The following is a 461,373-nucleotide window of genomic DNA, read 5'->3' as shown; positions in this document are numbered from 1 at the left end:
CGCTGACCGGCGGCGCCGGGGCGGACGTCGTCTTCGAAGTGACGTCCTCTGCCGCGGGCGCCGAGCTGATGACGAAGCTGCCTCGAACGCGCGGGCGGATCGTCGTGGTCGGCATTTTCAGCAAGCCGCCGGCCGTCGACTTGCATCGGTTCTTCTTCCGGGAGCTGCAATTGTTCGGCGCGCGCGTATACGAGAGAGAGGATTTCGTGCGCGCGATCGGTCTGGCGACATCGGGACGGCTCCCGCTGGCTTCGCTGATCACGGACATTTTGCCGCTGGAGCGGCTTGCGGACGGGTTTAAAAAAATGGAGAGCGGCGGCGACGCGATGAAAATCCTGCTGCGCTGCGCGGAATAGAGCCGGGAGGTGCGTCCGCGATGAGAATCGATGCCCATGCGCATGTATGGAATATGGACAGAATTCGTTATGAATGGCCGACGCCGGACGAACCGGAGCTGTACCGCAGCATCGAGCCGCCCGAGCTGGCGCCGCTCCTTCGGGAGGCCGGCGTGTCGGGCGCGGTGCTCGTACAGGCTGCGGACGACCGCGCCGAGACGGATTATTTGCTGGACATGGCGGCAGCGCACGACATCGTCAAGGGCGTCGTCGGCTGGGTGCCTCTCGATCGGCCGGACGAAGCGGGGAGGCAGCTGGAACGACTGGTTAAGAACCCGTATTTTAAAGGCGTCCGCCATCTCATCCATGGCGAAGCGGACCCGGACTGGGTCGTGCGGGACAACGTAGTGGAAGGGCTTCGCGTGCTGGCGTCCTTCGGGCTGACGTTCGACGTCGTCGCTGTATTTCCCGACCATCTGCGCCACGTGCCTGCCTTGGCGGAGAAGGTGCCGGGGCTGCGCCTCGCCTTGGATCATTTGGCGAAGCCGCCGATTGTCGATGCCGGCGGATTCGGCGAATGGGCATCGCAGCTTGCGGCGGCTGCGGCCTATCCGAACGTGCATGCGAAGCTCTCGGGCCTGAACACCGCCTGCGACTGGGCGCGCTGGGACGCTGAGGATTGGCGGCCGGCCGTGGAAGCGGCGTTTCGGGCATTCGGCGCGGAGCGGCTCATGTTCGGCAGCGACTGGCCCGTCGCCAATCTCGCGGGCGATTACGGACGGGTGTGGGAAGCGACGCTTCGCAACCTGGAGGGGCGATCGGCCGCAGAGAAGGAAGCCGTACTGGGCGGTACGGCGATCAAGTTTTACGAACTATCGTAGCATGTACGCCATCTGACGGAACTGCGATGCCGGAGGCCGCGAACCGCTTAACACCGGAAGACGAAAGCAGAAACGGAACGGAGCGATAACAGTTGAAAAGCAGTTAATCGGCGCGCTGAACCGGGCTGGGAAGGAATAAATGTCCAACCGCAATTATTTTGTTCAAAACCGTGTCAAAATGTTCGAAGGTGAGAAATTAAGTGCGCTACAACACTTATTTGCCTAAAGAGCGTTGTGATCAAAGGAAATAAATGCGTTTCGACAGCTATTGGATAGGCGGCGAGATCCCCCCGCACGCATCGCGCGACGGTGCGTGGACAAGATTCGTCGTTTATTAACATTATTTACAGTTTTTATTTCAGAATCTGCTGACCGCAGGTTCTTTTTTGTTTATTGATGCTGTCGATGCCTTCGGTGGATGCATCATCACGACATGAGGATCCGTCATCGCCATTTAAAGTCCGCGTTGATAAAATGAGCGTGCAGTGCGACATCCGCGCAACATTGCGTTAAGCAAGTTCTATCATTTTAATACGGGAGGCGAGCCTATTCGATTACGTTGGTATAGGAGTGACAGCTGCATCCTTGCTTTAAGTCACCGCATTTTTGATAGCGCTTCCAAATAAGCAAAAGGAGCTGGACTTATGTTTAAACGTCTTTCGGTCTGGTTACTCGCATTCGTGCTTTGTTTGCCGTTTCTGTCCATCGCTCCGAATGGCGCGAATGCCGCGCCCGCGAACGGAAACTTCGGATTCGCAACCGGTTATTCCATCTTAACGATGAGCGATGCCGATATGAACGCCTGGCTGGATGGCATGTCGGCTACGGGCGCAAAGTACATTCGCTTCGACTTCAGCTGGGGTTTCGTACAGTCGGGCGGCTCCGCATCGTATGACTGGTCGCAGACGGACCGCGTCGTTAACGCGGCGATTGCCAAGGGCTTCAAGATCCTGCCCGTTATCTCCCATCTTCCCGGGTGGGCGGGCACGCCAGCCACCATGAACGCGGCCAATTTCCAGAATTTTGCGTACAATCTTGGGCTGCGGTATATTCCGAAAGGCATCACGGAATACGAAATGTGGAACGAGGCGAACATTCAAGGCTTTTCCCCGCGAACTACGTCAATAAAATACTGATACCGGGCGCAAACGGCATTCGTCAAGCCGCGACGCAATTGGGTGCGAGCGTCACCGTCGTATCGACAGGGTTATCGCCGGCCGCGACGAACGGCGTGGACTGGTCGATGCTGGACTATGTCACGGGCATATACGCGAACGGAGGGAAGAACTACTTCGACGCTTTAGGCGTACATCCGTATACCTGGCCGAACGACCCGACAGTCATGACGAATTGGAACTGGCTGCTGAAGACGCCCGAGTTGTACAACGTCATGGTCGCAAACGGAGACGGCAGCAAAAAACTGTGGGTGACGGAGAACGGATTTCCGACGAGCACGACGAACGGCGTCACGGAAGCGCAGCAAGCCCAATACATTGAAAGCGCATACAATACTTGGAAGTCGTTTTCTTTTGCGGGCGGACCGTACTTCATGTATTCGTATAAGGATGTGGGTACGAACGCCGCCAATCCGGAAGATTTCTTTGGTATCGTACGCTATAACGGGACGTTGAAACCTGCTCATGCCACGGTCGTCAATCTGATCGCGAACAATCCGAATTCGGGGACGGCATCGGCGTTGAACATCACCGGCCCGATTACGGTGGACGGCAGTCTTAGCGAGTCCGGCTGGACGGTAGATACGGGCGTCAACAAAGGCGTGAGCGGCACGCCCAACAACACGGTTACTTTTGACGTCATGTGGAACAACAGCTACTTGTATGTCGGCGTCAAAGTGCTCGACGGCAACCTGTACAAAGATTCGGCCAACAGCTGGGAAGACGATTCGGTGGAAATTTACGTCGATCCCGGCAACAATCACGCTACGGCGTACGACGCCAACGACCGACAGTTTATCAAAGGCTACAACAACGCTGCCTTGTTTGAAAAGAACGGCAATACTTCCGGCGTGCTGCACGGCTGGACTGCGATCGCGGGCGGATATAGCGTGGAATTGGCGATCCCTTGGAGCAATCTGGGCATTACGCCGTCCGGCGGGACGACGATCGGCCTCGATATCGGCATTAACGACGACGACAACGGCGGCACCCGCGACAGCCAGCTCGTATGGAACGGTACGATCGACAATTGGACGAATACGGCCAACTTCGGCGATGCCGTATTGTCGCCGACGACGACCGGTGCGCCGTTGACTTATTACCGTATTCAGAACCGTTGGAAGGACACCCAATTCCTTTATGACGGAGGCACCCGTGTCTATTACGGCAGCGGGACCGGAGATTCGTACTTATGGAGCCTGGAGACGTACGGCAGCTATACGCGGATTCGCAACAAAGCAACGGGAGAATATGTGAACATCAAAAACGGAGCGACCAACGTAGAGAGCACGGCGATCGCGGCAAGCGACGCCTCGAGCCACTGGACGATTGCGAGCTCATCCGCGACGACGACGGCCAAATCGATCAAAAGCGCATCGAACAACGGTTTTATCAATAATGAGACGCAGCTCGGATACGTTACCTGCGATCGAACGACCGTCCCGTCCGATACGTCATGGTCTTCCGAGCAATGGTTCTTCGTGCAGCAGTAAGCGCTCGCAAGAAGCTTGCTGCAGGTTTGCAGTTTGCGGAATGAATATGATTCTTCCAACATTGGCTAGACGGAGTTAACGACCAAGTCGGATGAACGAGTCGCCGTCAGCGTATTAATCTAAAAGGATATTTTACTTCAACTTGCACAGGGAGCAGGCCTTCGCGGCGCTGCTCCCTGTTCTGGCTTGGATCGTGTGAAAGGGAGCGGGTCGTAATTTTTTTATCCGCAAAAATAGGAGAGAAAGCTTGACAGACTTCATAGTACCGGAAAGTTACAAATCTATTTTAGGCATTTCGAAATTTAGATCGAGGCGTGAGTTGTCTGCGCAAACCGTCGAGGTTAGGTATTCCAATGAAAAGAGGATAGAAACATTTCGCATGGCTGTATTGTAATCGCTTAATATTCGTCCACATTCGCAATCGATCTCTACCTCGAAAAAAAAACGGAGGTGATATATTAACGGGGCAATATAAAAAGATTGGAAGGGGAATTGATTTGAACAGGAGATGGAATAAAGTTTTGGCGCATGTGCTGATCTGGTGCATGGCCGTCGTTTCGTTCCCGTTTGTCACGGCTTCAAATCCGGTTTATGCAGAAGAGCCGATAGAAGCGCCGGTCGCGAAGGCGGCTGCGACAACAGGCAACGCCACCCCGGAACGCATCCGGGACGGCGTTATTTTGCACGCCTTTGACTGGAATTTGAGCGTCATACAGGAGAATCTGCAGGCAATCGCCGACGCAGGCTACACGGCGATTCAGACGTCGCCGATCATGGGCAGCTCCACCGGGGGGACCGGCTGGGCTTCGTCCTATTCGCCCCGCAATATGGTCGCCGGCGGCAACGGCAATAAATTCGGCGACAGGGACGCGTTCGTCAGCCTGACCTCCGCCGCCAACGCGCTCGGCATCAAGGTCGTCGTCGACGTGATACCGAACCATATGGGCTCCGCAGCCAACTCGGATGCCCCGTGGAATGACAGTACCTACTTCCACAATGTGACCGGCAACGTAGGTTACAACGACCGTTTCCTGCTGACCCAGCCGGAGATGATTAGCGGGCTAAGGGATCTGGACACGCACGCCAAGTTCGTTCAAGACGCCTACATCGCTTACTTGAAGGACATCATCGACGCCGGCGCGAGCGGTTTCCGCTATGACGCCATCAAGCATATCGAGCTGGACGACGACGCGCCCTCCCCGGCGAGCATCGCGGCGGGCGCTGCGAATCCGAGATATACCGACGGAAAATTCGCCAGCGATTACGTGAAAAACGTGACCGGCGCCGTCAAGGCCTACCTGGAGGCGAAAGGCAAGGTCAACTTCCAGTACGGCGAAGTGCTTCAAGGGGGGAGACCCCAACATGGACAGGATGCAAGGCTATGCCAAGTATGTCGACCTGACCGCCTCCAAGTACGGGCATGATGTACGCGGCGTCCTCGAGGTAGGGGATATCGGTCGTCTCGACAAATGGGCGGATTACGGCGCCGAGGGCCTGACGGCCGACCGGCTGGTGCCTTGGGTAGAATCCCACGACACCTACAACAATGAAGGCGAGTCCCTGAGCTTCAGCCCCAAGCAGATCCGACAGGGCTGGGCGATGATCGCCGCCCGGAAAGACGCTTCGCCTCTCTTCTTCGCCCGTAACGTCAATGCCGACGGCACGCAGCGAGCCAACGTGCGGACTGCGGACAACGTCGCCAACAGCAAGCCTCAATGGACGCATCCCGAGGTCGTGGCCGTCAACAAGTTCCACAACGCGATGGCCGGGCGGGACGAGAATCTGGTAAGTCTCGGCAACACGGCCGTCATGATCGAGCGCGGCACGACCGCGGCGGGCGGCGGCGCGGTGCTGGTCAACACCAGCAAGACCGACCGCGTGCTGGGCAGCGTGCCCGTGAAGTTCCTGAAGGACGGCTTCTATGTGAACGTGCTGAACCCGAGCAACATATTCACCGTAGCGAACGGCAGAATAAGCGGGACCCTTCCCGGCAACCCTGCCAAAGTATCGAATACGGACACTAATCCGAACGCCGGCCTTGTCGTGCTGATGGAACGGGAGAGCGCAGCGCCCGCCATTCTGGCCGCCTTGCCGAGCGACGACGATGTCATCGCGGGCAACAGCTTTACGGGCAATCAGCTGAAGCTCAGGCTGTCGGCGGTCAATGTGACCGAAGCCATGTATGCCGTCAACAACGGCGTCGCCGCGAGCTTTGCCAACGACGACACCATCACCGTGAGCGGCAATTACAACGATCCCATCACCGTGACGTTGATGGGCAGGGCGGCCGGAGGCAACTGGATGACCCGGGAATTCACCTACACAAGGGTAGAACCCGAAAAAGCGCCCGCGCCTCCGGTCGCGGAGCCGACGCACGTCAACGTTTATTTCTCCATCAACCGTCATGCGAACTACCAGGCGTGGGGCACCTACACCTACGGCGTAAGGGCTTATACATTTAATCCCGAACTGTTCGGCGGATGGCCCGGCGGCACGATGACGAGAATGAAATACAACGGCGCCGACACCCATTGGTACATGATTAAAATGCCGCGGGCTGCCGTCGGCGGAATCATCTTCAACACCCGCACCAACGCGGACGTTCAACAGCAATCCAATCAACCGGCGATCACCGCCTCCATGCTTAACAATGAGCAGTTGTATTTCTATGGTACCAGCAATACGCTGACGAACTATAACATCAACGGCTCGTCCGATACCGGCAACAACGCACGCGCCAACTGGGACACGGCGTTTGCCGCAGGCAACAACATCGGCTATGCGGCCAGCGGCGTATTCCCGCCGGGACGCAACGGCGTGATGTTCGACACGTCGGGCGGCAGCGCGGTCGCCAATCAATACGTCCGGGACGGCGCAAAAGCGACCCGGCCGGCGACCGATCCGACGCGCGGCGGTTACCTGTTCGACGGAAAATGGTACACCGATGCGGCGATGACGCAGGTATACGACTTCGACAAGCCGGTGGTCAACACCCTCGGCGAAGATCAAATTTACGCCATGACGCTTTATGCCGGATGGATCAAGCTGGATGCGGACAAAGCCTTGGTCGATTTCAATGTCCAGGGCGGCAGCCCGGTCATGTCCGTTGCCAACGTCGTATACGGCACGAAGATCGCGGCGCCGCAGCCGCCGGTCCGGAACGGCTATACGTTCGGCGGATGGTACAAGGACGCGGAGTTCAAGAACGAATGGAACTTCGGCACGGATACGGTGGCGGCGTCGACGACGCTGTTCGCCAAGTGGAACCTGGTATCCTACGCGATCGCTTATAGGGACGGCTCAGCATCCGCCGTCATGCCGGGCACCGAACCGGCTGCCTATTCGATCGTCACCCCGACGCTCGACCTGATCGCGCCGAGCCCGAAGGATGGTTATACTTTCGTTGGCTGGTTCACCGATCCGCAATTCAAGCCAAGCTCCAGGCTTAACAGCATCGCGGAAGGCTCCGTGGGCGATCTGACGCTGTACGCCCGCTTCGATGCGAACCGCTACAATGTCGCGCTGGATCCGCAGAGCGGATCGGGCGGCACGACAAGCGTATCGGTCTCCCATGGCGGCAAGCTGCCGATTGGCATCGCCACGCCGGAAAGAGCCGGCTACGTGTTCAGAGGCTACTATGAAAACACGGACGGAAAAGGCCAGCAGTACTACAACAGCAACGGCGGCCGCGTGTTCGAGGGCAACTGGTCGACCGCGTCCGTCACCAGTCTTAACGCGCACTGGGTGCTCCAGGGGGGATCTGGACGCCGAAGCGGTAACGGCTGCGGTCGCGGCGCTCGAAGTGGGCTACGCCGAGGGCGACGATGCGGCGCTTGTCACGGATAACGTGACGCTGCCGACGACGGCAGCGGGCGATGTCGCCGTCTCCTGGTCGAGCGACAAGCCGGAGGTCATCAGTGCGGCGGGCGCAGTCGTTCGTCCGGCGGCAGGCGAACCGGACGCTGCCGTGGTCCTGACCGCGACGTTGACGAAGGGCGAAGCGACCGACAAGAAAACCTTCGCGGTCGTCGTCAAGTCGATGACGATCGAAGACCGGACGGCGCTCCGCCAGGCGATCGACGCAGCGCAAGCTTTGCTGGACGGGGCGGTCGAGGGCGCAAACCCGGGACAGTATCCGGCAGGCTCCAAGGCTGCGCTGCAAGCAGCCGTCGCTGCGGCTGAAGCGGCATACGGCAATTCGGCCGCTACGGCGCAGCAACTGGACGATGCGCTGGCATCGCTGGCATCGGCGGCGGATGCGTTCAAGAAGGCCGTCATTACGCAAGGTCCGGTCATCGTACCTGATCCGGCAACGCCGACGCCAACGCCAACGCAAACGCCAAAGCCGACACCGACGCCGGCCGACGGCAACAAAGTCGTTACGACCTTTAATGACGAAGATCTGAAGCGGTTAAGCGGGGATCTGGTTCTCAGCGCAGCGAAGGACGCGACGCGGGTTCTGCTTCCGATCCGGGCTGCCGACCTGACCGGCAACAAACCGATCCGGATCCAGTTTAACGCCATCTCCATCGAGCTCCCTGCAGAAGTGCTCAGCGAAGCGCAATCGAGCGCGGCAGGTCAGCCGACGGACAAAACGAGGATTGCGCTGGAGGCTGCGCCAGTCTCGCAAGCGAGAGCGGAGCCAATCCAAAATGCCGGTCTTCTGAACCGCGCTGCCGTCCAGGTAGTCGGACAAATGTACGAATTCTCGCTGTCCGTCACGACCGAAGGCAACGAAGCGAAGAAGATCAGCGAATTCGCAAAGCCGCTTACGCTTCGGTTCGCGCTGGAGGGAGCCGTCAATCCGGATCTGACGGGCGTCTACTTCATCGGCGGCCAAAATGAGCTTCAGTACGCGGGCGGCAAGATCGAAAACAACGTCATTACCGCGCAGGTCCGTCATTTCAGCACCTATGCCGTACTAGAAATCAACAAGCGCTTCAACGACGTAAGCGAATCGAACTGGGCTTCTCCGGCCATCAAGTCGCTGGCCGCGAAGCAAATCGTAAACGGAACGACGGAGACGGAATACACACCGAATCGTTCCGTGTCGAGAGCGGAATTCGCGGCTTTGCTGACGAGATCGCTCGGACTCCAATCGACGGGCTCGAATCCGTTCAACGATGTCAAGAGCGATGCATGGTATGCGGACGCAGTGACGGCCGTATACGAAGCGGGAATCGTAACCGGCCGCGACCCGCAGACGTTTGAACCGGCCAAGACGATTACCAGGCAAGAGGCTGCCGTGATGCTGATGCGCGCCTATGCGTTCCAAAGCGGGAGCCGCGACGTTCCGGCGGCAGGCACCGTCTTCTCGGATCAGGCAAACATCAGCGCATGGGCTCAGGATGCCGTGTCGCAGGCGAGTGCGCTGGGTCTCCTGAAGGGCAAAGGCGCTAACGTCTTCATGCCGCAGACTTCCCTGACGCGGGCAGAAGCCGCACAAATCGTCTACGCGCTTTTGAATAGCTAATGATTGCAGCCATAAACCCTAATGCCGAAAGGTACGGGGTTTATGGCTTGCTTATCATTCCATATTCGCAATCCGTGATAATATAAGGGAAGATCGGGAGGGAAGATAGTGAAATTAGGTTTTGCATCCAAGCGCTTTCGGCAATTCACGTTTAAACACCGGATTATTTCTATATTTTTCCTGATCGTTCTGATCCCCTTCGTTTGTCTGGGATTGGCTTCGCTCTTTACCATCAATTCGATCCTCGTCAATAAGGTCGGGACCTCCCTGCAGAGCAACCTGAAGCAAGATTTGCTGATTTTGGACAATACGTTAAACAACCTGAATCACGTATCCCAGCAGCTCGCATTCGGCGGAGGAACGAACCGGATCCTGGAGCAGCTGCAGGAAGAGACGAGCCGATTCGAGATTATAAGACTTCGGAACGAGATGAAATACGAGCTGAACGTCGTTACCTTTTCAAACCCGAATGTCGGCTTGACGCTATATTATAATCAGGATACCGGCGAATACGATTTTGAAAATTTTATGGTGCGAGAATCTTTTTGACCCGAAGTTGCTTCCAATTATGGAAAGCTATCCGGAAATCACTTATTTCGGTCCGCATAAAAGCTATAATAGATCGTCGAACCAGTTGGTTTTCAGCATCATGCGCAAGGTAAACGTGGCTAATCAGGACATTTACTTGTACGTGGAGACAGGCTTCAATACGGCTCAGAAGCTATTGCAATCCAAACCCTCGGATAGCAGGTCGCGCGAGCTCCTCATTCTTAATAATGACGGCAAAATTACGTATACCCAGGATGAAACGCATTTTCCGCTAAACAGCTTATTTCCTGCGAGCGACAAAAAAGCGGCGTCGGGCGTATATGGACACGCCGTATGGCATAAAGAAACGAGCAACCAGGGCTGGAGTCTCGTGTCGGTCGTGCCCGAGAAGGAATTGAACCGGGAGAAAAACCAGTGGTTTTTGCAAATCGCGTTATATTTCTTATTATTCGAATTGGCCGCGATCGGTCTCGCCGTATTTTTGTCGAGAATGGTCTACAAGCCGCTTGAACGATTCAACATGGAGATCAAAAATTTGGTGCAATCCAATGCCAAGGATAATACCGAATTAACGAATATACCAGAATTCGATTATCTCCTCTTCAAGATTCGCGTAATGAAGAAGAAGGTATGGGAGCTGTACGGGGAAATCGAACAGAAAGAAAAGAGAAGAGCGGATTTAGAGGTTGAAAAACTGTTGTATCAGATCAATCCGCATTTTCTGATGAATACGCTCGACACCGTGCATTGGCTGGCGATGATGAACGGGCAGGAGGAAATCGACAAACTGACACTCTCCCTCAACAAACTGCTGCAATATAATTTGGGGAAAATGGGCGGGGGGAACGACGATCCAAGGCGAGATCGAAGCGCTGAAGGAGTATTTGCAGCTTCAGAAAATCAGGTACGACTTCCAGTTCGATGTCGATATCGACGTGGACGAGGAGGCGATGCAGCTGGAGATCCCGCGGTTCATCCTTCAGCCGTTGGTTGAAAACGCGCTCTATCACGGCGTTAGCGACGACGGTTACGTTCATGTCGATATTCGGTTAAATGAAGAGCTGGAAATTAAAGTACAAGACAATGGGGTCGGGATGACGCCGGAGAAAATCCGGCAGCTGCTGAACGACGATCCTCTCGACGGGCAGAAGGTAGGGATGGGTATCGGCATGAAGTACGTCATCCGCATACTGGAATCAAACTATGGAGACCGGGCGAAGTTTACGATTAAGAGCGAGATCGGCAACGGCACGACCGTTTCCCTAAGCTTGCCTGTTTATAGAGGTGAACACCCATCATGATTCGCGTCCTGGTTGTCGACGATGAAAAAATGGTTCGAATCGGTCTGGTCAACTTCATGCCTTGGAAGGAATTCGGAATGGAAGTCGTAGGGGGAAGCCAACAATGGCGAGAATGCGCTGAAGTTTATCGAGAATAACAAGGTGGATTTGCTGCTGACGGACCTATCGATGCCTGTCATGTCGGGCATCGAGTTAATGAAGGAAGTAAGCAAGCATCACCCGCATATTCAAACGGTCGTGTTGACGCTACATACCGATTTCGAATACGTACAGGAGGCGCTGCGGCTCGGCGCCATCGATTATATTGCCAAAACGCAGCTCGAGAAAGAGCAATTCGAGGATGTGCTGGGGAGAATCGCTTCTTTATTGGATAAGAAAAAGCTAGGCGTCCAACAAACGGAAAAAACGCAAGTCGATCGGGTTTATGTCGTTTATACGCTGAATCAGCATGGCGACGATCCGAAATGGGACGCCTCCTTGCCCCAAGACGCCGTTGAGGTCGAGATGGGGGTATGGTACTGGCACGATGTGCCCGCGGGCGCTTGGACATCGAGCGCCGGGCATGCCCTCGTTTGCATTCGCGACCTGAAGGAGCTGGACCGCAAAGCGATCGTGCAGCTCATTCGAACTTATCGCAGAAACGGTTTTTTTTTACGATTATGATCCGGCGCAGGCGCTTCTTGATATCGGGCGGGACGAGATCGTGAACATCGGGAAGGACAGCGGTCATGATCTGAATGAATTGAAAAGAAGATGGCTGTCCCCGGATTGGCTTTACGACGACCGTATTTTCGAGCAGATGCTTCAGGACCTGAAGGACGTCAAGCTTCCGCCGATTCGATTGACCCGATTGTTTTTCTCGCTGACGGACGAATGGAACCGGCTATACGGGCAGGCAATGGGAAGCCTTGTCGCGATGGAGGATTCGTTTCATTGCTTCTTGCAATTTCAGGAGTGGCTATGCTGCGCAAGGGATGCGATCCGGCAGGCGAATATTAAGCCGCAGTTTTCCCTCGAGATTCAGAACAGCATCGCGAAGGCGACGAACTTGGCCCAAACGATGATGAGCCAATCTTTGACGGCAGGCGAAATGGCGCAAATGGTCAATATGAGCAGCAGCTATTTCAGCCAATGCTTCAAACAGATCGTAGGTAAAACGTACACCGATTATTTAAGGGATATCCGCATGGAGCGGGCCAAGCATTACTTAATGAACACGACCAGGACGATCCAATGGATCGCGGAACAAGTCGGCTATAACGACGATAAATATTTTAGCCGTCTATTTCGAGAGCACGTCGGCGTGCTTCCAAGCGATTATCGACAAGCGAGCATGCACGACAGGCACAGCTGAAGCAGGCGCAAACGAAGTAGAAATTCGTCCGAAAACAGGTTAGACAGTTTTCGGACGAATTTTTTATTTTCATCATCTTCATCGGATTGTCATCCTCATTGGCAAGGATCTTCTAACGCGGCCAATGCGCATGACAAACTATAATTAACCTGCAAGGATGCGAAGTGAATAAACCATCTGGGGGAAAGAAAATGAACAAGAGTTTCAAGACCTTGGCAGTTGGTCTGACCGTTGCATTCACCTTGGGCGCATGCGCAAGCAACAACGCGAACAATAACGCGGCCAACAGCGCAAGCCCTGCAGCAAGCAGCAGCGCGAGCGGTACCGCGAGTGGTTCCGCGAGTGGTTCCGCGAGTGGTTCCGCACAAACGGATGCGGCCGTCGATCCATTGGGCAAATTCCCTGAACCGGTCGAAGTATCGCTAGGCAGAAGCGTCGATCCTACCTACAAATACGAAGGCGAAGACACTGCCGAGGACAACGTGTATACGCGTTGGCTCAAGGATTCCTACAACATCGTAGTTAAACACGAATGGGAAGCGGCTCCGGCCGATTACGGTCAAAAAGTAAGCTTGGCGATCGCAAGCAATAACCTGCCGGATGCGATGCTCGTCAACGAAACGCAACTGAGACAAATGGTGAAGGCCGGCCAGCTAGCCGACTTGACGGATGTCTATGACAAGTACGGCGCAGAACGGCTGAAGCAGATCTACAAGACGAACCCCGGGCTTCTTGAAGGCGTAACGTTCGACGGCAAGCTGTACGCGCTGCCTGAGACGACGCTGCCTTCGGCGCCGATGACCTGGATTCGCAAGGACTGGCTCGACAAGCTCGGACTCGAAGCGCCGAAGTCGCTGCAGGATCTCGAGAATATTGCCAAAGCCTTCAAGGATAACAAGATGGGCGGGGAAAACACGCTTGGTATCGTAGGCACGCAGCAAGGCGGTTCGCTGTATTCCACGTTCCTGTCGTCCGGCGACCACTTCATGAACTTCTCTCCGTTGTTCTTTGCCAACGACGCCTATCCAGGCATTTGGGTGAAGGATGACAGCGGCAACGCGGTGTATGGCTCTACGACGGCCGAGACCAAGAAAACATTGACACTGATGCGGGACTGGTACGCCAAAGGAATCCTCGACAAAGAAATCGGCCTGAGAAAGAGCACGAAAGAAGCGCTGACGAGCGGGCAAGCGGGCATCTTCTTCGGACCATGGTGGTCGCCGTACGATCTGCAGGACGCAATCAAGAGCAATCCGGATGCCAACTGGAGACCTTATGCCGCGCCGCTTGACGATGCGGGCGTATTCAACTCCAACCAGGCGACGGGCAGCAACTTCATCGTCGTCAACAAAAAATACGAGCATCCGGAAGCCATTATTAGAATGCTGAATCTGCACGTGTCCGAAAAAGCCGACAGCTATAAAACGGCCGTAGGCAAAGAAATGACCTCTCAGGAAATTCCGCTGTTCCTGATCATGGGCTTCGGCGATCAGCTGCAATACGCGGTAAAAACGACGCAAAAGGTGCTTACGGGCGAAATGAAGCTGGAGGAAGTCGACAAAGTGAACTACGGCTTCACCTACGAGCTTGCCTCGCACGTTAAAAACATTAAAAAAAGAGCCGTTCGACAACTACGATATTCAATACTGGGATCAAAAAAACGGATCCGGATTTCTTCGCCCACGTCTATGCGCATCTGAACGGCGGATCTACGTTCGTCGACGCAAACGTCAACTACGTGAAGAGCATCGCCACGGCGCAAACGAAAACGATGCAAACGAAGTGGACCAACCTGAAGAAGCTGGAAGACGAGACCTTCCTGAAAATCATTATGGGCGTCGCTCCGGTGGACGAATTCGATACCTTCGTCAAGAAGTGGAAGCAGCAAGGCGGAGACGAAATTACCGCGGAAGTCAACGAACTGAAATAAAGGATCGTGATCAAGGCGAGTGGCAGCTTCACTCGCCTTGATGATCCTGTTAAGGAGAATGAATATGCTTGAGCGAGGCGTTTCTAAACATTATTTTTTTGATGCTCCTCCCCGGACTGATATGGCTCGCGCTTTATAACCTGCTTCCTATGTATGGCGTGTTGATGGCCTTTAAGGACTTTAATCCGGGACTAGGCCTATTCAAGTCGGAATGGATCGGTCTGGATAACTTCGAGTACATGTTCCAGCTCGACGACAGCAAAGTCATATTCAAAAATACGATCGTGATCGCGCTGTTTAAAATGCTCGGCAACCTGATCGTTCCTTTCGTTTTTGCGCTTATGTTAAATGAAGTGAAGAACAGGCTGTTTACCCGTTCGGTTCAAACGATCGTGTACTTGCCTCACTTTTTGTCTTGGGTTATCATCGCAGGGATTATGCTGGATATCTTTTCCTACTCCGGCCCGATTAATCAGGTTCTCTCCCTCTTCGGCGCGGAGCCGATGCTGTTTTTCGCGAATCCTACCCTATTTCCTTGGATGGTTGTTTTCAGCGACATTTGGAAGGAATTCGGATTTGCGGCGATCATTTTCTTTGCGGCTTTAACCTCCATCAACCCTGAAATGTACGAAGCGGCTGCCATTGACGGCGCATCCCAGTTTAAACGGTTGACGCGTATTACGCTTCCGAGTATTTTACCGGTCGCCGTTCTGCTTGGTACGCTTAGTCTCGGGAATATTCTAAATGCCGGATTCGATCAAATATTCAATCTGTACAATCCAACGGTATATTCAACCGGCGATATTATCGACACCTGGGTTTATCGGGCGGGTCTCATCGATATGCAATACGGACTTGCGACGGCGGTCGGCTTGCTTAAATCGGTCGTGGGCTTGGTTCTCATCTCGGTTTCTTACACGCTCGCTTACCGTTTTGCGAACTACAGAATTTTCTAAGAGAAAGACGTGATCACAATGGTAGAGGATCGTTCCGCTGTCGCCAGACTGTTTAACGGAGTCAATAAAGTTCTGCTGATCGTAATCACGCTTCTATGCATCCTGCCTGTCTGGTATACGCTCGTCATATCCCTGAGCGACAGAGCGGCCGTAGCGGGCGGCGACGTGTTTTTTTGGCCCCAGGGCTTAACGTTCAATTCGTACGCAACCATCATCGAGGACGGGCAGTTTTTCAAGTCGTTCTTCATCTCGGTAGAGCGCGTCGTCCTCGGGGCGATCATTGCTTTTTTCGTCGTGCTGCTCATGGCCTATCCACTATCGAAGACCGCTAAGGAATTCAAGCCTAGAAATATCCTCATGTGGCTATTAATCTTTTGCATGCTGTTCAGCGGCGGCCTGGTGCCTTGGTACATGACGATGAAGTCGCTGGGCATGATCAACAACATTTGGGGATTGGTGCTGGGAGGCGGGCTGCCTGTCTTTAACGTCATTCTCGTCATGAACTTCTTCCGAAACCTGCCGAAGGAAATGGAAGAATCCGCTTTGATCGACGGCGCGGGCCCGTGGCGCATCCTGTTCGGCATTTTCCTGCCGCTTTCTACGCCGGTCATGGCGACGATCCTCGTATTTACGATCGTCGGACATTGGAATGAGTTTTTCCAGGCGCTTGTGTTAATGACGAAAAACGAAAATTATCCGCTGCAATCGTACATCCGTCAAGTCACGATCGTGCTTAATCCTGCCAAAATCGATGCGGAATCGGCCAAGCGGCTTGCGACCATGTCGAACCAGACCTTGAATGCGGCGAAAATCTTCATTTCCATGCTGCCGCTGCTCATGATTTATCCTTTCTTCCAAAAGTACTTCGTAAAAGGAATCACGCTTGGTTCGGTTAAAGGCTGACGGTGAATTTGTTCATTTATTGATCAGAAGGAATAGGAGATAAATCACTTGCAAACTAGCGAAACGATCCATCCCGATAAAATCGAACATCAGGAAGCGCCCAAAGTTGATTGGCACGTCGGCGCGATCCAGTCGGTACAAAGCGAGCAGGGCGTATATGTATTCCGCGGCGCACACGCGTCGATTATGCTGCAGCCGGTCAACGATCATGTGGTTCGCGTAAAGCTGCTGCTGGATCATGCGCTCGATTTGAAGTCGACGATTGCAGTTCAAAAAAGAGGCTTATAACGCAGTTGACGCGCGGTTGGATGAGGAGCCGGAACAGTATAAGCTGGTGCTGCCGGCGCTAACGGCGGTCGTGCATAAACCGGATGCCCGAATCGATTTTTACGATGCGGAAGGCGAACTGATCTCCCGGGAAAAAGAGCTGTACAGGGCGGGACGGGGCGAGTACGGCTTCCGAAGAGCGATGGTGGCAGACTCTCATATTTACGGCCTGGGGAGAAGACGAGCTTTCTGGATAAAAAAAGGCGAGAAGTACGACATGTGGAATTCGGATGTCTTCGATCCCCATGTGCCTGAGATCGAATGCTTGTATGTATCCATTCCTTTTTTCATTCATTTCCGCTACGACCGGCCTGCTTACGGCATTTTCCTCGATAATCCGGGACGTTCCACGTTCGATATGCACACGAGCGATATTGCTTACACGGTCCAGGTCCATGCGGGCACGATCGATTATTATTTTGTTTACGGACCTGAGTTGAAGGATGTCGTACGGCGGTACAGCGGCTTGACGGGGCGAATGGATCTTCCGCCCGCATGGGCCATCGGGTATCATCAGTCCCGCTACAGCTATATGAACCAGGAAGAAGTCATGACGCTGGCAAGGAACTTCCGAAGCAAGAACATCCCTTGCGACGTGATTTACCTGGACATTCATTATATGGACGAGTACCGCGTGTTCACGTTCGACCCGGTGCGTTTCCCGAATCCGAAAAAGATGATCAACGAGCTGGGCGAGATGGGCATCAAGATCGTTCCGATCGTAGACCCGGGCGTCAAAAAAGGATCCGGAATACGCGCCTTATATCGAAGGAACGAAAAACGATTATTTCTGCCGCAAGCTGGAAGGCGAAGTGTTCATCGGCAACGTATGGCCGGGAGCGAGCGCATTCCCCGACTTCACGGAAGATCAGGTACGTTCCTGGTGGGGAGAGCAGCACCGTTATTATACGGAGCTCGGCATCCACGGCATTTGGAACGACATGAACGAGCCGGCCGTGTTCAACGCCTCGAAAACGATGGACCTGGACGTCGTCCACGGCAACGACGGCGACATGAAGACGCACCGCGAGCTTCATAATCTGTACGGCATGCTGATGTCGATGGCGACCCAGCAAGGCTTGAAGCAGCAACTGGACGGAGAGCGTCCGTTCGTGCTGACGCGCGCAGGCTATGCGGGCGTACAAAAATACGCGGCGACGTGGACCGGGGATAATCGCAGCTTCTGGGAGCATCTGGCGATGGCAATCCCGATGGTGCTCAATCTCGGCTTATCCGGACAGCCGTTCGCCGGACCGGATATCGGCGGCTTCGCCCACAACGCGACGCCGGAGCTGCTGGCGCGTTGGACGCAAGCGGGCGTGTTCTTCCCTTACTGCCGCAACCACAGCGTGCTGGAGTCGATCCGACAGGAGCCATGGTCGTTCGGTTCGGAGGTTGAAGATATATGCCGCAAGTACATCCGCCTGCGCTATCGGCTGCTTCCTTACCTGTATACGCAATTTTATGAAGCGCATAAGACCGGACTGCCGATCATGCGCCCGCTCATTCTGGAGTACCCGAACGACCGCAGCGTCTTCAACCTGTGCGATCAGTTCCTGGTCGGAACGAGCTTGCTCGTCGCGCCTATTCTCCGTCCAAGCACGGAGTACCGCCCGGTTTATTTGCCGGCAGGAGAATGGATCGATTTTTGGACGGGCGAGCGCCACGAAGGCGGTCGCACGATATTAGCGCATGCGCCAATCGACGTACTGCCGCTGTACGTGAAGGCGGGAAGCATGGTGTCCGAGCTTGCGGAGGATCAGTGGAAGCCGGTCATGAACGAGCGGGCGACCGTTACGATAAGCGTATATGCCGGAGCGCCTGGGACCGAGTCTGCCGGGCGGTGGTATGAGGACGATGCGCGTACTTATGCCTACGAGAACGGCGGCTTCAACCTGCTGGAGTCGACGGCGGTATTTCATGAAGACAAGCTTTCCTTGAACCTGGCTTATGCGTCCAAAGGGATGAACGGCGATCGCGATCGGCTCCATCTTCAAGTGAAGTCGATGAATTTCGCGCCTGCGGCCGTTCGCACCGGACAGGCAAGCTTGGAGGAAGCCGGCGGCAGTTGGTCCTACGACGAAACGCTTCGGACGCTCAGCTTGCAAGTACCGAATTCGTTCGACAAGCTGGAGTTGGTCATACAAGGTTAATCCGACGAGAAAAAGCTCCGCCCTCAAGCTCCGCCCTCAGGCTCCGCCTGCCCGGCGGAGCTTTTGTCGTACGTACGTCCCGCTCGTATTCGTTATTTCGCGTTTTTCGCCGAAAAAGGGTTGACCGGTCAAAAAAAAGGCCTATTTGCGACGGGGAAGTGGTAAAATCAGGGGATAAACCTTGTTACTGGAGGGATCCCCTATGAACGGCTTACTGCCCTCGCTTGCGCTCATTCGCGATATCGAGGCTTCGGAGATCGCATTCATGACGGATCGCATGCTGGCGATTCAGGACAGACCGGGCAACCCCGAAGGCGTCGAGATCGCGCGCTTCGGGAATGCGACGAGTTTTTACAGCAAGACGATGCCTTGGCCTGCCTTTAACACGGTGAAAGGGCTCGTCGAGGCGGATGCGGATGCGATCGATTCGATCGTCGCTTTCTATCGAGAAAGGGGACGGGCCGTTCAATTCGAAGCGGTACCCGCTTTGGCGAGCCCGCTCGTTCTGAAGAAACTGACGGAAGCGGGATTTTATCCCTCCGGCATTCATACGTCTATGTATATGGAGCCCGAACGGCGAGAAGAAAGGCAGGAGGAGCCTGGAATCATTCATCATTCGGGCACCGGTGGGGGTTCGATCTCGATCGAGCCGCTTCAGGAGGATCAATTGGAGCTGTACGCGTCCGTTCATTGCAAAGGAACCGGACTGCCGGACGCGGGGATCCCGTCTGTCGCCGCGAACAACCGCGTGCTCTATGGCCGGCCGGGATGGCAGTTTTATCTCGCTTTTGCGGACGGTGTCGCCGCGGCGGCGGGCGTTCTCTTTATCCAAAACGACAAAGCCTCGTTCACCTTCGCGGCCGTGCTGCCGGCCTATCGGAACAAAGGGCTCCATCGGCTGCTCTTGGACAGGAGAATCGACGCGGCGCACCGGAACGGTTGCACGATCGCCGTAAGTCAGTGCGCGTATCTATCCCAAAGCCATCGGAATATGGAGCGGGCGGGAATGAGGCTCGGATATGTGAAGACGACTTGGACGCGGTTGGACGATTGAGGCAATAGGGAAATCGGGGAACAAGGGCACGAAAGGGGAGATCGTTTGCGAAAGGCATTCTTCGGATGGTCGATCGTCATTCTTATTATCGCAAGCTGGGCCTATAACATTCATTATCATCGAACGAACCGGTTGCCGGAAGGCCGTTTTTTATCGCATCTCATCGAGGTGTCCGATTCGCCAGGGGACTCGTTCATGCTGTATTACATCGCGAACAACGACGACAAGCGGCTGCCCGTATCGGTATCGATCGAGGGACTGCCCGCGTTGCAGTTTTATCCGACTTCCGTCTATATGACCTTTAGCAATCAGAAGCTGTATCGGTTGATCGGGCATTTCGATGCGGGCTCGGATGATCCGTCGTCCGCAGCGGCAGGGCCGCTCACGATCCATTCGGTCGACGTCTACTGTAGCGACGGCACGCTGGAGAAGTCGGATATCGGCGAAATGATCGTGTACCGGGAGGATATGGGGAGCGGCGGCCCGATTGCTCAATCCAGCGCTTCAGGGTCCACGGATGGCACAAATACGGCCACGTTCAGGGTGAACAAACCCGTCACGGCGAATGGATTTAGCTCCGCTTTTCTGAACGAACTCGGCTCAGCCTTTACGTATGAACTGTACTTCGGAACGGACGCGGCCGTCTTTCCGCGCGAGATCGAAGCTGGCACGCCGATATCGCTGATGGCAGCTTTTCCAGTACCCGCGAATTCGCAGCTTTACCTGCAGCCCGTAACGATGCGGCTCCGGCTTGAATATACGGATGAGGCGGGCATCAGCCGGGTTCAAATGATTCCGATGGAGCGGCATCCTTATCCGACGCAGGCCGCCATTCGCGAATACGTCAAAGCGCAGAGGAGGGCGGCGAAATGAGGACCGCTTGCTCGCAGATCGCCTGGGGATTCGGGCTGACGCTGTTCGATTTTCGGATTAACGGTTTTGACCTGCTGCCGGACGTCCTTGGATTTATTTTAATTTTGATCGGTCTCGCCAACATGCCGGACCGTCAGCGCGAATTCGGGATCGCCATGACGGCGGCGGCGGTTATGCTGGCGTTGTCGATCGCCGAGCTGGCGGGCGCGATGCCGGCGACCGTGACGATCTCGCAGTCGGATCGCTCGTATTCGCTGTCCGCGCTGTCCGCGATCGGACTTTCGACGCTATGTATGCTCGCGCTGCTGTACGGCATATGCGAGGGATTTGCGCGGACGGCCGCATCGATCGACCGTTTGGAATTGGCGCGGTCGTATCGCGCGGCATGGCAGCTTAGTCTCGCGATGGGCGTCATTATGCTGTTCGTTCTGCCGTTCGGGTTGAACGGTTCGATCGGTTTCTTGCCCGTCATGACGGTGCTTGCCGGCATAGGCCAATTCGCGGCGGGGATCTGGCTCATCGTGCTCGTTCGGAGATTCGGACGCGAGTACGCGGCGGCATAGCTGAGGGAGCAGAGGCCAAAATTTTGAGGTTATTCGCAAGACGATCGTCGTCGCCAGCTTCTTGCCGGCGGCAGGCATCGTCTTTTTTTTTTGCTCGGACGCATCGTTCTCCGGCAATCGGGTAGGGGCCGCTCTTGATATGATCATAAGGCCTGGTCCTTATGGTCGACGCATAACATACGATATACCCTAAGACGTGAATTTTGATCCATTGGGAGGGGGATCGTACGATGGCGGGAAGCACAAATTCTTTTGATCTGCCGGAGCCCACTAACCTATCGGCTAGGAGCGAAGGGGATTCCGTAGTTATTTCCTGGGAGGAAATTCAAAGCGAATACTTGACCGGTTATAACATTTTCGTCGATGGCGCGTTGCAAAACGCGGAGCCTGTCAAGGCGACCGAATTCGCGCTATCCGGCTTGGAGCGAGAAAAGTCCTACAAGGTAACGGTATCCGCCGTCTATCAGTCGCAACAGGAAGAAGGAATCGACGTATCGCCGGCAGTCGTTGCCGCCCCTGTCGTTATCAAGGGGGGTTCAAACAGTTGGAGGTCCGAGCGCCGTGTCTATACGTTGGGAAGCGGTAAGTTCCGCTCCATTGCAAGGATACAACGTCTACGTGAACGGACAGTTGGCGAATACGAAGCCGATTCAGAATACCGAGTTCAATGCGGCCGGATTAAATTATGGCACTGCCTACAGCTTCGAGGTCAAAGCCGTCGATCGGACCGGCAAGACGATCGCCTCGAGCGGGACAGTGCCGGGAACGCCTAGCCATTATCTCGTCGAGCTCTCCCGATGGAATATTCATAACGACGGCACGGACCCGGCCGGAACGACGGACGGCCTGAACCGAATGCTCGCTTGGGCGAGCGGCGAGCGTATTCAAGCGATATATGTTCCCGCCGGAACGTACCTGATCGCCAAGGACAAACAGATTAATATCGCAGCGAATATGCTGTGGGAGCTTGCGCAGAATGCGATCGTTCAAAAGGAGACGAATGGCAAGGAATCGTACAAGACGCTGTCGATCGGATACGGCGCAGACAATGTCACGATTAGGGGAGGGGCGTACAAAGGCGACCGCGAAACGCACGACTTCTCCGGCAAGGATAGCCCGAGCAGCCCCGGTACGCATGAGGGCGGGTACGGCATCGTTATCGAAGGGGCGCAAAACGTGACGATCGAGGGCGTGAAGGCGACGCAATTTACAGGCGACGGCCTCGTTATCGGCGGCGCGGCACAGATGGGATCGGATCTTTATGCGGGTAATTTCGAGTCGGGCGGGTTAAACGCGGCCGGCGCTCCCGTCGTTGACAAAAATAAAATTCGCACGGTCAAGATGTATTCGCTAACGAAGCCTCAATTCGTCGATCAAGGGTACTTTGAATTATCCAACTGGCGCAATGCCTCGTCATTCGAAATTTACTTTTATGACAACAAACAATTCTTTATCTCTAAAACAACCACCAAAGTAAGAGTCCGAATCGACATCCCTAAAGGTGCCGCTCAGATGCGGATCGTCATTAATCAACCAAGCGCCGCTGGCATCTATGGCGAGTATTGGCAACGACTTCAGGCGGGAAATACGGTCGTGCGCGATTCCGAGTTCGCTTTCAACCGACGCCAAGGCATTACGGTCGGGGGCGGCGACCGTACGTTAATCGAGAATAACCGGATTCACGATATGAACGGTACGGCACCGATGTCCGGCATCGACGTCGAGGGCGGGTTCGGCGAAAACGGATTCTGGAATAGCAACATTACGATTCGCGGAAACGAATTTTGGAATAACGCCCGCTATGATGTCATTCTATACGACGGACGCGGCGCTGTAATCGATAACAACCATTTGTCGTCGAAAGGAGCGATCGGTCTCGCCGTCTCTGCCAGCTTCGCGGGGGATACGGTGGCGAAGAACAATCATTTTGATGGTACGCGGATATTGGCTTACCACGACGTTCAATTGTTGAACAATAAAATGAACGATTCCTATATAAACGTTACGGGACCGAACATGATTATAGACGGATTGGACATCGTCAACGGGACGCTGAATACTTCAGCGGCGGCGGACGGGGATATCGCGGCATCCAACGTATCGATTACGATTGCGGACGATACGAAGGAAGGCGGTTTGTCCGTATACGGCACCGGAGCGACGATCTTCCGCAACGTCAAAATAACGGGGCCGTCCAAGCTGCGCTCGTTCGTCGGAGGATCCACGGCGGCCAATACGTTCGACCGATTGCAGGTTCTGAACTACAATTCGACTTACGGTGTGTCCCTTCCGGCTGGTACGTATACGGATTCTTCGTTTGAAGCGTCAGAGGGCGGACAAATGGGAGCGATCGGCATCAGTCTTCCGGCGAAATACGTTTTTGATCGCGTCAGGTTCAGAACCAATTCGACTTCCGGATCTGTCGGGATAATCGTTCAGCGGGCGGGAGCGGACGTCACGATCCGCAATTCGCAATTTGAAGTGCTGGGCGACAGCCAGCCGGTGTCGGTTCAGACGGCGGACCGTTTCGTTTTCGAAAATAACGTAGTCCAAGCGATGAACATGCAAAGAAAAACGTTGGAGCTAGTCAGAATCAACGACTACTGGGATCGCGGCAAACCTTACGACGTCCTCGCGTCAAGGATCGAGGGGAACGTCATCAATGCCAATATTGCGGTGATCGGCATTCAGACCGCATACGCCGGTATTGGGGCGCCGCCGTATACGATTCGGAACAATACGCTTAACAAAGCCGTCCTGTCTTTAAAAGCGAATGATATCATAAGCGGGAACATCGTCAATCCCTGAGTTTTTTTTGTTCTTTATAAAGAACAATCGGCGTGTTATATTCATGAATAATGAACATAACGCAAGGAATTTATAGGAGGATCAGGGATGTCCGGTCGTTATAAAGAATGGGCGTTTTTGACCGAGGCGGTCGGGGAGATGGACGAGAAAACGCTCCCCTACTTGCTTCGGCGGCGCGCGACAGAATCGCCGAACGATATTGCATTCAGCTTTCCGGAGGAGCGACAAGAATACTCTTGGCTGAAGGTATGGCAGGAGACTTGGCGCGCGGCGCAAGGGCTGATAAAAGTCGGGATTCAAAAGGGAGACCGCGTCGCGATTCTGATGCCGGGGCGGATGGAATGGATTGTCTCTATGCTCGCGGCGGCCTGCACGGGAGCGGTGATCGTGCCGTTCAACAGCTATTCGGCTAAGGATGAGCTTCGGGCGCTGCTTGCCGATGCGATGCCGGCCGTACTGATTATGGCCACTACCGGTCATCGGCAGCCATACGCGACGATTTTAAGCGAATTAATGGAGGAGCAAGGCAGGCTCGGACGCGGCGCTTCTTGGATTCCGAAGCATATTTTTATCGTGGACGAGCCCAATGACGTTTTCGCTCCTTTCCGCCCCTATTCGGAGCTGCTCGCGATATCCGGTCCCGAGGAAGAAAAACAACTGATCGAAAGGTGTCGGTCCATTCGTTCGGAGGACCCGCTCGTTCTTCTATATACTTCCGGAACGCTAGGCGTGCCTAAGGGCGTCCTTCGCACGACGGCCTCTTTCCTGGTCTCTTCCGACAATGACCGTGCCGCCGGCAAGCGGAGAGGCGCTGACATCTTCAGACGATGGACCGACCGCGTATCAAGCCGATTCTCCGTCATGACGTTGCTGCCGCTTTATCATCTCGGCGGATTCGCCACGATTATTACGAATCTCAAAGTATGTAACATCCGCATCGTCATGTTGAGCCGTTTCCATCCCATTACCGCCCTTACTATACTTAGTGAAGGCAAGTACCGGTTTCTGGTCGGCACCCCCTATATGATCCAACGGATGCTCAACTGCGGCGAGAGGGGAAAATTCGATCTTTCGTCGGTGCTCGGGGTTATATTCACCTCCGCTGCGGTTAACAACGAGATTTTGCAGCGCGTCTCGCGAGATTTGAACCTGATCTTTTTTATGGTTAGTTACGGTTCATCCGAAGCGGGAGCGGTATCCAACGGGATCTGCTTGCTGGAACGCAGAGGCAATAAGCTGTTGCGCCTGATGATCAGGCTGTTGAAGCAGGCCAAGTTTCTTAGCGGATCCATTTCCCCCTCGGGAATTCGAGAACAGCGCGCACAGCTTGGCCGGCAAAGTGGATCGGGGAGTGGAAGTCAGGATCGTCCATCCCGAGACCGGAGAGGAGCTGCCTGTTCTTGAGCAAGGAGAGATCCAAATTCGGAGCCACAGGGTGATGAAGTACTGCGACGAGGAGAGCAATCGTGCAAGCTTGACTGCCGATCGCTGGTTTCGTTCGGGAGATCTCGGCTTCCTTGACGGCAATCGTCATCTGACGATAACGGGAAGGATGAAACGGATGGTCTCAAGAGGAGGCGAGAAGATCTCTCCCATCGAGATCGAGCGCATGCTGCTCCTGCATGCGGATGTGGAAGACGCATGCGTTGTCGGCGTTCCGGACGATTTGTACGGCGAACAATTATGCGCTTTTATCGTTCCAAGACCGGGGCGGCATCCGACTTCGGGTCAAATGAACGAATCTTTGAAACCGCATCTGTCTTCCTTTAAACTCCCCAAGTACTACATACACGTATCGGAGCTTCCTCTTTCGCCAACGGGAAAGGTTGCAATTGCCAAACTGGAGCGACTGGCCTTAGAAAGCGTCGGAGAACTGAAGGAATATGCGTAACTATTATCCTGGCATTACGCTGTTCAAGATGACGGGAGCGTTGCTGGTCGTGACGGCCCATGCGCTGCTAATCCCCCCTCATGCAAGAGGTGCCCGAACAGCAGTACCAGTTCGCGCTATTGGCGCTGCGGGTTATCGTGCCCTGCTTTTACGTCGTTTCCGGTTTCCTTGTCTACCAAGGGTGGTCGCACGCGGCGGCTCCGGGCGCTTACGTGCGTAAATACGTGACGCGAATCGCGATCATTTATGCCTTTTTCTGCTTGCTCTTCATGATAAGGTTTACGTTTCCGGCGCTGCAGACAGGAGGGCTGGGGCTAAGCAATCTGTTCCTGCAAACGAAGATCCTCGTCTATGCGGTATTTTTTGAACGGTCCTTTCCTGCAGCTTTGGTACATCCCGCCGCTATTGTTCGGGATTCTGATCAGTTATTGGCTATGGGCACGGAATCGATTGCTTATCGGCATGATCGCGGCAGGAGCGGGATACGCGATATGTCAGTGGACATCCGGGTCGTTGAGAGAGTTTAAAAGCGATTTTTCATGGGGGCCATTTTCGCTGCTGGAGGGATATCAGGACGACCTGATCAACTTGTTTACCAGGTACTTCGGTTTCGGCTTAACCTTCGTTCTTTTGGGAGCCGTACTGGCCCGTAAAGAGCGGCCTTTCCTCAAGCTTAAGCCAAGATCACTATGGATGCCTGCTATCGTCCTTACGCTTTTCGAGACGGGACTCCTTCTTAGCTTCGCCGACTGGAACGAAAAATACAAGCTGGCGTTCTGCCTGATTCCGAACACGATTCTCCTGTTCTACGGGATTCTTCGCGTGCCGCTAAAGGAGCTGCAAAAGTACCATAAGGCGATTAATCTATTCAGCATCATCGCTTTCGTGTGCCATATCCCGCTGATGGAGCTGAATTTATTCGCGCTAGATTGGGATCGCGCCTCAATGAGCGGGTTTCAAGGGCTTTTCTACCTGCTGCTGACCTTGGCGGAGTGTTCGGCTATCACGTGGGTATGGATAAAGCTGCCGGCAAAAAAAGAGCGTCGTGCTTGATTCATCCCATTTCGTCATTTACATTTGGCAAAATTTGTTTTAAAATAACCTTCAATAGGCTGTGGTTCTATAGAACTAGTGATAGAGGTGTGATATAGATGACTAAATTTTCAAGAATGGCGCTCTTCGTTGTTGTAATAAGCGTCATGCTGTTCCCAACATCGGCCTTCGCATCTTCGAATAATTCATCCAGCACTCATTCCACTTCGTACTTCTCTTCTTTTACGAGTACGATCGCCTGGTTGTTCACGGGCAAGTCCAGCGCGTCGAATCAAGGGAACGACAAAGGCAACAACAACAACGATAAAGGCAACAGCAACGATAAAGGCAATAACAACGATAAAGGCAACGACAAGGGCAACGACAAAGGCAACAATGACAAGGGCAACGACAAAGGCAATAACAACGATAAAGGCAACAACAACAACAACAATGACCATGACCATGATTCCGGTTACGGGAATCACGACGGCGGTTTCTGGGATTGGCTCAACGGCAATGACTGCGATGACGACGAGTGGGACGATCCGAAGTACGACTCCTACAGTATCTGGAAGAAATTCTATTGTTATTGACTTGATGCTCGCCGCTGGCTGGTGCCGGCGGCTTTTTTTACGACTGTCCATTCTGCAGGATGCCGATATTTAGGAAGAAAGCGAGGACTTAAAAGTGAATGTAAAAACGTATTGGAGACGAACGGTTCTATCGATGGCGCTGTCGCTGACCGTATTGATACCGGGGGCGATTCCAGCCTACGGCCAAGTGAGCGAGTCCACCCCCGAGCCCTATGTCATACAGCCCGATAAATGGGGATTATATACGGATGGCACGCATGCGACCGAGACGACGAACGGAATCAATAAAGCCCTGGAGTGGGCGAGCAAGAACGGGGTCAAGGCGGTCTTTCTCCCGGCGGGAACTTACCTCGTCGCCAAAGAAGGCCATATTGCCATGGTGTCCAATATGACCTTCGAATTGGCAGAGGACGCGGTGTTGCAGAAGGAGACGAACGGCAAAGAGCGATACGAGCTGCTTTATATCGGCTACGGCGTTCATGATGTCACCATCAAGGGCGGCACGTACAGAGGCGACAAGGATACGCATAATTATTCCATGAAGGACAACAAGTACAGCGCCGGAACGCACGAAGGCGGTTACGGTATCTTGCTTGAGGGCGCCTCCGATATCACAATCGATGATGTTAAGGCGATCAATTTTACGGGAGACGGTGCCATCTTTCAAGGGAAAGGCACAATGGTATCGGATTATTATGAGAATGGCTTCGTTTCGGGCACATTCGACGACCAAGGTAAAAAAGTCAAAGACGCGAAGAAGATCCGTACCTCCAAAGCGCTTTATTTTAGCAATCCGATATTCAAAACGGCTAGGATGTTTGAAATATCCAACTTGATGCGACTACCTCGAGCATTCGAAGTTTATTTTTATACGTCCAATGGCGTATTCCTCAAGAAAATTACGGCTCAAGGGAGAGAATCAGATACCGATTCCCGAAGGGGCGGACCACTTTTATCTGGCGTTTAACCAATCTACTGCCAAAGGCGCGTATTTCGAATACTGGAATCGTACCGTCAGCAAAGACGTAGTCGTGACGAACTCCGAGTTCGCCTTTAATCGGCGCCAAGGTATAACCGTTGGCGGAGCGGACAACGTTTTGATTTCGAATAGCACCTTTCACGATATGAAAGGAACCGCGCCTCAATCGGGGATTGACGTTGAAGGCGGTTTTGAGGTGAACGGCTATTTTAATAGCAACATCACGATACAAAATAATGATTTCTACAATAATGCGGCCTACGATGTGATCCTGTTCGATGGCAAAGGGGCCAAAGTAGAAGGGAACCATCTGGGATCTAAAGGGGTTATCGGACTTGCCGTTTCGAATCCATTCTCCGAAGCCGCTATAACCGATAATCACTTCGACGGCACTCGGCTTGTTGCGGAGAATGATGCGACCTTTCTTGGGAATACGATGAATAATTCGTACACCACGATCTCCGGGCCAAACATAAAAATAGATGGAATGGCGTTTATCGATTCGACGCTATCCGTTAGCTCTAAGGTTGCGTTCGGGGTCGAAATCTCGAATGTTAACATTTCGGTCAGCAAGCAAGTCGATGCGGGCTTTACGATTTGGGGACAACCCATTCGCGTGCGCAACATGACGATTACCGGCGAACCGGCGCTTCGTTCAATCACGGGAGGCGCTGCGGGGGGGAGCATTTTCGAGAATCTGAAGGTCATTGGATACAATGCTAAATACGGAATCTCCCTTTCACCCGGCAAGTACACGGGATGCCAATTCGTGTCGGGGGATACCGGGCAATTCGGCTCCATCTCATTAAAACTTAAAGGCAGCTATGTATTTGACGGGTGTTCGTTTGAATCCAGCGAGGCCTCCGCAACGAACCTTCTCGCAGAACAGCCGGACCTGGATCTGACGATTAGAAATTCGACCTTCGAGCTGCTCGGCAACACGCAGGCAGTCAGCGTCCAAGCAGCCAAGAGCGTCGTCCTGGAGAACAACACGATAACGGCAGAGCATCTGTCTTCCATGAAGGTCGAACTCATAAAAATAAACGATTACTGGAAGAGGAACGAAAAACACGACGTCAAAAAAGGTTGTCATTAGCGGGAATACAATCAAGTCAAATATTGCGGCCATCGGCGTTTCTACGGTCTACGCAGGCAAAGACGCGCCTGTGTATTCCATTGAGAAAAACAAGCTGATCAAAGCCACGATGGAGACGAAGCCCAACGACTTCAGAAGGTTGAATCAACTTATTAAATAGTTTCCAATTAATGGGTAGAATTGGTCGCTGTGGCGTCCGTCGATTCCAATGTAATAACGGTGAGCTCAGGCCTGCATAAAAATCGGATGGGATAGGAGGAGACTCCTATCCCTCTATTTGTATATAAGTACATCTCGTCTTCGATCTGATATAAGCCCTCCGGGTACCGTTGAGCAAGATCGGGCAGTATGAGGGGGCCAATAAGCGGAAGTCTTACCTGGCCGCCATGGCTATGCCCCGACAGTTGAAGGCTCACCCGGTAAGAGGCGGCATATTCGGCTAAATCGGGTTCATGAGCCAGAAATAGCGTAAACGCCGCCGGGTCATGCTCGCGGCCGCCTTCCTCCGCCAGGGCGGAGTCTAGATTCGGACTGCCCTCCAAGGCGTCGTCTAAGCCTGCTATTCGGATTTGACTGCCGTCATGCTCGAGCGTAACGGAACGATTGCGAAGCAAGGTGAAGCCGCTGCTTGAAAGGACGCGCTCCACGTCTTTTGCCCCGGCAGTATAGTCATGGTTGCCCAGCACCGCCCATTTTCCCAGGGGGAGCTTCAAGGAGAGATAAGAGGCGAATCGTTGACGATTCATTGGACTTTACCGATGCATGAAAAAGATCTCCGGTAAAACAGATGAGATCCGGTTTAAGTTTTCTGATGCGCGCTATCAATTGCTCCAGACGATGGATGCCGAAGTGGAAGTCCAGATGGATATCGCTAAACTGAACGATCTTCTTTAAATGAAACGCTCGGGGGAGACTTGTATAAGGAAGTTGAAGGTAGTTGGTCTGAATCCATTTCGGCTCAATCCATCTTGAATAACTCAATCCGGTTATTGGAGCGGCCAGCAATCCCGCAAGCCACCTTGTACTTATCTTCAAGAACGTGCTACGGCTGATCGGTCGGTTCGGATCCAAACGAAGGGCCCCCTTTGCTAGCTTGTATTATAACATGGGCGGTATAAAGAACAAACGACGGCCATTTGAGCCGTATTTTCATTGACATGTTCTTTATAAAGAACTAGAATAATTAGTGTTCCAATATCGTCCATTATTTAGGCAAGCAGGTGAAGTGTTGGAAGAGACTTTTATTTCAAATGGTCGGAACGCGGTTGAGACACCCATACGAGAGATTAACGTGAAAGAATGGTTTGACGTTATTCAGAGGCGTTGGTGGATTGCCGTTATTTGCACCCTCATATTCGCCGTATTAGGAGGGCTATATAGCACTCGCACCGAGACTCCCCTATATTCCGCTTCCTCACGCATCGTTATTAAAACGGAAAGCAGCGAACTTCTCGGAACGCTTAAGGCGTTCGCTCGCGAGCCGATCGTCATGGGACAAGTAAGAAATTCATTGCAGTTAACGCGCTCGGTTGGATTTCTTAGAAGCCAAATCAGCATTAGCAGCGTTGACGGTTCCTTGATTACGTTAGTCACCGCCGTTGATGCCGATCCTGATCTGGCCGTACAGATCGCTAATGCCACTGTAAAGGCTTACTCCGAGCAACTGACGGATGTTTTCCCGGGAGCGGCGGTTCGCGTCCTGACCGAAGCAGAGCCGGACGAGCATCCAAGTCCCATCAACCCTCCAAGCAATCGAGCCTTTTACATAAGCATATTTGCCGGCATAGCCATCGGGATCGGAATCATCTTCTTGGTCGACTCGCTAGACGACTCGATTCGAACCAGGCGCGATGTAGAACGGCATTTGGATACGGCGCTTCTTGGACAAGTAACGCGATTCAAGCGCAAAGAATTGACCGGCCGCGGCACTCGCAAGCCGGTGCAGAAACGAGGCGAGACGACGATTGGCAAATAAAGAGAAGGAACCGCGAAAAGCGTTTGTCAACGGATGCCTAGCCTCTTATCATAACCCGTTCTCGAATATCGCCGAACAGTATCGAGAGATTCGCAACAATATCGGCTTTGCCGCCGGCGGACAGTGTCGATCGATCGCCGTCACTTCTCCTTCCGACGGAGACGGCAAATCGACGGCCGCCGTGAATCTGGCGATCAGCTTGACCCAGAGAGGCGAACGCGTTCTCATTATCGATGCCAATATCCGTAAACCTATGTTGCACTACTTATTCGAAGCGCCCCTCTCGCCGGGGATGACAGAGGTAATTGTCGGACAAAGCATTCCTAGCGATGCTATTCAACAGACGGGTATCGAAAATCTGTCCCTATTGCCAGCGGGGGCGCTGGTGCATGGCGCTACGGATATGACCGATTCGCAGGCGATGACCAGGCTGTTAGAGCAAGCAGGGGAATCGTTCGATGTCCTGGTAATGGACTGCCCCTCGATCTTGGAATCGTCGGATGCTTGTTCGCTGGCGAGCAAGTGCGACGGTGTCGTTTTAATGGTAACAGGAGGCCGCACGCATCGGAAGAAGGCTTTGCAATCGAAGAAGGCATTGGATTTTGGGAAGGCGAAGCTGCTGGGCGTCGTGCTGAATCGCAACAAGAAATATGCCTTCTGATTATGGCGATTTCCTTTGTCTTAAAAGATTCGTTCTTATAAAGTTCGAATCTTTCTTTATGAAGAACGGGCTTTAACGGCGTTTTAAGGCCGTATGCCCGAACAATTGAGGTGGTGGGGACTTGTGAATTACAAACAGAGGCTTGCCTTTCTTATTGGAGTGGATTCATTGATCGTCTTATCGGCCATCTTTATTAGCCGATACCTCGTCTCCGTTCCCTTGGATCTGTTCTCGACTCCGCTGATCATTACTTCCATCGCGTTATTACTGAGCCATCATTTGTTTGCCCTGGTATACAAGCTTTACAAGAGGGCGTGGGAGTATGCCAGCGTCGGCGAGTTAATCGCCATAACGAAAGCAGTTACGCTATCGATCGCGACGGCATCGGTCGTTCAACTGATTTTCCTCCAAGAGGTATACATACGTCTGCTAATCGTCACTTGGATGCTGCATGTTTTATTTATCGGCGGCTCCCGCTTCTGTTGGAGAATCGCTAGAAACTTCTTGTTCCAAGCGCCGGAAGGTCAGCACAAGCGTACTTTGATCATCGGCGCGGGGGCAGCCGGTACGATGCTCGCGAGACAGCTTCTGCTGGACAATTCCGAAAAAGAATTGATGCCCATCGCATTCGTCGACGATAATCCGGGCAAGCATAACCTAAGTATTATGGGGATTCCCGTAGTAGGCGGGACCTCCTCCATCGAGAAAGTAGCGAAGGAACTTGCTATCGATTATATCGTTATCGCGATTCCTTCGCTGAACAAGCAGCAGCTAAAGACAATCTACGAGGAGTGTTCGAAAACCTCGGCCAAAACGCAGATCATGCCGATGCTTGAGCATATTGCGACAGGGAAAGTATTGGTCAGTCAATTCAGGGACGTACAAGTCGAAGATCTGTTGGGACGCGAACCTGTTGAACTTAATCTGGAGAGCATCTCGGAATTTGTGACGGACAAGGTCGTGCTCGTCACAGGAGCCGGCGGATCGATCGGCTCGGAAGTATGCCGCCAGATATCGAAGTTTCATCCTCGTAAGCTGGTTCTTCTGGGGCACGGCGAGAACAGCATTTATTCGATAGAGATTGAATTGAAGGTCCTGTTCAGAGATTCGGATATTTTATTCTATACGGAAATCGCGGATCTTCAGGACGAGAAGAAGATTAACGCCATCATGGAGGAGCACCGCCCGGATGTCGTCTATCACGCTGCGGCCCACAAACACGTTCCGCTCATGCAGCGCAATCCTGAGGAAGCGGTCAAAAATAATGTAATCGGCACATTGAATGCGGCAAGGGCCGCGGATCGCGCCGGTGTCGGCATTTTTGTCATGATCTCGACGGACAAGGCGGTTAATCCGACCAGCGTCATGGGCTCGACCAAGCGAATCGCCGAGATGATCATTCAGCATATGGATCGGACGAGTCGGACGAAGTTCGTCGCCGTTCGGTTCGGCAATGTGCTGGGAAGCCGAGGAAGCGTCATTCCATTATTTCGAAAACAGATCGAGAAGGGCGGACCGGTGACGGTTACTCATCCGGATATGGTGCGTTACTTCATGACCATCCCGGAAGCCTCCCGGCTCGTTATTCAGGCAGGCGCATTGGCGCGGGGAGGAGAGATATTCGTCCTCGATATGGGTGAACCGGTCAAAATCGTGGACCTCGCCAAAAACGTCATTCGGATGTCCGGCTACTCCGTCGAAGAGATCGGCATCGTATATACAGGCATGAGGCCTGGGGAGAAGCTTTACGAGGAACTTCTGAAAGAGAACGAGGTTCATGACGTTCAAGTATATCCAAAGATTTATATCGGCAAGTCGACTGAAGTCGACTTTAAGCGAATTGAACGGATGCTTCAAATCTATCCTACGCTATCCATCCTTGAACTGCGGCAGTTGTTGCTCGATTTGGCCAACAACAAGCCGGAAGAATCGCTATTATCGCCCGTTACCATATAGAAGAGCGAACAGGAGTTGTAGAAGGTATGGCTAAAGTGAAGAAGGCGATTATTCCTGCTGCCGGTCTAGGCACCCGCTTCCTCCCGGCTACGAAGGCGATGCCGAAGGAAATGCTTCCTGTCGTAGATAAGCCGACGATTCAGTATATCGTCGAAGAAGCGATCGAATCGGGGATCGAAGACATTATTATCGTTACCGGCAAGGGGGAAGCGCGCGATCGAGGACCACTTCGACAATTCATTTGAATTGGAGCAAATCTTGCTGGAGAAGAAGAAGTACGATTTGCTGGACGAAGTACAGAAATCGGCCAAGTTGGTCGACATTCACTACATTCGTCAGAAAGAACCGAACGGTTTGGGCCACGCCATCTGGTGCGCAAGGAAGTTCATCGGACAAGAGCCGTTCGCGGTATTGCTCGGCGACGATATCATCTCCGCGGAAAAGCCTTGCCTCAGACAGATGATCGAGAAGTATGAACGCTACAATTCCTCGATTATCGGCGTCCAGCACGTAACGGACGAAGAAGTGTCGCGCTACGGCATTGTCGACGGAAGATGGGTGGAGGATGCGCTGTACCAGATCAACCACCTCGTGGAAAAGCCCAAGCGGGGAGAAGCGCCGTCTAACTTGGCTATCATGGGACGCTATATCCTGAATCCGGGCATCTTCGATATTCTCGGCAATCAAAATCCCGGTGCCGGCGGCGAGATTCAATTGACCGACGCCATTGCGACGTTTAACCAAACCGAAGCGGTTTATGCCTATAACTTCGAGGGCACGCGTTATGACGTCGGCGAGAAAATGGGCTTTATTCAGACCACGATCGAATTTGCCCTTCAAAGAGAAGAATTGCGTTCCGAACTGCTCAGGTACTTAACCAGGGTCATGGAGAGGGAAGCCGAACATGCCGGGTAAGGTGCTTTTTTTGTGCAACGGTGGACTATCATTTCCGCGCTTTTCATCTTCCGATCATGGAGTGGTTCAAGCAGCAAGGTTGGGAAGTTCACGTCGCCGCACAGGGAAAGTTGGAACTTCCTTTCGTCGATCGGAAGTTCAATATTCCGATCCAGCGTTCGCCCCTGCATAAAGCCAACTTTACGGCCTATCGACAGTTGCGATCGATCATGCAAGAACAACGCTACGATATCGTCCACTGCCATACGCCGATGGGCGGCGTGATTGCGAGGATGGCAGGAAGAAGCGTTCGCAGCAAGGGAACGAAGTTGATCTACACCGCCCACGGATTTCATTTCTGCAAAGGTGCGCCTCTTCCGAATTGGTTGATCTATTATCCAATCGAGAAAAGCTTGGCTCGATTTACCGATTGTCTCATTACGATCAATGATGAAGACTATCGGCTTGCGAATCAGCGGCAGTTCAAAGCCGGGCGGATCGCGCAAGTCCATGGGGTCGGCATCGACACGGACATGTTTCATCCCCTCTCGTCTTCGGATCGAGCGCTAAGGAGGCAGGAATTCGGCTACCGGAACGAACAATTCCTGATGTTCTATGCTGCCGAATTCAATGCGAACAAGAATCATCGCATTTTAATCGAAGCGTTAGCGCGAATAAAGGAGCGCGTCCCTTCGATAAAACTGCTGCTCGCCGGAAGAGGGACGCTCGAGACCGAATGCAAACAATTGGCGTCCGCTTTGGGCGTAGAATCGATGATTGATTTTCTGGGGTACCGGGATGACATCTCCAAATTGCTGCCCATGTGCGATGTTGCCGTGTCCGGGAGTTTGAGAGAAGGGCTTCCGGTTAATATCATGGAGGCGATGGCTTGCGGACTCCCTATCGTAGCTACGCATAACAGAGGGCATTCGGAACTGGTGGCGGACCAAATTAACGGTTATTTGACCGATCCGCGCAGCGTTGACGACTTTGCATTACGAATCTCCCAATTAGCGACTATGGATGACCTCCGGCATGAGATGGGCGCGAAGAGCTTGGAACGAATCAAGCGTTACACGCTTAGCAGGGTTAAAAGCGAATTAAGCGAAATCTATTTTTCCTATATGCTGCAACAATCGACAAGCGAGGCTGATGATCGAGTATGGAAGGCCCAGTAAGAGTCCTGCACGCAGTCGTCAATATGAATCGGGGCGGCGCGGAGACGCTGATCATGAACTTGTACCGCAATATCGACCGCGATCGCGTACAGTTCGATTTTTTTGACCAGCAAACCCGGCGTCTTCGATGAGGAGATTGCGGCTATGGGCGGCATCGTTCATCGAATTCCGCATATTACGGACAATGGGCATCGCTCCTATTCGAGAGCGCTTCGCCGATTTTTCGATAGTCATCGACATTATCGGACTGTCCATTCTCACATGGACAAAATGAGCGGACTCGTACTATTTGCAGCGAAAAAGGCCGGAATCCCGATACGAATCGCGCATAGTCACAATACGATGAGCGAGGGAGGATATGCTGCACGGCTCTATAAGTGGTATATCGGCAACCGAATCGCTTCGTCCGCTACGGTGAGAATGGCCTGCTCCGCGGCGGCTGCAGCGTGGTTGTTTCCGAATAAGGCCGGGGATACGCTTATCTTGAAGAACGGCATAGAGAGCGGCCGCTTTGCTTTTCAAGCGGAAGTCCGCGAGCAAGTTAGAGCGGAATTGGATATTTCATCCCAAACCTTCGCGGTTGGCCACGTGGGGCGCTTTCTGCATCAGAAGAATCATGCCTATCTCGTTGATCGTTTCGCAGAACTTTTATCGAGACACGAAGATTCCGTTCTTGTGCTGGCGGGAGACGGGCCGCTTCGCTCGCAGATCGAACAAAAAGCCCGGGATTACGGAATTCAGTCCAAAATAAGGTTTCTCGGCGTTCGAAGCGATGTGGACCGGTTAATGCAAGGATTCGACGTGTTTGTATTCCCTTCCTTTCATGAGGGACTCCCCGTTACGTTAGTCGAAGCTCAGGGGGGCTGGCTTGCCTTGCGTGATCTCCGATTCCATAACGAACGAAGTGGACATGGGGCTGGGGCTGATTCATTCTTTCCCGCTGGATTCGAAGGAAAAGTGTCAAAGCAAACTCATGGATATCGCGAGGCAAAGGGGTTCCAGATCGATTCCGCCAGACGCTTTGAATCTTAAAGGCTACGATATCGCGCAGACTGCTCGTTGGGCGGAGCAATTTTACAGGACTGGAACGAGGTGACGCATGAGAACGTTAACGGTATTTACGCCGACTTATAATCGGGCCTACTGTCTCCATCTTGTTTATGAGAGCCTCGTTCGCCAAACGAGCAGAGATTTCGAATGGCTTATTATCGATGACGGATCTACCGATCATACCGGCGAATTGGTCTTGCTTTGGATGTCCGAAAACCGGATACCCATTCGTTATCACCGGCAGGAAAATCAGGGCATGCACGGTGCGCATAACTCGGCTTACGAAAGAATCGAGACGAAGCTGAATGTCTGCATCGATTCGGACGATTACATGCCTGACGACGCGGTCGAGAAAATCGTCGATTTCTGGATGCGCCACGGCAGCGATGAAGTAGCTGGGTTTGCCGGTCTGGATTGCTACAAGAACGGATCGATTGTGGGGACTCGATTTCCCGAAGGGCTGCACGCTTCGACTTTGTACGATATTTATCAACGCCATGGAGTCACCGGCGACAAAAAGCTTGTCTACCGATCGGAATTGACGAAGCAATACCCTTATCCCATTTTCGAAGGGGAGAAGTACGTTGGTCTGGCCTACAAATATCATATGCTGGACCGCAAATATAAATTGCTGCTGATGAATGAAGTGCTTTGCGTCGTCGAGTACTTGCCGGACGGTTCGTCGCGCAACATGCTGAAGCAATACAGAAAAAATCCTAAAGGCTTCGCTTTTTACCGTCAACAGCTCATGCTGCTGCCGTTCGCTAGCCGGGCTTTCAAGTTCAAACAAGCGGTTCATTACGTATCCAGCAGCCTTCTATCGCGGAACGCCCGTTGGTTCCGGGAGACGCCCGCCAAGTTCTTGACGTTGATGGCGCTTTTGCCTGGATTGATGCTCTACATCTTCATCCTTAGAAAGACGTCAATCTTGAAGGGCTAAAGGGACTCGATCATGACCATACTCTGGCTTACGCTTCTAACCGTGTACGCGTTCGCCTTTTTCGCTCGCTATTTTTCCGTTCCCGATCCTTTAGGACCGGCGTTGGTTAGGCCGAACAGACTTCTGGCAATCGGAGTTGCCGGCGTGTTGGTCGCCGTAGCTGGCTTGCGCAACAATATCGGCGATACTTTCTTTTATATGCATGCCTTTCAAGTAAACGATTTTAGCTGGTACTCCATTTTAAAAGAGAAGGATATCGGATTCGGCATCTTTCAGAAAGTACTCAAGAGCTATACCGACGACCCGCAGGCTCTCGTCTTTATTATAGCGTTAGTCACGGACATTTTTATCGTGCTTGCTTTATATCGTTATTCCAGGATGTTCGAAGTTGCCGTTTACGTGTTTATTACATCCGGGGCATTCATCGTATCGATGAACGGAATGAGACAATATTTGGCTGCAGCCTTAATCTTTTGGGCGACCCAATATTTGCTGACGAATAGCTGGAAACGTTACATGCTTATTGTTCTGTTCGCTTCCATCTTTCATCAGAGCGCGCTTATCATGGTGCCGATTTACTTCCTCGTGAGAAGAAAGGCATGGACGCGTTCAACGTTCATCCTTCTGGCGTTAGCCATTCTCATCGTATTCGGCTTTAATCAATTTCAAGGTCTGTTATTTGCGGCACTACAAGATACCTCCTATGGAGAATACAAGAACTTCCAAGAGGGCGGAGCGAATTTGATTCGGGTCATTTTCTATATCGTCCCCCCTCGCAATCGCTTATATAGGACGGGAGAAGCTGCGTGCGCTGAACCCTCGTATCGATATATTCGTTAATATGTCGTTGATTGGCGCAGCTTTGATGATTATCGCTACGCAGAACTGGATATTCGCAAGAATGGCCATCTACTTTTCTTTGTACCAAATCGTTCTTGTCTCTTGGATCATAAAAGTATTTAGATGGAAAGATCAGAAGTTGGTTTACCTCGTGCTCGTTGCGATTTATTTCCTTTATTTTTTCTACGAGAATGTCATTACGTTGAATATTCAATATCGAAGCGATTATATTACCTGGTTCAGCTAAGCGAGGGATGACAAGATGAGCGCGACCCGGATTCCGCGTACGATCCATTATTGCTGGTTCGGCAGGGGACCCAAGCCCAAGAAGATTCAGAAATGCATGCGAAGTTGGAGCAAGCACTTGGGGGACTATCAGATTATCGAATGGAACGAAGATAACTTCGACATCGGCGCAAACCGGTACGTGAAGGAGGCCTATGAAGCGAAGAAGTATGCCTTCGTCAGCGATTATGCGCGCTTGCACGCGCTCTACCACCAGGGCGGCATCTACTTGGATACGGATGTCGAAGTCATCAAACCGCTTGATCGCTTCCTCGCGCACGAGGCGTTCTCCGGATTCGAGGACGAGAAGTTTTTGCAGTCGGGGACGATGGGCGCTATTCGAGGGCACTCCTGGATCAAGGAACTGTTGGACTATTACGATGGTCGAAGCTTCCTCCGTCCGGACGGCACCCTCGATACGACGACGAACACGGCCGTCATTAGCCAAATTTGCGAAAAACACGGATTGAAATTGAACGGTCGGCAGCAAAAGCTCTCGAACGGGGTCGTATTCTATCCGAGATGCTACTTCAGTCCCTATGATTATATTAATGGCGGAAGCTATCGGACGGCGGAAAGCCATACGATTCATCACTTCGCGCAATCTTGGCTTCCGCTTCGCGTAAGGCTGAGAAGCCAGGCCAAACGAGCGGCCAGCCGGATTATAGGTCCGAATAACATCTCCAGACTCCGCAAGGCATTGACATCCGGAGGAAGCTCGCATGAAAAGAACGTTTGACCTGCTTGTTGCGGTGCCGTTGCTCATCGTCACGCTCCCGATCCTGCTCGTAACGGCCATTTTGGTCCGAGTGAAGCTGGGATCGCCGGTCGTATTCAAGCAGCAACGTCCCGGCTTGCATGGCAAGCCTTTTTTACATGTATAAGTTCCGATCCATGACGGACCAACGGGACGACCAAGGCGTGTTGCTGCCCGATAGCATCCGATTGACCCCGTTCGGACAGAAGCTGCGGAAATGGAGCCTGGACGAGCTGCCGCAACTTTGGAACGTCGTGAGAGGCGATATCAGCCTCGTCGGTCCCCGTCCGCTGTTGATGGACTATCTTGCTCTCTATACGCCTGAGCAGGCGAGAAGGCATCTTGTGAAGCCGGGTATTACAGGTTGGGCGCAAGTCAACGGCCGGAATGCGATTTCTTGGGAACAAAAGTTTAAACTGGACACGTGGTACGTCGATCATCGCAACTTCAGATTGGACATGAAGATTCTTTTCCTTACCTTTAAGAAAGTGGTACGATCAGAAGGAGTGGCAAACGGTCAGCACGTCACCATGCCGGTCTTCCGGGGGACAACGGACCAACATCGAGAAATCGGAGGATAAACGGGATGCAGCACAACGGTCGGATTTATCTGTCGGCGCCGCATATGAGCGGTAAAGAGCAAAACTATATTCAAGAAGCATTCGACACGAACTGGGTGGCTCCCCTCGGCCCCAATGTCGATGCCTTCGAGACGGAGATCGCCGCATACGCGGGGGTCGCCGGGGCTGTGGCGCTAAGCTCGGGAACGGCTGCCATCCATTTGGCTTTAGAGCTGCTAGAGATCGGACGCGGAGATCGCGTATTCTGTTCGACGCTAACCTTTATCGCTAGCGCGAACCCGATTCTATACCAAGGGGCGGAGCCCGTCTTTATCGATTCGGAGCCGGATACGTGGAACATGTCGCCGGAAGCGTTGGAGCTGGCGCTCGATGAAGCCGCTCGCGCCGGCAAGCTGCCTAAAGCGGTCGTTGTCGTACATCTCTACGGTCAGAGCGCCAAGATGGACCGAATCTCCGATCTGTGCGCCCGTTATGAAGTGCCGATCGTGGAGGATGCCGCCGAATCGCTAGGATCGACCTATCGGGGAGCCAAAAGCGGCTCCATGGGGCAGTTCGGCATTTACTCTTTTAATGGAAATAAGATCATTACGACTTCCGGCGGGGGGGATGCTGATCTCCAACGACGTGCAAGCGCTGACGAAGGCGCGCTTCCTCGCTACGCAAGCACGCGATCCTGCGCTGCATTACCAGCACAGCGTAATGGGCTACAACTACCGGATGAGCAATCTTCTGGCAGGCGTCGGCAGAGCGCAATTGGAAGTGCTGGACGAGAGAGTGGAAGCGAGAAGAGCGATATTCGAAACCTATCGCGATGCTTTTGGAAGTCATCGAGGCGTTCGCTTCATGCCGGAACTTGCCGACACGCGTTCCAACCGCTGGTTGACGACGTTGACGATCGACAAGCAAGTGACGGGGCTAAAGATACCGGATCTGATCGGGGAACTGTCCGCGCACAACATTGAAGCGCGTCCCGTCTGGAAGCCGCTTCATCTTCAGCCTTTGTTCCAAGGCGTTCGTTATTATCCGCATGAAGAAGGGACAAGCATTTCGGACCGGCTGTTCGAAGAAGGCGTCTGTTTGCCCTCCGGATCCGGCATGAACCGTTCGGAGCAGAATCGGGTCATCTCCATCGTGCATGAAGCGCTCTCGGCGGCAACGGCAAATGTATAAAGCGATTCAAGCCAAGCCTCTATTTAATAGAGAAAAAGCGGCAAGGGAACGTGTTAAAGATATCGTTCCCCTGCGGTACGCTTTCGAATAACCCGGGCAGGCGTTCCGTAAGCGATGCAGTAGCCGTCGATATCGGTCAGCACCGTCGCGCCCGCTCCGATCACCGTATGTTCTCCGATCGAAGTGGAATGAATGATGCGGGCGCCTATTGAGATCGCAGCGAAGCTGCCGATGCGAACGTTGCCTCCGGTGGCCGCGTGAGGAGCCAGGGAAACGAAGTTTTCCGTTGCGCTGTCATGATCCAGCGAGGAAAGGGTATAGAGGACGCAATGTTCGCCGACGACCGCATCGCTGCCGACGACCGCCCCCGCCATGATGACGGAACCGTCACCGATCGTTGCTCCCTTTGCAACCGAAGCGTGAGGGTGAACCGCGCTGACGAATCGACAGTCGCTCCGAACGGAACGTATGGCCTCCGCCGCGCGAGCGCGAAGCCAATTGTCTCCGATTCCGACGATGACGCCCGTTATGCTCGGATCTTGGGCAAGATAGTTCTGATCCCCTAGAATTTCATATCCATATACTCTAGTTCCCGCTGCTTTAATTCCATCCAATAACCCCGCGATACGCCAGATTCCTGACCGCTCTACGATATCGATGATTGATTTGGCATGACCGCCGGCACCAAAGATAACTAGATTCTCCATAACCAACCCCCCCTAAGCTTCTCAAATTCGATGTTCTTTATTAGGTCCTTCAAAGATGATTAGATGAGGCTTGTTTCATTTTATTCGGTCGACGTGCATCTTGGCAACAGGATCCAATTGCATCGTATGCTGTTCTTTATAGCGGACTTGAACGTATAAAGATTCATAAAGTGACATTCTTTAACCGATAATTGACAACTTTACAGCTCCAATGTTACGCTGTAATTGTTCGTTAAAAAGAACAACATGTGCGGCGACAATCATGCTGTTCGCCTATTAGCATTACGAAGGAGCAATTCCATGAGCAGCACGTCCCCCCCTTCAATTGCAAGGGCTGCCGATCGAGATCCGGCTCCTTCTTGCTTTGATTGGAGCTGAGAATCAATCCGATTCGACGGAAATTCCGGACGCACTTTTCGACGAGACCGACTGGAATACGTTTGTCGATTTGGCCAAGCACCACAGGGTAGATCCCTATCTCTATCATCGAATCAAAAATTCGCCCGACCCTCGCATTCCCGCGAGTGTCGTTAAATATCTTCAGTCGGAATACCGCCGAAATACGTTCCTCATGCTCCAATTAAGCGGCGAGATGCAAGTCATCGACCATCATCTGTCAGAACGCGGGATTCGCGCGCTTTTTTTAAAGGGGCCGGTGCTTGCGGTAGACTTGTACAACGATTTGTCTCTGCGAACTTCCTGCGACTTGGATCTGCTGATCCCCCTGCAGAACCTGCCGCAAGCAGAGGAACTGCTGACCTCTCTAGGATACGTGAAGGACGAATACATACATACCGTATTGAACGATTGGAAGTGGAGACACCACCATACTGCGTTCTATCACCCGGTTAAAAACGTAAAAGTAGAATTGCACTGGAGATTCCACCCGTCCCCGTCCGGGGAGCCCGACTTCGAAGATTTGTGGAACCGCAGAAGAATAAGCACGATCAGCAGCCAACCGATTCATTATTTAGGCCGGGAGGATTTATTTCAGTTTCTCGTATCGCACGGCGCGAGACACGGTTGGTCGCGTTTGCGCTGGCTGCTGGACATTCGGCTATGGCTGCAACAACCGAGAGATACCGATCGCTTGGTCGCATTGCTGCGCAAACATGGTTATTACCATGTCGGAGGGCAAGCGCTAGTGCTGGTTTCTAACGTGTTCGGAGATCCGGTGCCGGGCGATTTGGCCCCTATGGCCGATTTGCAAAGGGCGAAGCGGCTTGCTCAGGATGCGGTGTTTTATATGGAGCGTGTCGTGAACTTGCATACGAATCCCGTACCAGAGGATGTCGATCGTTTTCATAAGCGGCATTTGTACGCTTTAATGGCATTTCGGCATAAATTGACGTTCGTGATCAGCTTTCTGTTCCCGTATCCGGAAGACGCGGAGACGCTGCCGTTGCCGAAGGCGCTGCACGCACTCTATTTCCCGCTGCGTCCCTTCCTATGGGCATGGCGGAAGATGGCGGGTGTCCGTCAATGAAAAGCGTTTTGATCGCTTCTTACGATATGGACGTGGGCGGAGTCGAGCGAAGCTTGGCCGGCATGCTGGACCGTTTCGATTACCGTCGTCATTCCGTCGACTTGATGTTATATCGTCATCAGGGAGACTTCATGGCGCTGCTATCCGATCGGGCGAACCTTCTTCCGGAAGAACGCGCCTACGCGACTTTCCGCCAATCCGTAGCAGAGGTAATGAAAAACAGGCACTTCGCGATCGGAATCGGAAGAATATTATCCAAGCTTCACGTTAAGTATCTTGGCGAGCGGAGAGGCATCCCCGAGCCTGGCTACTATCAGATGCAGCTGATGTGGAAATACACGCTTCCTTTTCTCCCCAAATCGAAGGCGAAATACGATGCGGCCATCAGCTACTTATGGCCTCATTATTATGTGGCTGACAAGGTAGAAGCGAACATGAAGATCGCCTGGATTCATACGGATTATTCGACGATCGCTACCGACCGGGAGATGGACCTGGCGATGTGGAGCAAATTCGATTCCATCGTTGCCGTGTCCGAAGCCTGTAAGGAGTCGTTTCTCGCCAAGTACGGCGAGCTGCGGGAGAAGGTCGTCGTGATCGAAAATGTCGTTTCTACCGAAGCGATACGCAAGCTGTCGAACGAGCCGACGGATAACCCGATGGAGCGGGACGATCGCTTTAAATTGATTACGGTGGCCCGGTTATCGCATGCGAAAGGAATCGACAACGCCGTCCGGGCGATGAAGCTGTTGAACGACAGAGGCTTGGACCGGATTGTCTGGTACGTTGTCGGCTATGGCGGGGACGAGGACGCTATTCGGGAGCTGATAGCCGACAATCGTCTGGAGGACCGCTTCATTCTGCTTGGAAAACAGACGAACCCTTATCCCTATATCCGGACGGGCGATCTATACGTGCAGCCTTCCAGGTACGAAGGCAAGGCGGTGACGGTAACGGAAGCGCAGGTGCTCGGCAAACCGGTGTTAATTACGAACTATACGACGGCGGCGAGCCAAGTCCGCAACGGTATCGACGGTTGGATTGCCGAACTGTCCGTAGAGGGGATTGCGGACGGGATTGAGCGTCTGTACAGGGACGAGGCGTTGCGGTCGGAGCTGTCGGCTAACTGCTTAAGAACCGACTATAGCGGGAGCGAAGGTTTGGAGAAGCTGTACGCAAGCATAGCCTTAGCCTCCAAGAAAGGCGGGGCTTAGCGCCATGCGAGTCAAAGTGAGCATAATCGTACCTGTATTCAATTCGGAGCCATTTCTGGCCGCTTGCGTCGATTCGTTACTGACCCAGTCTCTGTCAGCGTGCGAGTTTATTTTCATCAATGACGGCTCCAGCGATGGAAGTGGAACGCTGCTTGATCGGCTGCAGCAATCGGATCCCAGAATTAGAGTGATTCATCAAGCGAATCAAGGCGTCAGCATGGCTCGCAATGCCGGACTGGCCATAGCGAAGGGCGAATATATCGGCTTCGTGGACTCCGACGATACGGCAGCGCCGGATCTGTTCGAGAGGCTTTATCAAGCGGCGACGGCGCATCGTTGCGATGTGGTCGTATCGAATTTCATCAGCGAAATGGGGGAGCATCGCGTTGAGACCCGCTATCCTTTTCCTGCGGGAATCGCGTTGGATCGAGAATACGTGGAGGCCGCCGTGCTGCCTTATTTTCTGAAGTCGGACGACCTCAATACGGTATGCACCAAATTATATCGGACGGAGATCATCGAAGCCGACGTTATACGTTTTCCCAAGAGCGTGACGCTTGGCGAAGACGGCTTGTTTAACATGGAGATATTCTGCCGTGCCCGTTCCATGTTCTATCTCGATTACGCCGGATATTTATACAAGGAGAGACCGGGAAGCGCCACGCGCAGCATCGGAGATAAGGATTACTTCAGAAGAGCGATCGAAGTTTTCGAGTCGGATCCGCCTGAAGCATACAAGCAACTGATGAACGAAGCGGACATGCGCAGTCTCAAAGCGATTCGTCTCGTCCATACGATGCTGTCGCTCATCCATATTTATTTCGCCCCATCGAAAGATATGGGTATTCTGAAGCGCTATCGCTACGTTCGGAATGCCGTTCGCCACGCGGCCGTGCGGGATTCGTTGCCCATTTACTGCAAAGCCGAATACGCCTCCCTGGGAGGCTATCAACGACTGATGGTTAAATTGTTGCGCAGAAGGTCCGTTTCCGGCCTTTATGCGTTAGCTTGGTATAGCAGAATGAGAAACCAGTAGATAGGGGGAGTCGCAAATGAAGGTATTGATGTTTGCACACGGAGGCAGCTTGAATAGAGGGTGCGAAGCGATCGTTCGCTCCTCCACCGCCATTATTAAGGAGAAGTTGACAGAGTCGAAGGTGTACCTTGCTTCCGGGAGGCCGGATACGGACCGCGTCATTACGCAATTGGATCATATTTATGACGGGGCGGATCGCAAGATTAAGCCTTACACCCCAAGTTGGTTGCTGTCGGCGTTGCGAATTAAGTTGCTGAAGGACGAGTCCTACGCTTTAGGCAAGATTCACCGAAACATTATCGATCGTATCCGTGACGTTGACATTTGCCTCTCCATTGGCGGAGATAACTATTGCTACGGCGAGCAGCCCGGTTGGTACGAAGTGGATCGTCGCGTGAAAGCGCAAGGTAAAAAGCTTGTCCTCTGGGGATGCTCGATCGGCGAAGAGGACATGTCCGAGCGCAAGCTGGAGGACCTGAAGCAATTCGACCTCATCCTGGCGCGGGAGACGCTGACATACGAGATGCTGACCGGGAAGGGGCTTCGCAACGTGAAGCTGATCGCCGATCCGGCCTTCACGATGGCGAAGGAGGAACTGCCGCTTCCCGACGGCTGGCAGGAAGGGAACACCGTGGGCCTTAACTTCAGCCCTCTCGTCTGGTCGCGCAATAAGGCTTCGAGAGAAGCGGTTCGCGAGCTCATCCAGCATATCATTCAAACTTCGGATATGACGATCGCATTGACCCCTCATGTCATGGAGACTGGCAACAACGATTACGAGGTTCTAAAAAATTATTACGAAGAGTTCAAGCATACCGGACGGCTCGTCCTACTGCCCGACAATCTGACGGCGGTCCAATATAAAGGCTATATCGCGAGAATGCGCTTCTTCATCGGCGCCCGTACGCACGCCACCATTGCCGCCTACTCGAACTGCGTTCCTACCATGGTTCTTGGTTATAGCGTGAAGTCCAAGGGAATCGCCAAGGACATCTTCGGAGAAGAGAAGCTCGTGCTCGGCATCCAGGAAATCGCCGAAGGAAGCAAGCTAAAGAGCAAGTACGACGAGATGGTCGCCGAAGAGAGCGAACTAAGACGCAAGCTGTCGGAGTCGATTCCCCGCGTTCAACGAATGTCTTATTTAGCCGTAAACTATCTGAGCGAGTTGGTGTGAGGGCTATGAAAAAAAAACTGCTCTTTATCATACCGAGTTTATCCTCGGGTGGCGGCGAGCGAAGTTTAGTCAACTTGTTGAATCAGATTGACTATAGCGAGTACGAAGTGGACCTTTTTCTTTTGAACCACCAAGGATTATTCATGGAACACTTGCCTGGCGAAGTAAAAGTGCTCCCGCTTCCGGAGCAATACCGATTATTCTCGCAGCCTGCGCACCAATCCGTATTTATGCTTTTAGCAAAAGGTTACTATAGGGTCGCGTTTAATCGAATCTTATATAGCATTAGGCATCGATATCGGGACAACCTTTCTATTCGCGAGCAATACAACTGGAAGTACTTATCGGAATGCTTCCCGCCGTTTGACGATCAATATGACGCCGCCATTGGATTTTTGGAAAAGACCTCCACCTACATGTGCGTAGACAAAGTATCCGCTCGAAAAAAAATCGGTTGGGTTCATATCGACTACGATCAAATGGGGATGGATGCGTCTTTTGACGGTTTATACTTCCGGAAACTGCATCAAATCGTTACGGTTTCGGAAGAATGCGCCGCCGTTCTTCATAAGCGTTTTCCTGAAATAAGCAAAAAGGTCAGCGTCATTCACAATATCGTATCGCCGGCGGTGATTCGCCGTTTAGCTGACGCCGATCGCACGGACGTTTTTTCAAGGGGAAAAAAAGAGGTCGTGATTTTGTCGATTGGAAGATTGCATTATCAAAAATCTTTTGAAACGGCTGTCGAAGCGTGCAAAAAATTAATCGACTGGGGCTACGACGTTCAATGGAACATCATTGGCGAGGGAGTAGAACGAGCTCCATTAATGGAGCTGATATCAACAAACAACTTGGAGGCACATTTTCATCTTTTAGGATTAAAGTCAAATCCCTATCCCTATCTTCTTCAGGCTGATATTTATGTGCAGACGTCGAGATTCGAAGGGAAGTCCATTGCCATCGATGAGGCCAAGATCATGAACAAGCCGATCGTCGTTACCGACTTCAGCACGGCCAAAGATCAGATCAAAAACGAAGTTGACGGATTGATCGTCGAAATGAACGCCGAAGCAGTCGCGAGAGGCGTAGAGAGACTTATTAACGATGAACGACTTAGGAAACAGTTGAGCGACAATTTATCGACTCTCCAACTCGGAACGGAAACAGAGATTGATAAATTGTATAGGTTGTTGGCCTAGGAGGCAGTCCGTGAAGACAAGCATATTGTTCGTCATGAACAAATTAACCGTTGGCGGAGCTGAAAAAGCATTAATCTCTTTGCTCGAGACCATCGATTATTCTAAATACGACGTAGATTTATTTTTGTTTAAACATGAAGGCTTATTTATGAACAAATTGCCTCCACAGGTTCACTTGCTCCCGGAACCTCCCTTATATGCCTATTTCGATATGTCCATTAAGAAGGCTATCATGGGTGCCTTGAAAAAAGGCAAACCTCTATTAGCTATTTTTCGAGTGCTTGTGGGATACCTATTTCGTACGGATAAGAGGCCGGCCGTACGCGAGCAGCGATCATGGAAGTATGTATCGCACGCTCTTCCTAAGCTAACTAAGAACTACCATGTAGCTATTGGTTACTTGGAGAAAAATCCAATTTACTACATTATCGATAAAGTCAATGCCGCTCGAAAACTTGGTTATGTACATAATGATTATAATAAATTAGGCATGGACCCTGAATTAGACAAAAAATATTTTGCTAAGTTAAATTTTATAGTTACGGTATCCGAAGAGTGCGGCAGCGTGTTAAAAGAACGCTTTCCACAGTATGCGGACAAGGTAAGAGTCATTCAAAACATTGTCTCTGCCGAAGTCATCCGGAGAATGGCTGCAGAGAAAGCTGAATGGAATGAAAACGGGGATACAGCCTTTCGGATAGTTTCTGTCGGTCGGCTTAACGAGCAGAAGGGCTTCGATCTTGCGGTGGAAGCTTGCAAGCTTCTTCGGGATGCAGGCTGCGACCTGAAATGGTACGTAATCGGGGAGGGAGAAGAGCGCGGCAAGCTGGAGGCGTTAATCAAGCAGAAGGGTCTTGAGAACAACTTCATCTTGCTCGGTCTCCGGGAGAACCCCTATCCTTATGTAAAAGAAGCCGATATCTATGTGCAGCCTTCCAGATTCGAAGGCAAGTCGATCGCGATAGACGAAGCTAAAATCCTTCATAAGCCGATCGTCGTAACCGACTTCTCAACCGTTCGGGATCAGATCGCATCGGAACGCAACGGTCTTATCGTGAAAATGAATGCACAGGCGATCAGTGAAGGGGTACGGCGCCTGTTGGAAGACGCGGGACTTAGAGCGGCGTTCGCCAGCCGGCTTGCCGAAGAGACTCTAGGCACGGAGTCCGAGATCAAGAAGCTGTACCAATTATTTTAGAGAGAGAGGGGCGCATATGGTTTATTCGATTATTGCATCCTGTTTACTTATCGTTGTTCTAATCGTCCTCGCCGTCGATCTCGTTCCGATCGCGAGAACTTGGACGGGCAGAATATATATAGGGAGATACGCCAGTACCGAACAATGGGTGTCATCCATCACCCGAATCGGCACGAAATGGCTGAAGCGGACGCCCACAATTAAAGTGACGGATAACACCCGATTCGTTTTGTTGGATATGTTGAAGGGGAATTACGCCAGGAGCGCGATACAGCATTGGCAGGAGGCCGCGCTCCTGTTGGGAATGACGGAGCAGTTCCAGCATACGGGTGAAGATGCGGATGCGCGCAGACAAGTGGATTCTTTCCTGGCGGCCAAGTTCAATGACAAAGGCGAATGGCGCGATACGCCGCAGCATGTAGACGGGGCCATTCTGGCATATGCGGCAATGACATGGCTATCCGTCGATCAGGATAAGTACCGTCCGGCCTGGGACGCGACTTGGCACATGATCCAGCAGCATCTGGGAGAGGATGGCACGGTCATGTATCGCAAGGCGATGAAGGATTATCGTTATGTCGATACGATCGGGTTTATTTGTCCTTTTCTCGTCGTATACGGGTTAAGATACAATCGCCCGGAATGCATACAGTTAGCCGTCAAGCAAATCAAAGAATACGAGAAACACGGAATGCTGGAAGAAGCCTTCATTCCTTGCCACGCATACCGCATCACGAATCATGCGCCGCTTGGTTTGTATGGCTGGGGGCGGGGACTAGGGTGGTTTGCCATAGGGCTTATCGATGCCTGGAGAGAGCTCCCGGCCGGCCATGAAGCGAAGAAGGTTTTGGAGCAGACGGTGATCCGGTTCGCTCGGGCAGCCGCAGGTTGTCAACAGGAGCGAGGACAATGGAACTGGACCGTAACCAGACCCGAATCTCGGGCGGATTCTTCTGCGACCGCGACTTTAGGTTGGTTTTTGATCAACGCAGCTGAGATTGAAGAAGTCTCGAGTCTTGCCTCGGCAGCCGCTGAGAAGGCGATCCATTATCTGATGACAATAACGAGACGCGACGGCGCCATAGATTTCTCGCAGGGGGGATACGAAAGATATCGGCGTGTATTCCATGTTGTTCGACATTTTGCCGTTCGCGCAGGGGTTCGGCATCCGAACGGCTCACGTGTATCAACGTTCTAAGGGCGGGAGCCGGCGATGAGAGTAAAACATACAATTGTCAATATCGCAGCGGGGATTGGCAATCAACTCGTCATTACGCTGCTTAGCTTCATCTCAAGAACCGTATTTATAAATAGCCTTGGTGCCGAGTATCTGGGGGTTAACGGGCTATTTACGAATATTCTGGCTATGCTCTCTCTTGCTGAAGCCGGCATTGGGGCCAGTATCATGTACAGCTTGTATAAGCCGGTCGCGGACAATGATCAAGAGAAGATCAAACGGCTCATGCGCTTGTATAAGTATGCCTATCTTGCCATAGCGCTAGTCGTAGCCGCGCTTGGTCTAGCGTTGCTTCCGTTTTTGGACTTGTTCGTTAAGAATACCGAAGTACCGAATATTACGGGAATATACTTGATTTTTCTGCTTAATACGGTAACGCCATATTTCTTCTCTTACAAGAATGCCTTCCTGAATGTAGCCCAGAAAGGATACATCGTCACGATCGCATTTACGATCTCTTCCGTGGTCTCCTCCTGCCTGAAGATTGCCATCCTTTACTACAGCAAAAATTACATTCTCTTTCTCCTGGTCGACAGCGCTCTGAATTTACTCACCGCTGCTTCATTGACGTTAATCGCGAACCGAAAGTATCCGTATCTTCGTCAAAAGGTATCCGGCCAACTAGACGCCGAGACCAAAAGCGGCATTGTCAAAAACGTTAAAGCGATCGTCCTGCAGAACATCGGGAGCTATCTCGTTCTCGGTACAGAGAACATTTTGATTTCCGCCTACGTCAGCGTAGCGGCAGTCGGTCTCTATTCCAATTACAAAATGCTGATCGAGATTGGACGAACGTTTATTTACCAAGTGTTTAACAACATGTATCACAGCGTAGGTAATCTTGTGTCGCAGGAAAGCGAAGAAAAGGTCTATAGCGTGTATAAGGTCATGCTTATGCTTAGCTTCTGGCTGTACTCGCTGTGCGCCATTTTGTTATACATCTTAATTCAGCCTTTTATCCGAATTTGGATCGGTTCAGACTATTTGATGAGCAATGCCGTGCTGATCCTGCTTCTCTTTATGTTCTTCGAACGGGGGATGCGCAACTCGATCGCAACTGTAAAAACGACTTCGGGCATTTTCCATGAGGATCGATTCGTTCCGCTGGGTCAAGCCGCGATCAGCTTGCTGGCTTCATTCCTTCTAGTCAAGCATATGGGGATAACGGGAATCTTCCTAGGATCGCTTATAAGCGCAGCAGCGCTTCCTTTCTGGACGACGCCTTACCTCGTGTACAAGAAAGTATTCCGCCGCTCCATCTGGCAGCACTACAGACTTTATGCCGCTTACCTTGTTGTCGGTTTAGGCGCATTTTTCGCAGCGAAAAAACTATCGGACTTCATTCACCCGACTGGTTTCGTTCCTCTCATTGAAAAAGGGGGCATTACCGTGTTGGTTGTATCGGCGATCTATTGGTTGGTGTTCTTCCGGACGACGGAATATGCCTACTTGGCGGGGATCGTCCGCTCGATTCTGGGCAAGTTCTTTGGGAAGACTAGAGCCAATTATAAAGCGGAGCTTTGAGGCTGCTAGCGTTGTGGAGCAGGCGATTAGCGAAAAATGATACTGTATCGGGAGTGAAATAGTTCTAAAGATAGTGGCGGATATAGATTCCGCCTATTTTTTTCGGATTACGACACTCATTCGACAAAATAAGACAAAAAAAATCTTTAAAATCGAGACAAGATTCGACGACATTAATTCGCAAGACTCATATATAATGAGAATAGAACTGCTAATAAATGGCGACGATGAAGTGCGTTTATTATCTGGGCACCTTAAACGCGTGGAGTCAGTGGTGCAACCGGCCGATTTCAATATCGGAGGCTTGAAATCAATGGAACTTATCCAGAATTTGAACGAACAACAATTGGATCCGCAATGGGTAGCGCTTATTCTTGATGCGCGCGAAATGGGAATGTCGATCGATGATATTCGCAAATCTTTGTCTAACTTCCAAGAAGCATTATCTATGATAATGCTGCCGTAACGGATCCAGGTTTACGGAAGTGCGGTTGTTGTCGTCATTTCTGATTTTTCCACTTGTTGAAATCAAGAAATTCCCTGAACTGCTCGATGCTCACGCCCGAAGCCATGGCCTCTTTCACGAGGCTTGCCCATTCGACGTCCAGGGAATTGATTGATTCGGCGGCAGCTTGCTTCTCTTCGGATTGAAGAAACTCCTCTACCGAAATCCCGAGAACAGCGCCTACCTTCTCGAGGAATTGGATAGACGGATTTTGTTGAATGCCTCGCTCAATCGAGCTGAGGTAGGATTTGGCAACCGAAGCCTTTTCCGAAAGCTCGGTGAGCGAGAGTTTCTTTGTTTTGCGAAGCATCTGGATTCTTTCTCCGATCATGCGATTCCCTCCATTATGCCTTGATTGCTCGCCAGTCGTCTGAAGACGCCGTTTGCGTCAGCTATCAACTCTTCATATGTACCCTTCTCGGCTACAGTTCCGTCTTGAATGACGACGATTTGATCGGCATTGCGAACGGTCGATAGGCGATGAGCGACAACAAGAACAGTCATAGAGCCTTTTAAACGCTCCAGAGACAATTGAATATTACGTTCATTCTCGGTATCCAGCGCGCTTGTTGCCTCGTCAAGGACGAGAATGGACGGTCTGCCAATAATGGCTCGCGCCAATACGATGCGCTGGCGTTCTCCGCCCGACAATCGTATGCCGCGTTCTCCGATAACCGTATCGATTCCTTGCGGCAGCTTGCGAACGAATTCATCGGAGGAGGCAAACGTTAACGCTTCCCATAACCGATCCTCACTGGCGTCGGGGTCGATCATGAGCAGGTTCTCGCGGATCGTTGCGTGATATAAAAAAGGGATCCTGGGCAACATAGCCAATGGCACGACGGTAAGCCAACAAGTTGTGTTCGTTTATCGATTGTCCGTCAACAAGAAGTTGGCCGGATTCGCCTGTCATTAAGCCCATTATGACATCGATTAAGGTGCTTTTGCCCGCTCCCGAACTGCCGACGATTGCCGTCATTCGATTAGCGGGAATCCATAGATTTAAATCCTGAAGGGCGTAGACCGGTTGGTCGTAGTGATATCTAAAGGATAAGCTGCGGCATTCGATTCCTTCGGAGATGCGAAGAGGTTTTACCGCTTCTGCTTTATCGTCAGCATTCAGGATTCCCAGCTCGGACCACGTCATACATTCATCGTTGAGTTTTTGCAAGGCTAGGAACGCCGGTAAGGCCGAGGCCATCTGTTCCAAATTAGATTGCAGGCTCGTAAATCTAGGCCATAAACGAGCGAACAACAAGATTACAATTAGTATACTTTGACCTTGAGTATGAAAGTAATGATACGAAACGAAAATAAAACATGCAATAAGCAATGAGGAGGATAATTTGTAGAGAAATTGTGAATTCATCCTTAGACGAATATATTCCAGCTGTTCTTGCATCGTGCCATAAGTCAGATTTTGGAGCCATTTCAACCACGATTGTTCTAAAGTATTGCTTTTGATATCTTTAAAGCCATTGAGTTGATCCGAGATCCCTGTTAAATATTGTTGCGCAAGCTGGGAGCCGCGGCTTCCTAAGGCTTTGGATTTGCGAATGTACCGTTGGGACAATAACGCGAGCAGGGCGCCGCAGCAGAGAATAGCTACGGTCATGCCCGGAGAGATCCAGAAGGCTACGCCGATCTGAATGAGCGTGAACAGAAGCGAAGTAATGAACGTCAGGAACAAATTGATACCGCCCATGACACGTGCCAGTTCTGTCGTTAACAAGTGTACGAGCTCGGATGTACGCCTGCTTAAATAATATTTCCATTGAACGCCGAGGAGAACTCGATAGGTGTCGTACCTGAGTTTACGGCTGTAATTTTGCTGAATGACCATGTTTCGGATATTTATCGTCCGATAGAGAACGTTTTGGCCAATGACAACGAGCAAGTAGATTCCTAAAATAAGGAGGATTGCCGTTGACTGCGGGAATCGTTGAAGTTCGCTCAAGAAGCCGAGACGTCCGAGCGATTCCGGATCGAATGCGATGATGCCGCTTACGCCCAACATGGGTACGAGCAAAAGAAGGCCTGCGCTCTCTAAGAAGCTATTGATAACCATCCCGATAATATTCACGTAGAGCTGCATGCCGCTGTGATGATGAAGCTGCTTCATATAATAGGCGAACGATCTCATTAGAGGCTCCTTGTGACCTTGGCGAATTTCTCGACGACGGTGAAGCGGAACATCTCTTCCGCGCCCGTGACATAAAAAAGAGCCGCTCCTCAGCCAGGCATGCGCGATAAGTTGTCCCGCCTCATCTCTTGCCACTCCGAGATATAAAGTGCTGTCGATACGGCGTCTAGCTAACATTTTCAGTCCGGCAATCGCTCTGACGAGGCATTTGCTATCCCAGATGGTGTAGCGACTCATAATGTTTACCGCGCTGGAGATATGCTTTAACGTCAAAACCGCTTCCTCTCGCTGGTGAAGCTCGGATGTCTCCGACGCCTTTTGACCCAACTTAGGAGAGATTTTCGCGAATGGAAATAACAGCAGCAATCGGGCCCATCCCAGATAGACGTAGGCTTCGATAAAGAGCAAGGCATCTCGTCTATTCAATTTGAAGAACAGCAGGATGTTTTTAAAGCGGTTCATGATGCCGAAGCGCGGCAAATCAAGCCTTCTGACCACAGGGTGTCCAAGAAAGACGCGACATGCGCGCGGCAAGTCTCGGGTTCCACCTCATATTGCGCGAGAAGATTATCGATTAATTGTTGTACGGTGCAAGGCGAGGCTAGCAGATCCCAGATGCGTCCGCCAACCTCGCCCAAGTTATAATATTTTCCCTTCTGTACGCTAAGCATGACTTTTTCCCCGTCCATATCGCTAACGATATGATCTTTCGATTGCTCGATTCGATCGGTCGGCGTCCATTGAACCGGCTGATTATTCATCGCGCTGTCCCTCCTGATAGATAACATTCAAAATACGATCCGCCGATTCGCGAGCGGAAAAAGCCTTCGTCGATCGACCGATCCGATAGACGTCGATTCGGTTCACGAACTTGCTAAGGGTGCTGAAATGCCATGCCATCAATCCTCCGCGATTCACATAGAAATTGCGGTACGTATGATCGAAGAACATGTAATATCTTTCCATAACGGGCACTGGCGCAATGAATGGATCGTCATCCGTCTTGACCAATTCGAATACGCCGGCAAGCGGAAGCGGCTCCCGATGGAAATGATCATGCGCCGGGACGGCGAACTTCGTCTCTCGATTGTAGATCGGGCGGCCCTCCGCGCGGAATATCTCAAGGGCGTCCAAGCTCTCCTGCCACAGTTTCTGTTGCGGGTAAGAAGGAAAGGCGAGTGGGCCTTGATCCGAGAGGACGATCGGAATGACGTCGTCGCTAAGCAGCTTGTAGCCTCGATCCAATAAAACGGACGATAGCGTCGACTTGCCAGCGCCCGATTGTCCGACGATGGCATAGGCTCGGCCATCCACGGCAATGCAACTTCCGTGAAGCGGGAGAATCCGCTTTTGAAGCAAAATAAGCCCCATTCCCGTACCGAGGATGTACATTCGCAGACGCTCCTCGGCGACTCCGGGGAAAGGGGAGACGTGAATCGTATGTCCGCCTTCGGCAGCGAAAAGGCCCACTTCGGGAACGCTGAACAAAACCTCGGTATCAAGCACCGCAAAGTAGTCTTCCGGCCCTGCATGCTTCTGCCAAGTTTCCTCCAACGAACTCCGTCTCACCATAACCCCTGACTCGGGCGTGTACGTCTTGCCGTCGCTAGCGAACAGCTCAGGCAGGGCGATCTCGCTCCGCACCTGGAGGCCGAAAGCCGTATATAAGAAGAGACCATTCGTTGCGGTCACGGATCTTCACTCCAAATAATGCTGAGATAGCACATGTTCGCCTCTTTGGGGGGAGGCGAACATGCGTCTAGCGGCCTAGCTATCGCCAGGTACGCGCGGCAGGGTCGGATCGAAGCTGACGGGATCGTCGCGATCCGGTTGGTAGCGGTCCAGTACGCCTTTGCCGGGACCTGCAGCAGTCATGTTTACGTCCAGCACTTCAAGAGCCGGTTGTTTCCATTCTTGTTTAGCCATGTTAGAGTCACCTCCCTTCAAAGGTTCGCTTCATGAAGCGGTTGAAAATTAAAGCCCGCATCAAGAGCCTAAAGTCTTCGTCAAATACGTGATCGGCGCGCGGCGTGCCTCGAAGCTTGTCCAACGAAGCCGTTAGCTGTGCCGTATTCAGGTATTGCTTCGCGTGAGGCTCCTTGATCAGCTGCTGCGCTTCGGTAATGAAGCCGTTCCATTCCGGCATCATTCGGTGTACGCCGTCGGCGCCTTGCACGCCGCGCAATCGCCTGTTAAAGCGTACTTTATTGGGCAAATAGCCTTCCGTCGCCCGCCTGATGAGTCGACGATCCACGCCGTCGCGAACGAATTGGTCATCGGGCAGGGAGAGACAAAAGCGCAGAACGCGAAGGTCGTTCGTCGGATCCCGTCCCCAGACGCCGTACTTCAACGAGAGTCGCGTCTCGCTTGCGCCGTTGATGTTCCAGTAGAACAACCGCTTGTACAGATCGTCCCGTACGTCGTATGCATTCTGAAGCTGCGAGCCCAATAGGCTCGGCCCGTACGGCTCCATCCGCTCGAAGACGCCGCTGCGCTTGGCGAATTGCGGATCGATGAGGGAGGGAGCCGTCTTTTTTGGCGAGATCATACGAGCGATGCCCGGGAACGTCATTAGAGAGACCTGGCCCAGCAAGCTGCTCTTCCGAGCGCCGTGATTCCTGCAAAACAGCACGAATTCTTTAGCGAATTGCATCCATCGGAATTGACGAATTAACCGGGCTTGATAATCGATCGTATGCCCCCAAGAAATCGACCAGTTGCCGCGTTGGCCGTTGAGGACGACGCCGACCCCATGCTTGCTCGCCTCTTCGAAAATCCCTTTGAGCCAGTACGTATTTTCGTAATACTTATAAGGCATTTCTAGCAATTCCAGCCAGTCGTCCACTTCGGAAAGGGGGGCTCTTGTCCGGAAAGTTCAAGTAATGAGGCTCTATATTTCCGACATGATTGACGATTGACCGGATAAACGGACGTTCGTCCGCCATGCGGTTCCTCGAGGCCGTAAAGTCTTCGAAGTCGTCGACGGGATAATAGCTAAATGTGTGGAGCCGCTTGTTCTCCCGCTTAAGCGAACGGACGGCAAAGCTGACGACCGAACTCGAATCAAGTCCTCCGCTTAGCTGCGATCCGAGTTGAAGACGGGTACGCGAGCAATCGTTCACGGCGGTCGTGAACACATCGCGAAAAGCTTCCTCGTATTCTTCATCCGATTTGAAGCGGATCGCGCCGGCATTCGGACGAATCTCGCAAAATTGGGATAGCGAGATTCGCCCGTCGATGACTGAAAAGCTGTGGGCGGGGGGCAGCTGTTCGATGCTTTTATAGACGGTAGACTCGCAGTCGATTGAATCGACCGTGATCGGGATGGCCAGATAATCGGCGATCCACTGTTCGTTCGGTTGCTTGTCCGTGCCCGGCAATGCAAGCAGCGGTCCGATCGTGGTACAGAAAGAGAGCGCTTGTGCAGATCGGTGGTAATACAGCGTCCGGCTCCCGGAGAAGTCCCTGGCTCCGAACAGCATCCCTTTCCTCTCGTCCCATAGGATAAAGGCGAAGTCGCCGATCAGGTGACGGGGAGCATCCTGGCCCCATCGATCGTAAGCCAGAACAATCAGGAGACTGTCAGGCATCGAGAGGCGATCTTCCCTCGGCACGCCGAGCTTCTCGAAAAGTTCCGCGCGATTGTCGATAATGGCGTCCGCCGTAATCGCGATCGCGCGTTCCCTGTCGTAAAAAAGGAAGCTCCTCGTTAACCGATTCGGGCGTAATCCATTGCGCGTGGCAGCCTAGGAACACTTTTTCGGATTGCCAAGTATGCACATCGTCGGAAGGATAGCGTTGCAGTTCTTCCATGAGACGCCGGCCGGATTCGACTCCGAGAGGTTCTCCAAGCAATTGATAAATGCCGGCTATTGCGCTCATTCGCTTCCTCCATCCGATATGCAATTGTGTAGAGAAAATCAGTTCGATTCGATCCGCCTGTTCGTTCGAAAGAACGAGCACGTTTTCGAAAGATCGTATAAAGTTAAAATAGAGCGAATGTAGTTCCAAATACATGTTCTTAATAACGAACGTGATCTCAGAGTAACATTTCATGTAATTCGTTGTCAATATTCGTAGAGTCATGCGGCAATGAGGGGGCATGGCATATTTTTTGCTGTCGTTTGCTTTTTTTGTTTTTTAGGTTGTAAATGAACCGATACTGCATTAATATAAACCCATACAAACTTATTTGAACATAAATAAACAATCGGAGGTTTTTAAACCCATGGAAAACCGTTATGCGTCCCATCCCCGTGAAGTCAAGGCATTCGACACGGCGCGCTTGCGCGAGGAGTTCCTGATCGAAGAGATGTTCAAGCCGGACCAGCTGACGCTGACTTACACGCATGTCGACCGCTTTATCGTCGGCGGCGCGCTGCCGGTAAACGGCACCGTCAAGCTGGAAGCGGACGCCAAGGCGATCGGCGCGGCGACCTTCCTGGAGCGCAGGGAGATCGGCATCATTAACGTCGGGGGCGCGGGCAGCGTGACGGTCGACGGCGAGGTATACGCGCTGGCTAGCAAGGACTGCCTCTATATCGGCCTCGGAGCGAAGGAAGTCATATTCGCGAGCGAGGACGCCGCGCAGCCTGCCAAGTTCTACATGAATTCGACGCCGGCGCACAAGACCTACCCGACGGTGAAGGCCGCGATCAGCGAAGCTTCGCCGAATCACCTGGGCAGCTTGACCAACTCGAACGAACGGACGATCTACCGGTACATCCACACCGGCGGCATTCAGAGCTGTCAACTGGTGATGGGCATGACGCTGCTCAAGGACGGCAGCATGTGGAATACGATGCCTAGCCATACGCACAATCGCCGTTCCGAGGTTTATTTCTACTTCGACATGCCCGAAGACGGCGTCGTCTTTCATATGATGGGCGAGCCGCAGGAGACGCGCCACCTGGCCGTGCGCAACGAGCAGAGCGTCATCTCGCCGAGCTGGTCGATCCATAGCGGCGTCGGCACGGCAAGCTACACGTTCATCTGGGGCATGGCGGGCGAGAATCAAATTTTCGAGGATATGGATCCGGTAGCCATGAAGGATATAAAATAGAAGGAAATCGCTAGGATTGGAGATTCGCAATGAACCCTCTGCGCAGACACGAGATGATCATGGAGATGCTGCTGGCCGCGAACGAGGTCACGGTGGCGGAGCTCAGCGAACGGCTTGAGGTGACGGGGAAAACGATCCGGGAGGATCTGGCCAAGCTCGAGGAAAAGGGGCTGCTGCAGCGGATGCACGGCGGCGCGGTGCTCGCGCAGGCCGACCAGCTTGGGATCCTGTCGTTCAAAAATCCGGTCGCGCGTCACGCCGCCGAGAAGGCGGAGGTCGCGAGGCTGGCGGTGTCCCTGATCGAGCCTAACGATATCGTCGCGCTAGACGGCGGTACGACGACGCAGGAGATGGCCCGGCAGTTGCCGAACCAGCCGATGACCGTCGTGACCAACGACATCGTCATCATCAGCGAGCTCGTGCGCAAGGACGCCATACGCCTTGTCGTGCCCGGCGGCTACCGCGTGCGCAACATGCTGGTCGGATCCGATGCCGTCGCATACGTGCGCAAGCTGAATATCCGCAAGGCGTTTCTCGCGGCAACGGGGGTTCAGCCGGACTCCGGCTTCACGATCTATACGGGGGGAATTCAGCGAAATGAAGCGCGCCCTCATCGAGACTGCCCAGCTGTCCTACGTGACGGCGGACCATCACAAGTTTGGACAAGGCGCTTTGTTCACGTTCGCGCAGCTGACCGAGGTCGAGGCCATCGTCACCGATGCCGGGCTCTCGCCCGGGTTGGCTTCCCAATACAGGCAAGCCGGCGTGAGATTACTTATTAACCAAGAGAAGGAATGATAGAGCCATGTTGTTCGATTTAACAGGCAAGACGGCGCTCGTCACCGGCGCTTCCGGCGGACTGGGCCAGGCGATGGCGATCGGTCTCGCGGAGGCCGGCGCCAAGATCGTCGCGGTCGCGTCTTCCAATTGCGACGCGACCGTGGCGGCCGTCCGCGAGGCGGGCGGGACGATCGAGCAGATCTCCGCGAATCTGAGCGAGCTCGACGGGCTGGAAGGCGTGTTCGAGAAGGCGCTGGCCTTTTTCGGCGGCGTCGATATTCTCGTGAACAACGCGGGCACGATCCGGCGCACGCCGGCCGCCGATCATGCGGCCAAGGACTGGTTCGACGTCATCGATCTGAACCTGAACGCCGTCTTCTTCCTCAGCCAGCTGGCCGGCCGTCATATGATCGCGCGCGGCAGCGGCAAGATCATCAACATCGCCTCGATGCTGACGTTTCAGGGCGGCATCAACGTGCCAGGCTACACGGCGAGCAAGCATGGCGTCGCTGGCATCACCAAGGCACTGGCAAACGAATGGGCAAGCAAGGGCATTCAGGTCAACGCGATCGCGCCAGGCTACATGACGACCAACAACACGGCCCCGATCGTCGCGGACCAAGCCCGCTACCAGTCGATCACCGACCGTATCCCGGCAGGCCGCTGGGGGCAGCCTGAAGACATGAAGGGGCCGGTCGTGTTCCTCGCTTCCGCCGCGTCCGACTATCTGAACGGCCATGTGCTGTGCGTGGACGGAGGTTGGCTGGCGCGATGACGACGGGCAGAGAGCAGAGCGAGCTGATGAAGTCGCTGGCGGCGAGCAAGATCGTCGCCATTATCCGCGGCATCCCGGAGGACAAGGGAGACGCGACCGCCGAAGCGCTGGCCGAGGGAGGCGTCGTCTTCCTCGAAGTGACGCTGAACACCGACGGCGCGCTCGGCATGATCTCGCGGTTCCGCGAGCGCTACGAGGGCCGCATGCGGATCGGCGCCGGCACGGTGCTCGATCTGGGCCAGGCCAAGGAAGCGGCCGCGGCTGGCGCGGAATACATCATCTCGCCGAATCTCGATCTGGAGGTCGTTCAATTCGGCGTCGAACAAGGCATCGAGGTATGGCCGGGCACGATGACGCCGACCGAGATCGTGGCGGCTTACAAGGCCGGCGCATCCGCCGTCAAGGTATTCCCGCTGGGGAGTCTTGGCGTCGGTTACCTCAAGGAGATCCGCGCGCCGCTGAATCATATCCCGATGGTGGCGACAGGGGGCGTGAACCTGCAGAACATCCGGTCCGTGCTGGACGCCGGCGCCGTTGCCGTCGGCCTGGGCGGCAACCTGGTGGACAAGAAGCTCGTCGCGGACGGCGACTTCAAGGCGCTGGCGAAGCTCGCGCGGGCGTATGCGGACGAGGTTGCGAAGAGTTAGATGGAAAAATGATTCCTTTCGGTCGGCTCATGCGCTGGCTGGTATTTAAATGGCGATTGATTAAGCCTGTTCGGACGGGTATGCTATAGCTATCGAACGCGAGTGAAGCACACCGCCTCTCCTAATGGAGACGGCGGTTTTTTGCGTTCTCCGTAGGAAGGGGGAGATAAGGTCATGGACATTTTTGAAAAGCATCATGCGGTTTGGTTGGCCGACCAAGCAAAAAAGCGAAACGGAGAAGCGCGTCGTCGACTCTTGGAAGGACACGGAGAGTCAGAGAAGCTGTTCGCTAAGGAGATCTGGTGGCCGCTGAACGGCAGCCTCGATTTTCTGCATGCCGAATACGAAGTTTCGAACCATCGCGACGGCTCCTTCTACCTTGACTTTGCTTTCGTACGCCCGCCGCATTTCGTCGACTGGGAGATCGACGATTTCTCGACGCACGGCAAGCATGTGAATCGTCGTACCTTCGAGTATGAGCGGGACCGGCAGAATCAACTGACGTTGGTTTTGGCAGGAAGTACGCGGTTACGCGCAAACAACGACGCGGCGCATTCTTATCTAGCGATTAGCGCGATAATCTTGATAAATAAAGATGCGACGTACCCTTATTCCGCCCAGACTGCTTTGCCCCGGCTAGAATAATGACACGTCGCATTTTAATTCGCTACCACTTGAACCTGCCTACCGCCTCCGTCAGGCTGCCGACGACCTGCTGCAGCGAGGCCGCGGCGCTCGCGATCTCTTCGCTGAGCGAGAGCTGCCGGTCAGCGGACGCGGCGACGAGGTTCGTCTTGCTCGCGTTTTCCTGCGCCGAGCGCGAGGCCTGTTCCATGCTGGCCGCGACTTCCTCGGAGCCGGCGGACATCTGCTCGGTGACGGCCGAGGCTTCGGCTACCTGCATGGCTACCTGCTTGACGGACCGGACGATCTCCGAAAAGTCACGTTCGACCTCGTCCATCGTCGCGCCGCCGTTCTCCGAACGCGCGAGCGTCGCGTCCATATGCTCGGCTGCGCTCGCGATGCCGTTCTGCGTATCTTCGATCAGCTCGTTGATGACGTGGGCGGACTCCATGGAGCTGGCGGCGAGCTTGCGGATCTCCTCCGCGACGACGGCGAAGCCGCGGCCGTGCTCGCCCGCCCTGGCGGCTTCGATCGACGCATTCAGGGAGAGGATGTTCGTCCGGGCCGCGAAGCCGGTGATGTTGTCCGCGATCGTGCCGATGCGTCCGGACTTGTCCCGGAGCTGCTCGACAATCTCGGACAACTCTCTGACGGAGGCGAGGATCTCTTCCAGTTGAAGCCTTAGCGTACGCACCTTGCCGTTGCTCCGTTCGGCGATGTCTTCGGCTTCGGCCGTATGCCCGGAGATCGTCCCCATGCTGTCCGCGATGCGGCCGACGCCGTGCGCCATCTCTTCGATCGCTCTGCTGGTCTCCTCCGCGATGGCGGATTGGACCTCGGTCTGCGTCCGGACCTCGCCGATATGGGCGACCGTCTCGTGCGTAGCCTGGGCGGATTCGGCCGCGCCGGCCGCCAGCGTCTGCGAAGAGGACTCGACGACGCGCGTGTGCGAGGAGATGCTCTCCGCGAGTCCGCGAATCTGCGCGATCATGCCGTCGACCGATTGGTCGATCTGGCCGAGCTCGTCCCGTCCGTACTTGTCGAGCGGAGCGAAGGCCAGATTACCGGCCGCGACCGACCGGGTCTTGCGCAACACGTTGCCGATCGTCCTGTTGAGCGTGAGGATGAGATCAGGCGCCGGAACCGATGAACACGATCCAAATGGCGATCAAAGCGACGTAGACGGTCGTGGACGTTGACTTCGTATCTTTGCGGATCTGGCCCGTCTCGTCCTCGGCGTACTTGGTCATGATCTCGCCGAACGCGCCGACGCTGTCCCGGCCTTGCCGGAACTTGGCGAGCAGCACGCTCTCCTGTTCGGGGTTGATCTTCTCCTGCTGCAGCGTGACCGACGCTTGCTGCGACCAGACGCGGAATCCGTTCTGAAAGTTCACCATGATTTCGCTGATCGTCTGTCCCGATTTCGGATCCGCCAGTTTTTCCAGTCCGTTTTGCTTCATGATATCCATCGCGTCGGCAATCGCCGCGTTGATCGTTTTTACTTTGCTCCGGTAATCGGCGAGCGTCGCCTTCTCTTCCTCGGCCGGCAGGTTCGCGTAGCGGATCTGCAAGTAGTCGGACAGCGCTTGCTGCATATCCCGGTCGGAGCTGAGCACGGACACCGTCGAGCGGTAGGCGGTCTCGTATAGCGTATCGGACAGTCGATTGGTGTTTGAACCGATTAATTGGAGCAAATATACGGCCGTGCCGGCAAACAGCAGCAAAGGCACTGCGAAAAGCAAAATTAACCGGACCTTTACTGAGACAAACATCGTAGATCGCTCCCTTATTTCCCTGATGTAGATGAGCAGCGCACTTCCCTGCCTTGTAATTATCGGGAGCGGGCCGTTGAATAAGAAGAGGGTTTGTAAAATAATTATTAAATTCGAACAAAAAATTAGCTAAATATTCCTCATTTTTAATAATAAATTTACAATACTAAGAAAATAGCCAAACAAAAAAACGTCCGAGGCAACCCCGAGCCAGTATCGGGGATGCTTCGGACACGCGTTTTCACAAGAATGGATGGGCTCAAAATCGATTGACGCTACCGCCTCCCCGCCGCGTCCGCGAATTCCGCGCGAATGCGGGAGAGCAAATCACCGTCGGTCAGAACGTCATAGGCGGTTAGCGCCAGCGTCTTGGCGCCGAACGCCATGCCGTCGTAAGCCCGGGGGGAGCTGCGCGGCGTCCCTGAATTCAACCGAGTGCAGCGCGTAAGGGGCGTCGACGACCTTGACGTAGCCGTGCACCGCGGGGCAGCGCAGCGAGACGTTGCCCAGGTCGAGGGACCCGTTGTCGTGGCCGGTCGCGATCTCCTCGGCTCGGACGCCGCCCTCGATCAGGTTGGCGGTGAACGCATCGGACAGCGCTTCATTCGTGCGAAGCTCGTCGTACGAATATTCGTAGTTGCTGACGGAGAGCCTGCTGCCCGTCGCGAGCGCGGCGGCCTCCGCGCAGGCGTTCACCTTGCGGACGAGCTCGTCCGTATAGGCGCGGCTCTTGGCGCGAACGTAAAACCGGGCGGCGGCGTAGTCGGGGATCACGTTGGGCGCCTGTCCGCCGTGCGAGACGATGCCGTGAATGCGGGCGTCGCTCCGCGTCTGCTGACGCAGCGCGCCGACGCCGTTAAACAGCTGGATGACCGCGTCCAGCGCGTTGATCCCGTCCTCGGGATTAGCCGCGGCATGCGCCGCCTTGCCGAAAAATTCGTATTGAAGCGCGTCCATCGCGAGCGAAGAGCCGGAGCGCTCGAAGCTGTGGTACGGGTGCGCCATGAGCGCCGCGTCCACGTCGTCGAACAAGCCGGCAGCGGCCATGTCCACCTTGGCGCCCTTGGTCTCCTCGGCCGGCGTTCCGTATACGCGGAGGGTGCCGCCGGTCTTCGCCAGCAGCGGCAGCAGTCCCGCAGCCGCGCCGAGCGCCATCGTGCAGATCAAGTGATGCCCGCAGGCGTGCCCGATCTCCGGCAGCGCGTCGTACTCGGCGAGCAAGGCGACTGTCGGCCCCGGCTTGGCGGACCGGTACTCCGCGACGAACGCCGTCTCGAGTCCGAGCGTGCCCCGCTGAACGGCGAAGCCGAGTTCCTCCAACGCTTCCGTCAGGCGGGCGGAGGCCAGCTTTTCCTCGTGGCCAAGCTCGGGGTGAGCCGCGATAAAGGCGGCAAGCTCGCGGAGCTTCGGGGCATAGGCATCTATAGCGTCGCGGATTCGCGATTTATCGTGCTGCAGCTGCTCGTTCATTCGGGTTCCTTCTCTCTTTTCCATATAAAAAGGCATCTACCGCGAAGTGTAACATATTCGCGACTTCAGTTAAAATGAAGAGGTGGGATGTCGCATAATTATAGTCTTCATGACACGAAATTGCATTTAAATCGGATGTTGGTCCATGCTATCTTGTGGTAGTGTCGTATATTTGAAGGGAGAGGGCAGTCAAAATGATTCGAATCGGCATGTTAAGCTACTGGCACGTACACGCAGAGGATTACACGAAGCAGGTGCTAAGCCATCCGAATACGGAAATTGCCGCGATTTGGGACGAACTGCCCGATCGGGGCGCGGAGAAGGCCGCCAAGTACGGCGTTCCATTTATCGCGAATCTGGATGAACTGCTCGCGCGCGACGATATCGACGCCGTCGTCGTTGACGCGCCGACGAATATGCACAGGGACGTCATGGTAAAGGCGGCACTTGCGGGCAAGCATATTTTCACCGAAAAAGTCGTGGCCCCGACCGTGTCCGAAGCAAGCGAGATCGCAGCCGCCGTCCGCGATGCCGGCGTTAAATTGGCGGTATCCCTGCCCCGTCTCTATGAAGATTATACGCAATCCATCCTGGAAGTGATCGCCTCCGGCAAGCTGGGCCAACTGACGCTGGCGCGCGTAAGGCTGTCGCACAACGGCTCGACCGCGAACTGGCTGCCTGCGCATTTCTACTCGAAGGAACAATGCGGCGGCGGCGCGCTTATCGACCTGGGCTGCCACCCGGTATATTTAGTACGTAAATTCCTCGGTCTGCCCGAGTCCGTAAGCGCTACCTTCGGCTTCGTCAGCGGCCGCGAGGTGGAGGATAACGCCGTTGCCGTCTTCTCTTATCCGAACGGCGCGGTCGGCATCGCGGAAGCCGGCTTCGTGAACAGCCACTCGCCGTTCTCGATCGAGCTCCACGGTACCGACGGCACGCTGCTGTACGGATTCCCGGAGGAGAAGATTCTGGTGCGAAGCAACCAGGATACGGAAAAGGCTTGGACGGAGGTGCCGGTAGGCGACCGGCTGCCGTTCGCGTTCGAGCAATGGGTCGGCCATATCGAATCGGGCACCGAGGCGACTGAAAATATCGCGTTCGCGCTCGATCTGACACGTCTCATGGAAGCCGCGAACCGTTCGGCCGCCGAAGGCAAATCCGTGCGCTTGTCCGACCTGCAGGGCTAATCGCCGATGAGCGGCCAAGCCCCGAACCGGACCGAAGCGCCGCAGGCCGATCGCCGGAATGGCGAGCCGCCGTTCGCCTTTGCCCGCATGAAGCGCCGCTGGGACGCGCTGGACCGGCTTGACCTTCGGTTCCGGTGGGGCGGCCTCGGCATTCGGGTGCTGCGCTGCCATCTGACGAGTTTCGCCCCGGGTCAAGTCATTGCGGCGCACAAGCATTCGGAGTATGAATTTCATTTTATTCCGAAGGGCAAGGGAACGTTGGTCGTCGGAGACGCGACCTACCCGCTCCAGGAAGGCTTGTTCTATCTCACCGGTCCCGACGTCGTGCACGAGCAGATCTCGGGCCCGGAAGAGGGCATGTACGAGCTGTGCCTTCACTGCGAAATCTTGAGAGTGAACGACGCCGGAGCGGATGCGGAGTGGGGGGATCCTCTCGAGCGGAGGGAGGCGGACGAGTGCCTGGCCATTTTGCAGACGATGCCCGCCGTGCCCGCGCTCGACCGCTATCACGGGATGAACGCGTTTTTGGACGCTTATCGGGCCTGGGAGGACCAGCCGGTCGGCTTCTATACGACGCTTAAGCAGCACATCGTGCAGATTCTGCTGCGCGCCGCCCGCGCGCACGCTGCGCCGGAGGCAGCCGGCAGCATTCCCGCGCGCGACATGAACGACCATCGCTTCAGGCTCGCGGTCCAGTACATCGAGGACAACGCGGCCCGGCCGATCTCGCTCGACGAGGTCGCCGAGCGGGTGCAGGTCAGCCCGCGCCAGCTGCAGCGGATCTTCCGGAGCGAGGGCGGGACCGCGTTCCGCGACTGGGTGGAGCATGTCCGGCTGCAGCGGATTGCGGAGGAGCTGCTCAGCTCGTCCAGCCCGGTCGAGGCGATCGCGGCCGGTCATGGGTACGGCAATCCGAACTATCTATACCCGGTATTCAAACATAAATTCGGCATGACGCCTTCGGCTTATCGCCGTTTGCACGGCATCAGGCAGCCAGGCGCACCGGAAGAGGAGAAGGATCATCATGAGCGAAAAAAGAGTTAAAGTCGGCATTATCGGAACGGGCGGCATCGCGCGTTACCACGTCATGGCTTATCGCAAGCTGCCGTACGTAGACATCGTGGCGGTCGCAGACGTAATGCCGGGGAGGGCGCGCGAGTTCGCCGAACGCGAAGGACTCGTCGGGGCGGGCGCGTACGACAGCCACACCGAGCTTCTCGCGCACGACCTCGACGCGGTCAGCATCTGCACCCCGAACGCTTCCCATCACCGTACGAGCGTCGACGCGGTGCGCGCAGGCAAGAAGGTGCTGCTGGAAAAACCGATGTCGGTTACGCTTGAAGAAGCGCTGGACATGGTGCAGACGGTGAAGTCCCACGACGGCATGCTGTCGATCGGATTCCAGCCGCGCTACGATCCGAACATGAAGCTGCTGCAGGACATCATCCAATCCGGACGCCTCGGCAACGTTTATTATGCGGAAACGGGCGGCGGACGCCGTCGCGGCATGCCGGGCGGCACGTTCATCAGCAAGGCGCTCGCAGGCGCCGGCGCGATGGCGGACATCGGCTGCTACTCGCTCGACATGGCGTTGAACACGCTCGGTTATCCGCGTCCGGTATCGGTATCGGCGTTCACGTCGAACCATTTCGGCACGAATCCGTTGTATCATCCGGAAGCCGCCAAGTTCGAAGTCGAAGACTTCGGCGTGGCGATGGTCCGGTTCGACAACGACCTCGTGCTCCAGTTCAAAATCTCCTGGGCGATGCACATGGATACGCTGGGCGCCACGATGTTCCTTGGCACCGATGCCGGCCTCAAGGTGACGCCGGCGGGCACCGGTCCGTGGTCCGGCGTCTGGGACGGCGCGATCGGCAGCATGACGATGTATCACGACGACTTCGGCGGCCACACCTCGACGGCCGTGCCGCTGATCGGGCATTCGCTTAATCTGTTCGACGAGAAGGTCCGGGACTTCGCCGAAGCGGTGCGCGACGGCCGTCCGGCTCCAATCCCGGCGGAGGAGATCCTGATCCAGCAGGCGATCATCGACGGCGTGCTTCGTTCCGCTGATCAGCGCCGCGAGGTTGAGATCAAGCTGCCGAACTAACCGGGCAGGCATCTATATAAAAGGAAGGCCGTATCTTCGTCATTCGAATGACGGAGGTACGGCCTTTTGAAGCGTTAGCGCCGATTACGGCGATTTCAGTCGGCCCGTTTGTCCGTACGCGGCTTTGCCGGCTTTTCTGGCTTTCCTGGCTTTTCTCCAGAAGGGCGGCGAGCAGGGCGAGCTGCAGCCGGGCACGATGTGTTATCTGCTGCTTGGCGGCGTCGACAAGCGCCGGTTCGACGCTTATCTCGAGGAGAGCGGAGATAGCGGCCAGGTCGGCAAGCTGGTGACGCTCGCGCAAAGCAACGGCGACCTGCCGGAAGGCCGCTAGGAGGTGTCGGGCTTCGCCTGGGCGTCGAACGAACTCGTCGGCGTCAACTCGGCCATGTGTACGGCATCGACGGCACCAAGGCCGAGGACCTTACGCGAGGCGCGATCGAGGGGAGGAAGAACGTGCAGACGCAACTGCGGTTTTTGCGGAAATACGTACCGGGGTTCGAGGGCGCGCATCTCGTCGCCTCGGCGAAGCAGGCAGGCATTCGCGAGACGCGTCGGATCGTCGGCGATTACATGCTGGAAGCCGAGGACTTTTTGGAAATGCGGAGCTTCCCCGACGATATCGCGAGAAACGCTTACTTGATCGACGTGCACATGGCGACGAGCAAGGGCCGCATCGGTATCCGGCACCTGCCGCCGGGCGGTCCCACAGCGTGCCGTATCGCTGCTTGCTCCCGCAAGGGCTCGACAACGTCTGGGTGCCGGGCCGCGCGGCGTCGGCCGACCGCGTCGTCCAAGGCTCGCTTCGCGTCATGCCGAACTGCTTCGCCATGGGTCAGGCAGCGGGGACGGCCGCCGCGATCGCGGGCCGTACCGACGCATCCTCCCGCGAGGACGACGTCGGAAGGCTGCGGGGGCGCTTCGTCGCGCAGGGCGCAGGACTGGGCGAGGGAGCGCCTGACGCAGCCGACCCGATCGGATTCTAGCGCGGTGGCCGTCCTAGATAGATACGATTTCGGTGCAGGCGGATCAGGCTCGCGAGAGCGTTTCTGGATAGGAGCGATTTCGGTTGAGGGCGCATGGGGTTCGCTAAAATGTTCTTAGGTAGGAACAACTACGTTGCTGGCGCATCAGGTTCGCTAAAGTGTTCCTAGATAGGAACAACTACGTTGCTGGCGCATCAGGTTCGCGAGAGCGTTCCTCGATAGGAACGATTTCGGTACAGGGCGCATGGGCTTCCCAAACTAATTCCTAGCTAGGAACAGCTTCGACTACACGAAAACGAGATGAGGCAGACTTACAACGCTGCTTCATCCCGTTTCGCTTGTTTTAGGCGATTCTTTGCAAACGCTCAGAGGGCACCCGAATCATGCCGCGAAGCACCTGCGCGTCGCGGAAGCAGAAGGGTTGCAGCTGATTCTTACCATGCGCGACCTTCGCATTTTCGCCGCAGTTCCCCGCTCCAAGGCCGGCGAACCGGCCGAGCCTATTTCCGAACTTGTTGGCAATTAGACGGGTATTCCCCTTTAAAGACTTGGAATGGAATGCGTTAAAAGCGACTAACGGTTCGAGGGCGCCGGACCGGCGATTTTCCTCACTTGATGGATCGAGATTTTGTCCCCGTTTTCCTCGTGGTACAAAGTGGCGCCATGAACGTGATCGATGAAGAGGATGCCGTCGAGGTGGTCGATCTCATGCTGGATGCAGCGGGCCAGAAAGCCCTCGGCATGGATCGTCTCGGTCTCTCCCTGCCGGTTCAGCGTCGTGATCGTAATCTCGTTCGCCCGCTTCACGATGCCTGCGTAGCCCGGAAAGGACAGGCACGCTTCGGCCCCTACCTGTTCACCTTTCATCTCCAAGATCTCCGGGTTCACCAGCTCGATCAGCCCGTCGCCGCAGTCCATGACGATCACCCGTCGCAAAATGCCGATCTGCGGCGCGGCGAGTCCCGCCCGCCCGTCCGTCGCGTACAGCGTCTCGGCCATGTCGTCCAACAGCTTTTCGATGCGCGGCGTGATGCCGTCGGCAGGCTTCGCCTTTTTCCGCAGCAGCTCATCGCCGAACGGCAGTATCGTTCGAATCGTCATCCGAGTTTCCGCTCCTTCCAAATATAGCTTTATTTTACCGTCTGCATGCAGTTTTGTGAACCGTCTGGCGCATGAGAAGCGTGCGGCAGGCGAGTCGATTTATCTATGGCATGCTGAAATTTATCGAAAGAATGGGAGGTTGTTTTACTTGAAAATTCCATTTATGCTAATAAAATAAACTCGGCGGCTGGAGGATGGCGATGACGAGAAAAAGAGCGTATTTACTGATTATGGCGGCGCTGCTATTGTCGTTGCCTGGATTCACGCGGACTGGGGCTTTTCCCGCGCACGCAGCAGGTATCGCAACCGCAGGGTCAAAAGCCGAGACTCCGGTCAAGCTGATCGTGACCGTAGGCGAAGAAGCAGGCGTCGAGATCTATGCGAAGATCCGGCAAGGGCAGACCGTCGTGCCCTTCCGCGCTTTTTTCGCCGCGCTCGGCGGGCAAGTGAAGTGGGACGACGGCAAGAGTATCGCGACCGCGACGTTAGACGGCTCTACCGCCTCGATTGCGGCCGGCGCGTCCACATTCGTCTTTAACGGCGAGATATATCTTTTAAACCAGCCCTCTTCGATGAACGACGGCACGCTTTATGTCCCACTCAGATCCGTCAGCCTGCCGCTTGGCGCCAGCATTGCGGCGGGCGGATTCCCGCTAACCGTGCGCGTGCATTACGAAAAGGCCGAAGAGGAGGAGTCGCCCGACGAGCGACTGGCGCAATGGATGGAGGACGTCTTCGAGCATCACGACGCGTTCATGGACGGACTGGGCGTGATGCCGTTAAGCGGAGACGTGGTAAACGGGCGGATGGCGATACAAATCCGGAGCTATGGGGATGTGGAGAGGAAGCTCGGCGATGCGGAGCTCTCCGCAGTCAGGGCTGCAATCTACCGAATTGCGGGCGAGGAATTTCCATTGGAATTGGAAGTCGTCGAGTGCTGCACCCGTGACCCCGACATTCAAGGCGTCGTCAAAAAGGTCGATGCGGCCCGCAAGTTCATTCAGGTGTCGGGGGCGTATCGCGGCATTGAAAGTGAGTATCCGATAAATATTTCTCTATTCAAGGATGCGAAGCTGCTTGTGGACGGAGTCGAAGCCAAGCCCGATTTCACCGAAGAGATGGTCGGAAAATCGGTCAGGGCTTGGTTAGCGGGGATCCGAACGAGTGCTGATGCAGCGGTTAAAGTCGAGTTGACTTAACGCTGTTCATTGCGTACTACGGAGAGGACCGGCGATCATGCGATCGCCGGTCCACTTGCGCATCCTTTTCCCTAACCCCTCAGTTTTTCTTCTGCGCGGCGATCGCCTCGGCGAGCTCGTTCAGCTCCGTCCAGCGCTCGAGCAGGCCGTCCAGCTTCGCCTCCTGTGCGGCCAGTTCCGTCGTGAGCTGCTGCAGCCGGTAAGAGTCGCTCGCGGCGGCTTCCATTTGATTGCCCAGATCGGTCATGCGCGCCTCGGCTTCGGCGATCCAACCGTCGATTTGCTCGTAGTCCTTTTGGTCCTTATAAGACATCTTGAGCGCCTTGCCGCTCGCGCGCGCGTCGGCAGCGCCGCCTGAAGCCGAAGCTGGCGAATCGGGTGCCGCCGGCTTCTTTGTCGTCGAGGGAGACTGCGCCGCGGCCTCGAGCGCCTGCTGCTTTTCCGCATAGGCCTGATAGTCCGAGTAATTGCCGGTATGCTGCCGGATGACGCCGCCGCCCTCGAATCCGAATATCCGGTCGACCGTCCGGTCGAGGAAGTAGCGATCGTGCGAGACGACGAACACGACGCCGGGGAAGTCGTCCAGATAATCCTCCAGCACCGACAGCGTCGCGATATCCAGGTCGTTGGTCGGCTCGTCGAGCAGCAGCACGTTCGGCGCCTCGGTCAGCACGCGCAGCAGTTGCAGCCGTCGCTTTTCCCCGCCGGACAGCCGGGAGATTTGCGTCCACTGGGCCGAGGGCGGGAACAGGAACCGTTCCAGCATCTGCGCGGCCGAGATTTGCTCGCCCTCCGCCGTCGTGATCTGCTCCGCGCCTTCGCGGATATATTCGATCACCCGCAGGTTCTCGTCCATTTCCTCGTGCTCCTGGGAAAACCAGCCGATCCGGACGGTGTCGCCGAGCTCCACCGCGCCGCCATCCGGCTGCAGCCGGCCCGCGATCAGCTTGAGCAGCGTCGATTTGCCGCTGCCGTTGCGGCCGACGATGCCGACCCGGTCCTCCGGTACGGCCGTATAACTGAATCCGTCGATAAGCGTGCTGTCGCCGTAGCGCTTGGTCACTTCCTCAAGCTCCACGATCTTGCGGCCGAGCCGGGAGGAGGCGATGGAGATATCGAGCTTGCCGCCCGCCGCTTTAGGCGCGCTGGCCTTCAGCGCCTCGAACCGGTCGATGCGCGCCTTCTGCTTCGTGGAGCGGGCTTGGGCGCCGCGGCGGATCCAGGCCAGCTCGTTGCGCAGCAGGTTTTTGCGCTTCGCTTCGGAAGCGGCCTCGCGTTCCTCGCGCTCGAGCTTCAGCTCCAGGAAGCGGCTGTAGTTCGCTTCATAGAAGAAAGCGCGCCCGCGGTCGAGCTCCAGGATGCGGTTGCTCACCCGATCCAGGAAGTAGCGGTCGTGCGTGACCATGAGCAGGGCGCCGCGGCGCTTCTGCAGCATGCTCTCCAGCCAAGCGACCGATTCGTTGTCGATATGGTTGGTCGGCTCGTCCAAGATGAGCAGGTCGGACGGCTGCAGGAGAGCCGCGGCCATCGCGACGCGCTTGCGTTGACCGCCGGACATCGCGTCGACGGGCTTCTCGAAGCTGGTAATGCCGAGGCGCGCCAGCGCGGTCTTGGCGTCGGTCTCCATCGTCCAGGCGTCCAGCTCGTCCATTTTCTGGCTGGCCGCGATCAGCTTCTCCTGCAATCCGGCCCGTTCAGGCTCGCGATTCAGCGCTTCGAGCGCAGCGCCGTATGCGCGCAGCGCGGCGAGCTGCGGCGAATCGCCGCCCAGCACATGCGAGAGCGCGGTCTCGCCGGGCGCGAAGACCGGATCCTGCGCGAGCATGCGGATGCGCGTGCGTCCGGCCGCGCTGATTCGGCCCGCGTCCGCAGGCTCGATGCCCGCGACCGCCTTCAGCAAGCTGGACTTGCCGGTTCCGTTTACGCCGATGATGCCGATTTTGTCGCCTTCCTCGATGCCGAAGGAGATGTCTTCAAAGAGGACTTTGTCCCCGTAGCTTTTCGTCAAATGTTCGACCGTAAGGATCGTCGCCATGAACGTTACCACTCGCTTTATATAGGAGATGACAGGAATTAAACGTATCATAACATATTCCCGGCGACGGCCGCTTACCGGCCTTCCGCGTCGACGTAAAGGGTCCCTGTCCGGCAGCCGAAATTTTTTTTTGAATTTGGACTTGCTTTGGGGAGGGGCAACGTGCTATATTATAAAAGTTCTTTACAGGTCCTTAGCTCAGCTGGCAGAGCAGTTGACTCTTAATCAACGGGTCGTGGGTTCGATCCCCACAGGGCCTACCATCCCGTAAACGACGAGAACGGCGGCGATTTTTTCGCACCGTTCTCTTTTTTTTATCAGGGCGAGGAACTGGAGCGAAGAGCACGGCCTAATCGTAATTGTAATCGTAGTCGTCATGACGCACCGGTCGCGTAAGAAGCGGCGTAATTCTCGGGGAGTTGAGAATGTCGTGAACAAACTGAAGTGCAGGATCAACATATCCGCAAACAAAGGCGAAGGACACATAAGCCAAATTATAACCGGGTTTTTAATGCTAAAAGAACAGGGGATTATCGATCTGGAAATTAATCGTTCCCGTAATCATCCCTTCACAGGAATTGTTGAAGTCATCGTTAACGATAAAATCAACGTGTTGTATGATATGGCGGACGGGTATAATTTTGACTTGGGCGAAGTTCAGGCGTATGCGAGGAAAACAGCCTTCTATTTCAAAAGAAGTTATAATGAAGAATACAATAATCGATATGATTTCGGTTCGCGTATTTATCCATTGGGATTGAATTATCATGTAACGATGAAAAATAATATTCTTGATAAGCCTTATGAGGCTAATCTAGCCCATCGCATAAAGTGGTACATAAAGGAACGATTCGGCAACAATTATTCTCAGCACTTTTATGTCGAAAAATTTGAAGACACGCCAAAACCCAGCAACGCTTCCCCCTAAAATCTTGTTTGCCACTCGCACATGGAGCGGCGAAGGCGAACGGCTTAACGCCGAAGAAACGAGGTACATGGATGACATGCGAGCGGAATGCATACGAAAATTACGCAGGGAGTTTGGCGAGAGCTTTGTCGGGGGGATTTTCCTCCCGGGAATATGCGAGGAAGAACTATGCCGACTGTCTCTTAGACGAGTCTGTAACAAGCCGAATGAACTTTATGCGTTTGGTTAAAAGTTCGGATATTTGCATTTCTACGATGGGCTTGTGGGAATCGAACGGGTGGAAATTAGGCGAATACGTTGCGGCAAGCAAGGCCATTGTTTCCGAACGGTTGAGATACGCGGTTCCGGGAGATTTTAAGCCTCGTCAAAATTATTTGGAATTCATAAATGCCGATGATTGCGTGGAACAAACGGTGAAATTAGCAAGCGATAAAGACCTCATGTATGCCATGAAAGAGAATAACTACAACTATTATAAAAACTTCCTTCGACCGGATAAGCTAGTTCTTCATAGTTTATTCACCATATTAGAAAAAGAAGCGATTATACAAAGCAGCTAGCGGAAGGTCGCCCTCACGTTTGGCAAAGGGTTGAGCAAGGGGAGCGGGCTCGCAAAAAGAATTTTTTTAAAAAAAGGCTTGGCATCCTTGTCCTGGCTGTGTTATATTATAAGAGTTCTTTACAGGTCCTTAGCTCAGCTGGCAGAGCAGTTGACTCTTAATCAACGGGTCGTGGGTTCGATCCCCACAGGGCCTACCACCTCTAAAGTTCAAGAGCAGCGACGATTTATCGTCACTGCTCTTTTTTGCGTTCGCTTGCTTTCGACGCGACGCGCGCATGCTGAAGTTCGCTCCGCGGCTTGACTTTCAATTATCCTAATAATAGGATTTCCCTAAGAAGTTCAACGAACGGAAGGAGGGGTAACGATGGAGCCATTAGAGCCGATGGACGACGGGACGGCAGACGATCTTCGGTTGTTCCGCATATGGTCACGCGCCTCGCGCGCGATCTTCAGCAACGTCGGACGGGATATCGAGAGCCATGGGCTCAGTCCCGACAACTTCATGATTCTGGAGCTGCTGTACAACAAAGGGCCGCAGCCGATCCAGAAGATCAGCGAACGGCTGTCGATCCCGAGCGGCAGCATCACGTATGTCATCGACAAGCTTGAGAAAAAGGGCTACGTCGAGCGCCGGCAGAGCCAGGAGGATCGCAGAACTTCCAACGCCGTACTGACGGATGAAGGCCGCGCCTTGTTCGACGATATTTTCCCCAAGCATGCGGCGATGATCTCGCGCAATTTGTCCGTCGCCTCGCCGGACGAAAAACGCGCGCTCGCCGAGCTGCTCAAGCGGATCGGGCTGCACGCGGCGGCGCTGGGGGGAAGGGCGGGACGGCTGTTGATCCGAGACATCCTCCGCACAATAATATGTCCCAAGCAATTCATCTTTTCAGGCGACGACCGAAGACACGCTCCCCTTCGTGGACCGGAACAGAGAAAGAGGGCAAGGTGCGAGCCTCTGCGGAGACCGGAAGCGGATTACCCCTTTGCGGCCGTAGCGTCGAACCCGTGAGCCGTTCGCGTCGCCGCGTCAGTAAGCGATACCGTCTTATCCCCGTTACCGGATACCGATGAGGACTTCGCCCGTCATGGGTCGGTTTGGTGCCGATGCGTGTTCGCGCAGGTCGAATTAAGGTGGAACCCCGAGCTTGAACGCACTCGTCCCTTTGAGGAGCTGTACGTCTTTGCGTTCAAAGCAGCACGGCGCACTTGATGGCGCAAACGATCCGGCCGACATCGAACGCGAGATGGCCGCGGATCCGCTCAAGCTGGCGTTGATCCGGAATCTGCCGTCCGACGCCGTCATCACGGTCTACGAGCAAGGCGAATTCGCCGATTTGTGCCGGGCCCCATCTGCCGTCGACCGGGCGCATCAAAGCGTTCAAGCTGATGAGCGTGACGAGCGCGTACTGGCGGGGCGACGCTTAAAACTAAATGCTGCAGCGCATTTTCGACACTTCGTTTCCCAAGGAAGCCGATCTGCTTGAGCATCTGCGCCTGCTGGAGGTAGCCAAGAAGCGGGATCATCGCAAGCTCGGCAAGGAGCTCGAGCTGTTCATGTTCACCGAGGAAGCGCCGGGGCAACAGGGATGCGAGGGAAATGACGGTCGCGAAGCTGATCGATCGCATGCGTAGCGAAGTTAGCCGCCGTTCGTCCGAATAGTTTGTCCATTTTATAGTAGAAATGCCCTATCGATCGTCCCGTCTGCGGCTCGTCAATCTCGTCCGCATATTTGGTCAAGTCCCCTCATAGGAATGAAGCATGGACTAACCAATCGAAGAGGGGTTGATGTGATGCTTCGCAAGCTGCCGTGGATCGCGGCTGCCCTGGTGCTCGTCGCGACGTTGCTGTCGGGATGCGGCGCGGGCAAGAACGCCGATTCGGTCGTGAAGGATCTGACCAAGTTGTCGGACAAGATGGACAGCTACCAGGGAAGCGGCGTCATGACGCTGCATACCGGGCAGCAGCCGCAGGCTTACAAAGTTGAGGTGTGGTACCAAAAGCCTAACTATTACCGCGTCGCGCTGACGAGCGCGAGCCGCGACGTGACGCAGATCGTGCTTCGCAACGACGACGGCGTGTTCGTCCTGACGCCGAGCCTGAATAAGAGCTACCGTTTCCAGAGCGACTGGCCGGACAACCAGGGCCAAGTCTATCTGCTGCAGACGCTTCTGCACAGCATCGCCGTCGACAACTCGCGCCAATTCGCGGCGGAGAAGGATTCTTACGTCTTTAACGTGATGGCCGGCAATTATCAGAACGGCTCGTTCGCCCGCCAGAAGATCTGGCTGGACAAGAGCGATTATTCGCCGCAACTCGTAGAAGTGACGGACACGAACTCGAACGTGCTCGTGGACGTGAAGTTCGACAGCTTCGAATTCGGCAAAAAGTTCGACAAGTCCGCGTTCGACATGCAGCAGAACCTCGCGACGCCAAAGGGTGGAGCCAGCACGACCGGCGCGGTGCCGGATGGCGCTTCGCCGGACGCGAGCGGCAAAGACGGTACGGCCGCAGACCCGGCGACCGTCGATCCGGCGGTCGGAACGGACGGCAAAGCCGCCGAACCGGTCGTCGAAATGGCCGCGATCGAGCCCGATCCGCTCCTGCTGCCGCAAGGCGTGACGCAAGTGGAAGCGCCTTTCGACGTGCAGCTCGGCGATGGCGAGCAAGGCGTCATGCTGCGCTACAGCGGCACCTACGATTTTTCGATTATCGAGTCGCAGTCCAAGGACCGCGCCGTCTCGACGCTGGCGCAGACCAAGGCGCTCGACCTCGGCTTCACCGTCGGCTTCCTGACCGAGGACGATACGCAGTCGCTGTCTTGGACGTACGACGGCGTGGACTACCGCCTGACGACGGTCGATCTGCCGCATGAGGAGATGGTCCGCGTCGCCCAGGCGCTCGTGGATCAATCCGGCAAGTAAAGCCTTCTCTCATTAATTTCTCATTTACCGCCCAAAGCCGGTCCTAAGACCGGCTTTTTGGCATCCGAGAGACGGATAGCCAAGCATTGGCTGCCTCTCTTGCGTTGACAGTAAGGTCCTCGCCCGGTAACATTACCTTATTCAGGAAGCAAACTGTTTTCTGGCAGAAGTAGGTGACGTACGTGGAAGGATATTACAGGCCGACGGTTGCCGCGATCTCGCTTGACGCGCTGCGCGCCAACGTGACCGCGTTCAAGTCGCGCCTCGCGCCGGGCACGAGACTGCTCGCCTCGGTGAAGGCCAATGCATACGGCCATGGCGCGGTTTGGACCGCGCGAACGGCAGCAGAGGCCGGCGCGGACTATCTCGGCGTCGCCTTTCTGGACGAAGCGCTGCAGCTGCGCGATGCGGGCATCGATACACCCGCGCTCGTGCTCGGGCTGACGCCGTCCGACGCTTTTCAGATCGCTCGCGAGCGCGGCATTGCCGTGACGCTGTATCGCGAGGATCAACTCGATGCGATCGAACGTATGCCCGTAAACGGGACGAAGCTCAAAGCGCACGTGAAAATCGATTCCGGCATGGGCAGGCTCGGGATTTTGCCGGGTCCGGCCGCCGAGCGTTTTTTGGAGAGGGCCTTCAAGCTGCCGCAACTGGCTGTCGAAGGCATGTATACCCACTATGCGCGAGCGGACGAGAGCGACAAGAGCTACACGACGATGCAGGCCGAGCGCTTCGCCTCGGTCGTCGATTATGTCCGGCGGGCGGGACTGCCAGTGGAGATCGTGCATGCGGGCAATACCGCCGCGGGCATCGATCTGCCTCCGCAGGTAGGCGGCATGCTGCGCCTGGGCATCGGCATGTACGGCCTTTATCCGAGCGGGGAAGTCCGGCACGACGAGATTGCGCTCACGCCGGTCATGTCGCTGCGCACGCGACTCGCGCACGTCAAGACGCTGGCGGCCGGAGAGGGCATCAGCTACGGCACGAGATACTTCACGGAGAAGCGCGAATCGATCGGCACGCTGCCGATCGGCTACGCCGACGGCTTCAGCCGGATGCTGTCCGGCAAGGCAGAGGCGCTTGTAAGAGGCCGGCGTCATCCCGTCGTCGGCTCGATCTGCATGGACCAGTGCATGGTGCGGCTGGACGAAGGACCTTCCGGCGCCGCGGAGCCCCTTGGGCGCCCGACGAGGAAGTCGTCTTGTTCGGCCGCCAGGGCGATGCGGTGCTGCCGGTCGAGGAGCTCGCCGACAAGCTGGGCACGATTAATTATGAAGTGACCTGCATGATCGCGGCCCGCGTGCCCCGGGTGTACTTCAGCGGCGGCAAGGTCGTCGGCGTGGCCAACCCGATATTGCAGCGGTAGCGGCCCTTCGATGCGTTCGACATTTTTATGCCGTCAAGCAGGAATGACGCGCGGACGGCGCGAATGGTATGATATTCGTATATTTCCTTTCAGCGAACGAGATACTGGGAATTATTGCAGCATGGACATTTTTGGGGGTGCGTGTTCGGTGGCCAATTTGCACAATACGAAGCGGATTATGATCAGTCTTCCCGATCATCTGCTGCGCGAGGTGGATTATGTCGCGGCGAACGAGAATTCCAATCGCAGCGAAGTCGTCCGCCAGGCGATGAAGCAGTATCTGGTCGACAGAAAAAAAACGCTTGATCCGCGACGCGATGCAGCGGGGATACCTGGAGATGGCCAAGATTAACCTGAACATGGCATCCGAGGCGTTCCATGCCGAGGAAGACGCCGAGAGCACGCTCGGACGGCTCGTGAGCGGGGTGTAGCGATTGATCGTCAAACGCGGGGATGTGTTCTACGCGGACCTGTCGCCTGTCGTCGGGTCCGAGCAGGGCGGCGTACGCCCTGTGCTCGTCATACAGAACGATATCGGCAACCGGTTCAGTCCGACGGTCATCGTTGCGGCGATCACGGCGCAGATCCAAAAGGCGAAGCTTCCGACGCATGTGGAGATCGAGGCCAAGGAGCACGGGATGGAGCGCGACTCGGTCGTGCTGCTCGAGCAGATCCGCACGATCGACAAGCAGCGGCTCACGGACAAGATCACGCATTTGGACGAGGAAATGATGCGAAAGGTAGACGAGGCGCTGCTCATCAGCGTCGGTCTGATCGATTTTTAAGAGCGGTTCCTTCTCGAAGAAGGGACCGTTCTTTTTTTTTGCACAAAATATACCACTAATTCGACAAACGCATGCTTGCTTCGCGCAGGTTCTTTGCTGCATAATAGAGATAATGCGGTGAAGCACTAAAGTATTTTCGGCGTGGGAGGAATCATGAGTACCTACGAGCTAGATGCAAGGATGCGCATTTTGCTGGCCGCCAAGCGGCTGTTCGCGCGGCAGGGCTTTGACGGGACGACGGTTCGGGCGCTTGGCGTCGAATCGGATACGAATCCCGCGCTCGTGTCCTATTATTTTCAAGGCAAAGACAAGCTTTTCGAAGCGCTGCTGGACGAATTTTTCCCGAAAGAGCTCGTTCGGGAGACGATCGCGGCGCCGCTGGAGCCGATCGCGGGACTGAAGGTGGTCATTCGGGAGATCGTGAAGTTCCAGCTCGAGGATCCCGATCTCGTCCGCGTGATCCAGAACGAGATCGGCAACGAGACTTGCAGGCGCGATTTCATTCGGGAGTATTTGACGCCGATTTGGGAGAAGATCCGGTCGCTGCTCGCCGAGGGCAAGCTGCGCGGCGTGTTTCATTACCGCTCGCTCGACAACGCCTTTCTTTATCTCTGGGGCGGGATCACGTACAGGCGCGAATTCAGCTTCTTCGATCCGGTGCTGTCGGAGCCCGTGCCCGACGCGGAGCGGCTGATCGAGGATATGGTCGGATTCGCTCTTGCCGCGCTGCGCTGCCCCGACAACGACCGGCCCGAGCTCGCGCTTGACGCCGACCCTGCGGACGCTTCCTGACGGAAGCGTCTTTTGTTATGATGGGAAAAGACTTGACCAGAGGGAGCCGACGTACCATGAATGAAGCGACATTGCCGGACGCGAAGCTTGCGGCGGAGCGCATGATCGCGCAGATCGCATCCGAGCTTAGCTTGAAGCCTGCGCAGGTGCGCACGGTGGCGGGACTGCTCGACGAGGGCAACACGATCCCGTTCATCGCCCGCTATCGCAAGGAGATGACCGGCGAGCTTGACGAGAACGTCCTTCGGGCCATCGAGGAGCGCCGCGGCTACCTGAAGCAGCTCGAGGAACGCAAGGGCGAGGTGCTTCGCCTGATCGACGAGCAGGGCAAGCTGACCCCGGAGCTGTCGAAGGCGATCGGCGCCGCGGCGAAGCTGCAGGAGCTCGAAGACCTGTACAGACCCTACAGGCAAAAGCGCAAGACGCGGGCGAGCGTGGCCAAGGAGCGAGGGCTAGAGCCTCTGGCGAACTGGCTGCTGTCGCAGCCTCGGCAGGGCGATCTGCTGCGCGAAGCTGCCCGGTATATTGACGGCGACAAGGGCGTCGGCAGCGCGGAAGAAGCGATCCAGGGCGCGATGGATATCGTGGCCGAAGGCATCGCGGACGACGCCGACATCCGCAAGTGGGTGCGCCGTTTTACCTGGGACCAAGGCGTGCTGCAGTGCAAGGCCAAAAATGCCGAGGCCGAATCAGTATACGAGATGTACTACAAATACAGCGAGCCGGTCAAGCGGCTGCCTCCGCACCGGGTGCTCGCGATCAACCGCGGCGAGCGGGAGGACGTGCTCGGCGTGGGCATTGAGGTGCCGTCGGAGCGCGTCGTAGCCGAGCTGCACAGGCGGACGCTGCGCGGCCCGTCTCCGGCACGCGACGCGCTCGCCGCGGCGGCGGAGGACGCCTACAAACGGCTGATCGCGCCATCGATCGAGCGCGAGCTGCGCGGCGAGCTGACGGAGAAGGCGGAGGAGCATGCGATCTCCATCTTCTCCGAAAACCTGCGCAATCTGCTGCTCCAACCGCCCGTCAAAGGGCAGGTCGTGCTCGGCGTCGATCCTGCCTACCGGACCGGGTGCAAGCTGGCCGTCGTCGACGATACGGGCAAGCTGCTCGAAGTCGCCGTGTCCTATCCGACGCCGCCGCACAACAAAAAGGCGGAGGCCGAGGCGTTGTTCCGCAGGCTGATCGGGCAGTACGGCGTGACGCTCATCGTCGTCGGCAACGGCACGGCTTCGCGCGAGACGGAGCAATTCGTCGTGTCGGTGATCAAGGGTATGCCTGAGCGCGGGCTGCAGTACCTCATCGTGAACGAGGCGGGCGCCAGCGTGTATTCGGCTTCCAAGCTCGCGCAGGAGGAGTTCCCCGATCTCGACGTCGCCGAGCGCAGCGCGGTGTCGATCGCGCGCCGGCTCCAGGATCCGCTCGCGGAGCTCGTGAAGATCGAGCCCAAGGCGATCGGCGTCGGACAGTACCAGCACGACGTGTCGCAGAAGCGGCTCGACGAGAGCCTCGGCGGCGTCGTGGAGTCGGCGGTCAACCATGTCGGCGTAGACGTCAACACGGCATCGCCGTCGCTGCTCTCGTACGTATCGGGCATCAACGCCACGCTGGCGAAGAACATCGTCAAGGCGCGGGAAGAGAACGGGAAGTTTACCGACCGCAAGCAGCTGCAAAAGGTGCCCCGGCTCGGCGCGAAGGCGTTCGAACAATGCGCGGGCTTCCTGCGCATCTCGGACGGCGCGCATCCGCTCGACCGCACGCCGATCCATCCCGAATCGTACGGCGTCGTGGACAAGCTGTTCAAGGCGCTCGGACTGAAGCTCGACCGGATCGGCACAGACGAAGTCAAGGAGCGCCTGCGCGGCGTGAACGTCGCGGAGACGGCGGCAGAGCTGGGCGTCGGCGTGCCGACGCTGCGCGACATTGTCGACAGTCTCCAGCGCCCGGGACGCGACCCGCGGGACGAGCTGCCGGCGCCGATTTTTCATACGGACGTCCTCGATATCGAGGACCTGAAGCCAGGGATGGAGCTGACCGGCACGGTCCGCAACGTCGTCGACTTCGGCGCCTTCGTCGACATCGGCATTAAGAACGACGGTCTCGTGCATATTTCGCAGATCAGCAACCGGTTCGTGAAGCATCCGACGGAAGTGGTCGCCGTCGGCGACACGGTCAAAGTGTGGGTCATGAGCGCGGACCTGAAGAAGGGCCGCGTCAGCTTGACGATGAAAGGGCCGGCGGAGGCTTAACGCCTTCGACCCGCGCAGGACAGACAGCCGCCCCGAATGCGGCGCAGCTTGCTGCGTCCGCATTCGGGGCGGCTGTCAATAATTATAGATCGTATGATTCAAACCGGGACGGTCGGTTAGGGACGAGGGCCTGCGGCCGCATCCTTGGCGGGCTGTCGGTAATAAAAGAACCAGCAGTCGTTCAGCATCTTGATCTGGCGGCGGTCCTTCTTCTGGTAAGCCCTCATCATCTGATTGCACAGCCATTGCGGCATAGCCGTCGTCCTCCTCCACTGTCATGCTGTACTAATACCTTATGGAGAGGCGAGGCGAACCGTGCAGGTCCGACTGACGGAACGTGGGCAAAAGTTGGGCTTGGCGTCGAACGTCGGCGACTAGAGGAGGCCTTCTTCCTCGTACCACTGCTCGAGCTGCGCCTGCAGCGCCCGAATCTCGGTCAGCAGCGAGACGAGCGGGTACTCGCCTTCGCGTACGGCGGCGAACGTCGCTTCGAGCTCGTTGACGTAGTCCATGCCGCCGATTCGTTCGGCCGCGCCTTCCATTAGCTCCAGGCTGCCGACTTCCGCGACGGCTCTCGGCAGCGCCGGGACGTTGTCCGCCGTCAGCTTGGACAGCTCTTTGTGCAGTCTAAGGTTCAGCGCGCTAAGCTGATAAGCGTGAGACGCGGGCATCTCGACGAACAGGAGGCTGCCGTCGGCGCGCTGAAGCAATACATGGGTCATGTCGGGCATGAGTCAGATGGTCTCCCCTCGGCAAATTCTACTTGACAGTGTAGCCCAACCCGAGGCTACAATTCAAGTAGAACAAGGCATAGTTAGGAAGGCAGGCTCCGTAAATGGACAACCGGGAATTGCAGCAGTGGGTGGAGGCGTTGTCTCTTCAATGGTTCGGCAGGCCCTTCCTGCACAAGGCCGCGTTCAACGGCAGGCTGAGGACGACCGGAGGCCGTTATTTTACGAAAAGCCATAATATAGAGATCAGCCCGCATCAGCTCCAGATCAACGGAGCGGAAGAGACGGAGCGCATCATTAAGCACGAACTGTGCCACTACCACCTGCACCTGCTCGGGCGCGGCTATAAGCACCGCGACGCCGAGTTCAAGACGCTGCTCGCACAGGTTGGCGCCACGCTTTACTGTCAAGCGCTTCCGGGCGCGCGCCGCAGTTTGCCGGTCCGTTATCATCTGGTGTGCCGCGCCTGCGGCATGTCGTACCCGCGCAAGCGCAAGACCGATCCCCGCAAGTACGTGTGCGGCCGGTGCAGAGGCAAGCTGCGACTCGAAGAAGCCGCGCCGGAGCAGGCCGCTTCGTATGCAGGACAGGTGGCTCAAAATTAATTATAAAAAAGTTTGGGACGGTGCTTGACTCCTTAGAGGACATATGATAAATTAATCAATGTCGCTTTTGAAGAAAACGTTCCCTGATAGCTCAGTTGGTAGAGCACTCGACTGTTAATCGAGTTGTCACAGGTTCGAGTCCTGTTCGGGGAGCCAACATGGAGAGATACCCAAGTGGCTCAAGGGGACCCTCTGCTAAGGGGTTAGACTGCGCAAGTGGTGCGAGGGTTCGAATCCCTCTCTCTCCGCCACCACAGCGACATGACAAAGGATTGCCGAATAGGCAATCCTTTTTTTATTGTACGCCCAGCATGGGCGTCATCTTTAGGGTGAAAGTCCCGAACGGGGGCTGGCGAGCGCCTACCGTAGCCAAGGGCAAGGGTGTCCGTCGCGAGGCGGAATCTGAAGGAAGCCGGAGGCAAATGCACGGGCCAAGGTATACGAACTGGATTCGAGGCAGGGTTAGCCGGATGAGTTGTCAACACACAACGAAATCCAAAGCCGCCAAGGGCTAACCCTGTAAACTCCAGTGGTCGCGGGCAGACAGATGGCGTTCTTATCTGGGGAGGCCTGCGGGATGAAAAAAAAAAAAAAAAGCGAAGTCATTTCGTAACCGCAACCGGGAGGTTGCGCTGAACCCGCAGGAGTCAGCAGAGGCCATAGTACGCAGACTGTTGCAACAGCTGCGGAAGGGCCGAACCGAAAGGAGAGAGGAAACCGATGCGTTCGCGCGATGAGCAACGACAGCCGAATATCCCGCAAGGGAGCTTGCTGCAAAGAGAAGCGGTGAAGCCGCAAGGGTATGCAGGAGCGCCGAGTTCATCGCCGGCACAAGTCGCCCCTTCCTCTCGCAAAGCCAGTAACGACTTGCTGGAGCGGATGCTCGAGGGCGCAAACCTGAGGGACGCGTACAAGCGAGTGGTCCAAAACGGAGGAGCGCCCGGTGTGGACGGTGTAACGGTAGCGCAGCTACAAGCTTACCTGAAAACGCACTGGGAGTCGGTGAAGACCGAACTCCTCGCGGGAACCTACAGACCTGCGCCCGTCAGACGGGTGGAAATCCCCAAACCCGGAGGCGGCGTACGGCTGCTTGGCATCCCGACCGTGATGGACCGACTGCTACAGCAAGCGCTTCTGCAAGTGATGAATCCGATTTTCGATGCCGAATTCTCTCCAAGCAGCTACGGCTTTCGGCCAGGCAAGCGTGCGCACGATGCGGTGCGGCAGGCTCAATCCTACATCCAGAGCGGACTGCGCTGGGTCGTAGACATGGACCTGGAGAAGTTCTTTGACCGGGTGAACCACGACATGCTCATGGCCAGAGTGGCACGTAAGGTGACGGACCAACGCGTCCTGAAGCTGGTTCGCGCCTATCTGAATGCCGGCGTCATGGAGAACGGGGTTTGCCAGCGAACGGAGGAAGGGACGCCGCAAGGCGGACCGCTTAGTCCACTACTGGCAAACATCCTGTTGGACGACCTGGACAAGGAGTTAACGCGCAGAGGACTGCACTTCGTCCGCTATGCGGACGATTGCAACATCTTCGTAGCCAGCAAACGCGCCGGAGAACGCGTCATGGGGTCGGTGGTTCGCTTTGTAGAAGGAAAGCTAAGACTGAAAGTGAACCGGGAAAAGAGTGCGGTAGCCAGACCGCGGGAGCGAAAGTTTCTAGGATTTAGCTTCATGAACAACCGGCAAGCGACGATTCGATTGGCACCAAAGACGATTTCTCGGTTCAAGGACAAGGTCCGGGAACTGACGAACCGTACGAAGTCTATGCCAATGGAGGAACGGATAAACCGGCTAAACCGCTATACGATGGGGTGGCTGGGCTACTTCCGGATGGCTGCTGCGAAGAAACACCTCGAGCAATTCGATGGCTGGATTCGTAGACGGCTGCGCATGTGCCTGTGGAAGCAATGGAAGCGAGTGCGAACGCGCATCCGCGAACTAAGAGCGCTGAATGTACGGGAGTGGGCCTGTTATGTCATGGCCAACTCCCGGCGCGGCCCTTGGGAAATGTCCCGGAACATAAACAACGCCCTTCCGACCTCCTACTGGGAGGCAAAAGGGCTGAAAAGTCTGCTTACTCGTTACAAGGAGCCTTGTTAACCTTTTGGAACCGCCGTATGCGGACCCGCATGTACGGTGGTGTGAGAGGACGGAGGCTAGCCGCCTCCTCCTACTCGATTGCACTGGTCGGTCCGGTCGGAAACGAATTCCTCACTCGGGTCGCCAAAACTTCGATCAAGTCTCGACCAGAACTAAATTCCCCACGCGAAACGCCAAAACGACGAACAAGTCTCATTTAGCAACAAACGCCTCGCAACGCACGGTGCGAAGCGCTCGCTGACCTCGATTAGAAGCAAATCGGATAAAATGAAGTCCTGTCGGCAGTGGCGGGCATTAAACCCCAAACGCTTTTTTGACAGCAGGCTCTCCACTAGCGGTCCGTCTAACCTGCGTCGGCCGCAGCAACCCGGCGAGCGGGTGCGTCTCCCCCCGCAGGTGCGCTACGAGCATGCTCGCGGCGAGCATGCCGTACACGGTGCCGTTGCCGCCATAGCCGAGCGCATGGAAAAGTCCTGGCATCTCCGGATGCTCGCCGATGAAGGGAAGGTCGTCCGGCGATTCGCCGAACGCGCCGCACCAGGCGTACTCGGCCTCGAAGCGGCTGCCCGGGAACAGCGCCCCAAGCTCGGCGAGCAGCTTGTCGGTGCGCTCCCGCAGCGCCCGCTCGCCAGTAGAGGGATCCGGCATATCCTCATCCAGTCCGCCGGCGACAATCCGGCCGTCCGGTGTCGTGCGGAAGTAAAAGTAGGGACGCGCCGTTTCCCACATCATCAGGTCCCGGTTCCATTCGTCGGGAACAGAATTCGGCGGCGTCGCCAGCGCGAACGTCCGGCGAAGGTTCGGTTCGCTCTCGGCGGCCCCCTCGATGCCGGGGAGGTAGCCTGTCGCGCGCACGACCGTACGTGCGAGGATCTCGCCGCCATCGCAAGCGAGGACGAACCAGTCGCCTCTCTTGCGTACGTTCGCTACGCCCGTATGCTCGTACACGCGGACGCCGCAGCGCGCTGCCTGCGCGATTAAGCCGTTGGCAAGCCTTACGGGATTGATCTCGGCGTCGCCGTGCGTCACGAGAGCGGCGGGATAACGCGCTTTAAAGGCGGGGCCGACTCCCGCCGGGAAGCCCCAATCCGCGTCCAAGCCGTGCCGGCGGAGCATCTGGTACTCCCGGCGCAGCTTGGAAGCGTCTGCGTCGGAAGCGGCGCAGTAGAGACTGCTGCGCGAGCGGTAGCCGCCGTCCTGGGGGATGGCGGCCGCCAGCAGGCCGAGATCGTTCACGGCCTTGCTGCAGTGCGCGTAGAATGCGACAGCGTCCATTTCGCCGATCCGGTCGGCCAGCTCGCTCACCATGATGTCGCTGGAAAATTGAATAAGGCCCGTGTTGGCCGCCGTACTGGCGGAGGCTACGCGCTTTTCCTCGACCAGCACGGCGGGAATGCCGGCTTCGGCGAGCGTTGCCGCGCAGATCGCACCGGTCATCCCGCCGCCAATGATGGCGACCTGCGTCATCGCGCGTTCCCGAAGGGAAGGATAGGTCGGGAAGAAGGACATCGTTTTCGGCCAGTATAAGGTACCGTCGTGCAGCTTATGTTCGTTCATGGCGAATAGCCCCTTTGTCGAATCCGTATATTACTTCATGCTTAACCGGATACGACGATCGTTGAAACGAGGGGGGGGACGCGGGCGTTACAGCCATTTTTTTCGCTTGTAGAACCACCAGAGCGACCCTGCGATCGTAACCATGATCAGAAGCACGGCGGGATAGCCGTATTTCCAATGCAGCTCAGGCATATCTTGGAAGTTCATACCGTACAAGCCGACGACGAAGGTCAGGGGGGAGGAAAATGGAGCTGACGATCGTGAGCGTCTTCATGATCTCGTTCATCCGATCCGACTTCATGCCCAACTGAAGCTCGAGGAGGCCGGACAGCGACTCGCGGAAGCCGTCGATCGAATCGAGCACGCGCGAGACGTGATCGTAGATGTCGATGAAGTAAACGTCCGCTTCGGCTCTGGTGTAAGGGAATTGATGATGCGTCAGCTGCGCGAGCGCCGCTTTTTCGTCGGCCATGATGCGCCTGACCGTATGCAGCTTCCGCTTGAGGCGGAAGACGTCGCCGGCGATCTTGACGTGCGGATTGCGGAAGACCGCCCGCTCATGTTTGTCCAGCACGTTCTCCACCTTGTCCGTCAGGTCCGCGTAGTCGTCGACGCAGCGGTCGAGGAGGCGGTAGAGGAGGACGCCCGAAAAGCTCATGAACCGCTCCGGCGCGGCGCGGAAGTCTCGCTCGGCCGCGTCGACCGAGCTCGCGGACCGCGGCGCGACCGTGATGACGTAGTTGGGGCCGATGACATGCTCCATTTCGATCGTCGTCAAATCCTGCCCGACCTCGAAGAACGTGAGGAGCAGATGCTTGTCGTAACGGTCGAGCTTGGGGCGCTGGTTCAACTTGACGCAGTCCTCGACGATGAGCGGGTGACAGCAGAACACGTCCCGCAGCACGCGCTCGATCTCCTCCTGCGAGGCGGCGATCAGCGGCACCCAGGCGACTTCGCCTTCATTCGGCACCCGGACCTCGGTCTCTTCGACGCGCTGCGTCGATTCATTATATAGAAGCATTTGAGTCATGAATGGCGCCCCTTTCTTGGTCTTAGCATACACTACAAAAAAAACTTTTAAAAAATTGCGCGAAGGTACTTGCGAATCCCGGATTCGTGTTATATAATCATTTTTGTCGTCTGAAAGAGATCGCGATGAACAAGCGATTCGGTGCTAATGCGGCCCGTTGGTCAAGCGGTTAAGACACCTCCCTTTCACGGAGGTAACGGGGGTTCGATTCCCCCCACGGGTCACCAACTTCAGTACGAGCCATTAGCTCAGTTGGTAGAGCACCTGACTTTTAATCAGGGTGTCGAAGGTTCGAGTCCTTCATGGCTCACCACCTTCGGTCAGCAGGATCGGATGACAGTAAGAAAGATGCTCGAAGAAGTTCCCCGGCACTGCCGCTTGGAGAACAGCAACAATTTTATTATGCGGTCGTGGCGGAATGGCAGACGCACCAGCTTGAGGGGCTGGCGGTAGCAATACCGTGGAGGTTCGAGTCCTCTCGACCGCACCATAACTTAAATGACAAAATCCCTTGATGCATAAGGGATTTTTTTTATTTTTACCGGAGCGGTGAGGATTCGATTGTAGGGGAACTTTCGTTTTCATATTGGCTCGTGGAAGGAAATGCGTACTCTAAACGGTTCATCCGCTTGATTTACGGATGCATTAATTTATCGATCGCTACAAGCGTATTGGCTAGATATTTTTCGTATTGCTTTAACCTATAATCTTCACGAGTTTTTTGATAAAATGAAATCCATTTACGTAAATCTTCAGCATGAGCTTGTAATTGTTGGAGCATCGCGCCATCGTCTAGATACAAGAAGTTCTCTCCCTCAAAGAAAAAATGGCTATGCTCATTCTAGATACCCACAATTTGCCCGGGTGCTTCGGCTCTTCCAAGAAAGCAACATCCTGATTATGTAGCTATTATCCTATTTGTATAGTACAATAAAGTTTAGAAGCAAACAAATCGGAGGACAATTATACGTCATATAAACTCGTCGGTCACTTAACGCATGCGTTGAACGAGGCCCGAAAGAGTTCGGAAGATATTAATGAACGAGCGATTCAGCTCAGACAGCATGCGATTCGACTGCAATATACCGCAAATAGTGCAGCAGAAATGGCTGCGTTGGCTGTGGAAATGCTTATGTCCTCCTCTGATTTAATGATGAACAAGAGCTTGACGCAAGCCAGCCGTGAAGCGATCAAGCAAGCTGCTGATAGCGCGGAAAAAGCTTCCAATGCAATATTGGAGGCAAACGAGCTTGATGTCCAAGTAACCCAAGCATTCAGCAACTGCAATCAAATCGGAGTGAAGTTGGCGGAAGCCCTTTGCGAGGTTGAGTTGACGCTATAAATAAATCTCTTACTCCGCCCGGGGGCATAGGCTCTCGGGCTTTTTTTTTGTTTACGGATACCCGCGCCCATCGCTCCTATCAGTCGCCAGGTTCCGGCCTCTTATTCAGGGGCCTCGTCAGGCGGACAAGATATAAATTTTTGCCCACCGGAGCAAGCCCCGGCGAACAATCGCCGGGGCTTTGCTTCTACGTTTTTTGTATTTCTAACTACGCGATCCTTCTCGTAAAAACAACCAATCGCTCTTGATGCTCTTTCTTGGAGCGGCTGTATTTTCCGGAGCAGGTGATCAGGTTCAACCGAGCCTCGTCCGTTTTTCCGAAGATTCGGGAAAGCGGCGCTTCCGTGGTTTTAAACGATTGTACGGATTCAACCGCGAACTCAATCGTCCCGCCGTCTTTGTTTTTAACGACAACCACATCGCCCTGGTGAAGCTGCTTTAAATGAAAGAATACGGCGGCGCCTTTATAATTATCATAATGTCCATCCATCACTGCGTTTCCGATCGCACCGGGGTAAACGCCATTTAATAGATATCCAACGGTTTTATCGTCTTTGGGTACGTCCATCTGCCCGTTATCCTTGACGTTCACGGGTGCGACTTCTGCATGCAGATCGATAGCTGGGATATAAATTCTCGCCGGAACGATTCCTTTTGTATCGATGGATTTCTTCGGTTTTTGAAGCGCCAACGGTTTATGAATAATATCGGTATCGGCTGAATCGGTTGCCTCTGAAAGTCTGTTCTTCATTTCCAGCAATTGATTATCACGACGATGTATAGATTGGCTTTCTTGGCTTTCTCCTTCTTCGGGGGCTGAACAGCTGGCCATGACGAGAACGATCACGATAGCGACCGCAAGCTTTAGGATGATTTTCATAAATGATAAAGGAGGGGCACCGCATACCCCTCCTTATTTCTATTCCGTTTGCTCGCTAGCGCCGCCGAAACCGGTTTTTGGCAGCTTCGTAACATCCTTGGCCCGCAAGCTTTTAGAATGAAGACTTTTGCCTTTATCTGTCGCTTTTGGCTTAATGATTTTACCTTTTTGGGACTTGGCCTTGAGCTTGTGCTCTTGCATTTTTTTGTGGTGCAGCTTTTTTTCGTGGAGCGACTTCGCATGCATTTTTTGTTCATGCTTCTTCTCTGCAACGGGCGCTGCGGCGTACGCAGCCGAACCTGCAGTTAGTACCATACATGCCGTTAAGACCGCTGCAACTGTTTTTTTCATGTCGAACCTCCCGAGGTTTGATGGGGATATCCGCCCCGATATTAAAATGTCCAAGCGCATCGGATTAGATAAGCGAGAAATGATTCCACCTCTGCCGCATGAATGGCGAACGCACGACGCATATTAAAGGCCAGGAGGTGAGACAGCTTGTTAAAACCATTGGGAATGGCGTTCATGTCGGCGATGCTGGTCTTGTCGATGACGGGCTGCGGGCAAATGAAAACGAAGTCGGTCAAGCCTTACGAGCATAATGTCGGATCGACCGATCATAACGTCTTGAAGGAAGGCGCGGGCACTTCTTCGAATAAGGCGGCTTCGGACAAAATCGCCAAACACGTGTACGCGGTCAAGGGCGTCAGCAAAGCGACCGTCCTCGTACACAACCGGGATGCGATCGTCGGCATCGACGTCAAGCACGGAGAGAACGCGAAAACCGTCGAAAACCAAGTGCGCCAAGCGGTGGAGCGCTCGGAACCGGGCTATGCCGTTCACGTGACATCCGACAAGCAATATCATGCGCGTATTCAATCCCTGAATTCGCAAATGAAGCCGTTGGACGGGCATCCGGTTCGCAACTTTTCCGAAGATGTAGCAACGCTGCTGCGCGATATCGGACAAACCGTTTCGGCGCCGTTTCGTTAACCGCAAATGACCGTGTAACACCGCCCGCAAGGGCGGTGTTTTTTAATGCGCTGGCCAAACGCGAGCGAAACGCAGAAAACAATTGACACTTCCTTAAAAATCAAATATGTTATCAATAAATTGGTCAGACAACTTACTAATTTAATCAGATAGGAGATACGGTTTCTTGCTTAAACCATTAAAGCGGCAAAAGCTGCACGAGTCGATTTCGGAGGAAGTCCTGAAGTACATCGCGGACCACGGCCTAAGTCAAGGGGATCGCCTGCCGCCCGAGCGGTTCTTTTGCGAGCAGCTTCAAATCAGCAGGGCTTCGTTTCGGGAGGCCATGAAGAAGCTCGAGGGCTACGGCATGATCGAGATCAAACCGGGCAGCGGCATGTATCTTCGAGCCGAGAAAACGATTCTGGGGGAAATCGCGGATCTAAAGCTGCGCGTCTCGAACGAGAAAAGGTCGCTGCTGGAAATATTGGATCTGCGGGAAATGATGGAGCAGTACGCCATCGAACAGATCGTGAGCCAAGGTCAGGGCGCTTGCCTGGAACAACTGGAAGCCATTATCGCGGAGTACGACCGGAAGCGGGAGCAGGGAGAAATTCCCCGGCAAGAGGACTATCTGTTCCATAAAACCTTATATGAAGGCGCTAACAACCGGCTTCTGCTGAAGCTGTTCCAATCGATCGAGGATCTGGAAAATCTGTGGTCCGCGCAAGTCATCGACGCCGTCGACGCGCCGATCTTCGGCAGAGAGACGGAGCCGCTTCATCGGCAAATTCTCGAGGCGATGAAGAACGGCGACGTCAAATCCGCCAAGCGCTTCATGCGCAAGCACTTCGAGATTCTTCGAGCGGATTTGGACCGGTTGGACGAAAAGCTGTTCCAATAACCGAATGGACTTATCACTAAACGACTGGCAGGTGGCCTATCATCGCACACATGGACGATTGCCTCGAAATGCTGCATAATCCGCCGGCTGAAGCGAAGGGCTTCACGCGTTGGTGGTGGTACGGCGCGGCCGTAACGAAGGAAGAGATCCGCCGAGAGCTTGCTTTCATGCAAGAGGCGGGGCTGGGCGGGGTCGAGATCCAGATCACGTATCCCCTTCAGGAGGATTCCGAAGCGCAGGGCATTAAAAATCGCGCTTATTACTCGCCCGAATTTATGGACATTCTTGATTATACGCTAGCGACCGCAGCGGAATTGGGGCTATTCGTCGATATCACGCTCTGCTCCGGCTGGCCGTTCGGCGGCCCGTTCGTCCCGTACGACATGGCGCCGGAGATCCTGATTCCTTATCAAATCGACGTCATCGGACCTTCCGAATACGAGCAGGACTTCACGACGATCTTGCCCGGCGAGCCGATTAAGGCCGTCATGGGCAAGTTCGGGAACGGCGCGCTGCTCCCGGATACGCTCCAGGATATTACGGCGCATCTGGGCACGACCTGGCTGCACGGCTGGCAGTGGGGTCACTGCATGAACAAGGTGAACATCCCGGAAGGGCATTGGAAGATCTACGTCTTTATAACGAATATGTACAAACAGCAGGTGGGCATACCGGCGCCTGGAATGGAAGGGTACGCGATCGATCACTGCCGCAAGGACGTATCCGACTTCTACTTCGCGCAACTGGGCGACCCCTTATTGGAACGGCTGGGGAAAGGACGCATTCGGGCCTTCTTCTGCGATTCGATCGAGCTCGGCGGCAACAACTGGACGGCGATACTGCCCGAGGAATTCGCGATACGAAGAGGATATGAGCTGACGCCGTTTATGCCGGCCTTATGGGGGAACATCGGCGAGATCACGGCGGATATTCGCTACGACTATTACAAGACGTTTTCGGAATTGACGATCGACAACTTCTTCCGCAACTTCACCGAATGGAGCCACGCCAGAGGCGTCAAAACCAGAATCCAGGCGCACGGCACTTGGGGCGATATTCTCCAGGCCTACGCGGCTGCCGATTATCCGGAGGGCGAAACCTTCGGCGCGAACGACAAGTACGAGGTGAACACGGTGCATCGCAGGCTGGCATCGTCCGCCGGTCATGTGTACGGTCGGTCCGTGATTACGAATGAAACGTTCACGTGGCTCCGTTCGCCGCGTTTCATGGAGACGCTGGAGATGATGAAAGCGGCGGTCGACGCGGTATTTCTCGACGGCATCAATCAAATCGTCAATCACGGGTATTCCTACTCGCCGGAATCGGCAGGGAAGCCGGGCTGGGCCTTTTATGCTTCCTCCTTTATTTCGCATAACAATACGTGGTGGGAATACTACCCGATGCTGTCCTCGTACATCCATTCGGTGTCTGCGTTCCTGCAAGCCGGGGAGAGCTACGCGGAGGTCGGGATCTATTTGCCGCAGGCCGACATCTGGTCCGCCATGCCGCTGGCCGAGCTGCATATGGCGATGAAGCTGGAGGCGCATATCGGTAAAAGCTTGGTCAATCGCGTGCAAAAATCGGGCTACTATTTTGATTTTCTCAACGACGAAGCCATTACGCAGCTGTCTCGCATGACTGCCTCGGGACTGGCGCTCGGCGCAAACCGTTACAAAGTAATGATCCTGCCCTTCGTCACCCGCCTGCCGCTCGATACGGCCGACAAGCTCCTGACGTACGTATCCGAAGGCGGCACGTTGATCGCCGTCGCGGAGCGCCCCCGCACGGCGCCGGGCTATATGGACAGAGAGGCGAACAATCGGCGTCTCGGCCAGGTGCTGGGTGATCTGTTCCATCAGGAAGACGGCGTCTGGAAGACGGTGGGAGAGGGGAAAACGATCGTCGTCGAGCACGAGGACGAATTGGTGACGCGGCTTCGGGAAGCCGAGACCCCCGACGTCGAGATCGAATCGTTAGGGGATGCGAGCGGCACGAACCTGGCTGCGCAGACGATCGGTTACGTGCACCGGATTCATCAGGACGGCCATGTGTACTTTGTGGCGAACGTGAGCGGCGAGGAGCAGCAGGCATACGTTCGTTTCAAATACGGGGGGCCGATCCGCGACCGTGCTCGATCCGATGACGCGCCGGGCGCTGCGACGCATCCAGCTTCCGCCGGAGAGCGAGACAGCGAGCCTTGCGCTCGCGTTCGAACCCTTCCAGTCTTTGCTGATCGTGTTCGGCGAAGCGCTCGCGGATGCGACCGGCGCCGCAGATAACGGGGAACTGCCGGAAGCGCGGCAGCACACCCAGTCGATGGACATCTCGGATCGCTGGACGCTGCGCATTCCCGAAGCCGGCTTCGAGCAGGCGCTTGAGCAGCTGCAGACGTGGGAGCGGTTCGCTGACGTACGATATTACTGCGGCAGCGCTTTTTTATGAGAGAAAGGCGACGATCCCGGCGATCCGTCCGAATCAGCGCGTATGGCTGCAGCTGGAGGACGTCCGCGAGGTGGCGGAGGTGTTCGTGAACGGCCGCAGCGCCGGCGTGCTCTGGAAAGCGCCGAGACGGCTGGATTTGACCGATTGGTTAGCGGAAGGCGAGAATGCGCTGAGCATCAAAGTGACGAACGTATGGATCAACCATATGCTCGATTCGGCGCTGCAGGAGCCGAAGCCAAGCAGTCCGCTGTCGGAAAACTGGCCTTATTTTACCGAAAAGATCAAGCAAATCCGCGACAGACGCCTGTACGGCCATAAAGAAAGACAGCAGGTTCAATCGCCGCTGCCTGCCGGCCTTTCCGGGAAAGCGACGCTGCAAATCGTAACGCCGGAGTAACCAACCTTGGGAAGGGGGAAGCACCGTGCGAGGTCTAAGGGGGAAGACGGCCGTCGTGACCGGCGGCGCGCAGGGATTGGGAAAAGCGATCGTCCAGCGCTTAAGCGAGGAAGGCTGTAAAGTATGGATCTTCGATCTGAAGCCGGACGGCGAAGAAACGGCAACAAGCATCCGGCAAGCGACGGGAAACCCCGTCTACTTTGTCCAGGCGGATATCGCGGTCGAGCGGCAGATCGAGGCCGCCTTCCGCCGCGTGGCCGAAGTGTCGGACAGCGTCGACATTCTGGTCAACAATGCGGCCCGCTTCATATTGAAGGGCATCGATGCGACGTCGCAGGAATGGAGAGCCATTTTGGACGTTAACGTCATCGGGACCTCGCTCGTTACGCAGTATTGCTTGTCGCTCATGAAGAAGACGGGCGCGGGCGCCATCGTTAATTTATCTTCCGTCAGCGGCTTTGTCGGGCAGAGCAGCTTCGCGACGTACAACGCGACCAAATTCGCGATTCGCGGCTTAACGAAGTGCTGGGCGATCGATCTGAGCCCTTTCCGTATTCGCGTCAACAGCGTCTGTCCGGGCTACATCCGAACCGAGGCGTTCGAAAACAGCTGCATCCAGCTCGGAATCGATCCGGAAGAGGAAAATGCGCGCATCTCGCAGCTTCATATTCTGGGCCGGCAAGGAACGGCGGAAGAGGTGTCCGGCGTCGTAGCCTTTGTCGCGTCGGACGACGCTTCCTTTATTACCGGCGAAGACCTGATGGTCGACGGCGGGTATCTGGCCAAGTAGCCATGACGGACGGGAGAAGTGAAGGATGCAGGCATTAATCTATCAAGGGCCGGAAAAGCTGACGTTTGAAGAAGTCGACGTGCCAAGCATCCGGCCGAATGAAGCGCTCGTCAGGGTAGAAAGCGTCGGCATCTGCGGCAGCGAATTGGAGGGCTATCTGGGACACAGCAGCGTTCGCGTGCCGCCGCTGGTCATGGGGCACGAGTTTTGCGGACGAATCGCCGCCCTGGGCGATCAGGTCCGCGGGCTAACGCCGGAGGACAAAGTCGTCGTCAATCCGCTCATGGCCTGCGGTACGTGCGCGAACTGCCGGCGGGGCGCGTACAACATCTGCCGCAACCGCAAAATTGTCGGTATCCATCGGCCCGGCGCTTTTGCGGCGTACGTCGCGGTACCTTTCGAGAACGTGATTCGGGTGCCGCAGGACATGGATGCTTCCCTGGCTTCGCTGGCCGAACCGTTAGCCGTAGCCATCCATGCGATCAAGCTGGGTTTTAAGCCGCTGGACGATTTGCTCATTTACGGCGCCGGACCCATCGGGCTGCTATGCGTGGCGGCCGCCCGGCAGATGGGTGCGGGCAATATCGTCGTACTCGACCTTCAGCCGGCCAGGCTGGCGCACGCTGAAAGGTTTGGCGCGATCGGTCTATCTCCGCGGGAGATCGAGGATCGGCGCGAAGCGCTCTTCCCGCAAGGGATCCCGGTCGCGATCGATTGCGTCGGCGTGCAGGCGACGAGAGAACAAGCGATGAACCTGGTGGATCCCGGCGGCGCGGTCATTATGGTGGGGTTGGGCCAAGGCAATTCGGAGCTGCCCATGAATCATCTGGTGAGGCAAGAGATCTCGCTGATCGGATCCTATACGTATTCCCACGAGGATTTTCGGCAAGCCGTCGCGCTTTTGACGCGGGGCGACATCGCCATCGAAGGGTGGACGGAGACGCGTTCGTTGGATGAAGGTCCCGCTGCTTTTCGCGAGCTGGCGGAAGGCATTAGCCGATTTTCCAAAATCTTTTTTGAAGCCCTGAACCCTCCGATCGCCGCAGATGCGCAACCCGGCTCCGACGTGATAGAATGGGCGCAATTCATACGAACCGCCCGGTGAAGCGAGCTTGGGAGGAGATGCGGCGACATGCGGTTGTGGAACAGTCTGCACACGAAGTTTTTCCTGACGTATTCGCTCATTGCGGTCGCGATCATTCTATTGGTCTGCATGCCGATGTACGTCTACTTGAAAAACAATATCGAGAAGAACACGATCTCCAGATTCGACGAGACGGTCTCGAAAATCAAGGATCGGCTGGACGAGCGCGTCAACCAGTTCGATGTCCTCAGCCAGCTGCTTTATTGGTCGTCGATCTCGAACGATAGTCCGGCGGTCAACTACTTGAACGGGCTGGCGAGCTCCCAGGATTTCTACGAACGGTACCAGCTGCGAGGCGCGCTCAAAAGCTTCGTCACGATGCTGTCGACCGTGTATCCGGACGCCGTCAATATTCGCTTATTCACGATGGAGGGCGATCTCATATCCGACAGCGAGGACGATCCCACCTCCGTCGGCCCGTACGAACAATACGAGGAGCTGAAGCGGATCGCGGCCACCAACGGTGAGACGCTCTTGAGCTATGAGCCGCGCGATCCCTGGAATGCGACGAACGGCTACCCTGTATTCGTATTCAGCCGCATGCTGCTGCCGTGGGAGACGAGAGCCGGCATGCTCGAGGTCATGATCAAGGCGGACGAACTTGTCGACCTGGAGACGCTGAGCCAGATCAAAGGGGCGCAGTTGAACCTTTTTTTCGGGGACGCGATCATCTATTCGACCGATAGCGGCCATAAGGGACTCACGCAGGCCCAGCAGCAGGAATACGGCCGTTTGAAGCAGCAGTCCTCCGCCGGGAAATACCCGTTCATGGCGAAGTCGTTTGGAGATAAGCAGTATGTTTTTTTCAAATCGAACGATCCATCCGATTTTTCCGTCATGCTGACCGTTCCCAAAAGAGTCGTGTTCGCTTCCTTGGTCAATTTCCGCAACGTCGCGATCGCCGCCATGCTTCTTCTTATTCTGATCTCGGTCGCGCTGTTCTACATTTTATCCAGAATACTAACCCGCCCGCTTAAACAGCTGAAAAGAACGATCGACCGGATCAGTCTGGACGAGAACGACGAACAACTCAATATGGACAATAAATACGAGATGGACGAGATTCACCTGATCAACCGTTCCTTCCGCAACATGAGCGAGCGGCTCAAAAATTCGCTGGAGGATACCGTTCGGTTCCGAACGCTGCAGCTGCAGGCGCATTTCGATATGCTGCAGGCGCAGATCAACCCGCACTTCCTTTTTAATATGCTCGGGTTCATCCAGTCCAGCGCGGAGGATCGCAATCTGAACCAGGTGAGCGCGCTCAGTCAAAATCTGCTCGGCTTTTTCCGGTACTCGATCTCCACGCAATCCCCGATCATCACGCTGGAGAAGGAGCTCGCGTTTACGATTCAATATCTGGAGCTGATGAAAATCCGCTTCGTGGATAAACTCCGGTACCGGATCGAGGCGGACCCGATGCTCGCCAATCTCGTCGTGCCCAAGCTGATCCTGCAGCCGCTCGTCGAGAACAGCATTCAACACGGCTTCAACGAATCCACGAATAGCTTGGAAGTCGTCGTCAGCGCTTATATCGAGTCCGCGCATTGGATCATCCGGATCGAGGACAACGGCGTCGGCATCGCGGAGCAGCGACTGGCCCAAGTCATCGCGAAGGTCGAAGACTATCTCAAGCAAATGCTCTCCAGCGCGGAAGGCGAAGGGATGTCCCAAGGCGGCATGGGCGTCGCCAATTCGATGGGCCGGCTGAAGTTCATGTTCAAGGACAACTTCGCGTACGAGATCGAAAATCGGGAGGACGTCCCGGGCGTTCGCATCCGCTTGCGGGGGCCTCTAAGACGGTAAGCCTGCTGCAGCCAAGCACTCAACTATAGGAGGGATGCACATGCGCATCATGCTGGTAGACGACGATCCGTTCTCCATCGAAAAGCTCAGAGCGCGCATCCTGCAGCTTAGCGAACAGCTCGGCACCGTCTTCGAGATCGTCTCCGAATGCTACAGCGGACAATCCGCGCTGGAGCAAATGCCGCTGACGAATCCGGACACGGTGTTCACCGATATCCAGATGTCCGCCGTGAACGGCATCGAGCTGGCCAAGGCGATTCAGGTCCGCTCTCCTTCCGTTCACGTCGTCGTCATCAGCGCCTACCCGATGTTCGAATACGCGCGCGAAGCGATGAAGGCGAACGTGGTCGAATATTTGCTCAAGCCGGTCGATACGGCGGCGCTGCGGGAAGTCCTGCTCAAGCTGCTGGACATGAACCGGAACCATAGCTACAACAGATCGAAGGAGATCCTGCACGGGATCCTGAGCGGGGCCCTTGAAGGCGTGCTCGAGAACGGCGCCGTTCAGGCGATCTTTCCTTTCAAGGGCTATCGGATGCTGCTCATCCAGAACGTCGAAGCGCTGTACGACGTCAGACTGCTGATGCCGAAGCGCGATGTTAACTTTGAGCCGATGCGCCGCGAGCTAAGCGAGCAGATGGAAAAGCGGGAGCAATGCTGGTTCCTGCCGTCGGACGACCGCAAGTCGATCCTGCTGATCTTCGGCTTGTTCGACCTGAATCCGGGCCGATTCCCGCCGCTGCTCCAGGCGACCCAGCGGTGCTGCGCGCGCGACGGCGTCCTCCCTACCGTCGTCTATAGCGACCCGTTCGAACGACTCGAAGAGATCCGCGCCTTGCACAAGCGGCTCTTCATGGCGCTGTCCGAACGGATCGTCATCGGCAAGCCCCGCGCGGTCGCCCTGGAAGCCGAGTTCGCGGAGCCGGCCGCGCCGTTCTCCGCGACGGACGAGAAGCGGTTCGTCCTGCTGCTGCAGAAGCGGGACGTGCCGGGCTTGAAGCGTTCGATCTCGGACTTGTTCGACAGCTGGGAACGGCAAGACTGCACGAGCATGATCGTGGAGATCCATCTCAAGCGGATCGTTCACTTGTTCGAGCAGCAATACCGCACCTCGTCGGTATCGCAGTTCAAAACGCTGGAGACGCGAATCGAGGAGCTCGTCGACACGTGCCGCACGTTCGGCGAACTGAAGGAAGCGTTCTTCACGATGCTGGCCAGCGCATTCCGGTTCGCGGGCGAGGGCGCCGGGGACGGAGACGCCAGGCAATTGTTCGACAAGATCGAAATGTACATCTCCTCCAATATCGGCCAACCGCTCTCGCTGCAGACGCTAACGGACCATTTCCATGTTTCCCGGACGGTCATCTGCAACCTGTTTCGCGATTACAGCCATAAATCCTACGTCGAATACTTAACCTCGCTTCGGATGAAGATCGCCCAGGACCTGATGCGCGACTATCCGAAAATGCTGAACAAGGAAATCGCCGAGATCGTCGGCTATACGGATCAGAACTATTTCAGCCACGTGTTCAAGACGGTCACCGAGATGAGTCCGACGAGGTACCGCGAAAGCTTGAACCGGCCCGGCGAATAGCCGAATCCAACCGCTTTGCGAACGGCTCTGAATGATCGATCGCTATCGTCCGGGGCCGTTTTCGCATGCTTTAAAACCGTTCATATTTGAAGATGCGGCAGGACGATTTTCTATTCCTCGCGGATGGAAGCGGTTCTACAATGAATCCAAACCATTTTAAAAAAGGCGGTATCCCCGATGAAGCTCAGCTTCCGCATTCTCGTTCCCCCGATACGAATCGGAGAAAAGATTCAGGGAATTGCTCGACTTTTTTAATGAAGCATCGCAACGCCGTCGACGAAATTATGTTATTCACCGAGTATTGGCATCAAGGCTATAACCCGCTCGACTGGTTCGGCGAGCTGTGCCGCATCATGAAGGATCGGCTGACGCGGCTGCGCGCGAGCGGCTTCCATAACGTTGGCATCAACATGCTGGCGACGCTCGGCCACTTCGACGAAGCGTGGGACTGGCTGCCCGCGATCCCGTTCCAGGGGACCGTCGGTCGGGACGGGTTGACCTCCAAAAGCACCTTTTGCCCGAATTCGGAACCCTTCCGCGAATATATCGCCCGCAAGTATACGCTCGTCGCGGAAGCCGGGCCGTCGTTCGTCTGGGTCGACGACGACATTCGCATGTTCGGTCTCGGTTCGACCGATTATGCTTGCTTCTGCCCCGTATGCATCGATATCTATAACCGGAAGCATGGCACGTCGTATGCGCGCGAGCAATTGGTCGACGTATTGAACGCCCCGGACGGCGGCGAGGCGCGGGAACGGTGGGTACGGCAAAACGCCGTGTCGATCGAACGGCTGCTCGCGCATATCGAAGAAGCGGTGCATCGCGTGGACGACAAGATCGAGCTCGGCCTGATGACGGTCAGTCTCGGCATCTCGACGTATACGGGCGTGGACTATCCGAGCTGGTTCTCGGCGCTGAAGGCTGGCAGAGCCAGGCCGGGCGGCGGTTTCTTCGACGATGCCAAGCCGTTCGGACTCGTGCGCAAGGCGCATGAGATCAACCGGCAGATCGCGCACTACCCGGAATTCGTAAATGACATCCAGTATGAGCTCGAGAATTTCCCCTTTCATCGTTTGTCCAAGTCGGTTCGCATCACGCTCGAGGAATGCACGGCCGCCATCGTATCGGGGTGCAACGGCGTCGCCTTCGACGCGCTGAGGGGAGAGCTGGGCTCGCTGGAGGAATACCACGAGCTGATGGACGCGATCGAGGCGATCCGGCCCCGCTGGGCCGAAATCGAACGGATCGCGGGCGCATACGGGACGGGCGGCATGTATCCGGCATTGTCCCCTCTTCACGAGGCGAGAAGAACGGTGGACAACGGCAATTGGTTCGACAGCCTGTCCGTCGATAACAGCCTGAACTTCTATACGCTCAGCGAGATCGGCTTTCCGCTGTCCATGAACGCGGCGGAGGCCCGCGGCACGATACTGAGCGAGAACGCGGCGGAAGGCTACACGACCGAGGAGCTGCGGGAAATGCTCCGCGGCGGCGTATTGATGGACGGCAAATCGCTGGAGATTCTGACGGCCAGGGGACTTGGCGAATATTGCGGCGCAGAGATCGTGCGGACGTACGACAACGGCGTCACCGAGGTGTTGACGGGCGACCCGCTGAACGGAGACGACGCCGGCGAACAGCGCGACGTCAGGTTCTCGATGAAGAAAGGCATCGCATACGAGCTGAAGCCGACAAGCGACAAGACGAGGGTGCTCAGCAGGCTCGCGAGCTATACGAAAGACGAGCTGGGTCCCGTGTCGACCGTATACGAGAACGAATGGGGCGGCAGGGTCGCCGTTCAAGGGTATGCGCCGTGGCAGATGATCCACTCGGGCTTCAAGCGGAAGCAGCTGCTCCGAATCGGCGAATGGCTGTGCGGCGGCCGTCTTCCCGCCTTCATCGACAAAACGCTGCGGGTCGTTCCGTTCGCCAAATATGCGGCGGACGAGAGCGGCTGGCTGATCCTGCTGCTGAACGCTTCGTACGACGAGACCGGGCCGTTCGAGGTCAAGCTGGGTTATCCGCAGGCTGCCGGCAAGGACATCTATGAGCTGCTGCAAGGCGGCACGAGCGTCAAGCATCGGCAAGGCGGCGCGCCGGCCGGCGAAGGGCGGCAGCCGACGCTGTCCGTAGACAATGTCGGCGTCTGGCAAAGCCGGATCTTCTATACGCAATAATACGATTCGCGGGGTGAACCGAATGAGCGACAAGCTGGCGCTTTACGAATTGAAGACGGAAAATACCGTCCATCCGCTTGGTATCGGCAGCACGCAGCCTTTGTTCGGCTGGAAGCTGGCATCGGATCGGCGCGCCGAGCGGCAAACCGCCTACCGGATCGTCGTCGGCCGCGACGAAGAGCGGCTTGGCCGCGAAGCGGGCGAATGCTGGGACAGCGGCAAGGTCGAATCCGACGAGACGCTGCAGATCCGCTACGCGGGCGAGCCTCTGGTGTCGGAAACCCGCTATTACTGGAAGGCGATGGCGTGGGACAAAGACGGCAGAGCTTCCGAATGGAGCGCGCCAGCGTGGTTCGAGACGGGACTGCTCCGTCCCGAAGAGTGGGCAGCCGAATGGATCGGCGGCGATACGGGGCGCAATCCGCTGGCGGGAGCCAAGTGGGCGTGGCATTCCCTCGATCTGCCGGGGAGCGGCGCTACCGCCGGCAAAACGGCCGAAGGAGCTGCCGATGACGCTGCAGACGGCGCTGCCGATCGTACTGCCGACAGCACTGCCGATAAAGCTGCCGGCCATTCGCCGCGCCTCGTTCATTTCCGCAAGACCTTCCAGGTGCCGGAGGGCAAGACGGTTCGCTGCGCGTTGTTCCATGGCACGGGCGGATCGAAGTTCACCGTCTTCGCGAACGGAAGCACGATCGCGAAGCTCAATACGCGCTGGAAGCAGGATTGGACGTCCCCGTTCGTCTATATCGACTTTACCGCCAAACTAAGAGGCGGAGACAACGTCTTGTCATGGATCGTGGAGCATGCCGAGTCGCGCGAAGCGGGTATCATCGGCAAGTTCGAGCTTGGCTACGACGACGGCTCGGTCGAGACGATCCTGACGGACGAGACATGGCGCGTAACGGCCGAGGCGGACGCGACGGACGTGACGGCGCCGGACTGGAAGCTTGCCGATCACGACGATGCCGCCTGGGGCATGTCGCGGACGATCGCGTCGTATGGCGACGCGCCATGGGGCGCCATTCGCCGTCGCGGCTCCGCGCCGTTGATCCGCAAGGAGTTCCAGGCGAAGCAGTCGGTGAAGTCCGCCAGGCTGCATGTCGCCTGTCTCGGCTACTTCGAGGCGCATCTGAACGGGCGGCGGCTCGGTGACGGGCTGCTTCAGCCGGATTATACGCAATTCCCCAAGCGGACGTACGCGATTACGTTCGACGGCACGGAGTTGTTGAACGAGGGGCTGAATTGCATCGCGTTCGAGCTCGGGCGCGGCCATTATGCCTACGGCAAAGATTGGATCGGCGACAACTTCAGCCGGCCGGATCCCGCCACGGGCACGATCGAGCCGAAGGTGCTGGCGCAGCTGCGAATCGAATACGCGGACGGCACGAGCGAGACGATCGTCACCGACGGCTCGTGGCGAACGAAGGACGGACCGACGGTCGACGACAATATCTGGTACGGCGATAAATACGATGCCCGGCTCGAACGCGACGGCTGGCAGCTCGCCGGCTACGCGGACGACGACTGGACGGCCGCAGCCACGATGGCGCCGTACGAGGGCAGCGTCGAGTCCGCCTTCGTCCCCCCGATTCGCGTCGTAGAGACGATCTCCTGCGAATATCTGTCGAGTCCGATGCCGAACGTCTACGTCTACGATGCCGGTCTCATCACGACGGGCTGGGCGAAGCTGACGGTGCAGGCGCCGAGAGGCACAAGCGTGAAGCTCGTCTACGGGGAGATTCTCCGCGAGAACGGCTCGCTCGATATATGGAAGGAAGGCTACGACCATCAGTTCTGGGAAAATCCGCAGGAGGACGTGTATATCGCCAAGGGCGAGGGCATCGAGACCTGGGAGCCGAAATTCAGCTACAAAGGCTTCCGCTACATCCAGATTGAGAGCGCCGCGAAGCCGGCATCCGTCGAAGCGCGCGTTTTCCATAACGATCTGGATACGATTGGCGCCTTCGACAGCTCTAACGATTTGTTCAACCGGATTCATGAGGCTATGAAAAATACGATGCTCAACAATTTCCACAGCATCCCGACGGACACGCCGTTCCATGAGAAGCGGGGCTGGACGGGCGACGGGCAAGTAATCGCGGAGTGCGCTTCGATGAACTTCGATATGTCCGCGTTTTTCGCCAAGTGGACGCAGGACATCGCCGACTCGCAGCAGCCGGCAGGCGAAGTGGCCCATACGTGCCCGGGGCCTTTCCTGTACCTGACGCCAACGCCCGCCTGGATGAGCGCCTTCGTCATCGTGCCGTGGACGTTGTACGAGTATTACGGCGACAAGGAGACGCTTCGCAAGCATTACGACGGCATGAAGCATTACATGCAGTACGAGCTGAGCCGGCTGAAGGACGGCGTGAGCTCCGACGAGAGCTATGCGGATTGGGCCGTGCCGGGTCCGTTCATCGGGCCGGAAGGCGGCACGCTGCTGGCGACGGCATACGTCTGCTACAGCTGCTCCCTGATGTCGCGAATCGCCGGCGTGCTGGGCAAGGCGGAGGACGCCGCTTATTATGCGGATGCGCAAGCGCGTCTGGCGAACGTCGTTAACGAAAGGTTCTATGCGCGGGAAGACGCCGAATATCACACGGAGATCGAGGCCGGCTACCGGCAGACGTCCAACGTGCTCCCGGTGGCGTTCGGCATCGCGCCGGAAGGCGAGATCGGCCGCGTCGTCGATCGCCTGGCGCGCGACATCATGGAGGACAAGGACGGGCATCTGGACACGGGCTGCTTCGGCACGAAGTATTTGGCGCCGGTGCTGACCGAGCATGGACGGGGCGATGTCGCGTATACGCTCGCGACGAAGGAGACGTTCCCGAGCTGGGGCTATTGCCTGGCGGAAGGCGGGACCTCCTTCTGGGAAGCGTGGGAGTCGAAGACGCGCTCCTACGACCACTATTTCCTCGGCACGATCGACGACTGGTTCTTCAAGCATCTGGCCGGCATCAAGACGACGTCCGACGGCTATAAGACCAGCGTCATCAAACCGTATCTCTTGGGCGATATGACGTTCGCCGGCGGCGCGATCGAGACGGTCCGGGGGCGGATCGGATCGGCGTGGCAATCGACGGCCGAGGGGCTCGTCCACGAGGTGACGGTGCCGGTCAACACGACGGCCTTCGTCTACGTGCCCAAGGCGGGAAGCGGGAAGCTGACGGAGGGCGGCCGCGCGGCGGATGCGGCGGAAGGCGTCCGGATCGTCGGAGAAGACGGGCGCTATTGGATGCTGGAAGTCGGATCGGGCAGTTACCGTTTTGCGTGCGGTTGATCGCGATTCGCATACAAACTTGCGTTCAATATTCAAGAAGGGCCCGTACGTTTTTCTATATATCAAGGGAATGTTAGGACAGTAAAATGAAGGAGCGATCGGCAAGCCGGATGGATTGAGCCGGGAAGGAGCGCCTCGCGGGGACGTTAAGCCGAAGACTGAAGGAACAAGGTACTAACGTTCACTACAAAAAAATGGGGGTTAAAAGTCGATGGCAAACAAACGAAAGTTATCGGTCTCGCTTGGTCTCATTCTAGCGTTATCCACCACGCTGGCGGCATGCGGAGGAAATAACAACAATAATGCGGCCGGTGAAAGCGCTTCTCCGAGCGGCTCGGCTCCGGCTGGTTCGGCTGCGGCATCGGAATCGGCAGCGCCTGCCAAGGATCCCGTAGAATTGACGTTCATGGGCCCGACCTCCTGGATGGCCGGCTCCGGGGTTCAGGATATGCTCACAGCCTATGAGGCCGCTACCGGCAACAAGATCAAGCAGGAAGTCGTGCCGGACGATCAATACCTCAACGTCATGAAAACCAAGATGTCGACGAACGACGCGCCGGACCTGCTGTTCCACAATAAAGGCTTTAACTATATTCCCGCCAATTTCCTGGAGCCGATCACCGGCCCGATCCTGGATCGCATCGACCCGACGGTCGCGGCCGTCACGACGATCGACGGCAAATTCTATCAAGCGCCGGTCGCTCCGCATAGCTTCTACGGTATCATTTACAACACGGAAGTGTTCGATAAGGCCGGCATTAAAGTGCCGCTGAAGACGTATCAAGAATTCATCGCGGCAGCCGATAAATTGCTCGCGATGGGCGTCACCCCGCTCGGACTCGCGGGCAAATCGACCTGGACGGCCAACCAGCCCTACCTGGTCGGCGGCGCTTACGTGTTCGCGAAAAATCCGGAGCTCGCGAAGCAGATCTCGACGAACAAGCTCAAACCGGCCGATTCGCCTGAATATCTTGAGATGGTGAACCGTTACGTGAGCTTGAAAAAGTATATCGCGAAGGACTACTTGTCCTCTGACCAGCCGATTATCCAAAAGGGACTGCTCGACGGCACGATCGCCATGGAATTTTATCCGGACGTCACTTACGGCGATTTTGAAAAGGAAGACGCGGCAAAAGCGGAAAAGCTCGGCTACATGCCGTTCACGCTCGGCGACGATTATATCGCCGCTACGTTCCCGCCGACGGACGAGGCCGCGATGTCGATTCCCGTCAACGCGAAGCACAAGGCCGAAGCGAACGACTTCATCAACTTCGCGACGCAAAAGGACAACTTTATTTTGCTGAACACCAAGGACGGCACGCCGGGTTCGGGCATCTCCCCGTACAAGGACTTCACGGTCGGCCTGAATCACTTCCAGCAATCGATGGCGGACATGATCGCCGCGAACAACATTCCAGCGGCGCCGTTCCTGCTCGGTTACCTGGACCCCAACTTCCAGCTGGGCGACTTCAACAAGCACGTGAACGACATGATGGCGGGCAAGGCGCCTGCGCAAGCGCTTGACGATTGGTACAAGGATTACGCCAAGGTGAACAAAGCCGCCAAAACAGAAGGTTTCTAATTAGCCGTAAAAGGGATAATCCGATGAGCCATTCAGGGGATTATCCCTTTTAAGAAAGGGGGTTGCCATGGTTCCCAAAATGATCTTGCGAAATTATCCGATCTTTTTTTATCGTTCCCGCGGTCATCCTCTACACCGTGTTTTCGGTCGTTCCGAGTTTTGTGGGGCTAGCGGCCGCATTTACGGATTGGTCGACGTTTTACCTCTTGAAGCCGACGTATGTCGGCCTGCAAAATTTCAAGGATTTGTTCGAATCCACCGGGTTCCTCGCAGCGATCAGGCACACGCTGCTTTACACCGTTTTGCACACGATATTCGTTATCGCGCTCGGTTACGGACTCGCCATCATTCTGAACAATCAGGTGAAGTTCAAAAACGCGTACCGGGTCATCATCTTCTCGCCGGTCGTGATCAACCCGCTCGTCATCTCCCTGGTGTTCAGTGCTCTCTATAATCCGACTTACGGTCCCATCAACGCGTTCCTCAGAAAAATCGGCCTCGGATCGCTCGCGCAAAACTGGCTGACGGAACCGAAAATCGCGCTGTACGCCGTCATCATTATGGGCGTATGGGTCGGCTTGGGGTCGACCGTCGTGATCTTCCTCGCAGGCCTGCAATCCGTGTCCGCGGACTTCTACGAATCGGCGACGATCGACGGCGCCGGCGGGCTCAAAAAATTTCGTTATATCACGCTGCCTTTAACGATGCATGCGCTCACCATCAACACTTTGCTCGTGCTCATATCCGGCCTGAACGTGTTCGGCGAAGTATACGGCCTGACCAACGGCGGACCGAACGGAGCGACCGAGGTGTTCGGCACTTTCATTTTCGCCAACTTCTCGCAGGGCTTGTACGGCTACGCGGCGGCAGCGGGCCTTGTCTTCACGGTTGTGGTTAGTATCTCCAGCTTCACGCTGCTTGGCTTGTTCAGGAAAATGGAGGTCGAATACTAATGCAGCTGCTTAGGAGATGGAGGCTTACGCCGACTCGGGCGATTCTGGAGATTTTGATGATCGTCGTCGCCCTTTGTTATTTGATCCCGATCTGGATGGTGTTCTCCAACTCGCTGAAGGATTCCACGGGAGCCGGCCTCATGGGCTTAGGGCTGCCGTCCAAGCCGGTGTGGGACAATTACGCAGTCGTGTTCAGAGAGTCCGGCATTTTAAGAGGCTTGTATAACGGCCTGCTGCTGGGCTTGATCACGGTCGTATCCAACGTCGTCGTCGCCTCGATGTGCTCCTTTTATCTGGCAAGAATCAAACGGAAGATTTCGACCTTCTTTTACAACTACTTTATCGCGGGCTTGATCGTTCCGGGTTCGATCATCCCGATCTATCTGGAAATGCGCATTCTTCACTTGAACAACACCTATATCGGTTTGGTCATGCTGTTCGTGACCGCCACGCTCCCCTTCGGCATTTTTCTCTTCACAGGGTTCATCAAGACGATTCCGCGCGAGATCGACGAAGCCGCGATTATCGACGGCAGCAATCCTTATCAGCTGTATTTCAGGATCGTTTTTCCGCTGTTAAAGCCCGTAACCATTACGGTATCGATATTCGTCTTCATTGCCGTCTGGAACAACGTCGCTTATTACCTGTACTTCTCCAAATCGACGCAATATCCGCTGCCGCTCAGCATTTACTCCTTCTTCGGGAAGTACAGCCAGAGCTGGAACCTGGTGTTCGCGGACATTCTGGTGGGCATCATTCCGTGTTTGATCCTGTTCATGTTCGCGCAGAAGTACATGGTGTCCGGCATTACCGCCGGCGCCGTCAAAGGCTAGATCGCAATGACCCTGGCAACGATCATTTCAAATGCGAAGAGGAGAGGATTCGGCATGAACATTTTGGCGATCGGCGCGCATCCGGACGATATCGAAGTATTTTGCGCAGGCACGCTGCTGAAATACAAGCAGCAGGGACACCGCATTTTCATCGCGCTCACGACAAGCGGCAACATCGGCTCCAACGAATACGACACCCGGGAAGAAATCGCGAAGGTGAGGGAGCAGGAACAGCAGGAGGCGGCGACGCTCTTGGGCGCGGAGGTGAAGTTCCTGAGGTTTGACGACCAGGGCTTGCAGGACACGCCAGAGACGAGACGCGCGGTCATCAACGCGATCCGCTGGGCGAATCCGGACGTGATCCTGGCGAACTATCCCGGAGATCCGAGCACGGATCATGCCGTCACCGGAAAAATCGTAAGCGAAGTCATCCTGTCGATTCCAGGCAAGCTGATTCCTGCGGACGAACCGCCGATCGCCAAAAATCCTTCCCTCTTCTTTTACGCGACGCCGGTCGGCATTGGCTTCGAGCCGGAAGCGTACGTGGACATTACCGACGTATTCGAGTTGAAAAAAGAAGCTTTGGCCCTGCACAAGAGCCAATACGCCTGGATGGACGTGTATCAGACCCACGGCTTGCTCGACATTTTGGAGATCACCGACAAATTCAGAGGGCTGCAAGCCGGGTTCGTTTACGCCGAAGGCTTTAGGGCTTTCCGGATCCACGGCTATATGCCGAACTTCAAATTACTTCCGTAATGATGGAGGGCTGCCGAATATGAAGCTGCAATACAGCATGGCTCATGAGCCGCTGATCGATCGGGCGGCGAGGGACGCGTTAGTCGAACAGATGAAAGAAGCCGGCATTCAGAAAATTTGGATCGCCGGATTTTTCTCTGGCAAAATGGTCGATCTGGATGAACTGAAGGAAGCGAAGGCATTCGCCGAATCGCACGGCTTCGAGGTCGGCGCGGTCACGATCCCGATCGGTCACCCGGGCAACGCGCTTAATCCGGACGATCCCGACCTAGACCTGGAGATTCCGAAAACCTGGCATTACCGGGTGGACAATCTGGGAGAGACGGTGTATTTCTGCGGAGCGATCGACCGCTGCCTGATTGAGGACAACGCCAAGGCCGCCAGGCTGCTGCGCGAGGCGGGCTTCAGTGAAGTATTCCTGGACGACGACCTGCGCGTCGGCAACTTCAACGCGTTTATCGAAGGGTGCTATTGCGATGCGTGCCTGTCGGAATTCAACGGGAAGTATAATCGCTCGGAAACGAGAGAGTCGCTCATGGCGCAGCTGACGAAGAAGGTCAACCCGGAATTGGCGAAGGATTGGGTGGCCTTCCAATGCGACAAGGTTACGGCTGTCATGGAAGCGACAGACCGACAAGGCGTTCAGGCCGGCATCATGGTCATGCACTTCGGCGACGAGCGGCATGGGATCGACATTCCCGCCATTCGCAAGCGGATTCCGGACGCCCTGTTCCGGGTCGGCGAGCTGCAATTCAACGACGGGAGCTTTACGAAGCCGTACGCCAAAGCGGAAGAAATGCTGGGGATCGCCTATCATCTGAACTTCCTGGATAATAAGCTCGCCTACAGCGAATCGACCATTTTCCCGCCTCGCTCCCTCAAGGAACACAACTTGGTGTACAAAGCGAAAATGGCCATCGCATCCGGACTCGAGAACGTTCTCTTCATGAGCGGGACGTGGGTGCTGGAAGAAAGCTATTGGAAGGCGATCGCGGAAGCGCTCCCGGCGTTGCGCGCCCTGGACCGGACGACCGCAGGCTTAAAGAGAAGCTATCCCGTGCATCTGGCCTACGGCACGCACGGCGCCTGCGCGGAGCCGATCGTCCCGACCGGCCTGCCGGTGCTCGCCGGGCTGCCGGTCAAGCCGGTCCGGGCGGATCAGGACGGCGAAGGCGGCCAGCTGCTTCTGTTCATCGGCGATTATGAGCTGACGGCGCAATGGGAACAAAGGCTGCCCGCCTATCGGCAGGTGCTGTTCGACCGGACGGCCACGGAAAAAAACAAGGCGGCGCTGGATCGGCTGATGCCGGAGGCGGCCAATCTGACGCTTTGGGCGCATGAAGCGACGACGCGGCCTACCGATGACGATGTCTATTTGCTTCAACGGCGCATAGGCACGGACGGTTGGCTTTTTCCCCGGGTCGTCGAGGGAAGCGGCATCGGCTTGATCTGGCTCGAAGCGATCGGGACAGTCCTTTTATACAACCTGCTGGAGACCGAAAACCGCGGCACGGTGACGCTGGCGGGCAACGCGTTAGCCGTTTGCTTAAAGCCATTGTCCTTCGCGACGATCGACGCCGAGGGCAAGTGGACCGAATACGATTCCCAAGTCGAACTCGGAGGTTGACCATGCAAAAACGGATATGGCAATGGACGGGGTTGAACGAAGTGACGTCTGGCGCAGCCGAGCGCGAGCAGCCGGACCAGGGCGAGGCGGAGATCCGCATCGCGTCGATCGGCATTTGCGGGACCGACCTGCATATCATGAGCGGCCATGCCGGCTTCGGCGAACCGCCGCTCCCGCTTGGCCACGAGCTGGCCGGCGTCGTCGAGCGGATCGGTCCCGGCGTAGACGGGTGGGCGCCGGGAGACCGCGTCTGCATCGATCCGCTGATCGGCTGCGGCGTCTGCCGCGAATGCCTGAACGGCAACAAGCATCGCTGCGCGCGGTCCGGCGAGATCGGGCTGCACTTCCCCGGAGGCTGGCAGGAATATCTCGTCGTGCCGGCGGCGAACTTGTACCGCCTGCCGGATGCCGTCAGCTTCGAGGAGGCCACGCAGGCGGAGACGCTGCACTGCTGCCTGGGCGGCATCGATAAACTCGATATTCGCCTGGGATGCCATGCCGCCGTCATCGGAGACGGTCCGACGGGCTTATATTACGTGCAGCTGTTAAAAGCAGCCGGCGCGAGCAAAGTCAGCTTGTTCGGCATGCGGGAAGGACGGCTTGAACTCGGGCGCCGGCTCGGGGCGGACGTCACCGTCAATTTGCGGTCGGCAGATACGGCCTCGGACGCGACAGCGCCGGAGACGCAGGATATCGCGATCGATGCGGCGGGCAACGAAGCGTCGCTCAAGCTCGGCATCGAGCTGCTGAAGCGGGGCGGCCAGCTGCTGCTGTTCGGGCTGCCCGGCCATCCCATCCAGGCGGACATCCAATCGGTCGTGCTGAAGGAGCTGACGCTGGCCGGCTCGACCAACGCGCCGCAGGTGTGGCCGCGCGTGCTCGAATTGATGGCTTCGGGCGGCGTAAGGGTGAAGCCGCTCATCACGCAGCGCTATCCGTTCGAGGAATTGGATAAGGCGATCGCATTCGCCCGAAGCGAGCCGGATGAAGCGGTCAAGATCATCGTCAGTCATTCACAAGTTCTAGGAGGAACTGAGCTGCCATGAAAATAACGGCGATCCATACCAAGATGATCAAAATTCCGTTTCACAAAGGCGAAAAATGGTCGGGCGGCACCCGGTACAGCGCGCCTTCGCTCATCGTGCAGATCGAGACGGACGAGGGCCTGATCGGCATCGGCGAATCGGTCGGACCGACGATCCCCGTCATTCAGACGGTCGTGGACAAGGAGTTCGCCCCGTTCTTGATCGGCCGCGATCCGATGGAGCTGGAGTCGATTCTTCATCGCCTGGAAGAGTACTGCGTCAACTGGAAGCAGATCGGCTACTACGGCATGGCGGGCGTAGAGATGGCGCTGCTGGACTTGCGCGGCAAAATTCTGAACACGCCCGTCTACAACCTGCTGGGCGGCAAGGTGAAGCAGGAGGTCGCCTTCTCCGGTTACATTTTCATCGACAAGCCGGAGAACAACGCCGAGGAAGCGCGCAAGTTCGCCGCCGCGGGTTATACCGAACTGAAGCTGAAGGTCGGTCGCGACATCGACCTCGATACGCAGCGCGTCAAGGCCGTGCGCGAAGCGGTCGGGCCGAAGATGAAGATCCGCATCGACGCCAATCAGAACTGGAGCGTGCCGACCGCGATCAAGGCAATCCGCAAGATGGAGAAGTACGATCTGCAGATGGTCGAGCAGCCGACGCGGTATGACGACGTGGACGGCATGGCCGCCGTCGCCCGCGCCGTCGACGTGCCGATCATCGCCGACGAAGGCTGTGCCACCTACGAAGATGCGCTGCGGCTGATCGATAAGCGCGCTTGCGCCTGTTTCCTGGTGTACCCGTCCGAAGCGGGCGGCATCCTCAAAGCCAAGCAGATCGTCGATCTGGCCAACCACGCGGGCATCTGGTGCGTGACGGGCAGTTGGGCCGAGACCGGCATCGGCACGCTCGGCAACGTACACATGGTCGCTTCTTCGCGGAACTTCCCGTTCGCGAACGACACGCATCTGAAGTTCATGAAGGGCGATCTGCTTCGCGAGGAGCTCGTCTTCAACAACGGCGCCATCGCCGTGCCGGACCGTCCGGGCTTCGGCATCGATCTGGACATCACGAAGCTCGACCGCTTCGGCGAGAACTTCGAGCGGGAAATGGTGTTCTACGATCCGCAGGATCCGCAGTTCCAGCCGCGCATCGGGCAGCTTTTGTAAGTGGTTCGCCCCGTCATTTTAAAATTGCTGGCCGTCTCCGTCTTGTGGGGCTGCAACTATGTGGCAAGCGCTTACCTGCTGCGGGAGTTTTCGCCGATCCTGCTGGCTTTGTCCAGGCTCGTGGTCACCTCGCTGTTTCTGTTATGCGTAGGATGGATGAGTCGGACGGTGAAGAAGCCGACCAAGCGTGAATGGATGTGGCTCGCGTTGGTCGGATTGACCAGCTCCCTGATGTACCAGATCTTCTATTTCATCGGACTGACGCACACCAGCGCGGGAAATGCGGCCTTGATCATCGCCCTGTCCCCGATCGCCACGACGTTTTTGGCACGGGTTTTTCTTAAGGAAAAGGTGACGGGCTTTAAAGTAGGCGGTGCGCTGACGGCGCTCGTCGGCGTCGCGGCCATCGTGCTTAACGGCGGCAAAGTCACTGGCGTCTCGCGCGGAGACTTTTTCATTTTGCTCGCGATGCTGACGCTGGCCGTAAGCGTACTGCTGATCCGGAAGGCGACCGAAACGATGAAGTCCATCGACGTAACGATCTATTCGACGCTCATCGGTACGGCGCTGTTGTTCCCGGCCGCGGGGGTCGAGTGGGCGCAGGGCCAGCAGCATGCCGGAGGCAGCCCTTTTACCTGGGCGATGCTCGTCTTCGTCGCATTAATCGCGCAAGGCCTGGCCGGCTTGTGGTGGAACCAGGGCATCTCCGTGGCCGGCGCTTCGACGAGCGCGATGTTCATGAACATCCCGCCATTCGTGGCGATTCTTGTGGCCTATGCCGCGCTCGGCGATCCGATTCGGCTGACGCAGATCGCGGGCGGCGCGCTGATCGTCATCGGCGTTGCCGTATCCAACAAGAAGCTGGCGGACAAAGCGATTTCAACCGGCACTGTTACCGGAGGATAAGGAGGCTGGGGGATATGAACGGATCGACTAGCGATACGAAGGCGCTGCGATGGCATTCGCCAGACTGCGCCCCCTTCCAAATCGCCGGGTTCGCATGGTGGCAGACGGAGCGAAAGTATCGTCGCCTGCCCACCGTCGGGCCCGGCGTCATTCGCGAGATTCTGGACGAATTGGCGGACAACACGTCGGGCGGACAGATTCGCTTTGCGACCGACGCCACCCGGCTGGTCATCAAGGCCAAGCTGTTCGCGCCGAACACCGCCGAGCATGTGACCGCGACGGCGGTCAACGGCTTTGACTGTTATTTGGGCAAGCCGGGCGCGCAGCTTTATTACGGGACGACCCGGTTTGCGCATGACGCAGCCGAATACGAATACGTTTTTTTCGACAACCTGCAGCCTGAAATTCGTTATGTAACGCTGAATTTCCCGTTGTTCCAGGGCGTGCGCGACGTGCAGATCGGCATGAACGCGGAGGCCGGCATTTTCGAATTTCCGGCTTATCCGACGCAGCGCAAGGTCGTCCTGTACGGAACGTCGATTACGCAGGGCGGCTGCGCGTCGCGTCCGGGCATGTCGTTTACGAACATACTGAGCCGCCGCTTCGACATGGAATTCATCAACCTGGGCTTTTCCGGCAACGGCAAAGGCGATCCGGAGATCGCGCGCATGATCGGCGACATTGATGACACGTCTTTAATCGTCGTGGATTACGACGCCAACAACGTGCATGCGGACGACCTCATCCGCACGATGCCCGAGTTTCTGCGCATCCTCCGCGGCAAGCACGCCGAAGTGCCGATTCTCGTGCTGTCGCGGATTCCCTACGGCTATGAGCATACGAATACGGCTTCCTATGAGGACCGCGTCGTCAGAAGGGATTATCAGAGGGAGCTGGTGGCATCCTTGCGGCGTCAGGGCGATCGCTTCATTCATTTCCACGACGGAGCCGACCTGCTGGGCGAGATCTGGAACGAATGCACCGTTGACGGCGTTCATCCGACCGACCTGGGCCATATGCGGATCGCGGACGGCTTGACGCCGCTGCTTCGAGGGATTCTGCAAAGCCATATCTGAAAAGGCATACCTGCAAAGCCATACGACCTTCATTAAGGGAGAAACGGGAGGCGGGAACGATGACGGATCGGGCGGAGCTATTGTACGATGCGCGAAATACGCTAGGAGAAGGGCCCTGGTGGGATTCGGACAACGGTTGGCTTTATTGGACCGACATTACGGATAAGAAAATCCATCGGCTGGCCCCGGAATCGGGGAGCACCGAAGCGTCAGTATGACGCAAGAAGTCGGCGCATTCGTTCCCGCGCGTACGGGCGGCTTTATTTGCGCGATGCGGGAAGGCTTCTACAGGTACGACCCGGTCTCGCAAGCGGCCGCGCCGATCGTCGAGATCGAGACGCATCTGCCCGGCAACCGGTTCAACGACGGCAAATGCGACGCCGCGGGGCGTTTCTGGGCGGGGACGATGGACGAAAAAGAGGAGGGCCCGTCCGGCGCCCTCTATTGCCTGGAAGCGGATCTCGGCTGCCGCCGGGTGCTGACGGACGTCACGATCTCCAACGGCCTAGCCTGGAGCGCGGATAACCGGACGATGTACTACATCGATTCGACGACCCGGGAAGTCGTCGCGTTCGACTACGATCTCGGAACGGGAAGCTTGACGGCGCCAAGGACGGCTGTCCGGTTCGGCGACGACGAGGGGCTCCCGGACGGCATGGCCATCGACCGGGAGGGCATGCTTTGGATCGCGATCTGGGGCGGAGGCAAGGTCATTCGCTGCAATCCCGCGACCGGCGCGCGCCTCCAGACCGTCCTCGTCGACGCTTCGCACGTGACCTCCTGCGCGTTCGGCGGCGAGCGTCTGGACGAATTGTACATCACGACGGCCAGGCAAGGCCTCAGCGAGCGGCAATTGGCCGACGAGCCGCACGCCGGCGGCGTATTTCGCTTCAAGACCGCTACCCAAGGTTATGCAACGGTGCCTTTCGGCGGATAGCGCCTTTCCAACCGTCTTGTCCCGAAGATCGGCAGATCCGGCGGCATACCATTACATCAATCGGAGTGAAGTCCCATGCGCATGCAGACGATGCTTGCCCATTTCGGCGAAGAAACCTTTCATGGGGCGGTCGTGCCTCCTTTATTTTTGAATTCATTGTTTACGGCGAATTCGTTTGACGAGATGAAGCAGTCGGACGCGCCGTACCGTTATTCGCGCATGGGTAATCCGACGACGGACATGCTCGAAAAAAAAGCTGGCGGCGCTCGATAACGGGGAAGCCGCGAAAGTGTTCGCGTCCGGCATGGCGGCTGTCTCTACGACGCTGCTCCATTTTTTGAAGCAGGGCGATCATGTGATCTGCAGCTACCCGATCTACGGCGGCACCTACGCCATGCTGTCCGGATGGATGGCGCGTTATGGCGTGACCTGCGATTTCGTCGACTTCCGCGACCTGGACAACATTCGCGGCGCCGTGAAGCCGAACACCCGCATGCTGTATACGGAAGGTTACTCTACGATGTTCATGGACGTCTTCGATCTTCGCGGCGCGATCGCCATCGCCAAAGCGCATGGCTTGGTGTCCGTCATCGACAATACCTGCGCGACCCCGGCGACGCTCAAGCCCCTGGATTGGGGCTTCGACGTCGTCGTCCATTCGTTATCCAAGTATTTGTCGGGTCACAGCGACTTGACCGGCGGCGTCGTCGTCTCCAGCCAGGATACGATTCGGAAGCTGACCGCCATCGAGATCGGCGTGATCGGAGGCGCGCTGCCCCCCCTTTTGACGCCTGGCTCGCCACGCGGGGTCTTCGCACGTTCGGACTGCGGATGAAGCAGCACGGCGAATCGGCCATGCGCGTAGCTGCGCTGCTGAACAGCCACCCCGAGGTGGAACGGGTGAACTACCCGCTGCTGCCCGGCCATCCCCAGCATGAGCTTGCCGTCTCCCAGATGAGCGGGCCGACGGGGCTGCTCAGCTTCGAGCTGCGCGGGGGAGAACCGGCTGTGCGCAAGTTCATAGATAGCCTGCAATGGTTCAAGATCGGCGTCAGCTGGGGAGGCTTCGAGAGCCTCGTCTACGCGACGGCGATCGGCTGGCAGCGGGACGCGGTCGCCGGGACCGAGTACGAGAGCAGGGTGGATAAGCTGGTGCGGTTATCCATCGGTCTGGAGGACGCGGAAGATTTGCTGGAGGACGTAGAGCGGGCTTTGTCACGAATTTAAAGGGCTTGGCGCGGAAAAGAGAATAAGCGGGAAAGGACCGGCAACTACGGATGAATAGAATAGCTTTGGTCAATTTTTCGACCGTCGATTATACGATCGAGGAAAATATCCTGCGTCAAGCCGGCTACGAAGTGGACGTTTACGACGGCGTGGCGACGGCGGATTTGCCGGATACGGTCAAGGATGCCGAGGTACTGGTCGTCCAGCTGCAGCAAGTGACGGAAGCGCTGCTCGACCGGATGCCGAGCCTGAAGCTGATCGCCCGTGAAGGCATCGGCCTGGACAGCATCCCGGTGCAGGCCGCGAGCAAGCGCGGCATCACGGTCATGAACGTGCCGGACTATTGCCTGGAGGAAGTGGCCGTTCACGCCGTCAGCCTGCTGCTCGCGTCGCACCGCAAGCTGTTCCCCGCTTCGACGCTCGTTCGCGGGGGCCAGTGGACGCGGATGCCCGAGCTTAAACCGATTTTCTCGTTGTCGGAGCAGACGCTCGGATTGATCGGAATGGGACGGATCGGGGCCCAGGTCATCGCCCGCATGCAAGGCTTCGGTTGCCGGATTATCGTGAGCGATCCGTACTTGAGCAAGGCCAACGTCCCTGACGGCGTCGAGCTCGTAACGCTGGACGAATTGCTCGCGCAGTCCGATCTGATCTCGCTGCACTGCCCGTACGTGGAAGAAACGAAGCACATCGTCAACCGGCAAAGCATCGCGAAAATGAACAAGAAGCCCGTGCTGATCAATGTCTCGCGCGGGCCGCTCGTACATGAAGGCGACTTGCTGGATGCGTTGAACCGAGGGGATATTTCCTTTGCGGGCCTGGACGTCTTGACGGAAGAGCCGCCGGCCGACGATCATCCGCTGCTGCATCATCCGAAAGCGATCGTCACCAACCATATCGCCTGGTACTCCGAGCAATCCGAAGCGCGGCTGCGGAATCTGACTTCGACTCGCATCGTCGACTTCCTCGAGGGAAGGGCGATTCCGAACGTCGTGAACAAAAAGGACTTGTGAGAGAAGCGAGTGTATTAAAGAATACTTCGCATCGGCGGAAGCCGCCGTTTCGCTGAGAGGCTTTATGTAGTGCCTCTTGTCGATTGTCGGCAGCGTCCTGTAAAGAAGCTGTTCCATAAGTCATGAGCTGACTTACGGGGCGGCTCCTTTGTTTTTCGGCAACCTGCTCTCGTGTATGAGGGAAGAGAGGGCAGGCGAGCGGGCTGCGTTACGAGAATAACGCAATTTTGCGCTATTCTTGAGTATCGCGTGAAAGGCGGGTAGGTGGACGGGGGCCGTGGGTACGAGAATAGCGCAATTTTGCGCTATTATGCGAATTGCAAGAGCGGCGGTGGAGTGGGCGGGGGCCTTGGGTACGAGAATAGCGCAATTTTGCGCTATTTTGCGAATTGCGTGATCAGCGTGTGAGAGGGCGTGGTCCGTGCTGCGAGAATGCCGCTGTTAGTACCGCGGGTCTCACGATGAAAAACAACAAGCAAAAACGGGATGAAGCTGGGAATTCCTCTGCTTCATCCCGTTTGCGTTATCCTACCTTTCAAATAGCGCGTCGCTTATTCGTCCACCATCCGGTTCGTGAGCGAGCCCAGCTTTTCGATCTCGATCGTGACGATATCGCCATGCTTCAAGTACACGCGCTCTTCTTTGGGAAGGCCGAGGACGACGCCTTCCGGGGTTCCCGTCAGAATCACGTCCCCGGGATACAAGGTCATATGCTGGGATACATAGCTGACGATCTCGTCGCAAGGGAAGATCATGTCCGAGGTGTTTGAGTTTTGCCGCACTTCTCCGTTCACGATGGATCGCATGGCAAGCGCGTTCGGATCGCCGACTTCTTCGGCCGTGACCAGGTACGGGCCGAGCGGGCTGAATTTGTCGAGCGATTTGCCGAGCAGCCATTGGTGCGTGCGCATCTGCAAATCTCTCGCCGACAGATCGTTCACGCAGCAGTAGCCGAACACGTAGTCCAGCGCTTCGTCTTTGCCGACGTATTTGGCGTCCCGGCCGATGACGATGGCGAGCTCCGCTTCGTAATCGACCTCGCTCGTCACCCGGTTGGCGAGCGGGATATCGTCGCCATGCGCAGCGAGCGTGTTGCCGAACTTATTGAACAATATCGGATATTCGGGAATCGGCGCGTTCGATTCCTCGGCATGCTTGCGATAGTTCAAGCCGATGCAGATGATCTTGCCCGGATTCGTCACGCACGGGCCGAATCGAACGTCGCTTTCCTGCAGCAGGTAAGCTTGCGGCCCCGCCGGAATACGCACGATATAACGTTCGACCGCGGCGACGGCTTCTTTTCCTCCGCGGATCAAGTCCATGACGTCGGCAGGCACGCCTTGTGCCGGCACGGCTTCGAGCGCTTTGCGCATGTGTACGATTTCTTCTCCTCTGAGAACGCCTAACGCGAGCTCGCGGTCTTCCCTGATCGTTACGAATCTCATCTCTTAAGTCTCCTTATCGCAGTCTAATGTCATTATGCATTTTTGCCGAACGTCACGCCACCGTCGATATAAAGGGGCGATCCCATCATGAAGCCGGCTTCGTCCGAGGCAAGGAACAGCGCGGCGTTCGCCACGTCCTCGGGCCTGCCGAGCTCGCCGCTGAGCTGGCGGCTCTTGATCGCCTCGATCGCTTTTTCCGGATCGTCGTAGGAGGTCTTCAAATAGTTTTCGACGAACGGCGTGAAGATGGTGCCCGGCAGCAAGGCGTTCACCCGGATGCCGTAAGGCGCGTAGTCCACCTGCATCGACTTGGTCAAGGCGAGGACGGCGCCTTTGGAGGCGGCGTAGGAGGCGCGGCGGGCAAGCCCGATCTCGGCGATGCAAGACGACATGTTGATGATGCAGCCGGATTTGCGCGCCATCATGCTCGGCAGCAAGTATTTGCTCGGCAAAAACACGCCGGCGATATTGACGCGCATCACTTTGTCCCATTGCTCGAGCTCCAGCTCGTGCAGCGCCCCGACGCCGCTGATGCCGGCATTGTTGAAGAGCACGTCGACGCGTCCGAACGCTTGAAGGGCGGCCTGCGCCATACGTTCCATGTCATCGGGGGGACGTGACGTCGCCGGGGATGAACGTGGCGTTGCCCCCCGTTTTTGTTGATTTCGTCAACCGTCTCTTGGCCTTTCGCCCGATCCAGGTCGTTAATGATGACGGACGCGCCTTCCTGCGCGAAGCGCAAAGCGGAGCCTTTACCGATGCCGGAACCCGAACCCGTGATCAAGCATACTTTTCCGTTCAGCCGCATAATCGGTATTCACATCCTTTAGTTTATTATATAAAACTAACTTTACTATATAAAACTAATATATCATCCCGCATTTGCGCTGGTCAACGTAAAAAAAAGAACCCGCTTTCACGCGCTCGAGGCGGCGAAAAACGAGTCCTTAACCGAACCTGATCTTCGATTACTGCAAAGAAGACAATTGCTCAGCCAACCGCAGTACTTCCTTCCGGGCATCCGGCTTCTTGGCTTCCCAGCGGGGGAGCGGCATCGTGAAGCTGACGGCCGCGACGGGAACGCCGCCCGGGTCTTTGACGGCGGCCGCGATGCACGCGATCCCGTTCACGACCTCTTCCTCGTCCACGGCATATCCGAGCTGCCGTACTTGCTCCAGCTGCCCGAGCAAGGCATCCACGTTCGAGGCGGTTTTATCGGTAAACCGTTCGAACGCGGCGTTCGCGAACAACGTCCGAACCCGTTCGTCCGGCATATTCGCCAAGAGCGCTTTTCCCATCGCCGTCGCATAGGCGGGAATCCGCATGCCCGGCTCGGAGACGAGCCGCACGGGCGCAGGCGCTTCTTTTTTCGCCAGGTACAAGATATGGATTCCTTCCAATCGGGCAAGCTGCGCCGTCTCGCCGATCCGTTCGGCCGCGCCCGCCGCCAAGCGCTGAAACTGCGCGACGAGATCGATGCCGGAAAAATAAGCGCGGCCGAGCGTAGCGAATACGGGGCCCAGGGCGTAGGTTTCGCCTTTTTCCCGATTCACCCACTGTAGCGTCTCCATCGTCTGCAGAAGCGAAAACATCGTGCTTTTGTTGATTCCCGTCTCGGACACCAGGTCCATCATCCGCATTCGGGAAGGGCGGGCCGCGATGCAATGAAGTACTTCATGCGCTCGTTCAAGCGCCGGCACCCAATACTTGCGATCTGTACGCTCCATTTTCTCACCAGGTTTCTCTGATAAACTGGGTTTATTATATCACAAGCACCTTTTTCCCATAACGCCTTCGTTATTTGGTAGAATAGGAGAGTTGACTGAAGGAGGTAGACCGAATTGCCAGAGGTAAAAAAAACCGGGAAAGAAATATAAAGCCAAACGTCCGACGCGCGACGAGTTCGAGCTCGAGGAAATGGGAGAGCGCCTGGTGGAGGCCAAGCAGGAGGACAGCACCGTCGTTCTGACGATATGGGACGAGCCGGAGCCCGTTCGCGGCCGGATCGTGAAGCTGGACGCGCGCACGAGATTGGTCCACGTCCAGACGCTCGAGAAGCTCGCCAAGCTGCCTTTCCTGGACATTATGCGCGTCGATAACCCCAGAGATTGAACGCGTTTCCGGTATACAGGGATTTGGTAAGATAGGAAGAACCAAAGGGCGAACGCGATCCATTCTAAAGGCGGGGACGCCTTGAAAAAGATTCGACCGATCCTTTTCATCAGAAATCGAACGAACTCCCTATTCCTGAAGCTGCTCGCGGGCTTCCTATGCATCGTCCTGCTGCTCGCCTCCCTGACCTTCTACTCCGTCTCCGAATCCAACTGGATCTCATCAAAAAGCAGATGCTGCTGTTTTTTTCGAACGAGAAGATTTTGCTGCTCCAGAACAAACCTGTGAACACGCTCTATCCGGAAATCGTGCGCGAAATCCAACAGTGGACGACCGTGCCGTATTATTACATCAACCATATCGTGTTTTATTCCAAACCGAACGATCTCGTGCTGGAAAAGGAAACGAGCACGAACGCCAAAGCGATGTTCGGCGTCTTCTATAACAGCTTGGATTACCCGCTTGAATTTTGGAAGAAGCAGTTTGGGGAAAAGTATACGTCGGTCAAAGGGTAAGGCGGCCAAGAAGGCCGCCCCGCTTAATCCAAACGCGTCCAATCGAACAGCACGCCCATGGCCGAGCTGCGGTTATTCATTACCAGGCCGTACGCTTCCGGCGCATCCATCGGCGAATACCGGCGATGAGCGGCGCGATATCCATGCGGCCCTGAATGAGGTAACGAAGGAAAAGTTCGGACATCGCGGGATGGTCCCACTCCCGGTAATTTTTGAGGGCATGGATGCCCAGAATCGAGACGGAATCCGATACGACGTTCGGCCCGAGCGTTTGCTGCGAGGGCACCGAAGTATCGCCGAGCAGCACGACGCGACCGAACGGCTTGACGAGCAAGGTGGCCTGGGCAAGAACGGACGGATGACCGGTGACGTCGAATACGACGTCGAGCATTTTACCTCCCGTCGCCGCGCGGATCGCTTCTCTGGCTGCTTCCGCGTTCATGGGCAGCGGGCGAATGCCCGGCTTTTTCGGCAGCAGGTCAAGCCGGCTCTCTGCCGGATCGATGGCGTAGATTTCCAGGGCGCCTAACAAATAGGCGTAGCGGAAGGAAGAGCTGTTCTCGCTGAACGACGCGCATTTCGAGTAGATCGTCGCCGGCGTTCTGGAGGCGCTCGCCGGTGCGGGCGTCGGCATGGCCGGGGAAGCTTAATCGGACGTTCGGCAAAGCCCCCCGTCAGCTGTAGCTGATGGGGGGCTTTGCATGGCGACTGTTGCTGAACGGATTCAACTTTGGCGGCATTTTCGTAAAGTACGCGGTTGTACGCTATATTGTATGGTGAACGACCATGCGGAACGGCTGCATCCCTGCGGGAGAATGTCTTCGAATAATTGTGATTAAGCTATAAACGAGGTGGCTATATGACGATCAACCCCTTATCCCTTTCCTTTTTTCAAAAGCCTACGCTCGAACTGGCTCGTTCGCTGCTTGGGATGCTGCTCGTCAAGGAGACGGAGCTCGGTATCGCCTCCGGATGGATCGTCGAGACGGAAGCTTATATCGGTCCGGGGGACCGTGCCGCGCACAGCTTCGGGGGCCGAAGGACGCCGCGAACGGAAGTGATGTTCGGCCCGCCGGGTTATGCGTATACGTACGTCATGCATACCCACTGCCTGTTCAACGTGGTCAGCGGAGAGCACGACAGTCCGGAAGCCGTATTGATCAGGGCCGTCGAACCCGTGGAGGGTGAAGCGCTCATGCTGGAACGCAGAGGTCCGTTGAAGAAAATCCACCATCTGACCAGCGGACCGGGCAAATTGACGAAGGCGCTGGGTATCGGCATCCAGGATTACGGACTTCCGCTGGACAAGCCGCCGCTTTATATCGCGGAGGGAAGACCCGTGTCGTCCATATCGGCAGGACCGAGGATCGGTATCGACAACAGCGGCGAAGCGAGAGATTACCCGTGGCGCTTTTGGGAGACGGGCAATCCGTTTGTGTCGAGGAAGGGCAAGTGAAGCGGGAATCGAGAAGGGAACGCTCCGCGCTTGCCCACGATTTGCAAACGCTTGCAGTACAATCGGTCGACCTGCTAAACTAAACGTATTCCAAGCCGCAAATCACGGAGCAGCGGGCTGCTTCGGGTCGGCGGCTTTTTCATTTCCATCGCGGCTGAGACGGAGGTTGACGATCATGGGCAAGACCAAGCATTCGGGACGAACGAAGCTGCCGGGAAGTCCGGATCCCAAGCTGTGGGTGAGCAAAATGCCGTTCGGCCTGGGCAGGCAGAAGCCGCATCATATCCGCGATACGATGAAGGTCGTCTGGGACAATCGCGACAATTTGCCTTACGCGTACAGAATCTTGACGCAAGGCGTCTGCGACGGATGCGCGCTCGGCGTGTCCGGCCTTTACGATCAGACGCTGATGGGCCCGCATCTGTGCACGACCCGGCTGAACGTACTGCGGCTGAACACGATGGGGCCGATCAAGCCTGACGTTTTGCATGCCGATATCGACGAGCTCAGGCAGATGAACAGCGCCAAGCTGCGAAAATTGGGGCGTATTCCCTACCCGCTCCTACGAGAGAAAGGCGAGCGCAGCTTCCGGCGCGCGACTTGGGATGAGGCCATGGATCGCATCGCCAGCCGCATTCGCGGCGTAGATCCGAAGCAGCTGGCCTTTTATCTGACCGGGCGCGGCATTACGAACGAATCGTACTACGCGGCTGCCAAGGCCGCTCGCCTGATAGGCACGAACAACATCGACAATGCGTCGCGCATTTGCCATTCGCCCTCGAAGACCGCGATGAAGCGGTCGCTCGGCATCGGCGCTTCCAGCTGCAGCTACAAGGATTGGATCGGCACGGACGTGCTCGTGTTCTGGGGAAGCGTAGCTTCGAACAATCAGCCGGTGTCCACCAAGTATATGTACGCCGCCAAACGCAAAGGCACGAAGATCATCGTCATCAATCCGTACCGGGAGCCGGCGATGGAGGGCTACTGGGTGCCGTCGATCCCCGAATCCGCGCTGTTCGGCACGAAGCTGGCCGACGACTTTTACCAGGTGAACATCGGCGGCGACATCGCGTTCATGAACGGCGTGATGAAGCATTGGTTCGAGATGGAGGACGAGCGGCCGGGCTCGGCGATCGATCACGCGTTCGTGAAGGCGCACGTAAGCGGTTATGAAGCGCTGAGGGAGCACGTGCGCCTGCAGGATTGGGCGGCGCTCGAACGGTCGTCGGGTTTGCCGCGCGAGCGGATGGCCGACTTCGCGAAGCTGCTGGCCGGCTCGCGCAGCGGCGTCTTCGTCTGGAGCATGGGGCTCACCCAGCACCGCTTCGGCACGGACAACATCTCGCAGGTCGCCAATCTGGCGCTGCTCCGCGGCTTTGTCGGCAGGGAGCACTGCGGCGTCATGCCGATCCGCGGACATAGCGGGGTTCAGGGCTCCGGCGAAATGGGCGCGGATCCGTTCAGCCTGCCCGGCGGGGACTTTCAGGAGGAGCATGCCCGGCGGATCGAGGCGCTATGGGGATTCGAGCTGCCGCGCTGGCAGGGCGACATTGTCGGCGTGTCGCTCGAGAACGCGATGCTGCCGGACGATCACGAGCGCAAGCTCAAGGTGTTCTACACGTCCGGCGGCAACTTCGTCGAGACGATGCCGGACCCCGACTTCGTGCGAGCATGCCTGGAAAACGTCGACGTGCGCGTTCATCAGGACATCGTGCTCAATACCTCCACGCTCGTCGACGCGAAAGAGGAGGTGTGGGTGCTGCCCGCCATGACCCGGTACGAGCAGCCGGGCGGCGGCACGTCCACCTCGACGGAACGGATGGTGTATTTCTCGCCGGAGATCGAAGGTCCGCGCATCGCGGAAGCCAGGCCCGAGTGGGAGATCTATATCGATCTGGCTGCCCGCATCCGTCCGGAGCGGCGGGAAGCCGCGGCTTTTGCCGATGCGGCCGCCCTCCGGGAGGAGATCGCCAAGGCCGCGCCCAACTACGACGGCATTCAGCATCTGCGGGGAAGCGGCGACGTCTTTCAATGGGGCGGCGCCTGGCTGTGCGAAGGGGGTGAGTTCCCGACGCCTGACGGCAAGGGGGAGGCTTCTGCCGATCGAGCTTCCGGAGCTTCGCAAGCCCGAAGGCCGGTTTTACGCGACGACGCGCCGCGGCAAGCAGTTTAATTCGATGGTGTACGGCGACCATGACCCGTTTAACGGCGCCGGGCGGTACGACGTGCTGATGAACGCGGCGGACGCGGCGGGGCTGGGCATTCGGGAGGGAGATGCCGTCGTCGTCTATAACCGGCACGGCGTTTTTCACGGCAGGTACAAAGCGGCGGCGATGGCCGCAGGCAATCTCGAGTTGTATTGGCCGGAAGGCAATATGCTTTTTCCCAAAGGCGTCTATGAGCCCCATGCGGGCATTCCCGAATATAACGCGGCGGTCGTCGTAGAGAAGGCGGAGACTTACCATGCGCTGAAGGACACGAGGTACGTGGAGAGGCGAATCGAGGAATTGGACATCGGCATGCCGGAATAAGCGCAAGGGGGACGGAGATGGAACGACCTTCGATCGTAAAATGGACCGCGACGAAAATAAAAGAGGGACTCGTCTCCGAGCGGGAAGAGGACGTGGCGGCCGAATATCCGCTTACGCTGATCGTGGACGGCGAGGAGTTCGCGACCTTGGTCTGCTCGCCTAGCGATCTGACCGATCTGGTCGTCGGCTTTCTCGGCTCCGAGGGCGTCATTCGCGTCCGCGAAGATATCAAGTCATTATCGCTGGACGCCCAAGGCGGATTTGCCCGCGTCGAGCTCGTTCGTCCGCAATCCACCGCCAAGGACTTTTACTCGAAGCGTATGATCGGCTCTTGCTGCGGCAAAAGCCGGCAGTTCTACTTTCAGAATGATGCGCGCACGGCTAAAACGCTGACCGGCGGGCTGCGGATCCCGGCCGAACGCTGCTTCGAGTGGATGTCGGGACTTCAGGCGGCTTCGGCCGAGTTCGCGGCGACGGGCGGCTTGCACAACGCCGCCCTGATCGACGAATCGGGAGTGGCGGAGGCGAGGGCGGACATCGGCCGGCACAACGCGCTCGACAAGCTGTTCGGCCACTGCATCCGCCATCGAATAAACGCGCGAGACCGGGTCATCGTGTTCAGCGGCCGCCTCTCCTCGGAGGTCGTACTGAAGGCCGCCAAGATCGGCTGCCCGCTGCTGCTGTCCAAGTCCGCGCCGACGGATCTTGCTCTCCGGCTGGCCGAGGACCTCGGCATCACCTGCGTCGGCTTCATCCGCGCGGATTCGCTGAACGTGTACACGCATCATCGCCGGATTATAATGACGTAAGCCGGCCGCTCTCTGCGCGATCCGTCAGATCAGCCCTTGCTCCTTCAGCCATTGCTCCGCCACGGCGCGCGGCTCCTTGCGCTCCAGGTCGACCTTCCCGTTCAGCGCGGACATCGTCGCGTCGTCGATTTTGCCTGCCAGCAGGTTCAGCGTCTCTTCCAGTTCGGGATGCGCCTTCAGCGTATCGTCGCGAATGACGACGGCGGCATAGTACGGCGGGAAAAATCGCTTGTCGTCCTTGAGCGTCTTCAGTTTGAACGCCTGGATGCGCCCGTCCGTCGAGAAGGCGTCGTTGACGTCGGTCGTGCCTTCCTTGACCGCGCCGTACGTCAAGCCCGGGTCGAGCCCGGTCACCTTTTTGAAGTGCATGCCGTAAGCGGCCTGCAACCCCTTGAAGCCATCCTCCCGCTCCAGAAACTCATGCGTCGCGCCGAGCGTCAGCTCGGACGAACGCGCCGCCAACTGGGACATCGTGTCGATGCCGAGTCGCTCGGCGGCGTCGGCGCGCATGGACAGCGTGTACGTATTGTTGAAGCCGAACGGCGGCAGCCAGGTGATGCCGAACCGCGTTTCGTAGGCTTCCTTAACCTTATCGTACGTGGTCTGCGGATCTCCTCCGATAGGCGCCTCGCCCAATACCGACGACCACCCCGTTCCCGTATACTCCGGGTACAGATCGATGCTGCGGCTCGCGAGCGCGCTGTGGGTCACCTGGGAGCCGCCGAGAAACGGCTTGCGCACGACTTTCAGATCGGTCTTCGCCTCGATCAAGGAGGACAGCATATGGACGAGGATGTCCTGTTCGGTGAAGTTTTTGCCGCCGACCGTGATCGTCTTGCCGCCTCCGACTCCGCCGAATCCGAGCCCGCCGCGTCCCAGCAGGCTCGTCGCGATCGCCGCGACGAGCAGGATGCCGAGCGCGATCTCGACGACCCGCGCGAAGCGATTCGTCCGTTTGCGGCCGACCGGCCTTAAGCCTGGAGGCGTGACCGCCCGTTCCATCCGCTCCAGCAAAAAAATCCAGCAGAAGCGCGAGCAGGGCGGCGGGAATCGTGCCCGCCAGGATCAGCTCGGTGTTGACCGTCGAGATGCCGCGGAAAATGAGGTCGCCGAGGCCCCCGGCGCCGACGAGCGAGGCCAGCGTGGCGACGCCGATGACCATGACCGTCGCGGTGCGTATCCCCGCCATGATGACGTTCAGCGCGAGCGGGAGTTCGATGCGCCACATGACCTGCATGCCCGTCATCCCCATGCCGACGCCGGCTTCCTTGATCGGCTTTTCCACGTTCATGATGCCCGTATACGTATTGCGCAGAATCGGCAGGAGCGCGTACACCGTCAGCGCGATGATGGCCGGCACCCGGCCGATGCCGACGAGCGGGATCATGAAGCCGAGCAGCGCGAGGCTCGGGATCGTCTGGAACAGCGAGGTCAGCCCGATGACGGGAGAGGCGAGACGCCGGAAGCGCGTCAAGGCGAGTCCCGCCGGGACCGAGATCGCGATGGTGATAAACAGCGCGATGAACGAGATTTGCAGATGCTCGAGCGTTGCGCGCACGATGTCGTCGCGCCGGTTGATGAATACGTCCCAAAGATTCATGGCGGCCTCCGTTTATATCTGCTTCAGCAGGGCGTCGATCAGGCTGGAATTGGTCACGAGGCCCGCGATCTGGCCGTTGGGATGGACGACGGGCAGGTAGCTCATGCCGTGCTGCTTCATGACGTCCACCGCATCCCCGACGCTCGAGCCGACGACGACGTTCGGGATGTCGGCCCGCATGATTTCCTGAAGCGTCAGCTCCTCGTTCCGGTAATTTTCCTCGAGCGCTTCTCTCGATACGACGCCCTGCAGCACGCGATTCTTGTCGAGCACGAGCAGGCCGTTGACGCGATGCTGCTTCATGAGCTTCGCGCCGTGCGCGAGGCCGCGAGACTGGTACACCGTCACGGGATTCCACAGCATGACGTCCTCCACCGACAGATGCTCGGAAGCTTCGTTCAATCGGCCTTCGCCGATGAAGCTGCGGACGAAGTCGTTTTTGGGCCGTCGCAGGATACGCTCGGGCGTGTCGGCCTGAACGATCTCGCCGCCCTTCATCAGGACGATACGGTCCGCGATCTTGAGCGCCTCGTCCATGTCGTGGGAGACGAATACGATCGTCTTCTTGACGGTCTCCTGCAGCCGGATCAGCTCGTCCTGCAGCTGTTCGCGGCTGATCGGGTCGAGCGCGCTGAACGGCTCGTCCATCAGGATGATGGAAGGCTCGGCCGCCATCGCCCGGATGACGCCGATCCGCTGCTGTTGGCCGCCGCTCAGCTCGGACGGGTAGCGGTCGCGATACTGTTCGGGATCGAGGCCGACCATGTCCATCAGCTCGTCGATCCGGCGTTCGTACGCCTTTTTGTCCATGCGCTTAAGCCGCGGCACGATCGCGACGTTATCCTTGATCGTCATATGCGGGAACAGCCCGATATGCTGGATGACGTAGCCAATATCCCGTCTGAGCCGCACGGGATTGATCTTGGAGATGTCTTTGCCGTCGATGGAGATCCGGCCGCTCGTCGGCTCCACGAGCCGGTTGATCATCTTCATCGTCGTGGATTTGCCGCATCCGCTCGGGCCGATCAGCGTGACGAGCTCGCCTTCCCCGATCTCGAGGTTGATGCCCTTCAAAGCGCTGGTGCCGTCCGGATACTTCTTGGTGACGCCGTCAAATTGGATCAAGCGCGTTCGCTCCCCGCCGTTTGCCCGTCCAAGCGAGCGATAGTGCGGGTAGTATGCCCATTTCTTGCAGAAATAACTTGGACATGCACAGCTTGCAGCGACTAGTGCGTACGTGAGCGAGGTCATGCGTCGAAAATAGCGCAATTGTGGGCTATGGCGGAGATGAGTGTGTGCAAACGAGGGGCCAGGCAGCGGAAATAGCGCAATTTTGCGCTATAGCGGAGACAAGTGTGTGCAAGCGAGGGGCCGTACAGCGCGAATAGCGCAATTTTGCGCTGTGGCGGTACGATGGAGGAGACGAGTTTGTAAAAGAGAGGGTCCATGCGTCACCATAGCGCAATTTTGCGTTATGGCGACGCGATGGTTGCGACAAGTGCGAGTGTCGCCAGGATGGTTGAAATTCACACGTATGAATGGTTTCGCTTATGGCTCCTCGCGAACCCAAACCTGCATCTCGCCCGGCTCGCGGTTGCCCCATAGCGTATAGGGAACGGCCACGATCCGGCTCGGCGTCCGCGTCGGCGGCTCGCTGCGGTACAGCGCGCCGCCGGCGTTCGCCGGCTCTTCGAGCCGCAGCCCCTCGGTTTCAATCAGAATGGCGCCGGCCAGGCGTCCTTCGCCGGCCACCTCCCGGAGCTCGGATCCCGCGCGAATCGCCAAGGCGGCCAGCGGCGCGCCGTTGTCGGCTTCCTCCAGGCAATAGACGAGCGGACCGCGCTGCAGCGCGACGCGGCCGGCGTTCGCGCGCACTTCGGCGGCGGCGTAGATCCGCCGGGGCCGCATGTCCAGCGTCATGCCGAATACGTCGCCAGCCTGCCAATCCCGGCGCAAATATGCATAACCGTCCCGAATCTCCGGCGTTGCCGGCTCCCCGTTCAACGTGAACGAGGTATGCGCGGACCAAGCGGGCACCCGCACGGCGAGCGTGAAGTCGCCAGAGCCCGCGGCTTCGGCCAAGGTCAGGCCAACCTGGCCCGCCCACGGCAGCCCGCTCGCCATTCGTACGCCAACCTGTCTGCCGGCAATCGTCAGCTTCGCCTCCGCGCCGATATGGAGATGCGAATAAAGCGTGCCTTCGCCGGCGGAGAAGGCGTAATGGCCGAGCGACGAGAGCAACCGCGCGACGTTGGGCGGGCAGCAGGCGCAGCCGTACCATTTTTGCCGAACGGCCTTCACGTGATGCTTGCCCGGATTGCCCTCGCTCGCCGCCGGCCACACTTCCATCGGATTAACGTAGAAAAAATGCTTGCCGTCGGTCGCCATGCCTGCAGTGACGGTATTGTACAGCGCGCGCTCGAGCACGTCCCCGTACTCGCCCTTGACCTCGTTTTGCAGCATGCGCTGCGCGAACATGATCAGGCCGATCGACGCACAAGTTTCCGAATAGTTCGTGTCGTTGGGCAGGTCGTAATCGAACGTAAAGGCTTCGCCGTGGTGGGTGGAGCCGATGCTTCCGTTGACGTACATCTGTTTGCGGACCGTATTGTCCCACAGCCGCCTGCAGGCGGCGAGCAGGCTGTCGTCGCCGCTTCGAACCGCCAGGTCGGCCATCGCGGCATACATATACATCGCGCGCACGGCATGGCCGGTCGCGACCTCCTGCTCGCGGACGGGCTTGTCCGCTTGATGATAAGATAGCGACGGCGGCGTTTTCTGCACGACGCCGGGCGTCCAAGCGGAGGTACGGCCTCGCGCTTCCCATTCTTGGTGGAAGAAGCTGGGCTGCCGGCCCCGCTCGTCGATGAAGAAGCCGGCCAAGTCCAGGTACCGCCTTTCGCCGGTCGCTTCGTACAGTTTGACCAGCGCCAGCTCGATCTCCTGGTGGCCGTCGTAGCCCCGAATCTGGCCGGGACGGTCTCCGAACGTCGCGTCGATATGATCGGCCAGGCGGCAGGCGACGTCGAGCAGCGCTTTTTTGCCCGTCGCGCCGGCGTAGGCGACCGCGGCTTCGATGAGGTGGCCGGCCGAATACAGCTCATGGCAGTCCGTCAGGTTCGTCCATCGCTTGCCCGGTTCGGCTACGGTGAAGTACGTGTTCAGGTAGCCGTCCGCTTGTTGGGCGGCCGCGACGAGCGAGATCGCCTCGTCCGCGACCCGCTCCAGATCGGCGTCGGGCGCCGCGGCCAGCGCGTAGCCGACGGCTTCGAGCCATTTATACAAGTCCGTATCCTGGAAGAAGAAGCCGCCGAACGCGCCTTCCTCGATGCCCGCCGCGATGCGGAAATTCCGGATCGCATGGCTCGGCTCCGCATCGGCGACGCGGTCGTTCAGCGCTTCCCATTGATAGGGAATGACCGTATCGCGCACGAGTTTGACATAGGGAGACCAGTAATCGTCCTTTATACTGACATTTTTAAGCTCGATAGGGCGGGGGAAAACAGTCTGTTCTTGAAGAGCCAATTTGTTCACGCTCCATCTTATAAATTGTGATCCAATCGCGCCGCGCATCGTATCGCGATTCGCTGCTTCCCTATTTTAAGACAGTTCAGGCTCCCTTGTCGGTAGGCGATCAGGTATAATAGGTGTCAAAAACTGACCTCAAATCGAGAGGCGGAGAAGAGGGACGAGCGGGATGCTGCCTTTATACTTGAACGAGCCGTACCGGCTGCAAATGGGCGGACATTTCCTGTCGGACGAGACCTGGTCGCACATGGACCGCACGATCGCGGACTATGAATTGATCGTCGGCGTTTCAGGCGTCGTCTTCATGGAGACCGGCGGGAGCATGTACGAGGTGCGGGCAGGAGACGTTCTGTTTCTCATGCCCGGAGAGCGCCATCGCGGCTATCGGCTTTCTAGGCCGGGCGTTTCTTTTTTTATTGGTTCCATTTTTTCGTTCCCGAAGCCGGGGGAGAGGCGCCTGCGGGTCAGATGCCGCGCTACGCGAGCTGCCCGAACCCGAGCCGGGTGCATATTTTGGCGCGTCAGCTGCTACATGCGGCCAACGGCGGTTACCGCATTCGGGGGGCGGGAGATTACTTTTTGACGTGCCTGCTGATCGAGCTCGCCGACCAGCTGCAGGATTCCGACGGCAGGCCCGCGCTGGACGCCCAGCTCTACGAGCTGCTCGCGTGGACGCGCCTTCATGCGCTGGACCCGGATATTACGGTCGGCCGGATCGCAGACCACGTCGGGTACAACAAAGACTACCTGTCCCGCATGTTCAAGCGGCGCTTCGGAGCTGGCCTGCTCGACTACGTTCACGGCTTGAAGCTGGATGCCGCGAAGGAGCTGCTGGCGAGCGGGAAGCTGGGCGTCAAGGAGATCGCCGGCCGCGTCGGCTTCGGCGACGACAAGCAGTTCGCCAAATGGTTCAAGCGGCTCGCCGGCGTGACGCCGACCGCCTATCGTCAGGCGTTCGGGGGCACCCGTCTCAACAATCGTTAAGACCGCGGCCGCCGTTGCATGAAAAAAGCCGCGTGCTTCGCGGCGTTTTCTTTAGGCATTCGGTTTCTTGTCAGCGGCTTCGCCCGTTCTGGATCCGATCAAGTAGCCGATGATCGTCGACTCGACCGGGAGCACCACGAGTGTCCACAAGTCCTTCAAGCCGAAGTCCGAAGACCGGTTCTGTTCGGGGACGAGCGTGTAGACGAGCGCGATGAGCAGCACGCCGAGCGCGATCGTGCCGACGATGTAGAGCCGGACGTTTTCCCCCGAGCCGAAAAATCGCCCCAAAAAAACCAAGCTCTGCTTTGCGTTTCTCGCTCTCGGCGTTCGCCGCGATGATCTTGCTGGCGACCTTCGGATCTTGAATCTCGATTTTGTTCACGGACCCTGGACCCCCTCGCCGGCGAAAAACGTAAAGGACAGCACCCATGCCGTCGCTTCGTAATTGATCGTCACTTCATAGCTCAGGGACAGCCTGCGATTGTTCAATACGCCAAGATGGATCATGTCGTCGTTGCCCGTCGGCTTGCCTCTGGGGAAGTTGATGCAGGCGATTCGGACTTTATTGTGCTGCACGAGCCGGATGTCCGTCTCGAAGTCGTCCCGTTCGGGCTCGGTTTCGATGCAAAACAAAAACGTGAGCGGATCGTTTTCCTCGGATAACGTGATCTCGATCGGATTCATCTTGTAGGCGAACACCCTGCCGTGATAGACGACCTCGAAGCCGCCGGAATGAATTCGCATGCGCATGTCCCCCGTCCCTAGATAGACTCGCGGATGTTTTATTGTACGAGCAGGGGGACGGTCCTATGTTCATTTCGATCGTCTCGAACGGACAAAAAAAAGACGGCCGCCCGGATCGTCGGATCTGTCGGGCGGCCGCTTGGAAAGGCCGGGATGCGCTTATGAATGTTTGCGGCCTAGCGTGACGATCTCGCAAGGACGTACGGTCAGGCGGAGGACGCCGTCCGCGTCGGGCGCGAGCTTGCCTAGCTCCTCTTCCAGCACGTTGCTCAAGAACCATTCCGAATCCGCGTCCGCTTGCAGCGCCAGCGTTGCAGGCGTGCCGCTCATGTTGAACCAGCGGTAGAAGCAATCCTCTCCCTGGATGCCTCGTTTGACGGCGGTCAGCGCCAGACGCTCGCCCGTCCAGGAGAGCAGGCTATAAGCGGCAGGTAACGAACCGGCATGAGCGTCCGTCTGAACGGCGAGCCAGGGCACTTGGAAGGCGTACGCTTCCTGGGCGGCCGCATAGCGTTCATCGGCGCCGCCGTAGGGGATGATCGCGAGCTCCGCTTCTTGCGCGCCGAGGCACTGCGCCTCAGGCGTGGGAAACACGCCCCAGTCGCCAAGCTCTCCGACCGCCCGGAGGAGCGTCACGGCGATCGTGCCGCGGCCGTCGCGGAGCACCTCGTACTCGTTCAGTCCGACATTTGCGACGGCCAATCCGCGATTGCCGTGGTCCAGGGCGGCGAACGCCTGCTGGTGCTGCGCGTTGTCCGGATTGCGCCATTCGGCGGCGGGCTCGTTCGGACGCTTGGCAATCTCGTAGACCGAGTCGGCATAGTGGACGCCGGACGCCGCCGCATCGGTCGGAAACCGCATGCGAAGGCGATGATCCTTGGCGTGATTTTCATAGCGCACCTTCAGCTTCATGGCTTTGACGCCGCGCTCCACGGTGACGAGCGTCGTGATGACGAGCGGCACGGTTCGCGCGGACCTCCCGGCCTTGCGGTCCGGCAGGAACGTCGCCGTCGCGCGCTCGCGCTGCAGCCGCTCATCCGCCTCGGCGGGAATCTCCCAGCGATGGACGATCTCGACCGTCGTGCGCCAAGCGGTGCGCGAGACGAGCCGCGTCTCGGCCTTCAGCGCTTCCGTCGCGAGCGTCTTGCGGCCGCCATCCTGGACGTAGACATATTCGTTGCCGATATCGCCCGAATTTTCGAAGACGCCGAGGTCGCGATAGGTCTCTCGGGTTTCTTTGTCCGTCAGCGACAAGCTTCCGTTAGGCCCGACGGCGACGGCGATATATTCATTTTCCAGCAAAAGGTCGGATGGGGCGGCGGCAACGGCTTCCGTCATCTCGACCGCGGCCGCGACCGGCGCCGCGACGGCGGGATCCGCGTCTTCTTCGCGATACCATGCATACGTCCGGTAGCCGTTGGAAGGAACGTTGTCCGCGCCGAAGGTGACGCGGATCCGTCTGGCCATAAACGGCTGCCTGAACTTGTCGTCCGGCAGCTCGTAGCCGAACCGGACGCCGAGATCCTCGATCTCGGCATCCACGGGTCGGCCTTCGTGGTCGACGACGGCGCCCCCGTCGATTCGGACGAGCTCCATGGCCGCGTAGGCTTCGGCCGGCCCGATGTCCGTGGACGCGCGGCGCGCGACGTCGAGCTCGACGGACACGGTGCCGGACCGCGCGGCGCCGGCGAAGTTGAACGCGACGAACGGCACGTGCGTGTCGCCGCCGAATCGGGACGTATCGATGCGCGAGGCGATATAGGCGACGCTCCGCTCCACGATCGGCTCCGCCATGTGCCGGCTTTTGGCGAAGCGGGTCATCATCTCCGCGTGAACCTCGTCCACGCTGCAGCCGCAGATGCTGTCGTGCGGATGGTTTTGCATGAGCGTCTTCCAGGCATGGACGAGCAGCGGCGTCGGATGAGGCATGCCCAGCGACGCGGCGAAGGCGGCCGCAGGCTCGGCGAGCCGCTCGAGCAGGATCTGGCCTTTAGCGTTGGCCTGCTTGATATATACGCGGCTGGATGCGGTGTTCGCCAGCGTGAACCAGCCGTCCGTGCGCTGGCTGCGCAGCTCGCCTTCGACGACGGTCAGCTCGCGGTCGGAGGCGCGCTCGACGGCCGCCACGTAGGAGGCCAGATCGCTATGCACGAATTCATAGCCGGGGTACAGATCCCGGGCCGTATGGAGCGCAGCGGAGAGGTCGGTCTGCACGGGCTGATGATCGCATCCGTTCATGAACAGCAGCTGCGACGTGGAGGCGAAACGTTCCGCGTCCGCTAGCTTGGCATCCCAGTATGCGCGGGCCGCATCGGGATCGACGGGGATCTCCATGCCGTTGTTGTACCAATTGGCGAACAGGATGCCGAGCACCTCCGAGCCGTCCGGAGAGCGCCAGACCATCTCGGAAAAAGGCGATTCGTAGGCCGCGGAGTCGGAGACGGCATTGTTGAAGCCGGTCGGCTTGACGCCGCGTCCGAAAATCGCGTTGGCGATGCGGGCCTGACGCATGAGCTGGGGCGCCTGACCCATATTGCCGAAGGAGTCGGGGAAATATCCGATCTTCGCCACCGGGCCGTAGCGTGCGGCCTCGCGGTGACCCACGAGCAGATTGCGTACGTTGGCCTCGCCGCTCGTCAGAAATTCGTCCTGCAGCACGTACCACGGACCGATCGCGATCCGTCCTTCGCGAATGAATCGCGTCAGGCGTTCGCGATTCTCGGGCCTCACCTCGAGGTAGTCGTCCAGAATGATCGTCTGGCCGTCCAGGTGGAAGCTCCGGTATTCGGGATCGCGCTCGAGCGTATCGAGCAGTACGTCCATCAGCTCGATGAGCCTGACGTGATGGCGCTCGTAGGGCATATACCATTCGCGGTCCCAGTGCGTGTGAGAGACAATATGCGCGACAGGTTTTTTCATCGCTGTGCACCTCCGTTTAATACGAATATACAAGATGGCAAAAGGTTGTTATAATCGAATCATAGCTTTGTGTTAAAAGGTTGTAAACCCGGTAATGCGTCCGTGAACGAATAAAGTTGTATAAAAGTAATATTGGTGAGGGGGGGAGGACGCTTGGACCATACGGAGAGCCGGAGCCACAAGCGGACGCCGCTGTACGCCCAGATCGAGTCCTACGTGCGCGACCAGATCCGTTCGGGGAAATGGAAGCCGGGCAAACGGCTGCCTTCGGAGAACCAGCTCTGCAAGCAGTTCGACGTCAGCAGAATTACGATTCGCGGCGCCATGGACAAGCTGGTGGAGGAGGGCGTCGTTTTTCGCATTCAAGGCAGAGGCAGCTTCGTCGCGGAGGAAGCCGGGATGGGCGAGCCGGCGAAGTACGCTTTCGGCAGAGAGACTTCCGGAGAACGGGAGCTTCAGGCGGTGGCAGTGATCCTGCCGCGGCTTCAGGGCATGCTGACGACCAGCTTGCTCGCCGGCGTGGAGCGGGCGCTCGAGCCTTCGCGGTTCAGGATGCTGCTGCTGACGACGGACGACTCCCAGGAAAAGGAGGAGGTCAAGCTGCAGGAGGCGCTGCGGGCCGGCGCGCGCGGCGTGATCGTCTATCCGGCGGAGGGACGGACATACAGCGAAGAGATGCTGCGGCTCACGTTGGACCGATACCCCATCGTCGTCATCGACCGATACGTGCGCGGCGTGCCGACCCATTGCGTCTGCTCGGACCATATCGCGGGGGCATACGAGGCGACGGAGCATCTCCTGCGTCTCGGCCATCGGCGGATCGGCTTCGTGACGACGCCCTACGAGGGCACGACCAGCCTGGAGGAAAGGCTTGAAGGCTTCCGTCAAGCGCTGAACGACTACGGCGTCGTGCTGGACCGAAGCCTCGTGCTGGAGCGGGCGGAGCCGGACGCGATCGCGAATTTTCTCGCAGCCGCATCGAACGTGACCGCCTTGTTCGCCGTCAACGAGCAAATCGGACAGATTGCGATCCGCGCCGCGGAAGCGGCCGGCATGCGCGTTCCCGAAGATTTGTCCGTCGTCTTTTTCGACGATTACGACCATGCCGACGCCGCCAGAATCCCCCCGACCTGCGTGGCGCAGCAAGGCGATACGATCGGGTTTGAAGCCGCGGGCCGTCTGCTGTCGCTATTCGCGAATCCGAATCAGGAGCGGAGCATGGTACGCATTCCGACGCGGCTTATCGTTCGGGCCTCTACGGCCGCTCCGAAGAGCGGCGAGCAAGTGGAGCGAGATGCAGCATGGGATCCGTTATAAATTCTTGCGGTTTTATTCGAACCGGCGTCTACTCGCGCGGTCGATACGCTATGATTAGTGTCTAAAACTCGCTGGAAGTGCAAAGAGGGGAGCCTGACATGAACGGCATCACCGTAAGAGAACAGCTGGAGGCGTTGGCGGAGCCTGACTATCAAAAGTTTGCTTCGTCGCTCATTCCGAACATCGACAATCTGATGGGCGTCCGCCTGCCGGCGCTGCGGCGAATCGCGATCGCGGCGGCGCGGAGCGACTGTCGGGCCTGGCTAGAAGACGTCGGCAGCGAGGCTTTTGAAGAGATCATGCTGCAGGCGATGGTCATCGGATACGCCGAGATGGAACCGGAGGAGCGGCTTCGGTACGTGGCGGACTTCGTCCCGAAGATCGACAATTGGTCGGTATGCGACCGCTTCTGTCTCGGCCTAAAGTTCGCGCGCGACAACCAGGCCCCCCGTATGGACGTTTATTCAGCCGTATCTCAAGTCGGCGCGGGAGTACGACATCCGCTTCGGCGTCGTCATGATGCTCGAGCATTTTATCAACGACGTTTATGCGGACGACGTGCTGAGGCTCTTGGACGAAGTCTCGCATGAAGGGTATTACGTGAAAATGGCGGTCGCCTGGGCGGTCTCGATATGCTACGTGAAGTTCCCCGAACGGACGGAAGCCTACTTGCGGGGATGCGCGCTGGACGATTTCACCTTCAACAAATCGCTGCAGAAAATCGTCGAGTCCTACCGGGTAGACGCGGACGCCAAGCAGCGGATCCGCGGGATGAGACGCAGCGGCAGGAGACGGCAGGAAGCGCCGGATGCAAAGGGGACGAGCGAGCCGGATGGCTCGCCCGCCCCATAAACAAAAAAAGCCCAGCCTCCGTCAACCGGAGGCTGGGCTGTTCACCATCGAATCAGGCGTCGAGCTCGCCCTCGCGCAGACCCAGCGGCAGCGGCGCTGGCCGCTCGCACGTGCTGTGCATGCGGTAGCGCACGCCTTGTTCGGCTGCGTCGTGGAAGCCGTGCATCGCCTCGAGCACGTGATAGGCCAGCTCGCCGTTCGCGCGATGCGGTCGGCCGGTCAGGATCGCTTGGGCCATGTCCGCGGCGCCGAGGCCGCGGGCGTTGTCCGCGTAGCCGTGCGTCAGCGGCAGCTCGGACCAGTCGCCGGCTCCGGCGCGGCGAATGCGGATCGGACCGCCGAACGAGTTCGGATCGGGTACCTGGAGCGTACCGCCGCTGCCGTAGATCTCGATGAAGGGGAGCTGCGCGCCGCCGGGGGCGTCGAAGCTCGTGAGGATCGTGCCGATCGGGCCGGCCGCGAATTCCATGATGCCGGCGACATGGGTCGGCACCTCGACTTCGATCTTCTGGCCGTTCTTCGGCTTGCTCGTGATCGTCCGCTCGGGATACGAGACGCGGGCTGCGCCTGTCACGGCCGAGATCGGGCCAAGCAGCGCCACGAGGGCGGTCAGGTAGTAAGGACCCATGTCGAACATCGGCCCGCCGCCCGTCTTGTAGTAAAACGCGGGGTCCGGATGCCAGCTCTCATGCCCGCCGCCGACCATGAACGCGGTCGCGCCGATCGGCGTGCCGATCCAGCCGTCCTCGATCAGCTTGACGCAGGTCTGGATGCCGCCGCCCAGGAACGTATCCGGCGCGCTGCCGACGAGCAGCCCCTTCTGGCGGGCGAGCTCGACGACTTCGCGGGCTTCTTCGCGTTTGACCGCGAAGGGCTTTTCCACGTAAACATGCTTGCCAGCTTGAAGCGCCTGCAGGCACACGGCCGCATGCGCCTGCGGAATCGTCAGGTTGATGACCATTCGAATATCCGGATCCGCGAGCAATTCTTCGACGGACAGGCCGCGGATGCCGTGCTCTTCGGCCTTCGCCTTGGCTCTGGCGACGTCAAGGTCCGCGCAGGCGACGATCTCCATCGAGCCGAAGCGCCCGCCGTTCTGCAGGTAGATGCCGCTAATGTTGCCCGTACCGATAATGCCGATCTTTACTTTGTTCCCCACCGTACCGTTCCCCTCTCGATCTTTTTCCAAAATTACAGCTGGTTGTCCTGCATGCCCGTATACGCGCTGTCCGCGGCATAGTCGTCCGCGCCGGCGGCCTTGCCCTCCGCGCACCACAGGAAGCCTCTGCGCATCAGCTCGGACACTTCCGGCAGCGCGACGATGTTCGCCTGATGGCCCAGCGAATTGTAGTACACGCGCCCCCGACCCCAGCGCTTCGTCCATACGACCGGCATATCGACGGCTTTGTTGGGCGAATGCGGTCCCGGTGCGATCGGGAATCGGGTCGTGGCCAGCACCTCGATCGCCGGATCAATATGCAGGTAATATTGCTCGGTGCTCACGGTAAAGTCGGACATGCCGGCGACGAGGGGGGCTCGAGCTGTGCTTCACGTTGACCACGTACTCGGTGCCGTCGTTCCCCGGATGCGCCACCCATTGGCCGCCGGTCATGAACTGCCAGTCGGTGTTCTCGCGGAACGCGTCGCACATGCCGCCATGGCAGCCCGCGAGCCCGGTACCGGCCTGGACGGCGGCGGAAACGTTGTTCACCCATTCCTGCTCGATCTTGCCCATCGTCCAAGCCGGGACGATCAGGTCGAGGCCCATGAGCTTTTCCTTGTCGGCGAACGCTTCGAGCGTGTCAGATACTTCAACCTCGAAGCCCTCGGCGGCCAGCATCGCGCGGAACAGCTCCGCGACCTCCTTGGGCTGATGGCCGTCCCAGCCGCCCCATACGATCAGCGCTTTTTTTAGTCATGTCATATCCCGTCCTTTCGATTGCGATCCTTCAGCAGGATCGCCTTATGATGAGTTGCGTGGGCAGCAGTATGTCTTCCGCGGCGGGCTTCGAACCGTTTGCATGATAAGCCGCAGCGCCTTCCGCGACTTCTACGCCGCTCGAGCCCCCGCTCTCGCCGGACAGCCGGGCCATTACCGACTCGGCGGCAAGCCGTCCCATTTCGTAAAACGGCACCTCTACCGTCGTCAGCGGCGGATCGGTCAGGCTGGAGGCGTCGGAATTGTCGTAGCCGATGACGGGCAGACGCTCCGGCACCGCGACGCCGCGTTCGCGCAGCCCCTGGATCGCGCCGATCGCCATCCGGTCGTTCGCGCATAGCAGGCCGTCCAACGCCTCAAGCCGATCGAAGATCGCGCCGGCGGCCTCTTGACCGCTTTTGCGGCTGTAGTTGCCTTCGAACTGAATCGCCGGGTCGGGAGACAGGCCGGTCTCGGCGAGCGCTTGCCGGTATCCCTCGTAGCGGTCCGCGCTGTTGGAGTAATGCGGCGAGCCGTTCAAAAAGCCGATGCGGCGATGGCCGGCGTCCAGCATATACCGTGCCGCCGCATAAGCGCCCGCCCGGTGATCGGCGCCCACGCAAGGCAGTCCCGGCCGCGCATAGCGCTGATCGACGACGCAGCAGGGCAAACCTTCGTCGGCGAGGGCGAAGACGGAGGCCGCCTCCTCGGGCAGATCGCTGGCGCCGAGAATCAGGCAGGCGTCGACCCTGCGCGTCCGGTACAGCGACACGTAGTCGTACCGCGCTTGCGGGTTGCGATAGAGGAGCAGGAGACCGTACCCGGCCTGATGCAGGACGTCCCCGATGCCGCTCAGAATCTCCGAAAAGTAGTAGGTGGAAAACAGCCTGACCTTCGGCACGTGCGGCAGAACGACCCCGATGTTGCCGCTTCTTCCTTTGGCGAAGCCGGAGGCGAGGGCGTTCAATTGGTAGCCCAACCGGTCGGCGGCGGCGGCGACCTTGCGCCGCGTCTCCTCCTTGATCGGACCGACGCCGTTCATCACGCGGGACACCGTCGCCTCGGACACGCCGGCCAATTCGGCGACTTCCCTGCGCGTAGCCATGCGTTTCGACTCCTCTCCCGCCGCGTTCGCCGCGTTTTTTCTTCCTAAAACCCAACAATGTACACGCGTACATTATGCCATCGGCCGGCACCCGAGTCAATCGGATCTTTTTGCGGGATCTCGGAGATCGATTTCGAGATCTTGCGATTGTAATCCGGAAGCCTTACGGGCGCTCCGGATTGCGGGTATACTTGGGGGGGAGGTGATGCAGATGGGCGTCGACAACAGGAATAGAACGTATGCGGGAGCTGCGCCGGACGAAGAGCAATGGAAGGCGATCGTCGGCAATGACGCGGCCTACAATGACCGGTTCCGGTACGCGGTCATGACGACGGGCATCTTCTGCCGGCCTTCGTGCAGATCCAGGGCGCCGAAGCGGGAAAACGTACGGATCTTCGCGGATTCGGAGCCGGCGCTGAGCGCCGGGTACCGTCCGTGCAAGCGGTGCAGGCCGACCGACCGGAAGCTGCCGGATGCGGAATGGGTGGGTCAGATGACGGCGTTCATCGACCGCTGTTACTACGAGCCGATCACCCTGGACCGCCTCGCGGAGCTGTATCGGGGCAGCCCGTATCATTTGCATCGTATTTTCAAACGGATCGCGGGCGTCACCCCGGTCGAATACGTGCAGCGTACCCGAATCGCGCGGGCGACCGAGCTGCTCGAGACGACGAGCATGCCGATGGCCGAGATCGCCGATGCGGTGGGCTTCGGCAGCGTTCCTTATTTTATTACCGTATTCAAGCAGAGAACCGGCACGACGCCCAGCGAGTACAGGAGGCTAGGATGCAGGCCGGCTTACGAGGAGGTGTCGGAATGACGGATTCGCAAAAGGGTCAAGTCGTCCGTTGGACGCGAATCGCTTACGGAGAGTGGCGGCTGCATGCCGCGGCGACGGATCGGGGCCTATGCTATGTCGGTTCGCCGGACATGCCGTTCGAGCAGATGGAGGCTTGGGTGCGCGCCCGGATGCGGGGAGCGGAGCTGGTCCGGGACGATGCGGGGCTGGCGCCGTACGTGCGCGAGCTGACCGAGTACTGGGACGGCGACAGGCGTACGTTCGAAGCGCCCGTCGATGCACGGGGAACCGCGTTCCAGCAGGCCGTGTGGCAAGCGCTGCTCGGCATCCCTTACGGCGAGACGCGCTCTTACAGCGAGATCGCGGCCCTCGTCGACAAGCCTTCCGCGATGCGCGCGGTCGGCGCGGCGATCGGGGCCAACCCGGTGCTCGTATGCGTGCCCTGTCACCGCGTCATAGGCAAGAGCGGGGCCATGACCGGCTATCGCGGCGGGCTCGGCATGAAGACGAAGCTGCTCGAGCTGGAGCGGGGAGGTCAGGCTTAAAGTTGCGGCGGGTGGCTGCCGGTTATCGGCCCCATCTTGCATTCAGTAAAGCAATCGCCACAGATAAAACGTCGCATACGACTCCCAGCCGCGCCAGCCGGCGGACAGCCGCAGGATCTCCTCGTGGGACGGCTTGGCGTCGCTGCCCGTCGCATGACGTATCGCATGATGCAGGCCGACGTCGTCGATCGGAAAAGCGTCCTTCATCCGCAGACAGCGCATCAGCACGTAATTCGCGGTCCAAGGGCCGATGCCGCGAATGCGGACGAGCGCTTTTTCGGCCTCGCCGTACCCCAGTTCCTTCAGCATCTCTTTGGATATTGCTCCAGTGGCGATCAGCTCCGCGACATGAATCAGATACTCGCATTTTTTGACCGTCAGCTTCAGCGGCAGCAGGTCCTTGACCGCCAGGCCGGCGATGACGTGAGGCTGAGGGAACGTCCAGTAGGTTTCGCCGGCGCTGACGACTAGGCCGCCGTACGCTTCGACCAGACGCGCCTTCAACGTGTAGGCGAAGGCCAGGTTGATCTGCTGTCCTGAGGATGCCCCACGCCGTCGCCTCGAACAGATCGGGAATGCCCACCAGCCGCAAGCCTCGATGCGCGGAAGCAGCGGCAGCCAGGAGCGGATCGTCGGCAGCCACAAGGTAGAAAGGCTCGAGATCCGTGTCCAGATCGAGCCATTCGCGAATATAGGCGATCGCGGCCTCCCGGACGTCCTCGCTCGGAATGCCCCGATCGCTCGCAAGGGCGACGTTCAGCCCGCTGCCGCGAGCGGCGCCGATCTCGACGATCGGCGTGCCATCCAGCGGGAGCGCCTTGTAAAGGCGGCCGTCCTGAATGCGGTGAAGGCACTCTTTGGGCGAGCGCGCCAGATAGCCCAGATTAGCCGAAAAGCGATAATCCTCCGGAACGGAGATCGTTAACGTCGGTTCGAATGGCATTTTCATCATCCTCCGTTGCCATTGTATCGCAAAGCGGGGGGATTTCGGGATTTTGTTAACTTGCAGCGAGGTGACGCCTGCCGTGAGCCCTCAGCCCAACGTGCAATACAAAAAAGCCCAAGTCGCTGCTGAATCGAGCGATGGGCTTTCTGGAAGATTATACGCATACGCTGAATCCGTATGGCGGCTGCGCTTTTGGCTGCTCTTATTGCTACGTGAAGGGCATGCCGGTCGCGGCGTTCCGCGAAGAAGCCTGGGGCGCGTGGGTGGACGTCAAGCAAGGCGCGGACGAACTGCTGCGAAGGGAGCTCGCCCGCGCCGCGGCCAAAGGTCCCGTGCGCATCTTCATGTCCTCCAGCACGGATCCGTACCAGCCCGCGGAATATCGGGAGCAAGTCACGCGCTCGCTGCTCGAAGCGATGGCGGAGGCGCCGCCGGACTTCCTGCTCGTGCAGACGCGTAGCCCGCTGGTGACGCGCGATATCGATCTGCTGCTGCGATTGGGCAGCCGCGTCCGGGTGAGCATGACGGTCGAGACCGACCTGGATACGGTTCGCCGCGTTTTTCCCCTGCCGCGCCGCCGATCGCCGCGCGGCTCAAGGCGCTCGCCCGGCTCAAGGAAGCAGGCGTCCCCATCCAGGCTGCGGTCGCGCCGGTACTGCCCAGCAGCGAGCGCTTGCCGGCTTTGCTGCGGGCGGTGACGGACCGCGTCGTCGTGGACGACTACGAGATGGGCGACGGCAGCGGCGGGCGGCGAACGCGAAGGTTGGGGCTCGAGCCGTTGTACGCGCAGCTCGGCATGACCGAGTGGCATTCGCCGGATGCGTGGCGAACCGTATACGAACGGCTTCGAGCGTGTTATCCCGAAGACGAGCTGAAGATCAGCAGATCCGGCTTCGCGCCTTGATTGACATTCATGATCGCCGCGTCGACGTTCATCGCTCTGAAGGCTTCACGTTCACAGCGCCGAGACGCGGTTTTTTCCTTCCGCTTTGGCGATCGCGAGCGCCTTCTCCGCACGGCCCACCAGGTCCGACGGACTCCCTTCGCGAACGTCGGCTTCGACGGCGACGCCGACGCTTGCCGTCAAGTACTCGCCGACGCCGGGCTGCGGATGCGGAATTTGCAGCGAGATGACCGTCTGCCGGAGCTGATCGGCCAGCATGTCGACACTAGCGCGGCCTTCCGGGGTCGGCTCCTCCGCGAGCGTCAGCACGAACGAAGCGCCGCCGTACCGGGAGACGACCGCATTTCGCATATTCCCGACCGCGCTCAGCGATTCGGCGACCCAACGCAGACAGTTGTCGGCGCCTTGATAGCCGAACATGGCGTTGTAAGACCGGAAATTATCGAGGTCGAGCATAATGATCGCCATCGCCTGGCCGTTGTCCGCGCTTTGCCGCCAACCTTTCGCCAGGTTTTCGTCGAAGAAACGCCTGTTCGGCAGTTCGGTCAGGCTGTCCGTATGGATGAAGCGGGACAGCTCGCGCGTTACTTCCGTGAACAGATTTTCCTCGTCGGCGTCTCCCGACGCTTCCCGGGCAATCGCCATGATCGACGGTTTGCCGCCGTAAACGACATGAGCGAGCGTCATATCCAACTCGACCGGCGCGTCCGAGACGGATTTCATTCGCAGACGGCAGGACCGGAGCTGCGTCGCGGCCGCTCCGATGCGTCCGAGCATGTGAGCCAGCTCGGCTTCGGACGACGGGTCGATCCAGTCCGCGAGATCGCGGCCGATCAATTCCGTCGCTTCGGACACATGCAGCAGCCGGGCGGCCTCGAGGTTCGCGAATACGATTCGGCCTTCGGTCAGCGTGACGAACGCGACGGCCGAATATTCCATGAGCTGCAAATACCGCGACTCGTTTTCTTTCAGCGTGCGCGCGTACAAGATCGACTTTTCCTCGGCCAGTCTCAGATCTTCTTCGGTCTGCTTGAGGGCGATCGACTTCAGATCCGACAGCGTATGAAGCTCCTTCGACTCCCAGGGGAGCGACGTATTCGTGACAACCTCCTGCCATGCCTCGAACGATTTGCGCGGCGAGATCCGATAGCCTTCGCCGACGCGTACGACGGCTTTGGCAGGGTCTCCCGCCCAGGTGACCGTCTGTACGACCTCCGGCCTGAACCACAGAATATGGTCGCGATAGTCCGAGGACAACGACAGGAAGATGACGCCTGCCGCCTTGTCCGGATATTCGGCGGCCTGCGGATAGACCGAAGAGAGCCGATTCGTATGGTACGCGTAATCCTCCGCTTGCTGGCTGAGCCAGACTGCCAGCTTGACGATTTGGGCCGCGCCCGGCGTGCTGCCGAACAGCAGCAGTCGTCCCTTGTACTGTACGGCCGCGCCCGAGGCGTTCATGACGGACAACAAAGCGTCTTCGTCCGCGGTCAGCTTGTCCTTCAACTGATCCGGCGTACCCGGCGCGCCGAATACGCGGGCCAGCCGCTGCGCCAGCGATTTGAGATGCAGCTCGCCCTGGTAGTCATCCAGCTTCTGGCGCTGGTGAAGTTCGCTGGAAAAAAACGAACCGAGAAAATTGCAAAGATTGCGTTGGCGGTGCGGCACGTACTTGGGCGACTCGTGATGGCAGGCGATCATGCCCCAGAGCTCGCCGCCATGAATGAGCGAGATCGTCATGGTGGCGCCTACGCCCATATTTTTCATATACTCGATATGGATAGGGGATACGCTTCGCAGCACGGACAAGCTCAAGTTCAACGGTTTGCCGGACGGTTGAAGCGTGGGGACGACCGGCACGGGCTCGTAATCCATATCCACGATCGTACGCACCCAATTGCGCACGTACAGTGCCCGGGCCTGCTTCGGAATGTCCGAAGCGGGGTAGTGATGGCCAAGGAAAGGTTCCATCGTACTGTTTTTCGCTTCGGCGATGACTTTGCCGTTCCAGTCCGCGTCGAATTCGTAGACCATCACGCGGTCGTAGCCGAGGATGTCCTTGACGAGCTCCGCGGCTACCTGACTGGCGCCGGCCCGGCTATGCGTCCGCTTGATGCGCGTGAAAAATGCCTGGACCCATTCGAAATCGTCCACGACGGGCGCGTCGTCGTTCGTGGGGCGCTCCAGCTCGACGACCAAAAGCTCGTCGCTGACATGAAAGATCGCGAAAAATTCGGCCGATCCGTCCGGCAGATCGATCGTCATCTCCAGGAAATGCTGCTTGTCCCCTGCGGCAGGACGGACAAGCGATTCCTCGACAAACGCGAGTGCCCGTTCGCCGATAACGGCGGACAACGGCTGTCCGAGCAGCGACTCCGCAGGCGTTCCAAGCAGCAGATCGACATTGCGGCTGCATTGAACGACCGTGCGGGCATCGTCGTTCGCCGCGACGAGCAGCGCGCCGTGAGGCTGAATCATGCCGGGGATATGAATCGGTTCTTTTTCGCAGTTGGTCAGGTCGATCGGCTCGTCCGTAAAGTCGCCTTCGGTCAGCAGCGAGCGATTCAGTTCGTTTTCGAAGTTCTGATCGTAATCATCGGTCATTATACACCAGCCTTTTTCGAATATTTATCGGGATACCGTCCCGTTCGGCGCTTCAATCCAATCGCGCAAGCTGTCGAAGGTCTGGCCGGCCGAAGCCAGCATCTCACGTTCATCCTCTCCTGTGCGCGCCTGCGCGGTCAGCAGCTCGCGGAACTCGGCCCAGCGCTCGCGGACATCCGTTCCGTAGCTGTTGAAGTAGCGGGCGTTCGTCTCCGGCGAGACCGGCAGATCCTTCATGAGCAGCTTGGTCAGCATCTGGCCGCCTAACGTGGATCCTTCGAGCACGTACATGCATCCGAGAATGCGGGGGGAACGACGACAGGTCGGGAAGCGATTGGCAGAGCGGCAGGTCATCGACCGCGCGCGCGTCCAGGCCGAGAGCGTGCAAGTCCGCTTCGAGCAAGCGATGCTTCGTCCGGGCGTCTATATCGAACCGAAGCTCTTCCCACTCCGGTCTAGCTTCGAATGCGCGTTCGAGAGGGAGGATGTAGCCGTAAAACAAGGCCAGGTATTCCCTGTATTGCTCCAGCGATATCGTATGATCCAACATCGCCGACGTATATTTGTTCTGCTCCGCACGTCGGTGCTGGGGCGCGGTTCGTTCTTTAAGCTGCGTTAAAATATCGGACATCGGTAACGATCTCCTCCCATCCTGCTTTAATAGTAACAAATTCATACTGCTAAAAGCGACCAACGGGGAAAATTAACAGCGTTTGGAATGTTAAAAATGTTTAATAATTCTATATAAGGAGGCGTGTAGCGGTGCGGATGGAACTCGTAACATCCGGAGAGATGCGGGCGATCGACGCAAGCGCGATCGAGGAGATCGGCATTCCGCAGGAGGCGCTCATGGAAAACGCGGGACGTGCCGTCGCGGAGGAGGCAAGGCGTTTTGCCGAAACCGCGGGCAAAGGCGCGGACTTCGGCTGGCTGATTCTGGCGGGCAAAGGAAACAACGGGGGAGACGGGCTTGTCTGCGCTAGACACCTACGGGACATGGGCTTCCGCGTCGCGGTGCTGTACGCCGAGCCGCCGGAGCGGATGCAGGGTGCCGCTGCGCTGCAGCGCGACATCGCGAGCCGGCTTGGCATTCCGGCGCGCGTATACGCGCTGTCCGATACTGGAGCCGATGCGGCGAACGCCGGCTGGTTCGCCGGATTTGACGGATTAATCGACGCGCTGCTCGGCACGGGGAGCGCAGGGGAGCCGCGCGCGCCTTACGCGTCATTGATCGAAGCGGCCGTACAGAGCGGCCTGCCGGTCGTCGCGGTCGATATACCGAGCGGATTGAACGCGGATACCGGCGCCGTCGCGAAGGCTAGCATCCGCGCGAAGGTAACCGTGGCCCTGGCCTACGCGAAGCGGGGGCTCCATCAGCACCCGGGCGCCGGGCGAGCGGGCGAGGTCGTCGTCAGGCCGATCGGCATTCCCGCCGATGCGGCCGAGCGGGCGGGCGTCCATACGTATTTATTGAACGCCGAATCGCTGAAGGCGAAGCTTGGACTGTCGGTCCCGCTGCCGCGGAAGGAGGACTCGCACAAGGGAACCTACGGCCATGTGCTGGTCGCGGCGGGCTCCGCGCTCATGAGCGGCGCCGGACTGCTGAGCGCCCGCGCCGCCCTTCGCGCCGGCAGCGGGCTGGTAAGCTGGGCGCAGCCGGCGGCGGCGGCGCCGGGACTGCGGGGCTTCGCGCCCGAGATCATGCTGCGGGCCGTGCCGGACGAGGGCGCCGGAGAATGGCGGCTGGTGAAGCCCGAGCGGCTCGCCGAAGCGGCCGCGGGCGTAGATGCGCTCGTCGTCGGCCCCGGCATGGGACGTTGGGACGGCGACGGCGCTTGGCTGCGCAACCTGTTGGAACGCGTGGCCGCGCCCGTCCTTGTCGACGCCGACGCGCTCAACATGATCGCGGACGCCGGCGCGCAGCCCGGCGTATGGCCGCGGCGCGAGGCGCCGACGGTCATCACGCCTCATCCCGGCGAGATGGCGCGGCTCGCGGGCATGACCGTGTCTGAAGCGCAGCGTGACCGAATCGGTCTCGCGCGCGAATACGCAGCGAGGCACGGCGTGACCGTCGTGTTGAAGGGCGCCCGCACGGTCGTCGCCTCGCCGGACGGACGAGCGTTCGTCAATACGACCGGCAATTCCGGCATGGCGACCGGGGGCTCGGGAGACGCGTTGGCCGGCATCGTCGGCAGCTTGCTCGGACAAGGGCTGAACGCGCTTGAAGCGGCGGCGTACGGCGCATATTGGCACGGTCTGGCGGGAGACCGCGCGGCCGCGTCTCGTCCGCAGGCCGCTTCCCTGATCGCAGGCGACATCATCGAGGCGTTGTAGGCTCGCATTCGGGCGATTGCTGACGAATCGTGCTAGAATAGAAAATCATAGGGCTGCGCGGCAGCGGAGAGGAGCGAATCCATGACCGCCATACGAAAGATCGCATCGGCTGCCGGACGCGCGCGGGCTTTGCTTCTGACCGCGGCTTGCGCCGTTTTCCTGTTCGCGCACGCTTCGTCCGAGGCCGCCGCGGCCACCATGTACGACAAGTTCAAGGATATCTACCAGACGCCCGAAAAGGTGCAGGAGCTGCAGGAGCAATATATAGAAAGCCAGCAAAAGCTGCAGGAGCAATCGGAGGAGCTTAACCGGCGCACCGAAGAAATGAAGAGCCAGACCGAGCAGTATCTGGCGGAAACCCAGGCGTTGAACGAACGCAACAAAGCGCTGGCGGAGCAGAACGACGCGTTGAACGCCCAGCTTGCCGCCATGGCCGAAAAGCAGCGGGCGCGCGCGGCGCTTACCCGCAAAACGATCTACGGCGTCGCCGCCGTGCTGGGTCTGGGCTTGCTCTATTTGCTCACGATCCGGCTGTGGCGCTATTCGGTATGGCGGCGGCAGCGCAGCGGCAGCTGGAGGACCTAGGCGATGGAGATCACGACGCCGGCGCCGCTCGGACAGGTACGCATCGCATTGGACGAAGGCGAGGCGCTTCATGTTTTGCATCCCAAAGCCATCGTCGCCTTCCAGGGCAGGCCCGCGCAGCGGGAAGACCGCATCATGGACTTGGCGAACGCGTACCGCAAGCGCAAGTGGGTCCGTTCGCGCCTGGCAGGGCCGGCCGAGCTTATTCTCGGCTTGCCCGCGGGCTGCAGCCTGACCGTGGTCGATATCCCGGAGGACAGCGACCTCATGTTCAACTTTCGCCATGTGCTGTTTTACACGGAGGGGCTTCGGATGCAGAGCCGCATCCAGAAGATCAAGACGGCGTGGATCACGAGGGAGTGGGTGCGCATGCGCTTCTCGGGGCCGGGGCGCGTGGGCGTATTCGCCTCGGGGGACCTCGCCTCGGTCGAGCTGGATCCCGAGGTGCCGCTATATGCGGAATCCGGCGCGCTTGTCGCTTATCCGGAGCGGGCGGACGTTCGGCTGTCCGTCTACGGCAATACGCTCGCCAGCCAGCATATGAACGTGCAGTGGGAGCTGACGGGGCGCGGGCCGGCCTTGATCCAGGTCGGCTCGCCGGATCCGGGACTGGCCGAGCAGCTGCACGGGGACGGATGGTTCAAGCGGCTGCTACGGGAGGTGCTGCCGTTCGGCAGCGTTTATATCAAGTGAGGACGGACAAGGCAGGGGCGCGCGGTTAGCGCCCGTATGCCTTGTCTTCTTTTCTGCCGCGCACGAACATCTGCAGCGAACGCGTCGCGCAGGCGAGAGAGACGAGGACGAACAACAGCGCCCAAAAAAAGCGCGGGAACGCCCGTCGCGTTCGCCAGATTCGTCGCGTCGCCGGCACTGGATGGACTGCCGAGCGCGGTAAGCGCCAGCGAGATCGGACCGAGCGCGGATTCTTCGAGCGTCAGGAAGGCGAGCAGCAAGTAATAGAAGCTGCGAATCTTCGGGCCCGAGAAATAGCATCGTCCCGGTCAATGCGATAAAAATCGCGAGCCAGGCCATGCCGAATCCGCCGTGCACGAACAAGACGAGCATGACGGCCGCGACGGCGACGATAAGCGCGAGCCCGAGCCGCTGCGCCTGCCGGCGGTGCAGCGCGAACAGGAGCAGAGAGAACAACGAAGCGCCGATATAGCCGGACATGGACACCGGGAGCGACGACCAGGACGAGGCGAGCCTAGTATAGGTGACGCCGCTGTGATCCGAATGGAGCTCGATGCCGAGCACCTGGCCCGACAGCAGCAGCGCGGTGAGCGCATGGCTGAATTCGTGCATCGTCGTGTCCAGATTACGGAAAAAGGAAGAGAACGGAATCAGCCGCGTCAGGAAGACGGATACCGCCAAATATAAGAGGGTCATGAGCCATTTTCCCATAGCGGTCCTCCGTTATCGCTTTTTTTAATTCGTATTATACGAGAAGGAGAGTGGAAACGGCCAATAAAAAAAACGCACCCGGTCCGGGTGCGCGACGATGAGGAAGGAATAGACGTCAGCGAGTCACGCTCTTGCCGCTATAGGCCCGGCGTTCGGCGCGCTGCGCGGGAGCCGCGGCTTGCACGATGGTGAACACCCCGACGAGAGAGACGATGCAGCCCGCCACCAGCATCGTGACGCCGACGCCCGGACTTACGCCGGTGGCCAGCAGGACGGATGCGGCGACGACATCGGCCAAGCACAGCATAAACAGAAAGGTAGAAGACATGTCGTACCTCCGAAGTCGTTTGATATACAGCATATACCCGCCAACCGGGCGCGGCGAATCGCCGATCCGCAAATAGCCCGTCAAAAAAAGCCGCATCCTGATTCGAAGCGGCCTTTCAAGCGAAATCGTATGCACCGGAGATCAGAATTGCTTTAACGTCTTCAGATGAACCCAGCGTCCGGAGCGGGTTTTCACATACAACGTCCGGCCGAAGCATTTGCCGTGAACGAACATATGGATCGCCTCCAGTTTCCCGTAGTGGAATGTATGTCTTTTTACCCGGGCCTATCGAAGATTAAACCAAGGAATGGAAAAAGCCCGCCGGCGGAATCGCGCGGTCGGGCTTCGGGTTATAAGGCTTGGAGGCGTCTTCGGTCAAGAACCGCCCAGATAATGCCGGATAAAGGCTTTGGCTTGGTCCGGGTGCTTGGCGTTGCCGCGGATGCCGGCTATGAACTCCGTGGTCCCTTGGAGGCCTAGCGCCTTCATGAGGGACGAGCCGCTCAGATCCACGCCATATACGCGTTCGGCCGTGTCCGCGTCGGTCTTGGACTTGACCTGGACGTTCGCGGGAAAATCGTCCCCGTCAAGCGGCAAAAGTCCCTCTTGCGGCGCCAGCTTTTCGAAGTTGACCTTGTCCATGATGTACAGGTCCGATTTGTCGGTCATCAGGACGAGCATGCTCTTCTGAAGGAGCGCCATGTCCTGTTCGCTGCGGGTCTCGGCGGGCACGTACGTGAGACCTGCGACGACGCGCTTCCAGTCGGGGAACTGCTTCAGTATATCCGCCTCGACGTTCGTCATGTCGGGATTAATGCCGTCACCGTACAAATAATTGCCGAAAAACATGACCGAGACGTCGACGGGAGGCAGCTTGGCGAGCTCCGCCTGCTCGTGACGGTGATCGACGTAGCTCTTGATGCCGTAACCGATGGCGATGAGAAGCACGATGGCGCCTAAAATATGAAGCTTGTAATAATGGAAAAAATGCGCGCGCTTAACCGCGCGAGCCGCCTTCTTCGGATCGCCGCCGTAAGTCTCGCGGGCGTAAGCGTCCTTGGCTTGCGCTTCCTCGTAATCCTTGATGAACCGGTATGCGGCATTGACCTTGTCCTCGTCGACGCGCTCGCCGGCCCCCGCTTCGCCGTGCTCGCGCATCTTCTGGGTGCGCGCCCGCCGCGTGAGCAAATAGTAGCGATTGTCGAGCGCTTCCCGGTCCGCGTCCTCGGGCAATCCGAGCTCGGCGTAGGCTTGCTTCAGCTTGATCAGGTCATTCTGTTCTTCCATGAATAGAAAGTCACCTTCTGTCGATGAATGCGTTATTTCCAGTATACGCGATTCCGGGCGCGGCTTCCACTTCGCGCGACCGATGCGATAAGATGGGCAAAGACGGGAGGACGCAACGATGGAAGCGCATAAAGGATTGTTCCATGAGGCGTGGAAAAGCGGCGATGGCCGCCCGCGCGTCCATGCTTATTATTTCAAGGAGTGGACGGTCTACCGGATGGATCCGCATACCCACGATTCGACGGAGATCATGTACGTGATGGCCGGGGAGTGCCTGGTCGCGATCGACGGGGGGCGCGGCAGGGAGTCGGTTCATCCGCTTCGCAAGGGAGATTTTATTGTCCTGAACGCAAACGTCCCGCACCGTCTTCAGGTCGACCGGGCCTGCCGGATGCTGAACGTGGAGTTCGATCTGGCGGCCGCCGACGGCGTCGTGCCGCCGCTGCGCAGACTCGCCGAGGAAGACGCCTCGCTGGACGCCCTCCTACGGTCGCCCGGTCCCAGCGCGACGCTCACCGATCCCGACGAGGTGCTCCATGCGCTGAAAAGTCTCGTGCTGGAGCTCGATCTGCAGGGCGACGACGGCGGCGCCCTGGCCCAGCTGCTGATGGCCCAGGTGCTCTTCCGGATCGCCAGACTCCTCGCGGAGAGCCGGCAGGCCGGAATTCCGCAGACGGATCTATACGTGAAGCAGGCAATCGCCTATATGCAGGAAAACTACGACCGCGACATTAGGCTTCGGGATATCGCCGCCGCGGCAAATCTGCACCCGAGCTACCTGCAGCGCTTGTTCAAGCGGCAGGTCGGCGAGCCGGTCACGGCCTATCTCACGGCTCACCGGATGGAGCGGGCCAAAATGCTGCTGTCGCATACCGATATTCCGATCGCCGATATTTGCGAATACGTGGGGGTGGCCAGCCGGTCCTACTTTCATGCGCTATTCAAAAAGCATGCCGGAATGACGCCGGCCGAATATCGCTCCGCGCAAGACCGCCATCGGTGGAACATTAACGAAAAGCTGTAATTTTAGACAATCAGGACCTGGAATCGGCTGCAATTCTGATAACGCTTCCTCCATAGCGGTCGTTACAATGGCTGTAGGAAAGCCAGCGATCAAGCGAAGGCGAATATCAAGAAGGAGGCTGATTGTTCCATGTCTTTCAAGATTGCGTTTATCGGCGCGGGAAGCATCGGATTTACGCGGGGCTTGCTCCGCGACTTGCTGAGCGTGCCGGAGTTCGCGAACATCGAGGTTGCGTTTACGGATATCAATGCGCATAACCTCGAGATGGTCACGCAGCTGTGCCAGCGGGATATCGAGGAAAACGGGCTCGCTATTCAGATCTCCGCCGCGACCGACCGCAGAGAGGCGCTGAAGGACGCGAAGTACGTCATCTGCACGATCCGCGTCGGCGGGCTCGAGGCGTTCGCGACGGACGTGGACATCCCGCTTAAGTACGGCGTCGACCAATGCGTCGGCGACACGCTTTGCGCGGGCGGCATCATGTACGGACAGCGCGGCATCGCCGCGATGCTGGACATCTGCAAGGATATTCGCGAGGTCGCCGCTCCGGACGTCACGCTGCTGAATTACGCCAATCCGATGGCGATGCTCACCTGGGCCTGCAACAAGTACGGCCGCGTGCGGACGATCGGCCTGTGCCACGGCGTGCAGGGCGGCCACTGGCAGATCGCGCAGGCGTTCGGCCTCGAGACGGAGGACGTCGATATCGTCTGCGCGGGCATCAACCACCAGACCTGGTACGTCCAGATCAAGCACAACGGGGAAGACCTGACCGGCAAGCTGCTCGCGGCTTTCGAAGCGCACGAAGACTTCAGCCGCACGGAAAAGGTCCGCATCGACATGCTGCGGCGCTTCGGCTATTACAGCACCGAGTCGAACGGTCACCTGAGCGAATACGTACCCTGGTACCGCAAGCGTCCGGACGAGATTAACGACTGGATCGATCTCGGCAGCTGGATCAACGGAGAGACGGGCGGTTACCTGCGCGTCTGCACCGAAGGCCGCAATTGGTTCGAGACCGACTTCCCGAACTGGATGAAGGATCCGGCGCTGAAGTACGAGGCGGGCGAGCGCAGCCACGAGCATGGCTCTTACATCATCGAGGGCCTGGAGACCGGACGCGTCTATCGCGGCCACTTCAACGTGATCAACGACGGCGTCATCGCCAATCTGCCTGCCGACGCGGTCATCGAGGCGCCCGGCTACGTCGACCGCAACGGGGTCTCGATGCCGCGCATCGGCGACCTGCCGCTCGGACCGGCCGCCGTCTGCAACGTCAGCATCTCCGTGCAGCGCCTTGCCGTCGAGGCAGCGGTGCACGGCGACGACAAGCTGCTGCGACAGGCATTCATGATGGACCCGCTCGTCGGCGCCGTCTGCAATCCGAAGGAGATCTGGCAGATGGTCGACGAGATGCTGGTCGCCCAGGAGCAATGGCTGCCGCAGTACGGCGCATCCATTGCCGAGGCGAAGGCGCGTCTCGCGGCAGGCGGCCTGCTGCCGACGCGCGAGGGCTACCGCGGCGCGGCGCGCCTGCACGTCAAGACCGTCGAGGAGATGCAGCAGGATCGCGAAGCCGCCAACAAGAACGCGGGCGAAGCGGATAAAGGCAAGGAACGCGCTTCGGCGCAATAAACGAACGGGCCGGCTCCCTTAGAAGAGCCGGCCTTTTGCGATTCGAGCCATTGGCGTTCAAGGGAGCGTCATCGCTTTAATGCCGTGATATACATCCGAACAACATTCCATAAACGAGGGCTGGGCAAGCATCTGATGAACAAAGCGATCGAAATCGCGTCGGATCGGCATAAAAAGAAGGTTTGGTTAGGCGTATGGGAGAAAAACGAAGGCGCGATCGCCTTCTATCAAAAAATGGGGTTTGTTCAAACGGGAACGCACGTCTTCCGCTTGGGCGATGAAGAGCAAACCGATCTCGTCATGACCCGGTCGCTCCTTTAAAATAACGGGCATTCCCGCTCCTAGCCGCATAGGCGGTAATAGGGCTTGAAAATGCGCTCAACTCTTTTAATAGCCGCAAGATGTCGGGAAAAATCGAAGGGGAGGCCCCTGCGGACCTTCGCCGGCCGACATGGTATGATGATAGCACTAGCGACGAAGCAAAGGCGGTATGGCATGAACGAAGAGCGGGATGCGAAGCGGATCTTCCTGTCGTACGGAGGCAGCACGATCCGGATGTACCGGGCGGGCGAATACGAGGCGTACAAAGCTTTCGGCGCGTCCCCCGAAGAGGAAGCGCGGTGGCTCGAGGAGTTGATCGAAGGCTTGGCGGGCGAGCTGTCCATCAGAGGATGGGACGCTGCGGGCCGGCTGGAGGAGATCGCGAGAGAGCGGAAGGACGCGAGGCCCCTCGAGCGGACGATCAAATTCGCGGCCAGGCATCTGATGAGCGCCGATAGCCTCGTCAAGCTGATGTACGCCGAGCGGATCGTCGCCATGCTAAGCGCGCTGAAGGAAGTTCTGCCGGTGGCGAAGCTGCACGAGTCGATTCGAACGGCCAAGCTACTGCTGGACGATATCGTCGAGAAGCCGCTGGTCCTGGACGCCGGACATGATCTGGGGGCGCACGGGATGAAGGACAAGCGGGCTCTGAACCGGCGCGCAGAGCAGACGATCGAAGCGCTGAAGCGCGTGCTGGACGGCGGACGCTAGGCGCGGTCGCCTACCCGCCGCCTCTTTTTTTGGCCTCCGAGGGCGTCATGCCTTTGATCTGCTTGAACAGCTTCGTAAAGTAGTTCGGATTGTCGATGCCGACCCGCTCGGCGATCTCCGTCACCGTGAGCTCGCCTTCGCGCAGCAGCCGGTCCGCCACGTTCATCCGGTGCTGGTTGACGAACTCCACGAAGGTGCGCCCGGTCGCGTTTTTGAACACTTTGCAAAAATGATACGGATTCAGGCTGACGAGCCGCGCGGCATCCTCGATCGTCAGCTTGTCCGCATAATGCGATTCGATATGCAAAATGAGCGACTTGAAGCGATCCATCCGCCGGCCGGTCCGGTCCGCCTGCTCGCCGTCCCGTTCCGGCATGCAAAAGCGCGCCGCCAACGCGAAAATCTGATACAGCTTCGCTTTGACCACCAGCTCGTAGGCGCGCTTTTTCCCCGCGAACTCCTCCCCGATCTCCAAGATACCGCTACGTATCGGTTCATATTGGGCTTCGTCCGCCGCGAACTTGACCGGAAGCCGCTGGCTGCCTTCCGCGAATGCGGCCAAATAGCGGTCATGCAGCGGATCGACCGGGAGCCCTTGGAGCAGAGAGCGGTTGAAGACGAGCGACCAGTATTCGACCGGCTCCTCCGTCAGTGCGTATCCGACGTGAAGGCCGCCCGACGGCACCAGTAGCAGATCGCCGGGCGCCGTCTCGTACGGCTGGCTGTCGATATGGAAGATCGCGCGTCCCGACACCGTATAGATCCATTCGAAATGGTCGTGCCAGTGCAAATAGAGCGCGCTGCGGCCGACGGCGCCGGGCGGGCAATGATTGCGGAACAGATTGACGGGATAAGCGCCGTCGCTCAGGTAAGTATCCTCTCTTAATTCCGGCGAATGCATAGAGCGCCGCGCCTCCCTCCGAGATGCCCAAGATCGGGCTATATAATCGCAAGATTGTATAGAGAACGAGCGCAAGCATAAGGCTATAATCGACCTAGTTCATTCAATATAGCTTAGGATCGGAGTGGATTCAATGAGCGGACAACAGGTCGGCGCGGCGATGGGCAAGCATACGGGCATCCGCATCGGCACTTTGGTGGGCGGCGGCGACGCGGCGCGGGTCATCCCGCAGATCGCGCCTTACGGCTTTGAATCGTTTAACCTGACGTATTGGCAGACGACCGGCGGCGCCGATCTGGCGGAGACGGCTAAGCGGGTGAAGGAAGCCATCGGAGATCGGGATATCGTCATCTCGGCTGTAAGCGTATTCGGCAATCCGCTGACCGGCCACGGCGACAATGCGGATACTTTGGCAAGTTGGGAGCGGCTCATCGATCATGCGCACTTGTTCGGCGCGAGTATCGTATCCGGCTTTACGGGCAGACTCGTAGGCGAGCCGATCGACGCTTCGATGCCGAAGTTTGCCGAGGTGTTCGGCGAGCTGGCGCGCCGCGCCGCGGACCGCGGCGTGCGCCTTGCGTTCGAGAACTGCGACATGGGCGGCGACTGGCGTTCGGGCGACTGGAACATCGCGCACAATCCGACGGCCTGGGAGATGATGTTCGACAGCGTGCCGCTGGACAATATCGGGCTAGAATGGGAGCCCACGCATCAGATGGTCAGCCTGATCGATCCGATTCCGCAGTTGCGGAAATGGGTGGACCGCGTTTTCCACGTCCACGGCAAGGACGCGACGATCGCCTGGGACGTCGTACGCGAGCACGGCATTCACGGGCCGAAGCCGTTCGTCTGGCATCGAACGCCGGGCTTCGGCGACACCAACTGGTCGGACGTCATCACGATCCTGCGCCAGTCCGGCTACCAAGGCACGATCGACATCGAAGGCTGGCACGATCCGGTGTACAAGGACGAGCTGGAGATGACGGGGCAAGTGCACGCGTTGAACTATTTGAAACGGAGCCGCGGCGGCGACTTCGTGCCGAATCCGGTATAAGGGAGCGTTGAACGAAGATGAGCGCAGCATTTCGAATCGTGGTCGCCGGCTGCGGCGGCATGGCACGGACTTGGGTGGAATACGCGCTGGCGCGCGAGGACGCGGAGATCGTCGGGCTCGTGGACATCAAGGCTGAATTCGCGCAGGCGATGGCGGACAGATATAGCTTGAACTGCGGCATTTATACGGATCTGGCGCAGGCGCTGGCGGAGACGGGCGCGAACCTCGTGTTCGACGTGACGATCCCGGCCAGCCACTTCTCGGTGTGCAGCACGGCGCTGAATGCAGGCGCGAACGTGTTCGGCGAAAAACCGATGGCCGAGACGATGGAAGCCGCGCGCGACCTGATCGGCATCGCGGATCGAACGGGCGGTTCCTACGCGGTCATGCAGAACCGTCGCTACGACGCGAACATCCGCGCGCTGCGCGGTCTCGTGCAAGGCGGCGCGATCGGCAAAGCGGGTTACGTGGGCGCGGACTTCTTTATCGGCGCGCACTTCGGCGGCTTCCGCGACGCGATGGACAGCCCGCTTATTTTAGATATGGCGATTCATACGTTCGACCAGGCCCGGCTCATCACCGGCGCGGATCCGGTCTCGGTCTACTGCCACGAATTCAACCCGCCAGGCTCCTGGTACGCGGGCAACGCGTCGGCGATCTGCGTGTTCGAGATGTCGGACGGCTCGGTCTTCTGCTACCGGGGCTCCTGGTGCGCCGAAGGCGCGCAGACCTCCTGGGAATCCCAATGGCGGGTGACAGGAGAGCGCGGCACGGCGATCTGGGACGGCGCGGGCGCTCCCTATGCGGAGGTCGTCGCCGCCGGAGACCAGGAGGGCAAGTTCATCCTCGGCTACGAGCGGGTCGAAGCGTCGTTTGAATGGGAGGGACGGTCCGGGCATCACGGCTGTCTCGACGAGATGTTCGCCTCCCTCGCGGAGGGACGGCGCGCGGAGACCGATTGCCGGGACAATGTCAAGAGCATGGCGATGGTGCTCGGCGCGATCGACAGCGCGCGGACGGGCGCGAAGGTCGATCTGCGAGGTTACTATTAAGCTGGATGCTCTCCTTGCGGCGTAGACTGCGATCTTCTACTATGTAGAAGTAAAAGGTTGTTAATCGCAGGAGGCGAGAGAGTCGAATGGCACTCATTCAATGCAGTTTTTTCGCGCAAACGCTCGGTTTGAACGTCGGCATGAACGTCGTCATCCCCGAACGCAGCTACGGCATCGGCGTGGAAGCGGGCGGCGCGCCGTCGGGGGACAAGTATCCGGTGCTGTACCTGCTCCACGGCTTGTCCGACGACCATTCGATCTGGCTGCGGCGTACGTCCGTCGAGCGTTATGCGGCCGAATACGGCATCGCCGTCGTCATGCCGGAGGTGCACAGAAGCTTCTATACGAACATGAAAAACGGGCTCGACTACTGGACGTTCGTCAGCGAGGAGCTGCCGCATGTCGCGCAGTCGCTGTTCCCGATCTCCGGCAAGCGGGAGGACAACTTCGCCGCGGGTCTGTCGATGGGCGGCTACGGGGCGATGAAGCTTGGGCTGCGCGCGCCGGAGAAATTCGCCGCCGTGGCAAGCCTGTCGGGCGCCATGGACATCCTGGCCTTCGATCATGAAGGTAGCCCGCTTGCCGACAAGGAGTACAAGTGGATCTTCGGCAGCAAGGAGGAGGCCGCGGGCTCCGACGATGACCTGTTCGCGCTCTCCGAGCGCGCGGCCGCCGCTGGCGTATCGCTGCCCAAGCTGTATCAGTGCTGCGGCACCGAGGACTTCCTGTACGCGCAAAACGTCCGGTTCCGGGACCACGTCCGGTCGCTCGGCATCGCGCTGGACTATGAGGAAGGCCCAGGCGATCACAATTGGGGCTACTGGGACGCGCATATCCAGCGCGTGCTGGCATGGCTGCCGCTGCGGCGCGGCAACGTCTAAAAAAGGTTAACGTCAAACGGGATGAAGCGGGTTAGCGACCGCTTCATCCCGTTTTTCGTTGCTGGAGAGATAGCACTCCCCCTATGTAGTCCTATCTGGCACTTCTTCGCCTCGACTTGCGCTTCGGCCCCGCCATGTATTCCTATCTGGGACTTCTTCGTCTCGACTTGCGCCTCGCACCCGCCATGTAATCCTATCTGAGACTTCTTCGCCTCGACTTGTGCCTCGGCCCCGCCATGTAGTCCTATCTGGCACTTCTTCGCTTCGGTCGACGTCGCAGTTCCGCCATGTCGTTCCCACTAGCATCTCATAACCAAGGTCTGGGCCGCGAATGCGCAGTATAGAGCAGCTTGTGCGCGATATGGTGCAGGATCATAAGTTTGCGGAGCATTTTTGTCCGATTTTTAACTCAATATGCCGATTTGGTTAAAGCGTTTAACTTAAATCATGGGATTTTTTTTATAAAATAACGCTTGAAATCGCCAACATTCCTTTTTATAATCACATTGTAAGGTTAAACGCTTAAACTAACATAAATAAACGGATTGGCAACAGCCCGCAGAAGGTGACCCCATTGAAACGCATTACCATTCGTGACGTGTCGGAGCGCGCAGGCGTATCCACGGCGGCCGTGTCCTACGTATTGAACGGCCGGGAAGGCAAGGTGTCGCAGGAGACCGCGTCGAAGGTTCGCCGCGCGGCCAGCGAGCTGAATTACATTCCCGATTTTTCGGCGCGAAGCCTGGCAGGCACCCGATCGAAGCTGATCGGCGTCGTCATCCCCCAGACGGAAGATCAGAAGCAGTTGCTGCTGCAAAACCCGTTCTACTCGGAGCTCGTGTGCGGCATCGAAGCCAGGCTTCGCCAGTCCGGCTACCACATGATCCTCTCGGGCGTCGACAAAGGCGAAGGCTATCTCGATACGTCCATGCAGCGCAATCTCGACGGCGCGATCATCATGGGCATCTATCAAGAGAGCTTCTACGACGACCTGAAGCGGGTCAAAGTGCCGATCGTGCTTATCGACAGCTACGTGAACGACAGCTATTTCCAGACCGTATCGATCGACGACGAAGCCGGCGGCTACATGGCGACCAAGCTGCTGATCGACAACGGGCATACGAACATCGCGCTGGTGACGGGGCTGATCCGCAAGGACGGCGTCGTCGAAAAACGATTTCTGGGCTACAAGCGCGCGCTCAAAGAAGCCGGCCTGTTTTACAACTCGGACTACGTGTTCGAGCACTCGGTCAGCTACGAGTACGGACAGGAGGCGGCAGCCGCGCTAGCGGCGGGACATCCCGAGATCACGGCGGTATTCGCGACAAGCGATCTGGTCGCGCTCGGCGTGCTGAGGGGGCTGTCAGACGCGGGGAAGCGAGTGCCGGAGGACGTCTCGGTCGTCGGCTTCGACGATATTCCCGTCGCCCGGATGTGCAATCCGCCGCTCACCACGGTCCGGCAGAACATCGTCGCCCGGGGCGCGATGGCGGCGGATCGGCTGCTCAAGGCGATCGAAGAAGGCGAAGATTCGGTGGCGGACGATCCGAGCGTCGCGCGGCTGGAGCTCGCGATTCGGCAGACGGTGCAGCGGCTCATGCCGAACTGACCGTTAGACCGTCGGAGGACGAGGACAATGGATGTCCGCGTTTCCTCGAAAGAAATGAATGCGGTTACATGCCGGTAAACGATGCCTGGAGGTGATCGCGTCGGCGCTCCCGCCGACTATTCGATCTGCCGATCGATGGATCATATTCTGAAGTCCAATGCGTTTCTATTGAAAAGGAGAGGGTATCATTGCGGACCAAAAGCGGGGCTCTGCTGCTGCTCGGCACGACGATCGTGCTCAGCGCCTGCGGCGCAGACAAAGAGAATAACACGGCAAGTCCTTCCGCGGCTTCGCCGCAATCGTCTTCAACGGCCTCGGCAACGGGTTCGGCCACGGCCGCGCCGTCGGATTCACCGGCGCCATCCGCCAAAGATCCGGTCACGCTCAAGCTGATGACCTACACCGCTTCCGGCCAGGAGCAAACGCTCAAGGCGATGATCGACGCTTTCCAGGCGGCAAACGCCGACATCAAAGTGGACTACGAGGTCGTCCCTTATGCGGACTACACGACGAAGCTGAACACGCTGCTCGCCGGCGGCAGCGCGCCGGATTTGTTCGAAGTCGGCTACGAGAACTTCCTGACGTACGCGGCCAAAGACCAACTGCTCGACCTCACGCCTTCCATCGCGGCGGACAGCTCGTTCAAGCCTGACGTCTACAAGAAGCTTGCTTATGACGCGTTTAACTACAACGGCAAGCAGATGGGCGTGACGGAGAGCTTCTCCGACGTCGTGCTCTTTTACAACAAGGACCTGTTCGATGCCGAAGGGTTAGCCTATCCGGACGCTTCGTGGACCTGGAAGGAAGAGCTGACAGCGGCGCAGAAGCTGACCGACGCCAAGAAAGGTATCTGGGGCACATACGCCCCGATCCAATTTTACGAATTTTACAAGACGATCGCCCAGAACGGCGGCGGCGTATGGAGCGCGGACGGCAAGCCGACGCTGAACAGCCCGGCCAACGTGGAGGCGCTGCAGTGGATGATCGACAAAGCGTCCAAGTACAAGGTGTCGCCGCCGCTTAACGACGATACGTTCAACCAGCCGGACGCGGACCTGAACGCCTTCGTGAACGGCAAACTGGCGATGGCCCGGTTCGGCATCTGGAACTTCGCCAAGTTCAGCGAAGCGAAGTTCAACTGGGACATCGCGCTGGAGCCGGGCAATACGCAAAAAGCGCACCATTTCTTCGCGGACGGCCTCGTGGCGGCGAAGACGACGAAGAACGCGGATGCCGCTTGGCGCTTCATGAAGTTTTTCACGAGCGCGCCGGAGGCGGTATCCAAGCGGATCGAGGCGGGCTGGAGCATCCCGGCGGTCACCGACCCGGCGGTGATGGACGCTTATTATAAGCAGAAGCCGCCGGAGTCGAAGCAGGTCGTGACCGACGCGCTGGATTCGCTCGTGCTGCCGCCCGTCGGCCCGAAGCCCGAGAAGTGGGGCGAGTTCACGGCCGCCGTCGGCGAAGAGCTCGACAAGGCGAAGCTCGGCCGCTCCTCCGCGCAGGAGGCGCTCGACGCGGCGCAAAAACGAGTCGAAGCGCTCGTGAAGTAGACATCTCCCATTATTCAGGAGACGAGAAGGCCGCCATGCGGCGGCTTTCCCTCCTCGCCTGACGGAAAGGAAAGGGTGGCATGGTCGGACAGCGCAAGTGGAGCCGCCGGACGGCTGCTATCGTCTTTTTAACGCCCGCCTTGCTTTGCTTGCTGGCGTTCCAGTTGCTGCCGATGGTATCGTCGATCCTCATCAGCTTCACCGATTGGGATCTGTTGACGCATTGGACGAAAATGAACTTCATCGGTTGGGACAACTACGCGCAGGTGTTCAGAGAGGAAAAGTCTTATACCGCGATCCGCAACGTTTTCGTATTCCTGCTCGGTTATCTGCCGTCGATCGTCGTGCTCGGCACGCTGCTCGCGGTGATGCTGAATCGTCCGATCCGCGGCGTGAAGGTGTACCGGGCGGCCGTGTTCGTACCCGTCATCACGTCCTGGGTGGCCGTATCGATCGTCTGGCGCTGGCTGCTGAACGGTCAGAGCGGGCTGATTAATTATTTGCTGTCGCAGGTGGGGATTCAAGGTCCGATCTGGCTGCAGGACGACTTTTGGGCGATGATCGCGATCATCCTGGTGACGCTCTGGAAGGACATCGGCTTCGTGTCCATCATTTTGCTGGCGGGGCTGCAGGACATCTCCGAGGATTACTACGAAGCGGCGGAGCTCGACGGCGCGTCTCCCTGGAGCAAGCTATGGCGGATCACGGTTCCGCTGCTGTCTCCGACGCTGTATTTTGTCGTGACGATCTCGCTTATCAATTCGTTCCAGCTGTTCGACCAGGTGCTGATCATGACCAACGGCGGCCCGGCGGGCGCGACGAGCACGATCGTCGAGCAGGTGTACCGCAACGCTTTCCAGTTCAACAAGATGGGCTTCGCCGCCGCGCAATCCTGGGTACTCCTGCTCATCATCTTCGTTTCGACCTTGGTGCTGCAGCAGGTCCAACGGAGGTGGGTCGTCTATGACAGGTAGGAAAAAGAGCGCGGCGGACCTGGCGGCGCATCTGTTCCTGGCGCTGCTCGCGGTCGCGCTGACGTTTCCGTTTCTGTGGATGCTAATGGGCGCCTTCAAGGACAATCTCGAAGTGGTGGCGATGCCGCCGCGCCTATTGCCCTCGAGCTGGAACTTCGACAATTTCTCCAAGATCGAAGGCTACTTCCCGCTGTATCGATTTTTCGCCAACAGTGCCCTTGTGGCCGTCGCGACGACGCTGCTGCAGCTGGCGATCTGCACGATGGCGGCTTACGTGTTCGCCAAGATCGCGTTCAAGGGCCGGCAGAGCGTGTTCATCCTGTTTCTGACGACGATGATGATCCCGGCGCAGGTGACGCTCGTGCCCCTGTTCATTTTGTTCTCGCGCACCGACCTGATCGACACGTACGCGGGTCTCATTTTGCCGGGCATCTTCAGCGCCTATGGGACTTTCCTGCTAAGGCAGAGCATCATCACGATCCCGAACGAGCTGATGGAGGCGGCCTTCATCGACGGAGCATCGTACTACCGGGTGTTCTTCAGCGTGATCGTCCCGCTCGTCAAGCCGACGCTGTCCGCGTTGTCGATCTTCGCGTTCATGAGCTCCTGGAACAACTTCCTGTGGCCGCTCATCGTGGTGAACAGCAAGGAATTGATGACGCTGCCGCTGGGCCTCAGCAAGCTGCAGGGGCAGTGGTCCACGGAGTGGAACCTGCTCATGGCCGGCAACGTCGTCAGCTTCGTGCCGATCTTTATCGTGTTCCTGTTCGCGCAGCGCTACTTCATTAAGGGCATTACGATGACCGGCATCAAGTAATCGGCCCGCGGAAGCGCGGAGTAGAGGAGGGATTAGCGGCATGACCATCGTAAAATTGGGACTAATCGGACTTGGGGGCATGGCTGGCGTCCATGTCGGGCAGCTCGCGGGCGTCGCGGGCGTCCGGCTGGCCGCCATCTGCGACCAGGACGCCGCCAAAGTCGCCGACTGGGCGGAGCGTCATGGCATCGAGGCAGCGTCGCGCCATACGGACGCGGAATCGCTCATCCGCGACCCGGAAGTGGACGCGGTGCTGTCCGTCACGCCGAACGACGCGCATTACGAGATTATTCGTCTGTGCCTGGCGCACGGCAAGCCGCTCATGACGGAGAAGCCGTTCACGCGGACGTACGAAGAAGCGGCTAGCCTGAAGCGGCTCTCGGCGTCGAATTCGACGCCTTGCATGGTCGGCTTTTCTTATCGCTACGTGCCCGCCTTTCGGATGGCCCGAGAATGGATCCGCGACGGCCGGATCGGCCCCGTTCGGCATCTGTTCGTTCAGTATTTGCAGCAATGGGGCGGCACGCCGTTCGAGACGAAGATGAACTGGCGGCTGGACCGCGCGATCACGGGCACCGGCACGCTGGGCGATCTCGGTTCGCATATGATCGACGCGGCCCGCTTCCTGGTCGGAGAACCGGCCGAGGTCGCGTCGCTGATGCGCAACCTGATCGGGCAGCGGGAAGATCCCGCGACCGGGGCCATGGTGGACGTCGACATCGACGACTTCGCCGCGTTTACCGCTTTGCTTGAGCCTGGCATCCCTGCGGTCTTTCAAACGTCGCGCAACGCCTTCGGCTCGCAGAATCAGTTCGAGATCGCCGTATACGGCGACACCGGTACGCTTCTTATGAACTGGGATCAGGGCGATTATCTCACCTGGATTCACCGCAATGCCGAATGCAGCGAGGTCCGGGAGCGGATCGCCGTGCCGGCTCGCTACAAGCTGGCGCAAATGCAGGACTTCGTCGATCTGGTGCGGGGCCATGTCCGCGAGGAGCTGCCTACGCTGCATGACGGCTATATGAACCAGAAGATATTAGAGGCGGTCGTGCGGTCGAATCGCGAGCGGCGATCCTTTCGGATCGAAGAACTGGATCAACTGAACGAGGGGGAAGGGACATGAAGCAAGCGACGCCGCGCGTGACGATCTGGAACGAATACCGCCACGAACGTTCGAATCCGGACGTTCAGCGGATTTATCCGGCGGGCATTCACGAAGCGCTGCGCGAAGGGCTCGCGCCTTACGGGTTCGGGCTGGTTACGGCGACGCTGGACGAGCCCGAGCATGGTCTGACTGCGGACGTGCTGGCGCGCACGGACGTGCTCGTCTGGTGGGGACACCGGGCGCACGACGAGGTCGACGACGCGATCGTCGAACGCGTTCAGCGGCGCGTGCTGGAAGGCATGGGGCTGATCGTGCTGCACTCGGGGCACTACTCCAAAATATTCAAGCGGCTCATGGGCACCTCCTGCGCGCTGCTGTGGCGGGAAGCCGACGAGAAGGAACGGCTGTGGGTCGTCAAGCCTTCGCATCCGGTCGCGGCGGGACTGCCTCCTTATTTCGAGCTGGAAAAGGAAGAAATGTACGGCGAGTTTTTCGACGTGCCCGACCCGGACGAACTGGTGCTGGTAAGCTGGTTCGAGGGGGGAGAGGTGTTCCGCAGCGGATGCGCGTACGGCCGGGGACACGGCAAAATCTTTTATTTCCGCCCGGGACATGAGACGTATCCGACTTATTATAACGAGCACGTGCTTCGTGTGATCGCGAACGCCGTCCGCTGGACCGCGGACGAGCGGGGCGCGGCGCCAAGATTCGGGAACGTGCAGCCGCTGGAGGCGATTGCCTCCAAAGCGTAGGCGGGTAAGCTTCTAATTCATACAAGATCAAGCCTCGAGAATGCATCCGGTTTCTTCAGAAGCGGGAGATTCGCATGCTCGAGGCTTTTTTTGTCATCTTTAAGTCAGAATATTCAAAAAAATAATCGGAAATGGGGAGATCGATGATGAGAAAATGGCTGACGGCCGGGGGATTAGCTGTACTGATCGCAGTCGCTTCGTTTGCGATTTACGCCGTAGCGAACGAAGCGAAGCCCAAGGCTCGTGCCGCCCCACAGGCGGACGCCGGCCAATCGGCAAGCATCGTGGCGACGGTGGGCGAAACGAACATTACGAAGGACGAGCTGTACGAAGCAATGCTCCGGCAAGTGGGCGCGCAGACGCTGCAGGAGATGGTCATCCGGCGGCTCGCGGACGAGCAGGCTGCGGCAAAGGGGTTGACCGTCGGCGTGGAGGAGCTTGAGGCCGGCATGGACAATATGCGCGGCTCGTTCGCGTCGGAGGCTGATTTTCAAAGCTATCTGAGCTCCGTCGGGCTGGACGAAGCGGGCTTCGCGTCGCAGATCAAGATGCAGCTGCAGATTGGCAAGCTGTTCGCGTCCGAGCTGAAAGTGACGGACGAGCAGGTCGCGCAGTTTTACGCGCTGAACGAGGCGTCGTTCCATCACCCTGCGCAGGTTCGTTTGTCGCACATCCTGGTGAAGACCGAGGACCAGGCGAAGGAATTGTACGGCGAGCTCGCCAAGGGCGCCGACTTCGCCAAGCTGGCCGCCGAGTTTTCGGCGGACGTCGCGACGCGGGAAGCGGGCGGCGACCTGGGCTATCTGTCGGCGGGACAGACGGCGCCGGAGCTCGAGCAAGCGGCCGGGCAGCTGAAGACAGGTGCCTATAGCAAGCCGGTCAAATCCGCGTACGGCTATCATTTGCTGAAGGTGACGGATCGCAAGCCGGCATCGACGGAGACGGCCGACCAGGCCAAGGATCGGATCGTGGAGCTGATCCGGCAGCAGCGGCTGAACGAGCTCGTGCCGCAGTGGCTGGCGGGCTTCACCGCGAGCGGCGAAGTGACGGTGCGCATTCCGAATCCGAATCCCGGCGCGTATACAGAAGGCGCTGCTGGCATGGACGGCGCGGACGCGAAGGCAACCGGTACGCCCTGAAGCGTCCATCCGGCGCGACTGGAGAGGAGGGATGCGTCATGTAACGGAAAGCGGGCTAGTCGAGGGGCGGGTAAGCAGACTGCTTGCGCAATACGACATTCATTTTGGGAAAGGGGTATTGACGTTATGAAAACAAGATGGCATTCCCGTCTGGCATCGGCGCTGTTGCTCGGATTGGTCGTTCTGCTGGCGGTTCCCGCGAACGCGTTCGCCATCTCCGGCGTTTATCATGCGCCATACGGCACGGACGATCTGTACGACGTCCAGCTGACCGAGCGTTATCCGCGGGATCCGGTCGCAGGCGACACGGTTTACCTGAAGCTGACTACCTGGCCGATCGAGAGCGGGCAGGCGACCTGGATCACCTGGACGAAAAACGGCACGGCGCAGTCGGTCATCAACGGCACCTGGCAGTACAACAGCGGCAGCAACAGCTATTGGCAGATCAACATGGGCACCTTCGCCAAGGGCGACGTCGTCACGTATACGATCCATGCGAACAAGGATGGCGCGAACGAGAAGACGATCGGTCCGTTCACGTTCACGGTGACGGGCTGGGAATCCGTCGCGAGCGTGAGCGGCTATACGGACGGCGGCAACAAGGTGACGCTGAGCGCCACGCCGAATACCGGGACGATGTCGCCCAAGATCGGCATCTCCTTCCAGGCGGCCGACGTGTTCCGCGTGCAGCTGTCTCCCAAAGGGACGGGTACGCTCGCGACGGGACTCAGCAATTATACGTTTGCCGACAACACGACGTACTATCTGATCAGCACGAGCGCGCTCAAAATACGGATCGATAAAAATCCGTACAAACTCAGCGTGTACAAGCCGGACGGCACGACGCTGATCGCGCGCGAATACGACAATTCGGTCAATAAGAACATGGCGTGGCTGACCGACGGCTCGAACGTTATCGACAAAGCGCAGGACAACCTGTATTCGCCGACGAGCGAGCAGTTCTACGGCTTCGGCGAGCATTACAACAACTTCCAAAAACGCGGCTATGACGTGGACACCTACGTGTACAACCAGTACAAAAACCAGAACGACCGGACGTACATGGCGATCCCCTTTTTCATCAACACGAACGGCTACGGCATTTACGTCAACTCGACGTATTATTCAAAATTCAAAATGGCGACCGAGCGATCGGATATGTACAACTTCACGGTCAATACCGGCGGAGGCGCGAATTCGCTGCTGGACTACTACTTTATATACGGCAGCGATTTGAAGGACGTCGTCTCCAACTATACGGACATCACCTACAAGCCGGCGATGCTGCCCAAGTGGGCATTCGGCCTGTGGATGTCCGCGAACGAGTGGGACCGGCAGTCGGAGGTGACTTCAGCGCTCAGCAGCGCGAACACGAACAACATTCCCGCCTCGGCGGTCGTGCTGGAGCAGTGGAGCGACGAGAACACGTTTTATATTTTCAACGACGCGACCTATACGCCGAAAACCGGCAGCGCGGCGTTCTCGTACGGCGATTTCACCTTCGGCACGAAATGGCCGAACCCGGCCCAGATGGCGACCGACGTCCACAACGCCGGGATGAAGCTGGTGCTCTGGCAGGTGCCGATCCAGAAGTATACGAGCTACGCGTACACGCAGAAGGACAACGACGAGTCCTACATGGTGTCGCAAGGCTATGCGGTCGGCGACGGCAGCGGCGGCCAGTATCGGCTGCCCGCGGGCTCGTGGTTCGAGAACAGCCTGCTGCTCGATTTCACGAATACGGCGGCGAAGAATTGGTGGATGTCCAAGCGCGCCTATCTGTTCGACGGCATCGGCATCGACGGTTTCAAGACGGACGGCGGCGAGATGGTGTGGGGCAGGTCGCTGACATTCAGCAACGGCAAGAAGGGCGACGAGATGCGCAATCAGTACCCCAACGAATACGTCGGGGCGTACAACGCGTATGCGCTGTCCAAAAACGCCAACGCCGTCTCGTTCAGCCGATCGGGCACGAGCGGGGCGCAAAAGAACCAGATTTTCTGGGCGGGCGACCAGGAGTCGACGTTCGGCGCCTACCAGCAGGCGGTGCTCGCGGGGCTGACAGCCAATATCTCCGGCGTGCCGTTCACGAGCTGGGATCTGGCCGGCTTCACTGGCGATGCGTATCCGACGGCCGAGCTGTACAAGCGTTCCATCGCCATGGCGGCTTTCTCTCCGGTCATGCAGTTCCACTCGGAAAAGGCGTCGCCTTCGCCGAGCGAGGAGCGTTCGCCTTGGAACGCGGCATCCCGTACGGGCGACTCGACCGTCCTGACGACGTCGCAGAAGTTCATCAACGCGCGTTATAACCTCATTCCGTATTTGTACAGCGAAGGTAAAAAATCGAGCGACACCGGCGTGCCGCTGATGCGCGCGATGGTGCTCGATTACCCGGGCGATACGAATACGTACGGCCTGACCGCACAGTACATGCTGGGCGACAATCTGCTCGTCGCGCCGGTCGTGAACCAGGGCGAGACGAACAAGAGCGTCTATCTGCCGGCCGGCGAATGGGTCGACTTCTGGTGGGGCGCGATGCGTCCGGGCTCGCAGACGATCGGCTACTATGCGTCCGTAGACGATCTGCCGGTGTTCGCCAAGGCGGGCGCGATCCTGCCGATGAACCTGAATAGCACGTATACGGTCGGCGGCACGATCGGCAACGACCTGACCAACTATACGAATCTGACGTTCCGCGTCTTCCCGCAGGGGACGACGTCGTACAGCTGGTACGACGGTTCGACGACGAAGACGATCACGTCGACCGAGAATTACGGCTCGGACCAAGTGACCGTGTCCGTACCCGCGCTGACGACGACGAGCACGCTGCAGGTGCAGACGAAGAAGCCTTCCTCGGTGACGAAGGACGGTTCGGCGCTGACGCAGCAAACGACGCTGAGCGGTCTGACCTCGGCTTCGCAGGGCTGGTATTACGACACGGTCGCGAAGCTCGTTTACGTCAAAATCTCGTCCGGCGCGTCCGCGCGTTCGGTCGTGCTGAGCGGCGTCGACAAGAACGAATACGAAGCCGAGTTCGGCACGCTGAACGCCGTATCCACGAACACCGACCATACGGGCTATCTCGGCACGGGCTTCGTAGACGGCTTCGCGACCTCCGGCGACTACGTCGATTTCAAAGTGTTTGCGCCGACGGCGGGCACCTATTCGATCGACGTCCGGTACAGCGCGGGCGGCGGCGCGGCGTCGAGAGCGATCTACAAGAACGGCACGAAGGTGACCGATCTCTCCCTGCCGGCGACGGCGAACTGGGATACGTGGAGCACCGCGACGACGACGGCGTCCCTGAACGCGGGTCTCAACACGATTCGCGTGCAGTACGACGCGGGCAATGCATCGGGCATTAATCTGGACAATGTGGCCATCCGCTGGTAAGCGACGGTTCTTTTAAAATGGAAGGAGAGGCTGCCGATGGTGCGTCATTTCTACGGAAGTTTGGCTAAAAAAAAGCGCGAGTCTGCTCACCGCCGTCCTGCTGGGCGCCGCCTTGTTCGCGCCTTTGGGCGCAAGTCCGGCGTACGCCTATGTCGGCGCGCTGGGCAACGTGACCGCCAGCAGCGTGTCGGGCGACACGCTCACGCTGACGATCGACAACGGCGCGGAGCCGAGCGACGATATTCTCGAGATCAAGGTGCTCTCTTCGGGCATCGCGAAGGTGGACTACCGGCCGAATTCGGTCGCCGCCAGCGCCGACACGCCGATGATCGACGCCTCTAAAACCTGGAGCGCGGCAGGCGCTACGATCAATACGGCCGGCGATCCGATTACGGTGACGACGGCGGATATGAAGCTCGAGATCGCCAAGAGTCCGGCTCGTCTGACCGTCAAAAAGTCGAACGGAACGACTTTGTTCTGGGAGCCGTCGTCCGGCGGCGTCTTCTACGACGGCGTGCGGTTCCTGCACAATACGGCGGACAATATGTACGGCATCCGCGGCTACAACGCCTTCGAGGACGGCGGCGACCTGCTTCGCAACGACAACAGCCACGGCGCCCATGCGGGCGAGCAGGGCGACGCGGGCGGTCCGTTCATCTGGTCGACGGCCGGCTACGGCGTGCTGGTCGACAGCGACGGCGGCTATCCGTACACCGAGTCGGCGACGGGCAAGATGGAGTTTTACTACGGCGGAACGCCGACGGAGGGCAGAAGGTACACGAAGAACGACGTAGAGTACTACATCATGCTCGGCTCGCCCAAGCAGATTATGAGTTCGTATTCCGACATTACGGGCAAATCGCCGATGATGCCCAAGTGGTCGCTCGGCTTCTCCAACTTCGAGTGGGACACGAACCAGACGGAGCTGCTCGCGAACGTGGACACGTACCGGGCGAAAAACATTCCGCTCGACAGCGTCGGCCTTGATTACGACTGGAAAAATTACGGTCAGGACAACTACGGGGAGTTCACGTGGAATACGACGAACTTCCCGAGCGCGTCCACGACGGCGCTCAAGACGACGATGGACGGCAAGGGCGTGAAAATGATCGGCATCACCAAGCCGCGCATCGTCACGACCGACCTGTCGAGCCATACGACCCAGCAGGCGATCGACGCGAATACGGGCGGCTATTGGTACCCGGGACACGGCGCGTACACCGATTATTTTATTCCGGTCACCGTGCGCAGCATCGACCCGTACAATTCCGCGGAACGCGCCTGGTACTGGGATCACTCCAAAGGCGCGTTCGACAAAGGCATCGTCGGCTGGTGGAACGACGAGACGGACAAGGTGTCCTCCGGCGGCACCACGCTCTGGTTCGGCAATTTCACCACGACCCATTTTTCGCAAGCGATCTATGAAGGACAGCGTGCCTATTCCTCGACGAACCGCGTCTGGCAGACGGCGCGGACCTACTATCCCGGCGCGCAGCGCTATGCCACGACGCTGTGGTCCGGGGATATCGGGATTCAATGGTACAAAGGGGAAAAAATCAACTGGGCCGCGGGCATGAAGGAGCAGCGGGCAACCATGCTGTCCTCCGTCAATATGGGGCAGCCCAAGTGGGGCATGGATACCGGCGGCTTCAACCAGCAGGACGGCACGACGAGCAATCCGTCGCCAGAGCTGTATGCGCGCTGGATCCAGTTCAGCGCCTTCACGCCGGTATTCCGCGTTCACGGCAACAATCATCAGCAGCGCCAGCCCTGGGTGTACGGCAGCACCGCGGAGGAGGCGTCCAAATCGGCCATTCAGCTCCGTTACGGGCTGATGCCGTATATGTACGCCTATGAGCGGAGCGCTTACGAGACGGGCGTCGGCCTGGTCCGTCCGCTCTTGTACGATTATCCGACGGATACGAACGCCAAAAACAACCTGGACGCCTGGATGTTCGGCGACTGGCTGCTGGCGTCGCCCGTCGTCGACAAGCAGCAGACGTCCAAGTCCGTCTATTTGCCGACCGGCAACTGGATCGACTACTTCCGCGGCACCGCCTACGCGGGCGGGCAGACGATCAGCTACCCGGTCAATGCGAGCACGTGGAGCGACATTCCCGTGTTCGTGAAGAAGGGGGCGATCATCCCGACGCAAAAGGTGTTGGACTACACCGGACAAACGTCGGTGTCCACGATCAACGTCGACGTGTTCCCGGACACGGCGCAGACGAGCTTCACGTATTACGACGACGACGGCACGACCTACAACTATGAAGGCACCGGGTTCTTCAAGCAGACGATGACGGCGCAGGACAACGGCGCGAGCGGCATCTCGTTCGGCGTCGGCGCCAAGAGCGGCACGTACGCGGCGCCGGTCGCTTATTATCTCGCGGCCATTCACGGCAAAGCGGGCACGGGCGTCACGATCGGCGGTTCGAGCGCGACCTCCTATGCCAGCTTGAACGCGCTGCGCGCGGCAGCGGGCGAGGGCTGGACGAAGACGAAGGACGTCTACGGCGACGTCACTTACGTCAAGCTCGCGGCGGGCGCGGCATCGGCCAAAAACGTCGTCGTCAGCGGATCCGCGACGGTGACGGACACCGCGACGCAGTACGAGGCCGAGGACGCTTCTTTGTCCGGCAATACGGCCTCGACCAAGGCAACCGTCAACAACAACCACAGCGGGTATGCGGGGACGGGCTTCGTCGACGGGCTTGGCAATGCCGGCGCGGCCGTCACTTTCTACCCGAACGTGGCGACGGGCGGCGATTATGCGGTCGATCTCCGCTATGCCAACGCCACGGGCGCGGCGAAATCGCTCAGCATTTACGTCAACGGCAAGCGGGTCAAGCAAACGACGCTTGCGAACCAGGCGAACTGGGACACCTGGGCGACGCAGACCGAGACGATCCCGCTCGAGGCGGGCCGCAACAGCTTGTCGTACAAGTACGACAGCGATGCGGGCGACACGGGCAATGCGAACCTGGACTACGTCAAAGTTCCGTATGCGGCCGCCGTTGCCAAGTACGAAGCGGAAAGCGCGAAGCTGTCCGGCGGAGCAGGCGTGAATAAAGACCACTGGTACTATTCGGGGACCGCGTTCGCGGACAACCTGAGCGCCGTCGGCGGGCAGGCCGAATTCCGGGTCAACGCGCCTGCGGCCGGCACCTATACGCTGGCGCTGCGGTACGCGAACGGCACCGGTTCTACCAAGACGCTGACCTCGTACGTGAACGGCGCGAGCGCAGGCTCGGTAAGCTTCGCGAGTCCGGGCGCCAACTGGAACGTGTGGCAGGACGTCGCCAAGACGGTCACGCTGAACGCGGGAACCAATCTGGTCGCCTTCAAGTACGATGCGGGCAACAGCGGCAACGTGAACCTCGACCGGCTGCTGGTCGCCTCGGCCACGCCGGGCACGCCGGAGTCGGAGCTGAACCTGCTCGACAATCCTGACTTCGACCGGGACACGGCCTACAACAGCAACTGGTCGGAATGGCATCCGACCGGGCAGACGCTCGCGTTCGGCATCGACAGCGGGTCGGGCACCAATCCGCCCGAGTCGCCCTGGACGCAGGACAAGCGCGCGTTTTTCTGGCTCGCGGGCGCCTATCAGCAGAGCATTCACCAGGTCGTGAGCGTGCCGGTCAACAACGCCAACTACAAATTCGAAGCCCGGGTCCGGCTTAAAAATACGACGCCGACGACGGCCCGCGCGGAGATCTCGAACTACGGCGGCACGGCGCAATACTACAATATCTCGAACGACGGCGTATGGAAGTATATCAGCATCAGCAATATTTTCGTGACGAACGGGCAGGTGGACGTCGGCTTCTATGTCGATTCGCCCGGAGGGACGACGCTGCATATCGACGACGTGCGGCTGACGAAGATGTGAGTTGGCGAGCTGGGCGGATGCACGCTAGAAGGCGCGTGCGCGTTCAGGAAGCAAGCGCGAACGGGTTCGAAAAAGGATTGACGACGGGCGCCCGGCCGTGATAATTTAGAAATATATTCAAACGTACGGCATGCGGAAGCACCGCTGATTTCGATGGGGACATCGAAATTGGCGGTGCTTTTTTGTCGTTGCCGGCGAAAGGGAGGAGTTGGGAAAGATGGGGATTCGGCTGGTCGTCGCCGCGCCTCAGCCGGGATACGCGAGCCGGCTGGCGCTTTATTTGAAGGAACGGGATCCGCAAGCGGAGATCGCGGCTTTCACCCATGCGGACGCGCTTGAGCGTTATTTGCAAGCTGGGCGCGGAACGGATCTGCTAATGGTGCAGCAGTCGCTGCTGCCCGCTGTCCGGCAGATGCCGCCGGGCGGCGCGAAGGTCGTCGTACTTACCGAAGGCGGGACATCGGGGGAGTACGATGGACTGCCTGCCATCGCGCAGTATCAGTCGCTCCCGCGCCTCTCAGCGGAGATTCGCAGGCTTGTAGGGGCAACTTCGGACAAGCCGACGGAGGGGGGCTGAGCTATGGACCGTCTATTCGGCCGGCGGAGGCGCGGGCAAGACGACGCTTGCGCTTAATATTGCCCGACAAGCTTCGGAGCGCGGATATAGCGTCATGTATTTGAATTTGGAGGCGCTCAGCGGCATCGGCCCGCTGCTTGGCGGTGGAGAGCCGGACGGGCTGTCCCGGCTGCTGTACGAGCTGTCGGCGCATCCGTCATCGGCTCAGGCGCGGATTCGCGGTCTTGACGCGCGGAGATCGGCGATCGGCGCGGGCTGCCTCGAGTCGGCCGACAATCCGGCCGAGCTGCTGGCCATGACGCCGGAGCGCTTGGAGACGCTGATCGAAGCGCTGCGCCGTTACGGCGGCTTCGATCTCATCATCGCAGATCCCGATGGCGGCTTCGCCGCTTGGCAGCAGCGTTTGCTTGAGCTCAGCGGCAGGATTTGCTGGATCGCGGCAGACGACGCCCAGCTGCTTCGCAAGACGGAGTCGATGCTCCGGGAGTGGGGCGATCGGCTGCCCGACCTTTTCGGCAAGTCAATGTACATTCTGAACAAAGCGTTGGGGGAAGCATCGTCTGACATGATGCGCTTGACCGGTGGAGCACACTGGCAGTCGCTGCCTTATGTTCCGCAGTGGAAGCGCGTCTCCGACATCGGCGCGCTTCTGGGGTCGGGCGCGTTTGCCGGCGGCGTCGACCGTCTGCTCGACGCGCTGGGCTATGCCGGGCCGGCCGGACGTTCCGAGCCGCCGGACCTATCGGCCTATGCGCTGCGACCCGAGGGGCGCCGTTCGGGCGACGGCGAGCTTCGCGAGCCCGTAGCGGCGGGAGGCGGCGGTTACGCATGGTCGGCGCGGGGCTGAGGCCGGACGAGATCGCGGCCGTACGCGAGCGCGTCCGGTCCAGGCTGGCGTGGGATGCGGCCGTGAGCGATGCCGAGCTGCGGGCGCTCATCGAAGGCGAGCTGTTCGCGGAGCCGCGCATGAGCCGGCTGACTTCGGCCGAGCGCGAAGCCGCCGTGAGCCGATTGTTCCATTCCTTCAGAGGCTTGGATGCGCTCCAGCCGCTGCTCGCGGATCCGGACGTCACCGAGATTATGATCGTCGGCCACGATCGGATTTTTTTCGAGAAAGGGGGGCGGCTCCAGCGCGCGCCGCTCGGCTTCGAGAGCCGCGAGCGGCTGGAGGACCTGATTCAATCGATCGTCGGGCAGGTCAATCGGATCGTCAACGAAGCGTCTCCGATCGTGGACGCTCGGCTGCCGGACGGCTCCCGGGTGCACGTCGTCCTGCCGCCGGTCGCGCTTCAAGGTCCGACCGTCACGATCCGGCGGTTTCCGGCCCGTCCCCTCGGCATGGACGAGCTGGTGAAGCTTGGCGCGATCTGCGCGGATGCCGCGGCGCTGCTGCGGCGGCTCGTTCAGGCCAAGTACAACATTTTCATCAGCGGCGGGACCGGTTCGGGCAAGACGACGTTTTTGAACGCGCTCGCCCGTTGGATACCGCACGACGAGCGCATCATTACGATCGAGGACGCCGCCGAGCTTCAGATCCCGGGCATCGCGAACCTCGTCTCGCTGGAGACCCGGAACGCGAACACCGAAGGAAAAGGTCGGATCGGCATGCGCGAGCTCATCCGGGCTTCGCTGCGGATGCGGCCTGACCGGATCATCGTCGGCGAGGTGCGCGGCGAGGAGGCGCTGGATATGCTGCAGGCAATGAATACCGGGCATGAAGGCTCGTTGTCCACCGGCCATGCCAATACGGCCCGCGACATGCTGTCTAGGCTGGAGACGATGGTGCTCGGCGGCTCGGAGCTGCCCGTCCCCGTCGTGCGGCGGCAGCTCGCCTCGGCGCTGGATATCGTGGTTCACCTGAGCAGATTGAGGGACGGCAGCCGGCGCGTCGTCGAGATCAGCGAGATCGCGGGTCTCCGTGATGGAGAGGTGGAGCTGAACCCGCTCTACTTGCTGAAGGAGGAGAGCGGGACGAGAAGGGACGTTCTTCGTCGGGCGGGCGAATTGACGAATGTGCGCAAGCTTCGCGGTTGGTTGGAAGCGAGCGAGGAGGTGACGGCATGAGCTTAACGGATTACCGCGTATATGCGCTCGGCCGATCCGAGCGCATATACGCGATGGCGGGAGCCGCCTTCGTCGGTTTCGCGGCCGTATGGCTGCTGTATCGCCAGCCTTGGGTCGCGCTGCTCGCGACGCCATGCGGCTGGTACGGACCGAGGCTGGTTGCCGGACATTTACGGCGGCGCAGGCAGGAGCGGCTGCGGCTGCATTTCAAGGACATGCTGCAGACGCTGTCGTCTCTGCTGTCAGCCGGCCGCTCGGTCGAGACCGCGTTCGGCGCGCTCGAAGCGGACATGGCGATGCTGATCGGCGATCCGCATGCGCCGCTGCTCCGGGAGATTCGCGCGGTGACGAACCGGCTGCGCAACGGAGAGCCGCTCGAGCAGTCGCTGAGCGATCTTGCCTTACGCAGCGGCGTCGAGGAGATCGGGAATTTCGCAGAGGCTTTTCGCATTTGCAAGCGCTCTGGCGGGGATCTCGTCGAGGTCATGCGGCGCACCTCGGGGTTGATCGCGGAGAAGCTCGAGGTCGAGCTGGAGGTCAGCGTCTTGATCGCCCAGAAAAAATTCGAGTCCAGGCTCATGATGGGCATGCCGTTTGGCTTCGTCGGGCTGCTCGGCTTTTTTTGCCGGCGATTATATGCAGCCATTGTATCGGGGAGGCGGGCTGCTCGTACTTACTTTGTGCTTGGCCGCATTGGCAGGCGTATGCGCGTGGATGATGCGCATTATGGATATCCGATTATGATGCGCTTCGCGCTTGGAGGATTCGCCTTACTGCTGCTTTCGTGTCATGCAGCTTTGCTCGCGTACGTATATCGCAGTCGCGCTTGGAGCAAGCCTAGGCACTTGTTGCTCGATCCGATGCATGCGTTGATCGGCAGCAGGCGCTTATGGGCGCGCATCGCCCCGAGGCTGCATCGCGAGCAAGCGGCGTTGTCCGCTTTGTCAGGCGGGCGTGACGTCTCCGCCTTGCTGTCGCGGCATGCCGCCGTATGCGCCGCCTACGCGTATACGGCGCTGATGGGAGGCGCCATGCTCGGCTGGCTCGCGGATCGGGCCGAATTGCTGGGCCTTGGCGCGGCGATGGCGGTCTTGCTGCCGCTCATGAAACGAAAAGAATTGTACGGCAAGCTGGAACAGCGCAGGCACGAGATCGTCATGGAGCTGCCGGAGATGCTGAATCGGCTGCTGCTGATGGTGGGCGCGGGCGAAAATGTGCTCCGTGCGCTCGAGCATTGCCTCGAACGCCCGGCAGGCGCCCGGGACAGGTCGGGGCATCCGCTCTATGCGGAGCTCGAGGCCGCGGTGACGGCGGTGAAGCGAGGGGAGTCCTTCGTTTTCGCCTGGGAGGAATTCGGCCGCCGATGCGCCGTGCCCGAGGCGAGGATGTTCGCCACGACGCTGCTGATGAACGCAAGACGCGGCGGCGATACGTTCGTGACCGCGCTGCGGGAGCTGTCCCGTATCCTGTGGGAAAAGCGCAAGGCTGCGGCCAAGACGCTCGGCGAACGCGCCTCCTCCAGGCTCGCGTTTCCGCTCGTCGTCATTTTTCTCATTATTTTAGTCCTTGTCGGGACGCCTTCGATATTGCTGATGGCGACTGAATAATTTCATTTTCAATAGGAGGTTTATTACATGAATATTCGCCGTCTTTCATTCAAGCTCGGTACGTACGCGCGCGGCAAGCTGAACGCTTTCTGGAGGAACGAGGAGGGACTTGGCACGCTGGAGATCGTGCTGATCGCGGCGGTGATCATCGCCATCGCCATACTGTTCAGAGATTGGATTCTGGATTTCCTGGATCGGCTGTTCGGCAAGGTCGAGGACAAGTCGGATTCGTTTTTTAGTTAATAGAGATGTTCGGCTTTATTCGTCTTCATGCCGCTCTTCTCTCGGTCCGTCATCGTTGGCAAGGCTATATCTTCTCCTTATGGCGTCAGACCTCCGGGTCTTATTCGCTGGAGGCGAGCATGCTGATGCCGACGCTGCTGATCGTTACGTTTTTGCTCCTGTTTTATGCGCTGTTTACCGCCCAGAACGCGATCGTCCATTACAAATCCGCCGTTGCGGCGGAAAGGGCGGCCTTTAATTGGAGTCACGCGGAAAGCGAGTTCGCGACAGGCGCTTACGAGGACGGCCGGTACGACGGATTGTACTGGCGTCTGACCGACGACGCGCTGCTGCAAGGTCTATTTGGCTGGACGGCGGACGAGTCGGCGGATTCGCTGACTTTCCCCGGAGCGACGGATCCTGGAGACCGTCTGACGCTGCGCAAGCTGCACCCGGCCGTCGAAGCGATGGCCGTTAATTGGCGCGGCAGCATCCGTTACGAGCGAGGCGGCCTCCAGCGGGAGATCGCGGTCTCGGCGGAGGATCCGGGCGAGCTAAGCCCGCTAGCTTTGCTGCGCGGTTCATCGGTTGCGTCGTCCGAATCGTCGGCTCCGGTGACGGAGCCCGCGGAATGGATGCGTACGTTCGACCTTGTCCGTTACTACACGGGCAAGGTGAAGCGGGAGGGAGGCGGCGCCGAGACCTATATCGGCAAAGCAGGCTCTATATTGGGGAGGAAGGCGGATGCGCAGTCGCAATAAAGCCTGGGGATACGGAGGGGTTAAAAATCGCCTGTTCCGGTTTGGACGAGCGTCCTCGGGAGCCGTATCCATATACATGGCGGCGGTGATGGCCGCGATGATCTTTCTGACGGGAACGCTGATCGATTTCGGCCGCATCGCGGCTTTTCGCCAGCAGGCGGAGCTGTCGATGAAGGCCGGCGCAAGAGGCGTATTGTCCGCATACGATCCTGCGCTATACGAGCGGTACGGCTTGTTCGCGATCGGAGGCAGCGCGCCGGAAGCGCTGCTCTCCGAAGTGCTAGAAGGGCATCGGGATCCGGAGGATGCGGCCGCGTTGCGTTTGCTCGATACGGCTTGGCGCGACGAGGAGGTCATCGAGAGCCGGCCGCTCGGTTCCCACGCCGTGTTCAAGCGTCAGGTACTGGAGGAGATGAAGTACAAGGCGCCGATCGACTTGACGCTTGACTTGGCTTCGCGGTTCAAGGGGTTGCCTGCTTTGATGAAGGAAGCGAAAAAAACGTCCGATCTGCTCGAAGACATGCGTCAGGCTTACGAGAAACGCGAGGCTGCCTTAGATCGCGCGCTGAACCGCCAGATCGAAGCGGGCGAAGCTATCGCGGACGCTTTCGAAGCGATCGTCCCGCGGCCGCCGGTATCGATGACGGGAAGCAGGTCGGCCGGCGACGTTCAGGATATTGCGGACGCGGCTTTAATGTACGGCGATTATGCGGCGAAGCGAGCCGAAGATGCGGCCAGAGCCGAAGCCCAGCGTCAGCGGGAGGCGGAGAAACTGCGCCGGGAGGCGGAAGAAAAATTAAATGGGGCCTCACCCTCGTCGGGAGCATCCCCGTCGAATTCGCCGACGCCCGCTTCCTCGGACGGGCCGTTGTACGCCGCGCGGATCGAGGCCTACGAACGCGGGATCGCCAAGTTGGCTAGCCGGCTGCGGAACAAGCCGGTACAAGCTACGTCCACGCTGGAGAAATCGCTTGAAGCTGCCCTGAAGGATGCGGAGGAAGCCGAAGCGGCGAATGCGGAAATGTCGCGAATCGCGGCCGAAGCCGGGCGCGCTGCCGATCAGCCTGCCGATTGGCCGGCGGAGACAGGCGAGGGGGAGCTTCGGAGGCGGCGAGGCGGGCTCTCTGCAAGAACTTCGGCGCACTGCCTCGGACCTGGTATTGCCCGACGATTACTGGAGCCGCTACAAGGAAGAGCTGGAAGGCATCCGCAGTGAAGGCGCCGGCTTGCGCGAAGCGGCGCAGTCGATGGCGGTCTCCTTGGACGCGGCGCCAGGCTCGTCCGGCATGGACGGGGCGCTGCGCGGCAGTGCGGACCGCCTTCAATCGCTGCTGGCAGGCTTCGCTGACAAGTATGGAGGTTCGGGAAGCGTCACGGCCGGACGTCGCGAAGCGCTTAAGTCTCAAAGATCGGGCGAGGAGGAGCGCCGTTCGCTGGAGAATCAGTCGCGGACCGCCTGGTCGGGCGCTACCGCCTTTCTCGCCACGCTCGCAGGCATGCGATCGTCGCCGGAGGAGAAGCAGGCATTCGAACGGCTGGATTGGCTGTACCATCGAAACTTAACTTGGAACGAAGGCCAGGAAGAAGCAGCCCCGGCCCGTCTTCCCTCGGATGCGTCAGAGGGACGCAAGGCGGCTTTCGCATCCGCGGACGGTTGGCTGGATGCGCTTGGAGACGGCGTGACGGGGATGCGTGACGCCGTCTATTTCGCGGAATATTCTTACTCGCGTTTCTCTACGGCAGAGCCGTCCGAAGTGCGATCGATGCTGGACGGGGGCGGAGAGGGCCTGCTGATGCCAGGCGAGCAGGAAAACGAATACGTATTGTACGGACTGCGCAATCCGGCGGCGAATATTGCGGCTGCATACGGAGAATTGTTTGCGCTGCGCCTCGCGATCCGTACGATGGAAGGGCTGATCGAATGCCGCTCTTACGGGCATCCGCTGGTCGTGCTTGCGGCTGCCGCGCTTTACGGCATTACCGAAGCGCTGAAGGATATTCAAGGCCTGCTGGACCGGGGCGTCATAACCCTGTCCAAATACGCGAAAATCGATACTTTCTATAAGGATTACATCCGGCTGTTTTTACTGCTGCACGGTAGCTCCGACGGGCAGACGGCCCGCAGGATCGCTTTGATCGAGGCCGCGCTCGACGTAGATCTCCAGGAAGCCTATACCTACGCAGGCGCGCGAGGCGTCGCCTCGGTGCGCTTATGGTTTTTGCCGGGCGCCGCCAAACTCGCGGGGAAGAGCGTATCCTGGCAGGGGACGGTGAAGGGAAATCGCTATGAGACGGCTTTTTCGGCGGATAGCGCTTATCAATAAAAAGCAGGCGGGCAGCGAGGGAAGCTTGACGCTCGAAGCCGCGCTGACCATGCCGACGGTCATGATCTGCGTTCTCTTCTTAATCTACTTGATTCACGCCTCGATTGTCGCCATGGCGCTTCAAGGCGCTCTGTCCCAGACGGCCAGGCAGACCGCGGCGATATGGTACCCCTTATCCGAAAGTATGGCAGAAGCGGGCGATGCTGCAGGCGCGGGCGCGGACGCAGGCGCCTATACGCGCTGGAAGGAACGGCTGGCGGGGCCTCAGGAAACGGTCGGCAAGCTTGCCTCTTATTTGCCCGAACCGCTCTCCGATTGGGCGGAACGCTTCGCTTCAGGGGACTGGTATCCGGACGCCCTTCTGGCGAAGGAAACGCTGGAGCCCCGCGTCGCCGACAGGCTAAGCAAGTCCATGCTGCCCGCTTCGCGAATGAAGCTGGTCCGCGTTGATTTGCCGGACGCACGGGATCCTGCCAAAGCTTATTTGACGCTGGAAGCGGAATACAAGCTGCCGTTTTCGTTCCCTTGGTCCGGGCGGCCGCTCATTGTTCGGGCTTCCGTCAGGGAGCGGGTTTGGACGGGGGGAGAGCGGCTTGCCGGGGCAGCTCCGGAGCCAGGCGGCGAAGCGGGCTCGCTCGGTTTCGTTTCGCTCGAGCCATCGCCCGTTCAGCGCGGGCGCAGAGTGACCTTGGTTTTACGGGCGGAACCCGGTGCTGCAGTCGATCTCAAGGTTGTTTACAAAAGCGGCCTAAGTCAAGCGAGGCATCTGGGCGCGGCGACGGCCGACGCGACAGGGCGCGTCTCTTGGACATGGCTCGTATCGGGCAACACGACGCCGGGCGATTGGGCATGGGAGGCCTCTTATAGCGGAGGGAGCCTTCAACAGCGTTTCGAGGTGCAAGCCAAATCCGCCGGAAAGGGAGGATAACCGTGGATACGATCGTAATGTCGGCGACGGCAGCGCTGCTTCTTCTCGCCTGCTGGAGCGATATCAGGCGAATGCAAATATCCAATTTGCTGTGCGTCACTTTCGCGGCGGGCGGCTTTATCTTTCAAATTGCCGCTTACGGCCCCGCTCGCGTCTGGTGGACGATCGGAGGAATCGCCGCCGGGGCGATTCCGTTTGGGCTGCTTCATATCGCCAAAGGCCTGGGTGCCGGGGACGTTAAGTGGTTCGCCGCATACGGCGCATGGGCCGGCGCTTCTTCGGCGCTGCACCTGGCCGTCTTTTCGCTGTTGTTCGCGGGCGGGATCGCCGCGCTCTTGCTAACGTTAAAAGTGCCGATCGTACGTCCATGGGCGCTTAAGTTCGATTGGCCGTGGGGATCGCATCCGTCGTACGCGGGCAAGGGCGCGAAGTTTCCTTTTATGCTGGCCGTCGCGCCTGCGTACGTCCTGCTTGCGTTCTCCGGGGGGATAACGCAATGAAAATGTAACGACGGTCGAACGAGGACGATAAGGAGGGGAATCATGAACGAGCTGAAGACGAGATTCGAGCAGCGGCGGGGGCTATGGATGGTGCTTGAACGGACGTCGGCGCCATGGCGGCGGGAGGATCTGGACGCTGTCCAGACGGGTATGCTGCAGGCATGCGAGATACCCGGTCTTCTGCCTTTGACGGTAGAAGAAACGGATGGGCGAATCGGGCTGCGTTATCGGCTGGCAGGCAGCAAAATGCTAAGCCAGACGCTCCGGGCCGAACGCTGGACGATGACCGACGCGATGGCTGCTTTGTGCAAGCTGGCAGAAACGGCTGAGCAGTGCCATGACCATATGCTTGATTTTACTCGCCTGTTGCTGCGAGACGAATACATTTTCGTGGGGAGCGGATGGCATGACTTGCGGTTTTCCTATTTGCCGCTTGCAGACGACGCACCGTCGGCAGATAACGAAGGGGGACTTGAGCGCCTAATCGTCAGATGGGTCATGCGCGCGGAAAATCCGGACGGCGCAGCCTTGCAGCAACTGCTCGGAATGGCGGCTTCGGAAGGCTTTGTCCCCTCGTCATTGCGTGCCTTCGCTCGACGCTATCTGTGCGAGCGCGCGGAAGAACGCGCCGGACGCATAAGCCAAGCCGCGGATCAAAAAGAGGGGATGTTCGTTCGAATAGAGCAGACCTCGACGCCTGCCGCAGTCCAATCGGAAGGGAAGGCGCGCGCGGGGGCGATCGGGGTTTTACCTCGGCCGGACTGGCCCGGCTTGGCGCCATCCCGGACGCCCGTCCGAATGGAAAGGGAAGCCGGCGATTCCTCATGGCATCGCTTGAATGCCCTCTCGCCCGAGCATAGTCCGGGCATAGCCGTTGTCGGAGGGGGAAGTAGATGCGGCGGAAGGAACCGGCCTGATGCCAGGCGGCATGAGCGCCGCCAGGTGGCGCTCATGGCTCGTGGCGCTGTCCGCGATCGCGGCAGGCATTGCGTGGAAAACCCTTTACGCGGGCGCCCCGGGCACGCGCGGGCTCGCGCTGTCTCTAGGCGCAACGGCGGCTTGCGCGGGCTTATGTTTGTTATTGTGGAACGGATGGACACGGAAGGAGGGGGCGGAATCGTATCGCGAGATTGAGGCCGGCCCCGATTCGAGCGAACCGGCGCCGGATCGGATCGCTTCTTTTCCGGCATGGCCGGAGCCCAAGGCAGAGGAGAAATCTCGCGCGCCGGACGTCGTAACGTTCGCGAGATTCGAATCCTACTCCGAAGAATCGGATAGCTCGAGGGCGGCGTCTGAGCCCCCCTTTAATGATCGTCCCCAGACGGAATGGCTGCCTGCCAAGCGGGAAGCGACGGAGCTGTTGGCTTCGCCGCAGGCGGCAGCTTCCGCGGTATGTTACCTGGAATGGGAGTCCGCGGAACGGCCGTGCAAAATACCGCTGAAAACCGAATCCCTCGTGATCGGACGTTCCCGGGACGCGGCTCAGCACGTAGATGAATCGGGGGGCATGTCCAGAGCGCATCTGGAGATGATGCGTGAGCAAGGAAGATGGCTGGCCAAGGACCTGGGGTCTCGCAACGGCAGTTGGCTCAACGGCAGTCCGATGGCGCCGTACGAAGCTTATCCGCTCGAAGCGGGCGATTGCCTGCAGATGGCCGGATCGATCTACAGGTTCCATGCGCCAAGCGAGGCGCTGCGGAACTAGCGCACTAACGGCGATCCTTCAAGTCTCGAAGAGCGCCTTCCAGCTTGGGATGCCGGAAAACGTATCCGTGCGCCAACGCTTTGCGCGGAATCGCGAACTGCCCGGCGAGCAGCAGCGCGGACATCTCGCCGAGCGCGGCGCGAATCGCCCAAGCGGGCGCGTGAAGCCAATACGGGCGGCCAAGTACCTTCGCCAATGTCCTGCCGAAGGCGTCGTTGTCTACCAAATCGGGCGCGACCGCGTTGACGGGACCGGAGATCGCATCGATATCCAAGCTGAGCAAGATGAGCCCTACGATATCGTCGATGTGGATCCAGGGCATACCTTGCCGGCCAGAACCGAGACGGCCTCCGGCGAACAGCTTGGTCGGCAAGCTGAGCAGCGGGTACGAACCGCCGCCGTTGCCCAGTGCAAGACCGATCCGCAGCTTAACGATGCGTTCAATCGGGATGCGGTCGGCGGCAGCCTCCCACTGCACGATCGTCTCGCTCAAAAAATCCTCGGTACGCGGGGGCGCGCTCTCGTCGAAGGGCATAGGATAACGTCCGCCGGACGACTCCGAATGTCCGTAAAGCGAGATGGCGGAGGCATTCACGAGCACAGAAGGCGGGCTCTGCATCCGTGCGACGGCATCCGCGATGCGTCCGGCCGCTTGGATTCGGGAGGAAAGGATGAGCGCTTTGGATTTGGGCGTCCATCTGCGACCGATCGTCGCTCCGCTCAAATTGACGATAGCGTCTAGGGGTCCGGTCAGGCCAGGATCGGCCAGCCACGAATCCCAAGTCGCATAAAGCAAGCCTGCGGCTGGCGCCGCAGGCTTGCTCCGGGTTATGATCCATACTTCGTCTCCGCGGGCGGAGAGGGCTTCGGCCAAGGCGGAACCGATAAATCCGGTACCGCCGCACAGCACTGCGCGCATGGGCTCACCTCATGGGAATGACATGAATTATTGCTTGTCGATCGAGGTGATGACGTACTGCTCGATCGTCTCGCTGTCGCCTTTGATCTCGTTGATCTTGTACTTGAACTTGACCTTCAGGCCGTCGTCCCAGGTCGACAGCTTGTCCGAAGTCGCGTCATCGATCTGATAAGCGCGGACGCCCTCGGCGCTCTCGATCTCGATCGAGTGATTGTCGATTTGTCCGTTGTACGTACCTGCCGATTCTTTCTCGTCGACCGCGCCGGAAGGAGCCGCGGCGGAAGGCGACGCGTCAGGCGACGCGGTTGCGCTGGCGTCCGGCTGTGCGGACGGAGAGGCGTCAGGCGACGATGCGGGGGACGCAGAAGCGGATACGCTAGGCGAAGGGGAAGCGTCGCTTCCGTCCTTGTCGTTGCTGCAGGCCGTGCCCATGAGCAGCATGGCCAGAACGGCGACGGCCCAGGCCGAGTTTTTACCGTACCGATTCAGTTGATTGAACATACCAAGACCACCTCCGAACGATCGTGCGGCCGTCCTGTCCGGACGAGCCGCTCCTTATGTTAGACGACGGGAGGGGCCAAAGGTTTCGTTTTTTCCGAATCGAGCAGATGGGCGTACGGCGAATAATCGATGCCGTTGCTGTCCAAAAAAGCTGATTAAAAAAGGCGTGATCGCGCTTCGGCGTCGCCATAATATAACCTTTAATGCAGTGCTCTTCCGTTACTTTTCCTTCGCCGCTCTCGACGGCGAGCTGGCCGATCTGCGCGGCGATCGAGTGCTTGGCGATGTCGCGGAAGGCGTTAGGCACGGGAGATACCAGCTTGTCCAGCATGGCCTTCGACTCGTCGTTCCAAAGCGGGCGGCTGAGCTCGACCCAGTGGTTCTGCCAATCGAGCTTGGATTTGCCGTCGGCTTTCGGCAGCACCTTCAGGAACTTGCGAAACATGAAAAAGCCGCCGATGCTCATGAAAACGACCAGCACGACGCCCCAAAACGCGATAAAGTACATAAACCAATCGGGACTGGATTTCATTTTTGCGTTCACCTCGCTTCCGAAATTATATCGTATTTCTACCAGTCTGTCCCGCGAAAGAGAAAAGCCGTCATTCGATTCTCGCGCTATTTCCGCAACGGCGGGCGTGTCCTTCCGGAGGCGATTTTTCGTTTAAAAGGCGGCTCGCCGCAGGGCTTGTTTACCGTCTTTGGCGGACACGGTCTTCTAGATTTATTTCGGCGTTCGCGCTACAATAGATTTTGATTTGAAGGGACGGGCCTAGGCAGCAAAGGGCGCCGCATACGGAGAGGAGTAAAGCCATGCTGAAGATCGGTTCCCACGTGTCTTTTTCGGACAAGGGATTGCTGACGGCGACGGACGAAGCCAAGTCCTACGGCTCCAGCTCGTTCATGATTTACACGGGAGCGCCGCAGAATACGAGGCGCAAGCCTATCGAGAGCTTGTACATTCCCGAGGGAAGAGAAGCGATGTCGGCTGCGGGAATCGGCGAGATCGTCGTCCACGCGCCTTACATCGTGAACCTCGGTTCTTATAAGGAAGACACGTTCGAACTGGCCGTCAACTTCCTGCAGGAGGAGGTTCGCCGGACCGACGCGATCGGCGTAAACAACATCGTGCTTCATCCGGGCGCCTACACGGAGAAGGATGTCGAATACGGCATCGCCCGCATCGCGGAAGGACTTAACGAAGTGTTGGACGCGACCAAGCATACGAACGTAAACATTGCCCTGGAGACGATGGCCGGCAAAGGCACCGAGATCGGCCGCAGCTTCGAAGAGCTCGCCGCCATCATCGAGCGCGTGCGCGACAACGGCCGGATCACGATCTGCCTCGATACTTGCCACGTGCACGATGCGGGCTACGATATCGTCGACGATCTGGACGGCGTCCTGAAGACGTTCGACAGCCTTATCGGCCTGGACCGCATCGCCGTCGTTCACTTGAACGACAGCAAAAACCCGCGCGGCGCCGGCAAGGACCGCCATACGCCGGTCGGTTCCGGCTGGATCGGCTACGAGGCGATCAACAATGTCGTCAGCCATCCTTCGTTGGCCGGCAAGCCGTTTATCCTCGAGACGCCCTGGATCGGCAAAAACGCCGGAAAAGAGCGTCCGATGTACGAGGCCGAGATCGCGCTGCTGCGCGGCGACGTCGATCTCCGCTTCGGCGGCGAATTCCTCGAGGACGTAGCGCGTCTGCATCATTTCTTCAGCAAGCAGGATATCGATCACCGCGCCTTCGTGCTGAGCACCTGGGAACTGCTGAAGTCCGACGCCAAAGCGCGTAAGGCGGATCCGCGCGAACCGCTCGAACGTCTGTACGATCTGGCGATGGAGCATCGCGTGCTGTCGGACGATTATAGCGAAGAAGCCGTGAATCAGCGCTTGACTGCGTATCTCGCCGGCAGGGAATGGCTCGCCAAAGTATAAGGAGCCGACGGCGAGACATCGTAAGAAAACGAAGCAATCGATAGAGAGGCAGAGGAACCCGTCATGACCCAGAATGTCTACCAACACCAGGACAGCAAGGGACGCGAGGAAAACGCGAATCGTGCCCGCATGCTGATCTCCTGCCCCGACCGGCCGGGGATCGTCGCCGCCGTCTCGCAATTTCTGTACGAGAAAGGCGCCAACATTCTTCAGTCGGATCAATACACGACCGACCCGGCAAGCGGCATGTTTTTCATGCGGATCGCTTTCGATCTCGGCAATCTCGAGCAGAACCTGCCTGCGCTGCAGGAAGACTTCGCGAGGATCGCCGACCGGTTCGAGATGCGTTGGAGCGTTTATCGCGCGGTTCGGCGCAAACGCCTCGCGATCTTTGTCTCGCGCGAGGACCATTGCCTGCTTGAATTGCTCTGGCAATGGCAGGCCGGCGACCTTGACGCCGAGATCAGCATGGTCGTCAGCAACCATGACGACATGCGCGGGCTCGTCGAATCGTTCGGCATACCGTTCCATCATATTCCGGTCACGCCGGAGACCAAAGCCGAAGCCGAACGGCGCCAGCTAGAGTTGACCGCGGGCAAGGTCGATCTGGTTATTCTCGCCAGGTACATGCAAATTATTACGCCCAAGTTCATCGAGCACTTCACAAACCGGATCATCAATATCCATCACTCCTTCCTGCCGGCTTTCGTCGGCGGCAAGCCGTATCACCAGGCTTACGACCGCGGCGTCAAGCTGATCGGCGCGACGGCGCACTACGTGACCGCCGAGCTTGACGCGGGTCCGATCATCGAGCAGGACGTGCAGCGCGTCAGCCACCGCAACAACGTGGACGAGCTGAAGCGCATGGGCCGCCACATCGAGCGGATCGTGCTGGCCAGAGCGGTGAAGTGGCATATCGAAGATCGCCTGGTCGTGTACCAGAACAAGACGGTCGCCTTCATCTAAACAGAGGCGAAGGACCCCATACGGACGCCTGTACGGATAAAGCCGCTGGGCAAAGAAAACGATAATCGTAAGTCCGCGTCGCGCGAGATGCGGACTTACTTATGAGGAAACTTTCCACTTGTCCGTACAAGTGCTGTGGCAAACGGGCAACCCCCATGTTACAATAGGCAAGGCTGAACTGCGGCGATTTAACGAATTAACGCATAATAACTATGCAATGCAGATAGAGGAGGTCATTACCAAAATGACAGCAAACGCAAATACGATCGAGCAACTCTCCGTTACGACGATCCGTACGCTCGCGATCGACGCGATCGAAAAGGCGAAGTCCGGACACCCCGGCATGCCGATGGGCGCGGCGCCGATGGGTTACCAGCTGTTCGCCAAATCGATGAAGCACAATCCTTCCCAGCCGAGCTGGATCGACCGCGACCGTTTCGTCCTGTCCGCGGGCCACGGTTCGATGCTGCTGTACTCGCTGCTGCATCTTTCGGGCTACGATCTGCCGCTCGAAGAGCTCAAGAACTTCCGCCAATGGGGCTCCAAGACGCCAGGGCATCCCGAATTCGGCCACACGGCCGGCGTCGACGCGACGACCGGACCGCTGGGCCAAGGGATCGCGATGGCCGTCGGCATGGCGATGGCGGAAGCGCAATTGTCCGCTACATACAATCGCGACGGCTTCGATCTGATTAACCACTTCACGTATTCGATCTGCGGCGACGGCGACCTTTCCGAAGGCATCTCCTCCGAATCCGCATCGCTCGCCGGCCACTTGCAGCTCGGCAAGCTGGTCGTCCTGTACGATTCGAACGATATCTCGCTGGACGGCGAGCTTTCCCTGTCCTTCTCCGAGTCGGTAGCCAAGCGCTTCGACGGCTACGGCTGGCAGGTGCTGCGCGTAGAGGACGGCAACGATCTGGCCGCGCTGGCCAAGGCGATCGCCGAAGCCCAAGCCGAGACGAGCAAGCCTACCCTGATCGAAGTGAAGACCGTGATCGGCTACGGCTCGCCTAATAAGGGCGGCAAGGGCGGCCACGCAGGTCCGCACGGCTCGCCGCTCGGAACCGAGGAAGCGAAGCTGACGAAGGCGTTCTACGAGTGGGATCATCCTGAATTCTTCGTGCCCGACGAAGTGCGCAGCCACTTCGCAGAGGTCAAGAGCCGCGGCGAGCAAGCGTACGCCGCATGGGAAGAGCTTTTCGGCAAGTACAAGTCCGCTCATCCGGAGTTGGCTCGGCAGTTCGAGGACGCGCTCGCGCGCAAGCTTCCGCAGGGCTGGGACGCCGACCTGCCGAAGTACACGACCGAGGACAAGCCGCTCTCCACGCGCGTCGCTTCGGGCAACGCCCTGAACGGCCTTGCGAAAAACGTGCCGAACCTCGTTGGCGGCTCAGCCGACCTGGAAAGCTCCACGATGACGCATCTGAAGGGCTTGCCGGTGTACAGCGCGAAGGATTACAGCGGCCGCAACATTTATTTCGGCGTCCGCGAGTTCGGCATGGCGGCCGCGATGAACGGCATCTCGCTGCACGGCGGTCTTCGCGTATACGGCGGCACGTTCTTCGTCTTCACGGATTACCTGCGTCCGGCCGTGCGCCTGGCCTCGATCATGGGGCAGCCGGTCGTATACGTCCTGACGCACGACTCCATCGCCGTAGGCGAAGACGGCCCGACGCACGAGCCGATCGAGCAGCTTGCTTCGATCCGCGTCATCCCGGGTCTGACTGTCCTCCGTCCCGGCGACGGCAACGAGACTTCCGCGGCATGGGCGTACGCGCTAGAGAACACCGGCAATCCGGTCGCGCTCGTCCTGACCCGTCAGAATCTGCCGATCCTCGAAGGCACGGCGGAGCTAGCCCGCGAAGGCATCAAGAAGGGCGGCTACGTGCTTTCCGAAGCGGCCGGCGAAGCGCAGGGCATCCTGATCGCGACGGGCTCGGAAGTACAGCTTGCCGTCGCTTCCCAAAAGGCGCTGGCCGAAAAGGGAATTCACGTGCGCGTCGTCAGCCTGCCGAGCTGGGACCTGTTCGAAGCCCAGTCCGCCGAATACCGCGAAAGCGTGCTGCCGAAGGGCGTCAAGGCGCGTCTGGCGATCGAGATGGCTTCGCCGTTCGGCTGGGAGCGCTACGTCGGAGACGGCGGCGCCGTACTCGGCATCTCCACCTTCGGCGCCTCCGCGCCGGGCGACCGCGTCATCAAGGAATACGGTTTTACGGTCGAGAACGTCGTCGAGCAGTTCCGCAAGCTGATCTAACCGCAGGCTGGAGCGCAATCGGCGGTCGGACGAATGAGTCCGCGAATCCCGAGCGCTCCGATGCGGAGCCGGCCCCCCCCAAGCGGGCGGCCGGCTTTTTGCGGCGAAGGCGCGTTAGCGCGTTGCATAGGCAAAGAAGGTGCTCGCACCGCGACCCTTATTACAACCGATATGAACCCAACCCACTTTTAGGAGGCCATTATTCCATGTCCCAATTCGATCAAGTCAGCGTCGTAAAGCAAGCCAACATTTACTTCGACGGCAAGGTAACGAGCCGTACGGTCAAGTTCGCGGACGGCACGCGCAAGACGCTGGGCATCATGCTGCCGGGCGAGTACGAGTTCGGCACGGACCAGAAGGAGATCATGGAGATTCTGGCCGGCGAGCTCACCGTTCAACTGCCGGGCAGCGAAGAGTGGATCTCGATCTCCGGCACCGGCGAATTTACCGTACCGGCGAATGCCAAGTTCAAGCTTAAGGTAACGCAGGTCGCCGACTACGTCTGCTCGTACCTGGACGCCTAAGTCCGACTGCGTAAACGCATGAAAATAAGCCTTCGGCGCCTCATTGCGCCGAAGGCTTATTCGTTTTAATGGCGAACCCGCGGCGTCAGCCGTGCGATTCGATATATTCCTTGAGCTGTAGCCGCTGGTACAGGGCCAGCCCCGACAGCAGGCAGCCGTAGTGGAACTGCCCTTCCTTGCGCTCGATGCGGATGATGCGGGCCGTCATAGGCGGCAGGCTGGTCTCCTGCTGGAAGTGAATGACGACGAACATGTCTTTCTCGAGCGGAATGGAGCTGGCCACCTGCAAGCCGTCCTCGGAAACGTCGTTCAGCACGGCGTCGACGCTCTGGCCGGCGAACGAGCCTGCTTGCTCCCATTGATAGATGGAGATCATGAGCGGGATGTTCAGCGCGACGCGCTTCTTTTTGCGGCGGTCCGCATCGGTCTCCGCCTCTTGTACTTCCGCGGCAGCGGAAACTTCTTCGTCGGCGCCCTTAACCCGCCCGATCCGTCCGCCGATCCACTGCTCGTACAGCTTGGCCAGCGCGGCAAGATCCTCTTCGCCGTAGCCCGCCGAGGCGCCGGCCTGGAACAGGCTCTTGGACGCTTCGAGCATCGGCGTAGGAACGCCGAGACCGTCGGTCAGCGCGGAGGAAAGCTTCAGGTCCTTGAGCATCAGAGCAAGCGAGAACTGAACGCTAAAATCGTGGTCGATGATCTTCGCGCCCTTGAGATCGGCCTGCTTGCTCGCAGCGCCGCCGCCCTGGACGACCTGCAGGAAGGAAGAAGCGTCGATGCCGGCTTTGGCCGCGATGGCCATGCCTTCCACGAGGCCGGCGGCATTGATGCCGACAATCGTGTTGTGGGCAAGCTTGGCAGCCGCTCCGCTGCCGCTCGGTCCCATGTAAAGCACTTCGCGGCCCATGGCCAGCAGCAACGGCTTCTGCGCCTCCACGACTTGCGCGTCGCCGCCGGCCATAAATAGAAGCGTGCCGTCAATCGCTGCGGGCTTGCTCCCCGTCACCGGCGCATCGAGGAAGTCGCAAAACGCGTCCGCGGCGTCCCGTGCAAGCCGGCGCGCCAAATCGGGCGATACGGTGCTGCTGTCGATGAGCACGGTGTTTGGCTTAAGTCCGGCGAACACGCCCTCGGTCCCGTAATACACTTCCTCCACCGCGGCGTCGTTGCTGATCATCGTCAGGACGACGTCGGCGACGCGCGCCGCCGCGAGCGGCGTAGCGGCTTCCTCGGCTCCGAGCTCGAGCAGCTGCTGGGCCTTGCCGGGCGTACGGTTGTAAACGATAACCTGATAGGACTTGCGGAGCAGGTTCGCGGCCATAGGCAGACCCATCGTTCCGAGTCCGATAAATGCGATCGTTGGCATATTGATTTCCCTCCCAGGGTTCAATCCGATTCTTACATTATAGGAGAAGTACGAGTCCGTGAAAAGCATCGTGCGCTCGCCATATTTACAATCGTTGCCACCCACTGCGCGCGAGTCACATAAAAACATATAAAAACGTCTTTATTCCATGTATCCGCACATTCGATTCCGGTATGCTAACTGGATAGACTAATACTTGAGGAGGCTGACATGGCGATTTCATTCGACCGTGAGCGTCAGACGTTTCATCTGCAGACGCCGAATACAAGCTACATAATTACTGTTGTCGAAGGCCTTTATCCCGCACATGTTTATTGGGGACCCAAGCTTAGAAACGCCTCATGGCCGGGCGGCCTGACGCTGCGCGAGCGCGCGAGCTTCAGCCCGACGCCGAATCCGGACAAGCCGTCGCTGTCTCTCGACACGCTGCTCCAAGAATATCCGGGCTACGGCTCGGGCGATTTCCGCAGCCCCGCTTATCAATTCGGCCTTTCCGACGGCTCGACGGTCGCGGAGCTCGTCTACCGCGATCACCGCATCTTCGCCGGCAAGCCGAAGCTCGAGGGCCTGCCCGCTACTTATGCGGAGACCGACGATGAAGCGGAAACGCTGGAGCTGACGCTGCACGATTCGCATTCCGGCCTGATCGCGATCCTGAGCTACACGACGTTCCGCGATTCGGACGCGATCGCCCGCTCGGTCCGCTACGTCAACGAGAGCGCCGATTCCGTCCGCATTCGCCGTGCGCTGAGCGCCAGCGTCGACTTCAACAACGACGATTACGAGCTGGTGCACCTGAACGGCGGTTGGGCGAACGAGCGGAACCTCTCGCGCAGAGCGCTCGTCCAAGGGCAGCAGGGCATCGAGAGCCGGCGCGGCTCCAGCTCCCACCAGCACAACCCTTTCGTCGCGCTGGTATCGCCGAATGCGGGAGAAGAGCAGGGAGACGCCTACGGCTTCAGCCTTGTATACAGCGGCAGCTTCGCCGCCTCCGCCGAAGTAGATCAATTCCGCACGACGCGCGTATCGATCGGCATCAATCCGTTCGACTTCGAATGGCTGCTCGAGCCGGGCCGATCGTTCCAGACGCCCGAAGCCGTGCTCGTTTACTCGAACGAAGGTCTCGGCGGCATGAGCCGGACTTATCACCGGCTGTATCGCAGCCGTCTCTCCCGCGGCGAGTTCCGCGACCGTACGCGTCCCGTGCTCGTCAACAACTGGGAGGCGACCTACTTCGACTTCGACGCGGACAAGATCGCGGCGATCGCGGAGGAAGGCAGCCGGCTCGGCATCGAGCTGTTCGTGCTCGACGACGGCTGGTTCGGCTACCGCAACGACGACACGACGTCGCTCGGCGACTGGAAGGTCGATCTGAAGAAGCTGCCGCAAGGGCTGGACGATCTGGCGAAAAGGGTAAACGCGCACGGTCTTCAGTTCGGCCTCTGGTTCGAGCCCGAGATGATCTCGCCGGACAGCGACCTGTACCGCGCGCACCCGGACTGGTGTCTCCACGTCGAAGGCCGCAGACGTACGCAGGGTCGGCGCCAGCTGATCCTGGACCTGTCGCGCGAGGACGTATGCGACTATATCATCGACACGGTGGGCGGGGTACTGGCTTCGGCGCCGATCGCTTACGTCAAGTGGGACATGAACCGCAACATGACAGAGATCGGCTCCGCGCTGCTGCCGCCCGAACGCCAGCGCGAGACGGCGCACCGTTATATGCTCGGCTTGTACCGCGTGCTCGAGACGATCACGTCCAGGTTCCCGCACATTCTGTTCGAGAGCTGCTCCGGCGGCGGGGGGCGGTTCGATCCGGGGATGCTGCATTACATGCCGCAGACGTGGACGAGCGACAATTCGGATGCCGTATGCCGGCTCAAGATCCAGTACGGGACGAGTCTCGTCTATCCGATCAGCTCGATGGGCGCGCACATATCGGCCGTGCCGAACCACCAAGTGCACCGCGTCACTTCGCTCAAGATGCGCGGCGACGTGGCCATGTCCGGCAACTTCGGCTACGAGCTGGACCTGACCAAGTTCACGCCGGAGGAAAAGGAAGAGGTCAAAGCGCAGGTAGCTGCCTATAAGGAGCTGCGCGAACTCGTGCAATTCGGAGACCTGTATCGCCTCAAGAGCCCGTTCGAAGGCAACGATACGGCATGGGCGATCGTCTCCGCCGACAAGTCCGAGGCGTTCGTCGCGTTCTTCCGCGTGCTCGCCCAGCCGAACGCGCCGATCGACTGGCTGCGCCTCGCCGGACTCGACCCGAACGCGGATTACGAGATCGTCGGCACCGGCGAGCGGTTCGGCGGAGACCAGCTGATGTATGCAGGCCTTCCGGTACCGCAGCTGGAGGGCGATTTCCAGAGCGCCACCTGGCGAATCAAGCGCGTTTAATATTTTCCTTCTCCTCATACTAAAAGCCTTCAAGCGAGCGCCTTTTATCCGGCGTACGCTTGAAGGCTTTTTTTGACGGCCTGCGCGAATAAAAAAGAACCGGTCGTTCAAACATTAGGAAAGAGAACCAGCAAGCGGGAATCGGGAGGCGGCCGTCGGATGATTGTAAGGCTCGGATTTAGCGTGGCGCTGTTCGCGGCGCTCGCCGTCGCCCAAGGCGCCTCGGTCAAAAAAATGCGGGGCAAGGAACTCGCGGCTTTTACGCTGCTCCTACTGCCCGTCTTGTATCAGGACGCGATCTATGTGAGACAGGCCGATTGGCCGAGCCTTCCGGAATTGATGGGCGTGCTGCTGAAGACGCCGGCAGCGGCGCTCGACCGGTTCCTGGCGAGCGGCGGGAACGGATGACCGGGCGCAAGGAACAAATCACGCCCGGACAAATGTCCGTTCTAATCACCGCCACCACGCTGGGCTCTTCGATCGTCTTCATTCCGCATCCATTGGCACACTACGCGGGGCAGTACGCCTGGATATCGGCCTCGCTCGCCGCCGTCTTCGGAACGCTCATGCTTGCCGCCGTCCTGTACCTGAACCGCGCTCACCGGGGCCGCAGCATCATGGAATACAGCGCGGCGCTGTTCGGCAAACCCCTATCCGGCCTGATGTTTTTTATCGTGCTGCTGATGCTGCTATTCGCCGTCTCGGCGATCGTTTCGGGCATCGGCGACTTTTTCAGCGGCGTGATGATGAAGGAGACGCCTGCTTATATTTTTAATGCGACGAGCCTGTTCGCGGCCGCCGCGACGGTGCGCGCGGGCATCAAAGTAACCGCCCGCATGTTCGTGCTGCTGCTGACGGTGATGGTCGCGTTTATCTCGGCCGTCCTCGTCCTGGCCATCCCGCTTTATCATTCAGGCATGCTGCTGCCGATATGGCCGCGAGAGATGGCCAGGCCGGTGTTGCACGGCTTATTGTTGACGGCAGGCTTCCCGTTCGGGGAGATCTTTCTCTACGCCCTGCTCATTCATCTCGTGCCCGCGGCGCCTGGCGCCGCGCCTTGGCGGGGCAAGCTGTACAAGGGCTATGCGCTTGCAGCGGCGCTGCTGATTATGGCCGTTCTGTGCTCGAGCATGGCTTTCGGTCCCGCTTCGGACGTTTTTATCTATTCGCTGTTCAAGCTGGCCAGCGAGATCCATATCGGAGATATGATGGAACGTACCGAATCGATCGTAGGCATCGCCCTCATCCTGGGGTCGTACATGAAGGCGACGGTCTATCTGTACATGTTGAATCTGATCGTCAAAGGCTGGCTGCCGTTCAAGGACGAACGGACGGCGGTCTACCCGTTAGCGCTGATGTGCCTCTTCCTGTCCCTTACGCTTTTCGACAGTCCTGCGGACTTTTTCTCGCAGGTTTACGTCATTTGGCCGTTTGCGGTGCTGCTGGTTGGCGGAACGTTTCTTACGCTTCATGCCGGGATGACCGCGATACGGGGAACGGGGAAAGGGGCATAGCCGGTATAACGGAAAGGAGGCGCGGCAAGGTGACCCAGAAGACATCCGATAAGGCGCTGTCGAGGGAGCTTCGCATGAATCGGGCGAAGGCTTGCGCTTTGTTCGACCGCTGCCAGGACGTGTCCATCATCCCGCTGGGCGGCGGGCCGGAGGGGGAGGCGGTTGCGCTCATCGTTTATTGCTCGTCGCTCGTGGACGAGCAGGAGAGCAGAAGGATCCGGCTGCTGCTGGCCGAACCGCTGCTGATGGAGCTTGCTGGGGACAGCCCAGCGGCGTCAGACCGCGAATTGAGCTTGCGTGAAGCGGGCGCGCGCCATCAGGCCGAGCTGTTCGACGAATGGGACGCGATCGAGGAAAAAGTTTGGCAGGGGTATTTGATTTTGATTGCCGAAGGATGGACGCTGGCGGCCGGCTTCAGGAGCGCCGGATTGACGAAGCGACAGGTGATGGAGCCGGTAAACGAGCCATCGGTCCAAGGACCGCGGGAAGGCACGGTGGAGACGCTGCCTGTCAATCTGGGCATGCTCCGCCAGCGAATCGGAACGTCCCGGCTAAAAATCGAGTATGTCACGGCCGGTACGGTACTTCGCACGGACATCGCGTTTGCTTATTTGGACGGCACGGTCGATGACGGCATGCTGGCCGCATTCAGGGAGCGGATCGCCCGGATCGCGCCGTACGAAGTGTTGGACACGTCGTTCGTCGAGGATGCGATCCAGGACTCCGACTGGTCGCCCTTTCCGCAGCACCGCTATACGGAACGCACCGACACGGCGGCCGCATCGCTTCTGGACGGGAAAATTCTCGTGCTGACCGACAATTCGCCGATGATCCTTATTTGTCCGGCGCTGTTCGTCGACTTCTTCGCCACGAGCGAGGATTATTACGTCCGTACGGCGTATGCGACGATGATACGCCAGCTCCGCCTTCTCGCCTTCGCGATTGCGCTTACGCTGCCGAGCGCGTACGTGGCCATGTCCACCTTTCACCCGGAGCTGATTCCCAACATCCTGCTGCTCGCCATTCTGGATGCGCGGGAGGGGATCCCGTTTCCCGCGATCGTCGAGGCGCTTATTATGGAGACGTCCTTCGAGCTGCTCCGCGAAGCGGGCATACGTCTGCCGAGACCCGTAGGCTCCGCGGTCAGCATCGTCGGGGCGCTGGTCATCGGCCAGGCGGCGATCATGGCGAAGATCGCCTCGCCGATCATGGTCATCGTCGTCGCGTTGACGGGCATCGCGTCGTTCGCCATTCCGCATTACGAGATGGCGATCGCGATCCGGCTGCTGCGTTTCCCGCTTATTCTCGCCGCTAGCTTCATGGGCGGATACGGGCTCATGCTCGGCTTTATCTTCATCCTGCTGCATCTCTGCTGCCTGGAAACGTTGGGGCAGCCTTATTTGTCCTCCCTCGCGCCGCTCAAGCTTCGGGATCTTCGGGACGTGTTCGTCCGCGCGCCGCTCAAGACGCTGATGCGTTCGCCCCGCAACCGCAAGCTGCATGCCGGCGGCCCGGGCAGAAGGGAACAACGATGAGACGGCTGCTGCGTTGGATCACCGCGCTCGGCTTGCCGTTGTTGACGGGCGGCTGCTGGAGCGGTCATGAGCTGACCGATTGGGGCTTCGTGCAGGCGGCGGCAATCGATTTGACGGACGACGGCGCGATTCGCATGACGACCCAAATCTACAAGCCGACCGGCGGCACCGAACTCGGATCGCCGTCCAAGGGCGGCCAGACTTACGTCAACACGGATACGATCTCAAGTTCGCTGTTCGGCGCCTCCGAGGACATTGCGATCGAGCTGGGGCGTCGTCCGCAGTGGAGCCATTTGCAGGTGCTCCTGATCGGGGAAAAGGCTGCAGGCGCCATGAACATCAGGCGGTTCACCGATTTTTTTTCCCGGGGCGAAGGGCCGCGGGGGACGGTGTCGATGCTGGTCACCAAAGGCGAGGCAGGCGCGTTTCTGGCGCAGCGGCCGTTAATCGAAAGGACAATCGCGCAGCAGTTCCGAAGCACGGAGGCGAACGCGTCGAAGTATACGGCCAAAACGAGAGACTTCACGTTATTGGAGCTCACGATCCGATCGATGATGCAGTCTAAAGCCGCAGCGTTGCCCTATGCGGTGCTGCAGCCGGGCCAGCCGCCTGTCGCGGGCATCGCCGGACTGGCCGTCATCCGCTTTCCGGAGGGTAGGATGGTCGGCACGCTGCCGTCGTCGGATTCGATTTATTTGTCCATCTTGAACAACCGGTTCGCGAGAGGCGTGCTCGAGCTTCCCTGTCCCGCCAGCGGCGCCGGCATCGACGCCTATCACGCGACCGCCGCCGAGACGCGCATTCGCCCCGTAACGCGCGGCGATTCCGTCAGACTGGAGATTCGTACCACGCTGGACGGCGCGATCGGGGAGCTGACCTGCACGAAGGTGGAAACCGAGAAGGATATCGAGCGGTTTAACGCAAGGCTCGCCGCGTACGTAGAGGAACGGATGACGGAAACGATCGAGCATCTGAAGGAGAAGCAGACGGATCTGCTGGGGACTGGAGACTGGCTTCGCCGTCATGCGCCCGCCAGATGGGCTGCCTGGTCCGGCGATTGGCCGCGCCGCTTCGCCCGCATCGACTATCGCATCCAGGTGCGGGTCGGACTCGAGAGCACCGGGATGGAGATCGGCAAGCCGGTCAATTGATCCGCGAAAAGCGGGGCTCCCGAAACGTGCGTCAGAAGACGCCGATTGGCGTTTTCGCCATGTTCCAGCTTGACAGGCGCGCGTATTGCCCCTCGCAGGCCCGGTCGCGGTTGCTTGTACCGAAGGCGAAATTTGGTTATTCTAAAGCTACGTGCCTACCGGACGCGAACGATGGAACCTGAAAGGGGCAATACGATAATGGCTAAAAGCATTTCTCTCGACTATTCCAAGGCGCTGCAGTTCATCGGGCAGCACGAGATCGACTATCTGGCTCCGGCGGTGAAGCTGGCGCACGAGCAGCTCCACAACGGCACGGGCACAGGCTCGGACTACCTGGGCTGGATCAATCTCCCTTTCGACTACGACAAAGAAGAGTTCGCCCGCATCCAGGCGGCGGCGAAGCAGATTCAATCCGACTCCGAGGCGCTCGTCGTCATCGGCATCGGCGGCTCCTATCTCGGCGCCCGCGCGGCCATCGAGATGCTGTCGCACTCCTTTTACAACACGCTCTCCAAGGAGCAGCGCAAGACGCCGCAAATCTTTTTTTGCAGGCAACAACATCAGCTCGACCTACGTGACGCATCTGCTGCAGGCGCTCGAAGGCAAGGACTGGTCGATCAACGTCATCTCCAAGTCGGGCACGACGACCGAGCCCGCGATCGCCTTCCGCATCTTCCGCGAGGCGCTCGAGCGCAAGTACGGCAAGGAAGCGGCCAAGAAGCGCATCTACGCGACGACGGACAAGGCGCGCGGCGCGTTGAAGACGCTGGCGAACGCCGAAGGCTACGAATCTTTCGTCATCCCGGACGACGTGGGCGGACGCTATTCGGTGCTGACGGCCGTCGGCTTGCTGCCGATCGCGGCCGCGGGCATCGACATCGAAGCGATCATGAAGGGCGCGCAGGACGCGGCCACGGCGCTGAACAATCCGAATCTCGCGGAGAACCCGGCGTACCAGTACGCCGCCATCCGCAACGCGCTGTACCGCAAGGGCAAGGCGGTCGAGATTCTCGTCAACTACGAGCCCAGCCTGCACTTCGTGTCCGAATGGTGGAAGCAGCTGTACGGCGAGAGCGAAGGCAAGGACTACAAGGGCATCTATCCGGCTTCCGTCGACTTTTCCACGGACCTGCACTCGATGGGGCAATTCATTCAAGAGGGCAACCGCATCATTTTCGAGACGGTGCTCCAGGTCGGCGAAGTATCGGAGCAGATCGAGATCCAGAGCGACGCGGACAATCTCGACGGCCTGAACTTCCTGACGGGCAAGACGCTGGACTTCGTGAACAAGAAGGCGTTCGAGGGCACGATCCTGGCGCATACGGACGGCAACGTGCCGAACCTGGTCGTTCAGCTGCCGGACCTCACGCCGCACAGCTTCGGCCAGCTCGTTTACTTCTTCGAGATCGCTTGCGGCGTCAGCGGCTACCTGCTGGGCGTCAATCCGTTCGACCAGCCGGGCGTCGAAGCCTACAAGGTCAACATGTTCGCGCTGCTCGGCAAGCCCGGCTTCGAGGAGAAGAAAAAAGAACTGGAAGCACGCCTGTAACGCCCGAGCCGCGCATCTCGCACGGATGCCGCGCCAACCGCTTCGGACCTTCGTCCGGGGCGGTTTTTCATTATGGGGGATCATGGTAAACTGGGAGGACAAGCATCTGAGCAAGGCCATCGGAAAGGAAGTCGGAGCATGCTGGCGCGATACGCCACCGTAGCCGGATACGGGGAACGAGAAATCGTCATTAAAAAAGTCGCGCTTCATCGGACACGCCAAGCCGGCGGAGAGCGAGGAAGAAGCGGTCGCCTTTATCGAGGAGATCAAGAAGCGCCATTGGAACGCCACGCACAATTGCTCCGCCTATACGATCGGAGAGCGCGACCAGTGGCAGAAGGCGCTGGACGACGGGGAGCCGAGCGGGACCGCGGGGCGGCCGATCCTGGAGGTGCTCAAAAACCGCGGGCTGAAAAATACGGTCGTCGTGGTCACGCGCTATTTTGGCGGGATTATGCTGGGAGCGGGCGGTCTCGTCCGCGCTTACACCGACGGCGCCGTGGCCGGGACCGATGCGGCCGGGCCGATCGTTCGGGTGCTGCATCGGGAGATCGCTGTGGACGTCGATTACACCTGGTACGGCAAACTGGAGAACGAGCTGCGCGGCAGAGGCGTGAAGGTCGGAGACGTTGCGTTCACCGATCGGGTGCGGGTACTGTGCCTGCCGGAGGAAGCGGAGGCCGATCGGTTCGAAGCCTGGATGACCGACCTGACCCAAGGACAGGGCATCGTCACCAGGGGAGAGCCGCGTTATTTTACCGAGCAGCTCTCGTAATTAACGCTTGCCGAAGCTGGATAGACGAAGCCCGACGCGATCCGTGCGCCGGGCTCGGCCTCGTCAGCCTTCGACGATCTTGACGAAGTATTCTCGGTCCCGCGGCCCGTCGAATTCGCAGAAGTATATGCCTTGCCAGCGCCCGAGCAGCAGCCTGCCGCCGCTGACGATGACCGTCTGCGAATTGCCCGTCGTGAACGCCTTCAGATGGGAGGCCGTGTTGCCTTCCTCGTGGCGGTACTTCGGATGCGTCCAGGGATACACTTCGTCGAGCCGCATCAGCACGTCCCGCTTGACGTCGGGATCCGCGTTCTCGTTGATCGCGATGCCCGCGGTCGTATGCGGGCAATAGACGACGGCCAAGCCTTCCTGAACGCCCGAACGCGCGACGAGCGCGTCGGTCTGCCTGGTGATATCGACGATCTCGTCCCGGGAAGACGTGCGGATCTTTTCTTTGCATAGCATCTTTTTCAGCCTCCTATGAGAGCGTCCCTCCGAGGGGCGCCCCTTCTATCTGACAAATTACCGAAATGTCGTTGACGAATCAAGGGCCGATCTGCTAAAGTAACAATACCAACTAATTTAATAGGAATTATGGAGTGGCAACAAAGCCCATCCTGGAGGTTCGCATACGTGACTAACATGCTGCAGAGCCGATGGTGGAGCTGGGGATTCCGCAGCACCGTCATGCTTTATTTTATCATTCTTATCGTTTGTCCGATCGCAGGCATTTACGTGCAATCGCTGTCAGGCGGTTTTCAGGCTTTTGCCGACAACGTCACGGAGGCGCTGGCCTGGAAGTCCGTGATCCTCACGGTCAAGCTTGCTGTGATCTCTACGATCATCAACGCGGCGGTCGGCACCTTGGCGGCTTGGGTGCTCGTTCGTTACCGGTTCCCGGGACGGAGCCTGCTCAACAGCCTGGTCGATCTGCCGTTCGCGCTGCCGACCGCCGTCATCGGGTTGATGATTCTGCTGCTGCTCGGACCTCGGAGCTTGATCGGCAGCGGAGCGGAAGCGCTCGGCACGACGATTCTGTTCCATGAGCCGGCGATCGTCGTGGCCATGATCTTCGTTACGTTTCCGTTCGTCATCCGCGCGGTTCAGCCGATGCTCGAGGAGCTCGACGCTTCCGAGGAAGAGGCGGCGTACACGATGGGCGCTTCGAAGTCGCGCACGTTTTTTCGGGTGATCCTGCCCTGCATGATGCCCGGCATCGTGAGCGGCGCCATGCTCGCTTTCTCCCGCGCGCTCGCCGAATTCGGCGCGGTCGTGCTGGTGGCGGGCAATATCCCCGGACGCACGCTGGTCGCCTCCGTCTACATATTCGGCGAGATCGAGAGCGACAATCCAGCCGGGGCCGCAGCGGTTTCGGTTCTGCTGCTTACCTTGTCCCTCCTCATTTTATGGACGGTTAATTTCGTTCGAAGGAGGCGGGGGGAGTTGACCATCAGAAGATTCTGGATCGGATTGACGACGCTGATCTTCGCCGTCCTTCTGATCGTTCCGCTGCTGCGGATCGTGCAGGGTGCTTTCGACGACGGCTGGAGCGGTTTTTCGGCGGGCATTTCGCGCCCGGAGGCGCAGCATGCGCTGCTGATGACGGGTATCATCGCCGTGTGCGTGACCCTCGTCAACACGATATTCGGCGTCATGCTATCCCTGTACCTGGTACGCGCGAACTGGCTCGGCAAGCGGCTCAAGGCCGTCATGAACGCGATCGTCGATCTGCCCTTCGCCGTCTCGCCCGTGATCGGCGGCCTGATGATCGTCCTGCTGCTCGGTCCCGACAGCGCGGTCGGCGCCATGCTCGGCCGCGCCGGCGTCGACGTCGTCTACGCGCTGCCGGGCATGATTCTCGCGACGCTGTTCGTTACGTTTCCGATCGTCATCCGCGAAGTCATGCCGGTACTGCAGGAGGTCGGCAGCCAGCAGGAGGAAGCCGCCCATATGATGGGGGCGTATGCCTGGACGACGTTCTGGCGCGTCACCTGGCCGCTTATCCGCTGGAGCGTCGTCTACGGCGTGATCTTGACGGTCGCGCGCTGCCTGGGCGAATTCGGCGCCGTGCTGGTCGTCTCGGGCAACATTATCAACAAGACGCAAACGGCGACGACGTTGGTCTATCAGGACGTCGAGAACTTCGATTTGACGGCGGCCAACTCGGTTGCGCTGGTGCTGGCCGCCGCTTCGGTTTTACTGCTGCTTGTGATGGAATGGTCTAAATCCCGAAAGGAAGTGCATTGAGCATGCATGTCGAAGTACGGGGATTAAATAAAACGTTCGGCAGCTTTCAAGCGGTCAAGGACGTCGATTTCAGCGTCGAAAAAGGCCAGCTCATCGGCCTGCTCGGTCCGAGCGGCGGCGGCAAGACGTCGATCCTGCGCATGCTCGCGGGACTCGAGACGCCCGATTCGGGCGATATCGTCTTCCATGGCCAGCGGGTCAACGACCTGCCGCCGCAAGAGCGCGGCATCGGCTTCGTCTTCCAGAACTACGCGCTGTTCAAGCACATGACGGTCAGCGAGAATATCGCCTTCGGCCTCGAAGTCAAAAAGTGGAACAAAGCCAAGATCAAGGACCGCGTCGCCAACCTGACCGAGCTGACCGGCCTTAAGGGCTTCGAATCCCGCTATCCGCATCAGCTGTCGGGCGGACAGCGCCAACGCGTGGCGTTCGCTCGCGCCCTGGCGCCCGAGCCCCAACTGCTGCTGCTCGACGAGCCGTTCGCGGCCATCGACGCCAAGATCCGGCACGAGCTGCGCTCTTGGCTTCGCGAGATGATCGACCGACTGGGCATCACCTCGATCTTCGTCACGCACGACCAGGACGAGGCGATCGAGGTGGCGGACGAGATCATGATCATCAACAAGGGCAACCTGGAGCAGAAGGGTTCTCCATGGGAGATTTACCAAAGATCCGAAGACGCCGTTCGTCGCGGGCTTTATCGGGGAATCCCGGATCGTCGACAACATCGGGGAGCTTCGCGGCTTCGCCGATGCGGCCGCATCGGCGGGCACCAAGGGCCTGATCCGGCCGGAGTATATCGAGATCGGACGCAAGGAAGAGTTCACGCAGCTGCTCTCCGCGACGGAGGCCGGCCGCGTCAGCCACATCCATTTCCGAGGCAGCGAATGGCTCGTCGAGGTTGAGGTCGGCGGGATCAAGCTCGTCACCTACCGGTCGCTCGAGAAAGAAGTGCTACACCCGGGCGACGAGGTGCAGGTGCTCGTTCACCGCGCCTACTTGTTTAACGACAGCGAGAGCTGGGTCATGGAGAACAAGCTGAAGGCTGACCCGATGTTCGTATACATTTGATCCAGTCGCCGGCAGTCCGCGAGGGCTGCCGTTCGCTTGGCTGCATATGCGGGAGCCTGCGGAGGCACCGCCGGGAGGTTGGCAATCTTGAATAGCAACAGATGGATTAAGCGGCGCGTCGCGGGCCGCCGGCTGGGCGGATGGCTGCTGGCCGCCTTGCTCGGGATCTCGCTGGCCGGCTGCGGCGGCGCGTCGTCGTCGAACGGCGCTTCGGCCGGAGGCGAAGGAGCGGCCGCGGCCGATACGGGAACCGCAACGCTCGTCATCGGCGCCTATTCGGTCGCGAAGGACGCGCTGCAGGAGATTCTCCCCGCCTTCGGCCGGGAGTGGGAAACGAAGACGGGACAGAGGCTAAAGTTCCAGGAATCCTACGAGGCTTCGGGTACCCAGGCCAGATCGATCGTAGGCGGCTTCAAGGCCGACGTCGCCGTGCTCTCGCTCGAGGGAGACATGGACAAGATCGTCAAGGCCGGTCTTATGAAGAAGGATTGGAAAAGGACGGAGACGGGCGGCATGATCACGCGCTCGGTCGTCGTATTGGGGACGCGGGAAGGCAATCCGCTAGGCATTGCCGGATTCGCCGACCTTGCCAAGCCTGGCGTCAAAGTGCTGTTCCCCAACCCGAAGGTATCGGGCGGCGCGCAGTGGGACATTAACGCGATCTACGGCGCCGGACTGAAGCAGGCGGAGCGCGAATCGGGGAAGAAGGACCCGGCTGCGGCCAAAGCCTTTTTTGAAGGCCGTCTACCGGAATGTCGAATCGATGGACAAAAGCGGCCGCGCGTCGATGGCGGCGTTCGAATACGGGGTCGGCGACGTGATCGTTACCTATGAAAACGAGCTGCTTGCCCGCGTGGCGCAGGGCGTGCATTACGACATCGTGACGCCGGAAGATACGATCCTGATCGAAAATCCGGCCGGCGTCGTCGATGTCAACGCGGACGCGCACGGCGTGCGCGCCGCCGCCGATGCGCTGGTCGCCTATATGAGCGGAGCGGAAGCGCAAGCGGCGTTCGCCGAGCATGGCTTCAGGCCGGTGAACGAAGAGGTGGCAAGCCGATATGCGGACCGGTACGTCACGCCCGCGGGTTTGTTCGATATCGGCTATCTCGGCGGATGGGGCCAGGTTCGCGGCGAGCTATACGCGAAGCGCGGCGTATGGTACCAAGTGCTGGCAGGCAAGTGACCTAACGATAAAGGACGAAGGCGCGTTCGACGCCTTCGTCCTTTTTTGCGTGGAGCCGTCCAAGCATCCCGCTCGGACGGTACCTTTTTTTTATTGGGCCTCTTTGTCTTCTCGTTCCAATCTCCGCTTGCGAAGCTCGCCGCGTACGAGGCATCCCACCAATATGAGTATGACTGAAAGACTAATGATCCAATAATACAAAGGGTAGGGCTGATCGTGAATAAAAATGAACGTTCCCTCCATTGAAGTAACTTCATGTATTGATTTTATTTTATATAAAAATTGTAAAAAAATTCAAGTAAAAACTTGATTTATATGCAAGTGTATTCGGAGCCGAAATCATATCTTATATACTGAAGCAAAAAGCGCGAGGTGTAACCGTTGACATTCGGCAAACGCTTGAAGCTGGCCAGGCAAGAAAAGCATATGACGCAAAACGAAGTCGCGGGCGCGCTGGGCGTGGACTTCACGACCATATCCAAATACGAGAACAACCGGTCGCAGCCGGATAATGAGATATTAAGGGAGCTGGCGAGCATTTACGAGGTATCGCTCGATTGGCTGCTCACGGGCATCGATAAGGAGCAATCTTCAGCCGAACCGAACCGTTTCGTCATTCAAGGCGTCGAACAGCCGCTGACAGCGGATGAAGCGGGGCATTTGCAGGAACAGCTCGAGATGTACCGGCTTCTTCGGGAGAAGCGGAAAAGAGAAAGGGACGCCGATCGGCGCAATACGTAAAAGGCTTCCGGCCTGCTCTGAAAAACGAGCTTGCGGAAGCCTTTTTTTGACGGTCGCTAACGAATACTCGGCGATAAGGCGCGAACGGGGGGGAATCAGCTCATGCGTTCAAAATAAACTTTTCGACGACTTGCTTCACGCCGTCCTCGTTATTGCTTGCCGTGACGTAGTCCGCGATCTCGCGCAGCGCGGGCACCGCGTTCGCCATCGCGACGCCGAGACCGGCGGCTTCGATCATCTCGCGGTCGTTCCAGGAGTCGCCGATCGCGATCGTTTGATCCATCGTCAAGCCGTAATGCTCGGCCAGAAATCTTAGCGCATGTCCTTTCGTGCCTTCGCCGTGCGTGAATTCCAAATAATGAGGCTTGGACTTCGTGATATGAACGCCCGGACCGAGAAGCGCGTGGAGCTCGGGCGCGATCTCGTCCAGCAGGGCCGGCTCGTCGATGATGATCAGTTTCGTGTGATGTCCGGCCGGCAGCGCGTCCAGCTCGGGCTCGACGATATAAGGGATATTCGATTGCTTCGCGTAGGCGGCCAGCCTGTCTCCGTCGTCAAAGGAATAGAGCTTGTCGTCAATGTACGTTTGCAGGTGCAGCTTGCGCGCGCGCGTAAAGCCGTAAAGCTTGCGAACCGCTTCGAGATCGACGGAACGCTCGTACAGCGTGCGCTCGTCGAGCAAATTGCGAACCAGCGAGCCTTGGTAAGTAATGAGCGGCACGTTCAAGCCGACTTGGGCGGCCGTCTGCTTGGCCGAAGCGAACATGCGGCCCGTAGCCAAAGTTACATGAACGCCTTGCGACATCGCTTGGGCAAGCGCGTTTTTCGTCCCTTCGGTCACTTCGAGTTGGTCGTTCAGCAGCGTATCGTCGAGGTCGATCGCGATGAGCCGGTAAGAAGACATGGCGGTTTTCTCTCCTTTTTATGTAAACGGACAGCATGCTTCGATTGTAACGCATTTAGACGAATGCCTTCAATAAGCGTCCTCAGGCGTCCTTGCCGACGGGAAATGTATAAAACTTCCTCCCCGTGGAACCATTTTCGTGCCCGGCGCGTCTAAATTTCGAAGGGGTAAAGACGTATGGATAATCGGCTATCATGAGACATCGGGGAAAGGAAGAGGTTCAAATGAGCGATACGACAAAAAAACACGAAACGAAAAAAGGTGCTGCGGCTGCCTGCATATGGGCTCGCGCTGCTGTTGACTGCCGGCCTTGCCGCTTGCACGGGAGGGTCGAATGACGACGCTGCGGACGCCACGGCGTCTGCCACCGCGTCCGCCTCGTCGTCGGCGCCGACGTCTTCGGCAAGTCCGAGCGCGGAGGCAAGCGCGTCTGCATCGCCTTCCGCGACTCCGACGTCGGAGCAGGAAACGGATGCCGCGCTCCTCGAAGCGTTCAAGGAGCAAGCCCAATCCGACCTGTCGGCCGCCGAGCTGAACAAGGCGCTCGACGACAAGCTGACGCAGGCCTTGCCGGAGACGGGAGATGCGCTTTTGCGGGAGATGCTCGCCTATTACGATCGGCAGTTGCCGAATATGCAAGGGAAGTTCGAGCCCGAAAAGGTTCAGCAGGCGCTGCAAAAGCTCGAATGGCCGCCGACTGACGAGCAGATCGGTCAAATCAAAGACGAGCAGGTTCGTTCGCTCGTTCAGGGCGCCATAGACGGCGGATACAAGCTGGAGACGACGGAGGGCTTTTATTTCCCCGTCGTAGACTATGGCAAGCTGAAGCGCGCGGACGCGCAGGTGACCGCCGCCATGAAGGATTATATCGCGCTGCTGGCCGTCGAGTCTGATCAAAAGTCGGCTTCCGACGGCGGGCTCGTCATCGAACGATCGGAGGTCGCCGCGCGCGCGGCGCAAGCGGAAGCGTACGTGACGGCCCATCCCGATACGCCCGAGCGGAAACAGGCTGAAAACTTGTTCGCGACGCGCTACGTTCCCTATTTGCTGATGGGACTGGACAATACGCCCGTATTCGACTTCGAGACGTTTAAGATCGATACGCAGGTCAAGGCGGCGCTGGAGAAGGTCATAACCGATTATCCGGGCACGGTCACGTCGAAGCTCGCCCAGGAGTTTCTGGCCATCGTGGAGAAAACGGGAGGCGCGGTTTACAAAAAGGGCAAAAACGGGGAGCAGGTCGCCATTCCCGAAGTGAAGGCGTTCTACGACGGGCTCGAGGCGCATGCCCGCCAGCTGCTGGACGAGGCCAATTCGAATAAGTAAGCGCCAATATCGCACAGGATATCGTATGGGCGCGCGCGGCCATTTTGTATAAAATAAAGAAGGAAAACGTTTTACATGACGCGTGTGCGATACGATTATTTAGTGCGGAGGGGTTAAGAATGGCTTCGATTCAGTTTCCGAAGGATTTCGTCTGGGGAACGGCTACCGCTTCCTACCAGATCGAAGGGGCATATAACGAAGACGGGCGGGGGATGTCGATCTGGGATACGTTCTCCCGGACGCCGGGCAAGGTCGTTAACGGCGATACGGGCGACGTCGCCTGCGACAGCTATCACCGTTATGTAGAAGATATCGCGCTGCTCAAAAACCTGGGGGTCAAGGCGTACCGTTTTTCGATCGCTTGGCCGCGCATTTATCCGGACGGAGACGGCGAGCTGAATCAGAAGGGGCTCGATTATTATGCCAAGGTCATCGACGGCCTGCTGGCCGCAGGCATCGAGCCGTGCGTGACGCTGTACCACTGGGATTTGCCGCAGGCGCTTCAGGACAAGGGCGGCTGGGACAACCGCGACACGATTCGCGCGTTCGTCCGTTACGCGGAGACCGCGTTCAAGGCGTTCGGCGGCAAGGTCAAGCAGTGGATCACCTTTAACGAGACCTGGTGCGTGTCGTTCTTGTCGAACTATATCGGGGCGCACGCGCCGGGCAACACCGATCTGCAGCTCGCCGTCAACGTCGCGCACAACTGCATGGTCGCGCACGGCGAAGCGGTGAAGTCGTTCCGTGCGCTCGGCACCCCGGGCGAGATCGGCACGACGCATAACCTGTATTGGTTCGAGCCGTATACGACCAAGCCGGAAGACGTCGCCGCCGCGCACCGCAATCGCGCGTACAATAACGAGTGGTTCATGGACCCGACGTTCAAGGGACAATATCCGCAGTTCATGGTCGATTGGTTCAAGAGCAAAGGCGTCGAGGTGCCGATCCAGCCCGGCGATATGGAGACGATCGCGCAACCGATCGATTTTATCGGCGTGAACTTCTACAGCGGCGGCTTCGGCCGTTACAAGGAAGGCGAGGGGCTGTTCGACTGCGAGGAAGTGCAGGTCGGCTTTGACAAGACGTTCATGGACTGGAACGTGTATGCCGACGGGCTGTACAAAGTGCTGTCGTGGGTGCACGAGGAATACGGCGACGTTCCGATCTACATTACGGAGAACGGCGCGTGCTACGAAGACGAGCTGACGCCGGAAGGCCGCGTTCACGATGCGAAGCGTGCCGACTACTTCAAAAAGCACTTCATCCAGTGTCATCGCCTCATCGAATCTGGCGTGCCGCTGAAGGGCTACTTCGCCTGGTCGCTGCTCGACAACTTCGAGTGGGCGGAAGGCTACGTCAAGCGCTTCGGCATCGTCTACACCGATTACAAGACGCTTAAGCGGTATCCGAAGGACAGCTACCGGTTTATTCAAAGCGTTATTGAAAACGACGGTTTCGAGGCCTGATGAAACGAAAAAGCGGCAGCCGGTTCGTCCGGTCTGCCGCTTGTATTTATGTGGCGTCGGAATTCGCGCGGGCCATGTCTTCCGGCAGCAAGCCGAGCAGGTCCGCGATTTCCGAGTCGGAGAAGCCTTTGGAACGCATGCGTCCGATCGTGGCCTCTTGGAGTGCTCTTTTGCCTTGCTCGATCCCTTGCTCAATCCCTTGCTCAATGCCTTCTTTCATTCCCCGCTCGTAGCCCCATCGTTCCCATGCCGGCATCAGTTCCATAATCGTTTCCTCCTCCTCGGGATGCATGTTGACGAATTCGCGCATAATCGACTTCTCTTCTATGGGGTCAGGCTCGTAATATAAATCTGCTATGGACCGGACGAGTGCCAGTCGTGCATTGTCCAGCTTGCCCTTCATGCGGAGCAGCATCGACAAATAGGCAAGTCTCAGACTGCGTCGGTCTTTTTTTATTATAGCCCATCTTGGCCAGCAGCGCAGCGGCTACCGGGTTGTCGGATCCGATAAATCTTCGCCAATCTTGTTGACCGAGCTCGAGCTTTAGCATCCGAAATCTTAGGATTTCGAGCCACGGCAGCGCCATCGACAACGTATCGGGTTCGTTTTTCATGCCGTCTCCGGTGAAGATCGCGATCGGAACGATCAGCTTGTGTGCCGTGCGGTATTTTTCGAAGAGCCGGCTGAAGTAGATGTACATCCGTTCTACGAACTTCGGATCCCGATAAGATTGCGGTTCCAGGTGAAAGAGGATGTAGGCGTCCTGTCCTTTAAGCTTGGTCTCCATCAGCAAGTCAAGCTGTCTTGCTTCCGCACCTACGATATCGACCAAGAGCTCCTGCATGAGCAGTCGCGAATGCGAATAGTCGATCCATTCGTCCAACTCGGGGAAGAACAATTGAATGAATTCTTTGAAAAAGGTTTGCAGCAGTTTCTTAAACGCTTCGTCGTGCGGGGCCATCTCTTCCCTCCCGTTTACTTCGCGAACGCAAAAAGCCGCAAGCTCTCGTGAGAGAAGCTTGCGGCGCATGCTTTGCTACCGTGAATGTATTAAATTGATCATAGCATGCATGAACCCGGATGGGCAATATCATCCGCAACCGCGACGTGTCCGTACGCCTCCGCTTTTACACGGCAACCGCAATCCCGTACAATAGAATAGCAGAAGTCTGTTTTCAAAGAGAGGGACAAGCATGAAAGTCGTCCTCGCGACGCTGAACGCCAAATACATTCATACTTCGCTCGCCCTGCGTTGCCTGAAGGCTTATAGCCAGGACGAGTTTCCGATGGACATCGTGGAATACACGATCAAGGACCCGCCGATGACCATCGCATCCGACCTGTTCGCCAAGAAGCCCGACGTCATCGGATTCTCCTGCTATATCTGGAATATCGAAGAGACGATCACCGTCATCGACATGCTGCGCAAGATTTTGCCGAACGCGACGATCGTGCTTGGCGGTCCGGAGGTATCCTACGACACGGAGCAGTGGATGCGGCGCCTCCCGGCCGTCGATCATATCGTCATGGGCGAAGGAGAGGAGACGCTACGCGACCTGCTGCGCGAGCTGTCCGGCACCCGCAAGTTCCATTTCGTCTTCGGCCTTGCCTATCGCAAGGGAGACGAGATCGTCGTCAATCCCGGCCGCCCGAAGCTGGATCTGGCGACGCTGCCCTCGCCGTACCGGTTCGAGGAGGACGTGCCGAGCCTCGCCAATCGCGTCGTCTACTTCGAGACGAGCCGCGGATGCCCGTTCAGCTGCCAGTTCTGCCTGTCGAGCATCGAGGTCGGCGTCCGCTACTTCGACATGGACCGGGTCAAAGCCGACATTTTGTACCTAATCGACAGCGGAGCGAAGCTGATCAAGTTCGTCGACCGTACGTTTAACATCAAGCGGGATTATGCGTTCGAGATGTTCCGTTTTCTGATCGAGAACCACCAGGGCTGCGTGTTCCAGTTCGAGATCACGGCGGACATCATGCGGCCGGAGGTTCTCGATTATTTGGCGGAGCACGCGCCGCCCGGCGTTTTCCGCTTCGAGATCGGCGTCCAATCGACCAACGACGTCACTAACCTGGCGGTGCAGCGCAGACAGAACTGGAGCAAGCTCGTACGGACCGTGACGAAGGTCAAAGAGAGCGGGAAGATCGATCAGCATCTCGATTTAATCGCGGGTCTTCCGCACGAGGATTACGATACGTTCCGCAAAACGTTCAACGACGTGTTCGCGCTTCGTCCCGAGGAGCTTCAGCTCGGTTTTCTGAAAATGCTTCGGGGAACGGGACTTCGGCAAGACGCGGACAAATTCGGCTATATCTACATGGACAGGGCGCCCTACGAGATGCTCGGCAACGACCTCATGCCATTCGCGGACATCGTCCGCATCAAACGCGTGGAAGACGTGTTGGAGAAATACTGGAACGCGCACCGCATGAACCGGACGATCGAGTATTTAGTCCACCAGGCGTATCCGTCTCCGTTCGATTTTTTCCAGCGGTTCGGCGATTATTGGGAGGCGCGCGGCTGGCAGCGGATCGGCCATCAGCTCGAGGACTTGTTCGTCCGGTTGTGGTCCTTCCTAGAGGAGGACCGGCATCCTGCGCTTGATTTGGACGTGACCCTTGCGCTGCTCAAGATCGACTTTTATCTTCAGCATAAGTACAAGCCGCGCAAAATGTGGTGGGAGGACCGGCTCGGGAAGGAAGATTGGACCTCACGGTTCAAGCGGGCGGCAGCGGAGCTTGGCGTGGAGGAACGGGATTTGGTTAAAAAAAGCGTCGATCGACCGCGTGCCGTTCGATTTTGCGCGCTGGGAGCGGGACGGCATCGTCGACCGTTCGCGGGAGACGACGCTCGTCTTCGTTCACGGCGCCGGGGAAGCGCCCGCGCGGATGTTCGCCTTGAACGGGCAGGAACGAATCGCTTCCGGCAATTAAATCAGGACATTGAGGAGAGGGCAAACATGACGATCTACCAAGCAAGCGACAAGCGTTACGAAACGATGAAATACAACCGGACCGGACGCAGCGGCCTGAAGCTGCCGGCGGTCTCGCTCGGCCTTTGGCACAACTTCGGCAGCGTGGACGCCTACGAGAACGGAAGGGCGATCGCGCGCCGCGCGTTCGATCTCGGCATCACGCATTTCGACCTGGCGAACAATTACGGCCCGAAGGCCGGCTCCGCCGAAGAAAACTTCGGCCGCTTGCTCGCCTCCGACTTCAAGCCGTACCGCGACGAGCTTATCATCTCGTCCAAAGCCGGGTACTACATGTGGCCCGGACCATACGGCGACTGGGGATCGCGCAAATATCTCGTATCGAGCCTGGACCAGAGCCTTACGCGGATGGGGCTCGACTACGTCGATATTTTTTACCATCACCGGCCGGACCCGAACACGCCGCTAGAGGAGACGATGGGCGCGCTCGATCACCTCGTCCGTTCCGGCAAGGCGCTTTACGTCGGCATTTCCAACTACCGCGCCCCAGAGGCTGCGGAAGCGATCCGGATCCTGAAGGGGCTCGGTACGCCGCTCCTTATCCACCAGCCCCGCTACAGCATGTTCGACCGCTGGGTCGAAGAAGGCCTGCTGGACCTGCTGGAGCAAGAAGGCGTCGGCTCGATCGCCTTCTCGCCGCTTGAGCAAGGGCTGCTCACGAACAAGTACCTCGGCGGGATTCCGGCCGATTCGCGCGCGGCCAGCGTCACGGGCTTCCTGCAGGAGAGCGCGATCACGCCGGACCGTATCGCCAAGGTCAAGCGCCTGAACGAGCTGGCGCAGGAACGCGGACAGACGCTCGCCCAGCTGGCGCTGGCATGGGTGCTGCGCGGCGGCCGCATCACGACCGTGCTGATCGGCGCCAGCAAGGTCGCGCAGGTCGACGACAATGTCGCTGCGCTCGGCAACCTTGAATTCTCGCAGGAGGAGCTTGACCGGATCGAAGGCATTTTGAAAGCTTGATCGGTCGGCCTATACTCACATAAGCAGGGGACGGATTCGCATACTGCGCGAGTCCGTCCCTTTTTTAAGGCGTTTGCCGGTTGAAGATCGCCGGGTTGAGCAGCTTACCGATATAGCGGTCCATCGTCTCCGCGGAGATGTGCCCGCCATGCTGCACCCACCAGGCGCCGCCCCCGTTAATCGCGCCCGCATAAAATTCGGCGATGATCTCGGCGGGAACGGGGAAGGGGCCGTCTTTTCGCTCGAGCGCGAGCAGATCGTTTTTCATATAACCGGACCCGATACGCTGCATGAGGCTTTTGATCGACGTGGATTCCCTTCAAGTATCCGATGTTCAGCCTGGTGACCGTGCTGCTGTTCGTCGTCATGATGACGATGTTCTCCACGATGACCATCCTGCCGATGTTCCTGCAGAGCGCGCTGCTGCTGACCGCGTTCAAATCGGGTCTGCTCATGCTGCCGGGCAGCGTCATCAACGGGATCATGGCGCCGGTGTCGGGCAAGCTCTTCGACAAGTTCGGACCGCGCGTGCTCGTGATTCCGGGCCTGGCGCTCACGGCGCTGTCGGTCTGGATGTTCACCGGCATCGACACGGATGTCTCCAAGGGCTACGTCATCTTTATCCATATCGTCATGCTGGTCGGCATCTCGATGGTCATGATGCCTGCGCAGACGACTGGGTTGAATCAGCTTCCGCGTCATTTGTACCCGCACGGCACCGCCATTCTCAACACGCTTCAGCAGGTGTCGGGGGCGATCGGTACGGCGCTGTTCATCAGCATCATGTCGACAGGCTCTAAAAACTACCTGGCGGATTCCGAGGATCCGACCGCGCCGGCCGAGCAGGTGGCCGGCCTGATGACGGGCTTTCACGATGCGTTCTGGATCGGCTTTAGCGTCGCGCTCGTCGCGCTGGCCGTCGGCTTGTTCATCCGCCGTACGAAGGCGCCCGAGGAGCAGGAGGCCAGGCAGGTCGCGTAGTCCTCGCATCATAGAAAAGCATTGCCGCTCATCGCTAGTCGGCGGGCCGGCAATGCTTTTTTTGTTATGGAAACGGATAATGCCCATTGTGTTTAAGTTAGGTTGTGCGAAATGCAGAATGCCAGCAGAAGTTTATTTCCGCTATGGCGTGGCGCGCGGGAGACAGGATAGCGGAAGTTATTTCCGTTAAGGACGTGGCTCGCGGGTGAAATGAGGAGGATAGCGGAAGTTTTTTTCGTTAAGGGCGTGGCTGGCGGAGGAAATGAGGAGGATAGCGGAAGTTTTTTCCGTTAAGGGCGTGGCTGGCGGGTGAAATGAGGAGGATAGCGGAAGTTATTTCCGTTATGGGCGTGGCTGGCGGAGGAAATGAGGAGGATAGCGGAAGTTTTTTCCGTTAAGGGCGTGGCTGGCGGGTGAAATGAGGAGGATAGCGGAAGTTTTTTCCGTTATGGACGTGGCTCGCGGGAGAGTATGCGAAAGAAACGGATTTCGCTCCCGTTTCTCTCGCCAGCTCCGGCCTCCTGAAAGGCCAATTACTTTAAATCGTCTTTATAAATCTCCCGCATGACGTGGCCGAGTTCGGGAACGATGATCCTGGTCATCGCAAGACGAACGGCGCCGGTCGAGCCGGGCATGGAAAACACCGCCGTGCGGCCCATCGTGCCCGCGATCGCGCGGGACAGAATCGCGGCCGTACCGATGTCCTCCGTGAAGCTGAGCATCCGGAAAATCTCGCCGAAGCCCGGCATTTCTTTGGTCAGCAGGCCGGCTACGGCTTCATAGGTCGTGTCGCGCGCGGCGATGCCTGTGCCGCCGTTGAGCAGCACCGCTTCGATCGCGGGATCGGCTTCGGCCGCGCGAAGCAGCTCGCGGATGCGCTCGCTTTCGTCGGGAACGATCAGCGCGCGCCGGACTTCATGGCCTTTTGCCACAAGAAGCTCCCGGATAAGCTGTCCGCTCTTGTCGGTGTCGGGCGTGCGGGTGTCGGATACGGTAATGATCATGCAGGCGACGGAGGACGGCGCCTCGCGCCGGTGCTGTTCGGCGGATGTGATCGGTTCGATCGGGAGCAGCCTCCTTTGCAACGGATGATCAATCAAAAAAACGGCGAGCCCCATGCGGATGATGATCCGAAAATCGGGCTCGCTCACCGCTGCCGGTCCGGCAATCGGACCGTTACCATCATTCGCTTTATGCTTTATTCGGGACGGTATGTAGCCGGATCGTCCTGCGCATACAAACCTTCGTCCGCCTTCCGATCATGCGCGGCTCCGACTGGCCTGGTACGGATCAGCCGATCCGCGATGGCCGGCAGAAGAAGGAAAAGGGCGTAGGCGAGCGTCATCCAAACTGTAAACGTATGATATTGCCCTTGATCGAGATCGTACAGAACCTTGTCCCGGTAGAGGAGGACGAAAGTATTCAGCAAAAGACCGATCAATGCGCCGATGAAGCCAAACCGGGTAGCCGAGCCCGGCATCCTGAACAGACGGAGCCGCACGACGAGCGCGACGCCCAGGATGACGAGCGCCGTGAGCGCCTCCAGCAGGAAAAGCGAGGCGCCGAATTGGCGGTCCTCGGCGGCGACGAGCACCCAATCGCCGAACAGCATGAAAAACAGCGTGCCAAGCGCCCACATCGCGACGCCCAATCCGGACAAAATCAGCATTTGTCTCAGCATGCCATGGATCTTTCCTTTCGCGTCCTGCTTGGGACGCGGGAGTGGTCGGTCAATTGCCGGACGCAGCTGCAGCCCCAACGATTCGGGACTGCAGCGCGTCAATCGGGGCTTAAGGCAGCTGGCTCCGCAGCACGGTCATATCGCCGCCTAGGCGGTAAGCGCCCAAGTTGGCGGGGAGGAGGAAGCAATCGCCGGCTTTGATGTCCATGCTGCCGCCGTCCCAGCCGATCGAGCCTTGGCCTTGCACCGCGATCAGGATCACGAAGCTGTCCGAGGGCGTCGCCAGTTCCCAGTCGCCTTGAACGACGCCTTTGTCGGTCTCGAAGTACGGCGAGGAGGCGAGGCGCAGCCACTCTCCCGCCGGCGTGCCGGCCGTGGACATGCGGCTCGCGCCGGCGCCCTCGTAGTCGGTCACGTTCAGCGAATCCTCGATATGGAGCTCGCGCGGCTTGCCGTCGAGACCCGGTCGGTCGTAGTCGTAGAGACGGTAAGTCGTGTCCGAATTTTGCTGGATCTCGGCCACCAGGACGCCCGCGCAAAGCGCGTGAACCGTGCCGGCGGGGATATAGAACGTATCGCCGGCTTTGACGGACACTTCCTGCAGCGAATCCATAATCTTGCCTTCCTCGATTGCCGCCGCGAGCTTTTCGCGCGTCGTGCCCGGCTTCAGGCCGTAGATGATCTTGGCGTCGGGCGCGGCGTCGATGACGTACCACATCTCGGTCTTGCCGAGCTCGCCCTTGGGCAGGCCGGCATAGTGATCGTTAGGATGCACCTGAACGGACAGGTCGTCGTTGCAATCGAGCAGCTTGATGAGCAGCGGGAAGCGGCCAAGGCCGGCGACGGCGCCCTTCGCGCCGAACCACGTCGCGCCGAAGCGCTCGCGGATCTCGTCCAGGCCGAGACCGGCCAGCTCGCCGTTCTTAACGTGCGAGACGCCGTTCGGATGGTCGGCGATCATCCAGCCTTCTCCGATATGGCCCGGGGGCACGTCGAAGCCGAACTGTTCGAGGGCGCGGCCGCCCCATACGCGTTCTTTGAACTCGGGCTTGAAGTGAAGGGGATAAGGTTTGGTCGATTGGGTCATGCTTGGTTGCCTCCTCTGGTCGATTGGAAAAATTCTAGCGATTCGCCGTCCGGCCCGCGGAAAAAGAAGTAGCGGCTTCCGTTCGGCAGCGTCGTGATCTCGGCGTCGAGCCCGTCGACGTCCAGCATCGAGACGCGCGAATATTCGGCATCGATGTCGTCGACGTTAAAGGCGACATGGTGCACGCGCCCCTCGGGGGCGAGCGTCCCGTCGTAGCCTTCGATGAGCTCGAGCTCCGTCTCGTCCGCGCCGGGAAACGAAAGGAATGCGAGTCGGATGACGCCGTTCGTGTGCGGCAGCGTCCCGGTATGTACGAGCCCGACGGTTTGCGCGTAAAAGGCGATCGAACGCTCCAGATCGCTCGTCATAATGCCCACGTGCTCGATTTTTCTGACAGCCATGCAGCAGCCTCCTCTTATTTTTTCTCTAACGCATACAAAAACGGCGATCCCGTCCGCTTCGGAAAGCGGTACAGCAGCGCCTGGACGGCCTCTTCGGGCAGGGCGGCGATCCAGTCGCCGACGGCCAACGCCTCGTCTTGCCCGCCTTCGTGGCCGGGGTAGACGGCGATCGTCGCGATGCCGCCGGGCGCGAGCAGGCGAAGGGCGGCATCCAAGGCGGCCAGCGTCGTGTCCGGCTTCGTGATGACCGGGCCCGCGCCGCCCGCGACGTCCGGTCCGCCCGGCAGATAGCCGAGGTTGAACATGACCGCGCCGACGCGCCCATGCGCCTCGGGAGGCACCCGCTCGGCCATCTTTTCATGCCCGGCATGGAGCAGCACCACTTCGCCGAGCGCAACGGCCGCCATGGCGCCGACCGGCGAAGCAGCGGCGTCAAGCAGCCGCTTCCTCGTTCGCGCCAGCGCCTCTTCCTGCACGTCGAAGGCGTACACCCTTCCGCCGGGACCGACGGTCCTGGCCAGGAACAACGTGTCCACGCCGCCGCCGGCCGTGGCGTCGACGACCGTCGCGCCCGGCGCGATGCGCTCGGACACCAGCCGCTGCGCCATCGTCAGCACGGATAGGAAGCCCATGCGGTCAGCGTCCCTTCCAGTGCTTACCCTGCCAGCTGCCGCGCCGCACCAGCTCCGCGTCGATGGCGTTCAGCACTTCCCATTTGTTCAGGCTCCACATCGGCCCGATCAAGAGATCGCGCGGCGCGTCTCCGGTCAGCCGGTGGACGATCATCTCCGGCGGGAGCAGTTCCAGCGAGTCGACGATCAGCTTCACGTACTCGTCCATTTCAAGGAAGCGAAGCAGGCCGTCGCGCCACTGCCGTACCATCGGCGTCTTGCGCATGAGATGGAGGAGGTGGATCTTGATGCCCTGCACGTCCATTGCAGCCGTCTGCCGGAGCGTCTCCATCATCATCGCCTCGTCCTCGCCGGGAAGGCCGTAGATGATATGCGTGCACACTCGGATGCCTCGCGCCCGAAGGCGCTCGACGGCGTCCAGATAACATGCCGTATCGTGCGCGCGATTGATGAGATTCGACGTGCTCTCGTGCACCGTCTGCAAGCCCATCTCGACCCAGAGGTACGTCCGCTCGTTCAGTTCCGCCAGATAGTCGACGACGTCGTCGGGAAGGCAGTCGGGGCGGGTGGCGATGGAGAGGCCGACCAGTCCCGGCTGCTCCAGAATGACCTCGTAGTATTCCTTCAGCGTAGCCAGCGGGGCGTACGTATTCGTATAGGCCTGGAAGTACCCGATGTATTTGGCTTCGGGCCACTTGAGATGCTGGCGGTCCCGGATCGTATTGAATTGGGTGACGAGATCCTGCCTGCGGCTGCCCGCGAAGTCGCCCGAGCCGCGCGCGCTGCAGAACGTGCAGCCGCCGGCCGCGATCGAGCCGTCGCGGTTCGGGCAGGTGAAGCCCGCGTCCAGCATGACCTTGAACACCTTCGTGCCGAACTGGCGCCTCATCTCATGATTCCACGTATGGAATCGTTTGCCGCTCCACTCCGTAGGCGGAATGGAAGCGCCTGCTGTATTTTCGATGATCGGCATGTTCGTTCGCCGCTCCTTGTGCGCTAATCTTTAGTCGGATTGCTTAGGCTTCTTCTATTGTAGCTGAAAATGCCCCGGCATACCATTTTCATCGATTCATTTTACAGCGGTCCCGATTTTCGATAAAGAAGTTTTCTCGGAAACAGGTGGTTTTAAGGCGCTCGCCTTCTTGCTAAACCTAACATCATCGTGTTATATTAAAAGTGCGTCAGATCAACAAATGAATCTGACATCAACACCAATTAGACGTCTGTCGGATACAGTCGCAAATGTGCGGATAAGCTAGGTTTGACCCATCTTATTTTTCAGAAAGCGAGTGAAGTTCATGAACACGTCCGTACGTATTCCGCAAGGCGACGATACGATGAAGGTAGAGCTCACGGTCAAAGAAATAATGGCGCTGGCAGGCGTCAAGTTCAACAACAACCACAATGTCGGCGCCTCCGCGAAGAAGAAGCTGCAGGAAGCGATCGAAGTCCATTACCATATCGAAGAGAACCGTCCGCTGAACTAATCCGACGCAGACTTTTATAGACCGCCTGTCCCCGGCTTGGGGAAGGCGGTCTTATTTACGTTTACGGGCTTCGGCTCATGCGACCGCAACCTTGTTCTTCCTCAGCAACCGCGCTTGACTTATACTGGATCAGGAAGGTTTAAGGAGGACGATGAATGCTGAGGATAGAGGACGGAGCGGTAAAAGTATTCGAGAGCGATCTGTACAGGACCACCTCGACCGTCGTCGTGACGGACACGCATGTCCTTGTTGCGGATCCTTGCTGGCTTCCCCGGGAGGTCGAGGAAATCCGCGCTTACGTGGAACGCGTGCGTGGAGATCGTCAGGTCGCGCTGCTGTTCACGCATTCGGACTTCGACCATATTATCGGCTGGCGGGCGTTCCCTGACGCCATCGTCGTCGCGAGCGGCAGCTTCGCCCGCAGTCCGGCGGCGGAGCGCGAGCGGAACCTGCAACAGATCCGGGAATTCGACGACAAGTATTATTTGAAAAGAAATTACGAAATCGCCTTCCCGAACGTGGACCACCCGATGGACGGCGACGGCACGGCGCTTGCGCTCGGCGACGCGAGGCTCGTCTGCTACCAAGCGCCCGGACACAACGCGGACGGCATGATGACGGTCGTCGAGCCGTACGGCATTTTGATAGCGGGCGATTATTTGTCGGATGCGGAGTTCCCTTTTATTTTCCACGGCAGCGCCGACTACGAGGAGACGCTTCTCAAATTCGACGCGATCGCAGAGCGCCACGATATCAAGCTTTTCGTGCCGGGGCACGGCTCGACGTCGAGCGATCCCGCTCATATGCGGGCGCGCCGGGACGCGGATCTGCGCTATATTCGGGAGCTGCGCCGGCTGATCCAGGCCGGAGACGAGGAAGGCGCGGCCCGTCTGATCGCCGATGCGCCGTTTCCGCTGAATCAGCGCAAGTATCATGAGGATAACGCGAATAAAATCAGGCAGGAACTTGCGGACGCTGCCCGATAAAGCGCGTGCCGCTTTACAAAGAACACGGAAGCCTGCACAATGGATGCGGCACGGTTTTATTATCGGCGATACGGGAGGATCTACATGCGATTGCGCGGCAGGAAATTTAAGCAAGGGCTTGAGGCACAGGCCGATCTGGTGGTGCTGGAGCCGCAGAAGCTGAAAGGGCGCTGGCACGAATTTTTCGGCAACGACCGTCCGATCATGATCGAGATCGGCATGGGCAAAGGCCGGTTCATTACCCAGATGAGCGCGAGGAATCCGGAAATCAACTATATCGGGATGGATATGTTCGACGAGCTGCTGCAGCGCGGCAGCGAGAAGGCGCGCGCGGTCTGGCGGGAAAAGGGCGAGGAGCGCGTACCCAATCTGGCGCTGGTCCGCGGTAACGCGGAGTTTCTTGAAGATATGTTCGAGCCGGGGGGAGCTGACGCGGATCTATCTGAACTTCAGCGATCCGTGGCCCAAGAGCAAGCACGGCAAGCGCCGGCTCACGCACCCGCTGTTCCTGATGAGGTACAAGCGGCTGCTGTCGGACGTCGGCGAGATTCATTTCAAGACCGACTCGCTCAGCCTGTTCGAGTTTTCGCTGAACAGCTTCGCGGATACGGGGCTCCAGCTGCGCAACGTCTCGCTTCACCTGCATCGGGAAGAGCTGCGCGAGGACCTCGTCATGACGGAGTACGAGACGAAGTTCGTTGGCCTCGGGCAACCGATCTACAGGCTCGAGGCCGTCATCGGCGCGCGCGCGCTCGCCGAGCACCGTGATCGGCTGGACGCCGAGCACGCGGATCAAGAGCGCCGCGCCGAAGAGGCACTGGCGCGACGCAAATCCGGGCTGGCCGTCGCCGGAGACGCGGACGAAGAGCAGGAGTCGGACGGATAGCAGGCGGATGAAACAACCGACGACGCAAAAGGGATGTCTCCGTTGGTCCTTACGGACCGCGGTGACATCCCTTTTTGCTGAAAACGACGCCAGCCAGTAGGTCGATCTCGTCTCCCGGAGCTCCCGCCTCGGCACATTTACAGCTTGAACTTGTGTGCCATCAGCTGCAGGTCCGACGCCAAGGCTCGCAGCGATTCGGCGGACGCGCTTAGCGCCTCCATCTCCGCCAACTGCTCTTCGGTGGCCGCGGAGATCATCTGCGCGAGCTCGTTGGCGTGACCCGAGACGCGGTCCATCTCCTGCATCGACGCGGCCATCTCCTCGGAGCTCGCCGCCATCTGCTGCGCGGAGGAGGACGACTCCTGGATCTGCTTCGCCACGCTCTGCGTGGCCGTGACGATCGCGGCGAACGATTCGCCGGTCAGCGCGAGCGCCTGAACGCCCGCTTCGACCGCCCGCTGGTTCAGCGCCATCGATGCCCCCGCCGCGGACACGTCCGTTTGCACGGTCCGAATGAGTTCGGCGACCTCCGCAGCGGAGTCGGTGGAGCGCTGCGCCAGCTTTTTGACTTCCGCGGCGACGACGGCGAAGCCTTTGCCTTCTTCGCCTGCGCGGGCGGCTTCGATCGAAGCGTTGAGCGCGAGCAGGTTCGTCTGGCTGGCGAGCTCCGCGATAGCCTCGGCGACGCCGCCGATCTGCGAGGCGCGCTCCGTCAGCCGGTCCAGAATGCCGGACAGTTGCCCGGTCGTGTCGCTGATCGCGCCCATCTTGGCGTCGGTCGTCTGCAGCAGCCGGTTGCCTTCGACGGCTTCGAACAGGGTCGTCTCCGACGAATCGAACGCGTCGGACGACGTGTCCGCGATGCGCTGGATGCCTTGCGTCATTTCCTCCATCGACTGCGAGCTTTCCGCGGCCGCCCGCGCCTGCGTCTCGTTGCCCGAGGCGATCTCCTGGGCCGCCCGCGCCACCTGCTTGCCGGCCAAGGTCGTCTCGGAGACGGCGAGGCTCATGTTGTTCGATGCCGCGTTCAGTCGGTCGGCGTTCGCCAGAAGCGCGCTGACGATGTCCCGAAGATTGTCGTGCATGCGGATAAACGAGCGTGCCAGCTCGCCGATCTCGTCGCGGTTGCGGACGGCGAGGTCGAGCCTGCTCAAATCGCCGGAGGCCATGCGGGCGGCTTCGCTCGTGATTCGCTTGATCGGAGTGACGATCGAGCGAATCAGCAGGAAGAGGAACGGCGCGAAGACGAGCCAGCAGACGGCGACCGTGATCCAGATGGCGTTCAGAATATGGCCTTCCCCTGAATTGTAATCTTTCATATAGGAGCCTGCCGCGATGATCCAGCCCCATTCGCCGGGCACCTGCAGGGCATACGTGATTTTCTGGGCTTCCTTGTCCGAGTTCGGCAGCGGCCAGTCGTACAGGGTGAAGCCGCCTCCCTGCATGCTTTTCGCGATCATGTCTTTTATGTAATAGAAGCCTGAACTCGTTTTCTTGTCGATAATGTTCTGGCCTTCGAGCAGCGGATGGCCGAGCAGGTCGCCTTGTTCATTTAAAATAAAAAAGTAGCCGTTCTCGCCCAGATCGAAGGACTTCGTTATTTCTCGCGCCTCTCCCGTCTTGACGCCGATCAACTGCTCCTTCACGTATTCTTGGGCTTCGGCGGCCTCCATGCGGCCGCTTGCGGCCTCGGTCTCGAAGCCTTCCGTGATGCTCGCGGCCATGTTGACGAGGTTTTGCAGGTTCTTCTCGATGATCCGGCCCGATTCGTCGTCGTAGATCCGGTAACTGACGAGGCCAAGCGCGGATACGGGAACGATCAGCGTCAGCAAAAATAAAGGAATCAACTTAAAGCGGATCGATTTCCGCCACGAACTTACAAAACGCATGTTTTTCCCCCTCCTTATGACAATGAAACTAGGACTTCAGACATCTTCTATCGACATTATATTCGAGTTTGGACATCATTTCCAACGGACCTGGTTACAAAAATAGTACCGATTAACCGGAAACCCGCGCGCCTCGGTTCCCGTCTTATAAAAGGGACAAATATCCATGGTCTTCAGAAAATCCGTCTTTGGACTGCCGTATCGGCGAAATGCAGAACGGGAGGAGGGATGCCGAGACCGCCGAAGCACCGCTTCGTTCCCATGCGAGATCGGGCCGTTTAACATGACCGGACGTATGGGTACACTTCTATGGAGATATTTGCGCGCAGCGGAAAGCAGCGGGAAATGGCAACTAAGCCCGTATGCCGCGGTTGCCGTCGAAACGGGAACCGATTGAGACTGCAGTCGCTGAAACGGAGCAACCGGGCGCAAGGAGAGGATATGAGGAAGCATTCGGGCACATGGGAACATTGATTGCGGTTTAATCCGCCTATCCGGTCCGATAGCGCCGGATACGGCAGTCTGACGGTTTTGACAAAGCGAACCGAAGGTAAGACAATCAAGCGTATGCTCTCGGACTCTACGAGCTTGATTGCACAAACAGAGAAATCATGAAAAATAGGGGTCCAGGGGGGTAATACCGCATATGTTAAACAACCTGCTGCTCGGCGTTCAGGTGTTCTTTTTCCTGATCGGAGCCTACCAAGTGATCTTGTCCTTCTTCGGCTGGTACCGCAAGAAGGAGACGATCACGCACAAGCCGACCAAGTCGTTCGCCCTTCTTGTGGCCGCTCACAACGAAGAAGCCGTCGTCGGCGCCCTAATCGAGAATTTGCTGAAAATGAAATACCCGCGGGAACTGTTCGACATTTTTGTCATCTGCGACAACTGCACGGACGGCACGGCCAGGATCGTACGCGGCTACGAAGGCGTCTTCGCCTGCGAACGCAACAATCCCGCGCAGCGGGGCAAGGGCTTCGCGATCGAATGGATGCTGAAGGAGCTGTGGAAGCGGCCCCGCCAGTACGACGCCATCGTCATGTTCGACGCCGACAACCTGGTCGCCACCGATTTCCTGCAGTACATGAACGAGGATCTGTGCAACGGGCACCGCGTCATCCAGGGCTACCTGGACACGAAAAACCCGCATGACAGCTGGGTCAGTGCGGCCAACGGCATCAACTATTGGTTCTGCAACCGCCTCTGGCAGCTGCCGCGTTACAATCTCGGCCTGTCGAACTTCCTCGGCGGCACGGGCATGACGTTCGAGACCAAGCTGCTCAAGGAAATGGGTTGGGGCGCGACGAGCCTCGTCGAGGATCTGGAGTTCACCGTGCGCTGCATCCAGCGCGGCATCAAGCCGAAGTTCAACTTCGACGCCCGCGTCTACGACGAGAAGCCGATCACGTTCCGCGCGTCCTCGCGCCAGCGCCTGCGCTGGATGCAGGGGCACTTCGACATCACGCGCCGCTATATGCTGCCCACGCTGTGGCAGGGCATCCGCGAGCGGAGCTGGGTGAAAATCGACGCCGCCATTTATATTTTTAACGCGTACAACTTTTTGATGGGCTTCTTGCTGACGTTCACGCTCTGGTTCGATTTGCTGCTGCCGGGTTCGCCGCATTTCGATTCGATCTACTCGGTCGCGCCGGCCTGGATCGCGGTGCCGATCTCGCTGTACATCTACGCGCAGCTGCCGCTGTCGATGCTGCTCGAAAAAGTCAGCTGGAAGCTGTACTTCAGGCTGATCACGTTCCCGATCTTCTTCTTCTCTTGGTGGCCGGTGACGTTCTGGGCGTTCTTCACCCAGAACAACAAGCAGTGGAGCCATACGGAGCACACGCGCGTGCTTCGCTTGGAGGAAGTGCAAGGCAAGCAAATGTAGCTTGCCGGCGCGGCGCCCGAATCGCCCTCGTGACGCGAAGGCGCCGTCCGTCCTGTCTGGGTCAGATTCGTTTGACATGCCCTGCAGGGCATGCTATAGTAATTCGGTAACTGTTTAGATAACAGTGCTATCAAGAAGAAGCCCCCCGCTTCTCACCTGTTCGGCTGACGCCGGCTGGTCAGCGTAGCCTACGTATCCGGTCCGACCATGCGAGCTTGCTCGCAGCCGGCGGCCATCCAACGTTAGCGAGCGGAATGCGGGCGAAGAGGCCCGCATTTTTTATGTTCTTCTTGACCTATTGGTTGCCCAGGTTGCAACGACGACCTTTTTCCATTAATGGAGGTGGAACGTTATTAGCAAGGATCATCAAATCAATGAGGAAATCCGGGCGAAGGAAGTCCGTCTGGTAGGCGCTGAAGGCGAACAGATCGGCATCAAGCCGTTCAGGGAAGCGATGCAGATGGCGATCGACGCCAATCTCGATCTGGTCAATGTAGCTCCGCAAGCGAAGCCGCCCGTATGTCGCATTATGGACTACGGCAAATTTCGTTACGAGCAGCAGAAGAAAGAGAAGGAAGCCCGGAAGAATCAGAAGATCGTCGATCTGAAGGAAGTCTGGTTCCGTGCGAACATCGACGAGCATGATTATCAGACCAAGATGCGCAACGTGATCAAGTTTCTTAAAGAAGGCGACAAGGTCAAGTGCTCCGTGCGGTTCCGCGGTCGTGAGATTGCCCACGCCAACATCGGCCAGAAAATTCTCGAGCGCGTCGCCGCCGAGGCCACGGGCGAAGACCTGTGCGTCATCGAACGCGTGCCGAAGCTTGAAGGCCGCAGCATGATTATGATTCTGGCCCCCAAGGCCACCCACTGACGACAGGAGGAAATACAGATGCCTAAGATGAAAACCCACAGCAGCCTGAAGGACCGCTTCAAGATCACCGGTACCGGCAAGGTCAAGCGTTTCAAGGCTTACAAGAACCACTTGCTGTCCCACAAGTCCGGCCGCCAAAAGCGCGTTCTGGGCACGCAGCCGCTGCTTGCCGACGGCGACGTTCGCCGCATGAAGCAACAACTGGCTAACCTGAAGTAATCGATCCGATTCGCTGCGCCGCGCAGCGGACTTACACATTCACCGGGAGGTAATCTCAAATGGCAAGAGTCAAAGGCGGGTTCGTAACGCGCCGCCGTCGCAATAGAGTCCTGAAGCTGGCTAAAGGTTACTGGGGCGCCAAGCACCGCCTCTTCAAGAAAGCCAACGAGCAAGTTCTGAAGTCCCTGACGTACGCATACCGCGACCGTCGCCAAACCAAGCGCAACTTCCGCAAGCTGTGGATCGTGCGGATCAACGCTGCCGCTCGCCAGAACGGCCTGTCCTACAGCAAGCTGATGTACGGCCTGAAGCTGGCCGGCATCGAAGTGAACCGCAAGATCCTCGCCGACCTGGCCGTGAACGACATCACTGCGTTCAACTCGCTGGCAGGCACCGCCAAAGAAAAAATCAACGCGTAATCATTCGCGTTCGAGACGCCGCTCCTTTCGCCGGAGCGGCGTCTTTTTTGCGTTCGTCGCGTTCCTCGCTCGTCAAGCTTCCCGCGCAACTCCGCGCTTCGCCGCGTACAAGCGTACACCCCTAACCAAGTCCGCCGTCATATACTGAACGGACAAACGGTGAAGGGAGGAGTTCGCATGGCACGCGTGACTAAATCGCAAGCTCAAAAGCTCGTCGGACGCCATATCTATGCCGTTCGCAAGGACCGCTCAGTCGTTTACGGCAAGCTGGTCGCGATCAAAGGCAATTCGCTTATTCTCGAACGGGGAAAAGGCAAACAAGTTCAGACCAAAGCCATCATCCCGCTCGTTTTGTTCGATCTGCTCGCCATTGGCACGGCCCCTTTCGCATACGGCAGCTGGGGAGTCTGGGGCGGCGGTCTAGGCGGTTGGTGGTAAGGCGGTCATTCGCCAATGCCGAACGACGCAGCAGGTTACCGTTCAGTCGCACATGTTGTTTCAATAGCGAAGCATAACGGAGGAAGCGGCGTGCACCCGCTTCTTCCCGTTTTTATGGAAAGATTGATCCTTATCTGGATTTTCCGGAATATTGCACGACGTACATATCCGATAAAGCGCGCAGGTCGGCGCCTATGCGGCCGATCCCGGGGCCGAGATCGTCGCCAATACGGACGGCGTGCAGGCGGTCAGAGAAAAGACGCCCGGACGCGTCGGCGCAATTTTGCGTCCGTCGGAGCATGGGCCGGGTGGTTGAGCGATTCGGGGAAGCGTTTGGCTGCGGTCCCGCGAGCCATAGAAAAGGAGCCGGCCAGCTGCCGGCTCCATACCCATTATCGCGTGACAGAAACGTTATCAAAAAAGGCTTTGGTGTTGGCGTACACGCGTGCTCCGATTCGGCCGGAGGCGAGCGAGCTGTCCGTGACGGCGAACTGGAGGACGCCGTTCTGATAGACCGAGATGTTCGCGCCGCTCGCCACGATCTTGTACGCGTAGAACGTATCCGCGGCGACGCTGGGATTCGCATACCCCAACGTCGTTTTTACGCCGCCGATCGACTTGACGAGCTCCAGCTTCCGCCCGGTGCGGTCGTTGTTTTTCAAGTACAGCACGCAGTAATTGTTACTGTCCGCGTAGCGGAACAGAAGCCCCGCATCCTTGTTGCCGCCCGAATTATTCGTGACGCTGACGGCCGCCTGGAGGGTATAGTCGGTCCAGGCGGCATCGCCCGCCATGGAGAAGCTGTTGCCGCTGCCCGCCTGGCCGGCGTACTTGCCGGATAGCACAGTCCAAGTGCCGCTCGTCGGCGTCCAGCCGTCCGCGTTGCCGTCCTCGAAGTCGTCGGCCAGCAGCGTCCCGCTCACGGCGGGACCCGTCTGAAGCACGCTGCTCACCGCGTCTCTCGTCGTATCCGTCGTATGAAAATAGTACGAATGAACGCCTAGCGGCAGTTTGGTCGTATACGCGTACGCCTTGCCGTCCGTATACGTCGTATCGCCGGCATCGGACGCCGTCATCGCGTGCACGACGCCGTCCAGGACGAGCTCGATCGCAAAGGGCTTCTCGTTGTCGGCGTCCGTGTACGAAACGCTGAACGTATAGTTCGTATCCGCGTCTCCCGTTGCATGGTCTACGCCGCCCGCGGTCAGCGTCGGCGCGGAGCCGCTCGCGACGTTGGTCGCTTTGATCTCGTCCACGAGCAGCTCGCCGTAGCCGACGGCCGCCTGGTTCAGCCAGATCGCTATCGTCGTCTTTTTCTTGTTCACGGCGGGAGACAGCGCGTCGAGATTGATCTGCAGGTCGGTCCAAGACGTCGGCACCGCCGCCCAGCCGCCCGTCAGGTTATAGGTGCGCGTGCCGTCCGACAGCTCGATTTTCATGCGCAGGTTAGAATAGCCTGGATTTTTCACGGCGAAGTTCAAGTAGCGATAACCGGACAGGTCGACAAAGTCGTGCCACGGCTGAAACTTGGCGTACGAATTGGTCGCCGTCGGCATCTGCGTGAACAGCCCGACCGTACGGCCGTCTGCGTTCGTCTTGGCGAAGGTCGCCGTGCCGCCGTTCTGCGTATACCAGTTCACCCATTCGTTGTTGCCGCCGGTCGAGCCCCACAGGCCCCCCGCCGCCGAAGTCGTCGTACAGAAGCGGATGCGAAGGGTCGGGCAGCGGCGCCGCGACCGTGTAGTGCGTCGAGCTGTACGTGTAATTGCCGGCGGCGTCCTTGCCTCTAACGTCGACCCGCTTGTTCGCGTAGGGCGCCGATGCGCTCTCGTCGATCGATGCGGCGTAAACGGCGCCGGATACGGACATCGGGACGTAAGGGCCGCTTTGGCCGGACGTCGAGTAGGACACGTCGTTTAAACCGGTCGCGGGACCCGCGAGCACGGTGACGTTGCCGCGCACGTAATCGCCGATGACGGGCGAGAGCGTCGGCAGCTGCGCCGGCGCCGCGGCGCCGGCAGAGCTGGCCGTCGGATTCGAGCCCAGGCTCATGATCGTATACAGCAGTCCCGCCTGGATGCTGATGCTGAACTCGTTGTAGCGCCACTGGTTCGTATCGTCCGCGTAAAGCGAACGGTCCTCGTACCAGGGGCTGACGCTGGTCTTATCTTTCGTGTCCTTCATGTTCGGTCCGCTCACCATCGCGCCGGGGAAAACGATGCCTGGATTGTTCGCGTTGCCGTTCGCCCCTTCGTTGTATCGCGTGTGCGGATAGGTGACGAAGTCGGCGCCGATGCCGGACACCCAGCTGATGTTCCACGGGTTTTCGCCGAAGATCCAGTAGAGGCCCTTCTCGGCGGCGCGCAGCGCGGCGGGATCGCCGAACAGCTCGTAGTAGCGCATCATGTCGCCCAGGTAGGAGGCATGGGGCTCGTTGACGCCGAAGTTTTTGAACTGGTTCAGCACGCCGTACGGCGTATCGTCCGCCGAAGACAGGAAGAAGTCGACCTGCTGCTTCAGCAGCTGCCGGATATGCGTCTTCGTGGCGGCATCGGCGACGGGATAGAACTCCGCCAGCGACATCGGGCGCATATCCCAATAGTTGGTGGACGACAGGTCGGCGAACGACAATGTACCGATATTGGCAGACGCGGCATCCTTATAGTCGGCATCGCCGGTCAGCAGGTAGAGCTCCACGTCCGCGAGCAGCTTCGAATTCGGGATGCCGCCGCGCGTCGAATAGGAGCCGACGACGCCGTCCGGATGCGCGACGACATAGTCGTAGAATACGATCGCGGCCGCGAGGCATTCGTCGGCGAAGTCCTCGAGCGCCGCGATCTTCGCGGCATCGACGTCGCCCTGCGCGATCGCCGTTTGAATCGCGCGCGCCGTCGCCGCCAGCGCGCCTGCCGCCTTGGCCGAGCCGCCGACGCCGAGCCCGCTGATCCGGCGGTCGTCGGCGTTGCCGCTGACGTTGTCCGTCGATTTCTCCGGATGCACGAAGGAGGCGTTGTTCTTGATGTCATACAGCTCGCCGCCGAATTGGTTCGCCCACTTGATCAAATATTCGCTGCCGAAGACCGCTTCGTCGACGAGATCGGGAATGCCGTTGGCGTCGTTGTCGTACTTGACGGCGGCGGCGTCCGAATGGCGGACGTAGGCGAGCGCGATCTCGGCCGCAACCCATTGGTTGCCTGCGTATTTGCCGTAATCGCCCGCGTCGTACCAGCCGCCCGTCAGATCGTAGTGCGTCGTGCCGTCGGCCGACGCGGCGTCGTCCAGATGGCCGGCTTCGTGATAGAGCTTGGCGGAAGGCGCGACGGTGCTGTACCCCGCCGGGTACGCGTCTTCCGTCGACACGCTCGCCCGCAGCAGCCGGTAGAATGCCGTCATCTCGTCCTTATAGTCGGTCCAGACGTTGGTTTTGATCGGGAACGGATAGGAAGCGATGCCGTTCGTGACGATCGTATAGCCGCTGCCTGCCGCGGCTACGCTCGAGAAATCGATCGCGTACACGTGCCGATTCCAGTAAAAGCCTTTGTAAGTCATCGTGCCGGAGGCCGCCACGGTTCCGCCGCCGTTCTTCACCTGGTACGACAGGTCGGTCAGCGGGCTCGTCGACACGACCTGGGCGTCCTTGAACCCGCCGGCGTTGTAGCCGGCCTGGCTGACGACGACGTCGAGCGCTTCGCTCGCTGCCGCGACGACCGGCGCCGCTTGCACGGGCGTGCGAACCTCGTCCGAGGTCAGGTCGCCGGCGCGGAAGAAGTGCGAGTGCGTCCCTGCGGGAAGCTTCGTGATGTAATAATAATCTTTGCCGTCCGAATACGTCGTATCGCCGCTGTCCGTCTCGAGCATATCGTAGGCGGTATCGTCGACGACGAGCTGCATGGCGAACGGCTTTTCATTGTCGGCGTCCGTATACGTCGCGCGGAAGGTGAATGCGGTGTTTTGCGTATAGGTCGCCGAGTTGGCGCTCATGCTGCCGGTCAGCGTCGGCGCGGCGCCGCTCTCGTCCGTCGATGCGAAGATCTCGTCGATCAGCGTCTCGCCGTAGGCGCCGCCCGACTGGCGCAGCCAGATCTCCAGCTTGGCCGTCTTCTTCTTGAGCGCTGGCGCGAGCGTGTCGAGATCGTATCGTCGCGTCGTCCAATCCGTCGGGACGGATACCCATCCGCCCGTCAGATTGTAGTTGGCCGTCCCGTCGTTGACCGCCACCCGGATGAGCGAGTCGGCGTAGCCCGGATTTTTCATCGTGACGTTCAGGTAGCGGTAGCCCGTCAGGTCGACGGACTCGTTCATCGGCTGGAACTTCGCCCAGGAGGAGCCGGTGCTCGGCGTCTGCGCGAACTTGCCGACCTGGCGCGAATCGACCGTGACCTTGGAAAAGGCGCCGGTGCCGCCGCTCTGGTTGTACCAATTGGTCCAATTCTGCTTGTAGAGCCCGCCACCGCTAAAATCGTCGTACAAAAGCGGATTGCCGGGACCTGGCAGCGGCACGACGACTGCCGAAACGGCGCCTAGCGGCGCGAGCAAGCCGAGCAAAATCGCCAGGCTCAGCAAGCCGGCCAACGATTTTCTGCTGCTTCCTTTCTTCCGCCTAAAGCTGGTCATTAACGAGGCCTCCATTCCTTTAATGGAATCGCTTACACAGCTATCGTACTCACGGCGCCCTTCGCGCACGAGGATGTAATCTCGCCCGCTTGTGATTTATTCGCGCATGATTTTACGTCACACCTTTCGAGAAAAAGATCATCGACAGGCGCCGCGTCCTGGCTTAGGCTAGACCTGACGGGAGTATCGTCCGATGCGGGCGAGACGGCGCGGACAGCGGGGAGGCAGCGGACATGCACAAAATACTGGTCGTCGACGACGAGCCGAGAGTGAGCACGGGCATTAAAAACTTCCTGCTCGGCTCGGAGCTGAACATCGCGCACGTAGAGACGGCGCTGAACGGCTTCGAGGCGATCGATTATTTGCGGATGGAGACGTTCGACCTGGTTCTGACGGACATTCAGATGAGCCGCATGAGCGGCATCGAGCTGATGGAGACGATCTATATGGAGCAGCCCCATCTGCCGGTCATCGTCATCTCGGCGCACGAGAAGTTCGACTTCGCGAAAAAATCGCTTCGGCTTGGCGCGCGGGACTATCTCGTCAAGCCGGTCGAGCGCGACGATCTGCTGCGGGTCGTCGGCAGCGTGCTGCGCGAGAACGAGGCGATCGGGCGCCAGTCGTTGGCGCTGACCGAGGCGCAGCGCGGCGCTGGCGGCAAATCGGGCCAGCCGGGCATGGGCGAGCTGCTGACGGCGCTCGTGACGGAAGGCGATCTGCCGGCCAAAGACGGCGAAGCGCTCGTGGCGCTGCTGAGCGATCAGTCGGAGGGAGGGCTGTTCGGCGTCGTCTCGATTCGGCCGGATCTGACCCGCGGCGGCTTCAGCGACAGAGAGATCGCGCTGCAAGGGCGCAAGCTGCTCAAGTACGCCTCCATCAATATATTGAACGAGTGCCTGGGCGAATGGCGCGGACTCTCGCTAAGCGGATACGGCAACGAGATCGTCGCCATTCTCCGGTTCGGCGAACCGAAGGCGCACGAGCGAGGCGCGGGCATCGAGTCGCAGCTCCACCTGATCGGGCAGATGATCCATATGAATCTCAAAAGCTATCTGAACGTCGAGACGACGGTAGGGATCAGCTCGCTTCACGCGGACGTGTTCATGCTGCCGAAGCTTATGGACGAAGCGAAAGCAGCCGCGGAATGGCGGCATATGAATCCCGGACAGCGCGTGTTCTACTTCGAGGACCGCAAGGCGCGGGAAAATCTCGGCATCGCCGACTGGATCGCGCAGGTGAACGTCTTTTCGCAGACGCTGAAGGCCGGTGCCGGGAGCGATAGGACGGGCGGAAACGGCGAGAAGCTGCTGCAGACGCTCCGCCGGCTGCAGGACGAAGCGGAGATGTTCAACAGCTACTTCGGCATGCTGGCGTACAGGCTGTACGGCCTGCTGCTCGAGCAAGGCCGGTCGAACGGGATGTCGCTGCAAAGGTTCGACCCGGACGCGTACTTCCGCGGTTCGGATGCAGAAGGCAAGCTTGCGGCGCTCGGCGCGTACATCCTGGAGGTTTCGGCGATGCTCGGGCAGTTGACGCAGGAACGCGACCGCTCCATTCTCGCGCGCATCACGGGCTTTATTCGGGAACGCTTCCGCGATCCGGCGCTCAAGATTCAGGACATCGCGAGCGAGGTCCATTTCAGCACGGCTTACCTCAGCTACCTGTTCAAGCGGGAGACCGGCAAAAATCTGTGGGATTTCGTCACGGAATTGCGGATCGAAGAGGCGAAGCGCATGCTCGAGACGTCCGACAAAAAGCGCTACGAGATCGCTTATGCCGTCGGTTACGAATCGCCGGAGCATTTCGGAAGGATGTTCAAGCGGTACGCGGGCCTAAGTCCTGCGGAATACCGCAAGGAAAGGCAGGGGAGCGACGGCTGAAGCTCAAATACAAAGTCGCGATCGCTTTCGCGCTGTTTATCGTCTGCCCCTTTCTCGTCGTCGGCTGGATCTCCGCTTACAAGGCGTCCGATTCGATGCGGGACGAGGTCGGCCTGACGACCCTTAGGCTCGTCAAGCAGAACCACGTCACGCTGGAGAAGACGCTGTCCGCCGTCAGCGACAAGACCGTCACGCTGCTGGACACCCACTTTTTCAGCGACGACGGCCAATACCGGTTCTGGACCAACATCGAGACGCTGGGCCAAATGCGGGAAGCGGACGCCGTCCTGGAACGGTGGTCGTCGGACGGCACGGAGTATTCCCTTTACATGACGAACAAGGAAGGGAAAAGCGCGCCGTTCGACCTGTCCAACAAAACCCGCGGCTTCAGGTATATAACATGGGATACGGCCGCACTGCCGGATTGGGCCGCACGGGCACTGAAGGAGAAGGGCGGGGCGACGCTGCTCCCGCTGTCGATGGACGGCGGCGCGCCGACCGTCAGTCTCGTCCGCGCCGTCCTGAATCCCAAGGCGTACGACGATACGCTCGGCTTCCTGGTCGTCTCGAGGCTCGAGGCGCTGATGAAGCGCGATCTCGTCTCGGTGGGGCTCGCGGACGATGCCGGCATCTATCTGTTCAACGATTCGGGCGAGCAGCTCATCCAGGTGGGAGACGAGCCGCTCGATATGAGGGGCATGCCCGATCGGCTGCGGGGCGAGACGGAAGGCTACTTCTATGCCAAGCACGGCGGAGAGGAGCTGCTTTACGCTTTTTCCAGACGCTCCGCGTTCGGGACCAGGCTCGTCTATCAGATCCCGCTGGGCGCCGTCGCGGACAGACGGACCGCTTTCCAATGGATCATTATGGCCGCCTCGGCGATTTACCTGCTGTGCGTTTTCGCCTTCGTCCTGTATTTGCTGCGGATCGTCGTGCGCCCGCTCGTCCGCCTCACGAAGATCACGCGGATCTACGAGCCGGGCAAGCGGCTGGAAGCCGACGAAGACCTGCTGCGCGGCGACGAGTTCGGCATTCTTTACGGCGCCTTCCTCAAGATGACGGACAGGCTGGACCGATCCATCGAAGAGAACTACGTCATCAAGATCCAGCAGCGGGAAAACGAGCTCGCCGCGCTCCATTCGCAGATTACGCCCCATTTGCTGTACAACACGCTGGACTCGATCTACTGGTATGCGCTCGACAGCGGCAATTCCGGCGTCGGCGACATGGTCAAAGATTTGTCCAAGCTGCTGCGGATCGGCCTCAGCAAAGGGAAGACGGAGATCCCGATCGGCGAGGAGCTCGAGCATGCGCAGGCGTACTGCCGGCTGCAGATGAAGCGGTATCCCGATACGTTCGAGGCGTGCTGGGAGGTGGACGAGGGACTCTTGTCCTTCATGACGCCGAAGGTCATTCTTCAGCCGCTCGTGGAAAACGCGATCTTTCACAGCGTGAGCAGCATGGACGGGGAGGGGCTGATCGTCATCCGCGCGAGGAGGGCCGGAGACGACATCCGGCTGGAGGTGGAGGACAACGGGTTTTTGCCGGTGGACATGGAGCGGCTGGACCGTATCTTGAGCGGCGAGGAGCATGAAAAAGGCTACGGCATCCGAAACGTGCACGAGCGCGTGCGGCTGCACTTCGGCGAAGCGTACGGGCTGAGCTACGAGCGTCCGGCGGGGAGCGGCTTGCGCGCGGTCGTCACGATTCCGGCGAGGACCGGACACGATTAGCGGGAGTCGAGGACGCCATTGAACGATCTGCCAAAGGAAAGAATTCAACAGCGGACCTATTCATCGTGGAGCTTCCTTCCTTACCGGAGCAACCACCCACGAACAACGAGCGCTCGCTCGCATCCAACCCCGCCAAGCAAGTCTCATCCAGGAACAACGAGCGCGCGCCCGCCCCCAACCTCGCTAAACAAGTCCCAGTCAGGAACAACGAGCGCTCGCTCGCATCCAACCCCGCCAAGCAAGTCTCAGCTAGGAACAACGAGCGTGCGTCCCCACCCAACCCCGCCAAACAAGTCTCATCCAGGAACAATGAGCGTGCGTCCGCACCCAACCTCGCTAAACAAGTCCCAGCCAGGAACAACGAGCGTGCGTCCGCACCCAACCTCGCTAAACAAGTCCCAGCCAGGAACAACGGGCGCTCGCTCGCACCCAACTCCACCAAACAAGTCCCAGCCAGGAACAACGAGCGCGCGTCACCACCCAACCCCGCCAAACGAGTCCCACCCAGGAACAACAGGCTCTAGCTCGCAGCCGAGCTCCAGTCTGTATTCCTGCTGCTCCGCCGAAATAGGCACCTCATTTTACATCACACTCTGACAGGAATACATCATCGCCCGCCACGGCCCCCCATTCTATACTGAAGTCACAGAAAGGATGTGGCGCCCGTTGCACGCAAGATGGAAGCTCTTTTGGAAGTACAGGTACCTGACCTTGATGATCGTGCCCGCCTTGGCCGTGCTCGTCCTGAACAATTACCTGCCGATGTTCGGCGTGTTCATCGCCTTCAAGAACATCAACTATATCGACGGCATCTGGAAAAGCCCGTGGGTCGGTTTCGACAACTTCGAGTTCCTGTTCACGTCTGGCTCGATCTGGCGGATCGCCCGCAATACGGTGTCGTACAGCCTCGTCTTCATGATCGTCAACCTGTTGCTGTCCGTGGCGATCGCCGTCGCGATCAACGAGATCCGCAACCGTTGGCTGGCGAAAACCTACCAGACCTTTCTGATCATGCCTTATTTTTTGTCCATGGTCGTCGTGAGCTATCTCGTATACGGGTTCTTGAATCCGGAGAAAGGTTTCCTTAATCACACGATCGTCGAATGGCTGGGCAGGGATCACGTCTTCTGGTACTCCGAGACGGCGTACTGGCCTTATATCCTGACGATCGTCAGCGCCTGGAAAGGCGTCGGCATCGGCGCCGTCATCTACATCGCGGCGATCGCGGGCATCGATCCCGAGTATTACGAGGCCGCCGTCATCGACGGCGCGTCGAAGTGGCGGCAAATTTTCCACATCACGCTGCCCACGATCCGGCCGGTCATCATCATCATCACGATACTGAACATGGGCCATGTGTTCAACTCCGACTTCGGCCTGTTCTACCAGGTGCCGATGAATGCCGGGCCGCTCTACCCGGTCACCGACACGGTCGACACCTACGTCTACCGCGCGCTGAAGGAGCTCAACGATATCGGCATGTCGTCCGCGGCGGCGCTCGTCCAATCCGTGCTCGGCTTCGCGCTCGTGCTGCTGACCAACGCGTCGGTGCGCAAGATCGACAAGGATCAAGCCCTGTTCTAGTACAAAAACGAGGTGAACTTTAGCCATGCTGAGAATTGCGAGCCGCCGCGAGAATTCGATCTCGCCGCTCACCAACGTCGTCCTGAACGGCGGCTTCATCGCCTTGGCGCTGGCCTGCGTGCTGCCCGTCGTGCTGGTCATTATCGTCTCGTTCACGCACAACGATTCCTTGCTAAGCCGCGGCTACAGCTTTTTTCCCGCCAAGTGGTCGCTGATCGCCTACGAGAGCCTGTTCAAAGATTACGGCACGATCCTGCGCGCCTACGGCGTCAGCATCGGCATTACCGCCGCAGGCACCTTGCTCAGCGTGCTGCTGATGGCGCTGTACGCGTATCCGATCTCCCGACAAGACTATCCGCTGCGTCCGTTTTTCACTTTCTTCCTGTTCTTCACGATGCTGTTCAGCGGCGGCATCGTGAGCAAGTACATCGTGTTCACGCAGGGGCTCGGGCTGCTGGACAACTACCTGTCGCTTCTGCTGCCGCTGCTCATCGTCCCGTTTAACGTCATCATCATGCGCACCTTTTTCCAGACGACGATCCATCCTGCGCTCATCGAGTCGGCTCGGATCGACGGCGCCGGGGAACTGCGGATATTCATCCGCATCGTCCTGCCGCTCTCGCTGCCCGTCATGGCGACGATGGCGCTGTTCAGCACGATCCTGTTCTGGAACGACTGGTTCAACGCGCTGCTGTTTATCCGGGAGGAAGACAAGTACCCGGTCCAGTTCCTCATGATCCGCGTGCTGAACGACATCCAGTACTTGCGGGAAAACGTGCAGCTGGCGGCCCAAAACCCGGAGTTGATGCGAGACCTGCCGAACGAGTCGCTGCAAATGGCAATGGCGGTCGTCGGCATGGGGCCGATCCTGCTCGTCTATCCCTTTTTCCAAAAATACTTCGTCAAAGGGCTTACGATCGGCGCCGTCAAAGGCTGATCCGATCGCTCGCCGCATACCGGTAGTCCCGGCCGCAGGCACGCTCGCTATGCCGATTCCCGGCCGATCTATATAATCTGAAATAAATACAGGAGGGTTACACGCAATGAACATGAAAAAATCGAGAAAGCGGCATATCCCGGCATTGGCGCTCGTCTTCGCAACTGCCACGATGCTGCAGGCCTGCGCCGGCGGCAACGGCAACGACAAGGAGGCTTCCTCGCCTCCCGCAAGCTCCGCCGCTCCCAGCGCCTCCGCATCCGGAAGCGCAGCTCCGTCCGAGAGCGCAGCGCCGAGCGAGCTCGCGCCGTATGAAGTGTCTATCGTCTACTTCGGCAAGCCGCAGGCGGACGACGCGCTCGTCGAAGCGAAGCTGAACGAATTTTTTAAGGAAAAGATCAACGCGACGGTCAAGCTGCAGCCGATCGCCTCGAGCGACTATAAAAACCGCACCGAACTGATGATGAATACCGGGGAAAAGATGGACCTCGTCTTCACGGCTTCTTGGCTGAACTTCTTTGGCAACGTTTCCAAGGGCGCGTTCGTCGAGCTGGACGACCTGCTGGCGAAGTACGGGCAGGGCATCAAGGACCGGCTGAACCCGCTCTATCTCGAGGCGCCGCGCCTTAAAGGCAAGCTGTACGCGATCCCGACGAACAAGGAAATTACGCAGGGCAAGGCGCTCACCTACCGGAAGGACATCGTCGACAAGTACCAGATTCCGATCGACAGCATCAATACGATGGCCGACCTCGAGCCTTGGATTGAGAAGGTCAAGGCGGGCGAGCCCGGCATCATCCCTTACTACGTGGCGGGCGGCTCCGGCAACTTCGGCGGCGGCTTCATGATGTACGAGACGCGCGGCAACTACCGGCCGATCGGCCCGGCGCCGGCGAAGACGCCGATGTTCTTGCTCGACTACAAATCGTCCGACGAGATGAAGGTCAAGTCGGTGCTCGATCCCGAGATCGTGGACATCAACAAGCAAGAAGTCGGTTTGTTCCGCAGCTACTACGAGAAGGGCTACATTAACGCAGACGCGGCAACGAGCACGACGACCGTCAACGATCTGCAGAAGGAAGGCAAGATCTGGGTGCAGGCCGCGACCTGGAAGCCGGGTGCCGACATCGAGATGAAGCTCGCCACCGACAGCAAGTACGATTACGTATCCCATGTCGTCGAAGAGCCGATCGTCACGACGGACCTGGCCGCCGGCTCGATGTTCGCGATCTCCCGGACGTCCAAGGATCCGGAACGCGCGATGATGGTGCTGAACTATCTGCACACCGATCCGTACGTCATCAATCTGTTCGTCAACGGGATCGAAGACAAGCATTATAAAAAAAGTCGGCGAAAACCGCATCGAGCCGGTCGCCGACAGCGGCTACAACCCCGGCACGTCGTGGGTCGTCGGCAACCAGCTGCTCAACTACCTGAAGCCCGGCCAGCCCGACGATCTGTACACCAGCTGGGAAAAATTCAACAACGACGCCAAGCGCTTCCCGCTCATGGGCTTCGTCTTCGACGAAGCCAACGTGAAAAACGAGATCACGCAAATGACAGCCGTCGTCACCGAGTACCAGTCGATCTTCACCGGGGCCGTCAAAAATCCGGAAAAGCTGCTCGACGAGCGCAACGCCAAGCTGAAAAGCGCAGGCATCGAGAAGGTGCAAGCGGAGCTGCAAAAACAAATCGACGCCTGGCGAGCGGAGAACAAGAAGTAAAATTGCGTCAAGCGACGCGAAAGGCATGGAGCGGCAGAGCGCCCGAATCTCGGGGCGCTCTGTCCGTCCGTCGAGGGAAAAACATCACTCGAAGCAAGGGGGGAAGCGCATGTGAAACCGGAAATGAAGCCTGAAATGAAAACGGAAATGAAGACGCAATTGGACACGCAATTGGACACTCAATTGAACACTCAATTGAACACTCAATTGAACACTCAATTGAACACGCGAAACCTAATCTACACGTTTGTAAGCTACGCCGCGCACTATGATACGCCATGGGGGCATGGCGTCGCCATGGACGGCATCGACCGGACGGCCGAGCTGGCGCACAAGCACGGCATCCCGGTCACCTGGATCGTTAACGGCAGGTCCGTCCCCGTGCTGCAGGAACGGATCGCCGCATGGCATGACGAGTTCGGGGATGATGTCATCTTGCAAACGCCGTTCTTTATCGAGGACACGGGAGCGGACAAAGAAGCGTTCAAGCGGCGGCTGGAGGCGGACTGGCGTATCGTGCGGGAGGCGTTCCCCTGGGTTCGCACCAAGGTCGCGGCGCGAGGCAAAATTTATAATGAAGTGATCGAAGCGCTCGAGGAGCTGGAGTTCAGCGGCATGTGGGGCTACTGCTGGGAGCAGGTATGGTGGGACGGCATCACGCACAACGGCATTCCGTGGGGCTCGTGGTACGTCGATCCGTCCCGCTACAAAGCGCCCCATCCGGGCAAGGGTCGAGTCGTCGCCTGCGAATGGACGGCCCGCGACTTGAACGCGACTTTCCACTCCGGCTGCCCGGTCATCTATTCGACGGATCCGAACGACGTGCTGCGGGCAGGCCTCTGCGACGGCGGGGACGTGGCATATTGGAAGCGTCTGTTCGACGTCTATGTTGAAAATACGGCGCACAACGATCAGGTGTTTTTCCTGCAGCAGCAGGAGGCGCACGAAATGGAGTTTACCGAGCGCTTCGCCGTATTTCCCGCCGATCATGTCGAGGCGTGCGCGGGCATGCTCGATCTGTTTTTCGCCTATGTCGCGGACAGGTCCGTTACGCTCACGACCGTGCCCCGGGCGATGGAGATGTATCGCGAGGCGAACGCCGAGACGGCGCCCTCGTATATGCTCGCGAGGGATGCCGGCGGACGGCCGCAGCCGAACGAATACACGGTCACGCTGGGAGGGACCGCGTCCGGCCCTTGGCCGAAAACGTTTCTGTACTACGACAAGGAATGTCAGCTGGCGTTCGCTGACGGCGAATGCGTCCCGCGCCGCCTGCGCAGCTACGTGGGCAGGACCGGCATGCACGATACGTTCGACGCGCAGCCGCCGCAAGTGTTCGTGCGCGGGTACGACAAGACCGAGGACCGCATCGTCATGACCTTCCACATCGGGCATGCGCCGCCGATGCCGTTCGGGCTCGCCTATTGGGATGAGCTGAGTGGTTACGAAGTCAAATGGTGCTCGGAAGGCGCGGCGGCCAAGATCATCCTGGGCGAGCTGGTGTTCATTCGGCTCGAGCTGAAAGGGGCGCCGACGACGGTCGAACTAAGGCTAAAAAAAGAAAAAATGACGACCGATAATGGAAGCTCATGCCAGCATGGATGAAACGGTGCGTCAAAGCTAGAATCGTGCGGCGCCGGGATCGATCGGAAGCAGGGGGGGGGGCCGACGGCGCGCGTCAGTATGATTCCTTCCGAAAGGGAAGAAGAGCGAGACAAAGTAGACATGCGGATAGCCATGGTGCACATGAAACGTGCACCATGCGAGCGCCGCGATCCGCATCGCCCGTCGCCCCCCTTCAGCGCAGCAAATTTTTCGCAACCAGCCACAAATTCCCCGGCTTCTCCGCCAAGCGGCGCGTATAGTAGGGATACCACATCGTGCCGTAAGGCACGTAGCAGCGTACGCGATAGCCCTCCTTGGCGAGCCTCGCCTGTTCGGACATTCGCAGTCCGTACAGCATCTGGAACTCGAATTTTTCCTTCGGAATTCCGTTCTTCGACGTATACGCCTTAACCCAGCTTACGATCGCATCGTCATGCGACGCGACCGCCGTGTAGACGCCCCGGTCCAGGTGCAGCTGAATGATGCTTTTGAAGCTTGCGACAATCTCGGCCTTATGCTGAAAAGCGATGGCGGCAGGCTCGCGGTATGCCCCTTTAACGAGCCTCAAGGAAACGCCCGCATCCATCAAGTCCCGCGCATCCCCCTCGGTCCGCTTCAGGTACGCCTGCAGCACGGTGCCCGCGTTGGTCAGACCCTCCCGATAGAGCCGTAAGGTCATATCGATCGTCGCTTGCGTGAAAGGCGAATTTTCCATATCGAGCCGCACGAAGTTGCCGTATTGCCGTGCCCGGGCGACGATATCGCGGATGTTCCGGAAGCAGGCGCCGGCGTCGATCGCGAGCCCCATCTGCGTCGGTTTCAGCGATACGTTGGCGCGCACGCCCGAGTCCGCGATCGCGTCGAGCAGCTTCAAGTATTCGTCGCGATAAGCGAGCGCCTCGTCCGTACTGCCGATGCCTTCGCCGAGCGCATCCAGCGTAGCCGATATGCCCAGGCGGTTGAGCGCCGCCACCTCGCGCAACGCGCCTTGCAGATGGTCGCTGGCGACGAAGCGGCTAGCCAGCTTGCGGCCGTACCGAAGCGTCAGCCGCTTGACCGCGCGGTTGCCCGCGACGGCCGTCATCGCTTTGCTGTACAACGTCGAGCCGATATTCATGAGAGACGCTCCTTTCGCATGTCGGTCGTGCATAGATTGGGGAGGAACGGCTGTTACCATTCGTTACCCGAAGGAGGCTATCTTCAGGGATGAGGACCGAATTCAAAAACGAAGCCTTCACGAACTTCAAGGAGGAGCCGGGCAACCTCGCTTATGACGCCGCGCTCCGGCAAGTCGAAGCCGAGCTCGGCCGGAGCTATCCGCTCGTCGTCGGCGGAGCGCGAATCGATACGGCGCGCAAGGCAACTTCGGTCAACCCGGCCAGGCACGGGCAAGTCGTAGGCATCGTCGCGCAGGCGGATCTTGAGTTGGCCGAACGGGCGATCGCCGCCGCGGCCGCCGCGTTCGAGACCTGGCAGCGGGTCGATCCCCAGGAGAGGGCCCGCTACCTGTACCGCGCGGCGGCGATGCTGCGGCGGCGCAAGCACGAATTTTCGGCCTGGATGACGCTGGAGGCCGGCAAAACGCGCGCCGAGGCGGACGCCGATACCGCCGAGGCGATCGACTTCATGGAGTTTTACGCGCGAGAGATGCAGCGCCTCGCCCTGCCGCAGCCGTTGACGCCGTCCGCGGAGGAGGAGAACCACCTCTACTACGCCCCGCTCGGCGTCGGCGTCGTCATCCCGCCTTGGAACTTTCCGCTCGCGATCGTCGCGGGCATGACCTGCGCGGCGATCGTCTGCGGCAACGCGGTCGTGCTGAAGCCGGCAAGCCCGACGCCGGTCATCGCCGCCAAGTTCGTCGAGCTGCTCGAACAGGCGGGACTGCCTCCGGGCGTCGTGAACTTCCTTCCCGGCCCGGGCGGCGAGGTGGGCGACGCGCTGGTCGACCATCCGCTGACGCGCTTCGTCAGCTTCACGGGCTCTCGCGACGTCGGCTTGCGCATCAATGAGCGCGCGGCCAAGACACAGCCGGGACAGCGGTGGATCAAGCGCGTCGTCCTCGAGATGGGGGGCAAGGACGCGATCGTCGTCGATGCGGATGCCGACGCCGATCAGGCCGCCGACGCGATCGTCGCCGCGGCATTCGGCTTTTCGGGCCAGAAGTGCTCGGCATGCTCGCGCGCGATCGTACACCAAGATATATATGAAGCGGTATTGGATAAAGTCGTAGAACGAACCAGGAAGCTGGTCGTGGGCGACCCCGCGGATCGCGCGACCGACGTCGGACCTGTCGTCGACGACAAGGCTTACCGCAAAATTCTCGATTACATCGAGATCGGCAAGCGGGAAGGGCGGCTCGTTCTAGGCGGGGGAAGCCGCGATCCCGGCGGCTGGTTCGTGGAGCCGACGATTTTCGCCGACGTCGACCCGAAGGCGCGCATCTCGCAGGAGGAGATTTTCGGCCCGGTCGTCGCCTTCACGAAGGCGGGCTCCTTCGAGGAAGCGCTCCGCATCGCGAACGATACCGACTACGGCTTGACGGGCGCGGTGATCTCGAACGACCGGGCGCATCTCGAGCTGGCCCGCCGCGAGTTTTTCGCAGGCAACTTATATCTCAACCGCAAATGCACCGGCGCGCTCGTCGGCACGCATCCGTTCGGCGGCTTCAATATGTCGGGAACGGATTCCAAGGCCGGCGGCCGGGACTATCTGCTGCTGTTCATGCAGGCGAAGGTCGTATCCGAACGATTCTGACAAATGGAGAAGATCAAAACCGTGCGTTCATTCCGATGCTAGAGGAACCGGCGCGCTTCGCGTATAATCGTGGATAAAGAAAGGCCGACGGCGCCGCTCCGGAATGCCAAGCACATTTCTCCGAACGCGCGGCGCGTCCGCGTTCCGAAAAAAGAGCCGCGCGCAGAGCCGGGTTAGGAGATTTCATGCTCTACTACGTTCTCATGCTTTCCGCGGCCGCGGTCGTGCTGCTCGCTTCCGACGTTCGCAGCGAGAGCGGCCGCTGGGCCGCTTTTTTCCTGCTAAGCGCCGCGACCGGCGGCGTGGCGCGTCTCTGGCTGCAATCTGCACTGCCGCACGTTTGGTTCGAGATCGCGCAGATGATCAATCAGATCGTGACGCCATACGGCGTCCTCGTGTTCAGCCTCGTCTATGCCGGCGGGGCGACAGCGGCCATGACGAAGCGGGGGCGGCTGAAGGGCTGGCTGCTGCTGCCGCCTGCGGCCATGCTTGGGTATGCCTTGCTGCGAGGCGACTTCGAGCCGAACTACCCGCTGATGCTGGCATGGGCCGCGCCTTATTATTTAGCGGCGTGCGCGCTGCTCATTGCCTCTTACCTCCGGGAGACTGACCGGCGGATGCGCAGGGGCCGCCTGATTACCGTGCTCATCACCGTGCCGACGCTGCTCGGCGTCGTCGCGTTTATCCATGTCGCCAAGGCGATTTGGCCGGACTTCGATTTTTTCCGCTATATATCGGCCTTCTTCGTCTACTCGTTCGCGATCGCCTTGCTGTGCGTGTTCGTCTACGGCGTGCTCGGAGTCAAGGTGCGCGTCGAGAGCGACTCGCTCGCAGGCGCCATGAAGGCGGCCGGCATGGGGACGAGCCTGCTCAACCATACGATCAAAAACGAGGTCGGCAAGATCGCGATCAGCGTGGAAAACCTCCGCGGCGCGCCCGAAGGCTCCGGAACGGATGAGCAGCTGGCGGTCATCGAGCGGGCGGCTGCGCATTTGATGGAGATGGCGGGGCGGATCCACAACCGCACGCGGGATTTCGCCTGGAATCCGGCGCGCTGCGATCCGGCTTCGCTGATGACGGAGGCGCTGGCGCCGCTGCGCGAACGATTCGCCAGGCAGGGCGTTACGGTGGCCGAAGCGTACGACGAGACGGAGCCGCTGTTCGCCGATCCGGTCCATTTGCGCGAAGCGATCGGCAATGTGCTCGCCAACGCCGCGGACGCGATGGAAGCGGGCGGCCAGCTGGAGACGCAGATCCGGAAGGAACGCCGGGATATCGTGCTGAGCGTCCGGGACAACGGCGCCGGGATGCAGCCCGAGCTGCTGGAGCGGGTATGGGAGCCTTTTTTACAGCACGAAGCAGGGCAAGGGAAATTACGGACTGGGCTTGTCCTACGTCCACCAGGTGCTTAGAAAATGCGGCGGGCGGGCGGAGATCGACAGCAAGCCCGGGGCCGGCACGGTCGTTCGGCTGCGGATTCCGCGTTCGCGCAAGATAAAGGAGGGAGCGGGGCCATGAAGCCGATTCGCCTGCTGCTCGTCGAAGACGATCCGGATTGGGTCAAGTCGATGAGCCTCTACCTGAACCGGGAGGAAGACCTGCTGGTCGTCGGCACGGCCGCGACGCCGGAGGAGGCGCTGCGCCTGGCCGCGTCGATCGAATTCGACGTGGCGCTGCTGGACGTACATCTGACCGAAGTCGGGCGCGACGGCATTTACACGGCGCTCGCCCTGGCGGAGCTTCGTCCCGTCCGAATCGTCATGCTGACGTCGGATGCATCCGAACGAACGATGACGGACGCTTTTACCGCCGGCGCGCTGCACTATTTGGACAAGTCCAGGTTCAAGGAGCTCCCCCCAGGCGATCCGGGGCGTCTACCATCATCCCGAGGCGATGGAGGCGCTGCTGAAGGAGCTAAGGCGGTTGAAGCGAGAGGAGCAGCTGCAGCCGCTGACCGCCGCCGAGCGGGAGGTATACGTGATGCTGGAGGAGGGCTACACGCACGCGCAGATCGAGCGCAAGCTGTACAAATCCGAGAGCACGCTCAAAAACCAGGTGAACAAAATCCTCAAAAAAGCTCGGCGTGCGAAGCGGTCGCGAAGCGGTCGACAAGGTTCGCAAAGGCGGTCTGGACAATCGCGGCGACATCGAGCGAAAATAGACTAAAACATCGCGGGTATGGACAGAGGAGTGGCAGACATGGAAATTATGGTAGACGACCTTTCCGGTCCCGAGGTGGCGGCCTTGCTGGAGGAGCATCTGCGGGGCATGGCGGAGGATACGCCGCCGGAGAGCGTTCACGCGCTCGATCTCGCGGGGCTTAAGCGTCCGGAGATCACGTTCTGGAGCGCTTGGGACGGCAAGGAACTGATGGGCTGCGGAGCGCTGAAGGACCTCGGCGGGGGGCACGGTGAGCTGAAGTCCATGCGGACGGCGGCGGCGCATCTGCGCAAAGGCGTGGCGGCGGGCATGCTCGCGCACATCGTGGCGGAAGCGAGAAGCCGGGGCTTCGAGCGGCTGAGCCTGGAGACCGGTTCGCCGGACTCGTTCATTCCCGCGCGCAAGTTGTACGAGAAGTTCGGCTTCGAATACTGCGGCCCATTTGCCGACTATGAAGAGGATCCGTATAGCGTGTTCATGACGATGGCTTTATAGGATTTCCCGATCCTTAGGCTTCCGGCGATTCGCCGGGGGCCTATTTTTATAGTCCCCCGCGCGCCTGCCGTCCTACGGAAGTTGGAACTGCCGCGATCCGCCGCCGGCCCCTACAATGGGGACATGAAGGAGGCGGCATGAGATGGGACGATACGGAGATACGGGGAAAAGGGGCGCCGGCGTCCGCGTTCGGGCATCGGGGGGGCGCTCGCCTGAGAGCGGCATGCGGGAAGGCGAGGCGGATATGGCGGTGCTGCTGGTGGACGGCGAATGCGCGATGTGCAGGGGCATCGCCCGCTTCGCGGCGAAGCGGGACCGGGCGGAGCGGCTGCGCTTCGCGGCGCTGGATTCCGCCGTCGGGCGGGAGCTGACGGCGCGGCTCGGTCTTGCGCTGCCTGCAGGCGGCAGTTTCGTGCTTGTACGCGGCTCGGCTTCCTGGACGCGGTCTGCGGCCGCGATCCGCACGCTAGCGGCGCTGGACGCGCCTTGGCCGGCCGTCGCCGCGGCGCTGCGGCTCGTGCCTGCGCGGCTGCGGGATGCCGTCTACGATGCGATCGCCGCGCGAAGACATCGGCTGGCGGGTCGCATGGGCCGGCATTGCCCGGTGCTGCCGGACGAGCGGCTGCGGCGACGGCTGGTGGCGGGCGGCGGCTGGAGCGCGCAGGACGGCGACGCCGCTGCTGCCGCCGAAATCGACGGTGGCATTGCGGGGCCGTCCGGGTACGGCGAAGAAGCCTCTGCGACGGATGTCGCGAAGCGGCAGGGCGGGCTTCGATGAGCGGGCCGCGCGATCGTCGGCGAGCGCCGGGCGCAGGGCGTCCGATCTATGTCGAGATCGACGTCGCCTCCGACATGGAGGCGCTGTGGCGGCACACGCAGCAGCCCAAGCTTCATGAGCGATGGGACCTGCGCTTCAGCGAGATCGATTACCTGCCCAAGGCGTCGCCGGAGGACGACCAGGACTTCCTCTACCGGACCCGGCTCGGCTTCGGGCTCTCGATCCGCGGCACGGGGAAGTCCCGGGCGCCCGACGTCGCGGCGGACGGCGTCCGCACCTCGGTCCTCGCCTTTGGCACGAGCCATCCATTATCGCTCATCGGGCGCGGCGGCGGCTATTGGCGATATTCGCCGCTGCCTGACGGCGGTGTGCGGTTCGTCACGCGCTTCGACTACCGCACGCGGTTCGGGCGCGCGGGGCGCTGGCTCGACCGGCTACTGTTCAGGCCGTTGTTCGGCTGGGCCACCGCGTGGAGCTTCGACGCGCTGCGGCTATGGCTCGACCGCGGCATGCCGCCGGAGGAGAGCCTGCTGCGCGCCAAGCTTCATGCGCTCAGCGTCGCCGTCCTGTCGCTCTGCTGGGCTTATGCCGGACTGGTGCCGAAACTGCTGTATCCTGCCGCGTCGGGCGAGCTGGACCTGCTGCGCGCGCTCGGCTGGTTCCCCGGCATCGAGCCTGCGTTTAATGCGGCGCTGGGCGTTAGCGAGCTGCTGCTCGCGGTCATCTTGGCGCTCCGGCGGTCGCCGGGGCTGCTCGCGGCGCAAGCGATCGCGCTATGCGCGCTGACGGTCGGGGCGCTGGGATCCTCGCCTGCGCTGCTGTATGCGCCGTTCAACCCGCTTGTCCTGGCGATGCTGATGCTGGCGGCGACGTTCGCCGCCATCCGGACGCGCAAAGGACTACCGTCCGCAAAGCGGTGCCGAAGGCACCACGGGAGCCATGCCGACATGAAGATGAAGGAGGAGCGTGCATGAAGTCGATATTTGAAAGAGCGCTCGGGGAGAAAGAGTTCGCGAAGCTGCATCCGAAGATCCGCGAGCGCTTCGGATTTAGCAGCGGCGAAGGGGTCGCTTCGATCGGGCGCGGCGTGATGGAGGAGGTCCGCTATGCGAAATGGGCGGCGCTGCCGCTCGCGGTCGGCGCGTCGCGGCACATCATGTTTCCCGAGTGCGGCCGTCAAGTGCCGTTTTCCATCGAAAACTACGCCTACCGCGACGCGTTCGGCAGAGAGACGCTGACCATCAACCGCACGTTCCGATTCGAGCGGTCGATTCGCCGCTTCGACGCGACGATGGTCTATAGCGGCAACCGGGAACGCATCGTAGATTACCTGGGAAATAAACAGCATCTCGCGGTCGACCTGGACGTATGGGCGGCGCCGAACGGCGGGATCCAGATCCGTTCCGGCGAGCAGCGCTTCTATGAAGGCCCGCTCGGCTTCCGTTTTCCGGCGCCGCTCACCGGCTGCGCGGACGTGTGCGAATGGTACGACGATGACGACGCCTGCTACCGGATCTCGGTGTCGGTCCGCAACCCATTGTTGGGCAAAATTTTCGCTTACAAGGGATCTTTCCAAGCGCACACGATCCGCGTCGGCGCGGGAAGCATTCCGCTGCAGGCGACGCCGCTCCGGCTGGAACGCAGAGAATAATTCACTCAGAGCCATTTATACATTTCATAACACTTCAGCGATTCATGGTGCGCCACCACCGAATAGCCCAGTCGCCGGTAAAACCGCGCGCCGTCCTCGTTCCCTTCGTCGACATACAGCATGGCGCGCAGGCAGCCGAGGTTCTTCGCATGACGTTCGACGCGGCTCATCAAGCCGGAGCCGTAGCCTTTGCCCTGGCATGAGCGGTCCGCGGCGAGCAGATCGACGAAGAGCGTATCGTACTGTATGATGAAGTGAAGAAAGGCACAAACCTTGGTGCCCTCGGACGCGACGAGCGTCGAGCCCTGGGCGAGGCGCGCTTTCATATCTTTGCGGAGCTTGCGGCCGCCCGGCTGCGGATGCGGAGAGAGGGGGATTAGCTCCCGGCGGACGATCCGGACGATCGCGGGCAAGTCGCCGCGCCTCAGCCAGCGCAACATAAGCCATCACCTCCAGATCGGTCCGCATGCGTCGCGGGCATCTGGATTATCATATGAAGGGATCCGGCTTTTCGCTCTACGCGGAAGGACGATCCGGGCGAAAATGGATTTATGCGCGACTTTAATCCTTGTCTTGACTAACGCTTCACCGGGGCATATAATGGGTACTACATTGATTCATCTTGAACAGCGTTGAAGAGGAAGATGCGGGTGGGCACTATCGCTCAGAGAGCGTCGGGATTGCTGAGACCGATGCCGATAACCCTGTACGCAAGGTCTCCTCGGAGCTGGTCTCCCGAACGGCTGCATGCAGCTTACTAAGGGGTCTCGGGGTGGCGCACGTTATCGCGCCTGAAGTATGGACGTCCTCCGAGCGCTCGGATCGGCGGCATACTTGATGAGGCGCCGATCGCGAGATCGCGCGCGAATCCGGGTGGTACCGCGGAAGGAACAGCCTTTCGTCCCAGAACGTTTAACAGACGTTCGGACGAAGGGCTTTTTTTATTTTGATTTACAGCCTATTGGCTCATAAATGATTCTACTTAAGGAGGATGAAGGATGGTCGCGAACAGTGCCACGCTGAAGTCCAAGGAACAATTGATCGAGAAATGGGGCAAGCAAGAGGTCATCTCGGGATCCGAGATGCTGCTGCGCAGCCTGCTGCTCGAGGGTGTCGACTGCGTATTCGGCTATCCGGGCGGCGCCGTTCTGTATATTTACGACGCGATGTACGGCTTCGAAGACTTTAATCACCTGCTGACCCGTCACGAACAAGGCGCGATCCACGCGGCCGACGGCTATGCGCGGAGCACCGGCAAGGTCGGCGTCTGCATCGCGACGTCGGGCCCGGGCGCGACCAACCTCGTCACCGGCATCGCGACGGCGTACATGGATTCCGTGCCGCTCGTCGTCATCACCGGCAACGTCGCGACGACGCTGATCGGCACGGACGCCTTCCAGGAGGCCGACATCGTCGGCATCACGATGCCGATCACCAAGCACAGCTACCTGGTGCGCAAGGCCGAGGATCTGCCGCGTATCATTCACGAGGCGTTCCATATCGCCAACTCGGGCCGCAAGGGTCCTGTCCTGATCGACATTCCGAAGGACGTCTCCAACGAGAAGGCGCTGTTCAAGCCGCACACCGAAGTGAAGCTTCGCGGCTACAACCCGACCGTTCAGCCGAACAAGCAGCAGGTCGACAAGATGCTGCGGGCGATCGAACAGGCGGAGCGTCCGGTGCTGCTGATTGGCGGCGGCGCCGTCTACTCCGGCGCCCACGAGGAAGTGCTCGCCTTCGCCGAGAAGACCGGCATCCCGGTCACGACAACGTTGCTGGGCCTCGGGGCGTTCCCGAGCGGACACGAGCTGCACATGGGCTTCCCGGGCATGCACGGCACGTGGACGGCCAACATGGCGATCCAGGAGTCGGACCTGCTCGTCAACATCGGCGCGCGGTTCGACGACCGCGTGACGGGCAAGCTGGCGGGCTTCGCGCCGCATGCGAAGATCGTGCACGTCGACATCGATCCGGCGGAGATCGGCAAAAACGTGCCGACCGACATCCCGATCGTCGGCGACGTCAAGGCGGTGCTGCAGCAGGCGGTCGAGGGCGCGAAGTACGCGGCCAAAGCCGATGCGTGGCGGGCGAAGATCGCAGAGCGCAAGGCGGCGAAGCCGTTTGCGTACAAGGATTCGGACGAAGAGCTTAAGCCGCAATGGGTCGTATCGATGATCCACGAGACGACGCACGGCGACGCGATCGTCACGACCGACGTCGGCCAGCACCAGATGTGGGCGGCGCAGTACTATCCGTTCAACAAGCCGCGTTCCTGGGTCACCTCCGGCGGCCTCGGCACGATGGGCTTCGGCTTCCCGTCGGCGATCGGCGCGCAAATGGGCAATCCGGACCGTACGGTCGTCTCGATCAACGGCGACGGCGGCATGCAGATGTGCTCGCAGGAGCTCGCGATCTGCGCGATCAACAACATTCCGGTCAAGGTCGCGATCCTGAACAACCAGGTGCTCGGCATGGTTCGCCAGTGGCAAGAGCTTATCTACGACAACCGCTACAGCCACATCGACCTGGCCGGCAGCCCGGACTTCGTCAAGCTGGCCGAAGCGTACGGCGTCAAGGCTTTTCGCGCGACCAACAAGGACGAAGCCCGCACCGCCTGGGAAGCGGCGCTCGCGCACGACGGTCCGGCCGTCGTCGAGTTCGTCGTCCGCAAGGGCGAGAACGTTTATCCGATGGTTACGCAGGGCAGCACCATCGATCAAATGCTGATGGGGGATGACGAATGAGCACCAGACATACGATCGCCATTCTCGTGAACGACCAGCCCGGCGTGCTGCAGCGGGTGTCCGGTCTGTTCGGACGCCGGGGCTTCAATATCGAGAGCATCACCGTCGGATCGTCCGAAGAGCCGGGCCTGTCCCGCATGGTCATCGTCACGAAGGGCGACGACCATACGCTCGAGCAGATCGAAAAGCAGCTTTACAAAATTATCGACGTCATCAAGGTCGTCGATATCGGCAGCAGCCCGATGGTCGCCCGCGAGCTCGGTCTGATCAAGATCGGCGCCGATCCTTCGGCGCGACCGGAGATTCTGGGCATCGTCGATACGTTCCGGGCGGCCGTCGTGGACATCAGCGCGAACAGCCTGATCGTCCAGGTCGTCGGCGACACCGACAAGATCGACGCCATGATCGAGCTGCTCAAGCCGTACGGCATCCGCGAGCTGTCGCGGACGGGCGTGACGGCGATGGCGCGGGGCAGCGCGCGTTAAGCGAAGGCGCGATCGCGCAGCCGCCCCCGGCATTATTTCCTTCATCCGCTATCCCAGGAGCGGGTGTTCGAAGGGAGAACTCCCTTTCGCGGACAAGGCTTGTACCAAGAGCAGGCTCGCGCCGCGCGAATTCGGTTCTCCCTTGGGACGCCCGTTCCATGAGGGTCGCCTATATATCCCAGCTTCACATACTAAGGAGGATCTTACTAATGGCAGTCAAACTGTTCCACGAAAAAGACGCCGACCTCGGCGCCCTGCAAAACAAAACGATCGCGGTCATCGGCTACGGCAGCCAGGGCCACGCCCAAGCGCAAAACCTGCGCGATAGCGGCCTGCAAGTCATCATCGGTCTTCGCGAAGGCAAGTCCGCCCAAGCGGCCCGCAACGACGGCTTCGAAGTATTCCCGGTAGCCGAAGCGGTATCCAAAGCCGACGTCGTGCAAATCCTGATGCCTGACGAAACGCAAGCTCGCGTTTACCGCGAAGAAATCGAGCCGAACCTGAAGAAGGGCGCAGCCCTCATGTTCTCCCACGGCTTCAACGTTCACTTCGGCCAGATCGTCGCGCCGAAGGATGCCGACGTCCTTCTCGTGGCGCCGAAGTCCCCGGGCCACATGGTTCGCCGCACGTACGTTGAAGGCTTCGGCGTTCCCGGCCTGATCGCCATCCACCAGAACGGCACGGGCAAGGCGTTCGAGATCGGCATGGCTTATGCCAAGGGCATCGGCTGTACCCGCGCGGGCGTCATCGAGACGTCGTTCCGCGAAGAGACCGAGACCGACCTGTTCGGCGAGCAAGCCGTCCTGTGCGGCGGCGCTACGGCGCTGGTCAAAGCCGGCTTCGAGACGCTGGTCGAAGGCGGCTACGCGCCTGAGATGGCCTACTTCGAAGTGCTGCACGAGCTGAAGTTGATCGTCGACATGATGTACGAAGGCGGCCTCGCTTCGATGCGCAGCTCGATCTCCAACACGGCCGAATACGGCGACTACGTCACCGGTCCGCGCGTCGTGACCGACGAGACGAAGAAGGCGATGAAGGCCGTTCTGACGGACATCCAAACGGGCAAATTCGCTCGCGACTTCATCCTCGAGAACCAATCCGGCAACGCGTTCATGACGGCGACCCGCCGCATCGAAGCCGAGCACCCGATCGAAGTCGTCGGCGCGCAGCTGCGCGGCCTGATGCACTGGATCAAGAAGTAAGAACCAGCTAACCTTATGTTATAATCGGGAGAAGGTCGGAGCAATTCGGCCTTCTCTTCTCTCATATGCATGACGATCGGAGGTGCGGGCCGACAGGCTCTGCCATGCGCAAAATTTATATGTTCGATACAACGCTCCGCGACGGTGAACAGTCCCCGGGGGTCAACCTGAATACGCAGGAAAAGGTCGAGATCGCCCTACAGCTCGAAAAGCTCGGCATCGACCGGATCGAAGCGGGCTTCCCGATCGCCTCGCCAGGCGACCTTGCCGCGGTCAACGCGGTCGCTCGCGCCGTCAAAAACGCGTCGGTCACGGGTCTGGCCCGTTCCCGCGAGAAGGACATCGACGCCGTAGTCGAGGCGCTGAAGGGCGCCCAGGATCCGCGCATCCACATTTTCCTCGCGACCTCGCCGATCCATCGCAAGCACAAGCTGCGCATGGAAAAGCACGAGGTGCTCGAAGCGGCGGAAGCGATGATCAAATACGCGAAGAAGCACTTTTCCCAAGTGGAGTTCTCCGCGGAGGACGCAGGCCGCACGGAGCTCGACTTCCTCGTCGAAGTGACAGCGCTTGCCGTCAGGCTGGGCGTATCCGTCGTGAACCTGCCGGACACGGTCGGTTACCTGTCGCCTTACGAATACGGCAATATCTTCAAGACGATGAAGGAGCAGGTGCCAGGCATCGAGAAGGTCCAGCTCTCTGCGCATTGCCACGACGATCTCGGCCTCGCGACCGCCAACGCGCTGGCCGCGATTCAAAACGGCGCCGATCAGATCGAAGGCACGATCAACGGCATCGGCGAGCGCGCGGGCAACACGGCGCTTGAAGAAGTGGCGCTCGCGCTTTACACCCGAGGGGAATTTTTCCAGGCGGCCACCGGACTGAACCTGCAGGAGATCGCCAAGACGAGCCGCCTCGTCAGCAAGCTGACGGGCATGCCCGTGCCGGGCAACAAGGCGATTGTCGGCGCGAACGCGTTCGCGCACGAGTCGGGCATCCACCAGGACGGCGTGCTGAAGGAAAAGACGACGTACGAGATCATTTCTCCCGCTACGATCGGCATGAAGGATAGCAAGCTCGTCCTCGGCAAGCACTCCGGACGCCACGCCTTCCGCGAGAAGCTCGTCGATCTCGGCTTCGAAGGCTTGTCGGAAGAGCAAGTCAATGCGGCCTTCGGCAAATTCAAAGACTTGGCCGACCGCAAGAAGGACGTATCGAACGAGGATATCCTGGCGCTGCTCGAGGAGAAGATCATCGAGACGCCCGAGGTGTTCGCGCTCGAACAGCTCGTCGTGTCGTTCGACAGCCATAAGGGCCCGAGCGCGACGGTCAAGCTGAAGACGCCGGCCGGCATGGTGTCGCATACCGCCGAAGGCAACGGCTCCGTCGACGCGATTTACCATGCGATCAACGCCCAAACGGGCGAAGTCGTCGAGCTGGACGACTATACGATCAAGTCGGTGACGGACGGCACGGACGCGCTCGGCGAGGTTCATGTCGTTCTGCAGCAGGGCGAGTACAGCGCGCAAGGCCGCGGCGTCAGCACCGACATTCTCGAAGCGAGTGCGCGCGCGTACGTGGACGCGCTGAACCGTCTCGTAGAAAAGCGGCAGGAGCCGCCTCGGGTCAAGCGAGACCGCGACAATGTCACTTTGATCTAACGCAACGAATATATTTAAGGCGGAGGCCCGCCGCATCAAAGCTACGGACCGCCGTCATTTGAGAAATGGGGAACCCCGTATGAACTATCGATACTCCTCCAGACTTGGGAGCTTCTCCTCCTCGGCAGTCCGGGAAATTTTGAAGCTGACGCAGGGGAATTCGATCATCTCCTTCGCCGGCGGGCTGCCTGCCGAGGAGCATTTCCCGGTCGCCGCGGTGTCCGAGGCATTCCAGCGCGTGATGGCCCAAGGCAACAAGGCGCTCCAATACGGCCTGACCGAAGGCTATTTGCCGCTGCGCGAGGCGCTCTGCGCGCGCATGGCGCGCAAGGGCTGCAAAGTCACGCCCGACGACATGCTGCTCACGACCGGCTCGCAGCAGGCGATCGATTTGCTGACGCGCATCTACATCGATCCGGGCGACACGATTCTGGTTGAACGTCCGACCTATTTGTCGGCGCTGCAGGTGTTCCGTTCCTACGGGGCGGAGACGGTGTCCGTAGAAGGCGACAGCGACGGCCTCGACCTCGCGGATCTGGAGACCAAGCTGCTGAAGCACAAGCCAAAGATTCTGTACGTCATCCCGACGTTCTCGAATCCGACGGGCAAGGCATGGAGCCTCGAGCGCCGTAAAGCCGTGCTCGAGCTGTGCCAGCGTACGGATACGCTGATCCTCGAGGACGATCCGTACGGCGAATTAAAATTCGGCGAGGCGTCGCTGACGTATCCGTCGATTTTCTCGCTGGCGCCGTCCGTCGAAGGCTCTTGCGTCGTATATACGAGTACCTTCTCCAAGACGGTCGCGCCCGGTCTGCGTACCGGCTGGGTCATGGCCGATCCGGATATCATCCGCAATATGGCGCGTGCCAAGCAAGCGGCCGACCTGCAGTCCAGCACGCTGGACCAACAGACGCTATACCAACTGTTGACTTGCTTCGATCTGGACGCGCACATCGAATTCGTCCGCACGGAGTACGAAGCGCGGATGGAGAACATGGTCGGTCTGCTCCAGCAGGAAGCTTGGCCAGGCGTCACGTGGGAAGTGCCGAAGGGCGGCATGTTCATCTGGATCGAGTTCCCGGCATCGGTGAACACGACCGATCTGTTGAAGACCGCCGTCGAGCACGGCGTCGCCTTCGTACCCGGCGTCTCTTTCTATGCCGAGCAGCCTGAGCTGGACAAGGCGCGCTTCAACTTCTCGTATACGGACGAAGAGCGCTCGCGGGAGGGCATCGCCAGACTGTCCAAGGCGCTGGCGCATGTTGGCGTCGGCGTATAATTGAGTTAAATCGCGCGATGATTTTAATATGAGAACGCACCGTTCGGTCGAGAATTCGCCGGCGGTGCGTTTTTTTCGTAGGACGCGGCGCGTGTAAATAGGCCCGTTTTTCGAGTTCATACCACTATCCCATTGGATCAGCTGCGCTCTTTCGTCAGATACGCCCTTCATTAAGCTCGCCCACGATTCGGCTACGATTTTCGATCGACTATCCCATTGATTCAGCCATGCTTTTCGAGCCCTTATTCCCGCCTCGCACGCAACCAGCTGTCGGACAATTTCCTCCCATTAAATCCGACTGGAAGTCAAGAATCAGGCGATGGGTGGAGGAGGTGCGGACTATTGTGAGTCGGACAGAAATGATACAATAGTTAACATACGAGCTGGGCCTTTGCATAACTTCGAATGGAGCACGACTCAGAAAGACTTTTTCCGACTTTAAAAATTTTGTCGACTTACCTTGAATGAGGTCGACCGGACTCGGCGATGTCGGTCTGAGTCGATGGGATAATGGAATGCGCGCAAGAAGTTCATATTCAAATTGCCTGTGTAATTATATGGAAGAATTTATACTTAGAGGAATCGATAAGGGGCTAGCAGGATGAATGGACGCCGGGACGCGATATCCCTTGATGAAGCGCAGCGACGCATCTTGGCATGGGCCGAGCCGGTCGGCGCCGAGGAGGTGCCGCTGCTTCAGGCGAGCGGCCGTCGTTTGGCGGAGGCGGTGCGTACGGATGCGCCGATACCGGCGTTTGCGCGCGCGGGCATGGACGGCTATGCGGTGAGAGCGGCGGACCTGGCGTCGGCGTCGCCGCATAGCCCGGTCATGCTTGAAATCTTGGAGGGAGATGCGCGGGATGCTGCGGGTTACCGTATTCAATCCGGCGAAGCCATGCGCGTCGGGACGGGAGGGCCGTTGCCCGTAGGCGCGGATACGGTCGTGATGCAGGAAGCGGTCGCCCTCAGGCAGAGCGATGACGGCATGCGCCAGGCTGTCTTCCTGCGGCCGGAGACGACAGGCAGGCATGTGACCGCTGCGGGAGCCGAGGCAGCCTCAGGCAGCATGCTCCTCGCCGCGGGAACGCGGATCGGGCCGGGACAAGCGGCTTTGCTGGCATCGGTCGGCGTAGCCAAGCCGTACGTTTACCGCAAGCCGCGGATCGTCGTCATTACGGCGGGCGACGATGTGGTGCCGGTCGAATGCGAGCCGATGATCGGTCAAGTTCGCAACGGCAACCAGCCGATGCTGCGGGCATTGATCGAATCGGCAGCGGGGGAAACGGCGTGGGACGCGCACGTGCCGGACGAGCCGCACGAAGCGAAGCAGATGCTGCGGCGGGGGCTCGCCGATGCCGATCTGGTCATCGTGTCGGGCGGCATCTCCGTCGGAGACACCGACGTCATGGGCGGCGTATTCAGGGAAGCCGGTCCAGGTCTTTTGTTTTCCAAACTGGCCATTCGTCCGGGAAGCGCGTCTAGCGCGATCGTCATGGACGGCAAGCTGCTGATCGGGCTATCCGGCAATCCCGGCGCCTGCTTCGCCGGATTCGAGCTGCTGGCGCGTCCGGCGATCGAGCGGATGGGCGGGGGCAGCGGCGCGCTCGATTGGTGCCGGGCGCGCTTGGCGGAAGGCTTCATGAAGAGCAACGCCAATCCCCGGTTTCTGCGTGGCGTCGTTCGGATCGAGGATGGCAAGCTGACCGCGCGTCCGTGCGATGAGAACAGCTCATCGGGACTCCTCTCGATCGGGCAAGCGAACGCGCTGCTCGCGATCCCGCCGTCCGCCGAAGAGACGCGGCCGGGCGCCATGATCGACGTTCGGCTGCTTCCGGGCTGGGAGGAGCGCGCATGGCAATGATATCCTCATGGAATGGGAACGCTAACGCAGCGATGTCCGGCTGTCATGCCGTCGTATTGTGCGGCGGAGCGGGCAGGCGGATGGGCGCCCGCAAGGAGGGGCTTGAATTCAACGGCGAGCCGCTGCTCTTGCGATTGTGCAGAAGCTTGTCGGATATCGCAGAACGGGTAACGGTCGTAGCGGAACGCAAGCGTGAATACGAGTTTCTTCCCGGCGATGTCCGCGTGACTGCCGATGAGGTGGCGGAGTTCGGTCCGATCGCCGGCATATGCGCGGGCATGGCTGCCTCCGAGCTTCCGCTGCAGCTGGTCGTCGCCTGCGATTACCCGCTCGCGGGGCCAAACGTATGGCGGGCGTTGTCAGAGACGCTGGCTCGGCATCCGGAGGCGGACGCTGTCTTGCCCGAGGCCGGCGGCAAGCTTCATCCGTTGTGCGCGCTATATCGCGGCCATACGCGCTCCGTATGGCAAGATGCGCTTAATAGCGGCAACAGGCGGGTGTTGGAAGCGACGGCAACGATGCGTTTTGTGAAATGGGTGCCGGAGGGCAAAGACGCTGAACAGTTGATGAACATGAACACGCCGGAGGATTACCGGCTTGCAAAGGAGCGTCTGCGATCATGAGTGCCATGCCTCCCGTTATACAGATCGTAGGCTATGCTGACAGCGGCAAAACGACGCTGCTCTGCGCGTTAGTCCGTCACCTGACGGACTTGGGTATGACCGTAGCGACGCTTAAGCATCACGGGCATCGGCCTGAACAAAACGCGGCAGACGGCGCGGCTTCGCTTGATCTGCCGGACAAAGACACGGGGCTTCATCTGGCAGCCGGGGCCGTAGGGACCGGCGCCTCCTCGGCAGCGCTCTCGGCCGTCTGGACGCCGGGCGAAGCATCGCTCGAGGAACTGGCAGGGCGGCTGCCGCCGGCGGATTTGATCTTGGCGGAAGGCTTCAAGCGTGCCCCCCTATGCCAAGTGGGTGCTATTGCGCGAGCCGCGCGATGCCGCGCTCCTTGGTGCGCTGGCCAACGTCATCGGCGTTTCCGCCTCTTTTCCCTTTTCGCATCCGAATCTTCCCGTCGTGGACAGGGACGAGGTCGAACGGATCGCGGCATTGGCAATCGCGGCGGTTCGACGATAGCTTCCAAGCAGCCATGCACCCTACAAGCAGCAATGCACCCTGATCGTAGCTTCACACCCATAACCGGGTGCTGCTACAACCGCTCATAGCCATCAACTATTAACGGCATAGTTTTTATGTTTTGGACGAGACCCGCGATATGTGCTACAACTAAACATAGCAATCGGAATGGAACCTAAGTCGGGAGTGAACTTAAACGTATGGCAGAAGTGAAAAAGATAGCGGTCATCGCAGGCGACGGCATCGGCCCGGAAGTCGTCGGAGAAGCGATAAAGGTATTGAAGAAAACGGAGGAACTGTTCGGCTATAAGTTCGAGCTCGAGCACGGCTTGTTCGGCGGGATTGCCATCGACGAGAAGGGCACGCCGCTGCCGCAAGAGACGCTCGACATTTGCCAGCGCGCGGATGCGGTGCTGCTTGGCGCGGTCGGCGGCCCGAAGTGGGACAACAATTCGAAGGAGCTGCGTCCGGAGACGGGCCTGCTCGGCATCCGCAAAGCGCTCGGCCTGTTCTCCAACATCCGTCCGGCCGTCGTATTCGACTGCCTGAAGGACGCCTCGACGTTGAAGCCTGAAGTGCTCGAAGGCACCGACCTCATCGTCGTGCGCGAGCTGACCGGCGGCATCTACTTCGGCGAGAAGTTCCGCCGCGAAGGCGCAGGCGGACAAGAAGCCGTCGACACCTGCGTATATAACGTGCAGGAGATCGAGCGCATCGTCCGCCAAGGCTTCGAGATCGCGCAGAAGCGCCGCAAGAAGCTCGCGTCGGTCGACAAGGCGAACGTCCTCGAGACGAGCCGCCTGTGGCGCGAGACCGTCAACAAGATCGCGCCGGAGTATCCGGACGTCGAGCTCGAGCACGTCCTCGTCGACAACTGCGCGATGCAGCTGCTGCGCCGCCCATCCAGCTTCGACGTCATCGTGACGGAAAACATGTTCGGCGACATCTTAAGCGACGAAGCCGCCATGCTGACCGGATCGATCGGCATGCTGTCGTCCGCATCGCTCGGCGAAGGCAGCTTCGGCCTCTACGAGCCGGTTCACGGCTCCGCGCCGGATATCGCGGGCCAAGGCATCTCCAACCCGATCGCGACGATTCTGTCGGTTGCGCTCATGTTCCAGCTGACGTTCGGCTACGCCGAAGCGGCAGAAGTGATCGAGCGTGCCGTCAAGCAAGTGCTTGACGCAGGTCACCGTACGGGCGATATCGCGGTCGACAAGAGCCAGGCGATCGGCACGACGGCGATGGGCGATTTGATCGTAGCGGCGATGGTTCGCTAAATCGCGTCAAATTGCGTCAAATCGCGTCATTTCGCGTCAAAAGCTAGCGGACAGCCGGTTTGGTCTTCTGTTAGCTTGAACGGTAAGGATTAGATTAGAATAACTTCAAAGAAGTAATCACTACAGCTTGATTTTCATTCTCAGTCTATGCTACTATCGTTTATAGCAAATAAGGCCCGGCTTTGTAGTCGGAATTACAGGAGGTAATGGTCAATGGCAGAGCGTTTGGTCGGCCGCGAGGCCCCGCACTTTAACCTGGAGACGGTGTCCGGTGACGGCAAGGAATTCGGCAGAGCGTCCCTTACGGATTATAAGGGTAAATGGCTCGTATTCTTCTTCTATCCGCTGGACTTCACCTTCGTATGCCCGACGGAGATCGTCGCGCTGTCCGAAGCTTACGACCAGTTCAAAGCGCTGAACACCGAAGTTCTCGGCGTCAGCGTGGACAGCGTCCACAGCCACAAGGCATGGATCAACACGCCTAAGAACGACAACGGCCTCGGCCAGCTGAACTTCCCGCTGGCTGCCGACATCACGAAGCAAGCGGCTCGCGACTACGGCGTACTGATCGAAGAAGAAGGCATCGCGCTGCGCGGCCTGTTCATCATCGATCCGGACGGCGTGCTGAAGTACCAAGTCGTTAACCACAACGACGTAGGCCGCAGCGTCGAAGAGACGCTCCGCGTACTCCAAGCGCTTCAATCCGGCGGGCTGTGCCCGATCAACTGGAAGCCGGGCGACAAGAACCTGGTCGCCAACTAATCGAATATCGTTTCGGCCGAAGGCGCATGCTCCCGCATGCGCCTTTGGCATCCTTTAGACGGCAGCCCTTTTTATTGACTTTTGGGATGCGCGGCAGGAATTTGCCGTTTTAGAGGAGAATATAGTGAATCATCCGACAGAGCCATACACGTCCAAAGCCATACATGTCCATAAGGGAGGGGGAAGTCGATGTCATTCTGTTGCGGAGCCAGCATGATCGGGACGAAGGGAACGCTGAAGCACTATCGCACGCGAATTCACAACGTCCCGATTCTGTTCTGCCCGGTATGCCACCGGGTCGAGGTGCACTACTTGGTCGAAAACGAATACGAGATTCTGGCCGACTACGCGCACGGCGACGGCGCGTCGGAGGTAGACTTCCAGGACTACGTGGACGAGTCAGAAAAGGATCTGCACGAGAACTCGGTCAACAACGAGGAAGAGGATCCGCTCCTCATGGTGCAGAATCAGATCGACATGGGGCTGGACCTGCTTACCTTCGCGAAGAAGATCGGAGACGAAGAGTGGGAGCGACAGCTCAAGCGCCGACTTGGCGTGCTGAGCCAGCGCCGGCACAAGCTCCGCCTCAAGCGAACGACGGGCGGGGCGCTTTAGTTTCGACATATAGAGCAAGCGTAAACGCCGTTCCCTGATATGCGACTTTCTACTCAAGTCATCAGTCGGGGAGCGGCGTTTTTCGCGTTTTTTATTCGACATCTTCTCCGATTGACAGCTTTCCCATTCCTTTACTATGATGGATTTGACGCAAGGGCGAGCCTGGAGGAATACGGCATGGAGAAATGGAGAACGAGATATTTCCCGGTTCTCGTGGAGTATGTGCTTCACGAAGACACGAGGGAGGGATACGATCTGAGCGAGCTGCTCGACCTGCTGAACGGCGTTCCGGCAGAGCACATTTTCGAGCATCACGAGGAGAACGTTCGCCTGCTCGTCTCGCATGCGGATAGCGAGGACAGGCTAGCGCTCATGCATCGGAGTCTATTGTTTCTTCACGAGATTCTCGGCAATCACCCCTGTTCCGAATCGGCCGCAGCCAAGGAAGAACAACTGCCGGAGGATTTGAGACAGGCCGCGGCGAAGGCCATTCCGCTCCAGGAAGAGAGGCCGAGCCGCTTCGAAACGGTACTCCAGCATCTGGACAGCGGGATTGCGTTGTTCGAGCCGGGCGGGACGCTTCGTTTTCTGAACGTGCCGATGGCCCGGCTGCTGCAAGCGCCCAGGCGCATACTGATCGGCCAGAGTCTCCGCCAACTATTGTTCCACCCCAGCTTGAGCCGTTCTCTGCGGCTTATTTTTATTCGTATGTACAGGCAATTGAAGTACGATCGACGCGCGCAGGGCGAATTTCAGGACGGCAGCCGGTACCTGCTGATCAGCATCTCCCAGATCGAAGAGCTCGACGGGGATATATTGGTCAGCATCAAGGATGTCTCGGAGCACAAACAGATCGAGCAGAGCGCCTTCCAGAACGACAAGCTGGCCATGCTAGGCAAGATCGCGGCGGCGATCGCCCACGAGATCCGCAATCCGCTGACGAGCATTCGCGGATTCATTCAACTGCTGAAGCCGTTCCTGGAGTCGATCGGCAAGCAGGAGTACGCGCGAATCATATTATCCGAGATCGACAGAGCGAACGACATTATTTACGAGTTTCTCAATTCGTCCAAGCCTTCTGCGCCGATGACGCAGACCGTGCTGGTCGGTCTGCTGCTCAAGGAGACGATCCTGCTCACCGAGAGCGAGGCCCACATGCAAGGGGTCGAATTGACCTGCGAGATTTTCGATCCGTATCTGACGATCTCGATTGACGTAAAGCAGATCAAGCAAGTGATTTTGAACATGGTGAAAAATGCTTTGGATGCGGTTGCACACGTAGCGGACAAGCGCAGGCCGAACATTCGGCTGTCGGCGCGAAAGGAACGCGGATACGCCGTCATCAGCATTGCCGACAACGGTCGAGGAATGGACCGGGAGACGCTGAGCAGGCTATTCGATCCCTTCTTCACGACGAAGTCCGAAGGGACCGGGCTCGGTCTATCCGTGAGCTACCGGATCATCCGGAATCACGGCGGCACGGTGCAAGTCGACAGCCGGCTCGGCGAGGGCACTGAGTTCATGATTTATTTGCCATTCATAGGGGAAAGAGAGTAGAATCGGATTAAACGAAAGCGCGCTTCGCGACAGCTCCGTCGCGGAGCCTTTTTTTTTATGGCGCCCGAAGGCCATAGCTGCGGGAGAAGCGGTCGATAGATTCGGATCACCATGGGGGGAACTGCCAATGACCAAGCGCATGCGTATCGCCGGTCTGGATATTCAACGACTATTGCGGAGCAGGTTTAACGATTCAGAGACCAGACGAGGGCTGCGAGCTTCCCTGATCGAAGGCATCCCCGCCACGATCATCGGCAATCTGCTAGGAGGCCCCTTGCAGACGGCGTTTTTGTTGTATCTGGGGTTTCATTCCGAACAGATCGGGTTGATCGCCGCGATCCCTTCTTTGACGCTGCTAGCCCAGATTTTTATGGCGTTTGCCATGGAGCGTTGGAGAGACCGGCGAAAGGTCTCAATGATACTCGGCGTCGGACACCGTACGTTATGGGTCGGCACGGGTTTGATCCCTCTATTGTTTCCCGATGCGGCTTGGGCGCCGACGTACATGCTTGTATTCCTCTGCTCCTTCACGCTGGCGCAAGCCGGAGGCGTCATCTGGACGTCCCTTATGGCCGATATCGTGCCGCCTCCCGTACGAGGACGCTACTTCGGCATCCGCAATACGATCCACTGGGCGGTGGCCAGCCTGACGTTGCTAGTAGGCGGTCAACTGTTGGATTGGCTGCCGGGCGGACGCGGCTTCGCGGTCCTGTTCGCGCTCTGCGCGCTATGCGTCGTCTGGAACGGCATCGAACTATCTCGTTATGCCAATCCGCCCTTCGAGAGCGCAGGCGGCGGACTATCCGCCTCTCTTATCCTCAAGCCCTTTCGCGACCGGCCGTTTTTATCGGCGGCTTCCTTCATCACCCTATTTATTTTGATTCAGAACGTCGTCGTTCCGCTTTACGCCTATGCGATGCTTAACTTGCTGAATTTAAGCTATAGCAGCGTAACATTGATCACGATGATTCAAAATATCGTCATGATGGTCAGCTACATTTTCTGGGGCAATTTGAACGCACGGTTTACCGCGCGCCAACTGCTCACCTGGACTTTCCCGATCATCTCTCTCGCCTGTATCGTTTGGTTAGGTATGGCCGCGCTGCCTGTCTTGCTAATCCTAGGGTTGTCGCACGTTCTGCTGGGCATCGGACTCGGCGGATACAATTTGCTTGTGTTCAACTTTTTGATCGGCGATACGCCGAAAGCGGACAGACCGATCTACATCGCAGTGTTCTCCGCATTGACCGGCATCGCCGGATTCATTGGACCCAATATCGGGGGCTGGTTGTTCAAGGCGGCCGACGAAGCGCCGTCTTGGCTGCAAGACTACGGCATCGTGGGGTTGACCGGATTCGCGCTGCTCGTACCCGCAATCGCGATCGCGCCGTTCGTTTTCAGGAGCGCTAGAGGATCGCGCAATCGAATCCGCGGACTATAGAGGCACGAGTCGATTACATGCGTGCAATCGCAAAAAAGGCCCGCCGCGCCAGGGGCGCAGCGGGACAGCAGGAGGAATTGCTAGAGGCAAGAGCTCTTAGTACAGGCCGATGCCCGCACGCAGAATGATTACGAGAAGAATGAAGAGGACGAGGACGAACGCTGCTCCGCCGCCGTAACCGCCAGCTACTCCGCTCATTTGCTACACCTCCGAGGTTTTGGATTGTGGTGACTTCCACACCCCTAATATATGTGTTGTTGCTGAATCGGACTGTCCATTCGCCTATTTCCGCAATAAAAAGGTGAGTGTTAGCCGATGGGTCTTTACGGAATGTTTATTACTTGACGCCGAAGTAGTCCTTCAGTCCGTCCACGATCGCCTGGGCGACGCGGTTCTGGAAACTGTCGCTGAACAAAATCGATTCTTCCGTGGCGTTGGACAAAAACCCGACTTCGAGCAGCGTGGCGGGCATGTCCGTCTCGCGCAATACCTTATAGCTCGCGTATTTGACCTTGCGGTCGTTGAAGCCGGTCGCTTGAACCAGATGCTTGTGCATGACGTTCGCGAGGGTCTTGCCGCTTCCCGTGTAATAATAAGTCTCCGTGCCGCGAACGGTCGGTTTGCCTGGCGCGATGTTAGCGTGGATCGAGACGAAGGCGTCCGCGTCGGCTTTGTTCGCGATCGTCGCACGGTCGGACAACGGGATAAAGGTATCGTCATGTCGGGTCAGCACGACTTGGAAGGCCGACTGCTTCTTCAGCAGCTTCTCCACCTTAAGCGCTAGCGACAGATTAAACGACTTTTCCTGCTTTTTCGTGGCGCCGATGCCGCCCGGGTCTCCATCGCCGTGACCGGGATCGATGACGACGATCTTTTTGCCGTTGTTCGGATTGACGGGAGGCGGCGTCGGCGTCGCGGTCGGCTTCAGGTCGACGACATATACGTTCGACTCGACATCGGTCTCTTGATAAGCCGAATAAGGCATATCCGCCGTCAGGTCCAGCGTGATGGTGACGGTCTTGGAAGCGTCGTCGGTGACGGCATATTTGACATGGGTCGCGTTCGAACCGTCCGAGATCGCGAATTCGCCCGATTGGGTTGCCGTATCGTAAGACTGCAGCGTCGAAAATGCTGGGTCGAACGACGTGTTCGGAAGCTCGACTACGATACGCGACAGGTTGGCGGCCGCATACGTTTTAGGGATGAGGCTGCCGATGAACGAAATGGCTAACCTGCCGTCGCTCCAGCCGATCCCTTTGATCTGACCGCCAGCCGCGGGAGACGGCGATGGCGTCGGGGAAGTTCCGGGAGCGGGCGTCGGCGTTGGCTCTGGCGATGGCGTCGGCGCGGGCGAAGGAGACGGCGTCGCCGATGGCGTAGGCGAAGGCGGCAGCCATGGCTCCGAAGGTTGGGACGTTGTCAAGGTCACCACCTTCTTGGCGTTGTCCCAGCCGATGTCGAGTCCGGCGGATTCGCCGACGAAGCGGAGCGGGACGAGCGTCGTGCCTGAGCGAATAACGGGAGGGGCGTTCAGTTTGACTTTAGCGTCGCCGACGCTGGCGGTCGAACTGCCGATCGTCAGCTTGATATCGCCGCTGCCGGACCAGATCTTCACCAGCTTGTCGGAGGGGTTCCAGGTGACGAGCAGGCCCAGATTTTCGGCAATGACGCGGATGGGAACCATGACGCTGCCTTTAACGATTTCGACCTTGTCTTTCTTCTGGAGTGACAGAGATTGTCCGTCCAGTATGATGGTTGCCCTGGAGGACTGGGCGCTGGCTTGTCCGGCGAACGAAAAACAGAAGAATAATGCTGCGAGCAGTACAAAGAAGCCGATCTGTTTCAATTCTCCACCTCATCCATGATGTTCTATTACGTTTAGGTTAAACGCCTTCTCTCGATAAAAGGTTTCGCAAGATAGCGAAATCGGGTCGAAAGTACGAATTCTTAACGCTAAACTTCATGCCGAGGGTCAAATACAAGGGGATTGGCAGGGATATATATCCTTATTTATTATTTAATCCCATTATCCCATCGGCTCAGTTTGAGTTGCGAGAGTAGAGGTGCGCATACTATTTTTAAAATTGCGTTGCTTACGCTCCCCATCTGCTCATATGATGGCCTTTCCAACGGGACCTGCTGCCGAAATAGATCCATGGCACAGCAAGTAGGGGCTTCGGTCTAGTGAGCTCGTCGTATTGGATGGCGCGGGTGACCGAGCACCAGTGCAATAAGGGAAGCAGGGCGGAAGCGGATTGCAATCGCTTGTTCAGCCGGAACGCAAACTCGTCCAAATACGCTTGTAAATGCTTGGCGCCGATACCGTTGAAGGTATCGTTCAGCCATGCGCATACGGTCTTCGCAATCGGGAATATAGCGCCATGCAGCTTCCCATAGCGATCGCTCGAAGGTACGGCGTGCGGTTTGGCATGCTCTCGGGAGAAGGCATGATAGCCCGATGCCAGCACTCTCCTAGAAACTGGGTCGACATGCGAAGGCTCCGGTTGATGAAGAACGACATGATCTGGCTGCTCCTGGTCGTTCAAGGAGGCGCCGATCAATAGCGGCTGCTGGGCGTCCTGATAGAGGGGGGGAGCCATAATAAAAGGCATCGAGCCTAAAATCGGCATCGATGAGGTCCGAAGCTTCTGCGGATTGGAGGGCAAACCTGATCTTGTGCGCCATGTGCCAAGCCGTCTTATAGGTGACCGTAATAATGTCGGCTAAACGAAGCGCGCTGATGCCGCACGATTGAGAGAGCAGGAACATCGCCTGAAACCAACGCGGCAGCGGCGTGCGGCTTCCTTCCATGATCGTGCCGGAAATAATGGAAGTCTGGCGACGGCACGAGGCGCACTGATACAGCGGAAGTCTCCGGGTTCGAATGAGCGAGAAACGGCTGCAGCGACAGGCCGGGCAACGGAATCCTTCGGGCCAGCGAAGCGCAAATAGCGCATGCGCGCAAGCGGCATCCGACGAGAAACGTTGGCAAAACTGCGCATAAGTATCGGCTTCAACTGGCATGGCGCGCCTCCCGAGGACCTTTTTTTGCCATTATAACGAACGCTTGTTCTCATTTCAAGTACTTTAAGTGCGCGGCAAGGTTAAAAGCTGGCGGCTGATTCAATGGGATAGTGGTATGAAAGGAAAAAAAGTCGTTGACCCGTGCCAGCGAAGCGCGCGTATGGTCTGGGACGAATGACGGTCGTCAGGAGGGATCTTGACCGCGATGGATTGTCGTTTCTGGCGAAAGCTGGCGTACAAGCTTGATTATGGATTGACAATTTATTGCCGGGCTGTCTATAATATGAACCATCTATGAAGAGGGAGGCTGATGTAATATGTCCAACGTAGCGCTGATTGTGCTGTCGTCCGTCGCGTATGCATCGGTCTCGAACGGAGCCGGCTTGGGAGACTAAGCCTTTTTTTCGGCCATCATGGCCGGCTGCCGCGGAGACCGACCGGTCCCCGCGGTTTTTTTGTTGTGAACGGAAGCTCCCCGCCCGTACGGTCGCCTTTGACTGCACGGGCAGACGGGTAGGCACGGCGGTTGTCGTCGCGCTTTGCCTCGTCTGAGGGAGACCGTCCGGCCGCAGGGGGACCTGGGGCTATTTTGTGTTTTGATGGTTTACTGTTTTGGCCGAAAAATCAAATTAAACTTCTAAGGGGTTATCGAACGAATGAACGAATATACAAAAACCGCTTGGCCGGAAATGGAGATTTACGGCTGGGACGCAGCGCGGGACAAGGAATATGCGGCGCTGCCGCCGACGGGCAAGAAGCTCGCCCCGGCTCGCGTCGTCGCGCAATTCAGCCATCAGTACCGCATCGCGGCGCCTTGGGGAGACAGACTCGCCGAGGTGTCCGGCAAATTCGCTTTTATCGCGGCGACGCCGGGGGGATTATCCCGCTGTCGGGGACTGGGTCGCGGCGGAGCTGCCGGACGGCGACTCGCACGCCGTCATCCATGCGCTGCTGCCGAGACGGACGTCGATCGTGCGCCGGGCGGCGGGCAGCCGTCCGGACGAGCAGATCATCGGCGCGAATATCGATACGGTGTTTATCGTCGTCTCGCTGAACGAGGATTGGAATCTGCGCCGCATCGAACGCTATCTGATCGCCGTGCAAGATGGAGGCGCGAGGCCGGTGCTGCTGCTGACGAAGGCAGACCTGTGCGAAGAGCCGGAGAGGTATGTCCGGGAAGCGAGGGCCATCGCGCCGGAGCTGCCGGTCTTCCCGATAAGCGCACTGCAGGACCTGGGGCGCGATGCGCTGGCTCCGTTCCTTGTGCCGGGGGCGACGGTAGGCGCGACGGGCTCGTCGGGCGTAGGCAAGTCCACGCTGCTTAACTGGCTTGCCGGCGAAAGCCGGCAAGCCGTACAAGGCATCCGCGAAGACGATGCCCGAGGCCGCCATACGACGACGCACCGAGAGTTGTTCGTGCTGCCCTCGGGCGCGGTATGGCTCGACACGCCGGGCATGCGGGAGCTGCAGCTATGGGAATCGGAGGACGGCTGGCAGGCGACGTTCTCGGATATCGAAGCGCTGGCGGCGTCGTGCCGGTTTCGCGATTGCAGGCACGAGGCCGAGCAAGGCTGCGCCGTGCGGGAGGCGTTAAGCGGCGGCGAGCTCGACCCGGCGCGCTACGCGAACTACCGCAAGACCGAGCGGGAGCTGGCGCGTCTCGCGCAGAAGGAGCGGCGAGCAGGCAAACGTGTCGCCAAGGAGGCGGCAGCGCGAGGCGGCAAGCCGGCTGCAGGCGGCATGAAGCAAAAAAGCATGCGCGTGCATGAGGTCGAGGATTAAAATGAAATCCCCGCGCGGTCGGGTCCGGCGGGGACTTGTCGGTTGGCTTGGGTTACCTCCCCCCAAGCCAGCATCTTGCGCTGGAACTCCTTGGGCGAGCAGTGGTTGAACCGCTTGAACATCTTGTAGAAATGGGCCATGTTCGGCATCCCGATGCGATCGCCGACCTCGCTGACGCTGAGATCGCGGGTGAGCAGCAGCTGCTCGGCGGTCTTGATCTTGCGGAAGTTGACGTATTCGGTGAACGAGATGCCCATCGACTTTTTAAAAAACTTCACGAAATAATAATAGCTCATGTTCGCCAGCCGGCAGGCGTCTTCGACGGTAACGCGCCCGGTAATGCCGGACTCCACGTAGTCGAGCACGGGCCTCAGCCGGATGCGTTCGACGCGGTCCTGTCCCGCGAGCAGCCCCATTTTGTCGTGACGGATCATGACGAGCAGTATTTTTTTGATCAGCAGATTGACCGCCAGCTCGTAGCCCGCTTCCTTGCGCCGCGCTTCCTCGTAGATCTCCGCGATGCAGGCGGCCGCTTCGCGCCGCGCGATGGGGTTTTCCTTGAACAGGTAGTTCATGGCGCTGAGCGGGACCTTCGTCTCGTTGAAGTATTGCAAGTAAGAGATCGTGCTCTGGTCAAAAAAGGCCTGGAGATCGAACTGCAGCACGAGATACTGCACCTGGGCGTCTCCGTAGCTACGATCGCGGTGAAGCTGCGAGCTGCCGAGCACGACGACGTCGCCTTCGCCCATGACATGCGTCTCGCCGTTCACTTCGACGTCGAGACGTCCGCTTTGGACGAGCAGCAGCTCGCATTCGGGATGGTGGTGCCAGCCGTAGAGCAGGTCGGCCTGGCGCATCGCCTGCCATACCTTGATCGAGAGCAGCGGATTCTCGTATTCGATTTTCTCCTGTCTTGCCTGCATGCCGGGTGGCCTCCTGACCAAAATCGCATAACGACCGCGCACCATTGCACATGGGAATCCGTTGGATGAATGATATACTTGAATTGTAGTTCTATCAGCGCGAACATTCAAGGAGGACAACCTTTTGAGTCAAGTGCACGTGGGCATGATCGGCTGCGGAGGCATTGCCTTCGGCAAGCACCTGCCGTCGCTCGCCAAGATCCCCGAAGCTAAAATAACCGCGTTTTTCGACGTATCCCAAGAACGGGCGCACGACGCCAAGAACAAATTCGGCACGCCGGACGCGCGCGTATACGACAATGTGCAGGCGCTGCTTGCGGATCCCGACGTCCACGTCGTGCACGTGTGCACCCCGAACGATACGCATGCCGAGATTTCCATCGCCGCGATGGAAGCGGGCAAGCACGTGCTCTGCGAAAAGCCGATGGCGAAGACGTCCGCAGACGCCCAGCGCATGCTGGAAGTGTCCGAGCGCACTGGCCGCAAGCTGAGCATCGCCTATCAGAACCGCTATCGCGCGGACAGCCGCTGGCTGTATGCGGCCTGCCGCGGCGGCGAGCTCGGAGAGGTTTATCTGGCCAAGGCCCATGCGATCCGCCGCCGCGCGGTGCCGACGTGGGGCGTATTCCTCGATCTGGAAAAGCAGGGCGGAGGCCCGCTGATCGATATCGGTACGCATGCGCTCGACCTGGCGCTGTGGATGATGGACAACTACGAGCCGAAGACGGTGCTCGGGACGACCTACCGCAAGCTCGCCGAGCAGGGCAGCCCGGCCAACGCCTGGGGCAACTGGAATCCGGAGGCGTTCACGGTCGAGGATTCGGCGTTTGCCATGATCACGATGAAAAGCGGCGCGACCGTATGGGTCGAATCCAGCTGGGCGCTTAACACGCTCGACATCGACGAGGCGAAGGTGACGCTGCACGGCTCCAAAGCCGGCGCGGACATGAAGGGCGGCCTGCGCGTCAACGGCGAGGAGCACGGCCAGCTTTACACGAAGGAGATTCTGCTCGGCAACCAGTTCGATCCGTCGATGCCGAGCGACTCGGCCGAACGCGAGGCGCGCGCCTGGATCGACGCGATCCTGAACGATCAAGCGCCGGTCGTCACCGCTCGCCAAGGCTATGTGGTGCAGCAGATTCTCGAAGCGATCTACGAATCCGCGAACAAGGGACAAGCGATTTCCTTCGCTTAAGGCTTTGTTTTAAGCACACCGTTCTAACGCGTTAGTACCGTTTTCCACCGCGTCGCCGGAAGCCATCTCCGTTTTCTCGCAAAACAGAGATGACTTCCGGCGACTGTTCCTGTAACTAAGTTTGCTGGATAAACAAAGACATTATGGACCTCTAATTATGAAAGGTTGGGTGAAGCGCTCGTGAAATTGGGAGTTTTTCTCGTATTGTTCGGCCAGCAGGACCTCGAAGCCGCGCTGGATACGGCCAAAGCCGCCGGTCTCGAGGCCGTCGAACTCGGCTGCGGCGGTTTTCCCGGCACCGCGCACGTTAACGCGCGGGAAGTGCTGAATGACGAAGCCGCGATCGCGCGCATCAAAAATGCGGTCGATTCCCGCGGCATGACGATCAGCGCGCTGAGCGTGCACGGCAACCCGTTGCACCCCGATGCAAGCGTTGCCAAGTCTGACCACGACGACTTCGTCGCTACCGTCCAACTGGCTGAAAAGCTGGGCGTCGACACCGTCATCACGTTCTCCGGCTGCCCCGGCGAATCGGAGAATTCCAAATATCCGTCCTGGGTCACTTGCCCTTGGCCGCCGGACTTCCTCACCGTGCTCGAGTGGCAGTGGAACGAAATCGCGATTCCTTATTGGAAAGAGCAATCCGCGTTCTGCCGCAAGCACGGCGTGCGCGTCGCGATCGAATCCCACCCGGGCTTCCTTGTCTACAATACCGAGACCGCCCTGCGCCTCCGCCGCGAAGCCGGCGACAATATCGGCGTCAACTTCGACCCGTCCCACCTGTTCTGGCAGGGCATGGACCCGATCGAGTGCGTGAAGGCGCTCAGCGATTCGATCTTCCACGTGCACGCCAAGGACACGAAGATCGATGCGCGCAACACCGCCCTGAACGGCGTGCTCGACACGAAGCACTACGGCGACATCCTGAACCGTTCGTTCGTCTTCCGCACGGTCGGCTACGGGCATGACGACGAGTTTTGGAAGAACCTCGTCAGCACGCTGCGCCTGGTCGGCTACGACGGCGTCATCAGCATCGAGCACGAGGACGGCATCATGAGCGTGAACGAAGGGTTCACCAAAGCCGCGAACTTCCTGAACGGCCTCATTCTGAAAGAAAGCGCGGGTGAAATGTGGTGGGCGTAAACGACAAGAAGCTGAACGTCGGCATGGTGGGCTACAAGTTCATGGGCAAAGCCCACAGCCATGCGTACAAGGATGTCGGCATGTTCTTCGATCTCGAAGCGCCGGTCGTCATGAAGGCGATCTGCGGACGGGATGAGCAGGGCGTCAAAGAAGCGGCTGACAAGTTCGGCTGGGAAAGCTACGAGACCGACTGGAAAAAGCTCGTCGCGCGCGACGACATCGACTTCATCGACATCAACGCGCCGAGCGACGCCCACAAGGAGATCGCGCTGGCTGCGATCGCGGCAGGCAAGCATGTCTTCTGCGAAAAGCCGCTGGCGCTGAATCTGGCCGACGCGCGCGAAATGCTGGACGCCGCCGAAAAAGCGGGCGTCAAGCACGCCATTTGCTTTAATTACCGTTTCCTGCCGGCCGTGCAGCTGGCCAAGCAGATCATCGAAAGCGGCAAGCTCGGCGAGATCCACCACTACCGCGCGACCTACCTGCAGGACTGGCTGGTCGATCCCGAGGCCCCGCTCGCATGGCGTCTCAAGAAAGAAGTGGCCGGTTCCGGCACGCACGGCGACCTGAACGCCCACAGCATCGACCTCGCCCGCTTCCTGATCGGCGAGTTCGACCGCGTCGTCGGCCACAGCCGGACGTTCGTGAAGCAGCGTCCGATCCCGTCGTCGACGTCCGGCTTGTCGGGCAAGGGCACGTCCGAAATGGGCGAAGTGACCGTAGACGACGCTACCGGCTTCCTGGCCGACTTCAAGAACGGCGCGATGGGCATGTTCATCGCCACCCGCTTCGCGGCAGGCCGCAAAAACCACAATACGTTCGAAATCCACGGCAGCAAGGGCACGCTGCGCTGGGATCTGGAACGCCTGAACGAGCTCGAAGTCTACTTCCGCGAAGACGAGCCCGAGCTGGCCGGCTTCCGGACGATCCTCGCGACCGACCCGTCGCACAAATACGCAGGCAACTGGTGGCCGACCGGTCACATTATCGGCTACGAGCACGGCTTCGTGCACATCGTGTACGAGTTCCTGCAGCATATGGCGACCGGTTCCCCGTTCGCGCCGACTTTCCTGGACGGCGTGCGCTGCCAAGAGGTGCTCGAAGCGGTCGATCTGTCGATCGAGCGCGGCGCCTGGGTCGGCATCGAAGAAGTATAAGGCAGTTCCGGCGGGATCCCGCTCGCCGGTCCAAAATCCCTCGGCTCTTAGAGCCGGGGATTTTTTTGCAGCTTGCATGTGCCGCGATCGCGGGCGGATACAGCGTGAAGATGGCGATCGCGTTGCGCTAGCTCGGCATTACGCCGTCCGCAAAAAACAGAGGACCCTTTCGCTGCGGCGGAAGGGTCCTCTGTTTCGATATCGCGAGCTTGCAGGCGTTCGATCAGGCAGCTTACTCTACGGTACTTATTCTACGATAATTTGTCCGACCATATTGTCATGTCCGGATCCGCATTGAACCGAACAGTTAAAATCGTAGGTGCCGGCTTTGTCGACCGTAAAGGTCGCCGTTTCGCCGTTTTTGATATTCACGTTAAAGTCGGGGACCTCCAGGCCATGCACGCCGTCCGTGTTTTCGAGCGTCAGCTTGACCGTATCGCCGACATGCAGCTTGATTTCTTTCTTATCGAATTCGAAGTTTTTGGCATGCACGGTGATCTCCTGCGTCGACCCTCCCGCGGCGCCGCCCGAAGCGGAAGCGGATGCGCTTGCCGTAGCGGGCGGACTGGAAGCAGCGTTGTTGTCTTCATTGTTCTTGCCGCAAGCGCTCAGCACAAAAAAAGGCCGCAAGGGCGACGAGGGCGACGAACAGATACGTTTTCTTGTTTCCTTTTTTCATAGCGTGAAAGACCTCCTAGGTATGTTTTAAAGCAAAATGAAAATTCGAGGGCTGCGATGCCCCCTGCCTGTTCGCGTAAAACTTTCATACCCGTAAAGCCGGCCTCCTAATCTCCAATCATTCGACAATTCGACAAAATTCGTGCCGCTGTCGCTTTAAAATCGCAGGAGAAGGGTAGATAGCAGTGACGCCCTTTAGAAGACTCGCCGGCAAGAAGAAGGCAGCCGTGGGCATGTTTAACAGAAAAAGGAGGGTTCACACAGGATGAAAAAGTCATACGCAACAGCAGGCGCGCTGCTGGCCGCAAGCTTGGCGCTCGGCGCGTGCAGCGGCGGCGATTCGAAGTCTGGCGCCTCCGCGTCCGCAAGCGCTTCGGCAACCGCGTCCGCAAACGCCTCGGCGACCGCATCGGCAAGCCCTTCGGCAACCGCAAGCCCATCGGCACCTGCCACGGTAACGGGCACGCAGTTCGACAATTTTCCGACCTACGGCTACGACCTTGGCAACACGCGCCATGCGCCGTATACCGAGATCACCAAAGACAACGTATCGGAGCTGGGGGTCATCTGGTCCGCCGACTTTAAACAGCTCGACTCGGACGTCAAAAACGGCAATCAGTCGTATCCCGTCGTCGTCGACGGCATCATCTACGTGACGACCGCAGGCAATCAGGTATTCGCTTTCGACGCCGTCACCGGCGGACAGATCTGGCACTGGAAGCCGCCTGCCGAGCAAGCGGCCACCTTCAGCAAGGCGGGAATCATCGCCAATCGCGGCGTCGCCGTCGGCGAAGGCAAAGTGTTCATGCTGACCATCGACAACCAGCTCGTCGCGCTCGATCAGAAGACGGGCGAACTGGTCAAGATGATCAAACTGTCGGATACGATCGAAGGCGTGACCCTGGAAGGCGGCTACTACGAGACGACCGCGCCGGTCTACTACAAGGGCAACGTGTATATCGGCAGCAGCGGCGGCGACAACGGCGTGCGCGGCTTCGTCAACGCCTACAAGGCCAGCGATCTGACCCCGGCATGGGACGCGCCGTTCTGGACGGTCCCGCCAAAGGGACAGGACTGGCTCGCAAACAGCAAGTTTCAGGGCGGCGGCGCGGTATGGAACCCGCCGGCGATCGACGAAGAGACCGGCATCATGTACTTCGCTGTCGGCAACCCTGCGCCCGACTTCTACGGCGCGGATCGTCCGGGCAACAATCCCTATACGGACTCGGTCGTAGCGGTAGAAGCCGCCACGGGCAAGCTGGTATGGGCGAAGCAGGAGATCAGCCACGATCTGTGGGACTACGATGCCGCGGCGTCTCCGATGATCCTGAACGCGACTGTAAAAGGCCAGAAGAAAAAATCGTCGTCGAAGGCGGCAAGTCCGGCCAGTGGTACGCCTGGGACGCAAAGACGGGCGACATAATCTGGGACGGTATCCCGTTCGCCAAGATTCAGCATCCGAAGCCGACGCCCGAAGGCGTACTCGTCTATCCGGGCGTGCTCGGCGGCGAGAACTATGCGCCCGAGACCTACGATCCGGATACGAACTATGTCCTGATCCCGGGCATTGAATCGCCGTCCTTGCTCAAGGCGGCCAAAAACCAGGATGAAGCTTCCACGCCGGATTCTCCAGGGGCCGCAGCCTTCGGTACGTCGCTCGGCGAGACGCCAGCCGACGTGGAGTCGTACGGCACGATCACGGCGATGGATGTCGGCACGGGCAAGCAAGCCTATCAGGTCAAGACCAAAGACGCGATGCGCGGCGGCTTGACGAGCACCGCTTCCGGCATTGCTTTCTACGGCGAGCTGGACGGCAAGATCAACGCGCTGGACATCAAGTCGGGCAAAGTTATCTGGACGTTCCAGACGGCGGGCGACAACATTCAAGCCGCTCCGGCCGTATTCAAGGTGGACGGGAAGTCCTATGTCACCTTCACTTCCGGCGGCACGAAGCCTAAGGTGTACGTGTTCGGCCTTGGCGGGGACAAGACCCAGGGCAAGGCGGGCACCGCCGATACGGGCAGCGCGCACAATGCCAACGACGACAATACGAAGAAGAGCGACAATACGGACAAGAAAACCGACAATAAGGACAACTAAACGCAGTTGCCGTTAGGAAGCGGACGGGGTGCCTCCGGCACCCCGTTTGCGTTGGAAGAAGGGAGATGTCGCATGAAAAGGGCGTCTTTGATGCTAAGCTTGATATTGGCCGCCGGCCTGACCGGATGCTCGGGCAATAAGGAAACGGGCGGGATGCCGGCGTCTGAACCAGCCGGGACTGCGGTAGCCGGGACTGCGGCAGCCGGGACTGCGGCAGCCGGGTCGCCGAGCCCGGCCGCCGATTCCGCCACGGGCGCGGCGATTGCCCTCGAACGAGATTCGTTCACGCTGAAGCAGTGGAAAAACGACGGCTCGCATATGACCGCGATCAGCGGGACGCTGAAGCTCGGCGATCTCCCGATAGCAGGAGCCGTCATCCACGCGGGCGCCAGCAAGCGGGATATCGTCACGCAGGACGACGGCTCGTTCGGACTGACCGTGGACCGGAGCCTGCTGTCCGAGACGCCGGTCAAAGTCGTCGCTGTCGACCAAGCCCGCGCGGGCGGCAAACCGCTGAGTGACCAAGCCGCGAACGCGCTGCTGAAGGCGGAAGCTTTTTTACAGCGTCTATTATCCGATCGAGATTACGCGAACGTCCGACGCGCCGGGCAAGGGCGGCGAGGTCGAGGTGCATGCGCGAATCGTGTCCGACCCGGGGGACGTGGTCACGTTTTTCCAAGTGGACAAATACCGGATCGGCGGCAAGGTGACAAACGCGGACGGAACGCCCGTGAAGGATGCCGTCGTGTGGATCGACAGGGACGAGGGAGAAGGATTCGGCAAGTCGACGCCGACGGACGCGGAAGGCCGGTATGAGCTCTATTACTTGCCCGAGCAGGAAGAGGGCACGAATCTGAGCGTCACGATCGGCACGACGCGATACACCCTGCCGGAGAACCGGGTGTTCCATATCCCGGAGGAGACCAGCGTGCAGATCAATATTACGCTCCCTTCCGAAGGCACGGTCATCGACGACAAGCCGCCGACGCTCGTCAGCGTCACCTCGCCCGGCGCGATGTACACGGGCGTGCTGGCGGGGCTTCGCGTACCGGAGGGGACCCGTTATACCGTCACGATCCCGGACAAGGAGGGCCGCTTCGTCCTCACCGTGCCGAAGACGGTATGGGATACGAAGCCGCGCTTCTTCGAGACGAAAATGACCCGGTTCGTAGAGGACCGGCAGTTGGGCTGGGGGGGATTCGCTTCCTGCCGGATTTTTGCAGGCGGAAGCGGGCGACCCTTCGGTTGAAGCCGGCGGGGCGGAGACGGATTAAACCGTCCGCTTTTTTTCGCCGACGCGCTCGTCGACGGGTTCCGTCTCACATGGATTCCCGCTGGCTATGCCCGACGGAGATATGGTATAGTACCTACCGTACAACTAAAGAATAAATCCGGGCGAGGCTGTTCTGTAAGGACGGCTGGCAGCGCCGGGAGAGGTTCGCGAACTCCCTCTATAAAAAAACTATGCAAAAGCGGCGGCCCGCCCTGGGCGCTGTCGTTTTTGACGTTCGGCGCGAAGCGGCCATAGGCCCGCTTCGCGCCGTTTCTTTAGCAACGGGAATTCAGAGATCTCTCTCCTGATGCCCAACTAGGAGAGTGCAGCGATGAAACGGGAAAAAGCGGTCGTCGTATTCAGCGGCGGCCAGGACAGCACGACTTGTCTGTTCTGGGCGAAGGAAAACTTCGCCGAAGTAGAGACCGTAACTTTTAAATACGGTCAACGGCACGCGCTCGAGACGGAGATCGCAGCCGCCATCTCCGAAGAGCTTGGCGTGCGGCATCATCTGCTCGACATGTCGCTGCTCGGGCAATTGGCGCCGAACGCGCTGACGCGCGGCGACATCGAGATCAAGCAGGACGAAGGCGCGCTCCCGACGACGTTCGTGGACGGGCGCAATCTGCTGTTTCTGAGCTTCGCGGCCGTGCTGGCCAAGCAGCTCGGCGCGAAGCATATCGTGACCGGCGTCTGCGAGACGGACTTCAGCGGCTACCCCGACTGCCGCGACGTGTTCGTTAAATCGCTGAACGTGACCTTGAATCTGGCGATGGACTATCCGTTCGTCATCGATACGCCGCTGATGTGGCTGAACAAAGCGCAGACGTGGGAATTGGCCGACCGGCTCGGCGCGTTCGAATTCGTCAGGGACCGCACGCTGACTTGCTACAACGGCATTCCCGCCGCGGGATGCGGAGAATGTCCGGCTTGCAAGCTGCGCGCAAACGGTCTGGCGACGTATCTTCGCGAAGCCGGAAGGGAGGGCGCGCGCTGATGTTGCAGCAAATCTATCCGGTCGCCCCGCATCCTTACCGCTACGAGCTGAACAAGGATTTACAATTTGCCGCGGCGCACTTCGTGCCCGCCGAGTCTGCCGGCAAATGCAGTCAAGTGCACGGCCACACGTACTTCGTTAACGTGACCGTGGCCGGAGACACGCTGGATGAAGCGGGGTTCCTCGTGAACTTCTCCGATATCAAGACGCTCATTCATACGCGCTTCGATCATACGTTGCTGAATGACGACACGGAAAGTTTTAATGCGGACGACCCGAATCGATTTCCGACGACAGAGGTCGTGGCGAAGACGATCTGCGAGCTCGTCCAGCATTATTTGGACGGACGGTCGAATCATTCCGTATGCTTGCAGGTGTTCGTGCGGGAGACCCCGACAAGCTATTGCGTCTATCGGCCTTGGCCGAAAGTCTACAAGCGTCCGGCAGGTGACACGCGTGCTTAGGCAAGCGGCGAGTCCGCAAGAAATCCGCGCAGCTCGCATCCCCGTGATGGAAATATTCGGCCCGACGGTCCAAGGCGAAGGCATGGTCATCGGCAAAAAGACGAGGTTCGTCCGTACCGCCGGCTGCGATTACCGGTGCAGCTGGTGCGATTCGGCCTTTACCTGGGACGGGACAGGCAAAGACGACATCCGGTTGATGCATCCGGAGGAGATTGTGCGGGAGCTGACCGCGCTCGACGGGTCCCCGCCGGATCACGTGACGCTGTCGGGCGGCAATCCCGCGTTGCTGCCGCAGCTCGGCGCGCTGATCGCCGCGCTTCGCTCAGCGGGGGCGGTCGTCGCCTTGGAGACGCAGGGCAGCAAGTGGCAGGACTGGTTTTTGGACATCGACGAGCTGACGATATCGCCCAAGCCGCCGAGTTCCGGCATGGAGACCGATTGGGCCGCGCTCGAGCGGATCGCCCTGCGCCTGGCGCAGGGCGGCCGCCATTTCAGCTTGAAGGTCGTCATTTTTGACGAGGCCGACTTGGTATACGCGGCCGGCGTTCACCTGCGTTTTCCGAGTATCCCGTTTTATTTGCAAGCAGGCAACGACCATCTCGGCGAAAAGGACCGCACGCAGCTGTTGAAGGATTTGCTGGTCCGTTATGAATGGCTGGTCGAACGTGTCGTCGCCGATGCCGGTTGGCGGGACGTACACGTGCTGCCCCAGCTGCACACCTGGATCTGGGGGAACAAAAAAAGGCGTATAAGGAGACAATGATCATGGCGGGAAGAAGCAAGGAAGAGCTGGCAGGCGTATCGCTCCTCGGCAACCAGGGGACCGCATATCCGAGCAACTACGCGCCCGAGGTGCTCGAATCGTTCGACAACAAGCATACGGGCAGAGATTACTTCGTCAAGTTCAATTGTCCCGAATTCACGAGCTTGTGCCCGATGACGGGCCAGCCGGACTTCGCGACGATTTACATTTCGTATATCCCGGACGTAAAAATGGTGGAGAGCAAGTCGCTGAAGCTGTATCTGTTCAGCTTCCGCAACCACGGAGACTTCCACGAGGACTGCATGAACATCATCATGAACGATCTGATCGAACTGATGGCGCCGCGGTACATCGAAGTGTGGGGCAAGTTCACGCCGAGAGGCGGGTATCTCCATCGATCCTTACTGCAACTGGGGAAAGCCCGGCACCAAGTACGAGGCGATGGCCGAGCACCGGCTGCTGAACCACGACCTGTATCCGGAAAAGGTGGACAACCGATAGGTTGGACGGAAAGCCGCCGAACCATACGCGAGGAGCTGTCACGATCGTCCGCTTGGCGGACTGTCGGAGCAGCTCCTTTTGACGTTCTAAACCCATGAATCCGCTTTTTTCGCGGGCGTTCGTTAAAAAAAGGGATAATTTACACTTCTCCGATCTTCCTCTAACGCCAAGTTGACAAGCCGCTGATAAACTGAGCGGGTCAAGATCAGCGGATAAGGGGTTGGGAGCATGAGTTTGCTTCTATTAGAAAAAGCGATATCCCGGGTTGCGGAAAAGGCGCCCCGCCCGAAAACGGAAGCGCGGAGCATGCAGCTCCAAGAAACGGTTGCCGTTCGCGAGAGCGAACCGGCGGAGTTCGCCAAGCATTATCCGGCGGTCGCGCTGGCGGATTGGATTCGTTCGTGCCCGCAGGTGTCGCCGGAGCAGACTTGCGGCGAGATCGCCGAGCTGTTCCGCAAACGCCAGGAGCTCGAGTGCGTAGCCGTCGTGCGGACGACTGGCGAACCTGCGGGCATCGTCATGCGGCATCGTTTCTTCAAATTGATCGGTTCGCTGTACGGCATGCCGCTGTTCGCGGACAAACCCGTATCCAAGCTGATGGACGGCATGGCCATGGTCGCCGAGACCGATCTGTCTCCGCAAGAGCTGATCGACCGCGCGATGTCGCGGGACGAGGAGCGAATCTACGATGCGGTCATGATGACACGCGGGGGCGCCTTTACGGGCGTCCTCACGGTCAGCGACATGCTGCAGCTCTCCAGGCTGCTGCGGCGCGAGCTCGCCGGACGCCAGATGGCGACCGTGAAGGGCGCCGAACGGATGCTGCGCGATATTCGGGGCGCGGTCGACAGACTCGCCGGCGAGGCTTCGGAATCCCGCGCGGGAAGCCTGGAGATCGCGGAGCTGGCGGAGCATGGCCGGGAAGATTTGACCGAGATGCTCGCCTTGTTCCGCCTCTGGACGGAGACCGCGGAACGTCAAGCCAAGTCGGTGGACGATCTGCTCGCCCGCGTGTCGGACACGGTCGGCATCGCCAAGATGATCGCGCAGCTGGCGGATCAATGCAACCTGCTCGCGATCAACGCGCAGATCGAGGCGGCGAGAGCAGGGTCGCACGGTCTGGGCTTTTCGGTAGTCGCCCAGGAGGTGCGCCAGCTCGCCGACGAGACGAAGTCGCAGGCCGGCCAGATCCGCGAACAGCTGAGCGGCATGGCGGCTTCGGCGGCCGCCGCGGCCGCTCACGTCCGCGAAGGGAAGGAAGGCGCGGATCGCGGACTGCTGCAAGTGCACAAGACGGAGGAGACGTTCGGCCGGTTGTGGGCGCAAAGCTCCGAAAACGCAAAAGGAACGGAACATCTGGCGGTCGCATCGCGCGAAGCGTCGGTCATGTCGGAGCAGATCGCCGTGCAGGTCGCCAAGCTCGCGGCGCAAATGATCGATTCGCCCGAAGAAAAATATTAACGTTCGTCATTTTTTACATTGCGTTAACAATACCCGAATACGAGATTGACGAATGACCGCTAGAATCAGAGATGTGCCTGAGAGCAACACATATAAACACAATTTGAAAGGGGCTCTATTCCTTGAAAAAATCTCTGCTCGTCCTGACGACGCTCGCGCTTGGCATCTCTCTGGCCGCCTGCGGCAAAAACGACAATTCCAATAACGCAAGCAACAACGGCGCTTCCTCTAGCGCGCCTGCCAGCGCAGCAGTCAGCGGCGCGTTCAGCGCAGCCGGCTCGACCGCGCTTCAACCGCTCGTCGATCAAGCTTCGAAGAAGTTCATGGATCTCAACAAGGACGTCACGATTACCGTCAACGGCGGCGGCAGCGGCGCCGGCCTGTCCCAAGTATCGGAAGGCACCGTGCAAATCGGCAACTCCGACGTATTCGCCGAAGAGAAGCTGAAGGACGCCGACGCCGAAAAAGCGAAGGCGCTCGTCGATCACCAAGTCGCCGTCGTATCGATCGCTGCCGTATCTAACAAGGACGTTGGCGTAGACAACTTGACGAAGGCGCAGCTGGTCGACATCTTCACCGGCAAAGTTTCGAACTGGAAGGACGTTGGCGGCAAGGATCAAAAGATCGTCCTCGTCAACCGCCCGGCAAGCTCGGGTACCCGCGCTACGTTCGAAAACTTCGCCCTCGGCGCGAAGTCGGAAGACCTGCCTGACTCGATTACGGAAGACGCATCCGGCACGGTTCGCAAGCTCGTCTCCGAAACGCCCGGGGCGATCGGTTACCTGGCGCTCTCCTATCTGGACGACACGATCCAAGCGCTGAAGTACGAAGGCGTAGATCCGACGGCCGAAAACGTAGCGTCCGGCACTTATCCGGTATGGGCATACGAGCACATGTATACGAAGGGCCAGCCTGAGGGTGCAGTCAAGGCATTCCTCGACTACATGCTGAGCGACGAAATTCAAGGCACCGACGTTAAGGATCTGGGCTACATCCCGGTTAGCGACATGAAGGTTACGCGCGACGTGGAAGGCAAAGTAACCAACAAATAATTTAAAAAAAGCACGAGAATAGCCGGCAGAGGCGGACCTGAAAAGGGCGCCTCTCTTGCCACGTTAAGGAGAGGCTCGCATGAACATGACCCAAACCCGCCCAGCGGCGGATGCCATCGCGAAGGACGGACGCGGCAAGTTTCCGAAGCACAAGCTCGAGGAACTCCGCGGCAGAGGTTACGTGATGTTTTGCGTACTGCTGCTGATCGTCATCATTTTTTCGATCGTCTACTTTATCGCTTCGAGAGGCTTGACGCCGTTCGCGAGCCAGGGCGTGAGCGTCGGCGAGATGCTCGGAGGCCTGAAGTGGGCGCCGGAAGCGGACACGCCGCGTTTCGGCGCGCTGCCGTTTCTGTTCGGCTCATTCGCGACTTCGCTGCTCGCCGCCGTCATCGCCGCGCCGCTCGGCATCTGCGCCGCGATCTTCATGACCGAAATGATGCCCAAAGTCGGCAAAAATATTTTGCAGCCTGCCATCGAGCTGCTTGCCGGCGTTCCTTCCGTCGTCTACGGCTTCGTCGGCCTCAGCGTCATCGTGCCTTTCCTGCGGGACGTCTTCCCGGGACAAGGCGTCGGCATCCTGGCGGGCGGGATCGTCCTGTCCGTCATGATCCTGCCGACGATCACGACAGTCGCGACGGACGCGCTGCGCAGCTTGCCCGCCGGACTTAAGGAAGGCTCTTACGCGCTCGGCGCCACGCGCTGGCAGACGATCTCGCGGCTCGTCATTCCGACGACGCTGCCATCGCTCATGACAGGCGTCGTACTCGGTATCGCGCGCGCGTTCGGCGAAGCGCTCGCCGTGCAGATGGTTATCGGCAACGCGCCGCACATCCCGCACTCGCTGACGCAATCGGCCGCGACGCTGACCAGTATCATCACGCTGTCGATGGGCAACACCACGAGCGGTTCCCTGCACAACAACGCGCTGTGGAGCCTCGCGCTCATCTTGCTGATCATGACATTCTTGTTCGTATTCGTCGTCCGACTGCTGGAGAGGAGAGTGAAGCACGCATGAAGGCCAAGTCCGTAGACCGCATCATGACCGGCGTTATCGTCGGCATCGGCTTTTTTGATCATCGCGCTGCTGGCCGCGCTGCTCGGCTACCTGCTCATCCGCGGCGTCGGCCATATCAGCTGGCACTTCCTCACTTCGCCGCCCGAATCGATCCGCGCGGGCGGCGGGATCGGCCCCCAACTGTTCAACTCGCTGTTCCTGCTCGTGCTGACGATGATCATCACCGTTCCGCTCGGCCTCGGCGCCGGCATTTACATGAGCGAGTACGCCAAGCAAAACCGGCTGACCGCGTTCATCCGCCTGATCGTCGAGGTGCTGTCTTCCTTCCCGTCGATCGTCGTCGGCTTGTTCGGACTCTTGGTCATCGTCAACCGCTTCGGCCTCGGGCTGTCGCTCATGTCGGGCGCGCTCGCGCTGACGGTGTTTAACCTCCCGCTCATGGTGCGCATCACCGAACAGGCGCTGCGCGCCGTGCCGCGCGAGCAGAAGGAAGCCGGCCTTGCGCTCGGACTGTCCCGCTGGCGCACGATCACGACGGTCATGCTGCCGATCTCGCTGCCTGCCATCGTCACGGGCACGATCCTGGCTGCGGGCCGCGTGTTCGGCGAAGCTGCCGCCCTGCTGTTTACGGCGGGCATGAGCTCGCCGCGCCTCGACTTCACCGACTGGAATCCGCTGCACCACACGTCGCCGCTGAATCCATTCCGCCCCGCCGAGACGCTGGCCGTGCACATCTGGAAGGTCAACAGCGAAGGCCTCGCGCCGGACGCCGCGCAAATCGCCGCAGGCGCATCGGCCGTGCTCGTCATCACGGTGCTCCTGTTCAATCTTGGCGCCCGCTGGCTTGGGCGCGCGCTTTACCGCAAGCTGACGGCAGGACGCTAAGACCGGCTCCGGCCGGATCACCTGGAACTTAAAGGAGGAATTCATCATGACGACGATCGCGACCGAAAAGACGGAGGCCGAGCGGGCGGCCAGCCCGGCAGCAGGCGTAAAAGCGGCGGGCATGCCATCCTCGGCCGATTCTCGAAGCGCCGACGCGCATAGCGCCGGCACGGGAGCCGTCCTGCGTCCTGCGCCCTCCGCGACGCCTGCGCAGCCCGCGTCCGCGCCGAAGCATGCGCCTGCCGAGACGCCGAAGCCGGCGCCTTCCGATCCCGAAGCAAGCGGCGCCGCGCGCACGCAAGCCGCGCCCCCGCCCGCTTTTTACACCAAAGACCTATCCGTCTTCTACGGTGAAAAGCAGGCGATCAAGCATGTCAGCATGGCCTTCCCGGATCGTCAGGTCGTCGCGCTGATCGGCCCTTCGGGCTGCGGCAAGTCGACGTTCCTTAGGTCGCTGAACCGGATGAACGACCTGATCCCCGGCGCTTCGATCCAAGGGGAGATCTGGATCGGCGGCCAAAACATCTGCGATTCCAAGACGGACGTCGTACGGCTCCGCCAGAAGATCGGGATGGTCTGGCAGCGTCCGAACCCTTTTCACAAATCGATCTACGAAAACGTCGCGTTCGGTCCCCGCTATCATGGCGTGAAAAGCAAGGCCGCCCTCGACCAGCTCGTCGAAGAATGTCTGCGCAAGACGGCCCTGTGGGACGAGGTCAAGGACCGGCTGCACCAGTCGGGGCTCGCGCTGTCGGGCGGCCAGCAGCAGCGTCTGTGCATCGCGCGCTCGATCGCGGTTAAGCCGGATATCCTGCTCATGGACGAACCGGCTTCCGCGCTTGACCCCGTGTCGACCGCCAAGGTCGAGGAGCTGATCGCCGAGCTGAAGCAGGACTACACGATCGTCATCGTCACGCACAACATGCATCAGGCCGCGCGCGTATCCGACAAGACGGCGTTTTTCTTCCTCGGCGACCTGGTCGAGTACGACGAGACGAACAAAATCTTCACCAACCCGTCGCGCAAATCGACGGACGATTACATCTCCGGGCGTTTCGGCTGATCGCGCGAGCGACGGCGCATGACCGGGCGGCCGCCGGCGACCGGCTGGATGCGGGACGGGACCGCAGAGCCAACGCCCGACGAGGAGGAGGAGCGCAAGTGATCATCGAGACCAAAAAAGCTGCAGCTGTACTACGGAAAGTTCCATGCGCTTAAAAACGTGGACCTGACCATACCCGAGAAAAGCATCACTGCGTTCATCGGCCCTTCGGGCTGCGGCAAGTCGACGCTGCTGCGGACGCTCAATCGGATGAACGACACGATTCCGGGCGTGCTCATCGAAGGCGAAGTGGTCATCCAGGACCGCAACATTTACGACGGACAGACGGAGGTCGAGTTTCTTCGGAAGCGAGTGGGCATGGTGTTTCAGCAGCCGAACCCTTTTCCCAAGACGATCTACGACAACGTCGCTTACGGCCCGCGCCTGCACGGCGTGACCAAGAAGTCCGAGCTGGACGGCATCGTCGAAAAGAGCTTGCGCTCGGCGTCGCTGTGGAACGAGGTCAAGGACGTGCTGAAAAAGTCCGCTTGGAGCCTGTCGGGCGGCCAGCAGCAGCGTCTGTGCATCGCGCGCGCGCTTGCGGTCGAGCCGGATATCCTGCTCATGGACGAATCGACGTCGGCGCTCGATCCGATCTCGACGACGAAGATCGAGGAGCTCACGCGGGAACTGAAAAAGAGTTATACGATCGTCATGGTCACGCATAACATGCACCAAGCAGCCAGAATCTCGGATCGAACGGTGTTTTTCCTGAATGGCGAAGTAGTGGAGTCCGCGGATACGGAGCAATTGTTCCGTGCGCCGCGGGATCAAAGGACGGAGGACTATATCTCCGGCAGATTCGGTTAAACGACTTGGAAGGGGCAAACGGCCAATGACGGCGAGAAGGGAATTCGATATCGGACTCGTGCAATTGCAGAACATGTTAGTAGAAATGGGGGGACCGGGTGGAAAAAGCGCTCGGCGACGCGATGCAGGCGCTGGAGGACTTGAACGGGCCGCTGGCGCAGCGAATCGTCAAAGCCGATCCCGAGCTGAACAGGCTCGAGGAGCGAATCGCCGATCTGGGGGCCAAACTGATCGCTACGCAGCAGCCTGTGGCGAAGGATCTGCGCCGCATCCTCGTGGCGCTCAAAATCTCCTCGGACCTCGAGCGGATGGGCGATCTGTCGGTCGACATCGCCAAAGTCGCGATTCGATTGGAAGGTCAGTCGCTAATCAAGCCGCTCGTAGACCTGCCGCGCATGGCGACGCTGGCGCAAGGCATGATCGGCGAGTCGATCCGGTCCTACATCGACGAGAACGTCGACCTGGCCTACAAGATGGCCAAGGACGACGATAGGATCGACGCCTTATACTCCCAGATTCTGCGCGAGTTGTTCGAGATGGCCGGCGAGGACCAGAAGAACGTCGGACAGGCGATGAACCTGTGCTTCGTGGGACGCTACATCGAGCGGATCGCGGATCATGCGACGAACATCGGCGAGAACGTCGTTTTTCTCGTCGTCGGCACGCGTCCAGATTTGAACCAGTAAGCTTAAAGCAGAGCAGAACGACGATGCAAGCAAGCTCGAATGTCGCTTAATCGCAGCAAAAAAAAGGGTTGTTTCCATCCGCGCAAACGGAGGAAACAACCCTTTTCGCATTATTTCATCGGGATGAACATGAGCGTGATCGGCAGATTGGAGCCGAGCGCCGTCAGATACGAGATCTCGACCGTCTCGTTGTAAGGTCCGGTGCGATAAACCGGCGTCGCGACGTTCGGATTTTCCAGGATGCTCGTGTTGGTGACGGGCACCTTCACGCCGTTGACGAGGAAGGCGCCGGTGTAAATGCCGCCCCGCGCGTTAAGCGAGATGAGCGTGTTCGCCTTGACCTGCACCGTCATGTGGTAGACGACGCCGAAGTTGCCCCAGTTGTTCTCGGGCTGGCCGTTCAGCTGGTCGATGCCGTCAAGCGCCGGGTCGATGCTGTGATCGCCGAACACGATGCGCTTCGCCGTATCGCCAAGCGTGTCCGTAATGACGATCTCGCGGTCCGCGCCCTGGAACGTGCCGCGGATATGCTTGCCGTCGCGCTTCATGACGCCGAGCGTGGGCAGCGTGGTCAAAGGATCGTCGCCGCTCTTCACGGCGAACAGCGTGAACTTGACGTTCGTCGACGTGCTGAGGTCGGCGTAGGCGGAGAAGGTCTGACCCTTGGACAGCGCCTTCTGGTTCAGCTCGGGCACGATCAGCTTGGTCGCGCCTGGCGCGAGCCAAGTGGTCGACGTCGTCTGCGAGTCGCGGGCGTCGAGGTAGCGGATTGCCGCCATCTTGCCCGTATACGCGCCGAACGTCTCCGGACCTGCGCTGCCCCAAGCGCCAAGGTCGATAGCCGCCGATTCGGTCGCGCTCTCGTTGGTCGCGGCAAGATAAATCTTGAGCGGTTCGGCGCCGAGGTTCTGATGGTAAAGGAACAGGCGGAGGTCGCCGGACAGCGTGTCGCGATACAGGACGCCGGGACCGGTCAGATCCTCGGGACTGTCGGAGGCGATGAGCGCGCGGTTCGTGTTATAGAACGTATAAGGCACGGTCGGAATCTTAAGGATATCCGCGCCGACGACCGGATATTTGTCTCCGACAAGGGTGAAGCGCTCGTTGAATTCGGCTTCGGTGTACATGACGTCCGTCGAGATCGTGATCGTCTTCGAGAAGTCCGAAATGCTGCCGTGCTTGTCGGTCACGCGAAGCGAGATCGTCTGCGGGCCGGATACGAAGAAGCCACGCTTGTTGTTCGACCATTCGGTCGATACGATCGCGTTCTCGTCGTCGTACGATTGGTCCGTGATCGTGATCGGCTCGCCGATCATATACGTGTCCTTGTCGGTCGTGAACTGCGCGACCGGCGGCTGATTCGGCGGCAGTACGGTGATCGTGACGGCGTACGGATCCAGCCAGTTGCCGGCCTTGTCCTGCACGCTGCGGGTAATCACGTATGTACCGGGCTCGGGGAAGACGCTCAGGTTGCCGTCCCAGCTCTCCGACCAAATTTTATTCGGATTTTTGGAAAGGCTCGTGTAGGTGACCTGCGTCTCGCCTGCGTAAATAACGTCCTGATCGACCTTGAAGTCGGCGGTCGGCGCGACGCTCCAGGTCAGGGAGACGGTGCCTGGAGCGGCGGACAGCTTGGAGCCGGTCGCCTTGACCCAGTCGCGCAGCGGTACCATCAGGCTGCCTTTGTAAATATAAGTCTTGCCGGAGGAAGCGACCTTCGCGCCGTTCTGCCAATAGGCGGTGCTGCCGGTCTTGAATTCGACGGCGTTGCCGTCCGTGGAGATCGTATACGACTTGGATGCGGCGTTGTAAGTAATCTTATAGCCGAAACGGGCGGCCAACATAGATACCGGCGCATAGGTAACGCCTTTGACGATGAGCGCAGGCTGCGGCGAGGCGTATGTCGTGCCGTTGACCGACACTTGCGGCTTGTTCAGGGTCAAGGTAAGAACGTTGTCGCTGGGTCCTGCGGCCGTGGCGACGTGCGAGGCCGCAGGCGCGAGCAGCGTGACGAGGAGCGCGGCTGCGGTGAGCCATTTGATCATGCGTTGTCTTTCCAATTTCCATTTCATAGTGCTAAAGTCTCCTTTTACTTCGTAAAATCCGACGATTACGGTTGCATTCGACTCTATTCTAGACGAAAGCCGCATCCAAAAGTTGCGTAAAAATGTTGAATAAACGGCGAACAAAAGACCGCCCCTACGGACGGCCCTCCGATTTTGCATCGAAAATACCAGAAAAATAAGGGAATGAAACGTCTTTTTATCGCGATGCGGCCGTCTTCTTTTTTAGGAACCGAGGAGGTGCCGAACAGCATCCATGCCCATCGGAAATTGCGCTGAATCGCCCAGGCGATCCCCCCATGCGACCAGCAGCGCCGCGAGAAATTCGCAGGCGTAATAGACATGGAACAGCATGCCGTTGCCCGGGACCGGCAGGTCGCGGTAGTAGTAAAGCACGGCCGGGTGAATTAGGTAGATGCCGAACGAGCAGACGCCGATATTGCCGAGCATACGGGTCCACACCGCCTTGGGACGGCGCATCAGGACATTCGAGAGCAGGAACAGCGAGATCGCCGACATGAGATTGAATACAAACTGCGTATAGGCGAACACCTGACCGTCTGCCCAGTCCTTATTTACCAAACCTTGATATCGCAAATACACATAATAGGCGCCGGACAACATCCATAGCGCGTAGGCAAGCAGCACGGACAGCCGGCGTACGGCGGGACGGGCCGCGAACCAGGACAGAATCCGTTCATAGTGGATGGCGACCCACATGGCCACGGCGAACACGCCGAAGTAGGAGATGAACAGGCTGCCGGTACGGTGGAGAACGTTCGGCCATCCGGTCTGATGGACGATGTACTCCCGGTTCAAGTAGAAATAGGCGAACTGAAGCACAATGCCGATCCACCAAATATGGCGGCGGACCCAGCCGCTGCGGAGCGCGAGCAGCAGGACCGGGAAAAGGATGTAGTACTGGATGATGACGAACATAAAGTACAAGTGGCCGTAAGCCTGTCCGGTGAGCAGCTGTCCCAGGAATTTGGTCGCCGAATCGGGGGGCGGCGCGAAATCCGCTTTTAGAAAAAAGTACAGCAGGCTGAAAATCGCGTACGGGAGCACGGCGCCCCAAATGCGTTTGCGGTAAAAAGTGGCGATCGTACCGCCGTTCAAAGGCTTGCCGACGTAATTGTAGGTCAGTACGAAGCCGCTGATGAAAATAAACGCGGGCACGGCGAAGACGGCGAATTCGTGCAGGAACACGTATACACCGTAAAAGGAAGACGACGTCTGCAACTGAACTAGAGCATTGCTCGTGGAGTGAATCATGACGACGGCCAATATCGCCATCGCGCGCATCAAGTTGATCTCCGGGATGTAGCGCCTCGCTTGGGCCAACGCAAACTCTCCTTACGGTTCAAATATATTAGCAATATTAACACAGCCCGCGCGGGCGGAGTGCTTAAACTTTCCTTAATACGGCCCGGCGCCTGACGTCGCCCGGCCTCCGGCGTTTATGGTATGATTGTTCTTAATGGAAGAAGAACGGATGGAGCGTGCGTAAACCGATGGCAAAACGATGGAAAATCGAGCAAGGCGAAGGCGGGCGGGACAAGCTGCTCTTAATTGACGGCAACAGTATCGTATTCCGGGCGTTCTACGCGATGCCGCCGCTGACGAACGCTGCCGGCTTGCAAACGAACGCGGTGTTCGGGTTCACGACGATGCTGCTCAAGGTGCTCGAGGAAGAGCGTCCGACGCATCTGATCGTGGCGTTCGACGCGGGCAAGACGGTATTCCGGCACGAGGGCTTCGCCGATTACAAAGGCGGACGGCAGAAGACGCCGCCCGAGCTGTCCGAGCAGTTCCCGCTGCTCAAGGAGCTGCTGGACGCATTCTCGATCTCCCGGTACGAGATTCCCGGCTACGAGGCCGACGATATTATCGGCACGCTCACGAAGCAGGCCGAGCAGGCAGGCATCGAAGCGGTCGTCGTCTCGGGAGACAAGGATATGCTGCAGCTGGCGTCCGAGCGGACGAGCGTGCTCCTCACGCGCAAGGGCGTGAGCGAGACGGAGCGCTATACGCCCGCGGCGATCGGGGACAAGTACGGTCTGACGCCGCTTCAGATCATCGACCTGAAGGGACTGATGGGCGATGCCTCGGACAATATTCCGGGCATACCCGGCGTCGGGGAGAAGACCGCGCTCAAGCTGCTTGCGGAGTACGGCAGCGTCGAAGAGGTGCTGGCGCATGCCGGGGAGATCAAAGGCAAGCTCGGCGAGAACGTGCGGAGCAACATGGACTCGGCGAAAATGAGCAAGGAGCTGGCGACGATTCTTCGCGAGATCCCGGTCGAACGGAACTGGGAGCAGCTCGCCTGGGAAGGCGCCGAACAACCGGCGCTGCTCGCCGCGCTGCGCAAGCTCGAGTTCAAGTCGCTCATCGAGCGGCTGGCGCTGAGCGAAGGCGAAGCGGACGCGGCGTCCGTCGCCGCAGCCGCAGCCGCCTACGAGACGGTGCGCGTGAGCGATGCCGCGGACTGGTCCGCGCTCGCGGAGGCGCTCCCGCACGCCGAGAGCTTCATCCTTGATGCGAATGGCGACAACCCGCATCAAAGCGAAGGCATCGGCATCGCGATCGCCGCAAGAGAGCGGGTATACGCGCTGCCGTTCGAGGCGCTGCTATCGGCGCCCGAAGCCGCGCCGCTGAGAGATTGGCTTGCGGATGCCGGCGCGCCGAAGACCGGCTACGACCTGCACCGCGCGGAGCTCGTGCTGGCACGCCACGGCCTCGAGCTTCGCGGCCAAGCGTTTTGCTGCTCGCTCGCGGCGTATCTGCTCGATCCGACCGATGCGGACCCGTCGCTCGTCGGCCTGCTCGCGAAGGCGGGCCTCCCTGGCATCGCATCGGACGAATCGGCTTACGGCAAAGGCGCGAAGTTCCGCGTGCCGGAGCCGGAAGCGCTCGCCGCTCATCTGGCATCCAAGGCGGACGCGGTCCGGCGGCTCGCCTCGCGGCAGGCGGCCGAGCTCGAAGAGGCAGGCATGAAGCCGCTGTTCTACGAGCTCGAGCAGCCGCTCGCGATCATCCTCGCCGACATGGAAAAGCAGGGGATCGTCGTGCAGGCCGAGGCGCTCGAGGAGCTGGGCAAGGACTTCCAGGCGCGGATCGGCCAGATCGTGAGCGAGATTTACCGGATCGCGGGCTTCGAATTCAACATCGGCTCGACCAGGCAGCTGGGCGAGGTGCTGTTCGACAAGCTCGGCCTGCCCGTCGTCAAAAAGACGAAGACCGGCTATTCGACGGACGCCGAGGTGCTGGAGAAGCTGGAACCGTACCATGAGATCGTGCGGCTCATCCTGCACTACCGCCAGCTCGCCAAGCTGCAGTCGACGTATATCGAGGGCTTGCTGAAGGAAATTCGGCCGGAGGACGGCAAGATTCATACCTACTACCGCCAGACGATCGCGGCGACGGGCCGGCTGAGCAGCCAGTATCCGAACCTGCAGAACATTCCGATCCGCATGGAAGAGGGGCGCCAGATTCGCAAGGCGTTCGTGCCTTCCGAGCCGAACTGGCAGATCCTCGCCGCCGACTACTCGCAGATCGAGCTCCGGGTGCTGGCGCATATTTCCGGGGACGAGGGGCTCAAGGAAGCGTTCCGGCTGGAAATGGACGTCCATACGAAGACGGCGATGGACGTATTCGGCGTCAGCGCCGAACAGGTGGACGGCAATATGCGCCGCAGCGCCAAAGCCGTCAACTTCGGCATCGTCTACGGCATCAGCGATTACGGGCTTTCCCAGAATCTTGGCATTACGCGGAAGGAAGCGGCTGCTTTTATCGAGCAGTACTTTGCCGCCTTCCCGGGCGTTCGTCGCTACATGGACGACATCGTCGCGCAAGCGAAGAAGGACGGCTACGTCAAGACGATGCTCGAGCGGCGCCGTTATCTGCCGGATATCCGCTCGTCGAACTTCAATTTGCGCTCGTTCGCGGAGCGGACGGCGATGAATACGCCGATTCAAGGGACGGCCGCCGACATTATCAAGCTCGCCATGGTACGCATGGCCGAGGCGTTGAAGGATAAGGGGCTTAAGAGCCGAATGCTGCTGCAGGTGCATGACGAACTCGTATTCGAGGTGCCGCCGGACGAGCTGGATACGATGAAGAAGCTCGTGCCGGAGGTGATGGCTTCCGCGCTGCAGCTCGACGTGCCGCTGAAGGCGGAGGTTAGCGCCGGCGTCAACTGGTACGAGGCAAAGTAAACGAATCGTGCCGGTTCGGCGTTGTGCGAATCGATCAGTCACCTTAGAGAAAGGATGAACGGAAATGCCGGAGCTCCCTGAAGTAGAGACGGTCAGGCGCACGCTGAGCGAACTGATCGTAGGCAAGCGAATCCGATCGGTAACGGTGCGCCTGCCGCGCATCTTGCAGAAGCCGGACGATCCCGACGTGTTCGGCGCGATGCTGGAGGGGCGGACGTTTACGGCCGTCGAGCGGCGGGGCAAATTTTTGCGGCTGATCCTGGACGGACTCGTGCTCGTCTCCCATTTGCGGATGGAAGGCAGGTACGGCATGTTCGCGGACGACGCGCCGCTGGACAAGCATACGCACGTCATTTTCCATTTCACGGACGGGACCGCGCTGAGGTACACGGACGTGCGGCAATTCGGCACGATGCATCTTTTCCCGACAGGAGAGGAACTCGCGTCGCCGCCGCTCGCGAAGCTCGGGCTTGAGCCTCTCGAAGCGGACTTCACCGCGGAAGCGCTGATGGGCTCGCTCGGCCGCAGGAATACGAAGATCAAGCCGCTCCTCCTGAATCAGGAATGGATCGTGGGGCTCGGCAATATTTATGTAGATGAGGCGCTGCATCTGGCGGGCATTCATCCGGAGCGCATGGCCGGCGAGCTGAAGCCCAAGGACTGGCGGAGGCTGCATGAAGCGATCGTGACGACGCTGACGGCGGCGGTCGAAGCCGGCGGTTCATCGGTCAAGTCTTACGTCAACGGACAGGGCGAGATGGGCATGTTCCAGCATCGGCTGCGCGTATACGGCCGCACCGGCGAGGCGTGCCCGGCCTGCGGGCACCCCATCGCGAAGTCGGTCGTCGGCGGACGCGGCACGCATGTGTGCGCGAAATGTCAAAAGCCGCCGAAGGGTGCTGCAGGACCGGCGAGCGGCATCAGCGCGGCTGCTTCGAAGCGGTACCGCGAGGGCGGCAACGCCGTAAAGCGCAGGCTGGAGGGCTCGGCTGAAGGCTCGGTTGCCGGCGAATCGTAACCGATTGTTCGAATTGAAGCGGGCATTCGCCCGCGCTTCTGCATAGGATGAACAGAACCGTCGTTCCCTACCCGGGTTCGTCGGCATGTATTCGCCATGCAGGAGGTACGGTCATGCTCGCACATTCGGCATCCTTGTTATTTCTCGCGTTCGCGGTCAGTCTGGACGGCTTCGGTGTCGGCATTACGTACGGTCTGCGCAAGATTCGCATCCCGCTTCCGTCCATCGCGATTATCGCGGCCTGCTCGGGCGCGGTTATCCTGCTCTCCATGCTCGTCGGATCGCTCATCGCCGGATGGCTGTCGCCTTACGGATCCAAGGCCGTCGGCGCGGCGATACTGATTGGAATCGGGACCTGGGCTTTGATCCAATTCGCGCGAAATCGCAAAGCGGACGAAGAACAGACGCAGACCGACGCGGCGCACGTTGGGAACGCAGTCGGGGGAGCGAGCCAGGGTCTGGCGCTGGGCGCCAAGGACGACGGAGCTTCGGTTGGGAAGTCCGGCGTTGCGGCGCCGCAACCAGCGGACGCCGAAGGCGCCGTGCCGATGCTGACGCTTGAGCTTCGCGTATTCGGTCTCATCATCCAAATTTTGCGGACGCCTTCGGTCGCCGACGTCGACCGGTCGGGGATCATTACTTCCGGGGGAGGCGCTGCTGCTCGGTATCGCTTTGTCGCTGGACGCTTTCGGCGCGGGCATCGGGGCTGCGCTCGTCGGATTTCCGGCGGTGCCGACCGCGATCTTGATCGCCGCGGCGAGCGGCATGTTTCTATGGGCCGGCATGCGCATCGGATTTTTGGCGTCGGGTCTGCGCTGGGTGCAGCGGTTAACCGTATTGCCGGGAATTATTTTAATCGCAATGGGCATATTCAAGCTGATGCAGGCTTCTTGAGGTCCGCAGCAATCCACTCACAAAAATGAATTCATGCCATTATCCCATTGACTCAGCAGAATGTTCGGCAGCCGGTTCGTTGAACCGGATCTGAGCCGAGGGGATAATGGCATGGCTGGAGAACGGCAGGGGCGGTCGATCCGGATATCGAGGATCTGCAACAGCCCTTTCGTAAGGAGCGAACGACGGCTTATGGAGCCGCTGCAAGGAGGTTAGCAGGATGAACATCGGATTGACCGGCGGCATCGCCACCGGCAAGAGTACAGTCGCACGTATGCTGGTCGCCCGCGGGGCGGCGCTCGTCGACGCGGATCGAATTGCCCGGGAAATCGTCGAGCCCGGACAAGCCTCGCTCGCCCGGATCGCGGAGCGGTTCGGGGCAGGCGTCATCCAGGAGGATGGCACGCTCAACAGGCGCCTGTTGGGGACGATCGTATTCGCCGACTCGGAAGAGCGAAAAGCGCTTGAGGCGATCACGCATCCGGCCATTCGCGAACTGATGCGCGAGCGGATTGCCGAGCTGGAGGCAGATCGGCCCGACAGGCTGGTCGTGGCGGACATCCCGCTGCTTTACGAGTCGGGGCTGCAGCATCTATATGAAGGCGTCATGGTCGCGTACGTCCCCCCGCGAAGTTCAGCGGATGCGTCTGATCGAGCGCGACGGGCTGGCGCCAGAGGAAGCGGACAAGCGAATCGGCGCGCAGATGGATATTGAAACGAAGCGGCAAATGGCCGATTACGTCATTGATAATAGCGGCACGATCGTCGACACGGAAGCGCAGTTGGATCGCTTCTGGCGCTCGCTCCACTCGGGAACGATACCGTTATGAGCAAAAAAAAGGACAAGACCGAAGCGAAAACGCTGGTTTTTGGCGCTGTTCCTCATCGTCGTCGCGCTGCTGTTCATCCGGTCGGAATGGCTGGGGAAGATGGTGTATCCGATTCAGTACCAAAAGGAGATTCAGTCGAATGCGGACCGATACGCGGTGGATCCACGCCTGATCGCGGCCGTCATCCGGGTCGAATCGAACTTCGAGCCGGACGCCGTGTCTCCGAAGGGCGCGATCGGCATCATGCAGATCATGCCGGACACCGCGGAGTGGATCCTCAAGCAGGATGACTTCGGCAGCATCACGATTAAGCTGGCAGGCGAGCGGGCGGACGCAGGCATTCGCTTAGGATCATGGTATCTTAAGGAGCTGCTGCGTCAATTCGAGGGCGATCCGGTGAAGTCCCTGGCCGCATACAATGCGGGACCCGGCAAGGTGAAGCAGTGGCTTCGGGACGGCACGTGGGACGGCCGGGAGGACACGCTGTCGGACATTCCTTACGGAGAGACCCGGCGATATGTGCAAAAGGTGCTATTTTACCGCAAGAAATACGACGAACTGTATGACAATTGGTCTTGAGCGCGTTAAAATGGAAAAGAAGCCCTGAAGCGCGAAGCTTCAGGACTCCTTGTTATTGAAGTACTTAGGTGAAGAGCATGAACTTAGTAACGGCCTGCGAGTTGTTGCTCGGCGATTTGGACCAGGCGCTTGGTGATGCTGCCACCAATCGAACCGGTGTCGCGAGTAACCATGTTCCCGTAGTAACCGTCTTGCGGGATTGCGATGCCGAGTTCTTGAGCAACTTCATACTTCAGTTGGTCAAGCGCACCGTGAGATTGAGGTACGACCAGGTTGTTGCTGTTGCTGTTGTTTCCTTGGCTCATGTTGTTCACCTCCTCGCGGTTGGTAAACGTATTATGTGCCTTATCCCCGGATTCATGTAAGGGAAGGCTTGGAAATTTAAAAAAAAGTTTCTCTCGTCAAAGGAGAGCCGTGACATATGAAATGTCCTTATTGCGACTACAACGGTACGAAGGTGCTGGACTCCCGTCCGGCCAACGACAATAAGTCGATCCGCCGGCGTCGCGAATGCGAATCCTGCAATCGCCGCTTCACGACGTTCGAGATGGTCGAAGAGACGCCGCTGATCGTCATTAAAAAAAGACGGCAGCCGAGAGGAATTCAGCCGCGAAAAGCTGCTGCGCGGCTTGCTGCGGGCATGCGAGAAGCGCCCCGTGTCCGTCGGGCAGCTCGAGATCCTCGTCTCCAACGTCGAACGCGAGCTTCGGAATACCGCCCAGGCGGAGATCGACAGCAACATGATCGGCGAGAGCGTCATGGAGCAGCTGTACCCGGTCGACGAGGTCGCCTACGTGCGCTTCGCGTCCGTGTACCGGCAGTTCAAGGACATCAACATGTTTCTCAAGGAGTTGAACGTGCTCATTAACAAGCACGGGATTTGACCGATTGAACCTGCCGGCAGGATTGAATGGAATGATGTTGCGGACAAGCTCTGCGCCTCGGTCGGGCAGGGCTTTATGCTCCAATCTAATGAAGGATTTTAGTTCAAAATGTTGTTGACATGCCTTTTGTTCCTGTGATAAGATCATTCTTGTCGCCAACGAATGACAGATCATATGGGGCCATAGCTCAGCTGGGAGAGCGCATCGCTGGCAGCGATGAGGTCAGGGGTTCGATCCCCCCTTGGCTCCACCAAACAACGACCACCTACCACGTCCGACCGGGACGTGGTTTTTTTGTTGTTTGGCGGAGCCCCGTAGGGGGCGGATCGATATCTACCGCAGACGAGTTGCGCAAACCCATCCTACTCTTATCTGTTAGGATCTGTTGGTTTAACTTGTGTAGGTCATGTTTAAAGTTTTTTTATAAAAATACAGAAGTCTCAAGTTTAAGTCTAACGGGGCTTAGGAGCGGGGGGATTTTCAGATGTGGCAGTCTGCGATGTGGGGCGGTATTTCTGGATCGGCAGTGCTTCTGGGGGCATTATTCGCCCTGTATCTCAAGATTCCAAAGAAACTGATCGGGTTTATCATGGCATTCGGCACAGGCGTTCTGATCGGTGCGGCAACCTATGAACTGGTTGGCGAGTCCGTTCGGAAAGGCGGACTGGAGCCGACAGGAATCGGATTTTTTGCAGGCGCTGTCGTCTTCACTGTGTTGGATTGGTGTGTATCGAAGTATGGGGGCGCCAACCGCAAACGATCGGAGGGGCGCTCCCTAAGCGCATCTGGCGAAAAAGGCAGTGGAATGGGCATTTTTATCGGCACGGTGATGGATGCTATTCCCGAATCTATCATGATCGGCGCCAGTCTAATATCAGGCGCAGGCGTCAGTATTCTGCTGGTTGTGGCGATCTTTATCAGTAACGTCCCGGAGGGACTGTCGAGCACGGTCGGGTTGAAAAAGGGAGGATATTCAAAAACCGTAATTTTGGGGCTATGGGTTGCCGTACTCTTCATATCGGCTCTGGCATCCTTAGGCGGATACTTTTTTTATGGATCATGCAGGCGACTATGCAACGGCGATCATTGCATCCTTTGCGGGGGGGCGGGATTATCGCTATGACCGCTTCAACGATGTTGCCGGAAGCCTATGAGGAAGGCGGACCATTCATCGGTCTCATGGCCGCTTTGGGCCTCTTAGCGTCGCTGATTCTTAACCGTCTGTGAGGAGTGACCACAACAAATAAACGGCCATATCGCATCGAACATCGACTGCTGCCATTAGATCGATATCGATGCGCATCAGAGCAAATGATCCTAAAAGTGCAATTCAGACACGCCGATCAGGCGTGTTTTTGCATTTGGCGTGCAGGTTTCGTGAAGGATAATCAGTTTCACCAAACCGACCTGAGAAGACCGCAGGGCGGCATCGGTATATACCGCAACGCTATGCATCGACGATGTTGCTTCGGCGGCAATGGGAATGAGGTCGCTTTAATTTGAAGTACATGGACAAACTAACGATGCTCCATAATACGGTTTAAACACTTCATTATCAAAAAAAAAGCAGGTGGAACCCATTGATTTGGTATTTATTAGGAGGAATAGGGATGCTTGTTGTTTTAGGCGGAGCTTACATGTCCTTCGGTACGATGAAAAAAACAGCAGCATAAGGAATTTGAAAAAAAGAATGCCTGAACACGTCGCAAGTCACCCGGTTTCACATAATTCTATACTGATATGGTACATCGTGGGTCCCATTGCGGCTATCGTTCTAGGGCTTCTTATAGTGATGATATCGAGGTGAGCAAAGTTGGAAAAGAAGAAATATTATGTCTCCATGCAATCCAGATCTATATTTAATGAGCAAGGACAAGCGCCATACGAATTGGAAATTGAAGCGACGGATTTTGAAATTACAAATCTTCGACAGTTGTTCAATGATTGGGAAGAAGCCGACCAGGCAACCTTTTTCCGGACGGTCACTCCGGGTTTGCCTTATCATCACGATCCTCAAAATGATAGGTATGACCAGTTATTGAAGGAATGTTATACATTAATTTATGAATGGGGTACCGAAGATACGAAACACCATTTAAATTCATTTTTACAAGATTTACAAATGGGCCACCATCAAGAGGAATAAATTCTAAAAAGCGCTTCTATAAGTAACAGGTCGCCATGGGGCTGGAGGCTGCGGGGGGACCTGTTTTTTTTGGTTCTAAAGTGAATCGCCGTAATTCAGTCGTCAATCTGTTATGATAGAATAGCACAGAGCAAGAAAGGAGATTAAGATGTTAAACCCAATCGCATTCCAGCTTGGTCCCATCCCAGTGCACTGGTACGGCATCATCATCGGACTAGGCGCTTTAATCGGCGTTTCACTCGCCATTCGGGAAGGCAAACGATTTGGAATGCCTTCCGACTTTTTCATGGACCTCATTCTTATTGGCATGCCTTCCGCGCTAGTCGGTGCCAGAGCGTATTATGTGGCTTTTGAATGGGATGCATACAAAGGACGCCCTTTGGAAATGATTGCGATCTGGCATGGCGGCATCGCGATCTATGGCGCATTGATCGGCGCTGTCATAGCCGCCGTGATTTATACGAGACGCAAGGGCTATCACTTTTGGCGAATTGCAGATATTTGCGCGCCTGGACTCATTACCGGTCAAATGATTGGGCGCTGGGGAAATTTTATGAATCAAGAGGCTCACGGCGGCGAAGTTTCGGAGCACTTTCTTCGGCATACGCTTCATTTGCCGAATTGGCTCGTGAATCAGATGTATATAAATGGAGCATTTTACCATCCAACCTTTTTGTATGAGTCGCTTTGGAGTTTAGCCGGCCTGGGACTGCTTCTTATCGTTCGGCGCCTGCCCAGACTCAAAGCCGGCGAAATATTCATGGGTTATCTGATATGGTATTCGCTTGGCCGCTTCTTTGTCGAAGGCGTTCGAACGGACAGTCTGGCGTTTGCCGGACCCGACTGGCTCGCATCGGCGATTCGATCGCTTTGGTCGCCGATGAACTTTTTCGGTTGGGGCGCGATGGAAGCCGGCAAAAACATTCGCATTTCGCAATTGCTTGCTATCGGCATTATCGGAGTTGCCCTCCTATTGATCGCATACCGGAGAACGAGAGCAAATGTGGCTGATTATTCGGATCCTATCGAACAAGCAGCGGCGAAGCGGGCGGTTAAAACATTAAACAACCCAGTTCATTAATTAAAGAAGCAAGGATTGTAGCGACTTTTTGTCGCTTTTTTTTTTATGAAAGTCAAAGCTTATGCGATTGGGGACGAATCGGGGACGAAATCCACAGATTTCACACCTCCCCGCGCGCCCAAATTCTGAATTTGGGCGGTGTCATCTCCGAATATTGCAGGAACATGCGGGTGAAGTGCGCGCGTTCCATCCCCAGCTCCCCCCGCGATCCGGCCGATCGTCCAATCGGTGGCCAGCAACAGCTGCTTCGCTCGATCCATCCTTAGTCTGATTAAATATTGGTGAGGCGTCGTCCCGAAGGCGGATTTGAAGTATCTGAAAAAATACTTGGGGCTGTAGCCGAAGGCGGAAGCGATCTCCTCGACCGTCACCGGACCCGAGGCGTGCGCCTCCATATAATTCGCGATATCGTTCAGCCGCTGCTGCGTATGGGGCTGCGCAAGTCTCGGCTTGATCCCGGGGGCGTCCCAAAGCAGCCGGAGCAGCTCGTACATCGAGGCTTTTACCGTGAGCGGCGCCCATTCGTCGCTGCTGTTGAAGGCTTCGATCAGCCTGGCGAACAGCGCCTCCGCTTGCCCGGGCGCGTCCAGCCGTATGCGAAGCGGCGTGTCCACTAGCCGGAAAAGAGGCAGTTGGCCGACATGGGCGTGAAAGTGGCAGTACATCTGCCGGAACGGACGAAGCGGGGAGGTCGAATAGGAGATCCGGGCGCCCGCCGGGAGGATATAAGCTTCGCCGGGCTGCGGGCGGTAGGCATGGTCTCCGATCTCGAGCGTGCCTTCTCCTTCCAAAAACAAGTACACGCAGTTATTGACGGTAACGTGCTGTCGATGCCGCCAGTCCAAAGGTACGCGGACGTGTCCGGCCAACGTGACCGACAACCTTAAATCCGCCAGATGCCGTTTCAAGTCTGCGCTATTCATCCCCATCCTCACCCTTCCAAGCGAAGTTCGTTCCCCTAGGCCATCGTATCATAATTAAGGACAAAAGTAGGTTACTATTCGGCACAAACGCGTGAGTTGCTCGTCTAGTGCCTCGCATCTTCGTCGGATAGGATGGAGAGAAAACTGCACATCGCTGCGAGTCAAGGAGGGCACGGAAATGCATAACGAAGCGAAGCCGACGGCCGGACAGGTGACGGCCGCTGTATCCCACAGACCGTCCAAGCCGGCGGGATATCCCAGCAGAGAACCGGACCTCGACGTTTATCCCGGGTTCGTCTCGCCGCCCGAAGGCTATGGCGAGGTCGCTTTCTACTGGTGGCTCGGCGACCGGCTGGACAAGGAACGGCTGGAATGGCAGCTGAATCAGTTGAAGGATCATCGTGTGACGGCGCTGCAGATCAACTACGCGCACAGCGACGAGGGCGGACAGTCGTTCGGCCTGACCTATCGAAGCGAGCCGCCTCTCTTTTCCGAAGCGTGGTGGGAGCTGTTCGCCTGGTTCGCCGGCAAGGCGGGGGAGCTGGGCATATCGGTCAGCCTGAGCGACTACACGATCTGCACGCCGGGACAGGGCTGGTATGCCGACGAGATTCTGGCGGCGCATCCCGAGCTGAACGGTGCCGTGCTGGCGCACGCGGAGTGGCCCGGGGAAGCGGGACGGACCGAATGGGCGCTTCCGGCCGGCACGCTGAGCGTGACCGCGATTCGCGGGAGCGAGACGGAGGGAAAACTGCCGCTCGTACTGGACGTTACCTCCTTTGTCGAGCAATCCGTGCTTCGCTGGCAGCAGCCCGAGGGGAGCTGGCGGCTGGTCGCCGTCTATGCCGAAGCGAAGCCCCTTTCCATCGATCCGATGCATCCGCTGAGCGGCGCGCTTGTGATCGAGCATTTTTTTCAACGCTTCGAGGATCGATTGGCCGGCGTACCGAACGCCAGGCTCGGCTTCTTCTTCTCCGACGAGCTGGACTTCGGACTGAAGGGGCATCTGTGGAGCGATGCGCTGCGGGAGACGTTCAAGCGGGACAAGGGCTACGACCCGATTCCCGAGCTGGCCGGCTTGTTCACGGACATCGGCCCCCGGACGGAGAAGATCAGGCTTGATTACGGAGACGTCATGGTTCAGCTGTCCGAGGACCATTATTTCCGTCCTGTGTTCGAATGGCATCAAGAGCGGGGACTTATATACGGCTGCGATCACGGCGGCCGCGGCAAGGATACGACCGAATTCGGCGATTACTTCCGCACGCAGCGGTGGAATCAGGGACCCGGCTGCGACCAGCCGAACTTCGAATGCGATCTGATGAAAAATAAAGTCGCCAGCTCGATCGCCCATCTGTACGAGCGTCCGCGCACCTGGCTTGAAGGCTTTTACGGCAGCGGCTGGGGCACGAACACGGCGAATTTGACCGATGCGATCTTCCGCAATTTTGTCACGGGCCACAACCTGCTCACGCTGCACGGCCTGTATTATTCGACACACGGCGGATGGTGGGAGTGGGCGCCGCCGTGCAATCATTTCCGCATGCCCTACTGGACGCAGATGAAGTCGCTGATGGCTTGCACGGAGCGCCTCAGCTACTTGCTGAGTCAGGGCGTTCACGTCTGCGACGCGGCGATCGTCTACCCGGTGGCGAGCGTCGAAGCCGGACCCGACGGCGAGATAGCCGTCTCGACTGCGTTCGAAGCGGGCGAGCGTCTGTATGCGCAGGGAATCGACTTCGATTTTATCGATTTTCAATCGATCGAGCGGGCGGAGACGGCGCAAGGCAAGCTGGCGGTCGCGGGGGAGACGTACCGGGTATTGATTGTGCCTGCCATGCGAACGCTTCGTTATTCGACGTTGCAGCAGGCGCTGGCCTTCTACCGGGCTGGCGGGATCGTCATCGCGCTGGGCGCGCTGCCCGAGGCGAGCGACCGCGCCGGCTCGTCGGACCCTGTGCTCGACGAAGCTGTCCGCGAGCTGTTCGGACGCACGGCGGCAGAAGCGAGGGCTGTAGAAGGCGTCAGCGTGCAGCGCGGCGCGGCGGGCGGCCTGGCGGTGACGGCCGCGTCGGTCGAGGAGGCGATAGACGCGCTTGGCGAGTCGTTCCCGCGCGACTTCAAGTACGACGTCTCCTGCCGCGAACAAGCCGGTGCGGCTGAAGACGCCGATGGTGCGTACATGGCAGACGGGGCAGACAAGAATGACTATCCTTACGTTCAGCATCGCAGGATCGGCAAGCGCGACATTTATGCCGTCTACCGCGCGCCGCGAGGGGCGGTTTGCTTTTTCCGCAGCCGGGGGGCCGTGTCGCTGTGGAATCCGTGGGATGGCACAAGCGCGCCGCTTGCGGCAGAGCGGGTGACGGCGGAGGGCGCGTATATCCGGCTGCCGCTGGACCGGCGGCAGCTTCAGTTAATCGTGTTTTCGGAAGCTGCCGAAGCGACTGAATTATTTGAAATAGCCGAAGGGGCTGAAGTGGCGGATACGTTGAACGCCGCGGGGGACGCAGACGTCGAGGGCACGGCGCTTACTCGTTCGCTCGCGCAGGACGGAGAATGGTCGTTCGAGCTGCGCCCGACGATGGATAACCGGTTCGGCGACTTCAGGCTGCCGGGGGAGGAAACGTTGATCGGCGCGGAAGCGAGATATTTTAAATTCGCTTGGGAGACAGACGATTCCGCACAGTGGCATGCGCCTGGGCTGGACGATGCAGAATGGCCGTACACGCGTGCCGGCTTCGGGCCGCGCTTCTGGAAGCTCGGTCCGGTCCCGGCCGGCTCCGTCTCTGAAGCGCAGGAGCGCGATTGGGCGGCGATGGCGGCATCGCCCGAAGCGGGAGCTGAGGGTCGGGGCGTCGCTCGCTGGACGCCGTACACGTACTCGACGAGATTCGGACTTGCGCACGATCCGGGGCATCAGGGCTATCACGGCTTGAAGGGTAAGGTGACCGACTCGTTCATCGCGCTCGGCAGCCAGGTGCTGACGCTCACCGGCTCCCGCTATGAAGCCGAGCCTGAGGGCGACGTCTACTATATGTGGACGACGCTTCGCTCGGATCGCGAGCAGGAGGCGCATGTGCGCATCGGAGGCGAGATTCCAACCCGGATGTGGATCAACGGACGGGCGGTCGATCCGTCGCAGCATCGGACGATCGTGGTGCCGTCGGGCAGCTGCCCGTTGCTGCTGCGCTACGACGGCCCCGGACGCGGCTATGTCGTCTTCGAGGCGGTCGACGCCCCGGCGACGCCGGGAGCTGCTGCGATTCCGCTCGCGATGTCTTGGTACGACCAACCGGGCGTGCTGTCCTATGATGCCTATCCGGAGCGTCGGGAGCGGGCCGGCTGGTACCGGTTCACGGCGCCTCCGGGTCTGGCGGAGCTTGAGCTGACGGCGCACGGCCGGCCGGAAGTGTGGGTGCAGGGCGAGCGCTGCGAGGTGACGGCAATCGCCTCGGGCGCGGAAGGCGCACAGGTTTACCGCGTCGTTGTCGGCGGACCGGCGCGAGGCGTGTCCGCCGTGGCGATCCGCCTCCAGCACGAACAAGCCGCCTATTTGGGCGCCGGACTGCCGGAGCCGGTCAAGTTGCGCTGTACGGAAGGCCGCATGCTGGCCGGCGACTGGTCCCGGATCGACGGACTCGCCTGCTATTCGGGCGGCGCCGTCTATCGGCGGGAGCTGGACTGGACGCCGGAGAAGGAGCCGCGCCGCGTCCTGCTGCAGCTGGGCGACGTCACGGCCTCGGCGGAGGTGCTCGTCAACGGGCAGCCCGTCTGCACGCTGCTCGCGCCGCCTTGGGAGGCCGATATCGGGCGGTTGCTTAAGCACGGCGTCAATGAGATTGAGGTGCGCGTATACAACACGCTCGCCAATCACTATGCGACCATACCGACCCGCTACGGCGGCGAACGGACGTCCGGCTTGCTCGGGCCGGTTCGTCTGGAGATCGGTTACTGAGCCGCCTGCGAATAACCGCCTCATTCGGCAGGGCGATCTCAAACGGATCTGCGATAGAACCGCACATATGTTGTGCGGTTCTGCTGCCGCAAGCGCGTCTTGAGGTGTCGGGGCTTTGAAAGGTACATACGCGCCGCGCCATTACCGGCTCTTCCACTGCTTGCGATAGGCGAGCGGGGTCAACCCCGTGCGGTCCCGGAACAGGTTGATGAAGTGGCTGACATGATCGATGCCGATGCGCTCCGCGATGTCCGCGACCGGCAGCTCCGCGTATTTCAAATATTCCTTCGCATGGTTCATCCGCACCTGAATGAGATATTCGACGGGCGCAAGTCCGATGTACCGCTTGAACGTCCGCGACAGATTAAAGCGGCTGACCGCCAGCTCCGAAGCCAGCGCATCGAGCGTCAGTCTCTCCCAGTACCTCGTATCGATGGCCCGCACGGCCTGCCTGACGTACGAAGGGATGTCTCCGGACGACTGCCCGCTCCCCGAAGCGGCGGTCACGAGCTCCGTCAAGGCGTCGGTCAGCAGATTGGAGCACAGGAGCTCGGTGTGTGCGAAGTGGAAGCGATGCAGGTCGATCAGACTTCGGATTCGACCGGGCATGGCGGAGCCGTCGCCGAGCGCGAGGACGGGAGACGGCGAAAATCCGGTGAAGGCTTCATAATAATGGCGGGCGTGGCTGCCGTTCAAATGCACCCACAGCAGCTCCCAGGGACCGTCCTCGCAGGCGGCATAATGCTGATAGGTCTTGCAGTCGATAAAAAACACTTGACCAGGCGTCAATTTATAAGATTTATCCCGATAAGCGAGCCTGCCCGATCCGGCTACCGTGTAGACGATCAGGTAGGAGTCGATGCCCTCGCGTTCGGTAAAGTAAGGCGCGCTCGCGTAAAAATGTCCGACCTCTTGAACAAAGTAAAGCGCGGCCTGCGCGAATTCGGAGGGCGTGGCGATCAGCCGGACGGAGTCCGCGGTCCAGTCGGGAGAGACGTTGACATAAGAAGCCGGCATAAAGGTCTCCTATCCGCAAGAAACTGCGATTTTTAGTCAACTTTCTTCGATGATAACGACATTATAAACGTTTACAATCGGTTTATAAAGCTGTTATTATACCAAGAAATGAGGGATAGTCTTGTCTATTCTGTCCGCTATCAAGCCGCACCGAAAGGCGCGCATCGGTCTTTATTCTGTCGGTTTGCAGGCTTACTGGGAGCAATTCCCGGGATTGCGCGAGCGTCTGGAAGCCTATGGCCGCTTCATCGCGGACAAACTGTCCGACTGGGCGGAGGTGTTCAACTTCGGCCTCGTCGATACGGAGGGCGCTGGCCGACGCGCCGGCGAATGGCTGAACCGGCAGGACGTCGATCTCGTCTTCTGCCATGCCGCCACCTACTCGACCAGCTCCACCGTCCTGCCCGTGCATCAGATCAACAAGGCGCCAGTCGTCTTCCTCAATCTGCAGCCGACCGAGCGGATCAACTACGCCGCGACGACGACCGGCGAGTGGCTGGCGCATTGCGGGGCCTGTCCGGTGCCCGAATTCGCCAACGCGTTCAACCGGGCGGGCATTTCGTTCCGCGTCGTGAACGGCTTGCTGGGCCTGAGCGAGACGCCGGCCGCATCGCTGACGAACGAGATCACGCACGAGCGCGAAGAAGCGATCCGCGCCTGGCGGGAGATTCGGTCCTGGGCGCTGGCCGCCGCCGTGCCGCGCACGCTCCGACATAGCCGTTTCGGATTTCTGGGCAACACGTACAGCGGGATGCTGGACATGTACAGCGACTTCACGATGATCCAGGCGCAGACCGGCCTGCATGTCGAAGTGCTGGAGATGTGCGATCTCGACCGGCTCCTCCAGTCGGTGACCGGCGAAGAAGTGAAGCGCAAGCTTGCGGAAGTGCGGGACATGTTCGAGCTGAGCGGGGACTCCCCTTCTGATCCGATCGCGCGGCAGCCGACGACGGAGCAGCTCGAATGGTCCTGCCGCGTCGCGGCGGCGCAGGAGAAGCTCGTGCGCGAGTACGATCTCGACGCGCTCTCCTACTACTATCACGGCGCGCCGGGCGGGGCTTACGAGAAGCTGCAGGGCGGGTTCATCGTCGGCCATTCGCTGCTGACGGCACGCGGCATCCCTTGCTCCGGCGAAGGGGACCTGAAGACCGCAGTAGCGATGAAGATATGCGATATTCTGGGCACCGGCGGCAGCTTCTCGGAGATCGTCGTCACGGATTATGTGGACGGCACCATCCTGCTCGGCCATGACGGGCCGTTCCATATCGCGATCGCCGAAGGCAAGCCGATTCTTCGGGGGATGGGACTGTACCATGGCAAGCAGGGAACCGGCGTCTCGGTCGAAGCGAAGGTCGCATCGGGTCCCGTCACGACGCTGAACGTCACGCAGACCGGCGACGGCCGGCTGAAGCTGATCAGCAGCGAGGGCGAGTCGACCGACGGGCCGATCATGCGGATCGGCAATACGCAGACGCCTGTGCGCTTTCGCGAGCATCCCGACGCTTACATGACGAAGTGGTTCGCCGAGGCGCCTACGCATCACTGCGCGCTGTCGGTCGGACACAACGCGTCCTTGTTCGAGAAAGTCGGGCAGCTGCTGCAGATGAAGCATGTGACGCTATAACAACCGGGCCCGCTTTCACTTCGGCTTGGCGTCTTAGCGGCCGGCGAGCGGAGCGCCAACCTATACCGGGAGCGATCGAATCGACATGAACCGAAGCAAGCTCTACAATTTGACGCTCGGTCAGAAGTTCGCCGGCCTGATGTTCTTGTTTATTTTCCTGCCGCTCTGCGCGGCGGCGATCGTGATTAACGCCACGGCCGCCGACGCGCTGACGGCTAAAACCAAAGAGAATCTGCTGCAGGTGCTGAAGCAGACGCGCTTCGGACTCGACAATATCGTCCGGGAGACCGACTATTTGTCGCTGACGATCTTGTCGGACGACCCGATGCAGGAGCTGATTAAATACTACGAGCGCAAAGCTTACCTTGACGTGGAAAAGCGCAAGGCGGAGCTTTATTTGTCGTTTCAATCGCTGCTCGACAGCAGGCCGTTCATCCACTCCATCTCGATCAGCAGAGGGGAGGAGGTATTGTTCCAATACGGTACGCCGGTGTCCAGCGAGGACACGCGCTTCGAGCGGGAAGCGAAGTCGTTGAAGGGCAAAGTGCTGTGGACGCCGCTCTATTCGCTCCCTCATCTGGTCAAGGGAGGCGGGGACACGCCCGTCGTCTCGCTCGTGCGGGCGATCAACGATCTGGATTCGCCGAAGCAGCTGGCGATCGAGCGCATCAGCATTCAGGAGTCGACGCTTGCCCGCACGTACGCGGGCGTCCATTCGTGGAAGGGGGGGAGCGATCTTCATCCTCGGGCGGGACGGGCGTGTACTGTCTTCGCCGGACCAGGGGCTGCTCGTGTCCGGCGCGATCGACAAGCGGTTCGGCGGCCGGCCGGCCTGGCTGGATGCGGAGGAGGGCTATGCGACGCTCAAGGACGCGGGCAAGGCGAGCACCGCGCTATTTTACACGCTCGGGACGACCGGATGGAAGGTCGTCGAGGTCATTCCGAATCGGGAGCTCAGCCCGCAGATCGGCATCGTCAACCGGTTTATCCTCGTCTGCATGACCGTCTGTCTCGTATTCGGCATTTTGTTCGCGCTGCTGCAGAACCGAAGCGTCATCCGGCCGCTTAAGCAGCTGCACAGGGAGATGAGCAAGGTCAAGAACGGCTCGTTCCACATTGGGCTCGATATCCGGACCGGGGACGAGATCGGGCGCGTCGCCTTTATTTTCACGGGCATGGTTCAGCAGATTCAGGATCTCATCGAGCGTGTGTACAAGGGGCAGTTGCGGGAGAAGGAGGCGGAGCTGAAGGCGATGCAGGCGCAGATCAATCCGCATTTTCTTTACAATACGCTCGATTCGATACGCTGGATGGCGGTGAAAAACAAGGACTATGAGGTCGGCGAGCAAATCGAGGCGCTGTCGGATCTGTTCCGGCATTCGCTTAATCAGGGGAAGGAAGCGACGACGCTCAGGGAGGAGATCGACCACCTTCGCAATTATTTGCTTATCCAGCAAACCCGTTTTTCCGACAGGCTGTCCTGCCTGATCGAGGTCGACCCGTCCGCCCTCGACGCGGAGATTCCGAAGCTCGTGCTGCAGCCGCTCGTCGAGAATGCGATCGTGCACGGCCTTGAGGACGAGCCGCGCGGGGGACGAATCGAGGTTCGTGCGGCGTATGCGAACGGCGAGATCGCGATCACCGTTCGGGATAACGGAAAAGGAACCGATGCGCTGCCGATCCGCGCCATGCTGGCCGGAGATACGACAGGACGCGAAGCGTTCGCGCTGCTGAACATACACGAGCGGATCAAGCTGCGCTACGGAGAAGAATACGGTCTTGAATTCGACAGCGCGCCAGGCCGGGGAACGGTCGTCGTCGTCCGTATTCCCGCGCGAGAGACTACGAAGGAGGAACGCTGATATGGAACTGCTCATCGTGGACGACGAGGTGCACATTCGCACCGGTCTGACGGAAGGCGTCGATTGGTCTTCCGTCGGTTTCGACAAGGTGCTGAGCGCGGGCAACGGCATGGAAGCCTGGGAGCTGTTCAAGCGGCATTCGCCGGCGGTCGTCATCACGGACGTCCGGATGCCGGGGCTCGACGGGATCGAGCTGAGCCGGAAGATTCTGGAGCGGACGCGGGACGTGCGCATCCTGATCCTGAGCGGCCACGCCGACTTCGACTATGCGAAGCGGGCGATGCAGCTCGGCGTCGCGGATTATGAACTGAAGCCGGCCAAGATCCGAAATCTGCTGTCCTTCGCTTCGTCGGCGCGCGAGTCGCTGCTCAAGGAACGCCGGGAGTCGGAGGACAAACGCAGGCTTCTGTTCGCTCGCTGGGCGCAGACGGTGCAGCAAGCTCAGCCGCAGGCAGGTCCGGAGGCATCTTATCTCGCGCTGAAGCCGCTCATCGCCGATCCGGAGAAGGGCTATTACCGCGTGCTGCGCATCGATCTGGACAGGTTTCAGCCGGACCTGCCGCCGGCCGAGCTTTTTCCCGCATCGCTGCTGACCGCCCCTCCGCTCGACACGGCCGAGCTGCTCGTCGGCGAGACGAGTCCCGGCAAGTATACGCTGCTGTGCAGAAGCCATGCCTCGTCCGGCGCGCCCACCGACGCGCAGTGGCTAAGCTGGCTTGAGCGACTCGACGGGCATGTTCGGGGGCGCGGGCCGGCGACGATCTCGGCCGGCATCAGCACGCAGGGCAAGGCGGCGGATCTGGGTCGGCTGGCGCGCGAAGCGGAGACCGCCTGCTCGCTCAAGATCACGACGGGCAAAGGCGCCAAGACCGTCTATTCCAGCGCGCTGTCGGGCGAGGTGCGCGGGCTGTCGCTAGTCTCGGCCGCGCTCAGCCGCGATCGGGAGCTGAAGGAGGCGATCTGCCAGGCGGACAAGCTGTCGGCGGCGAAGCTGCTCGAGGACGAGCGGGTTCGCCTGAAGCGACTTGTCGGTCTCACGCCGAGCCATGCGGCGGCATGGGCGTCGGATGCCGTGCGTTTGCTCGTGCGGACGCTCGAGGAGATGGGCATCCGCTTTTCCGAACGCTACGGGAGTACGGGTTCGACTGCGACGGACCTGTCCGAATTCGATCGGCTGGAGACGCTCGACGATTATGCCGACAAGCTGCTGCGACTCTACGACGCCGTGCTGGGCGAACTGGGCGAGCGCAACGGACTGCGTCATTCGGTGTCTGTCCGCAAGGCGATCGAGGCGGTGCGCAGCCGCTACCGGGAGGAGCTGACGGTAGAATCGATGGCGGAATGGATCGGCATTACGCCGAATTATTTCAGCCATCTATTCAAGAAAGAGACGGGGACGGCGTTCCGCGAATACGTGAACGAGGTTCGGATCGCCGAAGCCAAGCGGCTGCTGAAGACGACGAACATGCTCGCCTACGAGATTACCGATCAGGTCGGGTTTCCCAATTACAAGCATTTTTGTCACGTTTTTAAACGCAGCGCCGGCTGCTCGCCTTCGGAATACCGACGCGCCGGATCGTAGAATCGCGGAACTTATCGTAGAACGGCGATCTGTGAATGCGCTTTCCTGTCCTCTATACTGAAAATCGAATACAACGCACAGACCAAAAGGGAGGACATCGAAACATGCGCAACATCAAAAAAAGCAGGAGTCGTTCTGACTGCGCTTACAGCGCTTGCGCTGACCGCCGCAGGCTGCGGCAGCGGCAACAACAATAACAATGCGTCCAGCAGCCCGTCCGGCGCCAGCCCATCCGGCACCGAGCCGGCGGCTTCTTCCGCCAGCGCCGCGCCTTCCCAGGCAGCGGCCAAGAAAAAGATGACCTTCTACGGCAAAATCGTCGAATACACGTCCGGCGAGAAAATGGTTGCCGCCATGCAGGATCAACTGAAGGATAAGTACGAGATCGACAGCATCCAGGTCGATTGGGCCAACCTCGAGAAAGTCGTCAAGACGGGCATCGCTTCCGGCTCCCCGGCCGACGTCTATGAATTTTGGCCGCAAAACATGAAAACGTTCGTTACGGCGCAGCAAGCGCTCGACCTGACGCCTTATCTGGAGGCGAACGGCGGCGAGTGGAAAAACGCCTTTAATCAGACGCTCCTCGATCTGGGCAAGTACGACGGCAAATACTACGCCGTTCCGCTCGGCTCCAACTTCTCGGTCGTGTACGTGAACAAAGATATCTTCGACAAGGCCGGCGTCGAAGTGCCGACGGAGTGGACCTGGGACAAGTTCCTCGAAGCGTCTAAAGCGATCAAGGACAAAGCGGGCGTCTATCCGTTCGCGATCGGCAAAGACCTGCAAAACTGGCTCGCGCGCAACGGCGTCATGAGCCTGGGCGTCTCCGAAGGCAAGCAGGACGCGCTGGCCGCCGGCGAAGTGCCGGCGACGGACGCGATCTTCTCGACCGTGCTCAAAAATATCAAGGATCTGTACGACAAGCAATACTGGTATCCGGGCAAGGGCGCGCTCACGATCTCCCGCGATGAAGCCAAGGCGGCGTTCTATCAAGGCAAAGTCGCGATGCTCGCCGAAGTGTCGGCTGACGCGCGCGGCATCATCTCGGGCGCCCAAGGCCTGAACGTAGCGGTCGCTTCGTGGCCTTCGATGGGCGACAAAAATGCCGTTCTCGGCGGCGCCGACGGCCTGTTCATCCCGGCCAATGCCAAGGACAAGGACGCTTCGGTCGAACTGCTCAAATCGTATCTGAGCGCCGACGTGCAAAAAATTCATGCGGATGAAGGCTATGCCGCCGCCAACGTGAACGTTCAAGTCAGCGATCCGGTCGTTCAATCGATCATGCAGCTGAGCGCGGACGTGCAAGCGAAGGAATTTTACAATCTGGGGCCGAAAATTTCCGACTTCTTCGACAAAGAACTGATCTCGAGCTATGTGCTCGGCAGCAGCGAGTCCGACGTGCTCGGCAAGCTCGAAAAGCTTCGCCAGCAAACGATTCAGCAATAGGCGACAAGCGTCATCGACGGAATGGGAGTGAACCCACGTTCATTCCCATTCCTTTATCCAATCAGTCGCCAAGCGACAGGAGGCCTGCATGATGAACTCTTCCCCTGACGCCCGAATCAGAGGACGGTCTGCGGTTAGCTGGACGGGCATCGCCTTTCTGCTTCCCGCGCTTGCTTTTATTTCTTTTTCCATTTTTATCCCGACGGTATGGAACTTGCTGCTCTCCTTCCAGCAGTGGGACGGCTTCAAGGATCGGAAGTGGATCGGACTCCGCAACTATACGGAATCGCTTAAGGACCCCGATGTGCTGCACAGCCTGTATCACTCTATCTTTCTCGCCGTCATGATTACGCTTCTCTCGGTGATCGTCGGACTGGCGCTGGCGGCCTTCGTGTTCCGACTGGGGCGCAAGGAAGGCTCGTTTTATCGGCTCGTTCTGTTTATGCCGGTCATGCTGCCCGTGGCCATCATCGGCCTGCTGTTCACGTTCATGTACAATCCCGAGATGGGTCTCGTCAACCAGTTCCTGCGTTTGATCGGCGCGGGCGCGCTTGCCGACGCATGGCTGGAGAACCCCGACACCGTGCTCTGGGCGATCGTCGTCGTCGGCGTATGGCGCATGTCCGGCCTGACCATGATGCTGATCTTCGCCGCGATGCAGAACATCCCGCAGTCGCTGTTCGAATCGGCCCGGCTCGAAGGCGCAGGCTATGCGCGGCAGTTTTTCTCGATCGTGCTTCCGCTCGTCAAGCCGATCCTGCAGTTGTCGGTCGTCTTTACGCTCGTCATGTCCTTCAAAACCTACGATCTGGTGTTCGTCATGACGGAGGGCGGTCCAGCCAACCTGTCCAAGACGATACCGCTGCAAATGATCGACTCGGCGTTTACGTTTAATGAATTCGGATATTCGGCAGCCATGGGATTTTTGCTGACCCTGGCGGTTATGCTCATCATCAGCCTGACAAGCCGGCTTCTGCGAGGGGAATCCTATGAATACTGAACAACTTGCCGACGGCACCAGACACCGTTGGGGCAGCCGCGCCGCCGTCCTGATCGGCATTCTTTTGACGCTGTACCCGATATTGTTCGTCTTGCTGACTTCGCTGAAGTCCACGCAGGAGTTTTTCGTCAACATATGGGGACTGCCGCACAGCATTGCCTGGGACAACTTTCCAAAGGCCTGGATCGACGCCCACATCAAGGATTATTTCCTTGTCAGCACGATCGTCGTCGTCTCCTCCGTCTTTTTTTATCGTTGTGCTCGGGGCGATGGCCGGCTACGCGCTGGCCCGGCTCCGCATCCCGTTCGCTGAATTGATCATGTTCATCATCCTGTCGACGACGATGCTTCCCTCGGAGTCGGTCATCATGCCGCTGTATATCATGATGAGCAAGATGCATATGATCGGCAAGCACTATACGTTGATTATTCCGTATATCGGCTGGGGGCTGCCGATGACGATCTATATTTTCCGCAGCTTTTTCCGCACGATTCCGTCCGAGCTGATCGAGGCTGCGCGCGTGGACGGCTGCACGGAAGCGCGCACCTTTTATTCGGTCACGCTGCCCCTCATGCTGCCCGCCGTCGCCACCTGCGCGATCTTCAACTTCGTCAGTTTCTGGGGCGAGCTGCTGTGGGGTTCGGTCTCGTTGTCTACGTCTTCGCTGAAGACGATTCCGATGGGGGTCATCGCGTTCAAGTCGCAGTTCTCGACGGACTGGGGGCCGTTGTCGGCGGCGATCTGCCTCGTGCTTATTCCGCTCATTATCTTCTTCCTGTTCGTGCAAAAGTATTTCGTGCAAGGCTTGACGGGCGGCGCCGTAAAGGGCTGACGCCCGGAAGCGCCGTGCGCGACGGCTTTGGAAGTTGAACAACCCGACCTTGGGGCTGCGGCCCGCAGGGGGGGTTGTTTTTTTGCGGCCTGCTTCGGAAGTTCGCATGAATCCGTCGCACGACGGCGGGCGGCGGAAAGCTGGCGGGCTTGCGGTGCGGCAAGTCGAACCGACGTTGACGGACGTTACTTTCGGATCATAGACGGGCTGGCGGGTCGGGCAGCGTCAACGGTCGCTTCCCTTCGGGTCAACGCCAAGGCGCAGGGTGTAGGGAATCGGAATAAATCGTAGCCGGACCGGATGTAAGCGCGACAGAGGAGGTGCTATCTTATTTGTGAAATCGCTTACAAAAATCGAAAAGGACGTGAGAATGATGTCAGCTGCAAAAACCGGCAAAGCTCTGCTCTATGTGTTTCTCGCGCTTGTGCTGTGCGTCGCCGGAATGAACCTGCGTGTCGCGAAGTCCCATGCCGCGCCGGACCCGAACAACTGGTATCTGAAAAGTCATTTCGGTCTGTTTAATCATTTCACCTACGGCTCTCCGAGCTTCACGCAGACGATCTACCCGAACGGAACTGTCCCGCTGGACGTGAACGAGCTCGGCAACAACTTCAACGCGACGCAATTCGCGGCCGATGCGAACGCCATGGGCGTCGACTATGTCGCGTTTACGGCCTGGCATTATGCGATGAACGTGCTGTATCCGAGCGCCAAGATGAACACGTGGCGTCCCGGCCATTCGTCGAGCCACGACGTGATCCAGGATCTGATCAATGCGCTGCAGCCCTACGGCATCAAGCTCATGCTGTACATTCATGTCACGGACGGACACGACTTCACGGCGGCCGACCAGACGGCGACCGGGTGGAACGATTCGACGAACGGATATCTCAAGTGGAACAACTTCGTCAACGATATCGTGACGGAGCTGGGCAACCGGTATGGCACCGCCATCGACGGCTACTTCGTCGACATGATGTACGAGAGCTACTATCAGAACATGATCGACAAGGCGCGGCTGCGCACGAGCATGCTGGCCGGCAACCCCTCGCGCATCATCGTAGGAAGCGGCGGCACCGGCGACGCCTCGATCTCGGTCGGCGGCGGCGCGATCGACTACGCGGCCAGAGAATACTACAATCAGCCGGTAGACAACAGCACCTGGCCGGCGACCAACAACATGACGGCGACCGTCGTCACGACGCAGAACGTGGCTCCGAAATGGGCATGGTGGGCCTCCGTGCCCCAGGGAACGAACGTGCTGCGCTATACGCCGGAAAACATGTTCCGCTTCACCGTGCTCGAAGCGGGCGTGAATCGGAACGGCGGCGGCATGCTCTGGGATGCGGGAACGTACGCCGGCTTCGGCGCCCTGTGGGAGGACGGCGTCAGGACCGGACTCGTGACGCTCGGCGGATACGTGAACGCCGTGGGCGAGTCGCTCAAAAACGTCTTCCCGAGCACCTCCTACACCCGGGGCAGCGGCACGACGCTGAGCGGACTGGCGAACGGCATCGTCGCGACCAAGTCGACGAACGACGCGTACGAGTATATTCACGTGCTGAATCCGCCGGGCACAAAGACGTTGACGCTGCCGCCTCCGGACGACGGCAAGAAATTCAGCGCCGCGACGATCTTGAAAAACGGCCATGCCGTCACGCTGTCGCAGACGGCGAGCGGCGTGACGCTGACGCTTGGCGCATCCGATTCGTGGGACAGCCTCGATACGGTCATCAAGCTGACCGTCAGCGGCTACGACGGCTTCAGCAGCGTCAACGATACGGCGTCCGGCATCGTATATAACGGCACATGGACGTACAGCTCGGGCCGCAACGTCGGCGATTATGCCAACGATCTGCATGCGACGACGACGAACGGCAACTACTTTCAATATACGTTCACCGGCACGGGCGTCGAATATATAAGCTCCAAGGACTTCAACTACGGCGATGTCGATATTTATATCGACAATGTGCTCAAGACGACCGTCAGCGCGCTCGATTCGACCGGCTACAAGCCCCAGCAGGTGCTGTACGGCATATACGGTCTCGCATCCGGCAGCCATACGATCAAAGCCGTGAAGAAGACCGGCACTTACATGCAGCTGGATAAAATCAAAGTATATACGACGGGAACGCCGAATCTGGCGCTGAACAAGACGGTGACGGCCAGCAGCGACGTGGCCAGCGGCGACTGGAGCAAGTCGGGCGCGGTCGACGGCGTGAGGACCTCTCTGCCGGGACTGATGGGCTGGTCCAGCGCGAACAGCCTGACCTCGAACCATACGGAATGGATCACGGTCGATCTCGGATTCGCCCAGTCCGTATCGAAGGTCGTGCTGTATCCGCGCACCGACGGCAGCAATGCCGGCTACGGCTTCCCGGTCAACTTCACCGTCGACGTGTCCGCCAACAATTCGACCTGGACGTCGGTCGTCACGCAGACGGGGTACGCGCTGCCCGCCGGCACGGCCCAGACCTTCACGTTCACGACCCAGAACGCCAGGTACGTCCGGATCAACGGCACGAGCCTGCGCCAGAATCCGAACGACTTCAATCAATACCGCATGCAGTTCGCGGACATCGTCGTTCAGCCTTAATCGAATAGCGGCAGGGATGAAGCGGCGTTTCCGGCTTCATCCCTTTTGTATGCGGCGGTTATGCAAGGATCGGCAGCGCGAGTGTAGACTAGCGGAGTTATTCGTAGATTACAAACCTGTGTGCGGGTAGTTTCGATTGCTAGAATATACTCGAAGGATGCCCCATTCGACAGAGGGCAAGCCCGACTATAATAAGGGGGAGGCAGAAACGTGGCAATGATGTACCGATCGAAGGCGGTGTTAATTGCAATCGCTCTCGCAATGCTCTTTACGAGCGTATGCCAAGTATCGACGACAAGGAAGGCCTATGCTGAATCTGTGCCAACCAATCTTGCGCTCGGCAAAACTGTAACCGCTTCCAGTTCGTTGCTTAATTCGGACTGGAGCGGCGCCAAGGTCGTGGACGGCAATACAGGCTCCGTTCCGGGGTCGATGGGATACACGAGCAGCAACGATCTGAACAACAACCATAATGAATGGGTGAAAATTAATCTGGGCGCCTCTTCCGTCGTTAATTCGGTCACGCTGTGGCCGAGGGACGACAGCGGCGCGAAGGGAGAGGGCTTCCCCGTCGACTTTACGATTCAAGTGTCGACGGACGACGTCAACTGGACGACGGTCGTGACGCGCACGGGACAGACGAATCCCGGCGCGAATCCGCAGACGTATTATTTTCCGCCTGCATCCGCGACGTATGTAAAAGTTGACGCGACCAGCCTGAGGCAGAACCTGACCAACCAATGGAAGGAATGGAGACTGCAATTCGCCGAGATCGGCGTCTACAGCATCGCTGATGCGCCTGCCCCGACGATCACTGAGCAGCCGCAAGGCAAGATCGTCCTGCCGGATGCGAGCGTACAGCTGTCGGTCAATGCGACGGGGAGCGGTTCGCTGACCTATCAGTGGTACAGCAATACGACAGCCGGCACGAACGGAGGGCTGGCGATCGACGGCGCCACGGGCACTTCGTATGCCGCGCCGACGACGCAAGAAGGAACGACCTATTATTATGCCGTCGTCACGAATACGGACAACAACATGACGAACAACAAGATTGCCGAGACGACGAGCGCCATCGCGGCTGTGACGGTGACCCGGGGCGCTTTGCCGCCGGTCGTCCGCACGGTCACGCAGCCGGTCAGCCGTACGGTGTATCTGAACGGTCATGCGGCACTGAGCGTGCAGGCGACGGCGACGGGCGACCTTAGCTATCAGTGGTACAGCAACGATCAGGACAGCACGGAAGGCGCCGTTGCTGTAGCCGGCGCTACGGCAGCGACGCTGCAGGTGCCGACCGACGCTGCAGGCACGCGCTATTATTACGCGATGGTGACAAATACGGACAATTCGATGCCGCTCAACAAGACGGCAACCGCGACCAGCGAGATCGTCGGCATCCAGGTGCTGACGCCGGGCGATACGACAGGTCAGACGATCGACCGGACGCGGGCGATGAAGTACGGACTGTTCGTCCACTACGTTCCCGAGCTGACGGTGGACAAGAGCGGTGCGATCGTGATGGACCCCGATACGCTCGCGGACAACTTCGACGCGAACCGGTTCGCCGACGATCTGGCCGAGATGAAGGTCGAGTATGTCATCTTTACGGCCTGGCATTTCAGGATGGTGACGCTGTGGCCGAGCGATGCGATGAAGAGCTGGCTCCCGAACGGTCATACGACCAAGCGCGACATGCTGGGCGATATGATCACGGCCGTCAGGTCCAAAGGCATTCATGTGCTGTTATACACGCATCCGCGCGACGGGCACGATTTCAACACGGAGGATCAGGCCTTGTCCGGCTGGAAGGTCAACGGCGCCTTCGACAAAACGAAGTGGAACGACTTTATTAACGATATCTACGGCGAGATGATGGACCGTTACGGCAGCCGGATCGACGGCATTTATCTGGACGAAGGCGGCGACAACACCAATTATATCGACTATGACAGGCTTCGCAAGACGATCAAGGATGTCAATCCGAACGTATTGATGATTCAAAACAATTACTATGGAAACGCCTACAACACAGACATCGGCGATCAGGAATTTTTCTTCTGGGATCCGTTCGGCAAAAACACGGACGGTACGAAGTGGACCTCGTTTAACCGTACGATCGGCCCGACGTTCGCCGGCAACTGGTGGGCGGAGCAGGCGGAGAACAAGACGGTCGTCACCTGGACGCCCGAGAGCATGTTCCGGTTCACCGTACTCCAGGCGGGTACAAATACAGACGGACTCGGCATCCAATGGGCAGCAGGACCGTATCCCGGCGGCGGCTTCGAGAAGGATGTCGTGTCGACGATGGCAAAGATCGGCGACTATATCGAACCGATCGCCGAATCGATTAAAAATACGTACTCGAGCACCTCATACCCGACGCCGGCGAAGTCGACAATCGAAGGGATAACGTGGGGCGTGGCGACCCGTTCCACCGACGATGCATATGAGTATATTCATGTGCTTAAAGCGCCTTCGACAAAAACGCTGCAATTGCCTGCGCCGAAGGACGGCAAGCAGTTCGGAACTGCCACACTGCTGCCGAGCGGCCATGAAGTTGCGCTCAGGCAGACGGCGGACGGCGTGACGCTGACGCTGGGCGAATCCGACGCCTGGGATCCTTACGATACGGTCATCAAGCTGAATGTGATCGGCAAAAGCGCCAACCTGGCGTTGGGCAAGCTCGTATACGCCTCCAGCATCGTGGACAGCGATGTCGATCGCTGGGGCAACCAGAAAGTGACCGACGGCATTTACGAGTCGATTAAAGGCACTTCCATGGGCCATTCAAGCAGCATGAATCTGACGACGCAAAACCACACCGAATCGATAACGGTTGATCTCGGAGCGGCGACGGCCGTCTCGGCGGTGACGTTGTTCCCGCGTTCGGATGCGGGCAACGAGGGAGAGGGCTTCCCGATCGACTTTACGATCAAGTTGTCCACGGACAATGCGCAATGGACGACTGTATCGACGCAGACGGGCTTTGCCAATCCGGGCAAAGTCGCCCAGACGCTGAACTTCGATCAGTTGACGGCCAGGTATGTCAAGCTCGAAGCGACCAAGCTAAAGATCAATACCAAAGATTTTAATCAATATCGTCTTCAGCTCGCAGAGATCGGCGTCTACAACGATGCGTTCACGCCCGTCTTCGGCGCTCAGCCGAAGAGCGGCACGGTCGCGCCAGGCGATACCGTCAAGCTGTTTGTGACGGCAACGGCGACCGGCCAGCTGAGCTACCAATGGTACCGCAACGACGCCAACAGCGCGAATGGCGGCACATCGATTCAGGATGCGACGAGCTCGACGCTGCTCGTACCGACAGAAACGGCGGGCACGGTTTACTATTACTGCGTCGTCACGAATACGGAGAACAACATGACGACCGGGCCGAGAGAGGCCTCCGGAACTAGCCAAATCGCGGCGATAACCGTATCGAGCGGCGACAACGGCGGCGGCGATAACGGCGGCGGCGACAACGGCACCGACAATCCGGGCACCGACAATCCGGGCACCGACAATCTGGGCAGCGGCAGCTATAGCAATCATTCGAACAACGGCCCTGCAGTGGAAGCCGGCAAGATCTCGGTCAAGGCGACGGCGGACGCCGGCGGACGCGCGACGGTCAATGTCGGCGCCGATGTGTTGAATACGGCAGTGTCCAAGGCGGCAGGCAAGGCGGTGGAGATCGTCGTTCAGCCTTCTGCCGGAACGACAGAAGTCGGTCTCTCGTTGCCGGTCTCCGCGATCCTGGCAGCCAAGAAGCAAGGCATCGAGATGCTTGCGATCGATACGGGCCTGGCCGTCGTCAAGGTCAAGCTCGACCGAATCGTGCTGGCGTCAAGCTCCAGCAGCGGCAATATCCAGCTGACCGTAGCAAAGAAGGATCCGTCGACGCTACCTGAAGCGGCGCGGTCGCGTCTGGGCGATCATCCAGTATACGACTTCACGCTCCAGAACGATGGCGGCAAGCTCGAACAGTTCGACGGCAAGACGGATATTCAGGTCGAAGTGAGCTACTCCCTGAAGCAAGGCGAAGATCCGGGCAAAGTAGTCGCCTATTCCATCGGCGCGAACGGCGAGCTGGAAGTCGTACCGAACAGCTATTATGATACGGTTGCGGGCAAGCTTGTCTTCAAGCCGAAGCACTTCAGCCCTTTTGCGATCGCGTACGCCGATGCATCCTTCGGCGATATCGACCGGACGCCTTGGGCGCGAAGCGGCATCGAAGCGCTCGCAGCTCGCGGGGCGATCGACGGCACGGGCAATGGACAATTCAATCCGCTGGGCAAGGTGACGCGGGCAGAGTTCCTTCAGATGCTGCTCCGGTCGCTGGAGCTGACGAATGAATCGGCGTCCGCGGACTTCAGCGACGTCGATGCGGGCGCCTGGTATTATAACGCGGTCGCGAGCGGCCAGAAGCTCGGGATCGTATCGGGCAGGCCGGACGGCAGCTTCGGCGCAAGCGACAGCATCAACAGGCAGGATGCGGCTCTGATGGCCTATCAAGCGGCCCAGGCGGCGAACGCGAGGCTGAACCGCGCGGGTGCGGAAGCGTTCAAAGATGCCGGCAGCATCGCCGGATATGCGTCCGGCGCAGTCTCGGCCCTGCACGAAGCGGGCATCGTCAACGGAGCCGGCGGCCTGTTCAGGCCGAAGAGCGACATGACCCGAGCGGAAGCGGCGGCGATGCTCTACCGTCTCTTCGTCCAGGCACAGGGTACCAAATAATAGGGCTTCATTTCCGGCAGACCGGTCTCCTTGAGGAGCGCGCGGTCTGCTTTTTTTACAGTTAAAAATGTATACCGCATGTATGCCGGTTTGTACATTTACGCTGCGGCGGACTCATCCTACAATCATTGTTGCAAGCGCTTCAATTACTAAAATCACCCATGTTTTCAAAGGAAGAAAGGAGGACTTGAAAGGTTGGCCCCGATCGCTTTAAAGCGTTAAATTCAAACTCATGGAGGCGAATGATTTGATTAGAATCCGAAGGCTAAAACGCGTATCGCTCGCAGGCATCGTCTTCGCATTGCTCGCATGGACGGCGGTCTCGACGGGCGTCCTGACCGCACATCCGCAAAAGGCGCATGCTGCGGGCGCGATCCGCAGAGTGATCGACAGCACGCATCCGATGCTCATGATGCAGTTGCTCGTCGGCACGAACTACTCGGGCGATCCGGACTTCCGGCGCGAGAACAACAGGCAGTGGGACATCAAGCAAGCTTGGGCCGCGCTTCCAGACGACATCAAGCCTTACGTCGTGTTCGTCCTGCATCCGGGCCACTTCGCCGCCTGGAACAGCAAGCCCAGCGTGGCGACGTCCCGCAAGTGGATCGAAGACAATCTGGCGGAAGGCAAGGACATGAACATCCCGATGATGGTGCTGTACGGCGAAAATCCGACCAGCGGCTCCGATGGCTTGACCTGGCTGGAAAGTCTGTACCAGAACTATCCGAACATGATCGGGACGGACGTGTCGGAGCTGACGAGCGTCAATGCCGCCATTCCGAACCTGCTCGCGCTGGCCAACACGTACGGCGGCTATCACGTGCACGGCTCGATGGAGGACAACAACGTATTCGCCAACGCGATGAAGACACAGTCCTACTACAATTCGATTGCGCAATACAGCGCAAACTTCATTCCGACGTTCAAGATGGTTCACAAAAATTACGACTACGTCAACTCCGAGGCGATGGGCTACTGGCTGGCGGGCACCGCGGGCAACTGGGGGACGTACTACGACAGCTATCCGTTCCCGGCAACGAACATATTCGGCCAGTCGGCCAACGGCGGCGGAGACCGCACGACAAGGGCCGTGCCCGAGACGCTGTACAGCATGCATATGCTGGACAGCTACATGAACGGAGCGACCGTCTATCAGCTTGAAAACCAGCTGGACATCCCGGCGGTCGACAACTTGTATACGCCGCTGTTTTACGAGTCCATTTTGCCGGCGTTCCGCTATATTTTGTCTCATCCGATCCCTTCGAAGGCGGACGTCGTCGCAAAGACCGCCGTGGCGTTCGACGCCTCCGCGGGCACGATGCTCGAGCTGTCGGATTCGCGCACGTGGGGCGGCGTCGTCAATCAGACTTCGCTGTTCCAGGGGCTGTACGAGATGGCGCCGGATACGAATTCGAATTCGGGCTTGTGGTACTGGCTGCGCACGTCGGGACGCTACGGGATGATTCCGCAAATTCCGAAGTTCGCGCCGAGCACCGTACTCGCCCAGTTTCCGAACGTCATTAATCTGACGACGTACAATGCGAGCTATGCGACTCAGGCCGCAAGAGTCACCTATTTCAACAGCAAGTATCCGTCCGTCTATACCGGCACCGCCTTCGCCCAGAAAAACGGCAACAACTGGCTCGTCTACAACAACCACTATACGGCCAACACGAACGAGACGGCCACCTTGCCGCTGACGGGCGGGACGAGCTTCAGCCAGCTGAACTTCACGACGATCACGCCGCATACGTATGCGACGGTCGACGATCTGGGCACGATGCTCGATATTCAGCTGAACAACTATCGCTCCGATCACCAGCAGGATATTTACGTGCCCGCAGGCAAACGAATGCTGGAGTTCACGGATTATTATGCCAAGTACAGTTATGTGCCGCATCCGTACGATACGACGCTTCGCTCGACGGTGTTCACCGTCACGGCGACGAGCAAGCCGGTCATTACGATCTCCGGCTATGACGGCCACTATAACTATACAGAGAGCTGGAATGCGACGACGCTGACGGACACGATTACCGTCAACCACAACGGTCCCGTCCGTCTCATTCTGAACAAGACGGCAAGCGACGCCAGCCTGTGGACGCGTACGGACGATCCGGACAGCCGCATCAGCTACACCGGCACGTGGACCAATGCAGGCGCGTCCGGCGATTACAATTCGACCTACAAGACGACGTCTGCCGTAGGCGCTACCGCCACCTACAAATTTTACGGAACCGCCATCTCGTGGCTCGACCGCAAGGGACCGACCGGCGGCACCGCCGATGTCTATATCGATGGTGTGCTGGACGCCTCCAATGTGAGCACGAACAGCGCCACGGCCAGCTCCGGCCAGGTCATCTACAGCAAGTCCGGCTTGACCAACGACTATCATACGATTAAGATCGTCGCCAAGACGGCAGCGATCGGCGTCGACCGCTTCTCCTATATTCCCGCCGCAGCGCCGATGCCCAAAAACGTCAATCTGAACGACTTCAGCTACGCGTCCGCCGCGGAAGACGAGGACACCAATGCGGGCTCCATGCACTGGACGGTGAAGAACGGACAGATGAAGATCGTTCCGTACGAATCGCCGTGGGTCAGCGATCTGCCTATATATATGAAGAAACAAAATTACTCGGGCGATATGACCTACGAGATTAAAGTCAATTCGGTCGTCGGCACGCCGGTCCGCGTCATGTTCCGCACGAATCCGGCCACGCGGCAAGGCTATTCGCTGATGCTCGATCCGCTCAACAAAAACGTGAACAACGACGGCACGCAGGACCTGAAGCTGTACAAGGATCAATCGACGCTGCTCGGGACGAGTACGGTCGCGCTCGCGGCGAATACGCAGTATGCCGTCAAGATCGTCGTGACGGGTACGACGATTCAATGCTATCTGAACGGGACGCTCTACATTACGGCGACCGATTCTTCTTACACCAGCGGCATGGTCGGCGTCAAAACGGAGGTTAACTACGGTTCGTCTTCCCAGGAGTACGTGCTGGTCGACGACGCGAAGGTCACGCTCGGCTCCACCGTCAACTACACCTCCGACTTCAGCAGCTGGAGCACGGCGACGGATTGGGTGGGCGAGGGCGCGATTGCCTTCACTTACTGGCCGACGCGGACCAGCTTCGACTTCCCGTGGCAGTGGACGACGACCGGGGGGACATGGGCGGTGCTGAACGACGATACGAAGTACACGAACGGCACGAACGGCGTGTACAACGTGACCGCGGCATCGGGTGCGGAGAACTACTCGACCGCCGGCAGCACGTCCTGGACGAACTATACGTACAAGGCGATGCTGAAGTTCAAGAGCGGCACGACGTATGATGCCGGCATGCTGTTCCGAGTCACCGATACGAACAATATGTACAAGCTCGGCATCGTGACCAACGGCACGACGGGGACGCTGTCGCTGCTGAAGCGTTCGGGCGGCACATGGACGACGCTCGCGACGACCAGCCAGACCGTGAATACGGAGAAATGGTATTCGCTGAGCGTCGACGCAAGAGGCGACACGTTCACGGTCAGTCTGAACGGCAACAACGTCCTGACCGCAACGGACAGCACATTCGCCTCCGGCGCCGTCGGCTTCTCGGCCAACAACGGTACGAAGGTGCAGTTCGACGATGCCTGGCTGGGACGGTAGTCAGTGACTTGATCGCAACAAAGCGAGCGGGCCGGAGTTATCCGGCCCGCTCGTTGGCGCGCAATTGCCGCAGATCGTCGTCCATAGATGCTGGGAAGGCGCTTAAAGGCAAAGCTCACTCCCCGCCAGCCGTCCGCTCCGAGCCGCTCCCATGCGTTGCCGGCTCGCGGCTTCGCCGCAAGCCGTCGATGCCGTCGAGCGCGGCCCGGATGCCGCCGGCGGCGCGCAAGCCTTCCCCGAGCTGCAATGCGCGTAGGCGGAAGTCGCTGCGGCGCAGGAGGCGCGTTACCGATTCGCGCAGCAATAAGGGCGTCAGCGTGGCGCGTTAGAGCCGCAGTCCGGCGCCCAGCGCCTTGATTCGGGCCGCGACGGCAGGCTGATCCGGGCCCATCGAGACCATCAGGAGCGGCACGCCGTGCCATAGTCCCTCGTGGACGCTGTTCATGCCTGCGTGCGTAATGAAAACATCCGCACGCCGCAGCATCTCAAGCTGCGGGACATAAGGACGGACGATAAAGTGGGCCGGCATCGGAGGCAGCTAAGTCGGCGGAATCCGATGGCCGGTCGACAAAATCACCGTGCCCGGAAAACTGGCCAGGCCTTCGGCGCAGCAGGCGTAAAAATCCGCGGCGGCGTTAAATACGGTGCCGAGCGAGATATAGACGAGAGGACCGTCCGTCTTGGACGGCAGCTCGAAGTCCGCCGTCTCGCGCCGGTCCGACAGACAGGGCCCGACGAACTGGTAAGAAGCTCCGAGCTTGTCCGGATGAGGCTGAATGTCGCGGGAGCCAAGCACGAGGTTCAAATCGCCGGAACTGAAAAAGACGCGATCGATCGGCGGTACAGGGATGAGCTGAGCTTCATCAAATCCGGACAGTCGCAGACAACTGCGGCTGTTTTTGCGATGTAAGCGGTTAAAAATCTCCACGGCGTCTCGCTGTTTTTATACATTTACCGTATACACATAGCCACCTACAATAAAGCATGTAAGCACGGCAAGCCAAGCAGACTCGCATGGAAAGGCTTGCAAGGGATTTAATCATAAGAGGAGGGTTCACGTTTTGAAAAAGAGCAAAATGGGCGTCCTGAACGCCGGCATTCCGCTGCTGCTGACCGCAGGTCTTCTGGCAGGCTGCGGCGGCAACAACAACAACGGCAACAATGCGCAATCGGCTTCTCCTTCTGCATCTTCCAGCGCTTCGGCCAGCGCTACGGCCAAAGCGAGCGATGCGCCTGCCAAGCAGGACGTCACCATTACGATGACGGCCGCTTCGGGCGATACCTGGATTCGCGATATCGACAAGGAGATCATACAGGACTTCACGGCCGAGACGGGCATCAAGATCGATCTGCAGATCGTACCGGCGGATCAATACGCCAGCGTGCTCAAGACGAAGCTCGCATCGGGCGAGAGCGCCGACATCTCGCTCATCTGGCCGGAAGCCAACGCGGCGCAATTTCTGCCGGACAACAACTTTCTGGATCTGAGCGGAGAGCCGTGGGTGTCGACGCTGACGGACGCCGCGAAGAAGAACGGCTCCTACAACGGCAAGTTCATCGGCTGGGGTCCGGCCGGCGAAGACGGCGGCTGGGGCGTCCTGTACAACAAGGAGCTGTTCGACAAGCTCAGCATCGGCGTACCGAAGACGTTCGACGAATTCCTGGCCGCGTGCGAGAAGATCCAGGCGAGCGGCGTCATTCCGATCTTCGAGCCGCTCAAGGACAGCTGGCACTCGGGCATCTGGATGTCGCTCATGGGACCGCAGGCGAACGCCCAGCAGGCCGGTCTGTATGAAGGCCTGAACAGCAACAAGGCTACCTTTGCAAGCAGTAAAGTATTCGAGACGTTCGTCGATCAATACAAGACGCTCTACGACAAGGGCTACTTCGGCAAGGAAGCCTTCTCGAACACGTACGACAAGGGCATGGCTGCGCTGCAAAGCGGCAAGTATGCGATGTTCATGGTGCCGGCCAACCAGGACGTTCAGGCCAAGGCGTCCAATCCGGACTTCGACTTCACGAAGTTCGCCGAGTTCCCGTCGCCGTTCGCGGACAACAAGAAGCTCGCGGTGTACGACGGCACGATCATCCGCGTCATCAACAAGAACAGCAAGAAGATCGACGCAGCCAAGGCTTACCTGAGCTACATCAGCCGCGAAGACGTGCTTAAAAAAGTACTATGCCGCAGTCGGGCTCAATCCGTCCTTCAAGGCGATCCCGGCGATCACGACCGATCTGGAGAAAACGCTCCGCGCCAACTCTGACGGGACGAGCGATACGATCATGGAAGTCGGCATCTCCTTCTGGGACAGCACGAGCATCGGCAACTACATCCAGGAGAACCTCGCAGGCAAGAAGACGGCCAAGCAAGTGCTCGAAGCGATCGACAAGGACCGCCAAAAGCTGTTCGACGCGCAGTCTAAATAACGGATGCTCCCCAAGGGGCGGTTGAACCGATAGCAAGCGCCCGCGCGTTCCGGATCTCCGAAGCGGACGGGCGCTTGCTTCCCTTTATCGGGACATCACGGCAGAGAGAAGGACGATAGGATGAGAATAAACCGTATTACAAAAAAAATGTATCCGCAATATTTGCTGCTGCCGGCCTTCATCATCTATGCCATTTTGTTTCTTTTGCCGAACCTGACCAGCTTCTACTACGCGTTCACGAACTGGAACATGGTCGGCACGACGGTCAAATTCATCGGTTTGGACAACTTTCGGGACATTTTCAGCGAGTCTTCCAGCAATAATGGCGTATTCGTCAATACGGCGATTTTCGCGATTTACACGACGGTGCTAAAAATCGTATTCGGCCTGATCCTGGCGCTGGTCCTCAATGAAGGGATCCGAAGCCGTAATGTGCTCAGAGCCGTCTACTTCATGCCTATAACGCTGTCGACCGTGCTGCTCGGCGTCATGTTCACCGAAATCTACAGTCCGGACGGCATTCTGAACCGTATCCTTCGGACGTTCGGTCTCGATTCATGGACGCACAGCTGGGTCGCGGAGCCGAAGCTGGCCATCTGGTCGATCGCTTCGGTCGAGGTGTGGCGCGCCTCGGGCTTTGCTATGGCCGTCTTTCTGGCGGCGCTCCAGATGGTGCCCAAGGAAGTGCAGGAAGCGGCCGAGATGGACGGGGCGAGCCGCTGGCAGCGATTGTACCATATCACCCTTCCCTTCCTGTATCAGGCTTTTGTCATTAATACGCTGCTCAGTCTGATCAGCGGACTCAAAGTATTCGACCTGATCTACGTCATCAGCAACGGCGGTCCCGCGCGTTCCTCCGAAGTATTGAACGTCACCGTGCTCAACGAATTCAGCAAAGGCAACTACGGTCTGTCGACGGCGATGGGGCTGATCCTGTTTTTGTTCGTCTCGGTCGTGTACTTTTTGCTGAATGCCGTATTTAAGAAGTTCGAGGTGGATGTCACATGAGCAAGCGTTGGGAACAGAGGCTGTCCGAGATCGTGCTGTGGCTGCTCACGCTCGTTATTTTTATCCCGCTGTACTTCGTGCTCGTCAATTCGCTCAAGTCCGGCACGGAGGTTCAGTCGATGACCGCCGCGCTTCCGTCGGCCTTTCACTTTGAAAATTACAAAAAAGGCGTTTCAGGCGGGCCACATGGTCAGGGCCTTTATGAACAGCGTCATCTTCAGCGCCTTCTCCGTCGCGATCACGAGCATGCTTGCCGCCATGGCTTCGTATATTATCGTTCGCCGCAACTCGAGGACGAACAAAATGCTCCTGAATTTGTTTCTGGTCGGACTGATCGCGCCGATGAACATGGTCACGACGTTCAAGATCATGAAAATTTTTCATTTCATCAACACGTATCATGGCCTGATTTTGCTTTATACGGCGACTTTTTTTGCCGTTCACGATCTTCCTGTATATCGGATTTATCCAGAATTTGTCGGCCAGCATCGACGAAGCGGCAACCGTAGACGGGGCAGGTCCTTGGCGGCGCTTCTACGGCATCATTTTCCCGATGCTCAAGCCGGTCACGATGACGGCCATCGTCATCAACTTCGTCAACTGCTGGAACGACTTCATTTATCCGCTCTACTTCATCACGCATTCCGACAAATGGGGAACGATTCTGCAGCTGTTCCAGTTCATCGGCGCCTTCCGCTCGCAGTACGAGCTGCTGTTCGCCGGCGCGATGACGATCGTGCTGCCGACGATTATCGTGTACCTGCTCGGACAGAAGTACATCATCTCCGGCATGACCTCCGGCGCCATCAAGGGATAGCCGGTCCGTCCTGCCCTAGCGTCCGTCAGAAGCCGTCGCCCGCTGCATCCGATGCAGCGGGCGACGGCTTTCGTTCATTGGAGAGGCGGCAGGCTACGTGGCGGTCAGCGACTGTCTGAATTCGGTAGAGGTTTGTCCGACGACGTTTTTGAACACTTTGCTGAAGTAATGCTGATCCAGATAGCCGACCATCTCCGCGATGATTCGCGAATCCAGATCGGGGTGCTCCAGCATCAGGCGCTTCGCTTCGGCGATTCGGAGCCCGATCATGTAGCGGAGCGGCGATTCGTTTTTGTATTTGCGGAAAATTTTCGATAAATAGGCGGACGTGAAGCCGAACTTTTTGGCCAGTCCCTCCAGGCTGATATCCTCGGTGAAATGATCCAGCAAATATTGCTCGATCATGTCCGCAAGCGCCTCGGTCTGCTCCTTCTTCTCATCGGGCAGCATCGTCTCGATCAGCGCCCAGACGGACAGGCCGATCTGCTCAAGATTGACGCCCAGGCTGATCTGTTCGCCGAGCCAGGCATGCCAGTCGACCGAATCCCGATGGGCGAGCGGGTGCTGCTGGACGGCGGCCAGCAGGTCCAGAATGCCTTGCTCGACCAGACGCTGCGGATATTTCTTTTGATCCCAATCTTCGAACAGGTCGGACAGAAATCGGCGGAGGGACTCCCTGTTCGCGGTATCGAGCAGCAGGCGGATCTGCCCGGTCACCTTGGAGCCGATGAGCTGTACGCTCGAATCGGGCGCAGCGGCTTCTAGTTCGGTGTAAACCTTTGAATGGCCGATGACGACGGATCGCTCGAAGGCGATGCGCATCCGCTGGGCGGTCTCCCACATGGAGGCCGCATCGGGCGAGACGCACAGGCTCGCCGTCACGCCGAAGGGCGCGGCAGCCGGACCGATCCGGTCCGGCAGTTTGTCTGCGACCGGCCCAAGCGCGATGCCGGCATTCGAATCTGCCGAGACGATCAGAAACTTCTGATTGGACCGATTCTCGTCGATGAGCCACCAGCCGCGGGCGCCGGGCATCCAGTCCGCTACGGCGGCGTCCCAATCGATGGCGGCCCACCGCTCGTTGAAGCGATGAGCCAGCGATACCGACATCGTGGGCGTGCACAGACTGCCGATCCCGATGAGACACATCAGATACGCGGCGCCGCTCTCGAACGCGCTTGCTTCGCCTTCGGGCGCTCCGATCAGTCTGGACGTGATCATCTGTCGCGCCAGCGTACGCTGCCGGCTGTACACCAGGTCGGCCAATTTGGACAACGTCTGCTTGAGGACATCCTCGCTAAGCGGCTTGAGCATATATTCGAAGACGCCGTAGCGCATCGCCTGACGGGCATATTCGAATTCGTCGAAGCCGCTCAGGATGACGACCGGCAGATCGGGGTGCGACGTCCGCAGCAGGTCGAGCATCTCGATGCCGTCCATCATCGGCATGCGAATGTCGGTGAAGACGGCGTCGGGCTGAAGCCTGCGGATCAGCGCGAGTCCGTCGGCGCCATTGTACGTGGAGCCGACCACTTTGAATGCGGGGGCGGTTCGTTCGATCTTGCGGGCGATATAATCGCGAATCGTCTGCTCGTCCTCGATGACGACGACTTTAATCGTTTGGGCTGCCCTCATCCGAGCGCCTCCTTCTTTTGCTTCAGCGGTCCTCCAATGGTGACGGAAGCCCCGGCGTGGTCCCGATTGTGGACGTCCATGATCGCTTCCTCGCCGTAGAGGAGGCGCATGCGCGTATAAATGTTGAGCAGTCCCATGCCGTTGACCTGCAGCTCCACATTCGGCGGGGCCGCGTCCGCCGCGGCGAACCGGCGCTTGAGCTCCGACAGGCGTTCCGGCTCGAAGCCCAGACCGTTGTCGCTGACGGTGATCAGCCACGTCCCGGTCAGCAGTCGGCCGACGATTCGAATGCGCCAGGGCGGCTGCGCGTTGGTCGCGTATTTGACCGCATTTTCCGCCAGCGGCTGAATGCTAAGCTTCGGAATCTCGAGCTCCAGCATGCCATCGGGCACTTGAATCTCGAACTCCAGCATGTCCCCGTAGCGTTCCTGGATGAGCAGGATGTAGTCCCGGGTATGCTTCAGCTCGTCGGCCAGCCGAACCGGCGCCTGGCTGCCGGACGAGACATAGCGCAGCATCGAGGTCAGTCCGCCAAGGAAGCGCAGGGCATCCGCGTTGCGGCCCTCCTCGCACATGATGCCGAGCACCGACAAGGAATTGTACAGAAAATGCGGACTCATCTGCGCCTGCAGGGCGAGCAGCCGGGATTGGAGCTCATGAGAGCGGGCCGAGACCGTCTCCTCCAGCGATTCTCTCAGCCGTTCCTTCATATCCATGAACGTCTGGTATAGCTCCTCGAGCTCGTCGAAGCTGCTGTTCAGCTCCGCCGCTTGTCGCGGGGACAGCGTCTCGAGATCCAGGTTGCGAATCGAACGATTCAGCTTGCGAATCGGCAGGGACAAACTGCGAGACAAGTAGAAGGTCACGAACAGCGTCACGATCAGAAATGCCAGGCCGAGCAGCACCGTGTTTTGTATGAGCAGCCGGATCGGCCTCATCAAGCTGGATTCGGGCTCCTCAAGGATGACCGTCCAGCCCGAAAAGTCGGAGGACGTATAGGAGACGATGCTTTTTTTGCCGTTCAGACTTCTCGCGAGCGTCTGCGTCTCGATGCGGCTGTCGTCCTGCCTGTCGAGAAGCTGACGCAGATAGGGGGCGTAATGTTCCTTGCCGGGCAGCTTGTCGCTGCCGTCGGCATAGATCGGTTCGCCTTCCCGGTTGAATACGTACACCGCCTTGTTCGGATCCTCCTTGCCGTCCGGCGCCAGAACGGCGCGCTGAATGATCGTATTAAACACGCGAGAGTCCTGCTCCACCTCGATGATGTTGTCGTTGCGCATGCCGTAAACTTCGGCGAACGCCATGCTGACGGAGACGACGTCTCGCGGAATCGTTTCCGTCGCATCGAGATGGGGCGCGGAGATGTACTTTTTGCCGTCCATGGCGAACGTTTGCCGCGCCCATTCGTATTGCAGAAGCTCGTTTTTGTCGGCCATATAGGAGTTGAACTGATTGCCGTATTCGAATCGGAAGCCATCGTTTCGATACAGATTGATCTTGTAATAAGTCGGCATCGGTCCGCTGACGGTGAGGAAGATGTTCGCAAGCTTGTTGCGATTCTCGTACAAGATCGCGGGATCGGAAGTGTCCTGGAAAAAGGATTCCTTGACGGGCTCCGAAGCGGCGATCTTGAGCGCGGTGGCGTACATGTTGCGAATTTCCAGATCGAGCGTGTCCGCGATATTCGCCGACACCTGGCGCATGTTCCGCGAGGATTCCTGCCGCAGCACATGCGACATATAAGTCGCGAAGAGAACCAGAATCGTCGTAATAATAAACAGTACGAGCAGCGAATAGCGAAAAAAGATTTTGTTGTGGATGCTTTTGATACGGACGCTTTTCAATCGGTCACGCTCCGAAGATGCGGTATAGTGGCGTGACTCTATTATAGATGAACCGAGCGGCTTTGGAAGCGCCGGGTGTATTCGGAACGCAGGTTTAAATTGTCCATCTCCAGAGTTTCGAATTTTACAAGGGGACGCAAAGGCAGTGGAAGGCAGGATCAAAAAAAAGATACAATCGTGCAAGTTTGAGCAATTTAAGGGCTGATTTTAAATGATAAAATAGAAATGAACGGCATTGATGCAAGGGTAAAGACAGAAAAAAGCGAGGATATTCCCATGGAATTGTATTATAAACAGCCCGCCCGGGTGTGGACGGAAGCATTGCCGGTAGGCAACGGACGATTGGGCGCGATGATCTTCGGAGGCGTCGAGACCGAGCGGCTGCTGCTTAACGAGGAGACGCTCTGGTCGGGACCGCCGGGCGATTGGCACAATCCTAACGCGCAGGCCGCGCTGCAGGACGTCCGCCAAGCGATCGAAGAAGGCCGATATGCGGATGCGGACATCCGCGCCAAAGACATGATGGGTCCCTATACGCAATCCTATTTGCCTTTTGGCGAGCTGATCCTCCAATTCGAGCACGGCGACCTGGCGCACAACTACCGGCGATCGCTGTCGCTCGACGAAGGAATAGGCGCGATCGAATATCGGATCGGGGATACAAGCTACAGGCGCGAGGTGTTCGCCTCGCATCCTGACCAAGCGATCGTCGTCCGGATCGAGGCGAGCACGCCGGGGGCGCTCAGTCTGCGCGCCGGCCTCGGCAGTCCGCTGCGCAGCCGCGTCGAAGCGGCCGACGGCCAGCTGGCGCTGATCGGCCAGGCGCCGGAGCATGTGACGCCGAACTATTACGACAAGGACGAGCCGCTTCGCTACGGCAGTCCCGACACGTCGGCGGCGATGCGATTCGTCGGACGGCTGGCCGTCCGGCAAGAGGGAGGGACGCGCTCGCTTGCGCCGGACGGAGTTCGCGTTTACGGCGCCGATTCGGTGACGCTGGCATTCACGGCTGCCACCACCTTCCGCGACGCCGGCAGTCTGCCGGACCGGGATATCCGGGACGTCTCGGTTGAAGCGGCTGCCAGAGCCGCCGCTGCGCTGGCGCGAAGCGACCGCGAGCTCAGAGAGCGCCATGTTGCCGATCACGCGCGGCTGTTTGGCCGCGTGGCGCTGACTTTGCGGGGGGAAGAGGGCGATGCGGCGAAGGCGCTGCCGACCGACGAACGATTGGCCCTGGCCCGGTCAGGCGACAAGGATTCGACGCTCGTCGAGCTGCTCTTCCAGTACGGTCGGTATCTGATGATCGCCAGCTCGCGCGAGGGAACGTTGCCGGCGAATCTCCAGGGCATCTGGAATGCGGAGACGCGTCCGCCCTGGAGCAGCAACTGGACGCTGAACATCAATGCGGAGATGAACTACTGGCCCGCCGAGACCGCCAATCTGGCCGAATGCCACGAGCCTTTGCTTCGCCTGATCGGCACGCTCGCGCGCAACGGCGCCGAGACGGCCAGGCGGCACTACGGCGCGCGGGGATGGGTCGCGCATCACAACACGGACATCTGGGGGCAGACCGCTCCCGTCGGCGATTATGGCCTTGACGGCGATGCGGTGTGGGCCATCTGGCCGATGGGCGGCGTCTGGCTATGCCAGCATCTGTGGGAGCATTACGCCTTCGGCGGCGATGAGACGTACCTGCGGGATATCGCTTATCCGACGATGAAGGCCGCGGCCGAATTTTGCCTCGATTGGCTGCTGGAGAACGAAGCCGGCAGGCTGGCGACTTCCCCGTCGACGTCGCCGGAGCACAAGTTCAGGACCGACGAAGGGCTGGCGGGCATGAGTGTCGCTTCGACGATGGACCTGTCGCTCATCTGGGATCTATTCACGAATATCGCGGAGGCGTCCGCGATCCTCGGCGCGGACGCGGCCTTCCGTCATACCGTTCTGCAGGCGCGCGAACGGCTGCTGCCATTGCAGATCGGCCGCGGCGGCAGGCTGCAGGAATGGTCCCAAGACTTCGAGGACGAGGACCTGCATCACCGTCACGTCTCGCATCTGTTCGGCGTCTATCCGGGCCGCCAGCTGACCGAGCGACGCACCCCGGAGCTGAACGCGGCAGCCAGGCGATCGCTGGAGATCAGAGGCGACGACGGCACAGGCTGGAGCCTCGGATGGAAGATCGCGCTGTGGGCCAGACTGCGGGACGGCAACCGCGCGTTCGGATTGATCTCCCGCATGCTGCGTCCGGTCGACGGCAGCGAGCCGGAAAATTATCATCACGGCGGCGTCTACGCGAATTTGCTCTGTGCGCACCCGCCTTTCCAGATTGACGGGAACTTCGCCGCTACCGCGGGGATCGCGGAGATGCTGCTGCAATCTCACCAGGACTTTATCGAATTTCTTCCCGCGCTGCCGGACGCCTGGCCGTCGGGCTCGGCGTTCGGTCTGCGCGCGCGCGGCGGATTCGAAGTCGACTTCTCTTGGACGGACGGCAAGCTGGATACGGCGGAGATTCATCCGTCCCTGCCGGGCGAGTGCGCGATTCGGCTTCCTGCCGGCAAGTCGCTCGCGAGCGACGAAGGCATGATACAGACGCAGCCGGATCGCGACGGCATCGTTCGCTTTCCGGTCGTTCCGGGCGCGAGGTATCGGGTACTGTAAGCTTTTTGTGTATCGCGCCTGTGCTTGTCGAGCGATGCGCGCGAATAATCCCAGCCTATGCAATAAATACGTTTGCCAGCCATGCGCAAATACGCCTGTCCCGCGGGACGAAGGCGTATTTGCGCATGGCTGGCTCATGCAGAGGTGGTTAAAAATATCAAAGCTGTAATCGCCTTTTTTTTACATTTACCGATAGGCGGATACTTCTATAGAATGTTCGTCAAGCGCTTACAATCTGTATCGAGAGCGTTGTCGACAAACGAATTGAAGGAGGAAGTCAACAAGTGACAACCCGCTACTGGAAATGGAAAAGGCAAATCGCGACGCTGATCGCGCTAAGCCTAATCTGCTCGTGCCTATCGGTGATCGGCTTGCCTGCGCCGCGGGCCAAGGCCGCAGAGAGCATGCGCAGAGTGATCGATAATACGCATCCGATTCTGATGGTGACGATGCCGATGGGCCACAATACGGACTTCGATCCCGACATGCGCAGAGACGTCAACTACCGCAAGCAGGACGTCAAGCAAATGTGGACGACGATCCCCGAGGATATTCGTCCTTACAGCGCTGTCGTGCTTCACTTTGGCAGCGTATACAATACGTGGAATACGGTAGAGGAAGCGCGCAAATGGGTCGAGGACAATCTGGCCCAGGGCAAAGATCTCGGCGTGCCGATGCTGCTCATCTACGGCGGCGGCCGCAGCAAGGCGACGAGCCGGGGGCAGACAGACGCGCTGGCCTGGATCAAGACGCTGTACGAAAATTATCCGAACTTCATCGGCACGACCTCGTCCGAGCAGACCGATGCCGACGTGACGGCCGCGGTGCCCGGACTCGTGCAGCTGGCGCATCAGTACGGTGGCTATCACATTCACGCCAACCGCGAGGACGCCGATCAATTCGTGAAGACGCTCGACAACCAGACGACGTACAACACGATCAAGGCGAACAGCGAAAACTTTATTTATACGCCCAAAAACGTCCATATCAACTACGATTACAACGACTCGGCGGCGCTCGGGATGTATCTGGGCGATTTGTCCGCAGGCTGGGGACCTTACTACGATTCGTACAACTGGTACGCGACGAAGCTGATGGGCGCGCCCGTCGGCTCGGGCGACATCACTTCGCGGATGTTCCCGGAGTCGCCCTACGAGATGAATATGATCGAGACGGCGATGAACGGCGCCACGGTGTTCCAGTATGAAAATCAGATGGACGTACCGGCCGTCGACAGCCTGTATTCGCCGTTGTTCTACAATGCGATCGTGCCGGCGATGCGTTATATTACGACGCATCATATTCCGTCCAAAGACGAGATGATCGCACGGACGAAGGTCGCTTACTCCGCCGAAAACGGCACCATGCGTACGCTGTTCGATACGGCGGGCGACCGGACGGCGTTTTTCGAAGGGCTGTACGACGTGGGCAACGATACGTATTCGCCGAGCGGACTGTGGTACTTCCTGCGCAGCTCGGGACGCTACAACATGATTCCGCAGCTGCCGAAGTATACGAGCGCGGACGTGCTGGCCAAGTTCCCGAATGTCCTTACCAAGTCCAGTTATCAAAGCCTGTTCCCGACGGTCAAGGCGAAGATCGACTACTTCAACGCGCTGTACCCGGAAATCTCGACCGGCGACGCGACCGTCAACCGACTGGATCAGTCCTGGCTCGTCTACAACAACAACAGCAACGAAAACTTCGCCCAGAGCGCGTATGTGCCGCTCGGGTCGGACGGATCGTTTTCGAACATCGACTTCCTGGACATGAGTCCGCATACATTGGCGACGGTGGACCGCAAGGCGGATAGCCTGGACATCGGCCTGAACAACTACCGGACCGACCGCAAGCTCGATCTGGCCAAAAATTCGGACGGTAAACGAATTCTGGACATCCTCGACTATTACAATGCGTATGCTTATGTCCCGAACCCGCAAGATCAGGCGCTGCGGCCGACGAAAATGCGGATCGCAGCATCCTCGAAGCCCGCGCTTGAGATCTCGGGCTACGACGACAACAACTATACGTACGCCGAACAATGGGACGAAGCGGCGCATGTGTATACGCTGACCGTCAATCATAATGGTCCGGTGCAGATCAGGCTCGATACCGGAAGCGGCTTGTCCGACGGACAAGGCTGGACGACGACGGACGGCGGCTCGGCCGACATCCGCTATACGGGCGCCTGGAGTCAGGCGGGCGGCGCGCAGGATATCGACGGCACTTATGCGGCCTCTGCAGCCGCCGGCAACGAAGCCGAATATGAATTTTACGGCACGTCCGTCCAGTGGGTCGGCAGAAAGAGCCCTGCCGGCGGCACGGCCGACGTCTACATCGACGGCGTCAAGTGGGCGTCGGGCGTTCGGACGGCGGCAGCTTCGGCGCAGTCAGGGCAGGTGCTCTTCTCGAAGACCGGTCTGTCCAACAATTTGCATACGATCCGCATCGTGACGACCGATGCCGGCGAGACGGGCATCGACGCGATCCGCTACGTGCGGGCGGCGCTGCAGATGCAAAAAGACAGCAGCCTGCAGGACTTCGCGTTCGCGACGGCCGAAGCGGACCAGGATTACCTGGAAGGCTCGGAGCACTGGATGGTCAAAAACGGCGTCATGAAAATATTGCCGTACGTCGCCCCTTTCTGGAGCGATATTCCGATCTATAACACGAAGTCGGCCTATTCCGACTTTACGTACGAGGCGGACGTCAATTCGACGGCGGGCACGCCGGTCAGCATTACGTTCCGCACCGACGTCAACAGCAAACAGGGCTATTCGGTATATCTGGACCCGACCGGCTACAACTACAACGGCGGCGGCACGGCCGAGCTCAAGCTGTTCAAGGGCCAGTATACGTACGTCACGGGCGCGAACGTCGATCTGTCCGTGAATACGTGGTACAAGGTCAAGATCGTCGCCGTCGGCAGCTCGATCAAGGTATACCTGAACGATACGCTGTATATCGATACGACGGACACCTCGTATACGTCCGGCTATACCGGCATTCGCGTCGAGCATAACCGGGGCGCCAAAAACGACTGGGTGCTGTTCGACAATCCGAAGGTGACCGTCGCCGGCAGCACGGCGTATGCCAGCAGCTTTAACGTGCAGGACGACGCCGGCGACTGGATGGGCGAAGGCGCGATTTTTTTCCCTTACAGGACCCCCCGCACTTCGTTCGACTTCGCCGACCGATGGCAGAGCGCGAACGGCAGCTGGACGGTGCTGAACGACGACACGATCTTCGCGAACGGCGACAACGGCGTCTACTCGGCGGTCGCCGACGCAGGCAAGGAGAGCGTGTCGCTCGCGGGAGACGCGAGCTGGAGCGACTATGTGTACAATGCGCTGCTGCGCTTCAAGTCGGGCAGCAAGTACGACGCGGGCCTGCTGCTGCGGGTGCAGGACAGCGACAATCTGTATAAACTGTCCGTCAAAACCGACGGCACGACGGGTCAGCTTCAGTTCAAGAAAAAAACGGCGGGCGTTTGGAGCGATCTGGGCGTTGCCGTGAGCAAGCCGCTTGCGCTTGACCGCTGGTACGATCTGCACGTCGAAGCGATCGGGGATACGCTGTCCGCTTCGCTGAACGGCACGAAGGTTCTGCAGGCGAGGGACGGCGCCTATGCTGCGGGGAAAGTCGGTCTTGCCGTCACGGACGGCACGAAGGCATGGTTCGACAACGCCTGGGTGTCCAGACAGCATCTGGCCAAGCTGACGGCGACGCCGGTATCGAACATCGTCGTGACGGCAGACGGCGCATCCGTGACGACGGGCGGGGGCAATTTGCAGCTGAGCGCCGCCGTGGCGCCGGCGTCCGCACGTCAGGATGTAACCTGGTCGGTGACGGAAGCCGACGGCGTCACGCCGACAGACAAGGCGGCGATCGACGGCAGCGGACTGCTCACCGCGCTGAAGGACGGGACAGTGCGCGTCATCGCCGCAGCGAACGACGGCTCGGGCGCGCGCGGCGAATACAGCGTCACGCTGTCGGGCCAGACGGGCGACGCCAGAATCGTCGGCTTCAAGCCGGTGTATCTATCGACGGTGAAGGATATGCAGCCTGCGCTGCCGGCACAGGCGACTGCGCTGTACAGCGACGGCACGACGCAGCTCGTGCCGGTCGCATGGCCGACCATTACCGCTTCGCAGCTGTCGCTTGCCGTGTCGCCCTATATTTTCGATGCGGAAGGCAGAGGCAAGTTCGCCGTCTCCGGCACGGTGACAGGTACGGCCGCTAAGCCGGTCGCCTATGTGACGGTGACGCCGAAGCTGACCGCGCCCGTGCTGGGCAGCGCGGTCGACAAGGTCGGCGCAGCCGACGTGCTGAATCTGCCGCGCACGACGTATGCGACGCTGACGTTCGATGCGGGCGGCGGACGTACGTTTAACGAGACGTCGGGGTACTATTACTGGAACCAGACAGTCGTCAAAGGCAGCGATATGACTTTCGGTACGCCTTATGTCGTCGAAGGGACCGTGTCCCGCTGGCCGCTGCCGATCAAGATGATTTACAACGTCAAAGATCCGAACGCGAATCATCCGGCCACCGGTATGCTCGTGAATACGCAAAGTCTGGTCGTCGCCAAAAACAAGACGGCCAAACTGACTGCGACGGTGCTGCCTTCCGATGCCGACGATACGCGCGTCGTCTGGCAGTCCGCCGATCCCGGCATTGCGACTGTCGCGGCCGACGGCACCGTAACGGGCGTCGCGGCCGGTACGACCGTCGTCACGGCCCGGTCCGTCGACGGCGGCTTCGAGGCCCGCACCCGGATCACGGTCAAGGATGTCGCGATTACGGCGGGCGGCGGCAGCATCAGCTACGTCGCCAAAGGCAGCAACGTGCAGCTGGCCGCATCGTCCGCATACAGCGGCAGCGTCGTCTGGTCCGTCGTCGATCCGACGTCGGGCGCCGCATCGGCGCTGGCGACGATTACAGCCGCAGGGTTGCTGAATGTGACTGGAGACGCCGGCAGCTTCAAGGTTGTCGCAACCGTCGGCAGCGCCGGGTCGGGCGAGCAGCTCATCGTCATCGACAATGCCGGGACGGTGCTGAAGCCGACCGAAAATACGAGCAATACGATTACGTACGCGGCGGGCGGCGGCGCCACCTGGTCGTCCTACTCGAACGCCACGCGCTCCGGCGGGTCGGAGACGTATATCCGCCCGAGTACATCCGGTCCGTACACGCCCGCTCCCTATGCCGAATTTACGTTTACGGGGACGGGAATTCAGTGGGTCGGCACGCGGCACAAGACCGAAGCGATCGCCGACGTCTATATCGACGGCGGCAAGGCGGCGACGATCGACGCCTACGGCAACGTCAGCAGCGGCATTTATCAAAGCGTAAATTTCAGCGTCGAAGGACTCGTGTACGGCAGTCATACGATTAAAGTTGTCGATACGGGCACGAAAAATGCCTCTTCCACTTATTACAGTCTCTCGATAGACGCCTTCCGCGTCGTAAATACGGGACCGGTCAAGGCAACGGCGCTTGCGCTTGACAGCGTCTCGCTCGAATTGCAGGAGGGAGAGACGGCGCAGCTGTCGGCGACGCTCAGTCCGTGGGACGTCACGGACCGCAGGCTGCAATGGAGCTCTTCCGACGAAGCGGTGGCGACCGTCGACGGCACCGGGCTCGTGACCGCCGTCGGCGGGGGCAGCGCCGTCGTGAAGGCGACCGCGATGGACGGCTCGGGCGTGACCGCATCGGCCAATATTGCCGTCAACGCCACCGTTCACGGCGTGACGGGCATCGCGCTCGACCGGACGGAGCTTGAACTGGTCAAGGGAGAGACCGACCAGCTGACGGCGACGCTGACGCCGTCGAACGCGACGAACAAAAAAAGTCGTATGGAGCTCGTCCGACGAACAGATCGCCACCGTCGACGAGACCGGTCTATTGACGGCGGTCGGCGGCGGCATCGCCACGATCTCCGCCGTGTCGGACGACAGCGGCGACAGCGCTTCGGCCGTCGTCACGGTCATCGAGCGGGTCACCGGCGTCAGTCTGAACCGGACGACGCTCGATATGACCGTCGGCGGCACGTTCCAGCTGCTCGCTACCGTTCAGCCTGCGGGAGCGACCAACAAAAATGTCGTCTGGCAGTCGGACAACGAAGACGCGGTGCTCGTCGACGCGACCGGCAAGCTGACGGCGGTCGGCGCCGGTTCGGCGAACATTACGGTCACGACGGCCGACGGCGGTCTGACGGCCAGTACGAACGTCACGGTGACGACGGACGTCGTTCCGGTTGCGGGCATCGCGCTCAGCCGCACTTCGCTGGCGCTTGAGGAAGGCGAGCAAGCCACGCTCTACGCGACGATCTCGCCGGACAATGCGACCCATACGGCCGTAACCTGGCAGTCGGCGGACGAGGACGTCGCCACGGTCAGCGCCGGAGGCGTCGTCACGGCGGTTCATGCGGGAACGACGGTTGTTACGGTTACGACCGCGGACGGCGGAAAAACGGCGACAGCCGACGTCGTCGTCACCGCGCCGGATATCGAACCGGTTGCCGTGACCGGCATCGCGCTCGACCGTTCCGTCCTGGCGCTGGCCAAAGGACAGACAGGTACGCTGACGGCGACGATCGCACCGGCGAATGCAACGAACAAGCAGGTGCGCTGGCGCTCGTCCGACGCGCTGGTCGCCACGGTCGACGCTACGGGACTGGTGACCGCGGTCGGCGGCGGTACGGCTACGATCACGGCCGAATCTGCCGACAGCGGCGTCGCCGATACGGCCGTCGTCACGGTGACCGAGCCGGTCACCGGCGTGACGCTGAATCAGTCGACGCTCGATATGACGATCGGCGGCACATACCGGCTGCTCGCGACAGTGCTGCCGGAGCGCGCGACGAACAAGCAGATCGTCTGGCGTTCGGACAATGAAAACGCGGCCCGCGTCGATACCGACGGCAATGTGACGGCGGTCGGCGCCGGCACGGCGAGCATTACGGCCACGACGGCGGACGGCGGCTTTGAAACTCGTACGCTCGTCACGGTGAGCGCCGCCGCCGTGTCCGCAACCGGCGTCGAGCTGGATATGAAGCTGCTGCGGCTCGTGGCGGGCAATACGGTTCGATTGAATGCGACCGTGAAGCCGGCCGACGCATCGAACAAAACAATCGTCTGGTCGTCCAGCGCGCCGGGCGTTGCGACCGTAGACGTCACGGGTCTCGTTCAGGCCGTAGCGGCGGGCACCGCAAGCATTACGGCGACGACGGAAGACGGCGGATTTACGGCCAGCGCCACGGTCACGGTGCAGACGGCCGGCAGCCCGGCGACACCGGCGCCGGTTCCGACTTCCACACCGACGCCAACGCCAACGCCGACATCCTCGCCGACACCGAAGCCGACGCCGACATCCGGTTCTGGCGGAACGCCCGGGTCGGGCGCGCCGTTCAAGGATATCGCACGCCTTGTTTGGGCGGCCGACGCCATCCAGGCGCTGTCGGATAAAGGAATCGTCAAGGGAACCGGGGAAGGCGTGTTCGATCCCGACCGCAGCATCACGAGGGCGGATATCATGGTGCTGTTGTTCCGGGCGCTTAAGCTCCCGACGAGCGGGGCGGGCCAAGGATCGTTCGCCGACGTCAAGCCGGGCGCGTACTATTACGACGCGGTCACCGCGGCGCGGCAGCTCGGCATCGCGCAAGGCAGCGGCGGACGCTTCGATCCGCAAGCCGAGGTGACGCGCGAAGACCTCATGGTGCTCATCGCCCGTTCGCTCCAGGCCGCAGGCTTTGCGGTCAAGCCGGACGGCACGGTCGACCTGAACGATTACCGCGATGCGAACGGACTGTCGGGCTATGCCAAGGACAGCGTCCGCTGGCTGGCGGAGCAAGGCATCGTTCAGGGCAGCGGCGGACAGCTGCTGCCGAAGGACACCGCGACCCGCGCGGAAGCGGCCGTCATCATCTATCGCGTGCTGCAGCTGATCGAGAAAAAGACGGCCGAATAATTTGTGAAGGCGAAGTGCCGATTGATTGCCAATTGAAAAGGAGCTGTGCCAGGTCGAATGACGACCCGGCGCAGCTCTTCTTGTTTGCGCAGGAGTCGATGGCGAGACCCTCGGCCAGAATCAGTACAAGAATAAACGCGCCGAGCATCATGACGAGGGCGGGCTGGAGCCGTCTGCGTTTGGCGCCGGAAGTTGAAAAAGGGCACATCGATATTGGAAATAAACCGTTTTCATGACGATTTTGCGAGGCCTATAATTTGAGTAAGCCGCAAGTTAAAACGTGAATGAAGAAGGGAGCGCGAGCGTGATTCGAACCAAATTTTCCGGCATCGCTTTCAAGAAGCAGCTGCCTTTCCATGTCTTTGTGGGACTCGGGATCCTTTATTTAATGGTTTTCAGCTACATTCCCATGTTCGGAATTTTAATCGCTTTCAAAAACTATCGAATATCGTCCGGAATCGAAGGCATATTCACGAGCGCCTGGTCGGGATTATCCCATTTTAAAGAGCTTGTCGACGACTACAACTTTCCGAGTCTTGTCCGCAATACGCTGGCGCTCAGCCTGCTCAAGGTGGCCTTCTCCTACCCGGTTCCCATCTTGTTCGCCATCATGCTGAGCGAAGTCAGACATACCGCGCTCAAGCGATTCGTGCAGACCGTAAGTTATTTGCCGCACTTCGTATCGTGGGTCGTCGTTACCGGAATTGCATACGCTTTCTTTTCGACGGGATACGGCATTTTTAACGATTCGCTCCTGTCGCTCGGCATTCTGAAGAAACCGATCGAGGTGCTGACCGATCCGGGTTCGTTCTACGGACTGGCCGTCTCGACTGCGATCTGGAAGGAAGCCGGCTGGTGGACGATCATCTTTCTCGCCGCGCTGGCGGGCATCGATCCCGCGCTGTACGAAGCCGCGGAGATCGACGGAGCGGGCCGGTTAAGGCGGATTCTCTATATCACGCTGCCGGGATTAAAGAGCGCGTGTATCGTCGTCCTCATTCTGTCGATCGGCAGCATGCTGGGCGGCGGCCTCGTCGGCTCTAACTTTGAACAGTCGATGCTGCTCGGCAACCCGCTGAACAACGATCGGTCGCAGATTATTCAGACCTACGCATTTAACGTCGGCCTCGCGCAAGGAAGATTTTCGTTTGCGACGGCGATCGACCTGATCCAGTCCGTTATCTCGCTCGTTCTGATTTTTTCCAGCAACTTTATCGCGAAGCGAATATCGGGAACCGGATTGTATTGATTCACTGACAGAAGGGCAGGTGCGGTGACATTGCGCAGAAAAAAATCGCTCGAGGACTGGAGCTTGGATACGTTCATTCTCCTTGCGTTGCTGGTGATCGTTTTGATAACGTTGTATCCGTTCTACTACATTCTCGTGATTACGTTTAATGCCGGCACGGATACGACGAACGGCGGCATGTATTTCTGGCCCCGCGATTTTACGCTGGCGAACTATAGCTATTTTTTGAACGATTCCAAGTGGATCAAGGCGCTTGGCATGTCCCTGCTGCGCACGCTCGTCGGAACGGCGCTCGGCGTGCTGTTCACCAGCCTGGTCGCATACGGGCTTGCCAAGAAGGACTTGATATTCCGCAACGCCTACTTTCTGATTATTTTGTTCGCGATGAATTTCTCGGGCGGTCTGATCGCTTATTACGTCGTATTGCGAAGCATCGGGCTGATCAACACCTTCGGCGTCTATGTCATTCCGGGCATGCTAAATTTGTTTTTCCTGCTGATCGCGATTTCGTTTTTCCGCGATATACCCGAGGAACTCGGGGAGTCCGCACGGATCGACGGCGCCAGCGAAGTGCGCATTTTCTCGAGGATCATGCTGCCCGTGTCGATGCCGCTGCTCGCGACCATGTGTCTGTTCATCGGGTCCGGACATTGGAATGCCTGGCTCGATTCCGCTTACTTTGTGCAAAATGAAAGCTTGCGCACGCTGACTTATCGCATGATGCAGGTCATCAATCAGACGTCGATGCCGTCCGGAGACGCGGCTGCATCGGCTGTGGCCCGAACGCATGTGACTCCTTTTTCCATCCAGGCAACCGCCATGGTCGTCTCGATCGTCCCGATCCTGGGCGTCTATCCGTTTTTGCAAAAGCACTTTGTCTCCGGCATGATGCTGGGCTCCGTCAAAGGGTGAACGAACCGGTTTTAATGCCGTTCGTGCCCATGGCGGTGCGCACGGCGTTGAAATAAAATTTAAATGCATGGGGGAACGCACACATGGCTAATCGGATCAGAACGACGATGCTGCTCATGGCTGCGCTGCTGTCGATGGGCAGCGCGATGACGGCATGCAGCAAGAGCGGCGGCAATGAAGGCCAGGCTTCGGCAAGCGGCAGCGCCGCAACGGCGACATCAAGCGCGACTGCCGACGCTTCGGGAAGCGCGAGCGCCAGTCCGGCGGCTTGTACCGAGCCGGTTGAACTGAACATGTTCGTCGACGCAACCTGGTATCCGTTCCAGGAATGGAGCGGCGAAGTGCCGGAAGCGATCACCAAGGCCACTTGCGTCAAGCCGAAGGTGACGATCGCCACCGACGACAAGCAGCTCGCGCTGATGGTCGCTTCGGGGGGATCTGCCGGATCTGGTCGTCTCCTTTAACTTCAAGCTGATGTCCGACGGCAAGCTTAGCCTGCCCTACAACGACATTTTTCCGAAGTATGCGCCAGACGTGAAGTTCGACCCCGTCAAGGTGTTCGTCAATACGGTCGGCGACGGCAACTACTACGCCATCCGCAACGATTTCTCGACCGAAGCGGAATGGAAAGCGAATAAGTTTGCGCATATGATGGTGCCGGGTCTGGCGCTGCGCAAGGACATCCTGGAGGAGATCGGCAACCCTGAGATCAAGTCGCTATCGGACCTGGATGCCGTATTCGCGACCGTCAAGCAGAAACATCCCGAAATGTCGCCGCTGATCCTGAATCCGAACTGGCAGCGTAATTACTTCGACACCCAGCTCGGCGCGCAAGGCGGCTTCGTTGACGAAAACGGCAAGCTCATTTACTACTTAAAGCAGGACGCCGTGCGTCAGTCGATGCTGTACATGAACAGCCTTTATCGCAATGGATACGTGACCTCCGAAAATTTTGCCTACAAAAACGAAAGCGACACCGAGCAAATGATGCTATCCGGCAAAGGCTTCGCCTACACGTGGACCTATTCGAATGCGGATCGCCTGAACGCGGACGGCAAGGGCAAATATCCGTTCGTCAACATCGCCGAACCGCTCGGTCCCAAAGCGAGCATCGTCAGCACCGGCACCGGCGGACTGGGCGTCTACGTGACGAAGGACAACAAAAACGTGGAAGCGAGCGTCAGGTTTCTGAAGTACATGTTCTCCGAGGAAGGCTGGAGACTCGGGGAATGGGGCGTCGAAGGCCAGGACTGGACGATGAACGCCGAGGGCTATCCGGAGTTCAAGTACGATCCTCAAAATATGGATACGATCAAGGCCAAAGGCGTTTACTGGTGGGGCGTTCCGTGGGAGTCGGGCGTCGGCATGGCGTTGTCCTCTTATAAGGCCGGATCGGAGACGACGCGCCAGGGCGAGCAGTACGACAAGATCATCAGCTTTAATCCCGCGATCGGCATGATCAATCCGGATACCGACTCGCCGGAGCAGGTGATCCGGACGAATATCGACAACATGGTGAAAACCGAGCAGACGAAGGTTTATCTGGCACCCAGCGAAGCTGAAGCCAACAAGGCCTTCGACGATATGCTGAAGAAAGCGGATAAGATGGGCATCGACAAGCTGGAAGCCTGGGCGAATTCGCAATATGGTCCCTACAAGGAGAAATACGACAGCTTGACGAAATAAAGGAGCTTGGTATAGTGCCAAGGCGGAATGTAAAGTCCGGTCTCCGGACTTTGCGTTCCGCTTCGGCATTTATTCGATATAAAGTGGATGCGGGGAATGCAGCGATGCGCATTAGCACGAAAATGATTGTGGGTTACGTCATTCTTATCGTCGTTCCTTTTTTTGTTATTCGCCGTGTTCGTCTATGTGCAGCTGTATGACAAGCTCCTGACCCAATACCAATTGGGCAATCAGCAGAATATGGAGCAGCAGGCGGCCAATTTGGATTCGACGCTGGGAAAGATCGAATCCTTGCAGTCGATTTTCCAGAACAATGCGGCGCTGATCGATTATTTGCGGGACGAATATTCGGACGACCGCGAATTGATCTATTACTACTTGCGCGAGATCAGCCCGGCGCTGTCTTTCGCGAATCTGGCGGACCCGGCCGTACAGTCGCTGACCGTCTATCCGAAGTATCAGAAGCGTCTGGTTCACGTGCCGGGCTTCAGTCCGTACGATCGGATCACGGAGAAATTGACGGAAAGCGAGCTCCGTGGGCTGCGTCCCACGCAGGGGTTGTGGAAGCAGAACGTCACCGATCAGGGCATCGGGCTCCGCTACTATCAGAAAATATATAGCGACACCTATACCGCCGAGCTGGCCATTCTTGAGGTCGAGGTGAAGCCGGCGCTGCTGGATAATTTTCTGAACAAGCTGCGGGAGGCAGAGCCGAACGGCTCTCTATTTCTTACGGATAGGACGGGCCATCTCCTTCGAACATCCGGAGCGCCCGTGATATCCGCCGACCAGTTGGCAGGGATCGGCCGCAAGCTGGAGCTGGACGGCGCCGGACCCAAAAGTCTGCTGAGCACGGGAGGTCAGCTGCTTTTAAATTCCGTGACGATTCCGAAGCTGGGATTGACCGTCGTCGCAGCCAACAAGAGAAACGCGATGTTCGAATTTTTGAAAATGAAGCAGCTGTGGGTCGCGGGGGCGCTGCTGCTGCTCGTCATGCTTTCGATTTTGTATTATATCATCGTGTCGTCATTGACCAAGCGAATCGTCGTACTCTCCCGTCATATGCGCAAGGTCGGTCACGATTCGCTCGGACACCCTTATAACGGCAGGACGGGCAGCGACGAGATCGGATTTCTCATCACGAGCTACAATGCCATGATTCAGCGAATCGACGAATTGGTCAATCGGGTGCAGAAGGTAGAGCTTCTTCGAAAAGAGGCCGATCTGAAGATGCTCCAGGCGCAGATCCAGCCGCACTTTCTTTACAACACGCTGGAAACGATCCGTATGTTATCCAGGTCTAACCAAGGACCATTAATTGGCGAAATGGCGTTTGCGCTCGGGAAAATGCTGCGATACAGCTTGTCCAAAAACAGCGACGCCGCGTTTGGCGAGGAGATCGAGCACGTTCGCTCTTACATGGCCATTCATCAGATTCGAATGAAGGATTTGACCTTTAGTATGGAGGCTGACGAGCGAGCGATGACGATTCCGTGTCCTCGTTTCATTCTGCAGCCGCTGGTCGAGAACAGCATCATACACGGCATGTCCGGGAAGCGGGGCGACAAGCAAATAAAAGTCTTCGTCAGGCTGATGGCCGACCATGTCTTGGTGGAAGTCGCGGACAACGGATGCGGCATGGACGGCGAACGCCTCGCTTCCGTACGCCGGCTCGCAAGCGGCGAGGATGAGAATGGACTGATTGAGACGCAGGGAACGGGGATCGGGCTGAACAATGTCGCACAACGAATCTTCGCTTACTACGGTCATCAAACCGAATTCATCATCGAAAGCGCGCCAGGATCAGGTACGCGATGCGTCCTCAAACTCGTGATAAAGGAGGCGTAGCCATGCTCCGATTATTGATTGTAGACGACGAGCCGATCATTTTATCCGGGATTCGAGACATGGTGGAGCAGGCGAATACAGCCTTTACGAAGATTGTGACAGCCGGCGACGGCGTAGAAGCATTGGAAAAGATGGATTATTTCATGCCGGATCTGATCATTACCGATATCCAGATGCCGGAGATGCACGGCCTGGATTTTATCAGCCTGGCCAGGGAGCGGGGAGTCAACCGGTTCATCGTCCTGTCGGGATACGATATGTTCGAGTACGCCAGGCGCGCCATTCAGCTTCAGGTCGTCGAATATATGCTGAAGCCGGTGGACGAGAAGGAATTGATCGAGCTTCTCAAGCGCATCGCCATTGAGGTGCTCGAGCGGCAGGAAAAGATACAGCGCGAGAAGGCGCGTCCTCCCGGAGCGCGCTCTGCCATAGAAGAAGCGCCTTACAGCGAGCATGTACAAATGCTGCAAAAATATATCGCTTCCAACTACCGAAGGGACATCTCTCTTACCGATGCGGCCGCCTATCTGGGACTGCATCCCGTCTATATCGGCAAACTGTACAAAAAAAGAGACAGGAACGTCCTTCGTAACAGCCATCAATCGGCTGCGCATCGAAAAAGCGAAGGAGCTGCTCTCAGGCGGGCAGAAGCTTTCCCTGGACAAAATCGCGGATATGATCGGTTTTGAGAATCGGCGTACGTTTTACAAAGTTTTTCGAAAATTCGAGGGCCGGACGCCTGGCGACTATCGAGAGGGTCTGAGCCATCCGCATGACGCAAATTAAAGCAACCGACATATCAAAGATTCATCCACAGACGACAGGAGGTTCATAGCGTGACGAACGAGACGATGAACGCGCGCATGTACGAACAGGGAAACTACGCAAACGACTATATCGAGGTGCCGATGCGCGATCCAGGGCGTGCTTGGCGGGATGGCATGGTGAGCGGCAACGGCGAGAACGGTTATGTCACGTCGGGTTCGCCTTATAACGACAGTTTTATTTTTCAGCAGATGTGGTTCAACTTTCCTTCGCCTCATCCAAGAGCGGTACCTGAGGAATTAACGGCTCAGCTCGAGGAAGCCCGCCTGAACGTATTCAACCTGAACGATCAATGGAAAATCAAGGACAGCCGCGGCCAGACGAGAGCGAGGACGTTCTACTACAGCTATCATCCAGGGCATCAGCTCAGATTGGGGATGACGAAAAAAGGGAGCGTCTCCGCATACGAAAGATGGACGAACTACGAGACGGCGGAGACGGGCGTACGGTATACCGACGAGCGAGGGGGAGTGGATCAGGACGTCCTTCACCTCCAGGACGGACAACGTCTCGATCACCCGGATCGCGCGTTCCTCGGCTGGCGCGAAGATCGACTTGACGATCTCGATCGACGATATATCGGGCATGTACAAGGCGCGCGACGGCCACACCGAGGTGAGTGCGCTCCGCTATAAAAAGCTGGTCGATCCCCAAGCCGATTATATCGCGCAGGTCGCTCATTATCCTGCTTACCCGGGCAGCGAATTGGCCAGCGGCGGCTATGCGGGACTGACTCGAGTCGTCGCCGTGAACGGGACAAAGACAAGGACGCGGCTGGACGATACAAACGAACCGATGAATGCAGGCACTGAGCAAAATCCGGCGATCCGCATCGAAGGCGCGGATGCGGTTTACCTCATCACGCAGTCCGACCGTACTTTCGATATGGGGATCCTGGAAGCGTTTGCCGGCATGGATAGGTACGATCTCGTCGATCGCCTTCTTCATCATACCGAGGCTGTGCTGCTCAAGTATGCCGACGCGAATGGGCAGTTCGACTACGAAGCGGCATTGGCGCCTCATGCCGCCTGGCAGTCGGCGGAGTGGGGCGCGGTGCGCTTTACGCTGAAGGGGGATGAGGAGGACAAGCGGGCGGACAATGCCGCTCTCATCGACGCGCAGAAGAAAAATCCGCACAGGATCAACCACGCCTTCCTGGAGCAGGTGTACAACCAAGGCCGCTATGCCCTCATCTGCTGCAGCGGCTCGAGCGCGCCTCGTCTATATGGCATGTGGACCGGCGAATGGAATCCGGGCTGGCGCGGCATATACACGCTCGATGCCAACGTCAACCTGCAAGTGGCCGCTATGAACACGGGCCATCTGACGGCGGCGCAGCCGGGTTATATCGCCTTCTTTTTGAGGAATACGCCCGACTTTGCCCTGAATGCGAAGATGGCGTACGGCATGCACGATGCGCTGCAGGTGTCCGTGAATTCGGACGGAGACCGCGGGATGCATGTTGAATACGACAACGACTATCCATTTCAGTATTGGAACGCAGGCGCGAGCTGGTGCTTGCTGCCCATTTACGAATACTGGCAGTGCTACGGCAACCGGCAGATTCCGATTACCGGCACGATGCGAATCGGCGAGTTGATGCCGTTCCTCGGGGCGGAAGACGGCGGAGTATCCAAAGAGGCGTTCGAACGGCTGCTCGCCAAGGGCGAGCTGGACCTTGAACGGGATATTTTACTCCCGCTGCTCACGAAGCAGGCGAACTTCTGGGAGCAGATCTGCACGCCCGAATACTATACCGACGCCGACGGGCGCGCTTGCCATGAGCCCGGTAAGACGGCGCTGCTGCCTGGCGAGCGGTATATGATCATTCCCGGCTACTCGCCCGAGAACAATCCGATCGGCTATACGAGCACGATAACGGCTAACGCGACGATGGACATCGCCGCGGCGCGGGACGGCCTGCGAATGGCGATCGAGATTGAAAAGGCAGTTAAACGGGAGGGTTACGAAGCTGCCGTCGCCAGATGGGAAGCCTTGCTGGAAGTGTTGCCGGATTATATTTTCGATACGGACGGCGCTTTGCGAGAATGGGCGATGAACGAATATACGGAAAACAACGATCACCGACATCTGAGCCATCTTTATCCCGCCTGGCCCGCCTACGAGACGCAAGAAGACAGGAAGCTGTTCGCCGCTGCCCGAATCGCGGTCGAAAACAGGGATAAATACAATACCGGCGATGCGACGGCCGGTCACGGCTGGATGCACAAGGCGTTGGTCTACGCCAGACTGAAAAACGGAGACGGTTTGCTAGCGTCGCTGCTGGCGATGGTGAACGACGACGGCTATTATCCTTCCCTGATGTCGGACCATGACACGAACCGGCGCAACGATACTTATTGTACGGACACCTCCTTCGGCAACCTCGGGGCGGTGCATGAAGCGCTGGTATTCTCAAATAACGGAGAGATCGAAGTCGTGCCTGCCTTGCCGGCCGATTGGAAGTCCGGCTCGATCTTCGGCCTGATGGCGAGGACCCGCGCAGAGGTGAAGGAGCTCACATGGGATCAGGAGGCCGGTGCAGTAAAAGTAATTCTGCGTTCCGGCATTCACGATAACAGGATCGTCGTCAAATCGGGTGTGTCGTGGACAAGCGCAACGGTCGACGGTGCGAGGGCAGAAGCGTTTGAGAATGCAAACGGCAAGTACATTCAGTTATCGCTGGCTGCAGACGCAGACGTCGAAATTGTATTTTCACGGTAAGTCGCAGACGATAAGGCGGAAAAATCTTACAATTCAGGAGCAGGAGCAGCGAATGGCCGCTGCTCTTTTTTTTTGCTTCTGTTTGCTGCCGGCCGACTTCCGTACCATAAATACAGGGTCGGCTAGATCTTGTGAGTATAAGCTGATGTAGGCAAAGGTTTGAGCTTCATAACGTCCTGTGACTGTCCTGTTTATCCACTTATTATCGCACGTATTAATGACCGGATTTAACACCGGTTTTTAGTCTAGGTTGTTCGGTAGCGATCATTTGATTGAATTCTAACTGAGACACAAGATTACTCAGGGGGCAATATCGCATTTGATTGAACTGGACTTTCCTTTATAACCCTCCATTCAACAGCCCTATCCATCCACGCTCAGGGAGCGAGGCGGAAGCATTTGGGAGCGCGCTTGCAATTGCCACGTCATTCGGAGTCACTGGGAAGATCCATCCGTATTTTCGCTTTTAACGAGACCAGCTTTTGCAGATTGCTTTGCAGTTCCTCAGCCGTTCCAACAGGATCCTCGTAGCTGTAGTAACCTTTACCGCTTTTGATGCCGAGATGGTCTTCTGCGGTTTTCGTCAAAATGGATTCCGGTTCAACCGTGCTCACGCTGAGCTTGGGGAAGAGATGCCCGGTTACCTTGGACCAAATATCGAGCCCGCCCAAATCCGCAATCTCGAACGGTCCCTTGAATGCCCAACGCATACCGAGCCCTTCTTTGACGGCCGTATCGATCTGTTCGATGTCGGCAACTCCGTTCTCCAGCAGGTAGCAGGCTTCCCTCATCAATGCCGCTTGCAAGCGATTGGCTATAAATCCGGGAATGTCCTTCTTAAGTATGACCGGGGATTTGCCGCATGCGCGCATCAACTCAACGATTTCCTCCATGTCCGCAGGAGATGTTGCGGGCAATCCCAAGATCTCGACCAGAGGAATAACATGCGCCGGGTTGAAAAAATGGGCGATAACCATCCTGTTAGCGAACGGCTGCCCCTCCGCCAGCGTTTCGAGAGCGAAGGTGGAGGTGTTGGAGGCAACAATTGTTTGTTCCTTAATGAGCCGCGCCAATCGACCGTACACGTCCCGTTTAATCGTGAGCTGCTCAGGAACGGCTTCCACGATCAGGTCGGCGTCAGTAACCGCTTTCTCAAGTTCGCTGAATAAGAGGACTGTGCAATGTTCATCGGCTCTCTCCATGGAGAGCAGCTTCTCCCTGGTGGAAGGCAGCAAAGCATCATTAGGTTCATACAGGGATACGGCGAAACCGTGGTTGGCGAACAGATGGGCAATCCCAATCCCCATTGTGCCGGCTCCCAGGACAGCGATGTTCTGGATCATGATAGGCCTCCTCATCGTACGCCAAGACACTAGGATGCAGGTTATATATTCTTATTCTACAACCGATATTTTTATAGGTAAAATACATATATAGAATATAATATATTCATTTTATCTATATAAAGCCAAGAAAGCCAAGGAATTACGAGATGATTACCCGACAATACACAATTCGCCAGCTATATTCTGATGAGGGGGGGGCTCGCGCCGCGCGACGCATGTCTGCAAGATTCAGCGTTGAACTTGCAGGCATCAAGGCGTATGCTAAAAGCATCTTGTGTAACCTGCCGCAAAGGAAGCGACTTATGACAGCATCGTTTCGGCTTTCCTATTTTTATTTATTCTATTTCTTTATATACATGGGCAACGCGGTATACGGCACATTCATCCCGCTTTACTTTCGCGATGCGGGATTCGACTCGTCGCAGATTGGCATCCTGCTCGGCATCGGCCCGCTCGTCGCCATTTTCGCGCAGCCGGTATGGGGGGCGCTTAGCGACCGGGCCAAAACCAAAAACAAGATCCTGCTGCTGCTGATCGTCGGGAGCGGAGGGGCCATGCTGCTGTATCCGTTTTCCGACGGGTTCGGCTACTTGCTCGGGATGATCAGCATCTTCACTTTTTTCCAGGCTTCGATATTCGCCCTCAGCGACGCGATCACGCTTGAGGAGTTGGATCGGCATCGATGGGCGGGCGGGTTCAGCCGGATTCGGCTGGCGGGCACGCTAGGATTCGCGCTCATGTCCATCGCGTTCGGCTTGATTGCCGAGAAGCGGGTAGATCTGATGTTCGCGGTCTACGCGATGGTTATGGCCGTGTCTTTCGCGTTCGTCCTCCGCTTCCCGTCCGTTGCCGGCCATCAGAAGCAGGGACGCCGCATCCGAATTTGGGTCTTGTTTCGCAATCGCAAGCTCGTCTTTTATTTGGCGGTCAATTTCGTTCTTCATATCACGTTGGGATACTATTACACGTTTTTCCCTTTGTATTTTCAGGAGTTGGGCGGCAGCAACGCTTGGCTCGGATGGTCGATGGTCATATCGTCGCTGAGCGAGGTGCCGTTTCTGCTGCTGGCAGGGAAAATATTCCAACGGGTGCGCATCCATTACATCTTGTTCGGAGCAGGCATCGCGGCAGCGCTGCGGTGGTACTTGTTCTCGGCCATCCATGATCCCTATTGGACGATTCCCGTGCAGGTGCTGCACGGTTTGATCTTTATCGTATTGTCCGTCACGATGGCTACCGTCATCAACCGTGAAGTGCCGGATGAACTCAAAGCGAGCGGACAGACGCTGAACGCGCTGCTATGTCTGGGCGTCGCCCGTTTGATCGGGAGCTATGCAGGCGGAGAAGCGAGCGAGATCTGGGGAATGCGCGACGTCTTCATGTACAATGCGGTGCTCGCCGTCGGATGCATTGCCGTGTTCGCGGTCTTGTTCCGGCGGATGGACCGTCGCTCGATTAGGCAATCGAAGTAACTCTCTCGAACTGCGAACGTTGGGCACCAACGCAGCCTTCCTTGCCCGGCAAGGGCGCTGCGTTTCTTTGGCGTTCCGAGCATGGCGCGCGATATGCGCCGATACGCTTCGATTTTAATCGAACTGCCGGCCGGCGAGCATCTTATAATGCGTTGGAGACAGACCGGTCGTCGATTTAAACAGCTTGGACAAATAGGAAGTATCGGGAATGCCCGTCCGCTCGCCGATCTCGGACAGCGCGAGATCGGTAGCGGTGAGCAGCCGCTTCACGCTGTCGATTCGTTTGCGTTTGACGTATTGGATCGGCGTCGTGCCGAGGTGCTTTTTGAACATTTTCGCCGTAAAGTGGCACCAGTATTTCGTATACGGCTTGTCGTAAATGGCCGGGTACGATTGTAGGACGCCTTCAGGCATGAGAGCGAGCCGGCCCGGCTTCGGGTAGAGCTCCCGGTCGCCGATCTTAAGCCACCCTTCTCCGTCCGTAATAAAATAAAACTTGTTATGAAAATTGGACAGGTACATCTGCAGAAGTCGCTTGCGAGAGCGTCCGTTCATCATTTTTTCACCTGCAAGGATAGCAGCCTATTGCTTGGGCTCGAGAAGGTGACGGCGGCCGCAAAAATGAAAACGCCGCGCCTCTTGCGAAGAGGCGCGGCTTGATTTATCCGGAAAACTGGCCGTTATCAAGCAGGGCAAGCTCCTCTTCGCCGAGCGTCAAGTCGCCTGCGCCGAGGCTGTCCGCGAGCTGCGATTCGTCCGTCGCGCCTACGACGGCAAAGGCGGGAAAGCGGCGCGAGACGATATAGGAGAGAGCGATCTGCGAGATCGATACGCCCCGTCTCTCGTCGATTGCGCGAGAGGCGGTTTTGTTTGATACGACGATGTACGCTTGCCGGCGATTAACGTAAAAAAAACGAAGACAATCGTAAATTATCATAGTGCCCCTATCCATTATAATAGAAACAAGGTATGCTGCGTCTAAGCAAAAAGGGGGCCGACATCATGAGATTGATGATCGTGGACGACGAAGAGCGGACCAGGGAGCTGCTGAAAAATTATATGCCTTGGGAAGAAATCGGCATCAGCGAGCTCGCGACAGCCAAAAACGGACAGGCGGCGCTTGAGCTGGCGCTCACCTGGAAGCCAGGCATCGTGCTGTGCGACATCAAGATGCCCAAGATGGACGGCATCGAATTCTCCAAAGCCTATCGCGCGATCGACCCGCGCTGCAAAATTATATTTTTGAGCGGCTTCTCCGACAAGGAATATCTCAAATCCGCCATTCATGTTAAAGCGCTTACTTATATTGAAAAGCCCGTCAACCTGGAGGAAGTCCGCCAGGCCGTGCAGGATGCCCTCGTCCTGTGCAAGGAGGAAGAACATACAAACTCGGAGCAAAAGCGTCTGCAGGAGCACGCGGACCGGAGTCTTCCTTTTCTTCGCCAGGAGATGGTGCGCAAGCTGATCAAGCATCCGCAATCGACGCATATCGAGCGGGCTCTGCAGAGCACCGAGACGTTTCTGTTGCCGGTCAAAGGACCGTATACGGCAGGCGTAGCGTCCTTGTACTGGAATTCGTCCGTCATCCCCGAGGATCCGACGGGCGTGCAGGAGCGGATGCTGCAGGAACTCTGCGGCTTGGATACCGAACGGACGGGAGGCGCCCTGTTCGGCTTCGATGCCCAGAACTGGCTCGTCTTCGTGCTGCCCGGGGACTACGACGGAAGCTACCGCAAAGAGAGAGAAACGATCGATCGCCTGGCCGATACGCTGCGCCGGGTCGCAGGGCCGGATATCGAGCTTCGCATCGGCATCGGAGAGACTGTCTGGACGATAGACAGCGTGCCTAGATCCTACGACAAGGCGATGCAGGCGGGCATCATGCAATTTTACCGCGAGGATCCGCATCCGTTTTTCTTCCAGCCTGACATTGCGTTCGGGACATTGGAGACGGACTGGGAGGAGATCCGCCAGCTGCGGGAGGAGCTTCGACGCGGCGACATGGACAAGGTAAGGGGGCGGGTCGTACGGCATACGGACAAGGCTATGGATCGCAAAGACCGGGATACGGCGCGCGTGAAGGACACGTACTTCCAGTTGCTGCTGGCGATTCTGGAGGCTGCCGTACAGCTGGGCTTCACCGATCAGACCGAGGATGCGGACCGGCGCTACATCTGGCGGGAGATCGACGCGATTCCTTCCTTGTCCCGATTGAAGGCGTACGTGCTCTCCTTCCTCGCGCCCTTTGAGGACGAACCGGAGGAAAGTTCCGCGGTACCGGGCAAGCTAAGAGAGATCATCCGATATATTCACGGCCATTTTCATGAAAAGGGTTTTACGATTCAGGCGATCGCCGATCATGTGAAACTGAGCGAGACTTACCTGTGCTCCTACTTTAAAAAGCAGCGCGGCCAGACGCTGAAAGAGTTCATCACGGAGACGCGCTGCGAGCGCGCCAGAGAGCTGCTGCGGGAGCGGGATCTCAAGCTGTACGAGGTAGCCGTCCGGCTCGGCTTTGCCGATGCCAATTACTTCGCTACGTTTTTCAAACGATGCGCAGGCTGCACGCCTTCCGAATACCGGGAGCGAATCGCCAAATGAACAGAGGGCGCGCTTCCTTTTCCAAGCTCAATATCAGCAGCAAGCTATTTCTCAGCTATCTGCTCGTCATTTGCATTCCGTTCGTCCTGCTGCTGTTCATCCACCTGAACGTGACGCAGCGGGAGAACAAAGAGCAGATGCTGTATTCGGCCCACAAGATGCTCGACGAGACCAAGTCCTATCTGGAGTACAAGTCGCAGTCGATCACGGAGGTGCTGAACTTCGTCGCCTTCAACGACCTGGTCCAGTCCAACGTAACGACGGACGCCGCCATATACGAGGATGTCAATCTGTGGGGGACGGACGCCAACAAATTGGCCAAGGTGCTCAATCAATTCCGCAACAACGAGGACATCACGACGCTTCAGCTGTATATGAAGCAAGGACTGGGCAAAGCGGCGGACAGCCCGGATTATCTGAATATGGGCAAGATCGAAACGACGGCCTGGTTCCGCGGCTTCAGTGCATCCTATTCGGCATTCGCCTGGCTGCCTACGTCCGCGATCGACGACGAAGGAGACTTACAGACAGGCGGTATATCCGTGCTCCGAAAAATCCCGAACAGTCACAATATCCAGCAATTCGACGGCATCGTCCGCGCGCAGATCGATCCGGACGCCATGCAGTCCGTTCTTAATCATGCCGTCATTACGCCGAATACGACCGCCGTTCTTTTTAACGAGCGAATGGATATTCTCGGGACGTCCGACGGCTACGCTTTTTCCAAGGACCAGTTGAACAGCATGCTGAGCGAGCGAGAAGCCGGCGCGGACCCGGAAAATTATTGGAACGATCATTTGAACTTGCGTAAAAAACGCATGCTTTTCGGCGTGCAGGCGATTCCGCATACGGATATGACGGTCGCGCTGATCGTACCGTACGATGATATTCTGGCATCGAGCGACAAGAGCCGCAACCGGATCGTCACGATCTTTTTGCTCGTCGTGCCGATCACGATGGTGCTTTCCTACTTTGTGGCTGCATCGGCGACGAGCAGGCTTCGCAAACTCATCTCGCATGTGCGCAAGGTTAAGAAGGGGCACTTCCAGCTTGCGCCGCTGCCGACGAGCGAGGACGAGATCGGCGAGCTGGCCCGCAACTTCAACGGCATGGTGTCCAATATTTCGCAGTTGATGGAGGAGACCTATACGCTCGGACAGGAAGTGAAGGACAAGGAACTGAAGGCGCTGCAGGCGCAGATCAACCCGCATTTCCTCTATAATACGCTCAATCTCATCAACGTAATGGCAATCGAGTCCGGCTCGCGGGAGATCTCCAGAGTCGTCGACGAGCTGGCTGTCTTCTACAGGCTCAGTCTGTCCAACGGCAGAGAGAAGGTGACGCTCGACAGCGAACTCAAGCATATCGAGGCTTATGTACGCATTCACAATATGCGCTTCAACGACTGCGTCAACCTCGAGCTTGAAGTGTCGCGCGAGCTGCTCGCCTGCGAGGTGCCGAAGATCATCCTCCAGCCGATCGTCGAGAATGCGATTCTGCACGGTATCATGGAGACCGACAGCGAGACGGGAACGATCCGCATCAGCGCGCGGGTGGAGAGCGGCACGCTGGTCATCGAGATCGAGGACGACGGGGTCGGCATGACCGCGGAAAAGATGAAAAGCCTGTTCGTCGGGCCCGTGACCGGGAAGGCTGGGGGCTACGGGCTGCGCAATATCGAGGAGCGGATTCGTCTTTCCTATGGCGCGGCGTATGGCATTTATTTTAGAAGCGAACCGGGAGCCGGCACCGTCGTTACGCTTCGTCTGCCGGACGCGAGGGAGCAGGGCGCATCCTAAACTATCAAAGGAGATCGTAACTTTAACCGATATGGATTCTGCTGCGGAAGCCCTACAATACGAATATAGAAGTCCGCAACGCGCAAGGGGCTAACAACGCAGCAGGATGGTGATGATATGTCGGTCAACGCCGAGACCCGACGGAACGCGGCAGCTGCCGCAGGATTAAAGGCAAAGCAGCTCCGCAAAAGAGGCTTTATGAGCGAGATCAAAGCGCATTGGGTGCTGTACGCGATGTTCCTTCCCATTGCCATATACTTTATTTTCTTCGCCTATGTGCCGATGGCGGGGATCGTGATGGCGTTCAAGGAATTCAACTACCGCGAAGGCATCTTCGGCAGTCCCTGGAACGGATGGGACAACTTCAGCTACTTCTTCGATTCGGGCAAGGCCTGGCTGGTGACGAGAAATACGGTCGTGTATAATGTCATCTTCCTGACCTGCTACACGGTTTTTTCCATCATGGCCGCCGTCTTCATCTCCGAGATCACGAAAAAGTGGTTTAAGAAAATAGCGCAGACGATGATGTTCCTCCCTTACTTTATCTCCTGGGTGACCGTATCGGCATTCGTCTACAATTTCCTGAATTATGAATACGGGATCGCGAACAAGCTGCTGGCCCAGTTCAGCCTTGCTCCGATCGATATTTACTCCAACACCTCTTACTGGTATTTCCTGCTTCCTTTCCTCTATGTGTGGAAATGGGTCGGCTACGGCAGCGTGCTGTACCTGGCTGCGATCGTCGGCATCGATCAGGAGGTGTACGAGGCCGCGACCATCGACGGCGCGACGCGCTTCCAGAAGATTACGAAGATCACGCTGCCACTGCTCAAGCCGACGATGATCATCCTCATTCTGCTCGGACTCGGCCGGATCATGCGCGGCGAGTTCGACATGTTCTACCAACTGATCGGCAACAACGGCACGCTGATGGACGCGACGGATATTATCGATACGCTCGCCTTCCGCTCGCTCGTCGGCACCGCGGACTTCGGCATGGCCTCGTCCGTCGGCTTCTATCAATCCGTGCTGACGCTGATCATCATTCTGGCCGCCAACTGGCTCGTACGCCGCTACGACAAGGATCAGGCGCTGTTCTAAACTCCAAGCAAGAAACCGAGGTGATAACCTATGAAAGATACGTCCGTCAAAGGCAAGCTGAACGCTTCTCCCGGATTTGCCGTAATCTCCTATACGCTGGTCGGTGTGATCGCCGCCGTCTGCCTGATCCCTTTTATCGTACTCGTCGCGGGCTCCTTCTCCTCCGAGAGCTCGGTGCTCCGCGACGGCTTCTGGTTCTGGCCGAGGGAGCTGTCGCTGGACGCTTACCGCTTCATCTTCCGCTATCCGGGGGATGTGCTGTCCGGCTACAAGGTGTCGATCATCGTCACCGGAATCGGAACTGCCGTCTCGCTGTTCATCTCGACGATGGCCGCATTCGTGCTCTGCCGCAAGGAAGTCAAGTACCGCAATGGGCTGTCGTTCTTCCTGTTTTTCACGACGCTGTTCAGCGGCGGCCTCGCGCCGTTCTACATCTGGATCAGCAAAAACCTGCACATGCAAAATACGTACCTCGTGCTGATCCTGACACCGATGTTCAACGTCATGTACATTCTGATCCTGCGGGCGTTCATCCGCGGCTCGGTGCCCGAGCCCTTGATCGAATCCGCCAAGATCGACGGCGCCGGCGACATGCGCATCTTCCTGCAGATGGTGCTGCCGCTGTCCAAGCCCGCGCTGGCCTCGATCGGCGTGTTCACGGCGCTGGCCTACTGGAACGACTGGTGGACGGCCATGATGTTCACCAACAAGGAGTATCTGGTTACGCTTCAGTACCTGCTCTACAAGATGCTGTCCTCGATCAATATGTCAGGCGCGATGGCGCAGCATATCCAGTCGGCGGATCAGCCGAAGGAAACGTTCAAGCTGGCGATGACAGTCATCGCAACCGGTCCGATCGTCCTGGTCTTCCCGTTTGTCCAAAAGTACTTCGTCAGCGGCATTACGATCGGTGCGGTCAAGGGCTGACCGGAGAGGGATGCGCGCCTGCCGCAATCCTGAGAGGATTCCGGCAGGCGATCACCATCCCCATCCATTCGTTATAGATCCGATTGCGGATTTATATAAGGGCTTTTCAATAAAGAGGAGGGTTTACGTTGAAAAAGAGTTCCATCCTGTTGTTCACGCTGCTTCTTTCCTTCGTGCTCGTCATCTCGGCGTGCGGCAACAATAACAACAACAGCGCGCCTAGCGATTCGCCTAATGCAAGCGTTTCCGCATCGGCTTCGGGAGCGGCGTCCCCGGACGCGTCCAAGCCGGACAACAGCAAAGAAGTAAAGCTCGTGGGCTACCTGCTCGGCGAAGCGCCGAAGGGCATGCCTGAAGTGCTGGCAGCGCTTAACGAGAAGTTCAAGAAAGATATCAACGCTACGATTGAACTGAACTATATCGGCTGGGGCGATGTCGCTTCCAAGTATCCGCTCGTGCTCGCTTCGGGCGAAGACGTTGACTTCATCTTCGCCGCAGACTGGAACTTCTACACCTCCGAAGCGAACAAGGGCGCCTTCATGTCTCTCGATCTCGAGAAGATGAAGCAGCTGATGCCGAAGTATATGGCGAAGCAAAACCAGGCCGCGTTCACGGCCGCTACCGTGAACGGCAAGCTGTACATGATTCCGACGACGACGCCGGACCGCAAGGTCAGCGTAGCCGTCATCCGCAAGGATATCATGGAGAAGGCCGGCCTGGCCGAAGTCAAGAAATTCTCGGAGCTTGAGCCGTACTTCGCCGAGATCAAGAAAGACTATCCGGATATGATCCCGCTGAACCTGGACAGCCAGTTCGATCTGCCGACGCCGTACCAGTACCTGCTGCGCGACAAGATCGGTTTCCAGGGCGCGCCGATCGACTCCGGCGATCCGATGACCGAGGGCGTCGCCTACGACTTTTCCGATCCGACCGGCAAGATCATGAGCATGCTTGAAGAGCCGATGCTGAGCGCCCAGAAGTATGCGGCCGGCATCATGAAGGACTGGTATGCGAAGGGCTACGTCAACAAAAACCCTTATTCCAACAAAACGCGCTCCAAGGACAACTTCTGTGAAGGCAAGTCTGGCGTCGCGTTGGGCAACTCGTACGACGTAGCGACCGTCATGTCCCAGTGCAAGGCGAAGGGAATCGACACCTACATCATCCCGTCGCTGACGCAAGACGGCAAGGCGCCGCAAAACACCTGGACGAACAACGGCGTCGCGATCGCAGCCAACTCCAAAAATGCGGACCGCGTCATGCAGATGCTTGACCTGCTCATGGAGGACGAATCCTATGCTACAACGGCTTACTTCGGCATCGAAGGCAAAAACTATGCCGTAACGGCCGAAGGTACGATCGGCCTGCCGGAGGGCGTCACCTCTGAAAACAACACGTATCCGCCGGATGCGTCGGGCTTCTGGTTCATCGATAAAGACTTCTTCAAGCCGATGGCCGACTGGACGGCAGAATACACGAAGCACCACGATGAAGTCGCAAGCTTCCTGACGGACTTCCCTTACAACGGCTTCACGTTCAACTCCGACAAAGTAAAGACGCAGATCGCAAATATGAAAAACGTCTCGTCGCAGTATGCCAGCCCGATCTTCATCGGCGCGATCAAGGACGTGGACAGCGCGTTCGCGACGCTCGACGAGAAGCTGAAGTCAGCCGGCATCGACAAGGTCAAGACGGAAGTCGAAGCGCAAGCCGCCGCTTACCTGGCGAGCAAGGGCAAATAAGTTTAAAAGCAAAGGGGGCGGCGCGGATGCAAAACCGCGCCGCCTTTCCTGTTGAGACCTGACAGGCCATCCGAGCACGGTTCATTAGAAGCACAGGGAGGATACGATCTTGAACGAATACCGTATCGACGCCAGCCAGGATCGCAAGAAGATCCGCTCCGGCGCAAGCCGCATGGGCGGCAGCCATCCGTCGGGCGAACGTCTGGGGCTGAGCAATTATTATATGGAGAAAAACGGCAAGCCGTTTTTCGGCATTTGCGGCGAATTCCACTATTCGCGCTACGACGAGCGTTTCTGGGAAGACGAGATCGTGAAGATGAAGATGGGCGGTATCAACATCGTCGCCACTTATATTTTCTGGAACGTCCACGAGGAAATTCGCGGCGAATTCGACTGGAGCGGCCGCCGCGACCTGCGCAGGTTCATCGAGCTGTGCGGCAAGCACGATCTGTACGTCATCATTCGGATCGGACCGTTCGACCACGGCGAGATGCGCAACGGCGGCATGCCGGACTGGCTGTTCGGCCGTCCGTTCGAGGTGCGGTCCAACGACCCGCGCTATCTCGCGTACGTCAAGCCGCTGTACGAGCAGATCAGCGCGCAGGTGCAGGGCTTGCTGTACAAGCAGGGCGGACCGATCATCGGCACGCAGATCGAGAACGAGCATAACCACTCGGCCGCCCAGTGGGCGCTGACGACGGGCATCAGCAATCAGTGGCTGACCCGGGGCGAGGACGGCGAAGCGCATATGCTCACGCTGAAGAAGATGGCGATCGAAGCGGGCATCAACACGCCGATCTACACCTGCACGGCCTGGGGCGGCGCATCGGCGCCGGCCGACGAGATGCTGCCGCTCTGGGGCGGATATTCCCACTGGCCATGGATCTACTACGAGGAAGACCGCTTCGGCGAGATGAAAGAGCACCCGGCCACGCCCGAATACATTTTCCGCGACAAGCATAACAACGACATTCCGAAAAGCTACAACTTCGAACCGCTGTACACGCCCGAAGACCACCCTTACGCCTGCTGCGAGATGGGCGGCGGCATGACGCCTTTCTACAAGTACCGCTTCGACTTCCCTTATATCAGCGTGCCTGCGATGACAGGCATCAAGGTGGCCGAGGGCTGCAATCTGATCGGCTACTACATGTACCACGGCGGCTCCAATCCGAACGGCAAGCGCGACGTGTTCCTCAACGATCTGGCGACGCCGAAAATCTCTTACGACTTCAATGCCTGCATCGGCGAATTCGGCCAGGTGCGGGAATCGTACCATCGGACCCGCCTGCAGCACTATTTCTATGTGACGTTCGAGGAATGGCTGTGCCGCACGAAGACGATTCTGCCTGGCGACACGTCGCAAATGGAGCCGACCGACGTCGATACGCTGCGCTACGCGGTGCGGGCGGCGGAGGGTACGGGGCTGCTGTTCCTGAACAATTATCAGGATCATGCTAAGACGCACGATCTGCACGTGCCCGGCGGCGTGACGGTGCAGACGGCGACAGAAGAAATCCGCTTCCCGGCCGAGGGGGGCGCTCGAGCTGGGCAAGGACGGCTATGCCATGCTGCCGTACAACTTCGATCTGGCCGGCATCAATCTCAAATATGCGATGGCGCAGCCGATCACCCGTCTGGACGCGGGCGAAGAGGCGTACTACTTCTTCGTCTCGCCCAAGGGGATGCCGGCAGAATACGCGTTCGAGACGGCGACGCTTGGCGGCATCGACGCCGGGTCGGCGTTCGTGCGCGAAGCTGGCGGCCTGACGATCGTCGCTCCGGCAGCCGGCGCAGGCGAGGCGATCCGCCTTACGTCGAACGGCGGCGCTGGCGTTCACGTGGTGACGTTCACGGACGAGGAGAGCCTGTGCTTCTGGCAGGCGAACGTCTGGGGACGCGAGCGCGCGGTGCTGACGGACGCGAACCTGCTCGTATCCGGCGACGAGGTGAAGCTGGAGGCGACGGACGCCGAGGAAGTGACGCTGCGCGTATTCCCGGACTTCGACGGACTGGGCGACATCGCGGGCGGCGAGCTGCTGTCGCGCACCGAAGAGGGGCTGTTCACCGCCTATCGCTTCCGCCTGCCGCGCCGCGAGATCAAGTTCGCGCTGGAGCGGGCGAAGGACGACAGGGCCATTCTCTCGTTCGCCGCGGATGCGCTGGACGGCGTCAAAGAAGCGCTGCTGCGCGTCGATTACAGAGGCGATATCGGCTACGCGTTCATCGACGGCGACCTGATCGGCGACAACTTCAGCGACGGAAACACCTGGGAGCTTGGCTTGAAGCGATTCGAGGAGCGGCTCGCGAAGGACGGCATGTATCTGTACATCTCGCCGATCCGCAAAGGCGGCACCGTGAACAGCAATACGACGATGGCGGGCTGGAGCGAGAATGCGGAGGAGATGATCGCCGAGCTGAAGGGAATCTCCGCGGTCCCCGTATGCGAGCTCGTGCTGAAGCGGAGCTGAGCGCAATGACGGCGGCCGTTGAGGCAGCATTCAATGACGGGGAACGGCTGCTGACCGAGGCTTGGCAAAAAGCCGCAGAAGATCGGGACCGGCGGGAAAACCGCGGCGGACCGCTGCGGCAAGGAAAGAGGCGAATGACAGACAGGTCGTCGGCATGCTGGCCCGACGGCCTGTCCTGCTATGGGGACGCGATGTAATTACTTACGCGACGAAGGAGCGCCCGTACCATGGCGAACGTCCTCAGCAACAACGGACTATGGCAGCTGTCCTGGCCGATCGGGATCGAGCTGCTGCTGCAATTCCTGATGGGAACCGTGGACACGCTGATGGTCAGCCGCATCGGAGACGATGCCGTGTCGGCCGTCGGCGTATCGAATCAGGTGATCCAGACGGCGATGACGCTGTTTACCGTCGTCAATGCCGGCGCCGGCGCCATTATCGCGCGGATGTGGGGGGCGGGCGACTGGGACAGAGCCCGCCAGACCGCGGCGATCGCGTTCAAGATCAATCTGGGGCTTGGATTGGCGGGAGGTCTGTTCTTCGCCTTCGCTTCGGGCATGGTCATGGATGTTATGGGCGTGCCCGGTCAGGTGGGCGATTATGGCGTGACCTACTTGTCGACGGTCGGCGGCGGAATCGTCGTCGTCGCGCTTCATCTGGTCGTCAATACGCTCATTCGCAATATCGGCAATACAAAAGGCCCGATGATCATCACGCTGGGCATGAACGTCGTGCATCTGTGCCTGAACTATACGCTTATATTCGGCATCGGACCGTTCCCGGAGCTGGGCGTCGAGGGAACGGCGATCTCCACGGTCGTGAGCCGGTCGATCGCGCTGGCTTTGTCTTGCTGGCTGCTGTGGCAGTCTTTTTTCCCGCGGATGACGAAGCGGGACTGGCTGCGCACGGACAGGAGACTGCTCCGGGATATATTCGGCATCGGACTGCCAGTCTCGGTCACCGCGACGTCGTGGGGCTTCTCCCAGATCGTGCTGCTCTCGATCGTCTCCTCTTACGGCCAGGCGTCGCTGGCCGCTTATACGTACGTACAGACGATCATGCAGTTTCCCTGGATGATCGCGGCGGCGATCGGCAGCGCGCTCGGCATTCAGGTCGGACAGGGATACGGCGCCGGCCGGCTAAAGCAGGTATACCGCGCGCCATTCCGCGCGATCGTCGCCGGCACCGGACTCGTGCTGGCCGCGAGCGCGGCCATCCGCGTCGGCGCGGAGCCGATCATGCACCTGTTCACCCGCGAGCCGCAGATCGTCGCCCAGGCGATACCGCTGCTGTCGGTCGGCATTCTGTGGCAGCCGCTCCGGGTCGGCGCGTTCTGTCTGTCCAACGCGCTCAACATCGTAGGCGGCGCCCGCACCGTCGCCGTGCTGTCGGTCGTCGGCATGTGGCTGATCTCGACGGGCGGCGCCTATGCGCTCGGCTCGGCGGTGGGCTGGGGTCTGCGGGGCGTCCTGTTCGCGGCGATCGCGGACGAGGCGGTTCGCGGCGCCTTTTTCGCCCGGAGCTGGCTCGGACGAAGGCCTACCGGGGAGCGGACGAGCATGCGGAGCTGACCGGCATTCAGCTTCTTGGCCGCCGAGCGCATGGCGAAGCGCGAATCTGGACCGAAGGGGATATCGTTTCAACCGCGCCGAATGAGACGCTGCCTGGATAAGGCTTCGTTCGCGGCAAGCATAAGCGGCAAGCATAGCGCCTTTTCGCGCCGGACAGCCGGCCGGGCGCACGAACGGTGCACGGCGCTTCGAGAGGTCACCAAAAGAGCGGAGAATTCCGCTCTTTTTGGACATTTCAGAAAGTATAAAAATCGGTGTTGGATGCTGCCCGATTTCAGTTTGCTTCAGCAGCAGCCCAAGAGACGGCTTCACCGAGCGTTTGCCGAAGGATTCTCGGGTAGAAACGAACGAATACGCTCGCACTGTCGCCCCGCCGCAAAAGTCTCGGTTAAAAACAAACTAGCCATCCTGCGCCATCGCGGGGTCGTCGAAGTTCTGTTTAGGAACAAACTGACCCTCTTGCGCCATCGCGCGGTCGTTGAAGTCTCGGTTAGGAACAAACTAGATTTTTTAATAGGATGTACCAGGAGGAGATCAAGCGCAATTGTGCTCGATCTGGACACGGATAATCCGGGAGCCGGGAGCCGGGAGCCGGGGCGATAAGTGTTGAAAAGCAATTAATCGGCGCGCTGATCGGGGCTGGGGAGGAAATAAGTGTTCAACCGCATTTAATTTGTTCAAGACCGGGCCATAGCTTTCGAAAGTGGGAATTTAATTGCGCTTCAACACTTATTTGGGCTAATAACGTCGTGACTAAAGGAAATAAATGCGTTTCAACAGCTATTGCATATAGGCCGCGAGCGTGAGGTCGTCAAGCCCGTCAAGCCCGCCAAGCCCGCCAAGCCCGCCAAGCCCGCCAAGCCCGCCAAGCCCGCAGACCTGCATTGTTCAAGGTTAAATATGGAGGCATATCGGCGCCTCTCGCATCGTCGCGCAATGCGAGAGGGGGATAAAAAAATCACATTCGCACAGGCTTTTCAGCCGATTGGACAAGCCGAAGAGGAAGTTTCTGCAAATTAACATCCATTTTGCTGAGGCGTTAGAAGGACGCTAACAAATCCTAATCCTTCGCGTATTCTGATCGCGCACAGGCATCGTCACTCAATCGCACCTCGCTGGCGGGCGCTTCCGGAGGCATTGGCGCGGTTGGTTGTGCGTTCATGCGCTCGCGGGCTGCCCGCTGATCGTGCACGCGCTTGATGCAAGGACCGTCAGGGCGATCTTCCCTGAAGGGTTTACTTAGTTGTCCGAATACGCGTGACCATTTCAGGAGCATCTGTGAAAAACGAAGGAAACCGTAGGTTTGTGGGGGCGGCGCAATTTCCGGAACGTGCTAGAATTTTTTAATGCAAGCGCTTTACATACTTGACGACAGGGGAGATAAGCAAAAAATGAAAAGAACGAGAAGCTGGGCGTACGTATTGATCGCCGCTCTTGTATGTTCTTTGATGCTCGGCAATGTCGGGCCGCTCGGCGCCGCTCCCGCCTATGCGGCGGAGCCGTCGAACGCGAACCTCGACTTCGAGTCGGGCTCGCTGGACGGCTGGACGACGTCCGGCGCCGCGGCCGCGCAGACGACGGACAAGCATGGCGGGAGCTACTCCGCCAAGCTGACGGCTGCGGGCAGTACGATGACCCGCACGATTGCGGGCATCGAGCAGGGCAGCTATACGCTGTCCGCTTGGGTCAAGGGCGCGACGAGCGGCAACAGCGCCTATATCACTGCGACCGAGACCGGCGGTCCCGACGCGCGCTCGCTGGTCGACGTCTACATCAGTCCGACCGAGTGGAGACAGATCTCCATTCGCAACGTGCTCGTGTACAACGGCCAGGTCAAGCTGACGATCGCTTCGGGCAACGGCAACAATCTTGCCGTGGACGACATTCAGCTGACGCTGGACAGCAGCGATGAGAATCCGCTGTCCAACTGGAACTTCGAAGCGGGCGACCTGAGCGGCTGGACGGTCGACAAGGGGACGGTCGCGGCTGGCACTAGCGCGGATACCGGCACGACAGCCGCCGTACTGAGCGCGGATGCGCAGCTCAGCCAGACGGTGAGCGTCAAGCCGAACACGACTTATATCGCGACCGTTCGCGCCAAGGTCGACCGTCAGGATGCGTGGGAGACAATCTATCAAAAAAATTACCTGGGCAACACGGGACAACTCGTCAATGTAACGTCATACGGCGACCGGGTCAACCTCGGGGTCAAGACGGCGGACGGCACGGTGCTGCGGCAGGCGCCCTCCGGCACGGCCGGGTATTCGCTGCTGACGCTCCGGTTCAAGACGGGACCGAACGACGCTCAGGTGACGCTCTATGCCAATACGATCAAGAACGCGGACTACGTCAAGAGCGTGACGACCTACACGTCGGACGGCGCGAACGGCAGCCGCGACCAGTGGCAGGGCAACGGTACGGACAAGGCGTACGTGGACAACTTCGACCTGTTCGCCATCGACAATACGACGGTCAAAGGGGCGGACGTCTCCTTCCTGCCAATCATCGAGGACAACGGCGGCAAGTACTTCGCCAACGGGGTCCAGCAGGACTGCCTGACCATTCTGGCCAACCACGGCGTCAACGCGATTCTAGGCATGTTGTTCGTGCGCGCGGGCAACCCCGTGTACGATCAGAGCCCCGTCAAGCAAATGCAGTATACGGACTATACCGACGAGGACGGCAATCCTTTCCCGTACACGATGCAGGCGGGCTACTTCGACAAGACGCACGCCCTGGCGCTTGCGCAGCGGGCGAAGGCGCTTGACATCGGCTATATGCCGAGCTTCCACTTCAGCGATGCGTGGATGAGCGCGGGCAAGGCGTTCACGCCTTACGACTGGATGTACAAGGATGCGTCCGGCAAGCTCGTCGACCAGTCGCTCGACGAGATGACGACGACGATGTACAACTACGTCTATGATTTCATCAAGGGTCTGGTCGAACAGGGCACCGTCCCTATGGGGGCCAAGATCGGCAACGAACAGGACGGCGGCATCGCCTGGCCGAATGGCAAGGGCTATTCTTCCGCCGGCTACAAAGCCTTGATTAACTCGGCTTACGATGCGGTGCACGATGCCGCGCCCGGCGTTAGCGCCTTTATTCATACCAATAACGGCTATACGCCTTCCAACTCCAATACGCAATTCGGCACCTTCCGCACGAACGGGGTCAAGTTCGACGGACAGGCGTACTCGCTTTACGGCGGTCACACGTCAGACGCGATTCCGTGGATGCTGACGAACAACATCGAGAAGTTCCCCGACAAGGACTACCTGGACGTGGAGACCGGGTACGCCTTTACGAAGTACAATCCCGACTGGGCCGACGAGAGCGGCTCGATGGGGCAATCGAGCTACTACGCGATCGCCAATCCGAACGGCCAGTACAATTGGCTGCTCGACTATATGCAGGCGATGCGGGAAGTAGCCAATCCATACGACCGGATGCGCGGCTTTTTCTATTGGGAGACCGATTGGATCGTCGTCGAAGGCGCCGGCGCCAGCACGCGCGGGCCAAATACGGTCGACCGCCGCACGATGTTCAACAACGGCGACCCGTCGATCAAGGAAATGGGCAGCCTGGCGAACGGCAAGATGGGCGATATGATGGACAGCATGTACGCGTATCTGTGGAGAGGGCACGCCAAAAACAAGCCGGCGACGATGCTGTCGCCGCTGCAGGGGTTCGGCACGTACGCCGTCACGAAGACGGCGCCTACCGGCATCTCGCTGAACAAGACGTCGCTGACGCTTGCGGCAGGCAATACCGAGCGTCTGCTGCCTGCGATCGCGCCGGACTCCAACGCTTCGGCGGAAAAGCTCGTATTCGACAGCACGCTCGCGTGGACCTCCAGCGATCCGTCCGTCGCGACGGTGAACGAAGCCGGCTATGTAACCGCGAAGTCTGCGGGCACTGCCGTAATCACGGCGAAGACAATCGTCGGCGGACTCACCGCGACATCTGCCGTGACAGTCGAAGCCGCATCCAAAGTCGGAGCAGGCAATCTGACCCTTACCGTAGGAGGCGCGGCCCCCCGGAAGCGAGATCAGCGCCAAAGTATGGGACAAGCTCGTACTGAAGGGCCTCCTGCCGGCCGGCGCGACCGACCAGCATATCGTTTTCAAGTCCAGCGATCCGTCAGTAGCTTCGTTCCTGGGCGAATTCTGGCAGTCCTCCGCACCGGGCACATTCTACCAGCAATCGAATGTCACGCAAAACGTGAAGCTGAACGTCAAGCGCGACGGCACGACGATCGTCAGCGCGGCTGCCGCGGACGGCACGGCGATCGCTTCGTTCACGCTGAACGCGACGAAGGTACCCGTCTCCGCCGTGACGCTGGACAAGACGAGCGCGACGGTCAGTCTCGGGCGCACGCAGCAGCTGAAGGCGACCGTGGCTCCGGCTAACGCGAGCTTTGCGGAAGTGACCTGGTCGTCCTCGGACACGAGCGTCGCGACGGTCGATGCGAACGGGCTCGTGACGACGCTGTCGACGGGCACGACGACGATTGCGGCCGCCTCGGTCGACAATCCGTCGATCAAGGGAACCGCGGTCATCAACGTCGTACCGGTCATGGTGACGGGACTGATGCTCGACAAGTCCACGCTGAATCTGATGATCGGGACGACCAAGCCGATTACGGCCGCTGTCATGCCCGCTGACGCCTACAACAAGAAGATCGTCTGGAGCTCCTCCGACGAATCGATCGCGACGGTAGACGCATCGGGCCGCGTCACGGGCCATCTCGCAGGGACGGCTGTCGTGACGGCCGTTACCGATGACGGCGGATTCACGAAGACGCTGACGGTGAACGTTCAATCGACGCCGGTAGCGGTCACCGGCATTGCGACAGACAAAGCCGCCTTTTACTTTGCATCCGATGCCTTCTCGACGACGAATCCGTCCGCCGTGCTGCCTTCGGTTCAACTGAAGGCTGCGATTGCGCCGGAGGATGCGACGAATCTGGACGTCGAGTGGAAGAGCAACAATCCGTCCATCGCTACCGTGGACGCCTTCGGCGTCGTGACGGCTCGCAAGCCGGGCGTCGCGTTCATCACGGCAACTTCGAAGGACGGAGGCTTCGAGGCCAGGACGGCCGTCTACGTGCCTTCGATCAGCGAGAGCTTCGACAACCGGGCGCTCGCGGACAACTGGTCCGTTAGCGCAGGCTCGGCCGCGGCCATTCCTGCCGCGGTAGCGACGCCCCCGGGCTACGCCGGCCAACTGCTGCAGTTCTCGGCGGGCGGCAGCGGGGCTCGGGCGGCCTACAAGAGCCTGAATATCGCCAACAACAAGATCGTGCTTGACTTCGACTGGAATGTCGGCTCGCCGGCAGCCGGTACGGGACAGCTCCGTATTCAGGATGGCGCCCACAATAATTATTTGACGCTTGGCGTCCCCACGGGCGCATCGAGCACGCTGCAGTACAGCACGAGCGCAACGCTCGCGGCCAATACGCCGCTGTCGGGCAGTGCGGTTGCGGCGAGCGGATTCAACACCGCGAGCACCATGTACAACGTGCGTATCACGCTGGATATGACGGCGAAGAAGACTTCGTTCACGCTGACGAACAAGTCGACGGCGCAGACGACGACGGTCGCCGACCTGCCGTTCGCGCCCGGAACCAGCTTCGACGGCAAGCTGGGCTATCTGGAGCTGTACGCGACGCGCAACGCAGGCGGCAGCATGAACTGGAACACGCAGTTTGACAACTTCAACGTCTATGCAGCAGCGCCGACGGCATCGTCGGTCAGCCTGAACCGCCCGACGGTCAGTCTGCTTGATATTCCGGGGACGCCGGGCAATACGTTCCAGCTGAAAGCCACCGTCAACCCGAATGTGGAGGGCGTGGATCAGGCGGTAACCTGGTCGACGAGCGACGAAGCGATCGCAACGGTCAGCCAGTCGGGTCTTGTGACCGCCGTCAGCGACGGCATCGCGACCGTTACCGCGACGGTCGTCTCCAATCCGTCCCTCTCGGCGACGGCAGGCGTCAGCGTCCATCCGATCATCCCGGTAGAAGCGATCGGCATTCAGGACGATCATGGCACAGCCATCGACGAGACGACCGTCAATGTCAAAACGGGCGATGCGAAGCAGCTCAAGGCGGTGCTGAATCCGTCCGTGGCGGACGTTCGCAGCCTGACGTGGAGCTCGTCCGATCCGGCCGTCGCTTCGATCGATCACGACACGGGCCTGCTGACGGCGCTGGCCGCGGGAGATACGGTCGTCACGCTGACCGTTGACGCCTATCCGGACTTCGGCGGCTATACGGGTTCGACTTCCTTCAACCTGCATGTCACGGGTCCGGCCGTGCTGATCGTGACCGGCTTGCAGTCCGCGATCGCCGATGCGATCGCAGCCAAGACGCTGCCGGACAATGGCTATACGGCCGACAGCCTGAGCCGATACAAGACTGCGCTCGAAGCGGCGCAGACCGCGTTGACGCAAGCGCAGACCGAGCTTTGGGACGCATCGCATCAGCCGGAGATCGACGGACTTGCCGCTGATTTGCAGGCAGCTGCCGCAGCGCTTGCGCTCGATCAGTCGGCTCCCGTGGAGGCCGTAACGGTAAGCCCGGGCGCGCTGACGCTTACAGTCGGTCTGTCCGGCCAGCTCGTGGCCGAAGTGCTGCCCGTCTATGCCGGCGACAAGCGGCTCGCCTGGTCTTCGGACAATGAAACGATCGCCGTCGTCGACGCATCGGGACGGGTGACCGCCCTGGCACCGGGCACGGCGCATATCGAGGCGAAGGCGTTGAACGGCGGCGTCGTCGGGACCACAACGGTCACCGTCGCGTCCGATCTCTCGAGCGGCTATGCCGCCAACGGCGGCGCCGTGTCGGCGAGCAAGTCCAAGAGCGGCTATACGCCGTCGAATCCGATCGCAAATGCGTCGACGATGAACCCGGCGGGCGCGGCGTGGACGACAGGCGGAAATCTTCAGACGACGACGACGCCGGAGTTCTGGCAGATCGATCTCGGCAGCACGGCTCGCATCGACAATGTCAAGATGAACTTCTGGCAGACGATGAAGTACAGTCTGCTCGTCTCCGACGACAGCGTGAACTGGACGACGGCTTATGACAACAGTCAAAGCTACGGCGGCGATACCGCAGCCATATTCGACGTGCAGCTGCCGGCGGCGACCTACGGTCGATACATCCGTCTGAACATCTACGGCGTATCGACGACGAAGGACTGGGTGGGCGTCACCGTCTTCCAGGCGAACGGAGCTTTCGTTCCTGCGCCGGAAAGCGTCACCGCCAACAAGTCCCAGGCTTCGCTCGAGATCGGAGCGACGCTGCAGTTGAATGCGCAGGTCACGCCGGCATACGGCGATCCTCGTCTGACCTGGTCGTCGAGCGACGATGCGGTGGCGACCGTCGATGCGACTGGCCATGTCACGGCGATCGGGGCAGGTTCGGCGGTCATCGAGGCGACGACGGTGAACGGCAAGAAGGCAGAGGTAGCCTTGACGGTCGTAACCGAGATCGTACCGGTGACGGGCGTCAACGTAGATCAGGAGCCGTTCAGTCTGATCGCAGGCACTGCGGGTCAGGTTACGGCGACGATCATGCCGGCCGAAGCGACGAACAAGACCGTCGTATGGACGTCCAGCGACACGTCGGTCGCGACGGTGGGTGCCGACGGTAAGGTTACCGCGAAGGCACCGGGCACGGCGACGATCACGGCGACGACCGAGGACGGCGGCTTCACGGCGACGACGACGGTGACGGTCACGAAATCGACGGACCCTGAACCGGTCGACACGAAGGTGACGGGCGTGAGTGTGGACAAGGCGTCGCTCGATCTCATCGTGGGCGCGACTGGTCAACTGATCGCGACGGTCGCACCGGCCGACGCGACGAACAAGACCGTCGTATGGACGTCCAGCGACACGTCGGTCGCGACGGTGGGTGCCGACGGTAAGGTTACCGCGAAGGCACCGGGCACGGCGACGATCACGGCGACGACCGAGGACGGCGGCTTCAAGGCTGCGGCGACGGTGACGGTGACGGCTCCTGCGGGCGGCGTCAATCCGGATCCGGTCGTGACGTCTCCTCCGGCGTCCGACAATGGCACGCCTGCGACGAACGTCGATGCCGACGGCCGCGTGAAGATCGCAGCCAAGCCGGATGCTACCGGCAATGTCAAAGCTTCGCTCACGGCTGCATCGCTTGCGCAGGCGATTGCCAAGGCGACGAGCGGCAAGCTTCAGATTCAAGTCGATGCTCCGCAGGCTTCCGGCAAGATAGAGGTTGAACTGCCGGTCGGCGAGCTGCTGAAGACGGACGGCACGATCAAGTCGCTGTCGATTCGCAGCGGAGATGTCGATATGACGCTCGCCATCGATGCTTCCGTACTGGGAGCCGATGCGAAAACCTTGAACGTATCGATGGTACCTGCACAGCGTGGAGAGCTGAGCGAGCAGGCGCGGCAGTTGGTGGGCGATCGTCCTGTGTACGATCTCGATCTTCGCGTCGACGGCGAGAAGGTGTCTTCCTTCGGCTCGAAGGGCGCTGTCGTCGTATCGATCGATTATACGCTCAAGGCAGGAGAAGACGTCAGCGGTCTGGTCATCTTCTTCATCGGAGAAGACGGTAAAATGGAGCCGGTCAAGCGCAGCGGCTATGATGAAGCGAATGGACGCATCACATTCCGTCCGGCGCACTTCAGCCGCTATGCGGTCGCTTATGTGCCTGTCGCCTTGAAGGATCTGAACGAGGCGCCTTGGGCCAAGTCCATGATTCAATCGCTCGCGGCCAGACAGATCTTGCGCGGAACGTCTACCGACAGCTTCGAGCCGGGCCGTTCCGTGACCCGGGCGGAGTTCCTGCAGATGCTGGTGTCCTCGCTGGGCCTGGACAAGACCGATTTGACGGGCGCGTCGGCATTTTCCGACGTACCGGCAGGCGTCTGGTACGAAAAGGCGGTAGCTTCGGGCGTGCAGCTCGGCATCGTCAAAGGCAGGGCGGACGGCACGTTCGGCGCTCATGAAGCGGTGACGCGGGAGGATATGGCCGTCATGCTGTCCCGCGCGCTTCAGGCGGCCGGACTCGGACTCGGAGATGAAGCGGAATCGGGAGCGGACTTCAACGATCGCTCCGAGATCGCGGCCTATGCGACTGCAGCCGTAGACGATATTCGTCGGGCAGGGCTGATCAACGGGTTCCAGGACGGCAGCTTCGGTCCGAAGCTCCCGACGACCCGCGCCCAGGCTGCGGCAGTCATCTACAAGCTGCTCGGCTTCTGATTCGCTGACTATCGACGTTCGATGCAACAAGCGGCAATTCGTTTGCCATAGACAGGGATTAACCCACCGCCGGCTTTCGGCGGTGGGTCTTCTCTTTTGTGGCGCAAGATGGCGATAAAATGAGCATACGATCGGTAACGGCGAGCGAAGACGAGACTCCCGGTTGCGGACGGGCCGCTGCGGCGCTAACTCGTAAACGTAGGGTAACGAAGTAAAAACTTGCACATTGTAGACGCAAATTTAAACGTCCTATACTGAATTGAAAGCGCAATCAACAAAGTCTCTGCTTCCATCTTTGAATCGCATGCTGCGGGGAGGATAAGCGTTTTGGAACAACTTAAGGGAAAAAGCGTCCTCGTGCGCGATGAGGAGATCAATCGAAGGAAAGCGGCGAACCGTTCCTATTTACTGAAGCTGAACAGCGATCATCTTCTCTTTAATTATCGGCTGGAAGCGGGCCGTTTCGCCGGCCGCGACATTCCGCACGACGCGCATGGAGGGTGGGAATCGCCGGTCTGTCAGCTGCGGGGACACTTTCTCGGCCACTGGCTGTCGGCGGCGGCCATGCATGTCGACGAGACCGGAGACCCCGAGCTGAAGGTGAAAATGGAACTCATCGTCGACGAGTTGGCGGCGTGCCAGCAGGACAACGGAGGGCAGTGGGTCGGTCCCATTCCGGAGAAATACCTGCACTGGATCGCGAGCGGCAAGCAGATCTGGGCGCCGCAGTACAATCTTCACAAGCTCCTCATGGGCCTTGTCGACGCTTATCGATACGGCCTTAACGAGAAAGCGCTCGAGATCGCAGATTCGTTCGCGGACTGGTTCGCGGATTGGAGCGGACGATTTTCCCGGGAGCGATTCGACGACATTCTGGACGTGGAGACCGGCGGGATGCTGGAGGTATGGGCGGATCTTCTGGGCATCACCGGCAAGGAGAAGTACAATACGCTGCTCGATCGGTATTATCGGAGCCGCCTGTTCAAGCCCCTGCTCGAAGGCAAAGACCCTCTGACGAACATGCACGCGAATACGACTATCCCGGAAGTGCTCGGCTGCGCCAGGGCCTTCGAAGTCACGGGCGAAGCGCGCTGGATGGATATCGTGAAAGCCTACTGGAATTGCGCGGTGACGGAAAGGGGCTGTCTGGCGACTGGCGGACAGACGGCCGGCGAAGTGTGGATGCCCAAGCAGAAGATGAAGGCGCGCCTTGGGGATAAAAACCAGGAGCACTGTACGGTCTACAATATGATCCGTCTGGCCGAATTTCTGTTCCGGCATTCGGGAGATCCCGCCTATGCGCAATATATCGAGTACAACCTGTATAACGGTATCATGGCGCAGGCGTACTATCGGGAGTACCCTTTGACCGGCAGCAAGCATGACGATCCTTCGACCGGACTTCTCACCTACTTTTTGCCGATGAAGGCCGGTCTTCGCAAGGATTGGAGCAAGGAGACGGACAGCTTCTTCTGCTGCCACGGAACGATGGTCCAGGCGAACGCGGCTTGGAACCAGGGGCTCTATTATCAAGACGCGGCCGACGGCATCTATGTCTGCCAATATTTCGATTCCGAGTTGAACGCTGATATCGGGGGGGGATGCCGTGCGGATCGTTCAATCCCAGGATCGCATGAGCGGAAGCTTGATGAATTCTTCGATAACCGCAGGCATTCAAGGCATCAATGAGATGACCGCTATTCACGAGAATATGCCGTCGTACCGCAAGCACGATATTGCCGTGCACACGTCCGCGCCGAAGGAATTCGCGATTCACTGCCGGATTCCGGAATGGATCATGTCGGAGGCGAAGATTTACGTCAACGGCAGTCTTCAGGAAAACACGGCGGAAAGCGGCCGCTTCTACGCCATTCGCCGAACCTGGATGGACGGGGACCAAGTAAGCGTCATCCTGCCGATCGGAATCCGCTTCGTACCGCTCCCGGACGACGGGAGCATCGGTGCATTCCGGTACGGCCCGGAGGTGCTGGCCGGGATCGGCGAGACTGAACGGATTCTGCATGCCGAAAAGGACGACATCGCGTCCGAGGTCGAAATGGAAAACGAGCGCGAGTGGGGAAGCTGGCGATTCTTTTTCAAGACGGTCAATCAGGACCCCGCGATTCCAATGAGACGCATTCGGGATATCGGGTATGAACCGTTCCAGATTTACTTCAAAGTGAAAGGGCGATCAACGGCCAACCATTCATAAATACGAAGGGAGATCGCTATGCATACAACCGTCGCCAATCCGATCCTCTGGGCCGACGTCCCGGACGTCAGCGTCATCCGGGTCGGTTCCGTCTACTATATGGTCAGCACCAGCATGCATTCGATGCCCGGCTGTCCAATCATGAAGTCAGAGAATCTGATGCACTGGGAGCTCGTGGGCTACGTTTTCGACAAGCTGGAGGACAATGACGCCCACAATCTGATCGACGGCAAGGGCATATACGGCAACGGATCGTGGGCCGCGAGCCTTCGGTACCGTGAAGGCATGTTCTACGTCGCCTTCAGCTGCAACGACATGAACCGGTTTTACATTTACAGGACGTCCAATATCGAGAAGGGTCCCTGGGAGCGCTCCGTCATCGAGGGGCTGCATCACGATCCGAGCCTGCTGTTCGACGACGACGGACGCGTATACGTCATCTACGGCAACGGCGACATTCGCATCCAGGAGTTGACGGACGATGCATCGGCCCTTCGGGAGGGCGGGATCGATCGGCTGTTGTTCGAGACGGAGCGCGACGGCATCGGTCTGCGCTGCGAGGGCTGCCATGCTTACAAACTGAACGGCTACTATTATCTGTTTTTCATCGAATGGCCGAGCGTCGGCAACCGGCGCCGGCGGCAGATTGTCTACCGATCGCGGGAGCTACTCGGACCCTACGAGCGCCGCATCGCGCTCGACGACGATCTGGGCTATCGCAACAACGGCGTCGCCCAAGGCGGCATCGTCGATACGCCGGCAGGCGATTGGTACGCGGCGCTGTTCCAGGACCGCGACGCCGTCGGCCGGCTTCCATGCGTCGTGCCGATGCGCTGGGAGGACGACTGGCCGGTGTTCGGCGAGGCTGGCCAGGTACCCAAGACGTTCGAGGTGCCGCTGCCGGACTCCGCGCCCAAGCCGCTCGTGATCGGCGACGAATTCGATTATACGGACAACAAGCTCGCGCTGAACTGGCAGTGGAACCATAACCCGGACGACAGTCTCTGGTCGGTGACCGAGCGCCCGGGCTGGCTGCGGCTGGCGACGGGACCGATCGCCGACCGGATCGAGCGGGCCCGCAATACGCTGACGCAGCGGACGGAAGGTCCGACCTGCGCCGGGGAGACGGTGCTGGACGCGACCGGGATGAAGCCGGGCGATCGCGCCGGCCTGGCCGCGCTGCAGAGCGGCTTCGGCACCGTCGGCATTTGGGCCGGCGAGAGCGGGGAGCGGCGCGTCGCGATGTGCATGCGGGGAGAAGACGGAAGCGAGGAGATCGTCGAAAGCTTGCCGTTCGCCTGCGAGGTCATCCGTTTGAAGATCGATTTTGACTTCAGGGAGAGCGCGGATACGGCAGTCTTTGCTTATGCAGCCGAAGGCGAAGGGTGGAAGACCATCGGCCGTCCCCTGAAGATGAAGTATACGCTGGATCACTTCATGGGCTACCGGATCGGCTTGTTCAACTATGCGACCCGCCAGCGCGGCGGCTTCGCGGACTTCGATTATTTCCGCTATGCCAAGGGCGGACCTATCCATGAAATGGAGTGAACCTCGAATGAACCAGGCTCCGAAGCCGAATCAACCGCTCGTGACCCATATTTACACGGCGGATCCGTCCGCGCACGTATTCAACGGGCGTATCTATGTTTACCCTTCGCACGATCTCGACCATGACGGCGAGAGCAACGACAACGGCGACCAATACCGGATGGAGGATTACCACGTCCTGTCCTTGGACAACTTCGATTCGCCGGTCGTCGATCACGGCGAAGCGCTGCATATTCGGGACGTTCCGTGGGCGTCCAAGCAGATGTGGGCGCCGGATGCCGCGTACAAGAACGGCATGTATTATCTCTTCTTCCCGGCACGCGACCAAGAGGGGATTTTCCGGATCGGCGTGGCGACAGGCGCATCCCCGGAAGGGCCCTTCCAGGCGCAGCCGAACTATATGGAGGGCAGCTTCAGCATCGATCCGGCGGTGCTCGTCGACGATGACGGCCGCAGCTATATGTACTTCGGGGGGCTGTGGGGCGGCCAGCTGGAGAAGTGGCGGACCGGCGAATTCCGGCCGGATCCGCAAGCGCTCGCGCCCGACGCTCCGGCGCTCGGGCCGCGCGTCGCATTGCTGAGCGAAGATATGCTGTCGCTCCAAGGTACGCCGCGGGAGGTCGCGATCCTAGACGAAGACGGTAGCCCGATCCTCGCGGGCGACGAAGACCGGCGCTACTTCGAGGGACCGTGGGTACACAAGCATAATGGCTTGTATTACCTGTCTTACTCGACCGGGACGACGCACAAGCTGGTCTATGCCGTCAGCCGCGATCCGCTCGGACCCTACACCTTCAAGGGGATTATCCTGACGCCCGTTATCGGCTGGACGACTCATCACTCTATCGTCCGGTTTCAGGACAAGTGGTATCTTTTCTACCACGACAGCTCCCTGTCTGGCGGCGTCAATCACAAGCGCTGCGTCAAGTATGCCGAGCTGCGCTACGACGAGGACGGAACGATCCGGACGATCGATCCTTACCCTGAAAAAAGAAAATATCGTCTGACCTCGCCGCAAGACATTCGAGGAGCCGTCACATCGTCGTATCGTCGACCTTGGACGGCTTTTTCTTGCGCGCAGCGCGCGGCGCCGGTTCACGGCTGGCCAGCAATTTATAATGCGTCGGAGACAGACCGGTCGCCGATTTGAACAGCTTGGACAAATAGGAAGTATCGGGAATGCCCGTCCGTTCGCCGATCTCGGACAGCGTGAGATCGGTAGAGGTGAGCAGCCGCTTCACGCTGTCGATTCGTTTGCGGTTGACGTATTGGATCGGCGTCGTGCCGAAGTGCTTTTTGAAGAGGCGAATAAAGGAATTGGGATGCATATGCGTCAAATCCGCCAGCTCCTGGACCGTGATGTTCCGCTGAAAATGATCGTCGATGTAGGTTAGCACGGCGCGGAGGAGGTCGGAGGTTTCGGCGTGCGCGAGCTGGATGTCGATGGGCTCGGAGCGGTCGAGAAAGTATCCGATGAGCCGCAGCAGACAGGCGTTCACATGCAGCGACGAGGACAGTGTATCGGCCCGTTGGAGCCGGAGCATCTCTTTGAACAGATCGGCAGGCAGGCCGTCATCCTCCCGCACGTCGATCATCCAGGGGGAGACGAATCAGGTCGAACAAGTTGATCGTTCCGATTTTCGCCGTAAAGTGGCACCAGAATTTCGTGTACGGCTTGTCGTTAATGGCCGAGTACGATTGTCGGACGCCTTCAGGCATGAGAGCGAGCTGGCCTGGCTTCGGGTAGAGCTCCCGGTCGCCGATCTTCAGCCACCCTTCTCCGTCCGTAATGAAATAAAACTTGTTATAGTCGGGCGTATAATCGATGCCGCGCCAATCGGACCAGACGGGATTAAACCCTAACGCGGTTACGTTGACTTGCAAATTGGACAGGTACATCTGTAAAAGCCGTTTGCGAGAGAGCTGGTTATTCATATCATTCACCTGCAAGGATGGTTAGTTTTATACAAGCAATGGTTAGGTTTGTATCTTCTTCAGGATAGCATACCGGTGCTACCATGGGTCTGTCTCCATTTGAAGCGGGACTGTCTCAATAGGAATCGATAACCGGAGGTGCTTGCGTTGAAAGCTGATTTGGAAAACGGACCGTTCAAACCGACGTTCGATTCTTTAAGGACCTTCGCGTGTCCGGCATGGTTCAGGGATGCGAAGCTTGGCATTTGGTCCCATTGGGGCCCGCAGTCCGTCCCGATGTTCGGCGACTGGTACGCCCGTAATATGTATATCGAAAATACGGACCAATATCGCCACCACGCCCGCGTGTACGGACATCCGTCCGGATTCGGCTACAAGGATATCGTTCAGCGCTGGAAGGCCGAGAAGTTCGATCCCGACGCCTTGATGGAGCTGTATGCGGAAGCGGGCGCCAAGTACTTCGTCGCGCAGGCGATGCACCATGACAACTTCTTTAATTACGACTCCAAATTGCATAAGTGGAATGCGGCGCAGGTGGGACCGAAGAAGGACATCGTAGCCCTGTGGAGAGCCGCGGCTTTGAAGAAGGGCTTGCCTTTCGGTCTGACCGAGCACATGGGGGCGACCTTCAGCTGGTTTGCGCCGAACAAAGGCAGCGATAAAACGGGGCAGTATGCCAATGTTCCTTATGATGGCAACGACCCGGCTTACGAAGATTTGTACTTGCCCAATAGAGAGCACTACGACCCGAACAAAGGCATGTGGGACCTGGAGCCCTGGTATACGACGAACGAAAGCTGGCACCGGCATTGGCTGGCGGTCATGAAAGAGCTCATCGATCAATATGAGCCGGATCTGCTCTACTCCGACGGCGCCCTGCCCTTCGGGAGAATCGAGGAGAGCGCGACGGAGTCGGACGAGGCGGTCGCGTTCGAAGCCGGGCTGGAGGCGATCGCCTACTTGTACAATAAGAGCGCAAGCCTGCACGGCGGGGTTAACCAGGCGGTATACAATCAGAAGGATCGGCGGCAGAGCGTCAATTCCATCGGCATTCTGGATATCGAACGCAGCCAGGAGAGCGACATCAAGCCCGAGCCCTGGCAGACGGACACCTGCGTGGGCGGATGGTTCTATGACGTGCGCGCGGTGTATAAGACGCCGGCGCACGTCATTGAGATTTTGGTGGACATCGTCTCCAAAAACGGCAACCTGCTGCTGAACATTCCGCAGAAGCCGGACGGCACGTTGGACGACGAGTGCACCCATCTACTGCGGGAAATGGCCGCCTGGAGAAGCATCAACGAGGAGGCCGTCTATGGAACGCGCCCGTTTCGCGTATTCGGCGAGGGGCCTTCAAGCGTCGTGATCGACCACTTCAAGGAAGATGCAGTCGATTGGACGCCGGCGGATTTCCGGTTTACGCGGCGCGGCAACATGCTCTATGCCTTCCAGATGCGCTGGCCGGCAGACGGAATCGCGATGATTCGCACGCTGACGGAAGCCGAGCGGGTCAAGTCGGTCAAGCTGCTCGGCGCCGGGGAAGTCCCGTTTGAACAGCCTTACGGAGCGTTGATCGTGCGCCTGCCCGACCGGCGGCCGACGCCGTACGTTCATGCGCTTGCCGTCGAGCTCGAGGAATAGGGAGGGACAGCGGGCACGGACGGCCGACCGATCGTCGCAGATTCCCGTTCATGCGGACAGGAGCGGCTAACGCTTCTACTCCGCATTCTCTTTCTTGATCCCCCGGCGAAAAGGACAGCCCGCCAACGCCGTGTCGTTGTCCCGCAAAAAATGCTTGTACTCGAGATTCCCCCTGCGAGCCGTAAGGCTTCAGTTCGGGATGCGCCGGCGCTTCGTCGTAGGCGGCCAAGCGGGCGCGGATGAACGGAATCGTAGCGGCCGCGCGTGCAGGATGCGCGTGCCAGCGATCCAATACCCAGCGGGGCTTCAAGGCAAGCATGAAAAACGGGAAATGGCGGCTTTGTCGGGATCGGTGCGCCGGCGTCGCACAATAGACGAAGTACCTTTCGTTGTCGAAGCAGTACTCCCACGTCGGCTGTCCGTGTCCTCGGGAATGTCCGCCGGCCATGCCGCATGGTCCATGCCGCTGGCTTCGCTTAACAAGTCCCAGAATTTCGCCTCGTAGGCCAGAACATCCTTTTCGTCCGGTTCTTGTTCAAAAAATACGATCAAAGACGAATAATGGAGCATCTTCCTTTTGCTACAGCATATTGCCTGGGCGCGATAAGGTGACAACAGCCGCGAAAATGACAAGCCGAGCCACTTACAAAGAGGCTCGGCTTGATTTATCCGGAAAACTGGCCGTTATCGAGCAGGGCAAGCTCCTCTTCGCGAAGCGTCAAGTCGCCTGCGCCGAGGCTATCCGCGAGCTGCGATTCGTCCGTCGCGCCTACGACGGCAAAGGCGGGAAGGCGGCGCGAGACGATATAGGAAAGGGCGACCTGCGAGATCGATACGCCCCGATCCGAGGCGATAAGCCTCGCTTGCTCGAACCGGCGCTTATTCGCCGGAAGACTGTACAAGGGCGGCGCCTCATAAGCGGTCCCCGCCCGGGCGGCGGTTTCCATCTTGGCGAACAAGCCCTTGGCCAGCGACGAGTAGGCGAAGAGCGGCAGGCTCGTCTCCGCATGATAACGGTACATCGCCTCGTCCAGCACGACGACGGTCTGATCCTCGATATGCGCCTTATCCAGGCTTGCGAGGCTCCACCATGCCTGATTGGCGGCCAGCGGCGGCAAGCCTTGCTCCGCCGACAAGCGATTCGCCTCCGCGATCCGGTCCGTCTCCCAATTGGAGCAGCCGAAGCTCCTGATGATGCCTTCTTCGACCAGCCTGCCGAGCGAGCCGAGAAGCTCGGCGACCGGGATCGACCGGTCGTCGCGGTGCAGCCAGTACAGGTCGATCGCGTCGACCTGCAGCCGGCGCAGGCTGCCTTCGGCGTCGGCTCTGATGTCGGCCGCTTGAAGTCTGGAGACGTTCATCGCTCCCAGATCCGGATGCCCGCCCTTCGTCGTCACGATCATGCGGCTTCTGTTGCCGCGCGACTTCATCCATTTGCCGATCACGAGCTCGCTCGCGTTCGCCTTGCCCGGCACCCAGCTGCCGTATACTTCGGCCGTATCGACCATGTTGCCTCCGGCATCCGCATAGAGATCCAGCAGCCGCATGGACTGCCGCTCGTCCAGCCGCGTCCCGAGAGGAACGCCGCCCATGACGATGACCGAGCAGGGTTGATCGATGCCGATTATCGGACGTTTACGCATGCTCATCCTTTTACGAGCCTCCTATTTTCGCCATTTGGCAGGAACTTCATTTTGCGATCAACTTGATTATAGCCGCTGCCTGGATCAAATTGAACAAAGTAGATTGCTGCCTGCCGCAAATGCAAGGATTGACAAATCAAGAATAAAGATATTACCTTTATTTATATAAGATCATATCAATTAACGAAATGATGTACGGGAGACGCTGATGAAGAAGCTGGCTCATGAAGAAGTAATCGAGCAAATCCAGGAACAAATCCGCGCCGGAGCGTGGAAGCCCGGCGAACGTCTGCCGACGATGCAGGAGTTGGCGTCGCTGTACGGACTCAGTCTGACAGCAGTGAGAGAAGCGCTGCGCCTGCTCGAGAGCCGTAGCGTCGTCAGTATCGAGCATGGCAGAGGCATTTTCGTCCGCAACGATCCGAGCCTTCTCGAAGATCCGATGGCTCCGATCAAAGGTATGGAGACGCGTTCGCTGCTTGAACTGCTGGAGGCGCGTCTTGCGATCGAACCGGAGCTGGCGGCTTATTGCGCCATGCGGGCGTCTGCGGCCCAGGCCAAGTCGATCCGTGAATGGTCGGATCTGATGGAGGCGAAGATGGAGCGAGGCGAGGATCATTTTCAGACGGACGTCCGCTATCATCAGGAGATCGCCGAAGGCGCAGGCAACCCGCTGCTTGCCCAAATGCTGTCCGTCGTGGCGGATTTGTCGGCGCAAGGGAGGAGGGAGACGGATAAGCTGCCGTATATGCGGGAGAAGGCTGCCTGTTATCATCGATTGATCGCCATCGCGATCCGGGAGCGAGAGGCGGAGCAAGCCAGAACGCTCATGAAGTCTCATATTCAAGATATGATCAATGCCATTCATGCGAAGGGAAGCGGATTATGAAAATTACGGGTATCGAATTGTTTATCGTGCCGCCAAGATGGCTGTTCCTGAAGATCGATACGGATGAAGGAATAACGGGCTGGGGAGAGCCGATCGTGGAAGGCAGAGCGCGCGCGGTGCGAGCCGCGGTCGAAGAGTTGAGCGGGTACCTGATCGGCAAGGATCCGCTCGCGATCGAGGATCATTGGCAGGCCATGTACAGAGGCGGCTTCTATCGCGGCGGTCCCGTGTTGATGAGCGCCATCGCGGGAATCGATCAAGCGCTGTGGGATATTAAGGGGAAATACCACCAAGCCCCCATCTATCAACTGATGGGCGGAGCCTGCCGCCAGAAGATCAAGGTGTATTCCTGGATCGGCGGGGATCGCCCCTCCGACGTGGGGGAAGCCGCGCTGCGCGCGCAGTCCGAAGGCTTCACCGCCGTCAAGATGAACGCGACGGAGGAATTGCAATATATCGATTCGTACGAAAAAATCGACGAAGTGCTGAAGAGGGTGGCTGCGGTCCGCGGAGCCGTCGGTCCGTATTTGGGCATCGGCATCGATTTCCACGGCCGCGTCCACAAACCGATGGCGAAGATTCTGGCCAAGGAATTGGAAGTATTCCGTCCGATGTTCCTCGAGGAGCCCGTGCTTCCGGAGAACAACGAGGCGCTTCGGGAGATCGCGTCCGCTACGAATATCCCGATCGCGACCGGCGAGCGGATGTTCTCGCGGTGGGACTTCAAAAGGCTGCTCGCGGACGGCTACGCCGATATCATTCAACCGGACGTGTCGCATGCAGGCGGCATCACCGAGTGCAAGAAAATCGCGAGCATGGCGGAAGCTTACGACGTAGCGCTTGCGTTGCACTGCCCGCTCGGACCGATCGCGCTGGCTGCTTGCCTGCAAGTGGACGCGACTTGCCATAATGCGGTTATACAAGAGCAGAGCCTGGGGATTCACTATAATCAAGGAAATGACTTGCTCGACTATATGGTCGACTCGTCAGTGTTCAACTACGTGGATGGTTGCGTCACGATCCCGGACGGTCCCGGACTCGGTATCGAGATCGACGAGACGCATGTGCGTAAGATGGCGGAGATCGGACACGACTGGAAAAATCCGATATGGCGCCATCAAGACGGCAGCGTCGCGGAGTGGTAACAGGAAAAACGTGCGTAGAGCACGGCTTCGTAGCCGGGCAATTGCGAGCCGTATTCCCGATAGAGCGCCTCCATGCAAATCCGCCCGTACCTGCCGGACGGCCTGTCGTTCGCCGAAGCCGACGTATGGACGCCGCCGGGCGTCATCCGGGCGGGGTGGTACCGGGAAAAGACGGAACCGTCCGTGTGCGTGCCCTTATTCCGGCGGGGATGGACGCGCGATTGTCTCTCCGAATCGGCGGCATGACGATCGAACGCGTGCTGAAGCCCGGAGAGAACGAATGGTCGACGGGATGAATGGGCCTGCGATTTCCCAATTGCGGCGCCTGGGTCCGCAAGCGGGCCCTAAATCGCGATAGGCGCAACAATAAGGGCTGTCCAGTCCGTTCGGACAACAGATTAGAACGCCCCCGCCATCCGCCTCCGATACTGCCCCGGCGTAACGCCCTCGATGCGCTTGAACACGTGCGTAAACGACTGCGTGTCCCGGTAGCCGACCATGCCCGCGACGGCGTCGAGCTTCAGGCGCGCGTCGCGAAGAAGCTGGCAGGCGGTCAGGACGCGCTGGCGCTGGACGAACGCGTGGAAGGTCTGGCCGGTATGCCGGACGAACAGCCGCTGGAAGTGCCGTTCGCTTAGGCCGAACCGCTCCGCGGCCTGGCGCTGCGTCAGCGGCTCGGGCGCCTGCTCGCGAACGTAGGCGACGGCTTCGCCGAAGTCGAGGACGGCGGCCGCGGGGGGATTCGGCGCCGGCCGCTTTTTCGCGCAGCCGCGTCCATTCGATCAGAATCTGCGTCAGCAGCGCGGTCAGCATCGCGGAGGCGCCCGGACGAAGGGCGGCATGCTCCTCGTGGATTCGCTCGAAAAGCGGTTCCAGGGCGAGCCGCTTGTCCTTTGCGATGCCTGCTTCCTTGGCGTCCTCGATCTGCGCCGCCACGATCTTGTCGAGCATGAGCTCGGGCGCCGTCATGGCGATCTCCGTGAGGAGGGAAGGCGCGAACACGACATTGTAGACGACCAGCCTGCTGCGTTTGTCCGCGGAATAGGGACGGAAGACGTGCGAGCGGCCGACGGGCAGGACGAACAGATCGCCGCGGGTCGCGGGCACGACTTGTTCGCCGATATATTGGTAGCCGGCTCCTTCGGCGACGTAGTTCAGTTCGATAAAGTCGTGCTCGTGCAGCGCCGAGTCGACGAAATTTTCCTCGATGCGATTGACGTAGACGCGAAGGTCGCCGCGGAACAGATCATTGCCTCTCAGCGTATATTGGGACTTCTTCACGGCATGCTCCCCTTTCGTTCAAATGTCTATTTTACCACTCCAAATTGTCCGATTCACCTATGTAATTGCCGACGAGAGCGCTTTAAACTGCAATCAGGATCGGCAATTCACCGACGGTATGGGGGAATGAACGAATGGCGGAGATCGAAGTATACGGACTGTCCTGCAACAACAGGTCGAACCCGATGGGCATCGGCGACAAGTCGCCGCGGCTGGGCTGGAAGCTGCGCTCTGAGCGGCGCGGGGTCGTTCAGGAGGCGTACCGCATCCAAGTCGCGGAGGATGCCTCGTTCGAAGGCGGGCTCGCCTGGGATACGGAACGGATGTCCGGCGAACGTGCGGTTGCCGTGCCTTACGAGGGGGGAGCCGCTGCGTTCGCGAACGCGGTACTTCTACCGGGTGAAGGTTTGGGCAACCGGGGCCAGGAGTCCGAATGGAGCGCGTCAGCTTATTTTGAGACGGCGCTCTTGTCCGGCGAGGCGTGGGCGGGAGCCGAGTGGATCTCCCATACGCTGCCCGCGAACGAAGAGGAACATGAACCGATTGCGTATTTGCGCAAATGCTTCCGTCTGGATCGGCCGGTTGCCTCCGCCCGCATATATGCGACGGCGCTCGGCATGTATCGGTTGTTCGTCAACGGGGAGGCGGCCGACGATTCGCATCTGAATCCGGGATGGACCAGTTACGGGCATCGGGTGCAGTACCAGACATACGACGTTACCGCGCTGCTGGCAGAAGGAGTCAATGCGCTCGGCTTGATGCTCGGGAACGGCTGGTACCGGGGCAGACTGGGCTGGCAAAAGACAAGTAAATATGGCGATACGAGAGCCGCGCTTGTATGGCTGCATGTGCGGTATGCCGACGGCACCAAGTCCGTCGTCGGCTCGGACGGAAGCTGGCTGGGGAGCGACGGCGCGCTTCGCTGGTCCGAACTTTACGACGGCGAGCATTACGATGCGAGGCTGGCGCGGAAAGATTGGTCGCTGCCGGCATTCGACGATTCGGAATGGGGAAACGTCTCGCCGTACGCGCATCCGAAGACGGCGCTCGTCGCGCAGGAGAGCGAGCCGGTGCGGATCGTGGATACGATCGTGCCCTTGTCCGTATGGACGACGCCGAGCGGCGAGACCCTGCTCGACATGGGTCAGAACATGGTCGGCTGGGTTCGGTTCACCGTCAGGGCCGAGGCGGGAACGGTCGTGACCGTGCGCCATGCCGAGGTGCTGGACAAGCAGGGCAACTTCTACACGGGCAATTTGCGCTCCGCCAAGCAGACCGTCACTTATGTATGCTCGGGCGAAGGCGAGGAGACGTTCGAGCCGACCTTTTCGTTCCAGGGCTTCCGTTACGTCAAGATCGAAGGCATCCCGCCGGAGCAGGTGCCGGGCCGCTTCGTCGGCTGCGTCCTGACGAGCGATCTGCAGACGGCCGGGCAGTTCCGGTGCTCCGATCCGATGATCAACAAGCTGGCGGACAACATCGTCTGGGGCCAGATCGGCAACTTCGTCGACGTGCCGACGGACTGCCCGCAGCGGGACGAGCGGCTCGGCTGGACCGGAGACGCGCAGGCGTTCGTGCGAGCGTCCACGTATAACCGCAACGTGCAGTCTTTTTTCGCGAAGTGGCTTCGGGATCTGGCCGCGGACCAGCAGCCGGACGGCGGCGTGCCGCATGTCGTGCCGGACGTTTCGATCGCCGGCGCGAATTCGTCGGCATGGGGCGATGCGGCCGCGATCGTACCGTGGGTGCTTTACGAGCGTTACGGCGACGCGCGCGTGCTCCAGGAGCAGTATGCCAGCATGAAGGGATGGGTCGAATACATCCGGGCCCAGGGCGAGCGCGAATTTTTGTGGGACACGGGCTTCCACTTCGGCGACTGGCTCGGGCTCGATGCCAAGGAGAACAGCTATGTGGGCGCGACGCCCAGAGAGCTGATCGCCACGGCCTTCTACGCGCATTCGACCGACCTGCTGGCGAAGTCGGCGGACGTTCTGGGGTATGCGGACGACGCGGTCAAGTACGCCGAGCTGCGCGACAACGTTGCCCGCGCCTTCCGCGCGGAATACGTCACGCCTTCCGGGCGGCTCGCTTCGCCGACGCAGACCGCCTATGCGGTGGCGCTGATGTTCGATCTGCTGGAGGAGGGAACCCGGCAGCAAGCGGCGGACCGGCTCGCCAAGCTGATCGAAGAATCGGGCACCCAGTTGACGACGGGCTTTGTCGGCACGCCTTACCTTTGTCATGTGCTGACCCGGTTCGGCCACGCGGATCTCGCTTACAAGCTGCTGGAGCGGCGCGAGTACCCGTCCTGGCTGTACCCGGTCGTCAAAGGGGCGACGACGATCTGGGAGCATTGGGACGGCATCAAGCCGGACGGCAGCTTCTGGAGCGACGATATGAACTCGTACAACCATTACGCCTACGGCGCGATCGGCGACTGGCTGTTCGGATCGGTGGCGGGCATCGACACGGAAGCGAAGGAGCCGGGATACAAGCGAGTCCGGATCAGGCCGGTGCCGGGCGGTTCGCTGAAATTCGCCGAAGCGACGCTCGAATCCCCCTACGGCGAGATAAGATCGGCCTGGCGGCGCAGACCGGATGGCGGTATCGACTATGAGTTCGAGGTGCCAGCCAATGCCGCCGCGAACGTTCTGCTGCCGGGCGCGAGCAAGGCGAACGCGACGGAGTCCCGACAGCCGCTTGAAGCGGCGGAGGGCATCTCGGACTTGACGGAGACGGAGGCGGGACTTGCGCTCGTCGTCGGCTCGGGTACGTATCGCTTTACGGTTAAGTAGCCTGGGCGGGAAAGTTTCCATCGATGCAGCCCGACTTAGCAAAGCATGACACTACGAGCGTATGCTTACGATTTTCGCGTCTCCTGAATATTCAGGGGGGCGCTTCTTTTTTTTGCAGCGACCAAATCGTCCGATGCAGCGAAACGCGGGCTCAGGCCGTCTAATAGGTTGTGGAGGTGATGATCGCATGAAGCCGGCCGGCTTAAGCTCCAAAGAAAGTTTTTCGAAGGATCCCGCCGAGGCGCTGGAGCAGCTTATGGAAGCGTTCGGAACAGTCGTTTTGCGTACGGCTTATTTTTATACAAGAGATCGTCACTTAGCGGAGGATATCAGCCAGGAAGTATTCCTGCGGGCTTACCGGAACTGGACGTCCTTCAGGGGAGACAGCGCGGTGAAGACGTGGCTGACGACGATCTGCGTCAACGTGTGCCGGGACAAGACGGGCGTTCGGATGTACGACGAAAAGCCGACCGACCCGGTTAAATTGGAGCACGGCCCATCGTTCAACGTAGAGGACGAGGCGCTTCGAAGACTGGAGAAAAGCGAGGTGCTCCAGCATGTGCTTCGCTTGCCCGCCGCGTTCCAGGAAGCGCTATACCTGTATTACTATTTGGAGCTGTCGACCAGGGAGATTGCGGAAGCGACGGCTTCTCCGGAAGGAACGGTACGCAACAGGCTGCATCGGGCGCGCGAGGCGCTGGCCCGGGCGATGAACAAGGAGGAGACGAAGCATGACGGATATGGATCGTGAATTGCGTCTGCATCTGGCCAAGGAAGCTGATGAAGCGCTCTTTAAGGACTTGGAATTGACCGATCGCCTGAAAATGAAAATCCGGCAAAAGGCGGCCTCGGCGCAAGTTGGACGAAGACGCGTCTCTAAAAGTGTATGGGCCGCGGGCGCGGCGGCAGCGGCTTTGGCGGTGTTTCTGATGGTGGGGCTGCCGACGCTGGAGCGCGCATCCGCGCCGGTTCCGGCGCAGAGCCCGGTCGGCTCGTCGCCTTCGTCCGACGTCGGGAATGCCGGAAATGCCGGAAATGCAGGGAATGCAGGGAATGCCGGCTCCGAGCTGTCGGAGCTTGTCTCGACGCCATTCGCCTCCGCCGAAGAAGCAAAAGCTTCGTTCGGCGCGGAAATGCTTGCGCCGAACGACGTGCCGGAGGGCTTTGCGCTCAAGGATATCGTAGGAGCGGGGATGGCCGGCGAACCGCTTAGGGACGTGACCTTCACCTATGCGACGACATCGGGCGACAAGACGATCACGTTCACTGCAAGCCGCATGACCGCCGTGTTCCCGGCGGATCTGTTCACGGCGACGCAAGTGAACGGCAATGACGGCTTCGTATTCGCGCAGCCCGAACTCACCGAGCTGTACTGGACGGAGGACGGCATTCAATACGCCATCGTCGGTCATGTCACGTCCGACGAAGCGATGAAGATCGCCGAGTCTGCCAAAAGATAAGGCGCGTGCTTAACATGAGTTCCTATTAACGAAGACTCGGGAAATAGCGCAGATCTGCGCTATTTTCCCATGACCGGACCTCACTTTCCCACGCACCTTTGGCGTGATAGTGAGAATAGCGCAAATCTGCGCTATTTTCGTATGCCTTGACCTCACTTGCCCATCCGCCTTTTGCGTGATAGGAAGAATAGCGCAAATCTGCGCTATTTTCACATGACCGGACCTCACTTGCCCATCCGCCTTTTACGTGATAGGAAGAATAGCGCAAATCTGTGCTATTTTCGCATGCCTGGACCGCACTTGCCCACCCGCCCTTCGTGCGATAGGAAGAATAGCGCAAATCTGCGCTATTTTCGCATGCCCGGACCTCACGTGCCCGCCCGCCTTTCGCATGCCCGGCCCTCCCTCGCCTAACCCTCCTTCCCGCGATCCGCGCAATAACGCGGCGCCACCGGTCTTCAAACATCCAAAAATCGCAAATCAATCCTAAACAAAACCTTGTTGTTCGCAGGCGACATTGACATTAAGATTGTAATAAGAGAGCCGTAAAGGGGAACTGGGGCAGCATGAAATCGCGATGGAAGCCGGTTTTTCTTTGCATGCCGATCTTGATACCGTGTCTCCTCACAGCCGGATGCTTTCATTCGGAGCCGTATGCCGGAGGGGGGGGAGGGGGGGCGCCCGTGCAGAGCGACGCGCTTGAAGCCCAGCATCATGCCAGCGCCATCCCGCAGGCAACGGCCGATTCGGACCGGCAGGCGGACATGCTGTCTGGCGGACAGCCCGTCACGCTCAAGGTCGATCTGCGGATGTTCACGCCGACGACCGATGCCGCCCGGACGAAGACGAACCCGGAGAAGCGGGGGGGCGGGTCAGATCATCGCGGACAAGTTCATGAAGCTGTATCCGAACGTGACGATCGAATGGGTGCGCGGCTTGAATAAAAAGGACCAGGCGGAGTGAGCCGGATTCGCTGAACTGTCAGCAGTGGCTGAGTCCGCCTCCCTTTTGCTATGCCCTGCAGCAGACCGACCGCTGGGTAAGCTGCGGCATCGTCGCCGCGTCCGGCGCGTTCAACTTCCTGGGCTTCGATTATGCCGTCTCGCCCGGCGGAGATTTTTCGTTCAGACTGGATTACGAGGGACATACGACGGTTGGGGAAGCGGGTTTTCGCACGCCTGTCCTTCGGTTCGGATGCAAGCTGGCGGCCGGGGAGAACGAGGCTGTCGAAGAATACGTACGGGCGCTGGCCGTCGTCTTGCGGCCGGAAGGAAGCGCGGGTGCAGCCGGGCGACCGCCGCAGCCGTCCTGGTGGCGCGAGCCGATGTTTTGCGGGTGGGGGCAACAGCGATACGACTATCGCAGCGATCACGACGGAACGGAAAACGGACATTTTCTGAATGTCGGCGCCTACGCGACCGAGGACAAGTACCGCTCTTATATCGCGCATATGGATGAGCATGGCATTCACCCCGGCACGATCATCATCGATTATAAATGGGCGAAGCAGGATGCGCTGGCCGCTCCGGACCCGTTGAAATGGACCGATATGCGCGCATTCATCGCGGAGCAGGTTCGCTTGATGATCGGCGATGCGCCGGACTGTCTTAACGCCGACGGCTTCAAGATCGACTTTACGCAAAATATCGCTTCCGAGCGAAGAACCTATCGCAACTACTTGTCGACCAGCCTGGCGCTGCTCAGCGAAGACCATCCCGCGCACGTCTATTCCCGGCTCGTGGGGCGTCGAATTGCTGCGCGACTATATTCGGGCCGTATATTCGGCCATGAAGGCCGTCAAGCCGGACGCCGTGCTGTTCGCGCATAGGGCCATTCCTTATTTTGCGGACATTGCGGACGTACTCCGGCTCAACGATCTGGACGGCGAATCGCGCCGCGCCGCGGACATCATGCGCAACCGGGCCCACATCGCCCGAATGTGCAACCTAGCGTGGCTGATCGACCCGGACAACGATCTGATGCGCGATAAAAAAAGCTGGCGGGCCTACATCCAGCTTCAGCCGCTGCTCGGCATTCCGGTCACCTATTATATCCGGCGCATCGCAGCCTCCGGCGAAGCGTTCGACGAGGAGGATTTTGCGCATTTGCGACGGGTGTGGCAACAATACCGGTCCAGGCTGTAGCGCGAATGCCTCAGAGCGCATTCCGCATCGCCTGCCCTCAAGAAACCCCGCCCCTGAACCGCTTCCGGTACTGCTGGGGGGGAGATGCCCTGCCACTTTTTGAACGCATGGCTGAAATTATGGAGGTCGTCGTAGCCGACGAGCGCGCCGATTCGCTCGACTTTTTCGTCCGTCTCGAGCAGATAGCGCTTGGCCGCCTGATGGCGCAGCCTCTGCACGTATTTTTGTGGCGACTCGCCGAACAGCTGCTTGAACAGACGGATGAAGTAATCCTCGCTGACGTTCAGCCGCCGTGCCAGCGAACTGTTCGTATGCGGCAGCCGGAGACTCTGATGGAGATCCGCCCTCAATTCGAGCAGCCGCTTCTGATAGGCGGTGACGGTCCGGCTCTGCGCCTCGAGCGAGAGACCGACGAGCGCGGACAAGACGAGCTGCATATAGCCGCGGCAGGCGAGCGAAGCGGCGGGGCGGCTCGCATGGTAGGCTTCGGCGGCGTGCTCCAGCCAGGAGACGAGCTCGAGAGGCGCCGCGCGGTAGCTTCGGGCGAAGACGAGACTCCCGTTTGCGGCAACCGGCCAATAGCCGATCCGCTCCTCCGCGTTTTCCCCTTCCTTGATGACCAACTGATGCTCGAACGCGATCTCCACCTCGTCGTACAGATCGAAGTGAAGACCGAGCAGACGGGTGTCCGGCGTGCCCGTCAGCTCGATCCGGTGCGCTACGGCCGGAGGCAGTACGAGCAGATCCCCCCGCGAACAACGCGAGGGGAGAAGCTTCGTCCTCGAAATGCACCCGGATGCCGCCCGAGTAGACATACATCAGCTCGCTGTCGTACAGACGGCGCGAATAGCCGCCGGCGGGCGGTATTCGTTGATATTCGGCAAAGTGAACGCTTGGCGCGAATTCGCGGACGTCCAAAGGCCGCGTGCGGGGCTGCTTAAATCCCGGCGGCATCTTTCTCACCTCTTCATGAAACGGAAATTCACAACTTGATCGCGAGGAACGACAAATACAACTAATTATGCTCATGATAGCATAATCGTGTTGAACAGGAATTCACAATTTGTCGGGGGGAGAGATGGAAGCATGCAAGCATCGTCCGCGAACGTCCGGATCGGCGTCATCGGTTTGGGCCAACGGGGGAAAAGCCTGTTCGCCCTGCTGCGGGAAATGGTTGGCGTCGAAGTCGCTGCGATAAGCGATCTGTACGAGGATCGGTTGCTTCAAGCGGCAGCGGATGCGCAGAGCGCTTCGCACCCGGTTCCTGCGCTGTATCAAAATTATAAAGAGCTGCTGGCGCGGGAAGACATCGAAGCGGTCATCGTGGCGTCCTCCTGGACGAGTCACGCGGAGATCGCTATCGCCGCGATGAGAGCGGGAAAGTATGTCGGGTCCGAAGTCGGGGGCGCGGCATCGCTCGAGGAATGCTGGGAGCTGGTGCGGACGTCCGAAGCGACCGGCGTGCCGTGCATGCTGTTGGAAAACTGCTGCTACGGACGCAGCGAGATGGCCGTGCTGAACATGGTCAGGCAAGGATTGTTCGGCGAATTGATTCATTGCCGGGGGGGCTATCTGCACGATCTGCGCGAGGAAGTGGCGACGGGGATCGAAAACCGGCATTACCGCATTCACAACTATTTGAACCGCAACGGCGACCTTTACCCGACCCACGGGCTCGGCTTGCCTGCCGCTTGTCTCAATATTAACCGCGGCAACCGGATCGTGAGCGTCGCTTCGATCGCCTCCAAGGCGAGAGGAATCAACGCTTGGGCGAGCGAGCATCTCGGGCCGGAACATCGCGCGTCGCGTTCGCCGATCGAGCTCGGCGACATCGTCACGACGATGATGAAGTGCGCCCATGGGGAGACGATCCTGCTGACGCACGATACTTCGCTGCCGAGGCCCTATTCCAGAGCCGGACAGGTGCAGGGCACGAAGGGCGTCTGGATGGAAGACGGCAACGCGATCTATATCGACGGCGCGAGTCCCGCGCATGAATGGGAGCCGTTCGATTCGTACCTGGAACGGTACGAGCATCCGGTGTGGCAGCGCTTTTTGAAGGACGGCGTCAAGGGCGGCCACGGCGGGATGGATTATTTGGTGCTGCGCGATTTCCTGGATTCCGTGAAGTCGCGGACGAGTCCGCCGATCGACGTCTACGATATGGCCACCTGGATGGCTGTCACGGCGCTGTCCGAGCAATCGGTTCACGCCGGCGGCGCGCCGGTCGCTTTTCCCGATTTTACGAACGGCAAATGGATCGAGCGCGCCGAGTCGATGCTGGCTTCGACGTTCGATACCTGACAGCGGCAAAGCCCTCCCGCGATTGGCCGACGGGAGGTTTTTTTTGTGCGCCTATTCCTCTTGTTCGACGATGGCGACGATGACCCGGTTGGAGCGCGCGGTCCCGGTTCCGGTCCGGCCGTTCGGGAACACGAATTCAAAGCGCAGCTCCGCCTCGTTTTCCGCGGATGAATCGGGCGGATCGAACGCCGCCAGCGCCTGGAACTTGACGAGGACGGATTGCCCCGGAGACAGCGACCCGAGCGGTATGCCCGCATCCGGACTTGCGGCAGTCCGCGATTCCCCGCCGACGGACACGGTCCCCGGCACCCACTGCAGGCCGAGCGGCGCGCGATCGATCAGAACGAGATTGCGAAAGACCAGCGGGGTGGGATTGGACACCTCGACGGCGAACGCCACCCGGCTTCCCACTTCAACTTCCCGCTGCGAGGCGCTTTTTTGCAGTCTCGGCGCCGGAGCGGCGATCGCCTGCACGATGACTTCGTTCGTCTCGGCCGTACCGCTGAACAGCCTGCCGTCCGGCAGCGAATAATCGTACCGAATGAGCGCCTGGTTGACGATCTTCCCGCCGTGCCCCGCGACACCGGAACCGCACATTTATTGTGCGGTTCTTTCCTTTGGAATATATAGCGCTTACAAACGAGTAAACGATCGTTAAGCAAGTAAAAAGATGCACGTAGTTCCGGGTATGTACGGGTGCCTATAATGGAAACATGAAAGCGCCACCAATGCTGCATGGCACGAAGGAAGGGAGATCGATATGAAAGGAAAGGCCCATTCGAAACGAAGAGGAGAGGCGGAGTGCGCATGCTAAGTTACAACAAGAGAAGCACGTCGTTCAGGAAGTTTCTCTATATCTCTCCTTTTATGATCCTGCTGTTCATCTTCGCCTATTACCCCTTGTACGGATGGGTATACGCGTTCTTCGACTACACGCCTCCGATTCCGCTGTCCAAGTCGCCGTTCGTCGGGCTGCAGTGGTTCAGATCGCTGGTCGAAAACCAGGTGAAAGTCGATCAGCTGCTGCAGGTCATCAAGAACACGTTCGGCTTGAGCGGACTGAGCCTGCTTTTCTCATGGCTTCCGATGGTTTTTGCCATTTTCCTCACCGAGATCAAGGCCGTACGCTTCCGGAAGTTCATCCAGACGGTCACCACGCTCCCGAACTTCATCAGCTGGGTGCTGGTATACTCCCTCGCCTTCTCCATGTTCTCGAGTGAAGGCGTCATTAACGGCATGCTGCGGCAGCTGGGCTTGACCGACGCGCCGATCCTGTTCCTCCAGAGCTCCGACCACGTGTGGCTCACGATGTGGATGTGGACAACCTGGAAAGCGCTCGGGTGGTCCGCCATTCTGTACATCGCCGCGATCATGGGGATCGACGATTCCCTCTACGAGGCGGCCCACGTCGACGGCGCGACAAGAATGCAGGTGATCCGCCACGTCGTTCTGCCGAGCATGCTGCCGACGTACTTCGTGCTGCTGATGCTTCAGATCGCGAGCTTCCTGAACAACGGCCTGGAGCAGTATTTCGTCTTCCAGAACGCATTCAACAAGGACAGCATTCAGGTTCTGGATTTGTACGTGTACAACCTGGCCATGGGTGGCGGCAGCTACTCCGTGTCCGTCGCGATCAGCATGCTGAAGAGCTTGATCAGCGTCGTGCTGCTCTTCTCGGTGAACGGACTGTCCAAAATGTTAAGAGGGGGAGGGCATCGTATGAGCGACAATACGACCGAGCTGGTACCCGAAGCGATTTATCAAAGCCGAGCGGACAAAAAGTCGGGCTATAAGCTCAGCGCGACGGACAAGTTCATTTCCGTCGTCATCTATACGCTGTTCTCCCTGTTTGCGCTGATCTGCGTCTATCCCTTTTACTCGATCATCATCAACACGATCAGCGCGAACGATATCAGCGCCCGAGGCGACGTCGTGTTTTTCCCGAAGCATATTCACTTCCAGAATTACATCGACGTGTTCAAAATCCCCCGGGCTCGGCCACGCGGCGCTCATCTCGCTGGGAAGAACGGTCATCGGCACGAGTCTGACGGTGGGCGCTTCCGCCTTCCTGGGCTTCATGTTCTCGCAGGAGGACATGTGGGCGCGGAAGTTCTGGTACCGGTTCACGGTGATCACGATGTTCTTCAGCGCCGGGATCATTCCCTGGTACTTGACGATGAGATCGCTGCACCTGACCAACAACTTTCTGGCTTACGTGTTGCCGGTGATCGTCTCTCCGTTCTTCATTATCCTGGTCAAGACGTTCGTCGAGTCGACGCCGAAGGAGCTGCAGCAGGCGGCCAGCATCGACGGGGCCGGGGTGATGACCATCTTCTTCCGCATCATGCTGCCGATCTGCAAGCCGATCCTCGCGACCGTCGCCATCTTCGCGGCCGTGGATCAGTGGAATTCCTTCCAGGATACGCTGCTCTTGGTTACGGACAGCAATTTGTACAGCCTGCAGTTCATCCTGTACAACTACATCAACCAGGCGAGCTCTTTGTCGACGATGGTCAACCTGCAAAACGCGGGCTCGACGGCGATGTCCAGCCTGTCGACCAAACAGACGACGACCTCGATCCGGATGACGGTCACCATCATCGTCGTGGCGCCCATATTGCTGATCTATCCGATATTCCAAAGGTTCTTCGTAAAAGGGATTATGATCGGCGCGGTGAAAGGCTGACCTTCGCTTGCGCCATTATAATAAATTGACCAAATGGGGGTTTCACATGAGCGACAGCAGAAAATGGGCCAAGAAATCGTTGGTCGTATCGTTGACGGGCTTGTTCCTGGCGTCCGCCGCGTTGACCGCGTGCAGCGACGGATCCAAAAATAATTCGGCGTCCGCACCGTCCGGCGCAAGCGCCAGCGCGGGCGCATCCCAGTCCGCCGGGGCGATCGATCACAGCAAGCCGATCACCATCACCGTATTCGACAACGCGGCCAACTACCAGGGCGAACAGACCGGGTGGTACGGCAAGCTCGTCAAGGATAAGTTCAACATCACCTTGAACATTCTCGCGCCGCAGGTCGCCGGCGATCAGCTTTACAAGACCCGCACGGCGGCGGGCGATCTGGGCGATCTGGTGATCGTCGACAACAGCCAGTTGGAAGAACTGATCCCTGCCGGTCTCGTCATGGATATGACGGACAAGATCAAAAACACGAAGTACTTGTCCCAGTATGTCGACAAACACTTCAAGCCGTTTAACGCGGGCTTCGACAAGGTTAATCCGGAAGGCAAGATCTACGGCTTGCCGACGTTCGAGGCGGACACGTCGCCGACGACCTTCTCCGAAGAGATTCCTTACTCCAGCCCGATCATGCCTTGGGATTACTACAAGGGCGTCGGCGCGCCGAAGCTGAACAACCTGGACGACCTGCTGAACGTGCTGAAGCAGATGCAGGAGAAGTATCCGAAGACGCCGGACGGGAAGCCGATCGTGCCGATCTCCCTGTGGAAGGACTGGGACGGCGGCACCGGCGCTATGGAAAACGTGCGTTGGATCGGCAACTGGTACGGCTATGAAAAGCCGGACAGCACAACGACGATCCAGTTGAACGCGAAGGGCGATATCGTGCCGATCATCGACGACAACAGCATGTATAAGAAAATCCTCCAATTTTATTTTAAAGCCAATCAGATGGGGCTGGTCGATCCCGATTCGCCGACGCAAGATTGGAACAAGGTCGCCGAGAAGCTCACCAACAAGCAGGTGCTGCTCCTGTGGTACTCCTGGCAGCGCGGCTTCTACAATTCGATCGAGCGCGGCAAGAACGGGGACGGCAACGTAGCGGTTCCGATCGCCGACACCCACATCATCCAAAACAGCGACGCCTATTACGGCAACGGAAGAGCGTTCGCGATCGGCGCGAAGACGAAATATGCGGACCGCATCATGGAGTTCATGGATTGGCTCGCCTCGCCCGAAGGTTTGCGCTATTACGTGAACGGCTTCGAGGGCTTCAACTACGAGAAGACGGCGGACGGCAAGTTCCAGCTGACCGAAGTCGGACAGACCGCCTTCCAGAAAAACACCCCCGTGCCGGACGAGTACGGCGGCGGCGGCTACCAGGACGGACAAAGCAAGCTGAACACGATGATCATGAGCGACTTCACCTTCGATCCGGACACCAAGGAGTTCTATAACAGCAACTATTGGAACGCGACGCTAGAAGCGAACAAGACCGTGCTGACGACGGACTGGCAGAAGACGTACAACGCCGAGAACGCGACGGATTACTACTTGAAAAACAACATGATCGATATCGTGCCGAATATCAATACCAGTCTCGGGTCGGATTCCTCGGATATCAAAAATAAGCGCAGCCAAATCTCCGACTACGTGAAGAACACATCTTGGAAGATGGTATTCGCGAAAAATCAGGCAGAGTTTGACCAGCTGTGGACGAAAATGCAGAAGGACGTCGAAGGCCTGGGCTGGAAGGACGTTCTGGCCGCTGATACGGTCAAGGCGCAGAAGATCGTAAAAATGCGCGCCGAAGCGACCGCAAACAAATAAATATCGATTCGCATCAAATCCGGAGGGGGATGGATATCGAAAGATATCCTCCTCCGTATTTGATTGATCTCGGAAATGGAAGGGAGACGCAGCGATGCTAAGAGTCGTGAAAGTAGAAAACGGAACCGTGCGCGGATTGCCGGCCGCGGATCCCCGGATCACGAGCTTTAAAGGAATTCCGTTTGCCGCTCCGCCCGTCGGGGACAACCGCTGGCGCGCTCCGCAGCCGGCCGCGGATTGGGAAGGCGTGCGCGACGCGTATGCGTTCGCGCCGGTCCCGATGCAGGTGCGGCAGGAGATCGACGACAACAACATCTATACCCGGGAATGGGCCGTCGAGCCGGACATCGCCATGGACGAGGATTGCCTGTATCTGAACGTATGGACGCCGGCCAAGCGACAAGGCGAGAAGCTGCCGGTATTCGTCTGGTACTTCGGCGGCGGCCTGCAGGTCGGCCATACGGCCGAGATGGAGTTCGACGGCGAACGAATCGCGCGAAGAGGCATCGTGGTCGTCACGATCGCCTACCGGCTGAACGCGTTCGGCTTTCTGTGCCATCCCGAGATTACCGCCGAATCGCCGGAAGCGCCGGCGAACTTCGGCCATCTGGACCAGCAGGCGGCGACGCGGTGGGTCAAACGCAATATCGCGGCGTTCGGCGGCGATCCGGACAACCTGACGATCGGCGGTCAGTCGGCGGGCGGCGGCAGCGTGATGAACCAGCTCGCGTCGCCGCAGAACGAGGGCCTGTTTCAGCGGGCGATCGTGCAGAGCGGGGTTTTCACGACGCTTTATCCGGGCAACGGCGCGCCTAAGTTCCTTCGCGATTTCGCCGAGGCCGAAGCGGACGGCGTTCGCTTCTTCGAAGCGCTCGGCGCTTCTTCGCTTGCGGAAGCCCGCAAGCTCGATGCGGCGCACGTGCGCGACAAATATTTGGAATCCGGACGCTTCTGGGGTACCGTGGTCGACGGCAAGTTCAATGTCGGGGATGCGTTCGCGTCGTTCCTGCGGAACGAGCGATGGCCGGTGCCGGTGCTGTTCGGCCACACCTCCTCCGAATTTATCAGCGTGCCGGAGGCCGGTACGGCGGACGAATTCCAAAAGACGGCGGCCGAGCTGTTCGGCGACGATGCCGACGCTTTTCTCGCGCTATGCGGGGCGGATGCGGGCAGCTTGGACGAGGCGCTCAAGCGGGCATCGGCGAGCGGCATCGAATACGCGATACGGATCGCGGGACAGGCCAATGCCGATACCGGCGCCAACCTTCCGCTGTACTATTACGACTTCGATGCGGACATCCCGGGTTGGGATAACCCCGGCACGTTCCATTCGGTCGATCTGTGGTTCTTCTTCGAGACGCTCGCCAAATGCTGGCGGCCGTTCGTCGGCAAGCATTACGATCTGGCCCGCCAGATGTGCGATTACTGGGCGAACTTCATTCGCGGCGGAGATCCGAACGGACGGGACTTGAACGGAGAAGACCTTCCGCGTTGGGAGACTTATACGCCGGAGGCGCCATTCGGCATGCGGTTCGCGGACAAGGCGGGATTTGCCAGAGAGCGGCCCGGCGAGATCATGGCGTTCCTCGTGCGGCAATACTTCAAGAAAAACCCGCTGCATTCGGGTTCGAAAGGATAGTCGGGCAAAGGGGGACGGTCCATGAGACTGGCATGCGGCAACTACATCATGCAATTCCAAGAGGGCGGCGTCGAGGTTCGTAAAAACGGCCGGCTTCTTTATTCCAACAGACGGCCGATGTTCGCGACGATAAAAACGGCGTTTGCCGTCAGCGAGTTTTACGACTGCGCTTATGCCGACATCGCCGCTTCAGGCGGGAAGATCGTGGCCCAAGGGACGCTGACCGTGCCTTCGGGTTCGGCTTTTGCCTTCACGGACGTGTATGAAACCGCAGGCGCCGGTTTCAAGATGAGCCGGAACGTCAAAGTGACGAAGGCGGGAGACGACCTTGGATTTTCCACGAAGGTCTCTTTTACGATGGCCGAATCGGATGACGTCCATGACTACAATTGCTTCGCGCCCGGCGTCTGGTACAAGCAAAACGAATTCGCGCCCGCATCCGCGATAGGAAAAGATTTGGACAATGAATACTTCTGGCGAATGGAGACCCGGTACGCCCTGCCGCTGTTCGCGATGCAGAACATCGCGTCGGGAGAGACCGCGGCGCTGTCGCGCTGGGCTGCGGACGCCACCCTGCCGACGACGGATATCGTGAGGTCGGAAAATATCACGGACCCGAAATGTACCGTCGGCGCCATCGGCATGAGCAAACCGAAGAGCGAGACGCTGAATTATATGTATTACGGATATGGCATACGCAAGGAACTCGGGACGGAAACGGCGGGCCTGTCGATCGATTACGTGTATCCTGGCTGCGACGGCCAACTGCCCGTCAACAATCCGTATGCCGGCCTGGATTTCCGGGAGAAGCCGAAAGCGTTCCAGCGCATAAACCATCCCGTAGCGGTCGGCTTCGAGCAAAATTATGCCGTCGCCATCCATTTCGACCAATACGCCGGCGGTTTCCAGCCCATGATGAAGGAACAGTGGCGCATCGCCTATGCCCGGCTGCGCGACAAGCTTTTCGAAGTGGATAACGAGCGTCACTACCGCAACGGCATGAACATACTGACCCGATACACGCGGCCTTACGGCGATTCGTACGGGCTGCCCTTCGCTTGTCAATTGCCCGATATGGACATATCTAGCGTTTCCTTTCAGTTCGGCTTCGTCGGCCAGCAGCCGGGCATCGGCTATCAGCTGCTAAGGTACGGCAACAAGGAGAACGTGCCCGAAGCGTATGAGAAAGGCGTGGGCGTGATCGATTTCTGGGCGAGGACGGCGATGACCGAATCCGGCCTGCCGCGGATGTGCTACAATCCGACCTTGCAGGGATTCGAGCCGTATCCGCACTATATCCGAATGCTGGCAGACGGGGTTGAGGCCATCCTGGACGCCTGCCTCTATATGCGCGGAAAAGGCGACGAACGGCCTGCATGGCTGGAATTTTGCCGGCGGACGGCCGATTGGCTCGCGAACGTTCAGAACGAGGACGGCAGCTTCTACCGGGCTTACCACGCCGACAGCTCGATCCGCATGGACTCGAAGTCCAATACGCCCAGCGTCATCCGTTTTCTCGTCCAATTTTTTCTCGTGTCCGGCGAAGAACGCTATAAAACCGCCGCGCTCCGGGCCGGTCAGTGGTCCTACGACAACAATTACCGCAACCTGGAATACCGGGGCGGTACCTGCGACAACGCGGACATCCAGGATAAAGAGGCTGGCATCTACGCTTTGTTCGGCTTCCTTGCCTTATACGATCTGACCGGCGAAAAAAGATGGCTCGAAGGCGCGATCGGCGCCGCGGATTATACCGAGACTTGGACCTATGCCTGGCGCTTCCCCGTGAGCAGCCCGTGGCCCAAACATCCTTTCAACAAATTTTCCGTCAGCGGTCAGAGCATCATCACGATCGGCGGCGGCGCCGACGTGTATATGGCGGCCTGCTCGTACACGTATTACAGGCTGTATGTCATTACGGGCGACGAGCACTACCTCGACTTCGCCGAGTTTATTCACAAGAACACCAGACAGTCCACGGACGCGGACGGCAGCATCGGATACGCGATGCCGGGTTTGGGGCACGAGAGCGGCAACTTCGCCAGCCAAACGCTGCAGAGCCACTATCACTGGCTGCCCTGGTGTACTTACGTGGAAGTCGACCCTTCGTCCAGATTGTACGATACCTTCGGCGGCTATGAGATCGCGGATGCGCAAAAGCTTCTGCCTGAGGAGAGGGCGAAGAAAAATCGCATCTACGACACGTTCGGCAAAAAGGCTCGATAAAAAGATCGGTTAGGGGCGAGCGGAGAGATGAAAAAACAAGGAATGAATCCGTATCTGCCGTCGTGGGAGTATACGCCCGACGGCGAACCTTACGTATTTGAAGGCAGAGTCTACGTCTATGGGTCCCACGACAGATTCAACGGCCACGCCTATTGCTTGAACGATTATGTCTGCTGGTCCGCGCCGGAGCACGATCTGGCCGATTGGCGGTACGAAGGCGTGATCTATCGCAAGACGGACGATCCGCTGAATCCGGACGCCAGCATGTGTCTGTATGCGCCGGACGTCACGGTCGGGCCCGACGGGCGATATTATTTGTACTACGTGCTCGACAAAGTGTCCGTCGTATCGGTCGCGGTCTGCGATACGCCTGCGGGCAAGTATTCGTTTTACGGCTATGCCCGGTATGCCGACGGCACGCGTCTTGGCGAGCGGGAAGGCGACGAACCGCAATTCGATCCGGCCGTGTTGACGGAGGGAGAACGGACCTATTTGTACACGGGCTTCTGCGCGCCCGGCGATCGTTCCCGTCACGGCGCCATGGCGACGGTGCTGGGGTCGGATATGCTCACCATTATCGAAGCGCCCGTATTCGTCGCGCCAAGCGAGCCTTATTGTACGGGCAGCGGGTTTGAAGGGCATGCCTTTTTCGAAGCTCCCTCTATTAGAAGGATAGGCGATACGTATTATCTGATTTATTCCTCGGTCGTCATGCACGAGCTCTGCTACGCGACCAGCCGGTCGCCGACTCGCGACTTCGTCTATCAAGGCGTCATCATCAGCAATAACGATCTTCACATCGATTCGTACAAGCCGGCGAACAAGCCCATGTACTACGGCGGCAACAATCACGGCAGCATCGTGGAAATGAACGGGAAATGGCATGTTTTCTATCATCGGCATACGAACGGAACGAATTTCAGCCGGCAGGGCTGCATCGAGCCGATCGAATTCCGGGCGGACGGCACGATCGTCCAGGCGGAGATGACCACCTGCGGCCCGAACGGCGGGCCGCTTGAAGGACGGGGCGAATATCCGGCCTATCTGGCGTGCCAGCTGTTTTGCCGGGACGAAGCGTTGTATACGGGCGCTCCCGGGGAATGGATGGACAGCCGCTTTCCGAAGATCACCCAGGACGGCAAGGACGGCGACGAGGAGGTCGGCTATATCGCCAATATGAGAGACGGCGCAACGGCAGGCTTCAAGTATTTGCGCTGCGAGGGGATCCGGTCCGTCCGCATCAAGGTGCGCGGCTATTGCAGAGGCGCCTTTGAAGTCAAGACGTCGTGGGACGGGCCCGCGCTCGCCAGGATCCCGGTCGATTTTACGAACGTGTGGCGCGAATATGGGGCGGATGTCGCCATACCGGACGGCATTCAAGCGATTTATTTGACCTATACGGGGTCGGGGGGCGCCAGCTTGGCTTCCTTTGCGCTCGATTAACGCTGGCAAAGATGCACATTGTCCGAGCCCCTTCGGCGCGCCTATAATGAGAGCGTAAACATTGCGAAGGCTGAGCGGAAGAAGAGGGGATGGCTATGAACAAAAGCAAAGCGCGTTTCATAGGGGCTTTAGGTTCGGCCATGATGCTCTTGGCGTCGCTTGCGGCCTGCGAAGGCAACGGGGACAGCGAAGGCAACGGCGGCGGCAGCGCCGCGGCGAGCCCCGATATCTCTCGCCCGTCCGGAGGGACCGTGACGGAAGCGACCGCCGGACCGCTCGGCAGCTACGACCCGCCGATCGAGATCACGACCGTGCGCAATCTGAGCGACATCGTCGAGAACAACGTGCTCAGCGTGCTGAAGGACGAAAATTTCGAGGATAACCGTTGGAGCCGGCTGTACGCCGACCGGCTCGGCATCAAGATCAAGTACAACTGGGTCGTCAAAGGCAACGACACGTCTGACCCGTACCTGCAAAAGATGAACGTTATGCTGGCCTCGGGCGACCTTCCCGATATCATCCCGGTAAACGCCACCCAGCTCAAGCAGCTCGCGGATACGGACGAGATCGAAGATATGACCGATCTGTACGAGCGCTACGCTTCGCCGGAGCTGAAGAAGATCCTCTCCGAGGAAGGCGCCGGGCCGTTCGACGCCGCGACGTTCGACGGCAAGCTGATGGCCATTCCGCAGACCGGATCGTCGATCGAGCAAGCGCAATTCGTCTGGATCAGGACGGACTGGCTGGACCGGCTGGGCCTGAAGCCGCCGAAAACGATGAACGACATCCTGGCCATTTCGAAAGCGTTCGCGGAGCGGGATCCGGACGGCAACGGCCTTAAAGACACTTACGGTCTTGCCGTCACGAAGGATTTGTGGGGCGGATCGATGGGGCTGGAGGGTTTCGCGGCCGGCTACGGCGCTTTTCCGAACATTTGGATGGAGGACGCGGCCGGCAAGCTGGTCTATGGCAGCGTTCAACCGGAGATGAAGCAGGCGCTTCTCGCGCTGCAGGGCATGTACCGAAACGGCGAGCTGGACGAAGAGTTCGGCGTCAAGGAAGGCACCAAGGTGTCGGAGGTCATCGCAAACGGAAAAATCGGGATGTCGTACGGACAGCAGTGGAACTCCATCTGGCCGCTCCAATTGAATAAAAACGCCGAACCGAATGCGCAGTGGCGCGCGTTCCCGATCGTGTCGGCATCCGGCGGCCCGGCGAAGGTGCCGCTCAAATTCAGCACGACGAAGTTTTTTGCGGTCCGCAAGGGCGCGGCGCATCCCGAGGCCGTCGTCAAGCTGTTCAATATGCATGTCGAGAAAAACTGGGGGGAAGACCCAGGAGAACGCGTATTATTATGCGCCGCCGGACGCGGAAAGCGTATGGCAGCTATCCTTGGTTCAGCCTGCGCCGACGAAAAAAAACCTGGAGCTGTACCGGACGTTGGACGAAGTGCGCCGGACCGGGGACAAGGCGAAGCTGACGGGCGAAGCGAAGGCCGTTCAGCAGAAGCTGGACGCTTATGCGAGCGGCTCCAAGGAAGGCTTCGCGCTATGGGGCTGGGAACGCATCTACGGCTCCGAAGGCGCGGAGGGCGTCGTCGATCAATACGACAAAAACAAGCAATTTTTATTCGATAAATTCGAAGGCGCGCCGACCCCCACGATGGTGGAGCGGCAGACGACGCTGGACAAAATGCAAAACGAAGTGTTCGTCAGGATCATCCTGGGCGCGCCGATCGGGGAGTTCGACAAGTTCGTCCAGGACTGGAACAAGCTTGGCGGCGAGCAGATTACGAGGGAAGTCAACGACTATTACGCAAGCGTAAAGGGAAAAGTTCGAATCGATCAGACAGAGTAGGGGTTGAAAGCCGCCATGTTCAAGACGCCGATGTTCTCGATTCGCAACACCCTGTTTCTTCGCTTGATCTTTACGTTCCTGCTCATTTTGACGCCCTTGATCGTGCTCGGCGTCTATCTGTACCAGTGGTCGATCCACACGGCGAGCGAGGATATCTCGAAGACGGCGGCCTCCCAGACCGCCTTCTATCTGACCGATCTCGAGAACGAGATCGAGCGGATCAAGCTGCTGCAGTTCGGCTTGCTGGAGGACGAGGACCTGAACAAGCTGACGCTCCTCTGGAACCGGATGGGCGTAATCGAAAAGACCGACAAGATCAATTCGCTCCGCAACCGGCTCTATCTGATCCAGAACAGCAGCAAATATATCAAAGAGGTAAGCGTTTATATCCATCCGATCGGGCGAATCATCTCGTCCGTCGACGGCGTCAGCCAGCTGGACGAGACGCTTTACGACGCCGTTCTCGCCGTCTACGGCAGCCGGAATACCCGGATCAACGAGTGGAAGAACGGGCTCTATCTCAGCGCGGCCAAGCCGAGCGGCAGCCAGAAGGGTCAGCCGCTGTTCATCGTCGAGATCGAGCTGGACCAGCAGAAGCTGACGGAGGCATTGGCCCAATTCAATACGTATCCCGGCAGCGGCACGCTGCTGGTGTCGGCGAACGGCGGCATCCGACTCGCGAGCGGTTCCGTGGCGTCGTTCCTGGATGAAGCTTCGTCGTACGTCAGGGAGCGGACAGACGGCAGCGAATACGGCGAAGCCAAAGCGTTCGGCGGACAATCGTATTACACCATCAACGCCAGTTCGGACAAGCTGGACACGGCCATTTATCGGTTCATCCCCTCCCAGGTCATACGCAAGCCGCTCGACAAATTTTACAGATGGGCCTGGCTCTTTGCCGCGGCGGCGCTCGTGATCGTCGCCATCTATGCGATGTCGACGTACAAATTCATTCACAAGCCGCTGCTGCGGCTCGTGAAGAGCTTCCGCCGCGTCGAGAACGGCGACTTGGAGCAGGTCATCTTGCACACGTCGAAGGACGAATTCGGCTATCTGTACAACCGATTCAATCAGATGGTGGCCAACCTCCGGTCGTTGATCGACCAGGCATACCGGCAGAAGCTGATGGCGCAGCGCTCGGAGCTGAAGCAGCTGCAGTCGCAGATCAACCCTCATTTTCTGTTCAACAGCCTGTTTATCTTAAGCACGATGGCACGAACGGGAGATATGGAGCGGGTCGAGCAATTTACGATCCAGCTCGGCGAATATTTCCGCTTCGTGACCCGCAGCGCCTCCGACGAGATCTCGCTCGCGCAGGAGATCCATCACGCGCGCACGTATACGGACATTCAGCTTCTTCGCTTCTCCAGGCGCATCCGGGCGCGGTTCGAGGAGCTGCCCGCTGAGCTCGCGGAGGCGAAGGTGCCGCGACTGATCGTCCAGCCGATCATCGAGAATGCGTTCGAGCACAGCCTGGAACGCAAAGAAGAAAACGGAAGAATCGTCGTTCGCTTTGCCCGCGAAGACGGCGAATTCCGGATCGTCATCGAGGATAACGGCAGCGAGCTGTCCGATCAGAAGCTGCTTGAATTGACGAAAATGCTGGCGAACCGGGACGATACGGCCGAAACGACGGGGATGGTCAACATTCACCGGCGCCTCGCGATCACGTTCGGCGAGCGGGGCGGCGTCCGGGTCGCCCGAAGCGAGCTTGGCGGACTGCAAGCGACGCTATACTTTCCGTGGGAGGGACAGGCCGATGTACCGATTGCTGATTGTGGATGACGAGGAGATGATCACCGACGGCCTGTACGAGACCTTGTCCGGATGCGGCCTCGATCTCGATCTGTGCAAAGCTTACTCCGGAAGGGAGGCGCTCGACTGGCTGAATCGGACGCGGGTGGACATCGTGTTGTCCGATATTCGCATGCCGGGGATCGACGGGCTGCAGCTCATGTCCGCCATCAAGCGGCACTGGCCGCATTGCCGGTTGATCTTCCTCACCGGCTACAGCGATTTCGACGCCGTGTACCGGGCGATCCAGACGCCGGGCGTTCAGTATCTGCTCAAAAGCGAAGGGTACCCGAAGGTCATCGCGGCGGTCAAGCAAGCCGTCGCCGAACTGAACGACAGCCTCCGCGTAAAGGATCTGATTCAACGGGCGCAGGATAAGCTGAATACGCTTGAGGTGCTGGCGCGCGGCGAGTATTTCAGGCATCTCCTGCATGGCGCGAATCCGGCGCCGAATCTGGCGGCGGACTTTAGCAAGCTGAACATTTCGCTCGATGCCGGCAGGCCGGTCTACCTGGCGCAGGGGAGCCTCTCCCGCGCCTCGTCCGCCGAGTCGTCCTATGCGAATCGGCATGAATCGGCCATGGCCGTCACGCTGCTCGCCGAGCGTTTGCTGGAGGGCCAGGTGCTCAGCCTCGGCATGATCGACCGCTTCGGCGACGTGGTCTGGCTGATCCAACGGTCGGCCGATCGAGCGGATTCAAGCGAAGATGAGGCGGATGAAAAGGATGAAGGGGATAAAGGGGATAAAGGGGATGACGCTTCCTTTCTATCCTATCTGGTCGGCCAATTCGAGCTGATCCAGCAAGCTTGCTTGAGCAGCATGGACCTCTCCGTCGCCGTCACGCTGGGGGATCGGCCGTCCGAATGGGCGAAGCTATCCTCGACCTATGACAAGATGAGGCGTCAAGGACAGACCAGAACCGGAGACGGCGCGCAAATGGTGCGGACGCTCAGCCTCGAAGCTTCATGCTGCGCGAGGGAACGTTCGCCGCGGGACAAGTCGGATGCATTATCCGCCCACCTGGATGCCGGACGGCGCGATGAGTTCCTTCAGCTTTTCGACGAGTTGACGGATTCGGAGCAGGACAACGGGTCTCCTTATTTGCAGGAGCTATATTATACGATCTCGCTGGTTCTTCTTTCTTATATCAACCGCTTGGAGCTCGAGAATCAGGTAGCGGGCTTCCCGGCTTTGATGCGGCCCGACGAATTCGCGTCCTGGAAGGAGGCGTTCGCGTTCCTGCGCGCGACGTCGGGCGAGCTGTTCGAGCTCCGAAGCTCCGGGGAGAGCAATCGGGCCGCCGAAGCGATCTTCAAAGTCCGCGCTTATGTCGAGGAGCATCTGGACGAGGACTTGTCCCTGGTCCGTCTTGCGGGTTATATCCATTTCAACCCGTCCTACTTGTCGCGTCTATTCAAGCAGGCGTGCGGCGTCAATCTGTCCGAATATATCGAGGCCGCGCGAATCGAGCGGGCCAAGGCGCTGCTGCGCGGCGACGATCTGAAGGTATTGGAAGTCGGGGTTCGGGTCGGCTACGAAGCTTCCCAGTCGTTTACCCGCTTCTTTAAAAAAAGCGACCGGCGTCACGCCGCAGGAATATCGGGAAGCAGCCAGAACGTAACGAAGGGGGTTCAAGCATGAGCGCAAACGCGGCTAACGGGAAGCTCTGGTACGGACAGCCCGCCAAGGACTGGAACGAAGCGCTGCCGATCGGCAACGGGCGGCTCGGGGCCATGATATTCGGGGGGCGCGAGCGACGAGCTTCTCCAATTGAACGAGGATTCGCTGTGGTACGGCGGTCCGCGGGACCGCAACAATCCGGATGCGCTTCCCAATCTGCCAAGGATCCGCGAGCTGATCTTGGCCGGCAGGCTCCGCGAAGCGGAGGATTTGGCCTTGATGGCGCTAACGGGCGTTCCCGAATCGCAGCGGCACTACTTGCCGCTGGGGGACTTGGAGCTTCAAGGCGCGGCAGCGGGCAGCAGGGTCGAACAGTACGAACGGGAGCTGGATCTCGGCTGCGGTCTTTTCGCCGCCAGCTACTCGCAAGAAGGCGTTCGCTATGCCCGGGAAGCGTTCGCCAGTTATCCGGATCAAGTGATCGTCTACCGGCTTGCGGCCGACAAGCCGTCGTCGCTCAGCTTCCGGGCGCGCTGGAACCGCCAGCAGCGACGAAACCTGGACGGCATCCGTTCATGGGGAACGGACGGGCTGGTCATGTCGGGCCATGCGGGCGGCGAGGGCGGCGCGAACTTCCGCGCGGCGGTGAAGGCGGTCGTCAAAGGGGGGCAGCTGCCGCACGATTGGCGAATATTTGGTGATCGAGCAGGCGGACGAAGCGATCTTGTACATCGCGGCCGCAACGACGTTCCGTTCGCCGGACCCCGAGCTCGCCTGCAAGGCGGCCATCGACGAGGCGGCGCGTCGTTCCTACGAGGAATTGCGCGAACGCCATGTCTCCGATTACCGCGCCTTGTTCAATCGGGTGCATCTGGAAATCTCGGACGCCGGGCAGGATAAGGCCGGTCTTCCGACCGACGAGAGACTCGCCCGCCTCGAACGGGGCGAAGACGATCCCGGACTCGTGTCCTTGTACTTCCAGTACGGCCGTTATCTGCTCATCTCCTCCAGCCGTCCGGGATCGCTCCCGGCCAATCTGCAGGGCATCTGGAATCCGCACTTTCTGCCGCCGTGGGACAGCAAATACACGATCAACATCAATGCCCAGATGAACTACTGGCCGGCGGAGAACTGCAATCTGCCCGAATGTCATCTGCCGCTGTTCGAGTTGATCGAGCGCATGCGGGAACCGGGACGGCGGACGGCCGAGACGATGTACGGATGCCGCGGGTTCGCGGCGCATCACAATACGGACATCTGGGCGGATACGGCGCCGCAGGACGGGTGGACGCCCTCGACGTTCTGGCCGCTCGGCGCGGCGTGGCTCTGTCTCCATCTCTGGGAGCATTACGCCTTCGGCAAAGACGAGACGTTTTTGGCGCAGGCTTATCCGACGATGAAGGAAGCCGCCCGGTTTTTGCTGGACTACCTGATCGAGGGGGAAGACGGCCGGCTCATCACCTGTCCGTCCATCTCGCCGGAGAATACGTACAGGCTTCCCGGCGGAGAATCCGGCGTCTTGTGCGCCGGCGCTTCCATGGACTTTCAGATCATTCGCGCCTTGTTCGAAGCCTGTCTCGATAGCGCGCGCCTTCTCGGCATCGACGAGCCGTTCGGCGAGGAGCTGACCGATGCCCTAAGGCGGATTCCCGTGACGAAGATCGGCAAGCACGGCCAGATTCAGGAGTGGATGGAGGATTACGAGGAAGCGGAGCCCGGTCACCGGCATATCTCGCATTTATTCGGGCTGTACCCCGGAGAGCAGTTTACGTCCGAGGAGACGCCGGAGCTGGCGGCTGCCGCGCGCGTCACGCTGGAGCGCCGCCTCGCCCACGGCGGCGGCCATACCGGCTGGAGCAGAGCGTGGATCATCAATTTCTGGGCGCGTTTGCAAGATGCTGAGCAGGCCCGCGTTAACGTACTTGCGCTGCTCGGCCATTCCACGCTGCCGAACCTGCTCGACAACCACCCGCCGTTTCAGATCGACGGGAACTTCGGCGGAACGGCGGGCATCGCCGAGATGCTGCTGCAAAGCCACCGCGGCGTGCTGCATCTGCTGCCGGCATGGCCGGCCGCCTGGGGTGACGGGCGCGTGAGCGGCCTTCGGGGCAGAGGGGGGTTATACCGTGGATATGGAATGGTCGCAAGGCCGTCTTGACCAGGCCATTATCCGCGCGGACAGGACCGGCGTCTGCCGGATTCGGGGCCTTGGGCCGGAGCTTGTGGAGCTGCCCGTCGAGGCTGGACAAAGCTATTCGTTTGCGGTCCCGTTGGATGCCCCCATATAATGGATGGAAACGGGAGGGAGCCCAATGGAGATTTTCGCGGAATACCTGGCGCGCATCGACAACCCGTCTCACCGGGAGAGACTCGAAACGGTTTTCGGCTGGATCACGGATAATTTTCAGGCGTTGACGCCCAAGATCGCATGGAACCAGCCGATGTTCACCGATCACGGCACGTTTATCATCGGGTTCAGCACGGCCAAGCCGCATATGGCCGTCGCGCCTGAGAAGGCGGGCATACTGCGCTTTGCGGACGATATCGCGCAAGCCGGCTACGCGCATACCAAAGAGCTCGTGCGAATTCCCTGGGACAGCCCGGTTGACTTGGCGCTCCTGGAGAAATTGATCGCGTTTAACATCGCGGATAAAGCGAACTGCGACACTTTTTGGCGCAAATAGAAGAGCCCGGGCGTCCGAGACGCCGCGGGCTCTTCGTCTATGAACTCAACGCTTCCTTGAACGCCCTCATTTTTTTCCCGATCTCCACTCTGATCCGCTTTAAAGTCCAGATCTGCTCCCACAATTGCTCGCGGCTTGCTTGTTCGCTCTCGCTCTGCAGCTTGCGGTACAGGAAGATAAGCGTCTGATTGACATCGTTGAAATAAGAGATGAGCTCGTCGCGCTGCTGCATGCGCAGCTCGGTCCGTTCGTCGTAAGCCGGAGCGCTTAGCTCCGCCAATATCGTCTTCTGCCATTCCTCGTCCTTAAGGGAGACTGCATAATTATACAGATCCAGATAATCGTCGATCCGCTTTTCACGCTGCGCTTTACTCCCGTGACTCATGATCGAAAACTCCTGACGTTTTTCATTTTGTTTTTATACCGACAATTATACTCGGATAAATTGGGAATTCAAGTGCCAATTCATTTATAAAAGAAACACTCCGCCGGGCTAGCCGGAGGAGCGCTTGAAAAGGGTTGCCTTAAGTTACGGATAAGTTCAGCGGTTCAGCGGGACCTTAAACGCCTTGCGCAAGCATGGCGTCTGCCACGCGGACGAAACCGGCGATGTTGGCGCCGATGACGAGGTTGCCGGGAATGCCGTATTGATCGGCGGCCTTGATGCATTCGCGGTAAATGTTGTGCATGATCGTCTGCAGCCTGGCATCGACTTCTTCCATCGTCCAGGACAGTCTGGCGCTGTTCTGGGCCATCTCCAGCGCGGATACGGCGACGCCGCCTGCGTTGGCGGCTTTGGCCGGCGCGAAGAGCACGTTGTTGTCGAGGAAGACGTCGATCGCTTCCAGCGTGGAAGGCATGTTGGCGCCTTCGCCGACGGCTTTGACGCCGCCTTGCACCAGCAGCTTGGCGGAGGCTTGATCGATTTCGTTTTGCGTGGCGCAAGGCAGCGCGATATCGCAAGGAATCGACCAGATGCCGGCGCAGCCTTCGACGTAGACGGCATCCGGGTGCTCGAGGACGTAGTCTTTGCAGCGCTTGTTTTCGACTTCCTTGAGCCGCTTGATCGTAGCGAGGTTGATGCCTTCGGCATGATAGATGTAGCCGCCGGAATCGCTGCAGGCTACGACCGTGGCGCCGAGCTGCATCGCCTTTTCCATCGCGTAGATCGACACGTTGCCGGAGCCGGAGACGACGACCTTGCTTCCTTTGAAGCTGGAACCCGCGTCCTGCAGCATTTCCTCCACGAAATAGACCGCGCCGTAGCCGGTCGCTTCCTTGCGGCCCAGGCTGCCGCCGTAGCCGATCCCCTTGCCGGTGAGCACGCCGGCTTCGTAAGCGCCGACCAGCTTCTTGTATTGACCGAACATGAAGCCGATCTCGCGCGCGCCGACGCCGATATCGCCCGCCGGAACGTCCTTGTCCGGACCGATATGCTTGCTGAGCTCGGTCATGAAGCTTTGGCAGAAGCGCATGATTTCCAGATCGGACTTGCCTTTGGGGTCAAAGTCGGCGCCGCCCTTGCCGCCGCCGATCGCTTGCCCGGTGAGCGCGTTTTTCAGGATTTGCTCGAAGCCGAGGAACTTGATGATGCTGGCGTTGACGGAAGGATGAAATCGTAGGCCGCCTTTGTACGGGCCGATCGCGTTGCTGAATTGGACGCGGAATCCGCGGTTGACTTGAACCTTGCCTTCGTCGTCGACCCACGGTACGCGGAACGACAGGATGCGGTCGGGCTCGACCAGGCGATCAAGGACGGCGTGCTTGATGTAAGCGGGGTTCTGGGAGAGCACGGGAACCAGGGAGAGGAAAACTTCTTTGACGGCCTGATGGAACTCGGGCTCGTTCGGGTTGCGCTTTTTTGACGGTTTCGAACAAGCCGTCGACGTAGTCGTGCGCGTGGGTCGCGTGCGTTTGTTCGATTTTTTCGAGGATGCTCATTCGTCCAAAACTCCTTTAGATGTAATGGCCAAAAAAGCCATTTCGCTTTTTTAGAGATCGTAGTTTAATATTATGATCGAAGTCGTTGATCGCTCCAATATTCAGTTACGATGAAGTTGATGCGTTTTGCGCATGAAGGAGAGGCGATGCGTCCTGGAAATCAGGCAAATGCGATATTTTCTGGAAGTCGCGAAGCGGGAGCACGTGACGGATGCGGCTCATGCGCTGCATGTCGCGCAGTCGTCGGTGAGCAGGCAGCTGCTGCAGCTGGAGAGCGAGCTGGGGGTGGACTTGTTCATTCGCGAGGGGAGAAGGGTCAAGCTCACCGCGAACGGAAAGCTGTTTCTGGCGCGCGTGGAACAGATCATGCATATGATCGGCGAGGCGAAGCGAGAAGTGAAGGAGCATCTGGAGCCGGAGAAAGGAACGGTACGCATCGCGTTTCCGATCAGCCTGGCCGCCCACGTGATGCCGACGGCCATTTACGCGTTTCGCCAGCGGTACCCGGAGGCCAAATTCCAGATGAAGCAGGCGCTCTATCGCGATCTGATCGACGGGGTCGTTCACGGCGAATCCAATCTCGCCTTGATCGCGCCCTTGCCGGCGGACGAGAAGAAGATTCGCTCCAAATTGCTGTTCACCGAAAAAATCGTCGCGCTCCTGCCGATGCATCATCGGCTTGCGAACCAGCCCGGCATACGGCTGTCCGAGCTGAAGGACGATCCCTTTGTTACGCTGCCGGAAGGAACGATTTTCCGCGAGATCGTGCTGGGTGCGTGCCGCGAGATCGGCATCGTGCCGCATATCGCGTTCGAGGGCGACGATATCGATGCGCTCAAGGGGCTCGTCTCCGCGGGACTCGGCGTAGCGCTCATGCCGGAGGTCACTTTGGTGGACATCATCCCGCAGTCGACGGTGAAGCTGCCATTGATCGATCCCCAAGTGACGCGTACCGTAGGCGTCATCTCCCCGACGCAGCGCAAGCTCCTGCCGACGGAGCTGCTGTTCTATCATTTTCTGACCGATTTTTTTCGCCGATCCTTACACAAAAAAAAAGCGAATAAGCCGGGTCCGACCCTTATATTTATATCGTTCCGCACCGCGGGTTCATGTTTTATTTGGACGCGGTAGAGATCGCGTTTGGACGCTGTACTCCCGCGGGGACGATGCCTGATGTAAACTATAAGGAGAAAGGAGGCACGGCGGTGAAACCAAAAACACGCGCATGGCATACCGGAGTCGCCGCGGCTGCCATTCTGCTGTTAGCGTCTTGCCAGGGACATGCCCCGGACAGCGCTTCGCTCCAGTCGCCGGCAGCCTCCTCTTCGCAAGCTCGCCAGGACGCGACCGACGGCCGATCCCCGGATGACCGTGCCGAGCATGTCGATCTTCAATTTTACATGCTGGGCAATGCGCCTCCGGATATGCCGCAGATTCAGGACGCCATCAACGAGATGGCCGAGGCCGAGCTGAACGCGTCGGTCACCTTCAACTTTATCGCCTGGACGGACTACGATCTCAAATACAAGCTGCTGCTGTCCTCCGCCCAGCAGGTAGATCTGCTGTTCACGGCGGACTGGACGCAGTATCAATCTTACGCGAAAAACGGCGCGTTTCTCCCGCTCGACGATCTGCTGCCTGCCGCGGCGCCCGAGCTGCAGCGATTCGTCCCCCCGGGATATATGGGACGGCGTTCGAACCGACGGGAAGATCTACACCGTGCCGTCGACATACAAGGAATACGTGACCGGCGGCTTCGTATGGAGGGAGGACCTCCGCGAGAAATACGGCTTGCCGAAGCCTGTGGACATGGACACCTTCGAGGCCTACCTGAACGGGATCAAGCAGCACGAGCCCGATATTCAGCCCGTCGCCGTCGGATCGGACATCCAAAATGCGCTGGCCTTCTCGCTGCTCGACGTGTCGCGGGGTTCCATTGGCTCCATGCCTTACGGCCTTCTGGCGACGTATGACCATCCCGAGGATATCCGTTCGTATTGGGGATCGCCGGAGCAGCTCGAAGATCTGAAGCGGTTCAAGAGCTGGGCGGATAAAGGCTACTTCTCCAAGAACGAGCTCAACGAAAAGGCGACCAACCAGGAAAAGCTCGTCAACGGCACGGCGGCGGCGATGCTCGGCGACAATCCGACGCGCTACAACCAGACGAACGGCAACATGAAATCGCTTCATCCGGATTGGGAGCTCGGCTACACGCCGTTCGCGGTCGCGACGGGCTATGCGACGCCGGTGCATCCGATCCACAACGGCTTCGCCATCCCGGCCAGCAGCAAAAACGCGGAGCGCGCGCTCGCCTTTTACGAGAAGATGGTACTGGACAAACGCTACAACCTGCTCACCCAGTACGGCTTCGAAGGCACGAACTACACGGTCGACGGCGGTTACTACAAGATGGTCGGCGACGCCAACACGAACGGCTTCCCGCGCGAAGGCATGCAGGGCTGGGCGTGGCGCAATCCCGAATTCATGCTGTTCGAGCCGAGCTATGACGGCGTCAAGGCGATCTTCGACCAGCTCGACAAGGTTCAAAAGCCCGACATCTACACCGGCTTCGCCGAAGATTATACGGAGTACCAGGCGGAGCGGTCGGCGCTCGAGCAGGTAGAGAAGCAGTACCTGTTCCCGCTGCTCGCCGGCCAAGTCAAAGACGTCGAAGGCGGCGTGAAGACGTTCATGGACAAGGCGAAGAAGGCGGGGCTCGACAAAATCCAGGAGTCTTACAAGAAACAATGGCTCGCGTATCTGAGCGAGTCGGGCATCCAGTAAGACCGGCCGAAATGGGAAGATGACGGAAGAAAACCTGCAGGGACCGCTGAACGGCGGTCTCCTGCAGGTTTTTGCGTAGTTGGGCGGGCCCACTGTTGATCTACGTGCACACTTGAAGCGCATGAGCCCGGTTCGCCCGTCGACTGTTGATTCTACGTACACAATTGAGGCATCTACCCATTGCCGTGCCTGCCCTCGCGACTGCCTCCCGCCTGCGCCTTGCGGAATTCCACCGGCGTCACGCCGGTTAGCTTCTTGAACATCCGGTGAAAGTAGGAGCTGTTCGTGAAGCCGGTCCGCTCCGCGATCTCGGCGACCTGATCGTCCGACGACATGAGGATCGCTTTCGCTTTTTCGATGCGGACGTTGTTGATCATGTCGACGATCGTCGTGAACGTATGCTGACGATAGACGCGGCTCACATGGTAGGTCGACATTTTCAACTCCTCGGAAATCGAATTCAGGCTCAGGTTCGAATCGTCGTAACGGGTCTCGATAAGCGCGTTGATTTTGCGGATCAGGTCCTCCTGCTTGTTGCTTCGCTTCTCGAATACTTTGGCGCTCAGCTGGCCGAAAAACCGGTTCATCGCTTCCGTCAACCCGTCGAGCGTCTCGTATTGATCGATGCCGGGAATGCTGAGCTCCGCGCCGATGCCGAGCTGCAGCGAGCCGTTCCGCTCGATCTCCGCCAGCATGTTGCCGAGCGTGACGGACACGTGGTTTGCCGCGGATTGCGTGACTCTGAACGGGCAGTCGGCGGTTTCGAGGAGGATGTCCCGGTACAGGGCGGTTGCCTCCTCCGCTTTGCCCGCGACGAGGGCGTCCAGCATCTGCTTTTCCTTGCCGACGGAAAAGGAGTGGCGGTCGCCGGGGCCGGGCGTCGCCTCGATGATCGAGCCGCAGCCTCTGAAGAAGCGGCGGTCGGTGGCTTCCCGGGCGAGCTTGTACATGGCGTGCAGCTCGTGCGGGCTCTTGGTGGCCGGCGTCAGCGACACCGTGAGGCCGATGCGCAGAAACTCCGCGCAAGCATCCTGGATCTCCTTGAGCATAGCGAGCAGCGCCTCCGCGTCCTGCTCCTGTCCGCGGGTATTGATCAGCATCAGAATGCCGTCGTCCTCGAGATCCACCGTATCGGCATCGTATAGCTTCGACGAGATCTCGGCGGCGATATTCATGATCGCGAATTTGTAAGTGAGCAGGTCCTTGGAGCTCTGGCTGCGTACCCGATCGAAGCCGTCGATTCGCAGGAGAGCGAGTTGATACGGCTGCGTGAAGTCGAAGGCGATGCCGGCGCTGCGCAGCTTTTCCAGCTGGAAGTCGGGATCGAAGTCCTGGATCTGAATGAGCTTGCGCAGCGTATTCTGACGCAGCGTGTAGCTGCTGTTGCGCTTTTCCGATTCCAGGTCGGACATGCGTTTCTCGATCCGGTTGATCGGCACGTATAGATAACGGGACATCAGCCAGGACAGCAGCAGCCCGACGGCGAGGATCGCGCCTGCGACCTGCAGCGTTTTGCCGCGAATGTCCTTCGTCTTTTGCGTGATCTCCCCGTACGGCGTGATCCGGACGTAGTGCCATTCGTAAGGCGTAGGCGCCGTGTAGGTAATGAGCGACTTTACGCCCTCGAACTCGGCGACGGCAAAGCCGGATTCGGGCTTGGCTACGTAACTTTGGAGAAGCGCGAGATCCGACTCGCCCAGCTTCGCGCTCATGAGATCGTCGACGGAGCGCACGACGTCGTGATCGTCGAGCAGGTACGTGCGCCCGGCGCTTGCGGTTTCCGCTTTGCCGAGCTCCCGGTTGATCCAGGATGCCGACAAGTTGACGATGACGGCGGAGTTGATCTCCCGGTTGAAGTTGATGGCATCGTAGCACAGGTACGTATAGACGCCGAGATCGGGCGCGTTGGCCGCAGCCGACTTGATCGTCCGCGGGATCGGCGTGAACGGCTTGTAATCCCTGTAGCGGCCCAAAATATCGAGGATGCCCGCGTCCTGCACCTCCGACTCGCGCCAGATGCCTTCCTGGCCGTTTTGCGCGGCGATATAGTAGTAGCCGGATGCGGGATTGTAGACGTAGATCGATTGAATGAAGGGCATCGTCGACAAATAATTGCGCAAATCCAGCATCGCCGCTTGCGTATCGAAGGCGTCCGGCTTGCTGTAATAGAGCATCTTCGCGATCGCGCTGTTGCGGTAAATTTGGAAAGCGACCGTCTGCGCGCTCTCGGTCGTGTTGGCTACGGCCTTGCCCGTCTGCCGAAGGTTGGCGAGATCGTTTTCGACGGCTTCGTCCTGCAGCACGCCCGTGAAGATCAGGTAGAAGATGAAGTTGCTCGCGATCAGGACGAGGACGATGCTCAAGGTGAGTCCCAGCAAGATTCTCACGTACAGCTTTCCGTTGCGGCGGATTCGGTTTAGGCGCATCGATGGGCTCCCTTCGGGTTTCTATGGCATCGATCGGATCGAAGGCGTTTGTATCATTATATATTCGGGGTGTGAACGGATACAGTGGCTGAATTCCCCAGTCGTGAACGAAAAAGGGATTGAACGGTGAACAATCCGGGCAGGAGTGAACGATTTTGCGGGCAGGATGGCATTCTTGCGAAAAGGAACAGGGAATTGACAAAAATTGGGTTCATGGTCTAGACTTTATTTATTCCGACTGATCAGTATAAATAAAACAGGGGGCGATACCATGCCTAAGGTCGGGATGGGGCCAAGGCGACGGGCCGATGTCGTCAACGCGACGCTCGCCTGCATCAGCAAGTACGGCATCGACGGGATGACGCTGGACAAGGTCGCGGAGCAGGCGGGCTGCTCCAAAGGCGTCGTCACCTATTATTACAAAAACAAAGACGAGCTGACGACCGAAGCATTCAAGTCGTTCATGGCCTATTACGGCGCGAAGATCGAAGCGGAAATCTCGGGCGGCATGACGGCAGGGGCGATGCTCGAAGTTGCTCTCGCGCATATGCTGCCTCCGGCGGGGCAGGATGCGGGAGCGAGCATCGACGTGTCGCAACTGGACGGGATCGTGGAGATGCGCATTCCGTACGAAGACCAAGGCCGATTGTTCGTGCAATTTTTTTCGCGCGCGGCCGTGGATCCGAAGCTGCGCGACGTCTTATCGGGCAGCTACGTGAAGGATCTGGCCGGCATCGCGCGGATTTTCGAATTCGGCGACCGGACAGGGGAGATGTCGGCGTCCGATGCGCACAGCGCCGCGTATGGCCTGATGGCCATGGTCGTGGGCTTGAGCTTCTTTCGCGTGGCGAACGTGGCTCCCGCCAGCGGCGCGGACAACCGGTATATCGGCGAGGAGTACGCGAGACGCTTCATGAAGCCGAAATGAGCGTAAAAAAAGGGAGGCGAGGAACATGTGGAAAATATCGAAAGTCGAGGCGGAAGGGCGCGAGCCCGTGGCCCTCGTGAGCGGGGAAGTCATCGGAGACGTTCAATCCGCGCTGGACATGATGGCGAACGTACGGTACGAGACCGGCGTCGATCGCATCGTGATCGACGGAACGATGCTCGACGCCGAATTTTACGATCTGAAGACGGGATTGGCCGGGGCGATCGCGCAGAAGTTCGTCAACTATCAGGTGAAGCTCGCGATCGTAGGCGACTTCTCCGCGTATACGAGCGCGAGCAAGAGCTTGCGCGATTTTATTTATGAATGCAATCAGGGCAGGGATCTTTTTTTCTTGCCGACGGAGCCGCAGGCGATCGAAAAGCTGGGCGCGACGCGATGACGCGCGAAAGCGCAGGTCGCGTCGACGAGACCGAGCCACGCGAGAGGCGCGACATCCCGCTTGTTCCGTATCCGATGTTGCAAATTCCCGCAGGACGCGTCCATCTGAGGGACGACCGTAAAAAAGACGGCATGGGCGGTCGAGGTGGATTCGTTCCTGCTGGCGCCGGTGCCGGTGACGCGCGCGCTTTACGGCGCGATCGTTCCGCCGGAGGGGCCGTGCGCATCGTGGGCGGGAAGCTTCCGAATCCTTGGGGGTTATACGATATGCTCGGCAACTTCCGGGAATGGTGCTGGGACGTGTACGATGCGCAAGTTTACGGCGCTTATCGGTTTTTTTCGCGGCGGCAGTGGGGCGGAAGAGGCGAGAGGCTGCGGGGCGACGGTCCGCCGCCGGAGCCATCCGACGTTTCGGATCGACGATCTCGGCTTCAGACTGGCCAGGTCCCGGCCGGAATCGGCGTTCGGCGCTGCTATATACATTTGACGATGGAACGGTCACGGCGAGCGCCTGCTTTTCATACCTTATCTAAAGCGTTAAAAACTTGCCGATGAGGTAACCTGCCATGCCCTCCGTTATTGGTAAAGTAAAAATTCTCAACGTCAACCAGGGCTCGAATGTGCAATTCGGCGACACGGGATTCATCTCGCTGTCCAGCACCTCCAAAAATTACGGCGGAGCCGCTTCGTTTTCGCCAGGGGATTCTTTCGGAGGCGTTAACAACAACCAGCTGAGCAAGACCAACACGGTCGACACGGACGCGGTCGACAACTCCAACATTGTTTAAACCGCATGCGATGGAAATGGATTAAGGGGAGGAATGAACGATGAAGCCGCGCATTACGGTGCTGACACTGGGCGTCGCGGATTTGGAGAGAGCGCTGGTCTTTTACAGGGACGGCATGGGCTTGCCTACGGAAGGCATCGTCGGAACGGAGTTCGAGCACGGCGCGGTCGCTTTTTTCGATTTGCAAGCGGGCTTGAAGCTCGCGATCTGGTGCCGCCAGGATCTCGCGCACGAGGCGAAGGTGGCTCAGACGCCGCCCAGTTCGACGGAAATGACGATCGGACATAACGTGGCGAGCAAACAAGAGGTCGACCGGGTCATGGACCAGGCGCGACAGGCGGGGGCCGTCGTCACCGATCCCGCGCACGATACGTTTTGGGGCGGATATTCCGGTCACTTCATGGACCCGGACGGCCATCTATGGGAAGTCGTATGGAATCCGGCTTGGGATACGGACTTGCTTTAACGTCTCGCCGAGGCTATCATGGGCATACAAAGTCCATCATCGAGGTGTGCCAATGAAGTTTTCGCAGGCGACGGATTACGCGCTCCATGCCATGATGTTTTTGATGAGTCAAGCGCCGGACAAGCCTGTCGGGGTGCAGCTGCTTGCCGACAAACTCGGCGTTTCCCAGACGTATCTGTCCAAAATGCTGAGCAAGCTGGTCAAGGCGGGGTTGATCGGCTCCGTATCCGGCGCGAACGGCGGATACCGGCTGAAGGCCCATTACGAACGGATTTCTTTTCTGGACGTGATCCATGCGATCGAAGGGACGGCATCGATCTTCGAATGCGGGCTGAGCCACGGCGAAGATTGCGCGATCCAGAAGGTCGTTATGGATGCCGAGCAGCAGATGGAGCGTTACTTGAGCGACAAGAAGATCATCGATGTCGCCAGACAGCGCGCGCTATAATGATAGAGGCCCGAGGGCCTCTTTTTTCGTTATTCCGCGTCCTTTTTCTCGTAGGCGATCAGCGTGACCGCCTGTCCGCTGGCAGCAGTCAACTCCTGCTCCAGCCGCTTCAGTTCATCGAGCTGCTCATCCTCGAGTTCCGCAAATGCATATCGGGAATCGTCCACGCTCAAGCCTCCTCGCTATTAAGCTCTCCTTATTATGGTCGGACCCTTGAACGCTTATGAACGTTTAGGCGCCTCGGCCGGTTCATACTGAATTCACATTCGCGCCTTAGTATCCGTATGAATCAGTGCGACAGGAGGAATGACGATGAACGCGATACACGCAAGGGATAAGGCGGTCAGCGGCGAAGAATGGGCCGTCGAGGCGTCCGGGCTCGTCAAAACGTTCGGCAGCAACCGCGCGGTGGACGGGGTGAGCCTGAACGTACGCGCAGGATCGATCTACGGCGTGCTCGGTCCCAACGGCGCCGGCAAGACGACGACGATCCGGATGCTGGCAACGCTGCTCAAGCCCGATGCGGGCTCGGCGCGGATTTTCGGCTACGACGTGACCAGGGAATCCCAGATCGTCCGGCAATTGATCGGGGTGACCGGCCAGTACGCCTCGGTCGACGAATCGCTAAGCGCCACGGAAAATCTCATTATTTTTTCCCGGCTGCTCGGCCTTGGGCGCGTCGAATCGAGGCGGAAGGCGGCGGAACTGCTGGAGGAATTCGGCTTAACGGAGGCTGCCAAGCGGCCGCTCAAAAACTTCTCGGGCGGCATGCGGCGACGGCTGGACCTTGCCGCGAGCCTGATCGCGCAGCCGCCGCTCATTTTCCTGGATGAGCCGACGACGGGACTGGATCCGCGGACGCGCGCCCAGATGTGGGAGACGATCCGCAGACTGGTGAAGACGGGATCGACCGTCCTGCTCACGACGCAGTATCTGGACGAAGCGGATCAGCTGGCCGACCGCATCGCGGTCATCGATCGCGGCACCGTCGTCGCGGAAGGCACCGTCGACGAGTTGAAAGCCTCGGTCGGCACATCCTCGCTCCATCTGAGCGTGCAGGACCAGCCTGCGATCGGCGAAGCGAGACGGATCGTCGAGCGGGTGCTCCAGGCGACGTCCAGCGTGACGTCGGAAGCCGGCAAGATCACGGCGCCGATGGCGAACGCCGATCGCGTGACCGATCTGCTCGTCGCGCTGCGCGAGTCGGGCATCCGCCTGTCCGAGATCAGCGTACAGAAGCCAACCCTGGATGAAGTGTTTTTGACGATCACCGGCCATGGCGCGCAGGAGAATGCGGCACCGAATACGCAAGCATCCCATCGTAAAGAGGAGGTCATGTTATGAAAAGCACGACTGCCTTCTACCCGGGCGCCCGTCTTAAAAACCGCACGAGCTTCGGCCAATCCGTCCGTCACTCGCTGACGATGGCATATCGCGGCCTGCTCAAGATTCGGCGCACGCCCGAGCAGTTGTTCGACGTCACGCTGCAGCCCATCATTTTTACGCTCATGTTCACCTATATTTTCGGCGGGGCGATCTCCGGCGACGTCCTCAGCTATTTGCCCGTCATCATCCCGGGCATCCTCGTGCAGACCGTCATCACGACCTCGATCGTGACCGGCGTGCAGCTGCGCGAGGACATGGACAAAGGGGTGTTCGACCGCTTCAAGTCGCTGCCCATCGCGCGCATCGCGCCGCTCGCCGGAGCGCTGCTCGCGGATACGATCCGGTACACGATCGCTACGGTACTGACCTTCGGCATGGGCTACATCATGGGCTACCGCCCGGATGGCGGCCTCGGTCACGTCGCGATCGCCGCGCTGCTCGTTATCTTCAGCTCGTGGGCCATCAGCTGGATCTTCGCCTTCTTCGGCGTCATCGCCCGAACGGCCTCGAGCGTTCAAGGCATTTCCATGATCGTGCTGTTCCCGCTCACGTTCCTCTCCAACGCTTTCGTGCCGACGAAGACGATGCCGAACTGGCTGCAATGGTTCGCCGACATCAATCCGATCTCGCATCTGGTGACGGCCGTCCGCGACCTCGCGAACTCGGGCTCCGTCGGCTGGGATCTCGGCATTTCGCTGATCGGCGCGGCCGTCGTCGTCGCGATCTTCGCGCCGATCACGGTACGGGCGTACATGCGGCGGACATAATGGGTCGCCCGCGGCGGAGATCGGCCTGTTGTATAGGAGGCGGTTGCTCGAATGGGGCGCCTGGGATTGTGATCGACTGCCGTAGAGAAGGCAATTGCCCAAATCGAATACGATGGCCAGTTTTCCGCGTCCCACCTTTATTGCTACGGGCCGACACCTCCACCGCTGCACCGCCGCACACTAAAGACCCCGGGCGCTCGCAGCCCAGGGTCTTGTCGGATCTTTACACTTATTTAATAGAAGCTTCGTATATATTCCGCACCGATTCGGACAGCATCTCGTTAAACGCCTCGTCCGACTGGCCGGCGCTGAGGCCTTCGGACAGCGCGCGAGAGAAGCTCGCGATCAGCCCGTTGTTGCGCGCGAGACGCTCGTTCGCTTCGGCTTGCGCGTAGCCGCCGGACAGGGCGACGACGCGAAGCACGTGCGGCTCCTCGATCAGTTCGGCATAGAAGTTGTCCTCGGTCGGGATAGACAGCTTAAGCATCACCTTCACGTCTGGACCTAGCGCGGCGAGCTGCGAGAGGAGTTCGGCCTTGAGCAGCTTTTCCGATTCGGCTTTGTCCGCGCTGGCGATGTCCACCTCGGGCTCGATGATCGGCACGAGGCCTGCCGCCGCGATCTGCTTGCCGATGGCGAACTGCTGCTCTACGACCTGCCGGATTCCCGCCGGATTCGCCTCTTTAATGAGAGAACGCATCTTGGTCCCGAAAATCCGTCGCTCGACGGCCCGCTTCAGCAGCGCGTCCAGTCCGTCGATCGGCTTCAGCAGCTGGACGCCGTCGGCCTGCTCGGCCAATCCCTTGTCCACCTTGAGGAAAGGCACGATGCCTTTCTTTTCCCACAAGTAGTCTGCGGTCAGCAGTCCGTCGATCTCCCGGTCCATCGTATTCTCGAACAAAATAGCGCCGAGAATGTACTTCGAGTCAAACGCCGGGCTCTTGATGATGCGGGTCCGCATCTCGTGAACGAGCGCGTACATCGCTTCTTCGCCCGAATAACTGCTCTCCGGCACGCCATACTGCAGCAGCGCCTTCGGCGTGCTTCCGCCGCTTTGATCCAGGGCCGCGACGAAGCCCTTCCCCGTGTGAATCCGTTCCAGTTGTTCCGCGTTCATCGATGTTGCTCCTTCCCGAATTTAGCGTATCGTGAGCGAGTGGCAGCCTTGTCCATCTCATCATAGCATTTTATCCCATGTTGCATAAGCGGGAGAAATCAGCAGCCACCATGCACATTCGTCTCTACTTATACGACTGGAGGGGGGAGCATCTTCCAGGACGGCGGTCGTTCGGCGAGCGGCGCAGCACGTTCGTTCCTCACCGAGACTATCTGCTTGGAGCCGGCAACGAAGGAGGCGGGTTTGTTCCTAGATAGGACTACTTGTGGCTTCCACAGCAAGTCGGAGCGAACGCTACATCATGCGCGCTTATGGACCTGCTCGCCCTGCACCCATACTTCCCGAATGTTCTCCGGACGCACGAGATACATGATTTTCTGAAAGATCTCATGCAACGGCTCGTCCTCGCTAAACACGGGCAGACGCGCGCCCGAGAGCGCGATGTCGACGATTTGCGCGTCCCAGGCGTAGCCCGCCGCCAGCCGTCCGATCGGCAGGCTTAACGCTTCGCCGCCGCCAGCCGTCGCGAGATAGAAGGCTTCGTCGATCGTGATGCGGGAGGCTTGCATGCCGCGCGCGTCCGCCGGGAGGGCTGGATTTACGCCGTCCTCCAGCATCCTGGAAGAGATGACCGCCTGTCTGGCATTGTCGTACAAGCTCGGCGAATACCCGCCCGAGACGTCGGAGCCGAGTCCGATCTCGACGCCTTTGTCCATCCAGCGGGCGATCGGGATGACGCTGTTCGCGAAGTAGGCGTTGGAGATCGGACAGTGGCCGATCGCCGTCCCCGTCCGCGCGAAGAGCGCCGCATCGTTTTCGTCGAGGAAGTTGCAGTGCGCCATGACGGACTTGTCGCCGAGCAGCCCGAAGTCGCTGAGCGCGACGGCGTCGCGCTTGCCTAGCCGATCCTGCACGTACCCGTGCGCCCAGTCGCTCTCGCTGCAGTGGGATTGAACATGCGTATCGTGCTTCGCGGCGAGCGCGCCCAGTCCTTTTAACGCTTCGTCGGTGCAGCTCGGGATGAACCTTGGCGTCACGACCGGATATACGCCCTGCTTGGCGCGCTTCGCCAGCTCTTTGACGGCGACGATAAATGCCTCGGTATCCGTCAGCGCCGCGGCGGCATCGGCATCGCGGTAGTACGCGGGATTTTGCGCCGGATCGTCCATCACGACTTTGCCGACCAGGCCGCGCTGCCCCTTTTTCGCGCAGATCTCGGCCAATAACAGGCTGGATTCCTTATGGATCGTGGCAAAATAGAGGGCGGTCGTGGTACCGTTCGCGAGCAACGAGGCGACGAGATCTTCGTACACTTCGGCCGCGAAGTTCAGATCCGCGAACTTCGACTCCAGCGGAAAGGTATGCGTGTGCAGCCAGTCGTAAAGCGGCACGTCGAGCGCCGTGCCGGACTGCGCCCACTGCGGCGCGTGCACGTGCAGGTCGACGAAGCCGGGCAGCAAATATTGGCCCGGCGCCAGCTGCCGATACCGGTCCAAGACCGCGTATTCGCTTCGAACGGCCTCGTATTCCGGGGAATCCGGCGCGATCGTTTCCGCGATGACGCCGTCATCGTTTACGCAGAACAAATGGTCCTTCAATATGTCGATTTCTTCGGGGGAGCGGGCGGTAAACGCCGTTCCTTGAAACACGCGGGCATATGCCTTCATCGTTCGTCACCTTGCCATTTCGCATTCGAATTTTTATCATTATAGGGAATCTGCATCGGTAAGTCCATGAGGCGCCGACATGGTTGTGCGCGAGACCGATATAAGGGGATTCGTTAGGCCATGCTAGCCAAAGACGCCGCAAGGAGGAATCGAAGATGACCCCGATCGCAAGACAAGTACCCTTCGGCTACGAGCCGCCGGCCAATCGAGAAAAAGGCACGTTGATCTACTACGATACATTCGAAGATACGACGGACGAAGCGCTCGTCATCGCCGCCGAGACGGCCAAGGCGCGTTCATTCGCGCGGTTCGTGCTCTATCCGATCCACGAGGAGACGGCGAGGCGAATGTCCAAGGCGCAGGTGAGCGCCTACTATAAGCGGGAAAAGAGACTTGCCGAGTGGGCGCGCGAAAGAGAAGAGGACGAGCCCGCGCCCGAGCTCGACCGCTGGGAAGGCAAACGAAAAAAAGTACACGCCTATGGAAGCCGCGCTGCGCCACCTGACGGAGACGCTGCCAGGGCCGCATTTCGTCTACATGACGCCGGCTACCGCCAATCTGTTCGCTTCCTACGATGTCTTCGACGGCTGGATCTCGAAGATCCGGCTCGTGCTGTCCGCAGCGCCGGCCGATCCGGCGCCGAAGCTGGCTCAATATCGCAGCCGTTGGAGCCTGGCATGGGAAGACGAATGACGCGGTTCCTCGGATAAACGGCCATTTTGCCCGGAATCGCGATCGCTACAGTGCGTCGCGTGGCAGCCAAATGGCGGCCGACGCACAAACGCTGGCGAAAACGGTTACATTTTGTCTAACCCAAGCCCTTTCCGCTCGCGGAAAAGGGCTTTCTTTAATGGTACGAACTGACGCTTGAATACGCTTACTTTCTCTCATGATTCTCATTCAAACACGCGCCAGGCTTCGGCTTGGCGCTGTGGAGCGACATGTCGCCTTCGTCGTAAAAACGCTTTATCAACGAATAAATACAAATTCTGGATGTAGATTAAGAAATTCACCTAAACGTCTCTTCGAGAAAATATAGGCCTAAAGAACTATAATCTTGGCTTCAAGATATATAGGCTTGAAAATTATGTCACTCGTCAATTCGACTTGGTGTACGCACTATGGCATACGTCGGCTGCCGAAAGATTGGGTAATTCTGGATCGAAAAGCATCCGAACGCGCCTTTGGTCATGACCGAAGGTACCCCGATCCTTATCGAACGACCCATACAATAATCGGTACTCCCGTAGCATGGGCATGTCAATTTCGGCAAGGTATGTTGAAAATGAACGTCAACGCCTAGAAGTGAGGGAACCTGACGAAAGATTTGAATTTTCTCATTATAATACATGTCGGGAAAGGCGATGATTGGATGGCCATGCAGAGCAAGGTGGAACCGTACTTATTGTTCGAGGAACGCAACCGGATCGCAGAAGAACTCCACGATCGCATTTGCCCGCATCTATTCGGCATCACCTACGCGGTGCATTCCGCGCAGCATGAATGGGACGAAATGACGAGCTCGCAGCATCTGGCGCTGCTGCGCGACATCCAGGAGGCGGCGGCGGAAGCGACGCGGGAGCTGCGCAAGACGATATACGACCTTAGCGTATCCGACCATGGGGAAGCTTCGTGGCTGGGCGGCGTGGAATCGCTGCTCGCGAGCCAAGCGAAGCTGAGCGGCGTCCGGATCCGTTTCAGGCCGCCCGCGCCAGACCGGCGCCTCAGCGTGCACCATCAGAAGGCGCTGTACCGGATTATCGCCGAAGCGGCCGCCAACGCGATCCGCCACGGCGAATGCAGCGCCATCGATATCAAGCTGACGCTGCGGCCATGCTCCGCCACGCTCCGGATCTCGGACAACGGCAAAGGCTTCGATTGCGGCGCCGTGCTGCAGCAAGTCGAAGCCTCGGGCTTTGGGCTGAGAAGCATGAAGACGCTCGCCGCCGCGCTTGGCGGCAGCCTTCAGATCGACAGCGAAGAAGGGGGAGGCACGCGAATCGTCGCGCGCCTGCCGCTGTCCGACGGGCGCGAGGATAAGAACTAGATTGTGTATTAAGGAAGGTGATGACATGAAGATCGTAATCGTGGACGATCATCCTCTCGTCCGCAAAGGACTGAGAGCCGTACTATCAGGCGAGGAGGGATTCGAGATCGCGGGCGAGGCGGAGACCGTATTAGGCGCGCTGTCGGTCGTCGAGACAACGAATCCCGATCTCGTCATCTTGGATATCCGGCTTGGCGCCGAGTCCGGCTACGACCTTGTTCGTTCGCTCCGGGGGCTGCACTGCCGGTTTATGATGCTGACCTCCTCGGCTTCCGAGGCCGACATCCGCAGAGCGAAGGAGTGCGGGGCCGACGGCTACGTACTCAAGGACGCGGCGCCGGACGAGCTGCTGCTCGCCGTCAAGATGATCGGCCGGGGCCGCAAGTACTTCGACCAGAGTCTGCTCGGCACCTTGCTCCGCAAAGAATCGGACGATCCGCTCGAGAAGCTGACGCCGAAGGAGCGGGAGGTGCTGGTCGCGCTCGGTGAAGGCTTGTCCAATAGCGCCGTGGCCAAAAAGCTGGTCATCAGCGAGTTCACGGTCAAAAAGCACGTCAGCCGCATTTTTCAAAAATTGAATCTGACCGACCGGACGCAAGCCGCCTTGTTCGCGCAGTCGCAGGGGATCGGAGACTTCTCGCCGTCGGATATCCGGACGGAGGGAGGCTTCGCCCTCCCGAATGGTACTAAAGTATAATATCCATACCTACCGACGCGGCACGATGATGGCTTCCGATGAAGAAGCAAAATCATCCTGCCGCGTAATAGTTTTGAAAGTCGCGGGCGATTTACAATGAAATCAGGACGGGGCAAGGGAGGCAAAAACGAAAGCGAATATCGGAAATTGAGTCAGAAAATTCTGATATTTATTTTCATTTTCTAAAAGAAATCAGCATCGGAGTGAAGCGTTTTGGAAATTCAACGGTATTGGAGCGTAGTCAGGAAAAGGCTCTGGCTGATCGCCTTGATTACGATCGCCTTGTGTACGGCGGTCGGATATTATACCAGTCAACAAGTGAGACCGACTTATCAAGCAGCCGCCAAGCTGATGGTGTACCAAAGCGAGGCCCCCCGGCAATACGTCCTCAGCGCCCGACGCCGGCGCGATCAACTCCAACATATTGCTGATCAAAACCTTCAAGCAGCTGATCCTCACGCCCCGAATTTTGGAAAAGGTCGCCGCCGCTTATCCCGATCTTCATACGTCGGCCGGCGAGCTCGCAGGAAAGATCGGCATCTCTTCCGTTAGCGAAACGCAGATTATGACCGTCATCGCGACGGACGGCTCCTACGCCAGGGCGGCCAACATGGCAAACGCCGTGTCGAAGGTATTCCAGTCCGAGATTCGCACGCTCATGAATCTGGACAACGTATCCGTCCTCAACTGGGCCGATCCGGCAGCGAATTATGGCCCGATCTCCCCGAATCCCGTCAAGAACGTCGCGATCGTGTTCGTCCTGTCGATCCTGATCGGCATCGCTCTCGCCTTTCTGCTCGAACATATGGACAGCTCGGTCAAGACCGAGCAAGAGGTGCGCGCCAAGCTGGGACTGCCGCTGCTGGCCGACGTGCCGCGGATTCGCAAACGGGACTTGATCGGCCCCGACGACTCGGAACGAACGACGATGGGAGCAAGGGGGAAGCCGAATGTCACGATGGATGCGTAAACGAGGATTGATCGCGGCGCAAAATCCGAAGTCGGCCGCCGCCGATACGTATCGCAGATTAAAGACCGGCATCGAATGGTCGGTCCGGGACGAAGGCATGAAGACGATCGCGATCGCTTCCGCAGAGCCGGGAGAGGGGAAGAGCACCACGTCCTCCAACATCGCGGTCGCCTATGCCAAAGCCGGCAGAAGGGTACTGCTGCTGGATACGGATCTTCGGTCGCCCGTGCAGCATCAAATTTTCGATCTGCCGAACGACGCGGGGCTAAGCACGGCGCTGGCGGGGCGCGGCGAGCTGGACCAGGTCGCCCGCAGAACGGCTTACCCAAACCTGCAAGTGGTGTGCGCGGGACCGATGCCGCACAATCCGTCCGAGCTGCTCGATTCGGAAGCGATGAGCGCGATGCTCGAAGCGGCCAAGGCGCGCTTCGACATCGTGATCGTCGATACGACATCGATGGCGGCCGCGTCGGACGCGATGATCGTCGCGGACAAGTGCGACGGCGCCGTGCTCGTCATCCGCAAGGGAAAGACGAGCATGGATGCGGTTCTGAAGGCGAAGGAGACGCTCTCGTCCGGACGGGTCCGGGTCGTCGGCGCGGTATTCAACCGCCGGGGGCGTTAAAAGAGCGCTGAAGGCAATGCAGCAAGAGATGCAGGGAAGCATCGATCGAACGATGCGCGTTCCAAGGAAATGTCTCCTGCTCCTTTATCACTGGAGGCACTCGGCCATGCTGTGGGTCAGCGGACCTTAGACGTTTATCGTCAGGGGTGTGGCGTGAGGATGGGTTCAATGCCCGCTTAAATTTGTTTTGATACGATTGATTGTTTTGAAACGATTGCAAGGTGAAGGTTCGATTTTTTTTAGGCATGATTGGTAAGGGACGACCCGGCTTCTGGCAGAAATAGCTGTTCAAAAGCAGTTATTTCCAGAGAGGGAGGTCGGGGGCGGTCCAATAAGTGTCAAAAGGCATTTATTTACTCGAAGTCGCGACTAAACGAGCGTAAACGGGAGAAATAAATGCGTTTTAACCGTTATTTGTGCGGGATGCCATTTGTAGTCCGAAATAAATGCTTTCTAACACTTATTTCCGAAAAGGTGTCGCAAACGTCGCTGGTGTCGCAAACGTCGCTGGTGTCGCAAACGTCGCTGGTGTCGCAAACGCCGCTAGCAGCGCCAATGCACTGGCGCCGCAATTACCGCAAGCATGAAACATCGGCAAGTCTAAAGAGAAATACGGATGGGGTGAGAGCGTATGAAAAAAGTGAGAAAAGCGATTATTCCCGCGGCAGGCCTCGGTACGCGCTTCCTGCCTGCAACGAAGGCAATGCCTAAGGAAATGCTGCCGATCGTCGACAAGCCGACCATACAGTACATCGTGGAAGAAGCGATCGAATCCGGAATCGAAGACATTATCGTCGTGACCGGCAAAGGAAAACGGGCGATCGAGGATCACTTCGACATCGCCTTCGAGCTGGAGCACACGCTGGCGGAAAAGGGCAAGCTCGATATTTTGAGCAAGGTTCGCAAATCGTCCAACGTCGAGATCCACTACATCCGGCAAAAAGAAGCCAAAGGCCTCGGCCACGCCGTCTGGTGCGCCCGCAACTTCATCGGCAACGAACCGTTCGCGGTGCTGCTGGGCGACGATATCGTGCAGTCCGAAACGCCTTGCACGCGTCAGCTGATCAGCCAGTACGAGCAGACCGGCAAGTCGGTCATCGGCGTTCAGGCGGTCGGCACCGATCAGACGAATCGTTACGGTATCCTCGATCCGATCGAGCGGCGCGGACGTCTGTACGAGGTGCGGCGTTTTGTAGAGAAGCCGCCGATCGGACAGGCGCCGTCCAATCTGGCCATCATGGGCCGCTATGTGCTCACGCCGGAGATATTCGATTTCCTCGGCAAGCACGAGGTAGGCGCAGGCGGCGAGATTCAGCTGACCGACGCGATCCAGCGGCTGAACGAAGCGCAAGGCGTTAACGCCTACGACTTCGAAGGCATGCGCTACGACGTCGGCGAGAAGCTCGGGTTTATCATGACGACAATCGACTTCGCGCTGCGCGACGAGGAGCTCAGGTACCGCCTGATGGACGGGCTCGAATCGCTGATCAGGCGCGAGAAAGTGGGGGAAAGCCATGGCTCTGCGGTATGATATGGAGCTGGTCGCCCGCCTGACGGACTTCGAACGCAAGCGGATCGCGGCCCAGAACAACGGCAAGCTGGCGATGTATACGACGGTGAAGCGCGGCATGGACGTCGCGGGCTCGCTAGTCGCGCTGGCGCTGTTCAGTCCGATTTTCGCGGTTACGGCTACGCTCATCAAGCTGGAAAGCCCGAAGGCGCCGGTCTTTTTCCAACAGACGCGCATCGGGAAAAACGGTCGCAAATTCAAAATGTACAAGTTCCGCTCGATGGTGCCGGACGCGGAGCAGAAGCTCGCGGCGCTGCTGGAGAAGAACGAGATCAAGGGCGCGATGTTCAAGCTCAAAGACGATCCGCGCATTACCCGGATCGGCCGGTTCATCCGCAAAACGAGCATCGACGAGCTCCCGCAGCTCGTGAACGTGCTCAAAGGAGAAATGTCGCTCGTCGGCCCTCGGCCGCCGCTGCAAAGAGAGGTGGAGGAATACTCGGACTACGACAAGCTTCGGCTCTCCGTTAGCGGAGGCTGCACGGGACTGTGGCAGGTGACCGGACGCAGCAATCTCAGCTTCGAGCAGATGGTCGAGCTGGACCTGGAATACATTCGCAAACGGAGCATTCGGGGGGATCTGAAGATCATTTTCCGGACCTTCAAGCTGCTGCTTGGGGCCAAAGACGCTTTTTAAGGGTGGCGACAAATGAACAAGATTTTGTTTATTACGAATCGGCTGCCTTTTCCCGGCACGGACGGCCGCAAAAACATGCTGCTGCAATACGTACGGCATATGAAAGAAATCTACCCAGGCAGCGAGATCGTAAACCTCTCGTTCGTGGACGATCCGAAATATTTATCCCAGCGCCCGCCGGAAATCGGCAGGCTGGCCACGCTTACGCCGCCGGGCAAGCTTGAGAAGCTGTACAACATCGTCGTCCATTCGCTAATCCGGCGCAAGTGGCCGCTGCAAGTGTCGGTGTATTACAGCCGCAAGACGCACCGCAAGATCCGGGAATTCGTCCGCGAGGAGGAGCCGGACTTCGTGCTCTACGACATGGTGCGGGTGGCCGAATACCTGGCGCCGGGGCAGGGACGCAAGGTGCTGAGCTACGACGATCTGCTGTCGCTGCGCTACCGCCGCCAGCTCGACTGGTTCCAGTATATCCCGTCCGTGCTCGGCGGGTTCTCGGACAAGCTGCCGAACGGCCTGAAGAAGTTCGCGGACCTGAAGTTCGTCCAAAAATGGCTCATCGCCTTCGAGAGCAAAATGCTGGGCAAGTACGAAAAGCAAGTGGCTCCGCGGTTCGACCATCTCATCTTCACCTCCCCGGCCGAAGCGCAAAACTTCAGGAAGACGACGCGTCACGAATCCTGTCACGGCGTTCCGATGAAGGTCGATCCCGATTTCCGGATGCAGGCGAGAGGCTCCCGGCTCTACGACAAAAACAAGGTCGTGTTCGTCGGGAAAATGGACATTCCCCACAACAGCTCGGCGGCCGTGTATTTTTGCGAGCGCGTATGGGCCCGAATCAAGCAGAGCAATCCGGCTGCGGTCTTTTACATCGTCGGCAAAAATCCGACGGCCGAGGTGCTGCGCCTCCAGCGCGACCATCCGGGCGTCATCGTCACCGGCGAGGTGGACGACGTGAAGCGGATCGTAGGCGACTCCGCGCTCATGATCGCGCCGCTCTTGTTCGGCACCGGGATCAAGACGAAAATTCTTGAAGCGATGTCATGGGGCGTACCGGTCGTGACCAATGCGATCGGCAGCGAAGGCTTGGACGCGAACAACGGCGAGGACTTGTTCGTATGCGAATCGGAAGACGAGATGGTGCGCAGCGTACTGCTGCTGATGGGCGACAGCGAGATCAACGACAGCATATCGGGCAATTCGATCCGTTACGTGAGCCGCCGGTTCAGCAGTTCGGCGACCCGCAAAAACATGGAGCTGATCCTATCCTAGCGCAAAACCGCGACGAGCCGGTCGATCTCGTCCGCGCTTCGGTCGTCGCGCTGTTTTTGTTCTCGCTGGCGGTCATCACGTATGACAGCTTGCCATACTTCGCCTTCTCGGTCTATCGCCCGCTGGCGATGTTTCCGATGTTCGCCGCCTCGCTGCTGCTGTTGTTCACCGATTTCAAGTTCCGCCGCGGTGACGTGCCGCTCCTGATTTTCGCCGCCTATAGCATCGGACATTCGCTGATCGTGTCGATCGGCGGGGATACGGGCGCGAGCCTCAAGCACGCCGTCACGCTGTTGTTCGGCATCTCGATGTACAGGGTGTCCCTGTATATCGCCGAGCAGGCGAGGAACGATCCCGCGCTTCGCCGGCAGATCGCCGTCTACCTGCTCGTCGGCTTCGTGCCGCCGCTCGCGGCCGGGATGCTCCAGCTCGCCGACGCGTACTTGATCCGCAGCGGTTTTTCCGGCATGCTGACCGGGCTCTTTTCCGAAAAGGTGTACAAGGGCCGGATCCAGCTGTTGTCCGGCGAGCCGTCCTGGGGCGGCATTCATCTGCTGACCGGCGGTTTGCTGCTGTTGTACCTGTACAGGGAGGGCTACAAGAAAATCACGCTGACGCCGCTCATCGGCTGCGCTGTGCTCCTGGTCCTGTCGTTCTCGGCCTACGCTTACAGCGTGCTGCTGATCGCGCTGCTCGTCTACGTGCTCGTCGCGAATAAGTATCGCGGACGCATGCTGCTCGCGCTCGGCGCCATCGGGCTCGTCATCGTCGTCGGCGTGCCGTTTCTGCTCGAGACGCTCAAGGTCAGCGGCTACTTCACGGACCGGTTCCAGTTCGATTTTCCGCATCTGCTGCGGGGGGACAATTCGTTTTTTTATCCGCGTCATTTTCCCGGCGATCGGCTTCATGGAGTTTTGGCATCATCCGATCTTCGGCGTCGGCGGCGGATTTTATTACCGCGAATTCGCGGATCTGCTGCTCGGGCACTTCGATTACGGCATGAAGTTCACCGAGGTCGCGAACCTGGTGAACGACCATCCGGAGATGGCCACCTCGCGCAATATGTGGTCCAAGCTGTTCGCCGAGGAAGGGCTCATCGGCGCGCTGCTGTTCCTTGGATTCATGGCGGCGGCCCTGCGCAGCTCGCGCCGCCATCCGTTCGCCCAATTCGCGTTCGCGTTATGCGTTTCGCTCGTTATGAATTTCGATTCCTATTCCTTCGTGAACTTCTGGCTGCTGATCGGATGGATCCGGGGCGGATTTTTTGAAGGACGGCCGGACGCCCGGGCGGCAGAATGGGATACGCAGAACGATAGGGAGTTGAGACGTACCGCATGAAAATCGTAATCGTCAACAGTTTGTACACGCCCCATATCATCGGCGGGGCGGAGATATCGACGCAGATCCTGGCGGAGACGCTCGCGTCCGTCGCCGACGTTCACGTGCTGACGCTCGGCGGGCACAGGCGCGAGGAAGGCGTGCGGGAAGAGCGGATCAACGGCGTCACCGTACACCGGATGCCGTACGGCAGCCTGTACTGGATCGGCGACGCCAAACGGCGCGGCGTGCTGATGCGGACCGCCCGCAGGCTGACCGACCTGTACAATCCGCGGATGAACGAAGCAGTGCGGGAGCGGCTGGCCGCGATCAAGCCGGATCTGATTCACACGCAAAACCTGTCCGGATTCGGCGCGGGCATCTGGACGGCGGCAGCCGGCCTGGACGTGCCGATCGTGCACACGCTGCGCGATTATTCGCTGCTGTCGCCGGTCAGCTCGCCGATCAAAAATCCGCTGCTGGCTCGGCTGTACGCCATGACGACAAGCGGCTACAGCCGTCATGTGTCGGCGGTCGTCGGCATCTCTTCGCACATCCTGAAGCGCCATACGGACGCGGGACTGTTCCCGGCCGCCGCGCCGAAGGTCATCCCGAACGCGGTGGAGGGCGGGATCGCCGCCAGCGAGAAGGACTTCGACAGGCGGCCGCTCCGCATCGGCTACTTCGGGCGGATCGAGCCCGAAAAAGGCGTGCGGGAGCTGATCGAGGCGGCGATGTCGCTGCCGACCGACGTCGTCGAACGCATCGTCGTCTGCGGCGAAGGAAGCCTGCGGGCGAAGCTCGCCGACGACTGCCGCGAGGACGCGCGCTTCGTCTTCCCCGGCAAGGTGAAGCCTGCCGAGGCGCGCCGCATGATGGGCGAGGCCGACGTCAACTTCGTCCCCTCGGTATGGGAGGAGCCGTTCGGCCGGGTCATCATCGAGTCGTATCAGGTCGGCACGCCGGTGTACGCCACCGACGTAGGCGGCATTCCGGACGCGGTGTACGATCCCGAAGAATTTTTGTTCCCGCCGGGCAGCGCCGCGGCCATCCGGGCCAAGATTCTGTCGTTCCACTCGCTGCCGGGCGCGGACAAGCGGCGCATCCAGGCAGCCTGCCTCAAGCACTGCCGCGGCTTCACGCAAGCGGCGCTGCTCGACCGGCATCTGGATCTGTACGATCAGACGCTGGCAGGCGGCGAATATACCGCGGTTAGGACCGCCGTCGGGCAGGTGCATTAGATGAGCGAACCGACCGTCTACATGTGGCCCAAGACGAATCCGCACAACAAGTATACCGACCTGCTCGCCAGGTCGCTCGAACGGCGCGGCCTGCGCGTCGAGCATTACGCCAAGGGCTCGCAGTTCAAGCCGCGCCGGGGCGATATCGTCCATATCCACTGGCCAAGCTATACGTACCAGGCTTCGACTTTTCCGTTGACCGTCGTCAAGTCGCTGTTTTTTATTTTGCTGCTGTACTGGTACAAATTCCTCGGGGTGAGGCTGTACTGGACGATTCACAACATCTGGCCGCACAAGGGCCGGTCGCGCTGGGACTTCTTCGTCCGCAAGCGGCTGCTAAGCCTGTGCGACGCCGCGTTCGTCCTGAGCGAATCGTCGAAGCGCGAGGCGGCCGACGTGTTCGGCGTGCCGGAGGACAAGATCGTCGTGACGCCGCACGGCCACTATGACGACGCCTATCCGAGCCGCGGCATCGACATTCGCGCCCGGTTCGGCATCCCGAAGGAACGGTTCCTGTACCTTTTCGTCGGCAGGATCAACCGGTACAAGGGCGTCGAACAGCTCGTGTCGGCTTACCGGTCGCTCGAACCTGCGAACGCCGCGGACGCTGCCTTGTTGATCGCGGGACAGGCGGATACGGGCTACGACCTCGGCTTTATCGGCGAGGGCAAGACCGGGGACGAAGCGGGAGCGATCAAGCTCCACTCGTCGTTCGTGGACGACGGCGATCTGGCCGACTACCTGCTCGCGGCCGACGCGGTCGTGCTGCCGTACCGGCAGATCACGACGAGCGGGAGCGCCATTCTGGCGCTGACCTTCGGCAAACCCGTCGTCGCGCCGCGGCTCGGCTCGCTCGGCGAATATGTGTCCGAGGGCTGCGGCGTGCTGTACGATCCCGACGACAAGGACGGTCTGCGCAAGGCGCTGGGAGACGTGATGAACATGGACCGGACGACGACGGAGCGCCGGATCGCGGACAAGCTCAGGGAGCTCGACTGGGACCGGATCGCGGACCGGATGCTCGCCGTTTACGCCGGCCGGATACCGCAAGAGGTGAACGCATGAAAGCAACGGTAGCGATATGCACGCACAACCGGGCCGCGGATCTGAGAGAGGCGCTGCTCAGCCTGCTGAAGCAGCGGTTCGACGCCTTCGAGGCGATCGTCGTGGACAACGGCTCGACCGATTCCACGGCGCAGACCGTGCAGGAGATCGAGCGGATGGTCAGCTTCCCGGTCCGCTATATCTACGAGGCCCGGCTTGGCCTCTCCGTCGCCCGCAACCGGGCGATCCGCGAGTCGCAGGGCGAGTACGTGCTGTTCCTGGACGACGACGCGGTCGCGTCCGAGGATTGGATCGCCGGCATCGTCGCCCTGTTCGAGCGGGACGAACGCATCGGCGTCGTCGGCGGCAAGATCGAGCCCGCCTGGGAAGGAGAGGCGCCAGCCTGGCTCGCGCCCGAGAACCGCACGCTCTACACGATCCTCGATTATTCGGAAGACATCGTGGAGATGAAAAGGCCGCATATTCCGTTCGGCGCCAACGTGGCTTTCAGACGCTCGGCGCTCGATATGGCGGCGCTGTTCCGCGAGGACCTGGGACGCGTCGGGAGCAACCTGCTCTCGAGCGAGGAAGGGGAGCTCATCGACCGCATCCGCACGAGGTACTCGGTCTATTACACGCCGCACGCCTCGGTGCTGCACAAGATTCCGCGCAGCCGCATCAGCCGCAAATGGCTGCTTGAGACGCATCTACTGGCAGGGCGTCAGCAGCGCGGTCAGCTCGGAGCGCAAGATGCGCGTGTTCGCGAGGTCGGTCGTGAAGCTGCCGATCATCGTGCTGCTCTCGCTGCCGGTGCTATACGACAGGCGGCGGGTATTCCGCAACGTCAGCCGGATCGCCTATAACAACGGGCAGATCAGCGGCGTGCTGGGAACTTACGAATGAGGAGGCTAAGCCGCCTCTGGAGCGGCGGAGGGGCGCTCACGGCGATCATGAAGACGAGCGCCGCCAACCTGATCATCGTGCTGCTCGGCACCGTGACCTCGATCGTGACGGCGCGGATGTTCGGTGTCGCGGGCAAGGGCGAATTTTCGGCGATCCTCTTCTGGTCGACCTTGCTGGCCGGCGTCCTCAGCTTCGGGCTGCCGACGTCGCTGATCTTCAACCGGCGGACGCATCCATCGCACGGACCGGCCTACATTAGAGCCGGATTCCTGTTTCAGCTGCCGGTATGCGCGATCGCCGGCACGGTCGCCTGGATCTGCATGCCCGCCTGGCTCGGCAACTACGGCGACCATATCGTAGCGATCGCGCGCTGGTACACCGTGTTCACGCTGCCGCTGCTGCTCATGGTCAACCTGCTGTCGGCGCTCGCGCAGAGCATGGAGAACTTCGGCCTGTACAACGGCATCCGGCTGTACGTGCCGCTCAGCAACCTGATCGGACTGCTCGCGCTGTGGGCTTGCGGCTATTTAAGCCAGTTTTCCTCGGCGCTCATGTTCCTCGTCACGAGCCTGTGCGTCGTCTGCTGGGCGCTGTACCGGCTGAGACGGGAGCTGGCGGTGGGCTGGTTCGGCAAGAAGGACGCATCGGCCGCGGACGGACGAAAGCCCGGCGAGCGCGGCCCGATCAAGTCGCTGTTCGGCTACGGCGGCAGAGTGTACGGCGTCGAGCTGCTCGGCACGCTGTACACGCAATGCGACAAGCTGATCATCCTGTCGCTACTCGCGCCGCGGGAGTTCGGTCTTTACACGGTCGTGTACACGCTGTCCCGCGTGTTCAACATCGTACAGACGGCCATCTCGGGCGTCGTCTTCCCGAAGGTGACGGGACTCGGGCAGGATGAGGTCGTCGCCAAGGTCAGCCGGGCGTTCAGGCTTTCCTTCCCGATCATGCTGGCCGCGCTCGTTCCCGGGATGCTCGTCGGCCGCTGGCTGCTGGGCCTGCTCTACGGCGAGCAGTTTCTGGCGGCGGACACGGCTTTCTACCTGCTGTCCCTGGAATGCGTCGTCGGCGGCGGCTCGTGGATACTCGCATCCTCCTTCAACGCGATGGGCCGGCCGGGCCTGGTCGTCGCGAGACAAGCGTTCGCGCTGGCGCTGACCGTCGGCATGTGCTTCCTGCTCGCCCCTTCGTACGGCTTGAACGGAATCGCGCTGGCGATGCTGATCGGGGCTTTCAGCCGCATCATCATCTCGGTCGCCGCGATGAAGGTCGTATTCAAGGCGCCCGTATCGGGCGTGCTGTTCGACAAGGACGACTGGCGATTTTTGGCGGGCCGACTGACCCGGGCTGCGCAATCCTGACCCGCGCAAACCCGACCCGCGCAAACCCGACCGGAGACGAAAAGCAAACATAGAAAAGAAAGATACAAGCGAGAAGGAGACAAACGGATGGAGATCGCGACCTTATCGGCTCACCCGATGGATGAGCTCAAAAACCGGCTGAGGATCATACTGAACGTCATACCGCCTGGCTCGAATATCTATTATATCGATTATCCCGTCTATTCTAACGGCGGAGACCTGCTCATCATGAAAGGGACGGAAGCCTTCTTCAGGGAAAACGGAATCCGGGTGCGGGCGCGATACAGCGCGTTCGACTTCCCCGACGGCCTGAGCGTGCCGAAGGACCATATCCTCGTGCTGCAGGGCGGCGGCAACTTCGGGGATCTGTATCCCGTGCACCAGAAGCTGCGCGAGCGAGTCGTCGCGGGCTACCCGAAAAACCGGGTCGTCATCCTGCCGCAGACGATTCACTACAAGGACGTGCGCGAGTTCGACCGGACCGCAGACATCCTGAACCGTCACAAGGACGTGCATCTGTTCGTTCGAGACACGCTGTCGCTGGAGATGGCGAAGGACAAGTTCAAGCGTTGCGGCGTCTATCTGTCCCCGGACATGGCGCATCAGCTGTGGCCGATCCGCGGCGGCGGCGAACCGGAGAGGGAGCTGCTCCGCTTCATGCGCACCGATATCGAGAAGACGGCCGGGCAGGACGGGCTGACCCTCGAAGGCGCGGGCGACGATCTCGATTGGTCGACGCTGTACAGCCGTACGGAGCATCGGTCGATCCGCGCGATCGGCAAAGTGATGCGCATTTCGAAGGGCAAGCTGCCGGTCGGGAAGTTCTGGATCAAGTACTCGGACAGGCTCGTGAGCAAGGCGGTCGAACGGTTCGCGCAGTACCGCACCGTGCAGACGTCGAGGCTTCACGGCCACATCCTGTCCTGCCTGATGGACAAGCCGAACGTCCTGTACGACAACGCGTACGGCAAAAACGGCCGCTACTATCGCTGCTGGACCCAGAGCATCGCTTCCGCCAAGCTGGCGGCGGAGCCGACGAGCAAGCAGAGCGGAGGGATGGCATGAAGATCGTGCTCTTGTCCGGCGGATCGGGCAAGCGGCTCTGGCCGCTGTCGAACGATTCCCGCTCGAAGCAGTTTCTGAAGGTGCTTAAGGATCCGTCCGGCAATCCCGAATCGATGATCCAGCGGGTATGGCGGCAGCTCGGGGACGCCGGACTGCAGGACCACGCCTACGTGGCGACGGGCAAGTCGCAGGTCGAGATTCTGTACGGCCAGCTCGGCAGCGACGTCAGGCTGATCGCCGAGCCGTCCCGCAGGGACACGTTCCCGGCGATCGCGCTCGCGGCGACGCATCTGTACGCGATGGAAGGCGTGAGCCTCTCCGAAACGATCGTCGTCATGCCGGTCGACCCTTACGTCGACGGCCGGTTTTTCGCGGAACTCGCGAAGCTCGAACGCGCGTTGGACGCTTCCGGCGCGGATCTGGCGCTCGTCGGCGTGCAGCCGACGTACCCGTCCGAAAAGTACGGGTATATCGTGCCCGAACCGGGCGTCGCAGAGGAAGACGGGGGCGCAGGCACGGCTGCCGACGCTGACGCTAATGAAGGCGTCGACGAGCCGTTCATGACCGTACGCGGGTTCCGCGAGAAACCGGCAAAGGAAGCGGCCGAGAAGATGATCGCCGAAGGCGCGCTTTGGAACTGCGGCGTGTTCGCGTTCAAGCTCGATTTTCTGATCAATATCCTGATCGCCCACGAGCTGCCGATCCAGCACGAGGAGATGGCGAGGCGCTACGACGCGCTGCCGAAGATCAGCTTCGACTACGAGGTCGTCGAGAAGGCGAACCGGATCGCGGCCGTCCGCTACGACGGCGATTGGAAGGACCTCGGCACCTGGAACACGCTCACAGAGGAGATCGCCGAGCCGCTCACGGGCAAAGGCACGATCTCGTCGCAGACGCAGGGCGCGCACGTCATCAATGAGCTGGACGTCCCGATCGCGGTGCTCGGCCTGACGGACGTCATCGTGGCGGCGAGCCCGGACGGCATCCTTGTCGCCGATAAGGCGCTCAGTCCTCTGGTGAAGGACCTGCTCAAATCCGCGGATCAGCGTCCGATGTACGAGGAGCGGCGCTGGGGCCGGTACCGCGTGCTGGATTATGCGGTCTATCCGGACGGACGCGAGGTGCTGACCAAGCGGATCACCATCGCCGCGGGACGCAATCTCAGCTATCAGTACCACAGCCTGCGGGACGAGGTATGGACCGTGATGGCCGGCAGCGGCACGTTCGTCCTGAACGGGAAGATCACGTCCGTGGTCGCCGGAGACGTCATCCGGATTCCGAAGGAGAGCATGCACAGCGTGCGCGCGGAGCAAGATCTCGAGATCATCGAGGTTCAGACGGGGACGCTGCTGATCGAAGAGGATATCGTCCGGCTGGAGATGGCCTGGGGAGATATCATGGAACTTTGCGAGACACAGGAGGGATCCATTTGAAAATCGCGGTAATTGGCACCGGCTACGTCGGACTCGTGTCGGGGATCTGCTACGCCGAGCTCGGTCACGCGGTCGTCTGCGTCGACAAGGATCCGTACAAGATCGCCACGCTGCAGAGCGGAGGCATCCCGATCTACGAGCCGGGCCTCGAGGAGCTGTCGCGCAAAGGCGTCGCGGCCGGCAAGCTGCGTTATACGCACGATCTGGCGGAGGCCGTGCGCGGGACCGATCTCGTCATCATCGCGGTCGGCACGCCGCCGCTGCCGAGCGGACAGGCTGACCTGTCCTATATCGACGCCGCGGCCGCCGAGATCGCGGACGCGCTCACCGGCTACGCCATCGTCGCCGTCAAGAGCACCGTACCCGTCGGCACGAACGAGCGGGTGCGCGATCTGATCCGCGCCAGGACCGACGTGCCGTTCGACAGCGTGTCGCTGCCGGAGTTCCTGCGCGAAGGCTCGGCCGTACGCGATACGCTCGAGCCGGACCGGGTCGTCATCGGCGCCGACTCGCCGGCTGCCGCCGAGCGGATCGCCGAGCTGCACCGGCCGCTGACCAAGCAGGTCATGCTGACCGACATCCGCAGCGCGGAGATGCTGAAGTACGCCTCGAACGCGTTTTTGGCGACGAAGATCTCGTTCATCAACGAGATCGCCAACATCTGCGAGAAGGTCGGCGCGGACGTGGCGGAGGTCGCCGCGGGCATGGGGCTCGATCGTCGGATCGGGACCGCCTTCCTGAACGCGGGCATCGGCTACGGCGGCTCCTGCTTCCCGAAGGATACGCGGGCGCTCATCCAGATCGCCGGCCACGTCGAGTACGAATTCAAGCTGCTGCGCTCGGTCGTCGAGGTCAACCAGGACCAGCGCATGCGCATCGTCCGCAAGCTCGAAGCGATTTTCGGCGGCGAGCTGCGTGGCAAGACGGTCGCGGTATGGGGGCTGTCGTTCAAGCCCAACACCGACGACGTGCGCGAATCCCCGGCGCTCGAGATCATTCGGCATCTGGTCGATAGCGGCGTGGTCGTGCGGGCGTACGATCCGATCGCGACGCCGAGCTTCCGCGGCCTGTTCGGGGACGGCGGGGTCGTCTGGTGCGACGGGGCGCTCGAAGCGGCGCGCGGCGCCGACGCCCTGTGCCTGCTCACCGAATGGGAGGAGTTCGCCAGGACCGACCTGCACGGCCTGCAGGAGACGATGCGCCAGCCGATCCTCATCGACGGACGCAACGTGTTCAAGGAAGAGGATCTTGCCGGCACGGCTTTTGTCTACTACTCGATCGGCCGCCCGAGCCTGAATCAGGGCGTCAGGGAAGAGATGCCGATCCTCCAGTATTAAAAGCAGGGCCAAAGGAGCTTCGCCATCATGAAAAGTAAAGCGATCTGGCTCCTGGCTTACGGCATGCTCGTCGTCGTTCTTCCCTCGCACTCGCACGGGAACAGCCCCGGCACCTACGAGATCGAGGTCGACGACCTTGCCGATTGGGAGCAGACGTACGGGCATTCCGACACGCTCGCGCTGCGTAAGGTCGCAGGCGACGGACAAGACGCCACCCGCATCGCGCCGAGCGGCGCGGCAGGCGAGGCGCTCGTTTACAAGACGAAAGGCAATTTGCGCTCGTTCGCGGTTCAGACCCACGGCCGCGCGGCCGCAGGCAGCGGCGGCCTGCAGTTCCTGATCTCGGCCGACGGCAAGTCGTACCGGAACGTGACGCCGGACGTGCACGAGGCTCCGGGACAATCGCCGACCGTGACCTATGCGTCCAGAGGATTCCCGCTCGGCACGAAGTACTTGAAGATCGCGTTCGCCGGCGGCGCGGGGCCGGAGATCGGCCAGGTCGTGCTGAACGACGCCGCCGGCATCGAGGCCAGCAAGCCATCGGGAGCGGTCTTGTACGGGAGCATGATCCTGCTGACGCCAAAGAAAGAGGGAGAAGCCGTCTACTATACGACGGACGGCAGCGACCCGCGTACGTCGAAGACGCGCAAGCTGTACGGATCGCCGATTCCGATCGCTGACGATACGGTGCTGAAGACCACGTCGGCAAATCCCGCGAGCGGCCCGGCAAAAGCGACGGACGGCATATCAACGTATTCGTATACGCCGTACCCGCTCGCCGCGCCTCCGAAGGGCATCGACGACAAGCTGGACGACTTCGGCCTGACCGCCGTCCGCGCCAATGTCTACACGGCGACCGACAATCCCGCCTACTACGGCGGAGACGGCCGCAGGGCGGTCCGGGCGACGTTGGGGCGGGGGTGCTCCTTTACAAGACCGATTACGACATGACTTCCTTTTCGGTCAGCAGCTACTATTTCGCCGGACTCCCGTTAAGCAAGCTGAAGTTCTACGCCTCTTCCGACGACGAGACGTACAGCGAGGTCGCCGCCGAAGCTTACCCGTCCGGCAATCCCGTGAAAAACTGGCAGCCGTACGCATACGAGAACATGTCCCTGCCGGAAGGCACGCGGTACCTGAAAATCGAGATGCTGGGCAAGAGCAAAGCCTGGACCCCGCAGATATCCGGGGTAGCGATCAACCTCAACACGGCGTCCGCGTCGCTCACGACGACCAAGACGAAAGGCGGCATGATCGCGACGCTTGCGGCGGCGACCGAAGGGGCTCGACTCTATTACCGGCTGAACGACGGCGCGGACTTCCTGCCGTATAAGGAGCCGATCGCGCTGCACGGTTACGTCCGGCTGGAAGCCTACGCGGTCAAGGAAGGCCTGCTGCCGAGCCCGATCCGCAGCTACGCGATCAACGCGAGCGACGACGTGCAGCTCGACCGGTTCGGCCAGATGGAGGTCGCGAGCTTCGCGGGAAAGGTGACGTCCGAGTCGCAGCTGGCGGCGGACGCGAAGGCCGACAAGGCCTACTATGCGAGTCTCCAGGCGCCGGCAGGACGCGACGAATACGGCGGTCTGGCCGGCAGCAAGGACAAATACGGCTTCAAGGCGACCGGCCATTTCGCGATCCAGCGGCTTGGCGGACGCCCGGTCATGACGACGCCGTCCGGCAACCTGTACTTCAGCCTCGCGGTCAACGGCGTGACGGCCAACGAGACGTATTCGCTCGTCAAAGGCAGGGAGACGCTGTACGAGTCGGTGCCGCCCTATGCGGGCGAATACAAGCCCGCGTGGCTCGGGACGAACAGCTTTTCGTACTTCGTTGCGAACAAGTACCGCAAGACCGGTGTCTTCCCGACGGAGCACGACATCTACATGGAAGCGATCGGGCGGCTGGCCAAGTGGGGCTTCAACGGCATCGGCGGCTTCTCGCCGGAGAAGTACGGAGAAGAGGGGCTGTTCCCCTACACGCGCATGCTTCCGCTGGACAGCATGAGCTGGGCCAAGATCAACGGCCTGTCGATCTTCGACATCTACGCGCCGGGCGCCGAGACCAAGCTCGACCAAGCGTTCGCCCAGGCCGTGGCGCCGTATAAGGACGATCCCATGCTGGTCGGTTACTTCATCGGCAACGAGTACGATTTTCACAAGTTCTATCAGATCGTGCCGGGGCTCAAGGCGAGCAAGGCGGCGATCAAGGGCCGCCTAGTCCAGCGCTTGCAGTCCAAGTACGGTACGATCGGCGCGTTCAACAAAGCGTGGGAGACGGACTTCGACTCGTTCGACAGCTTGAAGGAAGCGAAGCTGCCGGTCGAAACGAAGACCGCCTGGAGCGATATGAACGGGCTGTTCGCGGAGTATCTCGACCGGTTCTACGGCACCGTCTCGAAGCTGTACCGCAAGTACGATTCGCGCCATCTGCTGCTCGGCGACAGGTGGACCGTGACGGCCTTCCGCGATACGAAGCTCCGCGGCATGCTCGCCGCGGCCGAAGGCAAGTACGTAGACGTCATCAGCCTGAATTACTACTCGCACAAGGTCGAGACGGAGCTGCTGGCCGATCTGTACGCGAAGGCGGGCAAGCCGATCATGATGAGCGAGTTCGGCTACGGCACGGCGGAGCAGGGCCTGGCGCCGCTCATTCAAAACGCGGCGGCGAACCAAGCCCAGCGCGGCATCCGGTATCGCAACTACGTGGAAGGCGTCGCGACGCTGCCTTACATCGTTGGGGCCAACGTGTTCAACTACGTGGACCAGGCGGGCCTCGGGCGCCACTGGCAGGGCCAGTGGGGCGAGCACTACAATTCGGGTCTCGTCAACGTCGCCGACCGGCCGTACAAGGACTACGCGACGGCGGCGAAGGCGACGAACGACGACATCTACCGGATCATGCTCGGCCAGCGGCCGAAGTATTACTACGATTTCAACAAGAAGTGAAGGAGGCGCCCCGGATGGTCGACGCAAGCGGCAACAACCTCGTATTCCTGCTGTGCACGCCGAGGAGCGGCAGCTCCCTTGCTACGGTCATGCTGCAAAATCATAGCAGGGTGTACGCGGCGCAGGAAATGTGGTTTCTCATGAGCCTGCTCGACCTGAAGGCGGCGCAGCGGCGGGCATACGGCGGCGGAGCGATCCTGGAGCGGTTTTTCGGCGGCGTGCTGCCCGAAGACGCGTTCGCGGACGCGTGCCGGTCGTTCGCGGTCGAGGCCTACAACGGCCTGCTGCGC

368 protein-coding genes, 8 tRNA genes, 58 pseudogenes and 2 riboswitches (2 of these 436 only partly in view) are annotated in these 461,373 nt (G+C 59.0%); of the genes and pseudogenes, 333 read left to right on the top strand and 101 right to left on the bottom strand.

From position 1 onward, the window contains the following. The 31 genes and pseudogenes from OMP38_RS13805 to OMP38_RS13665 form a co-directional block, all read left to right on the top strand. Positions 1-356: the 3' portion of a zinc-dependent alcohol dehydrogenase gene (locus OMP38_RS13805; protein WP_277565664.1), read on the top strand. The gene continues 664 nt to the left of window position 1, outside the view; the window shows 356 of its 1,020 coding nt (coding positions 665-1,020); its start codon lies off the left edge, out of view; the stop codon is at positions 354-356. Between the two features lie 20 nt (positions 357-376). After that, positions 377-1,216, top strand: coding sequence for an amidohydrolase family protein (locus OMP38_RS13800; protein ID WP_277565663.1), 840 nt, complete (start codon positions 377-379; stop codon positions 1,214-1,216). Between the two features lie 644 nt (positions 1,217-1,860). Next, the gene (locus OMP38_RS13795) at positions 1,861-2,352 is read left to right on the top strand and encodes a family 14 glycosylhydrolase (protein ID WP_277565662.1); all 492 of its coding nucleotides are present in this window, start codon (positions 1,861-1,863) and stop codon (positions 2,350-2,352) included. After that, positions 2,295-3,884: a sugar-binding protein gene (locus OMP38_RS13790; protein ID WP_277565661.1), complete on the top strand. Its 1,590-nt coding sequence runs from the start codon at positions 2,295-2,297 to the stop codon at positions 3,882-3,884. Before OMP38_RS13795 ends, OMP38_RS13790 begins: the two co-directional genes overlap by 58 nt. 497 nt (positions 3,885-4,381) lie before the next feature. Further along, positions 4,382-5,308: an alpha-amylase family glycosyl hydrolase gene (locus OMP38_RS13785; RefSeq protein ID WP_277565660.1), complete on the top strand. Its 927-nt coding sequence runs from the start codon at positions 4,382-4,384 to the stop codon at positions 5,306-5,308. After that, a complete protein-coding gene (locus tag OMP38_RS13780) occupies positions 5,247-7,730 on the top strand; it encodes an InlB B-repeat-containing protein (RefSeq protein WP_277565659.1) in 2,484 nt (827 codons plus the stop codon). The genes OMP38_RS13785 and OMP38_RS13780 overlap by 62 nt, the downstream gene beginning before the upstream one ends. Next, entirely contained in the window at positions 7,687-9,357 is a 1,671-nt protein-coding gene (locus tag OMP38_RS13775; protein ID WP_277565658.1) for an S-layer homology domain-containing protein, read from the top strand. The genes OMP38_RS13780 and OMP38_RS13775 overlap by 44 nt, the downstream gene beginning before the upstream one ends. A 108-nt stretch (positions 9,358-9,465) precedes the next feature. Further along, positions 9,466-9,906 (top strand): hypothetical protein, encoded by a 441-nt coding sequence (locus OMP38_RS13770; RefSeq protein ID WP_277565657.1) that lies wholly within the window; start codon positions 9,466-9,468, stop codon positions 9,904-9,906. Beyond that, positions 9,875-10,900 carry a sensor histidine kinase gene (locus OMP38_RS13765; RefSeq protein WP_277565656.1) on the top strand — a complete coding sequence of 342 codons (1,026 nt, stop codon included), beginning with the start codon at positions 9,875-9,877 and terminating at the stop codon, positions 10,898-10,900. Before OMP38_RS13770 ends, OMP38_RS13765 begins: the two co-directional genes overlap by 32 nt. Next, the gene (locus tag OMP38_RS13760; protein WP_277565655.1) at positions 10,857-11,207 is read left to right on the top strand and encodes a sensor histidine kinase; all 351 of its coding nucleotides are present in this window, start codon (positions 10,857-10,859) and stop codon (positions 11,205-11,207) included. The genes OMP38_RS13765 and OMP38_RS13760 overlap by 44 nt, the downstream gene beginning before the upstream one ends. Positions 11,208-11,348: 141 nt before the next feature. Beyond that, the gene (locus OMP38_RS35845; protein WP_420869649.1) at positions 11,349-11,870 is read left to right on the top strand and encodes a response regulator; all 522 of its coding nucleotides are present in this window, start codon (positions 11,349-11,351) and stop codon (positions 11,868-11,870) included. A gap of 40 nt (positions 11,871-11,910) precedes the next feature. Continuing rightward, positions 11,911-12,561 carry a helix-turn-helix domain-containing protein gene (locus tag OMP38_RS35840; protein WP_420869648.1) on the top strand — a complete coding sequence of 217 codons (651 nt, stop codon included), beginning with the start codon at positions 11,911-11,913 and terminating at the stop codon, positions 12,559-12,561. 191 nt (positions 12,562-12,752) lie between these two features. Continuing rightward, positions 12,753-14,261 (top strand): extracellular solute-binding protein, encoded by a 1,509-nt coding sequence (locus OMP38_RS13750; protein ID WP_277565654.1) that lies wholly within the window; start codon positions 12,753-12,755, stop codon positions 14,259-14,261. 71 nt (positions 14,262-14,332) lie between these two features. Beyond that, on the top strand, positions 14,333-14,491 hold the full coding sequence (locus OMP38_RS13745; protein WP_277565653.1) for a hypothetical protein: 159 nt from the start codon (positions 14,333-14,335) through the stop codon (positions 14,489-14,491). Positions 14,492-14,555: 64 nt separating this feature from the next. Further along, positions 14,556-15,447: pseudogene (locus OMP38_RS13740) on the top strand (ABC transporter permease). 18 nt (positions 15,448-15,465) lie between these two features. Beyond that, positions 15,466-16,350, top strand: a complete 885-nt coding sequence (locus tag OMP38_RS13735) for a carbohydrate ABC transporter permease (RefSeq protein ID WP_277566809.1) — start codon at positions 15,466-15,468, stop codon at positions 16,348-16,350. A 48-nt stretch (positions 16,351-16,398) separates the two neighbouring features. Then, a complete protein-coding gene (locus OMP38_RS13730) occupies positions 16,399-16,638 on the top strand; it encodes a hypothetical protein (RefSeq protein ID WP_277565652.1) in 240 nt (79 codons plus the stop codon). Further along, positions 16,613-17,425: pseudogene (locus OMP38_RS13725) on the top strand (TIM-barrel domain-containing protein); the annotation flags it as partial. The gene OMP38_RS13730 and the pseudogene OMP38_RS13725, both read left to right, overlap by 26 nt. Positions 17,426-17,489: 64 nt before the next feature. After that, the gene (locus OMP38_RS13720; protein ID WP_420869647.1) at positions 17,490-18,830 is read left to right on the top strand and encodes a glycoside hydrolase family 31 protein; all 1,341 of its coding nucleotides are present in this window, start codon (positions 17,490-17,492) and stop codon (positions 18,828-18,830) included. Between the two features lie 202 nt (positions 18,831-19,032). After that, positions 19,033-19,884 carry a GNAT family N-acetyltransferase gene (locus OMP38_RS13715; protein WP_277565651.1) on the top strand — a complete coding sequence of 284 codons (852 nt, stop codon included), beginning with the start codon at positions 19,033-19,035 and terminating at the stop codon, positions 19,882-19,884. 45 nt (positions 19,885-19,929) lie between these two features. Further along, positions 19,930-20,757 (top strand): hypothetical protein, encoded by an 828-nt coding sequence (locus tag OMP38_RS13710; RefSeq protein WP_277565650.1) that lies wholly within the window; start codon positions 19,930-19,932, stop codon positions 20,755-20,757. Beyond that, a complete protein-coding gene (locus OMP38_RS13705; protein WP_277565649.1) occupies positions 20,754-21,320 on the top strand; it encodes a hypothetical protein in 567 nt (188 codons plus the stop codon). The genes OMP38_RS13710 and OMP38_RS13705 overlap by 4 nt, the downstream gene beginning before the upstream one ends. 230 nt (positions 21,321-21,550) lie before the next feature. After that, a pseudogene (locus OMP38_RS35835) lies at positions 21,551-21,778 on the top strand (fibronectin type III domain-containing protein); the annotation flags it as partial. Positions 21,779-21,881: 103 nt separating this feature from the next. Continuing rightward, positions 21,882-24,128, top strand: a complete 2,247-nt coding sequence (locus OMP38_RS13700) for a right-handed parallel beta-helix repeat-containing protein (RefSeq protein WP_277565648.1) — start codon at positions 21,882-21,884, stop codon at positions 24,126-24,128. Between the two features lie 87 nt (positions 24,129-24,215). Next, entirely contained in the window at positions 24,216-25,532 is a 1,317-nt protein-coding gene (locus tag OMP38_RS13695) for a class I adenylate-forming enzyme family protein (protein ID WP_277565647.1), read from the top strand. Positions 25,533-25,566: 34 nt separating this feature from the next. Further along, positions 25,567-26,019: a class I adenylate-forming enzyme family protein gene (locus tag OMP38_RS13690; RefSeq protein WP_338130512.1), complete on the top strand. Its 453-nt coding sequence runs from the start codon at positions 25,567-25,569 to the stop codon at positions 26,017-26,019. Positions 26,020-26,099: 80 nt separating this feature from the next. Continuing rightward, positions 26,100-26,546 (top strand): hypothetical protein, encoded by a 447-nt coding sequence (locus OMP38_RS13685; protein WP_277565645.1) that lies wholly within the window; start codon positions 26,100-26,102, stop codon positions 26,544-26,546. Continuing rightward, positions 26,533-27,072 carry a hypothetical protein gene (locus tag OMP38_RS13680; RefSeq protein WP_277565644.1) on the top strand — a complete coding sequence of 180 codons (540 nt, stop codon included), beginning with the start codon at positions 26,533-26,535 and terminating at the stop codon, positions 27,070-27,072. Before OMP38_RS13685 ends, OMP38_RS13680 begins: the two co-directional genes overlap by 14 nt. Before the next feature lie 242 nt (positions 27,073-27,314). Continuing rightward, positions 27,315-27,647 (top strand): hypothetical protein, encoded by a 333-nt coding sequence (locus OMP38_RS13675; protein ID WP_277565643.1) that lies wholly within the window; start codon positions 27,315-27,317, stop codon positions 27,645-27,647. A gap of 94 nt (positions 27,648-27,741) precedes the next feature. After that, entirely contained in the window at positions 27,742-28,614 is an 873-nt protein-coding gene (locus tag OMP38_RS13670; protein WP_277565642.1) for a glycoside hydrolase family protein, read from the top strand. A gap of 64 nt (positions 28,615-28,678) precedes the next feature. Then, entirely contained in the window at positions 28,679-29,722 is a 1,044-nt protein-coding gene (locus tag OMP38_RS13665) for a right-handed parallel beta-helix repeat-containing protein (RefSeq protein ID WP_338130511.1), read from the top strand. A 167-nt stretch (positions 29,723-29,889) separates the two neighbouring features. Here the strand turns inward: OMP38_RS13665 and OMP38_RS13660 are convergent, their stop codons facing one another. Together OMP38_RS13660 and OMP38_RS13655 are read right to left on the bottom strand one after the other, a co-directional pair. After that, positions 29,890-30,408, bottom strand: a complete 519-nt coding sequence (locus tag OMP38_RS13660) for a metallophosphoesterase (RefSeq protein WP_277565640.1) — start codon at positions 30,406-30,408, stop codon at positions 29,890-29,892. Beyond that, the gene (locus tag OMP38_RS13655; RefSeq protein ID WP_277565639.1) at positions 30,392-30,793 is read right to left on the bottom strand and encodes a metallophosphoesterase; all 402 of its coding nucleotides are present in this window, start codon (positions 30,791-30,793) and stop codon (positions 30,392-30,394) included. The genes OMP38_RS13660 and OMP38_RS13655 overlap by 17 nt, the downstream gene beginning before the upstream one ends. A gap of 157 nt (positions 30,794-30,950) precedes the next feature. On the opposite strand from OMP38_RS13655, the gene OMP38_RS13650 reads away from it, so the two are divergent. From OMP38_RS13650 to OMP38_RS13600, 11 genes and pseudogenes are all read left to right on the top strand, one after another. Then, positions 30,951-31,697, top strand: a complete 747-nt coding sequence (locus tag OMP38_RS13650) for a YveK family protein (RefSeq protein WP_277565638.1) — start codon at positions 30,951-30,953, stop codon at positions 31,695-31,697. Beyond that, positions 31,687-32,358, top strand: coding sequence for a CpsD/CapB family tyrosine-protein kinase (locus tag OMP38_RS13645; RefSeq protein WP_277565637.1), 672 nt, complete (start codon positions 31,687-31,689; stop codon positions 32,356-32,358). The genes OMP38_RS13650 and OMP38_RS13645 overlap by 11 nt, the downstream gene beginning before the upstream one ends. 123 nt (positions 32,359-32,481) lie before the next feature. Then, positions 32,482-34,314, top strand: a complete 1,833-nt coding sequence (locus tag OMP38_RS13640) for a polysaccharide biosynthesis protein (RefSeq protein WP_277565636.1) — start codon at positions 32,482-32,484, stop codon at positions 34,312-34,314. A 26-nt stretch (positions 34,315-34,340) separates the two neighbouring features. Next, positions 34,341-35,229: pseudogene (gene galU / locus OMP38_RS13635) on the top strand (UTP--glucose-1-phosphate uridylyltransferase GalU). Between the two features lie 20 nt (positions 35,230-35,249). Continuing rightward, positions 35,250-36,386: a glycosyltransferase family 4 protein gene (locus OMP38_RS13630; protein ID WP_277565635.1), complete on the top strand. Its 1,137-nt coding sequence runs from the start codon at positions 35,250-35,252 to the stop codon at positions 36,384-36,386. Next, a pseudogene (locus OMP38_RS13625) lies at positions 36,371-37,482 on the top strand (glycosyltransferase family 1 protein). Before OMP38_RS13630 ends, OMP38_RS13625 begins: the two are co-directional and overlap by 16 nt. Before the next feature lie 3 nt (positions 37,483-37,485). Continuing rightward, positions 37,486-38,376, top strand: a complete 891-nt coding sequence (locus OMP38_RS13620; RefSeq protein WP_277565634.1) for a glycosyltransferase family 2 protein — start codon at positions 37,486-37,488, stop codon at positions 38,374-38,376. Between the two features lie 12 nt (positions 38,377-38,388). Beyond that, a pseudogene (locus tag OMP38_RS13615) lies at positions 38,389-39,463 on the top strand (EpsG family protein). A gap of 15 nt (positions 39,464-39,478) precedes the next feature. Then, complete coding sequence (locus tag OMP38_RS13610; protein WP_277565633.1) at positions 39,479-40,240, top strand: glycosyltransferase family 32 protein; 762 nt, start codon at positions 39,479-39,481, stop codon at positions 40,238-40,240. Next, positions 40,224-40,839 (top strand): annotated as a pseudogene (locus OMP38_RS13605) (sugar transferase). The gene OMP38_RS13610 and the pseudogene OMP38_RS13605 overlap by 17 nt, the downstream one beginning before the upstream one ends. Before the next feature lie 5 nt (positions 40,840-40,844). After that, positions 40,845-42,009: pseudogene (locus OMP38_RS13600) on the top strand (DegT/DnrJ/EryC1/StrS family aminotransferase). A 53-nt stretch (positions 42,010-42,062) separates the two neighbouring features. On the opposite strand, the gene OMP38_RS13595 reads toward OMP38_RS13600, so the two are convergent. Next, the gene (locus OMP38_RS13595) at positions 42,063-42,716 is read right to left on the bottom strand and encodes an acetyltransferase (RefSeq protein ID WP_277565632.1); all 654 of its coding nucleotides are present in this window, start codon (positions 42,714-42,716) and stop codon (positions 42,063-42,065) included. 325 nt (positions 42,717-43,041) lie between these two features. On the opposite strand from OMP38_RS13595, the gene OMP38_RS13590 reads away from it, so the two are divergent. The 9 genes from OMP38_RS13590 (at position 43,042) to OMP38_RS13550 (ending at position 53,250) form a co-directional block, all read left to right on the top strand. Next, positions 43,042-44,202 carry a nucleotidyltransferase domain-containing protein gene (locus OMP38_RS13590; RefSeq protein ID WP_338130510.1) on the top strand — a complete coding sequence of 387 codons (1,161 nt, stop codon included), beginning with the start codon at positions 43,042-43,044 and terminating at the stop codon, positions 44,200-44,202. Continuing rightward, the gene (locus OMP38_RS13585; RefSeq protein WP_277565630.1) at positions 44,199-45,416 is read left to right on the top strand and encodes a glycosyltransferase; all 1,218 of its coding nucleotides are present in this window, start codon (positions 44,199-44,201) and stop codon (positions 45,414-45,416) included. Before OMP38_RS13590 ends, OMP38_RS13585 begins: the two co-directional genes overlap by 4 nt. A 4-nt stretch (positions 45,417-45,420) precedes the next feature. Beyond that, on the top strand, positions 45,421-46,452 hold the full coding sequence (locus tag OMP38_RS13580; protein ID WP_277565629.1) for a glycosyltransferase: 1,032 nt from the start codon (positions 45,421-45,423) through the stop codon (positions 46,450-46,452). A gap of 16 nt (positions 46,453-46,468) precedes the next feature. Then, on the top strand, positions 46,469-47,626 hold the full coding sequence (locus OMP38_RS13575; RefSeq protein WP_277565628.1) for a polysaccharide pyruvyl transferase family protein: 1,158 nt from the start codon (positions 46,469-46,471) through the stop codon (positions 47,624-47,626). A gap of 5 nt (positions 47,627-47,631) precedes the next feature. Beyond that, positions 47,632-48,825: a glycosyltransferase gene (locus OMP38_RS13570; RefSeq protein ID WP_277565627.1), complete on the top strand. Its 1,194-nt coding sequence runs from the start codon at positions 47,632-47,634 to the stop codon at positions 48,823-48,825. 10 nt (positions 48,826-48,835) lie between these two features. Beyond that, positions 48,836-50,023, top strand: coding sequence for a glycosyltransferase (locus tag OMP38_RS13565; protein ID WP_277565626.1), 1,188 nt, complete (start codon positions 48,836-48,838; stop codon positions 50,021-50,023). 16 nt (positions 50,024-50,039) lie between these two features. Beyond that, positions 50,040-51,221 carry a glycoside hydrolase family 88 protein gene (locus tag OMP38_RS13560; RefSeq protein ID WP_277565625.1) on the top strand — a complete coding sequence of 394 codons (1,182 nt, stop codon included), beginning with the start codon at positions 50,040-50,042 and terminating at the stop codon, positions 51,219-51,221. A 15-nt stretch (positions 51,222-51,236) separates the two neighbouring features. Then, positions 51,237-52,784, top strand: a complete 1,548-nt coding sequence (locus OMP38_RS13555) for a lipopolysaccharide biosynthesis protein (protein WP_277565624.1) — start codon at positions 51,237-51,239, stop codon at positions 52,782-52,784. 211 nt (positions 52,785-52,995) lie between these two features. Beyond that, positions 52,996-53,079, top strand: a riboswitch (cyclic di-GMP riboswitch). Positions 53,080-53,097: 18 nt separating this feature from the next. Next, the gene (locus OMP38_RS13550) at positions 53,098-53,250 is read left to right on the top strand and encodes an anti-repressor SinI family protein (RefSeq protein WP_277565623.1); all 153 of its coding nucleotides are present in this window, start codon (positions 53,098-53,100) and stop codon (positions 53,248-53,250) included. 34 nt (positions 53,251-53,284) lie between these two features. Here the strand turns inward: OMP38_RS13550 and OMP38_RS13545 are convergent, their stop codons facing one another. From OMP38_RS13545 to OMP38_RS13515, 7 genes and pseudogenes are all read right to left on the bottom strand, one after another. Beyond that, entirely contained in the window at positions 53,285-53,620 is a 336-nt protein-coding gene (locus OMP38_RS13545; protein WP_277565622.1) for a helix-turn-helix domain-containing protein, read from the bottom strand. Next, a pseudogene (locus OMP38_RS13540) lies at positions 53,617-55,432 on the bottom strand (ABC transporter ATP-binding protein). Before OMP38_RS13540 ends, OMP38_RS13545 begins: the two are co-directional and overlap by 4 nt. Further along, positions 55,432-55,894: pseudogene (locus tag OMP38_RS13535) on the bottom strand (lasso peptide biosynthesis B2 protein). The pseudogenes OMP38_RS13540 and OMP38_RS13535 overlap by 1 nt, the downstream one beginning before the upstream one ends. Further along, positions 55,891-56,193 carry a lasso peptide biosynthesis PqqD family chaperone gene (locus tag OMP38_RS13530; protein WP_277565621.1) on the bottom strand — a complete coding sequence of 101 codons (303 nt, stop codon included), beginning with the start codon at positions 56,191-56,193 and terminating at the stop codon, positions 55,891-55,893. The pseudogene OMP38_RS13535 and the gene OMP38_RS13530 overlap by 4 nt, the downstream one beginning before the upstream one ends. Next, entirely contained in the window at positions 56,186-57,124 is a 939-nt protein-coding gene (locus OMP38_RS13525; RefSeq protein ID WP_277565620.1) for a phosphoenolpyruvate carboxykinase (ATP), read from the bottom strand. The genes OMP38_RS13530 and OMP38_RS13525 overlap by 8 nt, the downstream gene beginning before the upstream one ends. A gap of 75 nt (positions 57,125-57,199) precedes the next feature. Beyond that, the gene (locus tag OMP38_RS13520; RefSeq protein WP_110468917.1) at positions 57,200-57,358 is read right to left on the bottom strand and encodes a paeninodin family lasso peptide; all 159 of its coding nucleotides are present in this window, start codon (positions 57,356-57,358) and stop codon (positions 57,200-57,202) included. Positions 57,359-57,365: 7 nt separating this feature from the next. Beyond that, positions 57,366-59,314 (bottom strand): annotated as a pseudogene (locus tag OMP38_RS13515) (asparagine synthase-related protein). Positions 59,315-59,660: 346 nt separating this feature from the next. Here OMP38_RS13515 and kduI point away from each other — a divergent pair. From kduI to OMP38_RS13490, 5 genes and pseudogenes are all read left to right on the top strand, one after another. Then, positions 59,661-60,494: a 5-dehydro-4-deoxy-D-glucuronate isomerase gene (kduI, locus tag OMP38_RS13510; protein ID WP_277565619.1), complete on the top strand. Its 834-nt coding sequence runs from the start codon at positions 59,661-59,663 to the stop codon at positions 60,492-60,494. 29 nt (positions 60,495-60,523) lie between these two features. Beyond that, positions 60,524-61,292 (top strand): annotated as a pseudogene (locus tag OMP38_RS13505) (DeoR/GlpR family DNA-binding transcription regulator). 7 nt (positions 61,293-61,299) lie between these two features. Next, the gene (kduD, locus tag OMP38_RS13500) at positions 61,300-62,049 is read left to right on the top strand and encodes a 2-dehydro-3-deoxy-D-gluconate 5-dehydrogenase KduD (RefSeq protein WP_277565618.1); all 750 of its coding nucleotides are present in this window, start codon (positions 61,300-61,302) and stop codon (positions 62,047-62,049) included. Beyond that, on the top strand, positions 62,046-62,696 hold the full coding sequence (locus tag OMP38_RS13495; RefSeq protein WP_277565617.1) for a bifunctional 4-hydroxy-2-oxoglutarate aldolase/2-dehydro-3-deoxy-phosphogluconate aldolase: 651 nt from the start codon (positions 62,046-62,048) through the stop codon (positions 62,694-62,696). The genes kduD and OMP38_RS13495 overlap by 4 nt, the downstream gene beginning before the upstream one ends. Before the next feature lie 174 nt (positions 62,697-62,870). Further along, positions 62,871-63,341, top strand: coding sequence for a hypothetical protein (locus tag OMP38_RS13490; protein ID WP_277565616.1), 471 nt, complete (start codon positions 62,871-62,873; stop codon positions 63,339-63,341). 22 nt (positions 63,342-63,363) lie between these two features. Here OMP38_RS13490 and OMP38_RS13485 read toward each other — a convergent pair whose 3' ends face one another. The 3 genes and pseudogenes from OMP38_RS13485 to OMP38_RS13475 form a co-directional block, all read right to left on the bottom strand. Next, the gene (locus OMP38_RS13485) at positions 63,364-64,416 is read right to left on the bottom strand and encodes a methyl-accepting chemotaxis protein (RefSeq protein WP_277565615.1); all 1,053 of its coding nucleotides are present in this window, start codon (positions 64,414-64,416) and stop codon (positions 63,364-63,366) included. A 34-nt stretch (positions 64,417-64,450) separates the two neighbouring features. After that, positions 64,451-65,092 carry a hypothetical protein gene (locus OMP38_RS13480; protein ID WP_277565614.1) on the bottom strand — a complete coding sequence of 214 codons (642 nt, stop codon included), beginning with the start codon at positions 65,090-65,092 and terminating at the stop codon, positions 64,451-64,453. Between the two features lie 275 nt (positions 65,093-65,367). Beyond that, a pseudogene (locus OMP38_RS13475) lies at positions 65,368-66,562 on the bottom strand (M20 family metallopeptidase). A 194-nt stretch (positions 66,563-66,756) separates the two neighbouring features. On the opposite strand from OMP38_RS13475, the gene OMP38_RS13470 reads away from it, so the two are divergent. The 6 genes and pseudogenes from OMP38_RS13470 to OMP38_RS34685 all read left to right on the top strand — a co-directional run bounded on the left by OMP38_RS13470 (position 66,757) and on the right by OMP38_RS34685 (position 70,842). Then, positions 66,757-67,749, top strand: a complete 993-nt coding sequence (locus OMP38_RS13470; protein WP_277565613.1) for a Gfo/Idh/MocA family protein — start codon at positions 66,757-66,759, stop codon at positions 67,747-67,749. 6 nt (positions 67,750-67,755) lie between these two features. Beyond that, positions 67,756-68,793, top strand: coding sequence for an AraC family transcriptional regulator (locus OMP38_RS13465; protein WP_277565612.1), 1,038 nt, complete (start codon positions 67,756-67,758; stop codon positions 68,791-68,793). Beyond that, positions 68,774-69,859, top strand: coding sequence for a Gfo/Idh/MocA family protein (locus OMP38_RS13460; RefSeq protein WP_277565611.1), 1,086 nt, complete (start codon positions 68,774-68,776; stop codon positions 69,857-69,859). Before OMP38_RS13465 ends, OMP38_RS13460 begins: the two co-directional genes overlap by 20 nt. A gap of 124 nt (positions 69,860-69,983) precedes the next feature. Continuing rightward, positions 69,984-70,190, top strand: coding sequence for a hypothetical protein (locus OMP38_RS34695; RefSeq protein WP_338130509.1), 207 nt, complete (start codon positions 69,984-69,986; stop codon positions 70,188-70,190). Positions 70,191-70,246: 56 nt separating this feature from the next. After that, positions 70,247-70,465: pseudogene (locus OMP38_RS34690) on the top strand (FAD-dependent oxidoreductase); the annotation flags it as partial. A gap of 104 nt (positions 70,466-70,569) precedes the next feature. Then, entirely contained in the window at positions 70,570-70,842 is a 273-nt protein-coding gene (locus tag OMP38_RS34685; protein ID WP_338130508.1) for an FAD-dependent oxidoreductase, read from the top strand. Positions 70,843-71,415: 573 nt separating this feature from the next. Here OMP38_RS34685 and def read toward each other — a convergent pair. After that, the gene (gene def / locus OMP38_RS13450; protein ID WP_277565610.1) at positions 71,416-71,943 is read right to left on the bottom strand and encodes a peptide deformylase; all 528 of its coding nucleotides are present in this window, start codon (positions 71,941-71,943) and stop codon (positions 71,416-71,418) included. 200 nt (positions 71,944-72,143) lie between these two features. Here def and OMP38_RS13445 point away from each other — a divergent pair, with 200 nt between their 5' ends. Continuing rightward, a complete protein-coding gene (locus OMP38_RS13445; RefSeq protein WP_277565609.1) occupies positions 72,144-73,142 on the top strand; it encodes a stalk domain-containing protein in 999 nt (332 codons plus the stop codon). 79 nt (positions 73,143-73,221) lie between these two features. On the opposite strand, the gene OMP38_RS13440 is transcribed toward OMP38_RS13445, so the two are convergent. Continuing rightward, positions 73,222-75,177 carry an ABC-F family ATP-binding cassette domain-containing protein gene (locus OMP38_RS13440; RefSeq protein WP_277565608.1) on the bottom strand — a complete coding sequence of 652 codons (1,956 nt, stop codon included), beginning with the start codon at positions 75,175-75,177 and terminating at the stop codon, positions 73,222-73,224. A gap of 187 nt (positions 75,178-75,364) precedes the next feature. On the opposite strand from OMP38_RS13440, the gene OMP38_RS13435 reads away from it, so the two are divergent. The 13 genes and pseudogenes from OMP38_RS13435 to OMP38_RS13380 all read left to right on the top strand — a co-directional run bounded on the left by OMP38_RS13435 (position 75,365) and on the right by OMP38_RS13380 (position 84,784). Next, positions 75,365-75,440: transfer RNA gene (locus tag OMP38_RS13435), tRNA-Lys, on the top strand. Positions 75,441-75,607: 167 nt separating this feature from the next. Continuing rightward, positions 75,608-76,105 (top strand): hypothetical protein, encoded by a 498-nt coding sequence (locus tag OMP38_RS13430; protein ID WP_277565607.1) that lies wholly within the window; start codon positions 75,608-75,610, stop codon positions 76,103-76,105. Between the two features lie 71 nt (positions 76,106-76,176). Further along, the gene (locus OMP38_RS13425; RefSeq protein WP_277565606.1) at positions 76,177-76,665 is read left to right on the top strand and encodes a hypothetical protein; all 489 of its coding nucleotides are present in this window, start codon (positions 76,177-76,179) and stop codon (positions 76,663-76,665) included. Between the two features lie 123 nt (positions 76,666-76,788). Beyond that, positions 76,789-76,864 (top strand) — tRNA-Lys (locus OMP38_RS13420). 167 nt (positions 76,865-77,031) lie between these two features. Next, complete coding sequence (locus OMP38_RS13415) at positions 77,032-77,679, top strand: MarR family winged helix-turn-helix transcriptional regulator (protein WP_277565605.1); 648 nt, start codon at positions 77,032-77,034, stop codon at positions 77,677-77,679. A gap of 244 nt (positions 77,680-77,923) precedes the next feature. Next, positions 77,924-78,248, top strand: a pseudogene (locus OMP38_RS13410) (threonine--tRNA ligase); the annotation flags it as partial. Positions 78,249-78,461: 213 nt separating this feature from the next. Beyond that, the gene (locus OMP38_RS13405) at positions 78,462-79,592 is read left to right on the top strand and encodes a LolA family protein (RefSeq protein ID WP_277566807.1); all 1,131 of its coding nucleotides are present in this window, start codon (positions 78,462-78,464) and stop codon (positions 79,590-79,592) included. Positions 79,593-79,774: 182 nt separating this feature from the next. Next, positions 79,775-80,875: an alanine racemase gene (gene alr / locus OMP38_RS13400; protein ID WP_338130507.1), complete on the top strand. Its 1,101-nt coding sequence runs from the start codon at positions 79,775-79,777 to the stop codon at positions 80,873-80,875. Beyond that, positions 80,797-80,961, top strand: coding sequence for an alanine racemase C-terminal domain-containing protein (locus OMP38_RS34680; RefSeq protein WP_338130506.1), 165 nt, complete (start codon positions 80,797-80,799; stop codon positions 80,959-80,961). Before alr ends, OMP38_RS34680 begins: the two co-directional genes overlap by 79 nt. A 148-nt stretch (positions 80,962-81,109) precedes the next feature. Next, positions 81,110-81,392: pseudogene (locus OMP38_RS13395) on the top strand (CopG family ribbon-helix-helix protein). A 3-nt stretch (positions 81,393-81,395) separates the two neighbouring features. After that, positions 81,396-81,746 carry a type II toxin-antitoxin system PemK/MazF family toxin gene (locus OMP38_RS13390; protein WP_090114400.1) on the top strand — a complete coding sequence of 117 codons (351 nt, stop codon included), beginning with the start codon at positions 81,396-81,398 and terminating at the stop codon, positions 81,744-81,746. A gap of 153 nt (positions 81,747-81,899) precedes the next feature. After that, entirely contained in the window at positions 81,900-82,538 is a 639-nt protein-coding gene (locus OMP38_RS13385; protein WP_277565604.1) for a TetR/AcrR family transcriptional regulator, read from the top strand. 56 nt (positions 82,539-82,594) lie between these two features. Next, a complete protein-coding gene (locus OMP38_RS13380; RefSeq protein ID WP_277565603.1) occupies positions 82,595-84,784 on the top strand; it encodes a Tex family protein in 2,190 nt (729 codons plus the stop codon). A 116-nt stretch (positions 84,785-84,900) separates the two neighbouring features. Here OMP38_RS13380 and cmpA read toward each other — a convergent pair whose 3' ends face one another. Both cmpA and OMP38_RS13370 read right to left on the bottom strand, forming a co-directional pair. Then, the gene (cmpA, locus tag OMP38_RS13375; RefSeq protein WP_277565602.1) at positions 84,901-85,038 is read right to left on the bottom strand and encodes a cortex morphogenetic protein CmpA; all 138 of its coding nucleotides are present in this window, start codon (positions 85,036-85,038) and stop codon (positions 84,901-84,903) included. Positions 85,039-85,158: 120 nt separating this feature from the next. Further along, the gene (locus OMP38_RS13370) at positions 85,159-85,515 is read right to left on the bottom strand and encodes a hydrolase/acyltransferase (RefSeq protein WP_277565601.1); all 357 of its coding nucleotides are present in this window, start codon (positions 85,513-85,515) and stop codon (positions 85,159-85,161) included. 104 nt (positions 85,516-85,619) lie between these two features. Here OMP38_RS13370 and OMP38_RS13365 point away from each other — a divergent pair, with 104 nt between their 5' ends. The 4 genes from OMP38_RS13365 (at position 85,620) to ltrA (ending at position 88,232) form a co-directional block, all read left to right on the top strand. Further along, a complete protein-coding gene (locus OMP38_RS13365) occupies positions 85,620-86,120 on the top strand; it encodes a SprT family protein (RefSeq protein ID WP_277565600.1) in 501 nt (166 codons plus the stop codon). Between the two features lie 80 nt (positions 86,121-86,200). Further along, positions 86,201-86,276, top strand: a tRNA-Asn gene (locus OMP38_RS13360). A gap of 4 nt (positions 86,277-86,280) precedes the next feature. Further along, positions 86,281-86,371, top strand: a tRNA-Ser gene (locus tag OMP38_RS13355). A 469-nt stretch (positions 86,372-86,840) separates the two neighbouring features. Beyond that, a complete protein-coding gene (gene ltrA, locus OMP38_RS13350) occupies positions 86,841-88,232 on the top strand; it encodes a group II intron reverse transcriptase/maturase (RefSeq protein ID WP_277564517.1) in 1,392 nt (463 codons plus the stop codon). 294 nt (positions 88,233-88,526) lie between these two features. Here ltrA and OMP38_RS13345 read toward each other — a convergent pair whose 3' ends face one another. Both OMP38_RS13345 and corA read right to left on the bottom strand, forming a co-directional pair. Then, positions 88,527-89,789 (bottom strand): NAD(P)/FAD-dependent oxidoreductase, encoded by a 1,263-nt coding sequence (locus OMP38_RS13345; protein WP_277565599.1) that lies wholly within the window; start codon positions 89,787-89,789, stop codon positions 88,527-88,529. Between the two features lie 87 nt (positions 89,790-89,876). After that, a pseudogene (corA, locus tag OMP38_RS13340) lies at positions 89,877-90,810 on the bottom strand (magnesium/cobalt transporter CorA). Between the two features lie 160 nt (positions 90,811-90,970). Between corA and OMP38_RS13335 the strand changes: the two are divergent. From OMP38_RS13335 to OMP38_RS13325, 3 genes are all read left to right on the top strand, one after another. Further along, positions 90,971-91,046, top strand: a tRNA-Glu gene (locus tag OMP38_RS13335). Between the two features lie 10 nt (positions 91,047-91,056). After that, positions 91,057-91,132: transfer RNA gene (locus tag OMP38_RS13330), tRNA-Lys, on the top strand. Between the two features lie 91 nt (positions 91,133-91,223). Then, a tRNA-Leu gene (locus OMP38_RS13325) sits at positions 91,224-91,309 on the top strand. 144 nt (positions 91,310-91,453) lie between these two features. Here OMP38_RS13325 and OMP38_RS13320 read toward each other — a convergent pair. Further along, positions 91,454-91,621 carry a hypothetical protein gene (locus OMP38_RS13320; RefSeq protein WP_277565598.1) on the bottom strand — a complete coding sequence of 56 codons (168 nt, stop codon included), beginning with the start codon at positions 91,619-91,621 and terminating at the stop codon, positions 91,454-91,456. Positions 91,622-91,822: 201 nt separating this feature from the next. Between OMP38_RS13320 and OMP38_RS13315 the strand changes: the two genes are divergently transcribed. After that, positions 91,823-92,161: a hypothetical protein gene (locus OMP38_RS13315; RefSeq protein WP_277565597.1), complete on the top strand. Its 339-nt coding sequence runs from the start codon at positions 91,823-91,825 to the stop codon at positions 92,159-92,161. Between the two features lie 208 nt (positions 92,162-92,369). Here the strand turns inward: OMP38_RS13315 and OMP38_RS13310 are convergent, their stop codons facing one another. Beyond that, positions 92,370-93,008, bottom strand: coding sequence for a class F sortase (locus OMP38_RS13310; protein WP_277565596.1), 639 nt, complete (start codon positions 93,006-93,008; stop codon positions 92,370-92,372). A 72-nt stretch (positions 93,009-93,080) separates the two neighbouring features. Further along, a complete protein-coding gene (locus OMP38_RS13305) occupies positions 93,081-93,392 on the bottom strand; it encodes a hypothetical protein (RefSeq protein ID WP_277565595.1) in 312 nt (103 codons plus the stop codon). Between the two features lie 147 nt (positions 93,393-93,539). Between OMP38_RS13305 and OMP38_RS13300 the strand changes: the two genes are divergently transcribed. From OMP38_RS13300 to OMP38_RS13250, 11 genes are all read left to right on the top strand, one after another. Continuing rightward, on the top strand, positions 93,540-94,034 hold the full coding sequence (locus tag OMP38_RS13300) for a YhcN/YlaJ family sporulation lipoprotein (protein ID WP_277565594.1): 495 nt from the start codon (positions 93,540-93,542) through the stop codon (positions 94,032-94,034). A gap of 166 nt (positions 94,035-94,200) precedes the next feature. Then, positions 94,201-94,917: a FadR/GntR family transcriptional regulator gene (locus OMP38_RS13295; protein WP_277565593.1), complete on the top strand. Its 717-nt coding sequence runs from the start codon at positions 94,201-94,203 to the stop codon at positions 94,915-94,917. Between the two features lie 68 nt (positions 94,918-94,985). Further along, entirely contained in the window at positions 94,986-97,196 is a 2,211-nt protein-coding gene (locus tag OMP38_RS13290) for a glycosyl hydrolase (RefSeq protein ID WP_277565592.1), read from the top strand. Beyond that, the gene (locus OMP38_RS13285; protein ID WP_277565591.1) at positions 97,144-97,359 is read left to right on the top strand and encodes a hypothetical protein; all 216 of its coding nucleotides are present in this window, start codon (positions 97,144-97,146) and stop codon (positions 97,357-97,359) included. The genes OMP38_RS13290 and OMP38_RS13285 overlap by 53 nt, the downstream gene beginning before the upstream one ends. Then, the gene (locus OMP38_RS13280) at positions 97,292-97,756 is read left to right on the top strand and encodes a glycosylhydrolase-like jelly roll fold domain-containing protein (RefSeq protein WP_277565590.1); all 465 of its coding nucleotides are present in this window, start codon (positions 97,292-97,294) and stop codon (positions 97,754-97,756) included. The genes OMP38_RS13285 and OMP38_RS13280 overlap by 68 nt, the downstream gene beginning before the upstream one ends. Before the next feature lie 25 nt (positions 97,757-97,781). Next, entirely contained in the window at positions 97,782-98,546 is a 765-nt protein-coding gene (locus OMP38_RS13275) for an SDR family NAD(P)-dependent oxidoreductase (protein ID WP_277565589.1), read from the top strand. A 25-nt stretch (positions 98,547-98,571) separates the two neighbouring features. Next, a complete protein-coding gene (locus OMP38_RS13270) occupies positions 98,572-99,651 on the top strand; it encodes a zinc-dependent alcohol dehydrogenase (RefSeq protein ID WP_277565588.1) in 1,080 nt (359 codons plus the stop codon). Positions 99,652-99,678: 27 nt separating this feature from the next. Further along, positions 99,679-101,496: a sensor histidine kinase gene (locus OMP38_RS13265; RefSeq protein WP_277565587.1), complete on the top strand. Its 1,818-nt coding sequence runs from the start codon at positions 99,679-99,681 to the stop codon at positions 101,494-101,496. A gap of 40 nt (positions 101,497-101,536) precedes the next feature. Further along, complete coding sequence (locus OMP38_RS13260; protein WP_277565586.1) at positions 101,537-103,090, top strand: response regulator transcription factor; 1,554 nt, start codon at positions 101,537-101,539, stop codon at positions 103,088-103,090. A 254-nt stretch (positions 103,091-103,344) separates the two neighbouring features. Then, positions 103,345-105,267, top strand: coding sequence for a hypothetical protein (locus tag OMP38_RS13255; protein ID WP_277565585.1), 1,923 nt, complete (start codon positions 103,345-103,347; stop codon positions 105,265-105,267). Between the two features lie 22 nt (positions 105,268-105,289). Continuing rightward, positions 105,290-108,553 carry an alpha-L-rhamnosidase gene (locus tag OMP38_RS13250; protein WP_277565584.1) on the top strand — a complete coding sequence of 1,088 codons (3,264 nt, stop codon included), beginning with the start codon at positions 105,290-105,292 and terminating at the stop codon, positions 108,551-108,553. A gap of 201 nt (positions 108,554-108,754) precedes the next feature. On the opposite strand, the gene OMP38_RS13245 is transcribed toward OMP38_RS13250, so the two are convergent. Next, a complete protein-coding gene (locus OMP38_RS13245; RefSeq protein WP_277565583.1) occupies positions 108,755-108,961 on the bottom strand; it encodes a hypothetical protein in 207 nt (68 codons plus the stop codon). On the opposite strand from OMP38_RS13245, the gene OMP38_RS13240 reads away from it, so the two are divergent. The 14 genes and pseudogenes from OMP38_RS13240 (at position 108,960) to OMP38_RS13170 (ending at position 121,669) form a co-directional block, all read left to right on the top strand. After that, a complete protein-coding gene (locus tag OMP38_RS13240) occupies positions 108,960-110,135 on the top strand; it encodes an ABC transporter substrate-binding protein (protein ID WP_277566806.1) in 1,176 nt (391 codons plus the stop codon). The two genes, OMP38_RS13245 and OMP38_RS13240, sit on opposite strands and share 2 nt — an antisense overlap. Before the next feature lie 206 nt (positions 110,136-110,341). After that, complete coding sequence (locus OMP38_RS13235; protein ID WP_277565582.1) at positions 110,342-111,088, top strand: carbohydrate ABC transporter permease; 747 nt, start codon at positions 110,342-110,344, stop codon at positions 111,086-111,088. Next, on the top strand, positions 111,088-111,921 hold the full coding sequence (locus OMP38_RS13230; protein WP_277565581.1) for a carbohydrate ABC transporter permease: 834 nt from the start codon (positions 111,088-111,090) through the stop codon (positions 111,919-111,921). The genes OMP38_RS13235 and OMP38_RS13230 overlap by 1 nt, the downstream gene beginning before the upstream one ends. A gap of 54 nt (positions 111,922-111,975) precedes the next feature. Beyond that, entirely contained in the window at positions 111,976-112,680 is a 705-nt protein-coding gene (locus OMP38_RS13225; RefSeq protein WP_277565580.1) for a PIG-L deacetylase family protein, read from the top strand. A 19-nt stretch (positions 112,681-112,699) separates the two neighbouring features. Continuing rightward, entirely contained in the window at positions 112,700-114,307 is a 1,608-nt protein-coding gene (locus OMP38_RS13220; protein ID WP_277565579.1) for a hypothetical protein, read from the top strand. 2 nt (positions 114,308-114,309) lie between these two features. Further along, positions 114,310-115,353, top strand: a complete 1,044-nt coding sequence (locus OMP38_RS13215) for a zinc-dependent alcohol dehydrogenase (RefSeq protein WP_277565578.1) — start codon at positions 114,310-114,312, stop codon at positions 115,351-115,353. Continuing rightward, positions 115,350-116,510: a mandelate racemase/muconate lactonizing enzyme family protein gene (locus tag OMP38_RS13210; RefSeq protein WP_277565577.1), complete on the top strand. Its 1,161-nt coding sequence runs from the start codon at positions 115,350-115,352 to the stop codon at positions 116,508-116,510. Before OMP38_RS13215 ends, OMP38_RS13210 begins: the two co-directional genes overlap by 4 nt. Further along, positions 116,511-117,416 carry a DMT family transporter gene (locus OMP38_RS13205; protein ID WP_277565576.1) on the top strand — a complete coding sequence of 302 codons (906 nt, stop codon included), beginning with the start codon at positions 116,511-116,513 and terminating at the stop codon, positions 117,414-117,416. 14 nt (positions 117,417-117,430) lie between these two features. Beyond that, the gene (locus tag OMP38_RS13200; RefSeq protein WP_277565575.1) at positions 117,431-118,492 is read left to right on the top strand and encodes an SGNH/GDSL hydrolase family protein; all 1,062 of its coding nucleotides are present in this window, start codon (positions 117,431-117,433) and stop codon (positions 118,490-118,492) included. Positions 118,493-118,551: 59 nt separating this feature from the next. Then, positions 118,552-119,429 (top strand): annotated as a pseudogene (locus OMP38_RS13190) (SMP-30/gluconolactonase/LRE family protein). Positions 119,430-119,504: 75 nt separating this feature from the next. Beyond that, entirely contained in the window at positions 119,505-119,702 is a 198-nt protein-coding gene (locus tag OMP38_RS13185; protein ID WP_277565572.1) for a PLP-dependent transferase, read from the top strand. A gap of 16 nt (positions 119,703-119,718) precedes the next feature. Beyond that, a complete protein-coding gene (locus OMP38_RS13180) occupies positions 119,719-120,264 on the top strand; it encodes a PLP-dependent transferase (RefSeq protein ID WP_277565571.1) in 546 nt (181 codons plus the stop codon). Continuing rightward, positions 120,261-120,656: a PLP-dependent transferase gene (locus OMP38_RS13175; protein WP_277565570.1), complete on the top strand. Its 396-nt coding sequence runs from the start codon at positions 120,261-120,263 to the stop codon at positions 120,654-120,656. Before OMP38_RS13180 ends, OMP38_RS13175 begins: the two co-directional genes overlap by 4 nt. 50 nt (positions 120,657-120,706) lie before the next feature. Further along, positions 120,707-121,669 carry a C-terminal binding protein gene (locus tag OMP38_RS13170; protein WP_277565569.1) on the top strand — a complete coding sequence of 321 codons (963 nt, stop codon included), beginning with the start codon at positions 120,707-120,709 and terminating at the stop codon, positions 121,667-121,669. Between the two features lie 551 nt (positions 121,670-122,220). Here OMP38_RS13170 and OMP38_RS13165 read toward each other — a convergent pair. The 3 genes and pseudogenes from OMP38_RS13165 to OMP38_RS13145 form a co-directional block, all read right to left on the bottom strand. Then, complete coding sequence (locus tag OMP38_RS13165; RefSeq protein WP_277565568.1) at positions 122,221-123,114, bottom strand: fumarylacetoacetate hydrolase family protein; 894 nt, start codon at positions 123,112-123,114, stop codon at positions 122,221-122,223. 32 nt (positions 123,115-123,146) lie between these two features. Further along, positions 123,147-123,922: pseudogene (locus tag OMP38_RS13160) on the bottom strand (SDR family NAD(P)-dependent oxidoreductase). Between the two features lie 160 nt (positions 123,923-124,082). Beyond that, positions 124,083-124,841, bottom strand: coding sequence for an IclR family transcriptional regulator (locus OMP38_RS13145; RefSeq protein WP_277565566.1), 759 nt, complete (start codon positions 124,839-124,841; stop codon positions 124,083-124,085). 151 nt (positions 124,842-124,992) lie between these two features. Here OMP38_RS13145 and OMP38_RS13140 point away from each other — a divergent pair. Both OMP38_RS13140 and OMP38_RS13135 read left to right on the top strand, forming a co-directional pair. Beyond that, positions 124,993-125,226, top strand: a pseudogene (locus OMP38_RS13140) (YolD-like family protein); the annotation flags it as partial. Between the two features lie 233 nt (positions 125,227-125,459). Further along, the gene (locus OMP38_RS13135) at positions 125,460-125,741 is read left to right on the top strand and encodes a hypothetical protein (RefSeq protein WP_277565565.1); all 282 of its coding nucleotides are present in this window, start codon (positions 125,460-125,462) and stop codon (positions 125,739-125,741) included. 79 nt (positions 125,742-125,820) lie between these two features. Here OMP38_RS13135 and OMP38_RS13130 read toward each other — a convergent pair whose 3' ends face one another. Beyond that, entirely contained in the window at positions 125,821-126,375 is a 555-nt protein-coding gene (locus OMP38_RS13130) for a zinc-binding dehydrogenase (protein ID WP_277565564.1), read from the bottom strand. Between the two features lie 225 nt (positions 126,376-126,600). Here OMP38_RS13130 and OMP38_RS13125 point away from each other — a divergent pair, with 225 nt between their 5' ends. From OMP38_RS13125 to fdhD, 3 genes and pseudogenes are all read left to right on the top strand, one after another. Then, positions 126,601-127,197, top strand: coding sequence for a DNA-3-methyladenine glycosylase (locus tag OMP38_RS13125; RefSeq protein ID WP_277565563.1), 597 nt, complete (start codon positions 126,601-126,603; stop codon positions 127,195-127,197). Between the two features lie 175 nt (positions 127,198-127,372). Further along, positions 127,373-129,728 (top strand): annotated as a pseudogene (locus OMP38_RS13120) (FdhF/YdeP family oxidoreductase). A gap of 17 nt (positions 129,729-129,745) precedes the next feature. Next, positions 129,746-130,537, top strand: coding sequence for a formate dehydrogenase accessory sulfurtransferase FdhD (gene fdhD / locus OMP38_RS13115; protein WP_277565562.1), 792 nt, complete (start codon positions 129,746-129,748; stop codon positions 130,535-130,537). A 24-nt stretch (positions 130,538-130,561) separates the two neighbouring features. On the opposite strand, the gene OMP38_RS13110 is transcribed toward fdhD, so the two are convergent. The 4 genes and pseudogenes from OMP38_RS13110 to OMP38_RS13095 form a co-directional block, all read right to left on the bottom strand. After that, complete coding sequence (locus OMP38_RS13110; RefSeq protein ID WP_277565561.1) at positions 130,562-131,320, bottom strand: glycine betaine ABC transporter substrate-binding protein; 759 nt, start codon at positions 131,318-131,320, stop codon at positions 130,562-130,564. Positions 131,321-131,606: 286 nt separating this feature from the next. Next, positions 131,607-132,137 (bottom strand): annotated as a pseudogene (locus OMP38_RS13105) (ABC transporter permease); the annotation flags it as partial. Positions 132,138-132,149: 12 nt separating this feature from the next. Then, positions 132,150-133,262: an ABC transporter ATP-binding protein gene (locus OMP38_RS13100; protein WP_277565560.1), complete on the bottom strand. Its 1,113-nt coding sequence runs from the start codon at positions 133,260-133,262 to the stop codon at positions 132,150-132,152. 423 nt (positions 133,263-133,685) lie between these two features. Further along, positions 133,686-135,671, bottom strand: coding sequence for a glycoside hydrolase family 127 protein (locus OMP38_RS13095; protein WP_420869645.1), 1,986 nt, complete (start codon positions 135,669-135,671; stop codon positions 133,686-133,688). Positions 135,672-135,834: 163 nt separating this feature from the next. On the opposite strand from OMP38_RS13095, the gene OMP38_RS13090 reads away from it, so the two are divergent. Both OMP38_RS13090 and OMP38_RS13085 read left to right on the top strand, forming a co-directional pair. Then, positions 135,835-136,248, top strand: coding sequence for an AraC family ligand binding domain-containing protein (locus OMP38_RS13090; RefSeq protein WP_277565558.1), 414 nt, complete (start codon positions 135,835-135,837; stop codon positions 136,246-136,248). Next, entirely contained in the window at positions 136,245-136,649 is a 405-nt protein-coding gene (locus tag OMP38_RS13085) for a helix-turn-helix transcriptional regulator (protein ID WP_277565557.1), read from the top strand. The genes OMP38_RS13090 and OMP38_RS13085 overlap by 4 nt, the downstream gene beginning before the upstream one ends. A gap of 51 nt (positions 136,650-136,700) precedes the next feature. On the opposite strand, the gene OMP38_RS13080 is transcribed toward OMP38_RS13085, so the two are convergent. From OMP38_RS13080 to OMP38_RS13070, 3 genes are all read right to left on the bottom strand, one after another. Then, a complete protein-coding gene (locus OMP38_RS13080) occupies positions 136,701-136,937 on the bottom strand; it encodes a hypothetical protein (protein ID WP_277565556.1) in 237 nt (78 codons plus the stop codon). Between the two features lie 90 nt (positions 136,938-137,027). Continuing rightward, positions 137,028-137,393, bottom strand: coding sequence for a DUF6864 domain-containing function (locus tag OMP38_RS13075; RefSeq protein WP_277565555.1), 366 nt, complete (start codon positions 137,391-137,393; stop codon positions 137,028-137,030). Positions 137,394-137,552: 159 nt separating this feature from the next. Beyond that, a complete protein-coding gene (locus OMP38_RS13070) occupies positions 137,553-140,312 on the bottom strand; it encodes an alpha-mannosidase (protein ID WP_277565554.1) in 2,760 nt (919 codons plus the stop codon). 153 nt (positions 140,313-140,465) lie between these two features. Between OMP38_RS13070 and OMP38_RS13065 the strand changes: the two genes are divergently transcribed. After that, a complete protein-coding gene (locus OMP38_RS13065; protein ID WP_277565553.1) occupies positions 140,466-141,629 on the top strand; it encodes a GntR family transcriptional regulator in 1,164 nt (387 codons plus the stop codon). A gap of 98 nt (positions 141,630-141,727) precedes the next feature. Beyond that, a pseudogene (locus tag OMP38_RS13060) lies at positions 141,728-142,481 on the top strand (DNA alkylation repair protein). Between the two features lie 52 nt (positions 142,482-142,533). Here OMP38_RS13060 and OMP38_RS13055 read toward each other — a convergent pair. The 3 genes and pseudogenes from OMP38_RS13055 to OMP38_RS13045 all read right to left on the bottom strand — a co-directional run bounded on the left by OMP38_RS13055 (position 142,534) and on the right by OMP38_RS13045 (position 145,504). Further along, positions 142,534-143,640: a Gfo/Idh/MocA family protein gene (locus OMP38_RS13055; protein ID WP_277565552.1), complete on the bottom strand. Its 1,107-nt coding sequence runs from the start codon at positions 143,638-143,640 to the stop codon at positions 142,534-142,536. A 32-nt stretch (positions 143,641-143,672) separates the two neighbouring features. Next, positions 143,673-144,384: pseudogene (locus OMP38_RS13050) on the bottom strand (ThuA domain-containing protein). A gap of 46 nt (positions 144,385-144,430) precedes the next feature. Further along, positions 144,431-145,504, bottom strand: coding sequence for a LacI family DNA-binding transcriptional regulator (locus tag OMP38_RS13045; RefSeq protein ID WP_277565551.1), 1,074 nt, complete (start codon positions 145,502-145,504; stop codon positions 144,431-144,433). A gap of 211 nt (positions 145,505-145,715) precedes the next feature. On the opposite strand from OMP38_RS13045, the gene OMP38_RS13040 reads away from it, so the two are divergent. Together OMP38_RS13040 and OMP38_RS13035 are read left to right on the top strand one after the other, a co-directional pair. Further along, positions 145,716-146,324, top strand: a complete 609-nt coding sequence (locus tag OMP38_RS13040) for a bifunctional transcriptional activator/DNA repair enzyme AdaA (RefSeq protein ID WP_277565550.1) — start codon at positions 145,716-145,718, stop codon at positions 146,322-146,324. Further along, positions 146,321-146,848, top strand: a complete 528-nt coding sequence (locus OMP38_RS13035; RefSeq protein WP_277565549.1) for a methylated-DNA--[protein]-cysteine S-methyltransferase — start codon at positions 146,321-146,323, stop codon at positions 146,846-146,848. Before OMP38_RS13040 ends, OMP38_RS13035 begins: the two co-directional genes overlap by 4 nt. Before the next feature lie 42 nt (positions 146,849-146,890). Here the strand turns inward: OMP38_RS13035 and OMP38_RS34675 are convergent, their stop codons facing one another. Next, positions 146,891-147,352: a DNA-3-methyladenine glycosylase family protein gene (locus OMP38_RS34675; RefSeq protein WP_338130568.1), complete on the bottom strand. Its 462-nt coding sequence runs from the start codon at positions 147,350-147,352 to the stop codon at positions 146,891-146,893. A 112-nt stretch (positions 147,353-147,464) separates the two neighbouring features. Further along, a pseudogene (locus OMP38_RS34670) lies at positions 147,465-147,791 on the bottom strand (DNA-3-methyladenine glycosylase); the annotation flags it as partial. A gap of 140 nt (positions 147,792-147,931) precedes the next feature. Here OMP38_RS34670 and OMP38_RS13025 point away from each other — a divergent pair. Next, positions 147,932-148,698: pseudogene (locus tag OMP38_RS13025) on the top strand (SPL family radical SAM protein). Positions 148,699-148,749: 51 nt separating this feature from the next. On the opposite strand, the gene OMP38_RS13020 reads toward OMP38_RS13025, so the two are convergent. From OMP38_RS13020 to OMP38_RS13010, 3 genes and pseudogenes are all read right to left on the bottom strand, one after another. Continuing rightward, positions 148,750-151,302, bottom strand: coding sequence for a diguanylate cyclase domain-containing protein (locus tag OMP38_RS13020; RefSeq protein ID WP_277565548.1), 2,553 nt, complete (start codon positions 151,300-151,302; stop codon positions 148,750-148,752). Between the two features lie 24 nt (positions 151,303-151,326). Then, a complete protein-coding gene (locus tag OMP38_RS13015) occupies positions 151,327-151,587 on the bottom strand; it encodes a biliverdin-producing heme oxygenase (protein ID WP_277565547.1) in 261 nt (86 codons plus the stop codon). A gap of 151 nt (positions 151,588-151,738) precedes the next feature. After that, positions 151,739-151,933: pseudogene (locus tag OMP38_RS13010) on the bottom strand (biliverdin-producing heme oxygenase); the annotation flags it as partial. Between the two features lie 137 nt (positions 151,934-152,070). On the opposite strand from OMP38_RS13010, the gene OMP38_RS13005 reads away from it, so the two are divergent. The 3 genes from OMP38_RS13005 to OMP38_RS12995 all read left to right on the top strand — a co-directional run bounded on the left by OMP38_RS13005 (position 152,071) and on the right by OMP38_RS12995 (position 154,914). Beyond that, the gene (locus OMP38_RS13005; RefSeq protein ID WP_277566804.1) at positions 152,071-153,636 is read left to right on the top strand and encodes an NAD(P)H-hydrate dehydratase; all 1,566 of its coding nucleotides are present in this window, start codon (positions 152,071-152,073) and stop codon (positions 153,634-153,636) included. 81 nt (positions 153,637-153,717) lie between these two features. After that, a complete protein-coding gene (locus OMP38_RS13000) occupies positions 153,718-154,221 on the top strand; it encodes a hypothetical protein (RefSeq protein ID WP_277565546.1) in 504 nt (167 codons plus the stop codon). Positions 154,222-154,224: 3 nt separating this feature from the next. Then, positions 154,225-154,914, top strand: a complete 690-nt coding sequence (locus OMP38_RS12995) for an AIM24 family protein (protein ID WP_277565545.1) — start codon at positions 154,225-154,227, stop codon at positions 154,912-154,914. On the opposite strand, the gene OMP38_RS12990 is transcribed toward OMP38_RS12995, so the two are convergent. From OMP38_RS12990 to OMP38_RS12980, 3 genes are all read right to left on the bottom strand, one after another. Next, positions 154,873-155,625 (bottom strand): M50 family metallopeptidase, encoded by a 753-nt coding sequence (locus tag OMP38_RS12990; protein WP_338130505.1) that lies wholly within the window; start codon positions 155,623-155,625, stop codon positions 154,873-154,875. The genes OMP38_RS12995 and OMP38_RS12990 overlap by 42 nt on opposite strands. Positions 155,626-155,740: 115 nt before the next feature. Further along, the gene (locus tag OMP38_RS12985; protein WP_277565544.1) at positions 155,741-156,037 is read right to left on the bottom strand and encodes a hypothetical protein; all 297 of its coding nucleotides are present in this window, start codon (positions 156,035-156,037) and stop codon (positions 155,741-155,743) included. 291 nt (positions 156,038-156,328) lie between these two features. Further along, complete coding sequence (locus OMP38_RS12980) at positions 156,329-157,240, bottom strand: J domain-containing protein (protein ID WP_277565543.1); 912 nt, start codon at positions 157,238-157,240, stop codon at positions 156,329-156,331. Positions 157,241-157,358: 118 nt separating this feature from the next. Between OMP38_RS12980 and OMP38_RS12975 the strand changes: the two genes are divergently transcribed. From OMP38_RS12975 to OMP38_RS12960, 4 genes and pseudogenes are all read left to right on the top strand, one after another. Then, positions 157,359-158,264 (top strand): AraC family transcriptional regulator, encoded by a 906-nt coding sequence (locus OMP38_RS12975; protein WP_277565542.1) that lies wholly within the window; start codon positions 157,359-157,361, stop codon positions 158,262-158,264. Between the two features lie 129 nt (positions 158,265-158,393). After that, entirely contained in the window at positions 158,394-159,899 is a 1,506-nt protein-coding gene (melA, locus tag OMP38_RS12970) for an alpha-glucosidase/alpha-galactosidase (RefSeq protein ID WP_277565541.1), read from the top strand. Between the two features lie 72 nt (positions 159,900-159,971). After that, positions 159,972-160,220 (top strand): annotated as a pseudogene (locus OMP38_RS12965) (GNAT family N-acetyltransferase); the annotation flags it as partial. 174 nt (positions 160,221-160,394) lie between these two features. After that, on the top strand, positions 160,395-160,931 hold the full coding sequence (locus OMP38_RS12960) for a hypothetical protein (protein ID WP_277565540.1): 537 nt from the start codon (positions 160,395-160,397) through the stop codon (positions 160,929-160,931). Between the two features lie 10 nt (positions 160,932-160,941). On the opposite strand, the gene OMP38_RS12955 is transcribed toward OMP38_RS12960, so the two are convergent. Beyond that, positions 160,942-161,832 (bottom strand): AraC family transcriptional regulator, encoded by an 891-nt coding sequence (locus OMP38_RS12955; RefSeq protein ID WP_277565539.1) that lies wholly within the window; start codon positions 161,830-161,832, stop codon positions 160,942-160,944. A gap of 133 nt (positions 161,833-161,965) precedes the next feature. On the opposite strand from OMP38_RS12955, the gene OMP38_RS12950 reads away from it, so the two are divergent. From OMP38_RS12950 to OMP38_RS12845, 23 genes and pseudogenes are all read left to right on the top strand, one after another. Continuing rightward, positions 161,966-162,886, top strand: a complete 921-nt coding sequence (locus tag OMP38_RS12950; protein ID WP_277565538.1) for a sugar phosphate isomerase/epimerase family protein — start codon at positions 161,966-161,968, stop codon at positions 162,884-162,886. Between the two features lie 17 nt (positions 162,887-162,903). Continuing rightward, on the top strand, positions 162,904-163,938 hold the full coding sequence (locus tag OMP38_RS12945; protein ID WP_277565537.1) for a Gfo/Idh/MocA family protein: 1,035 nt from the start codon (positions 162,904-162,906) through the stop codon (positions 163,936-163,938). Between the two features lie 86 nt (positions 163,939-164,024). Further along, on the top strand, positions 164,025-164,819 hold the full coding sequence (locus OMP38_RS12940) for an alpha/beta hydrolase (protein WP_277565536.1): 795 nt from the start codon (positions 164,025-164,027) through the stop codon (positions 164,817-164,819). 574 nt (positions 164,820-165,393) lie between these two features. Further along, positions 165,394-166,428: a LacI family DNA-binding transcriptional regulator gene (locus tag OMP38_RS12935; protein WP_420869644.1), complete on the top strand. Its 1,035-nt coding sequence runs from the start codon at positions 165,394-165,396 to the stop codon at positions 166,426-166,428. Between the two features lie 188 nt (positions 166,429-166,616). Continuing rightward, positions 166,617-167,981: an ABC transporter substrate-binding protein gene (locus OMP38_RS12930; RefSeq protein WP_277565534.1), complete on the top strand. Its 1,365-nt coding sequence runs from the start codon at positions 166,617-166,619 to the stop codon at positions 167,979-167,981. Positions 167,982-168,061: 80 nt separating this feature from the next. After that, positions 168,062-168,955 carry a carbohydrate ABC transporter permease gene (locus OMP38_RS12925; RefSeq protein WP_277565533.1) on the top strand — a complete coding sequence of 298 codons (894 nt, stop codon included), beginning with the start codon at positions 168,062-168,064 and terminating at the stop codon, positions 168,953-168,955. Next, complete coding sequence (locus tag OMP38_RS12920) at positions 168,945-169,772, top strand: carbohydrate ABC transporter permease (RefSeq protein WP_277565532.1); 828 nt, start codon at positions 168,945-168,947, stop codon at positions 169,770-169,772. Before OMP38_RS12925 ends, OMP38_RS12920 begins: the two co-directional genes overlap by 11 nt. Positions 169,773-169,812: 40 nt before the next feature. Then, positions 169,813-170,898 carry a Gfo/Idh/MocA family protein gene (locus OMP38_RS12915; RefSeq protein ID WP_277565531.1) on the top strand — a complete coding sequence of 362 codons (1,086 nt, stop codon included), beginning with the start codon at positions 169,813-169,815 and terminating at the stop codon, positions 170,896-170,898. Further along, positions 170,895-171,632 carry a ThuA domain-containing protein gene (locus OMP38_RS12910; protein WP_277565530.1) on the top strand — a complete coding sequence of 246 codons (738 nt, stop codon included), beginning with the start codon at positions 170,895-170,897 and terminating at the stop codon, positions 171,630-171,632. Before OMP38_RS12915 ends, OMP38_RS12910 begins: the two co-directional genes overlap by 4 nt. Positions 171,633-171,778: 146 nt before the next feature. Further along, entirely contained in the window at positions 171,779-172,771 is a 993-nt protein-coding gene (locus OMP38_RS12905; protein ID WP_277565529.1) for a peptidylprolyl isomerase, read from the top strand. Between the two features lie 126 nt (positions 172,772-172,897). Further along, positions 172,898-176,164, top strand: coding sequence for a TIM-barrel domain-containing protein (locus tag OMP38_RS12900; RefSeq protein ID WP_277565528.1), 3,267 nt, complete (start codon positions 172,898-172,900; stop codon positions 176,162-176,164). Positions 176,165-176,276: 112 nt separating this feature from the next. Then, complete coding sequence (locus tag OMP38_RS12895; protein WP_277565527.1) at positions 176,277-180,059, top strand: TIM-barrel domain-containing protein; 3,783 nt, start codon at positions 176,277-176,279, stop codon at positions 180,057-180,059. A gap of 217 nt (positions 180,060-180,276) precedes the next feature. Continuing rightward, positions 180,277-180,636 carry a hypothetical protein gene (locus OMP38_RS12890; RefSeq protein ID WP_277565526.1) on the top strand — a complete coding sequence of 120 codons (360 nt, stop codon included), beginning with the start codon at positions 180,277-180,279 and terminating at the stop codon, positions 180,634-180,636. 94 nt (positions 180,637-180,730) lie between these two features. After that, positions 180,731-181,483, top strand: coding sequence for a P-loop NTPase family protein (locus OMP38_RS12885; protein WP_277565525.1), 753 nt, complete (start codon positions 180,731-180,733; stop codon positions 181,481-181,483). After that, positions 181,465-182,700 (top strand): TadA family conjugal transfer-associated ATPase, encoded by a 1,236-nt coding sequence (locus OMP38_RS12880; protein WP_277565524.1) that lies wholly within the window; start codon positions 181,465-181,467, stop codon positions 182,698-182,700. Before OMP38_RS12885 ends, OMP38_RS12880 begins: the two co-directional genes overlap by 19 nt. Next, complete coding sequence (locus OMP38_RS12875) at positions 182,697-184,307, top strand: type II secretion system F family protein (protein WP_277565523.1); 1,611 nt, start codon at positions 182,697-182,699, stop codon at positions 184,305-184,307. The genes OMP38_RS12880 and OMP38_RS12875 overlap by 4 nt, the downstream gene beginning before the upstream one ends. A 27-nt stretch (positions 184,308-184,334) precedes the next feature. Next, complete coding sequence (locus OMP38_RS12870) at positions 184,335-184,550, top strand: Flp1 family type IVb pilin (protein ID WP_277565522.1); 216 nt, start codon at positions 184,335-184,337, stop codon at positions 184,548-184,550. 119 nt (positions 184,551-184,669) lie between these two features. Continuing rightward, positions 184,670-185,290, top strand: coding sequence for a hypothetical protein (locus tag OMP38_RS12865; RefSeq protein ID WP_277565521.1), 621 nt, complete (start codon positions 184,670-184,672; stop codon positions 185,288-185,290). Between the two features lie 1,013 nt (positions 185,291-186,303). Then, the gene (locus tag OMP38_RS12860; RefSeq protein ID WP_277565520.1) at positions 186,304-187,614 is read left to right on the top strand and encodes a hypothetical protein; all 1,311 of its coding nucleotides are present in this window, start codon (positions 186,304-186,306) and stop codon (positions 187,612-187,614) included. Then, complete coding sequence (locus OMP38_RS12855; RefSeq protein ID WP_277565519.1) at positions 187,577-188,542, top strand: hypothetical protein; 966 nt, start codon at positions 187,577-187,579, stop codon at positions 188,540-188,542. Before OMP38_RS12860 ends, OMP38_RS12855 begins: the two co-directional genes overlap by 38 nt. 2 nt (positions 188,543-188,544) lie before the next feature. After that, positions 188,545-189,042 (top strand): A24 family peptidase, encoded by a 498-nt coding sequence (locus OMP38_RS12850; RefSeq protein ID WP_277565518.1) that lies wholly within the window; start codon positions 188,545-188,547, stop codon positions 189,040-189,042. 42 nt (positions 189,043-189,084) lie between these two features. Beyond that, positions 189,085-189,555: pseudogene (locus OMP38_RS35830) on the top strand (DUF6382 domain-containing protein); the annotation flags it as partial. Between the two features lie 403 nt (positions 189,556-189,958). Beyond that, positions 189,959-190,747: an FHA domain-containing protein gene (locus tag OMP38_RS12845; RefSeq protein ID WP_277565517.1), complete on the top strand. Its 789-nt coding sequence runs from the start codon at positions 189,959-189,961 to the stop codon at positions 190,745-190,747. A 4-nt stretch (positions 190,748-190,751) separates the two neighbouring features. Here the strand turns inward: OMP38_RS12845 and OMP38_RS12840 are convergent, their stop codons facing one another. The 3 genes and pseudogenes from OMP38_RS12840 to OMP38_RS12830 form a co-directional block, all read right to left on the bottom strand. Continuing rightward, positions 190,752-191,666: a TIGR01777 family oxidoreductase gene (locus tag OMP38_RS12840; RefSeq protein WP_277565516.1), complete on the bottom strand. Its 915-nt coding sequence runs from the start codon at positions 191,664-191,666 to the stop codon at positions 190,752-190,754. Between the two features lie 27 nt (positions 191,667-191,693). Further along, positions 191,694-192,167 (bottom strand): hypothetical protein, encoded by a 474-nt coding sequence (locus tag OMP38_RS12835; RefSeq protein ID WP_277565515.1) that lies wholly within the window; start codon positions 192,165-192,167, stop codon positions 191,694-191,696. A 59-nt stretch (positions 192,168-192,226) separates the two neighbouring features. Then, positions 192,227-192,699: pseudogene (locus OMP38_RS12830) on the bottom strand (DUF2621 domain-containing protein). Positions 192,700-192,980: 281 nt separating this feature from the next. On the opposite strand from OMP38_RS12830, the gene OMP38_RS12825 reads away from it, so the two are divergent. The 4 genes from OMP38_RS12825 to ppnP all read left to right on the top strand — a co-directional run bounded on the left by OMP38_RS12825 (position 192,981) and on the right by ppnP (position 197,858). Further along, on the top strand, positions 192,981-194,111 hold the full coding sequence (locus OMP38_RS12825) for a deoxyribonuclease IV (RefSeq protein ID WP_277565514.1): 1,131 nt from the start codon (positions 192,981-192,983) through the stop codon (positions 194,109-194,111). 63 nt (positions 194,112-194,174) lie between these two features. Next, entirely contained in the window at positions 194,175-195,077 is a 903-nt protein-coding gene (gene purU, locus OMP38_RS12820) for a formyltetrahydrofolate deformylase (protein ID WP_277565513.1), read from the top strand. Between the two features lie 244 nt (positions 195,078-195,321). Then, the gene (gene tkt / locus OMP38_RS12815) at positions 195,322-197,334 is read left to right on the top strand and encodes a transketolase (protein WP_277565512.1); all 2,013 of its coding nucleotides are present in this window, start codon (positions 195,322-195,324) and stop codon (positions 197,332-197,334) included. Positions 197,335-197,540: 206 nt separating this feature from the next. Further along, on the top strand, positions 197,541-197,858 hold the full coding sequence (ppnP, locus tag OMP38_RS12810) for a pyrimidine/purine nucleoside phosphorylase (RefSeq protein ID WP_277565511.1): 318 nt from the start codon (positions 197,541-197,543) through the stop codon (positions 197,856-197,858). An 85-nt stretch (positions 197,859-197,943) separates the two neighbouring features. On the opposite strand, the pseudogene OMP38_RS12805 reads toward ppnP, so the two are convergent. Together OMP38_RS12805 and OMP38_RS12800 are read right to left on the bottom strand one after the other, a co-directional pair. Continuing rightward, positions 197,944-198,264 (bottom strand): annotated as a pseudogene (locus tag OMP38_RS12805) (PilZ domain-containing protein); the annotation flags it as partial. 78 nt (positions 198,265-198,342) lie between these two features. Then, positions 198,343-199,224, bottom strand: a pseudogene (locus tag OMP38_RS12800) (NAD(P)-dependent oxidoreductase); the annotation flags it as partial. A gap of 210 nt (positions 199,225-199,434) precedes the next feature. On the opposite strand from OMP38_RS12800, the gene OMP38_RS12795 reads away from it, so the two are divergent. The 7 genes and pseudogenes from OMP38_RS12795 (at position 199,435) to OMP38_RS12765 (ending at position 208,148) form a co-directional block, all read left to right on the top strand. Continuing rightward, positions 199,435-201,624 (top strand): alpha-galactosidase, encoded by a 2,190-nt coding sequence (locus tag OMP38_RS12795; RefSeq protein WP_277565510.1) that lies wholly within the window; start codon positions 199,435-199,437, stop codon positions 201,622-201,624. Positions 201,625-201,783: 159 nt separating this feature from the next. Next, complete coding sequence (locus OMP38_RS12790; protein ID WP_277565509.1) at positions 201,784-202,032, top strand: hypothetical protein; 249 nt, start codon at positions 201,784-201,786, stop codon at positions 202,030-202,032. Continuing rightward, positions 202,029-203,138 (top strand): GerAB/ArcD/ProY family transporter, encoded by a 1,110-nt coding sequence (locus OMP38_RS12785; protein WP_277565508.1) that lies wholly within the window; start codon positions 202,029-202,031, stop codon positions 203,136-203,138. The genes OMP38_RS12790 and OMP38_RS12785 overlap by 4 nt, the downstream gene beginning before the upstream one ends. 29 nt (positions 203,139-203,167) lie before the next feature. After that, on the top strand, positions 203,168-204,673 hold the full coding sequence (locus tag OMP38_RS12780; protein ID WP_277565507.1) for a spore germination protein: 1,506 nt from the start codon (positions 203,168-203,170) through the stop codon (positions 204,671-204,673). After that, positions 204,670-205,824: a Ger(x)C family spore germination protein gene (locus OMP38_RS12775; RefSeq protein ID WP_277565506.1), complete on the top strand. Its 1,155-nt coding sequence runs from the start codon at positions 204,670-204,672 to the stop codon at positions 205,822-205,824. The genes OMP38_RS12780 and OMP38_RS12775 overlap by 4 nt, the downstream gene beginning before the upstream one ends. 198 nt (positions 205,825-206,022) lie before the next feature. Then, positions 206,023-207,373: pseudogene (locus tag OMP38_RS12770) on the top strand (glucose-6-phosphate isomerase). A 138-nt stretch (positions 207,374-207,511) separates the two neighbouring features. Further along, positions 207,512-208,148 (top strand): annotated as a pseudogene (locus OMP38_RS12765) (YigZ family protein). A gap of 63 nt (positions 208,149-208,211) precedes the next feature. Here OMP38_RS12765 and OMP38_RS12760 read toward each other — a convergent pair. Then, positions 208,212-208,613 carry a secondary thiamine-phosphate synthase enzyme YjbQ gene (locus OMP38_RS12760; protein ID WP_277565505.1) on the bottom strand — a complete coding sequence of 134 codons (402 nt, stop codon included), beginning with the start codon at positions 208,611-208,613 and terminating at the stop codon, positions 208,212-208,214. Between the two features lie 177 nt (positions 208,614-208,790). Between OMP38_RS12760 and cysT the strand changes: the two are divergent. From cysT to OMP38_RS12735, 5 genes and pseudogenes are all read left to right on the top strand, one after another. Next, a pseudogene (cysT, locus tag OMP38_RS12755) lies at positions 208,791-209,582 on the top strand (sulfate ABC transporter permease subunit CysT); the annotation flags it as partial. Between the two features lie 15 nt (positions 209,583-209,597). Beyond that, positions 209,598-210,395: a sulfate ABC transporter permease subunit gene (locus tag OMP38_RS12750; RefSeq protein ID WP_277566802.1), complete on the top strand. Its 798-nt coding sequence runs from the start codon at positions 209,598-209,600 to the stop codon at positions 210,393-210,395. A 2-nt stretch (positions 210,396-210,397) separates the two neighbouring features. After that, a pseudogene (locus tag OMP38_RS12745) lies at positions 210,398-211,466 on the top strand (sulfate/molybdate ABC transporter ATP-binding protein). A gap of 105 nt (positions 211,467-211,571) precedes the next feature. Beyond that, a pseudogene (locus OMP38_RS12740) lies at positions 211,572-212,652 on the top strand (sulfate ABC transporter substrate-binding protein). A 381-nt stretch (positions 212,653-213,033) separates the two neighbouring features. Beyond that, positions 213,034-213,393: a helix-turn-helix domain-containing protein gene (locus OMP38_RS12735; protein WP_277565504.1), complete on the top strand. Its 360-nt coding sequence runs from the start codon at positions 213,034-213,036 to the stop codon at positions 213,391-213,393. A gap of 100 nt (positions 213,394-213,493) precedes the next feature. Here the strand turns inward: OMP38_RS12735 and OMP38_RS12730 are convergent, their stop codons facing one another. Then, positions 213,494-214,297: a Cof-type HAD-IIB family hydrolase gene (locus OMP38_RS12730; RefSeq protein WP_277565503.1), complete on the bottom strand. Its 804-nt coding sequence runs from the start codon at positions 214,295-214,297 to the stop codon at positions 213,494-213,496. A 261-nt stretch (positions 214,298-214,558) separates the two neighbouring features. Between OMP38_RS12730 and OMP38_RS12725 the strand changes: the two genes are divergently transcribed. Together OMP38_RS12725 and OMP38_RS12720 are read left to right on the top strand one after the other, a co-directional pair. Next, on the top strand, positions 214,559-215,623 hold the full coding sequence (locus OMP38_RS12725) for a hypothetical protein (RefSeq protein WP_277565502.1): 1,065 nt from the start codon (positions 214,559-214,561) through the stop codon (positions 215,621-215,623). A 119-nt stretch (positions 215,624-215,742) separates the two neighbouring features. Beyond that, positions 215,743-217,089: a GH1 family beta-glucosidase gene (locus OMP38_RS12720; protein ID WP_277565501.1), complete on the top strand. Its 1,347-nt coding sequence runs from the start codon at positions 215,743-215,745 to the stop codon at positions 217,087-217,089. Positions 217,090-217,135: 46 nt separating this feature from the next. On the opposite strand, the gene OMP38_RS12715 is transcribed toward OMP38_RS12720, so the two are convergent. Beyond that, complete coding sequence (locus OMP38_RS12715; protein WP_277565500.1) at positions 217,136-217,399, bottom strand: transposase; 264 nt, start codon at positions 217,397-217,399, stop codon at positions 217,136-217,138. 22 nt (positions 217,400-217,421) lie between these two features. Then, positions 217,422-218,051, bottom strand: a complete 630-nt coding sequence (locus tag OMP38_RS12710; protein WP_277565499.1) for an Rpn family recombination-promoting nuclease/putative transposase — start codon at positions 218,049-218,051, stop codon at positions 217,422-217,424. A gap of 232 nt (positions 218,052-218,283) precedes the next feature. On the opposite strand from OMP38_RS12710, the pseudogene OMP38_RS12705 reads away from it, so the two are divergent. Further along, a pseudogene (locus OMP38_RS12705) lies at positions 218,284-220,027 on the top strand (B12-binding domain-containing radical SAM protein). Between the two features lie 26 nt (positions 220,028-220,053). After that, on the top strand, positions 220,054-221,049 hold the full coding sequence (gene mgrA / locus OMP38_RS12700; RefSeq protein ID WP_277565498.1) for an L-glyceraldehyde 3-phosphate reductase: 996 nt from the start codon (positions 220,054-220,056) through the stop codon (positions 221,047-221,049). Positions 221,050-221,113: 64 nt separating this feature from the next. Here mgrA and OMP38_RS12695 read toward each other — a convergent pair whose 3' ends face one another. Continuing rightward, positions 221,114-221,341 (bottom strand): TetR-like C-terminal domain-containing protein, encoded by a 228-nt coding sequence (locus tag OMP38_RS12695; RefSeq protein ID WP_277565497.1) that lies wholly within the window; start codon positions 221,339-221,341, stop codon positions 221,114-221,116. Positions 221,342-221,379: 38 nt separating this feature from the next. On the opposite strand from OMP38_RS12695, the gene OMP38_RS12690 reads away from it, so the two are divergent. Beyond that, complete coding sequence (locus OMP38_RS12690) at positions 221,380-222,030, top strand: MFS transporter (protein WP_277565496.1); 651 nt, start codon at positions 221,380-221,382, stop codon at positions 222,028-222,030. A gap of 533 nt (positions 222,031-222,563) precedes the next feature. Here OMP38_RS12690 and OMP38_RS12685 read toward each other — a convergent pair. The 6 genes from OMP38_RS12685 to mnmL all read right to left on the bottom strand — a co-directional run bounded on the left by OMP38_RS12685 (position 222,564) and on the right by mnmL (position 226,804). Beyond that, the gene (locus OMP38_RS12685) at positions 222,564-223,034 is read right to left on the bottom strand and encodes a MogA/MoaB family molybdenum cofactor biosynthesis protein (protein WP_277566801.1); all 471 of its coding nucleotides are present in this window, start codon (positions 223,032-223,034) and stop codon (positions 222,564-222,566) included. Between the two features lie 194 nt (positions 223,035-223,228). Next, positions 223,229-223,711 carry a hypothetical protein gene (locus OMP38_RS12680; RefSeq protein WP_277565495.1) on the bottom strand — a complete coding sequence of 161 codons (483 nt, stop codon included), beginning with the start codon at positions 223,709-223,711 and terminating at the stop codon, positions 223,229-223,231. 109 nt (positions 223,712-223,820) lie between these two features. After that, positions 223,821-224,798, bottom strand: a complete 978-nt coding sequence (locus tag OMP38_RS12675; protein ID WP_277565494.1) for a type I phosphomannose isomerase catalytic subunit — start codon at positions 224,796-224,798, stop codon at positions 223,821-223,823. After that, on the bottom strand, positions 224,795-225,199 hold the full coding sequence (locus OMP38_RS12670; RefSeq protein ID WP_277565493.1) for a VOC family protein: 405 nt from the start codon (positions 225,197-225,199) through the stop codon (positions 224,795-224,797). The genes OMP38_RS12675 and OMP38_RS12670 overlap by 4 nt, the downstream gene beginning before the upstream one ends. Before the next feature lie 14 nt (positions 225,200-225,213). Further along, positions 225,214-225,831 (bottom strand): tRNA 5-(aminomethyl)-2-thiouridylate-methyltransferase MnmM, encoded by a 618-nt coding sequence (mnmM, locus tag OMP38_RS12665; RefSeq protein WP_277565492.1) that lies wholly within the window; start codon positions 225,829-225,831, stop codon positions 225,214-225,216. Positions 225,832-225,835: 4 nt separating this feature from the next. After that, the gene (gene mnmL / locus OMP38_RS12660) at positions 225,836-226,804 is read right to left on the bottom strand and encodes a tRNA modification radical SAM protein MnmL/YtqA (protein WP_277565491.1); all 969 of its coding nucleotides are present in this window, start codon (positions 226,802-226,804) and stop codon (positions 225,836-225,838) included. Between the two features lie 325 nt (positions 226,805-227,129). Between mnmL and OMP38_RS12655 the strand changes: the two genes are divergently transcribed. The 3 genes and pseudogenes from OMP38_RS12655 (at position 227,130) to trmB (ending at position 229,190) form a co-directional block, all read left to right on the top strand. Continuing rightward, complete coding sequence (locus OMP38_RS12655) at positions 227,130-227,318, top strand: hypothetical protein (RefSeq protein ID WP_277565490.1); 189 nt, start codon at positions 227,130-227,132, stop codon at positions 227,316-227,318. A gap of 155 nt (positions 227,319-227,473) precedes the next feature. Continuing rightward, positions 227,474-228,304 carry an MBL fold metallo-hydrolase gene (locus OMP38_RS12650; RefSeq protein ID WP_277565489.1) on the top strand — a complete coding sequence of 277 codons (831 nt, stop codon included), beginning with the start codon at positions 227,474-227,476 and terminating at the stop codon, positions 228,302-228,304. Between the two features lie 84 nt (positions 228,305-228,388). Then, positions 228,389-229,190 (top strand): annotated as a pseudogene (trmB, locus tag OMP38_RS12645) (tRNA (guanosine(46)-N7)-methyltransferase TrmB). A 137-nt stretch (positions 229,191-229,327) separates the two neighbouring features. On the opposite strand, the gene OMP38_RS12640 reads toward trmB, so the two are convergent. Next, positions 229,328-231,079 (bottom strand): methyl-accepting chemotaxis protein, encoded by a 1,752-nt coding sequence (locus OMP38_RS12640; RefSeq protein WP_277565488.1) that lies wholly within the window; start codon positions 231,077-231,079, stop codon positions 229,328-229,330. 646 nt (positions 231,080-231,725) lie between these two features. Between OMP38_RS12640 and OMP38_RS12635 the strand changes: the two genes are divergently transcribed. The 5 genes from OMP38_RS12635 to OMP38_RS12615 all read left to right on the top strand — a co-directional run bounded on the left by OMP38_RS12635 (position 231,726) and on the right by OMP38_RS12615 (position 234,914). After that, on the top strand, positions 231,726-232,964 hold the full coding sequence (locus OMP38_RS12635; protein WP_277565487.1) for a glycosyltransferase family 2 protein: 1,239 nt from the start codon (positions 231,726-231,728) through the stop codon (positions 232,962-232,964). Positions 232,965-233,334: 370 nt separating this feature from the next. Further along, positions 233,335-233,838, top strand: coding sequence for a translation initiation factor IF-3 (gene infC, locus OMP38_RS12630; RefSeq protein ID WP_277566800.1), 504 nt, complete (start codon positions 233,335-233,337; stop codon positions 233,836-233,838). An 18-nt stretch (positions 233,839-233,856) separates the two neighbouring features. After that, positions 233,857-234,057, top strand: coding sequence for a 50S ribosomal protein L35 (rpmI, locus tag OMP38_RS12625; RefSeq protein ID WP_090114073.1), 201 nt, complete (start codon positions 233,857-233,859; stop codon positions 234,055-234,057). A 59-nt stretch (positions 234,058-234,116) separates the two neighbouring features. Then, the gene (rplT, locus tag OMP38_RS12620; protein ID WP_090114071.1) at positions 234,117-234,476 is read left to right on the top strand and encodes a 50S ribosomal protein L20; all 360 of its coding nucleotides are present in this window, start codon (positions 234,117-234,119) and stop codon (positions 234,474-234,476) included. Between the two features lie 177 nt (positions 234,477-234,653). Further along, complete coding sequence (locus tag OMP38_RS12615) at positions 234,654-234,914, top strand: hypothetical protein (protein WP_277565486.1); 261 nt, start codon at positions 234,654-234,656, stop codon at positions 234,912-234,914. A 392-nt stretch (positions 234,915-235,306) separates the two neighbouring features. Here the strand turns inward: OMP38_RS12615 and OMP38_RS12610 are convergent, their stop codons facing one another. Beyond that, on the bottom strand, positions 235,307-235,990 hold the full coding sequence (locus OMP38_RS12610) for a 3-keto-alpha-glucoside-1,2-lyase-like domain-containing protein (RefSeq protein ID WP_277566799.1): 684 nt from the start codon (positions 235,988-235,990) through the stop codon (positions 235,307-235,309). A gap of 370 nt (positions 235,991-236,360) precedes the next feature. Then, a complete protein-coding gene (locus OMP38_RS12605) occupies positions 236,361-239,528 on the bottom strand; it encodes a glycoside hydrolase family 9 protein (protein ID WP_277565485.1) in 3,168 nt (1,055 codons plus the stop codon). Between the two features lie 233 nt (positions 239,529-239,761). On the opposite strand from OMP38_RS12605, the gene OMP38_RS12600 reads away from it, so the two are divergent. The 7 genes and pseudogenes from OMP38_RS12600 (at position 239,762) to OMP38_RS12575 (ending at position 248,991) form a co-directional block, all read left to right on the top strand. Then, a complete protein-coding gene (locus tag OMP38_RS12600) occupies positions 239,762-241,408 on the top strand; it encodes a response regulator (protein ID WP_277565484.1) in 1,647 nt (548 codons plus the stop codon). 95 nt (positions 241,409-241,503) lie between these two features. Beyond that, positions 241,504-243,141 (top strand): sensor histidine kinase, encoded by a 1,638-nt coding sequence (locus tag OMP38_RS12595; RefSeq protein WP_277565483.1) that lies wholly within the window; start codon positions 241,504-241,506, stop codon positions 243,139-243,141. 666 nt (positions 243,142-243,807) lie between these two features. After that, a complete protein-coding gene (locus OMP38_RS12590) occupies positions 243,808-244,725 on the top strand; it encodes an ABC transporter permease (protein WP_338130504.1) in 918 nt (305 codons plus the stop codon). A 25-nt stretch (positions 244,726-244,750) separates the two neighbouring features. Continuing rightward, the gene (locus OMP38_RS12585) at positions 244,751-245,662 is read left to right on the top strand and encodes a carbohydrate ABC transporter permease (protein WP_277565481.1); all 912 of its coding nucleotides are present in this window, start codon (positions 244,751-244,753) and stop codon (positions 245,660-245,662) included. A 106-nt stretch (positions 245,663-245,768) separates the two neighbouring features. Beyond that, positions 245,769-246,938 (top strand): annotated as a pseudogene (locus OMP38_RS12580) (ABC transporter substrate-binding protein); the annotation flags it as partial. 232 nt (positions 246,939-247,170) lie between these two features. Beyond that, the gene (locus OMP38_RS35825; protein WP_420869691.1) at positions 247,171-247,386 is read left to right on the top strand and encodes a DUF3502 domain-containing protein; all 216 of its coding nucleotides are present in this window, start codon (positions 247,171-247,173) and stop codon (positions 247,384-247,386) included. A gap of 111 nt (positions 247,387-247,497) precedes the next feature. Further along, positions 247,498-248,991, top strand: a complete 1,494-nt coding sequence (locus OMP38_RS12575) for a hypothetical protein (RefSeq protein WP_277565479.1) — start codon at positions 247,498-247,500, stop codon at positions 248,989-248,991. A 193-nt stretch (positions 248,992-249,184) separates the two neighbouring features. Here OMP38_RS12575 and OMP38_RS12570 read toward each other — a convergent pair whose 3' ends face one another. Further along, positions 249,185-250,108 (bottom strand): proline dehydrogenase family protein, encoded by a 924-nt coding sequence (locus tag OMP38_RS12570; protein WP_277565478.1) that lies wholly within the window; start codon positions 250,106-250,108, stop codon positions 249,185-249,187. A gap of 89 nt (positions 250,109-250,197) precedes the next feature. On the opposite strand from OMP38_RS12570, the gene pruA reads away from it, so the two are divergent. The 9 genes and pseudogenes from pruA (at position 250,198) to OMP38_RS12535 (ending at position 256,829) form a co-directional block, all read left to right on the top strand. Beyond that, on the top strand, positions 250,198-251,745 hold the full coding sequence (gene pruA / locus OMP38_RS12565; RefSeq protein WP_277565477.1) for an L-glutamate gamma-semialdehyde dehydrogenase: 1,548 nt from the start codon (positions 250,198-250,200) through the stop codon (positions 251,743-251,745). Positions 251,746-251,930: 185 nt separating this feature from the next. After that, the gene (locus tag OMP38_RS12560) at positions 251,931-253,157 is read left to right on the top strand and encodes a sensor histidine kinase (RefSeq protein ID WP_277565476.1); all 1,227 of its coding nucleotides are present in this window, start codon (positions 251,931-251,933) and stop codon (positions 253,155-253,157) included. Beyond that, on the top strand, positions 253,150-253,263 hold the full coding sequence (locus OMP38_RS35820) for a hypothetical protein (protein WP_420869690.1): 114 nt from the start codon (positions 253,150-253,152) through the stop codon (positions 253,261-253,263). Before OMP38_RS12560 ends, OMP38_RS35820 begins: the two co-directional genes overlap by 8 nt. Continuing rightward, positions 253,260-253,523, top strand: a pseudogene (locus OMP38_RS34665) (response regulator); the annotation flags it as partial. The gene OMP38_RS35820 and the pseudogene OMP38_RS34665, both read left to right, overlap by 4 nt. A 115-nt stretch (positions 253,524-253,638) precedes the next feature. Continuing rightward, the gene (locus OMP38_RS34660) at positions 253,639-253,911 is read left to right on the top strand and encodes a helix-turn-helix domain-containing protein (RefSeq protein WP_338130595.1); all 273 of its coding nucleotides are present in this window, start codon (positions 253,639-253,641) and stop codon (positions 253,909-253,911) included. A gap of 33 nt (positions 253,912-253,944) precedes the next feature. Further along, complete coding sequence (locus OMP38_RS12550) at positions 253,945-254,400, top strand: GNAT family N-acetyltransferase (RefSeq protein ID WP_277565475.1); 456 nt, start codon at positions 253,945-253,947, stop codon at positions 254,398-254,400. Positions 254,401-254,542: 142 nt separating this feature from the next. Then, positions 254,543-255,178, top strand: a complete 636-nt coding sequence (locus OMP38_RS12545; RefSeq protein ID WP_277565474.1) for a thiol-disulfide oxidoreductase DCC family protein — start codon at positions 254,543-254,545, stop codon at positions 255,176-255,178. After that, the gene (locus tag OMP38_RS12540; protein WP_277565473.1) at positions 255,175-256,152 is read left to right on the top strand and encodes a DoxX-like family protein; all 978 of its coding nucleotides are present in this window, start codon (positions 255,175-255,177) and stop codon (positions 256,150-256,152) included. Before OMP38_RS12545 ends, OMP38_RS12540 begins: the two co-directional genes overlap by 4 nt. Then, positions 256,149-256,829: a DUF4166 domain-containing protein gene (locus OMP38_RS12535; protein WP_277565472.1), complete on the top strand. Its 681-nt coding sequence runs from the start codon at positions 256,149-256,151 to the stop codon at positions 256,827-256,829. Before OMP38_RS12540 ends, OMP38_RS12535 begins: the two co-directional genes overlap by 4 nt. A gap of 5 nt (positions 256,830-256,834) precedes the next feature. Here OMP38_RS12535 and OMP38_RS12530 read toward each other — a convergent pair whose 3' ends face one another. Continuing rightward, a complete protein-coding gene (locus OMP38_RS12530) occupies positions 256,835-257,269 on the bottom strand; it encodes a GNAT family N-acetyltransferase (protein WP_277565471.1) in 435 nt (144 codons plus the stop codon). A gap of 558 nt (positions 257,270-257,827) precedes the next feature. Here OMP38_RS12530 and ilvB point away from each other — a divergent pair. The 14 genes and pseudogenes from ilvB to OMP38_RS12460 all read left to right on the top strand — a co-directional run bounded on the left by ilvB (position 257,828) and on the right by OMP38_RS12460 (position 272,855). Further along, positions 257,828-259,573 carry a biosynthetic-type acetolactate synthase large subunit gene (gene ilvB / locus OMP38_RS12525; RefSeq protein ID WP_277565470.1) on the top strand — a complete coding sequence of 582 codons (1,746 nt, stop codon included), beginning with the start codon at positions 257,828-257,830 and terminating at the stop codon, positions 259,571-259,573. Then, positions 259,570-260,058 (top strand): acetolactate synthase small subunit, encoded by a 489-nt coding sequence (gene ilvN / locus OMP38_RS12520; RefSeq protein ID WP_277565469.1) that lies wholly within the window; start codon positions 259,570-259,572, stop codon positions 260,056-260,058. Before ilvB ends, ilvN begins: the two co-directional genes overlap by 4 nt. Before the next feature lie 209 nt (positions 260,059-260,267). Further along, the gene (gene ilvC, locus OMP38_RS12515; RefSeq protein ID WP_090114013.1) at positions 260,268-261,260 is read left to right on the top strand and encodes a ketol-acid reductoisomerase; all 993 of its coding nucleotides are present in this window, start codon (positions 260,268-260,270) and stop codon (positions 261,258-261,260) included. A gap of 104 nt (positions 261,261-261,364) precedes the next feature. Further along, positions 261,365-262,921, top strand: a complete 1,557-nt coding sequence (locus OMP38_RS12510) for a 2-isopropylmalate synthase (RefSeq protein WP_277565468.1) — start codon at positions 261,365-261,367, stop codon at positions 262,919-262,921. Positions 262,922-263,000: 79 nt separating this feature from the next. Continuing rightward, a complete protein-coding gene (locus tag OMP38_RS12505; protein ID WP_277565467.1) occupies positions 263,001-264,200 on the top strand; it encodes an aminotransferase-like domain-containing protein in 1,200 nt (399 codons plus the stop codon). A 601-nt stretch (positions 264,201-264,801) separates the two neighbouring features. Further along, on the top strand, positions 264,802-266,061 hold the full coding sequence (locus tag OMP38_RS12500) for a molybdopterin molybdotransferase MoeA (protein ID WP_277565466.1): 1,260 nt from the start codon (positions 264,802-264,804) through the stop codon (positions 266,059-266,061). Next, positions 266,052-266,684, top strand: coding sequence for a molybdenum cofactor guanylyltransferase (gene mobA / locus OMP38_RS12495; protein WP_277565465.1), 633 nt, complete (start codon positions 266,052-266,054; stop codon positions 266,682-266,684). Before OMP38_RS12500 ends, mobA begins: the two co-directional genes overlap by 10 nt. After that, positions 266,681-266,989 (top strand): annotated as a pseudogene (locus OMP38_RS35815) (molybdopterin-guanine dinucleotide biosynthesis protein B); the annotation flags it as partial. The gene mobA and the pseudogene OMP38_RS35815, both read left to right, overlap by 4 nt. Before the next feature lie 28 nt (positions 266,990-267,017). Further along, the gene (locus OMP38_RS12485) at positions 267,018-267,200 is read left to right on the top strand and encodes a P-loop NTPase family protein (protein WP_277565463.1); all 183 of its coding nucleotides are present in this window, start codon (positions 267,018-267,020) and stop codon (positions 267,198-267,200) included. A gap of 200 nt (positions 267,201-267,400) precedes the next feature. Then, positions 267,401-268,480: a 3-isopropylmalate dehydrogenase gene (leuB, locus tag OMP38_RS12480; RefSeq protein WP_277528656.1), complete on the top strand. Its 1,080-nt coding sequence runs from the start codon at positions 267,401-267,403 to the stop codon at positions 268,478-268,480. A gap of 213 nt (positions 268,481-268,693) precedes the next feature. Then, positions 268,694-269,242 (top strand): peroxiredoxin, encoded by a 549-nt coding sequence (locus OMP38_RS12475; protein WP_277565462.1) that lies wholly within the window; start codon positions 268,694-268,696, stop codon positions 269,240-269,242. 189 nt (positions 269,243-269,431) lie between these two features. Then, a complete protein-coding gene (locus OMP38_RS12470; protein ID WP_090113997.1) occupies positions 269,432-269,857 on the top strand; it encodes a hypothetical protein in 426 nt (141 codons plus the stop codon). Between the two features lie 177 nt (positions 269,858-270,034). Continuing rightward, positions 270,035-271,414 carry a two-component system sensor histidine kinase NtrB gene (locus tag OMP38_RS12465; protein ID WP_277565461.1) on the top strand — a complete coding sequence of 460 codons (1,380 nt, stop codon included), beginning with the start codon at positions 270,035-270,037 and terminating at the stop codon, positions 271,412-271,414. 127 nt (positions 271,415-271,541) lie between these two features. Continuing rightward, positions 271,542-272,855: an MFS transporter gene (locus tag OMP38_RS12460; protein ID WP_277565460.1), complete on the top strand. Its 1,314-nt coding sequence runs from the start codon at positions 271,542-271,544 to the stop codon at positions 272,853-272,855. Between the two features lie 96 nt (positions 272,856-272,951). Here OMP38_RS12460 and OMP38_RS12455 read toward each other — a convergent pair whose 3' ends face one another. From OMP38_RS12455 to OMP38_RS35810, 4 genes and pseudogenes are all read right to left on the bottom strand, one after another. Continuing rightward, positions 272,952-273,053 (bottom strand): YjcZ family sporulation protein, encoded by a 102-nt coding sequence (locus OMP38_RS12455; protein ID WP_090113993.1) that lies wholly within the window; start codon positions 273,051-273,053, stop codon positions 272,952-272,954. 139 nt (positions 273,054-273,192) lie between these two features. After that, on the bottom strand, positions 273,193-274,701 hold the full coding sequence (locus OMP38_RS12450; RefSeq protein ID WP_277565459.1) for an N-acetylmuramoyl-L-alanine amidase: 1,509 nt from the start codon (positions 274,699-274,701) through the stop codon (positions 273,193-273,195). Between the two features lie 247 nt (positions 274,702-274,948). Then, positions 274,949-275,485 (bottom strand): hypothetical protein, encoded by a 537-nt coding sequence (locus OMP38_RS12445; RefSeq protein ID WP_277565458.1) that lies wholly within the window; start codon positions 275,483-275,485, stop codon positions 274,949-274,951. A gap of 217 nt (positions 275,486-275,702) precedes the next feature. After that, positions 275,703-275,879, bottom strand: a pseudogene (locus OMP38_RS35810) (transposase); the annotation flags it as partial. Positions 275,880-276,608: 729 nt separating this feature from the next. Here OMP38_RS35810 and rsgA point away from each other — a divergent pair. Next, a complete protein-coding gene (rsgA, locus tag OMP38_RS12440) occupies positions 276,609-277,661 on the top strand; it encodes a ribosome small subunit-dependent GTPase A (protein ID WP_277565457.1) in 1,053 nt (350 codons plus the stop codon). On the opposite strand, the gene OMP38_RS12435 is transcribed toward rsgA, so the two are convergent. Further along, positions 277,658-278,584: an AraC family transcriptional regulator gene (locus OMP38_RS12435; RefSeq protein ID WP_277565456.1), complete on the bottom strand. Its 927-nt coding sequence runs from the start codon at positions 278,582-278,584 to the stop codon at positions 277,658-277,660. The two genes, rsgA and OMP38_RS12435, sit on opposite strands and share 4 nt — an antisense overlap. A 124-nt stretch (positions 278,585-278,708) precedes the next feature. Between OMP38_RS12435 and OMP38_RS12430 the strand changes: the two genes are divergently transcribed. From OMP38_RS12430 to OMP38_RS12420, 3 genes are all read left to right on the top strand, one after another. Then, on the top strand, positions 278,709-279,779 hold the full coding sequence (locus tag OMP38_RS12430; protein WP_277565455.1) for a Gfo/Idh/MocA family protein: 1,071 nt from the start codon (positions 278,709-278,711) through the stop codon (positions 279,777-279,779). 180 nt (positions 279,780-279,959) lie between these two features. Beyond that, positions 279,960-280,922 carry a sugar phosphate isomerase/epimerase family protein gene (locus OMP38_RS12425; RefSeq protein ID WP_277565454.1) on the top strand — a complete coding sequence of 321 codons (963 nt, stop codon included), beginning with the start codon at positions 279,960-279,962 and terminating at the stop codon, positions 280,920-280,922. A 23-nt stretch (positions 280,923-280,945) separates the two neighbouring features. Further along, complete coding sequence (locus OMP38_RS12420) at positions 280,946-282,079, top strand: Gfo/Idh/MocA family protein (RefSeq protein WP_277566798.1); 1,134 nt, start codon at positions 280,946-280,948, stop codon at positions 282,077-282,079. 246 nt (positions 282,080-282,325) lie between these two features. Here OMP38_RS12420 and OMP38_RS12415 read toward each other — a convergent pair whose 3' ends face one another. Further along, positions 282,326-282,694: a cupredoxin domain-containing protein gene (locus tag OMP38_RS12415; RefSeq protein ID WP_277565453.1), complete on the bottom strand. Its 369-nt coding sequence runs from the start codon at positions 282,692-282,694 to the stop codon at positions 282,326-282,328. Between the two features lie 328 nt (positions 282,695-283,022). Between OMP38_RS12415 and OMP38_RS12410 the strand changes: the two genes are divergently transcribed. After that, positions 283,023-284,180, top strand: a complete 1,158-nt coding sequence (locus OMP38_RS12410; protein WP_277565452.1) for an outer membrane protein assembly factor BamB family protein — start codon at positions 283,023-283,025, stop codon at positions 284,178-284,180. Beyond that, the gene (locus tag OMP38_RS12405) at positions 284,117-284,857 is read left to right on the top strand and encodes an outer membrane protein assembly factor BamB family protein (protein ID WP_477100078.1); all 741 of its coding nucleotides are present in this window, start codon (positions 284,117-284,119) and stop codon (positions 284,855-284,857) included. The genes OMP38_RS12410 and OMP38_RS12405 overlap by 64 nt, the downstream gene beginning before the upstream one ends. Before the next feature lie 93 nt (positions 284,858-284,950). On the opposite strand, the gene OMP38_RS12400 is transcribed toward OMP38_RS12405, so the two are convergent. After that, positions 284,951-285,382: a hypothetical protein gene (locus OMP38_RS12400; protein WP_277565451.1), complete on the bottom strand. Its 432-nt coding sequence runs from the start codon at positions 285,380-285,382 to the stop codon at positions 284,951-284,953. A 103-nt stretch (positions 285,383-285,485) separates the two neighbouring features. On the opposite strand from OMP38_RS12400, the gene OMP38_RS12395 reads away from it, so the two are divergent. The 12 genes and pseudogenes from OMP38_RS12395 (at position 285,486) to phoU (ending at position 295,869) form a co-directional block, all read left to right on the top strand. After that, positions 285,486-286,106, top strand: a complete 621-nt coding sequence (locus OMP38_RS12395) for a carboxypeptidase-like regulatory domain-containing protein (RefSeq protein WP_277565450.1) — start codon at positions 285,486-285,488, stop codon at positions 286,104-286,106. A gap of 178 nt (positions 286,107-286,284) precedes the next feature. Further along, positions 286,285-286,329, top strand: a riboswitch (PreQ1 riboswitch). A 132-nt stretch (positions 286,330-286,461) separates the two neighbouring features. Beyond that, entirely contained in the window at positions 286,462-287,127 is a 666-nt protein-coding gene (gene queC, locus OMP38_RS12390) for a 7-cyano-7-deazaguanine synthase QueC (protein WP_277565449.1), read from the top strand. Then, positions 287,127-287,591 carry a 6-carboxytetrahydropterin synthase QueD gene (gene queD / locus OMP38_RS12385; protein WP_277565448.1) on the top strand — a complete coding sequence of 155 codons (465 nt, stop codon included), beginning with the start codon at positions 287,127-287,129 and terminating at the stop codon, positions 287,589-287,591. The genes queC and queD overlap by 1 nt, the downstream gene beginning before the upstream one ends. A 46-nt stretch (positions 287,592-287,637) precedes the next feature. After that, positions 287,638-288,354: a 7-carboxy-7-deazaguanine synthase QueE gene (queE, locus tag OMP38_RS12380; RefSeq protein WP_277566796.1), complete on the top strand. Its 717-nt coding sequence runs from the start codon at positions 287,638-287,640 to the stop codon at positions 288,352-288,354. A gap of 2 nt (positions 288,355-288,356) precedes the next feature. Beyond that, positions 288,357-288,855 (top strand): annotated as a pseudogene (queF, locus tag OMP38_RS12375) (preQ(1) synthase). Positions 288,856-289,161: 306 nt separating this feature from the next. Beyond that, the gene (locus OMP38_RS12370) at positions 289,162-290,316 is read left to right on the top strand and encodes a methyl-accepting chemotaxis protein (protein WP_277565447.1); all 1,155 of its coding nucleotides are present in this window, start codon (positions 289,162-289,164) and stop codon (positions 290,314-290,316) included. Positions 290,317-290,438: 122 nt separating this feature from the next. Further along, entirely contained in the window at positions 290,439-291,368 is a 930-nt protein-coding gene (locus OMP38_RS12365; RefSeq protein WP_277565446.1) for a phosphate ABC transporter substrate-binding protein, read from the top strand. An 85-nt stretch (positions 291,369-291,453) separates the two neighbouring features. Then, positions 291,454-292,386, top strand: a complete 933-nt coding sequence (gene pstC, locus OMP38_RS12360) for a phosphate ABC transporter permease subunit PstC (RefSeq protein ID WP_277566795.1) — start codon at positions 291,454-291,456, stop codon at positions 292,384-292,386. Next, positions 292,383-293,271 (top strand): annotated as a pseudogene (gene pstA, locus OMP38_RS12355) (phosphate ABC transporter permease PstA). The gene pstC and the pseudogene pstA overlap by 4 nt, the downstream one beginning before the upstream one ends. Positions 293,272-293,452: 181 nt before the next feature. Continuing rightward, complete coding sequence (gene pstB / locus OMP38_RS12350) at positions 293,453-294,334, top strand: phosphate ABC transporter ATP-binding protein PstB (RefSeq protein WP_420869689.1); 882 nt, start codon at positions 293,453-293,455, stop codon at positions 294,332-294,334. Positions 294,335-294,454: 120 nt separating this feature from the next. Continuing rightward, positions 294,455-295,183 carry a phosphate ABC transporter ATP-binding protein PstB gene (gene pstB / locus OMP38_RS12345; protein WP_277566794.1) on the top strand — a complete coding sequence of 243 codons (729 nt, stop codon included), beginning with the start codon at positions 294,455-294,457 and terminating at the stop codon, positions 295,181-295,183. A gap of 25 nt (positions 295,184-295,208) precedes the next feature. Then, positions 295,209-295,869, top strand: a pseudogene (gene phoU, locus OMP38_RS12340) (phosphate signaling complex protein PhoU). A gap of 110 nt (positions 295,870-295,979) precedes the next feature. Here phoU and OMP38_RS12335 read toward each other — a convergent pair. Both OMP38_RS12335 and OMP38_RS12330 read right to left on the bottom strand, forming a co-directional pair. Further along, positions 295,980-297,941, bottom strand: coding sequence for a copper amine oxidase N-terminal domain-containing protein (locus tag OMP38_RS12335; protein WP_277565445.1), 1,962 nt, complete (start codon positions 297,939-297,941; stop codon positions 295,980-295,982). A gap of 216 nt (positions 297,942-298,157) precedes the next feature. Next, the gene (locus OMP38_RS12330; RefSeq protein WP_277565444.1) at positions 298,158-299,276 is read right to left on the bottom strand and encodes an acyltransferase; all 1,119 of its coding nucleotides are present in this window, start codon (positions 299,274-299,276) and stop codon (positions 298,158-298,160) included. Between the two features lie 170 nt (positions 299,277-299,446). Here OMP38_RS12330 and polA point away from each other — a divergent pair, with 170 nt between their 5' ends. The 5 genes and pseudogenes from polA (at position 299,447) to OMP38_RS12305 (ending at position 305,470) form a co-directional block, all read left to right on the top strand. Continuing rightward, the gene (gene polA / locus OMP38_RS12325; protein ID WP_277565443.1) at positions 299,447-302,149 is read left to right on the top strand and encodes a DNA polymerase I; all 2,703 of its coding nucleotides are present in this window, start codon (positions 299,447-299,449) and stop codon (positions 302,147-302,149) included. A gap of 64 nt (positions 302,150-302,213) precedes the next feature. After that, entirely contained in the window at positions 302,214-303,167 is a 954-nt protein-coding gene (gene mutM / locus OMP38_RS12320) for a DNA-formamidopyrimidine glycosylase (RefSeq protein ID WP_277565442.1), read from the top strand. A 113-nt stretch (positions 303,168-303,280) separates the two neighbouring features. After that, the gene (locus tag OMP38_RS36635) at positions 303,281-304,090 is read left to right on the top strand and encodes a manganese efflux pump (protein WP_477100072.1); all 810 of its coding nucleotides are present in this window, start codon (positions 303,281-303,283) and stop codon (positions 304,088-304,090) included. A gap of 191 nt (positions 304,091-304,281) precedes the next feature. Continuing rightward, a pseudogene (gene coaE, locus OMP38_RS12310) lies at positions 304,282-304,891 on the top strand (dephospho-CoA kinase). Positions 304,892-304,930: 39 nt separating this feature from the next. Further along, positions 304,931-305,470 (top strand): lytic transglycosylase domain-containing protein, encoded by a 540-nt coding sequence (locus tag OMP38_RS12305; protein ID WP_277565441.1) that lies wholly within the window; start codon positions 304,931-304,933, stop codon positions 305,468-305,470. Positions 305,471-305,553: 83 nt separating this feature from the next. On the opposite strand, the gene OMP38_RS12300 is transcribed toward OMP38_RS12305, so the two are convergent. Further along, positions 305,554-305,775, bottom strand: coding sequence for an alpha/beta-type small acid-soluble spore protein (locus OMP38_RS12300; protein WP_277565440.1), 222 nt, complete (start codon positions 305,773-305,775; stop codon positions 305,554-305,556). Between the two features lie 116 nt (positions 305,776-305,891). Between OMP38_RS12300 and nrdR the strand changes: the two are divergent. The 5 genes and pseudogenes from nrdR to lgt all read left to right on the top strand — a co-directional run bounded on the left by nrdR (position 305,892) and on the right by lgt (position 309,581). Beyond that, a pseudogene (nrdR, locus tag OMP38_RS12295) lies at positions 305,892-306,354 on the top strand (transcriptional regulator NrdR). Between the two features lie 176 nt (positions 306,355-306,530). Next, a tRNA-Ala gene (locus OMP38_RS12290) sits at positions 306,531-306,607 on the top strand. Positions 306,608-306,838: 231 nt separating this feature from the next. Continuing rightward, positions 306,839-307,581, top strand: a pseudogene (locus OMP38_RS12285) (ZIP family metal transporter). Between the two features lie 586 nt (positions 307,582-308,167). Continuing rightward, on the top strand, positions 308,168-308,500 hold the full coding sequence (locus OMP38_RS12280) for a hypothetical protein (RefSeq protein WP_277565439.1): 333 nt from the start codon (positions 308,168-308,170) through the stop codon (positions 308,498-308,500). 148 nt (positions 308,501-308,648) lie between these two features. Next, a complete protein-coding gene (gene lgt / locus OMP38_RS12275) occupies positions 308,649-309,581 on the top strand; it encodes a prolipoprotein diacylglyceryl transferase (RefSeq protein WP_277565438.1) in 933 nt (310 codons plus the stop codon). Between the two features lie 59 nt (positions 309,582-309,640). Here the strand turns inward: lgt and OMP38_RS12270 are convergent, their stop codons facing one another. Beyond that, positions 309,641-310,504, bottom strand: coding sequence for an AraC family transcriptional regulator (locus tag OMP38_RS12270; protein WP_277565437.1), 864 nt, complete (start codon positions 310,502-310,504; stop codon positions 309,641-309,643). 178 nt (positions 310,505-310,682) lie between these two features. Between OMP38_RS12270 and OMP38_RS12265 the strand changes: the two genes are divergently transcribed. Further along, positions 310,683-314,462: a glycosyl hydrolase gene (locus OMP38_RS12265; protein WP_277565436.1), complete on the top strand. Its 3,780-nt coding sequence runs from the start codon at positions 310,683-310,685 to the stop codon at positions 314,460-314,462. A 141-nt stretch (positions 314,463-314,603) separates the two neighbouring features. Here the strand turns inward: OMP38_RS12265 and OMP38_RS12260 are convergent, their stop codons facing one another. Next, the gene (locus tag OMP38_RS12260) at positions 314,604-315,479 is read right to left on the bottom strand and encodes a helix-turn-helix transcriptional regulator (protein WP_277565435.1); all 876 of its coding nucleotides are present in this window, start codon (positions 315,477-315,479) and stop codon (positions 314,604-314,606) included. A gap of 121 nt (positions 315,480-315,600) precedes the next feature. Between OMP38_RS12260 and OMP38_RS12255 the strand changes: the two genes are divergently transcribed. From OMP38_RS12255 to OMP38_RS12240, 4 genes are all read left to right on the top strand, one after another. Continuing rightward, positions 315,601-317,103, top strand: a complete 1,503-nt coding sequence (locus OMP38_RS12255) for an L-fucose/L-arabinose isomerase family protein (protein WP_277565434.1) — start codon at positions 315,601-315,603, stop codon at positions 317,101-317,103. 85 nt (positions 317,104-317,188) lie between these two features. Then, on the top strand, positions 317,189-318,172 hold the full coding sequence (locus tag OMP38_RS12250; protein ID WP_277565433.1) for a cache domain-containing protein: 984 nt from the start codon (positions 317,189-317,191) through the stop codon (positions 318,170-318,172). Then, positions 318,102-318,965 carry a sensor histidine kinase gene (locus tag OMP38_RS12245; protein ID WP_338130565.1) on the top strand — a complete coding sequence of 288 codons (864 nt, stop codon included), beginning with the start codon at positions 318,102-318,104 and terminating at the stop codon, positions 318,963-318,965. The genes OMP38_RS12250 and OMP38_RS12245 overlap by 71 nt, the downstream gene beginning before the upstream one ends. A gap of 1 nt (position 318,966) precedes the next feature. Next, positions 318,967-320,547, top strand: a complete 1,581-nt coding sequence (locus OMP38_RS12240; RefSeq protein WP_277565432.1) for a response regulator transcription factor — start codon at positions 318,967-318,969, stop codon at positions 320,545-320,547. Between the two features lie 11 nt (positions 320,548-320,558). Here the strand turns inward: OMP38_RS12240 and OMP38_RS12235 are convergent, their stop codons facing one another. Beyond that, positions 320,559-320,837 (bottom strand): hypothetical protein, encoded by a 279-nt coding sequence (locus tag OMP38_RS12235; RefSeq protein ID WP_277565431.1) that lies wholly within the window; start codon positions 320,835-320,837, stop codon positions 320,559-320,561. Positions 320,838-320,844: 7 nt separating this feature from the next. On the opposite strand from OMP38_RS12235, the gene OMP38_RS12230 reads away from it, so the two are divergent. The 7 genes from OMP38_RS12230 (at position 320,845) to OMP38_RS12200 (ending at position 334,817) form a co-directional block, all read left to right on the top strand. Beyond that, positions 320,845-321,993, top strand: a complete 1,149-nt coding sequence (locus OMP38_RS12230; protein WP_277565430.1) for an ABC transporter substrate-binding protein — start codon at positions 320,845-320,847, stop codon at positions 321,991-321,993. An 88-nt stretch (positions 321,994-322,081) separates the two neighbouring features. Then, positions 322,082-322,993 (top strand): carbohydrate ABC transporter permease, encoded by a 912-nt coding sequence (locus OMP38_RS12225; RefSeq protein ID WP_277565429.1) that lies wholly within the window; start codon positions 322,082-322,084, stop codon positions 322,991-322,993. Next, on the top strand, positions 322,983-323,306 hold the full coding sequence (locus OMP38_RS12220) for an ABC transporter permease family protein (protein ID WP_277565428.1): 324 nt from the start codon (positions 322,983-322,985) through the stop codon (positions 323,304-323,306). The genes OMP38_RS12225 and OMP38_RS12220 overlap by 11 nt, the downstream gene beginning before the upstream one ends. Continuing rightward, on the top strand, positions 323,263-323,826 hold the full coding sequence (locus tag OMP38_RS12215) for a carbohydrate ABC transporter permease (protein WP_277565427.1): 564 nt from the start codon (positions 323,263-323,265) through the stop codon (positions 323,824-323,826). The genes OMP38_RS12220 and OMP38_RS12215 overlap by 44 nt, the downstream gene beginning before the upstream one ends. Before the next feature lie 334 nt (positions 323,827-324,160). Further along, entirely contained in the window at positions 324,161-326,425 is a 2,265-nt protein-coding gene (locus OMP38_RS12210) for a discoidin domain-containing protein (RefSeq protein WP_277565426.1), read from the top strand. A 318-nt stretch (positions 326,426-326,743) separates the two neighbouring features. Continuing rightward, positions 326,744-331,156, top strand: coding sequence for an S-layer homology domain-containing protein (locus OMP38_RS12205; protein ID WP_277565425.1), 4,413 nt, complete (start codon positions 326,744-326,746; stop codon positions 331,154-331,156). Positions 331,157-331,403: 247 nt separating this feature from the next. After that, complete coding sequence (locus OMP38_RS12200; protein WP_277565424.1) at positions 331,404-334,817, top strand: glycosyl hydrolase family 98 C-terminal domain-containing protein; 3,414 nt, start codon at positions 331,404-331,406, stop codon at positions 334,815-334,817. Between the two features lie 115 nt (positions 334,818-334,932). Here the strand turns inward: OMP38_RS12200 and OMP38_RS12195 are convergent, their stop codons facing one another. From OMP38_RS12195 to OMP38_RS12185, 3 genes are read right to left on the bottom strand one after another with little or no spacing between them, the layout of a single operon-like run. Next, positions 334,933-335,121: a hypothetical protein gene (locus OMP38_RS12195; RefSeq protein WP_277565423.1), complete on the bottom strand. Its 189-nt coding sequence runs from the start codon at positions 335,119-335,121 to the stop codon at positions 334,933-334,935. A 21-nt stretch (positions 335,122-335,142) separates the two neighbouring features. Then, positions 335,143-335,346: a glycosyltransferase gene (locus tag OMP38_RS12190; protein WP_277565422.1), complete on the bottom strand. Its 204-nt coding sequence runs from the start codon at positions 335,344-335,346 to the stop codon at positions 335,143-335,145. Between the two features lie 9 nt (positions 335,347-335,355). Then, the gene (locus OMP38_RS12185) at positions 335,356-335,745 is read right to left on the bottom strand and encodes a glycosyltransferase (RefSeq protein ID WP_277565421.1); all 390 of its coding nucleotides are present in this window, start codon (positions 335,743-335,745) and stop codon (positions 335,356-335,358) included. A gap of 133 nt (positions 335,746-335,878) precedes the next feature. Here OMP38_RS12185 and OMP38_RS12180 point away from each other — a divergent pair, with 133 nt between their 5' ends. The 5 genes from OMP38_RS12180 to OMP38_RS12160 all read left to right on the top strand — a co-directional run bounded on the left by OMP38_RS12180 (position 335,879) and on the right by OMP38_RS12160 (position 339,069). Then, a complete protein-coding gene (locus OMP38_RS12180) occupies positions 335,879-337,081 on the top strand; it encodes an ABC transporter substrate-binding protein (protein ID WP_277565420.1) in 1,203 nt (400 codons plus the stop codon). 19 nt (positions 337,082-337,100) lie between these two features. After that, a complete protein-coding gene (locus tag OMP38_RS12175) occupies positions 337,101-337,244 on the top strand; it encodes a hypothetical protein (protein ID WP_277565419.1) in 144 nt (47 codons plus the stop codon). Positions 337,245-337,364: 120 nt separating this feature from the next. Next, positions 337,365-338,252 (top strand): carbohydrate ABC transporter permease, encoded by an 888-nt coding sequence (locus OMP38_RS12170; RefSeq protein ID WP_277565418.1) that lies wholly within the window; start codon positions 337,365-337,367, stop codon positions 338,250-338,252. Further along, on the top strand, positions 338,249-338,761 hold the full coding sequence (locus OMP38_RS12165) for an ABC transporter permease family protein (RefSeq protein WP_277565417.1): 513 nt from the start codon (positions 338,249-338,251) through the stop codon (positions 338,759-338,761). The genes OMP38_RS12170 and OMP38_RS12165 overlap by 4 nt, the downstream gene beginning before the upstream one ends. Beyond that, positions 338,728-339,069 carry a carbohydrate ABC transporter permease gene (locus OMP38_RS12160; protein WP_277565416.1) on the top strand — a complete coding sequence of 114 codons (342 nt, stop codon included), beginning with the start codon at positions 338,728-338,730 and terminating at the stop codon, positions 339,067-339,069. The genes OMP38_RS12165 and OMP38_RS12160 overlap by 34 nt, the downstream gene beginning before the upstream one ends. 93 nt (positions 339,070-339,162) lie before the next feature. Here OMP38_RS12160 and OMP38_RS12155 read toward each other — a convergent pair whose 3' ends face one another. Together OMP38_RS12155 and OMP38_RS12150 are read right to left on the bottom strand one after the other, a co-directional pair. Next, a complete protein-coding gene (locus OMP38_RS12155) occupies positions 339,163-340,704 on the bottom strand; it encodes a response regulator (protein ID WP_277565415.1) in 1,542 nt (513 codons plus the stop codon). Then, positions 340,701-342,548, bottom strand: coding sequence for a cache domain-containing sensor histidine kinase (locus OMP38_RS12150; protein ID WP_277565414.1), 1,848 nt, complete (start codon positions 342,546-342,548; stop codon positions 340,701-340,703). Before OMP38_RS12150 ends, OMP38_RS12155 begins: the two co-directional genes overlap by 4 nt. A gap of 276 nt (positions 342,549-342,824) precedes the next feature. Between OMP38_RS12150 and OMP38_RS12145 the strand changes: the two genes are divergently transcribed. From OMP38_RS12145 to OMP38_RS12095, 12 genes and pseudogenes are all read left to right on the top strand, one after another. Then, positions 342,825-345,209 (top strand): glycoside hydrolase family 95 protein, encoded by a 2,385-nt coding sequence (locus OMP38_RS12145; RefSeq protein ID WP_277565413.1) that lies wholly within the window; start codon positions 342,825-342,827, stop codon positions 345,207-345,209. Positions 345,210-345,613: 404 nt separating this feature from the next. Beyond that, positions 345,614-350,905 (top strand): annotated as a pseudogene (locus OMP38_RS12140) (glycosyl hydrolase family 98 C-terminal domain-containing protein); the annotation flags it as partial. Positions 350,906-351,089: 184 nt separating this feature from the next. Beyond that, positions 351,090-353,180, top strand: coding sequence for an Ig-like domain-containing protein (locus OMP38_RS12135; protein WP_277566792.1), 2,091 nt, complete (start codon positions 351,090-351,092; stop codon positions 353,178-353,180). A gap of 304 nt (positions 353,181-353,484) precedes the next feature. Further along, a complete protein-coding gene (locus OMP38_RS12130) occupies positions 353,485-354,429 on the top strand; it encodes an ABC transporter permease (RefSeq protein WP_277565412.1) in 945 nt (314 codons plus the stop codon). 24 nt (positions 354,430-354,453) lie between these two features. Continuing rightward, positions 354,454-355,341 carry a carbohydrate ABC transporter permease gene (locus tag OMP38_RS12125; protein ID WP_277565411.1) on the top strand — a complete coding sequence of 296 codons (888 nt, stop codon included), beginning with the start codon at positions 354,454-354,456 and terminating at the stop codon, positions 355,339-355,341. Positions 355,342-355,424: 83 nt separating this feature from the next. Further along, complete coding sequence (locus OMP38_RS12120; RefSeq protein ID WP_277565410.1) at positions 355,425-355,805, top strand: hypothetical protein; 381 nt, start codon at positions 355,425-355,427, stop codon at positions 355,803-355,805. Between the two features lie 10 nt (positions 355,806-355,815). Next, complete coding sequence (locus OMP38_RS12115) at positions 355,816-357,027, top strand: extracellular solute-binding protein (RefSeq protein ID WP_277565409.1); 1,212 nt, start codon at positions 355,816-355,818, stop codon at positions 357,025-357,027. Between the two features lie 126 nt (positions 357,028-357,153). Further along, positions 357,154-358,875 carry a sensor histidine kinase gene (locus OMP38_RS12110; RefSeq protein ID WP_277565408.1) on the top strand — a complete coding sequence of 574 codons (1,722 nt, stop codon included), beginning with the start codon at positions 357,154-357,156 and terminating at the stop codon, positions 358,873-358,875. 2 nt (positions 358,876-358,877) lie between these two features. Then, on the top strand, positions 358,878-359,564 hold the full coding sequence (locus tag OMP38_RS12105) for a response regulator (protein ID WP_277565407.1): 687 nt from the start codon (positions 358,878-358,880) through the stop codon (positions 359,562-359,564). Next, a complete protein-coding gene (locus OMP38_RS35805) occupies positions 359,473-359,661 on the top strand; it encodes a helix-turn-helix domain-containing protein (protein ID WP_420869688.1) in 189 nt (62 codons plus the stop codon). The genes OMP38_RS12105 and OMP38_RS35805 overlap by 92 nt, the downstream gene beginning before the upstream one ends. Before the next feature lie 50 nt (positions 359,662-359,711). After that, positions 359,712-360,335, top strand: coding sequence for a glycoside hydrolase family 95 protein (locus tag OMP38_RS12100; RefSeq protein ID WP_277565406.1), 624 nt, complete (start codon positions 359,712-359,714; stop codon positions 360,333-360,335). Continuing rightward, positions 360,256-362,424, top strand: a complete 2,169-nt coding sequence (locus OMP38_RS12095) for a glycosyl hydrolase family 95 catalytic domain-containing protein (RefSeq protein WP_277565405.1) — start codon at positions 360,256-360,258, stop codon at positions 362,422-362,424. The genes OMP38_RS12100 and OMP38_RS12095 overlap by 80 nt, the downstream gene beginning before the upstream one ends. 425 nt (positions 362,425-362,849) lie before the next feature. On the opposite strand, the gene OMP38_RS12090 is transcribed toward OMP38_RS12095, so the two are convergent. Further along, complete coding sequence (locus OMP38_RS12090; protein WP_277565404.1) at positions 362,850-363,767, bottom strand: 3-hydroxyacyl-CoA dehydrogenase family protein; 918 nt, start codon at positions 363,765-363,767, stop codon at positions 362,850-362,852. A 305-nt stretch (positions 363,768-364,072) separates the two neighbouring features. On the opposite strand from OMP38_RS12090, the gene OMP38_RS12085 reads away from it, so the two are divergent. Next, positions 364,073-365,242 carry an MFS transporter gene (locus OMP38_RS12085; RefSeq protein ID WP_277565403.1) on the top strand — a complete coding sequence of 390 codons (1,170 nt, stop codon included), beginning with the start codon at positions 364,073-364,075 and terminating at the stop codon, positions 365,240-365,242. Positions 365,243-365,356: 114 nt separating this feature from the next. Here OMP38_RS12085 and OMP38_RS12080 read toward each other — a convergent pair whose 3' ends face one another. Next, positions 365,357-365,800, bottom strand: coding sequence for an AraC family transcriptional regulator (locus OMP38_RS12080; RefSeq protein WP_277565402.1), 444 nt, complete (start codon positions 365,798-365,800; stop codon positions 365,357-365,359). Positions 365,801-365,903: 103 nt separating this feature from the next. Then, positions 365,904-366,179 (bottom strand): aldo/keto reductase, encoded by a 276-nt coding sequence (locus OMP38_RS12075; protein WP_277565401.1) that lies wholly within the window; start codon positions 366,177-366,179, stop codon positions 365,904-365,906. 65 nt (positions 366,180-366,244) lie between these two features. Between OMP38_RS12075 and OMP38_RS12070 the strand changes: the two genes are divergently transcribed. The 13 genes and pseudogenes from OMP38_RS12070 to OMP38_RS12010 all read left to right on the top strand — a co-directional run. Beyond that, a complete protein-coding gene (locus OMP38_RS12070) occupies positions 366,245-367,843 on the top strand; it encodes a response regulator (RefSeq protein WP_277565400.1) in 1,599 nt (532 codons plus the stop codon). After that, positions 367,840-369,642, top strand: coding sequence for a sensor histidine kinase (locus tag OMP38_RS12065; RefSeq protein ID WP_277565399.1), 1,803 nt, complete (start codon positions 367,840-367,842; stop codon positions 369,640-369,642). The genes OMP38_RS12070 and OMP38_RS12065 overlap by 4 nt, the downstream gene beginning before the upstream one ends. A gap of 198 nt (positions 369,643-369,840) precedes the next feature. Next, the gene (locus OMP38_RS12060) at positions 369,841-370,743 is read left to right on the top strand and encodes an ABC transporter permease (RefSeq protein ID WP_277565398.1); all 903 of its coding nucleotides are present in this window, start codon (positions 369,841-369,843) and stop codon (positions 370,741-370,743) included. 30 nt (positions 370,744-370,773) lie between these two features. After that, the gene (locus tag OMP38_RS12055; protein ID WP_277565397.1) at positions 370,774-371,670 is read left to right on the top strand and encodes a carbohydrate ABC transporter permease; all 897 of its coding nucleotides are present in this window, start codon (positions 370,774-370,776) and stop codon (positions 371,668-371,670) included. Positions 371,671-371,798: 128 nt separating this feature from the next. After that, positions 371,799-373,412: an extracellular solute-binding protein gene (locus OMP38_RS12050; protein ID WP_277565396.1), complete on the top strand. Its 1,614-nt coding sequence runs from the start codon at positions 371,799-371,801 to the stop codon at positions 373,410-373,412. 109 nt (positions 373,413-373,521) lie between these two features. Next, positions 373,522-376,080: a beta-galactosidase gene (locus OMP38_RS12045; protein WP_277565395.1), complete on the top strand. Its 2,559-nt coding sequence runs from the start codon at positions 373,522-373,524 to the stop codon at positions 376,078-376,080. A gap of 30 nt (positions 376,081-376,110) precedes the next feature. Beyond that, a complete protein-coding gene (locus OMP38_RS12040) occupies positions 376,111-377,454 on the top strand; it encodes an MATE family efflux transporter (RefSeq protein ID WP_277565394.1) in 1,344 nt (447 codons plus the stop codon). Positions 377,455-378,845: 1,391 nt separating this feature from the next. Next, on the top strand, positions 378,846-381,863 hold the full coding sequence (locus OMP38_RS12035; protein WP_277565393.1) for a glycosyl hydrolase 53 family protein: 3,018 nt from the start codon (positions 378,846-378,848) through the stop codon (positions 381,861-381,863). Next, the gene (locus OMP38_RS12030) at positions 381,787-386,712 is read left to right on the top strand and encodes an Ig-like domain-containing protein (protein WP_277566791.1); all 4,926 of its coding nucleotides are present in this window, start codon (positions 381,787-381,789) and stop codon (positions 386,710-386,712) included. The genes OMP38_RS12035 and OMP38_RS12030 overlap by 77 nt, the downstream gene beginning before the upstream one ends. A 327-nt stretch (positions 386,713-387,039) precedes the next feature. After that, positions 387,040-388,401, top strand: a complete 1,362-nt coding sequence (locus OMP38_RS12025) for a beta-L-arabinofuranosidase domain-containing protein (protein WP_277565392.1) — start codon at positions 387,040-387,042, stop codon at positions 388,399-388,401. After that, on the top strand, positions 388,361-388,924 hold the full coding sequence (locus tag OMP38_RS12020; RefSeq protein ID WP_277565391.1) for a beta-L-arabinofuranosidase domain-containing protein: 564 nt from the start codon (positions 388,361-388,363) through the stop codon (positions 388,922-388,924). Before OMP38_RS12025 ends, OMP38_RS12020 begins: the two co-directional genes overlap by 41 nt. 18 nt (positions 388,925-388,942) lie before the next feature. Further along, entirely contained in the window at positions 388,943-390,472 is a 1,530-nt protein-coding gene (locus tag OMP38_RS12015) for a glycoside hydrolase family 43 protein (protein ID WP_277565390.1), read from the top strand. A gap of 7 nt (positions 390,473-390,479) precedes the next feature. After that, positions 390,480-391,454: pseudogene (locus tag OMP38_RS12010) on the top strand (glycoside hydrolase family 43 protein); the annotation flags it as partial. Positions 391,455-391,506: 52 nt separating this feature from the next. On the opposite strand, the gene OMP38_RS12005 reads toward OMP38_RS12010, so the two are convergent. Continuing rightward, positions 391,507-392,058, bottom strand: a complete 552-nt coding sequence (locus tag OMP38_RS12005) for an AraC family transcriptional regulator (protein ID WP_277565389.1) — start codon at positions 392,056-392,058, stop codon at positions 391,507-391,509. Continuing rightward, a complete protein-coding gene (locus tag OMP38_RS12000; RefSeq protein ID WP_277565388.1) occupies positions 392,045-392,407 on the bottom strand; it encodes an AraC family ligand binding domain-containing protein in 363 nt (120 codons plus the stop codon). The genes OMP38_RS12005 and OMP38_RS12000 overlap by 14 nt, the downstream gene beginning before the upstream one ends. A 147-nt stretch (positions 392,408-392,554) precedes the next feature. On the opposite strand from OMP38_RS12000, the gene OMP38_RS11995 reads away from it, so the two are divergent. Then, on the top strand, positions 392,555-394,048 hold the full coding sequence (locus tag OMP38_RS11995; protein WP_277565387.1) for an alpha-L-fucosidase: 1,494 nt from the start codon (positions 392,555-392,557) through the stop codon (positions 394,046-394,048). 205 nt (positions 394,049-394,253) lie between these two features. On the opposite strand, the pseudogene OMP38_RS11990 reads toward OMP38_RS11995, so the two are convergent. Both OMP38_RS11990 and OMP38_RS11985 read right to left on the bottom strand, forming a co-directional pair. Further along, positions 394,254-394,618, bottom strand: a pseudogene (locus OMP38_RS11990) (YqcI/YcgG family protein); the annotation flags it as partial. A 95-nt stretch (positions 394,619-394,713) separates the two neighbouring features. After that, the gene (locus OMP38_RS11985; RefSeq protein WP_277565385.1) at positions 394,714-395,697 is read right to left on the bottom strand and encodes an aldo/keto reductase; all 984 of its coding nucleotides are present in this window, start codon (positions 395,695-395,697) and stop codon (positions 394,714-394,716) included. A gap of 202 nt (positions 395,698-395,899) precedes the next feature. On the opposite strand from OMP38_RS11985, the gene OMP38_RS11980 reads away from it, so the two are divergent. Both OMP38_RS11980 and dgoD read left to right on the top strand, forming a co-directional pair. Further along, a complete protein-coding gene (locus tag OMP38_RS11980; protein ID WP_277565384.1) occupies positions 395,900-396,580 on the top strand; it encodes a FadR/GntR family transcriptional regulator in 681 nt (226 codons plus the stop codon). Next, a complete protein-coding gene (gene dgoD / locus OMP38_RS11975; protein WP_277565383.1) occupies positions 396,577-397,725 on the top strand; it encodes a galactonate dehydratase in 1,149 nt (382 codons plus the stop codon). Before OMP38_RS11980 ends, dgoD begins: the two co-directional genes overlap by 4 nt. 195 nt (positions 397,726-397,920) lie before the next feature. On the opposite strand, the gene OMP38_RS36630 is transcribed toward dgoD, so the two are convergent. Then, a complete protein-coding gene (locus OMP38_RS36630; protein ID WP_277565382.1) occupies positions 397,921-399,006 on the bottom strand; it encodes an AraC family ligand binding domain-containing protein in 1,086 nt (361 codons plus the stop codon). Positions 399,007-399,140: 134 nt separating this feature from the next. Here OMP38_RS36630 and OMP38_RS11965 point away from each other — a divergent pair, with 134 nt between their 5' ends. The 6 genes from OMP38_RS11965 to OMP38_RS11940 all read left to right on the top strand — a co-directional run bounded on the left by OMP38_RS11965 (position 399,141) and on the right by OMP38_RS11940 (position 405,405). Next, the gene (locus OMP38_RS11965) at positions 399,141-401,801 is read left to right on the top strand and encodes a glycoside hydrolase family 78 protein (protein ID WP_277565381.1); all 2,661 of its coding nucleotides are present in this window, start codon (positions 399,141-399,143) and stop codon (positions 401,799-401,801) included. A 187-nt stretch (positions 401,802-401,988) separates the two neighbouring features. Further along, positions 401,989-402,552, top strand: a complete 564-nt coding sequence (locus OMP38_RS11960) for an RNA polymerase sigma factor (RefSeq protein ID WP_277565380.1) — start codon at positions 401,989-401,991, stop codon at positions 402,550-402,552. After that, positions 402,533-403,261: a DUF4367 domain-containing protein gene (locus tag OMP38_RS11955; protein ID WP_277565379.1), complete on the top strand. Its 729-nt coding sequence runs from the start codon at positions 402,533-402,535 to the stop codon at positions 403,259-403,261. Before OMP38_RS11960 ends, OMP38_RS11955 begins: the two co-directional genes overlap by 20 nt. Before the next feature lie 683 nt (positions 403,262-403,944). Continuing rightward, the gene (locus tag OMP38_RS11950) at positions 403,945-404,205 is read left to right on the top strand and encodes a hypothetical protein (protein WP_277565378.1); all 261 of its coding nucleotides are present in this window, start codon (positions 403,945-403,947) and stop codon (positions 404,203-404,205) included. 314 nt (positions 404,206-404,519) lie between these two features. Beyond that, positions 404,520-405,089, top strand: a complete 570-nt coding sequence (locus tag OMP38_RS11945; RefSeq protein ID WP_277565377.1) for a hypothetical protein — start codon at positions 404,520-404,522, stop codon at positions 405,087-405,089. Further along, on the top strand, positions 405,049-405,405 hold the full coding sequence (locus OMP38_RS11940) for a hypothetical protein (RefSeq protein WP_277565376.1): 357 nt from the start codon (positions 405,049-405,051) through the stop codon (positions 405,403-405,405). The genes OMP38_RS11945 and OMP38_RS11940 overlap by 41 nt, the downstream gene beginning before the upstream one ends. On the opposite strand, the gene OMP38_RS11935 is transcribed toward OMP38_RS11940, so the two are convergent. Then, complete coding sequence (locus tag OMP38_RS11935; protein ID WP_277565375.1) at positions 405,309-406,220, bottom strand: helix-turn-helix domain-containing protein; 912 nt, start codon at positions 406,218-406,220, stop codon at positions 405,309-405,311. The genes OMP38_RS11940 and OMP38_RS11935 overlap by 97 nt on opposite strands. Positions 406,221-406,491: 271 nt before the next feature. Between OMP38_RS11935 and OMP38_RS11930 the strand changes: the two genes are divergently transcribed. After that, on the top strand, positions 406,492-407,709 hold the full coding sequence (locus OMP38_RS11930) for a Gfo/Idh/MocA family protein (protein WP_277565374.1): 1,218 nt from the start codon (positions 406,492-406,494) through the stop codon (positions 407,707-407,709). 51 nt (positions 407,710-407,760) lie between these two features. On the opposite strand, the gene OMP38_RS11925 is transcribed toward OMP38_RS11930, so the two are convergent. Then, positions 407,761-408,306, bottom strand: a complete 546-nt coding sequence (locus OMP38_RS11925; protein WP_277565373.1) for a hypothetical protein — start codon at positions 408,304-408,306, stop codon at positions 407,761-407,763. Positions 408,307-408,444: 138 nt separating this feature from the next. Between OMP38_RS11925 and OMP38_RS34645 the strand changes: the two are divergent. From OMP38_RS34645 to OMP38_RS11860, 13 genes and pseudogenes are all read left to right on the top strand, one after another. Continuing rightward, positions 408,445-409,383, top strand: a pseudogene (locus OMP38_RS34645) (ABC transporter permease subunit); the annotation flags it as partial. Between the two features lie 403 nt (positions 409,384-409,786). After that, complete coding sequence (locus OMP38_RS11915; protein ID WP_338130564.1) at positions 409,787-410,395, top strand: carbohydrate ABC transporter permease; 609 nt, start codon at positions 409,787-409,789, stop codon at positions 410,393-410,395. A 46-nt stretch (positions 410,396-410,441) separates the two neighbouring features. Further along, complete coding sequence (locus tag OMP38_RS11910; RefSeq protein WP_277565372.1) at positions 410,442-412,235, top strand: type 2 periplasmic-binding domain-containing protein; 1,794 nt, start codon at positions 410,442-410,444, stop codon at positions 412,233-412,235. 94 nt (positions 412,236-412,329) lie between these two features. Beyond that, complete coding sequence (locus tag OMP38_RS11905; protein WP_277565371.1) at positions 412,330-413,874, top strand: carboxylesterase/lipase family protein; 1,545 nt, start codon at positions 412,330-412,332, stop codon at positions 413,872-413,874. A 21-nt stretch (positions 413,875-413,895) separates the two neighbouring features. After that, positions 413,896-416,100, top strand: a complete 2,205-nt coding sequence (locus OMP38_RS11900; protein ID WP_277565370.1) for a glycoside hydrolase family protein — start codon at positions 413,896-413,898, stop codon at positions 416,098-416,100. A gap of 27 nt (positions 416,101-416,127) precedes the next feature. After that, positions 416,128-417,543 (top strand): family 43 glycosylhydrolase, encoded by a 1,416-nt coding sequence (locus OMP38_RS11895; RefSeq protein WP_277565369.1) that lies wholly within the window; start codon positions 416,128-416,130, stop codon positions 417,541-417,543. A 95-nt stretch (positions 417,544-417,638) separates the two neighbouring features. After that, positions 417,639-419,400, top strand: a pseudogene (locus OMP38_RS11890) (extracellular solute-binding protein). A gap of 15 nt (positions 419,401-419,415) precedes the next feature. Beyond that, positions 419,416-421,185 (top strand): sensor histidine kinase, encoded by a 1,770-nt coding sequence (locus tag OMP38_RS11880; RefSeq protein ID WP_277565366.1) that lies wholly within the window; start codon positions 419,416-419,418, stop codon positions 421,183-421,185. Then, complete coding sequence (locus OMP38_RS11875) at positions 421,160-422,836, top strand: response regulator (protein ID WP_277565365.1); 1,677 nt, start codon at positions 421,160-421,162, stop codon at positions 422,834-422,836. The genes OMP38_RS11880 and OMP38_RS11875 overlap by 26 nt, the downstream gene beginning before the upstream one ends. After that, positions 422,833-422,937, top strand: a pseudogene (locus OMP38_RS11870) (glycoside hydrolase N-terminal domain-containing protein); the annotation flags it as partial. The gene OMP38_RS11875 and the pseudogene OMP38_RS11870, both read left to right, overlap by 4 nt. A gap of 28 nt (positions 422,938-422,965) precedes the next feature. Beyond that, positions 422,966-423,715: a glycoside hydrolase family 95 protein gene (locus tag OMP38_RS11865; RefSeq protein ID WP_277565364.1), complete on the top strand. Its 750-nt coding sequence runs from the start codon at positions 422,966-422,968 to the stop codon at positions 423,713-423,715. Beyond that, entirely contained in the window at positions 423,681-424,973 is a 1,293-nt protein-coding gene (locus tag OMP38_RS35790; RefSeq protein ID WP_420869686.1) for a glycosyl hydrolase family 95 catalytic domain-containing protein, read from the top strand. The genes OMP38_RS11865 and OMP38_RS35790 overlap by 35 nt, the downstream gene beginning before the upstream one ends. 154 nt (positions 424,974-425,127) lie before the next feature. Continuing rightward, a complete protein-coding gene (locus OMP38_RS11860) occupies positions 425,128-425,499 on the top strand; it encodes an iron chaperone (RefSeq protein WP_277565363.1) in 372 nt (123 codons plus the stop codon). Between the two features lie 37 nt (positions 425,500-425,536). Here OMP38_RS11860 and OMP38_RS11855 read toward each other — a convergent pair whose 3' ends face one another. After that, positions 425,537-425,884 carry a hypothetical protein gene (locus tag OMP38_RS11855; protein WP_277565362.1) on the bottom strand — a complete coding sequence of 116 codons (348 nt, stop codon included), beginning with the start codon at positions 425,882-425,884 and terminating at the stop codon, positions 425,537-425,539. A 175-nt stretch (positions 425,885-426,059) separates the two neighbouring features. Further along, positions 426,060-427,440 (bottom strand): annotated as a pseudogene (gene gdhA / locus OMP38_RS11850) (NADP-specific glutamate dehydrogenase). A gap of 153 nt (positions 427,441-427,593) precedes the next feature. Between gdhA and gltC the strand changes: the two are divergent. Continuing rightward, positions 427,594-428,571 carry a glutamate biosynthesis transcriptional regulator GltC gene (gene gltC, locus OMP38_RS11845; protein WP_277566789.1) on the top strand — a complete coding sequence of 326 codons (978 nt, stop codon included), beginning with the start codon at positions 427,594-427,596 and terminating at the stop codon, positions 428,569-428,571. A gap of 35 nt (positions 428,572-428,606) precedes the next feature. Further along, positions 428,607-430,224: pseudogene (locus OMP38_RS11840) on the top strand (extracellular solute-binding protein). Between the two features lie 173 nt (positions 430,225-430,397). On the opposite strand, the gene OMP38_RS11835 reads toward OMP38_RS11840, so the two are convergent. Further along, positions 430,398-432,650, bottom strand: coding sequence for an AraC family transcriptional regulator (locus tag OMP38_RS11835; protein WP_277565361.1), 2,253 nt, complete (start codon positions 432,648-432,650; stop codon positions 430,398-430,400). Positions 432,651-432,921: 271 nt separating this feature from the next. On the opposite strand from OMP38_RS11835, the gene OMP38_RS11830 reads away from it, so the two are divergent. From OMP38_RS11830 to OMP38_RS11805, 6 genes are read left to right on the top strand one after another with little or no spacing between them, the layout of a single operon-like run. Further along, positions 432,922-433,578 carry a TetR/AcrR family transcriptional regulator gene (locus tag OMP38_RS11830; RefSeq protein WP_277565360.1) on the top strand — a complete coding sequence of 219 codons (657 nt, stop codon included), beginning with the start codon at positions 432,922-432,924 and terminating at the stop codon, positions 433,576-433,578. Positions 433,579-433,603: 25 nt separating this feature from the next. Next, a complete protein-coding gene (locus tag OMP38_RS11825) occupies positions 433,604-433,978 on the top strand; it encodes a DUF4180 domain-containing protein (protein WP_277565359.1) in 375 nt (124 codons plus the stop codon). After that, positions 433,903-434,532 carry an SUMF1/EgtB/PvdO family nonheme iron enzyme gene (locus OMP38_RS11820; RefSeq protein WP_420869641.1) on the top strand — a complete coding sequence of 210 codons (630 nt, stop codon included), beginning with the start codon at positions 433,903-433,905 and terminating at the stop codon, positions 434,530-434,532. The genes OMP38_RS11825 and OMP38_RS11820 overlap by 76 nt, the downstream gene beginning before the upstream one ends. 11 nt (positions 434,533-434,543) lie before the next feature. Next, on the top strand, positions 434,544-434,765 hold the full coding sequence (locus OMP38_RS11815) for a spore germination protein (protein WP_277565358.1): 222 nt from the start codon (positions 434,544-434,546) through the stop codon (positions 434,763-434,765). A 40-nt stretch (positions 434,766-434,805) separates the two neighbouring features. Further along, the gene (locus OMP38_RS11810) at positions 434,806-435,231 is read left to right on the top strand and encodes a VOC family protein (RefSeq protein ID WP_277565357.1); all 426 of its coding nucleotides are present in this window, start codon (positions 434,806-434,808) and stop codon (positions 435,229-435,231) included. Positions 435,232-435,283: 52 nt separating this feature from the next. Further along, positions 435,284-435,679 (top strand): RrF2 family transcriptional regulator, encoded by a 396-nt coding sequence (locus tag OMP38_RS11805; RefSeq protein WP_277565356.1) that lies wholly within the window; start codon positions 435,284-435,286, stop codon positions 435,677-435,679. 29 nt (positions 435,680-435,708) lie between these two features. Here OMP38_RS11805 and OMP38_RS11800 read toward each other — a convergent pair whose 3' ends face one another. Next, positions 435,709-435,846, bottom strand: a complete 138-nt coding sequence (locus OMP38_RS11800) for a hypothetical protein (RefSeq protein ID WP_277565355.1) — start codon at positions 435,844-435,846, stop codon at positions 435,709-435,711. Between the two features lie 145 nt (positions 435,847-435,991). Between OMP38_RS11800 and OMP38_RS11795 the strand changes: the two genes are divergently transcribed. Further along, entirely contained in the window at positions 435,992-437,023 is a 1,032-nt protein-coding gene (locus OMP38_RS11795; RefSeq protein ID WP_277565354.1) for an ATP-binding cassette domain-containing protein, read from the top strand. Then, entirely contained in the window at positions 437,020-437,832 is an 813-nt protein-coding gene (locus OMP38_RS11790) for an ABC transporter permease (RefSeq protein ID WP_277565353.1), read from the top strand. The genes OMP38_RS11795 and OMP38_RS11790 overlap by 4 nt, the downstream gene beginning before the upstream one ends. 229 nt (positions 437,833-438,061) lie before the next feature. On the opposite strand, the gene OMP38_RS11785 is transcribed toward OMP38_RS11790, so the two are convergent. Further along, a complete protein-coding gene (locus tag OMP38_RS11785; protein WP_277565352.1) occupies positions 438,062-438,949 on the bottom strand; it encodes a fructose bisphosphate aldolase in 888 nt (295 codons plus the stop codon). Positions 438,950-439,248: 299 nt separating this feature from the next. Beyond that, positions 439,249-440,616 carry a guanine deaminase gene (guaD, locus tag OMP38_RS11780; protein WP_277565351.1) on the bottom strand — a complete coding sequence of 456 codons (1,368 nt, stop codon included), beginning with the start codon at positions 440,614-440,616 and terminating at the stop codon, positions 439,249-439,251. Between the two features lie 155 nt (positions 440,617-440,771). Between guaD and OMP38_RS11775 the strand changes: the two genes are divergently transcribed. The 19 genes and pseudogenes from OMP38_RS11775 to OMP38_RS11690 form a co-directional block, all read left to right on the top strand. Next, positions 440,772-441,326, top strand: coding sequence for a hypothetical protein (locus OMP38_RS11775; RefSeq protein WP_420869640.1), 555 nt, complete (start codon positions 440,772-440,774; stop codon positions 441,324-441,326). 662 nt (positions 441,327-441,988) lie between these two features. Further along, complete coding sequence (locus OMP38_RS11770) at positions 441,989-442,663, top strand: sensor histidine kinase (protein WP_277565350.1); 675 nt, start codon at positions 441,989-441,991, stop codon at positions 442,661-442,663. A gap of 25 nt (positions 442,664-442,688) precedes the next feature. Beyond that, positions 442,689-443,360, top strand: a complete 672-nt coding sequence (locus OMP38_RS11765) for a response regulator (protein WP_277565349.1) — start codon at positions 442,689-442,691, stop codon at positions 443,358-443,360. 213 nt (positions 443,361-443,573) lie between these two features. After that, positions 443,574-443,762 (top strand): annotated as a pseudogene (locus tag OMP38_RS35785) (Wzz/FepE/Etk N-terminal domain-containing protein); the annotation flags it as partial. Positions 443,763-443,784: 22 nt separating this feature from the next. After that, positions 443,785-444,330: a YveK family protein gene (locus OMP38_RS11760; protein ID WP_277565348.1), complete on the top strand. Its 546-nt coding sequence runs from the start codon at positions 443,785-443,787 to the stop codon at positions 444,328-444,330. After that, a complete protein-coding gene (locus tag OMP38_RS11755; RefSeq protein ID WP_277565347.1) occupies positions 444,311-444,955 on the top strand; it encodes a CpsD/CapB family tyrosine-protein kinase in 645 nt (214 codons plus the stop codon). Before OMP38_RS11760 ends, OMP38_RS11755 begins: the two co-directional genes overlap by 20 nt. A 631-nt stretch (positions 444,956-445,586) precedes the next feature. Beyond that, on the top strand, positions 445,587-446,486 hold the full coding sequence (gene galU / locus OMP38_RS11750) for a UTP--glucose-1-phosphate uridylyltransferase GalU (RefSeq protein WP_277565346.1): 900 nt from the start codon (positions 445,587-445,589) through the stop codon (positions 446,484-446,486). Next, positions 446,470-447,162 carry a sugar transferase gene (locus tag OMP38_RS11745; protein ID WP_277565345.1) on the top strand — a complete coding sequence of 231 codons (693 nt, stop codon included), beginning with the start codon at positions 446,470-446,472 and terminating at the stop codon, positions 447,160-447,162. Before galU (OMP38_RS11750) ends, OMP38_RS11745 begins: the two co-directional genes overlap by 17 nt. Before the next feature lie 12 nt (positions 447,163-447,174). Continuing rightward, the gene (locus tag OMP38_RS11740) at positions 447,175-448,434 is read left to right on the top strand and encodes a glycosyltransferase (RefSeq protein ID WP_277565344.1); all 1,260 of its coding nucleotides are present in this window, start codon (positions 447,175-447,177) and stop codon (positions 448,432-448,434) included. Positions 448,435-449,768: 1,334 nt separating this feature from the next. Further along, positions 449,769-450,992, top strand: a complete 1,224-nt coding sequence (locus OMP38_RS11735) for a glycosyltransferase family 4 protein (protein ID WP_277565343.1) — start codon at positions 449,769-449,771, stop codon at positions 450,990-450,992. After that, entirely contained in the window at positions 450,993-452,057 is a 1,065-nt protein-coding gene (locus OMP38_RS11730) for a glycosyltransferase (RefSeq protein WP_277565342.1), read from the top strand. After that, positions 452,054-452,899, top strand: a complete 846-nt coding sequence (locus OMP38_RS11725; protein WP_277565341.1) for a glycosyltransferase — start codon at positions 452,054-452,056, stop codon at positions 452,897-452,899. Before OMP38_RS11730 ends, OMP38_RS11725 begins: the two co-directional genes overlap by 4 nt. 36 nt (positions 452,900-452,935) lie before the next feature. Next, a complete protein-coding gene (locus tag OMP38_RS11720; RefSeq protein WP_277565340.1) occupies positions 452,936-454,300 on the top strand; it encodes a lipopolysaccharide biosynthesis protein in 1,365 nt (454 codons plus the stop codon). A gap of 87 nt (positions 454,301-454,387) precedes the next feature. After that, positions 454,388-455,365 carry a polysaccharide pyruvyl transferase family protein gene (locus tag OMP38_RS11715; RefSeq protein ID WP_277565339.1) on the top strand — a complete coding sequence of 326 codons (978 nt, stop codon included), beginning with the start codon at positions 454,388-454,390 and terminating at the stop codon, positions 455,363-455,365. Further along, positions 455,362-456,798, top strand: a complete 1,437-nt coding sequence (locus tag OMP38_RS11710) for a sugar phosphate nucleotidyltransferase (RefSeq protein ID WP_277565338.1) — start codon at positions 455,362-455,364, stop codon at positions 456,796-456,798. Before OMP38_RS11715 ends, OMP38_RS11710 begins: the two co-directional genes overlap by 4 nt. Next, positions 456,795-458,135: a UDP-glucose dehydrogenase family protein gene (locus OMP38_RS11705; RefSeq protein WP_277565337.1), complete on the top strand. Its 1,341-nt coding sequence runs from the start codon at positions 456,795-456,797 to the stop codon at positions 458,133-458,135. The genes OMP38_RS11710 and OMP38_RS11705 overlap by 4 nt, the downstream gene beginning before the upstream one ends. Before the next feature lie 27 nt (positions 458,136-458,162). Then, complete coding sequence (locus OMP38_RS11700) at positions 458,163-459,086, top strand: chitobiase/beta-hexosaminidase C-terminal domain-containing protein (RefSeq protein WP_277565336.1); 924 nt, start codon at positions 458,163-458,165, stop codon at positions 459,084-459,086. Then, a complete protein-coding gene (locus tag OMP38_RS11695) occupies positions 459,056-461,083 on the top strand; it encodes a beta-galactosidase (protein ID WP_277565335.1) in 2,028 nt (675 codons plus the stop codon). The genes OMP38_RS11700 and OMP38_RS11695 overlap by 31 nt, the downstream gene beginning before the upstream one ends. Positions 461,084-461,097: 14 nt before the next feature. Continuing rightward, on the top strand, positions 461,098-461,373 hold the start of the coding sequence (locus OMP38_RS11690) for a sulfotransferase family protein (RefSeq protein WP_277565334.1). The gene runs 1,122 nt beyond the window's last position; 276 of the gene's 1,398 nt are visible here — the first part of the coding sequence; the start codon lies at positions 461,098-461,100; its stop codon lies off the right edge, out of view.

The organism is Cohnella ginsengisoli, from assembly GCF_029525555.1.
GTDB classification, from domain to species: Bacteria; Bacillota; Bacilli; order Paenibacillales; family Paenibacillaceae; genus Cohnella; species Cohnella ginsengisoli.
This window is presented reverse-complemented; position numbering and strand designations above follow the sequence as displayed.

Coding starts and splice junctions, on each gene's coding strand:
- OMP38_RS13800 (WP_277565663.1), top strand. CDS start 377: ATGAGAATCGATGCCCATGCGCATGTATGGAATATGGACAGAATTCGT.
- OMP38_RS13795 (WP_277565662.1), top strand. CDS start 1,861: ATGTTTAAACGTCTTTCGGTCTGGTTACTCGCATTCGTGCTTTGTTTG.
- OMP38_RS13780 (WP_277565659.1), top strand. CDS start 5,247: ATGGACAGGATGCAAGGCTATGCCAAGTATGTCGACCTGACCGCCTCC.
- OMP38_RS13760 (WP_277565655.1), top strand. CDS start 10,857: ATGCAGCTGGAGATCCCGCGGTTCATCCTTCAGCCGTTGGTTGAAAAC.
- OMP38_RS13750 (WP_277565654.1), top strand. CDS start 12,753: ATGAACAAGAGTTTCAAGACCTTGGCAGTTGGTCTGACCGTTGCATTC.
- OMP38_RS13745 (WP_277565653.1), top strand. CDS start 14,333: ATGCAAACGAAGTGGACCAACCTGAAGAAGCTGGAAGACGAGACCTTC.
- OMP38_RS13735 (WP_277566809.1), top strand. CDS start 15,466: ATGGTAGAGGATCGTTCCGCTGTCGCCAGACTGTTTAACGGAGTCAAT.
- OMP38_RS13715 (WP_277565651.1), top strand. CDS start 19,033: ATGAACGGCTTACTGCCCTCGCTTGCGCTCATTCGCGATATCGAGGCT.
- OMP38_RS13705 (WP_277565649.1), top strand. CDS start 20,754: ATGAGGACCGCTTGCTCGCAGATCGCCTGGGGATTCGGGCTGACGCTG.
- OMP38_RS13695 (WP_277565647.1), top strand. CDS start 24,216: ATGTCCGGTCGTTATAAAGAATGGGCGTTTTTGACCGAGGCGGTCGGG.
- OMP38_RS13690 (WP_338130512.1), top strand. CDS start 25,567: ATGAAGTACTGCGACGAGGAGAGCAATCGTGCAAGCTTGACTGCCGAT.
- OMP38_RS13685 (WP_277565645.1), top strand. CDS start 26,100: ATGCAAGAGGTGCCCGAACAGCAGTACCAGTTCGCGCTATTGGCGCTG.
- OMP38_RS13620 (WP_277565634.1), top strand. CDS start 37,486: ATGAGAACGTTAACGGTATTTACGCCGACTTATAATCGGGCCTACTGT.
- OMP38_RS13610 (WP_277565633.1), top strand. CDS start 39,479: ATGAGCGCGACCCGGATTCCGCGTACGATCCATTATTGCTGGTTCGGC.
- OMP38_RS13595 (WP_277565632.1), bottom strand. CDS start 42,716: ATGGAGAATCTAGTTATCTTTGGTGCCGGCGGTCATGCCAAATCAATC.
- OMP38_RS13585 (WP_277565630.1), top strand. CDS start 44,199: ATGAAAAGCGTTTTGATCGCTTCTTACGATATGGACGTGGGCGGAGTC.
- OMP38_RS13580 (WP_277565629.1), top strand. CDS start 45,421: ATGCGAGTCAAAGTGAGCATAATCGTACCTGTATTCAATTCGGAGCCA.
- OMP38_RS13575 (WP_277565628.1), top strand. CDS start 46,469: ATGAAGGTATTGATGTTTGCACACGGAGGCAGCTTGAATAGAGGGTGC.
- OMP38_RS13570 (WP_277565627.1), top strand. CDS start 47,632: ATGAAAAAAAAACTGCTCTTTATCATACCGAGTTTATCCTCGGGTGGC.
- OMP38_RS13560 (WP_277565625.1), top strand. CDS start 50,040: ATGGTTTATTCGATTATTGCATCCTGTTTACTTATCGTTGTTCTAATC.
- OMP38_RS13555 (WP_277565624.1), top strand. CDS start 51,237: ATGAGAGTAAAACATACAATTGTCAATATCGCAGCGGGGATTGGCAAT.
- OMP38_RS13550 (WP_277565623.1), top strand. CDS start 53,098: ATGGAACTTATCCAGAATTTGAACGAACAACAATTGGATCCGCAATGG.
- OMP38_RS13545 (WP_277565622.1), bottom strand. CDS start 53,620: ATGATCGGAGAAAGAATCCAGATGCTTCGCAAAACAAAGAAACTCTCG.
- OMP38_RS13530 (WP_277565621.1), bottom strand. CDS start 56,193: ATGAATAATCAGCCGGTTCAATGGACGCCGACCGATCGAATCGAGCAA.
- OMP38_RS13520 (WP_110468917.1), bottom strand. CDS start 57,358: ATGGCTAAACAAGAATGGAAACAACCGGCTCTTGAAGTGCTGGACGTA.
- kduI (WP_277565619.1), top strand. CDS start 59,661: ATGGAAAACCGTTATGCGTCCCATCCCCGTGAAGTCAAGGCATTCGAC.
- kduD (WP_277565618.1), top strand. CDS start 61,300: ATGTTGTTCGATTTAACAGGCAAGACGGCGCTCGTCACCGGCGCTTCC.
- OMP38_RS13495 (WP_277565617.1), top strand. CDS start 62,046: ATGACGACGGGCAGAGAGCAGAGCGAGCTGATGAAGTCGCTGGCGGCG.
- OMP38_RS13490 (WP_277565616.1), top strand. CDS start 62,871: ATGGACATTTTTGAAAAGCATCATGCGGTTTGGTTGGCCGACCAAGCA.
- OMP38_RS13480 (WP_277565614.1), bottom strand. CDS start 65,092: ATGTTTGTCTCAGTAAAGGTCCGGTTAATTTTGCTTTTCGCAGTGCCT.
- OMP38_RS13470 (WP_277565613.1), top strand. CDS start 66,757: ATGATTCGAATCGGCATGTTAAGCTACTGGCACGTACACGCAGAGGAT.
- OMP38_RS13465 (WP_277565612.1), top strand. CDS start 67,756: ATGAGCGGCCAAGCCCCGAACCGGACCGAAGCGCCGCAGGCCGATCGC.
- OMP38_RS13460 (WP_277565611.1), top strand. CDS start 68,774: ATGAGCGAAAAAAGAGTTAAAGTCGGCATTATCGGAACGGGCGGCATC.
- def (WP_277565610.1), bottom strand. CDS start 71,943: ATGACGATTCGAACGATACTGCCGTTCGGCGATGAGCTGCTGCGGAAA.
- OMP38_RS13445 (WP_277565609.1), top strand. CDS start 72,144: ATGACGAGAAAAAGAGCGTATTTACTGATTATGGCGGCGCTGCTATTG.
- OMP38_RS13440 (WP_277565608.1), bottom strand. CDS start 75,177: ATGGCGACGATCCTTACGGTCGAACATTTGACGAAAAGCTACGGGGAC.
- OMP38_RS13425 (WP_277565606.1), top strand. CDS start 76,177: ATGACATGCGAGCGGAATGCATACGAAAATTACGCAGGGAGTTTGGCG.
- OMP38_RS13415 (WP_277565605.1), top strand. CDS start 77,032: ATGGAGCCATTAGAGCCGATGGACGACGGGACGGCAGACGATCTTCGG.
- OMP38_RS13405 (WP_277566807.1), top strand. CDS start 78,462: ATGCTTCGCAAGCTGCCGTGGATCGCGGCTGCCCTGGTGCTCGTCGCG.
- OMP38_RS13385 (WP_277565604.1), top strand. CDS start 81,900: ATGAGTACCTACGAGCTAGATGCAAGGATGCGCATTTTGCTGGCCGCC.
- OMP38_RS13380 (WP_277565603.1), top strand. CDS start 82,595: ATGAATGAAGCGACATTGCCGGACGCGAAGCTTGCGGCGGAGCGCATG.
- cmpA (WP_277565602.1), bottom strand. CDS start 85,038: ATGCCGCAATGGCTGTGCAATCAGATGATGAGGGCTTACCAGAAGAAG.
- OMP38_RS13370 (WP_277565601.1), bottom strand. CDS start 85,515: ATGCCCGACATGACCCATGTATTGCTTCAGCGCGCCGACGGCAGCCTC.
- OMP38_RS13365 (WP_277565600.1), top strand. CDS start 85,620: ATGGACAACCGGGAATTGCAGCAGTGGGTGGAGGCGTTGTCTCTTCAA.
- ltrA (WP_277564517.1), top strand. CDS start 86,841: ATGCGTTCGCGCGATGAGCAACGACAGCCGAATATCCCGCAAGGGAGC.
- OMP38_RS13345 (WP_277565599.1), bottom strand. CDS start 89,789: ATGAACGAACATAAGCTGCACGACGGTACCTTATACTGGCCGAAAACG.
- OMP38_RS13305 (WP_277565595.1), bottom strand. CDS start 93,392: ATGAAAAAAACAGTTGCAGCGGTCTTAACGGCATGTATGGTACTAACT.
- OMP38_RS13290 (WP_277565592.1), top strand. CDS start 94,986: ATGCTGCATAATCCGCCGGCTGAAGCGAAGGGCTTCACGCGTTGGTGG.
- OMP38_RS13270 (WP_277565588.1), top strand. CDS start 98,572: ATGCAGGCATTAATCTATCAAGGGCCGGAAAAGCTGACGTTTGAAGAA.
- OMP38_RS13265 (WP_277565587.1), top strand. CDS start 99,679: ATGCGGTTGTGGAACAGTCTGCACACGAAGTTTTTCCTGACGTATTCG.
- OMP38_RS13260 (WP_277565586.1), top strand. CDS start 101,537: ATGCGCATCATGCTGGTAGACGACGATCCGTTCTCCATCGAAAAGCTC.
- OMP38_RS13255 (WP_277565585.1), top strand. CDS start 103,345: ATGAAGCATCGCAACGCCGTCGACGAAATTATGTTATTCACCGAGTAT.
- OMP38_RS13250 (WP_277565584.1), top strand. CDS start 105,290: ATGAGCGACAAGCTGGCGCTTTACGAATTGAAGACGGAAAATACCGTC.
- OMP38_RS13240 (WP_277566806.1), top strand. CDS start 108,960: ATGGGCCCGACCTCCTGGATGGCCGGCTCCGGGGTTCAGGATATGCTC.
- OMP38_RS13245 (WP_277565583.1), bottom strand. CDS start 108,961: ATGAACGTCAATTCTACGGGATCCTTGGCAGGCGCTGCCGATTCCGAT.
- OMP38_RS13230 (WP_277565581.1), top strand. CDS start 111,088: ATGCAGCTGCTTAGGAGATGGAGGCTTACGCCGACTCGGGCGATTCTG.
- OMP38_RS13225 (WP_277565580.1), top strand. CDS start 111,976: ATGAACATTTTGGCGATCGGCGCGCATCCGGACGATATCGAAGTATTT.
- OMP38_RS13220 (WP_277565579.1), top strand. CDS start 112,700: ATGAAGCTGCAATACAGCATGGCTCATGAGCCGCTGATCGATCGGGCG.
- OMP38_RS13215 (WP_277565578.1), top strand. CDS start 114,310: ATGCAAAAACGGATATGGCAATGGACGGGGTTGAACGAAGTGACGTCT.
- OMP38_RS13210 (WP_277565577.1), top strand. CDS start 115,350: ATGAAAATAACGGCGATCCATACCAAGATGATCAAAATTCCGTTTCAC.
- OMP38_RS13200 (WP_277565575.1), top strand. CDS start 117,431: ATGAACGGATCGACTAGCGATACGAAGGCGCTGCGATGGCATTCGCCA.
- OMP38_RS13185 (WP_277565572.1), top strand. CDS start 119,505: ATGCGCATGCAGACGATGCTTGCCCATTTCGGCGAAGAAACCTTTCAT.
- OMP38_RS13175 (WP_277565570.1), top strand. CDS start 120,261: ATGAAGCAGCACGGCGAATCGGCCATGCGCGTAGCTGCGCTGCTGAAC.
- OMP38_RS13170 (WP_277565569.1), top strand. CDS start 120,707: ATGAATAGAATAGCTTTGGTCAATTTTTCGACCGTCGATTATACGATC.
- OMP38_RS13165 (WP_277565568.1), bottom strand. CDS start 123,114: ATGAGATTCGTAACGATCAGGGAAGACCGCGAGCTCGCGTTAGGCGTT.
- OMP38_RS13145 (WP_277565566.1), bottom strand. CDS start 124,841: ATGGAGCGTACAGATCGCAAGTATTGGGTGCCGGCGCTTGAACGAGCG.
- OMP38_RS13135 (WP_277565565.1), top strand. CDS start 125,460: ATGCTGCTGTTTTTTTCGAACGAGAAGATTTTGCTGCTCCAGAACAAA.
- OMP38_RS13130 (WP_277565564.1), bottom strand. CDS start 126,375: ATGCCGACGCCCGCACCGGCGAGCGCCTCCAGAACGCCGGCGACGATC.
- OMP38_RS13125 (WP_277565563.1), top strand. CDS start 126,601: ATGACGATCAACCCCTTATCCCTTTCCTTTTTTCAAAAGCCTACGCTC.
- fdhD (WP_277565562.1), top strand. CDS start 129,746: ATGGAACGACCTTCGATCGTAAAATGGACCGCGACGAAAATAAAAGAG.
- OMP38_RS13110 (WP_277565561.1), bottom strand. CDS start 131,320: ATGCTGTCCTCCTTGATCGAGGCGAAGACCGATCTGAAAGTCGTGCGC.
- OMP38_RS13090 (WP_277565558.1), top strand. CDS start 135,835: ATGCTGCCTTTATACTTGAACGAGCCGTACCGGCTGCAAATGGGCGGA.
- OMP38_RS13075 (WP_277565555.1), bottom strand. CDS start 137,393: ATGCGAATTCATTCCGGCGGCTTCGAGGTCGTCTATCACGGCAGGGTG.
- OMP38_RS13070 (WP_277565554.1), bottom strand. CDS start 140,312: ATGAAAAAACCTGTCGCGCATATTGTCTCTCACACGCACTGGGACCGC.
- OMP38_RS13045 (WP_277565551.1), bottom strand. CDS start 145,504: ATGGCTACGCGCAGGGAAGTCGCCGAATTGGCCGGCGTGTCCGAGGCG.
- OMP38_RS13040 (WP_277565550.1), top strand. CDS start 145,716: ATGGGCGTCGACAACAGGAATAGAACGTATGCGGGAGCTGCGCCGGAC.
- OMP38_RS13035 (WP_277565549.1), top strand. CDS start 146,321: ATGACGGATTCGCAAAAGGGTCAAGTCGTCCGTTGGACGCGAATCGCT.
- OMP38_RS13020 (WP_277565548.1), bottom strand. CDS start 151,302: ATGACCGATGATTACGATCAGAACTTCGAAAACGAACTGAATCGCTCG.
- OMP38_RS13005 (WP_277566804.1), top strand. CDS start 152,071: ATGGAACTCGTAACATCCGGAGAGATGCGGGCGATCGACGCAAGCGCG.
- OMP38_RS13000 (WP_277565546.1), top strand. CDS start 153,718: ATGACCGCCATACGAAAGATCGCATCGGCTGCCGGACGCGCGCGGGCT.
- OMP38_RS12995 (WP_277565545.1), top strand. CDS start 154,225: ATGGAGATCACGACGCCGGCGCCGCTCGGACAGGTACGCATCGCATTG.
- OMP38_RS12990 (WP_338130505.1), bottom strand. CDS start 155,625: ATGGGAAAATGGCTCATGACCCTCTTATATTTGGCGGTATCCGTCTTC.
- OMP38_RS12980 (WP_277565543.1), bottom strand. CDS start 157,240: ATGGAAGAACAGAATGACCTGATCAAGCTGAAGCAAGCCTACGCCGAG.
- OMP38_RS12975 (WP_277565542.1), top strand. CDS start 157,359: ATGGAAGCGCATAAAGGATTGTTCCATGAGGCGTGGAAAAGCGGCGAT.
- melA (WP_277565541.1), top strand. CDS start 158,394: ATGTCTTTCAAGATTGCGTTTATCGGCGCGGGAAGCATCGGATTTACG.
- OMP38_RS12960 (WP_277565540.1), top strand. CDS start 160,395: ATGAACGAAGAGCGGGATGCGAAGCGGATCTTCCTGTCGTACGGAGGC.
- OMP38_RS12955 (WP_277565539.1), bottom strand. CDS start 161,832: ATGCATTCGCCGGAATTAAGAGAGGATACTTACCTGAGCGACGGCGCT.
- OMP38_RS12950 (WP_277565538.1), top strand. CDS start 161,966: ATGAGCGGACAACAGGTCGGCGCGGCGATGGGCAAGCATACGGGCATC.
- OMP38_RS12945 (WP_277565537.1), top strand. CDS start 162,904: ATGAGCGCAGCATTTCGAATCGTGGTCGCCGGCTGCGGCGGCATGGCA.
- OMP38_RS12940 (WP_277565536.1), top strand. CDS start 164,025: ATGGCACTCATTCAATGCAGTTTTTTCGCGCAAACGCTCGGTTTGAAC.
- OMP38_RS12925 (WP_277565533.1), top strand. CDS start 168,062: ATGGTCGGACAGCGCAAGTGGAGCCGCCGGACGGCTGCTATCGTCTTT.
- OMP38_RS12920 (WP_277565532.1), top strand. CDS start 168,945: ATGACAGGTAGGAAAAAGAGCGCGGCGGACCTGGCGGCGCATCTGTTC.
- OMP38_RS12915 (WP_277565531.1), top strand. CDS start 169,813: ATGACCATCGTAAAATTGGGACTAATCGGACTTGGGGGCATGGCTGGC.
- OMP38_RS12910 (WP_277565530.1), top strand. CDS start 170,895: ATGAAGCAAGCGACGCCGCGCGTGACGATCTGGAACGAATACCGCCAC.
- OMP38_RS12905 (WP_277565529.1), top strand. CDS start 171,779: ATGAGAAAATGGCTGACGGCCGGGGGATTAGCTGTACTGATCGCAGTC.
- OMP38_RS12900 (WP_277565528.1), top strand. CDS start 172,898: ATGAAAACAAGATGGCATTCCCGTCTGGCATCGGCGCTGTTGCTCGGA.
- OMP38_RS12890 (WP_277565526.1), top strand. CDS start 180,277: ATGGGGATTCGGCTGGTCGTCGCCGCGCCTCAGCCGGGATACGCGAGC.
- OMP38_RS12885 (WP_277565525.1), top strand. CDS start 180,731: ATGTATTTGAATTTGGAGGCGCTCAGCGGCATCGGCCCGCTGCTTGGC.
- OMP38_RS12880 (WP_277565524.1), top strand. CDS start 181,465: ATGGTCGGCGCGGGGCTGAGGCCGGACGAGATCGCGGCCGTACGCGAG.
- OMP38_RS12875 (WP_277565523.1), top strand. CDS start 182,697: ATGAGCTTAACGGATTACCGCGTATATGCGCTCGGCCGATCCGAGCGC.
- OMP38_RS12870 (WP_277565522.1), top strand. CDS start 184,335: ATGAATATTCGCCGTCTTTCATTCAAGCTCGGTACGTACGCGCGCGGC.
- OMP38_RS12865 (WP_277565521.1), top strand. CDS start 184,670: ATGCTGATGCCGACGCTGCTGATCGTTACGTTTTTGCTCCTGTTTTAT.
- OMP38_RS12860 (WP_277565520.1), top strand. CDS start 186,304: ATGCGGAAATGTCGCGAATCGCGGCCGAAGCCGGGCGCGCTGCCGATC.
- OMP38_RS12855 (WP_277565519.1), top strand. CDS start 187,577: ATGAGACGGCTTTTTCGGCGGATAGCGCTTATCAATAAAAAGCAGGCG.
- OMP38_RS12845 (WP_277565517.1), top strand. CDS start 189,959: ATGCCAGGCGGCATGAGCGCCGCCAGGTGGCGCTCATGGCTCGTGGCG.
- OMP38_RS12840 (WP_277565516.1), bottom strand. CDS start 191,666: ATGCGCGCAGTGCTGTGCGGCGGTACCGGATTTATCGGTTCCGCCTTG.
- OMP38_RS12835 (WP_277565515.1), bottom strand. CDS start 192,167: ATGTTCAATCAACTGAATCGGTACGGTAAAAACTCGGCCTGGGCCGTC.
- OMP38_RS12825 (WP_277565514.1), top strand. CDS start 192,981: ATGCTGAAGATCGGTTCCCACGTGTCTTTTTCGGACAAGGGATTGCTG.
- purU (WP_277565513.1), top strand. CDS start 194,175: ATGACCCAGAATGTCTACCAACACCAGGACAGCAAGGGACGCGAGGAA.
- tkt (WP_277565512.1), top strand. CDS start 195,322: ATGACAGCAAACGCAAATACGATCGAGCAACTCTCCGTTACGACGATC.
- ppnP (WP_277565511.1), top strand. CDS start 197,541: ATGTCCCAATTCGATCAAGTCAGCGTCGTAAAGCAAGCCAACATTTAC.
- OMP38_RS12795 (WP_277565510.1), top strand. CDS start 199,435: ATGGCGATTTCATTCGACCGTGAGCGTCAGACGTTTCATCTGCAGACG.
- OMP38_RS12790 (WP_277565509.1), top strand. CDS start 201,784: ATGATTGTAAGGCTCGGATTTAGCGTGGCGCTGTTCGCGGCGCTCGCC.
- OMP38_RS12785 (WP_277565508.1), top strand. CDS start 202,029: ATGACCGGGCGCAAGGAACAAATCACGCCCGGACAAATGTCCGTTCTA.
- OMP38_RS12775 (WP_277565506.1), top strand. CDS start 204,670: ATGAGACGGCTGCTGCGTTGGATCACCGCGCTCGGCTTGCCGTTGTTG.
- OMP38_RS12760 (WP_277565505.1), bottom strand. CDS start 208,613: ATGCTATGCAAAGAAAAGATCCGCACGTCTTCCCGGGACGAGATCGTC.
- OMP38_RS12730 (WP_277565503.1), bottom strand. CDS start 214,297: ATGTCTTCTTACCGGCTCATCGCGATCGACCTCGACGATACGCTGCTG.
- OMP38_RS12720 (WP_277565501.1), top strand. CDS start 215,743: ATGGCTTCGATTCAGTTTCCGAAGGATTTCGTCTGGGGAACGGCTACC.
- OMP38_RS12715 (WP_277565500.1), bottom strand. CDS start 217,399: ATGCGCGAATTCGTCAACATGCATCCCGAGGAGGAGGAAACGATTATG.
- OMP38_RS12710 (WP_277565499.1), bottom strand. CDS start 218,051: ATGGCCCCGCACGACGAAGCGTTTAAGAAACTGCTGCAAACCTTTTTC.
- mgrA (WP_277565498.1), top strand. CDS start 220,054: ATGACGATCTACCAAGCAAGCGACAAGCGTTACGAAACGATGAAATAC.
- OMP38_RS12695 (WP_277565497.1), bottom strand. CDS start 221,341: ATGCAGCGTATCGGGTCCGGTTATATGAAAAACGATCTGCTCGCGCTC.
- OMP38_RS12690 (WP_277565496.1), top strand. CDS start 221,380: ATGTTCAGCCTGGTGACCGTGCTGCTGTTCGTCGTCATGATGACGATG.
- OMP38_RS12685 (WP_277566801.1), bottom strand. CDS start 223,034: ATGATCATTACCGTATCCGACACCCGCACGCCCGACACCGACAAGAGC.
- OMP38_RS12680 (WP_277565495.1), bottom strand. CDS start 223,711: ATGCTGAGACAAATGCTGATTTTGTCCGGATTGGGCGTCGCGATGTGG.
- OMP38_RS12675 (WP_277565494.1), bottom strand. CDS start 224,798: ATGACCCAATCGACCAAACCTTATCCCCTTCACTTCAAGCCCGAGTTC.
- OMP38_RS12670 (WP_277565493.1), bottom strand. CDS start 225,199: ATGGCTGTCAGAAAAATCGAGCACGTGGGCATTATGACGAGCGATCTG.
- mnmM (WP_277565492.1), bottom strand. CDS start 225,831: ATGGGCTTCCTATCCGTGCTGACGATGGCGCAGCGGCTGGTGTCCGAG.
- mnmL (WP_277565491.1), bottom strand. CDS start 226,804: ATGCCGATCATCGAAAATACAGCAGGCGCTTCCATTCCGCCTACGGAG.
- OMP38_RS12655 (WP_277565490.1), top strand. CDS start 227,130: ATGAACACGTCCGTACGTATTCCGCAAGGCGACGATACGATGAAGGTA.
- OMP38_RS12650 (WP_277565489.1), top strand. CDS start 227,474: ATGCTGAGGATAGAGGACGGAGCGGTAAAAGTATTCGAGAGCGATCTG.
- OMP38_RS12640 (WP_277565488.1), bottom strand. CDS start 231,079: ATGCGTTTTGTAAGTTCGTGGCGGAAATCGATCCGCTTTAAGTTGATT.
- OMP38_RS12635 (WP_277565487.1), top strand. CDS start 231,726: ATGTTAAACAACCTGCTGCTCGGCGTTCAGGTGTTCTTTTTCCTGATC.
- rpmI (WP_090114073.1), top strand. CDS start 233,857: ATGCCTAAGATGAAAACCCACAGCAGCCTGAAGGACCGCTTCAAGATC.
- rplT (WP_090114071.1), top strand. CDS start 234,117: ATGGCAAGAGTCAAAGGCGGGTTCGTAACGCGCCGCCGTCGCAATAGA.
- OMP38_RS12615 (WP_277565486.1), top strand. CDS start 234,654: ATGGCACGCGTGACTAAATCGCAAGCTCAAAAGCTCGTCGGACGCCAT.
- OMP38_RS12610 (WP_277566799.1), bottom strand. CDS start 235,990: ATGACGGCGTCCGATGCCGGCGATACGACGTATACGGACGGCAAGGCG.
- OMP38_RS12605 (WP_277565485.1), bottom strand. CDS start 239,528: ATGACCAGCTTTAGGCGGAAGAAAGGAAGCAGCAGAAAATCGTTGGCC.
- OMP38_RS12600 (WP_277565484.1), top strand. CDS start 239,762: ATGCACAAAATACTGGTCGTCGACGACGAGCCGAGAGTGAGCACGGGC.
- OMP38_RS12595 (WP_277565483.1), top strand. CDS start 241,504: ATGCGGGACGAGGTCGGCCTGACGACCCTTAGGCTCGTCAAGCAGAAC.
- OMP38_RS12585 (WP_277565481.1), top strand. CDS start 244,751: ATGCTGAGAATTGCGAGCCGCCGCGAGAATTCGATCTCGCCGCTCACC.
- OMP38_RS35825 (WP_420869691.1), top strand. CDS start 247,171: ATGGGCTTCGTCTTCGACGAAGCCAACGTGAAAAACGAGATCACGCAA.
- OMP38_RS12570 (WP_277565478.1), bottom strand. CDS start 250,108: ATGAATATCGGCTCGACGTTGTACAGCAAAGCGATGACGGCCGTCGCG.
- pruA (WP_277565477.1), top strand. CDS start 250,198: ATGAGGACCGAATTCAAAAACGAAGCCTTCACGAACTTCAAGGAGGAG.
- OMP38_RS12560 (WP_277565476.1), top strand. CDS start 251,931: ATGCTCTACTACGTTCTCATGCTTTCCGCGGCCGCGGTCGTGCTGCTC.
- OMP38_RS34660 (WP_338130595.1), top strand. CDS start 253,639: ATGGAGGCGCTGCTGAAGGAGCTAAGGCGGTTGAAGCGAGAGGAGCAG.
- OMP38_RS12550 (WP_277565475.1), top strand. CDS start 253,945: ATGGAAATTATGGTAGACGACCTTTCCGGTCCCGAGGTGGCGGCCTTG.
- OMP38_RS12545 (WP_277565474.1), top strand. CDS start 254,543: ATGGGACGATACGGAGATACGGGGAAAAGGGGCGCCGGCGTCCGCGTT.
- OMP38_RS12540 (WP_277565473.1), top strand. CDS start 255,175: ATGAGCGGGCCGCGCGATCGTCGGCGAGCGCCGGGCGCAGGGCGTCCG.
- OMP38_RS12535 (WP_277565472.1), top strand. CDS start 256,149: ATGAAGTCGATATTTGAAAGAGCGCTCGGGGAGAAAGAGTTCGCGAAG.
- OMP38_RS12530 (WP_277565471.1), bottom strand. CDS start 257,269: ATGTTGCGCTGGCTGAGGCGCGGCGACTTGCCCGCGATCGTCCGGATC.
- ilvB (WP_277565470.1), top strand. CDS start 257,828: ATGGTCGCGAACAGTGCCACGCTGAAGTCCAAGGAACAATTGATCGAG.
- ilvN (WP_277565469.1), top strand. CDS start 259,570: ATGAGCACCAGACATACGATCGCCATTCTCGTGAACGACCAGCCCGGC.
- ilvC (WP_090114013.1), top strand. CDS start 260,268: ATGGCAGTCAAACTGTTCCACGAAAAAGACGCCGACCTCGGCGCCCTG.
- OMP38_RS12510 (WP_277565468.1), top strand. CDS start 261,365: ATGCGCAAAATTTATATGTTCGATACAACGCTCCGCGACGGTGAACAG.
- OMP38_RS12505 (WP_277565467.1), top strand. CDS start 263,001: ATGAACTATCGATACTCCTCCAGACTTGGGAGCTTCTCCTCCTCGGCA.
- OMP38_RS12500 (WP_277565466.1), top strand. CDS start 264,802: ATGAATGGACGCCGGGACGCGATATCCCTTGATGAAGCGCAGCGACGC.
- mobA (WP_277565465.1), top strand. CDS start 266,052: ATGGCAATGATATCCTCATGGAATGGGAACGCTAACGCAGCGATGTCC.
- leuB (WP_277528656.1), top strand. CDS start 267,401: ATGGCAGAAGTGAAAAAGATAGCGGTCATCGCAGGCGACGGCATCGGC.
- OMP38_RS12475 (WP_277565462.1), top strand. CDS start 268,694: ATGGCAGAGCGTTTGGTCGGCCGCGAGGCCCCGCACTTTAACCTGGAG.
- OMP38_RS12470 (WP_090113997.1), top strand. CDS start 269,432: ATGTCATTCTGTTGCGGAGCCAGCATGATCGGGACGAAGGGAACGCTG.
- OMP38_RS12465 (WP_277565461.1), top strand. CDS start 270,035: ATGGAGAAATGGAGAACGAGATATTTCCCGGTTCTCGTGGAGTATGTG.
- OMP38_RS12460 (WP_277565460.1), top strand. CDS start 271,542: ATGACCAAGCGCATGCGTATCGCCGGTCTGGATATTCAACGACTATTG.
- OMP38_RS12455 (WP_090113993.1), bottom strand. CDS start 273,053: ATGAGCGGAGTAGCTGGCGGTTACGGCGGCGGAGCAGCGTTCGTCCTC.
- OMP38_RS12445 (WP_277565458.1), bottom strand. CDS start 275,485: ATGCCGATTTTAGGCTCGATGCCTTTTATTATGGCTCCCCCCCTCTAT.
- rsgA (WP_277565457.1), top strand. CDS start 276,609: ATGCGGCGCTGCCGCCGACGGGCAAGAAGCTCGCCCCGGCTCGCGTCG.
- OMP38_RS12435 (WP_277565456.1), bottom strand. CDS start 278,584: ATGCAGGCAAGACAGGAGAAAATCGAATACGAGAATCCGCTGCTCTCG.
- OMP38_RS12420 (WP_277566798.1), top strand. CDS start 280,946: ATGGTGGGCTACAAGTTCATGGGCAAAGCCCACAGCCATGCGTACAAG.
- OMP38_RS12410 (WP_277565452.1), top strand. CDS start 283,023: ATGAAAAAGTCATACGCAACAGCAGGCGCGCTGCTGGCCGCAAGCTTG.
- queC (WP_277565449.1), top strand. CDS start 286,462: ATGAAACGGGAAAAAGCGGTCGTCGTATTCAGCGGCGGCCAGGACAGC.
- queD (WP_277565448.1), top strand. CDS start 287,127: ATGTTGCAGCAAATCTATCCGGTCGCCCCGCATCCTTACCGCTACGAG.
- queE (WP_277566796.1), top strand. CDS start 287,638: ATGGAAATATTCGGCCCGACGGTCCAAGGCGAAGGCATGGTCATCGGC.
- OMP38_RS12370 (WP_277565447.1), top strand. CDS start 289,162: ATGCAGCTCCAAGAAACGGTTGCCGTTCGCGAGAGCGAACCGGCGGAG.
- pstC (WP_277566795.1), top strand. CDS start 291,454: ATGACCCAAACCCGCCCAGCGGCGGATGCCATCGCGAAGGACGGACGC.
- OMP38_RS12335 (WP_277565445.1), bottom strand. CDS start 297,941: ATGAAATGGAAATTGGAAAGACAACGCATGATCAAATGGCTCACCGCA.
- polA (WP_277565443.1), top strand. CDS start 299,447: ATGGCAAAACGATGGAAAATCGAGCAAGGCGAAGGCGGGCGGGACAAG.
- mutM (WP_277565442.1), top strand. CDS start 302,214: ATGCCGGAGCTCCCTGAAGTAGAGACGGTCAGGCGCACGCTGAGCGAA.
- OMP38_RS36635 (WP_477100072.1), top strand. CDS start 303,281: ATGCTCGCACATTCGGCATCCTTGTTATTTCTCGCGTTCGCGGTCAGT.
- OMP38_RS12300 (WP_277565440.1), bottom strand. CDS start 305,775: ATGAGCCAAGGAAACAACAGCAACAGCAACAACCTGGTCGTACCTCAA.
- lgt (WP_277565438.1), top strand. CDS start 308,649: ATGTTAAACCCAATCGCATTCCAGCTTGGTCCCATCCCAGTGCACTGG.
- OMP38_RS12270 (WP_277565437.1), bottom strand. CDS start 310,504: ATGAATAGCGCAGACTTGAAACGGCATCTGGCGGATTTAAGGTTGTCG.
- OMP38_RS12265 (WP_277565436.1), top strand. CDS start 310,683: ATGCATAACGAAGCGAAGCCGACGGCCGGACAGGTGACGGCCGCTGTA.
- OMP38_RS12260 (WP_277565435.1), bottom strand. CDS start 315,479: ATGCCGGCTTCTTATGTCAACGTCTCTCCCGACTGGACCGCGGACTCC.
- OMP38_RS12250 (WP_277565433.1), top strand. CDS start 317,189: ATGAACCGAAGCAAGCTCTACAATTTGACGCTCGGTCAGAAGTTCGCC.
- OMP38_RS12245 (WP_338130565.1), top strand. CDS start 318,102: ATGACCGTCTGTCTCGTATTCGGCATTTTGTTCGCGCTGCTGCAGAAC.
- OMP38_RS12240 (WP_277565432.1), top strand. CDS start 318,967: ATGGAACTGCTCATCGTGGACGACGAGGTGCACATTCGCACCGGTCTG.
- OMP38_RS12230 (WP_277565430.1), top strand. CDS start 320,845: ATGACCTTCTACGGCAAAATCGTCGAATACACGTCCGGCGAGAAAATG.
- OMP38_RS12225 (WP_277565429.1), top strand. CDS start 322,082: ATGATGAACTCTTCCCCTGACGCCCGAATCAGAGGACGGTCTGCGGTT.
- OMP38_RS12220 (WP_277565428.1), top strand. CDS start 322,983: ATGAATACTGAACAACTTGCCGACGGCACCAGACACCGTTGGGGCAGC.
- OMP38_RS12215 (WP_277565427.1), top strand. CDS start 323,263: ATGGCCGGCTACGCGCTGGCCCGGCTCCGCATCCCGTTCGCTGAATTG.
- OMP38_RS12190 (WP_277565422.1), bottom strand. CDS start 335,346: ATGCCGGCCCACTTTATCGTCCGTCCTTATGTCCCGCAGCTTGAGATG.
- OMP38_RS12175 (WP_277565419.1), top strand. CDS start 337,101: ATGGAAGTCGGCATCTCCTTCTGGGACAGCACGAGCATCGGCAACTAC.
- OMP38_RS12170 (WP_277565418.1), top strand. CDS start 337,365: ATGAGAATAAACCGTATTACAAAAAAAATGTATCCGCAATATTTGCTG.
- OMP38_RS12165 (WP_277565417.1), top strand. CDS start 338,249: ATGAGCAAGCGTTGGGAACAGAGGCTGTCCGAGATCGTGCTGTGGCTG.
- OMP38_RS12155 (WP_277565415.1), bottom strand. CDS start 340,704: ATGAGGGCAGCCCAAACGATTAAAGTCGTCGTCATCGAGGACGAGCAG.
- OMP38_RS12145 (WP_277565413.1), top strand. CDS start 342,825: ATGGAATTGTATTATAAACAGCCCGCCCGGGTGTGGACGGAAGCATTG.
- OMP38_RS12120 (WP_277565410.1), top strand. CDS start 355,425: ATGGCTAATCGGATCAGAACGACGATGCTGCTCATGGCTGCGCTGCTG.
- OMP38_RS12115 (WP_277565409.1), top strand. CDS start 355,816: ATGTCCGACGGCAAGCTTAGCCTGCCCTACAACGACATTTTTCCGAAG.
- OMP38_RS12105 (WP_277565407.1), top strand. CDS start 358,878: ATGCTCCGATTATTGATTGTAGACGACGAGCCGATCATTTTATCCGGG.
- OMP38_RS12090 (WP_277565404.1), bottom strand. CDS start 363,767: ATGATCCAGAACATCGCTGTCCTGGGAGCCGGCACAATGGGGATTGGG.
- OMP38_RS12085 (WP_277565403.1), top strand. CDS start 364,073: ATGACAGCATCGTTTCGGCTTTCCTATTTTTATTTATTCTATTTCTTT.
- OMP38_RS12080 (WP_277565402.1), bottom strand. CDS start 365,800: ATGATGAACGGACGCTCTCGCAAGCGACTTCTGCAGATGTACCTGTCC.
- OMP38_RS12075 (WP_277565401.1), bottom strand. CDS start 366,179: ATGATAATTTACGATTGTCTTCGTTTTTTTTACGTTAATCGCCGGCAA.
- OMP38_RS12070 (WP_277565400.1), top strand. CDS start 366,245: ATGAGATTGATGATCGTGGACGACGAAGAGCGGACCAGGGAGCTGCTG.
- OMP38_RS12065 (WP_277565399.1), top strand. CDS start 367,840: ATGAACAGAGGGCGCGCTTCCTTTTCCAAGCTCAATATCAGCAGCAAG.
- OMP38_RS12060 (WP_277565398.1), top strand. CDS start 369,841: ATGAGCGAGATCAAAGCGCATTGGGTGCTGTACGCGATGTTCCTTCCC.
- OMP38_RS12055 (WP_277565397.1), top strand. CDS start 370,774: ATGAAAGATACGTCCGTCAAAGGCAAGCTGAACGCTTCTCCCGGATTT.
- OMP38_RS12040 (WP_277565394.1), top strand. CDS start 376,111: ATGGCGAACGTCCTCAGCAACAACGGACTATGGCAGCTGTCCTGGCCG.
- OMP38_RS12035 (WP_277565393.1), top strand. CDS start 378,846: ATGAAAAGAACGAGAAGCTGGGCGTACGTATTGATCGCCGCTCTTGTA.
- OMP38_RS12020 (WP_277565391.1), top strand. CDS start 388,361: ATGAATTCTTCGATAACCGCAGGCATTCAAGGCATCAATGAGATGACC.
- OMP38_RS12015 (WP_277565390.1), top strand. CDS start 388,943: ATGCATACAACCGTCGCCAATCCGATCCTCTGGGCCGACGTCCCGGAC.
- OMP38_RS12000 (WP_277565388.1), bottom strand. CDS start 392,407: ATGAATAACCAGCTCTCTCGCAAACGGCTTTTACAGATGTACCTGTCC.
- OMP38_RS11985 (WP_277565385.1), bottom strand. CDS start 395,697: ATGAGCATGCGTAAACGTCCGATAATCGGCATCGATCAACCCTGCTCG.
- OMP38_RS11980 (WP_277565384.1), top strand. CDS start 395,900: ATGAAGAAGCTGGCTCATGAAGAAGTAATCGAGCAAATCCAGGAACAA.
- dgoD (WP_277565383.1), top strand. CDS start 396,577: ATGAAAATTACGGGTATCGAATTGTTTATCGTGCCGCCAAGATGGCTG.
- OMP38_RS11965 (WP_277565381.1), top strand. CDS start 399,141: ATGGCGGAGATCGAAGTATACGGACTGTCCTGCAACAACAGGTCGAAC.
- OMP38_RS11960 (WP_277565380.1), top strand. CDS start 401,989: ATGAAGCCGGCCGGCTTAAGCTCCAAAGAAAGTTTTTCGAAGGATCCC.
- OMP38_RS11955 (WP_277565379.1), top strand. CDS start 402,533: ATGACGGATATGGATCGTGAATTGCGTCTGCATCTGGCCAAGGAAGCT.
- OMP38_RS11940 (WP_277565376.1), top strand. CDS start 405,049: ATGAAGGCCGTCAAGCCGGACGCCGTGCTGTTCGCGCATAGGGCCATT.
- OMP38_RS11935 (WP_277565375.1), bottom strand. CDS start 406,220: ATGTCTACTCGGGCGGCATCCGGGTGCATTTCGAGGACGAAGCTTCTC.
- OMP38_RS11930 (WP_277565374.1), top strand. CDS start 406,492: ATGCAAGCATCGTCCGCGAACGTCCGGATCGGCGTCATCGGTTTGGGC.
- OMP38_RS11925 (WP_277565373.1), bottom strand. CDS start 408,306: ATGTGCGGTTCCGGTGTCGCGGGGCACGGCGGGAAGATCGTCAACCAG.
- OMP38_RS11915 (WP_338130564.1), top strand. CDS start 409,787: ATGTTCTCGCAGGAGGACATGTGGGCGCGGAAGTTCTGGTACCGGTTC.
- OMP38_RS11910 (WP_277565372.1), top strand. CDS start 410,442: ATGAGCGACAGCAGAAAATGGGCCAAGAAATCGTTGGTCGTATCGTTG.
- OMP38_RS11905 (WP_277565371.1), top strand. CDS start 412,330: ATGCTAAGAGTCGTGAAAGTAGAAAACGGAACCGTGCGCGGATTGCCG.
- OMP38_RS11900 (WP_277565370.1), top strand. CDS start 413,896: ATGAGACTGGCATGCGGCAACTACATCATGCAATTCCAAGAGGGCGGC.
- OMP38_RS11895 (WP_277565369.1), top strand. CDS start 416,128: ATGAAAAAACAAGGAATGAATCCGTATCTGCCGTCGTGGGAGTATACG.
- OMP38_RS11880 (WP_277565366.1), top strand. CDS start 419,416: ATGTTCAAGACGCCGATGTTCTCGATTCGCAACACCCTGTTTCTTCGC.
- OMP38_RS11875 (WP_277565365.1), top strand. CDS start 421,160: ATGTACCGATTGCTGATTGTGGATGACGAGGAGATGATCACCGACGGC.
- OMP38_RS11860 (WP_277565363.1), top strand. CDS start 425,128: ATGGAGATTTTCGCGGAATACCTGGCGCGCATCGACAACCCGTCTCAC.
- OMP38_RS11855 (WP_277565362.1), bottom strand. CDS start 425,884: ATGAGTCACGGGAGTAAAGCGCAGCGTGAAAAGCGGATCGACGATTAT.
- OMP38_RS11835 (WP_277565361.1), bottom strand. CDS start 432,650: ATGCGCCTAAACCGAATCCGCCGCAACGGAAAGCTGTACGTGAGAATC.
- OMP38_RS11830 (WP_277565360.1), top strand. CDS start 432,922: ATGCCTAAGGTCGGGATGGGGCCAAGGCGACGGGCCGATGTCGTCAAC.
- OMP38_RS11825 (WP_277565359.1), top strand. CDS start 433,604: ATGTGGAAAATATCGAAAGTCGAGGCGGAAGGGCGCGAGCCCGTGGCC.
- OMP38_RS11820 (WP_420869641.1), top strand. CDS start 433,903: ATGCAATCAGGGCAGGGATCTTTTTTTCTTGCCGACGGAGCCGCAGGC.
- OMP38_RS11815 (WP_277565358.1), top strand. CDS start 434,544: ATGCCCTCCGTTATTGGTAAAGTAAAAATTCTCAACGTCAACCAGGGC.
- OMP38_RS11810 (WP_277565357.1), top strand. CDS start 434,806: ATGAAGCCGCGCATTACGGTGCTGACACTGGGCGTCGCGGATTTGGAG.
- OMP38_RS11805 (WP_277565356.1), top strand. CDS start 435,284: ATGAAGTTTTCGCAGGCGACGGATTACGCGCTCCATGCCATGATGTTT.
- OMP38_RS11795 (WP_277565354.1), top strand. CDS start 435,992: ATGAACGCGATACACGCAAGGGATAAGGCGGTCAGCGGCGAAGAATGG.
- OMP38_RS11790 (WP_277565353.1), top strand. CDS start 437,020: ATGAAAAGCACGACTGCCTTCTACCCGGGCGCCCGTCTTAAAAACCGC.
- OMP38_RS11785 (WP_277565352.1), bottom strand. CDS start 438,949: ATGAACGCGGAACAACTGGAACGGATTCACACGGGGAAGGGCTTCGTC.
- guaD (WP_277565351.1), bottom strand. CDS start 440,616: ATGAAGGCATATGCCCGCGTGTTTCAAGGAACGGCGTTTACCGCCCGC.
- OMP38_RS11775 (WP_420869640.1), top strand. CDS start 440,772: ATGACCCCGATCGCAAGACAAGTACCCTTCGGCTACGAGCCGCCGGCC.
- OMP38_RS11770 (WP_277565350.1), top strand. CDS start 441,989: ATGGCCATGCAGAGCAAGGTGGAACCGTACTTATTGTTCGAGGAACGC.
- OMP38_RS11765 (WP_277565349.1), top strand. CDS start 442,689: ATGAAGATCGTAATCGTGGACGATCATCCTCTCGTCCGCAAAGGACTG.
- OMP38_RS11755 (WP_277565347.1), top strand. CDS start 444,311: ATGTCACGATGGATGCGTAAACGAGGATTGATCGCGGCGCAAAATCCG.
- galU (WP_277565346.1), top strand. CDS start 445,587: ATGAAAAAAGTGAGAAAAGCGATTATTCCCGCGGCAGGCCTCGGTACG.
- OMP38_RS11745 (WP_277565345.1), top strand. CDS start 446,470: ATGGCTCTGCGGTATGATATGGAGCTGGTCGCCCGCCTGACGGACTTC.
- OMP38_RS11740 (WP_277565344.1), top strand. CDS start 447,175: ATGAACAAGATTTTGTTTATTACGAATCGGCTGCCTTTTCCCGGCACG.
- OMP38_RS11735 (WP_277565343.1), top strand. CDS start 449,769: ATGAAAATCGTAATCGTCAACAGTTTGTACACGCCCCATATCATCGGC.
- OMP38_RS11730 (WP_277565342.1), top strand. CDS start 450,993: ATGAGCGAACCGACCGTCTACATGTGGCCCAAGACGAATCCGCACAAC.
- OMP38_RS11725 (WP_277565341.1), top strand. CDS start 452,054: ATGAAAGCAACGGTAGCGATATGCACGCACAACCGGGCCGCGGATCTG.
- OMP38_RS11720 (WP_277565340.1), top strand. CDS start 452,936: ATGAGGAGGCTAAGCCGCCTCTGGAGCGGCGGAGGGGCGCTCACGGCG.
- OMP38_RS11715 (WP_277565339.1), top strand. CDS start 454,388: ATGGAGATCGCGACCTTATCGGCTCACCCGATGGATGAGCTCAAAAAC.
- OMP38_RS11710 (WP_277565338.1), top strand. CDS start 455,362: ATGAAGATCGTGCTCTTGTCCGGCGGATCGGGCAAGCGGCTCTGGCCG.
- OMP38_RS11700 (WP_277565336.1), top strand. CDS start 458,163: ATGAAAAGTAAAGCGATCTGGCTCCTGGCTTACGGCATGCTCGTCGTC.